The organism is Flaviramulus basaltis (genome assembly GCF_900114265.1).
Classification (GTDB): Bacteria; Bacteroidota; Bacteroidia; order Flavobacteriales; family Flavobacteriaceae; genus Flaviramulus; species Flaviramulus basaltis.
Genome location: NZ_FPKV01000003.1, coordinates 57,672 through 519,044, shown reverse-complemented (window position 1 = coordinate 519,044; position 461,373 = coordinate 57,672). Strand labels below are relative to the sequence as shown.

General features: G+C 31.0%; 390 protein-coding genes, 3 tRNA genes and 2 pseudogenes (2 of these 395 running past the window's edge). 204 read left to right on the top strand and 191 right to left on the bottom strand.

The features are described from left to right. The 12 genes from BT151_RS18630 to BT151_RS14510 all read left to right on the top strand — a co-directional run. On the top strand, nt 1–530 hold the 3' portion of the coding sequence (locus BT151_RS18630) for an ester cyclase (protein ID WP_084647980.1). It extends 346 nt beyond the left edge of the window; the window shows 530 of its 876 coding nt (coding positions 347–876); its start codon lies off the left edge, out of view; its stop codon occupies nt 528–530. A gap of 20 nt (nt 531–550) precedes the next feature. Then, nucleotides 551–1,603, top strand: a complete 1,053-nt coding sequence (locus BT151_RS14560) for a proline iminopeptidase-family hydrolase (RefSeq protein WP_072403060.1) — start codon at nt 551–553, stop codon at nt 1,601–1,603. Between the two features lie 31 nt (nt 1,604–1,634). Then, the gene (locus BT151_RS14555) at nt 1,635–2,672 is read left to right on the top strand and encodes a hypothetical protein (RefSeq protein WP_072403059.1); all 1,038 of its coding nucleotides are present in this window, start codon (nt 1,635–1,637) and stop codon (nt 2,670–2,672) included. A gap of 95 nt (nt 2,673–2,767) precedes the next feature. Continuing rightward, entirely contained in the window at nt 2,768–4,090 is a 1,323-nt protein-coding gene (locus BT151_RS14550) for an MBOAT family O-acyltransferase (RefSeq protein WP_245794862.1), read from the top strand. A 20-nt stretch (nt 4,091–4,110) separates the two neighbouring features. Then, a complete protein-coding gene (locus tag BT151_RS14545) occupies nt 4,111–4,965 on the top strand; it encodes an SDR family oxidoreductase (RefSeq protein ID WP_072403057.1) in 855 nt (284 codons plus the stop codon). Between the two features lie 124 nt (nt 4,966–5,089). Then, nucleotides 5,090–6,385: a DUF418 domain-containing protein gene (locus BT151_RS14540; RefSeq protein ID WP_072403056.1), complete on the top strand. Its 1,296-nt coding sequence runs from the start codon at nt 5,090–5,092 to the stop codon at nt 6,383–6,385. Nucleotides 6,386–6,515: 130 nt separating this feature from the next. Continuing rightward, nucleotides 6,516–7,685: an acetyltransferase domain-containing protein gene (locus tag BT151_RS14535; protein ID WP_072403055.1), complete on the top strand. Its 1,170-nt coding sequence runs from the start codon at nt 6,516–6,518 to the stop codon at nt 7,683–7,685. Between the two features lie 25 nt (nt 7,686–7,710). After that, nucleotides 7,711–9,012 carry an APC family permease gene (locus BT151_RS14530; protein WP_072403054.1) on the top strand — a complete coding sequence of 434 codons (1,302 nt, stop codon included), beginning with the start codon at nt 7,711–7,713 and terminating at the stop codon, nt 9,010–9,012. Next, nucleotides 9,009–9,773, top strand: a complete 765-nt coding sequence (locus BT151_RS14525; protein ID WP_072403053.1) for a hypothetical protein — start codon at nt 9,009–9,011, stop codon at nt 9,771–9,773. The genes BT151_RS14530 and BT151_RS14525 overlap by 4 nt, the downstream gene beginning before the upstream one ends. A 2-nt stretch (nt 9,774–9,775) precedes the next feature. Beyond that, nucleotides 9,776–10,513 carry a hypothetical protein gene (locus BT151_RS14520; RefSeq protein WP_072403052.1) on the top strand — a complete coding sequence of 246 codons (738 nt, stop codon included), beginning with the start codon at nt 9,776–9,778 and terminating at the stop codon, nt 10,511–10,513. Continuing rightward, on the top strand, nt 10,510–11,274 hold the full coding sequence (locus BT151_RS14515) for a DUF6090 family protein (protein ID WP_072403051.1): 765 nt from the start codon (nt 10,510–10,512) through the stop codon (nt 11,272–11,274). The genes BT151_RS14520 and BT151_RS14515 overlap by 4 nt, the downstream gene beginning before the upstream one ends. Nucleotides 11,275–11,292: 18 nt before the next feature. Further along, entirely contained in the window at nt 11,293–12,045 is a 753-nt protein-coding gene (locus BT151_RS14510; protein ID WP_072403050.1) for a DUF6090 family protein, read from the top strand. Nucleotides 12,046–12,082: 37 nt separating this feature from the next. On the opposite strand, the gene BT151_RS14505 is transcribed toward BT151_RS14510, so the two are convergent. From BT151_RS14505 to BT151_RS14490, 4 genes are all read right to left on the bottom strand, one after another. Further along, entirely contained in the window at nt 12,083–12,667 is a 585-nt protein-coding gene (locus BT151_RS14505) for a hypothetical protein (protein WP_072403049.1), read from the bottom strand. Nucleotides 12,668–12,732: 65 nt separating this feature from the next. Continuing rightward, nucleotides 12,733–14,136: a M20/M25/M40 family metallo-hydrolase gene (locus BT151_RS14500; protein ID WP_072403048.1), complete on the bottom strand. Its 1,404-nt coding sequence runs from the start codon at nt 14,134–14,136 to the stop codon at nt 12,733–12,735. A gap of 100 nt (nt 14,137–14,236) precedes the next feature. After that, a complete protein-coding gene (locus BT151_RS14495) occupies nt 14,237–14,659 on the bottom strand; it encodes a TonB-dependent receptor plug domain-containing protein (protein WP_072403047.1) in 423 nt (140 codons plus the stop codon). Nucleotides 14,660–14,713: 54 nt separating this feature from the next. Then, nucleotides 14,714–15,565 (bottom strand): PPK2 family polyphosphate kinase, encoded by an 852-nt coding sequence (locus BT151_RS14490; protein WP_072403046.1) that lies wholly within the window; start codon nt 15,563–15,565, stop codon nt 14,714–14,716. Nucleotides 15,566–15,715: 150 nt separating this feature from the next. Here BT151_RS14490 and BT151_RS14485 point away from each other — a divergent pair. Both BT151_RS14485 and BT151_RS14480 read left to right on the top strand, forming a co-directional pair. Next, nucleotides 15,716–16,084 (top strand): annotated as a pseudogene (locus BT151_RS14485) (flavodoxin family protein); the annotation flags it as partial. Between the two features lie 123 nt (nt 16,085–16,207). Further along, on the top strand, nt 16,208–16,948 hold the full coding sequence (locus BT151_RS14480) for a hypothetical protein (RefSeq protein ID WP_072403044.1): 741 nt from the start codon (nt 16,208–16,210) through the stop codon (nt 16,946–16,948). A 17-nt stretch (nt 16,949–16,965) separates the two neighbouring features. Here the strand turns inward: BT151_RS14480 and BT151_RS14475 are convergent, their stop codons facing one another. From BT151_RS14475 to BT151_RS14440, 8 genes are all read right to left on the bottom strand, one after another. Continuing rightward, complete coding sequence (locus tag BT151_RS14475; protein ID WP_072403043.1) at nt 16,966–17,511, bottom strand: hypothetical protein; 546 nt, start codon at nt 17,509–17,511, stop codon at nt 16,966–16,968. 8 nt (nt 17,512–17,519) lie between these two features. Beyond that, nucleotides 17,520–18,683: a sigma-54-dependent transcriptional regulator gene (locus tag BT151_RS14470; RefSeq protein WP_072403187.1), complete on the bottom strand. Its 1,164-nt coding sequence runs from the start codon at nt 18,681–18,683 to the stop codon at nt 17,520–17,522. 2 nt (nt 18,684–18,685) lie between these two features. Next, the gene (locus tag BT151_RS14465; protein WP_245794860.1) at nt 18,686–19,570 is read right to left on the bottom strand and encodes a DUF6268 family outer membrane beta-barrel protein; all 885 of its coding nucleotides are present in this window, start codon (nt 19,568–19,570) and stop codon (nt 18,686–18,688) included. Between the two features lie 16 nt (nt 19,571–19,586). Continuing rightward, a complete protein-coding gene (locus BT151_RS14460) occupies nt 19,587–20,516 on the bottom strand; it encodes a mechanosensitive ion channel family protein (protein ID WP_072403042.1) in 930 nt (309 codons plus the stop codon). A 1-nt stretch (nt 20,517) separates the two neighbouring features. Next, nucleotides 20,518–21,825 carry an ABC transporter permease gene (locus BT151_RS14455; protein ID WP_072403041.1) on the bottom strand — a complete coding sequence of 436 codons (1,308 nt, stop codon included), beginning with the start codon at nt 21,823–21,825 and terminating at the stop codon, nt 20,518–20,520. A gap of 3 nt (nt 21,826–21,828) precedes the next feature. Continuing rightward, nucleotides 21,829–22,755 carry an ABC transporter ATP-binding protein gene (locus BT151_RS14450; protein ID WP_072403040.1) on the bottom strand — a complete coding sequence of 309 codons (927 nt, stop codon included), beginning with the start codon at nt 22,753–22,755 and terminating at the stop codon, nt 21,829–21,831. Between the two features lie 329 nt (nt 22,756–23,084). Then, nucleotides 23,085–24,206: a molecular chaperone DnaJ gene (dnaJ, locus tag BT151_RS14445; protein ID WP_072403039.1), complete on the bottom strand. Its 1,122-nt coding sequence runs from the start codon at nt 24,204–24,206 to the stop codon at nt 23,085–23,087. Between the two features lie 9 nt (nt 24,207–24,215). Further along, a complete protein-coding gene (locus tag BT151_RS14440; RefSeq protein ID WP_072403038.1) occupies nt 24,216–24,764 on the bottom strand; it encodes a nucleotide exchange factor GrpE in 549 nt (182 codons plus the stop codon). Nucleotides 24,765–24,935: 171 nt separating this feature from the next. Between BT151_RS14440 and BT151_RS14435 the strand changes: the two genes are divergently transcribed. The 3 genes from BT151_RS14435 to BT151_RS14425 all read left to right on the top strand — a co-directional run bounded on the left by BT151_RS14435 (nt 24,936) and on the right by BT151_RS14425 (nt 27,326). After that, nucleotides 24,936–25,589 carry a YceI family protein gene (locus BT151_RS14435; RefSeq protein WP_072403037.1) on the top strand — a complete coding sequence of 218 codons (654 nt, stop codon included), beginning with the start codon at nt 24,936–24,938 and terminating at the stop codon, nt 25,587–25,589. Between the two features lie 105 nt (nt 25,590–25,694). Continuing rightward, the gene (locus tag BT151_RS14430; protein ID WP_072403036.1) at nt 25,695–26,825 is read left to right on the top strand and encodes a Gfo/Idh/MocA family protein; all 1,131 of its coding nucleotides are present in this window, start codon (nt 25,695–25,697) and stop codon (nt 26,823–26,825) included. 147 nt (nt 26,826–26,972) lie between these two features. After that, nucleotides 26,973–27,326: a nuclear transport factor 2 family protein gene (locus BT151_RS14425; RefSeq protein ID WP_072403035.1), complete on the top strand. Its 354-nt coding sequence runs from the start codon at nt 26,973–26,975 to the stop codon at nt 27,324–27,326. Between the two features lie 162 nt (nt 27,327–27,488). On the opposite strand, the gene BT151_RS14420 is transcribed toward BT151_RS14425, so the two are convergent. The 3 genes from BT151_RS14420 to BT151_RS14410 form a co-directional block, all read right to left on the bottom strand. Beyond that, nucleotides 27,489–28,397 carry a TIGR01777 family oxidoreductase gene (locus BT151_RS14420; RefSeq protein ID WP_072403034.1) on the bottom strand — a complete coding sequence of 303 codons (909 nt, stop codon included), beginning with the start codon at nt 28,395–28,397 and terminating at the stop codon, nt 27,489–27,491. Nucleotides 28,398–28,576: 179 nt separating this feature from the next. Continuing rightward, on the bottom strand, nt 28,577–29,272 hold the full coding sequence (gene mnmD / locus BT151_RS14415) for a tRNA (5-methylaminomethyl-2-thiouridine)(34)-methyltransferase MnmC2 (protein ID WP_072403033.1): 696 nt from the start codon (nt 29,270–29,272) through the stop codon (nt 28,577–28,579). Nucleotides 29,273–29,274: 2 nt separating this feature from the next. Beyond that, nucleotides 29,275–29,742 (bottom strand): DUF4920 domain-containing protein, encoded by a 468-nt coding sequence (locus tag BT151_RS14410; protein WP_245794857.1) that lies wholly within the window; start codon nt 29,740–29,742, stop codon nt 29,275–29,277. A 130-nt stretch (nt 29,743–29,872) separates the two neighbouring features. On the opposite strand from BT151_RS14410, the gene BT151_RS14405 reads away from it, so the two are divergent. Beyond that, complete coding sequence (locus BT151_RS14405; RefSeq protein WP_072403031.1) at nt 29,873–30,940, top strand: branched-chain amino acid aminotransferase; 1,068 nt, start codon at nt 29,873–29,875, stop codon at nt 30,938–30,940. Nucleotides 30,941–30,975: 35 nt separating this feature from the next. On the opposite strand, the gene BT151_RS14400 is transcribed toward BT151_RS14405, so the two are convergent. Further along, on the bottom strand, nt 30,976–31,362 hold the full coding sequence (locus tag BT151_RS14400) for a pyrophosphohydrolase domain-containing protein (RefSeq protein ID WP_072403030.1): 387 nt from the start codon (nt 31,360–31,362) through the stop codon (nt 30,976–30,978). A 483-nt stretch (nt 31,363–31,845) separates the two neighbouring features. Continuing rightward, a complete protein-coding gene (locus BT151_RS14390; protein ID WP_072403028.1) occupies nt 31,846–33,885 on the bottom strand; it encodes a dipeptidyl-peptidase 3 family protein in 2,040 nt (679 codons plus the stop codon). 187 nt (nt 33,886–34,072) lie between these two features. Here BT151_RS14390 and BT151_RS14385 point away from each other — a divergent pair, with 187 nt between their 5' ends. The 3 genes from BT151_RS14385 to BT151_RS14375 all read left to right on the top strand — a co-directional run bounded on the left by BT151_RS14385 (nt 34,073) and on the right by BT151_RS14375 (nt 36,172). Next, nucleotides 34,073–35,092, top strand: coding sequence for an SRPBCC family protein (locus BT151_RS14385; RefSeq protein ID WP_072403027.1), 1,020 nt, complete (start codon nt 34,073–34,075; stop codon nt 35,090–35,092). 68 nt (nt 35,093–35,160) lie between these two features. After that, nucleotides 35,161–35,526, top strand: a complete 366-nt coding sequence (gene crcB, locus BT151_RS14380) for a fluoride efflux transporter CrcB (RefSeq protein ID WP_072403185.1) — start codon at nt 35,161–35,163, stop codon at nt 35,524–35,526. Nucleotides 35,527–35,734: 208 nt separating this feature from the next. Beyond that, the gene (locus BT151_RS14375; RefSeq protein ID WP_072403026.1) at nt 35,735–36,172 is read left to right on the top strand and encodes a VOC family protein; all 438 of its coding nucleotides are present in this window, start codon (nt 35,735–35,737) and stop codon (nt 36,170–36,172) included. Nucleotides 36,173–36,330: 158 nt separating this feature from the next. Here the strand turns inward: BT151_RS14375 and BT151_RS14370 are convergent, their stop codons facing one another. Further along, entirely contained in the window at nt 36,331–38,484 is a 2,154-nt protein-coding gene (locus tag BT151_RS14370) for a TonB-dependent receptor (protein WP_072403025.1), read from the bottom strand. A 226-nt stretch (nt 38,485–38,710) separates the two neighbouring features. On the opposite strand from BT151_RS14370, the gene BT151_RS14365 reads away from it, so the two are divergent. Together BT151_RS14365 and BT151_RS14360 are read left to right on the top strand one after the other, a co-directional pair. Further along, nucleotides 38,711–39,205 carry an RNA polymerase sigma factor gene (locus tag BT151_RS14365; protein ID WP_072403024.1) on the top strand — a complete coding sequence of 165 codons (495 nt, stop codon included), beginning with the start codon at nt 38,711–38,713 and terminating at the stop codon, nt 39,203–39,205. A gap of 4 nt (nt 39,206–39,209) precedes the next feature. Then, a complete protein-coding gene (locus BT151_RS14360) occupies nt 39,210–39,845 on the top strand; it encodes a hypothetical protein (RefSeq protein WP_072403023.1) in 636 nt (211 codons plus the stop codon). Here the strand turns inward: BT151_RS14360 and BT151_RS14355 are convergent. The 6 genes from BT151_RS14355 to BT151_RS14330 all read right to left on the bottom strand — a co-directional run bounded on the left by BT151_RS14355 (nt 39,842) and on the right by BT151_RS14330 (nt 48,411). After that, nucleotides 39,842–40,432, bottom strand: coding sequence for a pseudouridine synthase (locus BT151_RS14355; protein ID WP_072403022.1), 591 nt, complete (start codon nt 40,430–40,432; stop codon nt 39,842–39,844). The two genes, BT151_RS14360 and BT151_RS14355, sit on opposite strands and share 4 nt — an antisense overlap. Continuing rightward, nucleotides 40,419–42,710, bottom strand: a complete 2,292-nt coding sequence (locus BT151_RS14350) for a type IA DNA topoisomerase (RefSeq protein WP_072403021.1) — start codon at nt 42,708–42,710, stop codon at nt 40,419–40,421. The genes BT151_RS14355 and BT151_RS14350 overlap by 14 nt, the downstream gene beginning before the upstream one ends. 85 nt (nt 42,711–42,795) lie before the next feature. Continuing rightward, a complete protein-coding gene (locus tag BT151_RS14345; RefSeq protein ID WP_072403020.1) occupies nt 42,796–45,351 on the bottom strand; it encodes a T9SS type B sorting domain-containing protein in 2,556 nt (851 codons plus the stop codon). Between the two features lie 367 nt (nt 45,352–45,718). Beyond that, nucleotides 45,719–46,927, bottom strand: coding sequence for a DUF418 domain-containing protein (locus BT151_RS14340; RefSeq protein ID WP_216231125.1), 1,209 nt, complete (start codon nt 46,925–46,927; stop codon nt 45,719–45,721). Then, the gene (locus tag BT151_RS14335; RefSeq protein ID WP_072403019.1) at nt 46,921–47,718 is read right to left on the bottom strand and encodes a lysophospholipid acyltransferase family protein; all 798 of its coding nucleotides are present in this window, start codon (nt 47,716–47,718) and stop codon (nt 46,921–46,923) included. The genes BT151_RS14340 and BT151_RS14335 overlap by 7 nt, the downstream gene beginning before the upstream one ends. Nucleotides 47,719–47,769: 51 nt before the next feature. After that, complete coding sequence (locus BT151_RS14330) at nt 47,770–48,411, bottom strand: NUDIX hydrolase (protein ID WP_072403018.1); 642 nt, start codon at nt 48,409–48,411, stop codon at nt 47,770–47,772. Nucleotides 48,412–48,414: 3 nt separating this feature from the next. On the opposite strand from BT151_RS14330, the gene BT151_RS14325 reads away from it, so the two are divergent. After that, nucleotides 48,415–49,119 (top strand): peptidylprolyl isomerase, encoded by a 705-nt coding sequence (locus BT151_RS14325; RefSeq protein WP_072403017.1) that lies wholly within the window; start codon nt 48,415–48,417, stop codon nt 49,117–49,119. Nucleotides 49,120–49,222: 103 nt separating this feature from the next. Here the strand turns inward: BT151_RS14325 and BT151_RS14320 are convergent, their stop codons facing one another. Both BT151_RS14320 and BT151_RS14315 read right to left on the bottom strand, forming a co-directional pair. Next, entirely contained in the window at nt 49,223–49,825 is a 603-nt protein-coding gene (locus BT151_RS14320; protein ID WP_072403016.1) for a trimeric intracellular cation channel family protein, read from the bottom strand. Beyond that, nucleotides 49,825–50,544 carry an RDD family protein gene (locus tag BT151_RS14315; protein ID WP_072403015.1) on the bottom strand — a complete coding sequence of 240 codons (720 nt, stop codon included), beginning with the start codon at nt 50,542–50,544 and terminating at the stop codon, nt 49,825–49,827. The genes BT151_RS14320 and BT151_RS14315 overlap by 1 nt, the downstream gene beginning before the upstream one ends. A gap of 24 nt (nt 50,545–50,568) precedes the next feature. Between BT151_RS14315 and BT151_RS14310 the strand changes: the two genes are divergently transcribed. The 6 genes from BT151_RS14310 (at nt 50,569) to BT151_RS14285 (ending at nt 56,478) form a co-directional block, all read left to right on the top strand. After that, on the top strand, nt 50,569–51,558 hold the full coding sequence (locus BT151_RS14310) for a stage II sporulation protein M (RefSeq protein WP_072403014.1): 990 nt from the start codon (nt 50,569–50,571) through the stop codon (nt 51,556–51,558). After that, a complete protein-coding gene (locus BT151_RS14305) occupies nt 51,555–52,283 on the top strand; it encodes a hypothetical protein (RefSeq protein WP_143144318.1) in 729 nt (242 codons plus the stop codon). The genes BT151_RS14310 and BT151_RS14305 overlap by 4 nt, the downstream gene beginning before the upstream one ends. Next, complete coding sequence (locus tag BT151_RS14300; protein ID WP_072403012.1) at nt 52,280–53,485, top strand: DUF4350 domain-containing protein; 1,206 nt, start codon at nt 52,280–52,282, stop codon at nt 53,483–53,485. Before BT151_RS14305 ends, BT151_RS14300 begins: the two co-directional genes overlap by 4 nt. 2 nt (nt 53,486–53,487) lie before the next feature. Next, on the top strand, nt 53,488–54,558 hold the full coding sequence (locus BT151_RS14295; RefSeq protein WP_084647978.1) for an AAA family ATPase: 1,071 nt from the start codon (nt 53,488–53,490) through the stop codon (nt 54,556–54,558). Between the two features lie 51 nt (nt 54,559–54,609). Continuing rightward, nucleotides 54,610–55,941: a DUF58 domain-containing protein gene (locus BT151_RS14290; RefSeq protein WP_072403011.1), complete on the top strand. Its 1,332-nt coding sequence runs from the start codon at nt 54,610–54,612 to the stop codon at nt 55,939–55,941. A gap of 117 nt (nt 55,942–56,058) precedes the next feature. Continuing rightward, nucleotides 56,059–56,478, top strand: a complete 420-nt coding sequence (locus BT151_RS14285; RefSeq protein WP_072403010.1) for a DUF2141 domain-containing protein — start codon at nt 56,059–56,061, stop codon at nt 56,476–56,478. 43 nt (nt 56,479–56,521) lie between these two features. Here BT151_RS14285 and BT151_RS14280 read toward each other — a convergent pair whose 3' ends face one another. Both BT151_RS14280 and BT151_RS14275 read right to left on the bottom strand, forming a co-directional pair. Next, entirely contained in the window at nt 56,522–57,757 is a 1,236-nt protein-coding gene (locus BT151_RS14280) for a BamG family beta-barrel-assembly machinery protein (RefSeq protein ID WP_072403009.1), read from the bottom strand. A gap of 11 nt (nt 57,758–57,768) precedes the next feature. After that, nucleotides 57,769–59,091 (bottom strand): DUF4270 family protein, encoded by a 1,323-nt coding sequence (locus BT151_RS14275; protein WP_072403008.1) that lies wholly within the window; start codon nt 59,089–59,091, stop codon nt 57,769–57,771. Between the two features lie 241 nt (nt 59,092–59,332). On the opposite strand from BT151_RS14275, the gene BT151_RS14270 reads away from it, so the two are divergent. From BT151_RS14270 to BT151_RS14255, 4 genes are all read left to right on the top strand, one after another. Further along, nucleotides 59,333–60,031: a dioxygenase family protein gene (locus BT151_RS14270; protein WP_072403007.1), complete on the top strand. Its 699-nt coding sequence runs from the start codon at nt 59,333–59,335 to the stop codon at nt 60,029–60,031. Between the two features lie 28 nt (nt 60,032–60,059). Next, on the top strand, nt 60,060–61,037 hold the full coding sequence (locus tag BT151_RS14265) for a Kelch repeat-containing protein (RefSeq protein WP_245794855.1): 978 nt from the start codon (nt 60,060–60,062) through the stop codon (nt 61,035–61,037). 403 nt (nt 61,038–61,440) lie between these two features. After that, nucleotides 61,441–62,268: a sensor histidine kinase gene (locus BT151_RS14260; protein ID WP_084647977.1), complete on the top strand. Its 828-nt coding sequence runs from the start codon at nt 61,441–61,443 to the stop codon at nt 62,266–62,268. Then, nucleotides 62,265–62,978, top strand: coding sequence for a LytR/AlgR family response regulator transcription factor (locus tag BT151_RS14255; RefSeq protein WP_317041248.1), 714 nt, complete (start codon nt 62,265–62,267; stop codon nt 62,976–62,978). Before BT151_RS14260 ends, BT151_RS14255 begins: the two co-directional genes overlap by 4 nt. Before the next feature lie 133 nt (nt 62,979–63,111). Here BT151_RS14255 and BT151_RS14250 read toward each other — a convergent pair whose 3' ends face one another. Further along, nucleotides 63,112–63,582, bottom strand: coding sequence for a Dps family protein (locus BT151_RS14250; RefSeq protein ID WP_072403004.1), 471 nt, complete (start codon nt 63,580–63,582; stop codon nt 63,112–63,114). 106 nt (nt 63,583–63,688) lie between these two features. Here BT151_RS14250 and BT151_RS14245 point away from each other — a divergent pair, with 106 nt between their 5' ends. Then, a complete protein-coding gene (locus tag BT151_RS14245; protein ID WP_072403003.1) occupies nt 63,689–64,630 on the top strand; it encodes a LysR substrate-binding domain-containing protein in 942 nt (313 codons plus the stop codon). 33 nt (nt 64,631–64,663) lie between these two features. Here BT151_RS14245 and BT151_RS14240 read toward each other — a convergent pair whose 3' ends face one another. The 15 genes from BT151_RS14240 to recR form a co-directional block, all read right to left on the bottom strand. After that, nucleotides 64,664–64,861: a hypothetical protein gene (locus BT151_RS14240; RefSeq protein WP_072403002.1), complete on the bottom strand. Its 198-nt coding sequence runs from the start codon at nt 64,859–64,861 to the stop codon at nt 64,664–64,666. A gap of 126 nt (nt 64,862–64,987) precedes the next feature. Beyond that, on the bottom strand, nt 64,988–65,788 hold the full coding sequence (locus BT151_RS14235; protein WP_072403001.1) for a TIGR00266 family protein: 801 nt from the start codon (nt 65,786–65,788) through the stop codon (nt 64,988–64,990). 72 nt (nt 65,789–65,860) lie between these two features. Then, a complete protein-coding gene (locus BT151_RS14230; RefSeq protein ID WP_072403000.1) occupies nt 65,861–66,316 on the bottom strand; it encodes a DUF4442 domain-containing protein in 456 nt (151 codons plus the stop codon). A 26-nt stretch (nt 66,317–66,342) separates the two neighbouring features. Continuing rightward, on the bottom strand, nt 66,343–66,771 hold the full coding sequence (locus BT151_RS14225; protein WP_072402999.1) for an SRPBCC family protein: 429 nt from the start codon (nt 66,769–66,771) through the stop codon (nt 66,343–66,345). A 2-nt stretch (nt 66,772–66,773) separates the two neighbouring features. After that, nucleotides 66,774–67,727, bottom strand: a complete 954-nt coding sequence (ftsY, locus tag BT151_RS14220) for a signal recognition particle-docking protein FtsY (RefSeq protein WP_072402998.1) — start codon at nt 67,725–67,727, stop codon at nt 66,774–66,776. Between the two features lie 221 nt (nt 67,728–67,948). After that, nucleotides 67,949–68,101 carry a DUF4295 domain-containing protein gene (locus BT151_RS14215; RefSeq protein ID WP_072402997.1) on the bottom strand — a complete coding sequence of 51 codons (153 nt, stop codon included), beginning with the start codon at nt 68,099–68,101 and terminating at the stop codon, nt 67,949–67,951. Between the two features lie 8 nt (nt 68,102–68,109). Further along, the gene (gene rpmG, locus BT151_RS14210) at nt 68,110–68,292 is read right to left on the bottom strand and encodes a 50S ribosomal protein L33 (RefSeq protein WP_007648529.1); all 183 of its coding nucleotides are present in this window, start codon (nt 68,290–68,292) and stop codon (nt 68,110–68,112) included. 24 nt (nt 68,293–68,316) lie between these two features. Continuing rightward, a complete protein-coding gene (gene rpmB / locus BT151_RS14205) occupies nt 68,317–68,553 on the bottom strand; it encodes a 50S ribosomal protein L28 (RefSeq protein ID WP_072402996.1) in 237 nt (78 codons plus the stop codon). 78 nt (nt 68,554–68,631) lie between these two features. Then, entirely contained in the window at nt 68,632–69,885 is a 1,254-nt protein-coding gene (locus tag BT151_RS14200; protein ID WP_072402995.1) for a competence/damage-inducible protein A, read from the bottom strand. Nucleotides 69,886–69,889: 4 nt separating this feature from the next. Next, nucleotides 69,890–70,231, bottom strand: coding sequence for an Hpt domain-containing protein (locus BT151_RS14195; protein ID WP_072402994.1), 342 nt, complete (start codon nt 70,229–70,231; stop codon nt 69,890–69,892). Further along, entirely contained in the window at nt 70,232–70,843 is a 612-nt protein-coding gene (locus BT151_RS14190) for a fumarylacetoacetate hydrolase family protein (protein WP_072402993.1), read from the bottom strand. It lies immediately after the preceding gene. A gap of 1 nt (nt 70,844) precedes the next feature. Next, nucleotides 70,845–71,621: a 3'-5' exonuclease gene (locus BT151_RS14185; RefSeq protein ID WP_072402992.1), complete on the bottom strand. Its 777-nt coding sequence runs from the start codon at nt 71,619–71,621 to the stop codon at nt 70,845–70,847. 87 nt (nt 71,622–71,708) lie between these two features. After that, nucleotides 71,709–73,028, bottom strand: a complete 1,320-nt coding sequence (locus BT151_RS14180) for a dihydrolipoamide acetyltransferase family protein (protein ID WP_072402991.1) — start codon at nt 73,026–73,028, stop codon at nt 71,709–71,711. A gap of 85 nt (nt 73,029–73,113) precedes the next feature. Then, nucleotides 73,114–74,214 carry a glycosyltransferase family 2 protein gene (locus BT151_RS14175; protein ID WP_072402990.1) on the bottom strand — a complete coding sequence of 367 codons (1,101 nt, stop codon included), beginning with the start codon at nt 74,212–74,214 and terminating at the stop codon, nt 73,114–73,116. 13 nt (nt 74,215–74,227) lie between these two features. Beyond that, nucleotides 74,228–74,845: a recombination mediator RecR gene (recR, locus tag BT151_RS14170; RefSeq protein WP_072402989.1), complete on the bottom strand. Its 618-nt coding sequence runs from the start codon at nt 74,843–74,845 to the stop codon at nt 74,228–74,230. Nucleotides 74,846–74,959: 114 nt separating this feature from the next. On the opposite strand from recR, the gene BT151_RS14165 reads away from it, so the two are divergent. Then, the gene (locus BT151_RS14165; protein WP_072402988.1) at nt 74,960–76,408 is read left to right on the top strand and encodes a sodium:solute symporter; all 1,449 of its coding nucleotides are present in this window, start codon (nt 74,960–74,962) and stop codon (nt 76,406–76,408) included. Here BT151_RS14165 and BT151_RS14160 read toward each other — a convergent pair. Then, entirely contained in the window at nt 76,379–76,741 is a 363-nt protein-coding gene (locus tag BT151_RS14160) for a CoA-binding protein (RefSeq protein WP_072402987.1), read from the bottom strand. The genes BT151_RS14165 and BT151_RS14160 overlap by 30 nt on opposite strands. Nucleotides 76,742–76,845: 104 nt before the next feature. Between BT151_RS14160 and BT151_RS14155 the strand changes: the two genes are divergently transcribed. Continuing rightward, nucleotides 76,846–79,338, top strand: a complete 2,493-nt coding sequence (locus BT151_RS14155) for a TonB-dependent receptor (RefSeq protein WP_072402986.1) — start codon at nt 76,846–76,848, stop codon at nt 79,336–79,338. 463 nt (nt 79,339–79,801) lie between these two features. On the opposite strand, the gene BT151_RS14150 is transcribed toward BT151_RS14155, so the two are convergent. Continuing rightward, on the bottom strand, nt 79,802–80,806 hold the full coding sequence (locus BT151_RS14150; protein ID WP_072402985.1) for a 3-oxoacyl-ACP synthase III family protein: 1,005 nt from the start codon (nt 80,804–80,806) through the stop codon (nt 79,802–79,804). 197 nt (nt 80,807–81,003) lie between these two features. Between BT151_RS14150 and htpG the strand changes: the two genes are divergently transcribed. From htpG to BT151_RS14120, 6 genes are all read left to right on the top strand, one after another. Further along, nucleotides 81,004–82,917 carry a molecular chaperone HtpG gene (htpG, locus tag BT151_RS14145; protein ID WP_072402984.1) on the top strand — a complete coding sequence of 638 codons (1,914 nt, stop codon included), beginning with the start codon at nt 81,004–81,006 and terminating at the stop codon, nt 82,915–82,917. A gap of 204 nt (nt 82,918–83,121) precedes the next feature. Beyond that, entirely contained in the window at nt 83,122–84,009 is an 888-nt protein-coding gene (locus BT151_RS14140; RefSeq protein ID WP_072402983.1) for an ABC transporter ATP-binding protein, read from the top strand. Nucleotides 84,010–84,042: 33 nt separating this feature from the next. Beyond that, a complete protein-coding gene (locus tag BT151_RS14135) occupies nt 84,043–87,687 on the top strand; it encodes an ABC transporter permease/M1 family aminopeptidase (RefSeq protein WP_072402982.1) in 3,645 nt (1,214 codons plus the stop codon). Between the two features lie 122 nt (nt 87,688–87,809). After that, a complete protein-coding gene (locus tag BT151_RS14130) occupies nt 87,810–88,259 on the top strand; it encodes an FKBP-type peptidyl-prolyl cis-trans isomerase (protein ID WP_072402981.1) in 450 nt (149 codons plus the stop codon). A 159-nt stretch (nt 88,260–88,418) separates the two neighbouring features. Next, nucleotides 88,419–89,645, top strand: a complete 1,227-nt coding sequence (locus BT151_RS14125; RefSeq protein WP_072402980.1) for a DUF262 domain-containing protein — start codon at nt 88,419–88,421, stop codon at nt 89,643–89,645. Continuing rightward, nucleotides 89,646–90,248, top strand: a complete 603-nt coding sequence (locus BT151_RS14120) for a HEPN domain-containing protein (RefSeq protein WP_072402979.1) — start codon at nt 89,646–89,648, stop codon at nt 90,246–90,248. A gap of 155 nt (nt 90,249–90,403) precedes the next feature. Here BT151_RS14120 and BT151_RS14115 read toward each other — a convergent pair whose 3' ends face one another. Then, entirely contained in the window at nt 90,404–93,040 is a 2,637-nt protein-coding gene (locus BT151_RS14115; protein WP_072402978.1) for a valine--tRNA ligase, read from the bottom strand. Between the two features lie 307 nt (nt 93,041–93,347). On the opposite strand from BT151_RS14115, the gene BT151_RS14110 reads away from it, so the two are divergent. Beyond that, a complete protein-coding gene (locus tag BT151_RS14110) occupies nt 93,348–93,764 on the top strand; it encodes a DUF1573 domain-containing protein (RefSeq protein WP_072402977.1) in 417 nt (138 codons plus the stop codon). 52 nt (nt 93,765–93,816) lie between these two features. Here the strand turns inward: BT151_RS14110 and BT151_RS14105 are convergent, their stop codons facing one another. After that, nucleotides 93,817–95,157, bottom strand: coding sequence for a PDZ domain-containing protein (locus BT151_RS14105; protein ID WP_072403181.1), 1,341 nt, complete (start codon nt 95,155–95,157; stop codon nt 93,817–93,819). A gap of 121 nt (nt 95,158–95,278) precedes the next feature. Between BT151_RS14105 and BT151_RS14100 the strand changes: the two genes are divergently transcribed. The 11 genes from BT151_RS14100 (at nt 95,279) to BT151_RS14050 (ending at nt 106,443) form a co-directional block, all read left to right on the top strand. Then, nucleotides 95,279–96,469, top strand: a complete 1,191-nt coding sequence (locus BT151_RS14100) for a pyridoxal phosphate-dependent aminotransferase (RefSeq protein ID WP_072402976.1) — start codon at nt 95,279–95,281, stop codon at nt 96,467–96,469. After that, nucleotides 96,469–97,482, top strand: a complete 1,014-nt coding sequence (murB, locus tag BT151_RS14095) for a UDP-N-acetylmuramate dehydrogenase (RefSeq protein ID WP_072402975.1) — start codon at nt 96,469–96,471, stop codon at nt 97,480–97,482. The genes BT151_RS14100 and murB overlap by 1 nt, the downstream gene beginning before the upstream one ends. A gap of 68 nt (nt 97,483–97,550) precedes the next feature. Continuing rightward, nucleotides 97,551–98,081, top strand: coding sequence for an RNA polymerase sigma factor (locus BT151_RS14090; protein ID WP_072402974.1), 531 nt, complete (start codon nt 97,551–97,553; stop codon nt 98,079–98,081). Between the two features lie 11 nt (nt 98,082–98,092). Further along, nucleotides 98,093–98,881: an anti-sigma factor gene (locus BT151_RS14085; RefSeq protein WP_072402973.1), complete on the top strand. Its 789-nt coding sequence runs from the start codon at nt 98,093–98,095 to the stop codon at nt 98,879–98,881. A gap of 275 nt (nt 98,882–99,156) precedes the next feature. Beyond that, nucleotides 99,157–99,360: a membrane or secreted protein gene (locus BT151_RS14080; protein ID WP_072402972.1), complete on the top strand. Its 204-nt coding sequence runs from the start codon at nt 99,157–99,159 to the stop codon at nt 99,358–99,360. Between the two features lie 6 nt (nt 99,361–99,366). Further along, entirely contained in the window at nt 99,367–100,479 is a 1,113-nt protein-coding gene (locus BT151_RS14075) for a glycosyltransferase (RefSeq protein WP_072402971.1), read from the top strand. Further along, complete coding sequence (locus tag BT151_RS14070) at nt 100,470–101,015, top strand: RNA polymerase sigma factor (protein WP_072402970.1); 546 nt, start codon at nt 100,470–100,472, stop codon at nt 101,013–101,015. Before BT151_RS14075 ends, BT151_RS14070 begins: the two co-directional genes overlap by 10 nt. Continuing rightward, the gene (locus tag BT151_RS14065) at nt 101,016–102,230 is read left to right on the top strand and encodes an NRAMP family divalent metal transporter (protein ID WP_072402969.1); all 1,215 of its coding nucleotides are present in this window, start codon (nt 101,016–101,018) and stop codon (nt 102,228–102,230) included. Nucleotides 102,231–102,280: 50 nt separating this feature from the next. Next, nucleotides 102,281–103,159: a lipoyl synthase gene (gene lipA, locus BT151_RS14060; RefSeq protein ID WP_072402968.1), complete on the top strand. Its 879-nt coding sequence runs from the start codon at nt 102,281–102,283 to the stop codon at nt 103,157–103,159. A gap of 2 nt (nt 103,160–103,161) precedes the next feature. Continuing rightward, nucleotides 103,162–104,178 (top strand): type I glyceraldehyde-3-phosphate dehydrogenase, encoded by a 1,017-nt coding sequence (gap, locus tag BT151_RS14055; protein WP_072402967.1) that lies wholly within the window; start codon nt 103,162–103,164, stop codon nt 104,176–104,178. 6 nt (nt 104,179–104,184) lie between these two features. Then, nucleotides 104,185–106,443 (top strand): ATP-binding protein, encoded by a 2,259-nt coding sequence (locus BT151_RS14050; protein WP_245794852.1) that lies wholly within the window; start codon nt 104,185–104,187, stop codon nt 106,441–106,443. Here BT151_RS14050 and lpxK read toward each other — a convergent pair. Next, nucleotides 106,433–107,437, bottom strand: coding sequence for a tetraacyldisaccharide 4'-kinase (gene lpxK / locus BT151_RS14045; RefSeq protein WP_072402965.1), 1,005 nt, complete (start codon nt 107,435–107,437; stop codon nt 106,433–106,435). The genes BT151_RS14050 and lpxK overlap by 11 nt on opposite strands. A 53-nt stretch (nt 107,438–107,490) precedes the next feature. Between lpxK and BT151_RS14040 the strand changes: the two genes are divergently transcribed. The 4 genes from BT151_RS14040 (at nt 107,491) to BT151_RS14025 (ending at nt 110,913) form a co-directional block, all read left to right on the top strand. Further along, nucleotides 107,491–108,585: a Nif3-like dinuclear metal center hexameric protein gene (locus BT151_RS14040; protein ID WP_072402964.1), complete on the top strand. Its 1,095-nt coding sequence runs from the start codon at nt 107,491–107,493 to the stop codon at nt 108,583–108,585. Nucleotides 108,586–108,588: 3 nt separating this feature from the next. Further along, nucleotides 108,589–109,368, top strand: coding sequence for a zinc ribbon domain-containing protein (locus BT151_RS14035; protein WP_072402963.1), 780 nt, complete (start codon nt 108,589–108,591; stop codon nt 109,366–109,368). A gap of 126 nt (nt 109,369–109,494) precedes the next feature. After that, a complete protein-coding gene (gene msrA / locus BT151_RS14030) occupies nt 109,495–110,154 on the top strand; it encodes a peptide-methionine (S)-S-oxide reductase MsrA (RefSeq protein ID WP_072402962.1) in 660 nt (219 codons plus the stop codon). Nucleotides 110,155–110,412: 258 nt separating this feature from the next. Further along, nucleotides 110,413–110,913, top strand: coding sequence for a hypothetical protein (locus BT151_RS14025; protein WP_072402961.1), 501 nt, complete (start codon nt 110,413–110,415; stop codon nt 110,911–110,913). 204 nt (nt 110,914–111,117) lie between these two features. Here BT151_RS14025 and BT151_RS14020 read toward each other — a convergent pair whose 3' ends face one another. Continuing rightward, nucleotides 111,118–111,921: a class I SAM-dependent methyltransferase gene (locus BT151_RS14020; protein WP_072402960.1), complete on the bottom strand. Its 804-nt coding sequence runs from the start codon at nt 111,919–111,921 to the stop codon at nt 111,118–111,120. A 33-nt stretch (nt 111,922–111,954) separates the two neighbouring features. On the opposite strand from BT151_RS14020, the gene BT151_RS14015 reads away from it, so the two are divergent. After that, nucleotides 111,955–112,620, top strand: coding sequence for a hypothetical protein (locus tag BT151_RS14015; protein WP_072402959.1), 666 nt, complete (start codon nt 111,955–111,957; stop codon nt 112,618–112,620). Between the two features lie 142 nt (nt 112,621–112,762). Here the strand turns inward: BT151_RS14015 and BT151_RS14010 are convergent, their stop codons facing one another. Continuing rightward, nucleotides 112,763–113,182, bottom strand: a complete 420-nt coding sequence (locus BT151_RS14010; protein WP_072402958.1) for a (4Fe-4S)-binding protein — start codon at nt 113,180–113,182, stop codon at nt 112,763–112,765. A gap of 116 nt (nt 113,183–113,298) precedes the next feature. On the opposite strand from BT151_RS14010, the gene kynU reads away from it, so the two are divergent. The 8 genes from kynU to BT151_RS13970 all read left to right on the top strand — a co-directional run bounded on the left by kynU (nt 113,299) and on the right by BT151_RS13970 (nt 121,221). Then, entirely contained in the window at nt 113,299–114,570 is a 1,272-nt protein-coding gene (gene kynU, locus BT151_RS14005) for a kynureninase (RefSeq protein WP_072403180.1), read from the top strand. Beyond that, nucleotides 114,563–115,960, top strand: a complete 1,398-nt coding sequence (locus BT151_RS14000) for an FAD-dependent oxidoreductase (protein WP_072402957.1) — start codon at nt 114,563–114,565, stop codon at nt 115,958–115,960. Before kynU ends, BT151_RS14000 begins: the two co-directional genes overlap by 8 nt. A gap of 6 nt (nt 115,961–115,966) precedes the next feature. Then, the gene (locus tag BT151_RS13995) at nt 115,967–116,371 is read left to right on the top strand and encodes a RidA family protein (protein ID WP_072402956.1); all 405 of its coding nucleotides are present in this window, start codon (nt 115,967–115,969) and stop codon (nt 116,369–116,371) included. Further along, nucleotides 116,371–117,810, top strand: a complete 1,440-nt coding sequence (locus tag BT151_RS13990; protein ID WP_072402955.1) for an aldehyde dehydrogenase — start codon at nt 116,371–116,373, stop codon at nt 117,808–117,810. The genes BT151_RS13995 and BT151_RS13990 overlap by 1 nt, the downstream gene beginning before the upstream one ends. Before the next feature lie 153 nt (nt 117,811–117,963). Beyond that, nucleotides 117,964–118,746: an SDR family oxidoreductase gene (locus BT151_RS13985; protein WP_072402954.1), complete on the top strand. Its 783-nt coding sequence runs from the start codon at nt 117,964–117,966 to the stop codon at nt 118,744–118,746. Nucleotides 118,747–118,856: 110 nt separating this feature from the next. Continuing rightward, entirely contained in the window at nt 118,857–119,390 is a 534-nt protein-coding gene (locus tag BT151_RS13980) for a 3-hydroxyanthranilate 3,4-dioxygenase (protein WP_072402953.1), read from the top strand. 98 nt (nt 119,391–119,488) lie between these two features. Further along, nucleotides 119,489–120,574: an amidohydrolase family protein gene (locus BT151_RS13975; protein ID WP_072402952.1), complete on the top strand. Its 1,086-nt coding sequence runs from the start codon at nt 119,489–119,491 to the stop codon at nt 120,572–120,574. Next, entirely contained in the window at nt 120,574–121,221 is a 648-nt protein-coding gene (locus tag BT151_RS13970) for an O-methyltransferase (RefSeq protein WP_072402951.1), read from the top strand. Before BT151_RS13975 ends, BT151_RS13970 begins: the two co-directional genes overlap by 1 nt. A gap of 3 nt (nt 121,222–121,224) precedes the next feature. Here BT151_RS13970 and BT151_RS13965 read toward each other — a convergent pair whose 3' ends face one another. The 7 genes from BT151_RS13965 to BT151_RS13935 all read right to left on the bottom strand — a co-directional run bounded on the left by BT151_RS13965 (nt 121,225) and on the right by BT151_RS13935 (nt 129,407). After that, entirely contained in the window at nt 121,225–123,489 is a 2,265-nt protein-coding gene (locus BT151_RS13965) for a response regulator (protein ID WP_072402950.1), read from the bottom strand. A 129-nt stretch (nt 123,490–123,618) separates the two neighbouring features. Next, the gene (locus BT151_RS13960; RefSeq protein WP_072402949.1) at nt 123,619–123,906 is read right to left on the bottom strand and encodes a Sec-independent protein translocase subunit TatA/TatB; all 288 of its coding nucleotides are present in this window, start codon (nt 123,904–123,906) and stop codon (nt 123,619–123,621) included. Nucleotides 123,907–123,995: 89 nt separating this feature from the next. Continuing rightward, nucleotides 123,996–126,251: a M1 family metallopeptidase gene (locus BT151_RS13955; RefSeq protein ID WP_072402948.1), complete on the bottom strand. Its 2,256-nt coding sequence runs from the start codon at nt 126,249–126,251 to the stop codon at nt 123,996–123,998. Between the two features lie 108 nt (nt 126,252–126,359). After that, nucleotides 126,360–126,863: a DUF6702 family protein gene (locus BT151_RS13950; protein ID WP_072402947.1), complete on the bottom strand. Its 504-nt coding sequence runs from the start codon at nt 126,861–126,863 to the stop codon at nt 126,360–126,362. A gap of 56 nt (nt 126,864–126,919) precedes the next feature. Next, the gene (locus BT151_RS13945) at nt 126,920–127,720 is read right to left on the bottom strand and encodes a carboxypeptidase-like regulatory domain-containing protein (protein ID WP_072402946.1); all 801 of its coding nucleotides are present in this window, start codon (nt 127,718–127,720) and stop codon (nt 126,920–126,922) included. Beyond that, a complete protein-coding gene (locus BT151_RS13940) occupies nt 127,707–128,519 on the bottom strand; it encodes a carboxypeptidase-like regulatory domain-containing protein (protein ID WP_072402945.1) in 813 nt (270 codons plus the stop codon). Before BT151_RS13940 ends, BT151_RS13945 begins: the two co-directional genes overlap by 14 nt. Before the next feature lie 87 nt (nt 128,520–128,606). Next, complete coding sequence (locus BT151_RS13935; RefSeq protein WP_072402944.1) at nt 128,607–129,407, bottom strand: carboxypeptidase-like regulatory domain-containing protein; 801 nt, start codon at nt 129,405–129,407, stop codon at nt 128,607–128,609. 109 nt (nt 129,408–129,516) lie between these two features. On the opposite strand from BT151_RS13935, the gene pepE reads away from it, so the two are divergent. Further along, on the top strand, nt 129,517–130,224 hold the full coding sequence (gene pepE / locus BT151_RS13930) for a dipeptidase PepE (RefSeq protein WP_072402943.1): 708 nt from the start codon (nt 129,517–129,519) through the stop codon (nt 130,222–130,224). Between the two features lie 31 nt (nt 130,225–130,255). Here pepE and BT151_RS13925 read toward each other — a convergent pair. Further along, nucleotides 130,256–130,328 (bottom strand) — tRNA-Gly (locus tag BT151_RS13925). A gap of 51 nt (nt 130,329–130,379) precedes the next feature. Further along, nucleotides 130,380–130,805, bottom strand: a complete 426-nt coding sequence (locus tag BT151_RS13920; RefSeq protein WP_072402942.1) for a GNAT family N-acetyltransferase — start codon at nt 130,803–130,805, stop codon at nt 130,380–130,382. 78 nt (nt 130,806–130,883) lie between these two features. Here BT151_RS13920 and BT151_RS18850 point away from each other — a divergent pair, with 78 nt between their 5' ends. Beyond that, entirely contained in the window at nt 130,884–131,339 is a 456-nt protein-coding gene (locus tag BT151_RS18850; protein ID WP_072402941.1) for a GNAT family N-acetyltransferase, read from the top strand. A gap of 88 nt (nt 131,340–131,427) precedes the next feature. Then, nucleotides 131,428–132,195, top strand: a complete 768-nt coding sequence (locus BT151_RS13910; protein ID WP_072402940.1) for a M48 family metalloprotease — start codon at nt 131,428–131,430, stop codon at nt 132,193–132,195. 70 nt (nt 132,196–132,265) lie between these two features. On the opposite strand, the gene BT151_RS13905 is transcribed toward BT151_RS13910, so the two are convergent. Further along, nucleotides 132,266–132,661 carry an ankyrin repeat domain-containing protein gene (locus BT151_RS13905; RefSeq protein ID WP_072402939.1) on the bottom strand — a complete coding sequence of 132 codons (396 nt, stop codon included), beginning with the start codon at nt 132,659–132,661 and terminating at the stop codon, nt 132,266–132,268. A 248-nt stretch (nt 132,662–132,909) separates the two neighbouring features. On the opposite strand from BT151_RS13905, the gene gpmI reads away from it, so the two are divergent. Further along, a complete protein-coding gene (gene gpmI, locus BT151_RS13900) occupies nt 132,910–134,427 on the top strand; it encodes a 2,3-bisphosphoglycerate-independent phosphoglycerate mutase (RefSeq protein ID WP_072402938.1) in 1,518 nt (505 codons plus the stop codon). A 54-nt stretch (nt 134,428–134,481) separates the two neighbouring features. Further along, nucleotides 134,482–134,886 (top strand): BT0820 family HAD-type phosphatase, encoded by a 405-nt coding sequence (locus BT151_RS13895; RefSeq protein ID WP_072402937.1) that lies wholly within the window; start codon nt 134,482–134,484, stop codon nt 134,884–134,886. Nucleotides 134,887–134,894: 8 nt separating this feature from the next. Here the strand turns inward: BT151_RS13895 and BT151_RS13890 are convergent, their stop codons facing one another. Next, entirely contained in the window at nt 134,895–136,160 is a 1,266-nt protein-coding gene (locus tag BT151_RS13890; RefSeq protein WP_072402936.1) for an acetyl-CoA hydrolase/transferase family protein, read from the bottom strand. Nucleotides 136,161–136,280: 120 nt separating this feature from the next. Between BT151_RS13890 and map the strand changes: the two genes are divergently transcribed. From map to BT151_RS13875, 3 genes are read left to right on the top strand one after another with little or no spacing between them, the layout of a single operon-like run. Continuing rightward, nucleotides 136,281–137,099: a type I methionyl aminopeptidase gene (map, locus tag BT151_RS13885; RefSeq protein ID WP_072402935.1), complete on the top strand. Its 819-nt coding sequence runs from the start codon at nt 136,281–136,283 to the stop codon at nt 137,097–137,099. Further along, complete coding sequence (locus BT151_RS13880; RefSeq protein WP_072402934.1) at nt 137,099–137,419, top strand: cupin domain-containing protein; 321 nt, start codon at nt 137,099–137,101, stop codon at nt 137,417–137,419. Before map ends, BT151_RS13880 begins: the two co-directional genes overlap by 1 nt. A 6-nt stretch (nt 137,420–137,425) precedes the next feature. Then, nucleotides 137,426–138,190 carry a class I SAM-dependent methyltransferase gene (locus BT151_RS13875; RefSeq protein ID WP_072402933.1) on the top strand — a complete coding sequence of 255 codons (765 nt, stop codon included), beginning with the start codon at nt 137,426–137,428 and terminating at the stop codon, nt 138,188–138,190. A 55-nt stretch (nt 138,191–138,245) separates the two neighbouring features. Here the strand turns inward: BT151_RS13875 and BT151_RS13870 are convergent, their stop codons facing one another. After that, on the bottom strand, nt 138,246–139,220 hold the full coding sequence (locus BT151_RS13870; RefSeq protein ID WP_072402932.1) for an FAD:protein FMN transferase: 975 nt from the start codon (nt 139,218–139,220) through the stop codon (nt 138,246–138,248). Further along, nucleotides 139,221–139,598 carry a Na(+)-translocating NADH-quinone reductase subunit F gene (locus BT151_RS13865; RefSeq protein ID WP_072402931.1) on the bottom strand — a complete coding sequence of 126 codons (378 nt, stop codon included), beginning with the start codon at nt 139,596–139,598 and terminating at the stop codon, nt 139,221–139,223. A gap of 244 nt (nt 139,599–139,842) precedes the next feature. Here BT151_RS13865 and BT151_RS13860 point away from each other — a divergent pair, with 244 nt between their 5' ends. The 4 genes from BT151_RS13860 to BT151_RS13845 all read left to right on the top strand — a co-directional run bounded on the left by BT151_RS13860 (nt 139,843) and on the right by BT151_RS13845 (nt 143,125). Then, nucleotides 139,843–140,577 (top strand): tetratricopeptide repeat protein, encoded by a 735-nt coding sequence (locus BT151_RS13860; protein ID WP_072402930.1) that lies wholly within the window; start codon nt 139,843–139,845, stop codon nt 140,575–140,577. Nucleotides 140,578–140,629: 52 nt separating this feature from the next. Further along, on the top strand, nt 140,630–141,085 hold the full coding sequence (locus tag BT151_RS13855) for a Na(+)-translocating NADH-quinone reductase subunit F (protein WP_072402929.1): 456 nt from the start codon (nt 140,630–140,632) through the stop codon (nt 141,083–141,085). A 152-nt stretch (nt 141,086–141,237) separates the two neighbouring features. Next, a complete protein-coding gene (locus tag BT151_RS13850) occupies nt 141,238–142,737 on the top strand; it encodes a PAS domain-containing sensor histidine kinase (RefSeq protein ID WP_084647975.1) in 1,500 nt (499 codons plus the stop codon). Next, nucleotides 142,724–143,125, top strand: coding sequence for a response regulator (locus tag BT151_RS13845; RefSeq protein ID WP_072402928.1), 402 nt, complete (start codon nt 142,724–142,726; stop codon nt 143,123–143,125). Before BT151_RS13850 ends, BT151_RS13845 begins: the two co-directional genes overlap by 14 nt. A gap of 117 nt (nt 143,126–143,242) precedes the next feature. Here BT151_RS13845 and nqrF read toward each other — a convergent pair whose 3' ends face one another. The 6 genes from nqrF to BT151_RS13815 are packed head-to-tail and all read right to left on the bottom strand — an operon-like array spanning nt 143,243 to nt 149,280. Beyond that, nucleotides 143,243–144,550 (bottom strand): NADH:ubiquinone reductase (Na(+)-transporting) subunit F, encoded by a 1,308-nt coding sequence (gene nqrF, locus BT151_RS13840; RefSeq protein WP_072403178.1) that lies wholly within the window; start codon nt 144,548–144,550, stop codon nt 143,243–143,245. A gap of 1 nt (nt 144,551) precedes the next feature. Then, entirely contained in the window at nt 144,552–145,277 is a 726-nt protein-coding gene (nqrE, locus tag BT151_RS13835; RefSeq protein WP_072402927.1) for an NADH:ubiquinone reductase (Na(+)-transporting) subunit E, read from the bottom strand. A gap of 21 nt (nt 145,278–145,298) precedes the next feature. After that, on the bottom strand, nt 145,299–145,943 hold the full coding sequence (locus BT151_RS13830) for an NADH:ubiquinone reductase (Na(+)-transporting) subunit D (protein ID WP_072402926.1): 645 nt from the start codon (nt 145,941–145,943) through the stop codon (nt 145,299–145,301). Nucleotides 145,944–145,946: 3 nt separating this feature from the next. Then, nucleotides 145,947–146,696 carry a Na(+)-translocating NADH-quinone reductase subunit C gene (locus tag BT151_RS13825; protein ID WP_072402925.1) on the bottom strand — a complete coding sequence of 250 codons (750 nt, stop codon included), beginning with the start codon at nt 146,694–146,696 and terminating at the stop codon, nt 145,947–145,949. A gap of 2 nt (nt 146,697–146,698) precedes the next feature. Continuing rightward, nucleotides 146,699–147,925 (bottom strand): NADH:ubiquinone reductase (Na(+)-transporting) subunit B, encoded by a 1,227-nt coding sequence (locus tag BT151_RS13820; protein ID WP_072402924.1) that lies wholly within the window; start codon nt 147,923–147,925, stop codon nt 146,699–146,701. Then, nucleotides 147,925–149,280 (bottom strand): Na(+)-translocating NADH-quinone reductase subunit A, encoded by a 1,356-nt coding sequence (locus BT151_RS13815; protein ID WP_072402923.1) that lies wholly within the window; start codon nt 149,278–149,280, stop codon nt 147,925–147,927. The genes BT151_RS13820 and BT151_RS13815 overlap by 1 nt, the downstream gene beginning before the upstream one ends. Nucleotides 149,281–149,446: 166 nt before the next feature. Between BT151_RS13815 and BT151_RS13810 the strand changes: the two genes are divergently transcribed. The 4 genes from BT151_RS13810 to BT151_RS13795 all read left to right on the top strand — a co-directional run bounded on the left by BT151_RS13810 (nt 149,447) and on the right by BT151_RS13795 (nt 153,348). Further along, a complete protein-coding gene (locus BT151_RS13810; RefSeq protein ID WP_072403177.1) occupies nt 149,447–150,694 on the top strand; it encodes a type IX secretion system plug protein in 1,248 nt (415 codons plus the stop codon). A gap of 110 nt (nt 150,695–150,804) precedes the next feature. After that, entirely contained in the window at nt 150,805–151,191 is a 387-nt protein-coding gene (gene apaG, locus BT151_RS13805; protein WP_072402922.1) for a Co2+/Mg2+ efflux protein ApaG, read from the top strand. A gap of 183 nt (nt 151,192–151,374) precedes the next feature. After that, nucleotides 151,375–152,658 (top strand): agmatine deiminase family protein, encoded by a 1,284-nt coding sequence (locus tag BT151_RS13800; protein ID WP_084647974.1) that lies wholly within the window; start codon nt 151,375–151,377, stop codon nt 152,656–152,658. 45 nt (nt 152,659–152,703) lie between these two features. Next, a complete protein-coding gene (locus tag BT151_RS13795; protein ID WP_072402921.1) occupies nt 152,704–153,348 on the top strand; it encodes a DUF1801 domain-containing protein in 645 nt (214 codons plus the stop codon). Nucleotide 153,349: 1 nt separating this feature from the next. On the opposite strand, the gene BT151_RS13790 is transcribed toward BT151_RS13795, so the two are convergent. Together BT151_RS13790 and BT151_RS13785 are read right to left on the bottom strand one after the other, a co-directional pair. Further along, on the bottom strand, nt 153,350–154,342 hold the full coding sequence (locus tag BT151_RS13790) for a DUF6695 family protein (RefSeq protein ID WP_072402920.1): 993 nt from the start codon (nt 154,340–154,342) through the stop codon (nt 153,350–153,352). Further along, nucleotides 154,335–155,060: an NRDE family protein gene (locus BT151_RS13785; RefSeq protein ID WP_072402919.1), complete on the bottom strand. Its 726-nt coding sequence runs from the start codon at nt 155,058–155,060 to the stop codon at nt 154,335–154,337. The genes BT151_RS13790 and BT151_RS13785 overlap by 8 nt, the downstream gene beginning before the upstream one ends. 151 nt (nt 155,061–155,211) lie before the next feature. On the opposite strand from BT151_RS13785, the gene pruA reads away from it, so the two are divergent. From pruA to BT151_RS13770, 3 genes are all read left to right on the top strand, one after another. Continuing rightward, nucleotides 155,212–156,840: an L-glutamate gamma-semialdehyde dehydrogenase gene (gene pruA, locus BT151_RS13780; RefSeq protein ID WP_072402918.1), complete on the top strand. Its 1,629-nt coding sequence runs from the start codon at nt 155,212–155,214 to the stop codon at nt 156,838–156,840. 12 nt (nt 156,841–156,852) lie between these two features. Next, nucleotides 156,853–157,938 carry an L-dopachrome tautomerase-related protein gene (locus BT151_RS13775; protein WP_072402917.1) on the top strand — a complete coding sequence of 362 codons (1,086 nt, stop codon included), beginning with the start codon at nt 156,853–156,855 and terminating at the stop codon, nt 157,936–157,938. Nucleotides 157,939–158,278: 340 nt separating this feature from the next. Next, the gene (locus tag BT151_RS13770) at nt 158,279–159,238 is read left to right on the top strand and encodes a tetratricopeptide repeat protein (RefSeq protein WP_072402916.1); all 960 of its coding nucleotides are present in this window, start codon (nt 158,279–158,281) and stop codon (nt 159,236–159,238) included. Here the strand turns inward: BT151_RS13770 and rsmG are convergent, their stop codons facing one another. Then, the gene (gene rsmG, locus BT151_RS13765; RefSeq protein WP_072402915.1) at nt 159,239–159,868 is read right to left on the bottom strand and encodes a 16S rRNA (guanine(527)-N(7))-methyltransferase RsmG; all 630 of its coding nucleotides are present in this window, start codon (nt 159,866–159,868) and stop codon (nt 159,239–159,241) included. Between the two features lie 142 nt (nt 159,869–160,010). On the opposite strand from rsmG, the gene BT151_RS13760 reads away from it, so the two are divergent. Next, entirely contained in the window at nt 160,011–161,111 is a 1,101-nt protein-coding gene (locus BT151_RS13760; RefSeq protein ID WP_072402914.1) for a fatty acid desaturase family protein, read from the top strand. 25 nt (nt 161,112–161,136) lie between these two features. Then, complete coding sequence (locus BT151_RS13755) at nt 161,137–162,321, top strand: pyridoxal phosphate-dependent aminotransferase (RefSeq protein ID WP_072402913.1); 1,185 nt, start codon at nt 161,137–161,139, stop codon at nt 162,319–162,321. A gap of 55 nt (nt 162,322–162,376) precedes the next feature. On the opposite strand, the gene BT151_RS13750 is transcribed toward BT151_RS13755, so the two are convergent. Next, nucleotides 162,377–162,640 carry a hypothetical protein gene (locus BT151_RS13750; protein ID WP_072402912.1) on the bottom strand — a complete coding sequence of 88 codons (264 nt, stop codon included), beginning with the start codon at nt 162,638–162,640 and terminating at the stop codon, nt 162,377–162,379. 540 nt (nt 162,641–163,180) lie between these two features. On the opposite strand from BT151_RS13750, the gene BT151_RS13740 reads away from it, so the two are divergent. Then, on the top strand, nt 163,181–165,841 hold the full coding sequence (locus BT151_RS13740; protein WP_171946640.1) for a T9SS type B sorting domain-containing protein: 2,661 nt from the start codon (nt 163,181–163,183) through the stop codon (nt 165,839–165,841). Here BT151_RS13740 and BT151_RS13735 read toward each other — a convergent pair. From BT151_RS13735 to trkA, 3 genes are all read right to left on the bottom strand, one after another. Further along, complete coding sequence (locus BT151_RS13735) at nt 165,838–166,092, bottom strand: hypothetical protein (protein WP_072402909.1); 255 nt, start codon at nt 166,090–166,092, stop codon at nt 165,838–165,840. The genes BT151_RS13740 and BT151_RS13735 overlap by 4 nt on opposite strands. 160 nt (nt 166,093–166,252) lie before the next feature. Continuing rightward, entirely contained in the window at nt 166,253–167,746 is a 1,494-nt protein-coding gene (locus BT151_RS13730; RefSeq protein ID WP_072402908.1) for a TrkH family potassium uptake protein, read from the bottom strand. A gap of 1 nt (nt 167,747) precedes the next feature. Next, entirely contained in the window at nt 167,748–169,097 is a 1,350-nt protein-coding gene (gene trkA, locus BT151_RS13725) for a Trk system potassium transporter TrkA (protein ID WP_072402907.1), read from the bottom strand. 137 nt (nt 169,098–169,234) lie between these two features. On the opposite strand from trkA, the gene ubiE reads away from it, so the two are divergent. Both ubiE and porT read left to right on the top strand, forming a co-directional pair. Continuing rightward, the gene (gene ubiE / locus BT151_RS13720) at nt 169,235–169,960 is read left to right on the top strand and encodes a bifunctional demethylmenaquinone methyltransferase/2-methoxy-6-polyprenyl-1,4-benzoquinol methylase UbiE (RefSeq protein ID WP_072402906.1); all 726 of its coding nucleotides are present in this window, start codon (nt 169,235–169,237) and stop codon (nt 169,958–169,960) included. A 4-nt stretch (nt 169,961–169,964) separates the two neighbouring features. Further along, nucleotides 169,965–170,696 carry a type IX secretion/gliding motility protein PorT/SprT gene (porT, locus tag BT151_RS13715; RefSeq protein ID WP_072402905.1) on the top strand — a complete coding sequence of 244 codons (732 nt, stop codon included), beginning with the start codon at nt 169,965–169,967 and terminating at the stop codon, nt 170,694–170,696. A 3-nt stretch (nt 170,697–170,699) separates the two neighbouring features. Here porT and BT151_RS13710 read toward each other — a convergent pair whose 3' ends face one another. Next, nucleotides 170,700–171,419 (bottom strand): TrmH family RNA methyltransferase, encoded by a 720-nt coding sequence (locus BT151_RS13710; RefSeq protein WP_072402904.1) that lies wholly within the window; start codon nt 171,417–171,419, stop codon nt 170,700–170,702. Nucleotides 171,420–171,600: 181 nt separating this feature from the next. Between BT151_RS13710 and tamL the strand changes: the two genes are divergently transcribed. The 6 genes from tamL (at nt 171,601) to BT151_RS13680 (ending at nt 181,041) form a co-directional block, all read left to right on the top strand. Continuing rightward, the gene (tamL, locus tag BT151_RS13705) at nt 171,601–174,159 is read left to right on the top strand and encodes a translocation and assembly module lipoprotein TamL (protein ID WP_072403175.1); all 2,559 of its coding nucleotides are present in this window, start codon (nt 171,601–171,603) and stop codon (nt 174,157–174,159) included. A 199-nt stretch (nt 174,160–174,358) separates the two neighbouring features. After that, complete coding sequence (gene fbaA / locus BT151_RS13700) at nt 174,359–175,426, top strand: class II fructose-bisphosphate aldolase (RefSeq protein ID WP_072402903.1); 1,068 nt, start codon at nt 174,359–174,361, stop codon at nt 175,424–175,426. A gap of 273 nt (nt 175,427–175,699) precedes the next feature. Further along, entirely contained in the window at nt 175,700–176,557 is an 858-nt protein-coding gene (gene accD / locus BT151_RS13695) for an acetyl-CoA carboxylase, carboxyltransferase subunit beta (RefSeq protein ID WP_072402902.1), read from the top strand. Between the two features lie 129 nt (nt 176,558–176,686). Further along, nucleotides 176,687–176,956, top strand: a complete 270-nt coding sequence (gene rpsO / locus BT151_RS13690; protein WP_072402901.1) for a 30S ribosomal protein S15 — start codon at nt 176,687–176,689, stop codon at nt 176,954–176,956. Nucleotides 176,957–177,197: 241 nt separating this feature from the next. Beyond that, complete coding sequence (locus BT151_RS13685; protein ID WP_072402900.1) at nt 177,198–179,453, top strand: polyribonucleotide nucleotidyltransferase; 2,256 nt, start codon at nt 177,198–177,200, stop codon at nt 179,451–179,453. 196 nt (nt 179,454–179,649) lie between these two features. After that, on the top strand, nt 179,650–181,041 hold the full coding sequence (locus tag BT151_RS13680) for a glycosyltransferase family 2 protein (RefSeq protein ID WP_072402899.1): 1,392 nt from the start codon (nt 179,650–179,652) through the stop codon (nt 181,039–181,041). 562 nt (nt 181,042–181,603) lie between these two features. Here the strand turns inward: BT151_RS13680 and BT151_RS13675 are convergent. From BT151_RS13675 to BT151_RS13650, 6 genes are all read right to left on the bottom strand, one after another. After that, entirely contained in the window at nt 181,604–182,251 is a 648-nt protein-coding gene (locus BT151_RS13675; RefSeq protein WP_072402898.1) for a hypothetical protein, read from the bottom strand. A gap of 72 nt (nt 182,252–182,323) precedes the next feature. Next, nucleotides 182,324–183,094, bottom strand: coding sequence for an SDR family NAD(P)-dependent oxidoreductase (locus BT151_RS13670; protein ID WP_072402897.1), 771 nt, complete (start codon nt 183,092–183,094; stop codon nt 182,324–182,326). 3 nt (nt 183,095–183,097) lie between these two features. After that, nucleotides 183,098–184,078 (bottom strand): SDR family NAD(P)-dependent oxidoreductase, encoded by a 981-nt coding sequence (locus tag BT151_RS13665; protein WP_072402896.1) that lies wholly within the window; start codon nt 184,076–184,078, stop codon nt 183,098–183,100. After that, nucleotides 184,075–184,746, bottom strand: a complete 672-nt coding sequence (locus BT151_RS13660) for a CPBP family intramembrane glutamic endopeptidase (protein WP_072402895.1) — start codon at nt 184,744–184,746, stop codon at nt 184,075–184,077. The genes BT151_RS13665 and BT151_RS13660 overlap by 4 nt, the downstream gene beginning before the upstream one ends. 2 nt (nt 184,747–184,748) lie before the next feature. Next, the gene (locus BT151_RS13655) at nt 184,749–185,330 is read right to left on the bottom strand and encodes a DUF6134 family protein (RefSeq protein WP_143144315.1); all 582 of its coding nucleotides are present in this window, start codon (nt 185,328–185,330) and stop codon (nt 184,749–184,751) included. Nucleotides 185,331–185,557: 227 nt separating this feature from the next. Next, on the bottom strand, nt 185,558–186,700 hold the full coding sequence (locus BT151_RS13650) for a helix-turn-helix domain-containing protein (protein WP_072402893.1): 1,143 nt from the start codon (nt 186,698–186,700) through the stop codon (nt 185,558–185,560). A 644-nt stretch (nt 186,701–187,344) separates the two neighbouring features. On the opposite strand from BT151_RS13650, the gene BT151_RS13645 reads away from it, so the two are divergent. The 5 genes from BT151_RS13645 to rpe all read left to right on the top strand — a co-directional run bounded on the left by BT151_RS13645 (nt 187,345) and on the right by rpe (nt 191,751). Then, entirely contained in the window at nt 187,345–188,079 is a 735-nt protein-coding gene (locus tag BT151_RS13645) for a response regulator transcription factor (RefSeq protein WP_072402892.1), read from the top strand. 312 nt (nt 188,080–188,391) lie between these two features. After that, nucleotides 188,392–189,390 carry a hypothetical protein gene (locus tag BT151_RS13640; RefSeq protein WP_072402891.1) on the top strand — a complete coding sequence of 333 codons (999 nt, stop codon included), beginning with the start codon at nt 188,392–188,394 and terminating at the stop codon, nt 189,388–189,390. A gap of 63 nt (nt 189,391–189,453) precedes the next feature. Next, nucleotides 189,454–189,828: a hypothetical protein gene (locus BT151_RS13635; RefSeq protein ID WP_072402890.1), complete on the top strand. Its 375-nt coding sequence runs from the start codon at nt 189,454–189,456 to the stop codon at nt 189,826–189,828. Between the two features lie 207 nt (nt 189,829–190,035). After that, nucleotides 190,036–190,899 (top strand): sigma-70 family RNA polymerase sigma factor, encoded by an 864-nt coding sequence (locus BT151_RS13630; protein WP_072402889.1) that lies wholly within the window; start codon nt 190,036–190,038, stop codon nt 190,897–190,899. A 189-nt stretch (nt 190,900–191,088) separates the two neighbouring features. Next, nucleotides 191,089–191,751 carry a ribulose-phosphate 3-epimerase gene (gene rpe / locus BT151_RS13625; protein WP_072402888.1) on the top strand — a complete coding sequence of 221 codons (663 nt, stop codon included), beginning with the start codon at nt 191,089–191,091 and terminating at the stop codon, nt 191,749–191,751. On the opposite strand, the gene BT151_RS13620 is transcribed toward rpe, so the two are convergent. The 17 genes from BT151_RS13620 to nirB form a co-directional block, all read right to left on the bottom strand. Next, on the bottom strand, nt 191,748–192,167 hold the full coding sequence (locus tag BT151_RS13620; protein WP_072402887.1) for a CBS domain-containing protein: 420 nt from the start codon (nt 192,165–192,167) through the stop codon (nt 191,748–191,750). The two genes, rpe and BT151_RS13620, sit on opposite strands and share 4 nt — an antisense overlap. 97 nt (nt 192,168–192,264) lie before the next feature. Continuing rightward, nucleotides 192,265–192,684, bottom strand: a complete 420-nt coding sequence (locus tag BT151_RS13615; RefSeq protein ID WP_072402886.1) for a CBS domain-containing protein — start codon at nt 192,682–192,684, stop codon at nt 192,265–192,267. An 82-nt stretch (nt 192,685–192,766) separates the two neighbouring features. Beyond that, complete coding sequence (locus BT151_RS13610; RefSeq protein ID WP_072402885.1) at nt 192,767–193,600, bottom strand: zinc-dependent peptidase; 834 nt, start codon at nt 193,598–193,600, stop codon at nt 192,767–192,769. A 192-nt stretch (nt 193,601–193,792) separates the two neighbouring features. After that, on the bottom strand, nt 193,793–195,052 hold the full coding sequence (locus BT151_RS13605; protein ID WP_072402884.1) for an alginate export family protein: 1,260 nt from the start codon (nt 195,050–195,052) through the stop codon (nt 193,793–193,795). 38 nt (nt 195,053–195,090) lie between these two features. Further along, a complete protein-coding gene (locus BT151_RS13600; RefSeq protein WP_072402883.1) occupies nt 195,091–195,915 on the bottom strand; it encodes an ABC transporter ATP-binding protein in 825 nt (274 codons plus the stop codon). Nucleotides 195,916–195,926: 11 nt separating this feature from the next. After that, a complete protein-coding gene (locus BT151_RS13595) occupies nt 195,927–196,772 on the bottom strand; it encodes an ABC transporter ATP-binding protein (protein WP_072402882.1) in 846 nt (281 codons plus the stop codon). A 19-nt stretch (nt 196,773–196,791) separates the two neighbouring features. Next, complete coding sequence (locus tag BT151_RS13590) at nt 196,792–197,898, bottom strand: ABC transporter permease (RefSeq protein WP_072402881.1); 1,107 nt, start codon at nt 197,896–197,898, stop codon at nt 196,792–196,794. 25 nt (nt 197,899–197,923) lie between these two features. Beyond that, a complete protein-coding gene (locus tag BT151_RS13585) occupies nt 197,924–199,312 on the bottom strand; it encodes a CmpA/NrtA family ABC transporter substrate-binding protein (protein ID WP_072402880.1) in 1,389 nt (462 codons plus the stop codon). A gap of 254 nt (nt 199,313–199,566) precedes the next feature. After that, nucleotides 199,567–200,325: a Crp/Fnr family transcriptional regulator gene (locus tag BT151_RS13580; protein ID WP_245794850.1), complete on the bottom strand. Its 759-nt coding sequence runs from the start codon at nt 200,323–200,325 to the stop codon at nt 199,567–199,569. 141 nt (nt 200,326–200,466) lie between these two features. After that, complete coding sequence (locus BT151_RS13575; protein WP_072402879.1) at nt 200,467–201,900, bottom strand: rubredoxin domain-containing protein; 1,434 nt, start codon at nt 201,898–201,900, stop codon at nt 200,467–200,469. Next, a complete protein-coding gene (locus tag BT151_RS13570) occupies nt 201,897–205,418 on the bottom strand; it encodes a nitrate reductase (protein ID WP_072402878.1) in 3,522 nt (1,173 codons plus the stop codon). The genes BT151_RS13575 and BT151_RS13570 overlap by 4 nt, the downstream gene beginning before the upstream one ends. Before the next feature lie 132 nt (nt 205,419–205,550). Continuing rightward, nucleotides 205,551–206,966: an MFS transporter gene (locus BT151_RS13565; RefSeq protein ID WP_072402877.1), complete on the bottom strand. Its 1,416-nt coding sequence runs from the start codon at nt 206,964–206,966 to the stop codon at nt 205,551–205,553. Between the two features lie 217 nt (nt 206,967–207,183). Further along, entirely contained in the window at nt 207,184–207,846 is a 663-nt protein-coding gene (locus BT151_RS13560) for a response regulator transcription factor (protein ID WP_072402876.1), read from the bottom strand. A 64-nt stretch (nt 207,847–207,910) separates the two neighbouring features. Continuing rightward, on the bottom strand, nt 207,911–209,722 hold the full coding sequence (locus BT151_RS13555) for a sensor histidine kinase (RefSeq protein ID WP_072402875.1): 1,812 nt from the start codon (nt 209,720–209,722) through the stop codon (nt 207,911–207,913). A gap of 7 nt (nt 209,723–209,729) precedes the next feature. Next, nucleotides 209,730–210,314 (bottom strand): DUF4202 domain-containing protein, encoded by a 585-nt coding sequence (locus BT151_RS13550; protein WP_072402874.1) that lies wholly within the window; start codon nt 210,312–210,314, stop codon nt 209,730–209,732. Nucleotides 210,315–210,324: 10 nt separating this feature from the next. Continuing rightward, a complete protein-coding gene (gene nirD, locus BT151_RS13545) occupies nt 210,325–210,702 on the bottom strand; it encodes a nitrite reductase small subunit NirD (RefSeq protein ID WP_072402873.1) in 378 nt (125 codons plus the stop codon). An 18-nt stretch (nt 210,703–210,720) separates the two neighbouring features. Next, the gene (gene nirB / locus BT151_RS13540; protein WP_072402872.1) at nt 210,721–213,234 is read right to left on the bottom strand and encodes a nitrite reductase large subunit NirB; all 2,514 of its coding nucleotides are present in this window, start codon (nt 213,232–213,234) and stop codon (nt 210,721–210,723) included. A gap of 398 nt (nt 213,235–213,632) precedes the next feature. On the opposite strand from nirB, the gene BT151_RS13535 reads away from it, so the two are divergent. From BT151_RS13535 to BT151_RS13510, 7 genes are all read left to right on the top strand, one after another. Continuing rightward, nucleotides 213,633–214,085, top strand: a complete 453-nt coding sequence (locus BT151_RS13535; RefSeq protein WP_072402871.1) for a GbsR/MarR family transcriptional regulator — start codon at nt 213,633–213,635, stop codon at nt 214,083–214,085. A 153-nt stretch (nt 214,086–214,238) separates the two neighbouring features. Continuing rightward, nucleotides 214,239–214,790 carry a TolC family protein gene (locus BT151_RS18500; RefSeq protein ID WP_143144314.1) on the top strand — a complete coding sequence of 184 codons (552 nt, stop codon included), beginning with the start codon at nt 214,239–214,241 and terminating at the stop codon, nt 214,788–214,790. Beyond that, nucleotides 214,765–215,610 (top strand): TolC family protein, encoded by an 846-nt coding sequence (locus BT151_RS18495; protein WP_143144313.1) that lies wholly within the window; start codon nt 214,765–214,767, stop codon nt 215,608–215,610. Before BT151_RS18500 ends, BT151_RS18495 begins: the two co-directional genes overlap by 26 nt. 25 nt (nt 215,611–215,635) lie before the next feature. Then, the gene (locus tag BT151_RS13525) at nt 215,636–216,700 is read left to right on the top strand and encodes an efflux RND transporter periplasmic adaptor subunit (protein WP_072402870.1); all 1,065 of its coding nucleotides are present in this window, start codon (nt 215,636–215,638) and stop codon (nt 216,698–216,700) included. Nucleotides 216,701–216,703: 3 nt separating this feature from the next. Continuing rightward, nucleotides 216,704–219,835, top strand: coding sequence for an efflux RND transporter permease subunit (locus BT151_RS13520; RefSeq protein WP_072402869.1), 3,132 nt, complete (start codon nt 216,704–216,706; stop codon nt 219,833–219,835). A 92-nt stretch (nt 219,836–219,927) separates the two neighbouring features. Further along, nucleotides 219,928–221,034 carry a mechanosensitive ion channel family protein gene (locus tag BT151_RS13515; protein ID WP_072402868.1) on the top strand — a complete coding sequence of 369 codons (1,107 nt, stop codon included), beginning with the start codon at nt 219,928–219,930 and terminating at the stop codon, nt 221,032–221,034. A 22-nt stretch (nt 221,035–221,056) separates the two neighbouring features. Next, on the top strand, nt 221,057–222,055 hold the full coding sequence (locus BT151_RS13510; protein WP_072402867.1) for a DUF6268 family outer membrane beta-barrel protein: 999 nt from the start codon (nt 221,057–221,059) through the stop codon (nt 222,053–222,055). A gap of 132 nt (nt 222,056–222,187) precedes the next feature. Here the strand turns inward: BT151_RS13510 and BT151_RS13505 are convergent, their stop codons facing one another. Beyond that, on the bottom strand, nt 222,188–223,795 hold the full coding sequence (locus BT151_RS13505) for a DUF6377 domain-containing protein (protein ID WP_072402866.1): 1,608 nt from the start codon (nt 223,793–223,795) through the stop codon (nt 222,188–222,190). A 429-nt stretch (nt 223,796–224,224) separates the two neighbouring features. Here BT151_RS13505 and BT151_RS13500 point away from each other — a divergent pair, with 429 nt between their 5' ends. The 6 genes from BT151_RS13500 to BT151_RS13475 all read left to right on the top strand — a co-directional run bounded on the left by BT151_RS13500 (nt 224,225) and on the right by BT151_RS13475 (nt 233,745). Next, on the top strand, nt 224,225–224,743 hold the full coding sequence (locus BT151_RS13500; protein ID WP_072402865.1) for a DUF5004 domain-containing protein: 519 nt from the start codon (nt 224,225–224,227) through the stop codon (nt 224,741–224,743). A gap of 10 nt (nt 224,744–224,753) precedes the next feature. After that, a complete protein-coding gene (locus BT151_RS13495; RefSeq protein ID WP_072402864.1) occupies nt 224,754–225,836 on the top strand; it encodes a hypothetical protein in 1,083 nt (360 codons plus the stop codon). Between the two features lie 26 nt (nt 225,837–225,862). Beyond that, on the top strand, nt 225,863–228,799 hold the full coding sequence (locus BT151_RS13490) for a SusC/RagA family TonB-linked outer membrane protein (protein WP_072402863.1): 2,937 nt from the start codon (nt 225,863–225,865) through the stop codon (nt 228,797–228,799). A gap of 26 nt (nt 228,800–228,825) precedes the next feature. Then, the gene (locus tag BT151_RS13485) at nt 228,826–230,334 is read left to right on the top strand and encodes a RagB/SusD family nutrient uptake outer membrane protein (RefSeq protein WP_072402862.1); all 1,509 of its coding nucleotides are present in this window, start codon (nt 228,826–228,828) and stop codon (nt 230,332–230,334) included. Between the two features lie 102 nt (nt 230,335–230,436). Further along, nucleotides 230,437–231,690 (top strand): glycoside hydrolase family 99 protein, encoded by a 1,254-nt coding sequence (locus tag BT151_RS13480; protein WP_072402861.1) that lies wholly within the window; start codon nt 230,437–230,439, stop codon nt 231,688–231,690. Between the two features lie 30 nt (nt 231,691–231,720). After that, nucleotides 231,721–233,745 carry a glycoside hydrolase family 97 protein gene (locus BT151_RS13475; protein ID WP_072402860.1) on the top strand — a complete coding sequence of 675 codons (2,025 nt, stop codon included), beginning with the start codon at nt 231,721–231,723 and terminating at the stop codon, nt 233,743–233,745. A gap of 418 nt (nt 233,746–234,163) precedes the next feature. Here BT151_RS13475 and BT151_RS13470 read toward each other — a convergent pair whose 3' ends face one another. Together BT151_RS13470 and BT151_RS13465 are read right to left on the bottom strand one after the other, a co-directional pair. Next, nucleotides 234,164–236,989 (bottom strand): FAD-binding and (Fe-S)-binding domain-containing protein, encoded by a 2,826-nt coding sequence (locus tag BT151_RS13470; RefSeq protein ID WP_072402859.1) that lies wholly within the window; start codon nt 236,987–236,989, stop codon nt 234,164–234,166. Nucleotides 236,990–237,156: 167 nt separating this feature from the next. After that, complete coding sequence (locus BT151_RS13465; RefSeq protein WP_072402858.1) at nt 237,157–237,933, bottom strand: GntR family transcriptional regulator; 777 nt, start codon at nt 237,931–237,933, stop codon at nt 237,157–237,159. A 214-nt stretch (nt 237,934–238,147) separates the two neighbouring features. On the opposite strand from BT151_RS13465, the gene BT151_RS13460 reads away from it, so the two are divergent. The 7 genes from BT151_RS13460 to BT151_RS13430 all read left to right on the top strand — a co-directional run bounded on the left by BT151_RS13460 (nt 238,148) and on the right by BT151_RS13430 (nt 253,885). Further along, nucleotides 238,148–240,457: a glycoside hydrolase family 3 N-terminal domain-containing protein gene (locus tag BT151_RS13460; protein WP_072402857.1), complete on the top strand. Its 2,310-nt coding sequence runs from the start codon at nt 238,148–238,150 to the stop codon at nt 240,455–240,457. A 47-nt stretch (nt 240,458–240,504) separates the two neighbouring features. After that, nucleotides 240,505–242,994: a T9SS type A sorting domain-containing protein gene (locus BT151_RS13455; RefSeq protein WP_084647972.1), complete on the top strand. Its 2,490-nt coding sequence runs from the start codon at nt 240,505–240,507 to the stop codon at nt 242,992–242,994. A 4-nt stretch (nt 242,995–242,998) separates the two neighbouring features. Beyond that, on the top strand, nt 242,999–245,731 hold the full coding sequence (locus tag BT151_RS13450) for a T9SS type A sorting domain-containing protein (RefSeq protein WP_072402855.1): 2,733 nt from the start codon (nt 242,999–243,001) through the stop codon (nt 245,729–245,731). A gap of 3 nt (nt 245,732–245,734) precedes the next feature. Beyond that, the gene (locus BT151_RS13445) at nt 245,735–248,059 is read left to right on the top strand and encodes a WD40/YVTN/BNR-like repeat-containing protein (protein ID WP_072402854.1); all 2,325 of its coding nucleotides are present in this window, start codon (nt 245,735–245,737) and stop codon (nt 248,057–248,059) included. A gap of 39 nt (nt 248,060–248,098) precedes the next feature. Next, nucleotides 248,099–249,727 (top strand): T9SS type A sorting domain-containing protein, encoded by a 1,629-nt coding sequence (locus BT151_RS13440; protein WP_072402853.1) that lies wholly within the window; start codon nt 248,099–248,101, stop codon nt 249,725–249,727. A gap of 131 nt (nt 249,728–249,858) precedes the next feature. Then, entirely contained in the window at nt 249,859–251,709 is a 1,851-nt protein-coding gene (locus BT151_RS13435; RefSeq protein WP_072402852.1) for a sulfatase-like hydrolase/transferase, read from the top strand. Between the two features lie 115 nt (nt 251,710–251,824). Then, entirely contained in the window at nt 251,825–253,885 is a 2,061-nt protein-coding gene (locus BT151_RS13430; protein WP_072402851.1) for a glycoside hydrolase family 2 protein, read from the top strand. Between the two features lie 254 nt (nt 253,886–254,139). On the opposite strand, the gene BT151_RS18845 is transcribed toward BT151_RS13430, so the two are convergent. The 9 genes from BT151_RS18845 to BT151_RS13385 form a co-directional block, all read right to left on the bottom strand. Further along, on the bottom strand, nt 254,140–254,583 hold the full coding sequence (locus BT151_RS18845) for a carboxylesterase family protein (RefSeq protein WP_245794848.1): 444 nt from the start codon (nt 254,581–254,583) through the stop codon (nt 254,140–254,142). A 160-nt stretch (nt 254,584–254,743) separates the two neighbouring features. Then, entirely contained in the window at nt 254,744–255,577 is an 834-nt protein-coding gene (locus tag BT151_RS13420) for an alpha/beta hydrolase (RefSeq protein WP_072402850.1), read from the bottom strand. Between the two features lie 63 nt (nt 255,578–255,640). Then, nucleotides 255,641–257,062, bottom strand: coding sequence for a sialate O-acetylesterase (locus BT151_RS13415; RefSeq protein WP_084647970.1), 1,422 nt, complete (start codon nt 257,060–257,062; stop codon nt 255,641–255,643). Nucleotides 257,063–257,093: 31 nt separating this feature from the next. After that, a complete protein-coding gene (locus BT151_RS13410; RefSeq protein WP_084647969.1) occupies nt 257,094–258,680 on the bottom strand; it encodes a sulfatase family protein in 1,587 nt (528 codons plus the stop codon). A 50-nt stretch (nt 258,681–258,730) separates the two neighbouring features. Continuing rightward, nucleotides 258,731–261,721, bottom strand: a complete 2,991-nt coding sequence (locus BT151_RS13405) for a glycosyl hydrolase (protein ID WP_072402849.1) — start codon at nt 261,719–261,721, stop codon at nt 258,731–258,733. A 232-nt stretch (nt 261,722–261,953) separates the two neighbouring features. Continuing rightward, complete coding sequence (locus BT151_RS13400; protein WP_072402848.1) at nt 261,954–263,489, bottom strand: RagB/SusD family nutrient uptake outer membrane protein; 1,536 nt, start codon at nt 263,487–263,489, stop codon at nt 261,954–261,956. 10 nt (nt 263,490–263,499) lie between these two features. Continuing rightward, nucleotides 263,500–266,754, bottom strand: coding sequence for a SusC/RagA family TonB-linked outer membrane protein (locus BT151_RS13395; protein WP_084647968.1), 3,255 nt, complete (start codon nt 266,752–266,754; stop codon nt 263,500–263,502). A 38-nt stretch (nt 266,755–266,792) separates the two neighbouring features. Continuing rightward, nucleotides 266,793–268,241, bottom strand: a complete 1,449-nt coding sequence (locus tag BT151_RS13390) for an L-fucose/L-arabinose isomerase family protein (protein WP_072402846.1) — start codon at nt 268,239–268,241, stop codon at nt 266,793–266,795. 68 nt (nt 268,242–268,309) lie between these two features. Further along, nucleotides 268,310–269,551: an MFS transporter gene (locus BT151_RS13385; protein WP_072402845.1), complete on the bottom strand. Its 1,242-nt coding sequence runs from the start codon at nt 269,549–269,551 to the stop codon at nt 268,310–268,312. A 103-nt stretch (nt 269,552–269,654) separates the two neighbouring features. On the opposite strand from BT151_RS13385, the gene BT151_RS13380 reads away from it, so the two are divergent. Continuing rightward, entirely contained in the window at nt 269,655–270,434 is a 780-nt protein-coding gene (locus BT151_RS13380) for a GntR family transcriptional regulator (RefSeq protein ID WP_072402844.1), read from the top strand. Between the two features lie 29 nt (nt 270,435–270,463). Here BT151_RS13380 and BT151_RS13375 read toward each other — a convergent pair whose 3' ends face one another. After that, nucleotides 270,464–271,504, bottom strand: a complete 1,041-nt coding sequence (locus BT151_RS13375) for a GntR family transcriptional regulator (RefSeq protein WP_072403171.1) — start codon at nt 271,502–271,504, stop codon at nt 270,464–270,466. A gap of 188 nt (nt 271,505–271,692) precedes the next feature. Here BT151_RS13375 and BT151_RS13370 point away from each other — a divergent pair, with 188 nt between their 5' ends. The 5 genes and pseudogenes from BT151_RS13370 to BT151_RS13350 all read left to right on the top strand — a co-directional run bounded on the left by BT151_RS13370 (nt 271,693) and on the right by BT151_RS13350 (nt 279,138). After that, the gene (locus BT151_RS13370) at nt 271,693–273,798 is read left to right on the top strand and encodes a bifunctional aldolase/short-chain dehydrogenase (protein ID WP_171946639.1); all 2,106 of its coding nucleotides are present in this window, start codon (nt 271,693–271,695) and stop codon (nt 273,796–273,798) included. Nucleotides 273,799–273,874: 76 nt separating this feature from the next. Beyond that, a complete protein-coding gene (locus tag BT151_RS13365) occupies nt 273,875–275,155 on the top strand; it encodes a sugar isomerase (RefSeq protein WP_072402843.1) in 1,281 nt (426 codons plus the stop codon). A 9-nt stretch (nt 275,156–275,164) separates the two neighbouring features. Next, a complete protein-coding gene (locus BT151_RS13360; RefSeq protein ID WP_072402842.1) occupies nt 275,165–276,535 on the top strand; it encodes an FGGY-family carbohydrate kinase in 1,371 nt (456 codons plus the stop codon). A 7-nt stretch (nt 276,536–276,542) separates the two neighbouring features. Next, the gene (locus BT151_RS13355; protein WP_072402841.1) at nt 276,543–277,703 is read left to right on the top strand and encodes an alpha-hydroxy acid oxidase; all 1,161 of its coding nucleotides are present in this window, start codon (nt 276,543–276,545) and stop codon (nt 277,701–277,703) included. Nucleotides 277,704–277,713: 10 nt separating this feature from the next. Beyond that, nucleotides 277,714–279,138 (top strand): annotated as a pseudogene (locus tag BT151_RS13350) (purine-cytosine permease family protein). A 117-nt stretch (nt 279,139–279,255) separates the two neighbouring features. Here BT151_RS13350 and BT151_RS13345 read toward each other — a convergent pair. Together BT151_RS13345 and BT151_RS13340 are read right to left on the bottom strand one after the other, a co-directional pair. Further along, a complete protein-coding gene (locus BT151_RS13345) occupies nt 279,256–280,422 on the bottom strand; it encodes a DUF1501 domain-containing protein (protein WP_072402840.1) in 1,167 nt (388 codons plus the stop codon). 12 nt (nt 280,423–280,434) lie between these two features. Further along, the gene (locus BT151_RS13340; RefSeq protein WP_072402839.1) at nt 280,435–281,796 is read right to left on the bottom strand and encodes a DUF1800 family protein; all 1,362 of its coding nucleotides are present in this window, start codon (nt 281,794–281,796) and stop codon (nt 280,435–280,437) included. Nucleotides 281,797–282,043: 247 nt separating this feature from the next. Here BT151_RS13340 and BT151_RS13335 point away from each other — a divergent pair, with 247 nt between their 5' ends. From BT151_RS13335 to BT151_RS13300, 8 genes are all read left to right on the top strand, one after another. After that, entirely contained in the window at nt 282,044–283,132 is a 1,089-nt protein-coding gene (locus BT151_RS13335) for a formylglycine-generating enzyme family protein (RefSeq protein WP_072402838.1), read from the top strand. Between the two features lie 959 nt (nt 283,133–284,091). Next, the gene (locus BT151_RS13330) at nt 284,092–284,832 is read left to right on the top strand and encodes a GntR family transcriptional regulator (protein WP_216231118.1); all 741 of its coding nucleotides are present in this window, start codon (nt 284,092–284,094) and stop codon (nt 284,830–284,832) included. 162 nt (nt 284,833–284,994) lie between these two features. Beyond that, the gene (locus BT151_RS13325; protein WP_072402837.1) at nt 284,995–285,576 is read left to right on the top strand and encodes a glucose-6-phosphate isomerase family protein; all 582 of its coding nucleotides are present in this window, start codon (nt 284,995–284,997) and stop codon (nt 285,574–285,576) included. 7 nt (nt 285,577–285,583) lie between these two features. Beyond that, the gene (locus BT151_RS13320) at nt 285,584–286,528 is read left to right on the top strand and encodes an ROK family protein (RefSeq protein WP_072402836.1); all 945 of its coding nucleotides are present in this window, start codon (nt 285,584–285,586) and stop codon (nt 286,526–286,528) included. Further along, on the top strand, nt 286,521–288,272 hold the full coding sequence (locus BT151_RS13315) for a class I mannose-6-phosphate isomerase (protein WP_072403168.1): 1,752 nt from the start codon (nt 286,521–286,523) through the stop codon (nt 288,270–288,272). Before BT151_RS13320 ends, BT151_RS13315 begins: the two co-directional genes overlap by 8 nt. Before the next feature lie 2 nt (nt 288,273–288,274). Beyond that, nucleotides 288,275–289,060: a glucose-6-phosphate isomerase family protein gene (locus BT151_RS13310; RefSeq protein WP_072402835.1), complete on the top strand. Its 786-nt coding sequence runs from the start codon at nt 288,275–288,277 to the stop codon at nt 289,058–289,060. A gap of 105 nt (nt 289,061–289,165) precedes the next feature. Then, nucleotides 289,166–290,773, top strand: a complete 1,608-nt coding sequence (locus tag BT151_RS13305; RefSeq protein ID WP_072402834.1) for an MFS transporter — start codon at nt 289,166–289,168, stop codon at nt 290,771–290,773. A 20-nt stretch (nt 290,774–290,793) separates the two neighbouring features. Beyond that, nucleotides 290,794–292,176, top strand: a complete 1,383-nt coding sequence (locus tag BT151_RS13300; protein WP_084647967.1) for a GH1 family beta-glucosidase — start codon at nt 290,794–290,796, stop codon at nt 292,174–292,176. Between the two features lie 680 nt (nt 292,177–292,856). On the opposite strand, the gene BT151_RS13295 is transcribed toward BT151_RS13300, so the two are convergent. Then, nucleotides 292,857–293,693, bottom strand: a complete 837-nt coding sequence (locus tag BT151_RS13295) for an AraC family transcriptional regulator (RefSeq protein WP_072402832.1) — start codon at nt 293,691–293,693, stop codon at nt 292,857–292,859. Between the two features lie 133 nt (nt 293,694–293,826). Here BT151_RS13295 and BT151_RS13290 point away from each other — a divergent pair, with 133 nt between their 5' ends. The 3 genes from BT151_RS13290 to BT151_RS13280 all read left to right on the top strand — a co-directional run bounded on the left by BT151_RS13290 (nt 293,827) and on the right by BT151_RS13280 (nt 296,481). Beyond that, the gene (locus tag BT151_RS13290) at nt 293,827–294,633 is read left to right on the top strand and encodes a phytanoyl-CoA dioxygenase family protein (protein WP_072402831.1); all 807 of its coding nucleotides are present in this window, start codon (nt 293,827–293,829) and stop codon (nt 294,631–294,633) included. Continuing rightward, complete coding sequence (locus BT151_RS13285; RefSeq protein WP_072402830.1) at nt 294,634–295,464, top strand: hypothetical protein; 831 nt, start codon at nt 294,634–294,636, stop codon at nt 295,462–295,464. It begins immediately after the preceding gene. 654 nt (nt 295,465–296,118) lie between these two features. Continuing rightward, nucleotides 296,119–296,481: a hypothetical protein gene (locus tag BT151_RS13280; RefSeq protein WP_072402829.1), complete on the top strand. Its 363-nt coding sequence runs from the start codon at nt 296,119–296,121 to the stop codon at nt 296,479–296,481. A gap of 171 nt (nt 296,482–296,652) precedes the next feature. On the opposite strand, the gene BT151_RS13275 is transcribed toward BT151_RS13280, so the two are convergent. The 18 genes from BT151_RS13275 to mraZ all read right to left on the bottom strand — a co-directional run bounded on the left by BT151_RS13275 (nt 296,653) and on the right by mraZ (nt 315,728). After that, on the bottom strand, nt 296,653–296,850 hold the full coding sequence (locus BT151_RS13275; protein WP_072402828.1) for a hypothetical protein: 198 nt from the start codon (nt 296,848–296,850) through the stop codon (nt 296,653–296,655). Nucleotides 296,851–297,193: 343 nt separating this feature from the next. Continuing rightward, on the bottom strand, nt 297,194–297,997 hold the full coding sequence (locus tag BT151_RS13265) for a hypothetical protein (RefSeq protein WP_072402826.1): 804 nt from the start codon (nt 297,995–297,997) through the stop codon (nt 297,194–297,196). Beyond that, a complete protein-coding gene (locus tag BT151_RS13260; protein WP_072402825.1) occupies nt 297,994–299,223 on the bottom strand; it encodes a phage integrase SAM-like domain-containing protein in 1,230 nt (409 codons plus the stop codon). Before BT151_RS13260 ends, BT151_RS13265 begins: the two co-directional genes overlap by 4 nt. 300 nt (nt 299,224–299,523) lie before the next feature. Further along, nucleotides 299,524–299,597, bottom strand: a tRNA-Arg gene (locus tag BT151_RS13255). 8 nt (nt 299,598–299,605) lie between these two features. Continuing rightward, on the bottom strand, nt 299,606–300,055 hold the full coding sequence (locus tag BT151_RS13250; RefSeq protein ID WP_072403167.1) for a GatB/YqeY domain-containing protein: 450 nt from the start codon (nt 300,053–300,055) through the stop codon (nt 299,606–299,608). A gap of 145 nt (nt 300,056–300,200) precedes the next feature. Beyond that, nucleotides 300,201–302,183 carry a cell division protein FtsZ gene (gene ftsZ / locus BT151_RS13245; protein ID WP_072402824.1) on the bottom strand — a complete coding sequence of 661 codons (1,983 nt, stop codon included), beginning with the start codon at nt 302,181–302,183 and terminating at the stop codon, nt 300,201–300,203. Between the two features lie 57 nt (nt 302,184–302,240). After that, the gene (gene ftsA, locus BT151_RS13240; RefSeq protein ID WP_072402823.1) at nt 302,241–303,557 is read right to left on the bottom strand and encodes a cell division protein FtsA; all 1,317 of its coding nucleotides are present in this window, start codon (nt 303,555–303,557) and stop codon (nt 302,241–302,243) included. A 3-nt stretch (nt 303,558–303,560) separates the two neighbouring features. Then, nucleotides 303,561–304,253, bottom strand: coding sequence for a cell division protein FtsQ/DivIB (locus BT151_RS13235; RefSeq protein WP_317041245.1), 693 nt, complete (start codon nt 304,251–304,253; stop codon nt 303,561–303,563). 16 nt (nt 304,254–304,269) lie between these two features. Beyond that, a complete protein-coding gene (gene murC / locus BT151_RS13230; protein ID WP_072402821.1) occupies nt 304,270–305,622 on the bottom strand; it encodes a UDP-N-acetylmuramate--L-alanine ligase in 1,353 nt (450 codons plus the stop codon). After that, on the bottom strand, nt 305,619–306,719 hold the full coding sequence (gene murG / locus BT151_RS13225) for an undecaprenyldiphospho-muramoylpentapeptide beta-N-acetylglucosaminyltransferase (RefSeq protein ID WP_072402820.1): 1,101 nt from the start codon (nt 306,717–306,719) through the stop codon (nt 305,619–305,621). Before murG ends, murC begins: the two co-directional genes overlap by 4 nt. Beyond that, the gene (locus BT151_RS13220; RefSeq protein WP_072402819.1) at nt 306,720–307,913 is read right to left on the bottom strand and encodes an FtsW/RodA/SpoVE family cell cycle protein; all 1,194 of its coding nucleotides are present in this window, start codon (nt 307,911–307,913) and stop codon (nt 306,720–306,722) included. A gap of 83 nt (nt 307,914–307,996) precedes the next feature. Next, nucleotides 307,997–309,328 (bottom strand): UDP-N-acetylmuramoyl-L-alanine--D-glutamate ligase, encoded by a 1,332-nt coding sequence (gene murD / locus BT151_RS13215; RefSeq protein ID WP_072402818.1) that lies wholly within the window; start codon nt 309,326–309,328, stop codon nt 307,997–307,999. Further along, nucleotides 309,329–310,570, bottom strand: coding sequence for a phospho-N-acetylmuramoyl-pentapeptide-transferase (gene mraY / locus BT151_RS13210; RefSeq protein ID WP_072402817.1), 1,242 nt, complete (start codon nt 310,568–310,570; stop codon nt 309,329–309,331). It abuts the gene before it with no gap. A gap of 1 nt (nt 310,571) precedes the next feature. After that, entirely contained in the window at nt 310,572–312,035 is a 1,464-nt protein-coding gene (locus BT151_RS13205) for a UDP-N-acetylmuramoyl-L-alanyl-D-glutamate--2,6-diaminopimelate ligase (RefSeq protein ID WP_072402816.1), read from the bottom strand. Further along, entirely contained in the window at nt 312,032–313,993 is a 1,962-nt protein-coding gene (locus BT151_RS13200) for a penicillin-binding protein (RefSeq protein WP_072402815.1), read from the bottom strand. Before BT151_RS13200 ends, BT151_RS13205 begins: the two co-directional genes overlap by 4 nt. A gap of 63 nt (nt 313,994–314,056) precedes the next feature. Continuing rightward, the gene (locus BT151_RS13195; RefSeq protein ID WP_072402814.1) at nt 314,057–314,374 is read right to left on the bottom strand and encodes an FtsL-like putative cell division protein; all 318 of its coding nucleotides are present in this window, start codon (nt 314,372–314,374) and stop codon (nt 314,057–314,059) included. Beyond that, nucleotides 314,375–315,271, bottom strand: coding sequence for a 16S rRNA (cytosine(1402)-N(4))-methyltransferase RsmH (gene rsmH, locus BT151_RS13190; protein WP_072403166.1), 897 nt, complete (start codon nt 315,269–315,271; stop codon nt 314,375–314,377). It lies immediately after the preceding gene. Then, nucleotides 315,258–315,728 (bottom strand): division/cell wall cluster transcriptional repressor MraZ, encoded by a 471-nt coding sequence (mraZ, locus tag BT151_RS13185; RefSeq protein ID WP_072402813.1) that lies wholly within the window; start codon nt 315,726–315,728, stop codon nt 315,258–315,260. The genes rsmH and mraZ overlap by 14 nt, the downstream gene beginning before the upstream one ends. 361 nt (nt 315,729–316,089) lie before the next feature. On the opposite strand from mraZ, the gene BT151_RS13180 reads away from it, so the two are divergent. The 4 genes from BT151_RS13180 to BT151_RS13165 all read left to right on the top strand — a co-directional run bounded on the left by BT151_RS13180 (nt 316,090) and on the right by BT151_RS13165 (nt 319,152). Further along, nucleotides 316,090–316,854, top strand: coding sequence for an alpha/beta fold hydrolase (locus BT151_RS13180; protein ID WP_072402812.1), 765 nt, complete (start codon nt 316,090–316,092; stop codon nt 316,852–316,854). Between the two features lie 51 nt (nt 316,855–316,905). Then, the gene (gene yihA / locus BT151_RS13175; RefSeq protein ID WP_072402811.1) at nt 316,906–317,517 is read left to right on the top strand and encodes a ribosome biogenesis GTP-binding protein YihA/YsxC; all 612 of its coding nucleotides are present in this window, start codon (nt 316,906–316,908) and stop codon (nt 317,515–317,517) included. Between the two features lie 216 nt (nt 317,518–317,733). Further along, nucleotides 317,734–318,489 (top strand): DJ-1/PfpI family protein, encoded by a 756-nt coding sequence (locus tag BT151_RS13170; protein ID WP_072402810.1) that lies wholly within the window; start codon nt 317,734–317,736, stop codon nt 318,487–318,489. Nucleotides 318,490–318,696: 207 nt separating this feature from the next. Beyond that, complete coding sequence (locus BT151_RS13165; protein ID WP_072402809.1) at nt 318,697–319,152, top strand: DUF305 domain-containing protein; 456 nt, start codon at nt 318,697–318,699, stop codon at nt 319,150–319,152. Here the strand turns inward: BT151_RS13165 and BT151_RS13160 are convergent. Both BT151_RS13160 and BT151_RS13155 read right to left on the bottom strand, forming a co-directional pair. Then, entirely contained in the window at nt 319,149–320,243 is a 1,095-nt protein-coding gene (locus tag BT151_RS13160; protein ID WP_072402808.1) for an ABC transporter permease, read from the bottom strand. The two genes, BT151_RS13165 and BT151_RS13160, sit on opposite strands and share 4 nt — an antisense overlap. Before the next feature lie 8 nt (nt 320,244–320,251). Continuing rightward, on the bottom strand, nt 320,252–322,390 hold the full coding sequence (locus tag BT151_RS13155) for a carboxy terminal-processing peptidase (RefSeq protein ID WP_072403165.1): 2,139 nt from the start codon (nt 322,388–322,390) through the stop codon (nt 320,252–320,254). A gap of 178 nt (nt 322,391–322,568) precedes the next feature. Between BT151_RS13155 and surE the strand changes: the two genes are divergently transcribed. From surE to BT151_RS13130, 5 genes are read left to right on the top strand one after another with little or no spacing between them, the layout of a single operon-like run. Next, entirely contained in the window at nt 322,569–323,345 is a 777-nt protein-coding gene (surE, locus tag BT151_RS13150; RefSeq protein ID WP_072403164.1) for a 5'/3'-nucleotidase SurE, read from the top strand. Next, entirely contained in the window at nt 323,338–323,622 is a 285-nt protein-coding gene (locus BT151_RS13145) for a hypothetical protein (RefSeq protein WP_072402807.1), read from the top strand. The genes surE and BT151_RS13145 overlap by 8 nt, the downstream gene beginning before the upstream one ends. A gap of 3 nt (nt 323,623–323,625) precedes the next feature. Beyond that, a complete protein-coding gene (gene lpxB / locus BT151_RS13140) occupies nt 323,626–324,738 on the top strand; it encodes a lipid-A-disaccharide synthase (RefSeq protein ID WP_072402806.1) in 1,113 nt (370 codons plus the stop codon). Between the two features lie 8 nt (nt 324,739–324,746). Beyond that, entirely contained in the window at nt 324,747–325,316 is a 570-nt protein-coding gene (locus BT151_RS13135) for a C40 family peptidase (RefSeq protein WP_072402805.1), read from the top strand. 23 nt (nt 325,317–325,339) lie between these two features. Continuing rightward, complete coding sequence (locus tag BT151_RS13130; RefSeq protein WP_072402804.1) at nt 325,340–327,379, top strand: ComEC/Rec2 family competence protein; 2,040 nt, start codon at nt 325,340–325,342, stop codon at nt 327,377–327,379. Between the two features lie 8 nt (nt 327,380–327,387). Here BT151_RS13130 and BT151_RS13125 read toward each other — a convergent pair whose 3' ends face one another. The 5 genes from BT151_RS13125 to BT151_RS13105 all read right to left on the bottom strand — a co-directional run bounded on the left by BT151_RS13125 (nt 327,388) and on the right by BT151_RS13105 (nt 334,213). Beyond that, nucleotides 327,388–327,858, bottom strand: a complete 471-nt coding sequence (locus BT151_RS13125) for a thioredoxin family protein (RefSeq protein ID WP_072402803.1) — start codon at nt 327,856–327,858, stop codon at nt 327,388–327,390. Nucleotides 327,859–327,899: 41 nt separating this feature from the next. Continuing rightward, on the bottom strand, nt 327,900–328,448 hold the full coding sequence (locus BT151_RS13120) for a thioredoxin family protein (protein ID WP_143144312.1): 549 nt from the start codon (nt 328,446–328,448) through the stop codon (nt 327,900–327,902). Between the two features lie 87 nt (nt 328,449–328,535). Continuing rightward, nucleotides 328,536–330,320, bottom strand: a complete 1,785-nt coding sequence (locus BT151_RS13115) for a peptide MFS transporter (protein WP_072402802.1) — start codon at nt 330,318–330,320, stop codon at nt 328,536–328,538. Between the two features lie 62 nt (nt 330,321–330,382). Continuing rightward, nucleotides 330,383–331,945 (bottom strand): peptide MFS transporter, encoded by a 1,563-nt coding sequence (locus BT151_RS13110; RefSeq protein WP_072402801.1) that lies wholly within the window; start codon nt 331,943–331,945, stop codon nt 330,383–330,385. A 30-nt stretch (nt 331,946–331,975) separates the two neighbouring features. Continuing rightward, nucleotides 331,976–334,213: a S9 family peptidase gene (locus BT151_RS13105; RefSeq protein ID WP_072402800.1), complete on the bottom strand. Its 2,238-nt coding sequence runs from the start codon at nt 334,211–334,213 to the stop codon at nt 331,976–331,978. A gap of 152 nt (nt 334,214–334,365) precedes the next feature. Between BT151_RS13105 and BT151_RS13100 the strand changes: the two genes are divergently transcribed. The 7 genes from BT151_RS13100 to BT151_RS13070 all read left to right on the top strand — a co-directional run bounded on the left by BT151_RS13100 (nt 334,366) and on the right by BT151_RS13070 (nt 343,684). After that, on the top strand, nt 334,366–335,688 hold the full coding sequence (locus BT151_RS13100) for a hydroxymethylglutaryl-CoA reductase, degradative (RefSeq protein ID WP_072402799.1): 1,323 nt from the start codon (nt 334,366–334,368) through the stop codon (nt 335,686–335,688). Between the two features lie 2 nt (nt 335,689–335,690). Then, nucleotides 335,691–336,596, top strand: a complete 906-nt coding sequence (locus BT151_RS13095) for a GYDIA family GHMP kinase (protein ID WP_072402798.1) — start codon at nt 335,691–335,693, stop codon at nt 336,594–336,596. A 186-nt stretch (nt 336,597–336,782) separates the two neighbouring features. Further along, on the top strand, nt 336,783–338,273 hold the full coding sequence (gene hutH, locus BT151_RS13090) for a histidine ammonia-lyase (protein WP_216231116.1): 1,491 nt from the start codon (nt 336,783–336,785) through the stop codon (nt 338,271–338,273). 9 nt (nt 338,274–338,282) lie between these two features. Continuing rightward, entirely contained in the window at nt 338,283–340,280 is a 1,998-nt protein-coding gene (locus BT151_RS13085) for a urocanate hydratase (RefSeq protein ID WP_072402796.1), read from the top strand. Beyond that, the gene (hutI, locus tag BT151_RS13080) at nt 340,280–341,518 is read left to right on the top strand and encodes an imidazolonepropionase (RefSeq protein ID WP_072402795.1); all 1,239 of its coding nucleotides are present in this window, start codon (nt 340,280–340,282) and stop codon (nt 341,516–341,518) included. The genes BT151_RS13085 and hutI overlap by 1 nt, the downstream gene beginning before the upstream one ends. Before the next feature lie 239 nt (nt 341,519–341,757). Then, the gene (locus BT151_RS13075) at nt 341,758–342,771 is read left to right on the top strand and encodes a glycoside hydrolase family 5 protein (RefSeq protein ID WP_072402794.1); all 1,014 of its coding nucleotides are present in this window, start codon (nt 341,758–341,760) and stop codon (nt 342,769–342,771) included. 37 nt (nt 342,772–342,808) lie between these two features. Beyond that, nucleotides 342,809–343,684 (top strand): AraC family transcriptional regulator, encoded by an 876-nt coding sequence (locus tag BT151_RS13070; protein ID WP_072402793.1) that lies wholly within the window; start codon nt 342,809–342,811, stop codon nt 343,682–343,684. Nucleotides 343,685–343,691: 7 nt separating this feature from the next. Here BT151_RS13070 and BT151_RS13065 read toward each other — a convergent pair whose 3' ends face one another. The 3 genes from BT151_RS13065 to BT151_RS13055 form a co-directional block, all read right to left on the bottom strand. Continuing rightward, nucleotides 343,692–346,973 (bottom strand): CRTAC1 family protein, encoded by a 3,282-nt coding sequence (locus BT151_RS13065; protein WP_072402792.1) that lies wholly within the window; start codon nt 346,971–346,973, stop codon nt 343,692–343,694. A gap of 144 nt (nt 346,974–347,117) precedes the next feature. Continuing rightward, on the bottom strand, nt 347,118–348,884 hold the full coding sequence (locus BT151_RS13060; RefSeq protein ID WP_245794846.1) for a RagB/SusD family nutrient uptake outer membrane protein: 1,767 nt from the start codon (nt 348,882–348,884) through the stop codon (nt 347,118–347,120). A 12-nt stretch (nt 348,885–348,896) separates the two neighbouring features. Then, complete coding sequence (locus tag BT151_RS13055; protein WP_072402791.1) at nt 348,897–351,944, bottom strand: SusC/RagA family TonB-linked outer membrane protein; 3,048 nt, start codon at nt 351,942–351,944, stop codon at nt 348,897–348,899. A gap of 695 nt (nt 351,945–352,639) precedes the next feature. On the opposite strand from BT151_RS13055, the gene BT151_RS13050 reads away from it, so the two are divergent. The 4 genes from BT151_RS13050 to BT151_RS13035 are packed head-to-tail and all read left to right on the top strand — an operon-like array spanning nt 352,640 to nt 358,792. Continuing rightward, on the top strand, nt 352,640–353,725 hold the full coding sequence (locus BT151_RS13050; protein ID WP_072402790.1) for an SGNH/GDSL hydrolase family protein: 1,086 nt from the start codon (nt 352,640–352,642) through the stop codon (nt 353,723–353,725). Further along, nucleotides 353,725–355,101, top strand: a complete 1,377-nt coding sequence (locus tag BT151_RS13045; RefSeq protein ID WP_072402789.1) for a sialate O-acetylesterase — start codon at nt 353,725–353,727, stop codon at nt 355,099–355,101. Before BT151_RS13050 ends, BT151_RS13045 begins: the two co-directional genes overlap by 1 nt. Before the next feature lie 26 nt (nt 355,102–355,127). Beyond that, complete coding sequence (locus tag BT151_RS13040; RefSeq protein WP_072402788.1) at nt 355,128–356,504, top strand: GH1 family beta-glucosidase; 1,377 nt, start codon at nt 355,128–355,130, stop codon at nt 356,502–356,504. A gap of 38 nt (nt 356,505–356,542) precedes the next feature. After that, nucleotides 356,543–358,792, top strand: coding sequence for a glycoside hydrolase family 3 N-terminal domain-containing protein (locus BT151_RS13035; protein WP_072402787.1), 2,250 nt, complete (start codon nt 356,543–356,545; stop codon nt 358,790–358,792). A 75-nt stretch (nt 358,793–358,867) separates the two neighbouring features. On the opposite strand, the gene BT151_RS13030 is transcribed toward BT151_RS13035, so the two are convergent. From BT151_RS13030 to BT151_RS13005, 6 genes are read right to left on the bottom strand one after another with little or no spacing between them, the layout of a single operon-like run. Further along, nucleotides 358,868–360,187, bottom strand: coding sequence for a glycoside hydrolase 5 family protein (locus BT151_RS13030; RefSeq protein WP_072402786.1), 1,320 nt, complete (start codon nt 360,185–360,187; stop codon nt 358,868–358,870). 8 nt (nt 360,188–360,195) lie between these two features. Continuing rightward, a complete protein-coding gene (locus BT151_RS13025) occupies nt 360,196–361,755 on the bottom strand; it encodes a glycosyl hydrolase (protein ID WP_171946638.1) in 1,560 nt (519 codons plus the stop codon). Nucleotides 361,756–361,759: 4 nt separating this feature from the next. After that, nucleotides 361,760–362,941: an AGE family epimerase/isomerase gene (locus tag BT151_RS13020; protein WP_072402785.1), complete on the bottom strand. Its 1,182-nt coding sequence runs from the start codon at nt 362,939–362,941 to the stop codon at nt 361,760–361,762. Beyond that, nucleotides 362,941–364,116 carry a glycoside hydrolase family 130 protein gene (locus tag BT151_RS13015; RefSeq protein WP_072402784.1) on the bottom strand — a complete coding sequence of 392 codons (1,176 nt, stop codon included), beginning with the start codon at nt 364,114–364,116 and terminating at the stop codon, nt 362,941–362,943. The genes BT151_RS13020 and BT151_RS13015 overlap by 1 nt, the downstream gene beginning before the upstream one ends. Nucleotides 364,117–364,133: 17 nt before the next feature. Then, the gene (locus BT151_RS13010; protein WP_072402783.1) at nt 364,134–365,969 is read right to left on the bottom strand and encodes a sodium:solute symporter family protein; all 1,836 of its coding nucleotides are present in this window, start codon (nt 365,967–365,969) and stop codon (nt 364,134–364,136) included. Nucleotides 365,970–365,989: 20 nt separating this feature from the next. Beyond that, on the bottom strand, nt 365,990–367,141 hold the full coding sequence (locus BT151_RS13005) for a glycoside hydrolase family 26 protein (protein ID WP_084647964.1): 1,152 nt from the start codon (nt 367,139–367,141) through the stop codon (nt 365,990–365,992). Nucleotides 367,142–367,292: 151 nt separating this feature from the next. On the opposite strand from BT151_RS13005, the gene BT151_RS13000 reads away from it, so the two are divergent. From BT151_RS13000 to BT151_RS12975, 6 genes are all read left to right on the top strand, one after another. Next, nucleotides 367,293–368,171 carry an AraC family transcriptional regulator gene (locus tag BT151_RS13000; RefSeq protein WP_072402782.1) on the top strand — a complete coding sequence of 293 codons (879 nt, stop codon included), beginning with the start codon at nt 367,293–367,295 and terminating at the stop codon, nt 368,169–368,171. A gap of 252 nt (nt 368,172–368,423) precedes the next feature. After that, a complete protein-coding gene (locus tag BT151_RS12995; RefSeq protein WP_072402781.1) occupies nt 368,424–371,528 on the top strand; it encodes a SusC/RagA family TonB-linked outer membrane protein in 3,105 nt (1,034 codons plus the stop codon). 20 nt (nt 371,529–371,548) lie between these two features. After that, nucleotides 371,549–373,126, top strand: a complete 1,578-nt coding sequence (locus tag BT151_RS12990) for a RagB/SusD family nutrient uptake outer membrane protein (protein WP_084647963.1) — start codon at nt 371,549–371,551, stop codon at nt 373,124–373,126. Between the two features lie 16 nt (nt 373,127–373,142). Then, nucleotides 373,143–374,255 carry a hypothetical protein gene (locus BT151_RS12985; protein ID WP_143144311.1) on the top strand — a complete coding sequence of 371 codons (1,113 nt, stop codon included), beginning with the start codon at nt 373,143–373,145 and terminating at the stop codon, nt 374,253–374,255. Nucleotides 374,256–374,289: 34 nt separating this feature from the next. Further along, nucleotides 374,290–376,788: a glycan-binding surface protein gene (locus BT151_RS12980; RefSeq protein WP_072402778.1), complete on the top strand. Its 2,499-nt coding sequence runs from the start codon at nt 374,290–374,292 to the stop codon at nt 376,786–376,788. A 102-nt stretch (nt 376,789–376,890) separates the two neighbouring features. After that, nucleotides 376,891–378,096 carry a glycoside hydrolase family 27 protein gene (locus BT151_RS12975; protein ID WP_072402777.1) on the top strand — a complete coding sequence of 402 codons (1,206 nt, stop codon included), beginning with the start codon at nt 376,891–376,893 and terminating at the stop codon, nt 378,094–378,096. A gap of 228 nt (nt 378,097–378,324) precedes the next feature. Here BT151_RS12975 and BT151_RS12970 read toward each other — a convergent pair whose 3' ends face one another. The 10 genes from BT151_RS12970 to BT151_RS12925 form a co-directional block, all read right to left on the bottom strand. Beyond that, nucleotides 378,325–380,715: a T9SS type A sorting domain-containing protein gene (locus BT151_RS12970; protein ID WP_072402776.1), complete on the bottom strand. Its 2,391-nt coding sequence runs from the start codon at nt 380,713–380,715 to the stop codon at nt 378,325–378,327. 21 nt (nt 380,716–380,736) lie between these two features. Beyond that, nucleotides 380,737–381,651, bottom strand: a complete 915-nt coding sequence (locus BT151_RS12965) for a hypothetical protein (protein WP_072402775.1) — start codon at nt 381,649–381,651, stop codon at nt 380,737–380,739. 11 nt (nt 381,652–381,662) lie between these two features. Continuing rightward, nucleotides 381,663–382,448: a hypothetical protein gene (locus tag BT151_RS12960; RefSeq protein ID WP_072402774.1), complete on the bottom strand. Its 786-nt coding sequence runs from the start codon at nt 382,446–382,448 to the stop codon at nt 381,663–381,665. Then, complete coding sequence (locus BT151_RS12955; protein WP_143144310.1) at nt 382,445–382,873, bottom strand: hypothetical protein; 429 nt, start codon at nt 382,871–382,873, stop codon at nt 382,445–382,447. Before BT151_RS12955 ends, BT151_RS12960 begins: the two co-directional genes overlap by 4 nt. 426 nt (nt 382,874–383,299) lie before the next feature. Continuing rightward, nucleotides 383,300–383,824, bottom strand: coding sequence for a hypothetical protein (locus BT151_RS12950; RefSeq protein ID WP_072402772.1), 525 nt, complete (start codon nt 383,822–383,824; stop codon nt 383,300–383,302). A gap of 6 nt (nt 383,825–383,830) precedes the next feature. Further along, nucleotides 383,831–385,093 (bottom strand): hemopexin repeat-containing protein, encoded by a 1,263-nt coding sequence (locus tag BT151_RS12945; protein ID WP_084647962.1) that lies wholly within the window; start codon nt 385,091–385,093, stop codon nt 383,831–383,833. A gap of 44 nt (nt 385,094–385,137) precedes the next feature. Beyond that, on the bottom strand, nt 385,138–385,551 hold the full coding sequence (locus BT151_RS12940; RefSeq protein ID WP_143144309.1) for a hypothetical protein: 414 nt from the start codon (nt 385,549–385,551) through the stop codon (nt 385,138–385,140). Between the two features lie 16 nt (nt 385,552–385,567). Further along, nucleotides 385,568–386,440, bottom strand: coding sequence for a DUF4412 domain-containing protein (locus BT151_RS12935; RefSeq protein ID WP_072402769.1), 873 nt, complete (start codon nt 386,438–386,440; stop codon nt 385,568–385,570). Between the two features lie 4 nt (nt 386,441–386,444). Further along, a complete protein-coding gene (locus tag BT151_RS12930) occupies nt 386,445–387,551 on the bottom strand; it encodes an OmpA family protein (RefSeq protein ID WP_084647961.1) in 1,107 nt (368 codons plus the stop codon). Between the two features lie 111 nt (nt 387,552–387,662). Next, on the bottom strand, nt 387,663–391,682 hold the full coding sequence (locus tag BT151_RS12925; protein ID WP_072402767.1) for a hybrid sensor histidine kinase/response regulator transcription factor: 4,020 nt from the start codon (nt 391,680–391,682) through the stop codon (nt 387,663–387,665). Between the two features lie 119 nt (nt 391,683–391,801). On the opposite strand from BT151_RS12925, the gene BT151_RS12920 reads away from it, so the two are divergent. Beyond that, nucleotides 391,802–392,638 carry a helix-turn-helix domain-containing protein gene (locus BT151_RS12920; RefSeq protein ID WP_072402766.1) on the top strand — a complete coding sequence of 279 codons (837 nt, stop codon included), beginning with the start codon at nt 391,802–391,804 and terminating at the stop codon, nt 392,636–392,638. 368 nt (nt 392,639–393,006) lie between these two features. Next, complete coding sequence (locus BT151_RS12915) at nt 393,007–393,549, top strand: BfmA/BtgA family mobilization protein (protein WP_072402765.1); 543 nt, start codon at nt 393,007–393,009, stop codon at nt 393,547–393,549. A gap of 130 nt (nt 393,550–393,679) precedes the next feature. Here the strand turns inward: BT151_RS12915 and BT151_RS18960 are convergent, their stop codons facing one another. The 12 genes from BT151_RS18960 to BT151_RS12860 all read right to left on the bottom strand — a co-directional run bounded on the left by BT151_RS18960 (nt 393,680) and on the right by BT151_RS12860 (nt 409,434). After that, entirely contained in the window at nt 393,680–394,273 is a 594-nt protein-coding gene (locus BT151_RS18960) for a site-specific integrase (RefSeq protein WP_317041242.1), read from the bottom strand. Next, entirely contained in the window at nt 394,260–394,937 is a 678-nt protein-coding gene (locus BT151_RS18955; protein ID WP_317041241.1) for a phage integrase SAM-like domain and Arm DNA-binding domain-containing protein, read from the bottom strand. The genes BT151_RS18960 and BT151_RS18955 overlap by 14 nt, the downstream gene beginning before the upstream one ends. 418 nt (nt 394,938–395,355) lie before the next feature. Further along, nucleotides 395,356–396,489 carry a type II secretion system F family protein gene (locus tag BT151_RS12905; RefSeq protein WP_072402764.1) on the bottom strand — a complete coding sequence of 378 codons (1,134 nt, stop codon included), beginning with the start codon at nt 396,487–396,489 and terminating at the stop codon, nt 395,356–395,358. Continuing rightward, entirely contained in the window at nt 396,489–396,953 is a 465-nt protein-coding gene (locus BT151_RS12900; protein WP_245794844.1) for a PulJ/GspJ family protein, read from the bottom strand. Before BT151_RS12900 ends, BT151_RS12905 begins: the two co-directional genes overlap by 1 nt. Beyond that, nucleotides 396,940–397,275 carry a hypothetical protein gene (locus tag BT151_RS12895; RefSeq protein WP_072402762.1) on the bottom strand — a complete coding sequence of 112 codons (336 nt, stop codon included), beginning with the start codon at nt 397,273–397,275 and terminating at the stop codon, nt 396,940–396,942. The genes BT151_RS12900 and BT151_RS12895 overlap by 14 nt, the downstream gene beginning before the upstream one ends. Then, nucleotides 397,263–398,543: a hypothetical protein gene (locus tag BT151_RS12890; protein WP_072402761.1), complete on the bottom strand. Its 1,281-nt coding sequence runs from the start codon at nt 398,541–398,543 to the stop codon at nt 397,263–397,265. Before BT151_RS12890 ends, BT151_RS12895 begins: the two co-directional genes overlap by 13 nt. Then, nucleotides 398,540–398,995, bottom strand: a complete 456-nt coding sequence (locus tag BT151_RS12885) for a hypothetical protein (RefSeq protein WP_072402760.1) — start codon at nt 398,993–398,995, stop codon at nt 398,540–398,542. The genes BT151_RS12890 and BT151_RS12885 overlap by 4 nt, the downstream gene beginning before the upstream one ends. Nucleotides 398,996–399,002: 7 nt before the next feature. Then, nucleotides 399,003–399,359 (bottom strand): hypothetical protein, encoded by a 357-nt coding sequence (locus BT151_RS12880; RefSeq protein ID WP_072402759.1) that lies wholly within the window; start codon nt 399,357–399,359, stop codon nt 399,003–399,005. A 4-nt stretch (nt 399,360–399,363) separates the two neighbouring features. After that, nucleotides 399,364–400,098 carry a hypothetical protein gene (locus BT151_RS12875; protein WP_072402758.1) on the bottom strand — a complete coding sequence of 245 codons (735 nt, stop codon included), beginning with the start codon at nt 400,096–400,098 and terminating at the stop codon, nt 399,364–399,366. 480 nt (nt 400,099–400,578) lie between these two features. After that, nucleotides 400,579–400,983, bottom strand: coding sequence for an Imm44 family immunity protein (locus BT151_RS12870; RefSeq protein ID WP_072402757.1), 405 nt, complete (start codon nt 400,981–400,983; stop codon nt 400,579–400,581). An 18-nt stretch (nt 400,984–401,001) separates the two neighbouring features. Continuing rightward, nucleotides 401,002–405,954, bottom strand: a complete 4,953-nt coding sequence (locus tag BT151_RS12865) for a DUF6443 domain-containing protein (protein ID WP_072402756.1) — start codon at nt 405,952–405,954, stop codon at nt 401,002–401,004. Nucleotides 405,955–405,966: 12 nt separating this feature from the next. Further along, nucleotides 405,967–409,434, bottom strand: a complete 3,468-nt coding sequence (locus tag BT151_RS12860) for an RHS repeat domain-containing protein (RefSeq protein WP_072402755.1) — start codon at nt 409,432–409,434, stop codon at nt 405,967–405,969. Nucleotides 409,435–409,732: 298 nt separating this feature from the next. Between BT151_RS12860 and BT151_RS12855 the strand changes: the two genes are divergently transcribed. The 7 genes from BT151_RS12855 to BT151_RS12825 all read left to right on the top strand — a co-directional run bounded on the left by BT151_RS12855 (nt 409,733) and on the right by BT151_RS12825 (nt 416,718). Then, nucleotides 409,733–410,410, top strand: a complete 678-nt coding sequence (locus BT151_RS12855) for a response regulator transcription factor (protein WP_072402754.1) — start codon at nt 409,733–409,735, stop codon at nt 410,408–410,410. A gap of 14 nt (nt 410,411–410,424) precedes the next feature. Further along, on the top strand, nt 410,425–410,856 hold the full coding sequence (locus BT151_RS12850; protein WP_072402753.1) for a prepilin-type N-terminal cleavage/methylation domain-containing protein: 432 nt from the start codon (nt 410,425–410,427) through the stop codon (nt 410,854–410,856). Nucleotides 410,857–411,047: 191 nt separating this feature from the next. After that, the gene (locus tag BT151_RS18415) at nt 411,048–411,341 is read left to right on the top strand and encodes a hypothetical protein (RefSeq protein WP_084647959.1); all 294 of its coding nucleotides are present in this window, start codon (nt 411,048–411,050) and stop codon (nt 411,339–411,341) included. Between the two features lie 3 nt (nt 411,342–411,344). Beyond that, nucleotides 411,345–412,754, top strand: coding sequence for a GspE/PulE family protein (locus BT151_RS12840; RefSeq protein ID WP_072402751.1), 1,410 nt, complete (start codon nt 411,345–411,347; stop codon nt 412,752–412,754). A 64-nt stretch (nt 412,755–412,818) separates the two neighbouring features. Further along, complete coding sequence (locus BT151_RS12835) at nt 412,819–415,008, top strand: type II secretion system protein GspD (protein WP_072402750.1); 2,190 nt, start codon at nt 412,819–412,821, stop codon at nt 415,006–415,008. Further along, entirely contained in the window at nt 415,008–416,222 is a 1,215-nt protein-coding gene (locus tag BT151_RS12830) for a hypothetical protein (RefSeq protein ID WP_072402749.1), read from the top strand. The genes BT151_RS12835 and BT151_RS12830 overlap by 1 nt, the downstream gene beginning before the upstream one ends. Continuing rightward, nucleotides 416,206–416,718 carry a hypothetical protein gene (locus BT151_RS12825; protein ID WP_072402748.1) on the top strand — a complete coding sequence of 171 codons (513 nt, stop codon included), beginning with the start codon at nt 416,206–416,208 and terminating at the stop codon, nt 416,716–416,718. The genes BT151_RS12830 and BT151_RS12825 overlap by 17 nt, the downstream gene beginning before the upstream one ends. A gap of 134 nt (nt 416,719–416,852) precedes the next feature. Here the strand turns inward: BT151_RS12825 and BT151_RS12820 are convergent, their stop codons facing one another. From BT151_RS12820 to BT151_RS12810, 3 genes are all read right to left on the bottom strand, one after another. Beyond that, entirely contained in the window at nt 416,853–417,386 is a 534-nt protein-coding gene (locus tag BT151_RS12820; protein ID WP_143144308.1) for a BfmA/BtgA family mobilization protein, read from the bottom strand. Between the two features lie 785 nt (nt 417,387–418,171). Further along, nucleotides 418,172–418,327 (bottom strand): hypothetical protein, encoded by a 156-nt coding sequence (locus BT151_RS18625; protein ID WP_171946637.1) that lies wholly within the window; start codon nt 418,325–418,327, stop codon nt 418,172–418,174. A 456-nt stretch (nt 418,328–418,783) separates the two neighbouring features. Then, nucleotides 418,784–419,626, bottom strand: a complete 843-nt coding sequence (locus BT151_RS12810) for a hypothetical protein (RefSeq protein ID WP_072402745.1) — start codon at nt 419,624–419,626, stop codon at nt 418,784–418,786. A 70-nt stretch (nt 419,627–419,696) separates the two neighbouring features. Between BT151_RS12810 and BT151_RS12805 the strand changes: the two genes are divergently transcribed. Together BT151_RS12805 and BT151_RS12800 are read left to right on the top strand one after the other, a co-directional pair. Further along, complete coding sequence (locus BT151_RS12805; RefSeq protein WP_072402744.1) at nt 419,697–419,918, top strand: hypothetical protein; 222 nt, start codon at nt 419,697–419,699, stop codon at nt 419,916–419,918. A 122-nt stretch (nt 419,919–420,040) separates the two neighbouring features. Beyond that, a complete protein-coding gene (locus BT151_RS12800; RefSeq protein ID WP_072402743.1) occupies nt 420,041–424,276 on the top strand; it encodes an NACHT domain-containing protein in 4,236 nt (1,411 codons plus the stop codon). 102 nt (nt 424,277–424,378) lie between these two features. Here BT151_RS12800 and BT151_RS12795 read toward each other — a convergent pair whose 3' ends face one another. Further along, nucleotides 424,379–424,783, bottom strand: a complete 405-nt coding sequence (locus BT151_RS12795; RefSeq protein WP_072402742.1) for a hypothetical protein — start codon at nt 424,781–424,783, stop codon at nt 424,379–424,381. A gap of 321 nt (nt 424,784–425,104) precedes the next feature. Beyond that, nucleotides 425,105–426,019, bottom strand: coding sequence for a hypothetical protein (locus BT151_RS18490; RefSeq protein ID WP_143144307.1), 915 nt, complete (start codon nt 426,017–426,019; stop codon nt 425,105–425,107). A 121-nt stretch (nt 426,020–426,140) separates the two neighbouring features. On the opposite strand from BT151_RS18490, the gene BT151_RS12780 reads away from it, so the two are divergent. Beyond that, nucleotides 426,141–426,356 (top strand): helix-turn-helix domain-containing protein, encoded by a 216-nt coding sequence (locus BT151_RS12780; RefSeq protein WP_072402739.1) that lies wholly within the window; start codon nt 426,141–426,143, stop codon nt 426,354–426,356. Between the two features lie 138 nt (nt 426,357–426,494). Here BT151_RS12780 and BT151_RS12775 read toward each other — a convergent pair whose 3' ends face one another. Both BT151_RS12775 and BT151_RS12770 read right to left on the bottom strand, forming a co-directional pair. Beyond that, on the bottom strand, nt 426,495–427,250 hold the full coding sequence (locus BT151_RS12775; protein ID WP_072402738.1) for a hypothetical protein: 756 nt from the start codon (nt 427,248–427,250) through the stop codon (nt 426,495–426,497). Further along, nucleotides 427,250–427,852 (bottom strand): RNA polymerase sigma factor, encoded by a 603-nt coding sequence (locus BT151_RS12770; RefSeq protein ID WP_072402737.1) that lies wholly within the window; start codon nt 427,850–427,852, stop codon nt 427,250–427,252. Before BT151_RS12770 ends, BT151_RS12775 begins: the two co-directional genes overlap by 1 nt. A gap of 125 nt (nt 427,853–427,977) precedes the next feature. On the opposite strand from BT151_RS12770, the gene BT151_RS18620 reads away from it, so the two are divergent. Genes BT151_RS18620 through BT151_RS12740 form a run of 6 tightly spaced genes read left to right on the top strand, consistent with a single transcriptional unit; the run spans nt 427,978 to nt 430,959 of the window. After that, nucleotides 427,978–428,151 (top strand): hypothetical protein, encoded by a 174-nt coding sequence (locus BT151_RS18620; RefSeq protein ID WP_171946636.1) that lies wholly within the window; start codon nt 427,978–427,980, stop codon nt 428,149–428,151. A 16-nt stretch (nt 428,152–428,167) separates the two neighbouring features. Beyond that, entirely contained in the window at nt 428,168–428,593 is a 426-nt protein-coding gene (locus tag BT151_RS12760; RefSeq protein ID WP_072402735.1) for a lecithin retinol acyltransferase family protein, read from the top strand. Next, nucleotides 428,580–429,071 carry a Pycsar system effector family protein gene (locus BT151_RS12755; protein WP_072402734.1) on the top strand — a complete coding sequence of 164 codons (492 nt, stop codon included), beginning with the start codon at nt 428,580–428,582 and terminating at the stop codon, nt 429,069–429,071. Before BT151_RS12760 ends, BT151_RS12755 begins: the two co-directional genes overlap by 14 nt. 3 nt (nt 429,072–429,074) lie before the next feature. Further along, nucleotides 429,075–430,082: an adenylate/guanylate cyclase domain-containing protein gene (locus BT151_RS12750; RefSeq protein WP_072402733.1), complete on the top strand. Its 1,008-nt coding sequence runs from the start codon at nt 429,075–429,077 to the stop codon at nt 430,080–430,082. Then, entirely contained in the window at nt 430,075–430,728 is a 654-nt protein-coding gene (locus BT151_RS12745; RefSeq protein ID WP_072402732.1) for a hypothetical protein, read from the top strand. The genes BT151_RS12750 and BT151_RS12745 overlap by 8 nt, the downstream gene beginning before the upstream one ends. Before the next feature lie 18 nt (nt 430,729–430,746). Then, the gene (locus BT151_RS12740) at nt 430,747–430,959 is read left to right on the top strand and encodes a hypothetical protein (RefSeq protein WP_072402731.1); all 213 of its coding nucleotides are present in this window, start codon (nt 430,747–430,749) and stop codon (nt 430,957–430,959) included. A 209-nt stretch (nt 430,960–431,168) separates the two neighbouring features. On the opposite strand, the gene BT151_RS12735 is transcribed toward BT151_RS12740, so the two are convergent. Continuing rightward, a complete protein-coding gene (locus BT151_RS12735) occupies nt 431,169–432,368 on the bottom strand; it encodes a site-specific integrase (RefSeq protein WP_072402730.1) in 1,200 nt (399 codons plus the stop codon). Nucleotides 432,369–432,572: 204 nt separating this feature from the next. Next, a tRNA-Pro gene (locus BT151_RS12730) sits at nt 432,573–432,647 on the bottom strand. A 124-nt stretch (nt 432,648–432,771) separates the two neighbouring features. Here BT151_RS12730 and BT151_RS12725 point away from each other — a divergent pair. From BT151_RS12725 to BT151_RS18835, 10 genes are all read left to right on the top strand, one after another. After that, nucleotides 432,772–435,072, top strand: coding sequence for a TonB-dependent receptor family protein (locus BT151_RS12725; protein WP_245794842.1), 2,301 nt, complete (start codon nt 432,772–432,774; stop codon nt 435,070–435,072). A 20-nt stretch (nt 435,073–435,092) separates the two neighbouring features. Beyond that, nucleotides 435,093–436,217 carry a PQQ-dependent sugar dehydrogenase gene (locus BT151_RS12720; protein ID WP_072402729.1) on the top strand — a complete coding sequence of 375 codons (1,125 nt, stop codon included), beginning with the start codon at nt 435,093–435,095 and terminating at the stop codon, nt 436,215–436,217. An 11-nt stretch (nt 436,218–436,228) separates the two neighbouring features. Beyond that, nucleotides 436,229–436,645 carry a c-type cytochrome gene (locus BT151_RS12715; protein WP_143144306.1) on the top strand — a complete coding sequence of 139 codons (417 nt, stop codon included), beginning with the start codon at nt 436,229–436,231 and terminating at the stop codon, nt 436,643–436,645. A gap of 64 nt (nt 436,646–436,709) precedes the next feature. After that, nucleotides 436,710–437,315: a uridine kinase gene (udk, locus tag BT151_RS12710; protein ID WP_072402728.1), complete on the top strand. Its 606-nt coding sequence runs from the start codon at nt 436,710–436,712 to the stop codon at nt 437,313–437,315. A 1-nt stretch (nt 437,316) separates the two neighbouring features. Further along, nucleotides 437,317–437,631: an FtsB family cell division protein gene (locus tag BT151_RS12705; RefSeq protein ID WP_072402727.1), complete on the top strand. Its 315-nt coding sequence runs from the start codon at nt 437,317–437,319 to the stop codon at nt 437,629–437,631. A 2-nt stretch (nt 437,632–437,633) separates the two neighbouring features. Then, a complete protein-coding gene (locus BT151_RS12700; RefSeq protein WP_072402726.1) occupies nt 437,634–438,992 on the top strand; it encodes a methylmalonyl-CoA mutase subunit beta in 1,359 nt (452 codons plus the stop codon). Beyond that, nucleotides 438,982–439,659: a hypothetical protein gene (locus BT151_RS12695; protein WP_072402725.1), complete on the top strand. Its 678-nt coding sequence runs from the start codon at nt 438,982–438,984 to the stop codon at nt 439,657–439,659. The genes BT151_RS12700 and BT151_RS12695 overlap by 11 nt, the downstream gene beginning before the upstream one ends. A gap of 1 nt (nt 439,660) precedes the next feature. After that, complete coding sequence (scpA, locus tag BT151_RS12690; RefSeq protein WP_072402724.1) at nt 439,661–441,778, top strand: methylmalonyl-CoA mutase; 2,118 nt, start codon at nt 439,661–439,663, stop codon at nt 441,776–441,778. A 170-nt stretch (nt 441,779–441,948) separates the two neighbouring features. Beyond that, nucleotides 441,949–442,767, top strand: coding sequence for a hypothetical protein (locus BT151_RS18840; protein WP_245794840.1), 819 nt, complete (start codon nt 441,949–441,951; stop codon nt 442,765–442,767). 9 nt (nt 442,768–442,776) lie between these two features. Further along, on the top strand, nt 442,777–443,991 hold the full coding sequence (locus tag BT151_RS18835) for an amidohydrolase family protein (protein ID WP_245794838.1): 1,215 nt from the start codon (nt 442,777–442,779) through the stop codon (nt 443,989–443,991). A gap of 152 nt (nt 443,992–444,143) precedes the next feature. Here the strand turns inward: BT151_RS18835 and BT151_RS12680 are convergent, their stop codons facing one another. Further along, on the bottom strand, nt 444,144–446,903 hold the full coding sequence (locus BT151_RS12680) for a M16 family metallopeptidase (RefSeq protein WP_072402723.1): 2,760 nt from the start codon (nt 446,901–446,903) through the stop codon (nt 444,144–444,146). A 203-nt stretch (nt 446,904–447,106) separates the two neighbouring features. On the opposite strand from BT151_RS12680, the gene BT151_RS12675 reads away from it, so the two are divergent. From BT151_RS12675 to BT151_RS12640, 8 genes are all read left to right on the top strand, one after another. Then, the gene (locus tag BT151_RS12675; protein WP_072402722.1) at nt 447,107–447,871 is read left to right on the top strand and encodes a ParA family protein; all 765 of its coding nucleotides are present in this window, start codon (nt 447,107–447,109) and stop codon (nt 447,869–447,871) included. Nucleotides 447,872–447,874: 3 nt separating this feature from the next. After that, complete coding sequence (locus tag BT151_RS12670; protein ID WP_072402721.1) at nt 447,875–448,786, top strand: ParB/RepB/Spo0J family partition protein; 912 nt, start codon at nt 447,875–447,877, stop codon at nt 448,784–448,786. Continuing rightward, nucleotides 448,776–449,390 (top strand): DUF5683 domain-containing protein, encoded by a 615-nt coding sequence (locus BT151_RS12665; RefSeq protein WP_072402720.1) that lies wholly within the window; start codon nt 448,776–448,778, stop codon nt 449,388–449,390. The genes BT151_RS12670 and BT151_RS12665 overlap by 11 nt, the downstream gene beginning before the upstream one ends. Before the next feature lies 1 nt (nt 449,391). Beyond that, nucleotides 449,392–450,096, top strand: coding sequence for a 4-hydroxy-tetrahydrodipicolinate reductase (gene dapB / locus BT151_RS12660; RefSeq protein WP_072402719.1), 705 nt, complete (start codon nt 449,392–449,394; stop codon nt 450,094–450,096). A 65-nt stretch (nt 450,097–450,161) separates the two neighbouring features. Further along, nucleotides 450,162–451,736 (top strand): signal peptidase I, encoded by a 1,575-nt coding sequence (gene lepB, locus BT151_RS12655; protein WP_072402718.1) that lies wholly within the window; start codon nt 450,162–450,164, stop codon nt 451,734–451,736. A gap of 45 nt (nt 451,737–451,781) precedes the next feature. Next, nucleotides 451,782–452,519, top strand: coding sequence for a M15 family metallopeptidase (locus BT151_RS12650; RefSeq protein WP_072402717.1), 738 nt, complete (start codon nt 451,782–451,784; stop codon nt 452,517–452,519). Next, complete coding sequence (locus tag BT151_RS12645; protein WP_072402716.1) at nt 452,519–453,142, top strand: WbqC family protein; 624 nt, start codon at nt 452,519–452,521, stop codon at nt 453,140–453,142. The genes BT151_RS12650 and BT151_RS12645 overlap by 1 nt, the downstream gene beginning before the upstream one ends. Continuing rightward, nucleotides 453,142–453,450: a DUF6122 family protein gene (locus BT151_RS12640; RefSeq protein ID WP_072402715.1), complete on the top strand. Its 309-nt coding sequence runs from the start codon at nt 453,142–453,144 to the stop codon at nt 453,448–453,450. Before BT151_RS12645 ends, BT151_RS12640 begins: the two co-directional genes overlap by 1 nt. 52 nt (nt 453,451–453,502) lie before the next feature. On the opposite strand, the gene BT151_RS12635 is transcribed toward BT151_RS12640, so the two are convergent. The 8 genes from BT151_RS12635 to BT151_RS12600 form a co-directional block, all read right to left on the bottom strand. Then, nucleotides 453,503–454,525 carry an endonuclease/exonuclease/phosphatase family protein gene (locus BT151_RS12635; protein ID WP_072402714.1) on the bottom strand — a complete coding sequence of 341 codons (1,023 nt, stop codon included), beginning with the start codon at nt 454,523–454,525 and terminating at the stop codon, nt 453,503–453,505. A 30-nt stretch (nt 454,526–454,555) separates the two neighbouring features. Next, nucleotides 454,556–455,449 (bottom strand): rhomboid family protein, encoded by an 894-nt coding sequence (locus BT151_RS12630; RefSeq protein ID WP_072402713.1) that lies wholly within the window; start codon nt 455,447–455,449, stop codon nt 454,556–454,558. Further along, nucleotides 455,449–456,267: a rhomboid family intramembrane serine protease gene (locus BT151_RS12625; RefSeq protein ID WP_072402712.1), complete on the bottom strand. Its 819-nt coding sequence runs from the start codon at nt 456,265–456,267 to the stop codon at nt 455,449–455,451. The genes BT151_RS12630 and BT151_RS12625 overlap by 1 nt, the downstream gene beginning before the upstream one ends. Before the next feature lie 3 nt (nt 456,268–456,270). Continuing rightward, the gene (mutL, locus tag BT151_RS12620) at nt 456,271–458,121 is read right to left on the bottom strand and encodes a DNA mismatch repair endonuclease MutL (RefSeq protein WP_072402711.1); all 1,851 of its coding nucleotides are present in this window, start codon (nt 458,119–458,121) and stop codon (nt 456,271–456,273) included. A gap of 3 nt (nt 458,122–458,124) precedes the next feature. Then, nucleotides 458,125–458,409, bottom strand: a complete 285-nt coding sequence (locus BT151_RS12615; protein WP_072403157.1) for a riboflavin synthase subunit beta — start codon at nt 458,407–458,409, stop codon at nt 458,125–458,127. A 17-nt stretch (nt 458,410–458,426) separates the two neighbouring features. Beyond that, on the bottom strand, nt 458,427–458,660 hold the full coding sequence (locus BT151_RS12610; protein ID WP_072402710.1) for a hypothetical protein: 234 nt from the start codon (nt 458,658–458,660) through the stop codon (nt 458,427–458,429). 185 nt (nt 458,661–458,845) lie between these two features. Beyond that, on the bottom strand, nt 458,846–459,331 hold the full coding sequence (gene ribH, locus BT151_RS12605; protein WP_072402709.1) for a 6,7-dimethyl-8-ribityllumazine synthase: 486 nt from the start codon (nt 459,329–459,331) through the stop codon (nt 458,846–458,848). A gap of 1 nt (nt 459,332) precedes the next feature. Next, on the bottom strand, nt 459,333–460,103 hold the full coding sequence (locus BT151_RS12600; RefSeq protein ID WP_072402708.1) for a tetratricopeptide repeat protein: 771 nt from the start codon (nt 460,101–460,103) through the stop codon (nt 459,333–459,335). Between the two features lie 138 nt (nt 460,104–460,241). Here BT151_RS12600 and recF point away from each other — a divergent pair, with 138 nt between their 5' ends. Then, the gene (recF, locus tag BT151_RS12595) at nt 460,242–461,321 is read left to right on the top strand and encodes a DNA replication/repair protein RecF (protein ID WP_072402707.1); all 1,080 of its coding nucleotides are present in this window, start codon (nt 460,242–460,244) and stop codon (nt 461,319–461,321) included. 7 nt (nt 461,322–461,328) lie between these two features. Further along, nucleotides 461,329–461,373, top strand: partial view of a 2'-5' RNA ligase family protein gene (locus tag BT151_RS12590; protein WP_072402706.1) — the 5' end (the start) only. Its footprint extends 636 nt past the window's final position; 45 of the gene's 681 nt are visible here — the first part of the coding sequence; its start codon is at nt 461,329–461,331; its stop codon lies beyond the right edge, outside the window.

Genomic DNA, 461,373 nt, shown 5'->3' with positions numbered 1-461,373 from the left:
GAATTCCTGCAACAGATAAAATGGTTGATATTGATGGTGTAACACTTGTAAAAATGAAAAAAGGGAAAATTTCGCAAGAACAGGATTTCCTTGACAATATGGTGTTTTTATCACAATTAGGGTTGGTTTCATATCCTGAAAATATTAATACAATTGATAGTTTATACAAATCATTTGCCATTGGAGATATTCCTTCAGTATTAGCGGCAATGGATTCAGAAATTGTTTGGAATGAAGCCGAAGGAAATTCTTATGCAGATGGAAACCCATACATAGGTCCAGATGCGGTAATTAATGGTGTTTTTGCTCGTATTGGAGCTGACCATGAATATTTTAAATTAAAAGATATTGAACTTCATGAAATGAGTAACGACCAAGTGCTTGCAACCTTGCGTTATGATGCAAAATACAAAAATGATAATGCTTATAATGCTCAAGTTGCTCACTTATGGACATTAAAGGATGGTAAAATAATAGCTTTTCAGCAATATGTTGATACTAAAAAATTAGCTGATGCTGAAAACAAATAATTGAGAAAATAATTAAAATTATGAAAACACGTTTTTTGACATTAATAGTATTTACTTGTTTGCTATTTTCTTGCAAGAATAACAAAACAGAAAAAAACACAAAAGCAGATTACAAATCATCCTATTTTGATTATTCAAACAGCGACGATCAATTTACAGGAGGTGTAAAAATGATTCCTATTACTACACCAAAAGGGACTTTCAACGTATGGACAAAACGTGTTGGCAACAACTCAAAAATGAAAGTATTATTACTTCATGGTGGCCCAGGTGGAACGCATAATGAATTCGATTGCTTTGATGGCTATTTCCCTAATGAAGAAATTGAATATATATATTACGATCAATTAGATTCTTATTATAGCGATAAACCTAATGATTCAACACTATGGACAAAAGAGCATTTTGTTGAAGAAGTTGAACAAATAAGAAAAGCTCTTAATTTAAACAAAGACAATTTCTACTTATTAGGACAATCTTGGGGAGGTATTCTAACAATGGAATATGCCTTAAAACATCAAGATAATTTAAAGGGACTAATTATTTCAAATATGATGGCAAGTGCTCCTGAATATGGTAAATACGCACAAGAGGTTTTAGGACCAAAAATGAATGCTGAAATATATAAGGAAATTCAAGATATGGAAGCAAATCATGATTTTGATAACCCAAGATATAGCGAATTATTGATGGGCAATTATTATACAGAGCATATTTTAAGAATGCCTGTTGAAAAATGGCCAAAATCTGTAAACCTAGTATTAGAACATCTTAATCCAAATATTTATGTTTTTATGCAAGGGCATAGTGAATTTGGAATGACAGGTAATGCCAGTTTAAAGAATTGGGATGTTTCAAAAGAACTAAAAAACATTAAAGTTCCAACATTAGTAATTGGTGCTACACACGACACGATGGATCCTAAATACATGAAATGGATGTCTGAAGAGGTACAACATGGACGATTTTTATTATGCCCAAACGGCAGCCATTTATCGCAATATGATGATCAGAAAACGTATTTCACTGGCTTAATTAAATTTATTAAAGACGTGTATGACGAAACCTTTTAAATGAAAAATAATTAAACAAAAACCAACCAACATGAAATTAAAACAATCGCTAATCATTGCAGCGACTTTAGGTGTTATTTTAGTTGCAGCATGGGAACTTTATTGGCGCTCCCAAGGTCGCCAACCTAATATTGATGATAACAAAAACCTTTGGGCTAACCAAAGAGCGAAACTTGAACATTATAATGATAACACTGTTGTTTTTATAGGGTCTTCAAGAATTCTATATGATATTCAATTGGATATTTGGATAGATGAAACTAACACCGATCCTGTTATGCTTGCCGCACAAGGCACTTCTCCATTACCTATTTTTAGAGACATTGTTGATAATACAGATTTTAATGGAACTCTTTTAGTTGGTGTTACACCACCATTACTTTTCTCAACAACCTATCCTGAAGCTAATTTTATTAAAGTAGCTCAGTCTTTGGTTGATTATTATGATAAAAGAACTTATGCACAGAAATTAAATCACAAATTATCTATTCCATTGCAAAAGAATTTAGCATTTATAAGAGATGGAGACCAAAGTTGGGATACCGATGTAGACTTAAAAATGCTTTTAAGTCAAATTCATCTTAAAGAAAGAACAGGACCTTTTTATCCACCATTTAATAATTTTGAGAGTATAACTTTGGATAGGCATATGAAAATGCCACAAAAAATGGTTACAGATACGGCTTATTCCAACTCTGTTAAAAAAGTTTGGGCATATATCTTAGGTGGTGATTTTCCTCCACCAGAAAGAGAAGCGACTATAAATGCTACTGTTGAATTAGCGAAAAAATTCCAAGCTAGAGGGGGTAATCTCATATTTCTTCGTTGTCCGTCTTCTGGTCTTTTCCGTAAAATAGAAAGTTTGGGGTTTCCTAGAAATCAATTTTGGGATATTTTAATTGAAAATTCTGGTGGCAAGGCATACCATTATGAAGATTATGAACAATTTCATAATTTAAATTTACCTGAATGGTCTCATCTAGCTGAAAAAGATGCACGATTTTTCACTACAGAGCTTTTAAAAATCATGAAAGCAGATGGTGCTTTAACTAACTCTAAATCCGACTAATTATGTTATTCAATTCTTTAAGCTTCGTAGTATTTTTAGTTATCGTTTTGGTTCTTTATTATTCAAAAATATTTAATTGGACAAACAAAAAAAGGATGCTACTTTTAGCAAGTTATGTATTCTATGGCTTGTGGAATCCGCCTTTAGTAATTTTACTTTGGATTTCTACAATGGTCGATTGGACTGCTGGAAATAAATTAGCCATTGAAGAAAACCAACGCAAAAGAGTTATGTGGTTGGTGTTAAGTATGGTTGTTAATTTAGGCTTTCTAACCTTTTTTAAATACAGAGATTTTCTATTAGATAACTTCACCTCTGTAATAAACACTTATGGTTATGGTTATAGGGCAAAACCTATGGATATTCTATTACCCATGGGTATTTCGTTTTATACTTTTCAAACCATGTCTTATACCATAGACATGTATTATAAAAAAATTAAACCTGCTAAAACCTTTTTAGATTTTGCTTTGTATGTTACTTTTTTTCCACAATTAGTTGCAGGACCAATTGTAAGAGCTCAAGATTTAATCACGCAATTTTATGAAGAAAAACGAGTCACTTTTAATCAATTTGCTTGGGGTTTGTTTTTGTTAACAATTGGTTTGTTCGAAAAAACTGTATTAGCAGATACTCTTTTGTCAGACACTTCAGATACTGTATTTGGTTCCAAAGGAATACTAAATAGTATAGATGCTTGGGCGGGAACATTAGCTTTTTCTGGTCAAATTTTCTTCGATTTTGCCGGGTATTCAACTTGCGCCATTGGTATTGCATTAATGTTGGGTATTATTCTGCCCGATAACTTTAGGTATCCTTATGCATCAATAGGTTTCTCAGATTTATGGAAACGTTGGCATATTTCATTATCAACTTGGTTAAGAGATTATTTATATATCCCTTTAGGTGGTAATCGTCATGGTATTACAAGAATGTATGTCGCTTTAATGTTAACAATGTTGTTAGGAGGCCTATGGCATGGAGCCGCTTGGACATTTGTAATTTGGGGAGCACTTCATGGCATATATTTAGTTTTAGAACGCCTTTTAAAAAGTAAAATAAAAATTAAACTAAATGCTATAAACGGTATTTTATTAGCATTACTAACCTATACTTTGGTCAATTTTACATGGGTATTTTTTAGAGCCAGAGAATTTTCAACAGCTAAAAATATGATAGCTTCCATGCTATTTGTAAACTCTGAAGGCGAAAAGGTTTTAGAAAGTTTTGATATTATTAAAGTGTTCGTATTAATTACTATTCTATTTATTAGTCATTGGATTATGAGAAACACGTCATTAAAAGAGGTCTCTCTCAAAACCAAACCTTGGTTATTAGGTGTTGTTTGGGCAATTATGTTTTTCTTAATTGTTATTGCTCAAGGCAGTGGTGAGCAGTTTATATATTTTCAATTTTAACCATTTAAAACCAACCAATTATGAAAACAGTAATTATTACAGGAACGAGCAAAGGCATTGGTCTTGAAACAGCATTATCATTTGGTCGTGCAGGTTACAAAGTGTTTGCCACGATGCGTAATCCTGAAAAAGCTTCGGATTTTAAACAAAAAATCAAGAAAGAATCTCTAGACATCACGATTTCTAAAATGGACGTTGATTCTGATGCTTCGGTAAAAAAATGTATATCTGCCATCATTCAAAAACATAGTTCTGTCGATGTATTGGTCAATAATGCTGGGATTGAACGCCATGGCTCTATTGAAGAAATACCAATAACCGATTTTCAAGCCATTATAAACACCAATTATTTAGGAGTACTTCGCTGTATCAAAGCGGTGCTACCACAAATGCGAAAAAACAAAAAAGGATATATTATCAATATAGCATCTATTTCTGGTCATATTTCTAACAGTCCATTGGGTGGATATGCTGCAAGCAAGCATGCGCTCGAAGCTATAAGTGAAGCATTGGCGCAGGAAGTAAAACCATTTAATATTAAGGTTGCTATTGTAGAACCTGGTATAATTAATACTCAAATGGCAACTAATATTGCTGTAAGTGAAGATTCAATTTATCCGCACTCAAAACGCTTTGCTGGGCTTTTTTCTGCATCACTAAAAACGCCAACACCTTCAACACTTGTGGCAGATAAAATTTTGGAAATAACAAAAAACAACAACTGGAAATTAAGACATCCTGTTGGTCCAGATACAGAACCTTTCATGGCATGGCGAGCCTCTATGAGTGATGAAAAGTGGATAGATTGGAATGCTGCCAATGACGAAGACTGGTACAAATCTGTAGAGCAGGATTTTGGTTTGAACGCAAGATAAAAGCATTTCCAATGGCATTAGTACTATTAAAGCCTATATGTTTTTTTTAGTTTCCATTGAAGAAGTTAGCGGCGAACAATTTATCTGTTTCCAATTTTAATTTCACTAACTATAATCAACCATTATGACAACAACAGCAACATCATTAACCCCTTTAAAAGCAATGGACAGGATTCACTCTCTTGATGTAATTAGAGGAATCGTTCTTTTTGGAATTTTATTAATGAATATTAACGGTATGGGTTTAGCTCATGCATATGGTGATCCCACTGTATCCGGAGGTTCTACTGGATGGGATCTTTATACTTGGATAGCAACAAACATGTTTTTTGAAGGTACTATGAGAGCATTGTTTTCTCTACTATTTGGAGTAGGTATGTTTATTCTATTAGATAGATTGGAAAATAAAGGTGCAGGTTTGAAGGCTGCAGACATTTATTTTAGAAGATTACTATGGCTACTCTTTTTTGGATTGGTTCATGGCTATTTATTGCTTTGGACTGGTGAAATTTTATATCAATATGCACTCATGGGGTTCTTGGTATACTCATTTAGATACTTGTCGCCAAAAAAATTAATTCTTATTGCATTATTCTTATTCTCAGTAGGTGCTTTATGGAGTTACTTCGATTATACTAAAGATGTAAAATTTATGGAAGATGTTGCACTTGTTAAAACCAATAAATCTGAAGGAAAAACATTAACCAAGGAACTTAAAGAAACAGAATTCAAGTGGGAAAATAAGCAATGGGAAAGATCACCAGAAGGTGTTAAAGATTATAACAATAATATGCGCAAAAGCTATTTAAATGTAGTTGCATTTCTAGGGCCAACAAATCAACATTATGATGAGAATTGGCCTTATCGATATGATTTATGGGATGTATTAAGTATGATGCTTTTAGGTATAGCCTTATTCAAATTAAATATTTTATCTGCAGAGAAGTCTTATAAATTTTATTTTATAATGGCAACTTTAGGGTATTTAGTTGGGTTAACCACTAATTATTTTGAGATCAACTATATTATGAATCAAAAATTCTCCTTGTTAAGTTTCTCAAAAACAAATATAACTTATGATTTGGGTCGTGTTGGAGTTGCCATGGGTCATGTGGGACTTATCATGCTTTTTTGTAAATCATCAATTCTAAAATGGTTAAAAAATGCACTCTCTGCTGTTGGTAAAATGGCATTAACTAACTATGTAATGCATTCGGTTTTTGCTATGTTTATATTCACTGGTGCTGGTTTTGCTTTATTTGGCACCTTTAAACGTCATGAATTATTATACATTGTTTTCTCAATATGGTTATTTCAGTTAATAGCAAGTCCTCTTTGGTTAAAGTATTTTCAGTTTGGCCCTTTAGAATGGCTATGGCGTAATTTAAGCTACAAAAAAAGACATGCGCTCAAAAAATAGACTAAAAAACATCCATAATCAAAATAAACAATTGATTCTGGATGATTTCTTTAAAGCTAAATTAAATTAATTATATTTATTGAGAATCTCCTCAAGTCTTTTTCAATAAAAACATAAAGCTAAAAGACTTATGACTTTAAAAACCAACCGAATTGAATCTATTGATATTTTAAAAGGTTTAGTTATGGTACTTATGGCACTCGACCATACAAGAGATTATTTTCACAATGATTCTTTCCTGTTTAGCCCTGAAGACCCTACACAGAGCAATTTACCCTTTTTTTTAACCCGATGGATTACTCATTTTTGCGCACCAGCATTTAGTTTTTCAGCAGGATTATCAGCTTTCATGGTAAGTAAAAGAAAAACTAAAAAAGAATTATCTAGCTTTTTAATTAAGCGTGGTATTTGGTTAGTATTTATAGAATTAATCATAGTCAATTTTGCATGGTATTTTGATGTTACTTTTTCTAGCCCTGGTTTGTTTGTAATATGGGTTTTAGGAATAAGCATGATTGCTTTAGCCGGAATTATTTGGTTGCCTAAACATTATATTATAATTTTTAGTTGCCTCTTAATTTTTGGACATAATCTTTTAGATTCTATACATTATGAGGGCAATGTGCTATGGGCTATGCTTCATGAATATGCTTTTTTTGATTTAGGAAACGGGTATGATTTTGAAACAGGTTATCCTATTATTCCCTGGGTTGCGGTTATGTCGTTAGGCTATTATTTTGGGGCATTTTACAATGCTTCTTTTAATGCGAATAAAAGAAAAAAAATGTTCAACATTTTAGGCATATCCTCTTTAATTTTATTTATAGTATTAAGATTCACAAATGTTTACGGTAATCTTACACCGTGGAAAAATTATGATACGATATCCAAAAATTTGATTTCATTTTTAAATCCCGCAAAATATCCACCTTCGTTAACGTATTTATTAATGACTTTAGGAGTAACATTTATTTTTCTTGCAAATAGCGAGAAACTAAAAGGTAGATTAGCAGAAATTTTTAAAACTTTTGGAAGAGTACCTTTCTTCTATTACATCATACATATTTATTTAATTCATGTCTTAGCTTTACTTTATGCAGAACTTTCTGGGTTTGGCTGGGGAAAAATGATTTTAAAAGATTGGGTTACAGAAGCTCCTTCACTAAAAGGCTTTGGTATAAACCTTGGTTTTGTTTATTTGGTTTGGATTATCATTGTCTTACTTCTATACCCACTCTGTAAAAAATTTGATTTATATAAACAAAACAACAAAGACATATGGTGGTTAAGTTATTTGTAACACATATTTAAATAAAAACAGAAATATGATTCAAAAGGAAGAAGGATTAAAAAGACGAGTTGGTGTATTTGGCTTATCAGCCAACATTATAAACATTATTATTGGTTCTGGTATTTTTGTACTACCAGCAATTGTAGCTGGTTATATGGGTGCATCAAGTATTATTGCCTACCTTTTTTGCGGGTTTTTAATGGCAATGATTATGCTTTGCTTTGCAGAAGCAGGAAGTAAAGTCACGAATACAGGTGGGCCTTACACTTATATTGAAACAGCTTTTGGAGATTATGCTGGGTTTATTGGAGGTTTTTTTGCCGTTGGCAGTAATTTGTTTGCAGATGCCGCTGTATCAAATGCTTTGGTAAATATTATTGCTTCTGCTTATCCAATTTTTGAAAATGGATGGCTACGATTTTTATTCCTCTTCATTCTTTTTTATGGAATGGTTTATATAAATGTTATTGGGTTAAAACAAGGTATCGGCTTAGTAAAATTCAATACCATTATTAAACTAATACCCTTGCTTTTACTTATTCTTATTGGATTTAAAAATGTTTCTTTAAGTAATTTATATTTTGAAAATATGCCAAATATAAAAACACTGGGGGAAACATCTCTTATTCTATTTTTTGCTTTTCAAGGGTGCGAAACGGGTATTATAGTTGGAGGTGAAGTTGTTAATCCAAAACGCACAATTCCTAAAGCGATTTTAATAAGTATAGCAACTGTAGTAGTTATTTATGTTTTAATTCAAACGGTAGCACAAGGTGTTTTAGGCAATGAATTACCAAATTTTAAAGCTGCTCCACTTGCTGAAACAGCCAAAGTTGTTTTTGGTTCTTTTGGATACGTCCTTTTAATTGTTGGTGCTGTTATTTCTATGTTTGGTTATATGAGTGGCACAATACTTAACAGTCCAAGAATAGTTTATGCGCTTTCCAGAGATAATGTTATTCCAATAAAGGCACTCTCGAAAATTCATAAGTCCTTTGCTACACCTTATGTTGCCATAATTGTATATGCAACCATTGGCTTTATTCTGGCCATTTCTGGTAGTTTTGAAAAATTAGCTATTATCGCGAGTAGTTCTATGCTAATGCTTTATTTAGGTGTGGCATTGTCTGTAATTAAGTTACGTAATTCTCAAGAAAAGTACACAGAAGGATTTAGAATTCCAGGAGGTTGGACAGTACCTATTCTAGCCATCATAATTATTCTATATTTTCTCTCCAACTTGGCAAAAAATGAAATGATTGTTACTGCTATTATTATTGCCGTTTTGAGTCTTGTTTTTTTACTTATTAAAGTTTTTAAAAAGAAAAAATTATGATAAAACTCTTTAAAAACACCCGTAAAAAACTTCTTAATGAAGGCAAAACCTCCAAATATCTTAAATATGCTATTGGAGAAATCATCCTTGTTATAATTGGAATTTTAGTTGCACTTCAAGTAAATAATTGGAACACAGGTAGAATTCAGAATAATGATTCTAAAGAACTTTCCAAACGTTTATTATTAGAAACAAATCAAAATATTATCATTCTTGATTCTCAAATTAAAAGGTTAAATAAGTCCCTAAATGCATCATTGGAATTATTAAAAATGACTGGCACTAATTATAAAGAAAAGGAAATTAAAAAAACCGACTCTTTAATTTATGAAATTATTTCTACCCCAAGATTTGAGCTAAATGCATCAGTTCTAAATGAAGCCATAACCACCGGCAAAGTATCAAATATGAAATCTGATTCACTTAAAAATGTTATATATGAGTTTCCTTCCATAATAACTACTATTAGAGTAAATATAGGCTATATTGATACTCATGATGATAATTTTTTATTCCCAAGGATATACGATTTAATCTCACTACGCCAAGTAGATGCAAAGTTTTCACCTAATAAAAAAGAGTTAGGTGAGAGCAATTTTCCCATTACAGATAATCGTATCCTTTTAAACGACATAAAATTTGAAAGCATAATTGATAATAAATATTTTTTAACGAATTCTCTATTACTCATTTACCATGATACTCATAAAAAACTAAGCATCCTTTCCAGATTGCTTTCAAAAGAAATTGAAGATAATTAATAATGATTAAGCTCTTTAGAAACGTTCGTAAAAACCTTCTCAATGAAGGCAAAACATCAAAATACATAAAATATGCGGTTGGAGAAATAGTTCTTGTGGTTATAGGTATTTTGATTGCTTTACAAATAAATAATTGGAATCAAAATAGAGTTTCTAAAATTGAAGAGCTAAGCATTTTAAAAAATATTCACAGTGAATTTATTCAAAATAAAAAAGTGCTACAATCAACTATTCATAAAAATAGTATTTGTCTAAATACATCTATAACACTAATAAATCTGGTTGGTCAAGACAATGAAACAATAAATAAACAAAATGTAGATAGTTTATTTTATTATGCTCTGGAGGCTGGTACATTTAGACCTTCAGAAAACACTATTTTTGATCTTCTCCAATCAGGTCGCCTACAATTATTGCAAAATGAAAATTTAAAAGACTTGCTCTATGAATGGACAAGAAGCATGAAATCAGTAGATGTTAGTTTTAAAAGAGTTGAACTTAAAATTGATAATGAACTTATTCCATATTTATCTAAAAAATACTCCTTAAAAGATATTGATGTTTATGGAAATTTAAAATGGAAAAACAAAACGCTTCTTAAAGTAGATAAACTTCAAATTTTTGAAGACATTGAGTTTGAAAATATTATGGACGATTACTTATATAGAATCATCAGCAATAAAGAAAAGCTAAATGAATTGACAATACTTATAGATGACATTCTAAAAGAAACAAAATGATAAAACTCTTTAGAAACATTCGTGAAAACCTTTTAAACGAAGGCAAAACCAGTAAATATTTTAAATATGCCATTGGCGAAATTTTATTAGTGGTTATTGGTATTCTCATTGCATTACAGATTAATAATTGGAATGAAGCGAGAAAAGATGAAAACAGAATGCACACCAATATTAATTCTATATCTGAAGATATTAAATCTGATGCCTTTCAAATTGAAAAAGCAGTTGCTATTTTAAAAAAGCAAATGGATGCTGGAAGAAATATAATTCCTGTTATGGAATCTAAAAATAAAGTGCTAGCCGATTCATTAAAATTTATCTTGGATTTTAATTCTTTTACTACAACTCCAATTATTTCTGAAACTAACAATACTTGGGACTTTTTAAATTCTTCTGGCAATTTATCCGAATTTCCAGATTCGAGGCTTTTAAAAATGCTTCAAGATTATTATCGTGACCTTAAAGCTATAACCGTCGATTTTACAAATTCTGCAAATCCTGTTAGACTTGAACTTCGAAAGTTAAAATACGAGCTCTTCACCAATACGGAACATAGAAAATTTTTCCCTACAAGTACTCCAAAAGCACCTAATAAAGAGGTTTACAATGCAATTTTTGAGGACAAACGCATATTACCTTTATGTAGATTTATTGCAAGTACATCAACGTACTTTGAAGCAAAAGCTAAGTCTCTGGAAAATAAAAATAAAAATATTCTAGATTACTTAGACAAAAATTATGGTTATAGTGAGCATCAATGATAAAACTAGTTATAAATAATGATTAAAATCTTCAGAAACATCCGCAAAAACCTTATAAACGAAGGCAAAACTAGTAAATATTTTAAATATGCTATTGGTGAAATTATCCTTGTGGTTATAGGTATTTTGATTGCTTTACAAATAAATACATGGAAGAACGAAAAAGAAGAAAGCTTACTTGAAATCAAAATCATAAAAGAACTTAAAAGCAATCTAAAACTTGATTTAGTTGAAATCCAAGAAGACATTGGTATTATGGAAGATATTAATGTAGCGAGTGCTTACATAAAAAATTATTTACAAACACATGAACTACCCTCAGACAGCCTAAATGAAAAATCTATACTATTGCGAGTAACACCTCATTTTGATCCTAACAAAAGTGGTTATGGTCTTTTAGTTTCAAAAGGTATAGGAATTATTTCTAATGATAGTTTAAGAAACGATATTTCATTACTATACGAAAGGCTTTATAGCTATTACAAACGTTATGAAGAAGAGCGTCTCAGGTTTCATGCTATGCATAGCGAACCTAAATTATTAGAATATTTTGTAATGAAATTTAATTCTAATGTTACCAAGTACTATGGTAATTTTGAGATTTCGAAGGAAGATTATAATAAATTAAAAAAAGACGAAAATTTTTTTAAACTAATGTCTGCTATAACCTATGAAAACTCTGGAGTTCTTAATAGAGCACAACGAGTTGAAAGCAAAATAATTTCACTTATTAGTGCATTAGATGAGGAATTATCTATAAAGGAAAAGTAAAAGAGAATGATTCAAATTTTAAAAAACTATCTAAACATTACTCTTTCACTTTCCCCGTAAACACACTTGCTTTTGAGTTATAAGAATTTCCAGAACTGCGCCTAAACGATACGACTTGCCCACAATGCCACAAAGCATCAGCTATTGGTCCATTTAGTCCATTCCAAAAAGGAAACTCGTAGGTTCCATTATCGTTTTTAAATACTAGTTTATATTGAGAAATGTCATCGCTTTTTCTTAATATATCGGCAGCAGTTTTCAAATTGATTAGTGTTTGTTTTCGCATGTCTTTAAACGACAAATCAGATTCTTTGGCACTTCCAATATTTTCTTTTAGTAAAGTAGAATTCACAATCACTTTGGATAAATCGTAAACATGCTTTGTCGTTTCTTGAGTCGTTCTACCCATATCGCTTGGTCTAAAAGCTAAATCCTCTTCTCTTAAACCTTCTGTTGCCCAATAAAATCTAAAACCTAAACCATCTATAACTCTTGCTGCAACTGTTCCTGCCGTATATGTTTCTGAGTCTTCAGGTATTTCATAATAAGGCAATTCTTCTTCGTTTTGTGCCATAGTAACTGTTACTACCATTAAGGTAAATAATAAACTGAGGTTTTTCATTCTATTTGTATTCAATGACATGTAATAGTTGTAAACTTTAAATGGCTAACAATAATTAGTCTGAATTAGTTTTTAATTTTTTCTGGATTTGAAATTGGATTAATGCCATATTTATCAAATAAGTATACCAAAGATGTCATCGTTGCAGCTCCCAATTCTAATTCTCTTTTATTAATGGCATCAAAAGTATCATTACTTGCATGATGATGATCAAAATAACGCTGAGAATCTGGTACCAAACCTGCTAAAACATTAGATTCAGTTTTTAAAGGTCCAACATCTGCTCCACTATGCCCTTTTTCAAAATAATGAATTAAATAAGGTTTAAACAAAGGTTGCCAGCTTAAAACTTGATTAAAACTAGCATCGTTACAGTCAAAACTAAAACCGCGAGGTGTAAATCCTCCCGAATCACTTTCTAAAGCAAACACATGGTTTTCTCCTTTTTGTTTTGAAATTTCAGCATATTTATTTCCACCACGCAAGCCATTTTCTTCATTCATAAACAAAACCACTCTTATACTTCGCTTTGGTTTAATTCCAGACTCTTTAAGTAATCGTAACACGTCCATGGATTGTACAACACCAGCACCATCATCATGCGAACCATCTCCTAAATCCCAAGAATCTAAATGTCCTCCAACTACCATGTACTCATTAGGGAATTCACTACCCGTAATTTCTCCAATAACATTATAAGATTGAACATCTTTAAGTTGTTTGCAGCTTTGTTTAAAATATAGCTTTGTAGTATTGTCTAACTTTAACATAGCGCTTAATAACTCAGCATCGTTAGTACTAATTGCTGCGGAAGGAATACGTTTTTCAACAGGTAAATCACCATAACTCATACTTCCTGTATGAGGTAAATCGTCTAATCTTAAATTCATAGAACGTACAATTACGCCAATTGCGCCATATTTAGAAGCTTCTAATGCGCCTTGATAACGCTGGTTCACACAACCTCCATAAGCTTCAAAAGTGTGAATTAAATCGGCTTGCATCGGTCTATTATAGAAAACTATTTTGCCTTCTACATTTTCTTTTCCAAGTTTTTCTAATTCTTCAAAATTCTTAACCTCAACAACACTTGCTTTTAAACCTAATGCTGGTGTTGAGACTGAACCTCCTAGAGCACATATATTTACATTTGTTGTTTTTCCTGGCTCAGTTTCTATAAAAGCAAATTCTTTACTTCCTCTTATCCACCTAGGCACCATAACTGGTTGTAACCAAACTTTATCTAAACCTAATTTATCAAGTTCATCCTTAGTATAAACTACTGCCTTTTCAGCTCCTAAAGACCCTGATAATCGACTTCCTATTTGGTTTGATAAATGGTTTAACCAATCGTAACTTTTACCATTTGTCAATGACTGTGCATATATTTTCTTAACAACTTCTTCATCTGTTTGAGAAAATATACTTGATGATAAAAGAATGAATAATAAGAGAAAAGAATACTTCATAGATTATTTTTTTGAGTTAAATATACTATTTAGCAAATGTAAATAATCAAAAAAAAATCATAAATTATACATATTACCTATTATTTATATTGAAGAAATACTATTTTTTTGTCTTAATTTCAATAACACCATTAGATCCACTTGAACCATAAACACCTAAAGAAGCTGGGTCCTTTAATACATTTATGGACTTTATATTGTTAACTGAAATATCATTGTATAGTGCATTATAAGTTCCAGTATAACGTTGTCCATCAACAACAAACAATGGTTCTGTTGTTAGTGCAAAAGAATTTGCACCTCTAATAGTAATTTTTGCGTTTGAGCCACTTCCTTGAACTCTTAAACCAGATATACCTCTTAAATGCGTAGTTAAATCGTTACCGCTTTTTATATCGTTTACGACTACAACATTTTCTGTGGTTTGTTCTCTGGCTTCTTGTTCTGCACTCCAAATTGTTTGCTTTTTTGTTTTACAAGAAGTAAATATTAGCACAAGCATTAAAAACAGTAAATTTCTCATAATCAATATTTAATCTACTAAAGTTATTAAAAAAGTCTAACAAAAATGAAACACCTATTCGTTATTTAGTTGTTCTTTATACAACTCAATATTTGCTTTTATATCATCATCTAATTCTGGTTCTTGAATATCTGTATATTGACTTAATGCATCATACATGATTTTAGCAACTAAATAACGTGCTGTGGGTTTATCATCAGCTGGAATGTTATACCAAGGCGCATGTGGTTTTGATGTTCTGTTTATAGCATCTTCATAACAGTCTTGGTATTTATCCCAAAGTTTACGTTCTTTTAAATCGCCAGGTGAGAATTTCCAGTTTTTTTCTTGTTTTCTTAAACGACGTAGTAATCTATTTTTTTGTTCTTCTTTAGAAAGATTTAAAAAGAATTTAAAAATAATGGTGCCACTTTCTGCTATATGTTTTTCAAAATTATTGATTTGTTCAAAACGTTCATCCCAAAAGTCATCGTCTATATCTTCAACCGAATTAACTGTTGGAATGTTTTCTCCTAAAATGTAACCAGGATGTACTCTTGTTACTAGTACATTTTCGTAATGTGTTCTATTAAAAACTCCAAACTTACCACGTTCTGGAAGTACTATATAATGTCGCCACAAATAATCATGACTTAATTCCAACTCGGTAGGCACTTTAAAACTATGCACCTCAACACCACGTACATTAAAATCTTTAAATACTTCACGCACCAAACTGTCTTTACCAGAAGTATCCATACCTTGTAAACATACTAACACAGCATATTTATTGTGGGCATACATGGTGTTTTGTAGTTTACCTAGTTTTTTTCTAACGTCTTTAAGTTCTTTTTCTGCATCATCAATTACAACTTTAGTTTCAGCGTTTTTTAAAGATATACTTGTGGTTACCTTGTAGTCATTCATTTTAAAATTTTTATTTGATTAAATATATAAAATGCAATCGATTTTTTCATGCATATTATTAATTGTTTCTATTTAAAAAGATCCGCATGAATTAATAAAAGTTGGTATTTTTACTACACTTTTTAAAATTATGAATATAAAAATCAAGATGATGACTTTATTGGTTTAATTACACATATTATTGATAATTATGATACTATTATTTTTGCAACTCCCGTTTATTGGTATAGTATGAGCGGTATTTTAAAAGTATTTTTTGACAGAATTTCAGATTTAATAAGAATACATAAAGATATAGGTAGAAAACTACGTGGAAAAAACATGGCGATGTTAAGTTGTAGTAATTATGATGATTTAAAAGAAGGATTTACAATGCCTTTTGTAGAATCTGCCAATTATTTAGGAATGAACTATTTAGGAGATATTCATACATATATTGAAAATGAGATTATTAATGATGAGGTAAAACTTAGACTTGATACTTTTCTTAAAAACTTAAAAAATCATTTATCTGGTTAGTTCTCTTCATGTTTTCACTTCTAGAATTTTTATAGTAAATCCATAATTTCGACGAAACACATAGTTATATATAATGTTTTTAATACATTCGCCCTACCTATTTATGTAACTAACCTTATTTCCATGAAAAACTTTTTTCTATTTTTCGCTCTTTTAGCTTCTTTAATTATTAATGCACAGTCAAATTGCGACGATGCCAATTCTTATATTGTAAATGCATATTCACATGTAAAAGATGCTTATGAAGCTAATAATATTAGCCATTTAAAATACTTTGCCAACAGATCTTTAGAATCATATAAGCTTTCTAAAAAATCATTAAAAGATTGTGGTTGTAAAACAGCATTAGAACTTGCCGACAAAAGTATTGAACTACTAGCCAAAGTTGAGGGTGTAGAAACTTATGAAGATGGTCGTTTTTATGTAAAACGCGCCAGAGATGTGAGCAAAGAATGTATAATAGAAATTGATAAATGTGCTGTTGAAACCGATAATATTGATGTTACTGAAAACACAACACTTAACGATTTACAAAACGAGCAATTAAAATTAAAGCAACAACAAGATGCTTTGAAGCAAAAAGAAGAAGAGATTAAAATGCAAATGGCTCAGCAAAAAGAAAAAGAATTAACGTTGAAAAAGGAGCAATTAATTTTTTCTTATAAAAGTGCAATCGTATTAAATATAAAAACATACAATGAGTCTTTAAAAATATGTGATTGTAATCATGAAATCATAAAAGACAATGAGAATACTGAAAATCTATCAATAGAAAGTGTAGAGTACATAAAAAACCACTACAACAACAGTCTTAAAACGTTAGCATCTGGTTATCTAGCTGAATTGAATTCATGCAATAAATAAATCACAAAATTATATGTTTAATTTTTTTTTATTTCCTCATCCTCTTCTTTATAAATAAGAGGATGATCTTTAATTCCTAGGCCAACAATTTTAATAATACTCGACACAGCGTTAAATAACATAAGTACAACGCTTATTAAAGCTCCACTTAACAATGCAGATAATGCTAAACTTATATAATAAATAGAGCTATACCAAGTACTTGGTACGTTTTCGGCCTCAGTAATAGGAATATTAAGAAGTTGAAAAACAATCATTGCTACTACAAATACGACAGTGTCAATTTTAGCAATTAATAAAACATGCCTGTAATGTTCTGCTGTTAATTTAGACTTTGTACTTGAACTTACACTTAATAATGTGAGTAATAAAGCAAGAATAGTAGCAGATGCCAATACTATGGTATTACAAAGTGTATTAATACCTGGAAGTGAGGATTTAATTAAAATCTTAGCCTCGTAACCACTTATATTACCCATTAAATACGCACCAACACCTGTAATAACCGCAGCAATAATACCTCCGTATAAAGCTCTTTTATTGTATTTGGTTAACTTAATCATGTCTTTTTTTATTTGCTTGCAAATGCTTTCACATCTTTTTCGCTTACTTCACTACCTCCTAAAATAATTAGGCGTTCAATTACATTACGAAGCTCTCTAATATTTCCAGTCCAGTCATACTCTTGAAGTAATTTAATGGCTTTATCAGAAAAATTCTTTTTTGCTGTTCCTTGCTCTTCTGAGATTTTCTCTGAAAAATGAGTTATTAATAAAGGAATATCATCTCGTCTTTCATTTAATGCAGGTACTTTAACTAAAATAACCGCCAGTCTGTGGTATAAATCTTCACGAAATCTCCCCTCTTCTATTTCCTTTTTTAAATTTTTATTTGTTGCTGCAATAACACGTACATCAACTTTAATGTCCCTATCACTACCAACTCGTTGTATTCTACTTTCTTGTAATGCACGAAGTACTTTGGCTTGCGCTGATAAACTCATATCACCAATTTCATCAAGAAAAATAGTACCTCCATTAGCGGCTTCAAATTTACCAGCTCTATCTTTTGCAGCACTCGTAAAAGCACCTTTTACATGACCAAACAATTCACTTTCAATCAATTCTGAAGGTATTGCAGCACAATTCACCTCTATCATGTTTCCTTTTGCACGCTCACTTTTTTCATGTAACCAATGTGCAACAAGTTCTTTTCCTGTTCCATTTGGTCCTGTAATTAATACACGTGCATCTGTTGGTGCAACTTTATCAATAATATCTTTAATTTGAGAAATAGCATCGCTATCACCTATCATTTCATATTTCTTACTAACTTTCTTCTTAAGGATTTTATTTTCCACAACTAATTCCTTTCTATCTAATGCATTACGAACAGTGTTTAAAAGTCTGTTTAAATCTGGTGGTTTTGATATATAATCAAAAGCTCCTAAACGCATCGTGTTTACTGCGGTATCCAAATCGCCATGACCAGAAATCATAACAATAGGTATTTCAGGTTTTATTTTTTTCACAGCTTCTAATACTTCAACACCATCCATTTTAGGCATTTTTATATCGCAAAGTATTAAATCGAAATCTTCATTTTTAATTTTTTCAATTCCTAGTAAACCATCTTCAGCTTCCTCAACATGGTATGCTTCATTTTCTTCCGATAGAATTTTAACTAACACACGTCTAATAGCTGCTTCGTCTTCTATTACTAATATTTTTGACATAATCATATTTTAAATTTAATACCTGTTCTTAAATAAAACGCATTTATATCGTCTAATTTAAAAATTTCATCTCTATTTTTATTCCGTAATACATTATTTAATCTGAATGTATACCCTGTATACAAATACCCTACCAAATGATTTGTAAATAAATACTCGTAACCTAAACCACTAACAACTAATGATAAAGAAATGTGATCTATACTTTCTCCATTAATTACCAAAGGATCTTGTAAATGTGCTAAATATCCATCTAAACCTACAAAAGCCTGTATATTATTTGTGTTATTAATTGAATATTTTAAGTTGGATTTTGGAACACCAGCATTAAAACTCCATTTATCATTAATCTCTCTATAATAACTAACAAAAGGTAACGGAAAAGGCAAACCTGTTGTTGCATTATAAGTTAACCCTAAAATTAAACGATATGGTCGTTTAAGACTTTCATCTTTGGTTCTATCATTAATTGTAAAGATTCCTCCATTCACAAAATAATCGTCGGATGTTAATTGCCTGGTAAGAGTTGATGCAATTCTGGGGTTAAGTTTAATTGCAAATCGCCAATTTTCATTCCACTTAAATGTATAACCAAGGTTTAAATCTATTACATGAATTTTATTTAAACCAGATGTATTAAACGGATAATCATCTTCTAAATTAAGTAAAATACGATTATACTCTCCTCCTACTACAAAATAAGCATCATTTTTGAATTTAATTGGATAATTTAAAAGTGCTCTTAACCTTGTATATTGATCATCTGAATTACTTTTTGGAATAAAAGAATACTCTAACCTTGCTAAATCTGTAAGTTGTGCAAAAGCAAAATGCGTTATAAAAAATAAACTAAACATTAAAATTAATCCACTTTTTCTATATGTCATAATTTTCTGTTGTTGTTTATTTGGTATCAATATTAGAATCTGTATTGTTTTTAAATTGAATATTTTGATTAGGTTTTTGAATAATATGAATATCTCTTTGAGGGAAAGGGATAGAAACATTATTTTCTCTAAATAGTTTATCTATTTCAAATCGAATATCACTTTTTGGAAATGCCGCTTTAAAACTATCATTTATAGTAAAAACAAGTTTGAAATTTAATGAGCTATCTCCAAACTCTGTAAAAATCACTGATGGTTCTGGCTCACTAATAACCTCTGGATGGGTACTAGCAGCTTGAATTAACAGCTTTTTTACTAATTGAACATCGCTACCATACGCAACACCAACCTCTACAGATTCTCTGGTTGTTGTACCATTCTGTGTCCAGTTATACAAACTATTTTCTAAATATAAATGATTAGGTATTACTAATACTTTGTTGTCGATAGTTACTGCTCTTGTAGTTCTAAGTTTAATTTCTTCTACTCTACCTACTTTTCCATCAATTTCTATAATATCACCAACATGTACACTTTGGTCTATAAGAATAAAAACTCCTGAAATAATATCCTGAAAAAGCGTTTGTAATGCAAGACCAATACCAATTAATAATGCTGCCGATGCCGCAAAAACAGCTGTAACGTTTACACCTACAGAGTGAAGTGTAATAAGTAATATAATCACGTAAATAAGCCATCTAAAATAACCAAAAACAACATTAAATTTACTTTTATCTTCTTTTGGTAAATTTCGAGTTAAAACTCTCAAAACAAGTCTTAATATTATTGTTGTAATAAATATTACAGTAACTATAACCAAAAGGTCTAGTATTGAAATATGTATTTTATCAGTAAAATCTATATGAAGATTAATAATTTTTTTAAAGCTTTCCCACAAAGAACTCTCGGTTATAACTTCCTCTATTTTTTCTAAATCTTGCCTCATTTTAATACTTAATCCATTTTATTAACTCTTTGTAGCTTGGTTTTTTACCGTACATTAAAATACCAACTCTGTATATTTTTGCTGCAAACCAAACCGTAAACATAAAGGTACCTATTAATAATAATAACGAAACCAATTGCTGCCATATTGGTACCCCAAAAGGAATACGCATTAACATAACCACTGGAGATGTTAATGGAATAAATGAAAACACAGTTGAAACTGTACCGTGTGGATCTTCAATAACCGTAAATATACCAATATAAACAGCCAAAATTAATGGCATCATTATAGGTAATAAAAATTGTTGGGTATCTGTTTCGTTATCTACAGCAGCACCTATTGCCGCATAAAGTGAACTGTATAATAAATAACCACTAATAAAAAATAATATAAAGGCTATTATTAAATTGGTAATAGGTAAATTATAAAAAGCCGTCATTATATTTTGAATTTGCGAATTCGCCTCTGGAGATTCCATAGCTTGTTGCAATACTTGTTGCTGCGGACTCTGCATCATATCTATTCCTAGTACTAATGACACAACCGCCATTAAAACACCTCCTAAAATTATCCAAATTACAAACTGTGTAATACCTGCTAAAGATGTTCCAATAATTTTACCCAACATAAGTTGTACAGGTTTTACAGATGATATAATAACCTCAATAATTCTGCTAGTTTTTTCTTCAATGACACTACGCATAATCATGTTACCATAAATGATGATAAACATAAATAGTAAATAACCTGCAGCGCCTCCAAAAATTAACTTAACAACACTATCTATTTTTGATGTTTTCTCACCTTCAAAGCTTTCTTGTGCAATATTAATACTAATTCTAGAGGCGTTAATCATATCTACATCAACTCCCTTTTGTTGTAATTTAATATTAGTAAGTTTCTTTTCTAGTTGACCTTCTAAATTAGATATAATACCAATTGATGGTGACTCTTCAGAATAAAACCTGATACTCTTTGAAATGGCATCAACATCATCTAATTTATTAACGTGTAACAACCCATACGAAGATGTTTCTTTAGTTATCGTTTTTGCTTCTTCTAAAGACATATTTTGTAACACATTATACTTTGTGTTTTCAGAACTTTTAAAAGAGTTTTCTACTAATCCAGATTCATCTAAAATAGTAATTGTACGAACGGTGTCATTATTTAATTGTGACAAATATGCAACAACAGATATAAGCGCAATCATAATAATTGGGCTTAAAATAGTCATGACTATAAATGATTTATTTTTAACCTTGGTTAAATACTCGCGCTTTATAATAAGTGGTAAATGGTTCATTTTTTAGTTATTCTTTACAGTTTGAATAAATATATCGTTAACACTTGGTATCAATTCTACAAAATGAGACACCTCTCCTTTTGAAGTTAAATAGCTTAGTAAATCATTTGGTTTATCGGTATCCAAGAGTTTTATATTCAACTTTAGTTCATCTTCTAAAGTTTTAAAGTTGGCCGTAGAAATATCAAATTTTTGAGATAATTCATTTTGTAAACTAACTTTATCATTTGCTCGAATACCTACTTCGTAAGTATTTATTTTATATTGGCGCTTCACATCTATTAGCTTACCATCTAAAATTTTATTCGATTTATGTATTAAAGCAATGTCATCACAAAGTTCCTCTACAGATTCCATTCTATGTGTTGAGAAAATAACGGTTGCTCCATTTTCACGTAATCGTAAAATTTCATCTTTAATTAAATTAGCATTTATAGGATCGAAACCCGAAAAAGGTTCATCGAAAATTAATAATTTTGGTTGATGCAATACCGTAACAACAAATTGTATTTTTTGAGCCATACCTTTTGAAAGCTCTTGTATTTTCTTGTTCCACCAATCTCCAATTTCTAAACGCTCAAACCAGTATTTTAAACGTGTTTTAGCTTCTGCCTTACTTAACCCTTTTAATTGTGCAAGATATAAAGCTTGATCGCCAACTTTCATGGATTTATATAAACCACGTTCTTCTGGCAAATAACCAATATCTCTTATATGATTCTCGTTAAGTAGTTCACCATCTAAATGAACAGTACCAGAATCTGGCATAGTTATTTGATTTACAACACGTATTAGTGTGGTTTTTCCAGCTCCGTTTGGTCCTAGTAATCCAAATATACTACCTTTTGGAACTGAGATTGATACATTATTAAGGGCTTTAAAGTTTCCGAAATTTTTAGAAACATTATTAACTTCAAGAAAGTTACTCATTAGTGTTTTTTAATTAACTTGTAGTTGGTAAATATATTAAATGTTACCCGAGAAGTTTAACGCTTTAACCACAAATAATAATACAATTGAAAAATTAAATTTTATTAATTTAATACAGATATGGCATAAAAAAACAAAACCCACCCTTAATAAATTAAGGATGGGAAAAAAATTGCTATGAAAAAGAAAAATTATCACTAAAATAAATTAGTGATATTCAAATATAGTTTTTTTTTCAATACTAATGGTAAAACAAATAGATATCTTTAGCATATAAATTAAAAAATCCGCTATTTTATAGCAGATTTTTTAATTATAACCTATTGCTTTTAAGAAAACATATCTTTTACTTTTTCGAAGAAAGATTTATCTGAACTTTCTGGTTTTGGCTCAAAATGTTCATCATTTTGCATACTTTCAAAAAATTCTTTTTGTTGCTTATTTAACGTTTTTGGCGTCCATACGTTAACATGTACTAATAGATCACCTTTGCCATAACCATTAATACTTGGAATACCTTTTCCGCGTAAGCGTAAAATTTTACCAGATTGTACACCTGCTTCAACTTTAATACGCACTTTGCCAGTTACTGTATCAATTTCTTTTGATGTTCCTAAAACAGCATCAGGATAACTTATATACAAATCGTAATGTAAATTATCACCTTCTCGTTGCAATTTCTCATGTTGCTCTTCTTCAATAACAACAATTAAATCTCCCGAAATACCATTTCCTGGAGCTTCATTTCCTTTACTTGATACTTTAAGTTGCATACCATCTACAACACCTGCTGGTATTTTAATAGATACGGTTTCTTCTGCAACTTTTAAACCTTGTGCATCGGCATCTGCAGGTTTTTTATCTATAGTTTGTCCTGCTCCTCCACACACATTACATGGTGCAGATGTTTGCATTCTACCTAAAATAGTATTCGCAATACGAGTTACTTGACCGCTACCATTACATGTAGAACATGTTTTGTAAGTGGTACCTGGTGCTTGAACTTTACGTTTTACTTTTATTTTCTTTTCAACGCCATTAGCAATTTCTTCTAAAGTAAGTTTTACACGAATACGTAAGTTACTCCCTTTTACACGACGCTGACCGCCACCTCCAAAACCTGAGAAGCCACCGCCAAAACCGCCGCCTCCAAAGATATCACCAAACTGGCTGAATATATCATCCATATTCATACCACCTCCGCCGAAGCCACCGCCTCCTCCATTTTCAAAGGCTTGATGACCAAATTGATCATAACGGGCTTTTTTATCAGCATCACTTAAAATTTCATAAGCTTCTGCAGCTTCTTTAAATTTTGCTTCTGCTGTTTTATCGTCTGGATTTTTATCAGGATGAAATTCTATTGCTTTTTTACGGTAAGCCTTTTTAATTTCGGCTGCCGTTGCACCTTTGCTAACTCCTAATATTTCGTAATAATCTCTTTTTGCCATACTTCTGTTTTATTGTCCGATAACAACTTTAGGAAAACGAATAACTTTTTCGCCTAACGTGTATCCTTTTTCAATTACATCAATAATCTTTCCTTTTAAATCTTCTGTAGGCGCTGGTATTTGAGTAATTGCTTCATGATTATCAGCATTAAAAACATCACCTTTTTCAATCTTGATTGGTTTTAAGCCTTTTTGCTCTAAAGTATTTACTAATTTTTGATAAATTAATAAAACACCTTTTCTTAACTCTTCTGCCTCCTTATCGTCTTCAATATGACTTAATGCACGCTCAAAATCATCAAGAACTGGCAATAAGGTTTTCATAACATCCTCACTAGCTGTCGAAAACAACTCAATACGCTCTCTTGAAGTACGCTTTTTATAATTTTCAAACTCTGCAAATAACCTTAAAAACTTATCCTTTTCTTGCTTAAGTTCACCTTGTAACTTTTCCTCAACAGTTATCTCCTCAACCATTTGTTCCTCAGCCTCTATGGTTTGAGTTTCAGAAATTTCAATTTCTTCTTTTTCTATGTCTTTTTTATCCTTTTTGCTCATCGCTGAATTTTAATTTTTGCAATACTAAAATTAGTTGGCAAAAGTACTGCCATTATTACTAAAATGCCATAATGTCATTAAATTATTTTTAATATAATTTTGTTTAGCTTTTTTTTCATTTTACAAAACAAAATATGTAATTTTACAACTCAAACTAAAACATATTTAATAATGAAAAAGAATCTTTTAAGTATTTTATTTATTTCAGCAATAACAGTATCTATAGTGTCATGTAAAGACAAAGCTAAAGAAGCTGATACAACTGAAGCTGAAGAAGTTGTTGCCGTTACACCTGAAGCAAAATTTAATGTAGATTTAGCTGCATCATCTATTGATTGGAAAGGATTTAAGCCTGCAGGATCTCATAATGGAACTATTAAAATTGAAAGCGGAGTTTTAAACACTATAGATGGTAAAATTTCTGGTGGTACTTTTTTAATTGACATGGCTTCGATTGAAGTAAAAGATATTCCTGCTGAAGATGAAGGTAATGGAAAACTAGTTGGACACTTAACAAGTCCTGACTTTTTTGATATTGAAAAGCATCCTAATGCTGCTTTTGAAGTTACTGGATTAGAAGAAGTAGAAGGTAAAATGATGCTTTCTGGAAACTTAGCATTAAAAGATGCAAAAAATAACATCACTTTTCCTGTAACTGTAACTCAAGCAAACGATTCTATTACACTTGTTAGCGAAACTTTTACTATTGACAGAACAAAATGGAATGTACAATACGGTTCTAAATCTATTTTTGATAATTTAGGTGACAAGTTTATTAATGATGATATTGAATTAAAAATAATGCTTAAGGCTGCTAAGTCTTAAACTTATAAAACTTATTTTTTTTTAAAACCACTTCAATAGAAGTGGTTTTTTGTTTTTTGGTACAAAAGAAGTAATTTAGAAAAACTATTCTATAACTTCCTGATTATGAAAAGACGCCCGTTTATAAAAAAATTAATCCAAAGTACTGGAGGCATCTATTTAGCTTCACAATCGTCATTACTTTATGGCAGTAATTTTGGAACAAAAACCAAGGGGCTAGGTATAGCACTTGTAGGATTAGGAGGTTATGCAGGTGGCCAATTAGCTCCTGCATTACTTGAAACCGAGCATTGTTATTTAGCAAGTATTGTAACTGGCACCAAAGAAAAAGAATCTGTTTGGGCTAAGAAATACAACATTAAAAAAGAAAACATCTACAATTATGATAATTTTGATGCTATAGCCAACAATAATGATATTGATATTGTTTACGTTGTTTTACCAAATAGTATGCATGCAGAATTTACAATTAGAGCAGCTAAAGCTGGTAAACATGTAATATGCGAAAAACCTATGGCAACTTCGGTTGAAGATTGTAAAAAAATGATTGCGGCTTGTAAAGATGCTGGCAAAATGCTTTCCATTGGATATCGTTTACATTTTGATCCTTTCCATGATGAGATTATGCGTATAGGACAGAATAAAGTTTATGGAGAGATGAATGTCGCTTCAGAGTTTTCATTTATGCTAAAAGACCCAAAAAGATGGCGTACACAAAAAGACTTAGCTGGTGGTGGTCCATTAATGGATTTAGGTATTTATGCACTACAAGGCTCAATTTATTCTTTTGGTGAGTTACCAACATCTTTATGGGCAAAAAACACAACAATAGACACCTCATTTTTTAAAGATATTGAAGGAAGTCTAGAATGGGAATTAACGTTTCCATCCGGAAAATCGTATTGTAAAACAAGTTACGAAAAACCTATTTACGCAGAGCTAAAGCATAACACAGAAAAAGGAGAAGTAAAATTAGAAAATGCCTTTTATTATGGCGGGTTAAAAGGCTCAACTCCAGATGGAAAAATGGAAATTAAACCAGTAAACCAACAAGCTCAACAAATGGATGCATTTGCTCTTAATATTATTGAAAATACACCATCTATAGTTCCCGGTGAAATGGGATTACGCGATAATTATCTTATTGAAAAAATATATGAATCTGCTGATGATAATAGTAAGATTATACAATTAAATGACATTCCTAATATTTTAGATATTAGAAGAATAAAATGATTTTCACACAACAATATCGAACTTTACTTTATAAAAAATTCAGCTACCTTCGTTTAACGTTAGATATAAAACATTAAAATGATTTCATATCAAGTCGTTGTGCGTCATACGAGAAACAGCCTCGGAAAAAAATAAAATAGAATAAATATGAGCAGCCAAATTGAAGGATTAATTAAAAAAGCGTATTCGGCCTTTAACTCTCGGGACATAGATTCCGCACTTTCTACATTTCACTCGGAAGTAGAATGGCCAAAAGCATTTGAAGGTGGATATATAAGTGGACACGAAGAAGTCAGAAAATATTGGACAAGGCAATGGACGGAAATAAACCCGATTGTTGAACCAATCGGATTTATTGAACGACCAAATGGAACATTTGAGGTATCGGTTTTACAAAAAGTAAAAGACTTGAAAGGCGATTTAATATTTGATGGAATCGTAAAGCATATTATAACCATTCAAGACGATTTATTTCGAAGAATGGATATTGAACTTGAATAGAATAAAAAAGTACGAACGCACAACATTGTATAAAAATAATACTTAGTTTAGTGCTTAATCAAAGGCTAGTACGCTTTTGTTAGCTGCTGATTTTCCTTCGGAAAATCCTCGCACACAAACACGCAACATTCCATACATTAACCGTTAAACGAACTAAAAAAGTTATTCTAACAAATTCTCCAAAGCTGGTTTTAAATAATTGTATTTAAAATTAAAGTCTTTATCTTCAATTTTTTTAGAACTCACACGTTGGCTTTCAAATAACAAGGTATGCATGTCACCCAAAATAAATTTCATGAAAGACTTAGGTATATTAGGTAAAAACAATGGTTTATTTAAAACGTTAGCTATGGTTTTAGTCAATTCTTGATTAGTAACTGGATTAGGTGCCACAGCATTATAAACACCGTTTAAATTATGCTTTAATACATATAAAAAAATGTTTGCCAAATCGTTAATATGAACCCAAGATTGCCATTGTTTACCTGTTCCAAATGCTGCACCTACACCAAACTTTATTGGTTTAACCATTTCTTGTAAGGCGCCTCCTTTTTTAGATAAAACTAAGCCAATTCTAATTTTTGAAACCGCAATGTTTAATTTTAAAAAGGCATCAGCTTCATGTTCCCAAACTTTTACAACATGGCTTAAAAAAGAATTTTCATCCTTCACTTTAAAATCTTCATCATAATAATTGATTAAAGAATCTGGGTAAACACCTATAGCACTAGCCGAAATAACTTGTTTTATAGAATGTGTTTCACCTTTTAAAGCATTAACTAATAATTGTGTGGTTTGTTTACGACTATTTAAAATTTCCTTTTTGTACTCTGGTGTCCAACGTTTTGATATGGTTGCTCCCGCTAAATTTATAATAGCATCAACATTTATAAAACAATCTTTATCAATATCGCCAGATTTAGGATTCCAATAAAACCCTTTATATTTTTCTTCTTTTTGAATTTTAGATTTACTAGTTGTTAAGTAGTTTACGTTTATCTGCTTTTTATGACAAAGTTTTACTATTTCACCTCCTATTAATCCAGTTGCACCTGTAATTAAAACTCGCATTTACTTTTTTTATAAAGTTACGAAATGGCAGTCCGTTTAACTAACCATTTATGGAAGGTTTAACATAATATAGCTAGCTATTATGAATAAAATGAAGCAATCTGTTTTATTTAATTTGAAATTTACTTGAGTTCTTACTAAAGAAGATTAACAGCGAAGTTTTTTGCTCTTTAATGATATTAAAGTTTTATGTCTTTTATAGCTCTAAGCATTTCCCTTTTTCCTGGTGGTCCTGGCAATCTTTCCACCTTAAAACCTACAGCTTGCATAGCACGACGTACACTGCCTTTTGCAGAATAGGTTACTAAAATTCCGTTAGATTTTAATGCTTTGTACATATTTTCAAAAACAGTTTCTGTCCATAATTCAGGCTGAACTCTTGCACCAAAAGCATCAAAATAAATAATATTAAAAGTATCGGTTTCATTTATTTCATGAAACATTTTTTGCTGTTTAGTAAGCTTAAAAAAGGACGTTATCGAATGCGATTCATTCCATAAAACTTCATGTAGTTTTTTAAACAAAGATTCATTTTTCTCAGACTTTAATTCTTTGGAATAATTAAGCTGTTTTATTTCATCCATAGAAACTGGATAACCTTCAACACCACAATAATCAATAATTAAGTTTAGTTTTTCGGCTTCAAGTAGAGTGATAAAAGCGTTTAGACCTGTTCCAAAACCTATTTCTAAAATTGAAATATCTTGATGACCAATTGAACCATGTTCAGGTTTACAGAAATAATATAAACCATGCTTTATAAAAACATGATAAGCTTCTTGTATGGCGCCGTGTTTAGAATGATACTGCTCATCCCAATCGGGTAAATGAATGGTTGAAGAACCATCTGCAGTAATAACAATTTCTCTTTTCAAATTTATTGTTTTACTAAAACCCCATCGGCTTCAAATGAATACGTTTTTTTAGGTTTAATAATTTGAGCTATTTCTTCTTTTGATTTTCCAGCATCTTCAGCATAATGACGTTGTTCATCAATAGATACTTCATTTACAAAAGCTTTACCATTTATAACGACTTCTTTACCAGCTATATCTTTTGGAACAAAAAAACCGTAATCTTTAAACTTTACCATCACTTCATTACCATCTTCAAGATTCAAAGTCATCCAACATCCTTTTGCTTGGCAAACATTATTCACTTTTGCAATCATTTTAGAATTAATACTATCACCAATATTCATAGTTTTATAATGCTCCGTCATTGAAGTTGATACTATAGCATCATCAGCAATAATTTCATTTCCAAAAGATGCATAAGCAACTTCTTCTACTTTATCGAATGGCTTTGGACTTTCTTCTACTTTCTTTTTGCAAGAATTTAACATTAATAGACAGATAATTAATAAGCTAATTGGTTTCATGATGTAAATATTTCAATTTTATACGATTTATGTAAATATACCGCTTTTTTAAAAACGTTTTTCTTTAAATTTGTATGAATAAATAATGAGACTTATGAATGCTTTAATCAACGACATAGAGATTATAAAAGCAAAAACTACAAAAATTAACGACGTAGATTTTGATAATTTGAAATTCGGACATGTTTTTTCAGATCATATGTTAGAATGTAATTTTAAAGACGGAAAATGGCAAGCTCCAAAAGTTGTGCCTTATGGTCCTATTAGCTTAGATCCTTCTGCTAAGATTTTTCATTACGGACAATCTGTTTTTGAAGGAATGAAAGCTTATAAAGATACCGACGAGAATATCTGGTTATTTCGTCCATTAGATAATTTTAAACGTATAAATATTTCATCAAAAAGATTATCAATTCCTGAATTACCAGAAGATTATTTCATGGATGGTTTAAAAGCTTTATTAGAGGTTGATAAAGATTGGATTCCAAAAAAAGTTGGAAGTTCATTATACATAAGACCATTTGTATTTGCATCAGGTAATGGTTTTCATGCATCTCCTGCAGATGAATATAAATTTATTATTGCTACAGCACCTTCTGGAGCATATTTTGCTGGAGAAGTAAGGGTTTTAATTGAAGAAAAATATTCACGTTCTGCTAATGGTGGTGTTGGTTTTGCAAAAGCTGGTGGTAACTATGCTGGACAATTTTATCCAACTCAACTAGCTATTGAAAAAGGTTATCAGCAAGTTATTTGGACAGATGATAATACTCACGAGTACATTGAAGAAGCTGGTGCTATGAATATTTTTGTTCGTATTAATGATACTTTAATTACTGGTCCAACTAGTGATAGAATTCTTGATGGGATTACTCGTAAAAGTATTATTGAATTAGCTAAAGCTGAAGGTATTAATGTAGAAGTTAGAAAAATTACGGTAAGTGAGGTTGTTGAAGCTGCTAAAAAAGGAACGCTTAAAGAAATGTTTGGAGCTGGAACTGCTGCTGTAATTTCTCCAATTGCTGGTTTTGGTTATAAAAATGAAGATTTTGAATTACCAAAATTAGACGACACTTATGCAAGCTACTTAAAGAAACGCATTACAGATATACAAACCAATAAAGCTGAAGATCCATTTGGCTGGAGATATCAAGTTAAATAATTAAATAAAAAAAGCAGCTCTATGAGCTGCTTTTTTTATTCCTCTAAAATAGATTGAATATTAGGTTTAAAATAATTAGGGCCTTTTAACACTTTACCATCTTCACGATAAATAGGCTGTCCATCCTCACCTAGTTTACTCATATTACTACGTTGTATTTCTTCAAAAACTTCTTCTATTTTATATTGCATACCATGTTCTATAATGGTTCCGCATAAAATATATAACATATCGCCTAATGCATCAGCAACCTCAACTAAATCATTGTTATTTGCTGCTTCGAGATATTCCTCATTTTCCTCTTTCATTAAGTTAAAACGTAGTGTGTTTTTATCTTTACCTAAATCTGCTTTAGGGGTTTCTCTATGTCCAATTTTAAATGCAGTATGAAATGCTTTTACTGCGTCTATTTTATTTTTCATGTGGTTCTATTTCATTAAATTTGCATAAAAATAACTATATGTTTAGTAAAGGTCAAATCATTTTTGGTGTTTTATTTTTTATTGTCTTCGCTATTATTATTGGTTACACTTACCGCAAAGATTTAAAAGTACATAAACGCTTTTATCGTGGAAGCATTTGGATTCTTCTAGCTTTCATTGCCTTTATTGGTTTAATCTCTGCTATTAAGTTTTTACTTTAAGTTTTTTTTTTAGGTTTTAGACTAGGAAAAAAGTAAACTAACTTGTTTTATTAATAAACTATTTATTTTGACGCAACCATTTTTAAAATTGTGCATCTTTTAAATAGCTTAATCAAACTAAACAAAAAACTAAAATGAAAATTCTATTAATCATTAGCATTCTAATTGTTATTAATTTGATTCTTTTAACTTTTAGTGTAAATAAAAAAACAGAACCTTAAATAAGATTCTGTTTTTTTATTTAAATTATTATCATAAATTTTTAATTTACTTCTGGCAAGAAATTATAAGCCTTACTATAATCTAACATTTGACCAGAAAATGTTTCGGGTTGGGTGATTTTTATATCTACTATTTCACCTTCATCATTTTTATCTGCCACTAAAACCGGATTTACAAATCCGCTATATGGTGCCGATTTAAATTGCTTATTACGTTCTAAAACTTCAGCATGAATAGCTTGATCTACTTTTACACCATAACCTTCTACTAAAGCTTCAACTGCTGCATAATCACCTTCAGATTTGATACGTTGCGTTTCTCTTAATAACTGCCCAAATAAGTCATGAAGCTTTTCGTAATCATTAATATTGAAATAGGTTTTTCCATCTCTGGTTACTTTTTCAATTACATTATCAGCCTTTCCTTTTTCAAAAGCCCAAGCAGAAACCCATTGTCTATTTCTCATGTGAGCTTCTTCAACATCATCTCCTAAATTCAATCTAATTAATTGGGTCAATAACCCATTTCTAATGTAGCCATCATAAGCAGCTTTACCAACAGATTTCCAATCATCAACTAATCCTAATTCCTGTAATTTCGGACTATATAAATAGTATAAACCAACTAAATCTGCACGTCCTTCTTCAAGTGTCGATGCATAATTTTTAAGTGTTTCTTTAGTTTCACCAACACCCGGATTTAGTTGCCCAGAAGCATGCCCAATAACTTCATGCAAAGCCGTATGTAATTTGTCTCCTAACTGACCATATTTTTCTTCTAACTCAAACTCTTCATCATCATTTACAAATTCTTTTAAACGTTCCGAACCCGTAGCATTATTGTAAGCATTAGTAATATTCCCTAAAGATACAGACTTGCTTCCTACAGCTGCGCGAATCCAGTTAGCATTTGGTAAGTTTACACCTATAGGCGTACTTGGTGATGCATCTCCTGCTTCTCCAGCCACATTAACAACTTTGTATGTAACACCTACAACATTAGCTTTTTTGTGTGCTTCCATTAAAGGAGAATTATCTTCAAACCATTGAGCATTTTCAGATAAAACAGACATTTTTTCCGACATGTCAAAATCTTTAACTTGAACAATACTTTCGTAAGAACCTCTATATCCTAAAGGATCTTTATAAACTTCTATAAAACTGTTTATGTAATCAATATTCCCCTCTGTAGCAGCTGTCCAAGCTACATTGTAATCATCCCAAGTTTGTAGGTTTCCAGTTTTATAATATTCGATTAACAACCCTAAAGCATCTCCTTGTGCTTTATTTTCTGCAACTCCTTGTGCTAATTCTAACCACTTAATAATTTGGTCTATAGCTTTACCATATAAGCCTCCAGATTTATAAACGCGTTCTTTTAAAACACCATCTTCTTTTACTAATTGTGAGTTTAAACCAAATGATAATGGTTTTTCTGAATTCGGTGATACTTTTGCTTTATAAAAACTTTCAACATCTGTATTAGTAACATTTGGTCCGTAAAAATTTACTGCAGACAAACCAACATTATCTACACCTTTTGCTTGGTTTACTTTTTTAGAATCTTCATCATTAAATATAACCTCAAATACTTCACCTTCTAAAACCGTTTTAGTTTGAGATAATAATTCTTTTAAATATTCGGAAGAGAACTCTGGTTTCAATTTATCATTTGAGTAATGATGATGAATACCGTTACTAAACCAAACACGCTTTAAATAGGTTTCAAAAGCATTCCAATCATCAGATGATTTATCACCTTTATAATTAGTATAAATATTTTCAAGTGCTTTTCTTATTTTAAGATTATACCGGTAGTTTTGATCCCACATAATATCTCTTCCAGACAATCCTGCTTGTGTTAAATAATACACTAACTTTTGTTCTTTCAAGGTTAAGTTTTCCCAACCTGGAACTTGATATCGTAGTATTTTAATATCAGCAAATTGCTCAACATTGTAATTAAATGAAACTTCTTCTTTTGAAGCCATTTCTTCAACGTTTTTTTTAGATTTATCCTTACCACATGATACTAAAACAGCACCTATTAATGCCAAATTTAATATTGATTTTAATTTCATTTTTGTTAAATTTCTTTTAATTAATTTCTAAAAACATCATTTCAAAACAACTTAATTTTTATTGATAAATAAAAAATATCAACTTTTAACTGTCAAAAATTTATTTTTATTACAACAAATGTAATAATTAATTAACCGAAATTTAAAAATGATTATATTTGATTTATATAATTTTTAAAATTAAAAAATGAAGGCTCTCAAGTACATTTTATTTCTTTTACTCATTGCTATTATAGGTTTAGCTATTTATATTGCTATCCAACCAAATTCTTTTGAGGTTAAAAGAGAACACACTATTAATGCGCCTTCAGCTGTTGTTTATAATAATGTAATCGATTTTAAAAACTGGAAAGATTGGTTGCCTTGGATTGAAGCAGACCCAACTATGGAAGTCACTCTTGGAGAACAAACCAAAGGTGTTGGCGGTTCACAATCGTGGACAGGTAAAGATGGAATTGGAAATATGAAAACCGTTGAAATTGATGCTAATAAATCTATCCAACAGGAATTACAATTTGATAAATATGAGCCCGCTAAAATAACTTGGGATTTTGAACCAACTACCGACGGTAAAACCAAGGTAACTTGGAAAATGAATAATGATAAAGTTCCTTTTATTTTTAAAGGATTTGCTGCAATTTCTGGTGGATTTGATAAGATGATTGGCCCAGATTTTGAACGTGGCTTAGAAAAACTGGATAGTATTGTAGTAGAAAGCACTAAAAAATTTAATATTACTATTGAAGGTGTTAAAGAATATGGTGGCGGTTTTTATTTATACAAAACCACAAATGCTAACAGCAGCAACATTAGTAGTAAAATGGCAAAACAATATGGTGCAATAATGAGCTATATTACACAAAACAATATACAAATGGCTGGCATGCCTTTAACGGTTTATAATGAAATGAATACAGAATCTGGAAGTGTAATAATGAGTAATGGAATTCCTGTAACAGAAAAGATAGAATTCCCAGCAGACAGCAATATTTCTTGTGGTTATATACCAAAAACAAAAGTTTTAAAAACGACACTACTTGGTAATTACACTAATTTACCTGAAGCTTGGACAGAAACTATGGGTTATTTAGGGAAAAACAATTTGGAAGCTTCAGATATTAAACCTTTCGAAATTTATACAACCGATCCTGCAAAAGTACCAAACCCAGCAGATTGGAGAACCGAAATTTATATCCCAATAAAATAATAGATAATCCTTTTATAATTAATGTTTCAACTTCTTTCAAAAAACATAAAACAAATAAAACTCACCTTATGAAACAATTTTTACTCGTTTTTTTAGGTGGTGGTTTTGGTAGTGTTTTACGCTATATTATTGGCAAATATTTAAATAATGCAGAAACTGGTATTCCTTATGGCACTTTTGCAGCCAATATTTTAGGAAGTTTACTTATTGGTATTATACTTGGGTTAGCGGTAAAAAACAACACACTATCGCAAAACCAAACATTACTTCTTGCAACGGGTTTTTGTGGAGGTTTTACAACCTTTTCTACATTTGCTTACGAAAATCATGTGTTTTTAAAATCTGGAGATTTTACAAGTTTTGCTATTTATACCATTGCAAGTTTTATAATTGGCTTTTTAGCTGTGTTTTTAGGTTTGTTTCTGGTTAAATAAAATCTTGACTTTATAAAAATTTTCAGCTAAATTTGTTTAACGCTGGATATAAAACATTAAAACGATTTCATATCATAACGTTTATAACAATTATATACCAAACATTTATAACAAGCTAAAAAATTGTCATTTCTTGACATATGACAATTTTGAAAATTTAATTTTGTGATAACTTTTAAAATTAGAAACAATCTAAAAATAAAAAATTATGGCACTTATAAATCCTTACATAAACTTCAATGGAAATGCTGAAGAAGCATTCAATTTTTACAAATCAGTATTTGGCGGAGAATTTGCAAAGGTTATGCGTTTCAAAGACCTCGCAAGTCCCGAATTTAAAGTCGCAGAAAGTGAAGCAAATAAAATAATGCACATTGCTTTACCTATTGGTAAAAACCTTCTAATGGCTAATGATGTTCCCGAAATTATGGGACGAACAAACGAAAATGAACACAGAAGTAAAATTTCAATCAGTGCTGAAAGCAAAGAAGAAGCCGACAAATTATTTAACGGACTTTCAGTAGGTGGACAAATTGAAATGCCAATAATGGATAGTCCTTGGGGGTCTTACTTTGGAATGTTTAGAGACAAATACGGAATTGAATGGATGGTGGATTTTGACCCAAAACATAGTGAAAAAAAATAATTATGGAACAAAGCTAGTTGTCAACAAAGAACTGAGCTAAATAACATGCAATTTAGTGCTTAATCAAGAGTTTGTGCGCTTTTGTTAGCTTCTTGATTTCCTACGGAAAATCCTCGCATACAAAACCGCACTATTCTTATCCGTAAACATAAACCACTCTACAAATTATCCAATTGATTACTACTTTTATCTTGACTAATTGTCCAAAAGAAACCAACAAAAAAGAATTGATCCGTTGCAGGTTGTAAAGCTCTCCTATTAAAATACCCATTCATATCAGGAGTATCTGCATATTGATATCCATTAATATTTTTAAACCCTAAAACATTACTTACCGAAGCATATAGTATTTTTTGCGGACTTATTAAATACGCCCAATTTAAACTTAAGCTATTAAAATCTTTTGTTTTTTCATTTAAAAAACCTGATTGATTTGGATTCGTATAAGTTCTACCAGATGCATAAGCATAACTAAATCCTACTTGACTTCTCCAATCGTCAATCCAATATTTTCCAACTACCGATAAATTATGCGTATTTGCAAAATTAGGCTGTGCTTTAGTTAGGTAGTTATTATAATCCCGTTTTGTATCTAAAAAAGAATAACTTAACCAATAATCAAAATTCTTGATGCTTTTGCTATCACGCCAAAAGAGATCTAATCCTTTAGCAAAACCAGAACCACTATTGTTGTAATTACTATCAAAATCTGCAAACTCTGAATCATATTTTACTAGGTTATTATAGTTTTTGTAATAAGCTTCGGCTCTAAAAATTTTTCTATCTGCATTAAACTGATAATTCAATATATAATGCGAGGTGTTTTGGGCTTTTAAGTTTTGATTAAATTTTAAAATATTACTTGATGGATTTTGATAAAAATTACCATAAGCTAACGATAATTGGCTTTTACCAGAGGTTTTATAAGCAAACGATAATCTTGGTGCTAAAGTAATGTCCTTAAATAATTGGCTATACTCACAGCGTAAACCACTTTTAAAAGCTAAGTTTTTTGATATAAAAATATCAGCTTCTGCAAAAGCTGCAGCAATATTATTGTTATATCCGTATTCATCATTGTTAATAGTTTCATCACTATAATTCTCATTAAAATTGGTAGCAAAATATTCTGCTCCAAAATAAAGTTTAAAATAATTACTTATTCGGTTTTTGAATTTCACCTTAATATGAATAGAGTTTTCAGTATCTTCAATAGCACTATCAATAATATTTAAATCATTTTTAGCATGTGTATAACTAAAACCACTTTGCATACTCCATTTATTATTCAAAATGCCTTGGTATGATCCATTAAAATATAAATTATTATTATTCAATTTAAAACGCACGCCTTCTTCATAATTAATATCTTCTTGAATTAACTCAAAATTAGTAGCATCAAAAGCAGCATAAAGTTTAATTAAACCAGAATTAGTTTTCTTTCTAAAAACAGTTTCTCCAGAAGCACTTTGAATAGGTTTTATCCAATCGTTTCTACTTTTAAATATAGCATTATAAGGCGCTAAATTTATATAAGAAGTATTTACGCTAATAGAACTTTTCTCCCATTTTTGAGTATTACCTAAAGTAGCACCAACGCTCATAATGCCTATATCTGTTTTTTCTTGGTCTGGCTCATCTATTGTATTTAGCAATAAAACACTAGATAGCGCTTGTCCAAATTCAGCAGAATAACCGCCAGTTGAAAAGGTAATACCATCAAACAAAAATGGTGAGTAGCGTCCGCGAGTAGGCGCATTATTAGTTGTTGGTGTGTAAGGTGTAAACACACGAATGCCATCAATAAAAATTTGAGTTTCCTCAGCATCACCACCACGCACAAATAAACGCCCATCTTCGGCAACTGTAGTTGTCCCCGGAAGTGTTTGTAATGCTCCAACAAAATCGCCCAAAGCACTTGCAGTTGTAACAACATCAAGTGGCTTTAAAACATTTACTTTGCTATTATCTCCAGCTTGAAATGTTCCTGCAGAAAGCACAACAGCATCTAAAGTACTCACATCTTCACGAAGTTTGATGGAAAGATCTTTCATATAAGTTATATCACCTAATATTGTGAATGTTTCATAAGATAAATATGAAGCCACTAAAGTAGCACTACCTGTTTCTGAAGTTCTAAATGAAAAGGCTCCGCTTTCATCCGAAGTACTTCCGTCATAAGTGCCTTCTAAATAAATATTAGCTCCTACAATAGGTTCGTTTTTGGTGTTAAAAACTTTTCCATTAATGGTTGTTTGGGAATGTAATTGAATACAAATTAAAGTGATAATAATGGTTAGTAAATTTTTCATTTGATTGATTATTAAACTGTTCGTTTTTATTGATGAGACAAATTTGCAACAGAAGTTTAATTAGAAAAATTCAATATAACCGAACTGTAAAATATTGATGATGAATTGAATATTTTATATTTAAACCCAAAAAACATATATTTAAAACCGTTTTTAAAATTTAATTATCACAAATTTGTAACGTTTGATTTATTTTAGCTACTTACAGAATAACTAAACCATCAATTTGAATAAAGAACTAGAACATAGTTTTGTGGAATTGCTTGAAAAGCATCAGAATATTGTGCACAAGGTTTGTCGTTTATACACAAATAATTATGATGCCCATAATGATTTATTTCAAGAAATAACTATTCAACTTTGGCGTGCATATCCAAAATTTAGAGGCGACTCTAAATTTAGTACTTGGATGTATCGTGTAGGCTTAAATACAGCAATAACACTTTATAGAAAATCTAAACGTCGCGTTTCGACTCAAGATTTTCAAGGTGTAGAATTTAAAATTAAAGCAGAAGATTATGATGATACTGAAGAGCAGCAATTAAAGGTTTTGTATAAAGCGGTACATCAATTAAACGACATTGAAAAGGCTCTAGTTTTCTTGTATTTAGAAGATAAAGATTATAGAGAAATAAGCGAAACCTTGGGTATAAGTGAAGTTAATGCGCGTGTGAAAATGAATAGAATAAAAACAAAACTTAAAACCATACTAAATCCGTAAGACTATGGATGAATTAGATATTTTAAAAAAGGATTGGAATAAATCCAGTGGGGAACACAAAAAGTTATCGATAAAAGATATCTACCCAATGTTGCATAAAAAATCGTCTTCAATTGTAAAGACCCTATTTTATATTAGTATTGCGGAACTTATTTTTTGGATTCTTGTTAATTCCATCCCTTATTTCTATTCAGATGAATACAAACAAAAACTTGAAGTTTTATATAGCAATGAGCATATTTTAACAGCGCTTACAGTTGTTACTTATGGTATCATATTACTTTTTATTTATTTGCTATACCAGTCTTACAAGTCCATATCGGTTACAGATAGTGCAAAAAACTTAATGGAAAGCATTTTAAAAACACGTAAAATAATTAAGTATTATGTGCTTTACAACTTAATTATGGCAGGTGTAACTTTAATAATTGGTTTTTATTATGCATTACATAATGACCCTAATTTATCAAGAAATGCAGCTAACTTTGATAACGGCCAAATGATAGGTGTTTATGCTTTATTAGGTTTTATTGCTATTATTTTTGTGATAATAATATGGTTGTTTTACAGACTTATTTATGGTTTGCTATTAAAACGTTTAAACAGAAATTACACCGAATTAAAAAAATTAGAAGATTAAACAATAAAATCATCAACTTCAATAACATCAGCATTACGCATATTATTCAAGTGAATAAGACCAACTTTAACACGTACCAATCTTAACGTGGGAAATCCCACTGCAGAAGTCATTTTTCTAACTTGCCTAAACTTACCTTCGTTTAAGGTTATAGATACCCAACTTGTTGGCCCATGTCTGTCATCACGTATTTTTTGAATGGCTTTTGGTAAATTTGGAACACCTTCTAATTTAAAAACTTCGCAAGGTTTTGTTTGGTATTTTCTACCTTCAAAACCAATTTCAACACCTTTTTTTAAATCTTCTATTGCTTCTTTGGTAATATCGCCATCAACTTGCGCATAGTATTCTTTTTCAACTTTTTTACTGTTTATAAAGTTACTCATTTGACCATCTGTTGTAAGCAATAACAAGCCTTCTGATTTTTCATCTAATCTACCAACAGGCATAATGCCTTCTGGAAAATCATATAATTCTCCTAAAAAATTTTTAGCCTTTTGTTGTTTTGAATTACTATAAAACTGACTTAAATAACCATACGGCTTATAGATAATAAAATGCCTATGTTCGCTTTTAAATGCTTCCATTTAAGATATTATGCACTAATTCTTTGGTAGGTTTTTGTCCGTTAATTTTAGCTCTAACGATTTCAAAACTCATTTTAAAATCACAGCCCAATTTGTAATTACTACAACCGTAGGCAGCTTTCCCTTTTATTATAGTTCCTTTTTTGCATTTTGGACAAGGTAACTCGTTCGTTTTCGCTTTCGCGGAAGTATGCTTAGGTTCTAACTTTAATTTAAAATTCTCATCAAAACGTAACAAACCTTCTATAGTTCCTGTATCTGTTTTAAAGCCTTTTAAATTAACCGTACTCCCCTTTTGTAGTAATCTGACAAATTGTTTTTCAGATATTTTTTTATCATTAAAATTAAACGGCAATACAAAATTACATCCTTCTTTAAAAGCGCTACAACCGTAGGCTGTTTTTCCTTTTATAAGTTGTCCTTTTTTACATTTAGGACAACTTTCTTGAGTAATTCCAGCAGCTTTTGTATGTGTGACTTTAGCTTTTCTATTTTTAATTACAGTTGCTTGCGATATATTTGCTCGTTTAGTTTCACTTCGTACTTCGTAAACCAAAGCATCAACCATACGCTTCATGTTTTTTATAAAAGCAGCTGCGCTAAACTCTCCTTTTTCAATATCTTTCAATTGTTTTTCCCAAGAACCCGTTAACTCTGCAGATTTTAATAATTCATTTTGAATTGTATCTATTAACTGAATACCCGTAACTGTTGGTAAAACTTGCTTTTTATTACGTTTTATATACTGGCGTTTAAAAAGAGTTTCAATAATATTGGCACGTGTTGATGGCCTTCCAATACCATTTTCTTTCATTAAATCGCGTAACTCTTCATCATCGACTTGCTTTCCTGCGGTTTCCATAGCTCTCAATAAAGAAGCTTCTGTAAACTGATTAGGAGGTTTGGTTTCCTTTTCTAAAAAAGAAGGTTCATGTGGTCCTTTTTCCCCTTTTGTAAACGTTGGTAGAATACCCGATTCTTTTTCTTTTGAATTGGGACTTTCAAAAACAATACGCCAGCCTTTTTCTAAAATTTCTTTCCCTGTAGTTTTAAAAACTACTTTTGCGGCGTTACCAACAACCGTTGTATTTGCTACAATACAATCGTCATAAAACACAGCAATAAATCGTTTTACAATAATATCGTAAACTTGTTGTTGATTATACTGCAAGTTAATTTGAATGCCCGTTGGTATTATCGCATGATGATCGGTAACTTTTTTATCATTAAAAACCTTTGAAGATTTTTTTATTTTTTTCCCTAAAAGTGATTGTGTTAAACTAGAATAATTAGTTAACTTTTGAAGAATACCATTTACTTTTGGGTAAATATCATTTGGTAAAAACGTCGTATCAACTCTTGGGTAAGTCACTACTTTTTGTTCATATAATTTTTGAATAATTTTTAAGGTCTCATCTGCCGAGAACCCAAATTTAGTATTACAATACACCTGTAAACCCGTTAAATCAAATAGTTTTGGTGCGTATTCTTTTCCTTTCTTTTTGGTAATGGATTCAATTTCAAACTCATTTTCTTTAACTTTATTCGCTAAAGCTTCTCCATCTTCCTTTTTAAGAAAACGTCCGTCTTCATAACTAAAAAGGGTGTCTCTGTATAAGGTTTGTAATTCCCAATATGGTTGTGATTTAAAATTCTCAATATCTTTAAACCGATTAACAACCATGGCTAGTGTTGGTGTTTGGACACGACCAACCGATAAAACTTGTTTATAACCACCGTGTTTTACAGTGTATAATCTAGTAGCATTCATGCCTAATAACCAATCGCCAATAGCTCTAGAAAAACCTGCATAATATAGATTATCGTAATCTTTTGAGGATTTTAAGTTTTCAAAACCTTCTTTTATAGCTTCGGTTGTTAATGATGAAATCCATAAACGCTTTACTTCACCTTTATAGTTAGCTTCATTCATTACCCAACGTTGAATGAGCTCTCCTTCTTGTCCGGCATCACCACAGTTTATAACAACTTCAGCTTTATCAAATAAACTTTTTACAATTTTAAATTGCTTTTGAATTCCAGAATTTGAAACCACTTTTGTTTCAAATTTATCGGGCAGCATGGGTAAATTATTCAAATCCCAACTTTTCCAATACGGTTTATAATCGTTAGGTTCTTTTAAAGTGCATAAATGTCCAAAAGTGTAAGTTACAGCATACCCGTTGCCCTCGTAATATCCATCACGTTTAGTATTAGCTCCTAAAACAGAAGCAATTTCTCGTGCAACACTTGGTTTTTCTGCTATACAGACTTTCACTTATTTTCTTTTGATTACAAAGCGCAAAATATGAATTTACAAAGGGTTTTTAAAGAAGAATTATTAGGAGTTATTAACCAAAAAATTAACGTTTCAATGCGAAATTCCCTTTAATTTTTCTTCCTTCAGAAGTTATAAAATGAAACCAATAATCCGACGAAGGCATATCTACATTGTTGAATTTACCATTCCAACCAAAAGATGAGTTATCGAATGATTTTAGTAATTTCCCATATCTATCATAAATGTTTATTATATAAACCGTATTTTCTCCACCTTTTATATTCCAATAATCATTAAATCCATCATTATTAGGTGTGAAAAACTTTGGATATCCTAGCACATCTTCCTCCAACTCTATTATTCCACATCCATTTTTATCTTTTACGTAAATACTATATATTCCTGGATAAAGCCTTTCAAACAAATTGCTATCCTGATAATTTATTCCATCAATAGAATATTCGTAATTACCAATACCTGTTGCATCAATGCTAATACTGTTATTACTACTATTATCAACAACATCAATAGTTACACTTGTTGCTTCACTTGAAAACCTAACCGAAACTGTAGATTCATCAAAACAATATCCATTATCAATAGTATAAGTATAAACACCTTTTGCATCAATACTTGGATCGAAAACACCTGTTCCACTATTTAAAGATGGATTCCAAATACCATTTGTATCAGGATCGTCTCCTAAAAATTTCAATAAATCTTCAGGCTCATCGTTTTGGCAAAATACTTTCTCGCCATCAATTCCTGTATATGGAATTTTTAAAACAGTCAATTTAACTACATCTGTCAAAACTGAAAAATCACAAAACTCATCTAATCTTGCTCTAAACCAATAATCATTATATGACAATGGAATATTTGATAATTCTAAATTTTTAGTATTAACTCCAGAATAAATTGCATCATTATCTAAATCTAACCAAGTTAAACCTAAATCAATACTAACTTGCCATTGTAAACTTGAAGAATTTGAAACAGAAATTGAGATTATCAAATTGTCTTGCTCACAAATTGTAAAACTATTAATAGGTTGAGTTATTATCAGAGGACGGTTATCTTCCTGAAAATCAAATACACTATTAGCATCAACGTCTAATGGAGCTGTATATCCATCAAGTTCATTAATAATCAAACCATCAGAATCAACTATATCCGGTAAATCACCTAAAGTCCCATTTGCATCAGGATCTTGAAAACCTGCTTCTGTAACATCAAAACAGCCATCATTATCACTATCCAAATCAAGTGAATCAATTAATCCATCACTATCAGTGTCTAAAAGAGGATTGCCGTTTAATTCTACTGTATCTAAAATACCATCATTATCATCATCTAAATCTACCTTATCTATTATTCCATCTTGATCAAAATCACAAGATGCTAGTTCCCATATAATTTCTATTAAATCTCCTATTCCATCTTCTCCATTTAATTCAAATTGAAAAGAAACTTCTTTAAATACACCATTAATCTGAACTGATCCTGCTGCACTTCCTTCTGAAGGCAATCCGCATTCAGTTGTGCTTGAAGATGCTCCAGGCGTTCGGGTTATTGTGTTAGATGTCACTTCAAAATGAAGATCGTTAGCTGATAATTTTGTTAAAGATAAATTAGAATCAATTAGTCTTAATAATACTGAGTTAGAAGCAAATCCGGAATAACCACCAATCTTATCAATGTGTATTATTGGATTCTCTACTTCTCTAGAAAAAGTAAATGTTAAAACCCCTACACCTCCATTAGTACCATTATAATCTAGATAAACCCCTAGAGCAGGCTCATTAACAACTATATTTGAAGAATAAGTATTAACCATATTACAGCCTAAAAATTCTTGGCTAAACACAACAGAAGCTCCATTTTGTAATCCTGAAACAGAAGTCATTATTTTAGTGTTACAAATATTTGCTTTCCAAACAGAATTATCATCATTCCAAACACCTGTTAATTCTGCAGAAGAAGAGGGTATTACAATAGTACAATTAGCTATAATTTCATTAATAGAATTAAAGCCTGGTGTGTTATTTTCTATTGCATTAGAATAGCCTCCATTTTTAAAGTAATTACATAAACTTTCCGAACTAATACTTTGCAATTTATTCAATGCTACTAAATCAACACTTGTAACTGTATCATAATTAATATTATTTATTGCACTAAGGTTTTCAATTGACAAATATCTTAATCCAATAATTCCTAAAACAGTAGTTAGACTATTAAGACTAGATATATCATTAAGATCAAAATTGTAACCAATAGTTAAAGGTCCATTAATTATTTTAAGATTATTTAATCCATCTAAGCTTTTAAAAGAAGAGGATGCTATATCAAGTCCTCCAACTTGATTTAAATTTTCAAAACCAGATAAATTATCAATGTTTTCAATATTATATATTATCAATGGCCCTTCAATTTCTTCTATGTTACTTAATGGACTAAAGTTATTTATTGAAGATGATTGTATAAATAATTGACCACTTATTTTTGTGCAATTAGGGTAGTTAAAAATAAATTGGTCAAGTTCAGATTGATTTTCAAAAAATAAATCACCTGATGGACATTGTGAAAAAGATATAAAACTAGTTAAGAAAGCAATAAATAAAAATTTATTTTTCATATGCTAAACTTATAAAAATAGTTTTCCAATATCTATAGTTTTATTTAGATTAAGCTTTCTCATTTAAAACAAAACTATGTGTTTTATATTTTAAATCCCAAATATTTTTAGAAGACCTGTAATTACTAGGTATTTTTAAAACACATAAATATAAATAACAAAAGTATATTTTATAACATATCGTTGTCTATAAGAGCTTCTAAGTCTAGGCCCTCTAATAAATATCCAATTTCATAAGCAAGGCTATGATTTATCGTATTCATACTTTTATTTATCTTTCTTTAGCTTACAAAGCAAAAAAACTAATCTTAGTCCTGTATTTTAGGAAAGAAATCTATGTATTGTTAATTGGTAGTATCTTTATAAATCAAACGATATCTTCTTTTGCTTTTTTCGCACTAGAAAACATCCAAGTAGCTTTATGCCAAATATTTTCTAGAGGACCTCTTTTATTATTTTTCATCCACCAAAATGAAAAATATCCCATGATAATTGAAAGCAAAATGCTTATTAAAGCACTATACGTAGCTCCTGTGTATTTATAAAGTCCTAACCCAAACCCATAATACAATGTAGCTCCAATAATAGATTGAAAAATATAATTTGAAAGACTCATTTTACCCATAGGTGATAATATACTCAAAATTTTATTCCATTTTTTTTTCTGGAATAAAAGTACAAATCCAGATACTAAAATAATCATAAATGAAATATTGGTCCAAGACCTAATTATAGTACTTATTGAATGTCGCATAGATTCACGAGCAAATATAAAATCTATATTTTTTTGAAAAATATATAAAGGAACAAATACAATACTTGAAATAATTAATCCATTTAACCAAAATCTATTATTCTCTAATGATTTTTTAAAGAGATGTTTACGACCTGTTAACATACCAAACATAAATAGTGACAAAACATGTAAAAATCTTGCATTTTCATTGCTCCATTTCAGCAAATTAACCTTACCATTAGTCAAGTTTCCTTTTACTGTATTTATAAAAGACTCATCTTTTAAATATTCACCCATTCCCTTAAAATGTGACCAAGAATCTGAGTTTACTAAAACTTTATTTGAATTTTGAGAAACTTGAACTAAGCTAATCATTTCAATTGGTTGTATGAAAAGAAATAAAGCTATACACAAAACAACGTTATCACTTAATCGTGCAACAGGAATTAATAAAAAACCAATAACCGCATATATAATAAGAATATCTCCCGAATAAAAAACTGAATTTATTATCCCAAAAACAAATAACAAAACAAGTCTCCAAGCAAATATAAACCTAAAGTCTTCATCTTTTTTTTCTTTGTTATTTAGTTGAATAAAAAATGTTAAGCCAAAAAGTAGTGCAAATATTGCATAGGATTTTCCACCAAAAACAAAAAAAGAACCTTTCAAAATTATTTCATCTAGTTTCTCTAACCAATTAGGAAGGTTTTCTGGTGAAAATTCCACGCTAAAATGCTGAATGTTGTGCAATAACATTATAGAAACAATAGCAAACCCCCTTAACGCATCAACAACATGCATTCTACCACCTATATCTTTAGATGTACTAATTACCACTCACGCTTTTTATTTAATTCCTCCAAAGCTTCCAATTCTTTTTGAGGAATCACTTTTAGAAATGATGGATGTTGTTCAATAGCGTACTCAATTCTTTTTACAATATCTTCTGTAGTTTCGTTATCGTAATCAATGTCTAAAGGCGCTTTTATTTCAAAAGATTGTAGAATATTTTTCTTTTTAATTCGCAAACCCTTTTTGTCAAAAGAACGACGAAAACCATCAATAACAATAGGCACTACAATAGGTTTATAACGTTTAATAATATGCGCTGTTCCTTTTCTAATGGGTTTAAAAGGTGTTGTTGTTCCTTGCGGAAATGTAATCACCCAACCGTCATCTAAAGCTTTTCCAATATTAGAAATATCACTCATTTTCACTTGCCTATTTACGTCTTTTCCTTCTGCTCTCCATGTACGCTCAATGCTAATTGAACCAACATAAGCCAAAATTTTAGACAATAAACTAGCTTTCATAGTTTCTTTAGCAGCTACATAATAAATATTAAGTTTTGGATGCCATAGATACCCTACATTTTTTATAGAATCTACGCGCCCACTTAAACTGGCATTAAACACATGAAACATAGATACTACATCGGCAAAATAGGTTTGATGGTTTGAAATGAAAAGTACATTTGTATCTGGTAAGTCTTTAATAATTTCGGAGCCTTCTATTTGTAATTCATTAAACCCACGAAAACGCCTGTGCGTCATAACTCCAAGGATTCTTATGAGCCATTTTTTTACAAATAATATATGTCCGAATGGATTTTTTTTAAATAATCCCATAAATCACGCATCAAATTTGGTTAGATGCTACAAATGTAATAAATCTATAAACTACATAAGTTGTTTTAACAAGTCTTTAATTTCACTCAACATCATCGCTGTTGCGCCCCAAACCACATGATTGTTTAATTTGAATGCTGGTACCTCAACATCAACGCTGTATGATGTTGATACCATTTTAGTTACGATAGATTTATCATCTAAAAAATGCTCTAAAGCAATTTCTAAAATGGCCTCTACTTCATCATCTTGTTTTATAAAAGTTGGTGTTTTATTTGTAAATCCTATAAACGGATGTACATAAAAGTTGCTTGGTGGGATATAAACCTGTGACAATTCTCTAACAACATTAACTGTATTTATGGGCACACCTACCTCCTCATAAGTTTCTCTCAAGGCGGTAATTTCAATAGATAGATCTTGTTTTTCTAATTTTCCGCCAGGAAAAGCAACTTGAGCAGAATGCACACCTTTGTATGATTTTCTTAAAATTAAAACAAACTTAGTCTTATGATTAAAATCTGGATAAAATAATGCTAAAACTCCAGCATTTTTGGCCTTTTTTATAGCATCTTGCTGTTTTTTTAATAGCTCTTGACGAAACGGAGGTACCATTTTAAAATGAGATGTTTCGGCTGGTAGTTCTATATTTTTTATTTTTGATAACGATATTAAAAAATCATCAAATTTCATTGTATGCGCCTAATTATGATTTTAAGTGTTTTTCTTTTGTTTATGAATTGTGAAGATAAACAAACTAAGAAGAAAACAACACAACAACACGATTCTACTCAAGTCAAAAAAAAACAAGCTTTAAAAAAGGAAGTTGAAACTAAAGAAAGAGCTTACCCTAAATTAGATTCTAAAAGCGCAATGGAATTTTTCTTGGAGTATGACAAACATCATAAAGAAAATAAAGTACGTATTACTACAGATTTTGGGTCTTTTGATATTTTACTCTTTAATGAAACTAAATTTCATCGTTCCAACTTTATTTTTTTAACTAAACAAAAATATTTTGATGGCACTCAATTTTATAGAGTAATAGATAATTTTATTGTTCAGGCTGGAAATAGTGATGATAAAAAAACGGCAAGAAAGCGTGCTAAAATTGGTAAATACCTTTTACCACCAGACACCAAACGAGGTTTTAAACATGATAGAGGTGTTATTTCTATGCCTAGTAGCGACATTAACAACCCTCACAAACTAGCATCTCCTTTTGAGTTTTTTATTGTGCAGCAACAAGGTGGTTCACATTTTTTAGATGGTGATTACACTATTTTTGGTCGTGTTATTAGAGGTATGGAGGTTATCGATAAAATAGCAGGAGTTGATACTGATGATGGTGATTGGCCAATGAAAAACATTTACATTAGAAAAGTTGAAATTATTGATTAATCTTGGTTTTGCGTTAGGGATTGTAAAGGAAATCCTTTTTATGAGGAACGAATAAAAAGATTGTATTGAAAAGCCCGACCCTTTGGGTAACGCCTAAAATATTTTACTCTTTATAAATATTTGGTAAAGCTATTTTAAATTTCACTGCTAATAGTCTGGTTGCGATTACCACAATACCAGCAATTACAAAAACAATGTTTGTTTTTATTGGTAATTCGTTTAATAAAAAATAAGTGATTCCACCTAATATACATGCTGTAGCATAAATTTCTTTTCTGAATATTACTGGAATTTCATTACATAGAATGTCTCTTATAACACCTCCAAAACTTGCTGTCATGGTCCCTAAAGCTATACAAATAATAGGGTGTAATTCTGCATTTATTCCTTTTTCTATACCTACCAAAGTGTACAAACCTATACCAATGGTATCAAACAAAAATAATGATGTTCGTAAATAGTTAATTTTACTTCTAAAAATAATTGCAAATACTGCTGATGTTAAAATAACGTAGGTATATGTAATATCCCTCATCCAACTAACTGGGGTGTCTCCAATAAGTAAGTCTCTAAGTGTGCCGCCACCAACTGCGGTTACAAATGCTATAATTAGTATGCCAAATAAATCCATTTTTTTATTAAAAGCTACTAAAACTCCTGAAATTGCAAAAGCAATGGTTCCTAAAATATCTATGGTATAAAACATTACATGTCCTGGGTATAAAAATTATAATCCTTTAAAATAACATCAATAAATTCCATATCGGTTTTATGCTTCATACTTTTTATACCTACAACTTCAATTATTTTTGAGCGGAGTTTTATTAATGTTTGGTAATCTTTTGATGCTTTTGCAACTGTGAATGTTTCTTTTATAATACGTGCATCGTTATCTGACAATCTAATAACATTTGGATAAGAAGGTTGATAATCGTCCCGTAAATCTTCTAAAATAGTGTGATTAATATTTACGCTATCTTTTAAACCAATTACTGCAGTTCCGGCTGCCATATCACCTAATCGTTGTGTTTTCTTATTAAACATCATCACAAAAAAACCTATACCCAAAATATAAATATCTACAATTCTAAAAAACCAACGCACCACATAATCTGATAAAGAGGCTTGATAACCATCTATTTTTACTACTCTTATTTTCATAACACGCTTACCTATAGTTTGCCCTTCTAAAAGCGACTCTAAAACCAAAGTATAAAACATTACCGGAAAACTTAAAACAGTATTAATTCCTATTTGAGACCATTGATCCATATTATCGAAAGCGCCAACCGTCCAATTTAAAACTAACATATAGCCAATTTTAATTGCCATATCTATAATGAATGCCAACAAACGCTCTCCTGCTCCTGCAGCATTGAACATTATTTTCACATTTTGGGTCGTGTTAATTTGTAACTCTGACATTTTATATTTTAATTTATCAAATATATGAGGGAAGTTTCATTCATCAAGCAAAATAAAGAAAAATGGTTAAGTTTTGAAAAAGCTGTCTTTAATAATGACTTTAAAGATCCTGATGAGCTTGCTTCTCAATACATTCATTTAATAAACGATTTAGCCTACGCACAAACCTACTATCCTAAAAGCAAGGTTATTATCTATTTAAACCAATTAGCTGCTAAAGCTTTTCAAAAAATTTATAAAACCAAACGTGAAGACACTAATAGAATTGTTGGTTTTTGGAAAACTGAAGTCCCTTTAATTTGTTACCAATATCGAAAATTCATATACATAGCCTTTATTATATTTTTTGTATTCACATCTATAGGTGTTATTTCAGCAGCAAATGATGGTGAATTTGTGCGCTCTATTTTAGGAAATAATTATGTAAACATGTCGTTAGAAAATATTGAAAAAGGTGATCCTGTTGCCGTTTATAAAAGCGGTAGTAATTGGGGAAGTTTTATTGGTATTACCATTAATAATTTAAGAGTTGGTATTATTGCTTTTGTATTAGGTGTTTTTTTAGGAATAGGTACGATTTACATTATGTTTAAAAACTGCATTATGTTAGGCTCTTTTCAATATTTCTTTTATGAGAAAGGTGTATTTTGGGAAAGCGTTCGTGGTATTTGGATTCATGGTTCTATGGAAATATTTGCTATAGTTATAGAAGCTGCAGCCGGTTTAATTCTTGGAGCAAGTATTTTATTTCCTGCAACACACTCTAGATATACATCCTTTAAAATAGGTGCTAAAACGGGAATTAAAATTTTAATAAGCACTTTTCCCTTTACTTTGTCAGCCGGTTTTTTAGAAGGTTTTATAACGCGCTATTCTAATATTATGCCACATTGGTTATCGGTTGGAATTATTCTAATTACCTTAAGTATTATTAGCTACTATTATTTAATTTATCCATATAAAATTCAGAAAGAAATTACTCAAAATCCACATTTAAATCTGTCTAATATTTGAAAACAAACCAACTACATATTTACTTTTTATGGGTTTTAATGGTTTGCAATTATCAGCTAATTTTTTGCACAAATACATCGCAAGAACCTCAACAAATAAGACAATTTGATGATAATTTTAAAGAGCATTATTCTAGTGATAAATATAATTATGAAGGTAAAAAAACAGTAAGCGAAACGCCATCTGGATCTGGTGAATATGAAGATTATAAAAATGCTAAAGACCGTAGAAAAGAACGTAACAATTCTGATGATTTCTCAATAGACTTTGGCCCTTTAAGTTGGTTATTTTATTTAGCCATTGCCTTAGCTGTTATTTATTTAGCATATATTTTATTTAACGAAGGTGGTTCTGGATTATTTTCATCAAGACAAAGCACAAGACTCAATAATTTTGAGGAAATAACTGCCGAAAATATTGAAAATACAGACATTACTACATTAATAACTAATGCCGAAAAAGATAATAATTTCAGGCTTGCCATTCGATATTACTACCTACTCGTTTTAAAGAATTTAAGTATAAAAAACTATATAAAATTTGAAGATGACAAAACAAATAGTGAATATTTAAACGAAATAAACACAGCATCTTTTAGTGATAAATTTGCATACACATCGTACCTATATAATTACATCTGGTATGGTGAATTCCCTGTTGATATAGAGCAATACAACAAGGCAAAAAATGATTTTGTAACGCTATTAAATCAGATAAAAAAATGAAGAAAGCGCTACCTCTAATCATTATAATTATTGCTTTAATAGTTGCTGCAGCTATGGCAATTGGCATCAAGCAAACTAAAACTGTAGATTGGGAAGAATCTTTTGATGAAAAAAGCAATAAACCTTACGGTGTTAGTATATTTTATAAAGAATTACCAAAACTTTTTAAAAATCAAAAAATTAGAACAGTATACCATCAACCTGCAAGTTATTTAAGTGCTAACGTTGAAAATGGTTATGGCGATCATGTTGCTGAAGCAACCTTTGTTATTATTGGTAATTCTGACTATTTGGAAGACGATTCTATTGATGAACTCTTAAATTTTGTTGATGCTGGTAATACGTTGTTTATTTCAGATTACTTCTTTTCTCAAAAACTTCATGATACTCTAGACATAGATATTGATTATGTTTTAAATGAAAAAGACAGTATTTCACATCAATCTTTAAAATATAGTAACACAGAAGATATTATTATAGACAAAAATACTGGCGATAATTATTTTGCTCGTTTTGACTCTATAAATTACAAAGTATTAGGGCATTCTAAAATTGATTATAAACACGCTAATTTTATTCAAGTCCCTTTTGGTAGCGGTAATATTTATCTCCATTTAGAGCCTAAAGCCTTTACAAATTACAACCTTTTAAAAGATGATAGATATAAATATGTAGAAGGCATTATTTCCTATTTGCCAGAAAACAATGTGTATTTTGATTCTTATACCAAAATACAAACAGGTTATAATGGTGAGGCAGAAAAGGAATCGAACCTAAGTTGGTTTTTAGAGCAATTATCTTTTAAGTGGGCATGGTATACAGCCGTTATTTTTGGTATTTTATTCATGATTTTTAATGCAAAACGCAGACAACGTATCATAAAAATCATAAAACCTTTGCAAAACACAACCGTAGCTTTTGTTAAAACAGTTTCTAATTTATATTTCGAAACTCAAGATCATAAAAACTTAATAAATAAAAAAATAACGTATTTTTTAGAAAAAATAAGAACTGATTATAATTTAGATACTTCGGTTTTAAATGATGAATTCATAGAAAAACTCGCATCTAAAACCGGAAAGAAAAAAGAAGATATTAAAAAGCTTATTGATTATATAAATTGGTTAAGGAGTAAAAATGAGTTTTTTGAGGAAAACTTAGTAAAACTAAACAGACATATTGAAGCATTTTATTCAAAATAATTATGGAGGAAAATAAAGAACCACAAGACCATCAAGCGTTTATTCCAAAACCTGAAAATGTTGTACCATCAATTGATGATAGTTCACTAAAAAATTCAGAAGATTTACAATTTAAAAATCGTTTGGATTTATCTGAGCTTCAACAAAGTGTTAATAAAATAAAACAAGAGGTTGGTAAAGTTATTGTTGGTCAAAAAGATATGGTAGATATGCTTATTGCATCGCTTTTAGCTAAAGGGCATTCTTTAATTGAAGGTGTACCTGGAGTTGCAAAAACCATTACAGCAAAACTATTAGCCAAATCTTTAAGCGTTGGATTTAGTAGAATTCAATTTACTCCAGATTTAATGCCAAGTGATATTTTAGGAACTTCAGTTTTTAATTTAAAAGACTCTGAATTCGAATTTAAAAAAGGTCCTATTTTTTCGAATATGATTTTAATAGACGAAATAAACAGAGCACCAGCAAAAACGCAAGCTGCTTTGTTTGAAGTTATGGAAGAACAACAAATTACCATTGACGGAAACAAGTATCTATTAGACTCTCCTTTTATGGTTTTAGCAACACAAAATCCAATAGAACAAGAAGGTACTTATAGATTACCTGAAGCCCAATTAGACCGTTTTTTATTTAAAATTGATGTTGACTACCCTAATTTAGATGAAGAAATAGAAATTATATCCAGAGAGCATCAATTAAAAGAAAAAGTGAAAATAGAAGAAGTAGCATCGTTTTTAACTGCTAAGCAAATCTCAGAATATCAGCAATTAGTTAGCCAAGTTTTAGTTGAAGAACATTTGCTTAAATATATTGCGCAACTAATTGTGGCTACTCGTAGTAATCCCTTTTTATATTTAGGTGCATCACCAAGAGCTTCCATTGCTATTTTAAAAGCAAGTAAAGCTTTCGCTGCAATGACTGGACGTGATTTTGTAACTCCAGAAGATATTAAACGTGCTGCTATTCCAGTATTACATCATAGGGTTATTGTAACACCAGAACGCGAAATGGAAGGTATTACCAGTAAACAAATTATTAAACAAATAATTGAAACGGTTGAAATACCTAGGTAAGTTGCCAGTTTTAAGTCACAGTAATCAGAAAACAAAACAATTAACAAAATTTTGAAATTCTTTAAACCATTTTACATACAACCTCGATTTTTCTATGCTGGTATTGGCATTGTGGTTTTGTTTGCTTTAAGTTATTTCATTCCTGTTTTATTTAATATTGCACAACTTTCTATTCTAGTCCTTATTCTTCTATTTGTTTTAGACTTTCTCATTATTTTTATTGGAAGTAACAAGATTATAGCTTCGAGAATCTTGCCTGATAAATTATCAAATGGTGATAAAAACTTAATAGAATTAAACATTAATAATAATTACCCCATTACTATTCATTTAGAAATTATTGATGAAATTCCTGTGCAATTCCAAGTCAGAGATTTTAAATTAAAAGATAGTATTCTATCACGGAAATCTAAAACCATTCAGTACCATTTAAAACCAACCGAACGTGGTGAATATTATTTTGGAAGCTTAAACGTTTACGCTTCTTCTGTCTTAAAAATAGTTGCAAAACGTTTCACTTTTGATCCTGGAACTATGGTGCCAACTTACCCAAGTTTTAAACAATTAAAAAAGTTTGAACTTTTAAATATTAATCAAAATTCATTAGAATACGGACTTAAAAAAGTACGCCGTCTTGGACATTCTATGGAGTTTGAACAAATTAAAGATTATGTTATAGGTGATGATTTACGCACCATAAATTGGAAAGCAACAGCTAAGAAAAACCAATTAATGGTTAATCAATTTCAAGATGAAAAATCACAACCAGTCTATTCTATTATTGATAAAGGTAGAATTATGAAAATGCCTTTTAATAGTTTAAGCCTTTTAGATTATGCCATAAATGCAACCTTGGTTATAAGTAATGTGGTTTTAAAAAAGCATGATAAAGCTGGTATGCTTTCATTTTCAAAACGTATTGAAAATATTGTTGTTGCCGAAAGACGAAGTTCGCAAATGCAACTTATTTTAGAATCTCTATATAATGTTAAAACTGATTTTTTTGAAAGTGATTTTAGCAAGTTATACAGTAATATTAAAAGGCATATTACCCAAAGAAGTCTAATTTTAATGTACACGAACTTTGAAACTTTAGATGGTTTAGAAAGACAAATTCCTTATTTAAAAGCCATTGCAAAAAGTCATTTATTAGTTGTTATTTTCTTTAAAAACACAGAGTTAAATGATTTAATTAAAAATAAGGCAGAAACTGTGCAACATATTTATGATAAAGTAATTGCCGAAAAATTTGCTTATGAAAAGCGATTAATAGTTAGTGAACTAAAAAAATATGGCATCTATTCTATTCTCACAACTCCAGAAAATCTTACCATAGATACCATAAACAAATATCTTGAAATTAAATCTAGAGGATTACTTTAGGGTTTTTACTTAAAAACCACAATTCATCAATTAATTTCTACAATTGGGTAATAACAATTATTTAATCGTCAATTAGTGTTAGATATTTAAACTGTTAAACAAATAAAACCATACATCATGAAGACACTATCATTAATTATCGCATTAGTATTATCAGTAACATTTAGCAATGCCCAAGAAGAAAAAAACGAAAAAACCATTACTATTACTATTGAAAATATTACTAATAATAACGGTCACGTTATATTATCGCTTCATACTGAAGATACATTTATGAAAGGCCAAGGTATTCAAATGGAAAAAAGCGACATAGTAGATGGTAAAATAAAAGTTACTTTTAAAAATATTGAAGCAGGAACTTATGCTATTATGGCTTTACATGATGAAAATGATAATAATAGAATGGATTTTGAAGATAACGGTATGCCAAAAGAATCATACGGCATGTCTAATAATCCTGCTACTTTTGGCCCACCTCAATTTGCATCAGCTAAATTTGATTTAAAAGAAGATTTAGAAATGAAAATTATATTTTAATCTAGCTCGCCTTTTAAATAATAAAACATAAGATTATAAAATATTAATAATACTTACCTTTATTAAACCAATCGCCAATAAAGCTTAGGTTTATAGTTAATTTATGAAAATTTTCCTGTACTAAACTATTGCCTATTGTTCCTTCTCTTCCATAAGAATAGGCAATATTTAGTTTTGCTTTATCAGATAATGGCATACCTAATCCTACTGAAGCAAAATAACTATCAATTTTTTGGTCAGAAATACTTAAAAAACCTGTGTTATAGTTCATTCCAAACCTGTATTTAACATTGTCCCAGTACTTACTATTTCTTGTGGGCAAATATTCTAAACCAAAGGCATAAATACTTTGATTTGTATAACGCTCATTATTCTGAAACTGGTTTGTATCATTCCAATTCAGTTTTTTATAATCAAAACTTGTAGTTATAGATTTATTTAGCATCGTAGTAATTCCAAAACCAAACAAAAAAGGAAGCTCAAAATTATCAAGTTCATTTTCAATTTCTTCATCAATTATTAATTGAACACCACTACTAGACTCTTTGTACGAATTTCTTGTTTGATCTCCAATTAAACTTGTTGGTAACTCGATTATAGCTCCAAGAGTAAATTCTTTATTTTCCTTTTTAATTAAACTATACTGTAAACCTGCTTTAAATTTAAATCCTTTGTAATAATTAACATCTGTAATAGATACTAACGATTCGTAATATATTTGTGTTTCTTGATTTATAGATCCAAAAAGGTAGGATATATCTAATCCTAAAGATAACTTCTCTTTAATTTTAAAACCACTTGCCCAATAGAAGCTATTTAATCCTCCAGAGCCTGTTATTCTTGACAAATACTCTTGTGTAGAACCTTCAATAGTGTTTTCTATATCAATATCGTACCCAACTTTAGTGTAAGGCAAAAGCCCTAAACTCATACCAAAGTTTTTCTTTATTGGAAATGCCATTGCTATATGTGAGATATTATAATCGTTTGTGTTTTCGCTTATTTTATCTGTTTTTAATGTAGAGTACATACCATTTATTCCAAATTCATATAAAAAAGATTTTTGTTGAATGTTTCCTAGATTTGCTGGATTATATATGTTTATTTCTTCTGCATTGTTTTGTGCTATTCCTGTATTTCCTAACCCTGTTAAACCACCTGTTGCCGTTTTATTTTCAACTCCCAAACCAAACAAAGAGTATGGTGTACTAGTATCATTTTGTGCAAAAGAAAATTGTGTAATTACTATAAAAAATAGCAATAGTTTTTTTTTATTCATTTAAAATTAATTTAGTAGTTTAAATATGTTACACTAAGTTTAATATTATTGTTTTTTTCATCAAAGCTTTCAATCACAACACTATTTACTGTTTTATCATAATCTATAAACTGTATCATTAAAGCATAGTTTAAATCGTAGGTTGAGCTTAAAATAGTCTCAACAAAACCGCTCATATCGATACGATAAAATGTGTTTTCATTAAACTCATCATCATTTTGATTTAGAATGGCATAACATACATTAGAATTTATATCTGTAAGTTGATTTATAATCCTGTTTTTATGATCAACAACATATACTGCCAATGAATCCATTAAAGGTTTTGTATCATCATAACTATTATTTAAAGGGCTAAAGGTTAATTCGGCTTTTAAAGTTGAACTTTGCTCTGAGATTTTATTTAAATCTTTTAATGTTGGTATTTCTATTCTTGCTGAAATTCCTGTTCCTGCTTGAGCAAAAATTAAATTATTCGATTCACTACTTGGAATAATTGTTTCGTTATCGGTAAAGTTGTTAATTAATGTATTATTTAAATTGGTTTGAATACTATTAAATTGTTTACTAGATGAAGAAACATAGAAATCTATTACTTGATTATTTCCTTCACTACTATCATCAATATCCTCAGTAAAAAATAATCTCATACTAGAATTATCTATTAAATTTGAGCTTGTTTTAAAATCAAATCCTAAAATATTGCTGCTAGATAATGTATCAGGAATAATTGTTATTCCTTTAAAATATTGAATAAAATCGTCTGTATTATTAATATCATTATTTCTAATTTTATTAAAAATTTCTTCTCCAAGCACATGTCTTAAAGGAATATATAAAGAATCTGTTGTTTTATTTGGTCGGGGAATAAAGGAAAGTTCACCAAGAGATTCTTGATCATATTTTAATTTAGAAGTATTATAAAATTCGTCACCTTCCTCGGGTTCAAAAAACTCAAGCAAACGATGTACTTTGTATGTTTGGACTTGAGTAGTATCTCCATAATAATACTTATCATAATTTAACACTAACCCTATAGAATCGTATACCGCATTTGTATTTATTGAAAAATCTGAATTTCGAACTTGAAAATAAGATTGAGCTATTAAATGGCCAAAGTTATCATCATTAATACTACCTATTAAAATACGATTAGTGCTAGATGTAATTAAAGAATCTAACTTAAAAGTCCCTGCTTTAATTGAGAAAGTATCAATTATTTTTATACTAATATTATTTTCAATAAAATCGCTACCAACAGGATAATTTTGAACTTCATCAGAACAAGAAAACAGAAAAAACACGCTTATACTACAAATTACAAATAGTCTCATTTTCACTTTTTTAAAAAGCAAAAATATTGAGGTATAAAACTATTCATATCACAAAATATACTAACACCATTTTTTTATCGACAAGAATGCTAAAAATATGTTAATTAATTAAAAATCAATATTTTGAATACTTCATAGATATAATTCACTATAAAATAGATAAATAGTATGTGTTCGTCTATTTTGTAATGTTTTAATATTTGTTTGCTTATAAATTTGTGAAGTATTTAATTATGAAATTATGAAGCGCAAAGATTTTTTAAAGAAAAGTGTTTTTAGTATTGGAACTTTTTTCACAATTCCTACTCTTGTTTCTTGTAATAATGACACCAATAATAGTAATGACATAGAAAATGAATCTGGATTATGTGAAATTACACCATCTGAAACCAAAGGCCCATTTCCTATAAAAACACCTTCAGATTTAGTTAGAGAAAATATTATTTCAGATAGACAAGGCGTTCCATTATTAATTAATTTAACTATTCAGAATAAAGATTGCGAAACACTAAATGATGTGTTAGTTGATGTTTGGCATTGTGATAAAGATGGGAATTACTCAGAATATGGCGGCATACAAATGCAAACTACAAATTATACTGATGTCCATTTTTTAAGAGGAAGACAAACAACAGACACAAATGGGCAAGCATCATTTATTTCAATTTATCCAGGATGGTATAACGGTAGAGCTCCTCATATACATGTAGAAATACTAAATAGTAATAAAACTTCATTACTTATAACACAAATTGCATTTCCAGAAGATATTTCAGGTTCAGTTTATTCATCAAGCTTATATGCAAGTCATGGGCAAGCAAATACATCAAACTCAAACGACAATGTTTTTTCAGATAGTATAGATAATGAAATGGGAATAGTAACTGGAAATTTAAATGATGGATTTACAATAAGTCAAACTATAACAGTAAATAATTAAATATAAACAAGTAATAAAAATGAATTTAATGAAAAAAGGCAGCATTTTATTTTTAATAATTATAATATCTATATCAGTAATTGGGTGTAATGGATCTGATGATGATTCTGATGAATACGGAAACTGGGTAGAAAGTTCATCGTTTGATGGAGACTCAAGAGGAAATGCCGTAAGTTTTACAATAGGCACAAAAGGGTATTTGGTTACCGGATATGATGGTGATGATTATTTATCTGATACCTGGGAATATAATTCTGAGGAAGACTATTGGGTAAAAAAAGCCGATTTCCCTGGAACGGCGCGTAGTGGTGCAGTAGGTTTTTCTATAAATGGCAAAGGATATTTAGGAACTGGCTATGATGGTGATGATGAATTAAAGGATTTTTGGGAATATGATCCTGACACAAACCAATGGACTCAAAAAACTGATTTTGGTGGTACTGCTAGATATGGAGCTATCGGTTTTTCTGTAAATGGTTACGGCTATGTTGGTACTGGATATGATGGAAGTGAGCAAAAAGATTTTTGGAAATATGATGCAACAAATAACACTTGGGAACAAGTTATTGGCTTTGGTGGACAAAAACGTCAAAATGCTTCAGTATTTATTATAAATGATGTGGCATATATAGGCACAGGAATTCGTAACGGCTCTATAGAATACGATTTTTACTCGTTTGATGGTACAACATGGAACCGATTAACCGACTTAGATGATGACGATGACAATATTGTTTATTATACCGATACTGTTGGTTTTACAATAGAAGGAAAAGGATACTTCGCAACTGGTATAAGAGGATCTTTAACTAATGCCTGTTGGGAGTATACGCCTTCTACAGATACTTGGGAAGAAGTTCCATACTTTGAAGGAGCTGCACGACAAGATGCTTCTTCTTTTTCTTTTGCATCCAAAGCATTTGTTTTAATGGGTAGGAGTAGTAATTACTATTTTGATGATATTTGGGAGTTTAGACCTAATGAGTTAGAAAACGAAGATGATTAATTGATTTTGAATTGGTTTTGTTAAAATAAGGTTGAACATAATAACTCTCAATAGAGAAAACTAAATTTTGTTCAGCCTTGTTTTTTTTTTATAAAAAGTATAACAATTCATTGGCATAAAATTAAGACTTAACAACTGTAATTTTGACTAAAATCTAACTTTGAGCAACTTTAAAAATATACCTCCAATAATTATCCATATTCTTATATGGCTAATTTTTTTAGTAACAAGTTCTACTCAAATCTATTTAAAAATCGGGCTCATTCCTACTGACTTCATTATAAGGTCGTTAATTTTAATAGTAGCCTTTTATTTAAATTATTGTCTATTTGTTCCTAACCTTTTATTTAAAAAAAAAATCTCTCTTTTTCTTGTTGTATTAATAGCCTATAGTTTTTTTTTCATGTATATCATAGAAGAAATAATTCCTAAACCAATTTTTCCAAACCCCAATAATTTCCAAGATTTTCCAAAGCTTTCTCTTCAACATTTAATTCCTCCAAAAAAACATTCTTTTTTTTGGTTTAACTTCAAAGGTTTTTTTCCTTCTGGTGGATTATTACTTTTAATATTTGCTTTAAGTACAAGTATAAAATTAGGTATTGAGTGGTATAGAACAGAGAAACAACGTGTATTAATAGAATCTCAAAAAGTAAATTCAGAATTATCATTTTTAAAAGCTCAACTTAATCCTCATTTTTTATTTAACTCGCTAAACAGTATTTATTCATTAGCAAATAAACAGTCTAAAGAAACTACAAATGCTATTGTTATACTATCAGATTTAATGCGATATATGATTTATGAAGCCAATAGAGAGTTGGTACCATTGCAAAAAGAAATCGATTATATAAAGAATTATATATCGTTACAATTGCTTAGACTAAAAGATTCTAGCGGTGTGAAAATTAATATTCATGGAAACTTAAACTATAATATTGAACCTTTATTACTTATCTCATTTATAGAAAATGCATTTAAATATGGAACTGATTTTAAAGGAAATACAAGCATTATTATTAAAATAACCATTCAAAATGAATTATTGAATTTATATGTATATAACATTGTTTCATCGCAACAATCTACTAAAAGTGAAAATTCTGGAATAGGTTTAGAAAACATAAAAAATAGATTACAATTATTATATAATAATAATCACACATTAAATATAAAAAACCAAAAACAATCTTATGAAGTAAATCTAACTCTTAAACTAAAAAAGCAATGATTACGTGTATTATAATTGATGATGAGCCTCTAGCATTAGAATTACTGGAAGATTTTATTTCTAAAATAACTTTTTTAAACTTAATAGCTTCATGTTCTAATGGCTTTGAAGCTACAAATGTTTTACACAAAAACAAGATTGATTTAATTTTTACTGATATTGAAATGCCTAATTTTTCTGGTATAGATATTATAAAATCTTTAGACCATAAACCACATTTTATATTTACCACAGCATATTCACATTACGCCGTAGAAGGGTTTAACCTTAATGCTATAGATTATCTTGTAAAACCAATACCTTTTCATCGATTTTTAAAAGCATCAACTAGAGCTTTAAGTGTTATAAACAAAAAAGAAGAAACTAATTATACACAAATTGAAAAGACTTCTATTGACCCACAATATATTTTTGTTAAATCGGAATACGAAAACTTAAAAATCAACTTAAATGAAATAAAATATGTTGAAGGTCTTAAAGATTATATTAAAATTTATACTGATAATGAAAAACCTATTTTGACTTTAAATAGCTTAAAAAAGTTTGAAGAAAAATTAGGACAGAACAATTTTATTCGTGTTCACAAATCATTCATTGTATCAATAAAAGATATACATTCTGTTCAAAGAAATAGAATTATTATAAATGGAAAATGGATTCCTATAGGACATAGTTATAAAAATGATTTCATAAAAAAAATAGAAGGCTAAGTTTTTGATTTTATTTTAAATAATAGGTAAAAAAAAACATAATTAAAATCTAAACGCACACTATATCGAATAAAAAAAGCGACCAATAGTGGTCGCTTTTTCAGCTATTAATCAGGCTTAAAAGTTAAATGGTTTAACTTAACCAAGCTTTCATCATCCAAACTGTTTTTTCTTGTTCGGTAATAAAATCACTCATCATTGAGTTTGTTCCTTCATCATTTGCATCATCAGACTTATCTAAAATTTGTCTTTCAATTTTTAAAAGTTGGGTTAATGAATCTACAATTAATGTCACTGCTTTTTCATCTTGTGATATATTTTTTCCAACAGGCACAGAACCTTTTGCTGTATAATCTTCAAAGGTATGTAATGGTGTTTCGCCTAATGTTAAAATACGCTCTGCTATTAAATCTACTTTCATATTAGCATCTGTATATAACTCTTCAAATTTCACATGTAAATCAAAGAAACGTTTTCCTTTAATATTCCAGTGAATACCTCTTAAATTTTGATAGTATATTTGAAAATTAGCTAGCAATTGATTCAAATCATCTGCTAAATCCTTCGTCTTTTTTGTATCTAATCCTAAACTATTAAGTTTCATTTTATATGTATTTTTATTATTCATTACAAATTTAAATTATAATTAACAGTTCATTCCATAAATTTTATTGATAGTTTTTATATTTTTATAGCCTAAATTTATAATAATGACCATAACTCAATTATATTATGTTTTAGCTGTTGCCGAAAACCAAAATTTCACTAAAGCTGCTGAAAAATGTTTTGTAACACAACCTACATTAAGTATGCAAATACAAAAACTTGAAGATCAATTAGATGTTCAAATTTTTGACAGAAGTAAAAAACCTATAGAACTAACTGATGTTGGCAGAAAAATAGTAAATCAAGCTAGAAATATTGTAAATGAATCTTACAGAATTCAAGACATTGTAGACCAACAAAAAGGGTTTATAGGTGGTGAATTTAAATTAGGTATTATCCCAACTGTTATGCCTACTTTATTACCTATGTTTTTAAAAACCTTTATAAAAAAACACCCAAAAGTTAAACTTAAAATAGAAGAATTAACTACTGAAGAAATTATAACACGAATTAAAGACGGACATTTAGATGCTGCCATTGCTGCAACACCTTTAGAAGATGAAAGTATAAAAGAACGCGTGCTTTTTTTCGAACCTTTTGTAAGTTATATTCCAAAGGGACATAGATTATATACCAATAAAAAAATAGATGTTTCTGATTTAGATATTGATGATATGCTACTTCTTGAAGACGGCCATTGTTTTCGTGATGGCGTACTAAATTTATGTAAAGCATTCAAAAATCATTCTGATGATAAATTTCAAATAGAAAGTGGAAGTATTGAGACACTTATAAAACTATCTAACGAAGGTTTAGGTATGACACTACTACCCTATTTACATACTTTAGATATTAATGAGGCTGAAAAAGAAAACCTACATTACTTTAATGAACCTTCACCGGCAAGAGAAGTAAGTATAATTTACCATAAAAGCGAATTAAAAATGCAAATTATAGAAACCCTACAAGATGTTATATCTGGCATTATAAGAGGTGCTATTGCTTTTCAAGATGTAAAAATTATTAGTCCATTACCAAAAAAATAGAATAAAAAAAAGCGACTAAATAGTCGCTTTTTTTTATGGTTTTAAATAAATTAAACATTGATTCAATTCAGGATTTTGCTGAATAAGAGAATTAATAAAAATTTTAAGCTCTTCAATTTCGTAAGGTAGTAATCTTTGTACTGCCTTTTGTACTTCTCTACAAAACAACGTCGTATCAAAACTAACTTTATTAAGTATAGTTTTGGTATACTCCAGCATTGCTCTTGCCATAATTTTTTAGGGTTTTGGTTTGTAATATAAAATAGTAGATTTGTTTTATAGTGTGTAAATTTAAAATTATGTCTCTAATTTACTAAAAATTTATAATTTTTTTTTATTTAAATATAAAATTAACATTTAAAATCTGTTATCACCATCTAACAAGTCTCCTAAACCTCCTAAAATACTGCCTTCTCCCTTATTTTTACCACCACCTTGGGGTGCAGATGCTAATACTCGTCCTGCTAACCTACTAAATGGTAATGATTGCACATATACAGTTCCTGGACCTTGTAATTTAGCAAAGAATAAGCCTTCTCCACCAAAAACGGTATTTTTAATACCTCCTATAAATTCAATATCATAGTCTACTGTTTGGTCAAAACCTACAATACAACCTGTATCGACTCTTAAAGTTTCACCTGCTAATAACTCTTTCTTTGCCATAGTACCTCCTGCGTGAACAAATGCCATACCATCGCCTTCTAACTTTTGCATAATAAAACCTTCTCCTCCAAAAAGCCCTCGCCCTAATTTTTTAGAAAACTCTATACCAACGCTTACCCCTTTTGCTGCACAAAGAAAAGCATCTTTTTGACAAATAAATTTACCTCCAAATTCTGTTAAATCAATTGGAATAATCTTCCCAGGGTAAGGTGATGCAAAAGACACATTACGCTTGCCTATTACATTATTATAAAAAGCTGTCATAAACAAACTTTCACCAGTAAGAATACGCTTTCCTGCTCCTAATATTTTACCTAAAAAACTAGAATCATTTTGAGAGCCATCACCAAAAATAGTTTCCATTTTTATACCATCATCCATCATCATAAAACTACCAGCTTCAGCTATAACACCTTCTTGAGGATCGAGTTCAATTTCTACGTATTGCATTTCTTCGCCGTAGATTCTATAATCAATTTCGTGTGCTGTCATTTTGTATGTTTTTTATTGATTTATTTATAAGTTGATTTTCTTAATGGTTTGTTACATCAATAAACAAATTTGTTAGGATTTTATTTTAACACTCCATTCAAAATTAAAAGTAGAAACGACTATGCCATCTTCATTAACTCCTTCAGATTTCATCCAAATGGTTTGTCCTTCACCGGTTGCTATAGTTTTTTTAATAGCTTCGTCAATAAGATTACCATCATTACAAGTAAAAGTAATTCTCCCTGTCGCCTTTTTGGTGAAAGTAGCATTATTTGTAGTCACTAACATAGAAATACGTTTACCAGATTCTTGAATCTTACCAATCATTAAAGCGCCTGTAGAAAACTCTGCTGCCATACCTTGCACCGCCCAAAACATAGATTTAAATGGATTTTGATTTATCCATTTATGTTTTACGGTTACTATACACTTATCATTATCAATATGCTTGGTTCTAACACCACAGAAATAAGCAGATGGCAGTTTAAAAATAGTAAAAGTGTTTAGTTTTCTAGCAGTAATCTTCATATTCTATAAATTATTATTTTGACAAATTAGTTTCTATCTTTAAAAGGAATAACAATGCTTTTTTCTAAATAATTTTTGAGTCCACTTAAAAGCATTGCCCAACAAAAAGATGAATGTTTAAAATGATCATTATTTTCTGGCCAATTAATATGACTAAATTTAACCATAGCCCCATTTATATTTGGTTCTAAATCAAAGCCAAAAGTTGTAGGGTTCCAATCTTTATCGGAATCTGTCATTTTTAAATAAAAAGATTCATTTTCTTTTACTTTTGAAACTTTGCAGAACCAGTTATAAGTATCAGTAAAATTCAAGTTGTATTCAGAATTTAATTCTGGTTTTCCTGAAGACTTTAATGTCCACCAATTATCAAGATGTTTTGGCTGAGATATGGCATTAAAAACTTCTTTGGGAGCTGTTTTAATTTGAAAGTTATGATAAATATTGAAAGACATGATTATTTAAAAAATGAATCTACAAACTCAAATTTATTAAAAACCTGTAAATCTTCTATACCTTCTCCAACACCAATATACTTTACAGGAATTTTAAATTGATCTGATATACCTATTACAACACCACCTTTTGCTGTTCCATCAAGTTTTGTAACTGCTAATGATGTTACCTCTGTAGCTGCTGTAAACTGTTTTGCTTGCTCAAAAGCATTTTGTCCTGTTGAGCCATCTAAAACCAATAATACATCATTTGGTGTATTATCAACAACTTTTTGCATCACACGTTTTACCTTAGTAAGTTCGTTCATTAAATTTACCTTATTATGCAATCGGCCAGCAGTATCAATAATAACAACATCTGCATTTTGAGTTACGGCACTTTCCAAGGTATCAAATGCCACTGAGGCAGGATCACTACCCATAGATTGTTTTATTAATGGTACGTCTACTCTATCTGCCCAAACTTGCAATTGGTCTATTGCAGCTGCTCTAAATGTATCAGCCGCTCCTAAAACTACTTTTAATCCTTGTTTTTTAAATTGATAGGCTAGTTTACCAATCGTTGTTGTTTTACCAACACCATTTACACCAACTACCATAATTACATAAGGTTTTTTATCTTTAGGGACAGAAAACTCAATATCCTCGCCAGAATTAGTTTCACTTAATAAGCCTGCTATTTCTTCACGGAGAATTTGATTTAACTCCTCTGTTCCTAAATATTTATCTTTTGAAACACGTTCTTCAATACGCTCAATAATTTTAAGCGTTGTATTTACTCCAACATCACTTGAAACTAAAACCTCTTCCAGATTATCTAAAACTTCATCATCTACTTTAGATTTCCCTGCAACAGCTTTACTTAATTTACCAAAAAAACTACTTTTTGTTTTTTCTAATCCTTTATCTAAGGTTTCTTTTTTTTCTGAAGAAAATATTTTTTTAAAAAGACTCATTTAATATTATGTTATTTATTTGTGTGCTATTCATTTATTAAGTTTTCATAATTAAAATCGACTTCTAAAAAACAAAAACTCTTTTCGTGAACACAAATATTGTTGTCAAATTTCTTACCACAATTTTTTACTGCTATTATGGCAGAAAACATTCAAATATAAAAATAAAAAAGCTGCTTTCAGTAAAGAAAGCAGCTTATAATATCTTGATAAGATTTGTTTTAGTTTTTACTTAAAAAACCTTCAACTTGTTCTGGATTCATGATAGATTCAACAAACATGTAAGCTCCTGTTTTTGGAGATTTAACCATTTTTATTGCTTTTGTTAATCTTTTAGATCCTGTTTGTAATGATGCTACTGATTTCTTTGCCATGATCTATATTATTTAATTTCTTTATGAACTGTCATACGTTTAAGGATAGGATTAAATTTTTTAATCTCCATTCTATCTGGCGTATTCTTTTTATTTTTTGTAGTAATGTAACGTGAAGTCCCTGGTTGACCAGACTCTTTATGCTCTGTACATTCTAAAATTACTTGTATTCTATTACCTTTCTTTGCCATGTCTTTTACTTATTAATACAGCTATTATTTTAAAAATCCTTTAGATTTTGCTTCTTTGATTGCTGCAGAAATACCTATTTTATTAATAGTTTTTAAAGCAGATGTAGAAACTTTTAAAGTTACCCACTTATCTTCCTCTGGAATGTAAAAACGTTTCTTTACTAAATTCGCATTAAATTTGCGTTTAGTTCTGTTTAATGCATGAGACACGTTGTTTCCAACCATTGCCTTCTTTCCTGTAAGTTCACAAACTCTTGACATTATATATAACTTTAAATTCTTGTTGCTTAAAATCGAGGTGCAAATATACAAATTCTTTATATTATGCCAACTTAAATTTTATCTATTTTTAAAAATTTCTTTTTGAAGCATTTCTAAGGCCTTATTTACGGCTTTATTTATAACTCTAGCACGATTATTTCCGAAGTTAAATTCCTCAGAATAAACACCGATTTTTGTAGCAATAGCTATAAAAACAGTACCAACTTCTGCATTTGAATCACCTTTTGTTGGACCAGCATTACCTGTTGTTGAAACTGCAATATCAGATTTATATAATTTTAAAACATTTTGTGCCATAGCTTCTGCAACCTGTGCACTAACCACAGAATTTGCATCTATAACGTCTTTTGGTATGTTTAAAACATCAATTTTGGATTGCGTTGAATAAGTTACTACACCTCCTTTTAGATATTGTGATGCTCCGGAATGTGTCGTAAATAGTTGTGCTAGTTTACCTCCTGTACAACTTTCAGCTATTGCTAAAGATTTTCCTATTTTGGTAAGCTGATTTGCAATAACAGTTTCTTCATTACCATCTTCATCTTCATAACCAAAAAATTCTTTTTTAATTAATGGTAATACTTTATCAATTTGCTGCTGAACTTCTTCTTCTACTTTCTTTCTATCAAAACCTTTTGAAGATAAACGCAGCCTCATTTTACCTAAACTTGGTAGATAAGCTAATTTTATATGTTCTGGTAAAGCATCTTCCCATGTTTCTATTCTGGCCGCTAAAGTACTTTCTCCTAAACCATAAACTAATAAGGTTTTATGTAAAATAAACGGACAATGATATTTATCTTTTAATTTAGGAATAACACTATTGGTAATTAATGCTTTCATTTCAAAAGGAACTCCAGGTAGTGATATAAAAGTTTTATCTTCTTTCTCTAACCACATTCCTGGTGCTGTACCAACTGTATTCATTAAAACCGTTGCTTTTGATGGTACTAAAGCCTGATCTTTATTTACTTGTAAGAGTGTTTGACGAACATATTGCTTCCAAATGGATTCAATATTTTCTAAAACTGAAATATCTTGTACTAATGTGTCATTAAAATATTCTGCTATTGTTTTTTTTGTGATATCATCTTTTGTTGGACCTAAACCTCCTGTTAGAATAATAATATCTACATTGCTTTCGGCATCTTTTAAGGCTTTTAGAATATGTACTTTATCATCTTGCACTGAAGTGATTTGATAAACTGATATTCCAATTTTATTTAGATGTTTTGCTATAAATGCAGAATTGGTGTCAATAACTTGCCCAATAAGAAGTTCATCACCAATTGTTATGATTTCTGCTTGCATTCATTTATAAATTAAAATCCGATTTTATTTCTTCCAATGCATTATCAACAGCTACCATTACAATATGAAGTTTATCTGTAATATCTAAATCTGTTTTTGTAAACTTACCCCAATCTTGAACTTCAATTAAATCTTCAAGAACACCAAGTTCAAATAAATCTATAGTTGGTTTCATTTTATGAGCAGCTTGATATGCATCTTGATAATCTTTTTTAGCTACTGCATTTTTTAAGCGATCTGCATCAACTGAAACTTCTTCCAAAAATGCTTCAGCTAATGTTTTTATAAAATCTTCATCGTTATCAGCTAATTCGCGTATTCTGAATAATTTGTAATGTTGTTCCATTTATTTTACTGTTATTGAAAACATTTCTTTGTCTTCTATAAATCCTTTTAATTTATCATTAGCAATTACCCTGCCAACTCCTGCAGGTGTGCCTGTAAATATAATATCTCCAATCTTTAAAGTAAAATATTTCGACACATATTCTATTATTTCATCAATTTTCCAAAGCATGTGGCTTGTATTTCCTTTTTGAACAATTTTATCGTTCTTTTTTAAAGAAAACTCAACAGCATCCACATCACCTATGTCACTAACCAACAACCAATTACCAACTACAGCTGCTCCATCAAAAGCTTTTGCTTTCTCCCAAGGTAAACCTTTTTCTTTTAATTTACTTTGTAAATCACGTGCTGTAAAATCGATACCTAAACCAATTTCATTATAATATTTATGAGCAAATTTTCTATCTATATGCTTACCTACTCTATTTATTTTTACTAAAATCTCAACTTCATGGTGAACATCATTTGAGAAATCTGGAATAAAAAAAGGTTGCTTTTTAAGAAGAATAGCCGTGTCTGGTTTAAGAAAAACTACAGGGTCTGTTGGTTTTTCATTTTCTAATTCTTTTATATGTTCGGTGTAATTTCTCCCTATGCAAATAAGCTTCATACTATCCTAACTTATTATTAAAATTTCTAAGCTTTATAGCTGTAAGTACTTTTTTAGTATATAGTGGAAAATCTGCATTTAGTAACCAACCAAAATATCCTGGTTCGCTTTCTAAAACTTCTGTAACTAATTTTCCTTTATGTTTCCCGAATGAAAAACATTCCTCTCCTTTTTTATTATAAGCTATAAAACCCGCAAAATCGGCAAACTTTTTTCTTGAGCTAAACTCTGCTAAAAACTTAGTGTCGTTTTCTACTTCTTCGTATTTAGTTATTTGCGCTTTTAAAACCTGATAAGTAGCATTTGTATCCACTTCTGCGCTGTGAGCCCCATCTAAGTTTTTATCGCAATAAAACTTATAAGCTGCACTTAATGTACGTTGTTCCATTTTATGAAAAATAGTTTGCACATCTACTGCTAAACGATTTTTCATATCAAAATCTATATCCGCGCGTAACATTTCTTCAGCTAGTAAAGGAATATCAAACCTATTAGAGTTAAAACCTCCTAAATCTGAATCCTTTATCATATTATTAACCTCTTTTGCTAACTCTTTAAAGGTAGGTTCGTTTGCTACTTTTTCATTTGTAATTCCATGAATTTCAATTACTTCATTAGGAATTGTCATTTCTGGATTCACCAACCATGTTTTGCTTTCTTCTTTCCCATTTGGAAAAACTTTTAAAATAGAAATTTCAACAATTCGGTCTTTTGATATATTAATGCCTGTTGTTTCTAAATCGAAAAAACAAATAGGTTTTGTTAAGTTTAATTGCATTTTAAGAATTTACTTAATGTTAGTGCAAAAATAAAAAAATCCAACCGTTTTAACGATTGGATTGTAACATCTTTATATAATTACTTTTTAAATCTCTCTATTACTATCCCAAGCTTCTAAATAATCTGTTACAGCTTTAACAAATTGACCACCTAAAGCGCCATTTACAACACGATGATCATAAGAGTGAGATAAAAACATTTTATAACGAATACCTATAAAATCTCCTTCTGGAGTTTCAATTACCGCTGGCACCTTTCTAATAGCACCAAGTGCTAGTATACCAACTTGAGGTTGATTAATAATTGGCGTACCCATAATACTTCCAAAAGTTCCCACGTTAGTAACCGTGTAAGTTCCTCCTTGTACCTCATCAGGTTTTAACTGATTTAAACGTGCTCTTCTTGCTAAATCATTCACCTGTTTTGTCATGCCAACTAAATTAAGTTGATCTGCATTTTTAATAACTGGCACAATTAAATTACCATCTGGTAAAGCAGCTGCCATACCTAAATTGATGTTTTTCTTTTTAACAATAGTATTACCTTGAAGAGAAATATTCATCATAGGATAATCGCGTAATGCTTTCGCAATTGCCTCCATAAAAATTGGTGTAAAGGTTAAATTTTCACCCTCACGCCTCATAAACGTATCTTTAACTTTCTTTCTCCAATTCCAAATTTTAGTAACGTCTGCTTCAATAAAACTTTGAACATGAGCCGATGTTTGAACAGATTCAACCATATGATGTGCAACAAGCTTGCCCATTCTGGTCATTTCTATAATTTCGTCTTCACCACTCGAAATTACTGGTGGTTTTTCTGTTTTTATTTTTTCAGTAGGTTTAGCTTGAACAATTGGCGCGCTAACTTTTGCTTCTACTTTGTCTGATTTATTTTCTTTATTCTGTATGTAATCTAAAATATCATTTTTAGTAACACGAGAATCTTTTCCTGTTCCTACTATAGCATCTAACTCAGATTGAGAAACACCTTCAGCTTTTGCAATATTTTTAACTAGAGGAGAATAAAATCTATCTTCACTAGAAATTACTGGTGTTGCAACTTCTTTAGCAACAGAAATTGTTTGAGAAATTTGTTCTACAACTTCTTCTTGATCTTCATTTACTTCTTCTTTGGTGTTTGTTTCACCTACTTCATCATCACCTTCTATTTCTATAATAGCCATGACTTGACCTACTTGAACAACATCATCTACATTAAAAAAACGCTCCAAAAGAACACCTTCAACCTCACTAGGAACCTCACTATCAACTTTATCTGTAGCAATTTCTAAAACAGGTTCATCTAACTCAATAGTATCTCCAACTTCTTTTAACCAAGATGTTACGGTTGCTTCAGCAACACTTTCTCCCATTTTTGGTAATTTCAGTTCAAATTTTGCCATATCAATAACGTAATGTGTCTTTTTTATTTTTCGTTTGCAAAATTAATGAAAAAACATTGTTTTAACTGAATTATTTACAAAAAAACTAATCAAAATCAATAACTTCTCCTCTAATTAGTGCATTATCACTTCCTAATACAAATTTAGACTTTTCAGGTAATATTTTATATGTAACAAGCTTGGATTTTCTTTTGCTTTGCATAAAATCAATAATTTCTTTGTATGATAAAAAATTGGCGTCAAAAATAACTTCTGTATCATTTTCAATAGAACTTAAATCTAAACTCACAATTATATCTTTTGATAAAACAGACTTTAAAGCTTCATTAATCGTCGAGGAAATAAAAATATATTTTTTAATGTTTTTCGTTTCAATGTTTAGTTTCTTTTTAAAAAAAGAAACTAATTTGATAGCCAACCAAACAAGTATATCAAAAAAAATATTTTTTTTGAAGTGCTTTTTATAAAAAATCTGCATTGCAGCATAAAACCGACGAGCATATAACCTGTTTTTTAAGGTACTCTCGCCTTTAAAATGAATAACCGTTGTTTCACCAAAATAATAGTTATTATAGCCTTTTTTTAATATCCTATATGATAAATCTATATCTTCGCCATACATAAAATAGTCTTCATCAAACCCGCCTATTTCATTATAAACTTCTCTTTTTAAAAACATAAAAGCGCCAACCAAAACATCTACTTTTCCACTTTTATTTTCATTTATATGACTAGCATAATAATCTTTAGTATTACCTAACAGCTTTTTAATCGCTGCCTTAACATAAGGAATGTTACGCTTACTTTCTGGCAAAAAATCACCAACTCCATTTATTAATTTACATCCAACAATGCCAAGTTTTTCTTTTTTTTCTACAAACTCTAAAAGCCTTTCAAAAGTATCTTCAGCAACTACTGTATCTGGATTTAAAATACACAAATACTCACCTTTCGCCTGCAAAATACCTATATTATTGCCTTTTGAAAACCCTAAATTCTCTTTATTTTCTATAAGTTTTACATTTGGAAATAACCCTTTAACTATTTTGCAACTATCATCCGCAGAATTATTATCTACAACAATAATTTCTGCATCAAGATTATAAATGGCTGCTTGAACACTTTTTAAACAGAGTTCTAAAAAGTAACGCACATTATAATTTAATATAACAATTGAGAGTTTCAAATAGCTAGTTCACTTAAAGTTTTAAAGAGGTTTCAAACGGAATTCTGTTAATTATACTTCTACCAAGGGTAATTTCATCGGCATACTCCAATTCATCACCAACCGAAATACCTCTAGCTATAGTTGATGTAAGAATTTCATAATCTTGAATTTGCTTATAAATATAAAAATTTGTGGTGTCGCCTTCCATGGTTGAACTTAAAGCAAATATGAGCTCTTTCACTTTACCTTCTTTCACTTTTTTAACCAAAGATTCAACATTTAAATCATGTGGCCCGATACCATCCATAGGGGAAATTTTACCTCCTAAAACATGATATAAGCCTTTATATGAACTTGTATTTTCAATAGCCATAACATCTCTAACGTCTTCAACTACACAAATAGTATTTTCAATTCTATTTGGATTTGAGCATATTTCACAAAGTTCAACATCGCTTATATTATGACAAGATTTGCAAAATTTAACATCATTTCTCATAGTTTGCAAAGCTTCAGATAATGCTGTAGTTTGCTCTTTTGGCTGCCTAAGCATATGCAACACTAAACGCAAAGCTGTGCGCTTACCAATACCTGGTAATTGCGACATTTCATTTACTGCTCGTTCAAGTAGTTTTGAAGAAAATTCCATAGTCTGCGAATTTACTATTTAGACATGAATTTCACTAATTTTAGATAACTCTTTTAAATTACTTATAGGGTTGTAATTTAATATTTGTATTTTCAAAACCTGAAAAACGTTTATATGACTGCCACACAAATCATGCTTCTTATAGCTGCCTATTTTGGAGTTTTAATTTTGATATCCTACTTTACTGGAAAAGAAGATTCTAACGAAGCATTTTTTAAAGCAAACAAGTCGGCACCATGGTACTTAGTCGCTTTTGGGATGATTGGCGCATCACTCTCTGGAGTCACTTTTATTTCAGTTCCTGGTGCAGTAGAAACTAAACAATTTGGTTATTTACAGGTCGTTTTTGGCTACTTTTTTGGCTATTTAGTTATTGCTTATGTTTTACTTCCAATTTATTATAAACTTAATTTAACTTCAATATACACTTATTTAAAAGACAGGTTTGGTAATGTAAGCTACAAAACAGGATCTGTTGCTTTTTTAATTTCTAGAGTTATTGGAGCATCTTTCAGGCTGTTTTTAGTTGCCAAAGTATTACAACTTTTAATATTCGACCAATATGGCGTTCCTTTTACAATTACTGTAATAATTACTATTGCTTTAATATGGCTTTACACCTTTAAGGGCGGTATTAAAACTATTATTTTTACTGATACTTTACAAACGCTTTTTATGCTTGTTTCGGTAGTGGTAACTATTGTTTTTCTAGCTTCTGCTCTAGATTTACATAGTATTTCTGAAGTTTACACTAACGTAAAAGAAAATACAATGAGCAAAGTGTTTTTCTTTGATGATGTAAATGATGCCCAATATTTTATTAAAAGTTTTCTAGCTGGTATGTTTATTACAATTACCATGACAGGCTTAGACCAGGATATGATGCAAAAAAACTTAACCTGTAAAAACTTAAAAGAAGCTCAAAAGAATATGGTGTCTTTTAGTGTGGTTTTAATTTTTGTAAATATTCTTTTTTTAGTTCTAGGTTTGCTTTTAACACAATATGCAAGTCAGCATGGAATAACTGCAAAAAAAGATGATTTATTTCCAACTATAGCTATGATGCCAGAAATTGGTATTGTAACCTCAGCTTTCTTTTTATTAGGACTAATTGCTGCGGCTTATTCTAGCGCCGATTCTGCTTTAACAGCATTAACAACCTCGTTTTGTATTGATATTATTGAGTTAGATAAAAAACCAAAAGAATCTCAAAAACGAATTAGAAAACGCACACATATTTTTATTAGTATTTTATTAGTCGTTGTTATTGTAATGTTTGATGCGATTTTTAAAGATGTTTCTGTTATTTGGGAATTATTCAAAGCCGCAGGTTATACTTACGGACCATTACTTGGTTTATTTGCCTTTGGTATTTTTACTAAAGCACAATTAAAAGATAAATACGTTTGGATAATTGCTATTGCAGCTCCCATTATATCCTATTTTATTAATGATTATTCTGTCGATTTATTAAACGGCTACCAAATAGGTTTTGAAATATTAATTATAAATGGCATTTTAACTTTCTTGGGCTTAATACTGATTAGTAGAAAGCAACACTAAAGTACAAGCTGTTTCAAAAGCTATATTATTATCTTTTAAAATCTTGTATAATTCTGGATTCTCCGTTCCTGGATTAAAAATAACACGTTTAGGTTTTAGAGACACAATATAATCGTAATATTCTATTTGCCTTTTAGGATTTAAGTATAACGTTACTGTGTTAACATCTTTATATGGTAACAATTCGGTATCAATTTCAACTCCAGAAACCTCTCCTTTTGTTAATCCAAATGCCAACACCTCATTCTTATTAGAGACCAAACGTTGTATGGCATAATTTGAATATCTATTAGGTTTTAATGATGCCCCAAGCACCAATGTTTTTTTACTCATTTGTTAAAAAAATGTTAAGAAGTTATAAATATAGTAACATAAATTAATTTAAGGCGTCTACTTAATAATCACATCAAACATCAATCAAAAAATAATCAATCAAAATGAAAAAACTACTTTTCATGTGCTTACTTTTAGTGACTTCTATTACTCAAGCACATTCCACAGACCCCAAAAAAAACTCTGATAAAACTGGTTCAATATCAGGAATTGTATTAGACGCAGAATTAAAACAACCCTTACCTTATGTAAACATTATTGTAAAAAATATTGCAGGCGAAACATTAACGGGTGGCATCACACTTGAAGATGGCTCATTCGAAATTGAAAAAATTGAAGAAGGAGATATTATTGTAAGCATTCAATATATAGGTTACAAAACTATTTCAAAAAACATAAACATAAGTAAAGGCAATTACAAAGTTAACCTTGGCAATATCCTACTTGAAGAAGCCGCCGAAGGATTAGACGAAGTAACCATTGTAGCAGAAGTTTCAACCATTCAACAAAAGGTTGACAGAAAAGTAATTACCATAGGGAAAGATCTTGCTGCAAGCGGAACCGCTTCTGAATTAATGGTAGGAATTCCATCTGTTAATGTTGATGCACAAACAGGCGATATTAGTTTACGTGGCAACTCCAATGTACGTGTTATGGTAGATGGTAAACTATCAAATATTCCCACGGCACAATTATTAAAACAAATTCCTTCAACCGCAATTAAATCAATAGAACTAATAACCAATCCTTCAGCTAAGTATAATCCGGAAGGTATGAGTGGCATTATTAACATCATACTACATAAAAATACTATGGTTGGTTTTAATGGCAGTTTTAATATTGGGCTTAGTCATGAAATAGAAGCAAAATTTAATAGTGCACTAAACATGAACTATAGAAATGGAAAATTTAACTTTTTTGGAAACTACAGCAATAATATTTCTAAAAACAGAAATAGAGGACTTATTTCTAGACCAGAAAACAACTCTGAGCAATTTTTTAAATTCTTAGATAAAAGAGAAAACCATCAATACAAAGTTGGTGTAGATTTTTACTTAAATGACAAAAATACCATATCTGTTTTTACAAATCAAAACACATCAGAAAATAGTACGGTGGGTAGAACATCTGCTATATTTTACGATGATACTACTTTTAATCAAGATCAAATTTTTTCTAATATAGGTGACAACAACTCTTCTCAGTACAACTTTGACTACAAGTTAGATTTTGCCAAAGAAGGAGAAAATATTGAATTAGAAATAGACCACAATATTTATGAAAGTGAAAACCCAGTATTTTTTAATCAAATTGCAGGACCACTAAATGACTATACAGATTTTAACGAAGCTGAAAACGAAAGCACAACAGTTAATCTTGACTATGTGAATCCTCTATCTGAGACCACTAAATTAGAATTAGGGTTGCAAGCAAGATTGTTTAATACAAATATTTTGTATTCTTCTACTGGCGAATCTTATAACAATATGGGAGATTTAACTCCAACACCAAGTACAGATTTTGATTATACTAGAGATATTTATTCGGCTTATGCCAATTTTAGTAAAAGTTTTGACAAATGGACCTATCAAGTTGGTGCTCGATTAGAAAATGTGAATGTTGATGCTATTGCTTTACAAACAGATGTAGTTACAGATGATATAACAGAAATAGCGTTTAATAGTGACTATTTTCAAGTTTATCCTTCTTTATTTATAACCTATACACCTTCAGATAAAAATTCGTATCAATTAAGCTATAGCCGTCGTGTTGATCGTCCAGGAATTGGTCAAGTAAATCCAATTAAGGAATGGAGTTCTCCGTTAATATCTTCTTATGGGAAACAAGATTTAGAGCCTCAGTTTACTAATTCTTTAGAAGTAAATTATACTAGAAATTTAAATAATAATAAAGGAAGCATTACTGGTGGAGTATTTTATCGTGCAATTTCAGACGAAATAAACAGAGCACTATTTATTGATAGAAGCGATGTAACCTCTGGTCGTATTATTTTAACACATGACAATTTTGATAACACCTCTGCTTATGGAGTTGAAGTATCGGCAAATTACAGACCAAAAAAATGGTGGAGTATTAATGGTAGCTTTGATTTTTACTCGCAATCGCAAAAAGGTATTGCAGAAAACATTAGAGATGGTGTACTTATTGAAAATGCAACCATAGCAGATATTGAAACCAATGTATCTGAAGTTGACAATGCCGCTTATAATTTTAGAATGTTCAACAATTTTAGCGTAAATAAAAAACTTGCCTTTACCGCTTTCGGATTTTATAGAGGAAAAAACAAAACACTTCAATTCGATGTAAAACCTATGTATTTCGTTAACCTAGGAATGCGATATAGCTTCCTTGAAGATAATAGAGCAACTTTTGGTTTTAATTACAATGATGTTTTCGATACTATGAAATTTGGTTTTACAGGTACAAGACCATTTGTACAAAATGGAGAATTTAATTGGGAAAGTAATACTTGGAATGTTAGTTTAAACTACCGTTTTGGTGGTGGAAAATACCGTGCAAAATCTCGTAAAAATAGAGACGACAACACAAAATCTGATGGTGGAGGATTTATCTAAAATACAATTTTAATAACCTGCATAATAATTGATGGTTAGTGTCATGCAAGGATATTAAAAAGAAACCCCAAAACAAATATGTTTTGGGGTTTTGCTTTTAGTCTACATTATGAATTTTTAAAAAAATTTAGATTTTACACAATAAACGCAATAACAGAACGTTAAACGCATATACAATCTAACCAATTGCGAAAGAATAATTATTTAGAGTTAGTCGTCTACACAAAAAATTCGTGAATTACAGATTTGTATTATGCAAAACTCGAAACTCATATTTCGAGTTTTTTGTTATTTATGTTAAATAAAGTTAAATATTACAAACTCATGCAATTTTATATGATTTTATACGTCTAATATAATGAGATTCTTCAAGTTAGTGTTAGTTGAAGTTGATTAATAGCTAGAAAAACCCGAAACTTTACAGTTTCGGGTTTTTCGTTTTTTTATATAAAAGATATAATTATTACCATTTAATAATAGCACTACCCCAAGTAAATCCACTTCCAAAGGCTGCTAATACAACATTATCCCCTGTTTTAATTTTACCTTCTTCCCAAGCTTCAGTTAATGCAATAATTATTGACGCTGCAGTTGTATTTCCATATTTCATAATATTATTAAAAACTTGATCATCACTTAAATCAAATTTTTTCTGAATAAATTGTGCAATACGTAAATTAGCTTGATGCGGAATTAGCATGTCTATATCCTCTTTTTGTAATCCGTTTTTCACTAAGCCTTCCATGATAACTTCACTAAAACGCACAACAGCATTTTTAAACACAAACTGTCCATCCATAAAAGGGAAATAAGATAAATCTTCCTCTTTTGAGTTCATAATTTCGGGAACCCAATGTGCAATACTTGGTGATTCAACAATCAATTTATCGGCATGCCTACCTTCACTATGTAAATGTGTTGACAAAATGCCTTTAGTATTATCTTCTTCCCTACTTAAAACACACGCTCCTGCTCCATCTCCAAAAATAACTGTTACACCTCTACCACGAGTTGTTTTATCTAATCCATTGCTATGGTATTCGGCACCAATAACCAAAATATTTTTATACATACCCGTTTTAATAAACTGGTCTGCAACAGATATCGCATAAATAAAACCAGAACATTGGTTTCTAACATCTAAAGCACCAATAGTTGGCATATCCAGCATATCTTGAATTTGAACACCACAACCAGGAAAATAAAAATCTGGACTTAAAGTTGCAAATACAATAAAATCTATATCATCTTTTGTTAAACCAGCGCGTTCAATAGCAATTTTTGCTGCTTTGGCACCCATAACAGCAGAGGTGTCTTCAGTTCCTTCTTTAATCCATCTACGTTCCTTTATACCTGTTCGTTCTTGAATCCACGCATCGTTGGTATCCATTATTTTGGATAAATCATCATTAGTCACCACATTATCAGGCACATATTTACCTAAACCTGTTATTTTCGAATTATACATATTCTATATTTTTATTCAATATACATTTTAAAAGTAAGATTCTATCAATATGATAAAATTAAGGAGCGTAATTTAATCAATATTAATAGTATCGTAAAATATTGTTTATAAAATGTCAGTTTGTCATATTTTATCAATTGGCATTTTTGTTGACTAGTATTATGAAGTAATAAAATAATAACAAAACATTATATATCATGACAAAAGGAAATATTAATGTATCGGTAGAAAATATCTTTCCGCTTATTAAAAAATTCTTGTACAGCGACCACGAAATATTTTTACGTGAGTTAATTAGTAACGCAACAGATGCAACTTTAAAGTTAAAACACTTAACTAGTATTGGAGATGCAAAAGTAGAATATGGTAATCCAAAAATTGAAGTTAAAATAGATAAAGAAGGAAAAAAACTTCATATTATTGATCAAGGGTTAGGTATGACTTCTGATGAAGTTGAAAAATACATTAATCAAGTTGCTTTTTCTGGGGCTGAAGAGTTTTTAGATAAGTATAAAGATTCTGCTAAAGATTCTGGAATTATTGGTCATTTTGGTCTTGGTTTCTATTCAGCATTTATGGTTGCTGAAAAAGTAGAAATCATTACTAAATCTTTTAAAGATGAACCAGCAGCTCATTGGACGTGTGATGGTTCGCCAGAATTTACTTTAGAAGCTTCAGATAAAACTGAAAGAGGTACAGAAATCATCCTTCATATCGCTGAAGATTCTACAGAATTTTTAAAAGAAAACAGAATTAAAGAACTGTTATTAAAGTATAACAAGTTTATGCCTATTCCAATTAAATTTGGAACTAAGGAAGTAAACGATCCAGATTTCACGCCTAAAACAACAAAGGATAAAGACGGAAAAGAAACTACCGAACCTCATAAACAAATTACGGTTGATAACATTATAAACAACCCAAATCCAGCTTGGACAAAACAACCAGCAGATTTAAAAGAAGAGGATTACAAAGGTTTTTACCATGAATTGTACCCAATGCAATTTGAAGAGCCTTTATTCAACATTCACTTAAATGTAGATTATCCGTTCAATTTAACAGGGATTTTGTATTTCCCTAAAATGGGACAGGATTTAAACATTCAAAAAGATAAAATTCAGCTTTACCAAAATCAAGTTTATGTAACTGATAATGTTGAAGGTATTGTTCCAGAATTTTTAACTATGCTTCGTGGAGTTATTGATTCTCCAGACATTCCGTTAAACGTATCACGTTCATACTTACAAGCAGATGGTGCTGTTAAGAAAATTTCATCTTACATTACTAGAAAAGTAGCCGATAAATTAAAATCGTTATTCAACAATAACCGTGAAGATTTTGAAGCAAAATGGAACGATATTAAAATCGTGATTGAATACGGAATGCTTTCTGAAGACAAATTCTTTGAAAAAGCTGATGCCTTTGCTTTATACCCAACTGTTGATGGTAAATACTTTACTTACGAAGAATTATTCAACAAATTAAAAGCAAACCAAACTGATAAAGATGGTAAATTAGTTATTCTTTATACTTCAGATAAAGATGCACAACACAGCTATATTGAAAGTGCAAAAGCTAAAGGTTACGAGGTTCTTTTATTAGATTCGCCTATTGTATCTCATTTAATTCAAAAATTAGAGAGTACAAAAGAGAACGTAACTTTCGCACGTGTAGATGGAGATCATGTTAATAATTTAATTAAAAAAGATGAAACAACTATTTCTAAATTAGATGAAGATCAAACAAAAGCTTTAGATGAGTTATTAAAAGAAGTTATTCCTTCTGAAAAATTTATGGTACAATTAGAAGCTATGGATAGTAACGAATCTCCATTTACAATAACGCAACCAGAATTTATGCGTAGAATGAAAGAAATGCAAGCTACTGGCGGCGGTGGCGGTATGAATATGTTTGGAAGCATGCCAGAAATGTACAACTTGGTTGTAAACACAAACTCTGAATTGGTTAGCGAAATTTTAAATACAAAAACCAAAAAGAAACAAGAGCGTTTAGTAACTCAAAGTTTAGACTTAGCTCGTTTATCTCAAGGCTTATTGAAAGGTGAAGAATTAACTAACTTCATTAAACGTAGCTACGAAATGATAAAATAAGTTGAAACGCTGAAATAATTCAGCAACCTATTATATATAAACCACTTTGTGAAAACAGGGTGGTTTTTTTGTTAATTTCATTCATCTTAATTACACTTAACAATTCCAACTCACTCTTAAAACAACTCTAAACAACTTAAAACCAATATCATAATATTATTTTACTATCTTTAATAATTAACCAACCAAAAAATAGTTCAATACATGGAATTACAAATCAAAAACTTAAGCAAGACCTATTCAAACGGTGTTCAAGCTTTAAAAGATGTCACTTTAAACATTCCTCAAGGAATGTTTGGTCTTTTAGGACCAAATGGTGCTGGTAAATCTTCGTTAATGAGAACCCTGTCAACACTTCAACAAGCAGATTCTGGATCTGTAATGTTAGGAGACATAGACATTTTAAATGAAAAAGATAAAGTGCGAAAAATTCTTGGTTACTTACCACAAGAGTTTGGTGTATATCCTAAAGTAAGTTCTTATAATATGCTAAATCATATTGCTTCTTTAAAGGGTGTATCTAATAAAGGAGAACGTAAAGATTTAGTAGAATCTTTATTAAACAAAACAAACTTGTGGCAGGTTCGAAATAAAAGTTTAGGAACCTATTCTGGAGGAATGAAACAACGCTTTGGTATTGCTCAAGCCTTAATTGGTGACCCTAGATTAATTATTGTAGATGAACCAACTGCCGGATTAGACCCTGCCGAACGTGTGCGTTTTCATAATTTATTAAGTGAAATTGGAGAAAACACTATTGTAATACTTTCTACCCATATTGTTGAAGACATTTCTAACTTATGCAATAACATGGCTATTATTTGTTTAGGTGAAGTTGTGGCCAAAGGAAATCCTAGTATTATAACAGAGGAAATTCAAGGTCGTGTTTGGAAAAAAGCAATTGAAAAATCTCAGTTAGAAAATTATCAAACTGAAATGCAAGTAATTTCTACACAACTTAAAAGTGGCCAAACGGTTATACATGTTTTAAGCGACAACCAACCAGATGCTTCTTTTGAGGCTAGTACAGCTAATTTAGAAGACGTTTATTTTGCTGAAATCACATCTCGTATGAATTCAATTTCTGCATAATTGTTTTATTCTTTTACTTAAAATCATTCAATTATGTTTAAAGAAATTTTCTTATTCGAAATAAAATACAGACTAAAACGACCTGCAACTTGGGCGTATTTTGGTATTCTTCTAATTTTTGGACTTATAATTTGTATTGGCGGAAACGGACCTGCATCAGAAAAAGTTTTTGTTAACTCGCCTGTTGCTATTGCAAGAATGTTATCTATTATTAGCATTTTTGGTGTCATGATGGCAAGCGCCATTATGGGCGTACCTGTTTATAGAGATATTGAACACAAAACTGAAAACTATTATTTCTCTTATCCAATAAGTGAAAAAGGTTACATTTTAGGTCGGTTTTTTGGTTCTATGTTCATACTTTTTTTAATTAGCCTTGGTTTGCATTTAGGAATGATTATAGGGTTTGCTATAGGCCCCATTGCTGGATACATAGAAGCAGAACGTTTTACGTCTTTTAATTTATGGCATTACATCCAACCAACACTCATGCTGTATTGGACTAATTTTTTCTTTTCAGGTTGTATTTTCTTTGCCTTAGTAAGTTTAACAAAAAAAGTAATGTTAGCTTATGCTGGTGGTGCCTTATTATTTATAACCTATTTAATCACCTTAACTTTAACTCAAGATATAGAAAACAAAAATTTAGTAAGCCTCTTAGACCCATTTGGCTTAGGTACATATCAAAATGTTATAAGATATTGGACTCCAGAGGAGCAAAACAGTCTCACTATTCCTTTTGCGGGTATGTTAATATGGAATCGCTTATTATGGGTTGGACTAGGTCTTTTAGTGTTCCTTTATTCTTTATTTAGATTTGATTTTTCAAAATTCCTAAACAAGAATTATACTTCAAAAAAGAAAAATGACAACTTAGATAAAGCTAATCCTTCTGCTGCATTAACAAAATTACCAAAGGTAACACAGGTGTTTTCTAATAGCATAAATATAAAGCTATTGTTCTCGCTAGCGTTTATGGAATTAAAGAACATCATTAGAGATAATTTTTTTAAAGCGATTCTTATAGCCGCGGTTGCATTTTTGATCTATGATGCGTGGTATGGATTTCCAATTTATGGAACCCCATCGTTACCTCTTACCTATTATATGTTAGAGGTTAAAGATTTCACCTTTATTATTCTCATATTTATCCTTATAGTCTTTATGACTGGCGAAGTTTTACATAGAGAACGTAATGTTAATTACAATCAGATATTTGGATCGCTCCCTTTACCTAATCGAATTGTTTATGGATCCAAATTTTTGGCACTAGTTATAGTAAGTTTCATTTTGGTTAACATGATTTTAATAAGTGGTGTATTTAACCAAGTTATTAAAGGTTATTTTAATTTTGAATTTGACATGTATTTTACCGATTTATATTTAATTGAATTCCCAAAATACATCACCTTTATAATGCTTGCTTTCTTTGTACATTCCTTAGTTACAAAAAAATTTCTAGGTCATGTCATTGCTATTGCTTTTTGGGTGTTACTTTTTGGATTAAATAGTTTAGCCGATGTTGACAACAACCTCTACCTATATAGTTATGCACCAAGCTATACGGTTTCTGACATGAACGGATTTGGACATTTTGGAAAAGGTCTTTTTTGGTTTAGAACTTACTGGTTGGCCTGTGGTGCTGTATTAACAGTAATTGGCTATTTATTCTGGAAAAGAGGAACAGATTCTGGTATAAAAGCAAGATGGCAATTGGTAAAAGAACGATTGAATATTAGAACGATAAGCACACTTGTTATTTTACTAGTCGTATTTATTAGTTCTGGTGCATTTATCAATTATAACACAAAAACAATAAATAAATATCGAACTGTAAAAGCTGGAAAAATAGGTTCTGCGGACTATGAAAAACAAATTAGTAATTATGATAAAATAGCTCAACCAAAAGTAATTGATGTTAAAGTATTTGCTGATTTAGTTCCAGAAGAGCGTTCTGCAACCATTAAAACCATATATGTTATGGTTAATAAAACAGACAAAGCAATAGATTCATTACATCTAAGTTGGGGAGCAGAAGGGTTATTGAAAAAAGAATTAAAATCCTTTACTTTAGGTAGAAAATCACCTAAACTTGGTAAACGCTATGATGATTATGGCTATGAAATTTATGCTTTTGATACCCCATTAAAGCCAAGAGACACCATTATACTAGAAATGGAAGTTGCAGCTTCTTACAAAGGCTTTCCTAATGAAGGTACGGGTTCGACAATTGTTTATAATGGCACATTTTTAAATAATGATTTTTTTCCATCTTTTGGCTATAATTCACAAGGTGAATTAACCAGTGATCAAGACCGTAAAAAGTACGACTTACCTATAAAAGATTATCAATTACCAGTGCAAACAGATTCTTGGGGATTAAGCAATTTACTCTTTAATGATGATGCAGATTATATCACTTTTGAAGGAACAGTAAGTACTGCTCCAAATCAAATTGCAGTAATGCCTGGATATTTACAAAAAGAATGGGAAGAAAATGGTAGAAAATACTATACCTACAAAATGGAAGGCGAACTCGATTTCTTCTATAATATCTCATCGGCTGAATATGAAGTGCATCGAGAAGTATGGACAGGAAAATCTGGAGAAAAAGTTAATATTGAAATTTTTCATCATCCAACACATACCATTAATTTAGATCGATTTGTAAAAGGCGTGAAACATTCAATGGATTATTTCTCTGAGAATTATGGTCCTTATCAATACCGTCAAATGCGTATTTTAGAATTTCCAAGATATTCAACATTTGCACAATCATTTCCTAATACAGTACCTTTTGCGGAGAGCTTTGGTTGGGTAGGCGATTTTAGTGATCCAAATGATTTAGATTATGTTTATACTGTTACAGCTCACGAAGTAGCACATCAATGGTGGGGACATCAAATAACACCATCTGCAACTCGAGGTGCCAATCAGATATCAGAATCAATGGCAGAATATTCTTCTTTAATGGTAATGAAAAAAGAATATGGCGTTGATGCCATGCAAAAATTCTTGAAAGAAGAATTAGATAGGTATTTAAGAAGTAGAGCTAATGAGAGTAAATTTGAAAAGACGTTATTAGAGAACGATAATCAAGCCTATGTTTGGTATAGAAAAGGTGGTCTTATATTATATGGTTTACAAGATTTAATAGGTGAATCTAATTTAAATAAAGGATTTAAAAATTATGCTGAAACTGCGAAATTTAGACCAGAAGCACCGTTTACAACCACAACAGAATGGTATGATTATATAAAATCTGTAACACCAGATTCTTTAAAATATTATTTAGAAGATAGTTTTGAAAAAATAACATTATACTCAAATAAAGTAACTGAAGCCACTTATAAAAAATTAGCTGAAGATAAATATGAAGTCACTATTACTGTTGAAAGTTCTAAAAACTATTTTGATGGTAATGGAAAACTTTTAAATACTGGTAAACAGCCTAATTTATTAGAAATTGGAATTTTTGATAACGATACTAAAAACGCTAATGGCATGACCATTAAATCGCCTTTACTACTGGAAAAACTATGGATAAAACCAGGTAAATCAACTCATACTTTCATAACAACAAAAATACCAGCTAAAGCAGGTATAGACCCTTATAACAAAATGATTGATCGTATACCAGATGATAACCTCATCAATTTAGAAGAAGTTATAGACTAATGCTTTATATTTTAATTAAACCACTTTGTGAAAACAAGGTGGTTTTTTTATGCGTGATTTTAACAATAAAAAAGGATATCAGCAAAACCATGTTATTATATTTGTCAGCTTAAAATCAAACTATGAAATACACACTATTAGCAATGGCTTTAATTCTTTTTACATCTTGTGGTAAAGATGATTCTATTGATTATGTCAATAAAAATGATGAAGATATTCAGGAATATATTACTGATAATAACTTAAATGCAGAAAAAAGTGATTCTGGATTATACTATATTATAGAAAACCAAGGTAGTGGTGCACAACCAAATATAAATAGTAATGTTACTGTTGCTTACAAAGGCTATTTCACTAATGGTTCTGTATTCGACCAAAGTGATGCAGAAGGCATATCATTTAATTTGCAACAAGTTATTACGGGTTGGACAGAAGGTATCACCTATTTTAATGAAGGTGGAAGCGGTATGCTTTTAATTCCAGCGCATCTAGCCTACGGAAACAATAATTATAACGGAATACCAGGAGGGTCTGTTTTAATTTTTGATATAAATCTTATTTCGGTAAACTAGTTTAAAAATTAATTATCATAAAAAACCACTTTGTAAAAACAAGGTGGTTTTTTTTTATGAATTGACTTTGTCAGAAAAAAATGATAACTTCGTTTACATTAGATATAAAACAATAAAACGATTTCATGTCAAGTATTTAGGCATAATTAAAAAAATAAAATGATAGAAAGTAAAGAAGAAATAAACGAATCACTCTTCGAAAATATTGAAGACGTAGGTACAGAAAATGAGGATGATATATTACAAGATGTATCAACTTTTAGTCAAGCCGTAATTTGGGGAACAGATTGGACTGCTGAAACTATTAACTCTCAATTGTTAAAAAATAATATTGATTTATTCCCTAAATTCCAGAGGAGGGACGCTTGGTCTAATCAAGCTAAAAGTAAGTTTATAGAATCTTTGATTTTAGGATTACCTATTCCCCAAATTATTTTAGCTGAAAAAACGAATTCAAGAGGGAAATATATTGTCATAGACGGTAAACAAAGATTATTAACTATTCGAAGATTCTTCTCAATAAAAAAGGACGATGAATTTGTCCCATTAAAACTTTCTGGTTTAGAAATTCTAACACATTTAAATGGCAAGACTTACAAAAATTTGAGAGATGAGTCTCAATTTTCTGAAGAATTAATACAAATTGAGAACCAAAGTATCCGGACAGTAGTTTTGAAAAATTGGCCAAATGAAGAGTTTCTCTTTACTGTCTTTCTTCGATTAAATACTGGAAGTATCAAATTAAGTCCTCAAGAATTAAGACAAGCACTTCATCCTGGCCCATTTATTGATTTTGCAGATGAGTTCTCAATAGAAAGTGAGCAAATAAAATTAATGTTAAACCTGAAGAAACCTGACTATAGAATGAGGGATGTCGAGATTGTTATTCGATATTTTGCAAACAAATATTTTTTGCCATTTTATGATGGAAATCTTAAAAAACACTTTGATAACACTGTTAAACAATTAAATGATTTATGGCATAAAAAAGAGGAGGTCATAAGAAAAGATGCACAATTATTAAATGACGCAATTGACTTTGTTATAACTATGTATGGTGATTCAAAAAAGGCTTTTAGTAAATGGAATGGAAATTCCTTTCAAGGCAATTTCAACAGAGCAGTATTCGATATTATGGTTTATTACTTTAGTAATGAAGATATATTAAATGAAGCTAAAAATAAAGGTGATGAAATATTGACTTCATTTAAAAACTTATGTGAAAATGATTCAGATTTTTTAGAATCATTTGAACATACAACTAAAAGTATGGAGAACACGTTCAAAAGACTTACTACTTGGGGTCAAGCTTTATCGAATATTTTAGATGTTACAATTGATGTTCCATTATATGAAAATGGTTTGTTTTTGATTGAAGAAATGTAGATGGCAAATTCTAAAAGATATATTCGTTTGGTATCTAGGATAAATTCTCTTGAAACAAATCTACTACCAATTGTAAAGATTTCTGGTAACTATACAAAGAAAGAATCTGATTTAATTAGGAGTTATGTGCTTTTGGTACACGCTGAAATTGAGTCATATTTTGAGGATGTTGCATTGCAAAAAATTGAAAAAGCGTTTGATGATTGGATAATTGGAAGAAAGAAAAGTAACTGCCTTTTAGCTGTAATGTCTTTTTGTGCTGACGAAATTAATTGGGACCGTATTCAAAAAGTTGATAAATTAAAATTTGACTTTCGTGTAAATAAAGTAGTAAGACATTTTATTAATAAGCTAGGGTCAAATCACGGAATAAAATCAGAGCATTTATATAAAATGTTACTTCCGGTTGGTGTCGAAGAAAGTGATTTGGATAATGCTTGGTTGAGCACAATGGATAGTTTTGGAGCTCAACGTGGCTCAATAGCCCATTCAACAATAAGTGCCCAAAATCAAATCGATTTAGTTACACAAAGGAATAATATAAATCTTAACATACTTCCACCAATCTCTGATTTAGATTTATTGATTAAAAGTTTAAAATAACTATGCCTAACACCGTGTATAATTAATTGCTCTTGCTCTGTTCTAGCTTGCTTACGAAAATCCTCGCGGATTTTCTATTCCGTTTTTGTTTACTAAATTAGTTGCTTAAACACGCCACTAATTATATACAAAACCGTAAACAATAACTCAAAATACTAACCCAAACTAGCCAAACTAGCTTTAAGCGTTTCAATTTTTGCTAAAGCATCTGCTTCTTTTTTCTTTTCGCTTGCTACCACTTGTTCTGGAGCACCAGCAACAAAACGTTCGTTAGACAGCTTCTTTTGCACAGATTTTAAAAAGCCTTCGGTATAATTTAACTCTTCGGTTAGCTTTATAATTTCAGCTTCAATGTCAATACTTCCTGCCATTGGAATAAAGTATTCATTAGATTTTACTCTAAAAGTTAAAGCGCCATCAATAGCTTCTGTAACATATTCTAAATTCTCTAAATTCCCTAGTTTAGCAATAACAGCATCAAAAGTGGTATTAGCTTTTTCATTGTTAATTATTGAAAATGAAATAGCATCTTTAAAAGCAATATTCTTTTCTTTCCTAATAGTTCGAATTCCTGAAACAACTTCTGAAGCAAAATCAAACTCTAAAATTAAGTTCTCATTAATCGCCTTATTTTCTGGCCATTTTGAAACAATTAAAGCTTCTTCTGGAGTTCTATCTTTTATGTAATGCCAAATATCCTCTGTTAAAAATGGCATAAACGGATGTAAAATCTTTAAGTTATTTTCAAAAGCTTCAATTAAAGACTTGTAAGTTTTAACATCTACAGGTTTTTGATATGCTGGTTTTACAATTTCTAGTAACCAAGACGAAAAATCATCCATAATTAGCTTGTAAGTTGCCATTAAAGCATCACTTAAACGGTATTTACTAAAATGGTCTTCAATTTCAATTAAAGCTTTTTGAAACTTAGATTCATACCACTCAATGGCAATTTTACTTGCTTTTGGTTGATTAATAGTGTCATCAATTTCCCAACCATCTATTAAACGATAAGCATTCCAAATTTTGTTACTAAAACCTTTTCCTTGTTGGCAAAGCGCTTCGTCAAACATTAAATCGTTTCCGGCAGCAGAACTTAAAAGTAAACCAACACGAACACCATCGGCGCTATAATCATCAATAAGTTTTAAAGCATCTGGAGAATTCCCTAGAGATTTACTCATTTTACGACGTTGTTTGTCGCGCACCAAACCTGTTAAGTACACATTATTAAACGGTTTTTCGTCTTTGTATTCGTAACCTGCAATAATCATACGTGCTACCCAAAAGAATAAAATATCTGGTCCTGTTACCAAATCGTTGGTTGGATAATAGTATTTTATTTCTTCGTTTTCAGGGTTTCTAATACCATCAAAAACACTCATTGGCCATAACCAAGATGAAAACCACGTATCTAGTGCGTCTTTATCTTGAGTTAAATCACTAGTTGTTAATTGTGAGTTTTTTGTTTTTGATTTCGCCTTTTCTAAAGCTTCCTCTATACTTTCTGCAACTACAAAATCTTCTTTTCCATCACCATAATAATAAGCTGGAATTTGCTGTCCCCACATCAATTGACGCGAAATATTCCAATCGCGAATATTCTCCATCCAATGTCTGTATGTATTCTCAAACTTTTTAGGGAATAAGTTAATTTCCGGGTTATCACCTAAAACCGATTTAATAGCTGGTTTTACAAGATCTTCCATTTTTAAAAACCATTGATCACTTAATCGTGGTTCTATAACTGCTTTTGTTCTTTCAGAAGTTCCTACTTTATTAATATGCGTTTCAGTTTTAACCAAAAACCCTTTTTCTTCTAATTCTTTGGTAATCTCTTTACGTACAACAAAACGGTCTTTACCTTGATAATGCAAGCCAAAACTATTTAAAGAAGCATCTTCATTAAATATATCGATAACTTCTAGCTTGTGCTTATCGCCAAGATTTTTATCATTCTCATCGTGTGCAGGTGTAACTTTTAAACAACCTGTACCAAATTCCATATCTACATATTCGTCTTCAATTATTGGAATTACTCGGTTACAAATTGGAACGATGGCTTTTTTTCCACGTAAGTTAGAAAAACGTTCATCATTAGGATTTATACATATTGCAGTATCACCAAAAATAGTTTCAGGACGTGTGGTTGCAATGGTTAAAGTATCATTGCTTCCTTCTATTTTATATTGTAAATAATAAAGGTTTCCTTGACGTTCTTCATGAATTACTTCTTCATCAGAAAGCGTTGTTTTTGCCTCAGGATCCCAGTTCACCATACGGTAACCACGATAAATTAAGCCTTTTTCGTATAAATCAACAAAAACTTTAATTACCGCTTCACTCATATCATCATCCATGGTGAATTTGGTTCTATCCCAATCACATGAACAACCTAATTTTTTAAGTTGTTGAAGAATAACGCCTCCATATTCATGTGTCCAATCCCATGCGTGCGCTAAAAATTCATCACGAGTTAAATCGTTTTTATCAATTCCTTGTTCCTTTAACTTAGCAACAACCTTTGCTTCTGTAGCAATAGAAGCATGGTCTGTACCAGGTACCCAACAAGCATTTTTTCCTAATAAACGTGCACGACGTATTAATACATCTTGTATTGTATTATTAAGCATATGCCCCATATGCAGTACTCCCGTTACGTTTGGAGGAGGTATTACAATGGTGTAAGGTTCTCTTTCATCTGGCTCTGAATGAAAATAATTATGTTTCATCCAGTAGTTGTACCACTTATTTTCTACCTGACTTGCATCATATTTTGCTGGAATTTGCATGCTTTGGAATGGTTTTTGAATATTGATGTGCAAAAGTACTTATATTTCTTTTTCTGTGAAAGCTATAATAACTATAGATGTAAATGAATTTAGCTAATTTTAACAATTTTTAAACTGAATAACAAAAAAGTTGTACGTACTTTTAACTAAGTTAATTATGTTAATATACATGCATTACGTCTATTATTTTTGCAGATTGTGGAAAAAGTAAGTATGTTTGAACTAAAATAAAGATTAAAAAAACAAAAAAACACCTGCTAACTTAAAGGTTTTTAAGGCGTTATAATGATTAATAAAAAACAAAACCATGAAACAATTAATTACTATTTTATTTATCGGATTAATCAGTTTTTCAGTAAACGCTCAGGCAAAAATTGAGTTTAAATCTGACACTATTGATTATGGAACTATTGAAAAAGGCTCTAACGGTGTAAGAGTTTTTGAATTTACAAATACAGGCAATGAGCCTTTAGTAATATCTAAAGTAAGTTCTAGTTGTGGCTGTACTATCCCTAAAAAACCAGAAGACCCAATTTTACCTGGTAAAACTGGACAAATTGAAGTGAAATATGACACTAATAGAGTAAACCCAATTAGAAAAACTATTACTGTTATATCTAATGCTGAAACACCAACTATTGCCTTAAAAATTAAAGGTGAAGTTATAGACTCTAATAAAGTTAGTTTACTTGAAAAGAAAGAAAAAAGTATTGTTCAACAATAAGAACGCAAATTAAATAATATTATAAACCCAAGCATATGCTTGGGTTTTGTTTTTAAAAGGGTTTCTCTAAATCAAAACTAAAGGTTACAACATGCCCATTTCTTTCTACTTTTAACTTTATTCTCGTGCCTACATCTCCATAAAATTTTTGAGTTAATTGTTGTAAAGTAAAATTATATGATGGTTTATTGTTAATACTTAAAATAATATCATGTATTCGTAATCCTGCTCTTTCTGCCGGAGAACCTTCACGCAACTCTACAATTGCATATGCTGGTTTTAACGATAATTTATATTGAGTATCTATAACAATTCTACTACTATTAGTTGTTTGACTATTTTGTGGTCCTTCATCTTTACCTAATAAAATAGCATTATCAATTTCTTTCACAAGTCTAACACCTTCATGAGCCAATTCAATACCACTTCTATTATAACTAAACTTTTCTTTGAAGTGTTCATTTTTTTTAAGAGTAACTATTGCTTTTTGGTAATCAAAAATCATATTAAATCGTTTTAAAATATTTCCTGCTAAACTTCCGTTTCGGTCTTTAAAATTTCTCGCAACTGAAATAGAACTAGAATCTGGATAGGCAACATTAGCATTAATCAACTCGAAACTTTTTAAGTAAAAAGCATCTATTCTGGATCTTTTACCAAAAACACTTCCACTTAAGCCATGTCCAAGAAAATCATCAAAAGATTTATTCTCAGATATAATTCCTAATGAATCATCTTCAAAAAGCCATAAAGAATCACTACCACCAGAATCTATTAAAAGTTTTATTGGAATTTTTTTATTGTGAATTTTAACTTCAGCATCTATATATGGTTTATTATTATAAAACTCCAGGTTAATTACTTCACATTTTCTGCAATTCTTATATCTGTATTTATTAGGGTTTGTCAATTTTAGATAGCTATTCGAATAATTTATTTCAACAATCAAGTCCTTAAATAAATCATATCCAATAATACCATGCACAGGTGTTCCTAATCTCGGAGCAAAATTTAAATTAAAATCATAAACTGCGTATAATTCTTGATTTAATTTAATAGCATCACCAACTTTAAAAATATTACTTGTAGACTTTAGTGCTTTTACCGATTCTCCTTCTCCCAAACCTCTTAAATAAATAGTTTCAGTATTTTTAATCTTTAGCGTATCAGATACATTTAAAAAATTAAAGATGATTGGTTTACTAACACCAGTGTCTAATATAAAAGATAAAATAACACCATTAATTTCCACAGGAATAACTATTAAATTGTTTAATAATTTAAAGTTAACCTTATCTGATTGTTTCTTATTTTGAACAATAAATTCACTTTGAGAAAAGCCTATATTGTTCACACAAAAAAGTAATACTATAAAGCATAAATACTTATTCATGAAAGAAAGTTTAGTTTGGTACATCAATTTACTAATCTTTAGATTAAGTTGTTTATTTAAAGCCTATTTTTAAAAAAACTTTAAGATAATTTTCTCAACTTTGTTTCTTAATTAATAATACATGCCATCAATATCTAAAAAAGGGCAATTAATGCCTCAATCTCCCATACGCAAATTAGCTCCTTTTGCTGAACAAGCTGTAAAAGACGGGAAATCTATTTACTACTTAAATATTGGACAACCCGATATAAAAACACCTAAAATAGCTTTAGAAGCAGTTAAATTTAATTCACTTGAAATTTTAGCTTACACAAGATCTGAAGGCTCTGAAGATTACAGAAAAAAGATAGCTAATTACTACAAAAAAAATAATATTGAAGTTACTCATGAAGATATTATAGTAACTACAGGAGGTAGCGAAGCATTACTTTTTGCCTTTGGAAGTGTTATGGATGTTGATGATGAAATTATTATTCCTGAGCCTTTTTACGCTAATTATAATGGTTTTTCAACGGCATCTGGCGTAAAAGTTGTTCCGGTAATTTCTAAAATTGAAGACAATTTTGCATTGCCTCCTATTGAGGAATTCGAAAAATTAATTACTCCAAAAACAAAAGCTATACTAATTTGTAATCCAGGAAATCCAACAGGTTACTTATACTCAAAAGAAGAAATACAAAAACTTGCTGCTATTGTAAAAAAACATGATTTGTTTTTAATTGCAGATGAAGTTTACAGAGAATTCGCCTACGATGGAAACACACATTATTCTATCATGGAAGAATCTGGATTGGATGACAATACTATTATGATTGATTCTGTTTCAAAACGTTATAGTATGTGTGGCGCAAGAATTGGCTGCTTAGTTTCAAGAAATAAAAGTGTGATGCAAACCGTTTTAAAGTTTGCACAGGCTCGTTTAAGCCCACCTACTCTAGCTCAAATTGCTAGTGAAGCTGCTCTTGAAACGCCTCAAAGTTATTTTGATGATGTTATTGAAGAATATGTAGAACGCAGAAATACTTTAATTGCGGAATTGTTAAAAATAGAAGGTGTTAAAGTAGGAAAACCTAAAGGCGCTTTTTATTGCATTGCGGAATTGCCTGTAAAAAATTCTGATGATTTTGCACAATGGCTTTTAGAAAGTTTTGATGTTGATGGCGAAACCATTATGGTTGCTCCTGCTGGTGGATTTTACTCAACTACAGGTGTTGGATTAAACCAAATAAGAATTGCTTACGTACTTAAAAAAGAAAGCTTAATAAAAGCTGTACATATTTTAAAAGAAGCTTTAAAAGTTTATAAAGACTAGTGCAAATTCTTAAAAACATATCTTTAAAACCTTACAATACTTTTGGCATTGATGCTAAAGCAGAGTACTTTGTATCTGTTACTAATATTGATGATTTAAAACATATTTTAAAGTTAAAAGAATACCCAAATAAACTTATACTAGGCGGTGGCAGTAACATGTTATTAACTAAAGATTTTAATGGTTTAGTTATTCATATTAATTTAAAAGGCATTGAAATTGTTTCTGATGACGAAGATTTTGTTTATGTAAAAGCGAATGCTGGTGAAAACTGGCATCAATTTGTAATTTGGTGCATTAATAATGATTTTGGTGGAGTAGAAAATTTATCCTTAATCCCTGGAAATGTTGGTACTGCTCCTATTCAAAATATAGGTGCCTATGGTATTGAACTAAAAGATACTTTTAAATCTTGCGAAGCCATTTCTTTAGAAAATAACGAATTGCAAACTTTCACCAAAACAGAGTGTGATTTTGGTTATAGAAATTCTATTTTTAAACAACAAGCTAAAGGGAAATTTGTAATTACCAGTGTGGTTTTTAAACTTACTAAACGTAACCATAAATTAAATATTAATTATGGCACTATTGCTTCTCAGCTTGAAGCTATGAAAATCACAAATGCAACCATTCAAGATATTTCAAAAGCCGTAATTGCTATTCGAGAAAGTAAATTACCAAACCCTAAAGAAATTGGTAATAGTGGTAGTTTTTTTAAAAACCCCGTAATTTCAAAAGCGCACTTTAATAATTTAGTCGAAAACTTTAAAGATATTCCTAGTTATCCCGTAAATGATGATGAAGTAAAAGTTCCTGCGGGTTGGCTTATTGAAAAAGCAGGTTTTAAAGGTAAACGTTTTGGAGATTATGGTGTCCATAAAAATCAAGCCTTAGTCCTTGTTAATTATGGTAATGCAAAAGGTTTAGATATTCTAAATCTTTCAAAATTAATTCAAAAAACAATTAAGCGCCTTTTTGATATTTCAATAGAAGCTGAAGTAAATATCTTATAATTTAAAAGAAATTTCTAAATTTGATTTTAACAATTGTATATTAACCGAACAAACTAAACCAACTAAAATTGATTTCATCAATAGAAAAAGAAATCGTTTCATTATTGCAAAAAGGCGATAAAAAAGCTATTAGTTTACTTTATGAAAACTATGCAGATTCTTTATATGGTGTTATTAAAAAAATAATAACCGACGATGACACTGCGCAAGATGTTTTACAGGAAAGTTTTGTAAAAATATGGCGATATGCAAAAAAATACGATTCTAGTAAAGCTAAACTTTTTACTTGGCTTTATAGAATTGCATATAATACTGCAATTGATAAAGTTAGATCTTTAAAGAATAAAACAGGAAAAGAAGTCCAAATCGAAACTTCTTCCGTATATAAAATAACATCCAATGAATTGAATCAGGATGTCATAGATATAAGAAAGCATCTAAGTAGCTTAGATGAAAAATATCAAATAGTAATAAATGCACTCTTTTTTGAGGGCATGACACAGCAAGAAGCTAGTGATGAATTAGATATTCCGTTAGGAACAATAAAATCGAGATTAAAAATTGGATTAAGAGAATTGAAAAAAATCTACAATCCTTAATAAACAAAGTCATGAATGAGAAAATAAATACTTTTCTAAATTCTGGCCTATTAGAAAAATATCTACTAGGTGAAACTACTTCTGCTGAAACAGAAATGGTGGAGTCTTATATTTCAAAATCCCCAGAAGTACAGAATACTTACAACACATTACAATACAACCTAGAGGTGGTTGCTAAGAGTAATGCTGTTGAAGCCCCTAAAGACATCTTAAATAATATTTTAGATGAGCTTGATGAAAAACCAGTAATTAAATTAAATAGACCTAAAAAATACAGAAAGTGGTATAAACTTAGCGTTGCGGCTAGTGTAGCAGCATTAATTTTCGCTGGATCGTCTTTTTATTTTTATGCCCAAAAACAGAAACTATCTAAAGAAAACCAGGTAGTAGTTGATGAAATTTTTGATTTACGTGGTGATATTGCTAAAAACAATAAAATGTTAGACAATGTGATGCGTCAGCTTTTAAAGCTTAACAATCCTGAAACTGAAAAGTATATCATTACAGGAAATGAAAGGGCTAAAGACTTAAAAACTGTTGCATACATTAACCCAAAAGAAAAAACATCTATGATTGATGTGGTTTCTCTACCACAATTACCAGAAGAACAATGCTACCAAATTTGGGCAGAATTACAAGGTAAAATGGTGAGTTTGGGTATTTTAAATGAAGCAGATAGAAAGCTTAAAAACATTCCTTACTTAGAGGATGCTTTAGCTTTAAGTATAACTATTGAACCTAAAGGCGGTAATAGTGTGGCTTCTTTAAAAAATTCTGTAGCACAAATTAGCTTACAATAAAATATTACATTATCAATCCTAACAAAAAAGCAAAAGCCTCATTTAATTAAAAATGAGGCTTTTTTAATGGAGCAAAAAAAAGTATCGCTCTCTAAACAAAACGGTCATGAAAAATTTGCTATTAATTGTTCTCGCGTTTTAAGTTTTTGTTTTTCTAATCTCAACCTTACAATCTTAAGACACACCTTTATTTAATTAGTCACATTTTTATTTTCTTTTATTCATTATTTAATAAATGATTGATAAAATAGTACCTTTGCAAAAAATATTTAATAATGAAACTTCTTTTAATAACTTTAATTTTATTGGGTTTAGGAGTAGCTGGAATTGCTATTAAAATTTGGGCTAAAAAAGACGGTAAATTTGCTGGTACTTGCGCAAGTCAAAATCCAATGCTAAATAAAGATGGTGAAGCCTGTGGCTTTTGCGGTAAAACACCAGATCAATTTAACAATTGCAACGAACCTCAACATTCATAATTTTTTATGGGGTTTCTTGATTTTATTTTCTACACATTTATTGTTGTAGTTTTTTTTCAAGCTGTTTTTTATATTTTTTTCTTCGGAAGGTTTGCTTTTCTCAAAGAGAAAGGAAATTCTTCAAAAAATATTGCCATTTCTGTTATTGTTTGTGCTAAAAATGAAGCTGAAAATCTAAAAACTTTTTTACCTTCAATTATAGATCAAGATTATCCCAATTTTGAAATTGTTTTAATTAATGATGCTTCAAATGATAACACATTAAAGGTTATGAAGCGTTTTGAAAAACAACATCAAAACATCAAAATTGTAGATGTAAAAAGCATTGAAGCCTTTTGGGGAAATAAAAAGTATGCTTTAACATTAGGGATAAAAGCTTCAACACACGACTACCTTTTATTTACAGATGCCGATTGCAAACCTTTATCAAAAAACTGGATAAAAGAAATGACCTCGTATTTTGATAACGAAAAAACAGTTGTTTTAGGTTATGGCGGATATTCAAAAATCAAAAAATCGTTTTTAAATAAACTCATTCGTTTTGAAACCTTAATTACTGCCGTTTACTATTTTTCGTTTGCAAAAATAGGAATGCCTTATATGGGCGTTGGTAGAAATTTAGCTTATACCAAAAAGGAGTTTTTTAATGCTAACGGTTTTATTAACCATATAAAAGTACGCTCTGGTGATGATGATTTATTTATCAATCAAGTAGCAAATAATAAAAATACTTCAATCTGTTTTTCTAAAGAAAGTTTCACAGAATCTATTCCAAAACAAACTTTTAAAGAATGGTTTAAACAGAAAAGACGTCATGTTTCAACAGCTATTCATTATAAAAAACAACACAAAATATTATTAGCTTTAATTTATAGCTTACAACTGTTATTTTGGTTATTATCAATAATTTTACTCGTATCTACTTATAAATGGCTGATAGTTTGTAGCTTGTTTTTATTCAGAATTATTTTACAATATATCATATTAGGAGCTTCATCAAAAAAATTAGAAGAAAAAGATCTTTTGGCTTTACTTCCCTTTTTAGAAATATTTTTAATTATTACACAATTAACTATCTTTATAAATAATCTTATTTCAAAACCTAACTATTGGAAATAGAGGAAGCCATTAAACGTGCAAAATTAAACGACCAAAAAGCATTTAATTATTTATTAGATACATTTTGGGATAATGTGTTTGGTTTTCAGTTAAAACGAACTCAAAATGAGAACGATGCAGAGGATATAACTATCCAAACATTCTCTAAAGCATTCGATAAAATTGAAACTTACGATGATGCTTATAAGTTTAAAACGTGGTTAATTACTATCTCAAAGAACATTCATATTGATTTATTGAGAAAGGAGAAAAATTCTATTTCTCAAGTAATATTGAATAATGACAAAGAAGCTTTTCAAATTTTAGACGAATCTCCGTCTCCTGAAGATGAGCTTATTACAGAACAACATTTAGCTAAACTACTTCGAGATATTAAAAAACTAAAACCTCATTATCAAGAAGTTATAAACTTGCGCTACTTTCAAGAACTTAGCTATAAAGAGATTTCAAAAGAGCTTAAAGAGCCTATGAATAATGTAAAAGTTAAATTACTTCGCGCAAAAAAGCTACTAGCAGAAATTATTAGACAAGAATAAATGCTTGTTAAAATCAAAAATCTTGGTCCAGGATTATTGTTTGCTGGTGCAGCAATAGGTGTATCCCATTTAGTACAATCTACTAGAGCTGGTGCAGATTTTGGTTTGGGTTTACTTTGGGCTTTACTATTAATACATTTATTTAAATATCCTTTTTTTCAATTTGGTCCTCGTTACGCTACAGCTACGGGAGAAAGCTTATTAGATGGCTATAAAAAACTAGGAAAAGGTGTTTTAGAAACTTATTTTATATTGAATTTAGCCACAATGTTTACCATTCAAACAGCAGTAACCATCGTTACAGCTGGAATAGCATCAGTCTTATTTGGTGATTTTATAAGTGTGAAAATTTGGACTATTATCATTCTTTTAATCTGCCTAAGCTTATTAATTATAGGAAAGTATAAGTTATTAGATAGATTAATGAAAATCATTATCATTACACTAACCATTAGCACTATAGCTGCGGTTAGCATTGCATTATTCAACAGCACTAATACCGTATCTTTTAAACAAGTATTACCAGAAAACGCAATAGAAATAGCTTTTTTAATTGCATTTATGGGTTGGATGCCTGCTCCTTTAGATGTTGCCGTATGGCAATCTTTATGGGCTATTGAAAAAAATAAAGAAACGAACCAATACAATACAAAATCTGCCCTATTTGATTTTAATATTGGATATTTAGGCACTATTGTTTTAGGTGTGGGTTTTGTGCTTTTAGGAACGTTAGTCATGTTTCATAGTGGAGAAACATTTAGTAGTTCTGCTGGTATTTTTTCAGCTCAATTAATAAATATGTACACTACTAATTTAGGTGAATGGGCACATATTACAATAGGCATTGCTGCATTTACAACTATGTTTAGCACGACGTTAACAACTTTAGATGCCTCTCCCAGAGCTATGGCAAAAACAACCGAATTACTTTTTAACAAGCCAACAAAATTTAATTATATGCTATGGATTGTATTACTTTTTATAGGAACTATTGCTATCTTTTTCTTTTTAGCTTCAGAAATGGGTTTATTAATTAAAATTGCTACTATTTTATCATTTATAACCGCTCCTTTTTACGCTATCATTAACTATAAACTAATTTGTAGTAAACACACTCCCAAGGCGTGGCATCCGTCAAAACAACTTCATATTTTAAGCTGGCTCGGAATTGCTTTTTTAATAGGATTTAGCATTTGGTATCTCACTACTTTATAAAGATTATTTAAAAGAATACTTTGTATCTTTGTAACCTTATTTAAATGAACATGAACACCGAAACTGCTTCAAATATTTTACCAGAACGTTTACCAAAACCAAAATGGCTTCGAGTTAAACTTCCAACAGGTAAAAAATATACTGAACTTAGAGGTTTAGTTGATAAATATAAACTGAATACCATTTGTACTTCTGGAAGCTGCCCTAATATGGGCGAATGTTGGGGAGAAGGAACTGCGACCTTTATGATTTTAGGGAATGTTTGTACACGTTCTTGTGGATTTTGTGGCGTAAAAACCGGAAGGCCTGAAACTGTAGATTGGGATGAACCAGAAAAAGTAGCGCGTTCTATAAAAATCATGAAAATTAAACACGCGGTTTTAACAAGTGTTGATAGAGATGATTTAAAAGATATGGGAAGCATTATGTGGTCTGAAACTGTAAAATCAGTTAGAAGAATGAATCCTGAAACCACACTTGAAACCTTAATTCCAGATTTTCAAGGTATAGAGCAACATATAGATAGAATTATTGATGTTGCTCCTGAGGTTGTCTCACATAATATTGAAACCGTACGTCGTTTAACACGTGAAGTTCGTATTCAAGCTCAATATGACAGAAGTATGGGTGTTTTAAAATATTTAAAACAACAAGGGCAGCGTAGAACAAAATCTGGAATTATGCTTGGTTTAGGTGAAACCCGAGAAGAAGTTATTGAAACACTTCATGATTTGAAAGCTAATAATGTAGATGTTGTTACCATTGGTCAATACTTACAACCTAGTAAAAAACACTTACCAGTTAAGCAATTTATAAATCCAGATCAATTTAAAGAGTACGAAGAAATTGGTTTAGATTTAGGTTTTCGTCATGTAGAAAGTAGTGCTTTAGTAAGATCTTCTTATCGTGCTCAAAAACATATTAATTAATTATGATTAATATTGCTATCAATGGTTTTGGTAGAATTGGCAGACGTGTTTTTAGGTTACTACAAGACTATAAAGATATTCGTGTTGTTGCCATTAATGATTTAGCAGATACTAAAACCCTTAGTCATTTATTAAAATATGATAGTGTTCATGGTGTTTTTCAAGGAGATATATCGCATGATGCAAATCATATTATAATAAATAATCAAAATATACCTCTATCAAATAAAAAACACCCAAAAGACATTAATTGGAATCCATATAATGTTGATTTTGTCATAGAGTCTACAGGAAAATTTAAAACAAGTTCAGAATTACAATATCATATCATAAATGGAGCAAAACAAGTTGTTTTAAGTGTTCCTCCTTTAGAAGATGATATAAAAACCATTGTTTTAGGAGTAAATGATGATTCTATTGATGGAACAGAAACCATTATTTCAAACGCATCGTGTACTACAAATAATGCAGCACCGATGATTGATATTATAAATAAACTTTGTGGTATTAACCAAGCTTACATTACAACTGTGCATTCTTATACCACAGATCAAAGTTTGCACGATCAACCTCACAGAGATTTAAGACGATCAAGAGCTGCAAGTCAATCTATTGTGCCAACAACAACTGGTGCAGCAAAAGCACTAACTAAAATTTTCCCAGAATTATCTGATGTTATTGGTGGTTGCGGTATTAGAGTACCTGTTATAAACGGCTCATTAACAGATATTACTTTTAATGTAAAAAGAACAGTTTCTATTAATGATATTAATAATGCATTTAAAGAAGCTTCAAATAATAACTATAAAAGTATTCTTGAATATACTGAAGATCCCATTGTGTCTATTGACATTGTTGGAAACCCACATTCTTGTATTTTTGACTCACAAATGACCTCTGTAATAGGAAATATGGTAAAAATAATTGGTTGGTATGATAATGAAACAGGCTATTCTAAAAGAATAATTGATCTAATATGTAATTTATCGAGAAAAAAAAGCGTTTTATCGATAAAATAATTATATTTGTCTGTAATATTAAATATTATGTCCCAAGTTAAAAACTACATATATATAATAATAATGCTTTTCAGCATTGGTGTGTATTCGCAAAAAACAATCGAAAACGACCCTGAATTAGCACAAAATAATATTAGTTATAGAATTCAACAAGCTAAAGAACATTTAGATAATTACAATTACTACAAAGCTCAATTAAACCTAGATGAAGCACTCGTTTTAGCTGAAAAAGCAGATAACAAAAAAAGTATAGGTCTTATTTATGCTATAAAAGGACGATTACAGCTTGTCATTGGAGAAGAAGATAAAGCTATAAAATCGCTCAACAAAGCCATAGAAGTTCAACGCATTACAAACGATAACGCTAACTTAGGTAAATCTTATAAAATTTTTGGAGATGTTTACTTTGTTAAAAAAGATTATTATCAAGCGCTCGATTCTTACACAGCAGCAAAAACAAAATTTGAGGAAGAAGATTTAGATGAGGATTTAGCTGAAACACTTTTAAGTGAAGGAAAAACCTATATGCTTTTAAAAAACTATAGAAAAGCTAGGACTATTATTGAACAAGCTTTGGCATTATCCAAAAAAATAGATTTAACAAAAACACATAGTGAAGCCCTTATTAATCATGGTATTGTTTACAATAAATTAGGTGATAATGAAAAAGCAATAGCTTATACTATTGAAGGTTTACAAATGGCTAAAGAAAATAAATTCACTAATATTCTTAACGAAGGATATTTAATTTTAAGTGATTTATATAATGAAGTTGAAAACTATAAGCTATCAAGAAATTTTTTAAGTGAGCATGTAAAACTTTCAGATTCTATTAGAAATTTAACTCAATTTAACTCTTCAAAAGAACAAGAAACACAAAGCAAGTTAGCAGATGTTCATCATGAGCTAGAAGAAGTTTCTGAAAAATTAAAGCAATCTGAATCTGATAACAGTTTAGGCACTTTAATATCAATTTTAAGTGTTGCATTAATTACTATTCTGTCTCTTTTAACATTATCTCTTTACAAAAACAACAATATAAGGTTGAAGACAAACAATATGCTTCACAAGAAAAATTCTGAACTCATAATTGCCAAAGAGAAAGCTGAGCTAGCATCAAAAACAAAGGCTAATTTCTTATCAACAGTAACACATGAGCTACGAACACCATTATATGCGGTTACCGGTTTAAGTAATATGTTGTTGGATGAAAACCCAAAACCTGAACAAATTCAACACTTAAAATCACTAAAATTTTCTGGAGACTATCTTTTAACATTCATAAACGATATTCTTCAAATAAATAAAATTGAAGCTAATAAGGTAGATGTTGAACCAGAATCATTTAACTTAAAAAAGAAAATCAACAACATTGTTTTAGCATTAAACAACTCTGCGCAAGACAATAATATTAATATTCATTTTGAATACGACAAAGATTTGCCTGAGAACTATATTGCAGATCAGTTAAAAATTTCTCAAATTCTTATTAACCTTATAGGGAACTCTATTAAGTTTACTAAAGATGGTGATATTTGGATTCGTATTTATAAAATTGAAGAAAAAGATAGAATATATACATTACGCTTTGAAGTAGAAGATAATGGTATTGGTATTAGCCAAGAAAAACAAGATCATATGTTTGAAAGTTTTTCACAAGGCTCTATACAAATTAACCGTAAATATGGTGGCACAGGTTTAGGACTCTCTATTGTTAAAGGTTTAATTGAAATTTTAAATGGAAAAATTTACGTGAAAAGCGAATTAGGAAAAGGAACAACTTTTTATTTTGAAATACCATTAGAATACACTTCGGTTAAAGAGACCACAGAAAATAAGGTCACATATTTTGAGGGTAACACTAGCGAAGTTGATTTAACCAATGTTAAAATTTTGGTTGTTGAAGATAATAAAATCAACCAAATGATTACCAAAAAGATTTTAACTAAAATGGATCTTCAATGCGATATAGTTGATAACGGTGAAGATGCTGTAGATATGATAAAAAATAATAAATACGATATTATTTTAATGGATATACATATGCCGGGAATTAGCGGTATTGAAGCTACAAAAATTGTTAGATCATTTGATAAAGAACTTACCATTTTTGCGCTTACAGCTGTAACTATTGAAGATAAAATGCATGAATTTGAAGAAGCTGGTTTTACAGATATTATACCAAAGCCCTTTAAACAAGAAGAGTTTGAGAAAAAACTTTACAATGCTTTAGCAGGGAAAAAAGGCTCTACTGCTAGTGCTTAATAAAAGCTTTAATGAGTTTATCAAACTTATTTTTATCATTTATTTTAACTGTTATAGGCAAATAAAATAACTTCTTTTTTAATGATTCATACTGTTTTAATCGCATAAAATCTTTTTCGGTTGTTATTATTAACTCTTTTTTATCAAGCTCTGCTAAATCTTTAGTCGAAAAATTATAATGATCTTTAAAATTTAAATGTTCAAATTTCAAATTTTTACTCTTTAAAAACGTAACTAATGGACTTGCATTAGCAATACCTGTAACCAAAGTGAACGTTTTTAAATTATCAATACTTTTTATTAAATCATCTGAAATTATAGTATCAGAATAAGCTATTGTACTAAAAAAAACATGCTGATAGTTTTCAGGATTTATTTTATTTAAAATAGCTTTCTTTTCTGCTTCACTTAAACCTTCAGGACATTTTGTAACAATAATAATATTTGCCCTTTTTGCACCAATTTTAGGTTCTCTTAAATTACCTGTAGGCAAAACCATATCATTAAAATATGGATTACTATAAGTTGTTAGTAAAATATTAAATCCAGCTTTAACTTTTCTATGCTGAAATGCATCATCGAGTAATATAACATCTGGTACTTGCTCTAAGCTTACTAACTCTTCAATTCCGTTTTGTCTATCTGCATCTACAGCAACATCAATATCCTTCTTATACTTATTATAAAATTGAAAGGGTTCATCACCTATAGATTCTGATGTGGAAGTTTCATTTGCTAGTTGGAAACCCTGGGTTTTTCTTTTATAACCTCTACTTAATGTCGCCACCTTATAATCATCTTTTAAAAGACTAATTAAATATTCTATCATTGGCGTTTTACCTGTTCCTCCAGCACTTAAATTGCCAACACAAATAACTGGGAAATTATATGAAACAGATTTTTTAATATCTAAATCATATAATTTATTTCTCAACCAAGTGACTAGAAAATAAATAGGCATTACAGGAAATAATATGTATCTCAATATTTTCATTACAACGAAAATATAATATTTATATTTGTTTTAAACCTATAGATAAAAATAAAATGATTGTTCAAGACGTCATAAATCATTTAGAAGAACTTGCACCACTAGACTATGCCGAAGATTTTGATAATGTTGGGCTTTTAGTTGGAGATAAAAACATCAAAATCACTGGTATCCTAGTCACTTTAGATACGCTTGAAGCTGTTGTAGACGAGGCCATTTCTACAAATTGCAATCTTATTGTTAGCTTCCACCCTATTATTTTTAAAGGTTTAAAAAAAATTACCGGTAAAAATTATGTAGAACGTGTTGTTACAAAAGCTATAAAACACGACATAGCTATTTATAGCATACATACTGCTCTAGATAATGCTTTTCAAGGTGTAAATAGCATGATTTGTAATCAGTTAGAATTAACAAATAACCGTATTTTAATCCCACAAAGTCAAACTATAAAAAAACTAACTACTTATGTACCAACAAATGAAGCTGAAGCATTGAGAAACTCATTGTTCAAAGTAGGCGCTGGTAGCATTGGAAATTATAACGATTGTAGTTTTAATGTAGAAGGCTTAGGCACTTTTAATGGCAATGAAAATTCTAACCCTACAAAAGGAAAAAAAGGTACTATTCATACAGAAGAAGAAACAAAAATCACTATTACTTACGCAAAACATATAGAGACTCAAGTATTACAAACACTTTTTAAAACACACTCTTATGAAGAAGTTGCTTATGAAATAACTACTTTAGAGAATAAAAATCAAAATATTGGAATGGGAATGGTTGGCGAATTAGAAAAACCAATGGACGAATCTCGTTTCCTAAGTCACATAAAATCCAAAATGAACACAGAATGCATTAGGCATTCGTCTTTTTTAAACAAGAAAATAAAAAAAGTTGCTGTTTTAGGAGGTTCTGGTAGTTTTGCAATTCAAGCTGCTAAATCATCTGGTGCTGATGCTTATATAACTGCAGATTTAAAATATCATGATTTTTTTACTGCTGAAAACAGCATACTTTTAGCTGATATTGGACATTATGAAAGTGAGCAGTTCACAAAAAATCTTTTAGTAGCATATCTTACAAAAAAAATTACTAATTTTGCAATCATTTTATCAAAGATAAATACCAATCCTGTTAAGTATTTTTAAAATATGGCTAAAAAGAAAGAAGCAACTGTAGAAGAACGTTTAAGAGCGCTTTACGATTTACAACTCATCGATTCTCGTATTGATGAAATAAGAAATGTTCGTGGAGAACTTCCTCTAGAAGTGCGTGATTTAGAAGATGAAGTTGCTGGATTAAGCATTAGACTAGAAAAACTTGTTGCAAATCTAGGAGTAATAGATGACGATATTACCGGAAAGAAAAATTTAATTGAAGAATCTAAAGCTTTAATTAAAAAGTATAGCGAGCAACAAAAAAATGTTAGAAATAACAGAGAATACAATTCTTTAACTAAAGAAGTTGAATTTCAAGAGCTTGAAATTGAGCTAGCTGAAAAGCACATTAAGGAATTTAAAGTTCAAATAGAGCAGAAAAAAGAAGTGATTTCTGAAACTAAAGAGCGTTTAAAAGAGCGTGAGAATCACCTAAAACACAAAAAAAGTGAACTTGATGCAATTTTAGCTGAAACTGAAAAAGAAGAGCAAGCTTTAATTAATAAATCTGAAGAATACAAAGAGCAAATCGAAGAACGTTTAGTTGCTGCATATAGCAGAATTAGAAGAAACGTTAAAAACGGTTTAGCTGTTGTAGCAATTGAAAGAGGTGCCGCTGGTGGATCTTTCTTTACTATTCCTCCTCAAGTGCAAGTAGAAATTGCATCTCGCAAAAAAGTTATTACTGATGAGCATAGTGGTAGAATTTTAGTTGATGCTGCTTTAGCAGAAGAACAAAAAGCAAAAATGGATAAAATGTTTTCAAAAATTTAATTCATTTTAAAACATATATTTAAAAGCCTTCAAGTTAATGAAGGCTTTTTTTTTTATGAAAATTTTCACATATTTACTATTAAGGTTTCTTATTTTAATACGTCTTACTTAAAAAATAAAAATCTGATGAAAAAAATCATTCCACTTTTACTTATAACATTACTTTTTAATTGTAAAAATGAAGCGCAAAACAATAATGGTCTGCAAACTGTTGAAAATGCAGAGCCTGTTGAAGTGCCTCTAAAAAATGGAAAAGCACGAGCCTACTTCGCAAGTGGTTGCTTTTGGTGTGTTGAAGCTATTTATGAAAGTGTTAAAGGTGTTGAAGAATCTATTTCAGGATATTCTGGTGGTCATACAAAAAATCCAACTTATGAGGCTAATAATACAGGCAGAACAGGACATGCTGAATCTGTAGAAATTATATACGATCCTAAAGTGGTAAGTTTTGAAACTTTAGTTGATGTATATTTTGCTTCCCAAAATGTAACACAAGTTAACGGACAAGGAAATGATAGAGGTTCTCAATACCGTTCTATTATTTTTTATCAAAATGAGGAGCAAAAACAAATCATTTTAAAGAAAAAAGAAGCATTAGCAAAAAAACTTAATACTGAAATTGCAGCCGAAGTATATCCTTTTCAAAAATTTTGGGTAGCTGAAGATTACCATCAAGATTATGAAAAACTGCATCCAAACAATTCTTACATTCAAAATGTTTCTATACCAAGATTAAATAGGTTTAAGTCTAAAATGCCTGAGGTTTTAAAGGACAATATGCATTAATCTAATCAAAAATCTTATTTGACTTTATAAAAATTTTCAGTTAACTTCGTTTAACGTTATATAAAACATTAAAACGATTTTATATCAAATCGTTGGCTGTAATTAGAAATCAAGACTATTGAAAGTATCAAAATACTTACCAAATTTGCAAGAGATATTGATTATAGATCAGAACTTATAACTGATTTCGGTTTTAGTAAGTATAAAATTTCTGAATTATCTGCTAAGAATGTTTCTCTTCTCAATTCACTTTTTTATATGACTCTTATAGATTCTGTTTCATTCTTAGATGAATACGACCAGTTCTTTGGAATAAAAACAGAAACGGAGTTTAAGGATAGAATAATAATTGTAAAATCAATAAACAAACCTCTAATATCAAAAATCAGGGAGTGGAAAAACCTAAAAGATATGCGAAATGAGTTATTAGCTCATAATCTCAGAATTGGTAAAAATGGAGAGTTCGTTTTTGGAGAAAACGTTGCTGATTATGATGCTCCTAGAACAATCTATGACTTATTTCTATTATCTAACTTAATACAATTTGCCACCACAACTATAAACTCTGAATTTGACTCTGAACTGAAATCTATTCAGTTAGAGTACGATAATAAAATTTCAAACCAGTCTATTATTTTGACAAAAGAAGATGTGAGTTCTATTACTGTTGATTTGCTAATGAAAGCAAATGAATTAAAGAAGAAACACAATAGAGATTATGAATTTAGAGCAAACAAAACAAATTGGGATAAAATATAACTAAAGCTAACAAAGACATATAAAAATAATTGCTGAATTAGTCTTTAGCCAAAAAATCGTTGCCATTATGTTTCAGCTGATTTTCCTGTGGAAAATCCTCGCACTTAAACCCGCTGCTATTCTTATACAAAACCGATATAAACATTAAAACGATTTTATATCAAGTCGTTAAACGAACACCACTTATTCAAGTTCCTTTTCAATCTATATTTTTATAGCCTTCAAAGTAAAAATTAAAGGGTATAATTTATTTTTTTTAGTCACAAACATACCAGATTCGGTTTCAATTAAATCTGGCAAAACGTTATATGGGCTTTCATCATATTCTTTTAAAAACTCAATATGTAACCCAGCTTCTGATAAAGCAGAAACAACTTCGCTCAATCCATGATTCCAACCATATTCTTTACTAACCATTTTTGATTCTTGATTGGCATAAGTACCTTCATATTCTTCATAAATAACAGCATCTTGCATATAACCATATTTCATAACAGGTTTGTCTTCCTGATAATCAAACATCCAAACAATGGGATGAAATTCAGCTATAAAAAAAGTGCCTCCATTTTTCAATCGTTCTGCTATCATTTTCCCCCAAGGCTTTAAATCGGGCAACCAACCAATCACGCCGTAACTTGTAAAAACAATATCAAATGTATCCTTTATAAATTCAGAAGTATTTAAAACATTACAGCAAACAAATTCAGCATCTAAACCTAATTCATCGTTTAAGTTTTTTGCTAGTTTTATACCTTCATCACTTAAATCAATACCCATACATTTGGCTCCTAACCTACTCCAACTTAAAGTATCTTGCCCAAAATGACATTGCAAATGGAGTAACGACTTACCTTTTACATCGCCTAAAGCCTCTATTTCATAAAGCATTAATGAAGATTTTCCTTTTTTAAAAGCATCTAAATCGTACATATTGCTTTTAGCATGCACTTTTACTTTATTGTTCCAAGTTTCTTTATTAACTTTAAAATAATTTTCGTTAGTATTCATCTTCAAGTCATATCTTTATAAAAAAACTAAATTATGAAAAACCTTATTTATATTACTTTAATTGCTTTTGTTTTTATTAGTTGCAAGCAAAAAGCAGAGACAAAATTAGTAGAACCAGAAATTGTTAAAACTGAAATTTCTACTGCACAAAAAATAGCCAATGCTCATGGTTTTGAAAATTGGAAAAATGTATCGGAAGCTGCGTTTACATTTAATGGTAGCAGAAGTTGGATATGGAAACCAAAAACCAATGATGTGATGCTTCTTGGTAAAACTGATACTATACAATATAATAGAAGTAAAGTTGATTCTCTACTTGCCAAAACAGATGGCGGATTTATAAACGACAAATTTTGGTTATTAGTTCCGTTTCAATTAGTTTGGGATAAAGGCGCAACTATTTCTAATCCTGTAATTGAAGAATCTCCAATAAATAAATCTCAATTAAATAAAATTACGTTAACCTACTCCAATGAAAGCGGAGGTTATACACCTGGTGATGCTTATGATATTTATTATAATGATGATTTTTTAATTAAAGAATGGATTTTTAGAAGAAGTAACCAAGCAGAACCATCTTTAGCTACAACATTTGAAAACTATCAAGATTTTAATGGTATTAAAATTGCTTTAGAACATAAAAATGCTGCTGGAGACTGGAATCTTAAATTTAGTGATATAAAAGTTACTTTAGAATAATTTTAATTATTTTTTGTAATTAAAACATCCAACGATGGAGTAATTCACGTATATAAGGTATAGTTTTAATATTCCGCTTTATGCGTCTATATATATCAAAGCGTTTAAATCAATGGTTTAAGCGCTTTGTCTTTTTATAAAACTATCCTTCAAATTCAGATTTCACATGTGTACCATCACAATATGGTTTATTGTTTGATGATCCACATCTACAAAAAGCAGTGGTTTTATTTTTAATTTCAGAAGAACCGTCTTTTTTAATGACTTTAAGTGTACCATAAACTAGCAATGGTCCGTTTTCCAAAACCTCAATTTTAGTTTCTAAAACTTCAGAAGTTTTATCATCATTTGCATTCATGTAATAACTTAGCGCACCAGAAGGACACTGTTTTACTTGTTTAATTAAATCTTCAGTAATAGCCTTATCAATTCTAATCCATGGTCTTACTTTAGGACGAAATACATCCGGCAAGCCTTTAATGCAAATTCCTGAATGTATACAAGATTCTGGCTTCCATACAATGGTAACTTCACCATTTGTATATTCTTTAGTCTTACCCATAACTAAAAATTTTTATTAAATATACGAAAAATTACAGCGTTTTAATCTTCATTTTTTTGTGTTCGTTACTAACTTTATAATTCTTATTTTTGTTTGAAACCGAAAACAAAAACACTTTGTCTACATATAAACTAGGTCTAGAATACGCTTTAGAACAAGACCGAAATGACGAATTAAAATCATACCGAAATCAATTTCATATCCCTAAAGATGCTGGTGGAAATGAATTAATTTACATGACAGGTAATTCACTTGGACTTCAACCAAAAGCTACCAAGTCTTACATAAATCAAGAATTAGAAGATTGGGCAAATTTAGGTGTTGAAGGACATCTTGAAGCTAAAAACCCTTGGTTACCATATCATGAATTTTTAACCGAAAGTATGGCTAAAGTGGTTGGTGCAAAACCTATTGAAGTCATAGTAATGAATACGCTTACTGCAAACCTTCATTTTATGATGGTATCGTTTTACCAACCCACTAAAACACGTTATAAAATACTTATTGAAAGTGATGCTTTTCCTTCAGATAAATATGCTGTTGAATCACAACTAAGGCATCATGGAATTGATGATAAGGAAGGTTTAATTTTATGGAAACCGAGAAAAGGAGAAGAATTACTTAATTACGAAGATTTAGAAGCTATTTTAGAAACTCATGGTGATGAAATAGCACTAATTATGATTGGCGGTGTAAACTATTATACAGGGCAGTTTTTCGATTTAAAACGCATCACAAAACTAGGACACCAATATGGTTGTAAAGTTGGTTTTGATTGTGCTCATGGTGCTGGAAACGTCGCCTTGAACTTACATGATTCTGGAGCAGATTTCGCGGTTTGGTGCACATATAAATACTTAAACTCTGGACCAGGAAGTTTAGCAGGTTGTTTTGTACACGAACGCCATGCATATAACAAAAATTTAAACCGCTTTACTGGTTGGTGGAGTCATAACAAACAAACACGATTTAATATGCGTGATGAGTTTGATCAACTTCCAGGTGCTGAAGGTTGGCAATTAAGCAATCCTCCAATTTTATCTATGGCTGCAATAAAAGCTTCTTTAGATATGTTTAATGAAGTAGGTATTGAAAAACTAATCGAAAAATCTAAAAAACTTACTGTATATTTTGAGTTTTTATTAAACCAATTGGGTGAAAATGTTATTAGCATTATCACGCCTAAAAACCCAAAAGAGCGCGGTTGCCAATTGTCCATACAAGTAAAAAATGCTAATAAAACATTACATAATAAATTAACAGAAGCCGGAGTTATTAGCGATTGGCGAGAACCTGATGTTATTCGTTGTGCACCAACACCTCTATACAATTCGTTTGAAGATGTATATGGTTTGGTTGAAAAATTAAAGGCTATTTTAAATGAATAAACAACAAAACATATTAATTATAGGCGCAGGACTTTGTGGAAGCCTTTTAGCGTTACGATTAGGTCAAAGAGGTTATAATGTATCCGTTTACGAAATGCGCCCAGATTTACGTAAAGTAGATATTAGTGCAGGTCGTTCTATAAATCTTGCTTTTTCAGATCGTGGTAATAAAGCCATGAAATTAGTTGGTTTAGAAGATAAAGTAAAAGCACTTTGTATTCCTATGAACGGACGTATGATTCATGATGAACATGGTAACACATTTCAATCAAATTATAGTGGTCGTGATTATGAGTATATAAATTCTATTTCTCGTGGAGACTTAAATACTTTACTTTTAAATGAGGCCGAAAAACATGAAAACGTAAACATCTATTTCAATAAAAAATGTAAATCGGTAGATTTTGAAAAAACTACAGCTTTATTTGAAGATTACAGTACAAAAACCCAATTTATAGAAGATGCCGATGTTATAATTGCGACTGATGGTGCAGGTTCTGCTATGCGAAAAAGCTATTATTTGGGCAAGAAATTCTTATTCAGTTTTTCCCAAGAATACTTAACTCACGGCTATAAAGAACTTAGTATTTTACCAACAGAAAATGGCGATTATAAAGCTTATAAAAATGCACTTCATATTTGGCCACGTGGCGATTTTATGCTTATTGCTTTACCAAATTTAGATGGTAGTTTTACTGTAACACTATTTTTAAGTTATGATGAAGGTGAATACAATTTTAATAATTTAAAAACTGAGGTTAAGGTTTTAGAGTTTTTTCAAAAAGAATTCCCAGATGCTCTAACAATAATGCCTAATCTTTTAGACGACTTTTTTGAGAACCCAACATCGCCTTTAGGCACTGTAAAATGTTCGCCTTGGCATTATAAAGGCAACACGCTTTTAATGGGAGATTCGGCTCATGCTATTGTACCCTTTTATGGGCAAGGTATGAACGCCTCTTTTGAAGATGTCGTAGAATTCGATACCGTTTTAGATTATCATAAAAACGATTGGGAAAGTGTTTTTAAAGCCTATGAAAAAACAAGAAAAAAAGATACAGATGCCATTGCCGATTTAGCTATTGATAATTTTCATGAAATGAAAGGCCATGTAAATCAAGAAATCTTTCAAGAAAAGCGTAAATTAGAAATGGCTTTAGAAAAAGAGTTTCCAGATGAATATTCATCAAAATATTCATTAGTAACTTTTAATGAAAATATTGGTTACAGAGAAGCTATGTTAAAAGGAAGAGCGCAAGACAAAGCTATTTTAAATCTATTAACCGATGGCGTGATAGCATTAGATGATGATTTAAAACATACTTTACAAAAAGTAAAACAAGAAACCGAAGCCATTTTAGAAGACGATGAAATTGCAGGCTTAAAATAAATAGCTATGAGTGAAAAAACTGTAACCCCAAGAGGTGCTTATCCGCACACCAAACGAGTTGGCGATTTTATATTTGTTTCTGGAACAAGTTCAAGAAGACCCGACAATACTATTGCTGGTGTAGATATTATTGATGAGATGGGAACCAAGCACTTAAATATAGAAGTACAAACACGTGAAGTTTTAAAAAATATAGAAAAGAACTTAGCTAAAATTGGAGCTACTTTAAAAGATGTGGTTGATGTCACATCATTTTTAGTAAATATGAATGACTTTTCAGGTTATAATATAGCTTATGCAGAATTCTTTGATAAAGAAACTGGACCAACACGAACAACCGTTGCGGTACATCAATTACCGCATCCAGATTTGGTGGTTGAGATAAAGGTTATGGCTTATAAAAAATTATAGTGAACATTCAAAACTACATAAACGGTCAATATGAAAATCCTTCTTCCAATGAATGGATAAATAACTATTGTCCAGCCAATGGTGAGGTTTATGGACAAATACCAAACTCATCAAATGAGGATGTAGAAAATGCATACATAGCAGCAAAGTCTGCTTTTCCAAGTTGGTCACAAACCACTTTAGAAGAGCGTAGTAGAATTTTAATTAAGATTTCAGAATTACTAGAAACCAATTTACAACGCTTTGCAGAAGCCGAAAGTATAGACAATGGTAAACCCATTAGTTTAGCAAAGTCAATCGATATACCAAGAGCGGCAAGTAATTTTCGTTTTTTTGGAAACGCCATAACACAGTTTGCTAGCGAAAGTCATGAAAGTGTTGGACAAGACGCAATAAACTACACTTTACGCCAACCTATTGGAGTTGTTGGTTGTATTTCACCTTGGAACCTTCCACTCTATCTTTTTACTTGGAAAATCGCTCCAGCAATTGCCGCGGGAAATTGTGTAGTTGCCAAACCAAGTGAAGTTACACCAATGACAGCGTATTTATTGAGTGAGATACTTAAAGAGGCTGGCCTCCCAAAAGGTGTTTTAAATATAGTTCACGGTTTGGGAACTATAGCAGGACAAGCCATTATTGAACACCCAGATATTAAAGCCATATCATTTACTGGAGGTACAGAAACTGGTGCACATATAGCTAAAATAGCAGCTCCTATGTTTAAAAAGCTATCGTTAGAACTTGGTGGAAAAAATCCAAATATCATTTTTTCAGATTGTGATTATAATGTTATGTTAGACACTACAATTCGTTCGTCATTTGCTAATCAAGGTCAGATTTGTTTATGCGGAAGTCGTATTTTCGTGGAAGCTTCAATTTACAACAAGTTTAAAACAGATTTTGTTGAAAAAGTAAAACAACTTAAAATTGGGCATCCTTCGGAAAAAACAACAAATATTGGAGCATTAGTTTCTAAATCTCATTTAGAAAAAGTTTTGGATTATATTGAAATTGCAAAAGAAGAAAACGGCAAAATTCTTTATGGTGGAAATAAAGTCAAAGTCGAAGGTTACGAAAACGGTTATTATTTAGAACCAACAATTATAGAAGTAGAAAGTGATGAATGCAGGGTAAATCAAGAAGAAATTTTTGGTCCAGTAGTAACTATTATGCCGTTTAACACAGAAGACGAAGTGTTGCAAATGGCAAACAAAGTAAAGTATGGATTATCGGCAACATTATGGACTAACGATTTAAAACGTACTATGAGAATAAGTAATCAATTACAAACAGGTATTGTTTGGGTAAACACTTGGATGATGCGCGATTTACGAACTCCCTTTGGAGGCATAAAAGCTTCTGGTGTTGGTAGAGAAGGTGGTTTTGAAGCTTTACGTTTTTTTACAGAAGCTAAAAATGTTTGTATAAAATATTGAAACATCATTGCTAGCAATAAAATGATATGATAATCTTATAAAATAAAAGTAGAATTATCAATTAAACGTCATGCTGAACTTGTTTCAGTATCTCATAAAGAAAACTAACCAAATAATTAAAAGATTCTGAATCATGTTCAGGATGACAAGAATATGGACTTAAACATAAACAACAAAAATGCCTTAGTCTGCGGAAGCACACAAGGTATAGGAAAAGCTACCGCTATTGCACTAGCAAATGAAGGTGTAAATGTTACTTTGGTAGCTAGAAACAGAGAAAAACTAAAAGAAGTTTTATCCGAATTACCAGAACAAGGAAACCATAGTTATATTGTTGCCGATTTTTCTAATCCTAGAGATTTACAAGAACAAGTTATTAAGTTTATTGAAAAGAATCATGGGTTTCATATTCTAATAAATAATACTGGCGGCCCAAGAAGCGGTGAAATTTTAACCGCAAGTTTAGACGAGTTTGACAATGCTTTTACATTACACTTAAAATGTAACCACATATTAGCGCAAGCTACTATTCCGTTTATGAAAGGCGAAGGTTTTGGAAGAATTGTAAATATTATTTCCACATCGGTTAAAGAACCAATTCCCGGACTTGGTGTAAGTAATACCATTAGAGGTGCAGTTGGTAATTGGAGCAAAACATTAGCTACTGAAGTTGGTGCTTTTGGTATAACCGTAAACAATGTATTACCTGGTTTTACAGACACAGAGCGTTTAACCGAAATTATTAAAATAAAAGCTAATTCTGTTGGAAATTCTATAGAAGAGATGGAAGAAATTATGAAAAACTATGCACCAGCTAATCGTTTTGCAAGACCTGAAGAAACGGCAAATATTATTACTTTTTTAGCTAGTGAAGCTGCTAGTTATGTTAACGGAATTAACGTTCCTGTTGATGGTGGTCGTACAAAAAGTTTGTAACTTTATAGTTGAAATATAATTGCGTGAAGGATTGTAGCGATATCCTTTTGCTTTTGCAAAAGATTTAGCGAAAAGCCTGACCTGAAAGGGCACGCCAAAAAAACAAGAACATGAGTAAATTATTTCCTCCTATTAATTTTAAAGCATGGATTGAAGAAAACAGGCATCTTTTAAAACCTCCTGTTGGCAACAAAGTGGTATGGAAAGATGGTGATTTTATTGTGATGGTAGTTGGCGGTCCAAACAACAGAAAAGATTATCACTATAACGAAACACCAGAGTTTTTCTATCAAGTTGAGGGTGATATTGTGCTAAAAGTTATTGATAAAGGCACTCCTAAAGATATTCACATAAAAGAAGGTGAGATATTTCTATTGCCACCTAAAGTACCACATTCACCACAACGAGGTGCAAACACAGTTGGTTTGGTTATTGAATATCCTAGAGAAAAAGGTGTTCAAGATGCCTTACTTTGGTTTTGTGAAAATTGTACCACCAAGTTATACGAAGAAGATTTTACTGTAGAAAATATTGAGACAGATATGCCTAAAATATTTGACAACTATTACAGCGATAAAGATAAACGTAGCTGTCCTAATTGTGGCGAAATAATGCAACCACCAAAGAAAGTACAAATAGATTAAATTAAACATAAAACGTTCGTCATTAATAGGAACTATGGCGAAATCATCTCTTAAAAAAAATGATTGATATAGGCAAAAAGCCTAGCAATGACAACTAAATGGAAAAACGTAAACTTCGTATTAACGGTCACTCTCACTTATTACCTTACCCTGAAGAAATACCTGATTACATGCAAGAAAAAGGTATTTTTTGGGTGGACAAAGACCGGAAATTTATGCTTCAAAAAGATTGGAGCAGACCTGTTACCGACTCTAGTTTCTTTTTACATGAAAAGCTAGAATGGATGGAGCGAAACAAAATTGACCATGCTGTAGTTTTAAACCTATCTCAGTTATATGGTAACGGATTACGCGTTGAAGAAATGAAAAAAGCGTTGCGTTTTCAAAATGACTTTAATGCTAAAATTCAACATGAAAATCCTAGTAAATTCACCTGTGGATTTGTAGTTCACCCTGGATTTGTAAGAAGCGCTTGTTGGGAAATTGAGCGTTGTGTAGAAACTCACGGTTTGCAATTACTATGTTTGCCAACACATTATATGGATACTATTGGTACATGGCGTTGTATTTTTGACGAGGAAAATGAACCTATTTTTGAATTGGCAAATAAATATAACTTGGCAGTTGAAATTCACCCTTATGATGGTGAGAAATTTATAAAATTAGAAAATATATCTTGGCGTTTTCATCTTATTTGGATGCTTGCTCAATGTGCTGATGCGTATCATTTTTTAACGCTAAATGGTTATCAAGAAAAGTATCCAAATATGCGTACTTGCTTTGCTCATGGCGGTCAATTAGCTCAAATTAATTTAGGAAGACGTATACAAGGTTTTGATGGAAGACCCGATTTATTTGAAGGAAAACATCACCCTCGTAAAGCTGTAGGACATAAAAATATTTTCTTTGATACTTTGGTTCATGATACTGGAGGTTTAGAATTATTAATACGAAATCATGGTTCTAAACAAGTCATTATGGGACTTGATGATCCATATCCTTTAGGTGAAATGGAAAGTGCAAAACAATCCTCTTACCCAGGTAAAATTTTAGATTTGGCTTTAGATAGAAAAATAATTAATCAAGATGAACATCATGCTATTTGGGAAAACAATGTTATACAATGGCTTTGTGGTGATGATGAAAAAGCTAAAGAAAAATTAATTGATAGAATTTTAAATTAATGCACTTTATACCAGAAAAACTTGATGATTATGTTGTAAAACATTCTGAGGACGAACCAGAATTATTACAAGAATTAACCCGAGAAACTTACCAAAAAATATTACAACCAAGAATGTTGAGCGGACATTATCAAGGTCGTATTTTAAGTATGATTTCCAAAATAGTTAATCCAAAAAATATTTTAGAAATTGGAACTTATACAGGATATTCGGCATTATGTTTAGCAGAAGGCATACAAACTAATGGGGAATTACACACCATTGATGTGAATGAAGAGTTAGAAGATTTTCAGCGAAAATATTTTGACAAATCTAGTTATGGGCATCAAATCTTTCAACATTTAGGTAATGCTTTGGATATTATACCAAAGCTTAATAAAACTTTTGATTTAATTTTTATTGACGCCGATAAAGACAATTACCTAAACTATTTTAATATCATTATCGATAAATTAAATGTAGGTGGCATTATTTTATCTGATAACGTGCTTTGGAATGGAAAAGTTTTAGAAACTACCTTCAAAAAAGACGATACTTCAACACCTGTACTTATTGAGTATAATAAACTTTTAAAAGAAGACAAAAGGATTGAAACTGTTTTATTGCCCATTCGTGATGGATTGACAATAAGTAGAAAAATCCTTTAATTTCTATGAAGCTATAACTAACCTAACATTATTTCCTTTTCTTGAATTTTGTATATTTTCATTAATTACTTGAAAAAATTCATAATTATCAAATGGTTTTATAATTATATCATTGTAACCTATTTTTTTACAGTTCTGTCTTACCTCATCAATATCGGCAGCTGTTAATGCTATTATTGGTAATGATTTATTAAATTTCCTTATAGCTTCCGTGGCTTCATTACCATTCATAATTGGCATATTAATATCCATTAAAATGAGATCGTAATGATTATTTTTAATTTCTTCAAGAGCTTCCTTTCCGTTTTGAACCATCGTACACAAATAGTCTTGTTTCTTTAGAAGATTTTTAGTCACAATTTGATTTATTTTATTGTCTTCAGCTACTAAAATCCTATACTTATTTTTAGTTTTTTCAACTTTTTTTGTAAATGAATCAAAGCCTGGAATTATTTTAGTATTGTTATTATCCAATTCAAAATCTACTTCAAAACTAATTTTGGTACCAATACCTACTTCACTTTCTAATTTTATTTCACTTTTAAATAACTCTATTAAATTTTTAGTAATCGAAAGACCTAATCCAGTACCTTGATAATTAACATTACTATCTTCTAACTGAGAAAAATTATCAAATATAGTTTCAAATTTCTCTTTAGGAATACCTATTCCGTTATCTTCTACTTCAAAACGCAAACCAACATTATTGGTATCCAAGCTCAACAAGCCCACTCTTAAATTAATTACACCATTAGTTGTAAACTTTATACTATTTCCAATTAAGTTAATTAAGATTTGAGACAATCTTACTTTATCACATTTAATGTTTTCTGGAGTATAATTATCTATGGATATATTTATCTTATTATTGGTTTCTTCAAGTCTAAAACTAAATGAATTAACAATATCTTCTAACAAATCTTTCAGATTGACTGATACATTCTTTAATTCAATTTTATTGGCTTCAATTTTGCCTACTTGAAGAATATCATTAATTAAATTTAACAAGTAATCTCCAGAATATTTTAAAGATTTTAAATACTTCTTATCTCGACTATTTAAATTATTATTATCAAGTAATAAAGATGTTATCCCTACAACTCCATAAAGAGGTGTTCTTAACTCGTGCGACACATTAGATATAAACTTAGTTTTTAACTCAGACATTTTTAAAGCCTGATTTTTAGCAATTTCTAATTCGCTATTTTTTACTTCTAATCTTTTACTTAGTTTTCTTTTAGAGGCGTAACTTATATATATTATTATAACTGAAACTACTAATAATAATAAAGTTATAAAAATTACAATATTAATTTTTTTAAATCTATTTGCTATATCTAATTGTTGAAGTCTTTCAGCATTAGCTATTTCCGCATTGTTTTTATAATCTTCTATAAGAAATTTAGATTTTGTAATTAAATCTTGTTTGTTTTCATCTTTGTTTAAAAGCTTATCTTTATAACTGTTATGCTCAAGTAAAGTAAGATATGCTTCAGTACTTTTTCCAGATTTTGCTAAAGAAATAGAAAATTGCATATAAACTTTAGTTAATAAAGTTAAATCTACTTCTTCATTAGTATTTTCTAATAAAAGAATAGCTTCTCTAAATTTAGAATTTGCATTGTTGTACAGTTCAGTACGAACGTAATATATGCCGTATATATATTTAAAATATCCTTCAGAATATGAATTTACAGCATTATTTTTTAAATAATCACTTATTTTTAAAAGGCTAAGCAAAGCATCATCTAAATAATTATATTCAATATATAACTCACTTAAACCGATTCTGGCATCTAAAAAAACATTTTCTATTTGTTGCTTTTCAAAAATATCTAAGTCATCATTAATTAAAGAATATTCATTTGCTTTCTGAAAATATTCAATACTCTTAAAATAATTTTTCCTTTTTTTATATATTTTAGCTAGACTAAGATAACTACTAGAAATCAAGTAATTATCATTTATTATTTTGGAAGCTTCTAATGATAGTTGATATTGTTCTTCTGCAGATATGTCATTTTGCATTAAATTATAAATGTTGCCTAAATTATAATTGGCTATGGCGCTACCATAATTATCTTGAATAGAATCAGACAATATCTTAGCATTAATAAATGCTTTAAAAGATTTTACTATTTCATTATTTTTATACGACTCTAATGCTGAAGAATTTATATTATCAATTTGTTTGATAATTTCTCTATCCTCTTTTCCGAAAGTAACTATAGAAAAGAATAGAAAATAGACTAATAGGCTAGTTTTCAAAATATTTAAGTTTATTGATTTGGGATTACCAATATATTTTTTTAAAATAATGGTAAATCAATAAAATCGTTAAAATGCAGTAAGTAATTGATTAATAGACAAAATACAAGCCATTAAACCTGTGAATACCTAAAATTTACGTTTTACAGAACCGGTGAAATCTTCAAGATCGTCTTTCACTTTATCTAATTCTTTTTTCACATCTGAAGTAATGCTAGTATCAATACCGCTTTTTTCAGCAGTTTTGGTTATTTCATTCTTAATATCGTTAGTTGCATCTTTAAGTGTACGCATGCCTTTACCTAAACCACGAGCGATTTCCGGTAATTTATCGGCACCAAATACCATAATGGCAATAAACATAATAAAGCCTATTTCGGCACCACTAATAAATAAAAATGTAGCATGATGTATCATATTACAAATATAGTAAGTTGTTTTGTTAGAATAAAAAAAAGCCGATTATAAAAAATCGGCTTTTTTTCAAAAAATTAAATAAGAATTAATTATCCTTTAACTTTTTCTTTAAATTGATCAAAATTACTTGTATCCTGTTTTGGCCAAGAGTTGTTTGATATATCTACATCTGCTGTTTCTAAATCTGGATCAACAACAAAACCTGTAATCGCTTTATCAGTTTTAAAAACCTTTTTCACTTCATTTTCATTATATCTCCATATTTGAGCAGGATATGTTTTTCTTTCTTTAGTACCATCTTCGTAAGTAATTTCTAAAATTATAGGCATTACTAATCCACCTGGTTTTTCAAAAGTTACTTCATAAAAATGTTTTGGCGCTTCTTTTAGTTTTGATTTTTCATCATCAGATAAGCTATCGATATAGTCATTTAGAAACGAAAAATCCTTAGTACTTTTAGCGTCAGTCGGTGCAACACCTTCTTCTACTTCAGCATAATACACTAATTTATCTTTATACTCATCAAGATTCATATTGTATCGTTTCGCTTGTTCTATTGCTTTTTCAGTTGGCTTATCTGTTAAGTAATACTCTTTAACATCTTTTACTCCTATATCGGTATAATCTGTTGTATAAAACCATCCTCTCCAGAACCAATCTAAATCCATAGCTGAGGCATCTTCCATAGATCTAAAAAAATCTGCTGGTGTTGGGTGCTTAAACATCCAACGTTGTGAGTATGTTCTAAAAGCATAATCAAACAACTCTGGTCCCATAATTGTTTGTCTTAACATATATAATCCAGCTGCTGGCTTTGTATAAGCGTTTGGACCAAATTGATATACGTAATCTCCTTGAGACATTATAGGTGATATATTGCTTTGATCTCCGCCCATATAAGGCACAATATCTTTTGGTAAATTTCCTGTAATGTAATTTGGATCGTAATCTAATTCTGCTAAAGTTTCAACAAAAGAGTTTAAACCTTCATCCATCCATGTCCATTGGCGCTCATCACTATTTACAATCATTGGGAAGAAATTATGCCCAACCTCGTGAGTAATTACGCCAATCATACCTCTTTTAAGTCTTTCTGAATACGTTCCATCAGGATTAGGTCGCCCGTAGTTAAAACAAATCATTGGATATTCCATACCCATTTGAGCATGAACCGATACTGCTTTATTATATGGATAATCAAAAGTAAGTTTTGAGTATTCTTCTAAAGTATTAGCAACAACTCTTGTAGAATGCTCTTCCCATAATGGGTTTCCTTCTTTAGAATATAATGAAATCGCCATTACAGATCTTCCATTAATTTTAACAGCCATAGCATCCCACAAAAATTTTCTAGAAGTTGCAAATGCAAAATCTCTAACTTTATCTGCTTTAAAATGCCATGTCTTTAATTTAGTGCTTCTTTCTTTCTCAGCTGCTTCTGCTTCTGCTTGAGTAACAATAAAAACTGGGTTTTTAAATGAATTCTTAGCAATTTCAAAACGTTTAAGTTGTTCTTTAGTTAAAACTTCTTTTTCGTTTTGTAAAACTCCAGTAGCTTCTAATTTATGATCTGCAGGTACTGTTAGTTTAACATCAAAATCGCCAAATTCTAAAGCAAACTCACTCCTGCCCCAGAATTGCATATTTTGCCAACCTTCAACGTTATCATAAACACAAAGTCTTGGATAGAACTGCGCTATAACATATGTATTATTTCCATCAGGGAAAGCTTCATAGCCAGATCGTCCGCCGTCTTCAATATGATTATTAATATTATACCACCACTTCATTTGAAATTTAAAAACTTCTCCTGGCGCTAATGGTTTTGCTAAATTTATGCGCATCATGGTTTGGTTTATCATGTATGACAAATCTGAACCATCTTCATTCTTAACATATTCTATATTAAACCCACCATCAAATTTATCTTTTAAATTTGCTTTTGTAAATGATTGTGGTCCGTTAAAAGCGGCATTAAAACTCTCAGAATCAATATCTGGTGTTTTAGAATTTTTTGCACGCATATTTTGGTCTAATTGAACCCATAAATACTCTAAATAATCTTTAGAGTTATTATGATAAGTTATTTTTTCATCACCAAATAATTGACTTTTATTTTCATCTAAACGAATATTCATAACATAGTCAACTTTTTGTTGAGTATATGCATGACCAGGTGCTCCTGAAGCTGTTCTAGACTCATTTGGAGTAGCTAAAACATCTTTCATTTGCTTAAATTTATTTTGGTCTGTATGACCTTGTGGTTTCGTTTGCTCTTGCTTTTGGGCAAATACACTTGTAGAAACAAAAACAATTGATAAAATAAAATAAGTTAGTTTTTTCATTATTATTTATGATTTATTTAAAAGATTTTTGATTTTAGTTAAAAAAAGTTAATTTTTCACAACTAAAAGCGGTCGAAATTAATAAATTTTTAAGATTTTTTATTTTTTTTAATTAAAATTTAACACCACATTTTTGTCTTGAGTAGATAGAATGGCGCTTTTTTGTTGAGAGTTAATTTTGGTTTTCACAATATTTTGCTGAGCTTTATACATATCGAATAAAACTTGATTACTAATTTCAATAGATTTTATGTTATTTACATTTTCCACCTCTAAATAGCAACGCATAATATCACCATCATATTCTTTACCTATATAAATAATTTTAACGTTTTCTTTATTAATTTTAATTGTTAGTTTCTCTTTTAAATACTTTTCAATATAAGAATCTACAATTTTTGGTTCATCATCTCCTGCTAAAACCAAATTCTTATCATACTTGTTTTTTAAAACATTTTCAAAGTCATCAATAAAAATTCTAGATGTTATTTGTAATGATTGCTTTTCCTTTATGTAATTTACTTGAGTGACACTTATGTAGTATTTATGAAAACTTGTGAATGCAAAAAGTGGAATAACAAGTAATAAAAGAAGTAACTTGGATAATTTCATGTATTTTTTTTGCTAATGTAATTATTTTGATAGTTCAAAAAGCATTCCAAAACATATTAGTTTTTAGTTAAATCAATATTCTCTAAATATTGCCTATACTTCATTCTGAGAAATATTAAAATTTTAAAATCTGTTTGGTTTTTACAATGTTTAATAAAATTTTCATCATCTGCAGTAAAATAAAAAAAGTCCATTTTTAAATGGTCATCCAAAGGATTTGACGCAAAAAAATCTTTTGAAAGTCTGGATTTTATACTCTGCATTAATTCTTCTCTTGACTCTATATTCACTCTATTTTTTAGCATTTTAGTTCTGCCAGAAAGTCCGTTTAAAATTGGATTTAAGGGTAAACCTCCACCTAAAAGACCTAAAAGCATTTTTGGTTTAAATTCGCCTGCTTCGGCTAAACGGCGTTCACTTTGCGTTGCAGGTTTACCAGTATAACCAGGAATGCCAACATCATAAAAATTAATTGGGGGATCGCCTTCTATATTCTTGATATCAGACATTAAATTCCCTGTTAACACCTTGCCAACTAGCACTTCATCCAACTCATTTATTTGCTCTTGTAATACAACATAAACAACTTTGTTCTCAATAATTTCTTTTGTGATTACAACTTCTTTTGGTTTATGCTGAAGGGATGAAAAAACAATAGTATCATTTAGTTTCCCTGTAATATTAAAGTTTCCAGATACATTAGTTATTGTAAATACTTGAGATGTTTTATTTATAACATGAATATTTTCAACATCTGTTTTACTTTCAACTTTTCCAGATATTTCAATGGATTGACTATGAATTTTTTCAAAGCCAAAAAAACCAACTAATATTACAAAACTTTTAATTTTTAACATTCTTGAGTTTTAAAAACATTTGACTTTGCTCATGTAAAAACTCTAAAAGCTCCATTTCATTTTCAGGGTTAAAAAACTCAGGATTAACCCCTTCTTTTTCAACAAAAGCAATAAATGCTTCAACATTTTCCAATGATATATTAAAAGCTTCACTTATAAATTTATGAGTATAAACATCTGATAAATCTTTTAGTTTATCTTTTTCCTTATCAAGAAACAAATCTTTATTAGGAGATTTATTTCTTTTAGACTTTATAAATAATTTGAAAATTTTAACCACATCTGGCAAATAATTACGGGCTTCTGGATTTATTGTGGCAATTAAATCATTTTGAACTGTCGTATTATCAATTGCTTTATCATCATTATACTCAAAATCCACATCCATATTTCCCATATCTAAGCTTTTGAGCTTAACTATTTTCACGTTTTGAATATCTGTTTCTATGTTTCCTGAAAGACCAGACGATAATGTTACTGCATCAAGTTGATTTACTTGATCTACTAATTGTATTTTTAATTGTTTTGATTTAATAACATCGTCATCAATAGTAATGGATACGGTTTGAAACTGTAATGCAGAAATTTCAATAACATCATTTAATGCTACATTAATTGTAAACTCACCTTTAATATTGGTAATAACACCTCTGTTTGAAGATTTATTAAAAACCGTGACGGCTTCAACATCATTTGTATTAGAAAGGATAATACCACTCACTTCAACCCTATTAATAGATTGACTATTAATTATAGAGGGTAAAAAAGTAAATGATAAAATGAGTAAAATTAGTTTCAAATTATTGTATTTAAAAGTATAAAGAACGTATTTCAAATCTTAAAGAAAACGTAAATACCTTTTAATGTTTTGTTAAAACCAATTGTTTTACTTGTTGGAATTTAAAAAGTCAATGCTTTTTGTATTTAGAAGTTCTAGAAACTCCATTTCTTTTCCATAATTAAGTAGCGAATAATCAAAATCGTCGCTTTGTACGTATCTAATAAACTCTTCTACACGATGCTCTGGAATATTAAAATTATCTACTAAAAACTCTGAACCAAAATAATATTTAATAGATTCTATAGGAACTTCTGGAATGCCAGACTTCTTCTTATCTTTAACTCTAGCCCTAAATACAGGTAGTAATAATTGGTCTACAACGTTAATGATATTAAGACCATTAACCATCCTTTGCCGCTGTGAATTCATAGTAATATTTTTTACTTCAGATTTATAATCCTTTTCAAAATCATATTCTGCACTATGCTTAACGCCAAAATATAAAGCATCTAATTTGGGTTTAAAAGGTTTTGTGGTTTCTACATCTGTATTTAAATTTCCTGTCAATCCTTTTTTAAACACCACAACTTCATCTAACTTATTAATTTCTTCAATTAAAAAAAGTTTCATTTTTTTAGATTTAATAATCTCTTCGTTTATTACAAATCTTATATTTTGATATTGCAAAGCACTAACTTCAATAACATCATTTAATGCAACTTGTAATGTGAATTCACCTTTATCATCAGTAATTGTTCCTGAGTTAGACGATGTATTAAAAATAGTTATACCAGAAATATCATTCCCTTCAACAATAATTTTCCCAGACACTTGAATTCTATTAATGTTTTGTGAAACTGAATAAAAAGAAGTTATAAATGCTAAAAAGAAAATTATTTTTTTCATGATATTTTTATCTTCAAATTACCATTTTAATTTCTATTTATGAACTAAAACACATGAAATTTTTGCTAAAATCAATTTTTGATTAGATTTACGCTGAAACAATATTATTATGAAAAACATTATAATTGCTAGCACCTCTACAATACATGGAAGTGGTTATTTAGACTATATTTTAGATGATTTAAAAACGTTTTTTAAAAACGCTAATACCATTTTATTTATTCCTTATGCAAGACCAAGCGGTATATCGCATGATGATTATACAAAAATAGTAAGTGAAGCTTTTTCTGAAATTGATAAAAAAATAAAAGGTGTTCATGAATTCGAAAATCCTATTGAAGCTATAAAAAATGCTGATGCTATTTTTGTAGGTGGCGGCAACACATTTGTATTAACTTATCAACTATATAAAAACAACTTAATTGATGCTTTAAAAACTGCAATTAACAATGGAACTCCATATTTAGGAACCAGTGCAGGGAGCAACATTTGTGGATTGACCATTAAAACCACTAATGATATGCCTATTGTTTACCCTCCAAGCTTTAATGCTTTGGCATTAGTGCCGTTTAATATTAATCCGCATTATTTAGATCCTGTTTCAGGCACCAAACACATGGGAGAAACTAGAGAAACAAGAATAAAAGAATTTCATAACTTTAATACACAACCCGTTATTGGTTTACGCGAAGGCAGTTGGTTAAAAGTAAAAAGTGGTTCTATTGTTTTGAAAGGCACATTAACCGCAAGGATTTTCGAATACAATAAAACACCTTATGAAGTAGAATCGGGAACAGAACTAAATACCCTAAAATAAAAAAGCTCCATCTTTATGATGAAGCTTTTTGAGCGAGAGACCGGGTTCGAACCGGCGACATTCAGCTTGGAAGGCTGACGCTCTACCAACTGAGCTACTCTCGCAATAATCGGCTGCAAATATAGATAAACTGTTTAATTATTTGCAAGAAAAAATCATAACTTTTTCAAAAAATGAAATCCTAAAATTTTAAAGTCCTCATTAAAGTAAAATTTATGTGATGCTGAGTTACTTACATAAGTATTTAGCTCTACTGCTTCACAGCCTTTACTTAGTGCATAACTATATATCCATTTAAAAAATTTCTTTCCTAAACCTTGTCCTCTGTAATCGTCTTCAATAAAAACATGATCTGGCTCCACACTTTTACCTGAATAATGCCTTGTACAAAACCATAAACCACAGGCTCCTATTAATTTTTCTTCATCTAAGATTACTGCACATTCGTAGTTTTGATTAACCATTTCAGAAAATCGTTGTTCTAAAACCTCAAATGAAATTTTATTACCATTTAGCTTTTGCACTAAAGGAATCACTAAATTTATATTTTCCTTTTCTATAATTTTAAACACAAAAGCCATAAACAAGTTTTATGTGAAGGTAATAATTACACAAAATATTTTATATGTTTGAAATATTAAAATTTTAAAAAATTAGACATTAAAAATTTAGATTATAATACTAAGATTATAAGTTCTAAAGAAACTTATAAAGTCAGGCTTCCTGTTTTAAGAGCAGGAAAACCTATTGAAACTTGTGTTTTTGATGGAGATGACCTTAATACGACTTTACATTTTGGCATTTTTACCAAAAAAAATCTAGTAGGTATTTGTTCTTTTTTTAAAAATAGTCACTCGAATTTTTCTGAAGAGAACCAATATCAATTAAGAGGTATGGCAATTTTGAAAGAATATCAAGGTAAAGGGATTGGAAACATCATTCTAAATTACACAGAAGAATTTATAAAGAAAAAGAATACAGATATTATTTGGTGTAATGCAAGAGAAATTGCTGTAGATTTTTACAAAAAAAACAATTACCAAACTATTGGCAAAGCTTTCCCTATAAAAGATATTGGCTTGCATTATGTTATGTATAAAACATTAAAAAAATAGTACATAAATTTAAGTGAATTATTAAAAAAAATGTGTCTATAAATTATAAGCTAAAATTTCGTAAATTTATTACTTATAAATCATCAAAATGAGAGGAAGAAATCTAAAAATTAGACTATTAATAGGTGTTGCCATTGCATTATTTTTTGTTTTTAAAAGATGTAGTCAACGTGAGGAAAACCCTTATACACATAGAATGCAAACTATTTCTATGAATGCCAATGAAGAAATAGCAATTGGCCTTCAAAGTGCACCACAAATGACTCAACAATACGGAGGTTTACATCCTAATAACCAATACCAGGCATTAGTTGATAATGTAGGAAATAAATTAATAAATAATAGTATTGCAAGAGAAACACCCTATAAATATGAATTTCATTTACTGGCAGATCCTAACACAATTAATGCTTTCGCATTACCGGGCGGTCAGGTTTTTATAACCTATGCTCTGTTTTCAAAATTAGAAAATGAAGATCAATTAGCTGGTGTTTTAGGACATGAAATTGGACATGTATTAGGAAGACATAGCGCTGAACGTATCGCAGAAAGTGAATACTGGCAAGGATTAGCAACTGCTGGTTCTGTTGGTGCCGATATGGGTGGTTTAGTCAGTGGGATTGGTCAAAACACTTTACTAACAAATGGAAGAGATGATGAACTAGAAAGTGATGATCTTGGAGTTAAATTTATGATTAAAGCTGGATACCAACCCGAAGAAATGATTGGAGTTATGGAAATTTTAAAAGCTTCTGCTGGACCAAATCGTCTACCAGAATTTAAAAGTACACATCCAGACCCAGATAATAGAATTGAAAAAATTCAAGAAGCTATAGAAAAATATAAAAACCTATAAAAGAAAAAGCCTTGTAAAACAAGGCTTTTTTTTACGAGTGACTAGCTCAAATAATTACGATATTTTATAATTATTTTTTCTTTTTAGATAATTCTTCTTTTAAAATTATCACAGCATCTTTAGCTCCATGTAACTCTGCATATTCTAAAGCAGTCATTTTTTTATCAGATTTAGCTTTTAAATTGGCTCCTTGTGCAATTAAAAGTTTTAAAATGTCTGTTCTGTTAAATTTTGCTGCATACATAACAGGTGTCATACCGTTAGATTTTTCATTAATGTCTGCTCCTCTCGCAATAAGCTTTTGTACAGTTTCTAAATCGCCTTTAGCAATAGATACACAAAATGAATTTACTTTAAAAAAGTATTCATAAGTGTTAGTTTCAATTTTTTCTGTGATTGGTGTAGCATTAACATTTGCAATAGAAAAACATAATGCGATTGCGGAAATAATGATTGTTTTTTTCATGATGAAAGATTTTAATTTGATTAAATGATTTGTTTTTTGATTTACTATAAAGACGAAAAAAAAATCAATTTGTTACATAAAAAACGATTAATAACACATTTTTAACTTTTAATTCACATATAATTAACGGAATGTCTATTTTTTAAAAACAATCATAAAAGCCTAGAATACGCTACTATTTCAAGCATACTTAATTCATTTTTTTATTAAACTTAACTATCTTTGTGTAGTATTATAATTTTATAAGAATGAACAAAAAAGTTATCCTAATGATACTTGATGGCTGGGGAAATTCTCCAGACCCAAAAGTTTCTGCTATCGATCATGCAAACACACCTTTTATAGATTCACTTTACACAAAATATCCTTACGCGACATTACGTACAGATGGATTACATGTTGGCTTACCCGAAGGACAAATGGGTAATAGCGAAGTTGGACACATGAATTTAGGTGCAGGTAGAATTGTTTATCAGGATTTAGTAAAAGTAAATTTAGCTGTTAAAAACAAAACACTCCATACAGAAAAAGTTTTAGTTGATGCTTTTAATTATGCTAAAACTAATAATAAGGATGTTCATTTCTTAGGATTATTAAGTGATGGCGGCGTGCATTCTCATATTAATCACCTTTTTGGGCTATTGGATGCTGCTAATGATTTTGGCTTAACAAATACATATGTTCATGCATTTACTGATGGACGTGATGTAGATCCTAAATCTGGATACGGGTTTCTTACGGAATTAGAAGACCATTTAGAAAAAACTAATAGTAAATTAGCTTCAGTTACTGGTAGATATTATGCCATGGACCGTGATAAACGTTGGGAACGTGTAAAAATAGCTTATGATGCTATGGTTAATGGTGTTGGTGAGAAATCTACAAATGTTACCGATACTATTCAAAAAAGTTACAATAACGATATTACAGACGAGTTTATAAAACCAATTATTATGGTTGACGATTCTAATGAGCCTGTAACTAAAATTAAAGATGGTGATGTTGTTATCTTTTTCAATTTTAGAACAGATCGTGGACGTGAATTAACTGAAGCCTTGTCTCAAACAGATTTTCACGAGCAAAATATGCATAAGTTGAATTTGCATTATGTAACACTTACAAATTATGATGACACCTATAAAAACGTTAATGTTATTTTCAATAAAGATAACTTAACTGAGACTCTAGGTGAAGTTTTAGAAAAGCATAATAAAAAACAAATTCGAATTGCAGAAACAGAAAAATATCCACATGTTACTTTCTTTTTCTCTGGTGGAAGAGAAGCTCCTTTTATTGGAGAAACTAGAATTTTACGAAACTCACCTAAAGTAGCAACTTATGATTTAAAACCGGAAATGAGTGCTTATGAATTACGTGACGCTCTAATTCCAGAATTACAAAAAGGAGATGTAGATTTTGTGTGTTTAAATTTCGCAAATGGAGATATGGTTGGACATACAGGCGTTATGGAAGCGGCTATTAAAGCTTGTGAGTTTGTTGACGAATGCGTAAAAGATGTTGTTACAACAGCATTAGAAAACGGCTATACAACACTTCTTATAGCAGATCATGGGAATTGTGAAACTATGATAAATCCTGATGGTTCGCCAAATACAGCACATACTACTAATCCTGTTCCTGTTATTTTAATTGATAATGAACTCACTGAGATTAATGATGGTGTTTTAGGAGATATGGCACCAACAATATTAAAACTTATGGGCGTTCCACAACCCGAGGCTATGACGCAACATTCATTAATTTAATTGCAAAAAATTAATTTTTGTATTTTTGTTTATAAACCCGAATCTCTTACTTAAATGAATTTTGAACAACATTTAATCATTGCTGTCGATTTTGATGGTACAATTGTGGAAGATGCTTATCCAAGAATAGGAAAGCCTATGATTTTTGCTTTTGATACATTAAAAAAATTGCAAGCTGAAGGCCATAGACTTATTTTATGGACTTACAGAAGTGGTGATAGATTAAATGAAGCTGTAAGATTTTGTAAAGAAAATGGCATTTTTTTCTATGCAGTTAATAAAAGTTTTCCTGAAGAAGAATTTAAAAATGATGTCAGCAGAAAAATTCATGCCGATTTATTTATTGACGATAGAAATGTTGGTGGTTTTTTAGGTTGGGGAGAGATTTACCAAATGCTAACCAACGAAACGCCACAAATTCCTGAAAAGAAAAAAGGTTTTTTTGACTTATTTAAGTAAGCTACATTTTATATCAGTTCATAATAAGCTTTATCAATAAACTCTCTATGATCTGGATGAGCTATATTCACTAGTGCTTTCACTCTATCTTTAATGGTTTTTCCATATAAATTTGCAATACCATATTCTGTAACAACATAATGCACATGCGATCTTGTAGTAACCACACCTGCACCTGGTTTTAATGATGGCACAATTCTGCTAATACCCTTTTTTGTTATTGAAGGTAAGGCTATAATAGCTTTTCCACCTTCACTTAATGATGCTCCTCTAATGTAATCCATTTGACCGCCAACACCCGAATACATTTTTGCGCCAATAGAATCTGCACAAACCTGTCCTGTAACATCTACTTCTATGGCAGAATTTATAGCTACCATTTTGGGGTTTTGTTTAATAATAGCCGCATCATTTACATAATCTGAAGCCTTCATTTCTACAAACGGATTATCATCAACATAATCATACAAACGTTTTGAGCCTACCAAAAAAGTGGCTAAAGCGCGACCTGGATTAACGCCTTTAAAATTTCCATTAACAACGTCTTTTAAAATTAAATCTATTACACCATCAGAAAACATTTCGGTATGCAATCCTAAATTTTTATGATTTGTAAGACGCGATAAAACAGCGTTGGGAATAGTACCTATTCCCATTTGCAAGGTGCTTCTATCTTCAATTAAGCTGGCAACATAATCTCCAATTTTGTTTTCAATAACAGTTGGTTCACCCAAAAAATGTGTAGGAATAGGTTCATTGCATTGAACAAATAAATCTATTTCTGTATGATGTATAATTCCATCACCATGTGTTCTAGGCATTTGCTCATTTACTTGTGCAATAACTATTTTAGCATTGTCTATTGCTGCTAATGTAGCTTCAACAGAAACACCTAAAGAGCAGTATCCATGTTTATCTGGTATTGAAACGTGAATTAATGCAACATCTAATGGAAGTATATTTCTTTTAAACAATAATGGTAATTCACTTAAAAAAACAGGTGTATAAGAGCCATTTCCAGCTGTTAAAGTATGGCGGACATTATTTCCAATAAAAAATGAGTTTACATGAAAACTATCTTTTAAATCTGGGTTTGCATATGGTGTTTCTCCCTCTACATGTAAATGGCAAACCTCTACATTTCTCAATTCTTCATATCTATCAGACATGGCTTTCATTAATAACTGAGGTGCTGCTGCTGCTGCTTGAACGTAAACTCTATTATTTGATTTTATAACTTTCACAGCTTCTGCCGCACTTACAATCTTATACATAATTAATTATTTATAAAGCAAAATTATCTATTAGTATTCTAAAAAAAACTGTCAAAAGTCATATATCAATAAAAATTGTTAAAATATTATTTTGAGTATCTTTGCCAATATTTTTGAAGTATGATTATAATTAAAACTAGAGAAGAAATTGAATTAATGCGCGAGAGTGCTCTAATTGTGTCAAAAACTTTAGGTGAGGTTGCAAAAGCCATAAAACCGGGAGTCACAACTCTTCAATTAGACAAAATTGCCGAAGAACATATTAGAGATCATGGAGCAATACCTGGGTTTTTAGGCCTTTATGATTTCCCTAATACGCTTTGCATGAGCCCTAACACTCAAGTAGTTCATGGCATTCCTAATGATACACCTTTAGTTGAAGGTGATATTATTTCTATAGATTGTGGTGCTCTTAAAAATGGTTTTTATGGAGATCATGCTTACACATTTGCTATTGGTGAAATTGCTCCTGAAACGGAAAAACTTCTTCAAGTAACCAAAGAATCTTTATACGTTGGTATAAGAGAATTTAAAGCAAACAACCGAGTTGGAGATGTTGGTTATGCTATTCAAAAATATTGCGAAGATCATGGTTATGGTGTTGTTAGAGAATTGGTAGGCCATGGTTTAGGTAAGAAAATGCACGAAGATCCAGAAATGCCAAATTATGGAAAACGGGGTAGAGGCAAAAAGTTTGTTGACGGTATGGTTGTCGCTATTGAACCAATGATAAACTTAGGAACACATCGTATAAAACAACATCGTGATGGCTGGACTATTACTACTTTAGACAATAAACCTAGCGCACATTTTGAACATGATGTTGCTCTAGTTGATGGTAAACCAGAATTACTTTCAACCTTTGCTTATATATATGATGCTTTAGAAATTGAAAGTGATGAGGAAAATGAGTTTAGAAAAGAAGCACTAATTATATAATGAAGAATTTAAACATTTCTAAAATACCTGAAAAAGAATTAGCAAAAGGTATTACTGGTAAGTATGCACATTCTGAAAACATGACCATTGGTTTTGTTAATATTATTAAAGGTTCTGTTTTACCACCTCACTCTCACATTCATGAGCAAGCTACACAAATAATTTCTGGTAAATTAGAAATGACTATTGGAAATGTTACTAAAGTTTTAGAACCAGGAGAAATAACTATTATTCCATCAAATGTAGTTCATGGCGCTGTTGCATTAACAGATTGTGTTGTTACCGATACCTTCTATCCTGTTAGAGAAGATTACAAATAATCTACATTGAAAAAAATCTTTAAGTTTATATTAAACGTAATTCCTAGACCTTTATTAATAAGGTTAAGTTACCTTATTAGACCTCTTTTAGCACTCTTCTTAAAAGGTAATAAGTTTACCGATCCTATTGATGGTAAAAGTTTTAAAACTTTTTTGCCTTATGGTTATGGTAAGCAACGAAATAATGTCTTATCGCCTTCAACACTAAGCTTAGAACGTCATCGATTATTGTGGTTATACCTTAAAAATGAAACTGACTTTTTTACAGCTAAAAAAAAACTACTTCATTTTGCACCAGAACAAGCTTTTTACAAAAGGTTTAAAACCATGAAAAATCTTGATTACACAACTACAGATTTAAATTCTCCGCTTGCTGATGTAAAAGCCGATATTTGTAAACTTCCTTTTGCTAATAAAGAATTTGATATTATTTTTTGCAACCATGTTTTAGAGCATATTCCAGATGACACAAAAGCGATGCAAGAATTATATCGTGTTTTAAAACCAAATGGAATGGCGATTCTTCAAATTCCTCAAGATTTAAATAAAGCTACTACTTTTGAAGACGATACAATAACAGATAAAAAAGAACGCGCAAAAATATTTGGTCAATATGACCATGTTAGAGTTTATGGTCGTGATTATTTTAACAAATTACGCTCTGTTGGTTTTAAGGTTGATGAAGTAAATTATACTGCAAAACTTTCTAATGAAGATATTAATAAATACTGCCTTGCAAAAGGTGAAATTATTCCTGTAGTTTATAAATAAATTTATTTCGAAACTCTATCTAAGAGATTACCAATTAATCCTTATAATGACATAATTAATTTTCTGGAAAATCATTTAGTGAAACTGTTTCAAATTCCTTTTTATCATTTTCAAAAATCAAAAACACTTTAAGTTCTTGATGAAATTTTAAAAAAGCTTTTACTTTTTCGATTCCCATGGCTTTAAAAGCAGTAGCATAAGCATCAGCCATCATACATTGTTTTGCAATAACTGAAACACTTAAAACATTCGTTTTGCTTGGATATCCCGTTTTAGTATCAATTATATGTGCATACTTATTACCATTATCGTCTATCTTATACTTTCTATAAGTTCCTGAAGTTGCCATAGCTTCATCTTTTAAACTTATTGACTTTAAAATTGATTGTTCACCATCAAAATTAGGTTTCTCAACACCAACTTTCCATTTATTTTCTTTTTCAGCATTTATTCCTTTTACTCTAATTTCTCCTCCAATTTCAACTAGGTAATTGGCTATGTTTTTAGATTCTAAAAACTCTCCAACAACATCAACACCATATCCCTTTGCAATAGCATTAAAATCTATAAAAGCATCTTTTGGCTTCATAAGATGACTATCAATTCTAAGGATTTTATCAAATCCGACTGAAACCATTAAACTATCAATTTTAAGACTATCAAGGTTCATTATTTTACCTTCAGGTCCAAAATCCCATGCATTAACAACAGCTCCAATTGTAGGATCAAAAGCACCTTCGGTATCATAAAATATTTTTTTTGAAGCCTTAAAAACATTTTCAAAATGCACATCTGTATCTACTACTTCACCTCTATTTATTTTTGAAATTATAGAATTAGCTTGATAAGTTGATAATGACTTATTAATCTCATAGAACAGGCTATCAAATTGTTTTTCATAATCTATCTCAGAATCATAAATAATGGAATAAGTAGTTCCAAAAACTGGTCCCTTTAGTGCTGTGTTTTTTGGGGCTTTACCACAACTAAATACAAATAGACAAATAAGTAATATTATTATATTTTTCATTTAATTTAAATTAGTTTCTAAAACTTGAATACCATTATATTCCAATAAATATTCTTCATTTAAGCAAATAGGTTCTTTTTTATTATTAATATTTCCTAAACCAACACCAGCATATAGCACTTTTGCATCTTTTTCTCTTGCATGTTTTTTAAAAGATTCCATCCAGACTACATCATAATTATTAGGGTTTTCCGGTAAAATAACAGCTCTAACAATAACAAAATAATACTGTTTGTTTTTATCAATACAAACAAATTGAGGATGCTTTTTAAGTTTACTATTAACAGCTATAAACTCAAAACCACGTTGCTCTAAATCTTTTCCTACATAATTCATTGCTAAATTATGTAATTCTTGTTCTGATAGTGGTTTACTCATGCTGCTAAAATAATATATAATTTTCAAGAATTTATTAAAGATGAAAAAACGTTTCTAAAAGTAGATAAACGAATTATTAATCCTTTAATAGTTAAGTGTTTGTATTAAATTGTAATAATTGTACCTTTCTTATAATTAGTCATGAACATAGAAAAAACTCATAAAAAGGAATATCAAAACCATCTATAAGTTATAAAAACAATAATCATTTTACCTTATCATTTATATATTATATAATTAAGAATTGGAAAATAATAATGACATACCAAAAGAATTATTTGAGGCTATAGAACGTTACATTAACGGCACTATGAAACCAGATGAATTAAAAGATTTCAATGATTACCTAAAAATTGACTCTGAATTTAAAAAGCAGGTTGAAGATATTAAAACTATGCTTTTAGCCAAAGAAACCAAATCATTAAAAGAAGATTCTAAACCCTCAACCAAAGATCTAACCAAAACAAAAACCACTAAGACTCCTGCAAAAGTTAGGCTTTTAAAATCCAGTAAAATAGCTTTAGTTGCTGCAATTATTATTGCTTTGGGTAGTATTTGGTATTTTAGTAATTCCCCAAATCAAAAACTCTATTCTAAATATTTTAAACCCGCTACAGAATTGCCTGAAATTAATATCAAAAATAGTTCTTACTTATATGAATATGATGCCATGAAAAATTACAAAAATGGTAATTACAGTAAAGCTATAAAAGAATGGCAAATTTTAAATGAACAAAAAATAAATAACGATACATTAAATTACTTTTTAGGTATTGCAAAAATGGCTAATAACAATGTGCCAGATGCTATTCCTTTTTTAGAGAGATGTGTTGCAAAAAATTCTTTTTCACTATTAAATAATGCTTACTTTTATTTAGGACTTGCCTATTTAAACGAGGGAAATATTGAATTAGCTAAGAAATATATCAGTTTAAGCAAAAACGATGTAAGTGAAGAAATTCTTCTCAAAATTCGATAATTGATATCATTGGATTCATTTATTTTTTTAATTATCTTAGAAATAAAAAAACATGAAAACTTCAATTCGTTTAGAAGAGGCCTTAAGTAAACTATATATTGCTTTTCACAATGATGAGTTATATCCAGAATGTTGCAAACAATGTGCTGTTGGCAACATATTAAATAATACAGATAGTTGGAAACACCTTTCAGACCATCATGGTTCTACCACATTGAATTATATTGGAAAAGTCCATCAAACATTAGGCAGGAAGTTTAATGGTTATTCTCCTTTAGAGTTATTACAAATTGAATCCATATTTTTGAAGGCTTGTGGGTATAAATTACCACTTCATTATAAAAATGAAAAGCCAAAAATTCTATCAAATAAGGAAAATCTATTTAAAGGTTTATCAGAAGTTATTAAGTTTTTATGCACTTTAGATGGTATAGATAATGTTATGGATTATACTAAACTCTTTAAATTTAAAAAAAATCAATATATGGAGTTAAACCAATTCATTTAACAAAAATGTTGAAAATAAGCTTCTTACAAAATAAAAAATAAAAACTACCCCTACACAAAAAGCATTTAATCGATAAAAATTGCATTTAAACCATTATAAATGTAAAAATTTACTTAAATTGCCAGCCTTAATCCCTACTAATTAATCTATTTATGTTAAATCCTGTTCAAAATTTAAAACCTACCAAAAATAGTATTTATCTTGATTTTATTGAAAAAAATGCTTCAATTGGTACTTGGGAATTTGACCTAAGATCAACGTCGCTTTATTGGAGTTCTGAAACAAAAAAAATACATGAAGTCCCACAAAATTTTGAACCAGATGTTAAAACAGCTCTTAGTTTTTACAAACAAGGAGATAGCCTAAACAAAATTGACAAAGCCTTTACAGACTGTATAGAAAAATTTGAAGATTATGATATTGAGGTTCAAATTATAACATCCACCGGGAAGGAAAAATGGGTAAGAGCTATTGGAAAACCACTTATTGAAAATAATGAATGTGTAAAAATTATTGGACTATTTCAAGATATTGATGAAAAGACAAAAAATGCTAAAGCTTTAGCTGATAAAGAAGACCAGCTTAGAAAAACTTTCGAAAATGCTTTAATAGGTATGGCAACTATAGACTTAAGAGGTAATTGGATCTCTGTAAATAAAAGTCTGTGTGAAACATTTGGTTATACGAAAAAAGAGTTCTTAAAACTTACTTTTATGGATATTACACATCCTAAAGATGTAAGTATGGCACGACAAGCTGTGTTTGATATGATTAATGGAAAAATTAATCATTTTAAAACAGAAATAAGTTATATGCACAAAAATGGTCGAACTATTTGGGCTTCATTATCTGCAACTATTATTAAAGATAAATCTGGAGTACCATTGCATTTTGTCGCACAGACTAATGACCTTACGCAAATAAAAGAAAGCACAAATAGAATAGTAAAATTATTAGACACAACCGAAAATCAAAACAAGCGTCTATTAAATTTTGCACATATTGTATCACATAATTTAAGGTCTCATTACAGTAATCTAGACATGCTATTAGATATCACAAAAATGGATATGCCAGAAACAACTAATAATGAAATTTTTCCTTTAATGGAACAAGCTGTAAGCCATTTAGGTGAAACGGTTGAAAATTTAAATGAAGTTGCTTCTATTAATATTAAAAAGGATTTAAAGAAAGAGCCTATAAATTTATTAGAAAGTTTTGATAAAATATCTGCAAGTATAGCAGCCTTGATTATTGAATCTAAAACAAAATTATGTGTTGATATTAACAAAGACATTTACGTTGAAGCGATACCAGCATATTTAGATAGTATTTTATTAAATTTTCTTACGAATGCGATAAAATATAAAAAACTAAATGAAACTCCCAAAATTGAATTACATGCCTCAATTAAAAACGATTATATTGTTCTAAAAATACAAGATCACGGTTTAGGTATTGATTTAGAAAAATATGGTGACAAACTATTTGGAATGTATAAAACATTTCATAAACATGAGGATTCTCGTGGTATTGGCTTATTTATAACAAAAAATCAAGTAGAAGCAATTGGAGGTGAAATTGAAGTTGAAAGCGAAGTTAATGTTGGCACAACATTTAATATATATTTAAAGAATTATGAAAAAAATTGATATTGCTTGTATTATTGATGACGACCCAATATTTGTATTTGGGATAAAAAAAATGATGCAATTTGCAAACTTTTGTGAATCGTTTATGATTTTTAAAAACGGTGAAGAAGCCTTAAATAATTTAAAAGCTATTATAGATTCTGGAAAAAACATTCCAGATGTTATTTTATTGGATATTAATATGCCTGTTATGGATGGATGGCAGTTTTTAGATGAATTTATAAAAATTGAATCACATAAGTTAATCACAGTCTATATTGTAAGTTCATCTATTGATCCAAGAGATAAAGACCGTGTAAAGAATTATGAAAATGTTTCTAATTTTATTGTAAAACCAATATCAATAGAATCTTTAAAAAATATTTCTAAAGAATTATTGAATAATTAATAATATAGACAACCAATTAAATTGATGATAATAAAAAAAACCAACTCGAAACGAGTTGGTTTTTTTATTTGATTTATATAAACTCCTGCTATTTATTTGCAAGAATAAAATAACTTTTTATCCTCCAAAGTCATCAAATCTAATATGCTCATCTGGTATACCAAAATCTTCACCCATTTTTTGAACAGCTTTGTTCATTAATGGTGGTCCACAGAAATATAGTTCAATATCCTCTGGTGATTCATGATGACTTAAATAATTATCAATAACACAGTTATGAATGAATCCTACGAAACCATCTCCTGGTGCATCAATATTTTCTTTTACTTTCCAGTTATCTTCTGGTAAAGGTTCAGATAATGCTAAATAGAATTTAAAATTAGGAAAATCTTTTTCTAATTTATAAAAATGATCTAAATAAAATAATTCTCTTTTAGAACGACCTCCATACCAATAAGTAACTTTTCTTCCTGTTTTTAAAGTTCTAAATAAATGATATAAGTGAGAACGCATTGGTGCCATTCCTGCTCCTCCACCTACGTACAACATTTCAGCTTCAGACTCATTAATGAAGAATTCACCATAAGGTCCAGAAATTGTTACTTTATCTCCTGGTTTTTGATTAAAAATATAAGATGATGCGATACCTGGATTAACATCCATCCATCCATTTTTAGCTCTATCCCATGGTGGACATGCTACACGAACATTCAACATAACTTCACGCCCTTCTGCTGGATAAGAAGCCATAGAATATGCTCTTTCAATAGTTTCTGTGTTCTTCATTACTAATGGCCAAAGACCAAACTTATCCCATTCTGTTTGAAACTTATCTGGTGTTTCATGTTCTTCAGGATGCGCTGTAATATCCATATCAGAATATTTTACTTCACATGGAGGAATTTCAATTTGAATATACCCACCAGCTTTGTAACCCATATCTTCTGGAATTTCAACAACAAACTCCTTAATAAATGATGCCACATTATAATTACGCACCACAGTCGCTTCCCATTTTTTAATCCCAAATACTTCTTCAGGAATGGTAATGTTCATGTCTTGCTTTACTTTAACTTGACATGCCAAACGAGCACCGTGCTTTAATTCTTTTCTTGTAAAATGAGGAGTTTCAGTAGGTAAAGCTTCTCCTCCACCTTCTAAAACGTGACACTCGCACTGAATACAAGTTCCTCCTCCACCACAAGCTGATGGTAAGAATATTTTTTGATTTCCTAAAGTAGATAACAATGTACCTCCTGAAGCAACTTCAATTTCTTTTTCACCATTAATCGTAATTTTTACGGGACCAGATGGTGATAATTTTTGTTTTACAATTAATAGTAATGCCACTAACAACAACGTTATAATTAAAAATGCTGTTACAGTTGCAATTACGGTTCCTAATGTTCCTGCTGCCAAAATCATATTATTCATTTACTTTTATGTTGTTAGCTACCACTTTATCCTTTTCTAAATCTTCTTTAGACTTTTCTACTTTCACAGTCTTTACTTCTTTAGGAGCTTCTTCTTCATCACCACCAGTTAACATACCTCCAAAACTCATAAAACCTATAGCCATTAAACCAGTAATAATAAAGGTTATTCCTAAGCCTCTTAATGCTGGTGGCACATTTGAATATCTAATTTTTTCACGAATTGCCGCAATAGCTAAAATAGCTAAAAACCATCCAATTCCAGAACCAACTCCATAAGTTGTTGCTAATCCTAATGTTGGAATTTCACGAGATTGCATAAATAAAGAACCTCCTAAAATAGCACAGTTTACAGCAATAAGTGGCAAGAAAATACCAAGTGAATTATATAATGATGGTGAGAATTTCTCAACTACAATTTCTACCAATTGTACCATGGTTGCAATAGTTGCAATAAACATGATAAATGATAAGAAACTTAAATCGTAATCTGCATACTCTGCTCCTAGCCATTTTAATGCTCCTGGTTGTAAAAGATATTGATCCAATAACCAGTTTAATGGTACTGTAATAGCTAATACAAAAATAACCGCTGCACCAAGACCAACTGCTGTACTTACTTTTTTAGATACCGCTAGGTAAGAACACATTCCCAAGAATGTAGCAAATACCATGTTATCTATAAATATTGATTTGAAAAATAATTCTATATGTTCCATATTCTTTTAATCTACAGATTTTTAATCTTCTATTAATGCTTGATTTCTACTACGTTGTACCCAAATAATGATACCAACCACAATTAATGCCATTGGCGATAATAACATAAATCCGTTATTTTCATATCCTATAGCATATAATCCTGTTTTCTCTATTGGGTCTCCTAAAACTTTAAATCCTAATAATGTACCAGAACCTAATAATTCTCTAAAAAAACCAACTATAATTAGTATAAGTCCATAACCTGCTGCATTACCAATACCGTCTAAAAATGAACGCCAAGGTTTGTTTCCTAAAGCAAAAGCTTCAAAACGTCCCATAATAATACAGTTAGTAATAATTAATCCAACAAATACAGAAAGTGTTTTACTTAACTCGTAAGCAAAGGCTTTTAATACTTGATCTACTATAATTACTAAAGCCGCTACAACTACCAATTGAACGATAATTCTAATTTTAGAAGGGATTATATTTCTCATTAATGAAATAACCACATTTCCTATTGCTAGAACTGCCATTACAGAAAGCGCCATTACAATTGAAGCTTTTAATTCTGCAGTAATTGCTAAAGCAGAACAAATACCAAGTACTTGAATTGTAATTGGGTTATTATCTGCTAATGGATCTGTGATTAACTTTGCGTCTTTTTTTGATAAAAGTCCCATAAATTAATTTGTTTTAAGATTATCTATATAAGGTTTGTAAAGCTTTAAATCTGCTTTAATCATTGCGGTAACACCATTTCCTGTAATAGTTGCTCCAGCAATAGCATCAACCTCATTGTCTGTTTTATTTTCGTTTTTTGGATCTGCGTTTCCTTTTGCTACATCAATTCCTTTAAACACACCCGATTCATTTAATAAATGTTCTCCTATAAAATCATCCATAAAGAAACGTTGTTTAATGTTTGCCCCTAAACCAGGTGTTTCACCTTTATGATCAAAATAAGCACCTTGCACTACCATATTTTCGTCTATTGATACATAAGCCCAAATAGCATCCCAAAGTCCTTTACCATAAATAGGTACTATATAAAATGTTTTACCATCCTTTTCTCCAACAAAAAGAGGTAACTTTCTTTCTAAACCTGCTTTTGCCTTAGCTTGTTCTTTTTTAACATCAATTAAATAGGCTTCAGGATCTTCAGTAACTTTATCACCTTCGATAACCAATTGTTTAGTAATGTATTTTTTAAACAATTCTGGAGCATCTGTAGTAGAAACAAAGTTCGCGCTACTATCATCATTTTCATTTACGCCCATAGCGTATAAAATGTTTTGTTGCTTTTCTAATCGCTTATTTTCATCAATATTAGGTTTTAATGAAGATGCAGCAAATGCTAATAATGCACCTACAACTAACACCATACCTATAGCGAATAGAATTGTATATGAGTTTTTGTCTGTTCTATTTTCCATCGTTATGCAACTTTAGCTTTTAAACGTTTCATTCTTTTCTTCACATTACCTTGTACCACATAATGATCAATGGTTGGTGCAAATACATTCATTAATAAAATAGCAAGCATAACACCTTCTGGATATGCTGGATTAAATACGCGAATCATAATAGAAACAAAACCTATTAAGAAACCGTAAATCCATTTTCCTTTATTAGTTTGAGAAGCAGTAACAGGATCGGTAGCCATAAATACGGTACCAAAAGCAAAACCTCCAATAACTAAATGTTCCCAAAAAGGCGCACTCATTAATCCGTAGAATTTACTACTTTCTGTTATCCATCCTGATGCAGTAACTTGATTAAAAATTAATCCCATTACTATAGCACCTATAACAGATGATAACATAATTCTCCAACTTCCTATTTTAGTGAAAATTAAAAATAAACCTCCTAAAATAATAAGCAATGTTGATGTTTCACCAACTGAACCAGGAATAAAACCTAAAAACATATCCCATAATGAATATGCTATTTCTTTACCTTGAGCTAACCCACCTAAAATAGTTTCTCCAGAAATGGCATCTAAATTTTGACCTGATGCTATAAGCTGATCTCTTTCAACAGCACCATGAATCCAAACTTTATCTCCAGACATCCAAGTTGGATAAGCAAAAAACAAAAAGGCTCTAATAGTTAATGCAGGATTTAAAATATTCATTCCTGTACCACCAAATACTTCTTTACCTATTACAACACCAAATATAACGGCTACAGCTAACATCCATAATGGAATATCTACTGGTACAATAAGCGGCACTAACATACCTGTTACTAAATAACCTTCTTCTACTTCGTGTCCTTTAATTATTGCAAATATAAATTCTATTCCTAAACCAACACCATAAGATACAATTACTAATGGTAAGATTTTCCAAAAACCAACCATGAAATTACTTAGTGTCCAAAACTCTGGGCTAAAGAAACCACTTGTAACAGCTTGAATTTCTCCTAAGGCCAAGTGATGTTGATAACCTGCGTTAAACATACCAAATATTAAACACGGTATCATAGCCATGATAACTGTGTTCATAGTACGTTTTAAATCGTCGGCTACTTTTATATGAGTTCCACCGTGAGTGGTTTCATTTGGTAAGAATAAAAATGTATGAAGTGCAGAAAATGCTGGCAACCATTTTTTATCTTTATTCTTAACTTTAAAATTGTGTAATTTATTTTTTAAACTCATTATCCTATTTCTTTTAGCATTAAGTCTAATCCTTGTCTTATAATTTTTTGATGTGGTTGTTTAGAAACACATACAAATTCTGTTAATGCAAAATCTTCTGGTGCAACTTCGTACATTCCTAAAGCTTCCATTTCATCTAAATCTTGATACATACAAGCTTTTAAAATTTGCATTGGATAGATATCTAAAGGAAAAACTTCTTCATAAGTTCCTGTTGTTACAAAAGCACGATGCTCACCATTAGTATTGGTATTTAAATCGTATTTCTTCTTTGGGTTTAACCAAGAAAATGTTAATGCTCTTGAAGTAGAAACCTTATTAAATACTGGTTTATTCCATCCAAAAAATTCATAATCATCGCCTTCTGGAATCACAGAAATAACATTGCTATAATAATCTAAATTACCATCTGGTGCAACTTGTTTTCCAGATAGAACGTTACCAGAAATAATTCTGTCATTTCCATCTTTATCAACACCTTTATCGTAAATTATAGTAGCAACTTCACTTCCTATAAGGGTTTTAAAATATCTTGGATTTTTTACTGAAGAACCAACTAAAGCTAAAATACGTTCTGCATTAAACTTCCCAGTTAATAGTAATTCACCAATAATAACTAAGTCTTGTGGGCTTACTGTCCACACAACTTCCCCTTTATTTACAGGGTCAATTTTATTAATCAGTGTCCCAACATTTCCTGATGGATGCGGTCCAAAAACTTTATGCAAAGTAACTCCAGATAATCCAGCCATTGGCGAACTAGCATTTTTCCCAACAGAAACATGCACTTTTCCTTCGGTAAGTTTACCTAAAGCATTTACTGCAGCTTGCAATTCAGATTCTTTTCCTTGTAGAGTAAAATCTAAATCGGCAGCTAATGGCGCGCTTGCATAACCCGAAATAAATATCGCTTTTGGCGATTTATCTGGATTTGCAATAACATCATAAGGACGCTGCCTTATAAACGGCCAGCAACCTGATGCTAATAAATGGGTTTTTACAGTTTCAGCAGTTGCACTATCTAAATTAAACTTCCCATAATCTTCATAAGATTGAGGTTTATCAGCTTCAATTTTAATGGCATCAATGCGTCTTTTTGGTCCACGTACTACTTCTATTACTTTTCCCGAAACTGGAGAAGAAAACTTAACAGCTTCATGTGATTTATCGTAAAACAACGTACTTCCTGCTTTTACAGTTGTACCTTCTTTTGCAACAAGTTTTGGTGTAACACCGTGGAAATCTTCTGGCCTTATGGTGCAGTAGTTACTGATAACTGCTTGTTCTACAGTTTTCTCAGCTTCACCCTTAAGTTTAATGTCCAGACCTTTTTTAATACGAATGTCGTTTGACATATTTATTTATTGAAATTAGTTGTCTAAAAATCGGGGCAAAAATACGAATTAATAGCAACAAAATTCATTCAAATAATTGCAAGTTATTTTATTTATATTTGTTCTAAATAACATAAAAAGTTTAGGCATGGATTTTGTTTATCTTTACAAACAAAACAATAATAAAATGCTTATAAAGTTTAAACAAATCATTCTTTTTGTTTTAATTCCTTTGATTTCTTTTTCTCAAGTAGAAGAAGTTAATCCTCCAGATTATATTAAAACCATTAACTTTAAAGGCAATACCCCAGAAACTCAATTACCCATTTTAAAATTAGGAGAGTATGTGATTTTAGAATTTGATGCTCTAAACGGTGAGGAAGAAGATTATTACTATAAAATTGAACATTTTAATTATGATTGGACGCCTTCGGTTTTAATAAGATCTGAATTTATGGATGGTTTTGATAACCAACGCATCAGAACTTACGAAAACTCTTTTAACACTTATCAAATATATTCACACTACAAGCTCACCATTCCAAATCAATTTACCAAAAGGTTGAATGTTTCTGGTAATTACATGATTTCTGTTTATAACAATGATGACAATCTTGTTTTTTCAAGAAAATTCATGATTTATGAAGACAAGGTTAATGTAGGTGTCAATATAAAAAGAGCAAGAGATGTTCAGTTTATTGAAGAAAAACAACGTGTGGAAATAGTTATTGCATCAAACAATATGCAGCTTAACAATCCATCTCAAACAGTAAATGCTGTAATTGTTCAAAACAATAATTTAAAAACAGCTATTTCAAATATAAAACCACAATATACCATAGGTAATCAACTTATTTACAAATACGACCACGAAACTAGTTTTTGGGCCGGAAACGAATATTTCTATTTTGAAAATAAAGATATTAGAGCCGCTAATACAGGTATTCAGTTTATAGAATTAAAAGATTTATATCACAACTACCTCTATACTAATGTAGAAAGAATAAACAGCCCATACACATACAATCCTGATATTAACGGGAATTATGTTATTTTAAATATTGATGCTGAAGACCCTAGTATTGAAGCAGATTATGTTTGGGTTCATTTTTCTTTACTAGCAAATGAGGCTTTAAAAGACAAAAACATTCATGTGTATGGTAATTTTAATAATTACACTACAGATGATAGCACAAAAATGCACTTTAATGCTGAAAAAAATATTTACCAAAACACCATGTTATTAAAGCAAGGATTTTATAACTACAAATTTGTTGTAACTAATAACAACACTATTGACGAAGGTTTTATTGGCGGAAACTTTTACCAAACCGAAAACAACTACAAAGTACTTGTGTATTATAGAGATTTGGGATCTCGATATGATAAAATTATTGGCATTGGAGAAGGGAATTCTGTAAATATTTCTAACTAAAATTACCGTTTATCTAATTTTTCAATCAAAGACGCTAAAATTCATCATCAACTGCTTTATATTTCATATTTTAGCACCATTATAAACACATGGTTTATTAATAGTTAACAATGGTACAACAAGTTACAAGAGGCATAAAAATATCGGTAGAAACCACCTACGAAGGCTCGTTTTATAAAAATTATAAAATACAGTACGCTTTTGGTTATACTGTAACTATTGAAAACCAAAGTAAAGATTCTGTACAGCTTAATGCTCGCCATTGGGAAATTTTAGATGCCTTAAATAATATTGAAACCGTTTCTGGCGAAGGTGTTATTGGTAAAAAGCCTGTTTTAAAACCTGGCGAATCTCACACTTACACATCTGGTTGTTTACTTACTTCACCATTTGGTGCTATGCAAGGGCACTATAGTATGGTAAACTTTACAACTACAAAAAAGTTTAAAGTAACTATTCCTACTTTTAAACTAAGTGCTCCTTTTGCTATAAATTAAGCTATTCTTTTTTATTTTTTTAATGGATCCTTATCCTCATAGAGGAATTACAAAATGCTTTTCCTTTCGAGTAACACTAATTTTTATTGAAATTTTCAAAATAGAAACACAATTCCTATCTCATTATTAAAATGTTAAGCAATAAAGTGTATTTTAGTATTACACATCAGTAAACCAGATAATATGAAATCCATTTTAACTAGCTTAATAATTGCAGTATTAATCATTTCATGCTCATCTCCAAAAAAGAATAACAATCTATTTATTATAAATCAACCTGCAGAGTTTGAAAGTCAAGAAGCAATTTGGTTAATTTGGCCATCAACCAATCATAAAGAAGGGGAATCTGTTGAAAAAGTCACACTTTCAATTATTGAAGCATTAATTAATGACATAAACATAGTGGTAACTTGCAAAAATAAAGAACTTTTGAAGCGTGCAAGTGAAAGATTAAAAACCCTTTTTGGAGAACAGCCAAGACTTAAACTTTTAGAGCTTCCATCTTTTGAGATTTGGGCAAGAGATATGGGACCAATATTTGTTGAAACAAATAAAAACACCTTGGCTATTGCAGACTTTAATTTTAACTCTTGGGGCTACTCAGATACTCTAGATATTGACACAAAAACCGAAGAAATGTATGATGTAAGAGTCGCAAAACATTTTAATTTGCCGGTTATTTCTAGTTCAATGATTAGTGAAGGTGGGAATAGAGAAGTAAATGGAAAAGGGACATTAATAACTACAGAGTCTGTTGAAAGCAACAGAAACCCTAACATGAGCAAAAAAGAGATGGAAGCTGAATACATGAGGCTATTAGGTGTTAAAAAAATAATTTGGTTAAAAAAAGGTTTAGTTGAAGATAACCATACGTTCCTTGGACCTATTACTGCCTCAGACGGAACAAAAGCTTATACTGTAGTTACAACAAATGGTCATATTGATGAATTCGCTCGTTTTGTAAATGATTCCACAATTCTTTTAGCACAAATAGATAGTACAGAATTTAGCGATCCAATTGCTTTTGAAAACCATAAACGAATTGAGGAGAATTATCAAATACTATCCAAAGCTACTGATCAAGATGGCAAACCATTTACCATTATAAGAATGCCACTTCCTGGAACTATTTTTTCTACAATGAGTCCAGGTGATTATGTTTATGAATATATTAAAACACTTGATTATGAGGATGGAAGTACTTTTCCTAAAGGAAATACCGTAAAAGTTATAGCTGCCCTTAGCTATCTCAACTTTATTATTACAGACAAGGTCATTGTTGGTCAAACGTGCTGGAGAGAAGGCATGCCAAATGAGTTGAAACTAAAAGATGAAAAGGCAGCTCAAATTTTGCAATCTGTTTTTCCAAATAGAAAAATAATAATGATTGATGCCCTTGCTGTTAATTTGGGCGGTGGCGGTATACATTGCATTAGCATGTATCAGCCTAAATTCCCAAGCAATTAAATTTAAAAATTTAATGAAATTAAAAACACACAATATCTTAATTGTATGAATCCAAAAGTTGATGCCTTTTTAAATAATTTAGTAGAATGGCAAAAAGAACTAGAACTACTAAGGGCTATTATTCTTGAATGCGGGTTAGAAGAAGCGTATAAATGGATGCATCCTTGTTATACTTTTCAAAAAAAGAATATTGTATTAATTCACGGATTCAAAACGTATTGTGCATTACTGTTTTACAAAGGAGCATTGTTAAAAGACGAAAACAATATTTTGATTCAGCAAACAGAAAATGTTCAATCTGGTCGTCAAATCCGATTTACTAATATTAAAGAAATTGAAAAACTTAAATCGGTTATTAAAACCTACATATTTGAAGCCATCGAAGCAGAAAAAGCTGGCTTGAAAGTGGAAATGAAAAAGACTTCAGAATTCCATCTCCCAGATGAATTAGAATTAAAATTTAAAGAAAACCCAAATTTTAAAGACGCCTTTAATTCTTTAACACCAGGACGCCAAAGAGGATATTTACTCTATTTTTCAAAAGCCAAAGCCTCAAAAACTCGAACTTCGAGAATTGAGAACTATGAAAAAAGAATTTTTGATGGAAAAGGATTGAATGATTGTGTTTGTGGACTATCACAAAAAAAGCCAAATTGCGATGGCTCTCACAAATATATTAACAACAAATAAATTACTCCACTCTCTCAAATCTAAAAACTTTCTCATTTTGTTTTACATGAAAGAATTTACAGTTTGAGTAATGAATAAATTCAAATTCTAAATCATAGTCAAACGAATCATCATCAACTACAAATCTATCATGAATATCAATATTTCCGTAGGCTGAAATACGCCTATAATTATACACAACATCGTGCCCTGTTCTATATAATTCAAACCAAGCTCCTGCTCCAATACCAGATAGCCATTGGGCCTTTTCGTGTAAATCACTAACAGGTTTAGGCTCTAGCGTACCAACAAATTTTGGCTCATGATCCTTAAGCTTATCTAAAAAACATCTGATATTTTCACTTTTTTGCGAGCCTTCAAATTTGGATATTTCTCCCGTTTCTGACAATTCAAAAACCTGTTTTTCAGTATTTGCTAACAACACATTACCAACCGTACTTGGTGTAAACCATTTCGATTTTTTTAGTTTGTTTTTAATTTCTAAATCAGTCACCGAAGCAATCAAACTATCAGTAACAAAACGTGCACAATTACTAGCCTCTTTTATAAACGCTGCATAACGTATAAAATGTTTTTCTTGCATTTTGGTAATATATTCCCTCGCTTTTTTATAATCTACAGCATTACAAACCGATGCTACTAACTTACCATCACCATGTGTTAGTTTAGGATGGGTTCCTAGAAATTCTAAAATAGCATCTAAATTTTTAATCTGGTCATTTTCAATTTCAGCCTTTAACGGAAAGTGTAATTCGTTATCAGTATCACTTCCGCGAACGCGTCCATTAGGCTCAGAAGTTATATAACGCCCAAAATCATGATATTCTATAACACCTGTTTCTTTATTAATCAATACCAAAGCCGCATGTCCAGCTCGCAAATAATTCTTCTTTCCAACACCAATAAATCGTAAAAAAGGTGAAAACCATTCTTCAGAAACCATAACAATAGTATCTGGATATGCCAAGGTTAAAATAATTCCTGTATTACTCATTAACTACTTGAGGAAGATTGAAGGTCTCTATAGAAACCAATTTATTTCTAAGGTTTTCATAACGCATTTCGATAGCGTCATTTTGTTTTTCAACTTGCGTAATACTAGTCGTTTTCACAAAACCTCTATTCATTATAACACCATAATCATCATTACCACTACCTGCAGTTTTATGAAATTCCAATAACGAATTTGCATTTAATTCATGGTCAGATTTAAAACTACTAAACCATTCTAAACGCTCATTTTTCATGGCTTTAGAATACAATGTTGAAGATGACCAAATTCTTGGTTCTAAAGGTAATTCTAAAATGTGTTTTTGATTACCATCCCAAACCAATTCATAAAATTTTAAATTAGAATTCCAATCTGCAATAACTATTGTAAATGGCTCAATGTTTTCTAAATTGTAATCATTTATTGTTGTTATTATATCTTCAGCAATCAAAAAATCTTTAGCAACTACCCCTCTACTTTTTCTATATTCTGGTTTTCTTTCATGAATTTCAAAACCTCCATTAAGCACACAAATAAGCATGTTTTTTTCGCTAACACCAATCCAAGTTCCTCCAGATTGCTCATCTTTTGGAAAAAGTAATTTAATATTATTTGCTTCATAAAAATTTGGTGGTAAAGAAATTCTATTTGGTGCTTCGTCTCTATTCGAAGTTAAAATAAAATCGTTATCCCCTTTAGGAATTATAGTAACTGTACACATGCCATTTATAGTCTTAAAACAGATTTGCAACTTACAAAAATTAAATAAAATTTAACGCGCTTTTAGGTATTGGTTGTTCCTTAAAATCATTTAAAAATTCTTAAATTTGTGGCGTATTTACTGAAAATTCAATAATAAAAAATAAAAAATCATGGGAAAAGGCTTTTTTAATGTACCAATTGCTGTAAACGAACCTATAAAATCTTATGCTCCAGGATCTCCTGAAAGAGCTGAAGTTTTAGAAACTTACAAAAATATGTTTAACAGTAAAGTAGATGTGCCTTTGTACATTAATGGTGAAGATGTAACCACTGGAAATACCAGAACAATGTCTCCACCGCACGATCACAAACACATTGTAGGCACTTATCATTTAGCTGAAAAGAGCCATATTGACGACGCAATTTCTACAGCTTTGAAAGCTAGAAAAGCTTGGAGTCAAACTCCTTGGGAACAACGAGCAGCCGTATTTTTAAAAGCTGCAGAATTAATTGCAGGACCTTACAGAGCAAAAATAAATGCTGCAACCATGATGGCACAATCTAAAACTATACATCAAGCTGAAATTGATGCGGCTTGTGAGTTAATAGATTTCTTGCGTTTTAATGTTCAGTTCATGACAGACATTTACATGGAACAACCAGAAAGTACAAGTGATGCTTGGAACCGTATTGAATACCGTCCTTTAGAAGGATTCACTTATGCTGTTACACCATTTAACTTTACTGCTATTGCTGGAAATTTACCGGCTTGTATGGCGTTAATGGGTAATGTTGTCGTTTGGAAACCAAGTGATAGCCAAGTATATTCAGCAAAAGTGATAATGGATGTATTTAAAGAAGCTGGAGTTCCTGCAGGGGTTATTAATGTTGTTTTTGGTGATCCTTTCATGATTACGAATACAGTAATGGCTAGTCCAGATTTTTCTGGCTTACACTTTACGGGTTCATCATATATATTTAAAGAACTTTGGAAACAAATAGGAAATAATATTCATAATTATAAAACCTATCCAAGAATAGTAGGAGAAACTGGTGGTAAAGATTTTATTATCGCTCATAAATCTGCCAACGCTAAACAAGTTGCAACTGCTATTGTTCGTGGAGCGTTTGAGTTTCAAGGTCAAAAATGTAGTGCTGCTTCAAGAGCTTATATTCCAAAAAACTTATGGAGTGATGTCAAAAAGATGGTTATTGAAGATGTAAAATCATTCAAAATGGGTTCTCCTGAGGATATGAGTAATTTTATTACTGCGGTTATTCATGAAGGTTCTTTTGATAAATTGGCAAAATATATTGACCAAGCAAAAGCAGATAAAGATGCTGAAATTATTGTTGGTGGAAATTATGATAAAAGCAAAGGTTATTTTATAGAGCCTACAGTAATTGTTACAACTAATCCTAAATATACAACCATGTGTACAGAGTTATTTGGCCCAGTAATTACTATTTATGTTTATGAAGATAACGCTTACGCGGAAACTTTAAAATTAGTTGATGAAACTAGTGAGTATGCTTTAACAGGAGCGATTCTATCTACTGATAGATATGCTGTTACACAAGCTACCGAAGCTTTACAAAATAGCGCAGGAAACTTTTACATTAATGATAAACCTACTGGTGCTGTTGTTGGACAACAACCTTTTGGTGGCGCCAGAGCATCGGGAACTAACGATAAAGCTGGTAGTCCTCAAAACTTATTACGTTGGGTATCACCAAGAATGATTAAAGAAACGTTTGTAACACCTACAGATTATCGTTATCCGTTTTTGGGAGAATAAATTACAATCAACATGAATAAAACACTTTATATAGTATCTATTGTATTACTGCTTGTATCTTGTAAAGAAGTAAACAATAAGAAAGTAGATATTGCTATATCTAAGCAAACCGATAGCGTTGCACAACAAATCATACAAGTTGCAGAGTTTAAAGGTCAGCAAGTTACGGGAGTTACTGTTACAGATTCAGGACGCATTTTTGTAAACTTTCCAAGATGGAGAAAAGGTGTTGTAAATTCGGTTATTGAAATCACTGCTGATAATCAAAAGAAAAGCTACCCAAACGCTGACTGGAATTCTTGGGAAATTGGAGAAACTGTTGTTGACAATAAATTTGTTGGAGTACAATCTGTAGTTGCGTTTGAAAATAGAGTTTACGTTTTGGATACTAGAAGTCAATTATTCGAAAATGTATTAAATGCACCTCGTATTTTTGTTTTTGATTTAACAACTAACGACTTAATTAGAACTTACATTTTAGATAAAAACAGTTATCATCCTGATTCTTATGTCAATGATCTTCGAGTAGATAAAAACAACAAGAAAATTTACTTTACAGACTCAGGGCACGCAGGATTGATCGTATTAGACATTGATTCTGGTAAATCCAAAAGAATATTAGACAATCATAAATCTACTAGTGCTGAAATGTCTTATTTAACCTTTGGTGACAAGCAATGGAAAAACACCATTCATTCTGATGGTATAGCGTTAGACACTCAAAATAATCGCCTTTTTTATCACGCACTTACTGGGTATAGCTTGTATTCAATAAACACGAATTCTTTTCAAATTGAAAACGAAAATCAAATCGAAGAAAATGTAAAATTTGAAGCCAAAACTGCTGCTCCAGATGGAATGATATTCGACAAAGCAGGAAATTTATATTTTGCAGATTTAGAAAATAATAAAATCCAGTACAGAAAACCAGATGGTAGCGTCCACACTCTCATAGAAGGGAATACGATTAAATGGGCAGATACATTTAGCATTTATAATAACTACTTATATTTTACAAATTCTAGGATTAATGAAGTTTCTGAAAATATTTCAAATATGACATTCACCCTAAACAAAATCAAACTACCTTCTAATTGAGAAAATAGAATTAAACGGCATACTCAAAACAAAATTAAACAACGGCTAAAACATATTTAAATGATGTTAAAGCCAAAGATTTTGAACAATGTGCTTATTTATATTATGATGATAAAGCTAATTACCTTATTAATATAAATGATATAAATCAATCTATTATAATAGATTGATTTAGCATTTAAAACAGTAACAAATAGCCTAGGAAAAGAGTATTTACAGAAAAAGAGGTTAAAATTAATTTAAACTAAAAACGTCCGTCGGCTTTAATAGTTATCTTTAAATAAAAATAATGCTAAATTCATTACTTAATAATTGGCATATTATTTGTTGCAATACAACTATGAAAAAAAACATTATTCTACTACTTTTTATATGTCCCATAATTAGTTTTGGGCAAGCGAATAAAATATTTAGGCAAGCTTCAAGGACGAATGACTTAAATGAAAAAATAGCATTATTAACTCAAGTTATAGATCTTGAGCCCAATAATCTGGACGCCTACTTTTATAGAGCTATTGCTAAAAATGATTTAGGTGATTTTCGCGGAGCTATTGTAGATTATTCTAAAATAATTGTTGAAGAGCCGGATGCCGACACTTATTACAATAGAGGAAATTCAAGATACAGTATAAAAGATTTTACAGGTGCTAAAGAAGATTATGCTAAAGCCTATATGCTTGATGAAAACTTTATTGACGCACTCTACAGTTTAGCTTGTGTAAAACTTGATTTAGAAGAATATGAAGACGCTTTAAAAGATTTTAGTAGTGTTTTAAAAGTTGCTCCAGACCAAGCAAAAGTGTACACTTTAAGAGCTGCTACTTATAAAGCTTTAGAAAATTATCAAAATGCTTTACAAGATTATTCAACATCTGTTTTAATTGAACCAAATGCCGATTCTTATTATAATCGTGGTGTTTTTTTAATGGATATTAATTACCATAAAGAAGCAAATGTAGATTTAACAGAATCTATTAAACTTAATAAAAATAACTCATACGCTTATTTTTATAGAGGTGCCTCAAACTTGTTATTAGGTGAATTTCTTGATGCTATTAAAGATTTTTTAAAAGCCATTGAATTTGATTCGGTAGATTTTGATGCATATCTTGGTCTTGCAATAGCTTATAATAAAGTAAATGACGCTGCCAATGCTAAACTTAATTTTGAAAAAGCAAATAATATAATTTCACCAAACGAATCCGTTAAAAGTATTGAACAATATACAAACACTTATTGGTTTCAAACACAATACTACTATTTCAATAATAGCATAAATGAATTGGTAAAATTAAAATAATTAACCTTTAAATTTTATTGGTAAGTGTACTACTTTTTTAGTTTCGTAAAAATCTTCTGAGAAATAATCACTTAAATTATATATGGTAGCTGTTCTGTAATCTTTTAGTTCCTCACTTAAATCTCCTCCTTTTAAATAGAGTATTCCATTTTTAAGGTCATGATTTTGTTCTTTAGCAATCTTACCTTTAACCCAATGTACAAAGGTTGGCATTGCAGCAACAGCTCTACTTACAATAAAATCATAAGTATCATTAATTTCTTCTACTCTACTATGTGTTGTTTTAACATTAGTTAAACCTAAACCTTCAACAACTTCATCTACAACTTTTATTTTTTTAGCAATACTATCAACTAAATGAAACGAACATTCTGGAAATAAAATAGCTAAAGGAATTCCAGGAAACCCACCACCTGTTCCAACATCAAGAATTTTGCTTCCATCTTTAAAACTTATAACTTTTGCAATGGCTAATGAATGTAATACATGACGTAAATAGAGTTCATCAATATCCTTACGAGATACCACGTTAATCTTTAAATTCCAATCTTGATAAAGTGATTCTAATTGTTTAAATTTCTCTATCTGGTCATCAGTAAGGTTAGGAAAATACTTTAAAATGAGTTGCATTCTTGTTAAATTTTGCACAAAAATATACTTTTTTAATACATATTTTTACAAAAAAACGTTATTACTTCAATTCGTTTATACCTATCTTTGCAAGGCATGTGGTAACTCGAATTTTATTCAATATCATATTAAAATTAATAGCATGACTAAACAGGCATTATCATTTTCAAGAACCGACTCTGCAAAATTTTTCAGAACTCTTAACAAACGTGTTAACGATTACTTTAAAGACAATAACGTTAAGCGTACTGGAAACTGGAAAATATGGGTTAAAACAATTGTTATGTTCTCTTTGTTTTTAACACCTTACTTTTTAATATTAACCTTAAATATCCCTGGTTGGGCACAGTTAATTTTAACAGTGGTTATGGGAATTGGCATGGCAGGTGTTGGCATGAATGTTATGCATGATGGTAATCATGGATCATTTTCTAATAAAGAATGGATTAACCGTTTAATGGGAAGTAGCATTTACATTCTTGCAGGAAACGCATATAATTGGAAAGTACAACATAACGTTTTACACCATACTTACACTAATATTCACGGGCATGATGAAGATTTAGATGCTGGTAGAGTTTTACGATTTACTGAGCATTCTGAGTGGAAATGGCACCATAGATTCCAACATTATTATTCTGTTTTACTTTACGGTTTGCTAACCATAAACTGGGCAATTACTACAGATTGGCAGCAAATGCGTCGTTATATGAAGCGTAAATTATCTTATGGGAAATTCCCAAACCCAGTTTGGAATTGGAGTAAACTAGTCATCTCAAAAATTATATATGTAGCTATCTGGATTGTTATTCCTATGGTTTTTTTAGAAATTGCTTGGTGGAAAATTTTATTAGGCTTTTTTATAATGCACTATACTGCAGGTTTAATTTTAAGTGTTGTTTTTCAATTAGCGCATGTTATGGGTGAAGCTGAAATGCCTTTACCAGAAGAAAATGGTACCATGAAAAACACTTGGGCTATTCATCAATTAAAAACAACTATTAATTTTAGTACAAAAAATAAAATTGTTAATTGGTTTACAGGTGGTTTAAATCATCAAGTGGAGCACCATATTTTTCCGCACATTAGCCATGTACATTATACTAAAATCTCTAAAATAGTTAAAGAAACTGCTAAAGAGTTTAACTTACCTTATAACGAATACAAAACAACCCGTGGAGCAATAATCTCTCATTTTAAATACTTAAGAGAAATGGGAAGAAAACCAGCTTTACAAGTCTAACCATATTTTATTTACTATTAATTAAATGCAATTACTTTCAGATAGAATTTTAAACATGGCTACGTCTGCTACGTTAGCTATGGCCGCAAAAGCGCGAGAACTAAGAGGCGAAGGAAAAGATATTATTGGTTTAAGTTTAGGAGAACCAGACTTTAATACACCAGACTTTATTAAAGAAGCCGCTATTCAAGCTATTAATGATAATTATAACTCATATTCCCCAGTTGATGGATATGGCGAATTAAAAGACGCTATTATCACCAAATTTAAACGTGATAATAATTTAACTTACACACCTGCACAAATTGTAGTTTCTACAGGAGCAAAACAATCATTAGCTAATATAGCTGGTGTCATGATAAATGAAGGTGATGAAGTTATTTTACCATGTCCTTATTGGGTAAGTTATGCTGATATTGTAAAGTTAAACGATGGTGTTCCGGTTGAAGTAAAAACTTCAATTGATACCGATTTTAAAATGACTGCATCACAACTTGAAGCTGCCATTACGCCAAACACTAAAATGCTTTGGTTTAGCTCACCTTGTAACCCAAGTGGTTCTGTTTATAGTAAAGATGAATTACGTGCTCTTGCCGATGTTTTAGTTAAGCATCCTAATATTTATGTTGTTTCTGATGAAATTTACGAACATATAAATTATGGTGAAGGTCATGTAAGTATGGCTGAATTTGATGACATGTACGATAGAACTATCACTGTAAATGGCGTTTCTAAAGCATTTGCAATGACAGGTTGGAGAATTGGATACATTGGTGCTCCTGAAAAAATAGCTCGTGCTTGTAATAAAATGCAAGGTCAAATTACAAGTGGCGCTAACTGCATTGCACAACGCGCAGTAATTACTGCTTTAAATGAATCGCCTTCTCGTGTTCAATACATGATTGACGAATTTAAAGTGCGACGTGATTTAATTTTGAGTTTATTGAATGATATTGAAGGTTTCAATACTAATACTCCTGAAGGTGCTTTTTATGTATTCCCAAATATTTCACATTTCTTTGGAAAGACATTTAGAGGAACAACAATAAACAATGCATCAGATTTTTCAATGTATTTATTAGAAGAAGCTTTAGTTGCAACAGTTGATGGTGGTGCTTTTGGAAATCCAGATTGTATTCGTATATCTTACGCAGCTTCACAAGAACAAATTATTGAAGCTATAAAACGTATAAAAGAGGTTGTAAGTTAGCACCTTTTAAAACTATAGATAATTTTAAAAGCCACTAATTTAATTAGTGGCTTTTTTATATAAAGTAGAAAAAAAACACTATTAAACTAATAATAAAAACAGCAAATACTATTAATTGTTTTAATCTAGCTTGTTTATTTTCTTTTCTAATTCTTTTCTTAATTTCTAATAATTGCTTTGGAGATGCTTTAGGCAAATTATGTAACTTACTTTTAGACCAGTCAAAACCGCCCGAAGTTTTCCTAAATCTTCTACTCTTATCAAGCATAATTGACTTATTACTTTTAAGAGTACTTATAAATGATTCTCCAAATGGCATAAATTGAAGTTTTAAAAAAAATATATAAAAATTGAAACTAATACTAACATTAATATACCTAAAACAATATATTGTTTAATTCTAATTTGTTTATATTCTTGCTGTAACTTATCGCGAAGCTTTATTAATTCATAATGTGAAAATTTATTACATTTCAACTCTAGTTTTTTTGATTTATCACTTCCAGATAAAGTGTTTTTCAACCTATCTCTTTTAGACAATAAACTTCTATTTGACTTAATGGACGATATAGCTGATTGCACAACACCAAAGCTCATAATTCCTAAGTTTTAAATTAAAATTCATTTAAAAAGAACACTTTATATATATGTAGACTATTTTGTTAAAATGTTACTATTATTCTTTTAAATAATTTTGCTATTATTTCTTTTTTGATAAAAATTTTTCACTATAACTAAATTTAATGTTAAATAAACCATTAAATTATTCACATAAAGATTTATATATTAATTTAACAAACAAAAAACCTTTCTCAATTTATTAATGTCTGTTTTAAAAAAAATATTTTTTTTGGCTACAATGCTATATTCAATTTTTGCATTAACGCAAAATGAAACTAGTAATTGGCTTTTTGGTGAAAAAGCAGGACTAAATTTTAAGGATACACGATTAACGTTAATAGAGAATGGAGCAATGGATACGCCGGCTGGGTGTTCAAGTATTTCAGATAGAAATGGAAATTTATTATTCTATACAAATGGTAATTCAGTTTGGAACAGTGATCATGAAATAATGCAAAACGGAACTAACTTAGCTGGTGATATAAATAATACTCAAAGTTCTATAATTGTTCCAAAACCTAATGATGATGATATCTATTATATTTTCACCACCAGAGAAAACGCTACAAACAATCCATTAGTTACTGCTGGACTTTTTTATTCTGAAGTTGAATTTTCAAATCAGAACCCTTTAGGAGCAGTAACCAACAAAAATATTAGACTCACAAATACTATAACTGAGCGTATTACAGGAATACATAACCCAGAAAGTCAATCTATTAAAGTTATTACTTTTGGTAGTGACGTTTCAGGACAGACTTCTCCTAAAGATACTTTTTTTGTTTTTAATGTTGATGAAAATGGCGTTAATAAAACACCCATAAAAACAAAAGAAAGAACTATTGTTTCTTCTATAGGAGCAATGAAAATTTCTCCTAATGGAAAAAAAATAGCTTTACTTGATAATGAGGGTAACTTTATTTATTTATATGATTTTAACATTAATAATTCTACAATAAGTTTTGACACTATTGTAAACCCAAATCAATTAATGGATCCTCTTTCTGTTTACGGTGTAGAATTCTCACAAGACTCACAAATACTCTATTTTACAGGAAACAATGCATCCAACACTAGTTTTTTATATAAATACCTTATTTATAGTGATAATATTTTTAATGCGAAAATATACCTATCTGTTACTCGTGATTATAGTTTTGGAGATTTGCAATTAGCTTCTAATGGTAAAATATATATAGCAAATTTTTATCCTAACTCGCCAATAACTTCAATTAACAACATAAGCGTTATTAACGAGCCTGAAAATAATGATGAGGGAGATTCTGAATTCTCTCCTCTAGCAATAAATTTAAGATCGGGAGCATCTTACAAAGGCTTACCTAATTTTATTGTTTCTTTTTTAAGGAATAGAATCATTACCGAAAACAAATGTGTTGAAGAAGCCTTTGAGTTTACTACAGATACATATATGCCTATAGATTCCATCTTTTGGGAATTTGGAGATGGAACAACATCAACATCTCTTTCTCCTATAAAACAATATACTGTTAGCGGAAAATATATTGTTAATGCAACTATTACTTATAAAAACATAGCCTACTTAATACAAAAAGATATTGATGTTTACGCTAAACCGATAATTAATAGTAATGAGGTATTGACTCAATGTGATGTTGAAAATACAGGAATATCTTTATTCAATTTAAATAATATAAAAGATCGAGTTATTAATTTCAATAAAGATTATCAATATGTATTTTACCCTTCAAATAATGACGCATTAAATGACTCTAATAGTATTATTAACCCAGATAACTATACTAATAATACTAACCCTGAAGAACTTTATGTTAAAATTATTAGTCCTGAAGGCTGTTATTCTATCAGCAACTTTTTTATAGAAACAACTAGTAATGATTTAATTGATATAGAAACTATTTACACTTGTGAAGATTCTGATAATATTTCAAATAATGGTATTGGTCGTTTTGATTTAAAATCGAAAGAAACTGAGATAAAATCACAATTCAATATTCCTGAAACTTCTATGTTAAGCTTCTATGCCACTTTTGAAGATGCACAAACAAAAATTAATCCATTAGCATTTTTCCATGAAACTCAAACAACAACTTTATGGATGAGAATTGAAACAGAAGATAATAATTGTGCTGGAATAGGATCTTTTAATGCCATAGTAAATTCGGGTATCTCTTTAAACATTGAGGATGCTTATACTATTTGTTATTCCAATCAAGATTCAATAATTAATCTAGATGGAAACCAAACTAATGAAGCTTGGGAATGGAGAGATAGTAGCGACCAGATTATTTCAACAAATCAGAAAATATCTTTAAGTAATCCAGGAAATTATTCATTAACTGTTTATAAAACAGAGAATAATTTAACGTGTTCAAAAACAAAAAAATTCGCTATAAAATCACCAAATCCTATCACATTTCAAGAAGTAAAAACAGAAAACAATCAAATATTCATTTCTGTAAACGGAAAAAGTAATTATGAGTATTCAATAGACGGAATAAATTATTTTGGAAATAATAAAGAATATACTTTTAGAAATGTAAAAGCAGGTATATATACTGTATATATTAAAGATATTGATAATTGTGAAATACCTATCAATCAAAAAGTAGCATTTATTGGCTTTCCAAGGTACTTTACCCCAAATAATGATGGTATTAATGACTTTTGGAAAATTGAAGGTGTCTCAGAAGATTTCTATATCAATGGAGATATTTACATTTACGATAGATACGGTAGAAGTTTGTACTTCATGAATCTTATAACAAACCTAAACGGTTGGGATGGAACTTTTAATGGCCAGAGGCTTGCTTCAAACGATTATTGGTTTAAAGCAACCCTAACTGACAATCAAAATAATGTTTTTGTGAAAACTGGACATTTTACTATTAAATATTAATTAAAAATTAAAAGTATAATGGTTAGAAATATTGATAATTTTAAAGCAATTTCTGCATTACAACACGTTCTGTAATTTCTACTTTTAATTCGTTGTTTAATACTAAAAATTGAGGTTGTATCCTTTTTAGTATAATTCTCGTTTACGACAGCTTTATACTCTGAAGTTAAAAATCCTGAAGGCTCAATAATTAAGTCTTCATTATGTTTTGGTAATGGCTCTAAATCTACTTTTGTTAATACTAATTCCATGATTGATGATTTTAATTGGTTATATAAGAAAGACGTTTAAATAATAAAATTGTTACATCAAATATTTCTATAACTCATTAAAAATCAACATAAAAATCTTGAAAAGATTTGATTTTATTAAGAAAATTGGAAATTAAAAAAACTAGAAATTTAAATAAATTTATCTGTTTCGCCAGAAAAAAGGTGTGAGTAAAATTAATACTGTAAACAATTCTAAACGACCAATTAGCATTAAAAAAGATGCCCACCATTGTGCCAAAGGTGGTAATGCTGCATAATTATTTACAGGTCCAAATTCACCCAAGGCTGGACCAACATTCCCTAAAGTTGATGCTGCTAACCCAATAGAAGATTTAAAATCTATTTGAAACATAGAAAACACTAAAGCACCAATAATAAAAGACAGCATATAGAGAATAAAGAAGCCCAAAATATTAAATACAATATCGCCAGAAATAGCTCTTTTATTATAGCGTACTGGTAAAATAGCATTGGGATGTAAGGTGCGTTTAAACTCCATAAACCCATTTTTAATTAGGATTAAATGGCGAACTACTTTAACACCTCCCGAAGTACTACCTGCAGAACCTCCTAAAAACATAAGTCCGAAAAAGAATACCACTAAAAAAGGTGTCCACAAAGTATAGTCTGCTGTAACAAAACCTGTAGTTGTAATAACAGTTAAAACTTGAAATAATGAATGCCTAAAAGCACTTTCTGCTTTACCCCAAACCATGGGGTGCGCTATAGAAGACTCCGACATATCTGCTCTAAAATAAATAATTAAAGCAGCGATTACTGTAAAAATAATTATAAACTTAAAATATAATTTAAACTCTTCATCTTGTATTACTTTTTGGACCTTTCCTTTAAAAGCAAAATAACTTAACACAAAATTTGTTCCTGCCAAAAACATGAATAGGATAATAATATATTGAATAATTGGTTTTCCATTCCAATAAGCTACACTAGCATTTTTTGTTGAAAACCCACCTGTTGACAATGTAGCCATAGAATGATTAATAGCATCAAAAAAAGACATGCCTGCAACTTGTAATAAAATAGTTTCAGCAGCAGTATATCCAAAATAAATTAACCATAAACGTTTAGCCGTATCTGTAATTCTAGGATGTAGCTTATCTGCACTTGGTCCAGGAGCTTCGGCTGCAAAAAGCTGCATACCTCCTATTCCCAGTAATGGTAAAATGGCTATAGCTAAAACAATAATTCCCATACCACCAATCCAATGGGTTAAACTTCGCCAAAACAAAACACCTTTTGGTACTGCTTCAATATCATTTAGAATAGAGGCTCCTGTTGTCGTATAACCAGACATGGTTTCAAAAAAAGCATTTGTGAAACTTGGTATACTTTCAGTTAAAACATAAGGTAATGCTCCAGAAAGTGACATTATAATCCACCCAAAAGCAACAACAATATAACCTTCACGCTTATTCATTTCTTTATTATGGCTTCTAGTAAAAACCATAGCAAGTAAACCAGCTACTAAAGTTGTAATTCCTGCTATAAATATTTGGAGCGTAACACCGTCTTTATAAATTAAGCTGATTAATGCGGATAAGAGCATAAAACCACCATTAAATAATAATAGTAATCCTAAAAAATGAAAAATGATTTTGTAGTTTAATTTCATTCTAGCGGAATAATTTTTCAACACCTTTTATAGATTGCAATAAGCTGCAAACTACAACTCTATCGCCTTCTCTAATTTTAAAATCGCCTAAAGCGATAACGCCTAAACCATTTCTAATAACACCTCCAATAATGGCAGATCTTGGAAAATCGATATCTTTAATATACTTATTACAAATAGCTGAAGTTGGCTTAACTTGAAACTCTAATAATTCGGCATTCATATTACTTAGCTTAGTCATTGCTACAACTTCACCTTTTCTTATGTATCTAAATATATTGTTTGCCGCTAGTAGCTTTTTATTAATAAGAGTTTCGATACCTACAGAATGTGATAATTCAAAATAATCCATATTCTCAACTAAAGCAACTGTTTTTTTAACGCCTTTAGATTTAGCTACTAAACAAGACATGATATTGGTTTCAGAATTTCCTCCAACAGCGATAAAAGCATCCATATCGCCAATGTTTTCTTCATCTAATAAATCGACATTTCTTCCATCACTGTGTATAACTAATACATTTGGCAAATCATCAGCTATATCAAAAGCACGTTCTTTATTTTCTTCTAAAAGCTTAACATTAAATCCTTTTTCAGATAAATCTCTTGCGGCTTTATAACCAATTTGACTTCCGCCTAAAATCATTACATGCTTTACCTCTCTGTTAGATTTACCTGTTAGACTACAAAGTTCTTCTCCTCCACCCTCAGATGTAATAAATACAACATTATCGCCTCTTTTAAACTCGGTATCTCCTCTTGGAATAATAGTATACTGCGTACCAAAACGCTGAATCGCAATAGGAACAAAATGTATTTCTGGGAAAATTTTAGCTGCTTCTTTAACTGTTTTCCCAACAAATGACGCAGATCTAGACAAGGTTAATCCAACCATAGTAAGTGCGCCTTCTTCAAACTCATAAGTATCGTTAAAGGATGTTTGTTTTAAGGACAGTTCTATCTCAGATGCAGCTAAAGACTCAGGAGAAATTAACTCATCAATACCAAATTTGGTGAATCCCACCTCATCTTTGTGATGAATAAATTCTGTATTTGTAATTCTTGCAATCGTTTTTTCAGAACCTAATTGTTTAGCCAAAACACAAGCAGTAATATTTGTGGTTTCGCTTGCAGTAACTGCTATAAACAAATCGGAATTCTCAACTCTAGCATCTTTTAAAATACGAATTGAAGTAGCATCACCTCTAATAACTTTTATATCTAAATGTGTATCAGCGTAAGCTAAACTATCTTTATCTATGTCTATTAATGTAATCTCTTGAGACTCGTAAGACAATAATTTTGCTAAATGAAATCCAACTTCACCAGCACCAGCAATAATAATCTTCATTATTTAATAATCATAAAAAGTAGAGCAAATATACTATAAATACATTTTGCAGCATTAAATTGATTAGATATAATTATTTATACACCTATTATGTAATGCTTTTTTAAAAGTTTATCTTTGGCAAAAAAATTACAGATTTGTTAAAAGTAAAACCCTACAAAAACAGCGATTTAGGTAAAAAGGAACAAGTTACCAAAATGTTTGATACTATTTCTGGAGATTATGATGGTTTAAACCGCGTAATTTCTTTTGGAATTGATATTAAATGGCGAAAAAAAGTTGTTAATATAGTTAAAGAAAGCAATCCTGATACTATTTTAGATATTGCCACCGGAACGGGTGATTTGGCTATTAACCTAGCCGAAACTAATGCTACTAAAATTGTTGGCTTAGACATTAGTAGTGGTATGCTGGAAATTGGTAAAGTAAAAATTAAAAAGAAAGCATTAGAATCTAAAATAGACATGATTTTAGGTGATAGTGAAAACATGCCTTTTGATGATAATTCTTTTGATGCGATAACAGTGGCCTTTGGTGTACGTAATTTTGAAACTCTAGAAAATGGTCTAAAAGAAATTTACAGAGTATTAAAACCAAATGGCACATTTGTTATTTTAGAAACATCAATGCCCGATAAAACACCTTATAAACAAGGTTACAATTTCTATACAAAAAACATTTTACCTCTAATTGGCAAAATGTTTTCAAAGGATAGAAGTGCCTATAAATATTTATGTGAATCGGCATCAGTTTTTCCTTATGGAGAGGCACTAAACAATATTTTACGTAAAATTGGGTTTATTAATGTTGAAGATTTTCCACAAACATTTGGTGTGGCAACAATTTATAAATCATCTAAGTAATAATATGAAGCATTTTTTTGCATTAATATCATTTTTTTTCATCATTCAAACATCTAGTGCTCAACTTTTCAAAAAAGAAAAAGTGACCTTAGATGCTAATCAAGGTAGAGGCTCAACAGATAACAAATTACTGCGGTGGGGTTACTTTTTAGGAATAAGCAATTACGATTTTAACTTTGACTACAATGATGATTTACGTGATATTTATGTAAAACGAAGCCCCGGTTTTAATGTAGGTTTAATTGGGAACTTGCGAATAAATAGTTTTATTGATTTACGATTAGAACCTGGTTTACTTATTACAACAAGGGAATTACATTACAGTCAAACCTATTTTAATGGTGTTGCCGATGTGAAAAGCTCAGATTTAATAAGAGAAGTTAAATCTACTTATATTCACATTCCTTTATTAATAAAAATTTCGACCAAGCGGATTAATAATTTCAAACCTTTTGTTGTTGGTGGTTTTTCTACGGCCTTAAATCTTTCAAGTAACGAAAACAACCCAGAAGATAATAGTAATGGGCAATTTAGAACAACAAAAAACTCACTTTTTTACGAACTTGGTTTTGGTATTGATTTTTACTTGCATAACTTTAAATTCACACCTTCTATTCGCGGCCTTTTTGGCATTAACGATGAGCTAGTAAGAGATAAAGACCCAAATAGTCCTTGGACAAGTAATATTGCTAGTATGAAAAGTAGAGGCCTTTTTATTAATTTTACTTTTCAGTAAACATTACCTTCTTTTAAATTCACTTAATAAAATAGCTGTTGCAGTTGCAACATTTAAACTTTCAGTGGCTTTTAATTCTCCAAACCTTGGAATAGACACTTTTTCTTTAATTAAAGCTTCTACTTCTTTTGAAACACCATTAGCCTCATTACCCATAACCAAAATACCCGCTTGAATATCTTTTTTAGTGTATATGTTTTCGCCATCCATAAAAGCACCATAAATTGGCAACTTACTTTCTGTTAAAAAACCAACTAAATCAACATAACTAATATTAACTCTGGTAATTGAGCCCATAGTTGCTTGTATTACTTTTGGGTTAAAACAATCTACAGTTTCTTTACTACAAACCAAATTTTTAACGCCAAACCAATCACAAAGCCTAATAATAGTTCCTAAATTACCAGGGTCTCTAACGGCATCAAGAGCAACTATGAAGTCCTCTGCATCAATACTTTTACTTTCTGGTATTTTAAATATCGCAAGCGCTTTATTTGGTGTTGTTAAAAAACTAATTCGTTTTAAATCGGCTTCAGAAATTAAAACCTCTTCTTTGGCATTAATATTGAAAGATTCAATCGTATATAACGCATAAAGCACAAGATTTGATTGTAACAATTCGTTTATTGTTTTAATCCCTTCAACAACAAAAAAACCGTGTTGTTGTCTATATTTTTTTTGCTTTAAACTCGTTATTAATTTTATTTGACTTTTAGAAAGCATCCTACTTTATTAATTTTTTATAAAGAAAAGAAAATATTAGTAAGATTAGCTATTGATGAATTATTTAAATATTATTTTCAGTTGAAATAATGTATTTTTGAACCTACAAAAGGTAGTTAGAATATTCAAATTAATTTCAAATAAACATTTAAAACCAAAACTTAGAAACAATTATTTTCTCTTGAAAAAACAACTCTTTAAAATACTAATTCTAATAGGCTTTATTATATGTTTTACGTCCTGTGATACAGTAAAACGAGTTGCCGAAGACGAACACTTACTTACTAAAAATACCGTTTTGGTCAATGGTGAAAAAGATAATACCGAAACTATAAATAATCTTATATACCAACAGCCAAATAGTAAAATTCCGCTTTTAAATGTTCCTCTGCGCTTACATATTTACAATACAGCACGTCCTAATATTGATTCTATAATTGAGAGAAACTTAAATAAAAGACCCAATAAAAGAGAAAACTTAGAACAGTTTTTATCTAAAAAGCAGTTAGAAAAGTATATTCAATCAAGAAAAGATTTTAACGCTTGGATAAAAAAAACAGGAGAAGCGCCTGTAATTGTTAATGAAGAAAGAACTAAAAGATCTGTAAAACGTTTTCAAGATTATTATATAAATAATGGTTGGTTTGATGCGAATACAAAATATGAGATTAAAAAAAACGACAATAAGCGCGCACAAGTTGAATATAAGATTGAAACTGGGAACGCCTTCATAATTGATTCCATAAATAATAACATAAAATCTCCAATTGTTGATACGCTTTATAAAAACATTAAAAAAGAATCGTTAATAAAACGATATGACCAATATAGAACTATCAATTTTGATCAAGAACGCGATAGAATTTCTAGTGAGTTACGTAACTCTGGTGTTTATCATTTCAAACCAGATTATATCAATTTTGAAATTGACACCATTGGTACTAATAAAAAAGTTAATGTTGATATAAATATTCTAGACAGAGCCATAAGAACTCAAGATTCTACAAGACGCGAACCTTTTGAAATTTATAAAATAAGAGATGTTCATGTTATAACAGATTATACTTTTGAAAATAGAGGGAAACCATTTCAAGATTCTATATCATATAATGGATACAAGATATACAGCTATAACAAAATGCGGTATAGACCAAAAGCATTAACAGACGCTATATTTATCAACCCTGGTGAGATTTTTAAAGATATTGATAGAACTAGAACTTACAGGCATTTAAACGAATTACGCACTTTTAAGTATCCAAACATAGAGTATATTGAAAATCCTGATAATACTCTTACAGATACCATTAGATTAACACCATTAAAAAAATTCAGTTTAGGTTTTAGTGCAGATGTGTCTCAAAGTAACATTCAAACCGTTGGCTTTTCATTAAACCCTAGCTTGCTTATTAGAAATATTTTTAGAGGTGCTGAAACTTTAGAAATATCTGCTATTGGTTCTATTGGAGCTTCAAAAGATGGTAATAAAGATGTAAACGACCCGTTTTTTGATATTAATGAATATGGCGTAGATTTTAAATTAACCATTCCTAGGTTATTTTCTCCATTTTACACAGAAGGTATACTACCCAAATATATGTCACCAAGCACTAGAATTAGTTTATCAACAACTAGTCAAACAAACATTGGTTTAGACAAACAAACCTTTAGCGGTATTTTTAGCTACAACTGGTATCCAAGTAAAAAAGTATCAAATAAACTAGACCTATTCAACATTCAATATGTTAGAAACCTTAATGTTGATAATTACTTTGGCATTTACACGAATTCTTTTAATAGTTTAGAGAATATAGCGCTTCAATCATATAACACTCCTTCAGAATTTATAACATTAGATAAAAATGACAATGAAATTTTGATTAGAGATAAAGCAGATGAATTTATAAATTTAGTTTTAAATGATAATAATTTTGAAGCAAGTAATCCAACTGAATACAAAACAGTTTCGGGTGTTGATGAGCGAAAACAACGTTTAACTGAAAACAACTTAATTTTATCCTCAAGTTTCAATTTTATAAATGATGAACGCACTAATCTATTTGATGAGGATTTCTCAATATTCCGAGCCAAATTAGAACTAGCTGGAAATGTACTATCAACTGCATCTAAACTTTTAGGCTTAAAAAAGAATGATGATAATCGATATGAAATTTTTAATGTTGCTTATTCGCAATTTGTAAAAACAGAATTAGATTATACAAAACATTGGGATTTAGGAAATAAAAACATACTTGCTATAAGAAGTTTTTTAGGTATTGCAATTCCATATGGTAATTCTGATAACATTCCGTTTTCTAAAAGTTTTTTTGCAGGCGGACCTAATGATAATCGTGCTTGGACAGCCTATAGTTTAGGACCGGGAAGTTCTGAAACCACCAATGAATTTAATGAAGCTAACTTAAAATTCACCTTTAGTGCAGAACAGCGTTTTAATATTTTTGGTAAACTAAACGGCGCACTATTTGTAGATGCTGGTAACATTTGGAATGTATTTGATAATGTTGACGATGAAAGAGCTACTTTTAATAATTTTAGTTCTCTTGAAGATATTGCTATTGGATCTGGTGTAGGTTTACGCTACGACTTTAGCTTTTTTGTATTTAGATTTGATATTGGTTTTAAAACCTACGATCCATCATACCGTGATCAAAATAGATGGTTTAACGACTATAATTTTGCAAACGCTGTTTACAATATTGGTATAAATTACCCATTCTAATTAAAGAAATTTAACTGCTGTAAACATCTTAATTTTGATTAAAATTATTGTTACTTAAAAAAACATAATCAAAACTGTTACAAAACTATAACGTTTTAGTTTGTTTTTAGGCTTTTCAAAGCACAAAACAGCAGTTACTTATCTAAAAAATCATTACTTTTGATACATACTAATTACAAATCAAAATTTAATTAAAAACATGGGACACAATATAAAACCAGGAGTAGCAACAGGTAAAGAAGTACAAGCTATTTTCAATCATGCAAAAGCTAATAATTATGCCTTACCTGCTGTAAATGTTATTGGTTCAGATACTATAAATGGCGTTTTAGAAACTGCAAAAGATTTAAACGCTCCAGTTATCATTCAATTTTCTAACGGTGGTGCACAATTTAATGCTGGTAAAGGTTTAAGTAATGACGGACAGAAAGCAGCTATTGCAGGTGCAGTTGCAGGTGCAAAACACGTACATACTTTAGCTGAAGCTTATGGTGTTCCAGTTATTTTACATACAGATCATTGTGCAAAAAAGCTATTACCTTGGATAGATGGTTTATTAGATGCTAGTGAAAAACATTTTGCAGAAACAGGAAAATCTCTTTTCAGTTCTCATATGATTGACCTTTCAGAAGAGCCAATTGAAGAAAACATAGCAATCTGCAAAACCTATTTAGAGCGAATGAGCAAAATGGGTATGACTTTAGAAATAGAATTAGGTATTACAGGTGGTGAAGAAGATGGTGTTGATAATAGCGATGTAGATGATTCTAAACTATACACACAACCAGAAGAAGTTGCCTATGCTTATGAAGAATTAAGCAAAGTAAGTTCACAATTTACAATTGCAGCTGCATTTGGTAATGTACACGGAGTTTACAAACCAGGTAATGTAAAATTAACACCAAAAATTTTAAAGAATTCTCAAGAATATATTTCTAAAAAATATGGTGTAGAAGATAATCATATCGATTTTGTATTCCATGGTGGTTCTGGTTCTACAGTTGAAGAAATTAGAGAAGGTATTAGCTACGGTGTTATAAAAATGAATATAGATACCGATTTACAATATGCTTTCATGAGTGGTATTCGTGATTATATGGGTAATAAAGTTGAATACCTAAAAGCACAAATTGGAAGTCCTGATGGAGACGATTCTCCTAACAAAAAATATTACGACCCAAGAGTTTGGTTACGTGAAGGTGAAAAAACTTTTATAGCTCGTTTAAAAAAGGCATTCGAAGATTTAAACAATGTAAATACTTTATAAAAAGTATTATTTTACTTAAACAAGAAAAAAGATTCTGTAATTACAGAATCTTTTTTCATTTAACACACTATAAATCAATTTTTTAACGAACTACAAAATTAAGGCTATATAATAAAAGTATTATGGCGTTACCACAAAATTAAAAAAAGGTTTAATTTTGTGGTCGGGCTTTCCACTATATCTTTTTTGCTCAGGCAAAAAAGGATGCCGTTGCAATCCCTAACGCAATTTAAGATACAGAAGATTATATAATCTAAAAAAATAATAAATCATATGTCTTGGTTTAAAAGAAAAACAAAAGGAATAACAACAACTACCGAAGAGAAAAAAGACACACCCAAAGGGCTGTGGTACAAATCTCCAACTGGTAAAATAGTAGATACCGAAGAGTTAGAAAAGAATTTTTATGTAAGTCCAGAAGATGGTTATCATGTTCGTATTGGTAGTAAAGAATACTTCGAAATTCTTTTTGATGATAATAAATTTAAAGAATTAGACATAGATATAGAATCTAAAGATCCTTTAAAATTTATCGACACAAAAAAATACCCAGACCGCTTAAAAGCTGCACAGAATAAAACTAATTTAAAAGATGCCGTTCGTACAGCTGTTGGAAAATCTAAAGGTAAAGACTTAGTAGTAGCTTGCATGGATTTTGCATTTATTGGAGGCTCTATGGGAAGTGTTGTAGGAGAAAAAATTGCTAGAGCAGCAGATTATTCTTTAAAAAACAACATTCCTTTAATGGTTATCTCAAAATCTGGTGGCGCACGTATGATGGAAGCTGCATTATCACTAATGCAACTAGCAAAAACATCTGTAAAATTAGCGCAATTAGCCGATGCTAGTATTCCTTATATTTCGTTATGTACAGACCCAACAACTGGTGGTACAACAGCATCATTTGCTATGTTAGGAGATATTAATATTAGTGAACCTGGAGCTTTAATAGGTTTTGCTGGCCCACGTATTGTAAGAGATACAACAGGAAAAGAACTCCCTGAAGGGTTTCAAACCTCAGAGTTTTTATTAGAACATGGTTTCTTAGATTTTATTACTTTAAGAAAAGACCTAAAAAATAATATAAATCAGTATTTAGATTTAATTCTAAATCAACCTTTAAGAGCATAACTTAAAAAGCGACTAATTAGTCGCTTTTTCTTTTTAATAGAATTTCTTGCAAATCATTAAAATTTACTATCTTTGCCGCTCGAAAGAAAGGCTTTCGTGTACATAAAAATCATTTACAATAATATTAGCATGTATTTAGATCAAAAAGAAAAAGAAGAAATTTTTACAAAACACGGTAAAAATTCAAAAGACACAGGTTCTGCAGAAGGACAAATTGCATTATTCACTTATAGAATTAATTATTTAACAGAACACTTAAAACAAAATCGCAAAGATTTTAATACTGAGCGTTCTTTAGTGAAATTAGTAGGTAAAAGAAGAAGCTTACTAGATTACTTAACTAAGAAAGATGTCTTAAGATATCGTGCCATAGTAAAAGAATTAGGATTAAGAAAATAAAAAAAAGAGGCTTTTATAGCCTCTTTTTTGTTTTAAATATAACAAGCTACAACGTCATTACGAGAAGCGTAGCAATGTGGTAATCTTTACAAAAAGAGACAGATTGCCACAGCAAATTAAAAATTTGCTTCGCAATGACACAAAAATAGAAGAAGCTAATTATTAGTTTTTCATTGGTCATCACAACAACAACTACACGCAACAACACAACGACCATTGTTTAATTAGAATTAAAAAATTTATGATTCCAAAAGTTTTTAGAGAGGTCATTGACCTTGGTGACGGTAGAGAAATTTCTATTGAAACCGGAAAATTAGCAAAACAAGCTCATGGTAGTGTTGTAGTGCAATCTGGAAAATGTATGTTATTATGTACAGTAGTTTCCAATTACAAACAAAGTCCTGTAGACTTTTTACCTCTTACAGTTGATTATAGAGAAAAATTTGCAGCATCAGGTCGTTATCCTGGAGGTTTCTTTAAAAGAGAAGCAAGACCAAGTGATGGTGAAGTATTAACTATGCGTTTAGTGGATCGTGTATTACGCCCATTATTCCCTAAAGATTACCATTCTGAAACTCAAGTAATGATTCAATTAATGTCTCATGATGAAGACGTTATGCCAGATGCTATGGCAGGATTAGCTGCTTCAGCTGCTATTCAATTATCAGATTTTCCTTTTGAGTGTCCAATCTCTGAAGCTAGAGTTGGTCGTATTAATGGTGAGTTTATTATCAACCCTACAAGAGCTCAACTATTAGAATCTGATTTAGATATGATGATTGGTGCTTCTGCTGATTCAGTAATGATGGTAGAAGGTGAAATGGATGAGATTTCTGAAGAAGAAATGGCAGACGCTATCAAGTTTGCTCATGAAGCTATAAAAGTTCAATGTGCTGCTCAAGTAAAATTAGCAGAAGCATTTGGAAAAAAAGAAGTTCGTGAATATGAGCCAGAAAGAGAAGATGAAGATTTAGCGAAGAAAATTCATGATATGGCATATGATAAAGTTTATGCTATCGCAAAAGCTGGATCTGCTAAGCATGAAAGAAGTGCTGCGTTTTCTGAAATAAAAGAAGAAATTAAAGCTACTTTTTCTGAAGAAGAACAAGAAGATCTTGGAGATTTAATCTCTAAATATTACTATAAAGCAGAAAAAACTGCTATTCGTGATTTAACTTTAAACGAAGGTTTACGTTTAGATGGTCGTAAGACTGATGAGATTAGACCAATTTGGTGTGAGGTTGATTACTTACCATCAACACACGGTTCTGCAATCTTTACACGTGGAGAAACTCAAGCATTAGCTACAGTTACTTTAGGTACAAGTAGAGAAGCAAACCAAATAGACATGCCATCTTTTGAAGGTGAAGAGCGTTTCTATTTACATTATAACTTCCCTCCTTTTTCAACAGGAGAAGCTAGACCAATTCGTGGAACATCTCGTAGAGAAGTTGGACACGGTAACTTAGCACAACGTGCTTTAAAAGGTATGGTTCCTGAAGATTGTCCTTATACAGTTCGTGTTGTATCTGAAGTTTTAGAATCTAATGGTTCTTCTTCTATGGCAACAGTTTGTTCTGGTACAATGGCGCTTATGGATGCTGGTGTTCAATTAAAGAAACCTGTTTCTGGTATAGCAATGGGATTAATTTCTGATTCAGTTTCTGGAAAATATGCTGTTTTATCTGATATTTTAGGTGATGAAGATCACTTAGGAGATATGGACTTTAAAGTAACAGGTACTGCTGATGGAATTACGGCTTGCCAAATGGATATTAAAGTAAAAGGATTATCATATGAGATTTTAGTAAATGCACTAAAACAAGCTCGTGATGGTCGTATACATATTTTAGGTAAACTAACAGATACGATAGCAAAACCTAATGCAGACGTTAAAGGTCATGCTCCAAAAATGGTTACAAGACGTATTCCTAACGAATTTATTGGTGCATTAATTGGGCCTGGTGGAAAAGTAATTCAAGAATTACAAAAAGAAACTGGAACTACAATTGTTATTAATGAAGACCCAATAACTGAAGAAGGTATTGTTGAAATTTTAGGTGTAGGTAATGAAGGTATTGATGCTGTACAAGCTAAAATAGATTCATTATTATTCAAACCAACTGTTGGTAGCGTTTACGAAGTTAAAGTAATTAAAATGCTTGATTTTGGTGCTGTTGTAGAGTATATGGATGCGCCAGGAAATGAAGTTTTATTACACGTAAGTGAATTAGCTTGGGAACGTACAGAAAATGTTTCTGACGTTGTGAATATGGGTGATGTTTTTGATGTGAAGTACTTTGGTGTAGACCCAAGAACTCGTAAAGAAAAAGTATCTCGTAAAGCAATCTTACCAAAACCAGAAGGTTATGTAGCAAGACCACCAAGAGAGGATTCTAGAAGTGGTGGACGTGATAACAGAGGTAGTAGAGATAATCGCGGGCGTGATAACCGTCGTGATGATCGTAAACCAAGAGAAGATAAGAAGGAAGATTAATTTCTTTTTAAACTCAATATACAACCCAAATAGAATTAATTCTATTTGGGTTTTTTTATACTTTTATTTTCAAATAAAAATTAAATATAGAAATCTATCCCTATACTGTTATGTTAAAAAAAATATAACAAAAGTCTAAAGCTAAGCTAGTGACGTACAAGTAGTAAAAGCAATACCTAAATCAATTACAATTCTGATGATCTTAACAAAAAAATTAAAATCAACCAAAAATAATAGCACCAAAAAATTCTTCATTAGCAAAAACCCTCATAATAAAATTACTCTAATAAGCACATTTATATTAATAACTATTGGTCTTTACTTTTTTGCAACATTTCATAATGATTTTGAACAATTTAATACAAATAATAAAAGCTCAACTATAGGTGTTATTTTTATATTTACGGCAGGAATTATTTTTGCTTATAAAGCACTTTTCTTTATTTATATGGCCTGCAAATACTTTAAATATAAGGCTGTTGAATCTGTAACAGATAAAGAATTACCAACTTGTACAGTAATCGTTCCTGCATATAATGAGGGTAAACAGGTTTGGGATACCTTAATGAGTTTAGCTGATAGCAACTACCCAAAAAACAAAATACAATTATTAGCTATTGATGATGGTAGCTTGGATGATACATGGCATTGGATGCTTGATGCGAAAGAAAAACTTGGTGAGTATTTAGAAATATACAAACAACCAGAAAACAAAGGAAAACGCCATGCACTATATCGTGGATTTAATCTTGGTACTGGAGAAATATTTATTACCGTAGATAGTGACTCCATAGTTAAAGAAAATACACTCAGAAACTTAGTGAGTCCTTTTATTAGAAACAAAGAATGTGGTGCAGTTGCTGGAAACATTAGAGTTTTAAACAACAAAAATGAAATGCTTCCTAAAATGCTTGATGTAAGCTTTGTAATGAGTTTTGAGTTTGTTCGCTCTGCAGAAAGTGCTTTAAATTCTGTATTATGTACTCCTGGTGCTTTGGCTGCTTATCGTAGTTCAGCAGTTTTTAATTGTTTACCAGAATGGATAAATCAAACATTTATGGGGCAACCATCAGACATTGGTGAAGATCGTGCTATGACTAACATGATATTAAAACAAGGTAAACATGTTCTTTTTCAAAGAAATGCGGTTGCCTATACCAATGTGCCAGATAAATATACTGGACTTTATAAAATGTTTATTAGATGGGGACGAAGTAATGTTAGAGAAAATATAGCAATGTCTAAATACGTTTTTACCAATTTTAGAAATGGAAACAAACTTGGTAGTCGTTTGCTTTTTATAAGTCAATCTGCTAAAATAATAATGAGTTACCCTTTTGTATTATTTATGCTATTTTTTGTTTTAGTTCATCCTTTATTATTCTTAGGGTCTACCCTATTAAGTATTTTAGTTACTTCTACATTTTCGGTTGCTTTTTATTCGCACCGTTATAAGATAAAAGAGTCTATTTGGGCTTACACTTATAGTGTTTTATACACTTTTGGTTTATTTTGGATTACACCTTATGCTATAGCTACAGCTAACCGTCGTGGTTGGTTAACTAGAGGTCTACCTGAAAAAAAATAGAGCTTTATTTTCTATCTATTATAATCTCATAGCATCCAAAAAAAAAATCAATTTTCAATCTTACTTTATATATTTAAGCCCCATTTAAGCAATTTAAATGGGGTTTGTTTTTTTAGATTGACAAGTTAAGTGTTATCTTAATAATTAAAACTAGATCCTCAATATTCCCAATCACTTAAAGAATATGCTATTATTGCAAAACCAGCCCCAATAACAACCACCGTAATTCTATTGTTAAAATAGTTGATAAAGTTTCATCCTCTAATTTTACCGATTTGATGAAATTTTCATTTAATGAAATATTTACAATTTCACCTTTCACTTGTTTTACTCCATAATAATGAGTGTCACCAGCTTTAATACTTCTAAATTTTAAAATTTCATTATTTCTAGTTTGAATTTTTGTTCGTTTAAATTCTTTGGAAGCTTATTCCAAAGTTATAGATTCTGAATGATAGGTTTTACAACTTTGAAAAAGTATTAATAAAGCGCATACTAATGCAATAGATTTACATTGTTTTTTTAGTGTTTTCATAATTACTTTATTAAAAATTAATAATAATTAAAAGCAGTATGTAATTTTGGGCATATAATAACATTTCCCAATGTTATTATGCAAAGCATATTTTAATTTATAAGTAACATATTGTAGACTAAAACTTATTGAAAGTTGGGTTCTATCAGTTATATTAAACAGATATTCCAATTCGGGTGATAGTAGAAAAGATACCATTTCATTATATGGTTTCTCTTCTTCTTTGGTTAGTAATAAAATATCATCAGTATTTATATAAATAGATGATATACCTGCTCCTGCTCCAATACTCATAAAAGATTTCTCAAAAAAAACAATATCTTTTTTAAACTTTACAAGACCATTTAAAAAAATTCTTGAAGTAGCTTTTAAGATATCTAATCTTCTAAAATAGTTGAAGTTATTTTCGCGATCCCAACCTCCAAATTGAATAGCCAACTCAACAGAATTCACGCCACTTACTGAAATATTCATATTAAATTCAAAAAAAGGAGCTATTTTAAAATACTGTTTTGAAGCAGGTATAAAAAGTCCTATTCCACCTCTATATGAAACCCCTTCTAAAACTTCATCAATAGCTTTACTATATTCATTTATTTTTTGAATAGAATCGTATTGAGCCCATGATTTTATATTTAAAACAAAAAAAAGTATTATTAATATAATGTGTTTCATGTTTTGCTTGATTTTAATGATTCAAAAGTGTTTTAAAGATGTTTTTTGAACATATTTTATCAAATAAGTTATTTAAATAGCATTTTTGGTAAGTCTATTTTTAATTTTAGCTGGCAGAAGAGAATCCAAAAACATAAAGGTTTTATTCACACTTCCGGGAATAATGACTTCCTTTCCTTTATTAAACTTTTTTATGGTGATTTTTGCAACATCTTCCGGATTCATAATAGACTGTTTTGAAATCCAACTTAATCCTCTATTTTGTAAACACAAACCCGTTGTTGTATTCATACCTCCAGGACAAACAATGGAAACTGAGATATTATATGGTTTCAGTTCTTTTCTTAAACTTTTTGAAAATGATAATAAATAAGCCTTTGTGCCCCCATAAACCTGTTTTTTAGGCAAATGAAAAAAACTAGCCATACTACTCACATTTAAAATCCCCGATGGTGCATTTAATTTAAAATCATTTATAAAAAGCTTAGTTAATAAAGTTGGAGTTGCTACGTTAACATTTATTTGAGTTAGAAAATAGTCTTCATTCATATCTTCAAATAAGCCTTTACTAAGCATTCCTGCGTTATTAATTAAATATTTAATTGATATGTTTTCGTTTTTAACTTCTTGATACAAATTCATACAGTTTTCCTTAGAACTAAGATCTATTTCAAAGTATAAAACATCAATTTTAAAGTTCGTTTTTAAAAAATCACTCAATGTTGGCAAACCAGAATTTGGTAGTGATACCAAAACTAAATTCATCATTTTTTTCGCATACTCAATAGCAAGGGCTTTACCAAACCCTTGACTTGCTCCAGTGATTAAAGTATATGCTTTCATTTTTTATTCTTTTAAATAATTTATTGTTTGGAATAAACCTTTATCTATGGTTGTAATTTTATAACCTAAATCAGTTATTGCTTTGCTTGAAGTAGATAGTCTATTACAAAACAGTGAGTCAATTATTTTAGCACTAATTCCCGATGAAGCACCACTCATATTTTTAATTATGTTCACACATGAAAAACACGCTTTTAAAAACCCGTAATGTATTTTTACAATTCTAATATTGCTTTTAGTTAAATTTTTAATAGTTTTAAAAAGCAAGTCATAACTAATATTCTCTCCTCCAATAATATATTTTTCATTTGTTTTAGAACTTTTCATAGCAAGTATATGCGCATTTACAACATCATTTATATAAACATAGTTTGTTGTTACTTCTAGCCTAGATGGAACAAAAAGAAAATCATTCTTAACTATTTTAGATATTAAAGTATTTATACCATTAGAAAACGTTTTAAGTCCTGGCCCATAAACTCGTGTTACATTTAAAGTTAAACAAGACAAACCCTTATTATGATACTGACTAACTAACTCTTCTGAAACACCTTTGGTTAGCTCATAATCATTTGAATAAGAAATTAATCTTGGTTGATTTTCAGTAATATGAATATTTCCAAACGAAGGTCCATAAACAGCTAGAGTACTAGTGTAAATCACTTTTTTAATATGATGACGCAACGCTGCTTTTAAAATATTTTCGGTACCTAAAACATTAGTGTTATAAAAATTATCTAACTTTTTACACCTAAGATTTGTATAAGCTGCTGTATGAAACACATAATCACATTCTTTTATAGCTTTCTCTAAAGATTCGTAATCACATATATCCCCTTTTACTGGTTTTATATTTTCATGCACTGGAATTTTATTAGAATTTATATCTCTAACCAATGCTATAACTTTATAATTTTGGTTGGCTAAGGTTATTGCTAATTCATGACCGATATAACCTGTTGCTCCTGTAACTAATACTTTCATGACACATATTTATTAAAGGTTAGACAATAAAACACTGAGATTTCGTAAACTGCTGATAATGACAAGTGAATAAAAAATGCATACCAAATACTATTTGTTAAATAGGTAAAGAGGTATAGAACAACTCCAAAAGGAATAGCCCCAATAATTTCCTTTCTTGAATCGAATATGTGAATTAGTACATATAATAATGTTCCATAGACAATAGCTATTGGAAGACTTGTGGATTCTAAAAATTTAAAAAGCAAAACACCTCTAAAAAAGAACTCATAACACAATAAAAAGGCAAAACGTATTATAAAATATACCCACGCATTAGAGAAATTATAATGACTTTTAAAAGTATTTTCATGTTGATACTTATTAGCAGAATGCTTGGAAAGAAATACACATAAAAAAATGATTCCAAAGAAAATAAATAGTATATGTAGTTTAGGAATAATAACAGAATCTACTAGAAATCTTAGTTCTGGGATAATAATATAAAATAGAATCCCAAAAAGCACAATACCTAGTATATGTTTTAGATTTAGAAGACGTAAACCATTACTAACCATTAAAGCTGTTTGCAAATTATTAATTCCCATTTTTTTATATATCATACTTACAATAAAATAAGTAGTAAAACTTACAGATATTAAAACCCATATTATGACAGAAGTACTCATGATTATACTGGAATTAATGTTACATCAAATAATGGGCTAAAGGCCTCAATTTTGAAACATTCCCCGTTTTCATAATGAAAAATGTTATACTTATCTTTAGAGAATTCAACTCTATAAATTCCATCTCTTATTGCTTTCACTGGTACCATTTGGCTTAAATTGTCGCAAAAAATGTTTTGTAAACCTATTGGCTCTTTAAAATACATGGTAATAAGATTATGAGTAATAGAATCAAAATCAAGGATTCTTATTTCTTTAGAAGATTGCAGTTTGTATCGTCCATTATTAAGACTAATACTGTGATTGGTTTTTAGTTTATTATTTACTGTTCTAAAAACCGATGAATACATTAATATATCATCTTTATAAATAGATTTTTCTTCTCCAGTAATTTTAAATTTCAAGATATATCGAGCTTCAATATTGCTTTCTAAAGTATAGGTAATTGAGTCCTTAAAGGTTTGTTTATTAATTTTAATGGTTCCTATTATAGTATTATTTTTAACAACATTATATGTAATCACATTACTTTTATGACTATCATTTATAGCATAAAAATTAGTTGCTACTAAAAGGAATAACATAAGTTTTAACCTTAGAACAAGTTTTTTAATTATTGCTATTCTATTATACAGAAAATTGTTTTTCTTAAATCTCTTAATTAGGTAAAAAATTAATGCTGGTATCATGACTAACTATTTTAAGATTATTTTTATAATCGTAAAAGTATTAGGCAATTTCAATACTAATATCCGAGAAGTTCTAAGTTGTAAAAATCAGGATGTCCAACGATAATTTCGGACTAAAAAGACTAGAATTGGTCTCTAAAAGTAGTTGGTGTTTGTGAAGTAAATTTTTTAAAGGCAGAATAAAAGGTAGATTTTGAATTAAAACCGCATTCCAATCCAATAGCAACAATAGTGTAAGCACTAAAATCATTATTTGAAAGAAATTTTTTAGCTTGTGCAACTCTTAATGAGTTAATAAAGTCTGAAAAATTGCAATTACCGTATTCATTTATAATTTTTGAGAAGTGGCTTTTACTAATATTAAGCTGAGATGTTACAGTCTCCATACTTAATAAAGGATCTAGATAAAGTTTGTTTTTAATAATATAATCTTTAGTGTTTTCAAATTCCTTTTGATGTTTAACATTATAAATTTTATCTACATTAGATAAATCACCAAAGCTTGTATTTGTACTAGAAGATATCAATACATTATTATTTACAATGGAGCTTCTTAAAAATATTCTATCCTGAACAACGTTATATTTATAAAAACCCTGATAACCAATCCAATACAAAAGCATGGATGAACTAAGTCTTAAAAACATATAGGCATCATCATTTCCATATAAAGTATCAATAGTAACTGCAAAAGCCCAAAAACCAATAACAATTGTGCCTAAACGTATAAACCATTTTATCCATTTTAAGTCATCGTATGCTAAAATATAATCGAGCATTTCATGTTTTCTAAAAACAAGAATACTAGCATTAAAAAACAAAAAAAGACAATAGAATAAATTACATATTTCTTCAATGTTTGTGTATTTTTCTATTAAAGAAGCCTCTTTATTTGGCACATTGTAATAGACATAAGAAATTAGGCATAGACGAAAAATGAGTTCAAAAATAAAAATAATTAATGATGGTTTTAAAAAATCGTTTACGCGTTTTTCAACTCTTAAAAAATTAGTAGTAAAACTATAAAACACAGGAAAAATTAATAAGTACCATGGTACTTCAAGATGTTTAATTAGGAACAAATTACTAGAATAACCATTGTCAATTAACCAAGCTTGAAGATTACTTAAAGAAATAAATAATACTGTTAAATTTAAAAAAATGATAACCTTATTAAATTTTTTTTTAACAAATACTGTTATAAGATTAAAACATAAACCTTGTAAAACACCAGCAATCAATAAAAAATTAATAATTTTTACCATAATTTACTAATTAGAATAGAGAAACAAACAAAGCTATTTTTTATGAAAAAGAGATATTTATTTAAAAAGACCAATTTAGTCAAAAAACATATAATTATTAATTAAAATAAACACAATCCTCTGACAAATAGATAATTAAACTATTTTATATTTAGAAATAAATGATTTCACCATAGCTTTATACCTAACAAACATGAGATTGAGTTACTATATAATTTTCCCTAAAATTATTATTTTTATAAATCTGTTTATGTCGCTTTTGTATAACTACATGATAAATATACCAATCTAACAGAGCATACATAAATGGCTTTCCCAATATTTTATTAGTCTTCATAATTTGTTATTTATGGACTTTTGTGAAAAATCAAAAGTAAATTTTAAAGAATGGTATTGTGTTTTTTCACAAATCCATACCTCAAAGAGATAACAGATTCCAATTATTTAAATGAAATCAATGCTAAATAAAAAGGGAGAAAAAAACTTTAATAAACAATTTCTTGTAATTAGTATAACGATTTAAGAACTACTTTGCTTTTCATAGGACTACATAACTACATGAATATCAATACAAAGTAATAAAAAATTCTAGACATAAGTAATACGTAAATTCACGTATTTTTTATAACTTTAGCGATGGACTTATGAAAAAACAAACAGGAATAGAATATTTTCTAAATCAGTTAAGTGAAGGAAAAGCTAATTTAGACACTATGGATGCCAAATCCATTAAAAAAAAGTTGATGCTTTTTCCCAATCAAGCAGTTTCAATTTATGATTATACCACTTTTGAGCTTAAATATGTAGACGGTTTTGAGATTTTTGGATTAGTAAACGAAGAAATTTCAATGCTCGATGTATTTAATACAGCCATTCCAGAACAAAGAGAAATATGTGGTGAATTGAGTGGGAAAATTATAAAACATATACAAGAACATGCCGAAAACCTAGAAATACATGTACTTAATATAAATTATGCGGGGCAACATACAAATGGCACTCTTATGCACATACTTCTTCAAGGAAAAATGTTTGAGACAACCAATAATGGCACTATTAAATCCATTTTGGTAGCCATGACGTATTTACCACATTTAAAACCTCCCAAAATTGTAAGTTGGTGCCTGAATGAACCTAATTTTAGAAATACCATTTCTGATTTATTAGATAAAGATATTATGAATCCAAATCACATTAGGTCGAGAGAACTTGAGATACTTCAGTTTACTGCCCAAGGACATACTATGTCGCAAATATCAAAAAAATTACACATTTCTAATCGAACAGTTGAAAAACATTTAGAAAACCTGAGATGTAGGTTTGAATGCCAAAATTCGGCTCAATTAATAACTTTTGCTATGGATATGAATTTATTTTAGTGAAAAATCTTTTTACCACAACTAAGTACGAATCAAATGAGATTGAGAGACTGACCTATTTTTATTAGAGTTTCTTTTTAATAATTTTTTATAGCTTTTTTTTACAACTACGTAATAAATATAATTATCTAATAAACTATAAAGGAGTGAATTCGATGTGGCTGAATTAGTTTTCATAATTATTAGTTTAATAATACACTCAAAAATAATTGTAATTTTTGATTAGCTATTTACTAAATCGTCCTAATATTTCATTTATTTTTATTAATTTTCACAAAATCTACCAATTCTATACTTGTAATTTTTCAAAAAATGCAAGAGCAGTTTATTAGTTATTTAAAAGCAAAAGCACAAAACAACACATCATTTGTTGAAGAGGTTGCTAGTGTTTTAGACATTGGATACGATGCAGCCTATAGAAGAATAAACTTAAAAACTAGCATATCTTTAGAAGAAAGCGTAAAACTTGCTAAACATTATAAAATTTCATTAAATAATTTATTTGAGGTTGGCAGTCAGGATACAATTTTGACCGAGTTGTCTCCTAAAATAAATAATGAAAAAGATTTAGAATTATGGCTAAAACAATCCTTGATTAATCTTAGTCCATTAACTAAAATAAAAAGTGCTACATTAATTTATGCAGCAAAGGATATCCCTATTTTTCATTCCTTAAAGGATACTTTTTTAACGCGTTTTAAAATGTTTGTGTGGCTTAAGGACGTTGATTTGGATTTAACTCGAAGCAAGGTCAATTTTGAAGATTTTATTAATTCAATTCCAGATACATTGATGCAAAGTGCCTATGCGCTAAGTGACGTTTATAAGAATATAAATATTACTGAAATATGGAGCGAAAACACCATGTCGGGGTCTTTTCAACAAGTTTTGTATTATTATGAAGCTGGTTTATTATCAAAAGAGCATGCCTTGAATATTTGCGAAGATTTTGAAGATGTTATAAATCATACTGAAGAACAAACAATATTACAAAGCCATATTGGTTCTCAAAATAAAGCAGTCTACCAATTATACAAATCTGATTTGCATCCATTGAACAACACTATAATGGTAGTTACACCTTATAAAAAAATATTTTTTTCTCCCTATACTGTTTTAAACTATTTTAAAGTAGAGCATCAGGATACTTGCACTCATATTTATGATTTTTTACAAAAGCAAATGGCTAATTCTAAGTTACTAGCAAATACAGGTGAAAGAGATAGGTCTGTTTTTTTTAAAAGATTACATAACAAATTAAGTTCATTAAAAGATCGCATTGTAATTGATGAAAAAATGTCATTTCTTTAATACTAATTTATTAAACCTTGTTAAAATTTTGCTATTTCACTTATTTTCATTATATTATATGCTATGATTTACGAAGACAAAGCAAAATATTCGAACATTTTAGAAAACTCAATAACCTATTTAGAGAACCATGGTTTTAAAAATATTAAAGCCGATATTGAAGGTTACGAAACACCTAAATCTTACGCTAAGGCAGGGAGTGATATTTCGGTTACGCCAGATGTTGTAGCAACAAAAGAAGGTAGAAAATACTACTTTGATATCAGTTTGAAATCTGAAAAACCAAAACTTTTAAAATCTAAATGGCTTTTTCTTAATACACTTAGCAATATAAACTCTTCACGTTTTAGATTAATAACAGCGCGCGGGCATTATAAATTCACTCAAGACATGCTTGAGGCTATTAATTTAACTAATAAGCAATTAATTAAAATATAAAGTTATTTTAAACCGCTTCTTTACACAATTAAGGATGATAGCTTTTATTGAAAAAAAAATAGTTATAGTTGTGACTTTTTAATTGTTTTGTGTCTTAATTATAAGATCGCGAAAAATATTATTAATTATTTTGTAACATTTTGGCAACATCATACGTATAACTATTGAATGCCCGAATATTCAAATTAAAATATAGGAGAACTTTAAATGAGACAACTTAAAATTACGAAGCAGGTTACCAATAGAGAAACGGCTTCGTTAGACAAATATCTTCAAGAAATAGGAAAAGTTGACTTAATTACCGCAGACGAAGAAGTAGAATTAGCACAACGTATTAAAGCTGGTGATCAACTTGCTTTAGAAAAATTGACGAAAGCTAATTTACGTTTCGTAGTATCGGTAGCTAAGCAATACCAAAACCAAGGTTTAACATTACCAGATTTAATTAATGAAGGTAATTTAGGTTTAATTAAAGCCGCTCAACGTTTTGATGAAACTCGTGGTTTTAAATTTATTTCTTATGCTGTATGGTGGATTCGTCAATCGATTCTTCAAGCTTTAGCTGAACAATCTCGTATTGTACGTTTACCATTAAACAAAATTGGTTCTATTAATAAAATTAATAAAACATTTGCATTTTTAGAGCAAAGTCATGAACGTCCACCTTCTGCTGAAGAAATTGCAAAAGAGTTGGATATGACTATTAACGATGTTAAGGAGTCTATGAAAAACTCTGGACGTCACGTAAGTATGGATGCGCCTTTAGTTGAAGGTGAAGATTCTAACTTATATGATGTATTAAATAGTGGTGAATCACCTAACCCAGATCGTGAATTATTACACGAATCTTTACGTACTGAAATTGAACGTGCGTTAGAAACTTTAACACCTCGTGAAGCAGATGTTATTCGTTTATACTTTGGTTTAGGAAATCAACACCCAATGACTTTAGAAGAAATTGGTGAAACATTCGATTTAACTCGCGAACGTGTACGTCAAATTAAAGAAAAAGCTATTCGTAGATTAAAACATACGTCTAGAAGTAAAATATTAAAAACCTATTTAGGATAGTAATTTTTTAATAGTTATTACGACTAAATAACAGTAGCAAACAGTTACACATAACTGTTCGTTTTTTGATTGATGAAAGAACCCTCGGCTGATTACCGAGGGTTTATTTTTTTACTTAAACAAATCACTTTGTGAATAGACTTCAAAAAGACTTTTCTATATTTGTTGAAACTTTACAAAACACGAAAAATGAGTTCTAAACTAATAGCGCCTTCATTATTAGCTGCAGATTTTGCAAACTTACAACGAGACATAGAAATGGTTAATGAAAGTGAAGCAGATTGGTTTCATATAGATATTATGGATGGTGTTTTTGTTCCAAATATTTCTTATGGTATGCCAGTGCTTAAAGCAATTACTGCGTACACAAAAAAAACTGTAGATGTTCATTTAATGATTGTTGATCCCGATAGATACATTAAAACTTTTGCCGATTTAGGGAGCAACATTTTAACCGTACACTATGAAGCATGCACACACTTACATAGAACCCTTCAGGCTATTAAAGCAGAAGGCATGAAAGCTGGAGTTGCACTAAACCCGCATACTAATATTAATGTTTTAGAAGATGTTATTAACGATATTGACATCGTATTGATTATGAGTGTTAATCCTGGTTTTGGCGGACAAAGCTTTATTGAAAACACATACTTCAAAACAAAACAACTTAAGGACTTAATTACTCGAAAAGGCGCTTCAACAAAAATTGAAATTGATGGTGGTGTTACCAATAAAAACGCAAAAAAATTGGTTGATGCTGGCGCAGATATATTAGTTGCTGGTAGCTATGTTTTTAAAAACAGCAACCAACCTGAAACCATTAAAGATTTAAAAGCTGTTGCCAATTCTTAAAATTGTTTTATAAAATAGTATAGCAAATCTGTTGTAGTTACAATTCCAACTAAAGTTCCATCATCTACTACTGGTAATGCATGAAATTCTCGATCAGCTAAAATTTGAGCGGCTTCTTTAATAGTAGTTTCACTTGTAATTGTAAAAACATCTTTAATCATTACCTGCTCAATAGTAAATAAATTGTAAACAACAGAGTCTACAGAGCGATTTGATTCTTCCTTAGTTTCTGCAAAACTAATTCGCATTAAATCTGTGTAGCTAAGCATTCCAATTATAGACTCTCCTGAAACTACTGGCATATGTTTTATTTTATGTCTATTAAAAAGCATTTCAGCTCTTTCTAAATTATCAGATCTTGTTAATGCAATTATATTTTTGGTCATTATATCTGATACTGGCGTTCTTTGTTTCATAATTAATAAATTTTAAATCATTTAATAAAATTAACTCAAAACTATAAATAGTTTTATGATGAAAATCATGATTTGATTTTTTAAATATTGAATAAAGCTAAAATTGTTTAAGTAAATACTTTATAAGATCTGTAGTGGTAACAATACCTACAAGTTTATTATTATCTACAATTGGCAAAGCATGAAACTCTTTAGTAGCTAAAATTTCAGCGACTTCTTTTATTGATTTTGATGATGGTACAGTTACAATGCTGCTCTTCATAACTTGTTTAATGGTAAACATATTATAAACTAGCGCATCGGTATCTCCATCTAAATTATCATCCAAATCAGAAAAACTTAAACGCAATAAGTCTGTATAGCTCAGCATTCCTACAACCACATTGCCGGTAACAACAGGAATATGTCTAATATGGTGCTTTTTAAAAAGGTGTTCTGCTTTTTCGAGGCTATCATTCTTTTTTAATGTAATAACAGGCTCTGTCATTATCATTGAAATCGGTGCTTTACGTATCATGGCATCAAATTTTAAGTTTAATTACTTCTAAAATTATTAAACAAAACCCTTAGAAACCATGATAAATGTCATAGATTAAATACTAATACCCGGCAAAATTAAAATTAAGCATTTGCCTTATTTTTGAATAAACTTCTGGAAATTCATTTTTAAAATCTTTTGGAGTTTCTATAAAATTTTCGATAGCAACTGCTAGAAATTCAAACTGATTTGTAAATGCGTATTTTCTAAAATAATTTGATGCCATTAATGTATTTCTTAGTGTCTCGTTTTTAGATAGTAAATCTGATAATTCTCTAAAACTATCACTAAAAATATTGGAACTTACATCTCTTTCTTTCATACTATTAATATGTATAGCATGGGTAAACTCATGTATTCCTAAATTTAAATTATCCTTTTCATTATTAAAACCTAATTTAAAATCTTCCCATGACAAGACTAATGCTTTTAATCTGGGATTAAACTCGCCCTTATGGTAAACATTATTAGTGTTTGAATAAAACTTGCTTGGATAAACAACAATTTTTGAAATATAACCAATATAAAAATCTCGAAAACCAAAAGTTAACATAATAGCTGTTGCAGATATTAATACTTTAATTTCATCTGTGATTTTAATACCCTCACGATCTATAAAATCTTTATCCTTTATAAATGATGCTACACGATGCTCAAAGTAAATTTGTTCTTTATTTGTTAGCCTTTTATAGAATGAAAATTGATTATTTAAAACTCCTTTTTGATTATCACTTAATTTCTTTAGATTAAAATACAAATGATTATATAATGGTTTTTTATATTTCAAAACATATCCCATTTCAATCAATTTAAAACCGTAATACAAGAATATAACAAGCATTACAATTAAAAAAACACCAAAAATTATTTTACTAGTAAGATCAAGATTTTCCATAAAAACAATCACACATTTTAAATAAACGTTTTTTCAATTTCTAAATTATAATTAATCCAAAATTCAACTAATTTAATCTATTAAAATACAAAAAGCTCTATACTTTTATTTTAAGTATAGAACCTTTTGCCGTTCTAATAAGAAAAAAACTAAATTAAAAATACTTAGAAAGTATTATTTTCTAACATTGTTTTAATTAGTACCATTTAAAAACTTAGGTTTAATTACAAGCATTGCCCAAGCCCAATTTTGACCACTTGCTGCAGCATCTTTTGTAGTGCCTTTTAGTTCATACATACCATCGGCTGCAAACATTTGTGAGTAACCCAATACTAAAGCATATCCTTTTAATTGCTTTTTATATACTAAATCTATTTCTGTACCTAAAGATTTTTCACCACTTGCTAATTCCTGCTCACCACTAAAATTTAATGCTTTTACCATTAAACTTGATGTTGGACTTAAAGAAAAATTAGCGCTAACATGAACATCGAATAAGCCTACTGAGTTTGCATGATTACCTACATAGAAATAATCCATAAACCCATTAAATTTGTGGTTAGTTCCATACAGCGGGAAAAATGCTCCAGTTTCTCCTGCATCGCCATCATTACCACTAATAATTTCTAAACCTGCACCTAAACCAACTTTATCTGAGGCTTTGTATGTTAAATCCAAACCTAATAAGTAAGCCCCTTTTACATCAACTTCTCCCTGTCTTTTCCCTGTTTGAACAAAAGCATTAGCTGCTATACCAAAACCACCAGCTTTATAATCCAAATGTGTACCTAGGGTTTGTAAATTACTTACACCATCTGTTTCTTGAAATCCATTATTTAATATCAATAAGCTTCCAGAGAATTTCTCCCAAGCTTGTTTTAAGTATAAATATTGCATGGTTTTATAAGTGAAGAACCCTGTTGTACTATACGTAGTTGAAACACTTTGAAACCCTGTTGGATTTGAATAATCTTGACTAAATGCTAAACCTAAATCTGCTATAAACTTCCCTTTTGAATACTTTAGAATAGCTGCGTCATGGTTACGTCCTTGTTGCGCCCAATCTAAACCGCCAAAAATTCTTTGGTCATCATAAGAAATCACTTGGCGTCCTAATTTCGTTGAAAAACCTTCACCTAAATTAACATCAGCCCAAGCTTCAAATACAGCAAAAGAATTGTTTTGGTCGTAAGGTAAAATTTGTCTGTTTTCTCCCCAAACCATAACATCTTGAAAGCTTAAATAAAACTTATAAGCATCTACAGCGTATCCTGCATTTAATCTTATCCTTGTTGAAATACCAAAACCGGCATCGGCATCATCAGCAATTAAATCACCAAAACCATGTCTATATTCTGCCCTTGGACGAAATTCTCCATCTAATGTAAATTGAGCTTGTGCAAATTGGATGCAAACTAGTAATAGTCCTAAAATTATGTATTGTTTTTTCATTGTTCTTTGTTTTTAATTGATTTTGTTTGTTAGTTCTTTTAATGTTCAAGAAAGTCTATTAAATGCTTTCTGTATTTATAGTAATCGTTATGTTCTAAAACTGATTTACGTGTTCTTGGTCTTTCAAAATTTATATTTAATATATCTCCTATTTTAGCTTTCGGTCCGCTAGTCATCATAACCACTCTATCTGCTAAAAAAATCGCTTCATCAACATCATGGGTAATCATAACTGCTGTTATTTTTTCTTTATTCCAGATTTCAATAAGTATATCTTGTAATTCTCCTCTTGTTAAAGAATCTAACATACCAAAAGGCTCATCTAACAACAATACCTTAGGTTTTATAGCAAATGCTCTTGCAATACCAACACGTTGTTGCATACCTTGAGAAAGCTCGGACGCTTTTTTATTAAAAGCATCTTCTAAGCCTACTTTTTGTAAATAATACTTAGCGATATCATTACGTTGCGATTTTGTGGCATGAGGAAATACTTGATTAACACCTAATAACACATTTTGAAGTGATGTCATCCAAGGCATTAAACTTGGTGATTGAAAAATAACACCTCTATCTGGCCCAGGGCCTTTTATATGATTTCCCAAAACTGAAATGTTACCTCCTGAAATCTCATTAAGCCCTGCTATCATTGAAAGCATTGTTGTTTTACCACAACCAGAATGCCCAATAATAGTTACAAACTCCTCTTTCATAATTTGAAGATTTAAGTCTTCTAAAACTGTATAATCTCCTTTTGGTGTTGGATAAACTTTTTTAAGATGCTTTAAATCCAACATAACTTCTGAAGGAAAAACTATTCCATTTTCAGTAACTAAATCGTTGTTTATTGTATTTGTGCTCATTTGTAATTTATTTAAAAACGTCCAACAAAACTTTTAGGTTCTAAATCTGGTAATACAATTGGCTCTAGAGCTTCGGTTTTACGTTCGTTACCTATATCCATTAAATATTCTATAATGGCATTTCTTGTTTTCTTGAAATTTAAATTATCGTTTAATTCTGTTTTATCTCTTGGTCTTTCAATATCAATTTTAAATTCAGGACCTAGAGTTGCATTGGGGCCTGGACGTAAAGGGATAATGCGGTCTGCCATATAAATACCTTCATCAACATCATTTGTAATTAACAATGCTGTACGCTTATCTTTTCCCCAGATATTTAAAATTTCATCTTGTAAATTTCCACGAGTTAATGCATCCAAAGCACCTAAAGGCTCATCCATTATTATCATTTCTGGCTTCATAGCTAAGGCTCTTGCTACTGCAACACGTTGACGCATACCTCCTGATAATTCTTTTGGTCGTTTATTTATGGCAGGAGTTAAATTCACCATTTCAACATAATCTGCAACGATTTCATTTCGCTCTTTTTTACTCTTTTTTGGAAACGCTTCTTTTACAGCCATATAAATATTTTGACTTACTGTTAACCAAGGAAGTAATGAGTAATTCTGAAAAATGACACCGCGCTCATGACTTGTTCCTATAACGGGTTCTCCTTTAAATAAAACGTCTCCTGAAGTTGGCTGTAAAAGTCCATTTATTAAATTCACTAATGTTGTTTTCCCACTTCCTGTAAAACCAACTATAGCTACAAATTCACCTTCTTCTATTGAGAGATTAATGTTTGATAACACCTCGGTTGTGTTATCTCCTTCTCCGTAAGTTTTATAAATATTATTTAATTCTAGATATGCCATGGTGTACTATTTTATAAAGTTAAATCCCATCATTTTTATTAAATGAAACCATATTTTGAATAGTTAGCATGATTCTATCTAAAAGAAACCCTATACCACCAATTACAAACATGGCAACAATAATTTTTGAGTTAGAATCTATTGCTCCGTTTTGGAATTCTTCCCAAACAAAAGAACCTAAACCTGGACTTTGTGCTAATAATTCAATAGCTATTAAAACCATCCAAGCTACTGATAATGTTATCCTTAATCCAGTAAAAATTAATGGTAGTGATGATGGTAATATGACTTTAAACACTTTTTGGAAAGCACCTAATTTTAAAACTTTAGCAACATTTATATAATCTTTGTCTACTGATGATACACCCATAGCGGTATTAACTAAAGTTGCCCACATAGAACACAAACCAACACTTATAAAGGATATTATAAAAGCACTGTCTGAATTTGAGTTTTTCGTTAATGTTTTTACAATCATAAAAACTAATAGCAACCAAACTACAGGAGATACAGGTTTGAAAATTTGAATTAACCAATTAACAGAACTTCTTAATGTTTTACTTAGCCCAATTACTACTCCTATTGGAACTGCTATAAATAATGCTAAAAGAAATCCAGCAAATACCGTTTTTAAACTTGTAAATATTTGATCTACAAAGGAAGGTCTACCAGTATAAACAATCGCATCTTTACCTTCGGCAACACGTGTTTCATTTAAAGCCGCAGTTTTTTCAATAAAAGCAGCTTTATCTGAACTTATCACCTTATGATCTTCTAATAAAGTTTGAAAAGAACCCCAAACTTGTGCTGGAGATGGTAAAGTATTAGGCTGACAACTTACATCTCCTGAAGCTATACATGCTTTCATTTCATCAGCAGCTACTTGTCCACGTTCAGTTAAAGCTTTTTCTATTTTATAATTAGCTTCTGTATTGTATAAAGATTTAGCTCCCAAGTGCCATAACCCAATAAAAAGAAATATAGAAGCAATTGGAACTACAAATTTTCTTAAAAATTTTATAAAATCCTCTTTCACTAACTTACGCGCAAATAATGCTTTTAAGTCTGATAAAAATCCTAAACCAATTAATTTGGTTATTTTATTTAATGTTATGCCTTGACTCATGATTACTAAATATTTAAAATATTTTTTACTTGTCTTTATTCCCTATTGAAAAACTATTGATGTATCCAATAGGATCTTTTGCATCATAAGATGTACCGTCTATAAAATCTGTTGTAACTGGTTTGTAACCATCTGTTTTAGGAATATCTGCTGAAGGAATATATCCTTCTTCAACCAATAAATCTGCTGCTTTTTTCCAAATATCTGGTCTGTATATATCTTTAATAGTTTCAGAATACCAAGCTGCTGGTTTAGTTTCTGGAATTTGGCCCCAACGACGCATTTGAGTTAAAAACCAAATACCATCAGAATAAAAAGGATATGTTGCATTGTATTTGTAGAATACATTAAAATCTGGCATCTCACGTTTATCGCCTTTTTCAAATTCAAATGTACCTGTCATAGAATTTGCTAAAACAACCTCATCAGCACCAACATATTGAGGCATTGATAGAATTTTTACAGCCTCTGGTCTATTTGCTGGCTCATCTAACCATTTACCTGCACGAATTAATGCTTTAGTAACAGCAACTGCTGTATTTGGATTTTCATCAACAAATTTCTTAGTCATTACAAATACTTTTTCTGGGTTGTTTTTCCAGATGTCATAGTTTGTTGTTACTGGCACACCAATACCTTTAAATACTGCTTGTTGGTTCCAAGGCTCACCTACACAATAACCAAAAATAGTACCTGCTTCAAGTGTTGCTGGCATTTGTGGCGGTGGTGTTACTGATAGTAAAACCTCAGCATCTATTTGTCCTTGTACATTATCTGCTGTATACATTCCAGGATGAATTCCTGCTGCTGCTAACCAATATCTTATTTCGTAATTATGTGTAGAAACCGGAAACACCATACCCATTTTAAAAGCTTTTCCAGAATTTTTATACTCGGTTATTACTGGCTTTAAAGCCTCTGCTTTTATAGGGTGAATTGGTTTTCCATTAGCGTCTTTTGGTACATTTGGTTTCATTTTAGACCAAACATCGTTTGAAACAGTAATTCCATTTCCATTTAAGTCCATTGAAAAAGGGGTCACTAATTCTGCTTGTCTACCAAAACCAGCACCTGCAGCAATAGGTTGCCCCGCTAACATGTGTGACCCATCAAGTTGGCCATCGATTACTCGATCTAAAACATTTTTCCAGTTTGATTGCGCTTCTACTGAAACAAATAAACCTTCATCTTCAAAGAATCCTTTTTCTTTAGCAATTGCTAAAGGCGCCATGTCTGTTAATTTGATAAAACCAAAAGTTAATTGTGGTTTTTCAATTTCTAGTGTTTTAGTTTTTGAAGTTTCTGTTACAACTTCTTCAGTAGTTGTTTCTTTTTTTGAACCCTTTCCTCCACAAGCAAATAATAAAACTGCTAAAGGTAAAATAAGAGCCGATTTAGTAAATAATGATTTCATTTTATATAGTGTATTTAATTAATCTAAGTATTTATACTTATTTTTAACAAATATATAAGTAGTATATTTTATATTTTATGACATCATCCATATAATAATATCTTTTTACAACATAAAAAAAACTGCATTAAAGCAGTTTTAATTTATAAAAACCAATAAATCAGCAATATACGAAACAATTTAAAACTAAGTATATATACGTGTTTATAAGGAATTTTAAATTAATTAATGGAAAGTAATTATGAATCTCTAAACTAGCTATCTAAATAATAGTTGTGTTCACTAATCTCGTTTTTAAGAAGAGAGGTATTAATAATGCCAATTTTTTTCCCTTTGGCAGAAATAAGCTTTTCTTTTTTTAATGCAGAAAATATGCGTATAACTTGTTCTTCTGTTGTACCAGCATAATCTGCATATTCTTTTCTACTAAGCGGTAAGTTTAAAAACCCATTAAGATCTCCAAACTTTCTGTGAATATATAATAAGGTATCAATAACACGTTCACGAACCGTCATTTGAGAAATAGACTTTACTTTAGATTCACTCTTATTAAGTTCATTAGCGTAAAAAAGCATCATATCGTATGCGAATTTGGGATTATCCAGCAACGCTTCTTGTAAGCTATCCTTAGAAAAATAGCATAACATTGCATCTTGTAGTGCAATAGCCCCAATAGAAAAATACTCTTCGGTACCAAAACCACGATGCCCAATAATTTCTCCTTCTTTAGCAAAACGAACAATTTGTTCTCTCCCGTTTATACCTGTCCTAAACACCTTAACAGTACCTTTTAAAATAAAAAATAATCCATTTACAGGAGCGCCTTCTATAATAAACTGTTGCCCTTTTTTACATTTAAGCGTATTTTTTTCTTGAGTAAAAGTTGAAATAGAATGTATGTTTAAATTCTGTTTAATAAGACAATCTTGATTTTTGCAAACACCACAAGAAAAAGAATTAGAAATACCAATTGTTGATTTACTAGATGATATATTGTTATTAAGTGTTTGCAAAGTATTTGTGTATAATACCAAATATAAGTATAAATACTTATATTTATTGGTTAAATACTTATTTTTAAGAGTTCTACAAAATATTTATCTTTAATCTATAAATTTTAAATATTAACTATGTTTTTTTAAATAAATAAAAACTTATTTCACCAAAACTTTTTTCTGAAAATTACTCTTTGGCGCTTCACAAAGTGAACATTCATAAGTATCAGAAAGACTTTCAAAAGATGTGTTGGGCTCTACTCCTTGTGTAATATCACCAAAAGCCTCATTGTAAATAGTTAAACAATCTTTACACTGAAATACCTTTTCCTCTATTGTTTCTTTTTTAACTTCTTGTTGGGTATCATCTTCTCTTTCTATTCCTAATTGCTCAAAATATAACTGACTTAACTCCATTAATAAACCTGGTAATTCAACCTTATCAATATCCTGAACATGCATGATATAATCTCGTGTATTAGGATCAAAATTTCTAGCGTATAACAAATTATAGGTATCTCTAATAACAAAATCTCCAAGAGATTCTGGCTGCTTATTTTTCTCTATAACTATAGATGTAAAATGATTTATATTATTTTCATAATTAGTAATCCCAAAGGTTAATCCATAAGTACTTATATCGTTTTGATCAAAATTAGAAACTAAATACTTTTTTAAGCTAAGTGCTTCTTTATCGTTTACTGGCAAATGCCAATTTAATTCCAACATAGAATGACGCACATTGATACCATATTGTCCTAAAAATTTTTCCCACTGTATTTTAGACTGAATTGGTATTCCTTTAACTATAAAAGATTTCCAAGGTGTAATTGATATTTTACCAATTTTATTTTCAGCACACAACTCGCACATGGCCTTTAAAAATGATACGTCGTAATTATTATTTCTCCAATACAATCCTAACCAATACTTATCACCAATACGATTCATCCCTTCATAATAAGGAAATGGATAAAAGGGCACTTCAAGTTGTTTATCTACAGTTCTATTATTAGTACTAATAGCGTCACTTACCAACTCAAAAAGAGTTTCAATTGTTTCTGGTTCTTCTTTTAAAATACCTTCAACAGCTAATTCAATTTTATCCAAATCCCAACTGTAAATGAGCGCTGGATACATTTGCATTTTTTTCCATCCTGGTAGTTTAACGTATAAATACCAGTAATCTTCATGCTCTGAGGCTATAAAATTTAAATCCCCAGTAAATAATGGAACTAAACGCTGTTTAGGATCTGTAATGTTAACTCGTAATTTAAGATTGTGTTTAAACTGTTCTAAAACATATAAATACCTAGCACTAGTTAACCATGAGGTGCTTGTAAAAATATCTGTTGAAACATATGACGATACAATGTTTTCAGTCTTTAATTCACCAGGCTTAACAATTTGTATTTTATCAAATGTTTTTAGTTTTTCTAGATCTGTTATTTTTTTTGGGAATATAATATCTTGCCTAGAACCAAAAGAAATAGCATCTAAACCTAAACTTTCTGCAGTTTCGCATATGTATTTTAACTCTCCTGGAGAAAGTACACCACCGTTAATTATTATTCTGCTTAATTCTTCCTTCATGCTAATACTTTTGTGTTATTAAGTATTTCTCTAACTTCTGTTTTACAACTACCACAACCCAAACCTGCCCCTGTTTTATTACAGAGTTCTGTAAAATTTGAACACCCACTTTTTATAGCTTCTTCAATATTGCCAGCACCAACTTGACTACAAGAGCACACTAATTTACCTAAAACAGGTACATCGTTTGAAGAACCTCGTAATAAGGTATTCCGTTTGTCTGACATTTCAATTTTACTCTCAATCATGGTTTTAAATTCGGCAAATTCATTTTTATCCCCCATTAAAACTGCACCAACTAGTAAATCATCTTTTACTATGCATTTTTTATAATAGCGTTTAGAAATATCTGTGAAAATAACTTCTTGGTAAGAATCATCATTTTCTGGAATATTGATATCGCCAATGCTGCATAAATTCAAATTATTAAACTTCAAAATATTCATTAAAACCGACCCATTGTAGGCATCACTAATATCGCCTGCAATAAAGTTTGCTAAAATGGTTGCTTGCTCTTCGGCAGCAGAAGTAATTCCAAACAATTGATTATTAAATTCTGCTATTTCTCCAATGGCAAAAACATCTGGATTTGAAGATTGTAAATGCTGATTTACAATAACACCACGACTACATTTTATTCCATTTTCTTTAGCAATTTCAATATTTGGTCTTGTTCCAATAGCATAAACTATTGCATTTGCTGTTATGAATTTTCCACTTTTTAAAGTGATATTTAATTCACCAGTATCTTCATCATCAAAAACAGTACTTACTTCATTATCAAAATATATTTGAATGCCTCGTTCTTGTACATCTAGAGCTAACAATTTACTAGAAACACTATCTAATTGACGCTCCATTAAACGTGATGCACGCTGAATAATGGTGATTTTAACATTTTTATGTTTCATGGCCGCAGCCAATTCTAAACCCAATAAACCGCCTCCAACAATAACCACATGCTGTTCTTCTGGTGGTAAATTTGTAGCGTCTAAATAGGCTTTAAATCTATCAGCATCATTTTTATTACGCATAGTAAAACGCCCTGGTAAATCTATTTGAACATCATTAGGAATAAAAGCACGACTACCGGTTGCTAAAATAAGTTTATCAAAAGTATGGTGCTCTCCGTGACTATCTGTGACTAGTTTGTTTTCTGAATCTATTTTCGAAATAAGTGTTTCTGAATGAATTTTAATATTCAACTTATTTAGTTCAATTTTCTTAATTTTAAGAAGCTGTTCCCAAGATAATTCTTCTGTAACATATTCTGGCAACAAAACTCTATTATAGAACAAATTAGGTTCCTTTGAAAACACATGAATTTCATCTGCTTCATTATGCTCACGATAATTTTGTACAAATCTAAATGATGCCGCACCCGCTCCAGCAATAATTATTTTTTCAATAGGTTTTTTATATTTTGAAACAACAACTCTAGTGAACTTAAAATCTGGTTCTTTTGATATTGGATCAATATGTGTATTGGTTAAATTATTAGCGCGATTTAAATCACTTTGTAATTTTTTCCCCCAATGCATAGGCAAAAACACAACGCCTTTTTTAATAGTATCGGTTACTTTTGCGCGAACACGAACCACTCCATTTTCACTTTTTATTTGAGTAATATCTCCATCTTTAATTTTACAGATGTAAGCATCAAATGGATTAATTTCTAAAACAGGTTTTGGGAAATGAGTTTTTAACCTTGAAACTTTCCCTGTTTTAGTCATTGTATGCCATTGATCGCGAACACGACCTGTGGTTAGTATTAAAGGAAAATCTGCATTAGGTTTAACTGAAGTATTTCTTATACTAGTAGGTAAATTAAATATGGCTTTTTTGGAAGCAGTATAAAACTTTTTATCTTCAAAAAGTCTTGGAGTTCCTGCATGTCTATATTCATTAACTGGCCATTGAAAAGTACCTTCACTTTTTAATCTATCATAATTTAAAAAAGACACATCTATATTAGTTCCTTTTGTCATAGCCGCATATTCATCATAAATCTCCTCGGCACTATTATAATTAAATCCACGAAAACCCATACGTTGTGCAAAATCACAAAATATTTCAACATCTGGTCTAGCTTCTCCCGGAGCATTAATTTCTTTTGGCAAATATGAAATTCGACGTTCAGAATTAGTCATCGTTCCTTCTTTCTCCAACCAAGTTGCTGCCGGAAGCACTAAATCTGCATAAGCTACTGTATCAGATTTATAAGATATATCTTGAACCACTACAAATTTTGCATTCTTCATCGCTTTTTCTATACGATGTGTATTTGGCAAACTCACTAGCGGATTGGTACATGCAATCCAAATAGCTTTTAGCTTACCAGACTCTAAAGCATCAAACATTTCGGTAGCTGTTAATCCTGGTTTTGGTGAGATTTTATCGACTCCCCAAAACTGAGCAACTTCTCTCCTATGTTCTTCATTTTGCAAATCTTTATGAACTGCTAAAAGGTTAGCCATTCCTCCTACTTCACGACCACCCATTGCATTAGGCTGACCAGTTAAAGAAAACGGACCTGAACCTGGCTTACCTACTTGCCCCGTAATAAGTGATAAATTAAGCAGTGATACATTTTTGTCTGTACCTACAACACTTTGGTTTAAGCCCATTGCCCACATGCTTATAAAGCCTTTTGAAAGCCCAATATATTTTGCCGCCTTTTTTATATCATCTTCTGAAACACCACAAAATTTTGATGCATCTTTTAATGAGGTTGAAAAAATTAAATCTTTATAATCTTTAAAACCTTCTGTATGATTATTAATAAAATCTTCATCAATCAATCCACTTTTATATAAACATCTACCAATGGCATTATAAAGAATCACATCTGTTCCTGGTAGTAATTGTAAATGCAAATCAGCAAAATTTGCAGAATCTGTTTTACGAGGATCAATAACTATTATTTTAACATTTGGATTTTCCTCTTTATGTTTTTCAATACGTCTAAATAAAATTGGATGACACCAAGCAGGATTAGCCCCTGTTATTAAAAAACAATCTGCTAATTCAATATCTTCGTAAGAAACAGGAACACTATCTTCTCCAAACGTTTTTTTGTAACCAACCACTGCAGAACTCATACATAACCTTGAATTGGTATCTATATTATTTGTTCCTAAAAAACCTTTTGTTAGTTTATTGGCTATATAATATTCTTCGGTTAGACTTTGTCCTGAAACATAAAAACCAACGCTATCTGGACCATGTTTTTTTATAATAGATTTAAAAACGCTTGCTGCTCTATCTAAAGCATCATCCCAACTCACACGCTCAAGCGGATGTGAACGACTCCATCGCATTTCTGGATACAAGATTCTATCAGAAGTATCATTTGCAACATAATGCAAATTCATACCTTTAGAACATAACATCCCCTTGTTTACAGGATGATCTTTATCCCCCTCAACTACAACCTTATTATTGCTGTCTTTTTTAACAACAATACCGCAGCCAACACCACAATAACAACAAGTTGTTTTTACCTCGTTTTTAATCATTTAGAGTAGATTTTACTACTAATTAAGACATTTTATTTACACCAAACAAGCACTTACTTTATTATTCTGAATACTATAAAAAAGACTCTTATAATTTTCAAATCAATAAAAAATTAACATCTAGCATTGACTTTAATTAGTTACTAATTTTAGTGAAGCTTTTTTTATTTCCATATTTGATATATTTTCATCTTCGGTTGAAAAACGAATTGTTAAGGCTAAAATTCCTGTTAAAATAACTACGAAACCTATAATAAAATAACCGTTAGATACAGCTGATGCAGATGCGGATGCTTGCGCTGCATTTATAACATCTGTACCTAATCCTTCGTTGGCAACTATAGCTGCTTGTTCTGCAACAGCAGAACGAGATTTCAACAATAAAGCTGCTAAAAATGCTCCTACATTACCACCTGCACCTACAATTCCTGAGACAGAACCTATTGCTTTCTTATTAATAAATGGCACTACAGAAAATGTTGCTCCTTCTGCCATTTGAACTGATAAGCTAAACAATATTAAAAAGATAAAACCTACTACAATACTTGTGGTTGTTGAAAACGTTATGAGCATAATCCCTTGAATTGTTAATATGAAAGACAAAAACAATACACGACCTCTTAATCCTTTTAATTTCCCAAATTTATCTCCAAAAAAACCACCTAGAGTACGTGCAAAAATATTCATTAAAGCAAACGACAATACAATGTTTCCAGCAGTAACTCTCTGTAACTGAAAAGTATTTTGTAAGTAGTCATCCATTGTTCCATAAACTGTTAATTCTATACCAAAACAAGCAGCATAAACAAGGAAAAGAATCCAAATTCTATAATCCTTCAAAACAGTTAAAAACCCAATTTGATCTTTTTTAGTAGAAATCATTTCACCTGAAGCCCTCAATTCTTTGAAATTTCCTTGTGGTGTATCTTGTGTAAAAAAGAAATATACAATTCCCATTAGAAAACAAATAACCCCAGCAATAATCATAGAATATCTCCATGCATTAGCATCGGCTACTCCAAAGCTTACTACAGCAGCAGCAATTAATGGCATTCCTAAACGGTTTGCTCCACCTCCAAGATTTCCCCAACCAGCAGATGTTGCATTAGCTGTTCCAACAATATTTGGCGCGAACATTAAAGATGTATGCACTTGAGTAATTACAAATGATGCTCCTATAAAACCAATGAACAATCGACATATTAAAAACTGAAGTGGAGTTTGTACCAAACCACACAATATAACAGGTATAGCTCCTAGCATAAGTAACCAAGTATAACATAATCTCGGACCGTATTTATCGCACAATTTACCAATTAGTAAACGAGCAAATACTGTTCCTGAAACTGCTAGAATAATTGAATTCCATTTTTGTTCAGGTGTCAAACCTAAATCTTTAACTACATCTGGCATAAATGGTACAATACCAAACCATGAGAAAAAACACATGAAGAATGCTATAGACGTTATCCAAAATGTACGTGTTGAAATATTTTTAAAATCAAATAAACTTAGTTTAGTTGATTTAGTTTGTGCAGAATTTATCATAATACATAGTTTTATACATACAAAACTAAGTAATTTTACTTAATTTTAATACGTATTTAATACGTATTTTATAAAAAATATTGATATGATAATTTGATAATATGTATTATGACAATTTGATAAAATTGCTAATATATTTGTTGCTATTTTGGAGAATTCAGTAATTCATCAATAGCTCGATTTTTCACTTTAATTATATTGAAAAGGAATAAAATCACTAAACTAATTGATATTCATTAGCTTTGTTACTTAGTTCCATCAAATTTTTAACCTCTAGTTTTTTCATAAGGTTAAAACGATGCACTTCTGCAGTTCGTTTACTTATTTGAAGTTCGTCTGCAATCTCTTTATTGTTCTTAAATTGCAAAATTAAACCAAGTATTTGCTTTTCTCGTTTTGTAAGTCCAAAAGGATCTTCAATACTTTTTATATTAGAGCTCACTACTGACGCATTTCCGTTTACAAAGTTATTCATAATAATCGCAGACACATCTCCTGTAAAATACTTACCACCAGACGCTACTTTATGTAATGCTTTTAAAAACTCTTCTTTACTAGCTCCTTTTAACAAATAACCATCAGCACCAGCTTGTATAGCTTGCACAACATATTCTTCGGAATCATGCATTGAAAGCACTAAGGTATTAACTTCTTTAAAAGATTTTGTAATCTCCCTAACCACTTCAATACCATTCATTTCTGGCATACGAATATCAACAATGAGTACATGTGGTGTATTCTTCTTAACTACTTCTAAAGCTTCCTTACCATTTGAAGCTTCATCTATAACTACAATTCCAGATTGATCTTCTAGAAGTGCTTTTATTCCATCTCTAACCAGCACATGATCATCTGCTAAAACTACATTAATAACATCCATTACTTGAATTTTTAAGTATTGTTGGGATAAAAATAAGAATTTTTTACGTAATGCTACGTAATTATCAAATAGGTATATTTAAGGTAACTCGGGTACCCTTACCAACCTCAGAACTAATAAAAAACCGTCCATCTATATAATTAATTCGCTCTTTCATAAAAGTCATACCCATTCCTCCATCTCCATTTTTAACATTTTTAACTTTAGTTGGATCGAAACCCTTACCATTATCATCAATAACAATACTTAGTAAGTTTTCACTATGAGATAACGATACTATTATATGTGTGGAATCCGCATATTTAATGGCATTATTTATAGCTTCTTGAGTAATTCTATAAATATTAATTTCTGTTAAAGACTCTAGCCTTTTATTAAAATCCGTTTTATTAAACAGTACGATATTTTTACCAGTAAGTTTTGCCAATTCTTGTGTTAATTTGGTTATGGCTGGCACAATACCATGATCTGATAATTCTGGAGGTGTTAAATTGAATGTCGCAGTTCTTACCCCTTTTATAATATTGGATGTAAGCTCCTTTAAATGCTCAATTTTTAATGCTGTTTTATCGATATCATTAATATTAATGCTTTCTAAATTATATTTTAATCCTGTTAACATTTGCCCAATACCATCATGCACATCTTTAGCTATACGACTTTGCTCTCTTTCTTGGTTTTCAATAATCTTACTAGAAATAATTTTTTGATTGCTTATTTTTTCCTCAAAACTCTTTTTTGTTAGTATTTCTATTTCTAACTGAGCCAATTTCCTATCGGTTATTTCGGAGGCAATTATTAATAATTCTAATTTTTCTTCAGTAGGACTAAAAGGTATTATAGCCATTTCTAACCAGATATCTTCACTATCCTTAGTAGTTCCTTTAACTTCACCCTGCCATCCTGTTTTTTTATGTTTAATTATAATATTTTCAATATTTTGCTGCTCATTTTCGACAACAGAAAGCACGTTCCAAAATGCAGCTTTATTATTAAACTTTGAGAATTTAAAAAGTCGGGAAAACTTATTTCCCATATGTACAATATTGCCGTTTGGAGATATTCTTGCAAAAAGCAATGTATCATCCATAGCATGTGTAAGCGCACGTAATTCTTTAATAGATTTTTCTTTAGATACACTTAAAACATCTGCATCAAAAGCCATTTTTTTAGCATGCTTTTCAGCATTTAACAACTCTGAAAGTGTAGATCTAACTGTTTTTGCTGTTGGCCAGAATATAAAAAGAAACTCTGCTAATAAAATAAGCAATGTTAGTGCCATTAACCAGACTTCTAGTTTACGTAACCAGCTCACTTTTGCATCAGCTTCTATGTCATATTGATTAACAATAGCGTCCATGATTTTCAAAAAATCATCTTCATTTGCTTTTACTTTTTCAATATCTGAAAGAAAAGTATTTATAGGAAGAGGTGGAATGTTTTCTATCTTTTCAATAATAGATTTTGAGGCTACACTTATAGTATCAAAAACTGGATTTAATGCTTTAAATTTTGCAACTACTTCTGGGCTGTTTTTTTTTGGCAAACCTAGACTATCATTACCTTTTTGTAATGCATGATGCGAGACTTCCCAAAGATGTAATGTCTCTTTTATTTTGTCTTTTAAAAGAATTCTGTTTTCAAGATTTGGTTCTGAAGAAAGCGATACGATATCCTTTGTTAATTTTTGACTCAACATACGCTGCCTACCAGCCACATTAATAACAGTAGAATCGCTTTGCTGATCGTTTAGATGTTTTCGTATTAGAATTTGACTAATAATTACGGAAAGAGCAATGGTACTTAAAGCTATAATGTATAAACGACTTAATTTATCAAACGTTCTTTGGTCTAATGAATTACCGCTTCTTATCATATTTTATTTAGCTAATAGCCTGCTTTATAAGTGACATACTCTTATCTGACAGCTTAAGCTCTAAAGCCTCTTGATGACCTTCTTCAGACATTTTTACCCATGTTTTTTGAAGAATATCAATTACCTTTTCATCTTCATGTTTTTCAGCAAATTCTTCAAAATAATAATCTAGAAAAACTAAACAGATAGTGTCTTCTAAAATTTGAGTTTCTTCATTCTTTTTAATTAACTTCTTATTAATTAAAAATGATATTCTATCTATAAATTCATCATCATAACCTACTTGACTTAAAATTTGAGAAGTTAAATTGGCATGCATTTTTTTTAGGGTTTCTCGCCATTTAAAATAACCTACTTTATCCATTGGGTATTCGTCTCTTGGTATTTCCCAACGACAAATATGTTGTGCTCTTGCTGCAATTTGAAGCGCTTTTGATGCATGTGGTTTAAATTGCAAAAGCTTTCTAGACATACGTTGAGAATACAGTAATTCTTTTGGGTATTCTAAACCCGAAACCAAATAAGTATTTGGGTCTTCTGAGTTTTTTTTATCTATTAAAGCAATAGCGGTTTCAAATCTTGTGGGCTTCATAATTTAGGTGTTAATCTGAAAAGCCAATATACACATTTCCGTTTTCAATTTTAACAGGATACGTAGCAATTTTTAAATCATCGCCTCCTAAATTAGAACCATCTTCCAAAGAAAAATTCTTTTTATGCATTGGGCAAGCCACTTTTGGAATACCTTCCTTATCTCCAATCATTCCCAAAGACAATACCATTTCCATTTTATGCGGACATAAATTTTGGCACGCATACCACTTATCTGTTCTTGTAAAATTATAAACGGCTATTTGCTTAGTTTTGTACTTAATGCAGGCTCCACTGTTTTGAGGAAAATCATTTACTTCACCAACTCTAAACCAAGTTTTTACATTAGTTTCACTAACCGTTTCGTATTGTTTTAATATATCTTGCATGTATAAAATTTAAATTGATTAAGACCAAGCTTTTGGCATTTTTTGCTCACGCATTGGTACAAAAACTAAATTATCATCGGTATCATCAGAATTCACAAAATGTTTGAAACGCTTCATCATTTCAGGGTTTTCAATTGCTTGTTTCCACTCACACTCATATTTATTTACTAGTCCTTGCATTTCTAATTCCAAATCTTCAGCAATTCCAAGTGAATCTTCAATTACAACTTTTTTCAAATAGTCGATACCACCGTCTAATTTATCTAACCAAGGTGCGGTTCTTACTAAAGGCCCTGCCGTACGTATGTAATACATTAAAAATCTATCTAAGTATTTAACCACGGTTTCATCATCTAATCTTTCCGCTAGTAATATCGCATGTTTTGGAGTTGCACCACCGTTTCCACATACATATAAATTCCAACCACCATCAACAGCAATTAAACCAAAATCTTTACCTCTAGCTTCTGCACATTCTCTAATACAACCCGAAACGCCTCCTTTTAATTTGTGTGGTGAGCGTAATCCTCTGTATCTATTTTCTATTTCTATAGCAAAAGTTACACTTTCGTGCATACCGTATCTACACCATGTAGAACCTACACAGCTTTTTACTGTACGTAAAGATTTACCGTATGCATGACCACTTTCAAATCCTGCATCAATTAATTCCTTCCAAATTAAAGGCAATTCATGTATTTGAGCTCCAAATAAATCGATTCGTTGACCGCCTGTTATTTTTGTATATAAATCATATTTTTTTGCAACAACTCCTATTGTTATTAACTGATCTGGAGTGATTTCTCCTCCAGCCACTCTCGGAACCACAGAGTAAGTTCCGTTACGTTGAATATTTGCTAAAAACCTATCGTTTGTATCTTGAATAGTTGGTTGACGATTTGCAGTTTCCATCGTAATTGTAGAAAAAATAGAGGCCAAAGCAGGTTTACAAACTTCGCAGCCATGACCTTCTCCAAATAAATTAAGTGCCTCTTCATAATCTGGCACTTTATTTATTTTTATTAAATCGTAAAGCTCTTGTCTGTTAAAACTAAAATGTTCACAAAGCGTTTCTTTAACTTCTTTTCCTAACGATTTTAAGGTTTCATTTACCAAATCAACCACCATAGGTTTACAACCACCACAACCAGTTGTTGCCTTAGTTGCTGCTATAACATCATTTAAATTGTTACTTCCATTTTCTGTAATTGAACAACAAATAGCTCCTTTAGAAATGCTCTCACAAGAACATACTTGAGCAGTATCTGGTAAATCCATAACACTACCAAATGACTTACCACCTTCACTTGCTGGCAATATTAATTCGGCTGAATTTTCTGGAATAGCCATCCCATTTAAATAAACTTGGTGTAACATATTATAATCTGATGCATCACCAACTAGAATTCCTCCAAGTAAAGATTTACCATCGTGACTCACATTAATACGTTTGTACAAATGCTTCGTTTTATCTTCAAAAATAACTGAGTGTCCTTTGCTTGCAGGCATAAATGGCTCTCCAAAACTAGCAACGTCTACACCAATTAATTTTAATTTGGTAGACATATCAATCTCGCTTGCCATTAACGTTTCTGCTTTACCAATGATTTGATCTACAGCAACGCTAGCCATTTCGTAACCAGGAGCTACCAAACCATATATCATTTGATTATATAAAGCAATTTCGCCAATAGCATATATTGACTCATCTGAAGTTTGCATTTTATTATTTACTACGATGCCGCCACGAACTCCCATTTCTAAATCGCAAGTCTTCCCTAATTCGTCTCTTGGTCTAATTCCTGCTGAGATAACAAGCATCTCAACATTTAAAACATCATCTTCTCCAAACTCCATTCCTGTAATAGCTTTATCACCTAAAATTTGGTTGGTAGCTTTACTTAAATGAATATTTAATCCAATAGATTCTAGTTTTAATTGCAACACTTGACTACTCCTAGAATCTAACTGACGGGGCATTAATTTAGGAGCAAACTCTACAATATGAGGTTCTAAACCCATATCCATTACTGCTTTACCTGCTTCTAAACCTAATAAACCGCCACCAAGAACAGCCGCTTTGGCATTGGGATTTATTTTTTTAATTTTATCTGCATATGCAAGCATACCCTCCAAATCCTCTATAGTTCTATATACAAAAACACCTTCTTTTTCAACCCCTTTAATTGGCGGCACAAAAGCAGAAGAGCCTGTTGCTAAAACTAAGTAATCATAAGAAAATTCACGATCTTTAGCGGTTGTTATTGTTTTAGTAGACCTATGAATATCTGAAACACGCTCACCAACAACTAATTCAATTCCATTATCTACATACCATTCTGCTGGTGCCATTTCTAAAGCTTTTGCATCTTGATTTTCGAAAAACTCGCTTAAATGAACACGATCATAAGCTGGTCTTGGTTCTTCACCAAAAACAGTTACTTTAAAATTTTTACTTTCAGGCTGTGCTACAAACTTTTCACAAAATTTATAACCTACCATACCATTCCCAACGACAATGATTTTTTTCATATCTACGTGTTTAGAATACAAATTTAAGTAAATATACTTAGTTTATATACGTAATTTTTAAATTTTTTACTTAGATAGATTATTATTGCCAATTTCACAAATTGACATACTATTAATTAATTATTAAGTAAAATATGTAGATTTTAATTCTATTAATTGAAGAATTAATATTTATAATTAATCAAGAAATGTTTTTTAAAAAGAAAAATTAGTAAGCTTTTTTGAAAAAAAATCTCGGATTTGTTTAAAATTCTATAATAAAATAAATTTAGTAACCTCTCTAAAGTCTAAAAGAGCATCATCATCATTATTCGAAATGTTAAAATATTATCTTTTTTAGTTCTCCACTTGCAGAACTAAAAAAACTAAAATATATTTGCACCTTAATTTATTAAACAATGTTAACCGATAAACAAAAAGAATTAGTTGAAAGTTTTGGAGTCATTCAAGAACAGATGGGTTTATCGCCTGCTTCTGCTCGTGTTAATTCTCTATTAACAATTGTTGATTCATCAGAATTAAGTTTCGATGAAATTAAAGACGCATTAAATTTAAGTAAAAGCGCGACAAGTAACGCTATTAACTATTTACTTTCTTTAAATAGAATTGGATACAAAACAAAACCAGGTGAAAGAAAACGTTATTTCTATTCTAAACTTGATCAATGGAAAGTATCATTTAAAAAAGATTTTTTAGGGCTGTATAATTATACAGCAATGATAGATGAGATTATTAAAAATAGATCGAATGAAAACCAAGATTTTAATAATGAATTAAAAGATTTAAATGAGTTTATGAATTACTTTATAAGTGAAAGCATCAACTTAATTGATAATTGGAAAAAGAAATAATATTTTTTTAACAAAATTGGTTCTTTTAATTCTGAACTAAAAAATTAATACAAAACTAAAAAAACAACTCTATATTTTGTTGTCTCAACATACCAAACTGTTCATTAAGCGAATAAACTAATTTATAAAATAACAAAAAGAGAACTTTAACAAATGAATAAAGTAATTATTACGATTATATATTTTATCGCAAGTATCGCAGTTAATACACTTTCTGCACAAGAAGAAGTCATACAATTTAACACCATTGAAGAGACCATCAATTACGCCATTAAAAACAACAACAATCTTGAAAGCGCTAGGATAAATCAAGAAATTATCCAAGCACAAATTTCGGAGGTTAAAGGGCGAGCATTACCACAAATTAATGGTAGTGCAGGTTTTACAGATAATTTTTCCTTACAGGAACAACAATTACCTGCTGAAGTTTTTGGTGGAGAACCAGGAACTACAATTGGTGTTGCCTTTGGAAATCGCTATCAATATTCAGCTGGTGTAAATGTACAACAGCAATTATTAAATTTTCAACTGTTTAGTTCAATTAAATCTACAGCTGCACTTGCAGAACTTAGAGAACTACAAACACTCTTAACAACACAGGATTTAATTGTAAACGTTATTAAAACCTACTTACAAGTACAAGTTTTTGAAAAACAAGTCGATTTACTACAACAGAATTTTGATCGCACCAATAACCTTTATTGAAATTTCAGAATTAAAATTAGAAGAAGGAATTATCAAAAAATTAGACCTAAACCAATTATTGGTAAACCGTTCTAATTTAAAAAATCAAATTGAAGATGCTCAATTTGGTAGAAACCAACAAATGAGACTTTTTAAAGTATTGCTTCAAATTCCAATGACTACGAATGTTATTTTAATTGAGAAATTAGAAGATAGAGCTCCTTCATCTTTAGGAACAGAATTACTGCTAGATTCAAATATAGAATATCAACAACTAGATAAATCTTTAGAACTTTCTATTATTGATCAAAAATTAGTTAAAGCTGAATACCTTCCATCTTTAAGTGCAAACTTTGGTTATAACTATTTAGGACAAGCTAATGAGTTTATAGATTTTGATCCAAATGTTTATGAAGGTCAATGGAGCGGTACTTGGGGGATTTCGGCAAGCATTCCAATTTTTGATGGCTTTCAACGTCGCAATCGTTTAAAACAAAAAGAACTCGCAACGAAACAATTAGAACTTGATCGTAAAACATTAAAACTTAATATTGAAAAAGATTTTGGTGATGCTCAAGAGCAATTATTATTAAGTAATTCACAAATTGAAAGTCAACAATCTAATATGTATTTGGCTCAAGAAAATTATGAAGGCATTAAAGAATCTTATAACGAGGGGGTTGCTAATTTAACCGAATTGTTAGATGCAGAATTTGCTTTACGCCAAGCACAATCCAACTACTTAAATGCATTATTACAATCCAAAGTAGCCGAAGTAACCTTACTAAAATCAAGCGGGAAGCTTTCTCAATTAATTGCCAATTCAATCACAAATAACTAATCATAAATACGGTAAAATTTTTATAATGAAAACAAAATATATCATTCTAATATTAGCCATTGCCTTAGTAGGACTTATAGGCTACACATTATTCAACAATAAAAAGGAAATGAGTGAAATGGCAAATGCTGTTCCTGAAGAATTTGCAATTCCAGTTCATACAGCTACCGTTGGCGAAAAAATAATTTCAACAGGATTAATCGCTACAGGTGAATTCGCAGGTTGGGAAGAAGTGACATTGGTTGCAGAATCACAAGGGAGTATTCAATATTTAAAAGTTGAAGAAGGTCAAGAAATCCGTAAAGGACAAGTTATTGCAAAAGTAGATGCCGTATCATTAAGTTCTCAATTAAACAGTGCCAATTCTGCATTAGCAAAAGCTGAAAAAGATGTAGCACGTTATGAGCGATTATTAGAAGTTGGTGCTGTATCAAAAAGTGCCTTAGAAGACGTACGCATTCAAAGAGAAAATGCACGAGCAAACATTGCTCAAATCAATCAGCAATTAAGTTTTACAGTTGTAAAATCACCTATTAATGGTGTAGTAAACAAATTAATGGTTGAGGAAACTAGTTTTGTAATGCCAGGAAATCAAATCGCCGAAATTGTTCAAATAGATCGATTAAAAATTATTGTTAATGTTGCTGAAGATAACCTATCAAAAATTAAAGAAAATCAAGGCGTATCAATAAAAACAGATGTTTATCCTTTAGAAATTTTTAAAGGAAAAGTGAGTAATATAAGTGTAAAAGCTGATGCTTCAAGAAAATTTCAAGTAACTATTGAGGTAGAAAACACAGAGGATAAAAAACTACGTGCTGGTTTATTTGCAGAAGTTAATTTTGAAGCTCTTAAAAGTAACGATACAGAAGCTATGTTTATTCCGCGTGAAGCTATAGTTGGTAGTTTACAAAATCCGTCGGTTTATATTGTTAAAGATAGCACTGTAACACTTCAGAAAATAAAAGTAGGTGCCGTAATTAATGGTGATGTGGCTGTTTTAGAAGGTCTTCAAAACGGACAAAAAGTAGTTACCACAGGTATTATTAATTTAACTGAAGGTACTAAAGTAAAAATCACAAATAACTAAACCATGACAATAACCGAATTATCAGTAAAAAGACCAACGCTTGCTGTTGTAGTCTTTACCATAATCGCGCTGTTAGGGATTATAAGTTATATGAGTTTAGGCTATGAGTTATTACCAAAAATCACATCGCCACAAATATCAATAAGTACCACATATCCTGGAGCTTCTCCTAGTGAGGTAGAAAATTCTGTGACTACAAATATTGAAGATGCAGTTAGTGCTTTAGAAGGTGTGAAAAACATCACCTCTACTTCGCAAGAAGGCATTTCTATTGTAAATGTAGAATTGACCTACAACGCCGATGTAGATAAAACATTGCAAGATGCTCAGCGAAAAGTAAATAATATTGTTGGTCAACTACCAGACCAAGTTATTCAACCTAGCGTAGATCAATTTTCATTTGACGACTTACCAATTATGCGTTTGGGTGTGTCTTCAGAAATGGATGCCACTGAGTTTAATGATTTAGTTGAAAATGAAATTAAAGAAAAAATATCGCGTGTTGAAGGTGTTGCTAGAGTAACCGTTATTGGTGGTAATGAACGCGAAATCCGCGTTAATGTAAACCGTGATAAACTAAAGGCTTACGGGTTAAGTATTCTTCAAGTTACTCAAGCTATTTCTGCTGCCAATCTTGACTTTCCTACTGGAAGTATTAAAGATAGTGAACAACAAGTAACGGTTCGTTTATCTGGAAAATTTAAAGATGTAAATGATATTAAAAACCTTGATATTACTACAGGTACCGGTGCTTCTGTAAAAATTGAAGATATCGCAGAAGTATATGATACGACTAAAGATGTAACCACTATTTCTCGTATAGATGGAATAACATCTATAGGTTTAACAGTTTCAAAACAATCAGACGGAAATACGGTTCAAGTAGCTGAAGATATTATAGCTGAAATTAAAAAAATTGAAACAGAATATACCGATAAGAATTTAAAAATTGCTGTTGCCCAAGATAGTTCTGTTTTTACATTAGAAGCTGCAGATGCAGTGATTTTCGACCTGATGTTGGCCGTAGGATTAGTAGCTATTATTATGTTATTTTTCTTAAGAAGCTGGAAAGATTCTATTATTGTAATGGTATCTATTCCTATTTCAATTGTTGCGACATTTATTGTAATGAGTCAATTGGGTTACACACTTAACCTAATGACTTTATTAGGTTTATCGCTTGTAGTTGGTATTCTTGTAGATGATAGTATTGTGGTACTAGAACAAATTCACGCCGAAATGGAGAAAGGAAAAACGCGTATGGAGGCTGCTATGGAAAGTTGGAAGAAAATAGGATTATCTGTAATGTCTATTACGCTGGTTTTAATTGCCGTTTTCTTACCTATCACATTCGTAACAGGTTTAATTGCCGATTTATTAAAGCAATTCGCAGTTGTAGTTGCTGTTGCAACAGCAATTTCGTTAGTCGTTTCCTTTACATTAACACCTTTATTATCGTCTCGTTTTTCTGAAGTCATTACACTCGATAATAAAAAAATAATGCACAAACCTTTAATTGTTTTTGAAAGCTTTTTAACAAGCATCAACAACTTTTATAAAGATGCACTGCAATGGACATTAACAAGAAAAAGAATTACCGCTTTTACCTTATTAGGATTAGTTTTTGCTTCATTATCACTATTAGCATTTGGTTTTATAGGAAGTGAGTTTGTGAAAAATGGCGATAACGGAGAATTTATTGTAGAGTTAGAACTTCCTAAGGAATCTACCATTGAAGAAACCAATTTAGCAGCACTTGCAGTTGAAGATATATTATTGAAAGATGCTATTGTAAGTTCTGTTTTCTCAACAGTAGGAACCGGAACTGGTGGTGGTGGAAACTCTGGAAATTTAGCGCAAATAAATGCGAAAATGATTAGTCCAGATAAGCGTTCTGTTACTTCGGAGCAATTTGCACGTGATATTAAAAACAAATTAACCCAGAATATTCCTGGTGTAAAATTTAAAACAGCTGCTGTTGGTATGGTTGGCGGAAGTACAGCTGGTCCAATTCAAGTATTGCTTACAGGTAGTGATATTGATATATTGATGGAAACTGCTGAAGCAGTAAAACAAACTGTAGAGAGTGTAAATAGTACACGAGAAGTAGAACTTTCTGCAAAAGGTGGAAATCCTGAAGTTGCCATAACAGTTGACCGTGATAAAATGGCGATACTTAATTTAACAATGAGTACTGTTGGTAATACCATGCAAAATGCTTTTGCTGGAAACACCCAATATAAGTTTCGTGATGGCGAAAATGAATATGATATTAACATACAGTTAGACCAATTTAACCGTCAGAATATAGACGACATCAAGAAAATAACATTTCTAAATACCACTGGGGAATTGATTGAATTACAACAATTTGCAGCAGTAGATCAATCCACAGGGCCTTCAAAATTACAACGAGATAACAAACGTAGTAGTATTAGTGTTGGTGCTCAAGTTGTTGGTCGTCCTGTAGGAACTGTTTCAACAGAAGTACAAACAGCTATTGAAGCTATGAAGCTGCCTCCTGGAGTTACTTTTGAAATGGGAGGCGATTTAGAAAGTCAAACTGAAGCTTTTGCAAGTTTAGGTTTAGCTTTATTAATGTCAATCGTTTTAGTGTACTTAATTATGGTGGCGCTTTACGAAAGTTATGCTTATCCTCTCGTGGTTATGTTTTCTGTACCTACGGCAATGATTGGAGCTTTTTTAATTTTAGCTTTATTTCAAGAAAGCTTAGGTGTATTTACATTTTTAGGACTCATAATGTTAGTTGGATTGGTAATTAAAAATGCCATTTTAATTGTGGATGCTGCAAACCATTTTAAAATAGAAGGTATGGGAAGTGTTGAAGCAGTAGTAAATGCAGGACTTTCAAGATTGCGTCCTATTTTAATGACCACACTTGCTATGGTAATTGCCATGATTCCAATTGCGTTTGCAGCTGGTGCTGGTGCAGAATGGAAAAATGGTTTAGCAATGGTTTTAATTGGCGGTTTAACTAGTTCTTTAATTTTTACAGTTATTATCGTTCCGGTAATGTATATCGTTATTGATATTTGGAAAGGTGATATTAATAGAAATGAGGCAAAACAAAACGCTAAAGAAATTTCAAAATTAGAAGTGCATACAGCACATTAATAAAAGAGTTCCAAGCCTTCTGTATAAGGTTGGTTAAACGGTTAATGGTTAAATCGGGAGGTTTGTGAACTCAATAATAAATTAGATTAAAAATGACAGATTTTTTTATTCAAAATAAACAAGCAATTATATACGCATTTATCGTAATTACTATTGTACTTTTTTTACGTTTTTTAACCAGAATATTTCACAGTTGGCTAGAAAAACGTTCAATTAAAAAACATCCTAATGAAGAACCTAAAACAATTCATTTAACTCAAAAAATATTAAATGCACTCTGGATTGTATTAGGTATTATGGCCCTTGCTTTTATATTTATAGACGAAGAACAATATAAAGCAGCTACTCAGAATTTCTATCTCGTTTTGTATTTAGGTATTATTGCTGTACTTACATTGGTTATTGCATCCTTTGTACAAACTTGGTTTACTAGAAATATTAAGGAAAAAACAGAAAAGAATCAAGACGCAACAAGTTTTAAATTCTTAAGATATGTAGCTATTGTAGGCGTTTATTTTGCTGGAGGAATACTGGCTATACTTGCTTTTCCTTCATTACGAGGTATTGCACAAACCGCTTTAGGTGGTGCAGGTGTGCTTGCTGTTGTTGCAGGTGTTGGATCACAAGAAGCATTAGCAAATATTGTTGGTGGTATTTTTATAATTTCCTTTAAACCATTTAAAATTGGTGATATTATTAAAGTAGATGAGTCTATGGTTGGCACGGTTACAGATATTACGTTACGCCATACTATCATTAGAAACTACGAAAATAAAATGATTGTAATCCCTAATTCAGTCATCAATAAAGAAAAACTAATCAATTACGATTTAGGGGAACGCATGTGTTGCCAATGGATTGAAATTGGTATTTCATACGATAGTGATATTGATTTGGCAAAACACATTATGCGTGAAGAATGTGAAAATCACCCGCTCTTAATAGACAATCGTAGTGAACTGGATAAGTACAATAATGAAAAAAAAGTTATCATTAGAGTTATAGGCTTAAACGACTCTGCGGTTACCTTAAGAGCTTGGGCTTGGGCAAGTAGTTTTGGTGAAGCTTTTGAAATGAAATGTGATCTCTATGAAAGCATCAAAAAACGTTTTGATAAAGAAGGCATTGAAATTCCGTTTCCACATCGCACTTTGGTTCTTAAAGACCAACAACCACAAAACAGACAAACTTCAAACTAACAAAACCTACAATTCAAAATAAATGTATAGAGTTATAACTTTAATAAGTATTCTAATTATTACGGCATTAACAAATGCTCAGACAAAAGAAACCGAATTTAAAAAACAAGCAGATAGCATTATAAGGGCTGAATTTCCTAGAACAAGAGTATTTAATTTTGAATACGGTCAAACATTATTGCGCGATTTTAAATCAAAATTGTTTGATGAAGAATTTCAAAAAGGTGAAATAACCAATCAGAAAACATTTAATGCTTCTGCTAATATTCCGTTGATTAAAACAAGAAAATGGTCCTTAACAGGTTCTGTAAATTACAAGTATAATGAATTTGAATTTAAGGATCTTGAAAACGTTTCAAACACCACTATATTTGAACAAAATGGCATTGTAAATTTTCATAACATCTCCTCTAGCCTTAGTTCTACTTATTTTTCTACGATATTTAAAAAACCGGTTATTTATAATGCCAGTTTAATTGTTGATGGAAATGAAAAAGGTTTTGAACGTATTAAAGGTTTAATTGGAGCTTCAATTATTATTAAACGTACAGCAAGAACAACCATTACGGTTGGTGCTATTGTTTTTATAGATCCCACTGCTCAAATTCCGTTTTTCCCAACGTTTACTTATAACCACAAGTTTAAAAACTCGAGTTGGGAATTCGATTTTATAATGCCACAACGCATATTATTTAGAAAACCTGTTTCTACAAAAGGTCGATTATCTATTGGTGCAGAATTTGGCGGTAACGGTTTTTATGTAAATGTAAGTCAAGCTAATTTCCCTGATGTTTTTGAATACAGCCAGTTAGAAATAAATAGCGGACTAATTTACGAACATAAACTTTCTAATAATGTCTACGCGACTTTAAAAGGTGGTGTTACAAACTTTGTAAGTAATCGCTTAACCGAAAAAGGCCAACCTACAAAAGATCATATTTATGAAAATGACCAAGATATAACGGGTTATTTTAAGGTTGGAATTTCTTTTAATCCTAGTTTTAAAAAGAAAAGAAGTTAATTCTTTATGTATTAGTTGAATTTACTACAATACTGATGTTGGTATTATAGCATTTTTAAAATTTGCCATAAAAAAGGTATAGTAAAACATAAACCTTTTTTTTCATCTGTTCGTTCTTGAAGTACAAGAAAGTTAAATAGATTGAATACTCATAATTTTTTCTTCAAAATCTTCTTTATGATTTGATCTACTTTTTATTCTAGTTTTATAAGTATAAACTGTTGCTACAGAAAGCTCTAAAAACACTGCAATTTGGTGGCTATCTTGTATTCCTAAACGGTATAATGCAAAAAGCCTTAGTTCTGTATTAAGAAGTTCTCCATTTTTAATATCGGTTTTTTGATTCTCAGGAAAAAGAACGTTAAATTCATGAATGAATGATGGAAATAGTTTTAAGAATATTGTATCAAATTGCAAGAACAACTCTTCTCGTTCTTTTTTAACATTATATTGTTTTAAGTTCGTTATAAGGTCATCATATCTTTTAGCTACTGTTTTTTGGATTGCATTTTTTTGAAACTGATCCATTTTGTTTATTAATCCAGAAGTCGCTTTAATAAAATAAGTGATATACTCTTGCTTTATAGTATCAGCTTCACTTAGTTTTTTATTCATCTCCTCAAGCTTTAAATAAGATTTTGCCATTTCTTTTCTTGCAGCATTTCTTGTTTTTAACTGCTTGAAAATTATAATTAGAAAAATGACAAAACTTAATGCTAAAACACCCAAAAGAATAACAATTTTTTCCAATCGATTATTTTGGTCTTCTACCTTTTTAAGTTGAGCTTGTTCTATAATTGGTAGTATGGAAGATATTTCTATCTTTCTATGGCGTGCATTATAAAATGTAGCATCATCCATAGCTAAACCTATATAGGTATTCGCTTTGTCTAAATATCCAAGTTTATAAATTTCATTTGCAAGATTACGCAATGCCACTGTTTCTTTAGTAGCGCTTCTTATGTCTGCAATTGCTGCGTAAGCAAGATATTCAACACTTTTTTCATCAAATCCCCTTTGAGAATATAAATAACCAAGACTTGATGTTGCTATGCCATAATATTCTTGTGGTAAATCAAAATTGTTAATCCAATACTTAAAGGCAAATTCAGCACCTTTCCAATCCTGCTGCTTCATTCTTTTTAAGCTTTCTGTAGCCCAATATTCATTTGAATTAGGTTCAACAAACTCTAAAGCCTTTTCTAAATAAACATTGCCCTTTTGGATATAATGAATATTAAATCGTTGGTCTTTATTATAATCTGCTAAATCATAATATGTTCTTGCCAGTATAGTGTAATATTCAAATGTAGTTTTAGTATTTAATTCTTCAACATTTATACTATTTAGAGTATCAAGTGCTTCTTTAAACAAACCTGATGAAAGCAATACAAAGCCTTCTTCTGTTTTTGTTTTAGAAAACAAATTATTGTCTTTTAATAAATTTGCCTCAGACTTTGCTAATTCGAGATAATAATAAGCAGAATCATATTTAAAAGATCTATACTCTTCAAATAACTGTAAATAGCTTTTATATAGGTTTCTATTATTTTGACTTAAAATAAACTTCTGAACATTATTTTTAAGTTCATTAATAGAATCATATTTAATTTTTAAATAAAACTTTTTATTGGCAAGTTCCTTATCTAAACTATCCAGAACCGTATTTATGTTTTTTATGTTTTGAGCGGAAATAAATAAAGATGAAAAAACAAATAATATACGTAACAGGTTATTCATTATTTTATTAAGAGTGACATTATGTTAGTTAATAAGTGGTCTTATTATAGTTTATTTAAAACTAATACACTATCCTTTTTTTACAAAATTAAGATTCTTATAAAATAAAGGCAAAATACTACTTAATACGCAAAAAAGGACAATAGTATATGTGTTTTTGATAAAAAATTAATTGATTTATCAATAAAATGCTATAAAAATATCTAAAAAAAGCATTCTAAAATCTAAATTAAATCTTGATTTTATATTCTTTTTAAAAAAAGTAAGTAATTGATTAACAGTACTTAATCCGAAATAAAATCCTAAAATCATCTCGATTTTTACTCAATGTTTTTTTTAAGGTTTTCTTAATTTTTAATTTGGCATTATCCTAACAACTACAGGATTAAACCACTCTTAACTAAACTATTAACTAAACTAATTTAATCTATGAAATCCATAAAAATACTAGTACTCGTTTTTTTTGGTTTACTAGCCTTAAGCTGTAACAACTCCGACGATGGTTCTTATGTAGAACCCATAACTATTTATGAAAAAATGCAAGGTAATTGGAATTTAATGAACCTGCGAATGGTGGATCAATTCGCCAAAGCAAACGCCATTGAACCAAGTGAACAGAATTTAAGTGCACTCTTTAACTTTGATGTTTTTCAGATAACATTTAATGTGGATGCAGCAATGCACCCAACAAACTACGAAGTATCTGGTAATGTACCACCAATATTCCAATTAAGTGGTTATTGGGAATTAAATTCAAGTTTTCAGCCAACAAGTCCAGGCACCATACAAATAAACTTATATAGTGATGCTCAAAAAGCTAATAAAACAGATACTCTTCTTTTAACGTCTGTTCCTGGTAGTAATGCCGAAATGGAAGTTCAATTGATAAGATCCTCTGGAGGAACACCATTTATTTCCTATGTATTTAGCCTAAATTCTAATAATTAAAAAGCATAACATGAAAAGAATTATATATACTATTTTAATAGCCTTATTTGTAGCCAACAACTTCGCGCAAGCACAACAAGAAGTTGGTGGTGCAAATAAAATATGGTCATATCCAGTAATATACAATTATGATGAAGGAGTTACTTGGTATTTCGATTTATCTACAACAACATTTGCAGTCGATGAAGAAGTTTATATTTGGATTTGGTCACCATCTGAACCTGATGCAGGCAATTGGGAAAACTCATCAGAATTTGCCCATCTAACCAATGAAGGTAACATGCTGTGGAGTTTTACTTTTACTCCTACTGAATATTTTTCTATGACACCAGAAGATATTGCTGCAAGTGCAGGATTTTGGATGCGACTTAAAGACAAAACAGGTGCAAAACAAACTGATGTTATTAATGTAAGTTACACTGCTTTTTCATCATTCTATACTGCAAACGAATTAATAAGAACTTACCCTGAAGCTCCAACTTTAAATGGTGGTTTAAGTATTTTATTTAATTCTAACCTAGTTCCAGGATTCGAAAATGTTCCGAGCGTTCACTTTCATAGTGGATTAAACAATTGGAGTATTCTACAAGAGTATCAAGCATGGATTCCTGAAATTACTGAAAAAACAAAACTAAAGGATTTAGGGAATGGTTTTTATAAAATGGACTTAATCCCATCTGAATACTATGATAATATTCCTGATGGTTTTGTAATGGAAAATATTACTTATTTAATGGTAGCTGCAGATTGGGTAGCTAATTCTGGCGACCAAGCTATTAATGCTGCAGAATATATTCCACCACCACCACCAGTTTTTAGATTTTTCCCACTTCAAATAAGTAAAAAAGACTTTTTAGGAATTAGTAGAATTAATAATGAAGTTGGTATAAATACACTCTATTACACCATTAATGCTGGAACTACTCAAATTACAGGAGAATTTAATGGAGGTGTAAGCGAAATTAAAGGTTTTGTTAATTTACCATCGGCACTCCAAGGTATTAGCAACATCAATGAAATTCATGTATTGGTAAAAGATAATACAGATAGAACAATTTCTGATACTACCATTCCACTTAAAACTTTAGACTAACAACTAACTAAAAAAAATCAATTCTGATGTATAACAAGAATTCACAAATAAACTTTTCGAAAGGAAAGACAAAAAAGTCTTTTGTTTTAATTATTGTGTTGTTTTTTCTAACATTAACAATAAAGGCACAAGAGAAAAAAACAATTTCAGGGACAGTATACGATAATCTAGGAGTTACATTAGCTGGCGCTACAATATTGGAATCGCAAACTAATAATGGAACGACGACAGACTATGATGGTCAATTTCAAATAGAAGTATCAGTAGGTAGTGAAATAGTAGTCTCTTATATTGGGTATATTTCTGAAACCATACAGGTTACATCATCATCTAATAGTTTTATAAAAATCACTTTACAGGAAGACACTTTTTCACTTGATGCTATAGAGATTGTGGCTGTAGGATATGGTACTATGAGAAAATCGGATTTAACAGGAGCCATTTCTAGCATATCATCTGAAGATTTAGTAAAAGGAACAGTAACCTCAACAGAACAAGTTCTGCAAGGTAAAATAGCAGGTTTGGTTGTTACTCAAGATACCGGAGACCCAAGTAGTGGTTCTTCATTACGTTTAAGGGGGGGTACTTCATTAACAGCAAGTAACAATCCGTTAATAGTGGTTGATGGTATTGCTGGAGTTGACATTAATGTAGTACAGCCTTCCGATATTAAATCGATAGATATTTTAAAAGACGCTTCAGCCACCGCAATATATGGTTCGCGTGGTGCAAATGGTGTTATTATCATTACCACTAAAGGAACAAAAAAAGGTTTATCTTTTAATTATAATGGTTTTACAGGGGTTAGTTATGCTTCAAACCATTTAGATATGTTATCTGCAAATCAATGGAGAGGTTATGTAAGAGAAAATAATTTAACAGATGCTATTGATTTTGGTGGCAATACTAATTGGCAAAAAGAATTAGAGAGAAGCACAGCGATGACACAATCTCATACCATTAATATGTCATCTGGAAACGAAAATGGTGGTTTAAGAGCGTCCATTTCTTATTTAAAAAACGAAGGTACTGTTAAAACTACCGAGTTAGAACGTTTAAGTACTAGTCTAAGCACATACCAATATATATTGGATAAAGCTATAAAATTTGATGCTGGATTATTTGCAAATATTGATAAATGGCATCCATTAGACTATAGAATTTTTGAGCGTTCATTTAACTTAAATCCAACAATTCCTGTTTATGATAACAATGGAGAATTCACATCTGTTGGTGGAACATTATATGAAAACCCTGTTGAAATATTAACAAATAGATCTACTGATAATAAACGTAATAGACTTTTAGGATACTTTAAAACAGAAGCTAATTTTTTAAATGATTTTCAAGCCGTTTTAAATCTATCATTAGAACACAATGCGAGTACTGGAAACACATATAAGCCTTCATATGCAGTTTTAGAAGGTAGAAGTGAAAATGGATATGGACAAAAAACTTATGGTGAATATACAACCATGCAAGTTGAAGCCTATTTAAATTACACTAAAACATTAGGCAAAAGCAATATAAATGCGATGGCTGGTTACTCTTATTTGGATAATAGTTACGAAGGTTTTGGTGCTCAACGTAGTGGTTTTGTTACCGATTTATTTGAATATAACAATCTGGCTGCTGGACAAGATTATCGTTTAGGAGATGTATATTCATATAAAGGAAAATCTAATTTGGCTTCTCTTTTTGCGAGAGCAAATTACGCCTACGACAGCAAATATATGGTAACTGCAACTATTAGAAAAGATGGTTCAAGTCGTTTTGGAGCTAATAACAAATGGGGGATTTTCCCGTCGGCTTCTGTAGCTTGGAGAATAACTGGCGAGAACTTTATGGAATCCACTGAAAACTGGCTTACAAACTTAAAGTTACGAGCTGGCTATGGTGTTACAGGTAATCAAGATGGTATTGGTGAGTACAAATCACTTTCTATTTTAGGTGTTGGAGGTGATAGTTATTACGACCCAGCAACAGATACCTGGAGTTTGGCATACTCACCTGCACAAAACCCTAATCCGGATTTAAAATGGGAGTCTACAGAGCAAATAAACATTGGTTTAGACTTTAGTTTATTTAATAAAATAACAGGATCTATAGAGTGGTATAATAAAAGAACTAAAGATTTACTTTACACTTACGAGGTGCCACAACCTCCTTATTTAGTTGGAACTATTCTTGCAAACGTGGGCGAATTAACTAATAAAGGTTTAGAAGTAACTTTAAACGCTAATATTATTCAAAATGATAAAATCAATTGGAGCACCAATTTAACCTTTGCTCAAAACACTCAAAAAATTGAAAAACTATCTAATCAAGTTTACGAAACAGATATTATTTACAGTGGATCTTTACATGGTTTATCAGGTATGTCTAATCAATTTTCGCAAATTATTAAAGAAGGATACCCTGTTGGAACATTTTGGGGTTATGAAAGTTCTGGTTTAGATGAAAATGGGGAATTTATATTAAGTGATGAAAAAACAGCTATAGGAAATGTTCAACCCGATTTTACAATAGGATTCGGAATGGATTTCTCTTATAATAATTTTGATTTTGGATTTACTAGCTACGGTAGCTTTGGACAAGATGTATTAAATGCTACAAATATGATGCTATACGATCCAAACAGACTACCAGCTTATAATGTTCCTGATGCCTTTTTAAATAGCGGCATAAACTCGGCTCCTACCTACTCAAGTTATTGGATTGAAGATGCTTCCTTTTTAAGACTACAAACTGTGTCTTTAGGTTATACCATTCCGTTTAAAGATTCAACCTCTAAATTAAGAATTTATGTTTTAGGAGAAAACTTAGCGGTATTTACAAATTATGAAGGTGTTGATCCCGAAGTAAACTTAACAGGTTTATCAAACCCTGGAATGGACAGATTTAATAACTACCCAAGACCAACAACAGTGTCTTTAGGATTGAATCTAAATTTAGGGTATTAATAATATTAACGATAAAACTAATAATAATGAAAATTAAAAATATAACCTTAATAGTATTTACTGCTTTATCTGTTTTTGCGTGTACAAATTTAGATGAAGAACTATTTGATAGAGTTAAAGATGAGAATTTCGGAAAAACACCTAAAGAGATAGAAGCACTTGCTGGAGGAGCATATTCATCATTAAGAGGATTTAGTGATGCCATATCTAATGCTTATCCTGCTTCTGAATATGTGTTTTTTCTTAATGAAGTGGTTTCAGACGAAGCTACAATACCTACAAGAGGAACAGATTGGTATGATGGAGGTCAATATCAAAATGCACAAAGACACACTTGGACAGCAGATAATGGCATGATATTATCGGCTTGGAGATACTGTTATGCTGGTATAGCCAAAATAAACTCCATCATTTATCAAATAGATAAATCTGGATTATCGGAAGAAGATAAAAAACCTATTTTTTCTGAATTAAAGTCTGTGAGAGCTTACTATTATTACATGCTTTTAGATTTATTTGGTAACGTGCCCATTGTTACAGACTTCGAGGATTTAGGATTACCTGAAAATTCATCTAGACAAGACGTTTATAATTTTGTAGAAAGCGAATTATTAGAAGCATTACCATACTTGCCATCAAATATTGCTTATTCAAAATTCACTAAAAACGTGGCATATTCATTATTAGCAAGATTGTATTTAAATTCTGAGGCATTTATTGGTACGCCACGTTGGCAAGATTGTATTGATATGTGCCAAAATATTTCTGGGTACACCTTAGAACCTGATTATTTTGCAAATTTTGCAACTCAAAATGAAAAATCAACCGAAACCATACTTGCTATACCTTACGATTCTGATGCAGGAACTGTAGGTAATTACATGAGCTCTATGTCTTATCATTATTTGCAAAAATTTGCTGTATCTCCAACAGGCGATTACCAATGGTCTGCAAATGGTATGTGTGCACAACCTGGGGTTTATTCTTCATTTGATGATTTAGATAGACGTAAATCAGCACTGTTAGAAGGCGATCAAATAAACTTAGCTACTGGTTCGGTAATTATTATGGACAGTGGGCAACCTTTAACTTATACCGAGGACATCTCTAATTTTGAAGATGCCAAACAAAATGAAGGTGTTCGCTTAAATAAATATGAAATTAATGCCGGAGACCAATGGGAACGCGATAACGATTTTGTTTTAATAAGATACGCTGAGGTTTTAATGATGCAAGCCGAATGTTATGTACGCTTAAATTCTCCAGATTTATCTCGTCCTTTTCTAGATCAAATTAATGAAAGAGCTGGAATGGAAACACCCGATATTATTGATTTAGAATACATAGATAAAGAACTACTTCGCGAATTTATTTTTGAAGGACATAGAAGAACAGATAACATAAGATTTGGCACCTTTTTTCAACCTTGGTGGGAAAAAGGAACAACTGAAGCTTATAGAGCCATATTCCCTATTCCAACATCTGTTTTAAATACCAATACAAATCTTAACCAAAATTCTGGATACCCTAATTAATTTAGTTTTTTTATTAGCCTTCTAATTTTTTGATTTAGTTTTTTAGAAGGCTAACATTTTTTAACTATTAAAAATCATCATTATTAACATAATTCCTAAACAATGACTAAGTTTATCCTTAACCTCTATATAATAACACTTTGCGCATCTTTAGCAGGTTGTGATTCCAATTCAAATACTTCCCCAAAAGATGAAGAGCAATCCCCTTTTGAACTTGAGGTTTTTGATGCCGTAGCTATTAACAAAACAAATAATACTAAAGTTTTTATGCATTATATGCCTTGGTTTGAAACGAAGGAAAGTAGTTCAAATAACCAATGGGGTTACCATTGGACCATGCAAAATAAGAATCCAGAAATTATAGATGCTAACGGACAAAGAGAAATAGCATCACATTATTACCCGTTAATAGGACCTTATCATTCTGGTGATGAAGATGTTATTGAGAACCACTTATTATTAATGAAATATGCAGGTATTGACGGTATTTTAATTGATTGGTATGGCACATACGATTTGAATGATTATAAAATACTAAAAGAAAACTCAGAACAACTAATTGCTAAACTAGATTATGTTGGACTAGAATATGCTATTGTGTATGAAGATCGATTTTTACCTAACATAGTTGATGCTCAATTGGCACCAACTATAGTAAGTGCTGCTAAAAAAGACATGACATACATGCAAAACAATTATTTTAATAACGCTAATTATATCAGAATAGACAACAAACCTTTACTCCTAAATTTTGGTCCTATTACATTAAGTTCTTCGGATCAATGGACAGATGTTTTTAGCTCACTAAGTCCAAAACCAACATTTTTAACTTTATGGCACGAATCGTCAGAAGCAGGAAACAATGCTCAAGGAGAATATTCTTGGGTGTATAAAGACAATACACACCTTGCAGATTTTTACACTAACAACCTTCCAAATCTTCAAGTAGGCATAGGAAGTGCATATCCTGGTTTTAACGATTTTTATGAAGAAGGTGGAACATCTACTGTAATCGGATGGGAAATCAACCATAATAATGGAGCAACCTTAGATGAAACTCTTGCGATGGCTAAAAGTGCAAATTTAGATTATTTACAACTCATTACTTGGAATGATTTTGGAGAAGGCACCATGTTTGAGCCAACTAAAGAATTTGGTTACTCCTATATAGAAAAGGTTAAAACATTTGCTGGAGTACAAAATACTGGAAACGCATTTAGCAACATAAGCAAGTTATACAACTTAAGAAAAGAATATAGTAATAATGCAAGTATTCAAAAAAAGTTAGATCAAGCATTCTATTATTTTGTGTCATTACAAAGTGACAAGGCTATAACATTATTAGAAACTTTATAAATCATACTCCTAACCATTTTTAATATAATAATGAAAAATTCACTTTCCAAGATTACTTTTGTCTTATTTATAGTCTTAACATTTTTATCATGCAATTCAATCAATAATACACACCAAATTAAATCTCCTAACAACAATAATATCTTAACTTTTAATTTAACAAAAAAAGGAGAACCTCAATATACTTTATCACATAATAATAAGGTAGTAATTGAACCTTCATTATTAGGTTTTGAATTTGAGGATATTGAAAAAATGTCTTCAGGTTTTGAACTTATAAATATTGAAAAAAATAGTTATAATAAAGTTTGGGAGCAACCTTGGGGAGAATTTAAAAAAATAACAGACAATCACAATGAACTTATTGCTCATCTAAAAGAATCAAAAGGAAAAAAGCGTTTAGTTGATATAGTCTTTAGAGTTTTTAATGACGGTTTAGGATTTCGATATGTTTTTCCAAAACAAGAAAACCTTAAAAAGGTGAAAATATCAAATGAAATTACACAATTTACATTCCCGTTTGATAACAATGTTTGGTGGATTCCTGTACATTCTGAAAATAGTTATTACGAAAGTTTTTATAGAAAAACACCCATAAGTAAAACAGACACTATAAACACACCTGCAACTTTTGAAACAAAAGATAGCTTGTATGTGGCCATACATGAAGCAAACTTAACAGACTTTGCATCTATGACTTTACGTAAAACTAATAACAATCAATTGGAAAGCGATTTAGTTCCCTGGGCAAATGGTGTTAAAGTATATGCAGAAACACCTTTTAATACACCGTGGAGAACTATTATTGTAGGCGATACACCTGGAGATTTAATAACCTCAACATTAATGCTAAATCTAAATGAACCATCAAAAATTAATGATATTTCTTGGATTGAACCTTCAAAATATATTGGTATTTGGTGGGGTATGCATTTAGAAAAATATACTTGGGGACAAGGAGAAAAGCATGGCGCAACTACTGAAAACACAAAGAAATATATCGACTTTGCGGCTAAAAACAACCTTGATGGTGTTTTAGTTGAAGGCTGGAATATAGGTTGGGATGGAGATTGGACATCCAATGGTACTGCTTTTAATTTTACAGAATCTTATCCAGATTTTGATTTGGAAGAAATATGTAAATATGCGGCTAAAAATAATGTACGCTTAATTGGGCATAATGAAACAGCTGGAGCTGCTAAACATTATGAAGTTCAAATAGATGATGCGTTTGCACTATATAACCAATTAGGTATAAATGCAGTGAAAACGGGTTATGTAAACAAGTTTTTAGACAATAAAGAATGGCACGATAGTCAATATGGCGTAAAACATTACAGAAAAGTAATAGAAACTGCCGCTAAATACCATATTATGATTGATAATCATGAACCTGTAAAAGGTACAGGTTTACAACGTACATATCCAAATTTAATGACTCAAGAAGGCGCACGTGGACAAGAATACAATGCTTGGTCGGCTGATGGTGGAAATACGCCAGAACACACTACAATTTTACCTTTCACCAGAATGTTATGTGGTCCTTTTGACTTTACGCCAGGTAACTTTGATTTTGATTATAAAACGCCTAACAATGCGATGGTTCAAACTACTTTAGCAAAGCAATTAGCACTTTACGTCGTTCTTTTTAGCCCTTTACAAATGGCTTCAGATTTACCAGAAAATTATTCAAAAAAACCAAAAGAATTTCAATTTATTAAAGAAGTGCCTTCTATCTGGTCAGACACAAAAGTTCTGGATTCAAAAATAGGAGAATACACTACAATTGTACGCAAGGATTGGAATGAACAAAATTGGTATTTGGGTTCTATTACTAATAAAAATGAACGAAAGTTAAATATTTCTTTATCTTTTTTAGATGATAATACAACATATGAAGCTGAAATTTATGCTGATGGCATTGATGCTAATTATAAAACAAACCCTTATCCTGTTGCTATCTCTAAACAAGTTGTAAATAACAAAGTTGTATTAAATTTAAACTTAGCACCTGGTGGAGGCACTGCTATAAAATTCTCACCAATAACTGAGTAATGGGTTTCCTTCAACTTAAATTGTGTCAAAAAATGAGAAAATAAACAGCATGTACTTTAATATTTTTATGTAAATCAATTTATAAATGATAATTAAAAATTGATTTACATAAAAAAAATCCTAATATATTAATATATTAGGATTTATATTGTGACCGCGAAGGGATTCGAACTATTTGCTTAAAACCCTATATTTATTGTTCCATCAAACTTTATCGATAAATATGTTGAAACAATAGTGAAATATTAATTTTCCATTACCAATTCAAATATACTATTTTTTTAATAATTATTAAATTCATATAATATAAAACAATTGAATATTGATTAGTAGAGCGAACAGAAAAAATATCGAACCTTTTAATATTGGAATTAAAAAAATTTGATTCAATTACAAACTTATAACTTAGCATTCAAAATTATATACATTCATCAGCCAAATACAAAATAGATTCGTAATTTTTATTTATTGCCTCAGACAAAGCCATTTCACAAGTTTTTGTTGAGGCATAATACCCATCACAAGACACATTTTGTACTTCCTGCTTTTCAGTATTGATTGCTGATTTGGTGAGTTCGGGAAATAAAAACCCTCTATCCCCTGCCATTCCACAACATCCATTTGTTTTTGGCAAAATAACATCTTTGGCAAAATGTTTGGCTATTTTAAGAAACTTATCTTCAATTTTCATTTTTTCTAGAGCACAAACCGAATGTAGAATAATATTGTTTTTACGCTGCTTAATTTGAATTTGTGGAAGTACCATATTATGTAAAAATTCTACAGCATCATAGATTTTTAGCTTTTGATATTTTTCTTTGTTTACTATGTTTAAGACAGAACTAAGTTGTTTTAAACTATAAGCGCAAGAACTCACATCTATCACAACAGGTATTATACCTGATTGAGTTGCGTTCCAAAGTTTTTCTACAATAATGTTTGCTGTATAATTATATGCGTCTTGATGACCTTTTGATGAGAATATTTGTCCACAACAACTGTTATTTGCATTCTTTAAAACAGATAACGAAATACCTGATTTTTCACAAACACTTATAAAGGTCTCCATAATATTCTTTTCTTTCTCTTCATAAGTTCCAAGTAACCTTGAAATGCATGAAGGAAAATAGATTATTTTAGATTCATTCTTATTTTTTAATGTATTAGATTTTAAAACTAAAAGTTTGGGAGGTGATATCATCTGACTTGTCCATAAAGGTGTATTAGGAATTACCTTCCTTATTTGAGTTGTTAATTTGTTCATAGATTTTTTACCAAAAACATTATTAATAGCCATCCCAGATTTTATACCAGTTCTAATTACCCATTGAACTATATTAAAGTTTTTTGCAACTATTAAAGCTACTGAATTAGATATAGATGAATGATTTTCTCTACGAAGTCTTTTAACCAAATCACCAGTATTAATATCAACAGGACAGGCTGTAGCACATAGCCCATCAACTGCACAAGTATCTAGTCCATCATATTTATATTGTTTTTTTAACAATTTATAGTTTTCCTTATCCCCTTCATTTTTAAGTTTTTTTAGAGCTCTTCTAACTACAATTCGCCTTCTTGGAGTAGTAGTTAAATTCTTACTTGGACATTTATGCTCACAATACCCACATTCAATACAAGTATCAACTTCACTTTCAACAGTTGGTAGTTCTTTTAAGTTCTTTATATGTGTATTTTTATCATCATTAATAATTACTCCCGGATTTAAAAGCAAATATGGGTCAATAGATTGTTTTAAAATTTTCATGATTTCGTACCCCAATCCACCCCATTCTGTTTCTACAAAAGGCGCCATATTCCTACCTGTTCCATGTTCTGCTTTTAAGGTACCATCATATTTTTCGATAACTAACTTAACTACATCTTTAATAAACAAGTCATATCTCTTAATTTCTTTTTCAGAATTAAAAGATTGGGTAACTACAAAATGAATGTTGCCATCTTTTGCATGTCCAAAAATAATGGCATTATTATAGTTGTGCTTTATAAACAACTGCTGTAAATCTACAATAGCATTACTCATCTTTTCAACTGGAAATGCAACATCTTCTAATATTACGGTTGTTCCACTTGCTCTAATTGCCCCTACTGCTGGGAACAACCCTTTTCTAACTTTCCATAAAAAAGCCATTTCAGAAGGGACACTTGTGAATTCTATTGTTTTTAATAAGTTTAATGAGCTAGATGATTTTAAAAAAAATTCTACTTTTTTATGTAATTCTTCAATATTATTTTCCTGATATTCTATTAATAAAGCGGCTGCAAATTCAGGTAATGTCTTTACAAAATCTGGGATTGATTCCATATTTTCTACTGCTCTCAAAGAAGCTCTATCCATTAATTCTACCATTAAAGCTCCTGAATTATTTAATGGAACAATCGCATTACAAGCATCAGATATAGTAGAAAAATATAATAATGCGGTTGATTTATGACTATAATCAGGCACCGTTTTTAATACAACTTCAGAGATAAAAGCCAATGTCCCTTCTGCACCAATTAGCAAATGAGCTAAAATATCTAAAGGGTGCTTAAAATCTATAAAAGCATTTAAAGAATATCCAACAGTATTTTTGGTAAGATATTTTTTTCGGATTTTATCGTGCAACTCTGGATTTGTTAAAATTTTGGCTCTTAAATTAGATAAATTAGTGAATAACTTATATTCTATTTCTTCAAATCTTGTATAATCTTCCTTAATTTCTGTAGAATATGTGTTTCCATTAGGGAGTATAAAACGCAGATAATTTACTGTATGATATGAATTCAATTTAACACCGCAACACATACCACTAGAATTATTAGAAACAATACCTCCCACCATAGCTGCACTAATACTGGCAGGATCTGGACCGATTTTTCGCGAGAATTTCTTTAAATATGCATTTACCATGGCTCCAGTTATTCCTGGTTGTAGACGAACCGTATTACCATTTTCCTCAACGTTTATTTTGTTCCAAGAACTACTCAAATCAACCAAAATACCGTCTGTAATAGACTGACCTGAAAGACTTGTTCCACCGGCACGAAACACCAAAGGAATTGCATGCTTTTGAGAAAATTTAAATAGATCAATAATTTCTTCTTCATTTATAGGTCGCACTACTGCTTTAGGAACTAAATGATAGAAACCTGCATCTGATGCAAAAGACACTAATTCTAAATACCTTGTTTTTACTCTGTTATTAGGCAATATTTTTTCTAGTTCTAATTTAATATTCATTAAATAGTTGTTTTTAAAAAAAAATAAAAATGGTCTATTTTTATTTTAGTGGTGTATGGCAATATATTATGTTATAATTTGTAATTGTGAAGTTTTATTTTACCTAATAATTCATATTAGATAGTTTTTAGTTCAAAACTAAAAACTATTATTCTTAGTGCGTCAACCTAGCTAATAACAGATATTTCATTTTTTATTAATTCCGGTTTAGTTGTGATTGAAAATTTGTATTTGTCCCCTCGATAGTAAGATTGTTCTATTTCAACTATTTCACCACCATCACAAAATATAGCACTATCTAAAATAAATATAACAGTTGGAATCTCATTCTCAAAGTAATTATTTGGATCTGATGATAGAAAGATTTTATTCCCTAAAGTACGCTCCACATTTATCAAATTCAAATTGTACTTTTCTTGATAAATTGAAATTAATGAGCGAGAATCTAAATCCAATATATTAATTTTTGGACAATGAAGCATAGAGATATACTTGGTCTCATCTTTTAGTAAAGAATAATCTGCATATCGTAATTTACGAATTTTAAGAACGGGACCTTCCATGATATGATGACTATTGTTTATGTTTGTAGAAATACCATCTTCTAAGATAGTTTTTTCTAAAACCACATTCTTTGGTGTAAATCCTTCTTTTATTAATTTATCCGTAAAGCTTTCTTTTACAGCATGAAAAGACCCTAATACACGTGTTAGGTGTTTATCTTCAAACCTATTAAGAACAAATGTGCCTTTTCCTTTTATTCTATTAGCCCAACCTTGAAGTTCTACTTCAAGCAAACTTTTTCTTGCCGTAGTATTACTTATCGAATACATTTCTATTAGCTCATTTTCCGATGGGATTTTGTCTCCTGGCTGAAATTCTCCTGATTCTATCTTCTGTATTATTTCTTTACTTATAGTGATGTATTTAGGAATTCCTTTCATTATTCAATATTAAATTATGATTTCGACACAAAAGTATTAAAACAATTTGCATATAATCAAAATAAACTTATATTTGTTAATAAAATTACTTAGTGCGTTAAGAAAATATATAAAAGCGTTATCGTGATTTTAAAAATTAAGTTGCTTTTTATTCAGTTTCGCCATAAGAGCTAATACATTTTGTTAAATAAAGGATAAAATATACAAATAAAAAATGTACAAGAGAACTAAAGCTTTAATGATACTTACTTATCTGATATCTATTATTGCTATTGGTCAAAATCATAATTACCAAAACCCTAAAGCATTGTTAAAAGATCGAATAAACGACTTATTAAGTCGAATGACTATAGAAGAAAAAGTTGGACAGATGAACCAATTTGTTGGATTAGAACATATTAAAAGAAATATGGGTAATATGACGGAGGAAGACCTAAAAACAAATACCGCAAATGCTTTTTATCCAGGTATTTCTATAAACGACTTAGAAGAAATAACTAAAAAAGGACTTGTCTCTTCCTACCTTCATGTGCTTACTATTGAGGATGCTAATTATTTACAGTCACTTGCTATGAAGAGTCGTTTAAAAATCCCCTTAATGTTTGGTATTGATGCTATTCATGGCAATTCAAATGCATTAGATAATACAGTGTATCCAACAAACATTGGTTTGGCATCTTCATTTGATACAAAAATGGCATATACCATTGCTAGACAAACAGCTAAAGAGATGAGAGCTATGAATATGCACTGGACATTTAATCCTAATGTTGAAGTAGCTCGTGATGCACGTTGGGGACGTGTTGGTGAAACTTATGGAGAAGATCCTTATTTGGTATCACTTATGGGTATTGAAACTGTTAAAGGGTACCAACAAAACTTAGATTCAGACCAAGATGTTTTAGCTTGCATTAAACATTTTGTTGGTGGTAGCCAACCTATTAATGGTACTAATGGATCACCTACAGATTTATCTGAGCGTACTATAAGAGAAGTCTTCTTTCCTCCATTTAAAGCTACTGTTGAGGCTGGTGCCATGTCATTAATGACAGCACATAATGAGCTAAATGGCATTCCTTGTCATAGTAATGAATGGTTAATGCAAGACGTATTAAGAGATGAATGGGGTTTTAAAGGATTTGTTGTAAGTGATTGGATGGATATAGAGCACTTACACGACTTACATGGCACAGCTACGAGCTTAAAAGATGCCTATTACCAGTCAATTATGGCAGGAATGGATTTACATATGCATGGAGTCGAGTGGAATAAATTGGTTACCGAATTAGTAAAAGAAGGACATATTCCAGAATCTCGCATAGATACTTCGGTTTACAAAATTTTAGAAATAAAATTTCGATTAGGATTATTTGAAGCCCCTTACGCTGATGTAGATAAAACGATGAAAATTCGTTTAAATCCTGAACATAGAGCAACAGCATTGGACGCATCTAGAAATAGTATAATACTACTGAAAAACGAGGATATATTACCTTTAAAAAAGACTTACCAAAAAATAATGGTTACCGGAATCAATGCAAATGACCAAAATATTTTGGGAGATTGGAGTGCTATACAGAAAGACGAAAATGTAATCACTATTTTGGAAGGACTTAAAATGGTCGCTCCTAATGTTGAATACACCTTTGTAGACCAAGGATGGAATCCACAAAAAATGGATGCAAAAAAAGTAGCTGAAGCTGCTGAAGTAGCTAAATCAAGTGACTTAAACATTGTTGTTGCTGGAGAATATATGATGCGTTTTCGTTGGGATGATAAAACTAGCGGAGAAGATAAAGACCGCTCAGATATTAACCTAGTTGGTCTACAAAATGAACTTATAAAAAAAGTAGCCGCTTCAGGAAAACCAACTATTTTAATTCTTATTACAGGAAGACCTTTAAGTATTGAAAGTGTTTTAGATGATGTAGATGTGGTTATACAAGCATGGGAACCTGGTATGTATGGCGGGCAAGCAATAGCCGAAATTATTTATGGGAAAGTCAATCCATCAGCAAAACTTCCTATTTCAATTCCTAGAAGCTCAGGACAAATTCAAATGATTTACAATCACAAACCTTCTCAATATTTTCATCCATATGCCATAAACTCTAGCAAACCTTTATTTCCTTTTGGTTTTGGTTTATCATATAATAATTACGCATACAGTAATCTTAAATTAACAAAAACTGAAATAAATAAGAACGAAAATACAACTGTAAGTATTGATGTTACCAATAATGGAAACATGGAAGGCATAGAGATTGTTCAACTATATATTAGAGATAAGTTTAGTCAGGTCACAAGACCAGTAAAAGAACTAAAAGACTTTGCACGTGTTTCACTAAAACCAAAAGAAACAAAAAGATTACAGTTTACCATAACACCCGATAAGTTAATGTTTTTAGACAAAAAGTTAAAACCAATTGTAGAAGCTGGAGAATTTATTGTAATGGTAGGATCATCATCTCTTGATAAAGATTTACTCAAAAAAAGCATTTTTGTAAAAAAAGATAACAACTAAAACATTAAAGAAATAAAGATTCTAATTAAAATTAAAAAAATATTGAAATGAGAAAGTTCTTTTTATTATCCTTTGGATTTTTAGCTATCACTTTTAATAGCGCTAGTCAAATAAAATTGCTCCCGATAATGACTCAAGATGAAATTGATGCGGGTTTGCAACCAGGAGATCATGAGCAATTTATGCTTGATTTTACTTATAGCGATGCCAATCCAGATAGAATATATGCCGGGCAAGATGTAAGTGGCGTTTGGGTTTCTAAGGATGGTGGTAAATTCTGGAATAATCTTAGAAATAGGGGATTACACGCACCAGGTATAATTAGCATTGAAGCAGACCCACTAGATGAAAACAGAGTTTTAACAGCTGCTTATAGTAGGTATTATGATGATACCCATCAAGATTATCAAGGAATTTATCTTACAAAAGATGGAGGTTTAAATTGGAATCGGGTTGCTATTAGATCTAAATTAGGTGAAATTAGAGCTGCTACAAAATTAATAGCATATGCTCCCTCAACTAAATCTATAGCTTTAGGATATGCAACACGTTGGTATGCCGCTTTTAGCGAATACAGAAAAGAAGCAACACCAGCAGACTCAGATAATGCTGACGACGGCCTTTTAATGTCTGATGACGGTGGAGAAACATGGAGTGAAATACGAGAGCTACCTCAAGCAACATTTGGAACTAGTATACATGGTATTAAAATTGATCCTTTAAATGAAAATAAATTGTATTTGTATGGAGTTGATGGATTGTTTAAGTTAGATAATGCCAATACTTCAGGCGGACAAGTTACCAACGTAAGTGGAGTTGGAGGGCTACCTGCAGGGTCTGTTTATGGTAAGGTATACATTTCTAGTGATGCCCAAACACTTATTGTTCCCGTGGCTAGCAAAGGTTTATATAAATCTACAGACGGAGGAACTACATGGAGTCCCTTATACTTTTGGTCTAATCTAGAATTAGCCTATTATAATGAAGGCTATCCTGACGTGATTTATATCGTAGGGGTTAATGGTAGTCAAGGACAAGTTAGAGCAACAATAAATGGTGGAACAACTTTTTATAATTACACATCATCAGAAGGAAGGCTAGGCAATAAATTTAGTGAATGGACTTATGGGATTAGTAGTCGTTTTGCCAACATCATACCAGATCCCAGAAATCCCGATAGAGCTTTTGCACAAGGTCATGCTGTGTTTCATCAAACAGATGATGCCGGTAAAAATTGGATAGATTCTAGCGATGGATTTAATGGTACTCATTATAATGGTATTAGTTTAGGACAAATGTTCGACTCTACTGATGAAAACAAGTTTGCCTACTTTTGTCTTGACAGAGGTGTAATGACTACTAATGATGGAGGAATAACTTTTAAAGAAAGTACTGTAAAAGATTTTCTTCCTTCTGGTTATAGAACAACTGTTTACGGTTCTGCTATATGTCCTTCTAATTCTAATATTATTTTAGCAAGTGTAAATACAACTTCAAGTGGTAGATTGGTTCGTTCTACTGATTTTGGGGTTACTTGGGAACTTAGTATAGATGAACTTAAACAAAGGCATTTTGTTGGGTTTAATCCGCAATCTCCTCAATATGCCTATCAATATAGAGATATATCAGATGATTATGGTGAGACATGGACAACATTAAGTAATATACCTATAAATACTACAATATGTGGTATGGCACCAAGTAATGGCGATATTATTTATGCCCTTGATAATTTAGGAGCTAGTAGAAATGTATATCGATCTCTAGATAAAGGTGAGACATGGACTCCTGTTATTATTAATAATGCATGGAAACTTAATGTGCCAAGTGGTGCAAGAAATTATTTATTTGTAGTACATCCAACAAACCCAGATATTTTTTATACAAACAGTGCAACAGGAACTATTACAGAATGGAATTTAAGTACAGATACAGATAAAGACATAGCACCTATAGAAGCTGCTGCTGAAGTAGGATTTTATGTAAATCGTTTTACTATTGACCCAAGATATCCAAATATTATGTATATGTTAAATCAGCGTGTTAATACTGGGAATAAACTTTTTATCTCTCAAGATGCTGGTGACACATGGACAAATATAAGCGACGGATTTCCAAATACTTTTCATAATGGTTTAGCAGTTTCCCCTATTACTGGTGAAGTGTTTCTTGCTGGACCTAATGGTTCACGTGTTCTATTACCTCCTTATGATACCGATCGTTCTAAAACATCTTATGACAAAGTAGATTATGATGATAATTATATAGATGAAACTTCTGACTATGCATTAAGTACTGAAGATTTTAAAATTAAAGATGTTAATAAAATTTTTATTTATCCTAATCCTTCAAATAATGATTTATTCGTTAGTGGTTTAAATGAAGATACTTCTGTTAATATTTATAACATAACGGGACAGCATATAACAACACATGAATTAACAGCAAACAGCAACGAAATAAAGGTTTCAAATCTCGTAAATGGTATCTATTTTATAAAAATTAAGCAATACACTTATCAATTTATAAAACAATAAAATCATGAAAACTTTAGCTATTCCATTTTCACTTTTTATTTTCTCTTTTTTAATAATTAAAGCTCATTTTTCTTTTGATAAAAAAGAAACTCATAAAACGATTGAAAATCACTTTTTTTCATCACCTAGCTATAAAGCAGAAATAAAATCACTACCGATTTATTCTGAGTATGAAAGGGATATTTTAATGATACAACCAGGTGATAATGCGCAGTTTATGCTAGATTTTACTTATAGTAAATCATATCCACAAAGATTATATGCAGCACAAGATGTAAGTGGTGTGTGGGTTTCTGAGAATTTTGGTGAAACTTGGAACAATCTTAAAAATGAAGGATTGTTAGCTCCTGGAATTATAAGTATTCAAGCAGACCCCTTAAATAAAAATAGAGTTATAGCTGCTGCACATACAAGATATTATCAAAGTGATTATGAAAAACAGCAACAGGGTCTCTATTTAACTTCAGATGGCGGAATTACCTGGGATAGAACACAATACATATCACAATTAGGAGAAATCAGAGGAGCAACAAAATTAATAGCTTATGGTACTAATCCTAGCGAAACTGAAATAACTAATAGTAAAACTAATCGTGTATATGCCGCTTTTAGTCAATTTTCACATACCACAAAATCAGGTGATGATACAATAGAGCATTTTGATGCTAAGAATTATATATATATGTCTGACAATGGTGGATATGTATGGGACATAAAAAGGACACTAGACACTACTTTTTATGGTGATAAAATCTATGGCATTAAGGTTCATCCACAATATAACAATAAACTTTTCTTATACGGTGAAAAAGGATTAATTGTTATACCAGACGTAGCTAATGAAACATCAGTAGCTGTTAATATAAGTAAAAGAACAAGTGTTCTCAATTCTTTACCAGATGCGCCAGTTTATGGCAATATTTATATTTCTGATAATGGAAGTAACTATATAGTTCCAGTAGTTGGTCATGGAATATACCGGTCTACAGATGGTGGTTTTAATTGGACTCCAATTGAAGAAGAGCCTTGGTCTGATACTATGCGAGCACACTTTTATGAAAGTCAAACTTTAAGTAATATAAAAATTTATGTTACAGGTAATGATTTACATAATGTTTTACGCACCATGGATGGTAATGGAGATAACTTTGCATATTCATCTTCTATTGGGAGAACTAATCCACCAAATGCATGGACATCTAAAATTAGTGGGCCATTTGCTAATGTAATACCAAACCCAACTGACTCTGATATAGCTTTTGCCCAAGGAAATGCCGTATTTCATAAAACGAATGATGGGGGGCTTAACTGGACAGATTCTAGTGACGGTTTTAATGGCTCACAGTTTACAGGTATGAATTTAAGTCAGATGTTTGATCCTAATGACCCCAATCGATTTGTGTATTTTATGATAGATAAAGGTGTAATTACTACTACTAATGGAGGTATTACATTTAATAATAATGAAGTAAATAAAGAAGCTCTTAACCTTGACCATACAACAATTTATGGAGCTGCTTTATGCCCTTATGATAATCTGTATGATGGTGATACTAAAAATAGAAATGAAATTATTTTGGCAAGTGCGGGCACTACTTCCAAGGGTAGATTAATTCGCTCAACTGATTTTGGAGCAACATGGGATACTGTAGCTTCATCCAATAAAGTGCCAAGGTTTTTTGTTGCATTTAACCCTCAACATCCAAATATCGCTTATCAGTATAATGAAAGATCGATTGATTATGGAGCAACTTGGACTCCAATGGTAGATATGCCTCCTAATACTATGGTATGTGGTATGTCTCCTAGTGATGGAGATTATATTTATGCTATGGATAATTTAAATGGGGGTACAAGTAGGAAAATTTTTAGGTCTACTGATGGAGGACTTAACTGGGATGCCAATCCTGTAATTAATGTTGCTGAAATTGATCCTTCATGGAAACTTACTAAGGGTGATTCAAAAAATCTTCTATTTGTTACCCATCCAACCAATAAAAATGTTGTGTATACAAACAATCCATCAGGAAATAGAATTACTAAGTGGAATTTTATGACATCTGACACCACTGAAATTGGACTTCCAGAATCTGATGAAGCTAATTTCCATATAGAACAATTTGCTATAGATCCTAAATATCCAAATATTCAGTATGTAATGAATAACCCTATTAATACAGGAAAAAAGTTTTTTGTTACTACGAATTATGGTTATAGTTGGACCAATATTAGTGAAGGTTTTCCTAATACATTTTGTAGAGGGCTAGCAGTTTCACCAGAAACAGGTGAAGTATATTTTGCAGGCCCAAATGGAACTCGAGTAATGCTCCCACCTTATCTTGACAGTGTAAACCATTATGGTATTAACTTATCTGATCCGAGTTTTACTACCAAAAAAAACATGACATCTTATAGTAAAGTTAATTATAACGAAAATTATATAGATGGCTATACAATAGGAGCAAGAATGGGGAATTCAGAAGATAGTAAGGTACTATCATTAGAGGATTTAGCAGTAAGCAAAGATGTTTTCATTTTTCCTAATCCTACTAGTGATAATATAGATATTAATGGCTTAAAAGAAAATATTCCCGCAAGCATTTATAACATAAAAGGTCAACTTATAACAATAAAACAAGTAAACTCTAATAGCAATACCATAAATATATCAGGCTTAGCTGATGGTATTTATATTTTAAAAATTAAAAACGATACTTTCAAATTTGTAAAGAAGTAAACAATGAAAAAAAAGGTAATTTTATTTTCAATTTTCTTAGCATGCGGCACGCTGATACACTGCACTTCTTTTGGTAAAAAAGAAAAGCTAGGAAATAGTGGGAACAGTATTGCTATATCTGATTCTATTCACAAACCAAAAATCAAATTACTTCCAGTTGTTTTTAAAGAAGAATACGATGAAGGTTTAATACCTGGAGATAATTCTCAATTTATTTTAGATTTCACTTATAGCGAATCTGATCCAGATAGAATATATGCGGCACAAGATGTAAGTTGTGTTTGGGTTTCTAATAATGGCGGCAGAAACTGGAACACACTTAAGAATAAAGGGTTATATGCACCAGCTATGATTAGTATTGAAGCGGATCCTCTTGATAAAAATAGAGTTTTAGCGGTTGCACAAAGTAGATTTTATGATACCATTCATTTAGATTATCAAGGAATCTATTTATCAAAAGATGGTGGATTAAACTGGGAAAAAGTAGCGCCTCGAACTAAATTAGGAGAGATTAGAGGTTCAACAAAATTAATAACCTATGCGCCTTCAAGTAAATCTGAAGCATTAGGATATGCTAAACGATGGTATGCTGCCTTTAGTGAATATAGAAAGGAAGCAAACGGTTCAACCAACACTGCTGATGATGGTCTTTTAACATCAAATGATGGTGGTAATACTTGGCAAGAAATACGAAAACTACCTAGCTCTTTATTTGGGAATAAAATCTATGGTATTAAGGTTGACCCTTTAAATGAGAATAAATTGTTTCTATACGGAGAAGAAGGTTTATTTATTTTAAATAATGCTCCCGACTCAAATGACGAAATTACTAAAATAAGTGGCACTAATGGATTGCCAAAAGGCAGTGTTTATGGTAAAGTATATATATCGAAAGATTCTAATACATTAATTGTACCAGTTGCAAACACAGGAATGTACAAATCCATAAATAATGGAAAAAGCTGGAATCTTCTATATGCATGGACAGACGTGCTTTTAGCTTTTTATAACGAAGGTTTCCCTGATGTTATTTATACTACAGGTTCAAATACAACAGAAGGACAAGTTAGAGTAAGTAAAGATGGTGGAACAACTTGGCATACTAACATAAATTCCAAGCAGAGACCTGGTTATAACGACGGAAACTGGAATCAAGGCATTAATAGCATTTTTGCAAGAATAATTCCAGATCCTAGAAATCCTGATAGAGCTTTTGCGCAAGGTCACGCTAAGTTTCATCAAACAGATGATGGAGGTCTCAATTGGGTTGATTCAAGTAGTGGGTTTAATGGATCACAATATACAGGTATGAACATGCAACAAATGTTTGACCCAAATAACCCAGACCATTTTGTTTATTTCATGATTGATAGAGGTGTTCACGTTACTGAAAATAGAGGAAGATATTTTAATGATAATACGATAAAAAAAGTTGACTTTGAAGGTATTCATAAAACAGTTTATGGTGCAGCTATGTGTCCTTCTATAGACTCATCAAAAGTTCTTTTAGCAAGTGTTAATAAAACACCCAGCGGGAAGCTTCTACGGTCAAATGATAATGGAAAAACATGGAAGGAAGTTGTTAGTAGTGGTTTAAAATCTAGGTTCTTTGTAGCATTTCATCATCAAAATCCTCAATATGCTTATCAGTGGAGAGAACGATCAGATGATTACGGCATCACTTGGAAAGAATTAAAATCTATGCCTAAAAACACTATGATATGTGGTATGTCACCTAGTAATGGCGATATTATTTATGCTGTGGATAATCTAAAAGGAGGAGTTGCTAAAAAAATTTGGATATCCTTAGATAAGGGAGATACTTGGAAAGAAAAACCTGTTATTTCAGTAGACTGGGATCTTACAGTACCAGGACCAGATAGGCACTTAATTTTTAATGTACATCCAACAAACCCAAATATTGTTTATACAAGTAATGAAAAAGGAGGTGTTACCCAATGGGATTTAAGCTCTAATAAAACAATCCAAACTGATATAGATGTTTTGAATGGTGAAACTGAAGAAAACTTTTATATTAATCGCTTTGTAATTGACCCAAAATTCCCAGACATAATGTATGCAATGAATCAACGTATTAATACAGGAAACAAGTTTTTTATGTCAGAGAATGGAGGTAAATCATGGATTAATATAAGTTCCGGTTTTCCTAACACCTATTATAATGCTTTGGCAGTATCACCAATTACTGGAGAAGTCTTTTTTTCTGGACCTAACGGTTGCCGCGTTATGTTACCACCTTACGAAACCACAAATACAGCCTATGAGCTTATCCCTTATAAAAACACACATATTGATGATACCTACTAAATTTTTTTAAACATAAATTAAATTTTAAAACTAAATGTCATGAAAACAAAATTATTCTTTTTTACTCTTTTATGCTTAAGCATAAAACTTACTGCTCAGACTACGTATTATGTAGATCAAACAGCTACAGGAGCCAACACGGGCCTTACTTGGAACGATGCTTTTACATCTCTTAATATTGCGTTTGGCACAGCATCCATGCCTGGTGACAAAATTTATATTACAGAAGACACCTATACTATAACTACAGGTATTACCATAACTATAGATATTGAAATATATGGCGGTTATAGTGCCATTAGCGATACCCAAACAGGGTATACTACTTTTGATGCTAACGGCTCAACTGGTTTTTCAATTATAACAACAACTGAATTAACAAATGCAGCACTTTTTGATCATTTAATTTTAACAAATGCAGATAATTCAGCAGGTCTTGGAGGTGGAATGCTCAATAATACAGGAGGTGCTGGATCCTCACCAAGGTTAAGCTATGTTACTTTTTTAAATAATACCGCTAGTCGTGGTGGTGGCTTGTGCAATTTAACAGGATCAGCAATACTTGACAACGTTATTTTTGATGGAAATACAGCACTTCATTCAACTACTGGTGGTGGCGCCATATATAACTCGGCTTCAAGCCCTACAATTAGTAATACATCGTTTATAAACAATGCATCAGTAGATGGAGCTGGGATATTTAACAATACGAGTTCTTCTCCTGTAATAGATAACTGTTTTTTTAATAATAATAAAGCTAGCCGTAGCGGTGGTGGTATATATAATAGAGGTACAGCAAACCCTATAATAAGTAATAGTACGTTTTCTAATAACGATGCTAGTAGCGGTGGTGGTATATTCAACGTTACAGCAGATAATAAACCTATTATTACTAATGTATTGTTTATTGAAAATACTGCTAATAATGGAGCTGGTTTGTATAATAACGCCTCTGGTCCGTCTCCAACTCTTATTAATGTTACTTTTTATGGAAATATAGCAATTTCTAGTGGAGGCGGAATGAGAAGTGATGGTTCATCAAACCCATTATTATACAATACTGTATTTTTTAATAACACTAATGATACCACAGGAAATGTTGATGACATCGTAGGGTCTATTGATGCGTCTTCAAGTAATAATGCTTCAGATAAAGCAACAATATCGGCTAGTACTAATTTTGTAGAACTTAGTGCTTTACCAGGTTCAGATTTATTTTCAAATGATACTGATCCTAATGGTCCAGATGATACTTTTGGCACTTCTGATGATGGTTTAATTCCAGCTAGCACAAGTATATTGGTTAATGCTGGTGACAATAGTAAAAATACAACACCAGCCACAGACATGACAGGGCAAAACCGAATATCTGACACAACCATAGATTTAGGTGCCTATGAATATCAATCTACTTTGAGCACAAATGACATTCTATTAAAAACTAGTATAAGTCTTTATCCTAATCCTAGCACTGGATTAGTAAATATACTTGTAAAAAATAAACAAGAGAAAAGCCAAATTAGTGTTTACGATATTAATGGAAGAACATTATTAAATAAAAATTTAAATAATAAGAGTATAGACTTATCAAGTTTTGCTAATGGCATTTATTTAATAAAAATCAATACAAATTCTGGTACAGTTGTTAAACGCATCCTAAAAGAATAAGTGTTTTTTTAGTTTTGTTAAATATTTATAACTGTTTCTTTAAAACTGAATCATTATGAACTTAAAATCATAATGATTCAGTTCAATTTTAATAAAAACTCATATTTTAAATAATTTATATTAAAAATAGTATGATATTAAAAAGGTTCTTTTATTTAATTTTAGCTACGTTAATATGCTCTTGTTCAGAACGCAAACTTGAAACGCCAAATATTTTATGGATTACAAGTGAAGATAATAGTCCATTATTAGGTTGTTATGGTGATACTTTCGCAACTACACCTAATTTAGATAATTTAGCTACAAAAGGGTTTCTTTATACACATGCATATGCAAATGCACCTGTTTGTGCTCCTGCAAGAAACACAATAATTACTGGAGTATACGCAAATAGCGGAGGAAATCAATACATGAGAAGCTTCTATAACAAATCTTCTAATGTAAAACTATATCCAGAAATTTTAAAGAAAAAAGGTTACTATCTCACTAATAATGAAAAGGAAGATTTCAACATAAATAAAAATCAAACCCAAAATTTATGGGATGAACTAGGTGAAACTGCCACTTATAAAAACCGTCCAAAAGGTAAACCTTTTTTTTCTATTTTCAACATCATGGTAAGCCACGAAAGTTCTTTACACACTTATATTCCTAATGAAGAACTAAGGCACAAACCTGAAGATATCACTTTGCCACCATATCATCCTGACACACCCGAAATGCGTCATGACTGGGCTCAATACTATGATAAGGTTGAAGACATGGATACGCAAGTAGGTCAAATACTTAGCGAATTACAAAAAAGTGGGGAAGCCGAAAACACTATCATCATGTATTATGGTGATCATGGAGGTGTGCTTGCACGAAGTAAAAGATATGTTTACGAAACAGGTACAAGAGTTCCGTTTATAGTTTACATACCAGAAAAATATAAAAAATTATATCCTAAAGAACAAACTGGAACTAAGGAAGAACGTTTAATTAGTTTTGTCGATTTAGCTCCAACTCTTTTAAGTATACTTAATGTTCCAATTCCAGATTTCATGCAGGGTTCTGCTTTTTTAGGTGAGCAAAAAACTGAAGACCCTAAATATGCTTATATGTTTCGAGACCGAATGGATGAACGTTTTGATATGAGTAGAGCTGTAAGAGATAAAAAATTCCGTTATATTAAAAACTACATGCCTTATCGTATTTATGGTCAGCATATAGACTATTTATGGCGCGCTCCTTCCATAGGTTCATGGGAAGATGCTTATAATAAAGGTGAATGCAATGCCATTCAAAGTGCCTTTTGGGAGAAAAAACCAACAGAAGAACTCTATGATACAGAAAAGGATCCTTGGGAAGTAAATAATTTGGCTTTAAATCCTAATTATTTCGAAGTCTTAAAAAGAATGCGACAAGCTAACAAACAATGGATGTTAGATATTAAAGATACTGGTTTAATTCCAGAAGGAATACTATCTAATTTAACCAAAGATATAGCAGCTTACGATTATATGCGAAACGAAAATGTAAATATTGAAAACATTATTGATGCTGCTAATTTTGCTACTTCTGCCACCAAAAACGATCTAGAGCCCTTAATAGAATTATTGAGTTCACAAAATGAATCCATACGCTATTGGGGGGCTACAGGAATTCTCATACTTGGTAATGATGCAAATAAGGCTTTAAATGCATTAAAGCTTGCCAGTAAGGATGGTTCTGGCGATGTTGCGGCCGTAGCCATAGAAGCATTATATGGCTTGGGGGCTAAGAATGATGCCAGAAAAGAACTAATAAGAGTAATTCAAGATCCAAATGAAATGGTAAGAACCCATGCTCTAAATGTGGTAGATGTTGTTAACGAAAACACTCCAGAAATTAAGTCTATTGTTGTGAATTTATTAAAAAGCGGAAAAGACATTAGTTCTAAAGAACGATATGACTTAAGATGTGCTAACTTTCTTGTTTCAAAATGGGGATTAAATATATAACAATTGGTAAAGTAAAATGAAAAATCTACATAGAAAAAAATTAGTTTACCTTATATTTTTATTGTTTTCATGTTCATTCGTTAGTTTTATAAATTTAACTGAACAAAATAAAAGGGTGGAGTTTTCAATAAATAAAAATGAATGGAAGTTTAATCGTGCAGATGTAAAAAATGCACACAAATCAAACTTTAAGGATGATGCTTGGATGAGTATAACAATACCACATGACTACAATGGTGGTGTTGATGGTGTACATTCAGATATATTTAAGGGCCGATTTGATTTCAACAACGATTTAGATAATCGATTAATATACAAAGGTCCAGGTTGGTACAGAACAACACTTCAAATAGATGATAAGCATAAAGGAAAATGCATATTCATTCGCTTTGAAGCTGTTTCGCTTCGCGCAGAAGTTTGGGTAAACGGAAAAGAAGTAGGTTCTCATGATGGTGGTTATACGGCCTTTGAATTTGACATTACAGATTATATTAAGTATGGTAAGCCCAATGTGATAGCTGTACGTTCAGACAATTCAAACAACCCTAATATTGCTCCTTGGATGAAAGATGAAACAAAATCTTTCCCTTATAGTTTTGATTATGGCATTTATGGAGGTATCTACAGAGATGTAAGGATAACCGTTACAGATCCTATTAAAATTGAAAAAGTTTTAAACACTCCAGTTAGCGGTGCTCAAGCTCCTACATCAGTAAGTATTGATACTTATGTAAAAAATTATTCTGATAAAGAAAAAACGGTAGATCTTAAAACAATTATCTTAGACCCAAAAGGGAATCAACTATCTAAATTAAAAACATCCAAAAAAATTAAACCAGGACAAACCATAACCTATAAACAATCTGCATCTACCTTTAACGATGTTCAATTTTGGAGTCCCGAAAGCCCTAAGTTATACAAAGTACAATCTGAAATAAGTTATGACGGAAACACCATAGATAACGTAGAAAGTACTTTTGGTGTCCGCTATTTCACATTAGCCAATAAACAAGCTTTTAGTTTAAATGGCAATAAATCATTTCTTAGAGGCATAAATAGACACCAAGACATGGAAGGTTTGGGCTATGCCCTACCCAATGAACAACATATAGAAGATGCTAAACTAATAAAAGATGCGGGGTTTAATGCAGTGAGACATGCCCACTACCCTGCCGATCCAGAGTTTGTTAAAGCTTGTGATGAATTAGGGTTAATGCTTTGGCTTGAAATCCCTTTAACAGGAAGCACTTCAGATACACCAAAATTTTTAGAAAACTGTAAGTCCCAACTAACCGAAATGATTGAGCAAAATTACAATAATCCTTCAGTAATAGCATGGGGTATTGGTAACGAATCCGATCGTTCAAGTACAGAGGAAATATCTAATACTGTGTTCAAAGCGTTAGTAGATTTAGCCCATGAATTAGATCCTAGCCGTCCTGTTTTAGGTTGTAATTATAAGTTTAAATCTAATCAAGATTTGGTTGATGTATATTCTCCACAAGATTGGAGTGGTTGGTATTCTGATACTTTAAATGCCTATAACCCTGATGCTATTATTGGAGAATACGGGGCAAGTATTGACTATTTTAATCATTCTGACCAAAAATTTGATATAACTAAAAATTATAATCCAGCCAACAAACAATCCTTTTGGTCGCAAGAGTTTGGTTGTTTTATTCATGAGTACAAAATTTCGCTAGGAGAAAGCCAAAAAGAGTTGTTTCCAGGACATTTTGCTTGGGTAGCTTTCGATTTTGCTTCACCAAGAGCTGGTAGAAAAAACAATCCTATTCCTTTTATGAACCAAAAGGGGTTGATATTATATGATCATAAAACAAAAAAAGACATCTATTATCTATATCAAAGTATGTATCGAGAAGCTAAAGACCTTCCTATGGTTTATATTGTTTCTGAAAGTTGGAAAGATAGATGGAAAACAATAGAGAGTAAAGATGTTTGGGTTTATAGTAATTGTGATTCTGTGAAATTGTTTAATGATTATGGCAAAAAGTCCTTTGGAACAAGAATAAAGAACTCAGGCCCAAGAAAAGACACTCGTTTTCAATGGGACTCAATATCTGTAGAAAATAATGTTTTATATGCAGAAGGATGGTATAATGGAAAAATGGTGACCAAAGACACGTTGCTTTTAAACAACCTTCCACCTAAATAAGTCGTTTAAAATTTGAGTTAAATTCAGCTGATTACAACTTAATTTTTGATTTAGAAAATAGCTATGTTAGAAGTTCTGGTTCTGCAAAGGCGGCATCCCAACTATTATGATTGCGCAATTGGCATATAGGGTAAAGTTAGGCCTGCCTCCTGCTTTTAAATAAGCATTTACCATATTTACAGATAATAGCGGATCTACAATACTATCGTTTGCTCCGTGAAATATCCATAACTCTGTTTTGTTTGCATATGTTTTTACCTTTTCTGGATTTCCTCACTACAGATTGAAATTGCAGCAGCGAATACATCAGGCTTTCTATACAATATTTCAAAAGTTCCCATACCACCCATTAATAAGCCTCCTACGTATACTTTCTCTTTATTTACGTATGGCTTATTCAAATAACTTTCCATCAACAACATCACTAAATTTAAAGCCTTTGTGGGTGGCGTATTTGGAAATGTTCTCGAAACAGGATTGGTAGTTCTATCAGTTATTGTATTAGACCAAAAATCATCTTTTGGACATTGTGGAAATAGTACTATTGCAGGAAACGCATCTCTATTCATTTCATTTGTAAATAATTTACCTCCATTTATTAACTGGCTTTCATTATCATTTCCTCTTTCACAAGCTCCGTGTAAAAATAAAACGATTGGGTATTCCTTATCTTCTGAAAAATTATTGGGCCATAACACTCTCTAATAAAGTGTGTCTTGATTATTTATAAAATAATCTTTTAAAAAGAAATCTTTTTTTGTGCTACTACTAAGTTTGCCAATAAAATCAGGAGTAAACATAGTATGGAAGTAATAAAATTATTTTTTGGTTGACTTTTTATCATGCAATTATATTATACTATTTAATTTCTACACACGGAGTCTTACTCAAATAACCGAGTGATTGCAAAAAAAGATCAGTTTCTTTAACAGTCTGCTTATAATTATCAATGAAAGTATAATTAAAGAATGAATGTTTTTCACCATCGTACAACTTTAAATCACATCTGGAATTAACTCTATTCATTGCCATTTTAAAATACTGGGCAGCCGCTACAGGAACTAGATGATCTTCAGTTCCTAGAAAAAAGATAGTTGGAGGAGCTACCTTGCTCACATTATGTAAGGGAGAAAAATTTTTATACTCATCAGCTCCTATCCTACTAAAACCATAGCTTCCTGGAGAAATATCAATTACCGGATTAAAAAGTACCAAAGCATTAGGCATGCAACTTATTGATAAATTATCTGTGTTTTCATTATACTCATCAATTAAGGCTGTAGCGGCTGCCAGATGACCACCTGCCGACCCGCCTGAAGCGATAATTTTATCAGGGTCAATATGAAACTCTTTTGCATGTTCCCTAATATATCTCATGGAAGATTTAGCGTCTTTAACAGACTCAAAAGGAGTCGTGTGCTGTCTGCTTTCAATACGATAATCAACTAAAAAGCAAACTAAACCTCTCTTTGAGAAGTACTGGGCATGATGTTCAAATTGCGAAATAGACCCTGTTTTCCAACCGCCTCCAAAGAAAAAAACCATTGCTGGATATGTTTTAGATAAATCCATATGATCAGGATAGTAAATATCCATATTTAGTTGAATTTGGCCTATTTCCTTATACGTTACAGTTGTTTGTGCATTACAAACAACTGTAACGATAAAGATTAAAATTGCTATTTTTTTCATTTTATATAACTAAATAATTAAAATATAACATCAAATTAATGGTTGCCATTTACATGCCTATTTTCACCATTTGTCTGTTCTAAATGAAGATGCTGGGAGCATTGAATTATCAAAAAAACTAGCTTTAGTATAGTTTCCCCAAGCATAGCGAACTGCAACGGGCTTTTTTACAGAATCACACCAAACTTGCACCGATTTCCTGTCTTCTGAAATAAGCGCCTTCGCATCATAAAATTTCTTATCTATACTAGCAATTTTAAAACCCAATATATTGTTTTCAGGAGAATATAAACCCTCATTATCTTCCTTAAATGTTATGATGGCTTTATCTTCTTCAAAAGTTACACCTTCATACATTGGACCTTCACAATCAATTGCTTTATATCCATAGGTTTTGTTCATCGCTAAATAAAATAGTCTATCTGCCACTTCTTTTTTAAAAGGAGGGTGAATATAGTCTTCGGATCCCAAATCTGTAGTAACTACAATTCCCGAATTGGGTATGACATCAACACACTCCATCATAACGGAACGCATATATGGTGCAGTAATGACATTTTTATCATATTTAAAAGGTGCTATCTGTACAAAGTAAAAAGGGAATTCACCAACTTCAAATTTCTTTCGCCAATCATTAACCATAGCTGGAAGCGTTTTTTTATAATCCTCTTGGTATTCTCTAGAATTTGCTTCTCCTTGATACCAAAGCGTTCCTTTAATAGAAAATGGTATTAAAGGATTAATCATACCGTTAAATAATACTGTTGGTGTTCTTTGTTTTTTTTTACTCCAAGTAAACCCATTTAGATCTATAACTTTAGCATTCTTATGAGCATCTTCGCCCATCCAAGATTCAATTGGAGTTCCACCCCAGCAAGATGTTATAATTCCTATAGGAACCTTTAAAGCTTTCTGTAATTGTGATCCATAGAAATATGCTACTGCGCTAAATGTGGCCACTGATTCTGGTTCTGCTATTTTCCATTTTGTTGAACCAATCAATGTATCAACAGGAGTTAAACTCACATTCTTACCTGCATCAAATAAGCGAAGGTTTTTATTAAAGGATTGCGCAACTGCTGAATTACCTCCATAAACTGGTTGACCTTTAAACCCTTTCATGGGCATTTCCATATTGGATTGACCCGAACACAACCATACTTCTCCCAATAAAATATTTTCTAATAAAATAGATTCTGTTTCACTAAAAATTGTAATTTTTTGAGGATTTCCGTCAGTAGCTGGAGTTTTTATTTTCAATTTCCATTTTCCTGTTTTATCAGAAATGGAAGTGTAAATCTTATCATTCCAACTCACTTTAACAATAACTTCTTTATTTGATATTGCCCAACCCCAAACACTGATCAATTCGTTTTGTTGCAGAACCATATTAGAAGAAATAATCTGCGGAAGTTTTAATTGACCATATGTAGATACTGTATAGAACAATATGATTATTCCTAAAAATATATCTTTGATTTTCATTTATTTATAGATTAAAATACCTTTTAAAAATTTAATATTTTTCCATTCCTATCCTTGTCTGCTCTCTCATTTCTTCAACAGATATATTATCTTCATAATCTTTTTGAAGTTCCAACAATTTCTTTTTTAATTTCTTAATTAATGCCTTGCTATCATTATTCCCGTAAATGTTATTTAATTCATTTGGGTCATTTTTTAAATCATATAATTCCCATACATCTACATCATAATAGAAATGAATTAATTTATATCTATTAGTTCTTATTCCATAATGTGGTTGAACATTATGCCATTTAGGGTATTCGTAATAATGATAATACATGGCTTTTCTCCAATCTTTATTTTTTTTACCTAATAGTGATGACTTAAAACTTTTGCCTTGCATGTCAGTTGAAGGTTTGATACCTGCCATATCTAAAATAGTGGGAGCAAAATCAATATTTAAATTGATATCTTCATTTCGCTGTCCTGCTTTTATTTTATCAGGATATCTTACAATAAATGGCATCCTTAAAGACTCTTCGTACATAAACCTCTTGTCAAACCAACCATGGTCTCCTAAATAAAAACCTTGATCTGATGTGTAAACAACAATTGTATTTTCTGCAAGTCCACTTTCATCTAAATACTTAAGAAGATTCCCTATATTATCATCAACAGATTTTACACAAGCTAAATAATCTTTTATAAATTTTTGATATTTCCATTTTTTTAAGGCTGTTCCTGTAAGCGTATCAGATGGTGATATATATTCTCCTCTATCTCCTATCCTAATCCATTTAGCTAATTCTTCAGGTGTTAGACCTTCTGGAGGTGTCATCTTTAAATCTTCATGAGTCAGATTATCTTCAATGGTCATCATAGTCTTACCTGCTGTAAGTTCTCTGGTTTTATAATCGTCATTAAAGGTCTCTGGGTAAGGCATTTTAATATCTTCAAATAAATCTTCATATTTAGTATCTGGATCCCAAGGCCTGTGTGGAGCTTTAAATTGATACATCAGCATAAATGGTTTGGATTTATCCCGCTTATTTTCTAACCAATCTAAAGCAAATTCACCAGTAAGATTGGATGAATATCCTTTTTCTTGAACTTCTTTGCCATTATCATTATAAATGGGATCCCAATAAACACCTTGCTCTCCGTTTAGCACATGGTATTTAAAATAATCAAATCCTGTTGGCTCACTCCATAAATGCCATTTCCCGATAACTGCCGTGTTATATCCTTCCCTTTGAAGGATTTTAGGAAATGTTTCTTGTGTTCCATCAAAAGGTTTACGACCGGTATTTTTATAAAATCCGTTTTGATGACTATACTTTCCTGTTAAAATACTTGCCCTACTTGGTCCACAAATACTATTAGTACAAAATGTATTTAAAAATAACATGCCTTCTTTTGCCAATCTATCAATATTTGGTGTTGGCGCCACATCTTTATAAATGTCATTGTATGCACTTATTGTTTGAGATGCATGGTCATCAGTCATTATAAAAATAATATTCGGCTTTTTGCTAGAATTAACTTCTTTTGTCTGCCCCGATACTCCATTAAATAAAAACAACACAAACCACAAAACAACTGACACTAACTTTGTTGATAAAAAAGAATTAAACATAAAACAATTTTAGATTATAAATTTAGATTGACTATTTAATAAGTTTAAACCTACTCTATCGGTTTCATAAACATCAATTTTACTGGCCCCATCAAACCAGAATCTTTTAATGGTACATCTTTCCAAAGCACTCTTTTCTTGTTTAAACCTGGCACTACTGTTTCTAAAATATTAGTGTACGTAAAATTTTCTCCTTTGACAGCATCACCTTTTAAACGATTGGACCAGGTATTTGCTACTTTCACTTCCAATAAATTATATCCATATTTTAAAGCATTGGTCACTTCAAAACGATAAGGTTTTGTCCAAGTTACACCTAAGGAAACACCATTAAGCCAAACTTCACCAACATTAGAAAGTTCTCCTAAATCTAGATAAACTTTTTGATTTTTTGCAGTACTGGAATTAATATCGTATTGAAATGTTTTAACATATTTAGCAATGCCCGAAAAATACTTGATACTATCATTTTCTGATTTTGTCCATGATACTAGCTCTGGAAAAATAACACTATCCCCCGATTTTTTTTGCTCTTCTGTAAAATAAACCTCCCACGCTCCTTCTAATTCTCTTGTTTTTATATAGTTAGAAACCTGCTTTGTTTCTGTATTTTTAAGCAAATCGATTTTTGCTTCTTCAAGAAAAAAAGTTCCATTTGTAGTATATTGTAAAAGAGGAGGATTTAACTCATCTGAGTTAATTTTTGAATATGTTGCAGGTTTGACACCCTCTGAAAACACAACAAAAAAAGCACCATAAGGAGGCAGTGTTATTGGCATGTTTACCTGCTCGTTTAATTGCTCATATATATTGACTTTATTTATATCGCCTGTTACTGGATCCCAAATTTCTGGTGTTTTATTAGTTTGTCTAAAACTACATTGTCGAGACACCCATTCATTAGTTGTGTTTCTTACAAAATAATAATCTGTAGTTCCTTTTTTGTAATGAATATAATCTAAGGTAGAAAATTCGTTATCTTCATAATATAAATCTGGTGATACACCTATCTTTTTCAACAGATCTAAACTACTAATACCCGAAAATACTTTTCCATTAATTTTAGTAATATCTTTAACTGAACCTCCAACATCCAACCAAAGCTTATTAATATCATTTAATGAGACTTTTAAATCAGGCCGATTTTCTCTAGCTATTATTTTTTCTGGTTTTTCTGATACTATTTTTGCTCCTTTTGCAGTTAATTCTTTAAGTTTTAAAAATACTTCAGGGTCAATCTCTCCTTCGTCTTCTAAGTACAGTAGTTTAAATTGTCTACCCGTGGGTAATACCAATTGATTGTTCCTAATAGAAAGTTTTTTTAGAATCTCTGTATTAATTACTTCATAATCATATCCTGAACCAACCATAAAGCGACTATTCTTATGCCCCGTAAAATTAGGAACGGCATCACCATAATAATATAAAACATCAGCTACAAAGTCTGTGTTTTGTAATATATATGAAATTCGTGAAAGATAGGTGTTGAATGGCTTTATCATTGGCCACCATACTCTTTTATCATTATAATGTGTGCCTGCATGGTAAGATATTCCCGGGCTTCCTATACCACTTGGGTTATGACTACTACCATGAATTACAACTTTATTCATTCCTTCACAAAATGCTTGATCTCCATAAGGTTTCATGTCAAAAGGTCCTTCCTGCCAATGCTGAAAGGTTGTAAAAGCTTCTAACTCAACAATTCCTTTACCATAAATATGTGATGCAGCAGATGCTTCTTTCACTACCCTATTAATATTTATTCCATGCTCATCAAACCTTGAATGATTTATCCAAAATTCACCTCTAGGTAAATCCATTATACCCAATGACTTTAAAGGTTCTACAGGTACATTATGCAATGGAAAACCTGGACCTCCTGCTTCTGAATTAATTAAAATACCATTTGCGTTGCAAATCTCTTTAGCTTTTCTATAAAAATTATCAATCATAAGCTCAGATAATGTAAACTGATAATCTTTCATGAATTTTGCTGTTACTTCTTCCGAAAACAATGTTTTATTAAACAATGCTGGCAAAAAACGATTAATTTCATAACCATTAAGTCTTTTAAACTCTTTAAGTACACTTTCTGTCCAAACATTACCTCTCGCTTCATAACTTGCTAAGTAAAAGCTTTTAAGAGCTGTTTTACTTAAATCTAGGCCAAATGCTATTTTTAATCTATCTATTATATAGTTAAAATGTGCGGTTGTGGCTCTTGCATCAAAATGGTCTATAATAGGTCCTACCGAATTTTTACTAGGCACTTTTAATTGCTCACCTGAGTTGGAGCACACATAGCGATATATATTGTAATCCCCTTCAGAATCCCAATTCAAAGTTTCAGTTTTACTATCAAAATACTGGCTTACATCTATTATTTCAGAAACCTTCACATCAGACTTAGAAGGCACAGCTATAATTGCTATTTCTTTATAAAAAACAGGTTTTCCGTCTTTGCTATAGTCAATATACATACTCTTATCGTCATCAGGAAATGTAATCTGTCCTTCTTTTAGAACTCTTACAAGTTTAGGAAAAGGTAATTTTAATTGCCCCTTACTATAAGCCGTTTTAGAAAAGTAAATAGATTTTGCTGAGTTTTCTGGTGTTACCCAACTCCCTCCAGCATTCCAACTACTAGCCATATTAAGCCCAACTTCCATATCAAGACTCGATGCTTGATCAAGAGCTACTTTCATAGCCCTTAAGAAATCATCTCCCATAAAGGTAATTTCACCAGTAGGTATAATAGAATCTATTTTTTTTGCTCCAATTTCAAAAATATCAAAACCTGATAGTCCTGCATTTTTCATTGAGATAATTTCTTCTCTTATTCTAACAGTATCTATATTACCATTTATCCACCACCAATACGTTTTTGGCCATGATTTTAATGGAGGTTTTTTAAATTCTTTTTTTAACCTCTCATAATTATTAATTTCTTGCGCGCATATATTTTGAAAAACACAAATTAAAATAAGAGGAATAAGCCAAGAAAATCTTAAATGTGTGGTTCTTAAGGAGAATTTCATATACTGTATTTTATAATTAACTTGGAGCAACCATGTTTCATTATTTAAGTTCTAAAAATTTTATTAATTCAAAAACAGTTTAAAACTAACTATTTAAATAGAATCTAAAAGTCTTTAAATGATTAACATCCGAATCTTTATACAAAAGATAAGGATTCTGAAATAAATTTAACTTGATAGTTTTATTAGAAAACCCGACACATATGTGTCGGGAAATCCTTAGCTATTAATACTAATATCCTGGGTTTTGATCTTCTTGTGATACTTCTTGATTTCCAGAAATTTCGTTTGACGGAATAGGTAACAACATGTTTTTTTCACTAGTAGGATAGATAAAATCACGAGCTGGATCACGCGTTGGATTTTCGTTATGCGGAATTATTACTTCATTCAATAAGTAATCAAAACCTCTTCTTCTAGTATCGAACCACTCATGCCCTTCGCCTAATAGCTCATATTGGCGTTCTTTTAAAACTCGAAGTCTGAATTCATCTTTACTCATTCCAGACCAATCTGCTGGTTCTAAAACAGGACCTTCATCAGTATTACGAGCTCTGGTTAATACTTCGTTTACGTATTGATAAGCATCTTCTGGACCTGTAAGCTCATTTTGAATTTCAGCTAGCATAAGTAAAACATCTGCATATCTTAGTTTTATAAAATTACGATTTGTTGTGGTTCCATTATAAGTCTCGTCAAAATATTTTCTTAAAGCAGGAAAACCATCTGGTGTTGTTGTTCTTATTGGGTATATAGTACGAAAATTACCGTTTTTTATGTAAGAGTTATACAAGAATGTTACATCAATTCTAGGATCTTCAGGATATTGATAAAAGTGATTATCAAAGGTTTCTTTGTTTGGTCTTAAAAACCCATATGTTACTTGACCTACTGGAACAAAAGTACTATTTACAGGTGTAAATTGTCTTATCGCATCAAAATTTCTTGACGCTCCATTGTGCCCATATTGAATTTCAAAAATAGATTCTTGAGTGTTTTCATTACCTAGTTCAAATAAACTCGCAAAAGTAGAAACTAAACTAAATTTTCCATACACAGGTATTAATTCATCATAGGCATTTTGCCATAATGAAGAATCTCCACCATCTTCTCCTGCTAAAGTCATGTAAACTTTTGAAAGATATACGTTTGCAGCATATTTTGAAGGTTTTCCAATAATGTTTTCTCCTATTTCAGGCAGCATTTGTTTTGCTTTTTCAAAATCTGAAATTACTAAATCATAAGCATCACTTTTTGAACTTTTAGCTAGATGTATTGTTTCTGATGTACTAGGAGATGTACGTAAAGGGACACCGCCAAAAAGTCTAACTAAATCGAAATATGTTGCCGCTCTAATAAAATATGCTTGTGCTAGTGCAGATTCTCTATTTTCAAGACTATTAGAAGAGTTTTCTAGCTTAGCGATAATTACATTAGCCACATTAATAGTCTCGTACATAGCTGGCCATAATCTTATAAGCCAAGTATTATTAGGAAGACAATTAAGACCAGTAGCATCAGAATTTATATTTTGACTTGAATAATATATTCCAGATATAGGAGCTAATAAACCTTGAACTGAAGCACCATGATAATTGTATTCGCCATAAGTATAGTACATACCATTTATGGCTGTTTCCAATGATTGTTCATTTGCAAATACTTGACTTTCGGTGAGCTGAGTACTTGGTGCTTTGTCTAAATAATCCTCACAACTATTTAGTACTACAAAGCATAATAATAAGCTATATGTTAAAAAATTTTTCATCTTTTTTATTTTAAAAAGTTACATTTAATGACATTGAAAATGATTTCTGATTAGGAAAAGAATTATAGTCTATACCTACACGAGCAGGATCCCAAGAAAAGCTATTTACTTCAGGATCGAAACCACTATATTTAGTAAATAAAAGTAGGTTTTGACCAGATATAGAAAAATAGGCACTCTTAAAAAATGAATCTTTAACCAAAGGCATATCATACCCCAGTGTTATATAGCTTAAACGCAAGAAGCTACCATCTTCTACAATACGATCTGTAAAACCTGAATCTTTTGCTTTATTATAACCTAATTTAGGATAAGTTCCATTTGGATTATCTAAACTCCAAGCATTTTCGAATGTTTCCTGACGAATATTTAATGCTGTAGAACTTGGGTGCGCTTCTAATATAAGATTTCCGTTTGCTATATCGTTTCCCTGTATACCATTAAAAAACATGCTTAAAGAAATATTTTTATAAGTAAATGAAGAACCAAAACCATAATTAAAATCAGGATTTGGGTCACCAATTATAGTTAAATCCGTATCAGTAATATCGTTATCTCCATCTTGATCTACTAGAAAAACATCACCAAGCTCTGACGCAACACCTCTTAGTGAAGGTGCATTTGCAAGATCTTCGTCATTTGATATTATACCATTTGTTTTATACCCATAAAATAACCCTGGTGTTTGTCCTTCTATAAAAATGTTTGCAGGAACTCTAAAATAAGTACCACCAGAAACTTCATTACCTAAAAATGCAGAATACGTTTCTGTACCAAAGACAGATGGCTCTATACCTAATTTAGTGATTTTACTTTTATTAGAAGCAATATTTCCATAAAAATTCCATTTAAAGTTATTGGTTTTAATAATGTCTGCATTTATACTAAATTCAATTCCTTTGTTTTCTAAGTTACCTTGATTGGCATAATAACTATTAAATCCTGTTGAAGGACCAATCTCTACGTTTAACAATAGGTCTGAAATTTCTTTATGATAAACATCTATAGTTGCTGTTAATCTATCATCAAAGAATCCCATATCTAGTCCAAAATCATATTGTTGTGTTGTTTCCCATTTAAGACCATCATTCGCAAGGTTTGTTGGAATAACAGCAGTTACTCCATCACCATTTCCATTTGTATAAGGCCCTGGTGTTGTACCAAAAGGAACTAAAGTTCTATAATTAGGAATATTTTGATTTCCTGTTAAACCCCAACTCATTCTTAATTTTAAATCACTTACAGATTTCAATTTATTAATAAATGGTTCTTCTTTTAATTTCCATGCAAATGCAAATGCAGGAAAGTAAGCGAATCTATTTCCTTCAGAAAATTTACTACTACCGTCAGATCTAAAAGTTCCTGTAAATAAATATCTATTTTTAAAAGTATAGTTTACACGCCCTAAAAAAGATATAATACTTTCTTCTTCTTTATTTAGTTGCAGAGGCTGATATACTTGTCCAAAACTAATACCATCTGCTCTTAAATCCTTATTAGCAAAATCTGCCGCTTGACTACTTGTTCTTTGTAAACTTCTATTATCTATAATTACACCAACTGTGCCATTAATTCTATGATTTTCGTTAAACCTTTTTGTAAACATTAAAGTGTTATCTATATTGTTCCTAAAACGAGATAATCTACTTATTCCTGCTTCACCATTTGCTTGTTCACCACGATAAATTCCTGTACCATACCATATTTGGCGCTCCTTAACTCTATAATCAAAGCCAAAAAGAAGTCTGTAAGTAAACACATTGGAAATTTTATAACTTAGAATAGAGGAACCTAAAAACCTTGTATCTGTAGATAAGTCATCATAATCTTTTAACCATGCTCTTGGACCATCTAAAGTTTCTTCAGGATCACCACTAAGATTATTAGTTGCAGCATTTAAAAAGGGTACTCCTGAAACAGTTAATCTTACCAAGCTAGCATTTACTGCTCCCAAGTTTTCTGTACCTCGAGAAGCTGAGTTTTTAGTGTTTTCAACGGCAAATTTTGTTTTTAAATCAAGACGGTCGTTCAAATCAAATGAAAGGTTTGCATTAAAGTCTATTTTTTTAGCATAAGCATTAGGAATTAGACCTTCATTTTTGAAAAAACCTGTTGAAAAATAGTACTTGGTTGTTTTAGTCCCTCCAGAGGCGGACAATCTATGATTGGTACTTAAAGAGGATCTATAGATATCTTCACTCCAATTTATAGGTGTTAGTCTGTCAAAATTTGCTGAGTTTTCTTCCATAAATTCCTCACTTTCTACGAAATAGGCATAGCTACCATCACCATACTGATAAAAAGCAGGAAGAAAACCAATATTAGCATTTTTTTCGTTTTGAAAATCAACATAATCAGGTGTTGAAAGCATTTCAATGTTATTGGTAATACTACCCATACGAGTTGTAACGGAATAATTAATAGTTGCATTTCCTTCTTTACCTTTTTTAGTTGTAATAAGTATTACTCCATTGGCTCCACGAGACCCATATATTGCTGTTGCAGATGCATCTTTTAAAACTTCAAGACTTTCTATATCTCTGGGATTAATACCTGCTATACCCCCACTTTGAGGTGCCAAATAATTATTGCCACTAGCTAAAGGATTAGCAACATCTTCTGTAGCAGAATCCATTATAATTCCATCTACTACATATAGAGGTTCTGTATTGCTAGTTAAACTATTAATCCCTCTAATTTTTATACTTGAAGGAGAACTAGGCTCAAAACCATTAGATTGTACAAGAACACCAGAAATTTTACCTTGCAATAAAGATTCTATATTTTGAGCTTGGGCTATGGCGTCTTCTTTTGGTTTTAAAGTAGAAACTGAACCTGTTAAATCATTTCTTTTAACTTCACCATAACCAATAAGCACAATTTCATCAAGTTTATTGACATCTTCTTCTAATGTAACATTAATAGTTTTCTGATTAGAAACTGAAATCTCTTTAGTAACAAAACCAATAAAAGAAAAAACTAAAACAGCTTTCTCAGAGTTTACTTTGATTTCAAAATTTCCATCAAAATTAGTTACTGCTCCATTAGCAACATTCTTTTCTAGAATATTAACCCCAGGCATTGGCATACCATTAGCATCAACTACTTTTCCTGTTATCATTAATTGATCTGCTTGCAATGATACAAACACATCATTAAATGATATACTCGCCGTCATGTTCAAAGAAGAACATACTACAAACAAAAAGAATAAGTGTTTTATAAATAACAGGTTATCCTTCTTTAACAATCTCATTATATTCATAATAATATATTTAAATTTAGTTATTTATTCGGTTGGTTTTAGTCTGTAACAATTACTGCTTCAATGTTAAGATAATTAGCAATTTTCGCTATACTTTGCGAATGATGCCCAATGCCTAGTGCAAAGTGATGTGTAGGTCCTTCTCTCATCCATTTATATAAGAAAGTTTTAACGTCTGGTTTAAAACGACCTCTTGTGTTAGTATTTCCAGTTGGTGGAATAGGTCCTTTTACTGATTCTCCTTCTGCTATAATAAATTTGAATTTGCCTTCGAAAGTTGAACTTATTGACAACATAGTGATAGGACCTTGTTTAATTTTAAATTCTACTCCAGCTCCATTTCCAGGTTTTCCGTGATATTTTTTTAAACTCCGTAATACAGGTTTACCATCGGCGATAGAAATATTATGAGGTCCATCATGACCAACTAATACAAAATCTTCAGCAAAATCTACTGGATGAAATTCTGCAAAACTTCCACCAATTTCTAATCTATCCATTATAAGCATAGCTATTAATGTTTTCATATCAGATTCGCCACACATAGGAAAACCATTTGAAGTCAAAATTGAATTACCAATTATTAAATTGCTCATCATTTTTCTTAATTCACTTCCTACTGCACCATCATAATAATAAGCTAAGCCGTCTAGTTTTTTCTCTTTAACAAATTGATCTAAGGCTACACTAACTCTAGCTGCTACTCGCAAATCACCGTTCATTAACTTCAAAGATATGGGGTCGGACACTGGATCTGGCGTATCAAAAAAATCTAAGATTGTATTTTCCTTATCTTTAATTTCTTTTTCATTCACTTTATCATAAAAGGACATTATTTCATTAGCTTCACATTCTACTACATGGCATCCGAATGCAGATGTTAACATTGTGGCATCTGTATGCATATCCAACATAGCATTAATAGGATGTCCTATATGCCCTAAATGAGCATTTTTAAGATCATGAAGTACTTTAGCTATGCGACAATATTCATCAATGAGTATCTCTGCTTCTGTATCATCATGAAGTGTTCCTATAATCATATCAGGAACTTTCTTTCCCATTCTAACAGCTACACCAGCAAATTCTGGAACTGCACAAATATCATCATTTACAAGTTGCATATAAGTCGAAGCTTTCGAATAGTCTAAAGCTTTTCTAGGCTGTAAAGCAACTATAACTACTGGTATAGAAAGTGTCTTTATTATAATTCCAAAAGTACCAGAAGTCGCATATGTTAGCATATTACAAAAAACCAGGTCTAAATTAGCAGACTGTATTTCTTTAACTTTTTCATAGGCTTTTTTGGGGTTATCAATCATGCCAAAATCGACTATGGTTGCACTTTTTTTAGAAAGTTTCTGCAAAAAAACTTCTTGCTTTTGCATCAATTCGTCTAAAAGGCCATCAAACTGCCCCCAATAAACATCGTACCCAACTCCAAAGACTCCGATACGCTGTGGCTCATCTTTAATCGCTAATTTCATATATCATTTTTTTTAATAATGCTTTCACTTATTTTCTTAACGCACTAAGAAAGTGTGTTGAAAAAAAATTATATTTCTGGAATATTTTTTAAAAGTGATATTTTAGGCATTAAGGCCATAAATAAAACAAAGGCTACACCATACATTATACCTGAATAAATCCACATAGGATCATACGAATAACTAGATATAATTTTACCCATTAGTGGATTTATTACCATTGCAGACAAAGCTCCAGCTGTGCCTGAAAACCCAACAACAGTTGATGTAATAGTTTTTCCAAATGTGTCACTTATTGCTGTAATGTAATTAGTAATCCAAAGTCCATGTGCGAAAAAAACTATAACCATGATAACAATTACCCACTCTTCTGAAGGAACATACTTAACAAATAATGCAGGTATAGTTAATAATGCTGCAACCCCCATCACTATTTTTCTGGACAAATTAAGGTTACCTGTTTTCTTCAGTATCCCATCAGAAAAATAACCTCCTAGCATATTTGAAACACCTAAAGCTAAAAAAGGTATCCAAAAAAGTTCTCCAATCTTATCAAGATTTACCCCTCTAGCATCACTAAGATATTTAGGAATCCAAAACATATAAAAATAAAATATAGGATCTAAAAGAAAACGAATTAGAATAAATACCCATACCTCTTTAATTTTTAATATTTCTCTAAGTCCTTTTCTTGTTTCTCTCCAAGGTTTTACTTTCTTTTGAACAGTAGTATTACCCGCCCCTTTTCTCTTTTTAGTAAACAAAAGCCAAACAAATACCCATATTATTCCAAAAATACCTGTAATTAAAAACACACCTCTCCAGCCAGTAATCGCCATAAGATAAATACACAAAGGAGGCGCCACAACTGCTCCTAAAGCTGAACCACCAATTGCAATACCATTTGCTAACGCTTGCTTTTTTTTAGGCACCCACTCTACCACAGCTTTTATAGCGCCTGGAAAGGCTCCACCTTCTCCAATTCCAAGAACAAATCTAAAAGCACCAAATTGAAATACATTGTGAGCAACACTATGTAAAGAGGTCGCTAATGACCAAATTCCAACTGAGAATGCCAAACCTAATCTACTTCCAAAACGATCTATAAGAATACCACCGACTGTAAACATAATAGCGTAACTAATTAAGAAACCTGTATTAATTAATCCATAAGAAGTATCCGAAATCGGAAAATCTTCCTTAATTTTGATTATTAGAACAGAAAGCACTTGACGATCCAAAAAACTCAAAGCTGTTGCTATAAATACCATTAAAACAATAATCCAAGGAAGCGATTTTGAATATTTCATACTTAACGCACTAAGTTATTTTTTTAACAAATATAAGTTTATTTTGATTATATGCAAATAGTTTTAATACTTTTATGACGAAATCGTAATTTAATATTGAATAATGAAAGGAATTCCTAAATACATCACTATAAGTAAAGAAATAATACAGAAGATATCATCAGGAGAGTTTCAACCAGGAGACAAAATTCCATCAGAAAATGAGCTAATAGAAATTTATTCAATAAGTAATACTACCGCAAGAAAAAGTTTGCTTGAAGTAGAACTTCAAGGTTGGGCTAAAAGAATAAAGGGAAAAGGGACATTTGTACTTAATAGATTTGAAGACAAACATCTAACCCGTGTATTAGGCTCTTTTAATGCTGTAAAAGAAAGTTTTACTGATAAATTAATTAAAGAAGGTTTTACACCAAAAAATGTGATTTTGGAAAAAACTATTTTAGATGATGGAATTTCCTCAAACATAAATAATCGTCATTATATTATGGAAGGTCCCGTTCTTAAAATTCACAAATTGAGATACGCAGATGAGACTTTATTAAAGGATGAAACCAAGTATATTTCTATGGTTCATTGTCCTAAAATCAATGTATTGGATTTAGATTCCCGTCCCTTAATTTCAATTTATCAAGAAAAATACAATTTAAAGTTAATAAATGTTGAACGCACATTGGGAAACACTATTTTTTCTCCACGTGAACCAAACAATTACTTTGAAAATGAAGTTCCAACCGCTATATTTATTTTGGATGGTGCTATATTCTGTGATAACGGTAAAATAGTTGAAATAGAACAGTCTTACTATCGAGGGGATAAATACAAATTTGCTATTACGACTAAACCAGAATTAATAAAAAGTAAAGTTAAGCTGAAGAGTTTATAAATCACATAACTAACTTTTTATAATTTTTATTAAATTGAATTTCTTTCAATAAAATTAAAAGGTACTTTAAATTTTCCTTTTTCTTTATTTATAATCATTTTAGCAGCAGTTTCTCCCATAATCTTAAAATCTGTAGAAATTACGGTAATACCAAGTAATTCTTTTAAAGGCGTATCATTATAAGAAATAACACCAATATCCTTACCTAATACAAATTTATCTTCCCTAATTTGTTTTACTAAATTAACCAAGTCTGCCTCTTCTATTGTTATAAATAAATCACCTTTTTTCAAAATCATATCTTCATAAACTTGATTAATAATTTCATAATCTATAATATTTTCCATACAAAACTTTCTAAAGCCATGCAATATTCTTCTTGGATAAGGATAAATAGCACTTTCTGGATATATCAAAAAAAGTTTTTCATATTTAGATATTTTTGAGAGACCTTCTTTCAAGGCATAATAAATATCATCTTCAAAGTCTTGAAATATTTCAACAATTTCCCCTTCAATTTCTGGTTTTATGTTATCCAAAATAATTAATTTTTCTCTAGGTATTTTTTTTAAAAAATTGATTACTTCATCTGTATAACTTATATGATTTAAATTTTCGTTTTTAAAATGTGGCATGATAACAAAATAGTCGTAAGTTGACTTATATTTATTTAATAAATTTAAAAACAGTGATTCATCACAATGATATATATGCAAATCTGTATGGGATGTTACTCCAATAGTATTTATGAAAGAATTATAAATTCTCAGTTTATAAGAACTCAATTTGTTAACTAAAAATAGAATATTAATTTTTGATATTAATTTTGTTCGGTTTATGTAATAACCTTTACCTCTTATAGACATTATTATGTCTCGTTCTTTTAGTATATTATAAGCTTTTTCTACAGTATCTCTTGATAAGTAAAACTCTTCACTAAATTGGTTTATTGATGGAATTTTTTGATCCATAGTTAAATTCCCTACAGAAATATTATAAATAATTGAATCTATAATTTGCTTATATTTTGGTACTCGAGAACTTTCATCAATACTAATAAATTTCATCATTTCCATAAATCTGCTTTTTATATCTACAAAAAAAAACAATTAAAGTCACTGAACAAAATTTAACCAAATACTATAACATTTAAATTGCAAATAAATTAACAACTTTTATTAGCAGCATACAGTACACTACAGGATAGATTTATTTTTATGTTATTTTATCTTAGCTATAAATTATCATAATAATTCTAATGAATACAATTACAAAAAAATTTAAGTACGTAGACTACCTTTGGGATGATAGTAAAGCTAATACTTTTAAAAAAAATCAAGTAGCCCTTTTTTTATACCGTTCAAATATATTAGGAGCAGATTTAAGAATCACTAATTATGGTGGTGGAAATACAAGCTGTAAAACTACAGAAAAAGACCCTTTAACAAACGAAGACGTTGAAGTTATGTGGATAAAAGGTTCTGGTGGAGACATTGGTACTTTAACACGTAATGGTATTGCTGGTTTGTACACAGGAAGATTACGCGATTTGAAAAATGTTTATGGCGGTTTAGAAGATGAAGACCGAATGGTTGGTCTTTTTAATCATTGTATTTATGATTTGGATAGTAAAGCTCCTTCAATTGACACACCATTACATGGTTTGCTACCATTTGCTCATATTGACCATTTACATCCTGATGCTTTAATTGCTGTTGCTGCTGCAAAAGACAGCGAAAAAGTGACTAAAGAAATTTGGGGGAATACAATGGGATGGGTGCCTTGGCAACGTCCAGGTTTCGATTTAGGTCTGCAATTAGAAAAATGCCTTAATAATAACCCTGGTATTAGAGGAATTGTTTTAGGCAGCCATGGTTTATTTACTTGGGGAGATACATCATACGAATGTTATATTAATAGTTTAGAAGTTATTGAAATGGCTTCTGAATACATTGAAAATAAAATTAAAAAACAAGGTAATGTTTTTGGCGGACAAAAAATACAAAGTTTACCAAAAGCAGAACGTTTAGAAAAAGCTTCACAATTAATGCCTTTTTTAAGAGGTTTATGTTCTTCCGAAAATAGAATGATTGGACATTTTTCTGACAGTAACGTTGTTCTAGAATATATTAATAGTAATGATTTAAAAAGATTAGCTCCTATGGGAACATCTTGTCCAGATCATTTCTTACGCACAAAAATTCAGCCGTTAGTATTAACTTTAGATCCTAATGAAGATTTATCTGATGGAGCTGCAATTCTTAAAAAATTAGAGCCTACATTCAAGCAATATAGACAAGAATACGCAGACTACTATAATACTTGTAAAAAAGATAACAGTCCTCCAATGCGTGACACAAATCCTGTAATCATTATTTATCCAGGAGTGGGTATGTTTAGTTTTGCTAAAAATAAACAAACTACACGTGTTGCTAGCGAATTTTATATTAACGCTATTAATGTAATGCGTGGTGCAGAAGCTATTACAGAATATACATCATTGCCAAGACAAGAAGCTTTTGATATAGAATATTGGTTATTAGAAGAAGCTAAATTACAGCGTATGCCAAAAGAACAACCATTATCACGTAAAGTAGCATTAGTTACTGGAGCAGGTGGTGGTATTGGAAAAGCCATTGCAGACAAATTAGCTGCAGAAGGTGCTACTGTTGTATTAACAGATATAAATGAAGATCGCTTAAAGGAAGCAAATGCAACTTATAAACGCGATATATCTACTTATACTGTTTGCGATGTTACTAACTACAAATCTATTAAAGATGCTTACAAAAAAGCATGTTTAGAATTTGGTGGGGTAGATATAATTGTACATAGTGCAGGATTAGCAATCTCTAAACCTATAGAAGAAACGACAGATAAAGACTGGGATATTTTACAAGACGTTTTAGTTAAAGGTCAGTTTGAATTAGCGAAAGTAGGAGTAGAAATCATGCGAAAGCAAAATTTAGGCGGTAACTTTATAAGTATTGCTAGTAAAAACGGATTAGTATCTGGACCAAACAATGTTGGTTACGGCACAGCAAAAGCAGCACAACAACACATGGCTCGTTTATTGGCTGCTGAATTAGCACCAGATAAAATACGCGTAAATACAGTAAACCCAGATGGGGTTATTGTGGGTAGTAAAATATGGGAAGGTGCCTGGGCAGAAGGTCGTGCAAAAGCTTATGGTATTACTGTAGAAGAGTTACCTGCTCATTATGCTAAACGTAATTTACTAAACGAAATAATTTATCCAGAAGATATAGCTAATGGCGTATTCTCACTAGTTGCAATTTTAAAAAAAACCACGGGAAATATTATAAATGTTGATGGTGGAATGGCTAACGCATTTGTAAGATGATTTTTTTTATTTAGCTTAGTTTCAGGAAATATCTATAGGATATCATTAAATATGGGAGTTATATAAGAAAATACATATGAAAATAAAACAAAGTCATATACAAGATACAAATAGTAAAAGTCTTCAATCTCATGAAGAATCTTTCGATTTTTTAGCAGATAAATTAAATAACAAAGGGGTTAATGTCAACAATTTAATAGCGAAATTAAAAGAATTTCAAGTAGCAATACCAAGTTGGGCATTAGGTGCTGGAGGAACTCGTTTTGGACGTTTTTCATTTTATGGAGAACCTTCAAGCTTAGAACAAAAATTAGAAGATATTGGTTTACTAAACATATTAACACAAACTGCAGGTGCTATTTCGCTTCATATACCTTGGGATATTCCTGAAGATTATAACACCATTAAAGAATTAGCAAATTCTTTGGATATTAAATTTGATGCGGTAAACTCAAACACATTTCAAGATCAAAAAAAGTCTAAAGAAAGTTACAAATATGGTTCTTTAAGCAATACAAGCGAAGCCGTAAGACAACAAGCTATTCAACATAATATAGATGTTATTAATATAGGTAAAAAACTAGGTTCTAAGAGCTTAACCGTTTGGCTAGCAGATGGATCTTGTTTCCCTGGTCAAAATAACTTTCAAACTGCATTTCAAAATACTCAGGATAGTTTAAAGTCAATTTATAAAGAGCTACCTAATGATTGGAAAATGCTTATTGAATATAAGCCGTTTGAACCTAATTTTTATAGTACTGTTATACAAGATTGGGGTACATCTTTTATGCTAGCTGATGAATGTGGTGATAGAGCATTTTCCTTAGTTGATTTAGGCCATCATTTACCGAATAGTAATATTGAACAAATTGTTTCAATTTTAATGTTAAAAGGCAAATTGGGGGGCTTTCATTTTAATGACAGCAAATATGGTGATGATGATTTAACTGTTGGGTGTATAAAACCATATGCCTTGTTCTTAATTTTTAACGAACTGGTTTATGGTATGGAAAACAATACAAGAAATCCAGATTTAGCTTGGATGATTGATGCTAGTCATAACATAAAAGACCCCATAGAAGATTTAATCCAATCACTTGAAGCTATACAAGAAGCTTATGCAAAAGCATTATTAGTAGATCAAAATGAGCTTAAAATGGCACAAAACAAAAATGATGTTGTGGCTTGTCAAGAAATTTTACAAAATGCTTATCGAACAGATGTAAGACCGTTAATCCAACAAGCAAGATTCATTTCAGGAGGTGCAATAAATCCTTTGCAAGCATACCGTTTATTAAATATAAGAGAAGAACTTATTAAAGAAAGAGGAAGACATTCTGTTGCAACTGGGTTATAATTTTATAATATGAAGAATGTAACTGCCATATTCGATATTGGAAAAACCAATAAAAAATTCTTCCTCTTTGATAATGATTTTCATGAGGTTCATAAAGAATACATTCTATTTGACGAAATAAAAGATGAAGATGGACATCCAACCGAAAATTTAGTTGAACTTCAAAAATGGATAAAAAGTGTTTTTGAAAGAATTATTAAACAATCAAAGTATAACGTAAGAGCAATTAACTTTTCAACCTACGGAGCTAGCTTTGTTCACTTAGATGAAAATGGAGAGGTACTTACTCCACTCTATAATTACACTAAAAAATTAGAAAAAAGTGTAGTTGATTCCTTTTTAGAAAGCTACGGACCCAAAGAAACCTTTTTAAAAACAACAGGTTGTTTTGACTTAAGCTTATTAAATTCTGGGATGCAGCTTTATTGGATTAAATACACTAAGCCTGAAATTTTCAAAAAAATAAGGTATTCATTACATCTACCTCAATATCTAAGCTATATATTCACAAGTGTTCCTTTAAGCGAATTCACCAGCATAGGTTGTCATACAGCTTTATGGGATTACAGTAAAAAAGATTATCATAATTGGGTTTATAAAGAAGAAATTAACAAGGTATTACCTCCTATAGTTTCAACTGAAACAAGTATAAATATGAATTATAATGGTAATCGAATTAAAATAGGAATTGGTATTCATGACAGTTCTGCTGCATTATTACCATATGTTAGAAGTATAAAAAAGAAATTTGTTCTAGTATCTACTGGAACTTGGAGTATTGCTTTAAATCCTTTTACTGAAAAATTATTATCAACTAATTCAAAAGACATAAATTCTGTAAATTATATGAGAATTAATGGAAAACCTGTTAAAGCAACCCGTTTATTTTTAGGAAATGAATATAAAATTCAAGTCAGAAATTTATATAAACATTATGTAGTCTCTGAAGATTACCATAGGCATATTAAGTTTGATTACGACACCTATTTTGAGATTATTCAGGATTTTGAACATATGTATAAATGGGAAAGTATTTCTGATCAAGATATGCCATTAAAAACAAAGTTCCCTTATGATAAGTTTGAACATGCATACCATCAATTAATGATAGAATTAATGCTGTTGCAAATTAAGAGTATAAAAAGTGTTATTGGAGATGATGAGATTAAACAACTTTATGTTGATGGAGGATTTAGTGATAATGATCTGTACATAAAGCTACTATCTCATTATTTTAGGGATAAAAAATTAAGAACTACTGATTCTTCTTTAGGATCTGCTTTAGGTGCTGCAATTTGTATTTCAGATAAAAAATTAAATTCTAAATTCCTTAAAAAGAATTATTCACTTAAAAAACATGTTCCATTCATAATTAAATAATATAGATATGGCCTTAAAATTTGATACAAAATATCCGTCTATTGACGACCTGCGGAATAAGGCTCAACAAAGTATACCAAAATTTGCTTTCGAATACTTGGACGGTGGCTGCAATGAAGACGTAAATTTACACCGAAATACGTCAGATATAAGAGATATACAATTAAAACCACAATACCTTAGGAAATTTAATGGAGCGAGTTTAAAAACAAAGTTATTTGGTATTGAATATGATGCTCCATTCGGAATTTCTCCAATAGGTCTACAAGGATTAATTTGGCCAAATTCACCGGAAATATTGGCAAAAGCAGCATTCAAACATAATATTCCATTTATTTTAAGTACGGTTACTACAACAAGCATTGAACGTGCCTGTGAGATAACCGAAGGTAAATCTTGGTTTCAACTATATCATCCAGCTAAAGAAACGGTGAGAAATGATATTATTAAAAGAGCTGAAGCTGCCCATTGCCCAGTATTAGTGATCCTTTGTGATGTCCCTACTTTTGGTTTTAGACCTAGAGATATAAAAAATGGTTTAGCTATGCCTCCTAAAATGTCAATAAATAATATATTACAAATATTAGGAAAACCCAATTGGGCTTTAAATACTCTAAAATATGGGCAACCCAACTTTAAGACCTTAAAACCATATATGCCTAAAGGTTTAGATTTAAAACAGCTAGGTAAGTTCATGGATGAAACTTTTAGTGGTAGGTTAAATGAAGAACGCATAAAACCAATTCGCGATATGTGGAAGGGTAAACTTGTATTAAAAGGTGTAGCTTCAGAAGCCGATACAGAAGAAGCTATTCGTTTAGGATTTGATGGTATTATTGTCTCAAACCATGGTGGAAGACAACTAGATGCAGGGGAATCTTCAATAAAACCATTAATAAGAATTGCTGAAAAATACGGGAATAAAATTGAAGTGATGATGGATAGTGGTTTGCGATCTGGTCCAGACATAGCCAGAACGATAGCTTGTGGGGCAAAATTTACTTTTATGGGACGTTCCTTTATGTATGGAACTGCAGCCTTAGGAAAAAAAGGAGGTGATCATACTATTTCGTTACTAAAAATACAATTGCAACAAATAATGGAACAACTTTGCTGCGAAAAGGTTGAAGACTTATCAAAACATTTAATCACTAACACGTTGCTATAACTAGAATTTTATGAGTCAATATAATATTCAAGAGGAAATTGAAGAAATATCTGGTGGAGAATTTGAAAGAACAATAGTACCTCAGTCTAAACTCAGAGGTTGGAAAAGCTTTTTAGGAATGTACGCTGGTGAACATGCTGCAGGTACTGAATTTATGATTGGGCCTTTGTTTTTAACAGCTGGAGTAAATGCCTTCGATTTAATTATAGGCCTATTAATTGGAAATTTTTTGGCAGTATTAAGTTGGCGATTTTTAACAGCAGAAATTGCAGTTAAAAACAGGTTGACACTTTATTTTCAATTAGAAAAAATTTGCGGTAAAAAATTAGTAACTGGTTATAACTTAGCAAATGGTATCTTGTTTTGTTTTTTAGCTGGTTCTATGATTACCGTTTCTGCTACTGCTGTTGGTATTCCTTTTAATATGCCAATGCCTAAATTAACAGATACATTACCAAATGGGATAACATGGATAGTTATCCTTATTCTTATCGGCGCTATAATATCCATTATAGCTGCAAGAGGTTACAATACAATTTCTAAGGCTGCAAACTGGATGTCTCCTGTTATTGTTCTTGCATTTATTACTTGTGCTATAGTAGCTTTAAATCAACTTGGCGTTTCTAGTTTTTTAGATTTTTGGAATATTTGGGGAGAAGGTTCTAATCCTTTTCCTGGACAAATAAAATATACGTTTTGACATGTGGTTATTTGGTCATGGTTTGCTAATGCAGCAATGCATATTGGAATGTCTGATTTATCAGTATTTCGTTTCGCTAAAAAAGCAAGTTCAGGTTGGACAACTGCTGCCGGTATGTATGTAGGACATTACATAGCGTGGATAGCTGCTGCATTATTATATGCTGTATATTTAAAATCGCCCGAAGCCCAAGCATTCTTGTCTAATGGTGAAGCACCTCTGGTCGCTCCTGGTCCTTTAGCAAACAACGCCATTGGGATTTTTGGAATTATTACTGTTGTATTAGCTGGTTGGACAACAGCCAACCCAACAATATATAGAGCTGGCTTGGCATTTCAAGCCATATTGCCTAAGCTATCAACAGCAAAAGCGACTATTTTGGCAGGAACAATAGCAACCATAGCAGGAATATTTCCAGCATTTGCAATGAAATTACTAAGCTTTGTAGCTCTATATGGATTTATTTTGGCACCATTTGGTGCGATTATTGTTTTTGAACATTTCTTTTATAAGAAGGCAGGAATTATTAAAAATTATGCTGAAGTAGCAAATATTCAATTTAACAAATCAGTATTGCTAGCTTGGGCTATAAGTTTTGGTTTCTTTTACTTTATTTCAATAGAATTTGATGTATTCTTATCCTTTGTAATACTGCCAGCTTGGTTGCTTTGTGGTTTTTTATTTATTATACTTAGTAAGCTTTTACAGAAAAACATTAATAAAGACTATTATTAATTCTGATAATTCTACGATTGGCTTATTCAACAACGGTTTTTGGAAAATTTTCGCTGTTAGTTTTATAGCTTATAATTAAGCTATAATTTTGAAATTAAATAGTGACAAGATATATATTTAAAACAACCCTTTTAACAGATTGTTATTCAAGCCAATATCTATAGGGTTAAATTTCATTTTCTCATTTAGCAAAGTAGCATAAACACTTCTAAAATCAGTTTTGTAGATTAAATCCCCATTATCTAAGTTTTTTAAATCTGGATTATCTCCATATACTATGCCTTTATTTTGACCTCCAATAATAATCATTGGTGCAGCAGTACCATGATCTGTACCACTTCCATTGTCTTTTACACGTCTTCCAAATTCTGAAAATATTACTATTGTGGCTTGCTCTAATAATTTAGAGTCTTTTAAATCTTGATAAAATGTAGCTAAAGCTTCATCTAATTCCTTTAATTTATGTTTTTGTAAACCTAATTGATTGTTGTGGGTATCAAAGCCATTAAGCGAAGTATAATATACTTTTGAATTTAAATTACCTTTTATTAAGCGAGCAATCCATTCTAATTTTGAAGATAATTGAGATTTAGGATATGTAATCTCAGTTTTTGAATATTTTAAAGCTTTTTGAATTTCTTTTGAACCTTCACTTACCGAATACGATATTTTTCGAGCAAAATCTAATTGCGGATTCCCCGATAGTTTTATGAATTCATTTTCATTTTCTCGCTTCTTAAAATGATTTAAGTTTTTAACAGTTATAAAATTGGGTTCTTCACCTTTTAATGATAAATTATCAATAGTATCCAAATTAATTCCTGCTGTAGGTATATGCTCATTACACTGTAAATCTAAATATCTCCCTAACCAACCACGAGTTAAATATTCATGTGAAGATGAAGCTGTTTGCCATATTTCTTGACTTCTAAAATGTGACCTATTGGGTTCTGGATAACCTACATTTTGAATAATACTTAAATCTCCATTTTGTTGAATATTTGAAATACCTTTAAGAATAGGATGAAACCCCATTCCATTACTTTTGTTAATAACCTCATCTTTAGCAAAACCAATATTTGGTCTTAACGCTTTGTACAAAGGATTATCATAAGGAATAAAAGTATTTAATCCATCGTTACCACCATCAAGCTGAATGAATATTAAACATTCTGAATTGCTATTAACAAAGGGTTGATTTTTTAAAGCATACAGAAAGTTTGGAATCATTAAAGTACCTCCCGTAAATGTTGCAGAAATAGATAAAAATTGACGTCTGTTCATAATGTTTCCATTTTAAATGACTTGAAACTCTGGAGTTTTTATAATGTAATTAAACAGTCTTAAAACGACCGTATTAGCATTTGGGCTACTAGCATCAAAATCGTATTTAAGAATAGTTTCCAGATCTGCCTGCATATCATCGTTAACTTCAAAAACTAAATTATCGGTAAGTGATTTTATAATCTCTTTATTATTCATTTTACTTTTATAAAGATTTATACGAGGCTTAGTTTTGTTTTCCATTTTCTTACCACGTATCAATTTCCCCATACACAATAAATCTGCAACATTATTTCGTTGTAAATAGGTTTGAGAAGATAGCCAACCATTACCTCCATCCCAACCTTTAACATTGGGTTGGTTAAACAATTCCATACCTTGTTGTCTTAAAAAGAAAAGAATATGTTCTGGTTTTTCAATGTCTATATTCATCTCATTTTTTAGTTGAATAATATAACGTAAAGGGTCTTTTATTTTTGTTACATTCAAATCATCAGCATAAGCTTCGGTAAACATCTTGGTTAAAAGCGGTTGAATTTCAAAATCTATACTTTTAAAATAATCGCCTAATTCTTTTACTTTTTCTTCTTTAGGTTCATCTTCAATAAACCATTGTAAAAGTTTTTTAGTAATTAAATAAGGTATTTCAGGTTGCTCAAAAATAATATCTATAATATCATCTGCTTTAAAAAAACCTGTTTTTCCTAAATATGTAATAGTATCATTATTTTCTATAAAACGTCTGTAAACTCCAGATTCTTCTCCATAATTTAATCCAGCAAGTGCTTTTGCTCCATTCTTTATGTCGTCTTCAGTATAATTGCCAATGCCTAAAGTAAAAAGCTCTAAGAGCTCTCTACTAAGGTTTTCATTAAAGTTATTGTTTCGGTTTTTAGCATTATCCAAATAGCTAATCATCGCGTTAGATTTTATGATTTGCTTGGTTAATGTTTTAAAGTTACCAAATGCATGATTTCTTAAAATCATGTGGTGTTGGTAAATCCAATAATTAACTTTTACTTTTTGTTGTGTTGATACAAAGTGGTTATGCCAAAAGCAAACCATACTTTCAATTAACGGGTACTCAGAAGTCATCATTTTATTGAGCCACCATTTTTGAAGTTGAATTGCTACTTTGCGCTGTTTTGAACAAAACTCCTTTTTCTTTTCTGCTGTAGCATTTTTTGTTTTTTTACGCAATTTTCTAAAATCTTCAAACGATTTGGGTTCATCTTTTAAACAATCAGGTAAATTCTTGTCTACCTTCACATTTAAAGAGGTGGAAAGAAATTTTTCAAAACCTAATGTTTTAATTTTTTTGGATTGTGCAGAACTAAATCCCAAACGCAAAGACCATAAAACCGATTTTTTCATTTTAAAAAAAATATTTATTTATAAGACAACTATTTATACATTAAGTTTAATTAGATTTCTAAATTCACTCTCATTTTCAATACATTAATGTACAAACATTATTAAATCAAAAATGAAGATTTGCAAACTATTTTAGTCTTTCTAACAATTATTGCATCTATATTTAACAATCAACATCCCTTTATATTTTATTAGTTGTTTAATTTTGTGAAAGTTTTTTATTTTAATTTTCTCTAAAAACAAATTCATGTTTGTAAAAGTCAAAACTATATTTCCTCTTTTTCTTTATTTATTTTTGACACTTTTATTATTTAATTGTAAAAAGAATAATAAAGAGTCACATAATATACTCTCAGAAAAAAGACAAAATAGAATTGCTCCAGAAGGTATGATTTGGGTAAATACTAAAACCTTTATACAAGGTGCTAAAGGTGGGGATGAATATGCCATGTCTAGAGAAAAACCAGCGCATCAAGTTACCGTTGATGGTTTTTTTATGGATATGACAGAGGTTACTAATAAACAGTTTAAAGCATTTGTTGATACTACTAAATATGTAACTGTTGCAGAACGAAAAATAGACTGGGAAGGTATGAAAAAGCAGTTACCAGAAGGCACACCAAAACCTCATGATTCTATATTGCAACCCGGTAGTTTGATTTTTAATAAAAATTTAAATAAGGTAGCAACTATGGGCAATTATTCCCAATGGTGGATATGGAAAATAGGTGCTAACTGGAAACATCCTGAAGGACCCGAAAGCTCGATTGAAGGTAAAGATAATTTTCCTGTTGTACATATAGCTTATGAAGATGCTTTAGCTTATTGTAAATGGGATAATCGCAGATTACCAACTGAATCTGAGTGGGAAGCTGCTGCTCAAGGTACTGGAACAGATCAAATTTATACTTGGGGTAACTCCCCTGATGTTTTAAATCAAAATGCTAATACTTGGCAAGGTGTCTTTCCTATAAAAAATAAATCGGAAGATGGTTTTGAATTTATAGCACCTGTTAAATCTTATCCTCCTAATAGCATCGGTTTGTATGACATGATGGGTAATGTTTGGGAAATAACCAGTGATCTGTTTAATGTAAATTATTATAAAGAATTAGATACCTTAAAAACGATAACAAATCCTAAAGGAGCAGAAAAAGGATATAGTCCAGATAACCCTAACCAGCAGGAGCATGTAATAAAAGGTGGTTCTTTTTTATGCCATGCATCATATTGTGCAAGTTTTAGGATTTCTGCTAAAATGGGAATAAGTCCAGACTCAGGATCTGACCATACTGGATTTAGAACTGTTGCTACACCTAGCATGATTGGAAATTAGCACCTAATAAGTCTAAATGCAGAAACCTCCAAGTTTTTAATTATCATTAATTTAAGACAAAACTTAAACTATTTTAATAATTCAAATTAAGATATACAATTTTTATAATCTTAATAAAAAGATTAATGATGATCACAAAAAAAGTAAAAAAATCTAACACATTAATAAATAATATATTAGGTTTTATTCTAGTGACCACCCAAAAAGATTCAAATCTTGTTCCAAAAACTCTTTATTTATTGAGTTTCTTAACCCTCAAAATAATTAAGTGAAATAAGAATAAATTATAGTACATTTTTAATTATAGATTATCCATTGGATTATTCATAATTAAAATAAGGCTTAACAAACTTTTGATATTTAAAGCTATATAGGGTATAATGGTATTATGTAAAATATCCCAGAAGCTAAATTTATTCTATACATTATTCAGTGCTTTTAATAAACAAAAAGTAAAATATTCAATTCTATAAGTTTTGGGATTTTACTTGTTTTTATTTTTTTGATTAAAATCAAAAATAATTGATTCTCAAATAAATATTTATTTAGTCCTAGAGTTGATGGTTATACGGAATCAATTGTTAATAAAATTGATTATCCTGAATTAAGAGAAGTTTTATAAATTCAATTAAATAATTAATCTTTCAGTAAATCAACAAACTTTAGCCATATTTCAGGACAACACAAATCCAAAATAAATAAGAATTAAGTTGTGAATAACAATTTTTTATTATATTTGATATGTTCAAACATATGAACATATCAAATATTACAAATAAACATATTTAATCTAAAGTATTATAAGAAAACAAATTTGAACAGCTTAGTGTTTTTGTTCCCATATGCATAATCGGACAATTGACACAATCTCTCTTTGATACTAATTAACAATATACTAGATGCTTTGCTTGGTTAGACACCATTGCTTGGTAATTTTTATTAAAAAAAGATATATAAACATGAGAATTAGCCATAACAGTGGTACTCCATTACATTTACAAGTAGAGAAATTAATTAGAGAAATGATTGAATTCCCAATTTATAAGAACGGAGAATTATTTCCTAAAGAAGTTGATATGGCTAAAAAACTTGGCATATCAAGAAATACAGTAAGACAAGCTATTAGTAAACTAGTACTTGAGGGTTCATTAGAGCGAAAAAAGGGTGTTGGAACAAAAGTGGTTGTTAGGAATATTAGTACTCAATTACAAAGTTGGATGTCATTCACTCAAGAAATGAAACATAAAGGGATAACAGTTGTGAATTTTAATCTTGATGTAACTAAAGAAAAAGCAAATAAAGAGGTGTCTGCTGCTCTTGAAATTAAAGAAGGCACAGAACTTATTAAGCTGTGTAGGTTAAGAGGTGATGAAAATGGTCCTTTTGTATACTTTGTTTCTTACTTCCATCCAAGAATTGGATTGACAGGAGATGAAGACTTTAAAAGGCCATTATATGAAATTTTAGAAGGAGATTATTCTATTGTTGTAAACCTCTCTAGAGATGAAATTAAAGCTATGCTTTCAGATGAAGAAATTTCAAAATTATTAGAAACAAAGGTAAACTCCCCAATACTAAAACGATTAAGGAGAGTTTATGATCCAGGAAAGAGACCTGTTGAATATAATATATGCTATTATAGGGCTGATAAGTTTTCATATGAAATTGATATTAATAGAGATTATGGAGACAAGAATTAATTATAATAGAATTTTATTCATTATTTACTTAATAATTAAGAGCATAGTCTATAGTCAGGATTTTATCCCTAAAAATCTTAAACTTCGCTTATAATCTCGTCATTCAAAAATATTATGAAGAAAACATTAAAATATTCCCTTAACTTTTTTATTAAGTAAATAATGAATATAATAAATCATTTATCAATTATTGATACAGCAAATACCATAGATTATTCCAATGGAGAAATTAAAGGTGAATCTTTAATAAATGCTACTAAATACTTAAAAGAATTACCAAATATTTTTGAAGATCAGCAGTCTTTTGAAAACACTGATCCAAATAAAATTATTTATGAAGTACAAGCATTTTTACCTGTTAAAGAAGGTTTAGAAGGAGGACTGTTTTTTGGAAAAACAATTATTTATCCAGGAAAAATAGGAGACGAGTATTTTATGACTAAAGGTCATTTTCATGAAAAACCAGATAGAGGAGAATTTTATTGGGGGATACAAGGAGAGGGCATCTTATTGCTTATGGATAAAAACAGAAACACATGGGCAGAAAAAATGTATCCAGGAAGTCTTCACTATATTAATGGTCATATTGCTCATCGTACTATTAATATAGGAGAGTCAATTTTATCTTTTGGTGCCTGTTGGCCTTCAGACGCAGGACACAATTATCAAGAAATAATGGATAATGGTTTTTCGGCAAGGTTAAAAGAAATTAAAGGTAAACCTCAATTAATCCCTGTAAGGTAATTCTATTATGATTGTTGCAATAGATATAGGGGGAACATTTGTGAAAATAGGATTGGTAAAAGAAGCTAAAATTATTTGTAAAACCTTTTTTGAATCAATCTCAAATATTGAGTTTTCACAGACAATGAGTTTAATAGAAAATACAATAGATGATATTTTATTGAAATCAAATACTTCAAAAAGGGAATTAAAAGGTATCGGTATTGGATTCCCAGGTATTGTAGATTCAATTAATATGAAAGTGCTTTCAACAAATAAAAAGTATGACGATTCAATAAGTTTCAACTTTACAGAATGGGCTAAATTAAAATATAATGTTCCTGTTTTTTTAGAAAATGATGCCCGAGTAGCATTAATAGGTGAATGGAAGTATGGCGCAGGAAAAGAGTATCAAAATATTGTTATGATTACACTTGGTACTGGGGTTGGAAGCGCGGTATTAATGGATAATAGAATATTATTAGGAAAACATTTTCAAGCGGGAAATTTAGGAGGACATTTTACGGTTAAAATGAATGGAGCAAAATGTACTTGTGGTAATTTAGGTTGTGTCGAAGCTGAAGCATCTACTTGGAAATTATCCCAATTATTAACTTCAGATTCAAGATATCCAAAAAGCAATATTAAAGGTTCAAATTTAGATTTTGAGTCGTTGTTTAAATGCGCGGCTCAAGGAGACACGTTGAGTAAAGATATAAGAGACTATTGTCTCGAGGTATGGTCTGCAGGTATAATAAATCATATTCACGCATTTGATCCCGAAATTGTAATAATAGGGGGAGGAATTACTAAAAGTGCAAATACCATAATTCCTTTTGTAAAAAATAAAATTAAAAAACACGCTTGGACACCTTGGGGTGAAGTCAAAATAATTAAATCTGAAATACCAAACAGATCTGCTTTACTTGGTGCTTACCATTTGGTTGGAAATAATAAAAATAAAAATGAATAATAAATTTAATAAATATCCATCTGTTAAAATACCATCTGAATATAAATGTTATTCAAATTGGGGAAACATTTCTAATAAAATTAGAAATGAATTAACTAAAATAAAAAAATGTAAAAAAATTGTTGTTTTAGATTTTTATCATGGAGTAGCTGAAGATGAAATTAACAATGAATTAATAAGAGCACTAAAGCCGAAATTGATAATTGAATCTAAAGATGCTTTTTTGTCAGAAAATGAAATTTCTGAAATGATAAAACAAGATGTTACAGATGATAGAATTTTTGGTTATATGACAAGGTTGAGTCTTGATAAATACTTTAACCAAAATAGGATAGAAAGGATAAAGGAAGTAATAAACAATGTTGAAGAAGGACTTATAGTTGTTTCGGGTATTGGGTCCTCAATTGTAACAGATGAGTGTGATTTGTTAATATATTTAGATATGGCTCGGTGGGAAATCCAGTTAAGAATGCGTCAACAAGAAGTAAATAATATTGGTGTTAATAATAAAGAAACAGATTATAGTTTATTATATAAACAAGGATATTTTGTTGATTGGCGTATTTGTGACAAGCATAAAAAGAAACTTATGGCAAAATGGAATTACGTTATTGACACGAATAAGAAGATGCAACCTAAAATGATAAGCGGAAAAACATACATTGAGTCATTAACATTAACCTATAATAAACCATTTAGTTTGGTACCCTTTTTTGACCCTGGTGTTTGGGGTGGGCAATGGATGAAAAAAGTTTGTGGTTTAGATAAAGAAAAACAAAACTATGCTTGGTGTTTTAATTGTGTGCCAGAAGAGAATAGTTTGTTTCTTCAATTTGAAAATGATGTATTTGAGACACCCTCAATAAATTTGGTTTTTTGTAATCCAGTAAAGTTGCTAGGAGAGGCTGTTTATGGAAGATTTGGTGATGAATTCCCTATTCGCTTTGATTTTTTAGATACAGTTGAAGGTGGTAATTTAAGTTTACAAGTACACCCAGTAACGGAATATATACAAGAATATTTTGGAGTTAATTACACACAAGATGAGAGTTATTACATGTTAGATGCCGATGAAAATGCAAAGGTATATTTAGGAACAAAAGAAAGTATATCAAAAGAGAAAATGTGGAATAACCTTAAGTTAACACAGAAGGAAGGTTTGCCATTTGATGTTGATAATTATGTGGAATCTTGGCCAGCAAAAAAACATGACCATTTTCTAATACCTGCAGGAACAATTCATTGCTCTGGAAAAGGAAGCATGGTTTTAGAAATAAGTGCCACCCCATACATTTTCACTTTTAAATTATGGGATTGGGATAGATTAGGTATGGACGGAAAACCTAGACCAATAAATTTAGAGCATGGTAAAAATGTCATTGATTGGAGTAGAACATCTTCATGGGTAAAAGAAAATTTAATCAATCAAATAGTAAAAGTTGATGAAGGTGATGGTTGGGTCGAAGAGAGAACGGGATTACACGAGAGAGAGTTTATAGAAACAAGAAGACATTGGTTTAATAAAACTGTACCTCATAATACAGAAGGAAACTTAAATGTATTGTGTTTAATAGAAGGTAGTCAGGCTATTGTAGAAAGCCCTGTCAATGAGTTTGAACCATTTATTGTGAATTATGCAGAAACTTTTATTGTCCCAGCCAATATTAGAGCTTATACAATATCACCTTTTGGAGAAGGTATCGGAAAAAGATTAGGAACTATTAAAGCATTTGTTAGGACTTAATTATGGAAAAGTTTAAATCAGGTTTAAATATTATTTCTCAAACAAGTCCCTTAGGGTTTAAATATGGAGAGGATTGTTTTGGACCAGAAATAGAAAATAGAAAACTTAAAGATATCCGTAAAAGTCTTATGGATATAAACTGTGATGGTCCTGATATTGTCTATTCCATAGCTATGGATGTTGGTAAAAAAGAACACTATCAGAAATTAAAAGAGCAACACTTGCTTTTTGGAATTGTAACTTATGCTAAAGGAAAATTGGGAAAAGAACCTATAAGAAGTCAAGGGCATATTCATAAAAAATCAACTTATGGACAAGGTTGGTCTACACCTGAAGTATACCAAATATGGTCTGGAAAAGCAGTAATCTATATGCAGGAATACGCGGATGACAATCCAGGGAAATGTTATGCAGTATTTGCTGAAGTTGGAGATATTATAATAGTTCCACCAGAGTGGGCACATGCAACTATAAGTGCCGATGTTGAAACACCTCTAACATTTGGAGCATGGTGTGATTTAGAATATGGGTTTGAATATGATAAGATAAGAGCACATAATGGTCTAGCTTGGTTTCCTTTAATTTTGGACACAGGAGAATTAACTTGGGTGGGTAATGATAATTATGAAAAATCCACCTTAATTATTAAAAGCCCAAATAACTATGATGAGTTCGGGATTGAAGAGAAAAAATCAATATATAAACAATATGAAGAGAATAATGATTTGTTTTTGTTTGTTCCTAAACCATATCTTAAAAAAGAGATTTGGAGAAATTTTATCCCTTAATTATTTAAGCAATACCAAAGATTTTAATTACAGTATAGAGTAACCTTATTTTATTAATAGATGTTTTTTACAATTATTAGAAAAACTTAAATTAAAGCATAGAAAATGACAGATAAAATTTCAATAAAAGAAAAAATAGGCTATGCTTTGGGTGACGGAGCTGCTAATATTGCTTGGAGAGGTGTATCTACTTTTTTATTTATTTTTTATACGGATGTTTTTGGCATAGACCCTGTGTCCGTTGGATTACTGATGCTAGTTGCTCGTTCTAGTGATGGTATAAGTGACGTGATTATGGGCGTTATTGGAGACCGCTCCAATTCAAAATATGGAAAATTTAGACCATGGATTTTATGGACTGCAGTGCCTTTAGCTCTTATTTTATCACTTTTATTTACAGCACCAGAAATAGGAGAACAAAGTAAAATTGTTTACGCTTATATAACATACATATTATTCACCCTTATTTACACAGCCAACAATATTCCCTATGGTGCTCTTATGGCCGTTATGACCGGTGATGATAAAGAACGAACTAGTTTAGGATCTTATCGTATGGTTGGTGCTTTTACTGGCGGCATGTTAGTACAAGGAGCTCTTTTATATTTAGTTGTTTATTTTGGAAATGTAAATCCAGAAATTACCGTTAATAATATTCCCAATTCTTCAAATTATGAAGTTGTTGTGTCTGCTCCTTTAGATGTGCAAAGTGCTCGTATAAAATTAGATAAAGGGATTGGCAAATTTGCCTGGGCAGATAGTGCCGTTTTAGATGAACCAACAGCAAGTAAAAGTTTTCAAATGGAGGCTAATAAAACGTATCGTTTTATTGTTTCAGATATTAATAATCTTAAGCCAGAACGCATAACCATTATTAATCAAAAAGAAGGTTATAGCAAATCTATGTATTTATTATCAGTGTTTTTGGCGATTTTTATGATTCTAACATTCTTAACAACAAAAGAACGAGTAAAACCTCCTAATGATCAAGAAAGCGATATAAAAAAAGACTTGAAACAACTTTTTAATAATAAACCTTGGGCAGTTTTATTAATCATAGGCTTATTGTTCAATATTTATACATCAATAAAACAAGGCATCGTTGTTATATATTTTGCACATTATTTACATCAAGAACTTTTAGCAGCTAGTTTTATGATAGCATTAACTTTAGCATCTATTGGAGGCGCTATGCTAGTAGCTCCTTTAGGTAAGCTTTATGGTAAAAAGAAACTATTTATTTACGCTTTAATTTTTTCTGCAGCAGTCAATTGTTTGTTTGTTTTTTGTGGACCTCAAGATACTACAGCTATTTTTATTATAGGTATCATATCTGAAGCTGCCTCTGCAATGTTTCCTACCCTATTATTTGTGATGTTGGGTGATGCAGCTGACTTTTCAGAATGGAAAAATGGACGAAGAGCTACAGGTTTAATATATTCAGCTGGGTCGCTTGCAACAAAATTTGGTGGAGGTATCGCTGGAGCTATTATTGGGTTTGTACTTTCTTATTTTCATTATAATGGTCAAAACGCAGCAGCAATAGAAGGTGCTATTCCTGGCATGATAATGCTTATGAGTTGGGTTCCAGCCATTATAGCAATTTCGGCGGCTGTGGTTATGATGCTGTATCCTCTCGATAAGAAAAAAATGGATATCATGATCTCCGATTTAAATGCAAGAAGAGAAGCACAACTAACAGAACAGATTTAAAAAATATTACAACAATACAAATGAAAAAATTTCCTAATGATTTTATTTGGGGTATAGCTACCTCATCATACCAAATAGAAGGTGCAACTGCTATTGATGGAAAAGGTCCATCCATTTGGGATGCTTTTTCTCGTATTCCTGGAAAAACTCATAATGGTGAAACGGGAGAGGTGGCCTGTGATCACTATCACAGGTTTAAAGAAGACATTCAACTAATGAAAAATATAGGCATAAAGGCCTATAGATTTTCAATTGCATGGTCAAGGATTATGCCAACAGGAAAAGAAACTATTAATGAAGAAGGTATTTCATTTTATAATAATCTGATAGATACTTTAATTGAAGCAGATATAACGCCTTGGGTTACATTGTATCACTGGGATTTACCTTTGGCACTTCAACTGGAAGATGATGGCTGGTTGGGAGACTCTATGCCAGATTATTTTGCAGCTTATGCAGATGTATGTTTTGAACGGTTTGGAGATCGTGTTAAAAACTGGATTACATTAAATGAACCATGGGTAGTTGCCATTTTAGGTTATGGTCAAGGTGTCCTTGCTCCTGGCAGAATATCATCATCAGAACCATACTTAGCTGGCCATTATTTAATTCTTGCTCATGGAAAGGCTGTTAATATATATCGTAGTAAATACAAACATCAAAATGGTCTAATTGGCATCACCAATAATTGCGATTGGCGTGAACCACTTACAAATAGCAAGGAAGATAAAGATGCAGCTGAAAGAGCTCTTGAATTTTTCCTAGCATGGTTTGCCGATCCTATTTATAAAGGTGATTATCCGATGGTTATGAAAGAACGCCTAGGTAATAGGCTTCCCGTTTTTTCTGAAGATGAGAAAGAAATGATTACAGGAAGCTCTGACTTTTTTGGATTGAATCACTACACAACAATGTATGCCTCAAATTCTAATGGAATTATTAAAGAAGGAAGCGTTTACGGTAATGGTGGTATTTCTAAAGATCAAGGTGTCGATTTATCTTTGGATAAAAACTGGAATTTAACACTTATGCAATGGGCAGTAGTGCCATGGGGTTGTAAAAAATTATTACATTGGATTAATGAACGCTACAACCATCCAAATATTTACATAACAGAAAATGGTTGTGCTTATGCAGATGAGATTATTGATGGTCAGGTGAATGATCAGGAACGATTAGATTTTTACCAAAGCTATTTAAAGGTTTGCAATGAAGCCATAAATGAAGGTGTAAAACTTAAAGGCTATTTTGCATGGTCCTTTATGGATAATTTTGAATGGGCTCTGGGGTATGAAAAAAGATTTGGATTGCACTATGTAGACTTTAAAACATTAGAGCGTTTACCAAAAAAATCTGCTTATTGGTATAAAGACGCTATATCTAAGAATAGTGTTGATTTTTAATGATGAAAATTATTTAATTCAACAATAATAATTTGGTTTGACATTTTTTCTGCATGCTCTATAAATATTCAAAACACCTCCAAATTAACAATTTAAATCAATTTAAACCATTTTTATATACAAAATATTATTGATTTAATTACCTTTGAATCCCATACGGAACACGGTTTAGAAGACGAATTAGAACACAAACCTTTATTTTTAGAACCCAAAATTTACGATGCTGACGAAAACCTTTCAAAACGTTGTCAAAGCGAATCAAAAGATTATGGGAATTTATTTTTAACACAATTAATTATCCAACACTTGCCTGTTCCAAAAAAAAAAATTTAGTTTTTAAATGTTATAAAATTATCGTATTTGAATATTTGTATATAATAATTTTTTTCTACTCAATCCTCGTCAACTTAACGTAAGTGCTTAAAATTTTAAGTACTTATTCTATTCTCGTTACTGTTTATACTTTTTGATTATAATTATTAATATAATGTAAAATAGAATTTGAAATTTCGAGATCTTTAAGTTTTGATTATATCTTTTTTCCTTGATGAAAAAAAACAAAAAAAATCAAGACTGCTTTGCAATACATTGTATAATTGAAACTTTTAATAAATTGTATTACTAAACCCCTAAAATATTAGGTTTCTCTCTCCTATTGCTTTAACCAAAATTTTATGAGCTCATTTTTTCCTGAATTCTCTAGGGCTTTCTTCTTTTAGCTTTTTAAACGTCCTGTTAAAATGACTTAAACTTTCATATCCACATGCGAAAGCAATTTTCTGAATATTCAAATTGGTACTTAATAACAGATGGCTAGCGCGTTGTATCCTTGTCTGATTTAAAAAGGATATAAAAGAATGCCCCGAATGATTTTTAAACCATCTGCAAAACGATTGTGGCACCATATTAGTAAATTCTGACATTTGATTTACCGTTAACTTTTGGTCAAGGTGTTCCAGTATAAAATTTGTTGTTTTTGATATTTTGGTTTGTGTTCCGTATTTATGATACTTGTCTAGGTAACTATTAGAGCTTAGCACTAAACGCTTTTTATCTTCAACAAGGCCTTGCAATATTTCTATAAATGTGGCTAACTGTGAAATTTTTGATTTGGATTCAAAGTTAATAATTTGATTAATTAAATTGTTATTTGGATTTGTAAAATGAATGCCATGTTCTGCTTCTTCAAATAAGCTTAAAAACGCTCTGCATTCCGGAAAAAGGCTAAATATTTGTTTATCAAATTGAAACACAAATGCTTCATTTCGAGAGGCTTCAATTTGGTGCATACTTACCCAATGATGTGGTAAATTTTCACCAACTAAAACCAAATCAAAATCTGAAAATGACAAAATAGAATCGCCTATAAAACGTGTACCTTGTCCTTTAGTAATTAATGTTAATTCCAACTCTGGATGGTAATGCCAAAACGGCAAAAAAGCAGCCGCTTCTCTTCTAAAAAATCGAAATGAACTTTGAGCATTTTTTAGATCTATGTGTTCTAATTTTGGTTTCAAATGACTTTAATTAACACTAATTACAACCAATAATACAAAATAATGTTTAAATACTCATAGTTCTAGTTAAAATTGATAAACTAATTTGTTTACTATACCTGTAATTTTGAAATGTAAACTTAATTCCAATACCATGATTACTGCATCAATTCTCAATGAAAACTACCCTTTAAAGAAGGAACAAATAGCCTTTTATAAAAAAAATAGATTTATAAAATTAAAAGATGTTCTAGACAAAAAAACGTTGGCCCATTTTAGTGAAATCATTACAAAAAAAGTAGAAGAACTCAACGACGTCGAAGCTCCATTAGAATCGCGATCTACTTATGGAAAAGCTTTTTTGCAATTGTTTAATCTTTGGACGAAAAATGCAACCATTAAATCGCTTATTTTCTCAAAGCGAATGGCTAAAATCGCTTCAGATTTGATGCAGGTTGATGGTGTAAGATTGTATCATGACCAAGCCTTATTTAAAGAAGCTAAAGGAGGCATTACCCCTTGGCATTCCGATCAACACTACTGGCCATTACAAACAGATAAAACAGTTACAGCTTGGATACCTCTACAAGCAACACCTCTAGATATGGGCCCTTTAGAATTTAGTGCTGGGAGTCATAAAATTTTAGATGGACGCGACCTTTCTATTAGTGATGAAAGTGAAATAGCAATTCAAAAACGACTTAAAGTAACCGACTTTAAACATGTCATCGAGCCTTTTGATGCTGGTGAAGTCAGCTTTCATTCTGGTTGGGTATTTCATCGTGCTGGAGCCAATACGACTAATGATATGCGCAAAGTAATGACCATAATTTACATGGATAAAGAAATGAAATTGAAAAAACCTAGCAATGATGGTCAAATTAATGACTGGAACACATGGTGTCCAGGTGCCAAGGTTGGAGAAATTATCAATTCACCTTTAAATCCGATATTATATTAGATGTTGAAAATTAAATTTTTATATCCTTATTGGGGAAGCGAACATTTAACTCCAACATCCTTTATAGATCTTGCTATTTCAAATGGCTTTGATGGTATTGAAATCAACATTCCTAATAAACCAGTATTTGAAACTGATTTTTATAACTCACTTAATACTGTAAGGCTAGCAAATCCAAACTTTGTATGTGTTCTTCAACAAGTTTTTGAAATTAAAAATGAGACGCCTCAAGACTATCTAATTAAAGTTCTAAATCGATTAGAAAACATGGTTCATTATAAACCAAATTTCATCAACTCTCATACAGGGAAAGACCATTATTCATTTTCAGAAAACTGTAAAATTATTGATGCTATTGAAGAGTTTGCCTTGAAATCAAAAACCCCTATATATCATGAAATTCATCGTGGTCGTTTTACGTTTCATTCTGCAACAACCTTGCAATATTTAGAAGTATTTCCTCAACTAAAGCTTGTGGGCGATTTATCACATTGGTGGGTCGTTTCTGAAAGTATGTTACAAGATCAAGAAGAAATTATAAATAAGGTAATTCCACATATTCATCATATCCATGCCCGAGTGGGATTTGAACAAGCACCACAAGTTAATAATCCATTCGCTCCAGAATGGAACAAACATTTACATAGTTGTTTAGATTTTTGGCAGCGAATTATTCGCTCTCATGATAAAAACAGGCAAATGGCTATAACTCCAGAATTTGGTCCTTTTCCATATATGCCACAAAGTCCTTTTGATCAAAAACCAATGGCAAATCAACACGATTTAAATATAACAATGAAAGCATTTTTAGAACAGCATTTAACCTTTTAATTATCATTAATTTTAAACTATTCTGTATTGCTTTACTGCATTTTAGTTCCAATGGAAGATTCTAGAAATCTTCCATTGGAACATCGGATAGTTGTTTTCGAGGTATTCAACCAAAAGTACCGACGTCAATATTAAATTCTAAAATTAAAAAAAAGATATTTATTAAGATTAAATATATACCAAAGGTAATGTAATTGCAGATTTAGCGATATTTTACATAATATATAATTAAGTTTAAAAACTACAAATAAGTAATAGTCTTTAAGGAATTTTCTTTTAAATAAGACTAATTATAGTACAAATTAGTATTGTATGTTTTTTTATTTTTTAAAATAATTTTTTGTCTGAATACTTATAATATTTTACTCAAAACATTCTTCATCTAATCCTAAAAACACATTTAGTTTAAACACACTATAAGGTCATTTTTTTGTTCCATTTATTTCTAAGGTCTGTGCCTACATTTGCTTACATCTTGTAAATCGCAAATAATTAATGCCAACATAAGTATCCATGTCTGTTTACATACATATACAAATGGATACATTAGGTATACATCATTAATTACAGATAAATACATGTATCTAAATAGGCAAACATTTATTAGCAGTTTATTAATTAAGGTATAAGAATTACTAATTAAAACAATTTATTATGGAATGGAAATCTAACCCAAAAAACGAAAATCTTACAATTAGGATTACTAAAAACGAAAAGCTCATGTTTAAGTACCTAGCAAGAACTAATCGCACTAGTCAATCAAATTGGGCACATCATATACTATGTAAACATAAACATAGCTACAACAAAATTGAGTATATTGATCTTATTTTAGAAAGCTTGGAAATAGCAAAGGAAGGCTTAGAATTTAACTATAAATTATTGGAAGATCAAATAAGGACAACAGATAGGTCTTTAAGTAAATTTGGAAATTTACTCCTTTTAAAAATGAAAGTCTTACAAGCAAAAATGAATCTGGAGAAAGTACAAAACAAAATTTTAAATAGCAGAGTTTGACTTAATAAAACACTTATTAAACCATAAACTGGTTGGTTTTAATATTTAATAGTATAATATGTGGATATGAAACTGGAAGATATTTTAGATACTAAAGAACTGTTTAAATCTTTTATCTAACTTGCTCTTGAGTGTTAAGTAAGTACCCTTAAATAATCTTATCCTAAAAAATCAAAATACTTTTAAAAAAGGAGGCTCTTTCTTTTCCAAATCCAAATCGGTTTTATAATTTTTGAAATCATAGGATTCCCCATTGACCATTATGTCAAAATGAGTTAAATCATTACATCTCTTTACCAGTTCTAAAACATCGGTTAAAGAAATATATTCCTCTCCTCGATGGTTTATTTTTCTAATATTATTATACATTTATTAATTTTTAAAGTTAGTATACTAATTATAAACACCTTATGATGTATTATTCTACATTGATGATGTTTTTGTTAATCAAATTCAATATATCTGATGAATTATAAAATATCCGTTTTCCAACCTTTGATGTTCTAATGTTATAATCTAATGAGAAAGTTGACATTTTGGTATTACCATAACCAAAAAATTCTTGGACTACTTTTTTAGGTATCCAATCATTAAATACCGTGGGGGGGGTTAAAATTGTTTTTTTAGTTTCAGTTTCCATAAGTTTTTATTTGAAATTACTTGAATTCAAATTTCCGAAAAAAAACTACCAAAACATGGAACAAAAAACTGACTAGGACAAAATTAATCGTTCTACTTGCTTAATCTTAAATCGTCTTAAAGTTTTATATTCTTTTATTCTTTCATCAGTATAGTCTATTATACTTTTTTCCCTTAAAACTATTTCTAACAAATCATAAAATTCAACTTTAAAGTCAGGCTCATAGAACTTAATGAATCCAACTTTTTTGTTAAAATCAACTAAAAACATATATAAATTATATAATTCATTTTTATGAGAATATTTTATCGTGTGCGCTATTGAAGTGAATGGATTCTTTTCAGAAATATTGATTTTATAATTTGGTATTTCTTTTTTAATTAATTCAAAAAGATTTTGATTTTCCTCTATTACTTCTTTCAAAAATGGAGGAAAATTAAGGTTGTTTATTTGTCGATTCACTCTACCAGCAATGGCCGCCAGATCCATGTTAAAATCCAATGCCATTTTTTCCTTAATTACAGACGAACTATGTAATGTATAAAAACCCCATATAGTTTCATACGGGTATAAATATTTTGTTTCTTCTTGGTATTTATCTAATGAATTAAAAATGTCCAAATAACAAACAAAAATTTTAGGTGTATATTTTACCAAACCCAAATTCTTAATTACACTTATAACTTCATCATCTTTATAAAAAGATAAATAGTCTACATACTTACCAATTGCAACAAATCGTTGCAATTCATTAAGTTTCAAATACTCCTCTTTATGATTCTTTAAATGATTGATGAATTGACTTTTGTTCGGTTGTAATAAGTCAAAAGTTTTTTCCTTAAACTCTTCATTTAGGATTTTAAGTTTATCCTTCATTTTAATAGTTTTTTAAAATGTTTTTGTAACTTCTTTTTGGCATCCTTTAAAATATTATCGCTAACATTAAAATAATGGCTATCAATATCATTACTACTGGTGTGCCCCATTAAGCTTTTAATAACTAGACTTTCCCTTATCTCAGACTCAAAAATAGATTGCCTAAAGAAGCGTCTAGCCGTATAGGTGCTAAGTGAAAAATCAACTCCAGTTTTAGCTGCTAAGATTTTTAGGTTTAGATTCATTTTATCCAAACTTCTTTTAGGTAAAATTCTATCCTCTGGAGTATCACCATTATACTTTTCAATGATTCGCAAAACTTGCTTTGGTAAAAATTGCTTAGTCTGTACATTTGATTTTTTTCTATTTAATTGAATTATTTCACCCTCAGTTTCCGACTGTTTTAAATCAATTGCGTCACAAAAACTTAATCCTGTGTAACATAGAAATAGAAAAACATCCCTATACACTTCTAAAGTACTGTTTTTTGACAAATCCAGTTTTGCTATTTTAATAAAATGTTCATTCGACAAACGCGGTTTGTCAGCCTTTTTAAATGGAACTTTAACACCAATAAATGGGTTGGTTGTTATACGTTCCTCAAATAGTAGTTTACTAAATATAGGCTTGACATTCTTAACAATTGAATTAACTGATTGATTATTCATTCCGATTTTGTCTTGCTTTGGAAATGGTGTTTTAAGATAATCGATAAACATTGAAACATGAAGCTTTTTAAAGTCCTTAACACCCAAACAATCAAGTTTTTTATACTCTAAAAAGTTACATAGATGATTGATTGATTTTTTATAGTTTCTTTTTGTCCCTGGAGCCTTATCAACATCCGGAAATATAACTTTATCATAAAATTGATTGGCTGCATCTATAACTGTAATATTCTCGTTCTTTTCTCTTGAAAGCAAATAGTCGGTAATTTGGTGAGGTCTCACTTCTGCCATTTTAGTAATATGGGTACGCAGATAGTTATGAAATTCGTTTTGTATTTTATTAAGCAAAATATTGTGCTCAAGTAAATGCTTTTGTTTTGAACTGAATCGTTGCATATCTTCATCCCAGTTTTTAATATCTTTACAGCTTATTTTTGTGGTGCTAATTTTACCCTCTGATTTTTTAAGATTGTGAATAATACGCAGGTACATAGGATATCGTTTGTGATTCTCAATCTGCTTTGGGGTTTTAATGTAAAATTTCAATGTTGTTCCCATATTTTTAAATTTTGTTAAAGATTTAAATTTTTATAAAATATTTGTGGAACAAAAAATTGACATCAAATGAATTGTCATGAACTCAATTGAAATTAATCACCTAAACATTTTCGTTTTTAAGTGTGGATATTTCACACCTTTTCAAAATTTTAACATTTTTGTGAAATATTATTTCAAATGATGAAATAATAGTGAAATAAAAATGTGGTTTTAAACGAATATTAATGAACCCAACTGAAAAAAAAAACCCACAGTTCCTAAGAAACTGTGGGGTAATGAAATTAATTGAATCTGTTTTTGTGACCGCGAAGGGATTCGAACCCCCAACCATCAGAGCCGAAATCTGATATTCTATCCAGTTGAACTACGCAGCCTTTATTTTTTAAGCTAATTTTTGTCTTACTATTGTAGAAATGGTTTTCCCATCTGCTTTTCCTGCTAGTTCTTTACTAACAATCCCCATAACCTTACCCATATCTTTCATACCTTCTGCTCCTACTTCCTCGATAGTCATAACAACCACTTTTTCAATTTCCTCATCAGATAATGCTTCTGGTAAGAATTGGCTAATAACTTCTGCCTCATCAATTTCTGGCAAAGCTAGGTCTTTACGATCTTGTTCTAAATAAATTGCAGCACTGTCTTTACGCTGCTTAACTAACTTTTGAAGTATTTTAAGCTCTTGCTCTTCTGTTAAATCTTCTTTTGCACCACTTTCTGTTTGAGCTAGTAAAATAGCAGATTTTACAGCACGTAAAGCTGTTAAAGCAGTTTGATCTTTAGCCTTCATCGCTTCTTTTAATGCCGACATAACATCTTCTTGTAAACTCATTTTTTCTAATTTATTAGTATGCGAAGATACTAAGAAAAAAAAGATTCTTTTCTTAGCATTTACAACAAATTTCAATCAATAAAAAACCCGAAAAGGTGAGAGTTACATTTCGGGTTTTAAGTAAGATGGGGTAATTTATTAGATATTAATCTACGTTATCATGTAAAAACGAATTATTTGTTCTTACTTGAATATCGTCGTTATCATCTAATCCTACACTCGTTCTTGAGAAATCTGTTTCTGATGAATGTTTTGCATCATCTAATGCGATTCCCTGACGTTTGTAAGCTGGTACTTTTTCTATATCGTCAATTTTTGAGCTATTAAACTTATGATTGAAATCCTTCATTTTACGTCTTCGTTCATCTGCTCTTTCTTTAAGCATTTCAGAAATTGGCATATCCATAGGATCAATCTCCTCGGTAGCTTCTTCTATAACTTGTTTTTTAACTATTTTCTTTTCAAAAACAATATCTTGATCTACTTCTTCTAAAACTTCTTTTGTTTTTGTCTCCTTTTTATTAATTGAAGATTCTACTTCTATATAATCATCAAGTGCATATCGAACATCGCCTTTCTCATTGGTTTCTGTTACTGTTATTAACTCTACATAATCATTTACTGGTATTTTTTTAATCTCTTCATTTAAATCATGAGAAATAATATCTTCTTTTATTTCTTCTTTATCTTCACTTTTATTAACAGATAATGGTAAATCGAAAGTTAATGTAATTTGTTTTTCTTCTTCAAAATCATCTGACACAACTTCAATATCATCTACCTCTGTAGCCATTCTAGTAACTGGCTTAATAATGAAATCTTCATCATCTTCAATATTAGCGGTTATTTCATTATATACTACTTCAATGTTTTTAATAAGCTCTGATGTTGGTATTAAATCGATATTTTCAGTAGGCCTAGTAAGTTTTTGCTTATTAATAAAGCTTTTTTCTAAATTACTTAACTCATCTTCATTAGTATCCAAATCTAAAGTGTGGCGAACAACTGGCGTCTCTTTTTTCTCCTCTAATTCAATAATTGGTGCAATAATTACAGGTTCTTTTTCTTTTGCATCTAAATCCAAATCTTCACTAAGTGAATGCACCACCTTTTTAGTTTCAGTATTTGAAATTTCATCTTGCTGCTCTACATTAAATCCTGTTGCAATAATAGTTACCGCAATAGATTCTTCTAAGGCATCGTCTTCACCAACACCCATAATAATATTAGCACCATGACCAGCTTCACTTTGAATATGGTCATTAATTTCACCTATTTCATCAATAGTAATTTCATGAGAACCAGAAACAATAAGCAGCAATACATTTTTGGCTCCAGTAATTTTATTATCGTTTAATAATGGTGAATCAAGCGCTTTACGAATGGCTTCGTGTGCACGATTTTGACCTGATGCCAGTGCAGACCCCATAATGGCCGTTCCACTATTACTTAATACTGTTTTAGCATCACGTAAATCGATATTTTGTGTATAATGATGTGTAATAACTTCGGCAATACCACGAGCAGCGGTAGCTAACACCTCATCGGCTTTAGAGAATCCTGCTTTAAAACCAAGATTTCCATAAACCTCACGAAGTTTATTATTATTTATAACAATTAATGAATCTACAACATTTCTTAATTTTTCAATTCCTTTTTGAGATTGCTCAATACGCATTCTACCTTCAAATTGAAATGGCATAGTAACAATGCCCACTGTTAAAATGTCTAAATCTTTAGCCATTTTAGCAATAATGGGTGCTGCTCCAGTACCTGTACCACCACCCATACCAGCAGTGATAAAAACCATTTTGGTATTTGTGTCAAGCATTTGAGAAATATCATCAAAACTCTCAACTGCTGATTGTTCTCCTATATCTGGATTTGCTCCTGCTCCTAAACCTTCTGTTAAGTTAACACCTAACTGAATTTTGTTTGGAACTCCACTGTTTTGAAGTGCTTGTGCATCTGTATTACAAACGTAAAAATCTACGCCTTTGATGCCTTGTTGGAACATGTGATTAATAGCATTACTACCACCACCGCCAACACCAATAACTTTAATAACATTTGATTGATTCTTAGGTAAATCAAATGCGATGCTTTCGAATTCTTTTTTGCTGCTCATAAATTCTATTTTACTGGGGTTTTATACTTAATATTTTTAATTCTATGGATTATTTAATTATTCTGCGTTGTCTAAAAAATCTTTAACACGATCTGTTAATTTATCTAGAAACGAACGTCTTTCCTTAATTGGTGGTTGTTCTTTAACTTCCTCATCATCACTTGGCTTTTCTTCTTCATTTACAACATTTTCTTGTTGCTCTAATTTTTTTCTATCTTGACGTTTTAAACCATCTAAAACCAAACCTACAGCTGTTGCGAATAAAGGGCTTGTAATATCATCATCACTATCGCCAGCTAAATGTTCGTTTGGATAGCCTATTCTAGTATCCATACCTGTTATATATTCCACCAATTGCTTTAAATGCTTTAGTTGGCTTCCACCACCTGTTAAAACAATACCTGCAATAAGTTTTTTCTTTTGTTCTTCGTGTCCGTAATTTTTAATTTCAACATAAACCTGCTCTACAATCTCTACAACTCGTGCGTGAATAATTTTAGACAGGTTTTTTAATGTGATTTCTTTTGGTTCTCTACCTCGCAAACCTGGAATTGAAACAATTTCGTTGTCTTTATTTTCACCAGGCCACGCAGAACCGAACTTTATTTTTAGTAATTCAGCTTGTTTTTCTATGATTGAGCAACCTTCTTTTATATCTTCAGTAATCACATTTCCTCCAAAAGGAATAACTGCTGTATGACGAATAATTCCATCTCTAAAAATAGCCAAATCTGTTGTTCCTCCACCTATATCAATTAATGCTACACCAGCCTCTTTTTCTTCTTGACTTAAAACTGCATTTGCACTTGCTAGAGGCTCTAAAGTAATGCCTTCTAAATTTAAACCTGCACTTTGCACACAACGTCCAATATTTCTAATAGACGATACTTGCCCAACAACCACATGAAAATTCGCTTCTAAACGACCTCCATACATACCAATTGGTTCCTTTATTTCAGCTTGACCATCAACTTTATATTCTTGTGGTAAAACATGAATAATCTCTTCACCTGGAAGCATTACCAACTTGTGTACTTGGTTTATAAGTCTATCAATATCATCTTCATCAATAACTGTTTCAGAATTTGATCTGGTTATGTAATCACTATGTTGTAAACTACGAATATGTTGCCCTGCTATACCAACCGTAACATCTTCAATTTTCATTTCTGCAGCAACTTCAGCTTCTTGAACTGCTTGCTGTATAGACTGAATAGTTTGTGTAATATTATTTACTACACCACGGTGAACCCCTAAACTTTTAGATTTACCAATACCTAAAATTTCGACCTTTCCGTATTCGTTTTTACGACCAATCATGGCCACAATTTTTGTGGTTCCTATGTCTAATCCTACTGCTAAATTATGCTCCATGGTTTACGTTTTGGTACATATTACTTGGTTTTCAAACTGTAAATTAACTTTACTATAATTGTTAAGTGTTTTTTCTTTTAGGCTTTTTTGATAAAACGCTTTCAGGTTATTTATTTTTTTATCTATAAAATTCACATCTCCTAATTGCACTATAAAATCACACTGTCTTAATCGCAAATAAATTCCTTTATTCATGTCTTGATGAATTTCAATAACATGCTTTTTCAAGAATTCATCTTCTTTAATTTTTTGTGCTACTTTATAGGCACTTTTTAAATTGTTTTTTTCAACATAACCAGTAACTAATGGCACTCTAGCTGAATAATTACTTGACAGAGGCATATAAAAACCTTCGTCATCAATGTAATAAGACGCATTTGTACTAACTCTAGCAATAGGTGTTTTTTGTTCAATTTCGGCGTTAAGCGTACCATTTACAGCAACATACACTTCTGCCTTTTTAATCATTAAATTAGATTTTAGGGCGTTTTCTAATACATTCAAATCTAAAGTTTCTTTAGCTACATTTTTAACACTACCATAATTTTGTATTAACAATTTACTAACAGTTTCGTTGGTTATAAAAAGGTTATTTTCTCCAATAAATTTAACGTTAGGTTTTGATATTTCTCTTTCTGCATTTCTGCCTGATGCAAATGCAAATAAGAAGACTACCAAGCCTAATAAAACAATCATCTTTATGTAGTTCCAATTAACTCGCAATGCTTAATTTTTTTTTAATGTGTTTTACTTCTTCTCCAATATCTCCTGCACCAATAGTTAAAATAACTTGCGCATTACTCAATTGAATTTGAGATATTAAATCTTTTTTGTTTACTAATTTTTTATTTTTATTATTAATTTTATTTAATAACCAACTTGAAGTCACACCTTCTATTGGCAACTCTCTCGCTGGATAAATGTCTAACAATAGTACTTCATCAAACTGAGACAAGCTTTTAGCAAAATCGTCAATAAAATCTCTTGTTCTACTATATAAATGTGGTTGAAAAATGGCTAATACTTTTTTGCTTGGATACATTTCTCTAACTGCTTGATGGACGGCATTAATTTCTTCTGGATGATGCGCATAATCATCAATAAAAACTAAATCTTCAGTTTTAATTTGATAAGTAAATCTGCGCTTTACACCTTTGTATGATGCTAATGCTTTGGCGAGCTGTTGATGAGGGCACCCATACTCTACAGACATCGCCAAGGCTATTAATGCATTCGACAAATTGTGTCTACCAGGTAGGTTAAATTGTAAATTTTTAAGTGTTGTTTTTGGTGTTTTCACATCAAAAACATAAGTACCATCTTCTATTTTTATATTTTGGACTGAATAATCTGAATCATCTTCAATACCATAAGTAATCCCTTTAATTGGCAATCCGTTTTTAACGAATAATTTTCCGTTAGATTTAACCTTTTTAGAAAATTCTTCAAATGCTTTTTTTAACTCTGAAGCATCTCCATAAATATCTAAATGATCTGCATCCATTGATGTAATACATGCTATATCTGGAGATAGTGTTAGAAAAGAACGATCAAACTCATCAGCTTCAACTACTGAAACTTCAGTGCCATTTAATATTAAATTAGAATTATAATTTTCGCTAATTCCACCTAAAAACGCAGTTAATGGCACATTACATTCATTCATTAAGTGCCCAAGAATACTTGTTGTAGTTGTTTTACCATGGGTTCCTGCAACTGCCAAACAAAAAGTATTTTCGGTTATTATTCCTAAAATTTGCGAACGCTTTAAAATATTAAAACCATTGTTTTTAAAATAAGTTAACTCTAAGTGATTTTTAGGAACTGCTGGTGTATAAACAATTAGCGTGTTTTCAGGATTTAAAAATTTTGCATCAATACTCGCAACAGAATCTTCAAAATGCACTTCAATACCTAAATCCAACAAACTATTAGTAATATCTGTTTGGGTTTTATCATAACCAGCCACATGTTTTTTATTGGCATTGAAGTAGCGTGCCAAAGCACTCATGCCTATACCGCCAATGCCAATAAAATAGATGTTATGTATACTGTTTAAATTCATTTACTTTTTTTGAGAAGTTTTTCAACTTCGTCTGCTATTTGTTTTGTTGCGTTTACTAAGGCTAACTTTTTTATATTATCCCCCAATTCTTTTTGCTTATCTGGAAATGCAATAAGTTGAGAGAAGTTATTTTCAAAATCTGCATCTAAATCTTCTTCTTTAATAATCAATGCAGCATCTTTATCAACAATAGCCATGGCGTTTTTTGTTTGATGATCTTCTGCTACATTTGGAGATGGTATAAAAATAACTGGCTTACCTACAATACAAAGCTCTGAAACCGAACTAGCACCAGCTCTTGAAATAACAATATCTGCAGCTGCATAAGCAAAATCCATATTGTTCAAAAACTCATAAACCTGAACATTATTTGTATTATTGTAAATTTTATATTGCTGGTAATATAACTTACCACATTGCCAAATAATTTGAATATTTTGAGTGTCTAAAAAATCTAATTCTTTTTCAATAAGTTGATTTATTCGTCTTGCCCCTAAACTACCACCAATAACTAATAACGTATGTTTCCCATTTTTTAAATTGAAAAAATTCTTAGCTTCAATTGTTTTTGTATCAATATCAAGTAAACCTTTGCGTACTGGGTTTCCTGTTTTTATAATTTTATCTTTTGGAAAAAAACGTTCCAAACCATCATAAGCAACACATATTTTTTTAGCTTTTTTCGCTAATAATTTATTAGTAATACCAGGATAAGAATTTTGCTCTTGTATTAAACTTGGAATATTTTTTAAAGCAGCCATTTGCAATAATGGACCGCTCGCAAAACCACCTGTACCTATGGCAACGTCAGGCTTAAAAGATTTTACGATTTTACGAGCATTCCAAAGGCTACTAATCACTTTAAAAGGAAAAATTAAATTCTTTAATGTTAGTTTTCGCTGAATTCCAGAAATCCAAAGTCCTTTAATATCATATCCAGCTTGTGGCACTTTTTCCATTTCCATTCTATCTTTTGCTCCAACAAATAAGAATTCAGCATCTGGAAAACGTGATTTCAACTCATTTGCAATGGCTATAGCAGGATAAATATGACCTCCTGTGCCGCCTCCAGATAATATGATTTTATAGTTACTCATTTATATTGCTTCAGATAAAATTTCTAATGGATTATCTTCATTTATTTCTTGTTCTTTAATCTCTTCGCGTTTTGCGCTAACACTTAATATAATTCCTATTGCTAAACAGGTCATCCAAATTGATGTACCACCACTACTAATTAATGGTAATGTTTGACCTGTTACCGGAAATAATTCTACAGCAACCGCCATATTTATTAACGCTTGAAATACTATAGGTAAACCAACCCCTAACACCAAAAGTTTACCAAATACGGTATCTGATTTTTGGGCTACAATCACAATTCTAAATAATAACCACAAGTATAAAATCATGATTACAAAACCACCTATTAACCCATATTCTTCAATAATAATGGCAAAAATAAAATCGGAAGAAGATTGAGGTAAAAAGTTTTTTTGCATACTTTTCCCTGGACCAACTCCTTGAATTCCTCCAGATGCAATGGCTATTTTTGCTTTTTCTATTTGATAATCGGCTTCAGTATCTTCAGGGTTTGAAAAACTTTCAATTCTACCCATCCAAGTATCAATTCTATTAGGCATAGCATCAGGAAATGCTTTTGCTATTAATATAAATAACGTTAAAACCAAAATTCCAGAACCTATTATAACTGCTAGATAACGCAAAGGATATCCTCCTAAAAAAACCAACATAATCACCATTAAAAACATAATTGCAGATGTTGAGAAATTAGCTGGAAGTATTAATATCAACACTAAAAATACTGGAATCCAAAGTGGTAAAATAGATTCTTTAAACGTAATAGCTTTATCTTGAATTTTAGACATATATCTTGCTACATATACCATAAGAACAACAGCCGCTAAAGTGGACGTTTGAAAAGACATTCCAACTATTGGTATTTGAATCCATCTACTTGCATTAGCACCTTCAATGGTGGTGCCTTGTAACATGGTCATACCCAACAAAACCAAAACTATTGGAATCATGACTAATGATAATCCTCTAAAATATCTATATGGGATTTTATGAACACCATACATGATTACAAACCCTAAAAACAAATGCATAAAATGCTTTACAAAAAACGTGAAGGTATTACTACCGCCGCCTTTATAAGCTAAATTACTTGCAGCACTATACACTGGTAAAAATGAGAGTATTGCCAATAAAGCAACTATCGCCCAAATTAACCTATCTCCTTTTATGTTTTTAAATAGTGTTTGCATTTTCTGTTTTGTAATTCTGCTCTCCGATACAGAATCAATTTTTATTGTTTATGTATTCCGCATCAAGTACGAAATAATTATTATTATAAATTTCTGACTGCATTTTTAAATTGACGTCCTCTATCTTCGTAGTTTTCAAATAAATCAAAACTTGCGCAGGCAGGAGACAACAAAACATTATCCCCAGCTTCAGCAATTTTATAAGCAATCTTAACAGCTTCACTCATAAATTGTGTTTCAACAATAACATCAACCATACCACCAAAAGTGTTCATCAACTTTTCATTATCAGCACCTAAACAAATAATTGCTTTTACCTTTTCATTTACAAACGAAAAAAGCTCTGCATAATTATTCCCTTTATCTGTTCCACCAACAATCCAAACCGTTGGCGCATCCATACTTTCTAAAGCATAATAAGTAGCATTAACATTGGTTGCTTTTGAATCGTTTATGTATTGCACTTTATTAATTTTAAGAACTTGCTCTAGACGATGCTCAACACCTTGAAAATTCTCTAAGCTTTCACGAATTGTTTGTTTTCTTATTTTTAATAAATGTGCTACCGTTGAAGCAGCCATGGCATTTTTAATATTGTGTTTTCCCTCTAATGCTAGATTTGATGTTGGCATAATTATTTGATTGTTATCTATTGTTATTTTAATGTCTTCTTTATCTAAATACGCGCCGTTTTCTATGGTCTTTACTAACGAAAATGGCAATAATGTGGATTGAACTGGATTGTTTTTTAAATGATTTACTATCACTTCATCATCAGCATCATAAATCAAATAATCATCTTTGGTTTGATTCATAGCTATTCTAAATTTAGATTCGATATAGTTTTCAAATTTGTAATCATATCTATCTAAATGATCGGGCGTGATATTTGTGATTACTGCAATTTTTGGTTTAAAATCTTTAATATCATCTAACTGAAAACTGCTAATCTCTAACACGTAATTCTCAAACCCCTTTTCTAAAACTTGCTTCGCAAAACTATCACCAATATTACCTGCTAAACCCACATTCAATTCCTGCTTTAAAATATGATGTGTTAATGTTGCAGTTGTTGTTTTACCATTACTACCCGTAATTCCAACTATATTAGCATTAGTAAATTTTGAGGCGAATTCAATTTCTGAAACTACCAAAATCCCTTTTTCATGAAGTTGTTTTATCAACGACACTTTATCTGGAATTCCAGGGCTTTTCATTACGATGTCTGCATTCAGAATTTTTTCTTCTGTATGCTTTTCATCTTCCCATTCAATCTCATTATGTATAAGAACTTCTTTATATTTTTCTTTAATTTTTCCTTTATCGGAAACAAAAACGTCGTATCCTTTTTCCTTTCCTAAAAGCGCTGTACCTATACCACTTTCTCCACCACCAAGAATTACCAGCCTTTTCATTTATCTAATTTTCAACGTCACTATTGAAAGTATTGCCAGCAAAATGCCAACAATCCAAAAACGTGTTACTATTTTACTTTCGTGATATCCTAATTTTTGATAGTGATGATGCAATGGTGACATTTTGAAAATGCGTCGCCCTTCTCCAAACTTTTTTCTGGTATATTTAAACCAACTCACTTGCATAACCACCGATAAATTTTCTGCTAAAAATATTCCGCACAACACTGGTATTAACCACTCTTTACGAACTGCTATAGCAATTACAGCTATAATTCCGCCAATAGTTAAACTTCCGGTATCGCCCATAAAAACTTGTGCTGGATACGTGTTGTACCATAAAAACCCAATAAGCGCACCTACAAAAGCAGCTATATATATTGTGATTTCACCAATACTTGGGATATACATAATATTGAGGTAATCTGAAAAATCGATACGCCCAGAAACAAAGGTGAATATGCCTAATGTGAGTACAATTATTGCCGAAGTTCCCGCTGCCAAACCATCAATTCCATCTGTTAAATTAGCTCCGTTTGAAACGGCTGTAATTATAAAAATGGCAACTAGAACAAAAATAATCCATGCATATTTCTTTAAATCTGGGCTAATCCAAGTTATAAGGTTCGCATAATCAAATTCATTATTCTTTACAAAAGGTATGGTTGTTTTAGTAGATTTTTCTTCTGCTTTAAAAAGTTTAGATGGCAATATACTTGGGTTTTCTGCTAACAATTCTTGTTGCTGCTTAAGTGGGAGTTTTTCCTTTATCGTTACATCTTGATGAAAAAACAATGTTAGACCAACAATTAATCCTAATCCAACTTGACCCGCTATTTTAAAACGTCCTTTTAAACCCTCTTTATCATTTTTGAACTTCTTTAAATAATCATCAATGAAACCAATAGTTCCCATCCAAAGCGTTGTAACCACTAAAAGAATAATGTAAACATTTTCCAGTTTTGCCAATAAAAACACAGGAATCAATGTGGCTAAAATGATAATAATACCACCCATTGTTGGTGTTCCTGCTTTTTCTTGCTGACCTTCTAAACCTAAATCTCTAATAGTTTCGCCCATTTGCTTTTTAGCCAAAAAGCGAATAATTCTTTTACCATAAATTGTAGAAATTAACAGCGATAAAATCATAGCAAAAGCAGCTCTAAAGGTTATAAACCCAAAAAGAGATGCTCCGGGGAATTGGAACTGTTTTTCTAAATATTCAAATAGGTAATACAGCATATTATTTTTGTAATTGATTTAAAACTTCTTGCACTATTTTATAATCATCAAAATCAAAGCGTTCACCTTTAATTTCTTGATATGTTTCATGTCCCTTTCCTGCTATTAAAATAATGTCGTTTGGTTGCGCCATTTGACAAGCTGCTTTGATAGCCTGTTTTCTATCTGAAATAGTAAGCGCTTTTTTATAGTTTTGAGGCTCAACTCCTTTTTCTATATCTTTTAAAATAGCTTCCGGGTCTTCACTTCTAGGATTATCACTTGTAAAAATTACTTTTGTACTTAAAGCTGTTGCAATATGTCCCATTTTTGGACGCTTTGTTTTGTCTCTATCACCTCCACAACCAACAACCGTAATAAGTTCTTCGTTTTTAGTACGAATGCTATTAATAGTTTCTAATACATTTTTTAAAGCATCCGGTGTATGTGCATAATCAACAATAGCTGTGATTTTCTCATTAGAAATAATATACTGAAATCGCCCACTTACACTTTCTAAATCGCTTATTAAACGAAGGACTTCAACTTTTTCAAGTCCTAATAATTCCGCAGTAGCATAAATAGCTAATACATTGTAAGCATTAAAATTCCCTATAAGCCTAGTCCAAACTTCGCTATTATTCACTTTAAGCAATAAACCACCAAACTGATTTTCTAAAATTTGAGATTTATAATCGGCATACTGTTTTAAGGCGTAAGTATATTTTCTAGCTCTGGTGTTTTGCAACATCACTAAGCCATTCTTGTCGTCTATATTTACTAGCGCAAAAGCTTTTGGAGAAAGCTCGTCAAAGAACTTCTTTTTTACATCTCTATATTCTGCGAAAGTGCTGTGATAATCTAAATGATCGTGAGATAAGTTTGTAAAAATACCACCTTCAAAATGCAAGCCTTCTGTTCTATGCTGATGAATACCGTGTGAACTCACTTCCATAAAACAAAACTCTACTCCTACAGCATTCATTTCGTTTAAATATCTATTAATAGTTAATGAATCTGGTGTTGTATGTGTTGCTTTATATTCAATATTATCAACCATAATTTTTACTGTTGATAATAACCCAACTTTGTAACCTGCTTTTTTAAATAGTTGATAAAGTAAACTAGCAACTGTAGTTTTACCATTAGTTCCCGTAACCCCAACAAGTCTTAAATTCTCTGATGGTGTATTGTAATAATTTGAGGCAATAATTGCTAGTGCTTTACTAGAATCATCTACCTCTATATAGGTAATTTCTTCAACTAGATTATCCGGCAATGTTTCACAAACAACACTTGATGCTCCATTATTTATAGCAACATCAATAAACTTATGTCCGTCTGAAACTGTTCCTTTTATAGCCACAAACAAATCGCCTTTTTTAATTTTTCTGGAATCAAAATCTATAGCATTAACACCTACACTTGTGCTACCAACAACTGCGTTTATAGTTACTTTATATAATATGTCTTTTAATCCTATCATGAAGCTGTTAAAACTACTGTTTGCTTACTCTTTAACTTTGTGTTTTTATCTACAGATTGTGATTTTATAACACCATTACCCTGTAACTTTACCTTAACATCAATCTGCATGTTTTCTAAAAGCACTACAGCGTCCATAGCTGGAATTCCAACTAAATTTGGCATGATGGTTTTATACTTTTGAGCAGTTTCATAAAAGCTTTGGTATTCATTTTCAATAGAAGTTTCACTAATATTTAGTGTTTCTATTTCATCTACAATTGGTGTATCGATAAATATTTTTTGAGCTACTTTTTTAAATACTGGGCCAGAAACATCAGCGCCATAATACCCAACACTTTTATCTGGCTCGTGAATAACTACAATACAAGAATATTTAGGGTTTTCTGCTGGAAAATATCCTGCAAATGATGATATATAATTCAGCTTTTCTTTATTTCTATAATCCTTTTGACAAGTTCCTGTTTTCCCTGCCATTGAAAAATTTTCAGAATACAAACGATGCCCTGTTCCATACTCCTTCTCTACTACATTTTTAAGAAGCTGCTTTAGTTTTGAAATGGTTTCCTTTGAGCAAATTTGCTTATTGATAACCTCTTCCTTAAAAGGCTCCACAATTCTATCAAATTCTTTTACTTCTTTTAAAAACCTTGGCTTTACCATAACACCATCATTTGCTACAGCATTATAAAAAGTCAATGTTTGTAGCGGTGTAAATGAAACTCCATAACCATAAGCCATCCACTGTAAAGCAATACCACTCCAGCGTCCGTTTTTAATTCTAGGATCTGGAATAATTGGTTTTGGCTCTCCTATAATTGGTAAGTTTAAATCGTTATTAAGGTTCATTTCATAAAGCCTATCTACAAACTTTTCAGGCTGATTTCTATAAGCTTGATCAATCGCTTTTACTATACCTGTATTAGATGATATTTCAAAAGCTTTAGACACTGTTATTTTACCGTAGCCTCCATGTTTAGAATCTCGAACTTTTTTCCCGTAGAAACTCAAAATACCATTTTCAGTATCAACCACATCACTGGTATCAACTAATTTATCTTCAAAAGCAGCTGCCAATGCCATTAACTTAAATGTAGAACCCGATTCATGGCTTTCACCAACAGCATAATTTAAGCGCTCATAATAGTAACCGTTTTTATTTCGTCCTAAATTAGAAATTGCGCGAATTTCACCTGTTTTAGTTTCCATAACCACAACACAACCGTGGTCTGCTTTATATTTTTCCAATTGTTCCAAAAGCGCATGATGTGCTATATCTTGAATATTTACATCAATAGTGGTGTAAACATCATAACCATCTTGTGGCTCAACTTCATTAGCATCACTCAAGGGTTTCCACTGCCCTTTTCCTATTTGTTGTTTTTTTCTTTTCCCATCAACACCACGTAAATATTTCACTCCAAAGGCACCATCAATTCCAGCACGAGTCACATTTCCTTTTTCATCAAAACGCTCATAACCAATAGAACGTTGCGCAATCCCACCCATTGGATGTTCACGTTTAGTAGTTTGCTCCACAATTAAGCCACCTTTAAAAGCACCAAGCTTTAACAATGGAAAATTTCTTAATCGTATATAATCTGAGTACCCAATATTTCTAGCTAATAGATAATACCTGTTTTTATTAGCACGAGCTTTTCTTATTTCTTTCTCAAGCTTATTTGAAGATTTACCTGAATATTTTGAAAGCGAATCACACAAAGGTTTTACATATTCCTCAAAAGTTTTTAAAGACGGCGCTAACGCATCTATACGAATATCATATTTAGGAATTGAAGTTGCTAATAAATTACCATTTACAGAATATACATTACCTCTATTTGCTGGTATAATAACATCTTTAACAACACGCTCTGTAGCTAGCGCCCTGTATTTATCACCTTGCAAAAACTGAATGCTTAGCAATTTAAAAACCACAGCAATCCCGAAGATGAACATACATCCTGCTATAAAATACAATCGGTTTAATATGCCTTTCTCGTTTACTGCCAAGGTTAGACTTTATTTTTGGGTTTTTACTTTTATTTTTTTGGGCGGAATAACCGATGATGTTATTCCTTTTTCCCTCATGACTTCTACTACTGCCGACTCCATTTTTAGCTCCATGAGCTTGGATCGACCATCAACAAATGCGGATCGCATTTCTTTTACTTCATTTTTTAATCGTGCTATTTCGTATACTTTTTGATCTGCACTATGCGAACTCGCAATCATACCAATTGCCAATACTGAAATAAACAGAATAAACCTCCAATTCTTAAAAGAGTCATCACTAACTAAAAACGTTCCTTTTAATATGTTATAGATGCTTTCCTTCATTTACAATTTTTCAGCTATTCTTAATTTGGCACTTCTAGCTCTGCTATTAATTCTTATTTCTTCTTTTGATGGCACTATTAAACCATTTACTTTTTTTAATGGCACCTCAAAATTCCCATACATATCGCGCTCTGGTTCTCCTTCAAACATGCCATTTCTTATAAAACGTTTCACCAATCTATCTTCCAATGAGTGATAGGATATAAAACTCAACCTACCACCTTTCTCTAAAAGTTCTGGTGTTTGCTGCAAAAACTCTTTTAAAGCTTCAATTTCTTGATTCACCTCTATTCTAATAGCTTGATAAATCTGAGCCAACACTTTATTTTCATGACGCGGCGGCAAAAACTTCCCTAAAACAGTTTTTAATTGTTCGCTAGTAATTATTGGATCCGTTTTTCTATGCTCAACAATTAATCTTGCCATAGCTGGAGCAGCACGCAACTCACCATACTGTAAAAACACTTGCTTTAATTGCTCTTCCTCATATTCATTAACAACATGAAAAGCAGATATTTTATTCTCTTGATTCATTCGCATATCCAAATCCGCTTCAAAACGTGTTGAAAAACCGCGTTCAGCTACATCAAATTGATGTGAAGACACACCAAAGTCAGCCAAAATACCATCAACCTTTTTCACACCATGAAATCTCAAAAAACGTTTTATGTGTCTAAAATTTTCATTTATTAGCGTAAACCGAGGATCACCTAAAGTGTTCTCAAGAGCATCTAAATCTTGATCAAAAGCAAAAAGTCTTCCCTTATCACCAAGGCGTTTTAATATTTCCTTACTATGTCCACCGCCACCAAAAGTCACATCTACATAAACACCATTTGGGTTTATATCTAAACCATCAACAGTTTCTTTTAATAATACTGGATTATGATATTCCATTGTCATCATCGTCTTGTCCCATTACTTCTTCAGCTAAATCTGCAAAATCTACAGTAGCATCATCAATAACTTGTTCGTATAAATCTTTATCCCAAATCTCAATAATGTTTATAGCTGATGCCACCACTATGTTTTTTGAAATATTTGCAAAAACAGTTAAATCTTTAGGAATCAATAAACGTCCGTTTACATCAACCTCAATCATTTTTGCACCAGCGGTAAATCTTCTAATAAAATCGTTGTTTTTCTTCTTAAACTTGTTAAGCTTATTCATTTTTTGCATGAGTATCTGCCACTCACTCATTGGATACAACTCTAAACATTTTTGAAAAACCGAACGACGCAATACAAAACCATCTTGCAACACTGATGCTAATTGTTTTTTGATCGCAGCAGGCATCATTAATCTGCCTTTTGCATCAACTTTACAATCGTATGTTCCTGTAATTAAGTCCAAAGCGGGTTTTTGAAATTTAAATGTTTCAGATTCAAATATATTGAAAATTTTACCACTTTATACCACTTTATACCACTTTGTTAATAAATTTCCACCCAAAAAGCCTTTATAATTGATTTTGAACAGCTAAAATTGGCGGTATCACTTAAAATCAACAGGTTACACTAAAAAAATAAAAATAGTTTTGTTGTTAACATTTTTGTTTATAAACTATAATTATAGAATCAGGTTTTATGCGGAATCAAAACTTATTTGGAATACTCAAAATATAGTTTTTAGAAAGTTTTTTTCAATTAATTAAAACCATTGTAATATGAATGAAATAACTATATTTGTTTTTAAAGCAATGACCAACTAATTAATGGCGCATAGATTAAAAAAAGAAGGAAATTACAGTTATATTGAAGCAGGTGAAGGCACTCCAATTATTGTTTTGCATGGCCTTATGGGAGGCTTAAGTAATTTTAGTGGAGTATCAGATTTTTTTAGCGAAAAAGGCTATAAAATCATTATTCCAGAATTACCAATTTACAGCATGTCTTTACTTAAAACAAATGTAAAAAGCTTCGCAAAATACTTACACGATTTTATACTTTTTAAAGGTTATAAAGAAGTTATTTTATTGGGAAATTCTTTAGGCGGACATATTGGTTTATACCACACAAAATTATATCCCGAAACAGTAAAAGCATTAATTATTACAGGGAGTTCTGGGCTTTACGAAAGTGCTATGGGCGGCGGCTATACCAAACGTAGCGATTATGAAGTTATTAAAAAGAAAGCCCAAGATGTTTTTTACGACCCTGATGTTGCAACCAAAGAAATTGTTGATGAAGTTTATGAAACCGTAAACGACCGTAATAAACTTATTAAAACATTAGCAATTGCCAAAAGCGCTATTAGACATAATATGGCTAAAGATTTACCTCATATGGATGTGCCAACTTGTATTATTTGGGGTAAAAACGACACTGTAACACCTCCAGAAGTTGCCGAAGAATTTAATGAACTTTTACCAGATTCTGATTTGTTTTGGATTGACAAATGTGGTCATGCAGCTATGATGGAGCATCCAAAAGAGTTTAATAACATATTAGATACTTGGTTACAAAAAAGAGAACTTTAACTAATTATTATTTATAGTTTCTAAAAACAATCACAATTAAAGTTAATATAGATGCATATTAAATCTGCCGAATTTGTTATGAGCAACTCCGATGTTGCAAAATGTCCTAAAAGTAGGTTGCCAGAGTATGCTTTTATTGGTAGAAGTAACGTTGGCAAGTCATCACTTATTAATATGCTAACAAGCCGAAAAAGCTTAGCAAAAACATCTGGCAGACCAGGAAAAACTCAGCTTATAAACCATTTTTTAATTAATAAAAATTGGCATTTGGTAGATTTACCTGGTTATGGGTATGCTCGTGTTTCAAAAAGCTCAAAAAAGGTATTTCAAAAATTCATAACCCAATATTTTGGCTTACGCGAACAGCTTGTTACTGCCTTTGTTTTGGTTGATATTAGACATAAACCACAACCAATAGATTTAGAATTTATGCAATTGTTAGGAGAAAATGGCGTACCGTTTTCTATTATTTTCACAAAAGCCGATAAACTAAAACCTAAAGCTATTGAAAACCATGTTGAGGATTACAAAAGCTCTCTTTTGGAAACTTGGGAAAACATGCCTAATTACTTTATCACCTCGTCATCTAAAGATATTGGGAAAGACGATGTATTAAATTATATTGATGAATTAAATGAGAATATGGAGTTAGATTCTAACTAATTAACCTACGCATTCATTAATAATTCTGTGAAAAATATGTTGTTGAGCCCAACAAATTAAATGCTAGCATAGACTCTTTTCAAAAGACAAATAACTGAAGATAACTGCTTGTACTGCTTATTAATTCCGACTTTCATACTGGAAATTATTCGCACATAAACCAACAACTATTCTTATATTAAACATTAGCAAACAATAATAGAAAACTATACTAAAATGAAAAAATTTGGAGCTCTAATAACAATCATTTTTTTAACTATTTTGATTAGTTGTAACTCAAATAAGTCAAAAACCACGACAGATAACCAGCCTACTACACAAAACGAAAAGAAAACCGACACGCTTACAAAACACCTAAAACCTTTCAAAAAGGAATTGCCAACAATTGGTCTTTTAATGTATAATGGTGTTCTGCAAAGCGAAGTTATTGCAACATCTGATGTTTTCTCAAAACCTACAGAAGATGGAAAGCAGCTTTTTAATGTTATTTCAATTGCTGAAACAAATAGCCCAATAACAACCGAAGAAGGAATGCAATTTGTTCCTGATTATACATTTGAAAACTGCCCGAAATTAACAGCTTTGTTTGTACCAAGTGCATACGACATGTACGCACAAGTACACAACGAAAAAATTGTGAATTTTATTAAAGAGAAAAATAATGAAACAAAATATGTTGTGAGCAATTGTGCAGGAGCTCAATTAATTGGTGAATCTGGAATTGCTGACGGCCATAAAATTGTAACTTGGATTGGTGGTGGAGAACAATTACAAAAGGACTATCCTAATCTAAAAGTACAAGACGATAATTTAGTGACTTTTATTGAAGACGGAAAATTCAGTTCATCAAATGGAAATTTAGCAAGCTACATTTCAGCCTTAAATTTATTAGAAAAAATGACTAGCCCTGAACATAGAAAATTTGTAGAAAGTTATTTATATCTCGATCGTCTTCAAAATTGGAAAAATTAGTTTGAAATAATTAATACTGATTACGATAACACTAAGGACAGAACAAAGAAAAAGCTAGCTTATAATATCATTTAAAAATAATTTCATAATTTAGAGTTAATCAATAACCGTTGCATTTTCATCTACAACTTTCTTTTAATAAATCTTCTGGAATTTTAATAAAGAAGAAACTGAAACACATTGTTTGCAACAAAAACTCTTATAAAAATGAAAAAATCAAATTATACCACGTTTATTCTAATGCTAATTTGCTCTGCAATTTCTATGTATATAACCATGTATTTTAACACCTTTGAATTTAGTCACATATTTTTTAGCTGGACTAGAATGTATATGACTTTTATAGGCGTTAGCGGAATGGCTATTATTATGTTTTTATTTATGAAAAAAATGTATAGCAATAAAACAAAAAATGTTGCTATAATTTTAGGCAGTCTTTTATTAATGGCTGTTTCTACTTACTTAGTTAGATACCAAATACCAATAAACGATGTTAGGTGGATGAAAGCCATGATACCCCATCATTCCATCGCAATATTAACTAGTAATCGTGCCGATTTGAAAGATCCTGAAGTAAAAGAACTAGCAAATCAAATTATTGAAGCACAAAAAAAAGAAATAGAAGAGATGAAAAAAATGATTGAAAGATTAGAAGAAAATTAATTCTTCACATCTAAAGCATCACGTAAGGCATTACCAATTAGCATAAATGCCATAACCAAACTCATAATACAAAGCCCAGGAATAATTGCCAAATAAGGTTTACCTAAAATAATATAATTATAATGGTCTTTTATCATGGCTCCCCAACTAGCCATTGGTGGTTGTGCACCTATGCCTAAAAAACTAAGTCCGCTTTCTATTAAAATGGCCCCAGCAAAATTAGCTGCCGATATTACAATAACAGGCGCCATAATATTTGGTAAAATATGTTTAGTTATAATTCTAAAATCATTAAAACCTAAGGCTCTTGCCGCAGTTACATATTGCATTTCTTTTACACTAATTATTTGTCCGCGCACTACTCTAGCAACCTCAACCCACATAGTTAAACCTACTGCTATAAACACTTGCCAAAACCCTTTGCCTAAAGCTAATGTTATGGCAATAACTAATAAAAGAGTTGGAATAGACCATGTAACATTTATAACCCACATAATAACAGCATCTACTTTACCTCCAAAATAACCAGCGACACTTCCCATAAATACGCCTATAATTAATGAAATAAAAACAGCCACAAAACCAATAAAAAATGATATCCTAGCACCAACAAAAACTCGACTTAATAAATCGCGACCATATTTATCAGTGCCAAAAAGAAAGGTTTTTTCTTTTATAAAGTCTTGAACCAAATTATTAGGAAATGTATTTATGTTAATCGACTTTTCTGCACCTTCCAAACCATCTGAAGCATATTCTTTATAAGCTAAAACCTTTTCTTTAACTTTATATTCTTTAATTGGAACTTCTGTATCTGTATTTTTTTTTCCAAAAAATAACTTATCAAAAACACTTTGCTTTGTTTCTAATTGTGATGGTACAGTAAGCATCATCACTTTAAATCCTGGTTTTTTGGAGTGAATTGCCAAATGCATTTGGTTGGCATACTGCGAATTATCAGGGGCAAAAACGTACGCGAATACAGAAATCAAACCAACTAATACAATATAATAGAAACTGAAAACGCCCCAAAAATTCTTTTTAAATTTTTGGAGCGCTAACTGTTTTAATGAGTTTGATTTATGACTCATAAATACATTTATTTTTTTACTGTTGAAGCTATTTTTTTAACAGGATATGACATTTTCAAATCTTCTAATACATTTAGAGCTTCTTCAATATAAATATCTTGGCTTAAACTTTCATGCCAACGCTCACGTTTTTCTTTCAAATCGGTAGTATCACTTGCTATAAGTGATTTTTCATAACTTGTAGATTCGAACGTTAGGTTTGTTTTGTAGTTTAAGATAGCATCAAATCGTTTTGATTCTTCTTCATTTGACTCATTTTTTTCTTTATATTTTTTATAGTTTAAAGAAAAAACTGTTTCATCAATTTTACTTTTTAACCATTTTGCATTTTCTTCAATAAGCTTCATCTGCTCATTATTACTCATACGCCCTTCACTTTTTTTAATGGTAGCATCATAATCAAAATAGTTTTCCCATGGTGTATATGCAGCTGCATCAATTTCATCCCATGGCAATGGATTTGCTTTATCTTTCTCCCCAACATCAATATAACTAAAGCGACCAGGAACTTTCACATCACTTTTAACACCTTCTAACTGAACAGATCCTCCATTAATTCTATAATACTTTTGCGTGGTTAATGCTATAGCTCCTAAATCTCCACTTGTATTACTTCTTAGCATATTATTGAGATCCATAACACGTTGAACTGTACCTTTACCATACGTTTGCTTGCTACCAATTACAATTGCACGCTTATAATCCTGCATTGCTGCCGCCATAATTTCTGAGGCAGATGCTGAAAGTTCGTTAACTAAAATCACCAAAGGCCCATCCCAAGAAATAGACTTATCATGGTCTTTTAAAACTTCTTTAGCTTCACCAGTAGAACGCACTTGCACAATAGGACCATCTTTAATAAATAAACCAGCCATATCAACTACCGTAGGCAAAGAACCACCGCCATTATTACGTAAATCCAGCACTAAACCTTCCATTCCTTCTGCTTTTAAACGCTCAATTTCTTTCTTTACATCTGTAGCAGCATTTATGTTTTTATAATCTTGAAAATCGACATAAAAAGCTGGTAAATTTATAACTCCAAACTTTTTATCATCTTTTTCAACAATTGATGATTTCGCATAAGTATCAAACACTTCTATAATATCTCTAGTAATAGTAATATCTTTAATAGTACCATCAACTTTTTTAACCGTTAAGGTTACTTTAGTTCCTTTTGGACCTTTAATATATTTTATAGCATCATTAATACGCATACCTACAATATCTACAGGTACTTCCTCATCTTCTTGCTTTACTTTTAAAATAATATCTTCAACCTCAAGCTCTTCACTTCTCCAAGCTGGACCACCAGAAATAAGTTCTACTATTTTAATATAGTCCATTCTTTTTTGTAATCTAGCACCAATTCCTTCTAACTTACCAGACATACGCTCATCAAAATCTTCTTTACTTTTTGGCGCTAAGTAATATGTATGTGGATCAAATTCTTCTACAATAGTGTTTACATAAATTGCAAACCAATCTTCACGTTGTTGATCATCTATAAAATCTTCAAAATAAATATTCAATGATTTTAAAGTAGACTCACGCGCTTCTTTTTCAATTTGCGCATCGGTTTTCATAACATAAGACTCCTCTTTTGCCTTAGCCAATTTTTCAGTCTCATATAAATCATCATAGTTCGAAAGTGTTGAAAACTTAAGTTGTTGTCTCCAGCGTTCTTTCATTTGCTTTTTGTTTTTAGCAAACTCACTATTCTCATAATTAGTATCAAAATACTCTTCTTTTGTATAATCAAAAGGTTCAGATAACACTTCTTTATAAATTACTTTTGCCTCTTCTATACGTTTTAACATACGCTCATTTACAACGTTAAAAAAAGTAATATCTGTTGCTTTAAGTTGATCGTCTATAGTTAATTTGAATTTCTCAAAATCCTTATAGTCAGATTCATAAAAGTATCTTTTAACAGGATCTATAATTCCTATATAATCTTTAAATAAATCTTCAGAAAAAACATCATCAAAAGCAATAGGATCAAAATGTCCTTGTTCAAGCACAAATGTTATTATTTGTATTAATAATTTATCTTTATCTGGATTATCGAATTTCTTCGTTGTAAAACTACATGACGCAAATGCTAGAAGCAGCACTAACGACAGAACTTTATAATTCCTTTTCATAATATTTTTCATCAATTAATATTTAATAGCCTAAAAAAAAGCACGACATAATTTCTACTAAAATAAAGAAAAAACCATGCCAATAAAGTCAAATGCTACTAATTTTTTGTTAAAGCATTCAATTTAGCAGTTTCCTGACTAAATTATGTATTTTAGCGATGTTATTTCAAGAATAAACATGACAAAGAAACCTCTTATATTAGTTACTAATGATGACGGAATTAACGCACCGGGTATCAGGACTTTAATTAGTGTTATGAATACCCTTGGCGATGTAGTTGTTGTCGCACCAGACAGTCCACAAAGTGGCATGGGACATGCTATTACATTAAATTCTACACTTTATGCTGAACAAGTTTTTGTTAATGATGGGCCGCAAAAAGAATATAGTTGTTCTGGCACACCTGCAGATTGCGTAAAGCTAGCTATTAGAGAAATTCTAGACAGAAAGCCCGACCTTTGTGTTTCTGGTATTAATCACGGCTCAAACTCATCCATAAATGTTATTTATTCTGGGACTATGAGTGCTGCAGTAGAAGCTGGTATTGAAGGCATTCCTGCCATTGGTTTCTCTTTACTAGATTATACATGGAATGCTAATTTTGAAGCATCAAAATCCTTTGTTAAAACTATAGCAAAAAAGGTTTTAAAAGAAGGTTTACCAGATGGTATTGTTTTAAATGTAAATGTTCCTAATATTTTAAAAGAAAACATAAAAGGCATTAAAATTTCTAGACAAGCTAAAGCCAACTGGGTTGAAGAATTTGATAAACGAAAAAACCCACAAGGAAAAGATTATTATTGGCTTTCGGGTAAATTTGTTAATTTAGATGGTGGTGAAGATACCGATGAATGGGCTTTAGAAAATAATTATGTTTCGGTAGTACCAATACAATTTGATTTAACAGCGCACCATTTTATAAAAGAATTAAATACTTGGAATTTAAATGATTAAAAAAGACATTTTTATAGGCATGTTAGTTGGATTAATAGCTAATGCAATTGGTTTATTTTTAACTGCTACTTTATTAGGAAAAGGAGATGATTTCACAACCGTTATTAAAGCTGCTTCTAATGAAGGTTTTTTAGGAAAACTAATAAGCTTAGGAGCCATTTTAAACTTAATAGCTTTTTTTATTTTTATTAGAAAAAAACAAGATTACAGAGCAAGAGGCGTGTTATTAATTACTGTTTTTATTGCTGTTTTTACTTTTGTATTTAAACTTTTCTAAACAATGAAATATTACATTATTGCTGGCGAAGCATCAGGAGATTTACATGGCTCAAACCTAATGAAAGCATTGCAAAAAGTAGATGCAAATGCAAATATTAGATTTTGGGGTGGCGATCTTATGCAAGCTGTTGGCGGTAATTTAGTAAAACATTACAAAGAGCGTGCTTTTATGGGCTTTATTGAGGTAATCATGAATCTCTCAAAAATATTTAAAGACATTTCTTTTTGTAAAGAAGACATCAAAAAATTTAATCCAGATGTTATTGTTTTCATTGATAATTCAGGGTTTAATCTTCGCATCGCTAAATGGGCTAAACAAGAAGGTTTTAAGACCAATTATTATATTTCACCACAAGTTTGGGCTTCAAGAGCAAATAGAGTAAAGGCTATAAAACGCGATATTGATGCTATGTATGTTATTTTGCCTTTTGTAGAACCTTTTTATAAAAAGCATGGTTACGATGCTACTTTTGTTGGACACCCTTTAATTGACGCTATAGCTAATAGAGACCAAGTTGGTGAATTTAAATTTAGAGAAAAACATGAACTTAGTAGCAAACCTATAATTGCATTACTACCGGGAAGTAGAAAACAAGAAATCACCAAAATGCTTTCGGTAATGCTTAGTTTGGTTGACAACTATCCCGATTATCAATTTGTAATTGCAGGCGCACCTAGTCAAGATTATAGTTTTTATGAAACTTTTATAAAATCATATAATGTTAAATTTATTTCTAATAAAACGTATGATTTACTAAGTATTTCAACTGCAGCTTTGGTAACCTCTGGCACAGCAACTCTTGAAACTGCTTTATTTAAAGTACCACAAGTAGTTTGCTATAAAGGAAGCACTATTTCTTATCAAATAGCAAAACGCATCATTACTTTAAAGTTTATCTCATTGGTAAATTTAGTTATGGATAAAGAAGTAGTTACTGAGCTTATTCAAAATGATTTTAATAAAAAGAATCTCAAACTAGAATTAGACGCTATTTTGGATCCAAAAATACGCAAAAAAATATTTTTAGATTATTACGAATTAGAAAAGAAATTAGGCGGAAAAGGTGCTAGTGAAAAAACTGCTAACCTAATTTATAAATCTATTCAATCTTAATTTTTTAGATGAAAAAAATAGTTTTCATAATTGTATTATTTTTAAGTTTTAGCAGTTGTAAATCTTCAAAACGAGCTAAAAACAAAAACCCATCTTCAAGAGAAATTATCACTAAAAAAAATAAAGAAGACCTTTTAGTTGAAAACTCAGAGAATATTAAAAATGAAGCTTCCATAGAAGAAGAAACTTCCAAATCTAGAGCAGAATATATTATAGATTATGCTAAACAATTTGAAGGTGTTCGCTATAAATGGGGTGGCACTACAACATCAGGAATGGATTGCTCTGGTTTAGTTTACGAATCTTTTAGAGCTTACGATGTTATATTACCTAGAATTTCTAGAGATATGGCAAAGCAAGGTGATAAAATCTCTTTAAAGAATGTTAACACAGGTGATTTGCTTTTCTTTAAAACAGGAAATAGAAGAAACTCCATAAACCATGTTGGTTTAATTATTTCCATAAGAGATAATAATATCGAATTCATACACGCTACAACTAGCAAAGGCGTTATGACATCATGGTTAAACGAAACTTATTGGCTAAAAGCATTTACAGAGGCTCGTAGGATTTTGTAAGATATTTTATATCTTACGTGAGTATGAGACTACTCAATTTCACAATAATTAAATTTACTTTCTACCTTATTATTGGTATTGTAATTGGTCATTTTGTTACTATACCGTTAAAGACATCTCTAATCATAACTTTAGCGCTTTTAGTACTTCTATTTATCTTTTATTTAATTGCAAAAAAGCACTTTAATAAAACCATTTGGTTTGGCTTACTAGCTTTTTTAATAATGATATCTGCAGGAATTCTAACCACTAATATTCATAATCAAAAAAACTTTTCAAACCATTACATACATCAAATTTCATTAGAAAATGATTCCTTAAAAACGGTATCTTTTAGAATTAGAGAAGTTTTAAAACCTGGTAATTATTATGATAAATATGTGATTGATATTTTACAAATTAATAAAAATAAAGTAAGTGGGAAATCGCTTTTAAACATTGAAAAAGATTCAACAAAACCTGTATTAAAAGTAGATGATATTATTATAAGTAAAACAAAATTTAAAGACTTCATTCACCCATTAAATCCAAATCAATTTGATTATAAAAACTACCTAGAGAAAAAATACATTTATCATCAACTCTTTATTACAAATGAATCTCTATTAAAAATTAGTACAAACACACATACCTTTTTTGGTATAGCAAGCAACATTCGCGAATTCATCAACAAAAAGTTAGAACCTTATAACTTCAAACCACATGAATTAGCCATTATAAACGCACTTTTACTGGGGCAAAAACAAGATATAAGTGAAGAGGTTTACACGAGTTATACCAATGCTGGCGCTATTCATATTCTAGCAGTTTCAGGTTTACATGTAGGTATTATTTTAATTATTCTAACTTTTATTTTTAAACCGTTAGAACGTTTAAAATATGGTAAGTTTATTAAAACAATTTTACTTGTAAGTATTTTATGGAGTTTTGCTTTAATAGCAGGTTTATCGGCATCGGTAACTAGAGCAGTGACTATGTTTAGCATTGTAACTATCGCTTTAAATTTAAAAAGACCTACCAATATTTATAACACATTAGCCATTTCTATGTTTGTTATCTTACTTTTTAAACCACTTTTTTTATTTGATGTTGGTTTTCAATTAAGTTATTTGGCGGTTTTTGCTATTGTAGCTATAGATCCATATTTATATAAACTTTGGAAACCAAAATATTGGGTTTTAGATAAATTCTGGCATACGTTTACCATAACTATTTCGGCTCAATTTGGAATTATTCCTGTTAGCTTATTTTATTTTCATCAATTTCCGAGTTTATTCTTTGTCTCAAATTTGCTTATCATTCCTTTTTTAGGAATCATTTTAGGTTTTGGAATCATTGTTATTCTTCTTGCTGCATTAAATATACTTCCAAATTTTATCGCAAGTATTTACGGATATATTATTAGCTTAATGAATGATTTTGTGGGTTGGGTTTCTCTTCAAGAATCCTTTTTATTTAAAAACATTCCTTTTAGTATTTTATACGTTTTTGTTTCGTATTTGTTATTAGTTTCACTTATTCGTCTTTGGATTAAAAGGAATCATTCAAACTTAAAATACTTTTTAATTTCTGTTTTAATTATTCAAACTACGTTCATTTATACTAAATACAATAAACCTTCCAATGAATTTGTTGTGTTTCATAAAAGTAGAAACAGCCTTTTAGGAAATACCTATAACAATAAAATTATAGTCGCTCATGATTTTGACAGCTTAACAAAATCCACCAATAATATCATTAAGGATTATACAGTTGGAAATTATATTAGTTCTATTGAAGAAAATAGGATTCAACATATTTATCTACTTAACAATAAAAACCTTTTGGTTATAGATAGTTTGGGCGTTTACAATATAAAATCGTTTAAACCTGATTATATTTTACTTAGGCAATCACCAAAAATAAATTTGAATCGTTTAATAGATTCTTTAAAACCCAAGTACATTATAGCTGATGGAAGTAATTATAAATCTTATATTGAGCGTTGGGAAGCTATTTGTAAAAAAAGAAAACTCCCTTTTCATCAAACTAGTAAAAAGGGAGCTTATATTATAGATTATTAAGTAATGTGCTAATTATTCTTTACAATATTATTTGCAACTTCCAACCATTTTTCAGCACCACCTCTAACATATCCTGTACTGCCTAGAGTGTTTAAATTCTTTTTTCCTTCAGCTGTCTTTTCTGGTTTTGCAAAATATACTGTTGGATAACCTCTTACCTGAAACATCTTTTGCATTTGGGAATTCTGAGACTTTATTGTTGCTTCTTGTTGTGTTTTTCTAGGAAAATCTAACTCCACCAAAACCACATTATCTTTTGCCCATTTTTCAAAATCGGAAGTTTTAAGAACCTCGTTTTGCAATCTAATACACCATCCACACCAATCTGAACCTGTAAAAAACAATAACAATATTTTATTTTCTTTACTAGCAATTTCAAAGGCCTTATTCATGTCTGTATGCCAAGTTAGTTTTTCTTGGGCAACACTATTAGCCGATGTTAAAACAGTCATTAAAAATATAAATAATATCTTTTTCATTAATTAATTTTTATTATTCTTAAAACAAAACACGTTATAATTTAACTCTTAAACTCTGCTTTAAAAGCATTATAATAAGCATTAAATTCTTCTTGACTTTTAATATTTTTATGATCGTCTTTTTTAAACATTTTTAAATAAAGCTCTAACTGGTTTGGTGTTTGATAACCTCTAAGCGGTGTTATAACATCTCCATTTTCATCAAAAAACACTATAGTTGGGTAAGCATTAATTTGCAAATATCTAGCTAAATCATGTGCAGAATTGCGACGTTTTTCATTTGCTGGATTATAATTAGGATTAGAAAACGATTGCTCTTTATAATTTATAAAGTCATTGCCTTCTCCATTAAACTTTACCGCATAAAAATGCTTATTTACATAATCTGATACTTCTATATTTTGAAACGTATTCTTGTCTAACATTTTACATGGCCCACACCAATTGGTGTAAATATCCATCATGATTTTTTTTGGACTTTTCTTTTGAAGTTCTAAGGCCTCTTGAAACGATACCCAATTAATTTCTTGGGAAGTACTATTAGCGCTAACTAAAATAGCTAAAAGTAATATGTAGGTTATTTTTTTCATGATTATATTGGTTACAAAAGGTGTTCCGAACTTACAAAAAATGCTCCAAATTTGGAGCATTTTGAATATTTTTAACTATTTTTTCGATTAACGCACACCGTGCATGAGTTTTTTCAATATTGGATTTAATAACATTGAAACTAGTCCAATACCGATAGGAACTAATGTAAATATTAAGAAAAATGTACTTAATGAATATTGTTCTGTTATTTTATCAATCATTCCTCCCATAGTTCCAGCTGCTTTTTGACCAATAGCTATAGCCAAGTACCATATTCCAAACATAAAACCTATCATTCTACCTGGCACCAATTTACTTAAATAAGAAAGACCAACAGGTGAAATACATAACTCACCCATAGTATGAAATAAATAAGCCAAAATTAAAAATATCATACTCACAGAAGCAGTTTTAGCTCCTTGGGGAATTCCCATTGTACCAAATACTAAAATACCAAAACCTAAACCTAGTAAAATTAAACCGATACCATATTTCATGGCAACACTTGGGTTGTATTTACTTTCCCACCATTTTGAGAATAAAGGTGCCAATGTAATAATGAAAAATGAATTTAAAATTCCAAACCATGAAGCACCAACTTCAGTCGTTTCTTTACTAAATTCATTATTAACTTTATAATATACGATATACCATAAAAACAAAAATGTGAGCCCTAATATAATATTAGAATACGGGATTTTTGAATATGTTTTTTTGAATAACAAATACAATACCCATGTAATAATAGCTAATGGTACGATTGTTAGAATCGTGTCAATAATTTTGAATATTAAAGCTGAATTCCCTGCTAAATCTCTTGAAGTATAATCTCTTGCAAAAAGCGTCATAGATCCCAAAGACTGCTCAAAAGCACCAAAGAAAAATACTGTAAATATTCCAAAAATCGAAACTGCTATAATTTTATCTCTAACTACTGGATTATATCTTGACATCCTTGAAATTATAAGATATAAAAACAAGACTAATGCTATTAAAATTGTAGCATTCGACCCATCTAAACCGCCTAAATTGAATGGCAATAAATTTATGTTTCCAATTTTTGACAATGGGTCGTTAAATAAATATAAAAGTCCACCTAAAGCCGATAAAACTATTAATATTTTATCTAATGAAGTAAATGGGTTTAACTTTTCATTAGTGGCATTTGTATCATGCTCTTTTGGATGTTCTTCGTTTATGTTTTGAGGCAATTCAACCTCATAAACTTTTGAAGGCTTCTCTCCTATTTGTCCAAATAAATCCTTGGCTAACCAAAACTGAATTAAACCACCAAGCATAAAAATTCCTGCTAAACCAAAACCATAACTCCAACCAATATTTTCAGCTAAATAACCACATAACATCATTCCAAAAAATGCGCCTGCGTTTACTCCCATATAGTAAATAGTGTAAGCTCCATCTTTTTTAGACTCTTTCCCCTTGTACATTTCAGAAATCATAGAAGTCATATTAGGTTTAAAAAAACCTGTCCCAATTATTAGCAATGCTAATCCTAAGTATAGTGACCAAGTTGTTTCAAATACCATTGATAAATGTCCCAACATCATAATAAAACAACCAATAATTACTGCCCATTTATAACCTGTTATTTTATCTGCTATATAACCACCAACAATTGGAGTTAAGTATAATAAAGAAGAATACGTTCCTATTAAAGCCAAGGCATTTTCGCGCGACCACTCCCAACCAGGATTATCACTTAAAAATGGGGCTGTTAAAAATAAAACTAAGAGAATTTTCATTCCATAAAATGAAAAACGCTCCCACATTTCTGTAAAAAATATAACAAATAATCCTGCTGGATGCCCTATAACCTTATCTTTAAAAAGGTTTTCAATGTCTGTATTCATGAAAAGAATATTTAATGGTTAGTTACAATAAAGGAAACCCTTATATAGAGGGTTGATAAATTTTAATTATCTGCTAATTCAAAACCTTCAGTTTCGTCTGAATGCATCATACGCTCACTTTCTTCAACACCATGAGTTAACCTTTTTAAGGGTTTTAAAATCATTATAAATAATATGCCAACTATAACTGTAAAAATAACTATTCCTGAAAATATAGTAAGTTCTCCAAATTCAGAAGCAGACTCACCTACAATACCTGCTACTTTATTACCTAATCCAGTTGCTGCAAAGTAAACCCCCATCATTAAAGACGCATATTTCGCAGGAGCTAATTTAGTAATAAAAGATAATGCCACTGGAGATATACATAACTCACCAATTGTATGAAAAAAGTAAGCCAACACAAGCCAAATCATACTAGATGTTCCCGATTTCTCAAACTGCATAGCTGCAAATACCATAAACAAAAAACCAAAGCCCATGATAATAATACCCAAAGCCATTTTAAATAATGAAGAAGCCTCTTTTCCTTTTAATTTTCGTTTTGCCCATATACTAGCTACTAGAGTTGCAAATAATATAATAAAACCAGCATTTAAACTTTGGTACATTACTGTTGGTATTTCAAACCATCCAAAAAGGTTTCTATCAGTTTTTGTATCGGTATATAAATTCATTAATCCACCAGCTTGTTCAAAAGCTCCCCAAAATATTATTACCATAATAAATGATAATAATAATACCATAAATCGATCTTTATAAACTTGAGTTTCTAATTCTTTATAAATCATCATTAATAAAGCTGCAATTGCTGTTAAGAAAAGAAATAACATACCATAACCCCAATCCATAAAATACCATCCAACAATAGAAGCTATTAATAAAGCCCCCGCATATAATAATTGTTTAGGTGAAGTAAATAATCTTGAATATAATTTACCATAGGACACATCATTTTCATCATTAGTGCTTGGAACAAAATTGCCAACTTGAGTTAAATATTTTTGGCCAGCAATATAATTAATCAAGCCTAAAAGCATAACAATACCTGCAAGACCAAATCCTGCATGCCAACCCCATTTTGCTACAACACCTCCAACAATCATAGTTGCAAGTAAAGACCCTAAGTTAATACCTATATAAAAAATACTAAATCCTTTATCTCTTCTTATATCTCCTTGTTTGTATAAACCTCCAACCATTGTAGATATATTAGGCTTTAATAAACCTACACCTAAAATAACCAAACCTAAACCTGTATAAAACGCCCAAATATCTGTCATTACTAAAACCCCGTGACCTATACACAATATTATTGCTCCAAAAAGAACAGCCTTTTTTTGTCCAATTAATTTATCAGCTATCATACCTCCTGGAATAGACATTACATAAACTAGCATAGTATACCAACCGTAAAGCGCTAATGCCTCTTTACTAGTCCATCCTAAACCAGCTCCTCTAGCATCGTCTCCAAGTGTTGAAGTTGTCATGTATAAAACCAATAATGCACGCATGCCATAGTAAGAAAAACGCTCCCACATTTCGGTTAAAAATAAAATATATAGTCCTATTGGTTGTCCAAAAAGTTCTTTTTGATGTGGTTTTAATACAGTAGTAGCTGCCATATATAATTATTATTTAGTTAGTAATTTAGTTCACCCTTTAATTTTAACTTCTTCTTTTTGTTTGCTTTCTTCTTGTTTCTCTATTTTATCACCTAGTTTTTCATTGATAAAATGAGTCATTTTTTTGTATAAATGAAGTCTTGTATTCCCTCCATAAATACCATGATTCTTGTCTGGATAAATTGCCCAATCAAACTGCTTATCGGCTTGAATTAAAGCTTCTGCCAAACGCATGGTATTTTGCAAATGTACGTTATCATCAGCAGATCCGTGTACCAAAAGAAAATCGCCCTTTAATTTATCTACATGGTTTATTGGTGAATTATCATCATAACCACTCGCGTTTTCTTGTGGCGTAGCCATGTAACGCTCTGTATAAATACTATCATAAAAACGCCAGCTACTTACTGGTGCTACTGCAATAGCCATTTTAAAAACATCATTACCCTTAAATAAAACATTACTACTCATAAAACCACCATAACTCCAACCCCAAATACCTATTCTACTTGCATCAATATAAGGTAATTCTCCTAATTGTTTTCCGGCTTGAATTTGGTCTTCAACCTCATACTTACCTAATTCATTTTGGGTTACTTTTTTAAATTCTGCTCCTTTAAACCCTGTTCCTCTTCCATCAACACATGCAATAATATAACCTTGTTGCGCTAAATACTGAAACCAATAATCGTTAGCACTATTCCATTGATTGGCTACTTGCTGAGAGCCTGGACCTGAATATTGGTACATGAATAGTGGATACTGTTTGCTCTCATCAAAATCAGCAGGTTTAATCATCCACATATTTAAATCGTTACCATTAACATGAATGGTACTAAATTCTTTTTTTGATGTTTTATAATCTGAAAGACTTTGCGATAACACATCGTTATCTTTTATACTTTTAATTAAATTCCCAGAAGACGCACTATTTAAAGTATATTCTGGTGGGGTTGTAGCACTTGAAAATGTATTAATAAAATATGAAAAATCGGCACTAAAAGCAGCATTGTTTGTTCCTTCACTTTTTGTGAGTCTGGTTTTGTTGCGACCATTTAATTTTATGGAATATACATCTCTATTTATAGAACCGTTTTCAACAGATTGATAGAAAATAGTATTATTTTTCTCATCATAACCATAATAATTAGTCACTTCCCAATTTCCTTTTGTAATTTGATTAATCAGCTTTCCATCTTTATTATAATGGTAAATATGATTAAACCCATCTTTTTCACTGGTCCAAATAAAGCTATTGTCCTTTAAAAAAGTTAAGTTATCTGTTACATCTATATAGGCTTTATCTTTTTCAGCTAAAACTAAATTAGACGTATTGTTTTTAGCATTTATCATCCACAAATCCAATTCACTTTGATGTCTATTCATGTATTGAGCACTTAAAACATCAGGATTATTAGTCCATTCAATACGCGGAATATAAAAATCGTTGTATGCCTTATCAACTTTTACTTCGTCTGCCTTTTTAGATTTCAAATCATATATATGAAGAGATACTACAGAATTAGCTTCACCTGCCTTTGGGTATTTAAAAACTTGTTGGGTTTGGTAAAGACCTTCACCATAAACATCCATAGAAAATTCTGGCACATTGGTTTCATCAAAACGAATAAAGGCTATTTTATCACTATCTACATTCCAATCAAAAGCACGAACAAATGCGAATTCTTCTTCATAAACCCAATCGGTAATGCCATTAATAATTTCATTTTTCTTTCCATCAAATGTTATTTGTGAAATTTTATCAGCGTCTAAATCTTTAACATATAAATTATTATCAAAACCATAAGCAACATATTTTCCGTTTGGCGAAAATGTTGGCTCTTGAATTTTTTCTTCTGAAATTAAGGATAAAGATTGCGTGTTAACATTATACACATAATAATTTCCTAAAGAAGAACGACGATAAATTGATTTTTCATTTGTTGCCAAAATCACTTTATTCTCATCGGTACTAAAAGTATAATCTGTAAAGTATGGTACATCATCAAGATTAGTAGAACTTACCAAAGTTTCAACCTTTTTCAAGGTTTTATAATCATAAATATCTATAGAAGTGCTTCTTGTAGCTCTATCAAAATTTAAAACAGAATACTGTTGTCCATTAGCCATAGAATGCAAAACATCCATGCCTTCTGTTCTAAAAGTGCCGTTGCTCCAAATGTCTTCAAGTGTGATCTTTTTTGTTTGAGCCGTTAAAATTGTAGATAAAAAAAGGCAAACGCAAAAAGAGATTTTTAGGTATTTCATTAAAAAAACTATTTAATTCTTAAAAGGGTGTCAAGTTTACTAAAAATTATGTAAAAAACCACCAACATTAACACTTAAATAATTCAGTTTAGAATTAAGATATTTATTATTCACACCAAGAATAGTATCTTTGCTCTGCAAATTAACATGTTATGAGTAAATCTATTTCTGGTTTTTCCAAACTGTCTAAATCAAAAAAAATTGATTGGATTGTTGACACCTATTTTTCTAATGCTGAAGATGCTACACGCATTTTGAAACAATATTGGAATAGTAGCGAAAAACTGCAACAACTTCATGATGAGTTTATTGAAAACACCATAACAAACTATTATTTACCATTTGGTGTAGCACCCAATTTTTCAATAAACGGAAAATTATATACCATACCAATGGCTATTGAAGAAAGCTCTGTAGTTGCTGCAGCCAGTAAATCTGCAAAGTTTTGGTTAGATAGAGGCGGATTTAAAACAACAGTAATTTCTACTACAAAAATTGGTCAGGTTCATTTTACTTATAAAGGTGATTTTGAAAAATTAAAACAGTTTTTTATTAGTGTAAAATCTAAACTTTTTAAAGACACAGAAACTATCACCAAAAACATGAAAAAACGTGGTGGTGGTATTATTGATATAAAATTACGAGACAAAACAGAAGATATAGAAAATTATTACCAACTTCATGCATCATTTGAAACGCTTGATGCTATGGGCGCTAATTTTATAAACTCATGTTTAGAGCAGTTTGCTAAAACTTTTAAAAGTGAAGCATTAGTATTTGGTTTGTTTTCTGATGAAGAAAAACAAATTGATATTATAATGAGTATTCTATCTAACTATGTTCCTAATTGTTTAGTGCGTGCCGAAGTTAGTTGTAAAGTTGAGGATTTAAGCGAAAATGGCTCTATTTTGGGTGAAACTTTTGCTAATAAATTTGTGCAAGCTGTAAATATTGCTGAAGTTGAACCTTATCGCGCAGTAACTCACAATAAAGGTATTATGAATGGTATTGATGCTGTTATTTTAGCTACAGGAAACGATTTTAGAGCCGTTGAAGCTGGAGTACACGCATATGCATCAAGACGTGGAAAATATAGTAGTTTATCACATGCTAAAGTTGAAAATGGCATTTTCACTTTTTGGATGGAAATCCCATTAGCACTAGGAACTGTTGGTGGATTAACAGGCTTACACCCTTTAGTGAAATTATCGTTAGAATTATTACATAAACCTTCGGCTAAAGAACTCATGCAAATTGTAGCAGTAGCAGGTTTAGCACAAAATTTTGCCGCACTTCGTTCGTTAACAACAACTGGTATTCAAGAAGGCCATATGAAAATGCATTTAATGAATATTTTAAACCAGTTTGAAGCTAGTGATTTTGAAAAACAAACTTTAACTGAGTACTTTAAAAACAACACGGTTACGCATAGCGCTGTAACCGAAGCTATTAATAACTTAAGAGTAAAAAATTAATAGTGAGTACATTTTACAGCAACGGGAAATTATTATTGACAGGAGAATATGTTGTACTTGATGGTGCATTGTCATTTGCTGTTCCAACAAAACATGGCCAATCTTTAATTGTTGAAAATATAGCTGAACCCAAAATTATTTGGAAAAGTTTAGATGAAAAGGGAGATGTATGGTTTGAGGAAATATTCAAAATTGATGAGATTACTACATCGCACACTCCTAACAGTGACATTGCAGAAAGACTTATTCAAATTTTAAATGCAGCGAAACAATTAAACTCAAATTTTTTAAATACGAAAACAGGTTTTAAAGTTACTACCAAATTAGATTTTCCTAATAATTGGGGCCTAGGCACCTCATCAACATTAATAAATAATATAGCACAATGGGCAAATGTTGATGCTTACCAACTTTTAGAAAAAACTTTTGGAGGAAGTGGTTATGACATTGCATGTGCAAAGCATAACCATCCTATTACTTATCAAATTAAAAATGATAAGCCAATAGCTAAAGAAATTGATTTCAATCCCACTTTTAAAGACCATTTATATTTTATTCATTTAAATAAAAAACAAAATAGTCGAGAGGGTATTAAACATTATCATGCAAATAAACAAGATTCAAAATCTGCTATTAAAGAAATTGAAGACATTACAAAAAAAATGATTATTTGTAAAACTTTAGAAGATTTTGATAACTTAATAAACACGCATGAAACCATCATTTCTAAAATCACAAAACAAACTCCTGTAAAAAATCTTTTGTTTGATGATTTTGAAGGCTGCATCAAAAGTCTTGGTGCTTGGGGTGGCGATTTTATATTAGTTACTTCCAAAATAAATCCAGCCAATTATTTTAAAGAAAAAGGTTTTGAAACTATTATTTCTTACAAGGAAATGGTTTTATAAAAATTGGGTTCTTTAACTTAATTATTAAGCAATTACCCTCCTCAAATAAAAGCTTTCCTAGACATTTCTGTATTTATTTCTAAACAAATCAGAAACACTTTAATCGCATAGGCTTTCGGATTAAAACAAAAGTCATTAAAAATAAACATAACTTTGTATTTATAATAATTAATACATTGATTATTGATGTTTAAATATGGAATAGATAAACTTACTGTTAACAAGGTCATTAATATTTCTAATGGAAAACTAAAAACTGAACTTAATGAAAGTGCTGTTTTAAAAGTAAACGAAAGCAGAAATAGAGTTGAAAAAATGGCGAAGTCTAACAAGGCTATTTATGGTATAAATACAGGGTTTGGACCTTTATGTGATGTCCAAATAACACCAGAGGAAACCAATAAACTTCAAGAAAATTTACTAATAACACATGCTGTAGGCGTTGGAAACCCAATTGATAAGCGTTTATCAAAAATTATGATGATATGCAAAGTTCACGCTTTATGCTTAGGTTTTTCTGGTATTCGTTTAGAAGTTATAAAACGTATTCTTTATTTTATTGAAAATGATTTACTTCCGGTTGTTCCCGAGCAAGGATCGGTTGGAGCTTCAGGAGACTTAGCACCTTTATCACATTTATTTTTACCATTAATTGGTGAAGGCGAATTTTGGATTGAAAACAAAATAGTAAATGCAAAAAACGTTCTTAAAAAGCATAACTTAAAAGCCATTAAATTACAAGCAAAAGAAGGATTAGCATTAATAAACGGTACTCAATTTATTTTAGCGCATGCTATTTTAGGTCTAAATAAAATGAATTATTTACTCGATTTAGCTGACTTAGCTGGCGCCATGAGCATAGAAGGTTATAAAGGAAGTGCTTCACCATTTAAAGAAGCATTACATACTATTAGACCTTTTAAAGGAAATTTAAAAGTAGCTAAACGCATGCGTATGCTTTTTAAAGATTCTGAGAATATTATGTCTCATGAAAATTGCGAACGTGTTCAAGACCCATACTCTATGCGCTGTATTCCGCAAGTTCATGGCGCTTCAAGAAATGCGTTTTATCATTTAAAAGAATTGGCTGAAATAGAAATGAACTCGGTTACAGATAATCCTATCGTTTTAAGTGATACTGTAGCTATTTCTGGCGGAAACTTTCATGGTCAACCTTTAGCTATGGCTTTAGATTATGCTTCAATTGCCGCATCAGAATTAGGTAATATTGCAGACAGAAGATGCTATTTACTCATAGAAGGCAAGTATGGTTTACCTCGGTTATTAACAACTGGTGGTGGCTTAAATTCTGGTTTTATGATTCCGCAGTACACAACAGCAGCTTTAGTAACCGAAAATAAATCTTTATGCTTCCCTCCTTCTGCAGATAGTATTCCTACATCATTAGGGCAAGAAGATCATGTGTCGATGGGAAGTATTTCGGGTAGAAAATTCAACCAAATATTAGGTAATTTAGATAAAATACTAGCTATTGAACTTATGTATGCTGCTCAAGCTTTAGAATTCAGAAGGCCTCACACCTTTTCAAAAATAGTAGAAGAAAATTTCAAAATCATAAGAAATAAAGTCAAAAAACTTGAAGACGACAGAGTTTTAAAACCTGATATTGATAATATGATTAACTTGGTAATCAATCAATCTTTTGTAGTTAAATAAAATTTAAGAATGACATTTCAAGAGCAAATATTACTAGGAATTCCTTCAGAATTACCACTTAAAAAAGAATATCCTAATAAAGCAAATAGAGCACCTAAAAGAAAGGATATTTTATCTATTGAAGAAAAACAGCTAGCTATTAGAAATGCACTTCGTTATTTCCCTAAAGAATGGCATGAAGCATTGGCTATAGAGTTTGCACAAGAATTAAAAGATTACGGTAGGATCTATATGTACAGATTTAAACCGGTTTATGATATTTATGCAAGACCAATAGACCAATATCCTTCAAAATCTAATCAAGCCGCAGCAATTATGCTAATGATTCAAAACAATTTGAATCCTGCTGTGGCACAACATCCAGAAGAACTCATTACTTATGGCGGTAATGGTGCTGTATTTCAAAATTGGGCACAGTATTTAATTACCATGCAATATTTAGCAATCATGACAGATGAGCAAACATTACATATGTATTCTGGTCATCCTATGGGTTTATTTCCTTCGTCAAAAAATGCTCCGCGAGTTGTTGTTACTAATGGCATGATGATTCCTAACTATTCTCAGCCCGATGATTGGGAAAAATTTAATGCACTCGGTGTTACACAATATGGTCAAATGACTGCCGGTTCGTTTATGTACATTGGCCCGCAAGGTATTGTTCACGGTACAACCATTACTGTAATGAATGCTTTCAGAAAGATTTTACAAAAAAATGAATCACCTAACGGGAAAATATTTTTAACTGCGGGTTTAGGAGGTATGAGTGGCGCACAACCAAAAGCAGGAAATATTGCTAGTTGTATTACCATTGCTGCAGAAATTAATCCTAAAGCTGCCACAAAACGTTACGAACAAGGTTGGGTTGATGTTTTAATTGATTCTATGGAGGAGTTAATTTCTAGAGTAAAACAAGCTCAAAAAAATAACGAAGTCGTTTCAATAGCTTTTATTGGAAACATAGTTGATGTTTGGGAACGTTTTGATGAAGAAAACATTTTTATTCACGTAGGTTCAGATCAAACTTCTCTGCACATTCCTTGGACAGGAGGCTATTATCCGGTTGATATTTCCTACGAAGAATCTAACCAATTAATTCGTGAGAAACCTGAAGTTTTCAAACAAAAAGTACAAGAAACACTAAGGCGACATGCTACTGCAATAAATAACCACACAGCAAAAGGAACGTATTTTTTCGATTATGGAAACGCCTTTTTATTAGAAGCCTCAAGAGCTGGAGCAGATGTTATGGCTGAAAATAATATCGATTTTAAATACCCATCTTATGTTCAGGATATTTTAGGGCCCATGTGTTTCGATTATGGTTTTGGTCCTTTTCGTTGGGTTTGTACTTCTGGAAAACCTGAAGATTTAGATAAAACCGACGAAATTGCTGCAGTTGTTTTACAGGAAATTATGGAAAATTCACCAGAAGAAATTCAACTGCAAATGCAAGACAACATCACTTGGATAAAGGATGCTAAAAAGAATAAAATGGTTGTCGGCTCGCAAGCCCGTATTTTATATGCAGATGCAGAAGGAAGAGTCAAAATTGCTCAAGCTTTTAACAATGCTGTTTCAAAAGGAAAGATTGGACCTATCGTATTAGGTAGAGATCATCATGATGTTAGCGGAACAGATTCTCCATACAGAGAAACATCTAACATTTACGACGGAAGTAAATTTACAGCAGACATGGCTATTCATAATGTTATTGGCGATAGCTTTAGAGGCGCCACTTGGGTATCCATCCATAATGGTGGTGGTGTTGGCTGGGGTGAAGTTATAAATGGTGGTTTTGGCATGCTACTAGACGGAACAAAAGAAGCAGAAGCCCGTTTAAAAAATATGCTTTTTTATGATGTAAATAATGGTATTGCTCGTAGAAGTTGGGCAAGAAATGATGAAGCCATATTCGCTATAAAAAGAGAAATGAAACGCTCACCTAATCTTAAAGTTACTTTGCCTAACTTAGTTGCAGATGAATTATTAAAAGACCTTTTTTAATGACCACACTTTTTAAAAACATTAAAGAATTAGTTCAAGTTCGAACAGAACCTATTTCATTTGTTTCAGGTTCTAACATGAAAGAGCTACCAACTATCAAAAACGCTTTTTTGGTTGTTAAAAATGGACTAATTTCAGATTTCGGCTCCATGGCTAATTGCCCAACTTCTAAGTTTGAAAATGTAATTGATGCAACAGGTAAGCTTATATTACCTGCGTGGTGTGATTCTCATACACATATTGTTTATGCAGGAAATCGTGAAGGTGAATTTGTAGACAGAATAAATGGATTAACCTATAAAGAAATAGCCAACAATGGTGGAGGTATATTAAATTCAGCGAAAAAATTACAAGAAACTTCAGAACAAGACTTATACCAACAAAGCAAAACTCGTTTAGAAGAAGTAATAAAATTAGGCACAGGAGCTATTGAAATAAAATCTGGCTACGGTCTAACTGTAGAAGCCGAATTAAAAATGCTTCGAGTAATAAAACGGTTAAAAGAAAATTACCCGATTAGAATTAAATCTACACTTCTAGCAGCACATGCTTTACCAGAAGAGTATAAAAACAATAAAGCTGATTTTTTACAGCTAGTTATTGATGAGTTAATACCAAAAGTGGATAAAGAAAATCTAGCTGAATATGTTGATGTCTTTTGTGAAACAGGATACTTTTCAGTTGATGATACCGAACTCATTTTAGAAGCCGGTAAAAAATATGGACTTATCCCAAAAATACATGTCAATCAATTTAATTCAATAGGTGGCGTACAAGCAGGAATAAAGTTTGATGCATTATCTGTAGATCATCTTGAAGAAATGAGAGAAGAAGATATTATGGCTTTAAAAGGAACTTTAACCATGCCAGTAGCATTACCTAGTTGTTCTTATTTTTTAAGTATTCCTTACACACCAGCGCGAAAAATGATTGACGCTGGTTTACCTTTAGCTTTAGCTACAGATTATAACCCAGGATCTACACCATCTGGCAATATGAATTTTGTAGTTTCAACAGCTTGTATAAAAATGAAAATGACCCCTAAAGAAGCTATTAATGCTGCCACAATTAATGGTGCCTATGCTATGGGATTAGAAAAAGAAATGGGATCAATATCAACAGGAAAAGTTGCCAATTTAATATTAACTAAACCTATTAATTCATATGCCTATCTTCCTTATGCGTTTGGATCAAATTTAATTGAGGATGTGTATATAAAAGGTGAATTATATTATTAATTTTTTAAAAGTTTCGTTTAATACAAACTAATAATTAATTAGGAAATTAAAATCTACATAAAACCTCTTAAACTACATTTTCATGTAAATCATAGAGTACAAAAAACAAGAATTCATATACAATTTTGTCATTTTCACTTGAAATTTAATCAATTCTTACGTTTTATTTTTAGATTAATTTATAATGAAATAACTTGCTATAAATGATACATTATCATAAAATTAAGTTTCAGTAAATTATGAAAAATTTTAAAGTAAAATTCACATTAGTGATTTGTGGTTTGTTTTTAACTACAGCATTTTCTCAAAGCAAATTAGAAAAAATTTTAGTTAATGAAAATGATTTTGTTTTTGAAAACGGAAAGACAATTGTATTTAGAGGTTACAATACTAGTGACCCAGATAAATTAGAAACACAAGGACATTGGGACAAATCTTACTTTAAAGAAATAAAAAATTGGGGCGCTAATATTGTTCGCTTTCCCGTACACCCAACAGCCTGGGTAAAAAGAGGAAAAGAAAACTATTTTAAACTACTAGACGATGGTATAAAATGGGCCACTGAACTCAATTTATATGTTATCATAGATTGGCACAGCATAGGTAACTTACAAACAGAAATGTACCAAAACGACATGTATGATACAACTTTAAAGGAAACCTATGATTTTTGGAGAACTATTGCTGCCAAATATGGTAAAAATACCACAGTTGCTTTTTATGAATTATTTAATGAACCTACAACCTTCAATAATACCTTGGGTACTGCAACTTGGGAAGAATGGAAAAAAATAAATGAAGAGTTAATAACTATTATTAGAGCAAATGGAGGTGAAGGTATTCCGTTAGTAGCTGGTTTTAATTGGGCATACGATTTAACACCCGTTAGAGAAAACCCAATTAATGCAGAAGGAATTGCATATGTAGATCATCCTTATCCACAAAAAAGAGAAAAACCTTGGAAAGACAAATGGACAAAAGATTGGGGTTTTGTTAAAGATAAATACCCTTTAATACTTACTGAAATTGGTTTTTGCGGACCAGAGGACCCAGGTGCACATATACCTGTAATTAGCGATGAATCTTATGGTGATGCCATAACAAATTATTGTGACGATAAAGAAATCTCTTATGTTGTATGGGTTTTTGATGGAGAATGGGCTCCAAGATTATTTGAAGATTGGAAAACTTATAAACCATCAAGACACGGAAAATATTTCAAAAAGAAAATAAACTCATACAAATACGATTAAACTCTTTAAAAAATAACTATAGTAAACATAAAAGTTTATGAGTAGGACAATAAATAGAGAAATAACACTATTAGAGCCTGACAATGGTTTTTTGGTAATTAATAGGGTAAAGGAGAAATTTGATTTCCCTATACACTTTCACCCTGAATATGAACTAAATTTCATTTTAAACGGAAAAGGTGTACTCAGAGTTGTAGGAGATAGTGTTGAAGAATTAAGTAATATAGATCTTGTGCTAGTTGGCTCTTATGTAAAACATGGTTGGGAAAATCATAATTGCAAGAACACTCCAATTTATGAAATGACTTTTCAGTTTAATGATAGTATTTTTGATGAAAAACTACTTTCACTTAGAATGTTTAATGAGATTAATGACATGTTTAAGCGAGCTAATCATGGCATAAAATTCTCGAAAGAAACATCAAAAAAACTAATGCCTAAAATTATAACATTAACTAAAATAGACACTGTTGATGAATTTATTAAGTTTTTAAATATTCTGCAAGAAATGGCAGTTTCAAAAAGCCAAAGGCTACTTTCCTCTAGTAGTTCTAATGTTGATGGTGAATATGAAAACAGTATTAGAATTAAAAAAGTATACGAATTTATTCAAGAAAATTTTACACGAAAAATCTCGCTTTCAGAAATTTCTGAGTTAATAAACATGAGCCCTGTTTCCTTTAACCGGTTTATAAAAAAACGCACAGGAAAAACATTTGTAGAATACGTAAATGACACGCGTTTAAGTTTTGCCTCAAGGTGGCTAATTGAGACAGACATGAGTATTGGCGAAATTAGTTTTAAATGTGGTTATAATAATATTACTCATTTTAATAGACAATTTAAAAAAGCTAAAAAATCAACACCTTCAGAATTTAGAGAAAAATTTGAAAGAACAGACGCAAAGCAGTAACAAAATATTAGTTAGTCAATTTTGTAAATTGTAAATAGTCATCATTTTTCACAGAAATTATATAAGTATCATCCTTAACTTTTATAGTAGCCATATCTTTCACATCTCCAGGAGTAAAGAAACCACTTTTATTTGGCGGAACAGACTTAAAAGTTCCATCTCCATTCCCTTTTAAATATAGACCATAACTACCATCATTTCTTGGTGTTTCAATTTCTGAAACATATAGGTTCCCTGCAATAAGCACATCTAAATTTCCATCTTTATTATAATCGTCAACTAAAATTTGATTAATGGATGACATTTGAGCTTCGATAGGTAACTGATGTACAATAAATTTACCGTCTTTATTTTCTAGATATATACTTGCAAAGGATTTTACTTGATAATGCAATGAGTTTTCAAGGTCTTTTTTAGTATAAACATCTACTAAAGTTGCTGTTGAAAATTCTTCATAATTTTTAAATTTGCTTTTTATAGCTGGAATTTGTTGTGATGAACAAGAACGTCCGCGAACAGGATATTGCTCTCCTTCATTATAATAACTTAGTACTATATCACTTTTATTGTTTCTATCAAAATCGTTTACAAAAATATCAAATGTCTCGTCTTCAGTTGCTTTGTACTTATAATTTAAACCATTGTTACCAACAATGTAATCTATATCTCCATCATTATCAAAATCTCCTTCATTGATACTCCACCACCAACCTGTAGTATCTTTATTTAGCCCTTTCTCTTTAGAAATTTCTTTAAAACCTGTTTGGGTATTTTTAAAAACTCTAATTGGCATCCATTCGCCAACAATAATAATATCTTGCCAATTATCATTATCAATATCGGTAATAATAGCACTTGTTGCCATTCCTAAATCTTTAAAAACATCAGCAGATGATATTTCAAATTTCACCGAGTTTTCATCACTTTTATTTAATAACACATAGCTATCTGCTGGAGTAGGATAATTTTCTGGAATTTGCCTTCCAAGAGTTAAAACATCTAGTTTTCCATCATTATTAAAATCTGCAGAATATGCTCTAGATCCACTAGTAATCATTTTAGGTAACGTATTAAAATTTGCTTTGGTAAAATTCCCTTTACCATCGTTAAGATATAGCCTGTCTTGTAACCTTTTTGAATCTAAACTAAATTCATAACCACCACTTACAACATATAAATCACTATCACCATCATTTTCAGCATCAAAAATAAGCGCACCAACATCTTCACTCATCTTATCTTCTTCAAAAACTGTTGTTTGCTGTTTTTCGAATCCGGTTTCAGTTTGAAAATATAAACTTCCTTGGTAATTAGATGAGGCTCCAATAAAATAATCATCTCTATTATCACCATTCAAATCTCCTACGGCTATGGCTGGTCCAAATGAAGACATTTTATGTGGTAATAATACTTGAGTATCAAAGTCATCATAAATATTTTCTTGGTGTTTATGTTTTGGAAAGATATTAGAGGTAACTGTTTGAAAAATAGCTGTATTTTCCTCAGAAATCTCACTAGGGCTTACTGCATTTTCATGTTTTAAAACCAATGACTGATTTACCTTAACATTTTTAAGTTTTTCTATTTTACCATCTGTCCAAACTACTTTTAATTCCTCAATTTTTTCTGATTTACCTAATCCAAAATGTAATTCTGGCGCAACGGATGATTGAAACCCACGTGATAGTGTAAGTTCTTGCATTTGAGTATTTTTACCTGAAGTAACATACACACGATTACCTAAACCAAATTTATTTTTAGTTTCAGAATTAAATTTTACAGTTAAATAATTATTGTTTTCAGAACTATGATTTTCAAAAACTGAAGCAATATCATCAATATTATTGGTTATAATTTCCAAATCTCCATCATTATCTAAATCGGCATAAGATACACCGTTAGACCATCCTTCGAACTCAATTCCCCATTCTTTATTTACTTTTTCGAAATCTAAATTCCCTTTATTTTTAAATATGAAATTATCTATTTTCTCAGAAGGAATTCGAAGTACCCAATCTAATAAACTGTCTTTATTGTTTTGCTTTTTTTCGATTTCATTAAAAAAATCTCTATTATTTATTTCTCTTCTTGTTCCATTCGAAACAAATAAATCTTTATTTCCATCATTATCAAAATCCGCAAATAGGGGGCCCCAACTCCAATCTGTTGATGATGTTCCTGTTAATCTTGATACATTTGAAAAATGTGGAATAGAATCTGTTATAACTCCAGAATTTATTTGCATTATATTATGCATATATTGATAATGAAAACCTGCATTTACAGCACCCCAAAAAAGACTTGGATTCATACTTGCCATGTTGGCTTTTTGACGACGATTTGTATTAGCATCCATATCTACTTGAAAGATATCTAAATTGCCATCATTGTTAATATCTGCAATATCTACACCCATGCCATAAAAAGCAGTTTGTGAGGTTGCCTTTTTAATAACTTCTTTAAATGTACCGTCTTGATTATTGATATACATATAATCTGGACTACTAAAATCATTTGAAATGTATAAATCTTGCCATCCATCATTATTTAAATCTCCCGCAGTAGCACTTAACGACAATCCAAAATTTCTAATTCCAGCCTCATCAGTAACATTTGTAAATGTATTGCCATCATTTCTATACAAATGATCGGTTTCTAAATCTTTACTATGAGTCATTTTAAATTGATAATACCCATTAGGAGCTTTAAAATTAGTTATTGGATAATTGGCATTATATAAATCTAAATCACCATCATTATCGTAATCGAAAAAAGTTGCCTGAATAATATTGCCTGCATCTGCTATACCATATTCACTTGCTTTTTCTGTGAATGTATTGTCTCCATTATTAATAAATAATTGATTTTCCTTTGGCTGAAATTTTCCTGCTACAGAACAATAAATATCTAAAAATCCATCATTATTAACATCAGCCATTGTTACACCAGTATACCAACGAGCATCACCTGCAACATTTGCACTTTTAGTAATATCTTCAAATTGAAGATTTCCTTTATTTAGATATAATTTATTTTCAACCTGGTTTCCTGTAAAATACACATCTATTAAACCATCATTATTAATATCGCCAGTAGCAACTCCTCCACCCATATATATATAGCTATATGTGAAATAATTTAAAGAATCGTTTTCCGTTAAGATATTTTGAAAATCAATTCCTGATGATTTTAAAGATGAAAAAACCTTATGAGTTAATTCTTCTTCTTTTTTAGAGCAACTTAATATTATTGTTGCAGAAAGTATAAGAAAACTGATGTTTTTTAACATTTTGATTATTTAATATTTATATAATTCTTTGCTTAGATTTCGACAAAATTAAAATTAAGCATTTTTTTAAAAAATTAGAATTTATGATAAAAAAAGCAGCGTATTTTTTTTTACGCTGCTTTTAAACTAACTCAAAAAACAATATTAATATCCTGTATTTTGTACAATCTGTCCATTACTTACTGCAATGGTTTGGTTTGGTATAGGATATCTTTCACTTTTTCCAGGTGTAAAAGACGCTGAACTTAAGTGATCTCTTTTAGTTTTTTCAACAGTTAAGTATGCGCTTAAAACCGTAGCTGCATCTCCTCTTCTTACTAAGTCAAAGAAACGATGTCCTTCTAATGCTGTTTCAATTCTGTACTCATAAGCAACCGCTTTAATAGCTTCTGCTTGAGAAGCAAAACTACCATAAGTACTAATTACATAGTTTGCAGCAGGATCACCAGTTGCATCACCATTAGCATCAACTTCAGGATAAAAATCAGCAGGGTTAGCTGCACGAGAACGAACTTCATCTACTAGAGATGCCCCCATATCACCTTCAGCTTCAGCTGCCATGATTTCTGCTCTCCACAATAACACTTCTGCATATCTAATTATATTAGTGTTCATAGAACTTACACCACCAGCCCAAGCATTAGGCGCATCAATTCCAGAATCACCCATTTGATCTGCTCTCCAAACTGTTACTTTTTGTATGTATGGTCCTCCATTGGCTGGATCTCTAATCCATGAAGCACCAGGCATAATGCCCCAACCATTAATATCTAAACCTCTGCGACCAACTTTCCAATCTAAACGAGGATCTAACTCACCTGTATAAGGTGTAAAAGGAGCAGAATCTGCAAGACCATCGTCATTTGTTACATCAGTATTATTAAAAGTATCTAATAATGGTAAACCGCTAGCATCAGTTTTGTAGGCGTTAACTAAATTTTGTGATGGTTGATAGAATCCACAACATGAACCTCCTCCACCAACTGGCGTATCATTAGGTAAATTTAATGCATCTCCCCAGTTTCCATTTTCATCATTTGACGGTCCATCACCAACAGTATTTTGAACTGCAAATATAGACTCAGAACTATTGTTTGTTAATGCATTAAAATTGTCTGAATATTTAGGAGCTAATGAATAAGGCCCAGATGTAATTACATCATTTAATATTGGTTTAGCAGCTGCATAATCCAATTGATACATATGTACTTTTGCTAAATATGCTTTTGCAGACCAACTATTAGCTCCTCCAGTAAATCTTGAAGAAGGAGGAAGATTGTCTATAGCATATTGGAAATCATCTTCCATTGGTGTCCATGAGTCAAGAGTATTTGGTTTAGACTCTGTATCTGTTTCAAAAACATAAGGAATATTTTCCCACATTTTTTTAGCTTCAAAATGATAATGTGCTCTTAAAAAACGAGCTTCCGCCTCTAAAGATGCCGCTTCTCCAGCAGTCAAATTTCCTTTTTCAACTCCTAACGCAACACCTCTTATAGCTTCGTTTGCTCTTGCTACACCTTCATAAATTGCATTCCATTTATAGCCATAAAAATTATTTTCATTAGCCGTTGCTTGATACCACTCCGCACCATTCATTACTGGTTGATCACCAAGTGTACTTCCTTTGTATGCATTATCTGAAGAAACCTCACCATAAATCCAGTTTGATGCAGCTGATCTCCATGGATCTGACTGATCTAAGTTACCATCTAACATTCCATAAGCTGTTGTTACTTGAGAAGTTACCCAATCTACATCATAAGGAATTACATCTGCACTAAAAGTTCCTTGTAAAGGCACTTCTAAATCAGAATTACACGATTGAAAAGTCGCTACAATTAAGGCTGCTGCAGCTAACACAGACAAGAATGTCTTTTTCATGTTTTTATTATAAATTATTTTTTTCATATTCTATATTTTTTAAAATGTGATATTTAAACCTAAATTAAGAGATCTTGAAATAGGATAAGCACCTCTGTCAACACCAATTTCTAAGTTGGCTTGTTGCTGATTTGTATAGTTTGACAAATTAATCTCTGGATCTAAACCACTATAATCTGTGATGGTAATTAAGTTTTTACCTTGTAAAAAGATTCTAATTTTATCTAAACCTAATTTAGATGTTACAGCATCATTTAAAGTGTATCCTAATGAGATGTTTTTAAGTCTTATATAAGAACCGTCTTCTATATAATAAGAAGAACCCGTTGCATCTGCAGCACTTAAAGTTAAATCATGTCTAGTTTCATTTACGTAATCTAAACTTTTACCGCCTTCAAAACCAGAGAAATCTGTCCAGAATTTTGTTAAATTATAAATCTCGTTTCCTTGAGATCCTTGAAAGAATAAAGAGAAATCTAGATTTTTATAATCAGCGTTAAAGTTTATACCATAAGTAAAATCTGGATGTGGATTACCTATTACATTTCTGGCATCTCCACTTGTATCTACAGATCTAGTTGTTGCATCATAATTATACCCTACAAATGAAGATATTGGGTAACCCGCAACAGTATTTGTTGTTTCAAAACCTGTTTGCGCTCCTAAATTAGGATTAGGGACAACAATAGATTCATCACCACTCACTAAATAGTCTACATTATTTTTATAATGAGAAATATTTGCTCCTATAGAATAACTAAAATCTTCCGATACATTATTATTATAACTAATACCTAAATCGAAACCTTTATTAGTCATTTGACCAACATTTTTATAAAGAGAACTTACTGTGTTACCATAAATAGATGGATCAACAGGAACTGCTAGAAGCATATCTTCAGTTTCTGCTTTATAAATATCTAAATCTAAAGTTATACTATTATCAAAAAACGAACCTGAAATACCAAAATTTGTAGTGGTGGTTGTTTCCCAAGTTAAGTTTGGATCTCCAATATTAGTTAAATAATATCCTGTTTGTCCTGCGTAATCATTATAAGCCAAGTTTGAACCGTATGATGTAATGGCATTACCTGCTGGAATAGAGTTGTTACCAACTTGACCCCAACTTACTTTTAATAATAAATTATTCACATCTACAGAACCTGCAAAGAAATCATCTGAAAGTCTCCAACCCGCACTAAAAGCTGGAAAAACACCTACTTGATTTCCTCCTTCAAAAAGTGAAGATTGGTCACGTCTTATAGTTGCGCTAAACAAATATTTCCCACTATAATCATAATCTACTTTCCCAAAAGTTGAAAATGAAGTCGATTTATTTTGATTACCACCTACTGTTTGACTACCAGTACCTGCACTTAAATACGTTGCATCTGGCTCTGTAAATAAGAAATTCGTAATTTGAGCATAATAGTTTTTGTAAGTGTTTTTCTTGAATTCAGTACCAACAAAAGCATCTACATTATGTACTTCGTTAAAAGTTTTTGTGTACTGAAGAATATTATACCAGTTTGTATTAATTCCTGTTGCTGTAGTTTCTCTTAATTGATTTACTGTTCTTGCAGTAGAATTCTCATAATCTATTGGTTGAAAAAAACCAAAATTTGATGTATTTAAATCTGCTGTAAAGGTTGTTCTAAATTTTAAATCTTCAAAGAGATCTACTTCAGCATATACAGAACCTAAAGTTCTAAGCACTTTATTTACATTGTTTTTATTTCTATCTGCAACTGCAACAGGATTATACCCATTACCAACTCCTGATATACCAGCTGTTCCTGCAAAATTACCACCTTCATCATAAACTGGAATAATTGGGTGCATTCTATATAACGATGCTATTTGGCTTTCATTATTTTGATTTGAATTTGAACCTAATGGATCATTTACTCCTATTAATTCAGAATAAGAAAAACTTAATGTTTCACCAATTCTAAAGTTATCAGTAATATCAAATTCTGAATTCGCTCTAATGCTGTAACGATCATAAGATGTATTTACCGCAACACCTTCTTGATCTAACAATCCTAAACTTACAAAGAATTTTGAAGTTTCAGAACCACCTTGAATACCAATATTGTGTTGTTGCACTATTGCAGAATTAAAAAATTCATCAAACCAATTTGTTCCAGCTTGATTTGCTCTTGTAATTCTATTATCTGGGAAACTATAAGGATTTCCACCACCATCGTTAATAAATTCTGGTAAAACTGGTGTTGTTCCTGTTCCATATTGTGGATGACTTAATGCACTTCCATCATTTGCTAAAGCTTTCCAGTAAGCATCTGCCAATTGTTGTGGTGTCGCCATTTCAGGGAAAGCACTATTAGGAACAAAATCATTACCAATTAAACCATCATAAGTAAATTTAGCTTTTTGATTTCTCTTACCGCTTTTAGTTGTAATTATTATCACACCATTTGCAGCCCCAATACCATAAATAGATGCCGCAGCAGCATCTTTTAATACTTGTATAGAAGCAATATCGTTTGGATTAATTTCATTTAATCCTTGTCCCGTTTGCACACCATCAATTACATATAAAGGATCATTACCATTTACGGTACCAAAACCTCTAATACGTACTGCAGCTTTACCACCAGGACCACCTTCTGAACCAACGGTAACACCAGACACTTGACCTTGCAATGCTTGTTCAAGGCTTGATGGTGTTGTTTCAGCCAACACTTCAGAATCGATTACAGCTACAGAACCAGTAATATTTCTAGTATTTTGTGCTGTATAACCTGTTACTACAATTTCATTCAAAACATTTGCATCTTGAACTAAATTGATATCAACAATTGCTCTTCCTGCTACATTAATTTCTTGGGTAACGTATCCAATAAAACTAACAACAATAATAGCATCTGCAGATATATTATTTAATGTGTACTTACCATCAAAATCTGTGGCTGTACCATTAGATGTTCCCTTCACGATGATACTCGCCCCTGGTAAAGGACCATTTTCATCTGAAACTGTTCCAGAAATCGATTGTGCCTGCGAAAAAGCAAACATTAAAAGAGTTACGAACAAGGTAAGGATGTTACGTATTTTTGTTTTCATAAATAGTTGGTTTTTATTAATATTTAATAGCTTAGATGATGTGCATAAGCAACATATGCTATATTAACCACATCATGTACAAAATTAATAGCTAAACCCTTAAAATATTAATAGTATTTCATCACTTATTGACACAAATTATTCTTTATAACAAAAAAACAACAACCAATCAACAAAACCCCCTTTATTAACAGGTGTTAAGCGGTTAGTATACATAAAAAAGAAAGAATAATACTATAATACTATTTTGTCAAAAAAGAATAAATAGTATTAGCTTTTGATGAATTAGGTAAAATCAAGCAACTTATTTTTAAATTATTTTTAAAAAATTATTTTCAGAAGCAATGTTGCTTTAATAATTCTTTATTGTTTTCACAGAATGCATTTAAAGATTCTTTTAAAGAAAATAAAGACTAAAAGACAACATAACAATGAAATACATGAAAAATATAAGTTCTTATAAATACGATTAAAGTCAATTTGAAAATATAAAATGAATAAAAAAAATCACATATTTAAAACCTGTTGATGCCTTGTTTATAATTAATTTTCATCCAGAATATGAATTTAATTTTAATGCTTTTATTCAGTAAACATTTGCTTTTAAGTGTATAAATAATATCAGGATTTGAAGTTTTTATCTAAACATTAAAAAGAAAAATAGCTTAATTTTACACACTTAAAAAACTCAGCAAATGCTTAGATTCTGTTTAACACTTTCAATCTTTTTAATTATAGTTTCATGTAAAGAAAACATTCCCAAAATGTATAACTCCACAGATAAACTATTAAAATATACTGGAAGAACTGAACAATTAACAGACAGTACAACAGCATTAATTGGTTCTGCTGCATCTTCAGAATTTAACACAAAAGGCGATTCAGTTTCTTTATTTCTTCAATCAGAAGTTAAACCACGCAATTATGTTGTTTTAACAATTAATGATGAATACCAAAAACGTTATCAGATTAAAGGTGATACTATCAACAAAATAACGTTGCAGTTACCAAAAAACGAAATTAATAAAATAGGAATTCATAAAGCAACTGAAGCTGCAAGTGGAACTATTATTATTCATAAAATTGAAACCGAAGAATTAGTTCCCTTGAATGAAAATAATTCTATTTCAATAGAATTTATTGGTGATTCTATTACTTGTGGTGCTTTGGCAGATAATAGCGATATTGATTGTAACGAAGGTGAGTATTTAGATCAACACAATGCTTATTTAGCTTACGGACCAAGATTGGCGAGAACTTTAAATGCTAAATATGTTTTAAGCTCAGTTTCTGGAATGGGAATGTATAGAAATTGGAATGATGAAAATATTCAAGAACCTATTATGCCACAAGTTTACAATAACTTATATTTAAATACTGATGTATCAAAACCATACAAAATCATTTTTAAACCAGATATAGTTAGTATTTGTTTAGGAACTAATGATATGTCTGATGGTGATGGCATAAAAAATCGACTTCCTTTTAATTCTGAAAAATATACCTCTAATTATATTCAATTTGTTGAAAAGGTTTACAACAGATACCCAAACACTAAAGTAGCTTTATTGAACAGCCCTATGGTTTCAAAAGAAAGAAATGATACTTTAGTGTCGTGTTTAAAAAAGGTACAAAATCATTTTAAAGATAAAAATATTGCAATTTTTCAATTTGATAAACTCTTTGTTAATGGATGCAATTACCATCCTAGTGTAGAAGATCATAAAGTTTTAGCAGATCAATTAACGCCTTTTTTCAAAAACATATTAAGTAACAAATAATGAGGTTTTTATCAATTATAATATTTCTGTTTATTGCAAAAACATCATTTGCCAACGTTATTTTACCTTCATTGTTTTCAAACCACATGGTTTTACAGCAAAATGATGAAGTTAAATTTTGGGGTTGGGCAAATCCAAATGAAGAAGTCACAATCCAAACCTCTTGGAATGGTGAGCTTTATAAAACTAAAGCCAGCAACCAAGCTAAATGGGACCTAATTATAAAAACACCAAGTTATGGTGGTCCTTTTACAATCTCAATAAAAGGATATAATGAAATTGTTTTAAATGATATTTTAATAGGTGAAGTTTGGTTATGCTCAGGGCAATCTAACATGGAAATGTCTGCAAACTGGGGTGGCGGAATCAAAAATATGGATGAAGTTGGAAAAGCAAACAATCCTACAATCAGATTTTTTACTATACCAAAAAGCGCTTCAAAATACCCTCAAGATAACCTTACAGCAAATTGGGATATCTGTACTCCTGAAACAATGAAAAAATCAAGTGCTGCTGCCTACTTTTTTGCAAAACGACTGCAAGAAAACTTAAAAGATATACCAGTAGGACTAATAGTTTCAGCTTGGGGAGGAACTCCTGCTGAAATTTGGATGCCAGAAGAAACCATAAGAAAAGATTCAATTCTCAACGAAGCAGCAAATAATTTAAAACCCGTAGAATGGGGTCCTACAGAACCTGCGAGAGCCTTTAATGCTATGATAAACCCTTTAGTCGGATATAATATTGCTGGCGCATTATGGTACCAAGGAGAAGCAAATGTTGGCTCACCTGTTTATGACAAAACTCTTAATACATTAATTAATTCTTGGAGATATTTATGGCATAAAAAATTCCCGTTTTACTATGTTCAAATTGCTCCTTATGAATATGGTGAAGACCATTTTGGTGGTGTAGAAATTAGAAACGCTCAACGTAAAGTTTTAAATCTCTCAGAAAACACAGGCATGGTTGTTATTGATGATGTTTCAACGGCTGACGATATTCATCCAAAAGACAAAAAAACAGTTGGAATTAGATTAGCCAATCTTGCTTTGAAAAATCATTATAAAAATTTTGATGGTATTGTTAATGGCCCTCTTTTTAAAAATATTTCTTTTGAAAAAGGAAAAACCAAAGTCTTTTTTGATAATTCAAAAGGGCTTAATACTAAAGGAGATAACTCACTTTTTGAAATTGCAGGAGAAGACAAAATATTTTATGATGCTAAATCAAAAATTAAAAATGACTATATAATACTTACATCAAAAAAAGTAAAAAAACCTAAATATGTTCGTTTTGCATGGAAAAACACTACTCAATCAAATGTTTTTAATGAAGCTAATTTACCTGCATCAACATTTACAACTGAACATTAAATAACTAATTGACTAACCACCACCGAATGATTAAATTTTCAACTGATTTTATATGGGGTACAGCAACTTCGGCTTACCAAATTGAAGGCGCTCATAATGCTGATGGAAAAGGACCTTCTATCTGGGATAGTTTTTGTACCATTCCTAATCGAATAAAAAACAATGAAAACGGTAATGTTGGGATAGATCATTACCACCGCTATAAAGAGGATGTTGCTTTATTAAAATCGCAAGGTTTTAAAGCGTATCGTTTTTCAATTTCTTGGGCTAGAATTATGCCAGAAGGAAAAGGCAAAGTAAATGAAGAAGGTATTGCGTTTTACTCAAATCTTATAGATGAGTTAATAAAAAACGATATTGTTCCATGGGTAACTTTATACCATTGGGATTTACCTTTGGCTCTTGAAATGGAGAATGATGGTTGGTTAAACCCTAATATCGCTAGTTATTTTGAAGATTACGTAAAAATTTGTTTTGAAAGATTTGGAGATCGTGTTAAAAACTGGATTACTTTAAACGAACCGTGGGTTGTTGCCATTTTAGGTTATGGACAAGGTGTTTTTGCTCCTGGAAGAAGTTCAAATTCAGAACCATATTTGGCAGCACATCATTTAATATTAGCTCACGCTAAAGCAGTTAAACTTTATAAAACAAGCTTCACACATCAAAAAGGCACTATTGGAATTACAAATAATTGTGATTGGAGAGAACCTCTTACCGACAAACCTGCTGATATTGAAGCAGCAGAACGCGCTTTATTATTCTTTTTAGGCTGGTTTGCAGATCCTATTTATTTTGGAGATTACCCACAAGTAATGAAAGATAGACTTGGAGATAGATTGCCCAAATTCACTGAAGACGAAAAAGAATTAATTAAAAATTCTTCAGACTTTTTTGGACTAAATCATTACACAACCATGTATGCTGCAGAAGATGATCACTCAGGAATAAAAAGTAGTGTTTATGGAAATGGAGGGATTTCTGAAGATCAAGATGTCATTTTAACTCAAGATGAAGCTTGGCCTTTAACAGCGTTTAATTGGTCCGTTGTCCCTTGGGGATGTTATAAATTACTTGAATGGATTAGCAAACGATACAACAATCCTGATATTTATATTACCGAAAATGGTTTTGCTTGCAATGATACTCTAGAAAATGGAGAAGTTAATGACTTAGAAAGACTAGATTATTACAGACAATATTTAGAAGCTTGTAATGAAGCCATTGAAAATGGAATAAAATTAAAAGGCTATTTTGCATGGAGTCTTTTTGATAATTTTGAATGGGCTTCTGGCTATTCTGTTCGATTTGGAATAAACTATATCGACTACAAAACTCTTAAAAGAACTCCTAAAGCCTCAGCTTTATGGTTTAAAAAAATCATTAAAAATAACGGCTGGTAATATTTAAAAACAGCTTATAAAACAACTAATACTATATAATGAAAAAAGCAATTTTATTAATTTTCATCCCTTTATTACTTACTAGCTGCCAACGCACAGAAAGTCAAACTTCAAATAATGCAAATCAAGAAATTGAGCAAAAAGTTGACTCTCTTTTATCTGTAATGACCTTAGAAGAAAAGGTTGGGCAAATGACCCAAATCACTTACATGGTAGTTGAAAAACAAAACGCAAAAGGCGCTTTAGACAAAGACAAACTAAAAGAAGCCATTCAAAAATACCATATAGGTTCAATTTTAAATGTTCCAGAAGGGACAGCACCAACCCGTGAAAGATGGCAAGAAATATTAGAAGAAATTCAAACAGAAACAAATAAATCTAATTTAAAAATTCCAGTACTTTTTGGAATTGATGCTATACATGGGTCAAGTTATACTCAAGGCGCAACCTTATTTCCACAACAAATTGGAATGGCAGCAACTTGGAATCCTGAATTAATTAAAAGAGGCGCCCAAATTTCCGCCTACGAAACGCGTGCATCTAACATACCTTGGGTTTTTTCTCCAGATTTAGATTTACCTCGTAATCCAACTTGGTCTCGTTTTTGGGAAACTTTTGGTGAAGACACTTATTTATCATCTCAAATGGCAACAGCTATGGTTGAGGGATTTCAAGGAGACGATATTTCAGCCCCAAACAATGTTGCTGCTTGCGTTAAGCATTTTTTAGGATATGGTAGCACAACTACAGGAAAAGATAGAACACCAAGTATTATTCCTGAGCGTGTTTTACGTCAATATGATTTACCAATTCACGCAGCAGGAGCAAAAGCTGGTGCAAAAACATTTATGATTAGTTCTGGTGAAATTAACGGAACGCCTGTTCATGCCAGCAAAAAATTATTAACAGATGTTTTAAAAGGCGAGCTTGGTTTTGAAGGTTTTGTTGTTTCAGATTGGGAAGATATTATTTACTTACACAATCGTCATAAAGTTGCTGCAACTCCAAAAGAAGCTGTGAAAATAGGTGTTATGGCTGGAATTGATATGAGTATGGTTCCAAATGATTTTTCTTTTTTTAATTATTTAGTTGAGCTTGTTAATGAAGGTGAAGTACCAATGTCTAGAATTGACGATGCCGTTTCAAGAATTTTAAAGGTAAAACTTGAGGTAGGTTTATTTGAAAAACCAACTTGGAATACTAATGATTACAGCAAATTTGGTTCAGATGAATTTATTCAAGAAGCTTATAATACCGCAGCAGAATCAATTACTTTATTGAAAAACAATGATGGTCTTTTACCAATTTTAAAAGACGCCAAAATATTAGTAACAGGACCAACCGCAAACACCATGAAATCTTTAAATAGTGGGTGGACTTATAATTGGCAAGGTGAAAATGCCGATAAATTTGCAGCCGATAAAATGACCATTTTAGAAGCTTTTCAAGATAAATTAGGAACAAACAATGTTTTATACTCTGAAGGCGTATCGTTAACGGAAGAAATTAATATTGAAAAAACAGTTAGTCTTGCTAAAAATGCTGATTATATTTTACTGTGTTTAGGTGAACAAAATTATACAGAAACACCAGGAGACATTAGTGATTTAGAAATCACAGAACCACAAATAGCACTTGCAAAAGCATTATCAAAATTAAACAAACCAATTATTCTTGTTTTAGCAGAAGGACGCCCTAGAATAATAAGCAAATTTGAAAGCGAAATGGATGCCGTAGTTCATGCATATTACCCAGGAAACGAAGGTGGAAGAGCTTTAGTTGATATTATTACTGGCGATGTAAATCCAAGTGGTAAAATTCCTTTTAACTATCCAAGATACACCAATGCATTAACCAAATACAATAGAAAATACACAGAAAGTCGTGAAGGCGTAACTGGGCATAATGCTTATAATCCGCAATGGGAATTTGGTCATGGTTTATCTTACACAACTTTTGAATATAGTAACTTAAAACTATCTTCCACAGAAATTAAAAAAGGTGATACTATTGATGTTTCAATAGATGTAACAAATACAGGATCTCGTGAAGGTAAAGAAGTTGTTCAATTGTATTTAAATGATTTATTTGCGTCTATTACACCTGAAGTTAAAAAACTTGTAGGCTTTGAAAAAATCTCTTTAAATCCTAATGAAACTAAAACTGTAACTCTTAAAATAACAGAAGAAAGCATGAGTTTTGTTGATAACAATCTTGATTGGGTTAGCCAAGATGGAACCTTTAAAGTTATGATTGCAGATAAAGAAATGGAGTTTGAGTTAAACTAGAAATTCTAAACATATAAGAAACAAAAAAGCCTCAGATTAATTCTGAGGCTTTTTTTATTTAGACTAGTCTTAAATTTAATCTAATAATTTACTATTAGCTTCTTTAATTAAATCTAATGTTGATATATCACTAGAAAAAACTGAATTTAAACCTTGTGGTTCTTGTGGTGGATCTGCACTAAAATCATCGCCATGTTTCCATTTACCATTTTCAGGATTTGTTATAGCATAGCCTGCAAATCCCCAAAAATTTAATCCCGCAAGAATACCTTTATCTTTAGAACTCTCTACAATTCTGTCGAAAATAGCTTTGTAAAATACATTTCTATTTTCTACTGAAGCTTCAGGTGATAAGCTTTCCTTTTCACGTGGAAATCCAAATTCTGACATTACAATTGGTTTTTTCAACCTTTTGGCTACAACAATATGTTCATCCATGTATTCGTATGCATTTTTAATAGACACTTGTGTACTTTCCTTTTCATCATTAATATCATACCAACCCCAATTTTTAGGCCACATGTGCATCGCTAAATAATCAATATTTTTATTGTTATGCAATCTTTCAAACATATTGATATCTTCAAGAAAACCATGCTTACCTTCAGTTCCTGTTGATACTAAATGATTAGGATCTAATTCTTTGATTAACTTAACTGTTTCATTTAACCAACCTGCAAAAGCTTCTTCATGATCTGGTGTCATTAAAACTCTAGGTTCGTTTGCCACTTGCCAAGACATTACTGTATGATCATCGGTATACTTTAATCCTGAATACTTATTTGTTCTTCCAATAATAAATCTTAAATGGTTATAATAGGCTTCTTTACAAGGCTCACAGCTATGAAATTGACTGGTATAAGTCATATATTCATTCCAAGAATATTGCTCTAAAAATGGGTTTGGAACTTCGCCATAGCCATTCCACTTTAAATATTCAGACATACCTCCAGACCAAATCCAGTTATTATTTAAATACAAAACGGCATACATATTACGTTTACGCATTTCTGCCATCATAAAGTCTAAACCATCTAATAAATCTTCATTATAAACACCTTGCTCTGGCTGTAAAGCTGGGTGAACTCTAGAATCTCCTCCATCTCCTTCACCTCCAACCAAAATGCGCAAATTGTCGATACCTACTTCTTTCATTAGGTCTAATTCTTTAATTAATCGCGCTCTATCTCCTATGTTCTTAGCCCCTATTAATGGCCCATACCAATAGTTTGCTCCTACAAAATAGTATGGTTTACCATCTTTCATAAACTTAGAATCTTGAACAGTTATTTGTTTAACATCTAACGTTTTAACGGTTTTAATATTTTTTGCACTTTTACATGCAGAAAAAAGCGTAACTAATAATATAAAATATAAGTATTTATTGATTTTCATTTTAAAAATTAATTTGGTAAAACATACATATTAGGCAATTCATTTTGAAGCAAAGATTTTGGTTTGTTTGTAAACCCAATAAAATCTGATGCGCTAGACATCCCAGGCACAGGTGTCACATAAGTATCTTCAGTGTTATTCCAAAACATCATAAAAGCAATTTCTATACTATTATTAGTAATTACTTGATATAAATTATTAGCATAAAACCCTGAAATTGGATTATTTTGTCCTGGTGTTACAAAATAACCTGTTTCTGTAAAGGCTGCTATTTTAACCTTTTCTTTGGCTAGTTTATCAATAATTTGAAGTTTTTCGTTTGCTGTATCTATTCCAGATTGACCCATGTTATTTAAATCCCCATAATTATCCATCCCTAATATATCTACATAATTATCTCCAGGATATCGATTTAAATATTCACTTTCAGAATTAAAATTTCTATCAGGTGAAAATGCGAAAAGCATGTTATTTACATTTAAAGTATCTCTTAAATACTCAACGGTAAATTGCCAAAGAGTTATATATTCTTGAGGCGTACAATAAGAAGCCCCCCACCAAAACCAATCGCCATCAAACTCATGAAATGGTCTAAAAATAAATGGTATTAATTTCCCATCGTTTCCAACCAAATTATTAGCCACATCTGCTACTATTTGAAGTTTTTCTTTGTAATATTCATGATTATCACCACCTGGTAAAATACTTTTAAAAGCATTGTTTTTTTGAAAAACTGTCATGTCTGAAGTGTAAAAATGCTCTCCCTCATAAGGCTCTCTTAAATGCCACATAAAAACATTTACCATGCCTTTATTATATGCTTCAATAGCATCTGCTTTTATTTTCTGTTCTTGTTGATACCACCAATTAGAAGCGGTTCCATCATTATTATCATCAGCTATAAACATAAAATCAGACCCCAATAGACCTGGGTCGTTACCTGTCGTTTTTTTGATATCTGAATCACCTACATTATTATTATAAAAGCTATTAAATGCATCTTGCTGACCTATTATAAAATTGGTTCTAGAAACGTTTTTTAAATTATAAAACAAAGCAATAGTTTCTGGTGTAGCATTAGGATTCACCATGTAAGTTGATGTGTCTTCTGGATTTAACGAAAATGATTCTGCATTGCTTGAAATGGTAATTGTAGCCGTTTTTGATGAATTTAATACAACGTTGGCATTGTCTGTACTTGTAAGTGTGATTATAATAGTTTCGTTGTCTTCTGAAATATTATCATCTAAAACATTAATTGCTATTACTGAGGACAAAGTATTTGCAGGTATGGTTAAACTATTACTAATTGTTTCAAAATCTTCACCATTTGTTGCAGTTCCACTTACTGTATAACTAACTTTTGTGGCTTTACTGATTCCCTCTGACAACGTAACAGTAAACGCTCCATTTAGTGAAGGTTCAACAACAATATTTGTTGCTGTTGAGATACTAACTTTTATTGCATTTGTTGCAGGTTCTGGATTTTCTTCTGGAGAATCCTTTGAACAACTATTAAAAAAAATAGCTATTAATAAAACACTAAATATTAATTTAAAATTCTTCATTTCATCATTCATTTAATAATATAAATGCTCTAGAGGTATGATAAGGCGCTTTCCACATACTTACTTTATCTTCTTCAGTGTAAACTTTTCCTTCTTTAGACACTCTAAAAAACCATTCTCCATTTTCGTAATCTATCAAATGCTTTTTAGTGTAATCCCATATTTTAAGCGAAGCATTAATATACTTTTCATTAGGCTTTAGATTATGTGCATATTTTAAACCTATTAAAGCTTCAACTTGTGGCCACCAATGCCTATCAGTATCAATATGGTTTGTGGTTAAATTTTTCTCATTTAAAACAGAGCCATCTTGATCTATTCCTTCTTTTAAAAATGTATCGGCTACTTTTACTGCTAACTCATTTACTTTTTCTAACAAATCATCGTCTTTAAGTAATTTTGAAGCTTCAATTATTAACCAAGCTGCCTCAATATCGTGCCCATAAGACACAGAATTACTTAACAAATTCCATTCATCATCGAAAAACAATTCATAATGATTTTTATCGTTTAAGAATTTTTCCAAAAACACTTCAACAAGCATTTTTAAGGAGGTTCTTAATTGTTCATTATCATAAATTTTAAGTAAAGTGGTGTAAGCTTCTAAAACATGAAGATGAGTGTTCATGGTTTTTGAAGCATTCATGTCTTTATCACTTAAACGCATGTCTTCAATAGGAGTCCAATCTTTATTAAAGGCTTCAAAATAGCCAATATTCAACTCGTCCTTTGCGTGCTTTTCTACAAGTTCAAAAATTTCTATTGCCCAATTTTTAGCATTTTCATTTTTTGAAAAAATATAATATTCAGACAATGCATAAATTGTAAAAGCCTGGGCATAAACTTGTTTACGCTTATTTATTGGTTTTCCTTGATAATCAAGTTCCCAAAAAACACCTTTATCTTCTTTATCGTTGAAAAAGGTTTTTAAATAATCAAAAGCTCTATCGCAAACCAATTCATAATCATTGGTTTGCAAGTGATTTGAAGCTGCTGAAAAGGACCAAAGTATACGTGAATTTAAAATTATACCTTTTGATGAATTTGGAACAACTTTGTTATAGTGATCTATTTTTCCAACAAAACCTCCATATTCATTATCTAATGTGTTTTGAGTCCAGTAACTTAATATATTTTTTAATTCAGAACTTAACTCTGATTGTAGCTGTTTATAAGCATTAGTCATTAATAAAGACCTTTATTTTTGTCTATAAGATTAATAATCGTTTCCACAGAACCTGCTGAAGTATACTTATCTTGAGGTGTATTCATGCAATAATCAACTAATTTATCTATTGTTGAAGTTGCAACATGCATTTTAGTATCTGATGACGCGTAATAAATATAAACTGTTCCGTCATCTTCAGCTATCCATCCATTTGAAAATAACACATTAGATACATCACCTATACGCTCTCCGTTAATAGGCCCCATAAAATGACCTCCTGGTCTGTATATTACTTTTGAAATATCATCCAAATCTGTCATAAACATATAAATGGTATAACGTAATCCTGCAGCAGTATTTCTAGCTCCGTGAGCAAGATGCAACCATCCTTTTTCTGTTTTTATTGGAGCTGGCCCTAAACCATTTTTAAGTTCGTAAATAGTATGATACACTTTACTATAAATGATTTTTTCCTCTTCAACAACTGGATTAGTCATATCATCAATGTAGCCTAATCCAATACCTCCACCAGAACCTACACTAATAAAACCATCTTGAGGTCTTGTATAAACTGCATATTTTCCATTTACAAATTCAGGGTGAAGTACCACATTACGTTGTTGTGCTGAGCCTGAAATTAAATCTGGTAAGCGTTCCCAATTAATTAAGTCTTTTGTTCTTAATATACCTGCATTTGCTATAGCGCTGCTTGTATCTTCAACAGGTACATTCGGGTCTTTTCTCTCTGTACAGAAAATACCATATATCCAACCATCTTCATGTTCTATTAAACGCATATCATATGCATTGATATCTGGATTACCTTCAATTTGAGGAATAACACATGGTTTATCCCAAAACTCAAAATTGTCTATACCATTAGGGCTTTCTGCCATGGCAAAAAATGATTTTCTATCATTTCCTTCAACACGAACACATATGACATAAGCTCCATTCCATTTCATGGCACCTGCATTAAATGCTGCATTAAATCCAATACGTTCTAAACCATTAGGATTTGTTTTTGGATTTAAATCATATCTCCAATGTATTGGAATATGTGCTGAAGTTACAACTGGATTTTTATACCTATTGTAAACTCCGTTTGATTTAGAAACTTGCTCATTTCCTTTATTAATTAATTTGGAATATTGTTTCTTTACCTGATCTATGTGTGAATCGATTTTATACAATTTATTTTAATTTTTGGTTAATTTAATTCTTCGTTCAATTTATTCCACCAATACTTTTTCAAAAGAAATAAACAAGCTACTAAAATAGCAAGCGATATATATATTGGCATACTTTGTCTAAATATGATGTACATTGGTAAGATTACTAATGTAGTTTGTGCTATAATACCAATAACTACATTAAACATATCTTTAACAAAATCTTTATTCTTCTCAAAACTAGAATCTTCTGCAACCAACTTATCATTTATTGGTTTCCAAAAACCCCATGGTCTTACATTTTTATAAAAAGCTTTTAACACTTCTTCTTCAGTTGGTGGTGCAGAGTATGTACCTATAATACTTCCAATTAACGAGACTACTAATAGGATTGGAAATAAATACAATTCATTTACATCAGGAAATAACATTGGAGCAATATAAGCTGCTAATAAACCTGCTACCATTCCCCAGAAAAATCCTTCTCCGTTAAAACGCCACCAATGCCATTTTAAAATATTTGCTCCTACATAACTTCCATAAAGAACAGATACTATAATATTTAAAACCGAGTTAACATCTTCTGCAAAAAAGCCCAAAATAATACTAACAATTACTACAACTACACCTGTTAAGTAATTCATATTTTTAATCTGACTAGTAGTTGCGTCTGGCTTTGTATATTTTAAATAAATATCATTAACCAAATATGCTTGAGCAGCATTTAATGTACCAGCAAAAGTTGACATGAAAGCAGCGATTAATCCCGCTAACAATAACCCTAATAATCCAACTGGTACAAATGTTTTTATAGCTGTTGGTAAAATAAGTTCAAAATCTATATTTCCTGCAGCATTTAATAAGTCTAATTTTTCATAATAAATCAAGGCTAATGCTGCAAAACCAGCAATCATTAAATAACGAATTGGCATCAATACAACAGAAACAAAACCACTCATTTTTGAAGCTTCAGCTGGTGATTTGGTAGAAAGTATTTTTTGCATATCGTATGTTGGTGCAGGACCAGCTACACTTACTAGCACGCCTTTAAATAACATCATAAATAAGAATATGCTAAAAACACCAAAACCATCATCTTTTATTTTTTGGTTGACTTCAGGTATAATTTGCGACCAATCCATACTTAATTCTCCTAAAAATGGATTCATCCAACCATTAGGTACATTTAAATTTGAATCACCTACTGCTTGCCAACCTAAATAACCAATAACTAAAGCTGCAATCGTCATTATTGTAAATTGAACAACATCTGCCCAAACAATTCCAGACATACCTCCTAATAAAGAATAAAATACAGCAAATAGTGTAAAAATAGTACCATAAAAATGAGGGACATATTCAGCAGATATATCAAAAGGGACATAGTTACTAACAAATTCCCAAGGCACAAATATTTCAACAAATTTCCCTAAACCTATAAAACCATAAGCTAAATATCCTAAGCAAACAACTAATGCAAAAACTACCACAATAATATGTGACATTCTAGCACCTTTTCCAAATCCAAATCTTGTACCAATCCACTCCGCACCTGTTGTAGCGTTAGATCTTCTTAGCCATTTAGATAAGTAAACCATTAAGAAAATTTGATTAAATACTGGCCACAACCATGGTATCCAAGCACTTTTAATACCATAAACAAACATTAATGTTACCAACCATATAGTACCAGAAATATCAAACATCCCAGAAGCATTTGACAATCCTAACATATACCAAGGAATAGATTTCCCTCCTAATAAATAATCGTCTTTACTTCGCTGGGCCTTTTTTCTAAGCACCAACCCTATAACTATTATAGATATTAAATAGAGCGCAATGATTAAAATGTCAACTGTATGCAATAATTTCATGGGTGGTTTAGTTAGTTTAATTAGTATTTTATGTTATTAATATCTTTTAAAAATAATGTTTTTGGAAGCTTTTCAAACACCTTAAAATCCTCTTCACTAGAATGTGTTTTATAAGGCATATAATGATGCTTTTTAGTGTAATTTCTCCAAAATAAAATATATGCTATTCCTGTGTTTTCTATACTTGGGTATACAACTTCTGTAAACCATTTATTAGTAGGTATAGCTTCTATTCCTGTTTCTGTAAAGGCATATAGCTTATTCTTTGATGTTGCTACATCTTTTACAATTTTTAAATCGTTGACAACTGATTTTTTATAATCCTCTGAGTTATTAAAATCATAAATATCAATTCCAAAAAAATCTACATAATCATCACCTGGATAATATTTCATGTAATCATCATTTGGATTTAATTTATTTGGCGAATAAGCATAAATTAAGTTATGCAATTTATGTTTATTCTTCAAATAATCAACTGTTTCCTTCCATAATTGTACATATTCTGCAGTAGTACAGTTTGGATCACCCCACCAAAACCAAGCACCATTCATTTCATGAAATGGTCTAAAAATAATCGGAACTTTTACTCCATTATACTTTATAGAATTTAAAAAGTCTGCAACTTTATCTAACCACAATAAATACTTATCTTTATATTGTCCATTATTAATAACATCTTTTACTGCAGCCGTTTTATCCCAAGAATCTCCACCAGTACTGGGGTTGTCTGCATGCCAACTAACTGTGATTATTCCGCCATTTTTGTGTGCATCAATCATTAATTTACGCATAGTCTCAAAAGGAACTCCATCCAAATTTTTGTCATAACCATGCTCTATTCTTCCAATATCAAATCCATAAACCGCTGGAAAGTCTCCTATAATATCATTTACATCACTCTTAATAGTATTTGGAAAATCTGACTCCTTCCATCCTATCCCATAAGATGTAGCATCTTGATGTCCTATTGCAAAACCTTCTTTTGAAATGTAGAACAATTTTTTATGGAGCTGTTTTATACTTTTTGACGGTTTACTATCAACTAACTGTGGTTTTTTGTAAACAGAATTATAAAAAGGCTTACACGAATTTAAAAAAGCAAAAAAAAGAACTATTACTATAGTGACAAAATGTTTATTAAAATTGAATGTTTTTTGACCTTTATGCATTAATTTGTACTTTTTTGATAATTTTACACTATTTAATTTACAAAATATATAATTTTGTCTTTACAATTTTATTAAATTCAAAATTAATAATTATACCTACCACAAACATGATATTATTTTATCATTTTTACAAACTATAATTACATCTAAGATGAATATATTAAACAAAGTACATAGAGAAATAACCCCTTTATCTCCTGAAGATAGTTTTTTAGTTTTTGACAGAATTAAAGAAGAGTTTGATTTCCCTGTACATTTTCATCCTGAATATGAATTAAACTTTATTCACAATGGAAAAGGCATTAATCGAGTTGTTGGAGACAGTATTGAAGAGATAGATAATATTGAACTTGTTTTGATAGGACCAAATTTACACCATGCTTGGTTGAACAATAATTGCAAAAGCAATAAAATGCGAGAAATCACGATTCAGTTTGATGAAAATTTATTTAACAATGAATTATTATCGAGAAAGATCATGAAGCCTATTAAAGAAATGTTTGAAAGATCCGCACATGGTATTCTATTCTCTAAAAAAGTAAGCACAGACTTGTACGAGCGCCTTTCTCAAGTTTCAAAATTAGACAGTATGGACTATTTCTTGGAATTGGTTTCTATATTACATGATTTAGCAAACTCAAGAAGTCAGAGACTACTTTCAAGCTACACAATTAACAGAGACAGCTTTGAAAATAGCGACAAAATAAAGAAGATTTATGAGTATGTTCAAGAGAATTTTGACAAAAAAATAACACTTGCAGAAGCTTCTGAACTCGTAAATATGAGTCAAGTATCATTCAATAGGTTTATGAAAAAAAGAACAGGAAAAACCTTTGTAGACTACGTAAATGACGTAAGAATAGGCCATGCAGCTATTAGATTAATTGAAAAAGATATTACAATCTCTGAAATTGCATTTAATTGTGGATTTAATAATATAGCCAATTTTAACAGGGTTTTTAAAAAGTCAAAAAAATGCACACCTAGCCAATACAAAAATGACTTTTCTGGCATTAAAAGAATACTTTAAGACACTATATAACAAAACTACTTTTTTATAATACCACATCTAAAACTTCTCATTTCCCAACCTATTTCTCTAATATTTACAGCAACTCTTCAGTTAATCGAAAAAATTTCATTAGCAAATGACAAAATAATATTAACCTTAATTTAACAATTACTTTAATTTTGATATTATCAAAAAACTACTTGTTTAATTATAAATATAATAAAATAATTAATCGAAAATTATCAATTAACACTACTAACACTAAAAGACATGCAAAAAACAATTTTTAAAAATAAAATTGGCGGTAGAAAGTATTACTATATGCTGATTTTGTTTTTTCTGGTTACTCAAGTCACCTTAGCGCAAACACAGGTAAAAGGAACTGTGACTGATGCAAATGGTTTAACTCTTCCAGGAGTAACTGTCCTCGAAAAAGGAACTAACAATGGAGTAATTACAGACTTTGATGGCATATACGCTATTACAGTTAATGATAACGCCACCCTAATTTTTAGTTTTTTAGGATTTAAAACTCAAGAAATCCTAGTTAACAAATCTAGTATCAACATAATTTTAGAGGAAGATATTCAAGGCCTCGATGAAGTAATTGTAATTGGCTATGGCTCTCAACTTAAAGAGGACATAAGTGGTTCTGTATCCTCAGTTGATACTGAAGCCTTAGAATCAATTCCTCAGGTTAGTATTGACCAAATGATGCAAGGTCGTGCTGCAGGGGTAAGTATAACTACAAACTCTGGTCAACCAGGGAGCTCTGTATCTGTTAGAATACGTGGAGTTAACTCAATTTCAGGATCTAGTGAACCATTATACATTATTGATGGTGTTCCCCTTTCTGGTGATTCTGATGATGGAGGAACAAGTCCGCTAGCCTCATTAAATCCAAATGATATCCAATCTGTTGACATTCTAAAAGATGCATCTGCTACAGCTATTTATGGTTCTAGAGGAGCTAATGGTGTTGTGATTATTACAACAAAAAGAGGTAAGGATAATAAAGGTGTTATTTCATATAATTCTTTTGTTGCCATTCAAGAACCTACTAATAAGATTGATGTTTTAGATTTACAAGGCTATGCTAAACTTCAAAATGCTATTAACGACATTTATGGCTTAAATGAAACCATAGAATACATTAGACCAGAGTTATTAGGTAAAGGTACTAATTGGCAAGAGGAAATTTTCGAAAACGCCATAATGGAAAGTCATCAAATATCTTTCTCAGGTGGTAAAGAAGGTACAAATTATTTTATATCTGCAGGTTATGTTGATCAAGATGGTACTGTAATAGGTTCTGGCTTTAATAGAGCGACAATAAGAGCAAATATTAACTCTAAATTAAGCGAAAGAGTTAATGTTGGCGTAAATATAACTGCAAGCAGAACAGACGAAAAACTAACTTTAAACGGAAGAAGTGACGGTGTTATTGGTTTATCATTATTAAACAATCCTGCTATACCTGTTTATAATCCAGATGGATCTTTTGCTGGCCCTGTGACTCCAGATGAAATTGCATTTGGTTTAAGAAACCCAATAGCTGAAGCATTAAGTCTTAGAAATAAATTAAGAAAAAATTCTATTCTAGGTAATATTTATGCCGAGTTTAAAATTTCAGAAAATCTTACTCACAGAACAGAATTTGGTGGATCTTTTGGTAATAACTTACAAGATAGATTTACACCAAGTTATAGCTATGGTGGTGTTCCTGCAGGAGCAAACACGTTAAGCGTAACAAACCAACACAATGATTTCTGGATTATAAAAAACTTTTTAACGTATCATAATAAATTTAATGAAATACATGATTTAACCGTTTTATTAGGTGCAGAATCTCAAGAAGCAAGCTATGGAGGAACAACCTCTACTGATGGTGATTTTGTTGGAAACCAAGTACCTATTTTAGGAACAGGTAATGCTGATGATAACAATACACAATACAAAGGTAGTCAAGCATTAGAATCTTATTTCGGAAGGGTAATTTACTCTTTAAACAACAAATATAGTCTTACAGCTTCTATGAGAGCTGATGGATCTTCTAAATTTGCCCAAGGTAAAAAATGGGGTTACTTCCCTTCAGTTTCCGCAGCTTGGAAGTTATCTAATGAAGATTTCATGAGTGATTTTAATGCTATACAAAACATTAAAGTTTACGGAGGATATGGTGAAGTAGGAAATCAAAATATTCCAAATTTTGCTTATGGTTCAAGATTATCAACTGTAAACACAGGATTAGGGACAGGTTTTCTACAATATAACTTTGCAAACCCAGATTTAACATGGGAATCCTCTACACAAACAAATTTGGGTTTAAACTTTTCTTTATTTGATTCAAGCTTAAATGCAACAATAGAATTATATAACAAAGTTTCAAAAGACTTCTTATACCAATACGCAGCTACAGATTTTATTACAGGAGGTAGTGCTTTTGGAGCTATTCAAGCACCTTGGGTAAATTTAGGAGAAATGGTAAACAAAGGAATTGATGTAACATTAAGCTACAACACTTCAAGCAAAGATTTTTCTTGGAATTCGTCAATTACAGTTTCTCATTATAAAAACAAAGTAAAAAGTTTAGATAATGTTGCTCAGATTAATGGAACAATGAACATTAACTACGATGGTGAACAAAATATAACTATAACTAAACCAGGACAACCATTAGGTTTATTTTATGGCTTAGAAGTTGAAGGATTGTTTAGATCTGTTGATGATTTTGAAGGTGCAGCAATCCAATATGGCAGACCTTTTGAAGATGCTCTTTTTGCAACTACATGGTTAGGTGACATTAAATTTAAAGATCAAAATAATGATGGTGTGATTGATGATAATGATAGAGTTGTAATAGGTAGTCCTCATCCAGATTTTACTTTTGGTTTTCAAAACTCGTTTGCGTATAAAAACTTTGACTTATCATTATTTTTACAAGGTTCTTATGGAAATGATGTGTTTAACGGAATTGGCAGATTGCTAACAGCTGGTAACAGAACTTATACAAACCAGTTATCATCAGTGTTAGATTATTGGTCTGTTGAGAATCCAGATGGTAATGCTCCTAGATTAGCAAGAAACGACACTCGTAATATTGAAGTTTCAGACAGATATATAGAAGACGGTTCTTACTTAAGAATTCAAAATGTAACACTAGGTTACACACTAGATTCTAAATTAACCGATAAAATAGGGTTAAGCAAATTAAAACTATATGGAAGTATTCAAAACCTGTATACTTTCACAAACTATTCAGGATACGATCCAGAAATTGGATCATACAACCAAAACACATTGTTAACAGGTATTGATGCTGGTCGTTACCCATCACCTAGAACATATACTTTAGGGGTAAATATTGAATTTTAGAAATTAAAAAAAAAGAAATAATGAAAAAATTATTTAAACGAAAATTAATATTTGTGTTAGTATTAATGCTAACATTGGCTTCTTGTAGCGAAGACTTTTTAAATAGACCTCCTGAGGATTCTTATAATGTTGATGAATTTTATCAAACAATAGAACAAGTTCAAGTAGCAACAAATGCTTTATATGCTGCACCATGGTTTAACTTTAACACCAATACTATTTGGTGTATAGGAGAACTAAGTTCTGGTAATGGGCGTACTTGGGATCCTAGAAATGCAGATTTCACAAACTTTGCTATTAATGGAAACCACAGTACTTTAACTCAAGCATGGGAATCATTATATGCAGTAATAGCGCAAGCAAACTTTGTAATTAATACTTTACCTGAGTTCGCTAATCCTGATATTCCACAAGAAGTTGTAAACAACGCTGTTGGAGAAGCTCGTTTTATTAGAGCTACAGCTTATTTCTATTTAGTAAGGGTTTTTGGATCTATTCCAATTATAGCAGATAATAATGATTATGTATTAGAACCTATAGTACCGCGTAATCCAGTTGAAGATGTATACAAGTTTATAGAATTAGATTTAGAATATGCAATTGCTAATTGTTACGAAAAAATTAGAGGAGCTAATTATGATGAAAACGCAAAAGTATCAAGCGGTTCAGCTAAAGCTTTACTTGCAAAAATATATCTTTATGAAGAAAATTATCCAATGGCATATCAAATGGCAGATGAAGTAATTAGCTCTGGTGAATTTAAATTATTTGGAGGTGATGCTGAAGATGGTGATCCATCAGGAAGTTATTACGATCTTTTCACTCCTGAAAACGACAATAACCCAGAATCAATTTTCGCATTACAATGGACAAGCTCTAGCAGATATGCAGAAGGTAATGGCATACAATCTTTATTCGGTCCAGGCGGTGGTTTCACTGGAGGTAGCGATGGATGGTCTGCTGTTGGACCTTCACCAGACTTATTAGAAGCTTATGAAGATGGAGATGTAAGATATTATGCCACAATTACAGAACCAGGAGCTGTATATCCTAATTTAAATGGCGGTTACACTGTACCTGATAATGTTGATTTTCAAGGAACTGGTCATGGATTAAAAAAATATGTAGTTGGTAGTGCTGCGGCAGTATCTAGAGATGATGGTAGCGGGCAAACCACATCATCAAATAACACCTATATTTTAAGATACGGTGATTTATTATTAATACATGCAGAAGCCGCTTTAAAAGGAGGTGGATCAACTTCAAGTGGTATAGAATCATTTAATAAAATTAGGAGAAGAGCCGGTTTAGATGAAATTGCTGCCCCAACATTAGATGATGTATTTCAAGAAAGAAGGATTGAACTAGCATTCGAATTTGAATTTTGGTACGATATTGTTCGAAGAGGTCCAAGTTTTGCATTAGATTACTTAAGCAATACTGATAGAGGAACTTTTGATAGCAGTGTTACACCTGCCGTTTTAAATTCAGAATATTTTGATGCTACAGCTGATGACTTGTTGTTTCCTTATCCAACAACGGAAACACAAAACAACCCTGCTTTGTTACAAGCACCTGTTCCTTATGATTTTAATTAATAAAAAAATGTTTGATATGAAAAATAATATTAATTCCATTAAAAAGAATACTTCAAGGTTCTTTTTAATACTAATGACATTACTATCATTTACTTCATGTGAAAATGAATTTGATAGCGATAAGAACCCTTATAACTCTAAAAGCCTTCCTCCTGTAATCACTAGTGTGAGCGAAGCTAGAGAAGATAAATCTGTTACTCAAGGTGTATTAGAAGGTGTATATATAGTACGTGGTGAAAATTTAGGATCATTTACTTCTATAACTATTAATGGCTACCCTGCATCAATATCACCTGCTCTTGGAACCGATAATCTAATTTTTATTAAAGTTTCAGAAGACACACCATACTTAGATCAATCCGATGTTTTAAGAATTGATAATCCAGCAGGTTTTGCTGAATATAACTTTTCATTATTAACTATTACAGACTTTACAGAAGAGTTAATTGATGGTGTAAATGCTGTTGTTATTAATGGAGGTGATTTTACTGATGTAGCTGATGATGGTGTAGTATTTGTTAGTGGATCTGAAGAAGATGGTAATTTAGTTGAAATTCCAGTAACAAATATTATTTATAAAACAGCATCACAAATAGCTGTAGAAGTCCCTTCAGGAATTCAACAAGCATTTATTTTTGTAAACACCACAAGAGGAGCTTCAGCACAATCTGATTCTTATGGATTCAATTATATCATCTATACAGATCAATTCTATGATTGGGATTTTGGTGGTTGGGGAGAACCTCAAGAAGAATCTTCCGAAGTAGCTTTAGGCTCAACTTCAATTAAAAAAACAAGCTTACAATGGGAAGGATTAACTTTTAATTTTACAGGTGTAAACTCACTTGTTTTTGAAGATTATTCTACAATGGTTATCTCAATTTATCCAGAAGCCGGAGTTACTCGACTTAAAATTAGAATGAATGATGTTGATTTAGGATCAAATAACTCAGAAACTGATTATTACAAGATAGACCTTGTACCAGGAGAATGGAATAAAATAATTTTAGATATGAATTCATTTTATCCAAATGGAGATTATCCAGATGAAATTACAAGAATAGATTTTCAAAGTGCCGTAGAAGGAACTGCAGTATATTATATAGATCAATTTGGATTTGTACAATAATTTAAACTAAAAAGATAAACTAAAAAAAATTATAATGAAAACAACCAAAAATTTATATAGGTTTTTATCTATAGTGTTGGTACTTCTTATTACATCATGTAATGATGATGACGATGTATTAAGTCAACAGCTAAGCGAAAATCCGCAAAATATATCTGAAATTATTGCTGGAAATTCGGAATTATCCACATTATCATCCGCATTAGTACAAGTTGGTTTAGATAGTATTTTAAGTACTACAACAACTTATACTGTATTTGCTCCAAACAATGATTCTTTTTCTGGAGTAGATGTTTCAGCTTTAACTGAAGAACAACTTACCAACGTGTTGTTAAACCATGTTTTAAGTACAGTTACTCCAGATTTCATATCAACAATGTCTACAGGCTATTTAACATCTATGGCTGCAGGACCTGGCGAAACTAACTTAAGTTTTTACACAAATACATCTGCGGGCGTAACACTAAATGGCATGGGCGCTGTTGTAGATAATTCTTCAGATTTTGGAGCAACAAATGGTATTTTACATGTTGTTGATGGTGTTTTAATGCCTCCAACAATAGTAGATCATGCTTTAGCAAATCCAGATTACAATTCTTTTGCACAAGCTATAGAATTAGCTGGTCTAACTGATGTTTTATCAGATTCAGACCCAGATAGTGACAACTATCCATTCACATTGTTCGCACCAAATAATGCAGCAATGGAATATTTAATGACTCAATTAAATGGAGCATTTGGGTACTCTACCCTAGCAGATATTCCTGTTGATGTACTTCAAGAAATAATACAGTATCATGTTATAGCTGGTGCCAATACTTTAGCTGAAGATGTTGATGGCACATCTCAAACTTCAATGCAAGGTGAATCATTTTCTATTTCAGGAACAGTGATTGATGATGCAAGTTATAATAATGGAAATATTATTTTAACAGATGTACAAGGTGTAAATGGTATTGTTCATGGTACCGACAAAGTATTATTACCAAATACAATTTTTCAAGATATATTAGGAGCAACATTAAATATTGTGGAAAGATGTGATGACAGAGGGTTTACTTCTTTTTTAGCTGCTGTTGAAAAAGCAGGTATGACAGATATATTAGCAACAACTGAAGATTTAACATTATTCGCACCAAATAATGATGCTTTTATAGCATTATTCTTATTAACTAACAATTTTGAAAGTTTAGATGATTTTGATACTCCAGAAGACATTCAATTATTAACCGATTTACTTAATTATCATTTATATAATGGTCAATTAATGGTAGGTGATTTAGTAAATGATAGCTCTATTACTACAATATATGGAGACACCTTTACTGTAGATTTAACTGGAGATAACCCTAGGTTAAAGCCTTCTTTTGCAGATGCAATTCCTTCAGGTTTAGTTAATGGCAATATTGGCGCTACTAACGGTATTGTGCACGAAATTAATAGAGTAATGATTCCTGATGCTTTACTAAGCAATTTAGGAATAGACACTGGTGGTTGTGATGGCCCGCATCCTGTAGGCGATACAGATTTAGTATTCTTTGATTGGGATGGCAAAGATCAATATTGGGGTAATTTAACTACCGAAAATGATCCAGCACATAGTCTTGATGGATCTAATTATGCTAGAGCTAACTTCCAAACAGGAGGAACCGGATGGCAAGATTTATTCTGGAGAAACGGTTCAACTATGAATGGACAGGATATTGTTGGTACTAATATTAATGACTATGTATTAAAATTCGATATAAAAACAATAACCCCTTTAACAGCAGGACAATTTAGAATTAGATTCCATAGCGATGCTATAGATTCTTTTTATGATTGGGCTCCGTGGAATGATACAGGAGAACCTTTAGATACTGAAGGAGGATGGATTTCAGTTGAAATACCATTATCAGTTATGGCTCAAACAGATTACGCAGCTGTAAATCAAGAGTTTGGAATGGCTTTTGAAGGTGCAGATGTATTACTAAACTTTGCTATTGACAATGTACGTTTTGATGCACCAGGATACAGTTGTGGTGGTCCAGACCCAGTTGATAACACAGATTTAGTATTCTTTGATTGGGATGGTAAAGATCAATATTGGGGTAATCTAACTATCGAAAATGATCCTGCACATACTTTAGATGGATCTAATTATGGCAGAGCAAATTTCTCAACAGGAGGAACTGGATGGCAAGATTTATTCTGGAGAAATGGTTCTACAATGAATGGACAAGATATTGTAGGTACTAACATTAATGATTATGTATTGAAGTTTGATATAAAAACAATAACCCCTTTAACTGCAGGACAATTTAGGATTAGGTTCCATAGTGACGCAATCGATTCTTTTTATGATTGGGCTCCGTGGAATGACACAGGAGAACCTTTAGATACTGAAGGCGGGTGGATTACAGTAGAAATCCCATTATCTGTAATGGCTCAAACAGATTACGCAGCTGTAAACCAAGAGTTTGGAATGGCTTTTGAAGGCGCTGACGTTTTATTAAACTTTGCTATTGACAATGTTCGCTTTGAGGCAAATTAAAATGAATAATAAATCTTAGATTTAATCAATCCACTAAACAATTAAATCTTATAAATAATCCCTGTTAGTAATTTTTCAGGGATTATTTTTTAAACATCAAAAATGAAAAAGGCAATAATACTATTATTACTAATCTCCAATTTTAATGTTAATGCACAAAAATTTGAAGGATTAGCAAAAACCCCACCTTTAGGCTGGAATAGCTGGAATACTTTTGCAACAGATATAAACGAACAATTAGTAAAAGACATTGCTGATAAGTTTGTAGAATTAGGTTTAAAAGATGCTGGTTACGAGTACATAGTGCTAGATGATGGCTGGATGTCAAAAGAACGAGATGCAAATGGTAATTTAATTGCAGATCCAATAAAATTTCCAAGTGGTATGAAAGCATTAGCAGAATATATACATTCTAAAGGATTAAAATTTGGACTGTACAATTGTGCTGGCTCTAAAACATGTGCTGGTTACCCTGGAAGTCGTGGTTACGAATATCAAGATGCACGTTCATATGCATCGTGGGATGTAGATTATTTAAAATACGATTGGTGCAATACAAGTAAACTTAATGCAGAAGGTGCTTATATGACCATGCGAGACGCATTAAAAGCAGCAAATAGACCTATTGTGTTTAGTATTTGCGAATGGGGAGACAATGAACCTTGGAAATGGGCACAAGATGTTGGACATTTATGGAGAGTAAGTGGAGATATTATTAATTGCTGGGATTGTGAAGTTGGACATGGCTCATGGTCATCGTGGGGAGTTTGGAAAATTATTAATATGCGAAAAGATATTCGTAAAGTTGCAGGTCCAGGTCATTGGAATGATTTTGATATGATGGAAGTTGGAAATGGTATGACTGATGCAGAAGACAGAAGTCATTTTGCCATGTGGACCATGTTAGCATCACCATTAATTATGGGAAATGATTTAAGAACTGCTTCAAAAGAAACAATCAAAACATTATCTAGCAAAGAAGTAATAGCTATAAATCAAGATAAATTAGGTATTCAAGGATTTCGATTTTCAAATGAAAACGATTTAGAAATATGGTTAAAACCGCTTGATAATGATGCTTGGGCAATCGTATTCATAAATATGAAAGACACATCAACTACTATCAATTTTGATTGGAAAAAACATGACATTGGAGATGATATAAATGGAAAAAGTTTAGACTTAAAAAATAGTGTCTTTAGAATAAGAGATTTATTTAATCATAAAAATTTGGGAAATACCAAAAGTAATTTGAAAGCCGAAATTGGCACACATGATGTTTTAATGATTAAATTAGAAAAAGAATAGATAATATTTAAAAATTACTCATTTAAATTAACATCATAAAAAAAAGCCTGAAAATTATAATTTTCAGGCTTTTTTAAATTTTAAAAGTCGGGGAGGCAAGGATTAATCAATAATCCACAACACCTTTTATATCAGTATTTTAAACGCTTTTAATTTAGTATGGTTCACCGAATTGTACACTAAAGTCAAAAAGAACTATTTAAAGGCAAATAATATTTATCTTTAACCTTACTGCAAAATAATTTTTTTACTTGTTACCTTATTATTTGCCTTTACTTGTAGAATATAAATTCCTCTTGATAATCCAGATAGGTTTATTTGTTGGCTATTTTTATTTTTCACCATTTCTTTACCTAATAAATCAAAAATCGATAATTCACTTATCGGAATTGAAGATTTTATATATATGGTTTCTAAAGTAGGATTAGGGTAAACATTAATGTTAGCTTGTAAATAATCAAGTTGGTTAACACTTAGCGTTTCTTGGACTTTATATTGGGTAGCAAAATCATTATCAATAAGTTTAAAAGTGTTTAATGAAGCATGCGTCCAAACACTTCCATTATTATCAATAACAATAGTGCTAGGTTTATATTGATCTAAAGCTGGTAAAATGGCATTCGTATTTTCGAGCTTTGTTTCGGTTAGAATTGGAGTAACACTTTCTGGATTTTCTATAGTTGTGATAGAAGCACTATCGTTATTTAATAAATAAATTTTACCATTAATATCAACAACCGCATTAACAAGATTGTAAATTTCATTATAATCAGCTGCCAAAAATGGGTAAAAATTTGTTCCGTTATAATAAATAGCTCCCAATTGTCCTATAAACCAAACGCCATTATTAGGAGCTACAATAACTTTTTTAATGGTGCTTATATTTTCTAATCTATTAAAAGTCGTAGTAGTACCTAAAACGGTATTGAACTTTTTAATAACAAGATCATTTGTGCCAATATACCTTGAAAACCAAGCGTCTCCAGTATCATCAATTGCCATTTTGGTAATATTCTGATAGTCATTTTCATCAAGATTGTATGTATCTACAAGCGCATCATTTTTATATACATCTATTTTTTTTAAATTATTATCGTACACCCATATTTCATCTTTATATTGCTGTATTTGTACAGCACTATTTGGCGCCCCTTGTATGGAAGTTGCATTTGGAAAATTCACCTTTCTTAATTCGTTAGGATTGCCTCCTTTTACAACAGCGTTTTGATCAGAATCTATAGCTGCGTTTTGACCTAAATTCTCTAAAACTAGCGTTTGATGATTATCATTTTCATCTCTTTTTATAATAATATCAGTTGTTCCAAACCACCATACATTACCATTATCATCTGGTAAAGCTTCATTAAATCCCCAATTCATGCTGGTTGAGATATTACCAAGTTCGTCGTCGTTTCTACCGGACCAAGAGCCGTTTTCATTAATTAACACTTCATAATTAAAATTTGGACTTGATAAAATATCAACTGTTGTAAAATAGAACTTGTTATTGCGATAATAAATATTATTTGGAACGTAAATCCAAGGTACACCCAAAGTATTAAAATCTAATCTTGGAATTGTTTCAAACGTTGCGACATCACCTGGGAATGTTAGTTTTATCAGACCTAAATAATTGATTGCTGTAGCCCAAATCATTCCGCTTTCATCTATAGCCAAATTTTCAAACGTATGATTAATATTAGGATTGTTTTCGGTTTCCAATTGATATAATTCGTATGTTTCATTGATCACGTCAAATTTTACAATCCCACCATCAGCACTTCCACCGTAATGTGCCAACCATAAATTTTCATTGCTATCAAACTTTAAATCTCCCACTGAATCAAATGGTAAGCTTGGCGTTGTACTCGAATTATATTGCGTTATTATAAGCGTATTGACATCTATTTTATATAAACCATTGCTACTTCCCACATACAGGCTATTGTCATGATATACAAAATTAACGGAAAGCACAGCGATGTTGGTCGCTATGCCAGAAGTCACGTTTGCAATTTCGCTCAACGAAGATCCATCGTAAGTAAATAAATAACGATTACTTCCATTTTGGGTTAAAATCCAAGTAAGCCCTCTAACAGAATCGTATGCAAATAGATAAGGATATTTATTATCTGGAAAATTAACTGGAGTCAAAGTTTTTAATACTCTATCATATACTTGAAAATTAACACCTGTATTAGTTGCTTGAATTATAATTTTTCCATCAGGCAAAACCAGCCCATTTCTTATTGGCGTATTACGTTCGTATTGTGTGCTAGATTCTGGCATTGCAATATTGGGCACATTTTCCCAAGTTCCATCTGTATTTCTAATAGATAAGCCTTTACCTGTTACATATACTTCATCTTCATTAAAATAATTTGGTAGCATGCGTTCTACACCTCTATCATTTAAACCGAAGCTTTTTTCAACAACCGCAAGGTTATTGTTGCTGTCACAAAATGATAGTTTACCTGTTGCTTCAGGTATAATATTACCACATTGGTTGGGGTAGAAACCTATTTTTGTACCTATTATGTACGTTTCAGCTTTTGTTAATTGTGCGTAACTTAAAAGTGACGATATACTTGTAAGCAAGATTAGTAGTTTTGTTTTCATAACTATTTTTTTTAATTATTTTTAATTTTTAGCAAAAACCCATTTTACATCTTCCCCTCTATTTTCAATAACTGAATATTCTTTTCTTTTGTAATAGCTTACTTCTCCAACATTTTGACTTCCATTAATAGCTACTTTTACATAATTCCAACCAGGTTGAAAAGACAAATTATACGAATCCACAATCTCCAATTGTTTTTGATTCTCACCATAATCAGTACCTTGAATATTTCTTGCACATTCTGTTTGAACAGTTACAGATTCTTCAACATAAAACAACACTACCCTATACCCTGCATCTCCTGTATATTGCCCAATTGGTGAATTGTTATAGGCTTGTTGTTTTGATGTTGCTAAACTTAATACACCAATCTCTTCACCATTTTTCTTTATACTAAAAAATGCTGGTATTATTCCTATTTCAGGTGATGAATACGTAGTTTCTATTTGTGAACTAGCACCTTGACATTTAAAAAAATCGCTGACTTTTCTATCAAATAATACAGATTCAGGTTCATTTAATTTAAATTCTCCTTGAGCATTAATATCGCCTACTTTAAGTTCTCGTTTATTTTCAGGCTTGTAGGGTTGGGTCACTAAAAATATTACAGCATCACCATATTGCCAATCTTTAAAATATCTAGCCTTTGTTTCGCTGATTATAAACCTGTCTAGATGACTGGTTGATTTTTTATTTGTTGAATTTTTGTTTTGCTTTTTAGCTACTTCTGTTTTTGTTTTATTGGCTCTGAATTTTTTATCCATCACATCCATTACTTTCATTAGACTGTCCATTTTCTCAGGATGTTTCGCCATAAGCTGTGATATTTTTTGAACTTCTTCTATATACTCCTTTTCTTCATTTTTTATTTGTGCAAATGCTACATTTCCGAAGAAGAGAATTATAATTCCTAAAGTTTTAATGTATGTTTTCATTTTATATAGTTTTATTTATTAATAACAGGGATAAACACCCATACAGAGTTATTGGGTAATTTTTCTATGACAGACCAACTTCGTTCGATATAATGATAAGATTCGCCAACTAAAAGATTGTCAATAACATGTACATCAACAAGATTCCATCCTTTTTTAAATTCATAATTAAAATATTCGTCAACTGGTACTTTGGTTTTAAATGCAAAGCCTTTACCATCTTCCATTTTCACTTTTTTAACACAGTTTAGCTCAATTGTTGCTTCACCATTGGCATAAATTGGTAAATAATAATGCCCTAAATGCCCGTTGTTTATGAGTCCTCCACTTATGGTGTTATAAGATGTTTTTATTGAGCTTGCAGGAACTATATAGCCAATAAACTTATTATTTTGACCAACTCTAATAAAAGCTGGTGAAATGGTTACTGAATCATTTTTCACAATGGTTTCCTCTTTATTGGTGCATTCTGAAATAAATGAACGAACAGGTACTGAGGTAAGTATGGAATCTGGTAGTTGATAGCTAAAACTACCATCATCCAATATCTTACCTATTTTTTGTGTTCCTTTTTGGGTACTATCTGCAGGATGAAAAGACAATACAATATCGGCTTCACCCATATCCCAGTCTTTAAAAACCTGATTGGTTTCACTCACAAACATGCCTGTTAGTAAGCCTTCTTTACTATCTTTCCCTAATACCTTTTGTTTTAATTTTTTTAATAATTGCGCCTCTACGTTTGGTATAACTAGTATTAAGGTGAACAATAGCAGTAGTATTCCTTTCTTTTTCATTTTTCTATTGTTTTTAGAATAAGCTCTCCTTTTTTATTCGATATAACCTCAGTTGTAGTTTTGCCTAAAGTAAAATTATCGCCAGCTGATAGACCATCACTAGGAAATAGATCTTCATTGGGTAAATAGCGTTTATTTGTATATAAGGTTATGGTAGCATCTTTATGAAGTATAACTCTGTTTTGATCTAGGCTATACTTGCCTTGTAGTATTCCTATATAAAATTTATAATCTGGGTACTTACTTAACATCTCTTTTTGAGTTATTTTTTTGAAATTGCTGAAAAGTTCTATATGCTTAACCTCATCGGTTTTTTCATTAACTACAAGTACTATCTTGGTTTCTTTGGTAGATAAAGTTTGAGCTTTAACAAAACCCATTGAAAGCATGCTGAAAATCAGTATTATATATAATTTTAGTTTCATCGATTATTGTTCTTTTAATGTATAGCTATAGTTGGTGTCTTCCTTTTTTGGGCCTTTATAGTTATTATTAACTTTTACTTTATAGTATTTATGGTCACTACGATGTTGGTAAATAGTTATATGACGCTCTACAAACGATTCTTTTATTTAATAGGATTGTAATACGGAATCCAGTCACCTTTAAGTCGCTGCAAATACTCAGGATAACTTATATCTTTTTTGGTTAAAAAATTACCCTAGAAGCAATCGTTAGAATTGCATTTTGCCCAAATTCGTACATATACCCTATCAGAACTATATACTTCAAATTGCATTTTTATAATCCCTGTCGTTCTGGAATTTTTATTTAGAATAGTAAATTTGCTTTGGGCATTGGTTATATAAACTACAAGCAAAAAAGAAATTAATATTAGATTTTTCATACCTCTACATTTTAATATTTAACTCCCCACTTATAGGGTATCTTTTTGAGGAATCTAACGAGGGGCCACCTTCACCTTTAAAGGTCATTTGAAATCGATCATTTTCCAGACTTGCTCTGAGTTCACCCGTTCTAAAAATCCATGCCTCTCTGCTTTTTCCTCCCTCTTCTGAATAGAGAATGAAATTGATTGAGATGGGAAGTTTCCCTCTATGTATATCAGGCAGTTTAAAGTTGTTTTGTGCTGTTAAGGATTCCTTCACATCGGGAAACCAAAATTTAAGCTGGGGCATTCTTTCTTGAACAATCGAAAGCCTAATGTTATCATCGTATTTTACACGGCTCTTTTCCCAGTCTATATTATTATATACATAGGTTTTGCCGTTTAAAGTGAGTTTCAAAGTTCCTTTAGATGCGTTTTCTACCTCAACCTTTTCAGTTTTTAAGATGGTTTTTTCTTCATGTTTTTTGCTCTCTTTACAGCTAATAAGTAAAACGATAATTACAAGTAATGTGATTAATACTTTCATATTTAGTTATTTGAAAATAGAATTGGGTATAGGATACTTAATAGTTAATTTTTCACTGGAATACTGATATTCAATAGATTTTTTATAGAAAGCATTGGCGTCAGCAGCATCAATATAATATGGTATTCCCTTCCAACCATCTAATCCAATAGTTCTTGGGTTATCAGCTTTTTTTTTGATAAAATCATATCTATAATAGTGTTGCCCCTTAAAAAAATAGGCATATCCATTTTTATAAACCGTTGCAGCATCTACATCAGCTGGTACTCCCTTCCAGTCATAAACTCCAATTGTTTTAATATCAATTACTTTGTCCAATGATTTATCATAGATGTAGTATTTTTTACCTTTAAAAAAGTATAATTTTTTACTCTTAGGATGCTCCAAAGCTGCGTCTATATTTGAGGTTATTCCAGGAAAAATAGCATATCCTATTTTATAAGGCGTATGAACAACATCTCGTTCACTAGAAACTTTACCACTTGTTGCTTTATAATCAGGTATAAAACAATTTTGTCCTTTAAAATAATAACGTTGATTTGAAATTGATGAATATACTACTGCATCAATTTTATTAAAAAGTTCTGGCCATCCATCTCTACCTATAAATCCTCTTTTATCCATTCTATCTTTTTGGAAATCAAAACGGTAGTAATAATCGTCCTTAAAAAAGTACGCTTTACCATTGGAGTGTATTACCGCCATATCTGTATCTAGAGGTACTCCTTTCCACCCATCTACACCAATTGTGCCTACTTTTGTAACTTTATCTGAAGACAAATTATAGCGATAATAATTTCTTCCTTTAAAGAAATAGGCATTTTTATTAATTGGGTGAACAAGTGCCGCATCAAAAGGCCCTTGGAGTCCAGACCAACCATTCTTTCCAATAATTCCCATCTTATCCCTCTGCCCTTTTTTAAAGTCGAACCGGTAATAGGTATTCCCTTTAAAAATATAGCCATAGCTATTTGTAGGATGCATTAAAGCCGCATCAACATTGGTTTCCACCCCCTTAAAGGCATCTGTTTTTAGTTTGCGAACTGCAATAAGTTTGTCTGTTTTAATATTATATTGATGACACCAAATGCCTTTAAAAAAATAAGCATTGCCATTTGGCGCCACCAAAGCAGCATTCATTAACTCTATATCGTTGTTTTCTATTATAGTGTTTACACTATTCTCATCTTTATAAATATCTACTTTGTTAGCTGCTGCAAACACCAAACAAATAATTACTAACAACGTAATTATTAATATTTTTTTCATGATTTTCTTTTTTTTGATTATAAGAACAGTTATTCTGTATTTTGTTAACGAATAATTTTTAACTCTAATTCTCCCTTTTGGCTCGACATTATAGATACTTCCCTGCTAGTAATTTTGAAGTGATCTCCTAGAAAAAAATGATCACCAGAGAAAAGTGGTTTATCATTATAAATAGTTAACATGGTATCTATCGGCAATCCTAATAGTGTTTTACTACTAACATAACTTCCTTTAATTATACCTGGAAAAAACATGCTGTTTGGGTATTTAGCTAATAGTTTTCTTGAGTTCATTAGATCCTGTATTTCCGAATAATCAGCCAAATTGGTTGCTATGTTCGTTTTTTTATCAACTATAAGGACAACTTTTGTCTCTTTTTGAATGGTCAATTTTTGAGATTGAACCTTAAATAAGCTCAGCGTTAAAAAAAGAATAGGAATTAAAATTTTTGCTTTCATAACTTCTTGTTTTAAATTAATAATCATTTTTACTTTCTTCAGTGGCTTTTTCTGTACCTTTTTGAAAATCAAAGGAGTAATCGGAAACTTGAATGCTCTTGGTTTCATTTACTAAAGCCACACATGTCATGGTGCCAGAAAGTTTACTTTTCTTTTTGTTGGTATAGGTCATTTCCATCATAAGACTATTGTCTTCTAATTTTTCCAGCCATTTTTTATTAAATCCCTTAGGTAGGTTTTTAGACATGCTTTCTTTGTAATTATTAAAACTTACTGGTGTATTAAAAGCGACATACATTACAATATGGTATTCTTTACTATCCATTTCAAAACCTTGACAGGTGTAACCTAAAATTTCCTTGGTACCGATTTCTTTAAAAGAGGTTTCAGAAAAATCCTGATCTTCAACTATTTCGTCCATTTTAGGTATACTCATGGCCATTCCAGTTTTTTTAGTACCGTTTGCCATAAAAATTGCCATTAACTCATTCTTCAAATCATAGACCATAAACATATTACCCATAGAGCCTGAACCTTTACCATTGGGCATTTCTGGTTGATTTCCAAAATAGTCTGCATCTTCGTTTAGATAGTAGTGCATTTTTAAATTACCTTCTTTAGTGATCATCTCTAAGGTGTACCTCCAATTGAAGTTGTAGCTTGATGATAAAAGTGATGGATCTATAGCTTTTCCCTTACCGAAATTAATATTGAAGATTTTCTCCATAGTTTGATCGGTTTTTTGCGCAACCTTTTCTTCTGATTTACGCAGAACCGTTTCTTCTGCTGCATCTTTAGCGCGCTCTTTTAATTTTTTAAAAAATTGTGCATGTGTAGTTGTTCCACATAATAGAAATAGGATTAAACACCGTGTTATTATTGTCTTCATAGTTTTAAATTTTTATAAATTCTACTCTTCTGTTGTTCGCCTTGTTTTCGGCAGTATTATTATCATTAAGTAGTACACTTTCGCCTAACCCTTTTGTTTGTAACCTTGTTTCATCTATACCCAACTCTATTAAAGTTCCTTTTACAGTGTTGGCTCTTTGTTCGGAAAGTTGTTGATTGTAGTCATCGGCACCATCACTATCTGTATGGCCTTCAATACTAAAATTTAAATCGGGATGTTCTTGCATCATTTTAGCTACTTCGTTTATGATACCCATAGATTCAGGTTTTAAAGTAGCTTTGTTTACATCAAATAAAATACCTGTGGTAACAAACTTACCATCAGACATTACCCTGTCGTATAACTTTTTACCGCCTTCAGCAATTCGAACATTTTTAATAGCCATAATAAGCCCATCCTTATTATTAGTATATGATTCGATGCTTACTATTTCTGGCTTAATTTTTAAATTTGGAATATTTAAAGCTCTGTATTGATCTACAAATACTTTTAATGTTCGCTTGTTAAAAGAAATAGCAATATGTTTCCAACCAGGTAGCTGTCCTTTTATATTATCATCATAACCTTCAAATTTTTTGGTAAATTTTTCGATGCGTGTTTCAGCATAAGCGCCATTATTATGGATTTTTAGTGTCTTAAAAATGTCGTCATTCTCGCTGTTTAGTTTTATATACTCTTTTGTTCCTTTCCAAAAACGGATATTATAACTCTGCCAACTGTAGTAAACATCATTAAAATAGGCATCAAACTCAATGGTGAAAATTTCAGGTAAGTAGTTTTGCTTATCTATAAGTGGCGTTACAATACTTCTATTTTCAAAATTGATAGCATTCTCATTTTCAAAAACGGCATTTTCAGCATTTCCTTTTAATAAATCCCAACGTGAAGGAAACTCGCCATTTTCTTCCACAAGTAAATCATCTTGAAAAATAATTTCGTCACCAGGTACAAAGTTGTACTTTGACCATACTTTTACTTCAGATTGGTTTGTTGAAGATTCTTCGCTTGATTCGGTTTGAGAATTTTGTGCCTTTAGGTGTAAACCAAATATTAAAAATGTGATTAGGCACATTATGTATTTCAGTTTCATCTTAATTTGATTTAAAATTCTAAACCAAAACTAAACGCATTACCATGAAACGAATACTACGTATGTAACAAATGATAGAAGAAATGTAACAGGCTTTGAAAAATCTTGCTATTAAAGGGATTCAAAATATTCAGAAGGTGTTTTTTTGTATGCTTCCTTAAAACATTTTATAAAATAAGAAGGGGTATTGAAGCCAACCATATAAGCTACTTCATTTATTGTTGCATCAGAAGTTTTTAAAATATGTAATGCCTGTTTTAACCTTTGAGATCTTATAAATGCTGAAGTTGATATACCTGTATAAGCCAATAATTTTCTATGTAATTGCATTCTGCTCATGGCTAATTCTTTACTAAAGGAAACTGCATTAAAATCTGGATTAGACAAATGTTTATCTAATATTTGCTGTATTTTATTCAAAAATGCTTCATCTGTTGAAGTAATGGATATTTCTTTAGGCTTTAATATAAATTCTTGACTATATCGACTCCTTAATGATTTCCGAATTTCAATAAGGTTTGCTATTTTTGTTTCAAGTATTCTTAATTTGAAAGGCTTTGTTATAAAATCATCAGCCCCTGATTGTAACCCTTTTAATTCCTTTTCTTCTCCAGTTCCAGCTGTTAATAACACAATAGGAATATGACTGGTTAGTTCATCAGCCTTAAGTGAGTTACACAACTCAATCCCGTCGCAAATTGGCATTCGAACATCTGAAATAATAATGTCTGGCACCAATTGCATGGCTTTTTTTATTCCTTGTTTTCCATTTTCGGCTTCAAATACTTGATATTTATGTTTTAATATTGATTTTATGAATTGACGAACTTCAGTATGATCATCTACTACTAACAAAATAGGTATTTCATTTTCATTGCCTTCTATTACAAAATCTTGTTCAACATCTATAGTATCTAAAATAACTGTATTAGGTGTTTCCTTTTTTAGAGATTCTTTTAAAATATCCTCTTTGTTAAATGATTTTTTATAAATAGGGAGAATCACCATAAAATCAATCACATTATCCTTTTCAAGATTAACAGATATTTCACCATTATATAACTGAATTAGCTCTCTTACTAATGAGAGTCCTATTCCAGCACCTTCAGCATATTCATCTTTTTGATAAAATCGGGTAAAAAGATCTTCTAATTGAACTTCTGAAAGATTCTCGGTTGTGTTTTTTACATGAATCTCTATATTACTTATGTCTCTTTTGACTATAAACATACAAATACCATTTTCAGGACTGTATTTAAATGCATTTGAAAGTAAATTTGTTACTATTTTTTCTAGTATATCTTCATCGTACCAAGCATTTTTTATAGACTCTATATTTATTGTGTAATTTATTTTTTTTGTTTCCGATTTATAATCAAAAGAAGCCGCAATATTATTAAGAAACAAGTCGATTTTACCTTGAAAGATCTTTAATTTTAAATTACCCTTATCTAGTTTAGCTAAATCCAATAATTGATCTACAAGGGATAATAATCTATTTGTATTGCGTTTAATCATAGAGAAATTAGCAAAGTCAGAGTCTGATATTTTACCTTCCCCTAGTTTTGCATCTATAGGACCTGATATAAGTGTTAAGGGTGTTCTAAATTCATGAGATATATCTGTATACAATTTTGATTTAAAATCATTGAGTTTTTTAAATCGTTCGGCTTCTTTTTCTTTCAATTGCAAGTCTAATTGTATCCTCCAGCGCCATTTTAAATATGAATATATTCCAAAAATTGTAATTAGTAGTAAAAGGACATAAATAGTCCTTGCCAAAGTGGTTAAATACCAAGGCGTTGCTATTGAGAATTTAAATGTTTCGGGGATTTCGTTCCAAACGCCATCATAATTACTAGACTTTACTCTAAATTCATAATCTCCAGGAGGTATTTGTGGATAACGAACAAAATTATTATTACCTGCCTGTACCCAATCTTTATCATAATTTAATAATTGATATTGATACATGTTCTTTTCGGGTAGTGAATATTGCAAACTCGAAAAAGTAAAAGATAATGTATTTTGGTTATGTTTTAGTTTTGTGCCTTGTTTTAATAATTGAGGCTCATCAAGTACTTCAAAGCCCGTAATTGTTGTTTTAGGAAGTATCCTATTTTCCTCAATATTGTTAGGATTAAACCAATAAAACCCATCTAATCCTCCAAAGTAAAGATTAAACTTTGAATCTATATAATAGGCTCCAGTATTGAACTCTGTTGCTAAACCAGCATAATTATCATAATTTATAACTTTGGGAGGATCTTCTAATGATTTGCCTTGGGTAAATTTAGTAATCCCTTTATTAGAACTTAACCAAAGATTCCCATTTTTATCGGGCAATACAGCATAAATAACATTATTAGCAAGACCATCTTTAGTTGTAAAATGATAAAAATATTCCTTTTTAGTATCAAAGGCATTTAAACCACCACCATTTGTCCCTATCCATAAAATATCTTTAGAGTCATAATACAGTGTTTTAATTTTATTATTTGACAAAGAGTTTTTATTAGACTGAAATTTATATTGTTTAAATGTTTCTTTTTTCATATCAAATAAAACCACACCATTTTCTTCTGTGCCTAACCATAAACTATTAGAATTACTTTGTTCAATTACTCTTATATTATTGCTAGGTAAGGAATCTATTATCGTATATTTTTTAATTTCACCCTTAGTTTTATTAAATTGAATCAAACCATTATCTCTAGTCCCTAACCAAAATCTGTTTTGGTTATCTTTAAAAATATCCCAAATTGTTATTGCAGACAAAAAAGGATTAGATGTAGTTGTGTACTTTTTTATATAATTACTGGTATCTAGTAAATTTAACCCTCCAGCTTGTGTACCAATCCACAATACATTATCATCATCTACAAAAAGGCTCATAATTCTATTAGAAGAAATAGTGTTTTTAGCGTCTATATTTGTATTAAATGTTCTCCAGCTATTTGTTGCTGGCTTGTATTGAGTTAATCCTTTACCTGAAGTACCCAACCATATATTATTATTGGCATCTGTTGTAATTGCTCTAATTACATCAATACTTATATTTTCGGGTGTTTGAAAATTAATGAATGAATTAAACTTTTCTAGATACTCATCATAATAACTAACTCCAGCACCATCTGAACCAAACCATAAAGTACCAGAATAATCTTCATAAATATTTAAAATATCATTGTAATGAAGTGCTTTAGGATTTTGTTTTTCAACCTTAAAATGAGATATTTTGGTATTTTCAAAATCTATCATATATAATCCTCTACCATAACTCGCAATCCAAAGTCGGCCTTTTGAATCTATATATAATGCTAAAATATTAAGATCTATCGGTAAAGGATCTGTAAAAGAAAGCTTAGAAATTCTATTAAATATTTCATCTTTTTTGTCTCTAAAATAAAGTCCGTCGCCATAAGTTCCAATCCATTGTCTTTCATTTTTATCAAAAACAATAGTACTAAAGTTTTGTTTAATGCTATCCCCATATATAGTTTGTGGTTTAATATAATTAGCAATATTAGAACTTAAGTTTAACTCTATAATTTGTTTTTCACTGGTTAATATAAGGTCTGAGTTTTTGTTTTCGGCTATTTGAAAAACAGTGCCTTTGAGTTGTTGCGTAGATACTATTTTTTTTGATTTGTAAGTGTATGGGTTTATTAAATAAAGACCGCTTGAATACGTACCAATCCAGTAATTAAAATTTGTGTCTTGATAAATTACACTTGCATCATCGATTGTTGAGATAGGCTCAAATACATTAAATTCTCTATTTAATTTATGAGGTATTTTACTAATAGGTATAATCCATACTTCCCCTTTTCTATCAGTATATACTTTTCCAAGATTACTATAATTAGGTTTTGTAATATCTATAAAGCTGAAGGGGTAGGTAGTGAACTTTTTTCCATCATATTTGTTTAATCCATCTTGAGTTGCTATCCATAAAAAACCGATACTATCTTGAGAAATGGATACCGCACTATTTTGAGAAAGTCCGTCTTTTACAGAAAGTTGCCTAAAAGTAATTTGATTCTGAGCAATACCTTCTGAAAAGAAAACTATATAACATAAAAGGATTATGATTCTTAAAAAAAACGATTTAAGCGCTATTTTATGCATAATTAATTATCTATTTTTCTTTTAATTATTCTATATTAGAAAATAGCTTTTTTGAATTATGCTTTATTGTAAAATTCGGACATCCTTATTGATGTAAAGATTAAAAGATAATTTAATAAATGATAGATTCTTTTGTTAAAAAGTTAGATTATAATATCCCTCAAGAACTGCAACCTTATATTGTAGCAGTAATTCAAGGTGAATCAAAATCTGTAATTACTACAACATATCCTGTTCACCCAAATGGTTTTCCATTGTTAATTAATATATACCGTGATATTCCTTTACTTCATATAAATAATCAAATTATAAAACCTGATTCAAGATTGAATGTTGCTGGCCAAGTATATAATACTGATATTCAAATTAAAATAGATGGTGAATTTGGACAAATTGGTTTTATACTATATCCTTCAGCTCCTTATTACTTATTTCATAAAAATGGTGATTATTTTTTAAACCAATGGCGTAGCTTCAATAAGGTTTCACCTAACAATACACAAAACCTCTATAAAAACTTAACTAAATGTAAATTGCCAATTAATCGTGTGTCTTTTATGCTTGAATTTTTAAAAGATCTTTCCGCTAATAGTTTACCAAAAATTGAATGGTTAGAAGAGGCTTTAATACATATTTATCAACTTAATGGAATAATAGCACAGGAAACTCTTGCAGAAAAACTTGGAATTAGTCTCCGTCATTTTAGAAGAAAATTTAAGGAAGTTATAGGTGTATCACCTAAGTATTTTTGTAAAGTTATACAGCTTAATACAGTGTTTGAAATGTTAAACTCATCAGATACTGAAAAACTACATCATCTAGCTTTAGATTGTGGTTACTACGACCAAGCGCATTTTATTAATGATTTTAAAAAATTAATTGGTGATAGTCCAAGGAGTTTTTTAACAGGTGAACATTCGTATGTGCGTACCTATTTGGGCAGGAGTGGAATTTAACTTTGTTTTTATCATAAAAATAGTTCCTGTTGATTTAAACATCAATTTTGCACATGAAAAATCTAAATTGTTACTTATATATTATATATTAATTTAGTTTTTGGATTCAATTTTTAAGAGTATTCCCCGATAGAAAGTTAACAATTAAAGAAACTCACTAACATATAAATAATCCCTAAATAAAGCGTGTTTGTAAAACTAAGGGGGAAATAGCAAGAGGGTAACACGCTGCGCGATGTTACTTATTTGTACTTTGCTGATTTTCAATTGATTAAATTCATTAAGGATTTTGTTGTTTTTCAAATTTGCCCTAAATTTGATTTTAACCCCAGTAAATTCAACGTTTCATTGTAACAATTTAATATATTATGGATGATTTTAATACCATTCTGTTAAAGAAAAAAACCATTGATAAATTCAAGAAATATTCTAAAAAAACAAGCCCAAGCTATTCTGAAACTCTGGATTTTATGATTGCCTTTTTTGAGGATAACAATTTATCTCCCTATGACACTTTGGGTCCGAACAATATATCTTTTACAAATACATTAAATAAACGCATGGATGCCATTGTATCTATTTTAAGAAATGTTGAAGAAACACAACTAAAATCCACAAAGAAACTATTAGAATCGCTATTTGATGAAATGGAAACTGTTCAAAATCCAAGTGTAGCAGAAAATGAATTTGGAGAACCAAACATTATAACTGAAAATGAGGAACTAGCGTACTATCGCGATGCCGATTCGAAAAACAATGAGAAATTGACACAAATTAGGTACAGACTTGGCGATATCCTTAAAAATATGAGGTTAGTCAAAAATACTTTTAGTGCCAATCATTATTCCTTAAAATTGACCGTTGAACAATACAACACCATAAATGAAAAATTAGAAGAAGATGCGCTTTGACCTACCGCGCTCGCTTCGGGCGAGCTTGCTTCATTTTTAAAGCCATGGATTCACCGCGCACACTTCTGAACTGTTACAAAAACCATTTTTAAATACCCAGCCTCTGAATCCATCCCTTTAAAAACGGTTTTCAGCCCTCTAAAACTTCCATTGCTTTTTTCTTTTTTGTTTCAAACCTTATGAGAAGATTTTGTATATCCTCACTTATCTTGGTCTCCACTACCCGCGCATAGAGCTGAGTGGTGGATAGTTTAGTATGTCCCAGCAGTTTGGACACTGTTTCGATGGGAACGCCGTTGGATAGCATCACCGTAGTGGCAAAAGTATGTCTAGCAACGTGGAAAGTAACGTTCTTGTGTATGCCACAGTCCTTGGATATTTCCTTTAGGTAACTGTTTGCCTTTTGGTTTGAGCAAAGAGGCAACAGTAGGCTGTTTTCTTTCTTTTCACTGGCATCCCTGTATTTATCGATAATAGCCATGGCTTGGGGCAGGATGGGTATGTTTACCCTTCCGTTCGTTTTCTCCCGTTTGGTGAATATCCAATGGGTCGCATCTATTCCTATGGTGATTTGGTTTAATGTCAGTTCCTTGACATCGACATAGGACAGTCCCGTATAACAAGAAAATATGAAACAGTCTTTTATTCGCTCTAACCTATCGTTGTTGTAATAGGTGTTTTCAATTTGCTCCAGTTCTCTTTCCGTTAGGTTATGCCCTATCATATTTATCAAACTTCATTTGGAATTGTGCAAATGGGTTTTTCAATATCCATTCCAGTTTTACCGCTAGGTTTATCATTTTCTTGAAGCGTTCCAAATGTTTCATGACACCATTGTTAGATAAGGACAATTTCTTTTTATTGTTCTTATAGTGTCTCAAATACTGTTCAAAGTCAATGATAAAGCGATAATTTAATTGTTTTAAATGAATGTCGCTTGCTTTTAGTTTTTGGTTCAGGAATTTATCCAAGTATTTTTCTGTGGTAGCATCGTTTTTCATTGTACCATGTTTCAAAACACTGACCATATTGGTATTATGATAGGCTATTAATTCCTTTAAGGTCTTATGGTTATCATCCTCGCCCAAGTACCTTGCTTTTATGGCATTGGCTGTAATGATCTTGGATTCTTCCAACAGTTGTTTGTGGCAATCCAATAATTGGCTATAAACTTGGTCTAGATAGGTGTTCAAAACTCTTATTTTATAAGTGCTTCCACGTCCTCTGTTTTTGGAACTGTCCCATTCTTTAAACAGAATCGTTCGTTTTAGACTAATTTCTGAACGTTGTCCAGATACGGTAATGCGTACATAGATCGATAACTCGTTCGCAGTACTTCTTGATTTTCTTGTATAGAAAATAATTGAAAAGGTGCTGTTTGTCTGCATTTTAAATCGCTTTAGTTTGACATTTTTTTGTAAAAACGAAAGTCAAATTGCTTTTAAATGCTCATTAAATTTACGACAATTCTGGTGAGAAAGTGCACACCTGATTGTACTCCTTTTTATTGAGTTTAATTGCTTTCATTTGGCATCAAATAAAATACCTAAAAGCAAAAAACACTTATAATCATACGATTAACAGTGTTTTAATACTTCCTATTTCTAGGTTCGTCGGGGTGGCAGGAAGTTCCTTTAACCCTATTATCTCCTTTAAATCAATAAGTTCCATACTTTAAATTGGTTATGGTAACCGAATAAGTAACTTATTTGATAAGAACTTTTGTTTTACTTTACTTGTATAAAGATACGATTTGTAGAAGCAACAGGTATAAAAACTTAAGTTTATTTTGAACTAAATTTATGTTTAACCTATTGCACTACTCAACTTAAACATCGGTAAGTACATAGCGATCAATATAACACCTACCAAGATACCCACGATCAAAATGATAATTGGCTCCATAATGGTCGATAGCATTTTGGATTGTTGCTGCACTTGGGTATTATATTGCATATTGAGCCTATCAAAAATAAACTCGGTCTGGTTGGTTTCCTCGGCTACTTTAACTAGTGCTATCATTTTATCATCAAACAGTTTGTGTTGACCTAAACTTTTACTTAAAGAAGCTCCTTTTAAAATATGCTGCTCGACGGATTCCAAAGCAGCTTGCAAGGGATAGAAATCGATCATTTGTTTTACCAATTGGATGCTGTTTATTACGGGGACCTTAGAAGCCGTAAGTAAAGAAACAGCTTGTGTAAACTGGGACAAATAGATGGCTTTTACAAAACTACCAATAAAAGGGAGTCTTAAAATGAATGTGTCCTTAAATTGTTTAAATCGCTTTTTTTTGTTTAAAAACGATTTTGAAACTATCAGGGCTATTAAAACTATTAAGATTAGCCATCCATAATTTCCCAAAAATTCTGATAGACCAATTATAAACTTCGTAATAGCTGGCAGCTCTACATTTTGTTGCCTAAAGATATCCTGGAACATAGGCACCACAAAACGCAACATAAACCACACAACCAAAACGGCGGTGCTCAAAATAATGATAGGATAGGTTAAGGCACTTATTAAATTTCTGCGTTGTTCATTTTTTCGTGCAAAAAAACTTCCCAATTGCTCTGTAACCTGAAACAAGGTTCCTGTTTCTTCACCAATTTTTATTGAGTAATACTCGTAGTCAGTAAACTGTTTTTGGGTCTTTAGAGCTTCGGACAAAATTTGCCCTAATAAAATGTTTTTTGATATAAGGTTTAGGATATCTTTATTTTGCTTCTTATTTTGGGAATTTTCAATTAATTCTAGAGCATCCTTTAAAGTGATTCCTGCTTTCAATAACACACTCAACTCCGTATAAAAATCTTCCTTTATTTTATTGGTAAAGGCTTTATTAAAAAGCGTGATCTCTTTTTGTAAAAAAGAGGTTGATTTGGTCTCTTCTTTTAAAACTGGGTTTTGTGCCGCTATGTTATCTAAATCAAAAGCCATCAGTTTATAAAAAGGGTTGCGTCGTTTTCTTCAAAAACAAATAAGGTTTGGTTTTGAAAAGCTTTCGTGGTTTCCAATTTCAAGGCATCTATGATCCCTTTTTCTGTTTTATGGCCATCAAAGAAAAATTGCTTGGATTGTAAAGTGATATTAAAGGTGTCCAACTCCTTGATGATATAAGCTTCATGGATTTGATAGGTTATGGAATCTATCTCATTTCTAAATGTGATAACATCTTCCAATACGTCGTATTTTATTTGTGGATATCTATTGAAATCCAACCATAGTGATTGCTCCAGTTTATTTAGCTCTGTGTTTTGCTTAAAATTATTTTGGATGCTACCCATATGTTTTTGTACCAAATTCAATACTGAAAAGGACAATCCAATAACAATACTGGTTAAAATCAATACCACAACCATTTCACTGAGCGTAAAGGCTTGTATTTTGTTAGTTGTTGGCATAAACTGATTTTGAGTAGTTCTGTTTTGTTTCCATATGGTTTGCTTCAAATAAAACTTTCGGCATGTTTTGCTCTTTGAATGTTTTAACTTCAACACTCCACTTATCTAAATCTTCATAATATGGAAGCGTAAGTTTTTCATTTTTATATAAATATTGTAATTCATTGATATGGGCTTCAATAACTCTGGTATTGCTTTTTATGGTATTTGAAAACAGGTTGTTCAATATCATACTGGCAATCATAAAAACAACCACTATTAGTACCGAGGCCACTAAGGTTTCCATGAGTGTGGAGGCTTTTATTTTTTTTAGTATAACCATTTTGCGATGTTTTTTTTAGCATTTGCAAATGACAATCCCACATATTCTCCAGGTAAATTCTCAATTGATATAGTCGCGTTATACAAATGGTTTTGATATGATGACCCCGATTGGTTGGCTATAAAATTGGATGTAAACACACTGCCAAAAACACTACCGAGAAATTCCATATTTTGTGAACAATACACCTCGCCTGTAACTTCAGTGTTTTCATCAATAAAGACCTGTGCTTTATAGTTTTTGGTGTTTCCCAAATAGATGATAGTTCCTTTGATTTCCGTGTTTTTATCCAGTTTTATGAATGGTGTTTCCTTTTGGTTATTTGATTGTGCAACCTCGATATCATTTTTGGCATCTTCAATCAATACCAATGCACTTGGAAACTCCAATTTACAATGCGTTCCAACGGTAATCTGTTTGGAAGCAAATGCTTGAAAAGTTCCCTTAGTATTGCTTTTAATGTCTATTTCTGGAGCGACCAGAATAACATCTTTTAATTTGGAGCTTGCCTCTACTATGATTTTTGTTTTGGACTGAACCAAAATATGCCCAATTAGTGACACGTTTGATAGATTGATATCAGAATTACTATAAACAACTTGTAACGGATTATAAAATGAATTTTGATGTGTTCTATTTTTGTCCAGATCTATAAACTGTTCTTGGTTCAAGGTTTCAATTTGTTCTTGAATTGTTTTAATCTGCTCAAGCATTTGGCTTGATAATTTTGGGAGTTCCGTTTTACTGGTTCTTGTGGGGCCATAGATTAGCGAATTACCATAATAGGAATGCCCAGAGATGTTGCCTGTTCTAACGCCTTGTTTTGGCAAATAGCTCATGCCCTGTATTTTGGTGTTCCCTACTACTACCAAAGGTCTATTGTTATCTTCAATATATAAAGCTGTTCTATCCAGTTTGGACTGTGAAGCTCCTAACAAGGCTATTTTTTTAAAGCGATTTTGTTTTATTTGGGAAATGGAAATCACCTTTTCAAAAATTCCCCAATGGTCTTTGTGTACTTTAACCGTTTTATAGTCCTCTTCTTTTAAATCTAGGGAAATGGTATCATTTAAACGGATGTTATTATTTATAGCATAATCCATTCCCATATCGGCATTGGCAATGGTTTCTTTTACAAAATCGGTTTGTATTTTAAAGCGTTTGTGGGTATGGATTAAAATGATAAAGGCCGCCAACAATAAAGCAATCACCACTGTGATAAACATGGTCAATTGTAGGGCACCCGCTTTTACCTTGAGCCCTTTCATGTTTTATTGATTGTTTTCCTTTCGCCTTTATAGCTTAAATTAATTTGACTTTTATTGCCTCTAATAAATGTTACGTCATTGATGGTTTGCCCCTGCTTCATCAAATGTTGCTCACTGTTTATGGACACCACAAAAATCTGGTTCTTACCTTCTTGCCCTGAAACGGTGCCATGATATATTATGGGCATCCAATTAACAGTTTCGGTTTTTATGGGTTTTGAAGCAATTTTCTTTTTTATGTACAATGTTCCCAAAAAAGGATCTCGTTCACTTGTTTGAATTGAAAAGGTGTCTAAAGCAGTGTTTTTTTTGGGGTTAAAGGATACATCAAAATTCGTTTTAGCCATTTCTGGTGCTGTCGGGTTCAATGCAGACATTATCCTGTATCCAATTACGCCCCAAATGCCTAAAACTAGCGTCAATAAAATATATGTTTTTGTTTTATTTTTCATTGTTTAACTATTCTACAGAAAACCCAGTTGTTACATACGGGGTTTGATAGTTTGAATTTTCACCACGAATACGCCATTGGTAATTGGCGGCTTCCAAAGTTTTTGTAAAATTTTTTTTGGTGATTAAGGTATCCTCCAAAATTTGGATGGCATTTTCAAAGCTTGGTGTGGCTATTTGTAAATGGTAGGACTCGGCATCTTCAACAGGATTCCAAGAAAAAGTGACTAATGTGATATCTATGGCACTATTTTCTGTGGGTGCCAATATGCTCACGCTTTTATTGGATATATCAACTACTTCTATAATGTCATCACAGGCTATAAAACCAAAACCTAGAATAAATAACAAAATGACTTTCTGCATCTCCTTAAAGTTTATAATAGTTAATGTTCATTTTGGCTCGCTTTGATGAACGGTACGTATTGTTGGGGCACCCACTGTATTTACTCACCAAATCCACAATATCCAATTGGTGCTTGTTGTTTTCCTGCCAACAACAGTAAGAGGTTTGGTATTCAAAAACAATACCTTCATTTACATAAATAGTTTGTGTTTTTACTTTGTTTTTATACAATTGGATGGCATAGGTTTTATAACCTTGTTCCACTAAAAAAACTGCATCCGCCCCTGTTATTGCTTCTAGGGTTTCTTTGTTTAAAGTCAACGATATACCCGTTAATACTTGGCCTTTAGGGTTGTGGCTTAGGTAATCTTTAACCTGGGTATTTTCATCAGCGTTCAATGCTTTAATAAGTTCTACTTTATCAGCTATTTGTAACTGTGTATATGTTGGTTTGTTGGGAAGGGAGTCCACATATCTAACTATAATATTAGCAGATTGTACGGCTTTAGCTTTTAAAAACGTTTTGTGGGTATGTTTGGTAAATGGCTTGATTACTACCGATAGCTTAATAGGGCTTTTATAGCTTGGGACAGCACTGTTATTAAAACCCGTTTGCAATAAAAATTCTTTTTCCGAACCGATACTTCCCAATACTACTTGTTGCGTGGTTTTGGTTTGAGAAACCTGGTTAAAATCTATGGTTTTGCAACTTGTAAGGACTAGAAGTATGCTTATTAATTTTAAGAAATTCCGTGTCATTATTTTATTTCAATTAGTAATAAAAATACATGAATAATAAAAATTAAAAATAAGGGTTTCCCTTACTGTTGATAAGGGTTTTTAAAATTATTTAACCACTAATTTAAACCGTAAGAATTCTATGGGCTTATTCTAACTGATTTTAAAGACCAAAAATAAAAACAGGCACACCTAAATACACCTGTTTTTAAACTTTATTTATTTTATGTGATTGATTTTAAATGGTTACAGTAGACATAATGACCACCCACTAATTTGAAGCGCGACCTCTTGATATACTATAAGTTCTTCTTCCATGTTATTAAAAAAACAGTAACTCACATTTATTTTAGCTATCGTTCTTTAATGATCTCTTTTATCAAAGCCATGTCCTAATCTGGGACACTACCCAATCAAAGCCATGTACTAATTTTGGACACTACCAATGATGACTTTTGTTTTATACCAATGATGACTTTTGTTTTATATTACTAATTTCTATTAATTAGATATATTTTTAAAATAAATTTCCAAATCGTTTATAAATTCATCCTTTTTAAAATCTTTGATAGTTATTTCAGTTAAATATTCTTTAGTCTTTTTAAAGAATTCTTTAACCAAAAGTAATTTTCGTTCGTCTACATTTGACGATTTGAAACTTTCAAAATCTAATTTAATTTCATAGCTAATTGTGGGCTCTTTTCTCATAACCTTTGTTCGTCGTACTGGAAAGAATGGTTCAAAATCTTTTGAGACACATATTATACCAACTACTATATTTTTTATTCTTTCTCCATAATCTTTGTCTTTAAAGAAAAGATTAAGTTCCTCAGCCAACTTTTGAGTTACTCTACTTTCTTCAAAACTGAATTCTCTTGAGAATTGACTACCAATATAAAATTCCATAATTATTTAAATTTAAAATTATCTGAAGATCTTATTTCCTGGAGGCAAACTGCCAGTCGCTAAGTAATGTCCGTAAATCATTATTTTTTCCTGAATTTTAATTTGAACAGTATTGCCAAAGAACATAGGTACCATAGTTACACCGCCAGGTACCATTGTTCTTAACTCACCATCACTATATCTTTTAAAACCATTTGTAGTTTCTCCATATTTCCATACATCACCTGCATTTAAGTGTACAATATTACCTCTTACATCCATAGTAGTTGTGTCGTGATTTACGATCAAAGAGTACATAAAGCCTGGAGGCCCTCCTTCTTTGCTGAGTATTCTTTGAATTTCCTTTTCCTGCTTTGCATAATAGCTATTATATAAATATTGGACATAAATATGGTCTTGAGTAAATATTAATGCTTGATTCATCATCCCGACTAAACCAAGGGCTTCTAGAACAATTAAGGCACCAGCATAATCCGCATATTTAAAAGAACCATCAATTTTTCCAATAGCCCAAACCATGGCTAGTAAATTTTCCTGGGTCCCTTCCATATCAACTTGTGCGTAACGTGATCTAATCGTTTCCATACAAGTTTCAGGACAAAGTGAACAGTCGACACAGCCATCTTGTAAATCACCTGTAATTACTGAAACATTCCTTCTCTGTTCAGCTAAAAAAGTACTGTTAGCAAAAGCCTGTTGTCTCATGGCATCAAAACCACCACCTCCAGGTCTTGAAAGCTCCATCCATTGAGAGTTGGTCAACCCATCAGCTCCAATGGTTTCCCCATTTATGGAATCAGCACCACTGGGGTCAGCCCAATAAATAGGATTATTATCAAAACCTACACTTGTACCTTGAGAAAAATGCGTAACAGGGTCTATACCATTAAACCTAGCTATGGCTGGGTCATACATTCTAACATCCATTTCATAGAGGTTCAAACCTAATACCTCTTCAAATTCAACATCATTGTATTTCCATTTTAGAGCTGGATTAGCAAAAGCAGACGGATTATCATTATACCCCTTGTGTTTAAGCCCAAAAGGATAGTAGTTGTTTTCCTCAACAATTTCAATATCATTGGGGTCGTTGGCTTTACGAATGCTTACATTATCAAACCAAACACTACCTGAATAATTATTGTCAATACGTATGTTCAGTTCAGAGATGTTAGGGGGAACGCTTACTTTCTTTTCTAAATACACCCAGACTCCTTTAGTACTGGTTGTTTGAGAATCTATTAAAGTATAATACCCGGTTTCATTCGGTTCATTCATAAACAGGAAAATATCAGCTTGGTTCCCAGAAACATTTTCAAGATACACCCAGGCCGAATATATATAATCAGTCGTTTGGGTATTACTAATCGTAATCCAATCATTGCTGTGTGCAACGTTTTCATGATGAACTGTTGGGTGTGGATCTAATCTTGCTGATTTATTTCCTTTAAATTTAAAATTGCTATCAAATTCATCAACATCCCAACCCCAGCTATTTCCTGTACCGTTCCAATCAACTCCTTCAACTGAATCTTCAAAATCATCAACAAATATTTGCTCGCTTGCACCTGTCACTACACCATCATGATTACTATCTTTATAACTCAAACGAATATTTCCAAGATGATCCTTATATTGGTAAATATAATCAAAACCTTGTGATAAATCATTCTCGTTTTTTGGTTCTACATAGCCTTCGGGGTGGTTAAAAAATTCTAATTGTTCTCCGTTTCCGTTATCCAAGTTATGATAAACAAAATTACCAGAATATATGGTTTCAACATTCTTTCGCGCATTGTTTTTACTGCCAGGAGTTGTACCTGTTTTCACAACTTTCTTTAGTTTAACTCCATCTGCTGTATAATAATATTCAATAACTTCTGCCGTATTTCCGAAAAGGGGATCATTTCCATTAAAAACAATTTTGTAAGGTAAATTTAAATGATTGTATTTAATTTGAGTTATAATTCCTTTATTTCTATCTATTAACATATTTCCATTATCATCATAACTATAATCATACCCAACGGTGTTACCATCCTTAAAACCGCCCATTGAGTTTGATGTGGTATTAGTTCCATAACTATCTTGCACACCCATTAATTTATTACCTCCATCATAAGTATAAGTTATATTATCCATTGGATAACTATATTGGCTGTTTGTCGGGTTTAGCCCAAACCTAAATATTCGACCTATATTACCATTCCTATCATAATTATAAATATACTCATTAAATTTGTTATTATAAGTATGGTTTTCTGCAAAATATGCATTTTTAAATCTGTTTAATGCATCATATCTGTAGGAGTAATGTCTTAGTCCTCCATCAATATTATCGGTTTTCCAATAGGTATGGCTTATATTGCCATTATACAATGGTGTATTATAAGTAGATGATGTTGATGGTCCTTCAGGTTTGTTATAATTAAGTCCAAAACTGAATAAATCATTATCTTGGTGAAGATTTGTTGGGTCGTTTATAGTTTTAAGCCAACCTCTTATATTATAAGTGTAATCTATTTCCTGTAATGGTTGTGCTTCTGTGTTACCAACGTCCTTCTTTACAAGCTGCCCCAATTCATCATAATGGTTTTTGGCAATAAGCTCCTCACCTTGGTTATTAATGTTTTGCTTTTGGGATATTAGTCGACCAACATGATCATACTCATAGGTATCTATAGTAACAATATCTGTTTGTCCTGTTTTTTTATGGGTGGTTTTGGTTTCCAGTACCTTCCCAGTAAAATCTAGTTGGCTTTCAACAATATCAATTGTATCTAAGTACTCATTCTCACTATATGTATAAATAGGTCTTCCTTTATCATCGTAATAAGTAACAGTGGTTATCCAATCTGCTGTTCCTAAAACGCGTACTTTACTTATAGTGGATAAGCTTTTAGTATTTGTTGAAGACGTTAATCCATAGTATGTGGTAATTGTTGGGTTGAGACCTGTAGGTAAATCTATATAATCATCATAGTAAGCAATAGTCAATATCTCATAGCTACCATCGTCCTCTGGATAAGCACCATGTGTATAATAAACATAGGTTCCATTCAAAAAGTTAGGGGTAACTGTTCTCTCCTCAAATTGATTTGTTATACCATTGGCATAAAGTTGTGCTGCTGGCCTTAAATCGGCCTCGCTTAATTTACCTGTATAGGCAATACGCCCAAAAGCATCATACTTTGTGAATAACCATTCGTTTTGGCTTCGCAAATTTGTATCTTGAGTCAATACTGGTTGATCCAACTTGTTATAAACAATATGCTCCCAACCTTTACCTGGTAATTTCTTTTCTATAAGCCTGTTTCTACTATCATACTTGTATTGATAGGCTAATTCATCCAATTGTGATTGGGTAATAACTGGAGGAGTAAAAATATTTTGATAATTGGATAAATAGATTGAAAAGTCAAATTCAGTATCCCCGTAGTCAATGGACCCCTCACTATTAAAATATAAATTCCCATTTTGAATATAGGCATCCCCAGCAAGATTATTTGAATTAGAAAAAAACATATCTCCTAAATCAATATTAGGTAGCGATGGACTGATAAAGTCTAAATTCATTACAAGTCCATCTGCCAATTCTATTTCTTCTGCTTCGGCGTAAATGTAGAAATTCAAAACACCGTTAGGAGAAAAATAAAAGGATATTTCATTGTAATCTGTTTGTTGTGCAAATAAACCAGAAACATCAAAAAAATCATAGGTTTTAACTAACCAATTTTGTGTTATATCCTGATAGGTAGTTACTTTTGGAGGTAACACATAAGTTAAGTTCCCAAAATCATCATATACATAATAGGTGTCATGCCATTTACCTGCATCAAAGGTTCTTTTTAAAATAACTCGCCCTTGTTTATCCTTGTATTCTTCGGTTGTATGGTCATTAGGTTTGGATTGATTAGGTTGCCAGTTCTCATCTTTTGTAATGGTTTTATAAAGCTCATTGGGTGCATACAGATCGTTATCGACCAATTGGGGTTCTTCGGTATTGCCATTAACAAAAGATACACCAAAACGTCTTACATAGTCTGTCTCAACATTAGTACCATATTCAAACTTTATAGTGTGTCCGCCATAAACTACTTCTTGGTCACTAAAATCAAACTGGTGGGTAAACGCTGCACTGGCTCCCTTTACAAATTCTTGATTTGGTGAGTCGATATGCAAAAAACCATTCTGTATAGTAACATGATAGGATGTGGTAACATGAAAAAACGCATCATAAATATATCCCAAATCTGTATCTGGAATATTATTTGACAAAAACTTTACATCGCCTAGTTGCAATTTAATCCCATTCCCAGCACCTCCAAAACTTAAAGAACAGCTCATCAATCCATTTTCATCTATTGAGAAATCCACTGGGTTTCCCGAAGTATAACCAGAGGTTTGAGATATAAAATCTATATATGGCCAACTTTCGTCAATCGTAAAATAAGTGTGTACGTTTTTACTCCAATCTTTACCAGGTGCTGTTTGCTCAATTACTCGATTTAATGGTGAAGCTTCATAAACACTTTCAGAATAGGCATTAACCTCTTCAGTATTTAATCCAATAAAATCGTTTGGGTGTTTGTTCTGGTAATATGAATTTATGTCTGAAAAGATATTTATTGCATGGAAACTTTCAGAAGTACCGCTTTGCCTCTCAATAGGAAGGTAATACTTGACTTGTCTTCCAAACTCGTCATATTCCATATGGGTAATAATATCAGTATTATTCCCTCCAGACCTTACATCAATATTTTGCTTTGGTCTCCCCAACCCATCAAAATAAGTTATGGCTTGTATTCTTTCTTCATCCAACAAAGAGGTTTGGGTATTTGCGTTAGTTATACCATCTTGGGTTTCCACCTGAAATGTTGTAGACTTTATATAATTCTCAGTTGCTGTTACTTGTCCCTTAACAATTGATGTAACAAAAATAGCCGCTAGTGTAAATAATAACTTTTTCATAATCATCAATTGTTATTGTTTGTAGTTATATTGGTTTTCGCTTAAAATATTTTGGTCTTCATCCTTTATTCGCTTTAAGCGATTTGAAGAATCGTATTCATAGTATATTGTATAACCTTTCGGATCAGTAGAGCTAATTAATCCAACCAAGGGCATATAGGTATAGGTAGTTACTAATGCTCCTGATAGGCTTCTTAAGTCTGATTCTTGAGTTGGACTAAGCCCGTTAGCAATGGAAAAATTAGTGCCAAATGAAGAAAGGTTTTCAATAGATGAGTACGTAGCATTTTCTATTTTTGCTACTGGATATTCATCATTGTAACCCCATATGTATACGATGTGTGTACCATCTTTTTTTGAAACCTCTTTAAGGTTTCCATTATCATAGTAATTATGAAATACAATCCTCTCTTGTGGCAAATTTGTACTAGCATTGTATGCACCATTTAGAGTTTGAATATTTTTTGTCAAAACAAAGTCATTACCTACATCCTTAAAATTATTGCGTACCATGTTCAATAACTCATCTGGCTCAGCGATACCATCATTATCAAAATCTTCATAAGTACTTGTTTGAATTGCTTCTGCAATGCGGTGCAATCCATTGATTTCATTATTGGGGTGTTTAAGCCTTTTTACCGCATTAAAAGATTCTGTACTCAAAGCACCACCTTCAATTGTGCTATTATCATAAAGCGTGGAAGCTGTAGAGATATCATCAGGATAAATTATTTTGGTTATGATTTTATTACCCTTACTACTAATAGTTTCTGTTTTTGTTAACTGAAGATGTTCGTCATTTTCGTAACTATAATTTGTTCTTGTTGTTATGGGGTTATTACCATTCAAATCGTAACGAACGTTTAATTTGCTTTCTAAAAAACACCAATCTGTGTAGTTATTATGCCTATAAAAAGTAAGGTATGGAGGGAGTGCTTGATATTCATAGGGATCACTTGGTAATAAATGAGTAAATGGGTTTTGATATACAAACATTCCGGGAGCATTTTTTCTGTAGCTGCTTTCTATTTTATAAAAGTAATCTGTTTCGTCAACGGTTATCCCATCTGATTTTTTTATTGTCATCTTGAATGGTTTTCCATTTTTTGGATCTGACTCAGTAGGAAAGTTAGGTGGTGGATTGGACACTATACTTATTGGCTTTAAATTATAATACTCTGTAATAGTTTCTCCTAGATTCGTGCTCCCTTCATATGAACTTTGCACGCAACCGTAACCTATAAAATTATCACCTGTTCCACTTACCGGAAGAAGGTTATTTGAATTACCTATTAAATAACTTCCAGATATTGCACAATTACTATTTCCACTTCTATAAAATACCCCACCTATGATTGGACTTATATAATGGTATACAGGATTTTCCATAGCAATACCTGAACTCTTATTTGAATCCTTCATTAAATACCCATATTTCTTAACTATGGTTTCATTGCCATCATCCAATTCAACGCTTTGAATTCTAAGACCTCCCCCTTTGACTCCAGTAAACATTGTTGTTGACATTTCTGTATAGGACCAATTGTAACCAACTCTAAGGTTATCTAAATACGTTAATACCATTTTGTATTTACCTGGTGTAAAAGTTGTAGTTATGTTTTCATAGTCAAGATTTATTGAATAACCACTGTTTGGTCCATAAACGTCATTAAAAGCTAAATATGGTAATTGGTGTAAAACCCAAGAGCCATTTTCCAATTTATAATATCCAACATATGGATGTTCGTCTGTATTGGCTATATAATCAGGGTTTGTAACTTTTTGTATTAAAAAATTCACATGTATTCTAACGCTTGCATCAGTAATCTCAAATATATCACTTGTATAAGTATTCATGATATTCCCTAATCCACTTGTAGTTGTTGTAAGATTAGCATTTGGAAAAGCTCCAGTATGGCTATTTTCTATTATCTCAGTTCCAAAATACTCATTAGACTCCCAATTAAAAGTCTGAGAACCTCCAGTAGGCAATATAATTTTTTTCAAAACAAAATATTTAGTGTAATTCTCATTAGGAAATCTGTTTGCTCCACTTACAGATATCGTTTGACCTTGAAATTGGGTTGTAATACCAGGAATAAGTGTGCCCTTAACAGAACTGCTGGTTGTTCCCCATAAGTCTAAACTATTATTGTTAGCATTATTAAAGTAGCCCCAATGGTCGATACCCAAAGAAATTTTAGATGGAAGAGAACTACCTGGGTCATTATATTCAAATTGATAATTTTGATCATTTATATTAACACCCTCCAACTTTAGCCTGTAATAATCTGGTATTTCAGCCGTGGTTGTATTTTTTTGAAAATAATCAAAGTTGAGATTTGCCGTGATTATCGGAGCCCCACCTGTACTTCTATAAACCTTTATATCTTTCAGCCTTTGTGGGTCAGGATCACTTGGAGACTTAGTATCTAAGTCAATTCTATCTTCTGTATCAAAAACTACATATCCATTTGAAAAATTAATTTGATTTAAATAGACATCTTGTGTGACGTCTACAGATCCATAAACAATTCTGGAAGGGTCAGGTGAAGTATTAGGACTTGTATTTGAGCTACACGTAACTTGCTGCGTCAAATTTTTTGGAACGACTTCTGTAACCCTAATTTGGCTTTTTGTGTTGTGTATATCAGTTTCATATTCAAAGGTAATTTCATGTTCACTTATTGGAGAAGATATTTTTTCTATGTACCAACTGGTCACTACTGGGTAAGGGGCTGATCCACTATTCATAAGAGTATGTCTGTTAGCTAGAACATTTGAAATGCTAGTATTGGTGCTGTATGAATAATTGGTTGTTGTTTCTGCTACCTTGAATTGGTATTTAATCCCCATAGGGTCAGTAATTACCCATATGCGTTCAGCAATAAAATAACTAATACTTACAGCTTGAGCATCTAGGGGCCTACCTTTAACTTCATTACTTCCTTGCGTGGGTTTTTCGACTATAAATTTACCACTGTATGAACCAAAATTATAGAAAAAAATATCCGGCTCAGGGTCATGCCTATTAAAAACAATGTTTTTATAATATGAATTAAGTTCTGTTTCAGTGGCGTTCCAATTTGGAACATCTTGAGAATATATATATGGTATATCCTCTCCTGATGGACTTCCTGAAGAACTATAATCTAAATCATCATGTCCTTTTATAATTCTAGATATTGTACCTCCTGCATTAAGAGACCATCCCAATCCAACCCAACTAGCTTCTTGTGCAACCTTTATTCCACCACCATGATAATTTAATGAAATTGGTAAGGACAAGTCCCCAGATTTTATAGTATAAATTGGTATAGTTATATTTGGCAAACCAGTGTATTCACTTACTGGAACATCGGCAAATTGTGCTAGCGATGCTGCTGTTGGCGAAGGTGGTATAATTTCAGGTAAATCTTGAGAAGTTGCAAAATTGACAATAAGCACTAATGACAAAAATGAAAATAGATGTTTAGACATGATATTTATTTTTAATTCCGAAATGATAAAATTAAAAACCCTTTTTGGAAAAAAAGTAAGGGTTATCCATACTAATATGAGGGGCTTGAAATTTCAATAAGTTTATTTATATTAGCCCACATAGTCTCACCTAAGAACAATTTTGGTCTCATCATTTAAAAAAAAATAACCCTTACTCGAAGTAAGGGTTTGCCTTACTTTTTTTTAATGTTATATAAATAGATTTGTGTTGTTTGTATGATATTCAAGAAACATTGTATGCAAACCCATATTTTTTTGAGTGCAAAAATTGTTTACTATGATAAACCAATTAAACACGCTAATCATTGAAGACCATCCCTTTATTATTGAAGGATATAAAAGGGTTTTAGATCATATTTCTTCAAACGATGGTAATCTGGATTTTAAGATAAGGACTGCTAAAAACTGTGAAGAAGGTAATGCTGAAATTGAATATGCAGTGCACCATCACATTATGGATTTAGTGTTTTTGGACATCAGTTTACCACCTTCAAAAGATCGAAAACTGATATCAGGAGATGATTTAGGGATTAAATTAAAGTCTTTGTTCCCTAAAGTGAAAATCATCATTGCTACACACTTAGAGAACAATTACAGGCTGGTCAATATTTTAAAAACCATTAAGCCTGATGCTTTGTTACTTAAAAACGATTTAGACTTTAAAATATTAACCGAAGGCGTTTTAAATGTCATCAATGATGTCCCTTTTTATAGCAAGCCTATTTTAAAACTCGTTAGGCAGCATATATCCAATGATTTTAACTTGGATAATATTGACCGACAGATGCTCTACCACCTATCACTGGGTGCAAAGACCAAAGAATTGCCAGAGATTGTGCACCTATCCCAAGCTGGTATTGAGCGCAGAAAGCGACGATTAAATCAGATTTTTAACAATGACAAGAAATCAGATAAAGTATTATTAAGGCTGGCAAGAGAAAAAGGATTCTTATAAAATAACCCACCACTATGACAGCAAAATTATTTCAAAATATACACATCAAATCAAATAAGGTAGCAGCTTATAATTTACAGGAAGTTTTGATTGTACTGGTTATCATAGGTATTCTATTGTTATTGGCATTGCCCAATTTAATGCCCTTAATAAGTAAAGCCAAAAGCATTGAAGCACAGACCCAGTTAAAGTATATCTATAATTCACAGACAAGTTATCGCTACATGTATTCAAAATTCTCCAACGACCTGAACGAGATTGATTTCTCACCTCCAAAGACCGTCAAAGAAGATGGTACCAGTAACTATGTTTATGAGATCGTTAATGCCAATAACAATAGTTTTAAGGTAAGGGCAACCGCCATTACCGATTTTGATGGGGACGGCATTTTTAATGTTTGGGAGATCGATGAAAATGGTAATCCAAAACAAATTGTAAAAGATTGATGTTTATAATCTTTATAAAAATACTGCTGATTGTAGTTTTGGTATGCATTGCATTCCAGGACATCAAAGAGCGTCAGGTCTATTGGTTTTTATTCCCCATAGTTGGTATATGCCTTGGCATCTTATATTTTCTGAATACCCTTCCTGAATTGTTTTATGTCTCAGTTTTGTTCAATTTAGCCTTTGTTTCAATGTTACTTGGTGCTGTTTATCTATATGCCAAACTTAAGCTTAAAACAGATTTTAGAAACATCATTGGACTGGGAGATATCCTTATGTTCTTTTTTTTAATATTTGCATGCGCCTCCATTTCCTTTATGGTGCTCTTACCAAGTGCGCTCATTTTTTCATTGGTGTTGCATCTCATGCTATCTGAATCTAAAAAAAACACCTCAGTGCCTTTGGCGGGTTATATGGGTTTGTTTTTTAGCATCACTTTTTTAGGATTTTGGTCTGGAATGATTGATACCATATATCAATTTTAGACTATGGTAAAAACAGATTTCAATATTGAAACCTCCTTAGTGCAACTTATTAGCAGTGAACAAGCCTATCATTATAAAATTGTACCCTTTGAAGCCCAAAATGGGCATATCATCTTCAGGGCAGCAAGCCCTTCAAATATATTAAAACAAGAATTGCAAGTGGTTCTGGGGAAGCAAATTCAATTGTTACCGGAAACATTTGAAAACATCAATCAGTACCTAACGACCAATTTCAGGCAACAATCAACGGTAGTTAAAGAAGATTTACATTACAGTAATGATTTTCTTGAAAAACTCTTGCTAAAAGCAAAACAAATTGGCAGTAGCGATATTCATTTTGAGCCTTATGAGCACAAATGCAGGGTGCGCTACCGATTGGATGGCAAGCTAAAAGAACAATTTCTGATCAACCTATCGGAATACCCGGTTATTGTGAATAAACTAAAGATTAAGGCAGGACTCGATATTTCTGAAAAACGCTTGCCCCAGGATGGGCGTATTACCATGAAAACCAATACGGACGAGTTTGATATTCGGGTGTCCAGTTTACCAACCCTTCATGGTGAAAAAATAGTGCTTCGTATCTTAAGCAAGGATGCAGGGCATATTCAATTGGAAGATTTAGGCTTTACGGAAAAAGAACTCAAAACCTACAAGGAAACCGTTAAAAAGCCCAACGGGATTGTTTTTATTTCTGGTCCAACAGGTTCTGGAAAAACCACCACACTCTATGCTACTTTAAAACTGTTGAATGACGACAAAACCAATATATTAACGATTGAAGACCCCATTGAATATACATTGGAAGGTGTCAATCAGGTTCAGCTTAAAGAAAATATTGGGCTTGATTTCGCAAGTACCTTACGTACGTTTTTGCGCCAAGACCCTGATGTGATCATGGTAGGTGAAATCCGTGATGTCAAAACCGCTAATATGGCGATTCGTGCTGCTCTAACGGGGCATTTAGTATTATCAACCATACACACCAATTCTGCATGGGCAACCATTTCCAGGCTTATCGACATGGGAATACCAGCCTTTTTAATTGCCAGCACCTTAAACGTTAGTGTGGCGCAACGCCTTGTTAGGAAACTTTGTGATACTTGCAAACAGGAGGCATCCGTTAGTAAAGACGTTTTTCCAGAGCATTTTAATATTCCAAAAGATTTAAAAACGCATTTTATAGCTATGGGTTGTAATGCCTGTTACCATACTGGCTATCAAGGACGAAAGGCTATTTACGAGATTATCCCAATAACCAAAGAATTGGTAAACCATATTAAGCAAAACGATTTGGATATTGATGTTTATTTAAAGGAACACAACATTGCAACCTTAAAAACAAATGCCATTGATTTAATTAAGCAAGGGATAAGCTCGGTGGAAGAAGTGTATGCTTTGTTAAGCCAATAAATCAAAAAAGAATTGAATAACTATTGAAAAAAATTGCTAAAAATAGCATTGAGCAAAACCATATATGAAAAAACTGCTTTTTATAGTATTTATATTAACAATACATTTTGGATTTTCCCAGAACAACGATGCCCGTATTGAAACCATTAAAAATCAGTTAGAGGTTTTGGCAGTGGATAATGCTGGGTTGTCCGAACAAGTTAAAACAGAGATTAGCGTTAGCAATATTTCGTTGTCCAACTTTTTGTTGGCAGTGTCCAATATCCACAAGGTCAATTTAAACCTTTCTCCCGAACTTAATCAAATTACCATAGTCAATAACTTCTCTAATGTAACGGTTGCCGACCTTTTGGTGTTTTTATGCAAGGAATACCAACTGACCATCGATTTTACGGGCAATATCCTTTCCATAAAAAAATATACACCTCCCATTGAACAACCTGAAGAGCGCATTATTCCCGTAGTTTACAATCCTGATAACAATACCATTTCCATAGATGCCAAAGGAGACAAACTGTATGAGGTCTTTAAACGCATTATGGATGAATCTGGTAAAAACCTGGTGTTTACACCTGGTCTTGAAACCAAACTAATCACATCCTATATTAAGGATATGGTATTTGATGTGGCTATGGACAACCTTGCTCTATCGAATCAATTTTATGTTGAAAAAACGAAAGATAATTTTTTTGTTTTCGAGGATGCTTCCATTTCAAATGATGGCACCAATAATACAGCCTCAACAAGAAAGCGTTCCGATACCTCATATAAAGTTTTGGATGCCTATTCCCAACTCTTGGAAGTGGATTTTAATAACACACCCATAGCGGGTATCATAAATGATATTGGCAATGAACTTCAACTCGATATCTTTACCGCTGCACCATTGGACCAAGCGGGAACGGTTACTTTTAAAACCAAGGCCATCACCTTTGATGAGCTGCTCGTCAAAATGTTTGAATCGCAAACAGAATCCAGTTCAATCGTTTCTCAACCCAATAACGTAAACAGAAATAACCCAAATCAAGAAAACAACAATAGTCCCCAATCAAAAAATTTCACCTTTAAAAAAGAAGGTAGTACTTATTTTTTTGGAACTGAAAACCAACTGAGCGTGCGTTCTGTAGAGATCATCCATTTACAGCATCGTTCTGTGGAGTTATTGGCAGACCCAGCGGGCGGTGGCAATCGAAATAGAACTGTGGGAAGAACCTATGGAAGTTCCAATAGCTATAATGGTTATGGTTCCAATAATTTTAACAGGAATTATACCAACCAATTTGATAGCAATGGACTCAACAACACCTCAAATAGAACGTCCGTTAATACTGGTACAAGAAATAGTTTTAGTGAGTCAGGTACTAAAGCAGAAGCTTTGTTGAGTGTCCTTCCCGATGAGATTACCCAAGATCTGAATATCAAAATTGACTATGAGCTCAACAGTTTTTATGTAACGGGTTCAGGAGCCAACATCGAACGTTTTAAAAGTTTTGTAAAAAAAATAGATAAACCCGTTCCAGTCATTTTGATTGAAGTGATGTTGATTGAAGTGAGCAGAAATGCCACTGTTGAGGCTGGTGTAGGTTGGGGTATTGGAGATGCGCCTGTTGAAACCAAAGGGGGATTGTACCCAACTACGGATTTAACCTTAGGTGCCAAAACCATCAATCGGGTTCTCAATGGGTTTGATGGCTTTGGCCATGTCAATATTGGTAAAGTCGTGCCCAATTTTTTTGCGACCATAAAAGCTATGGAAACCAATGGCAATATTAAAATACGCTCCACGCCCAAGCTATCTACCTTGAACGGTCATAGGGCCACCTTTTCCAACGGGCAAACCTCCTATTATGCGGTGACCCAGCGTAATATTTATGGTACCGATAATCCACAAACCTCGGAAATCACCAATTATGAGCCCATTGATGCTGAATTGGGGCTTACCATAAAACCTATGGTCTCCGGTGACGGACAAGTGACCCTAGACATTTTTGTGGTACAATCCAGCTTTGGATTACGGGTAGCTGAAGATGCGCCACCAGATTTAAGTTCTAGGGAATTTACCTCCATTATAAGGGTAAGGGATCAGGATATAGTCGTATTGGGTGGCTTGGAAGAGCAAGAAAAAAATGATTCGGGTTCCGGGGTGCCTTTTTTAGCAAGGGTACCGGTCATTAAATGGCTGTTCAGTAAACGAAAGCGCACCGATTCCAAAGCGAAACTAACGGTACTTATTAAACCAACGGTCATCTATTAATGCTGGAGGCACTTAAAACATACCTACTTTACGGCAATCGCTTTTGTGGTGTTGAATTAACCAGTAAAAATGGTGAAGAGATACATTATGGAATCTTATTAAAAAAGACCAAAAAAGCATTGGACATTGAATGCGGTTTCAATGATACTTCGATTGAAACCCTCGCTACAAAGCTTCCAAAGAACCAAGCAGTCTTTCTGGTTGTGAACAATGATCAAATTCTGACTAAACAAATTGAAAGTGAGCAATCAAACCCTGAGAACCTTGTTTATGGTGCGTTTTCAAATATCAATTTGGATGACTTTTATTATGAGATCATATCACAAGGTAAAACGCATCTTATTTCCATTTGTAGAAAAACATATTTGGATGCGCTTATTTCTGATTATAAAACAAAGGGGATACCTATTATTAATATGTCATTGGGGAATTTAGTGGCCTCAGGTATCTCAAAATTTACAGCTTATGAATCACTTTTTACTTCAAATGCTAGGGTCTCTTTTGAAAACAATAAAATTGCTGCCATTGAAAAAACAGAGATAAAAGCATGTGAATCTTACGATATTAATGGCTTGCAAGTCAATAATAATCAAGTGCTATCCTTTGCTGGAGCATTGGATTTTGTTTTACATCATTTTGAATCCATTTCTAATTTAAACAATATAAAACATGATCTAAAAGGTGATTATAGCCAGTCCAGATATTCTGGTCAATTTTTAAAAATGGGATTGGTCTTTATTCTGGGCATATTACTCATCAACTTCTTTGTGTTTAACCATTATTTCAATGAAGTCAACACCTTGCAACAAACCTCACAAGTGAATAAAACCACCAAAGAAAAACTTTTGAAGCTTGATGGGGCTGTCAACAAATCCCAGAAAATGGTGGATGATATGCTCAAAAGCAGTGCTTCCAAAAGCTCCTTTTATATAAATGACATTGTTCAGGGTTTGCCAAATTCTATTTTATTGTCTGAGTTGAATTATCAACCGTTAACAAAAAGCATTAAAAAGGATAAACCTATTGAACTCAATCAAAATACTATGATGATATCTGGTGAATCCAATAACAGTGACTCTTTTTCAAAATGGATTGCCGATTTAGAGGCTATGCAGTGGATAGATAATATTGAGATTGTAAGTTATGAGGATCTTTCTAAATCCAGCTCAAAATTCAGCCTAAAACTTAATATGATCCATGACCAACAAGACTAAGAACATATTATTTGGGATCGGTTTTATCTTAGTGCTGGTATTGTGCTATCAATTGGCGATTTCAAAGACCTTAGTGCTTAAAAATGAGTACAATGCATTAAGTCAACAAGAGGCCTTATTTGAAAACACGCCCAAACAAATTTCACTCTTAAAGCAAAAACAAAAGTATTATGACTCCCTGTTGAACAAATATCAAATAAAGGGAAGCTCATTGCAAAACGGCCTTTTAAAAACCATCAATGCTTTTGCCGATAGTTCCAACATTAAGGTGGTTGGTTTTTTAGAGCCTCATATCATTGAACAAAATGATTTAAAAGTGAATACCTTTCAATTTACTTTGGAAGGCGATTATAATGCTATCTTAAAGCTTATCCATAAACTGGAGCAGGATACCAAGTTTGGGGAAATCACAAACCTGCATTTTGAAAGGAAAAAAAACTTTAGAACTGGGAAGCATTTTTTGCAAGCCAGTGTTCTATTAAAGAGTTTTGGTTGATTATGATTTACGAAAATAATGAGGTAGAATGGTATTGTTCAACTTCATTGCATTTATAAAACACCATAAAAAATGATGTCTATTTTATGCCTAGTCAAAAATTTACTGTTCCATGATAACCATATTGCAACTTATCAAATAAAAATTGACATTACAGCTTCCATTTTTTCCCTTGGAATATCCAGTCGATAGTAACTTTTTCCAAATGTGCTTTTAACATAGGATGCCTTTCTTAACATATGGCTAAATTCATTCTTTATTTTATATAGCTCTTTATTGTTCTTATCAAGTTCCCTCATGTAATAATCCAAAAGCTTTTCGGTCTCGGTTTTTGAAGCTTCTATTTCCTTTTGGGTGCGTTCAATATAAACAGGCTCTTCATCCCCAACTTCTTTAAATAGGGATTCCAACATTTCACGGGTAGGGATCAATTGTGTTTTCTCTATATTCCTTAAAATGGACACTACAGCATCCATTCTTTTATTCATTGAAACGGTGCAGGATAAAATAGGGTTGCGCATGGTATCATAGGGTGAAAGCCCTGTGTCTTCAAAGAAGGCAACCATAAAATCCAATGTTTCGGAATAACTGGGACTGGTCCTCTTCGAATATCCCTTGAACCTTTTAATGACCTTTTTCTTTAATCGAATTGTGGTAAAATCATCCATATCTTATTGAATTGTTACAATGATTGTGCGGTTTTACTGGGTTCATTTTTGTTTTTACTACAAACCATAAAAACCATAGCTCTTAAAAACAAGCTTATTCGACTGAATATCAGTTGAATATAAAAACAGTAACGTCGCTTTGCGCGTTACCCTCTTGCTTCTCCATTTCGTCAAGCTTTGGCTTGACAAAATCCTCGACAACTGATTTTCATCAGTTGCTTTTTTTTTGGATCACTGGTCATATAAATGTATGTGTTTAATGAGTAAAATTGAAACACGGGATGTTTTCAATTGATGGGTTTTGGTCTTAAAATTTAGGATTGAGATACATTTTATAAAATCCAGCGTCAGGTTTTTTTAAAATTAATTTAAAAAAAGCATGGTGGATTGTTGAATTGGAAACAACTCGATATTTTGAGAGTTGTTCTATTTCAACAATAAAATGAAAAAATCTTGTAAAAAGAGAAAACTCAAATGCCATTGCAACAAACATTACAAATTATGCAGATAAACTCAAAACATTAAAAGTCATTTTCTCGAAAAGATAATTTTAAATATTAAACTTTTATTTCAATCAATCAAATGGCATCTATATACAATTTACTACAACTTTCGAAAATGAAATTTACTACAGCTTGAAACTGCACTGAATCGAAGGTTAAAAAACTTGTTGATTTATTCTTATGGCTTATGAAATGGGCTATTGTATCGCTCGTAATAATATCCATTATATATGTAATATTGATGTCTTTGGAATATGGTAGAATTTCTTGGCTTTAGAAAAGTTAAAAGAACAACCATTCTACAAGCTTATAAATCCCATATATAGAACCACCAATACAAGCCATAGCAAGACCAGATAAAGCGGTTTGCCTATAACTATTTATATAATTATCGTTGTAATCGTTGAATAGTTTGTCTTTTTTTGGAAATAAGGGCATGGTTTGAATTTAATGAATAATTTTGTGCAATTAAGTATACAAATACTCTGATTACGTTATGTTTTTTTATTGCTACGAAATTTTCTACATTAGTGATTATAAACCAACCATTTATAATGGACTTAAAAAGCCAGCACTAAGCTTACGAAGCTTCTAAAAGAGTACACAATTAATTAGTATTTTGGGTTATAAGAAGTTAACCAATGCACGTTAAATTTAGGTTAAATAAAGTATAAATGTGTAACATTTATAGGTTTTACTCGTATATATAGTATAAACATTTTGGTTATTATAGAAAATATGTATATTCATAGCTAATTATAATTTAGAATCATTCCAGATAATTCAACAGGTTTTTTACATATATTTGTTTATCAACAACGATTAATAGCCAAATCTAAATTAATAAAATATGAAAGCTGAAAATTTAAATGGTGGTACCGCCTCAACGTAATACTAACTAGCCTTCTTTTTAGAAGGCTTTTTAGATTTCTTGTCTTTCTTTTTAATCTTAGGCGAATCCCAAGTCCATTTTACTCTAAATTTATCTCCTTTTTGCATATGAAGTAACTTAATCTTCATAACTACTCTATTATATTTTTGCATTATTAAGGGGTCTATGTCTAAAGGAGTAAGAACCTCTTTCCCTTTACTGTTCTCACTAACAGCAAAAAGACAAACATCTCTAGGAGGGTTGGTTTTAGAAAAAGACATTTTTAAATCATAAACTTTAGTATAATGTTTGCAAACAGTATCCCATGATTCTGTTTTTTTAGGGAAAGTATTACGTAATATTACAACAAACCCAAATTGCAATTGTCTTTTATTATGACCTATATTTTTATTTTCATCTTTTTTCCCATAAGATATTGTTACTATATTGTTTTTGTGGTTTAGACTATTATAACAATTATAAGTATGAATAACATTATCAACCTTCCCATCAACAGCAATGCTACTAGTATAAACTTTCTTTCTTCTAATCCTTTTGAATAAACATTCTTCATTATACATTACTTCTTCTCCTAGAACATCAATAAATTCTAAATGCCCTCTCCTATATTCTATAACAATATTTAGCAAAAATTTAATTCTAGATTTAATTCTATCAATAAATTGTATTACTCTACTGAAATTGATTATTAAGTAAAGAATAAACACACCAAGAATAATATGCCATTTACTAATAAAATCAAAAGAATCATCAGTCTCAGATAAAATCGCAAAAACAATTGCGGTTATTGTAGCAAATATATTTAAGGAAATTAATAATGATTGAGAATTTTTATTCTTACCCATTTCTATCTAATTGTTAATTAAGGTATTAAATATATACTATATTTGTATTCACATTAGATTATTATGATTAATGACAGAAAAAACAGATAAAAAGCAAAAAAAGCCCCTACAAAAGAAAGAAAAGGCTTCAAAGATAAACACGTCATTGGACGATTTATTAGAGGTATCGATACCCGAACCCAAAAAGAAAGGGAAGTCGATATACTTTGCTCTTTGGTTTTATAAGACCTATCGGGCAAAATGCCTGTTTCTTGCGACTGCCGAACTGGTGGCGGTCAATGGAATAGCTTAGGTGCTTATCTTCATAAAAAAACGCCTTTCAGCGTTTCTAAATTTCATTTTCGAAAGTTGTAGTAAATTGTATATAGATGTCAATCCAATTACTTTTACATATTTTAGATAAAAAAGATACTAATGGCTAAAAAGGGGAGTGATTTTGAGATATTAGCAATTGATTTTCTTGATAAAATTTTCACAGAACTGAATTATTCGGTTGTTCGTAAAAGAATACAAATTTCTGGGACTCAAGATGGGTTTGATAATTTGGTTGAAATTGTTGATGGCAAGTATAGAAGTTACAATATATATTGTGAATGCAAAGATTATACAACTGAACTTAACTATACTAATGCTTTCATAAAAATACCTCAGCTTTACACAACTCACAATGATATTGACTTGATGCTTTTTATTTCTCCCAAAAGAGACTTCTCTAATATTTTTGAAGAAACCAGAAACAAACCCTTTTTAGAGATTTTAAGTAATAAAGATTTTAAAATCACTTTTTTAAGTCCAGAAACATTGGTTAATGAATATTTTTCTCTTTATCCAGATATTTACAAAAAAACGTATTCGGTCAACGCCCCGGAGTTATCGAAAGATGACAGAGCAATGTTACTTGGGAAATTTGACAGGTTTATTTTTTCAAGCAAAAACCTCAATAAAATTATTGTTGATGAAAGAGATAGGAAAAAATTCATAGGAAAAATTAAAAAGCCTGATTTTTATATAGAAAGAACCATAAGAGATTCACAAAATAGAAAATATTTTTATGAAGAAAAAACAAATATTGATACTCTTGAAAAGGCTATCGAACAAACCAATTTAGGCATTGTTTTATTAGGAAACCCTGGTTATGGAAAATCTTATGAATTATCAAGGTTTGCAATAGATTTATGGCAAAACAGAGATCAGACAAATCTAATTCCAGTTTTTTATGTACTAAAAAACTTTTCTTCAGACTCAAGCATAGAATCTTTACTGCCTAGCAATTACAAATTCATTCATAATATAGTTCTAATATTGGACGGAGTAGATGAAATAGAAAATATTATAGATTTCAGTAACAAACTTCGCAACTTCATCGCACAAAATTCTGAGTATATTGATAATTCTAAAATGAAATTTTTAATTAGTTGTCGAACTAATGTTTATAAAAAGTTCATTAAGAACATAAGTAATTTTGATATTAATTTCTTAAACGAAATTAATTTACCAAGTGCATTATCTTTTCTTAGAAAAAAGTTTGATTTAAAAATCACTGAGCATAAAGACTTCGATATACAACAACATAGAGAACTTTTAGAAAACCCTTTTTATTTGGAACTTATTGGTTCAAACTTTCAAAAAGAGAAAGTCCTGTTAACAAACAAAGCAGTATTAATTGATAAATATGTTGATTCAAGATTAGAAGATGACAGAAAAAATAAGTATCAGAACGATATAAATTTTGATACAGATAAAACTATTAGTTATACACAAAGGGCGGCATTTGCTTTAGAAGCAATGCAGAAACCGTTTCTAACTTCATTAGAAATAAAAAAAGTTATAAAACTTGACGTTAAAGAGTTTTCGAAGAACCCTTTCATAGAAGAAAATTTGGACGGTAGCTGGTCATTTGTTAAAAAAAATATTCAAGAATATTTCGTTGCTAGGCTCCTTCAAGATTTATCATTTAATGAAATAATTAGTTTTATTACAATAGACAAAAACACTAATAAGGTACATCCTACTTGGTACAATGTTTTAACATTTATGCTAAATCTTGAACTAGATAAAACAAAACACGATGCTTTAGTAGATTGTCTATTAAATAATGATTTTGAAATCCTTTTCAACGCAGATTCTAATCGTATCAGCAAAGATATAAGAACGAAAGTCCTTCAAGATTTTTTTATAAAAAAATGTGTTAACGAAACCCTTTGGATAAATGATGCAAAAAGGATAGCTTCATTCAGCCAAACAGACTCGAACATAAATTATTTAATTAGGAAATTAAAGGACACCAAAATCCATAGAAGAGCAAGAGTATCAGCAGTAACGCTTATTTCTCATATGGAAATAGGGAACGATTTTCATGATGAACTAAAAAAATTAATACTAGATATTCTTAAAGAAGAAAAATCAAATAGTGAAGAAGATGTTTATCTGAAACAAGAAGTTATTTCACTCTCAAAAAGTCTAAATCTAAATAATGATATTGATTTTTTTAATCAAATAATTAGACTAATGAGTGATAATGATGCTAAAGAAATTGTAAGTGCTATTGTAACCTCAGTACCGACGAAATCGGTTGAAACTAACATTCATTATTTTTTAGACATACTTGATAAAGCTATTGGTAATAAGCAATGGAAAACAAAATCAAAATACAATTCAATCTACTCAAGAAAAGAAAGCTTATTTGACCTTTTTAAAAGAATTGAAACTCCAGAAATATTACTAATTATATATTCGTTTTGTATCCAACGATATAAATTCCCAATAAATGAAAGGTTGATTAAAGATTTTTCCAAGCATATTGAATTAATATTTAAAGGTAAAACTGAACACTACGAAACTTTGACAGGTATAATATCTGATGCTGTTATCAATAATAAGATTAGATACTACGAAGATGATTCAATATTGGGCATAATTAATTCTTGCAAAATAGGACATCAAATTTTTAAGATAGTATTAAATAAAATTCAAGGAAATTCCTTCAGCAAACATTTTTTATCATTTTTAGTTAAGGAATCAAATTTTCATGAAATAATAGATATGTATAATAGAAATATACTAAATGATGATTTTATTAGGGAATTTAGAAATGTTTTAAGCCATAGAAGTATGGATTTAAGCATTAGATTTGAACAAATGGTTGAAAGTAAAACTACTTATCGTTTTAAAGAAAAAATAACGATTGAAGAAGCGTTAGAAAACAAAAAATTTTGGAAGTCACATAATCAGAAAAATTTTGATGTGTTATTTGATATAGATGAAATTACAAATCAAATAGTGAAACTCTACAATTATTATAATGTTGAAAACCTAAACTTTAAAAAAATCAATGAAATTGATGACGATTACTGGGGGAATCTTGAACTACAAAAACTCGTATATTCTAATGTAAAAAGTTTATTCTATGAATTTTTCAGAGATTACTATCCTGAAAATAAAAACCTCAACATTAATGTTGTTCATGATGCCATAATTTCAATGCAAAATAATATTGTTCACCATATAGTCAGCAAAATTCCGACGGAAAACGGTGATGTTAATATATCTGAATCTCAAGTAGCTTTTTTAGAAGCATGGTGCATGAGTAAGACTAATGAAGCTAATATTTATTTTAAAAACCACCTCTTTGTTAAACAATCTTGGAATCCCCAAAAATACATTCTATGTGAAGATATTTATAAAATACAACAGCATTATAATTTTAATTTGGATGATGAACTTTTATTGAACATGCTTTGGTTTAATCATAAGGCGAATGGAATTAATATTGACTATATGAATACCCATATTAGGATTGAAAAGATTAATCAAAGAATATTAGATAATTTAAAAAAAGGTATTCCCAATAAATTAAGTTTTCTTAACCATATACGATATTGCATAGAAAATAACGTTCAATTTGAACACCTGAATATCGATGTTAAAGGGAAAATTTATACTCTGATAGAAAAGGATACTTATTACGCAAATAACTTAATAGAATTGTGTTTTTCTGAAGATATAAATACACTTATAGAGTTTTTAAATTACGACGGAAAAACAGACAACTATGCTATTTTTCTAAATAATATTATGGATTTATTAATCAAAAAAGGAGAGGGAAAAATTGCAGACGCATTTATCATCAAAAATTACTCAAATTTAATAAAAGAGAACATTTATACTGAAATTGATTTAATTAAAAAACTCATCACATTAAACAATCCAACCGTTTTTAACAGACTACTCATTCTATATAATAATCAATTAAAAAAATCAATAAGTGAAGTTTATGAATTTAGAGATAGTGAATCTTCAAAATATACAAACAATACAGCTCTGAAAGATTTGTTTAAAATTATTGAATTGTGCTTAATACACCCAAATATCAAAAATGTTAGTGGGCGATTTGACGACCCATTGAGATTTTCTTGTGAGACCATAGTAAATATTTGTAAAACGAACACTATTAATACGACAATTGACGCAATAAGTATTATTGAAAGCTTGGAGCAAATCATAATTAAAAGTAAGAATGTGGACCTATTCTATTTTTATAAGTTAAAGAATGATTTACAAGAAATCTACCTTGCACATAAGTCTAAACCATACCAATTCAATGAAGTTTTAAAAGTTTTAGATAATTACAAATACTTATTTATAGTATAGATTATTAATCTTATATTATGACATTGAAAGGACAAATAATTTAAACTATAAAGAAAAAACCTACTCTTTCGAATAGGTTTTAACGGTTCTTTGAAAATCTGGTTACAGTTCAAACTGTATAATCTCGTTTTCAATTTCTGATTTACGAATCTCCAAAGTGGATTGTAAATGTGTGGTCACCAACTTAATCAAATTGGTATTGGTCGTCTTGAACTCCAGATTATGGGAATCACGAATGAAAAACGATGCCGAATCCCCTTGGTTGTAGTTGAACTTGGTCAGTTCGTTCAAGGTCTCGTTCAGGCGTTCCCTTTGTGTGGCCAATCCCCGTAGCTTTTCAAACTTTTGGATGCGCTCTGCCAAATTGATCGTTTGCTTGCTGACAATCTCCTGTTTGACCTGTTGGGCCTTTCCGATCGCTTCTTCCGCCAATTGCTTTTTCACCTCGTTCTTAACGGTTGCTGTTTCTTTCTTTGCACTTCCGTTCGCTCTTGTTTTTGTTTCCATGATTACATGATTTTAAGTTAAACAATATTTGAGCGCACACTAAACGGAAGCCAAAATTTTGTCCCAAATTTTCAAGTGAAAAATTGGGGGAAACCTCTGGGGGTTCCGATTTTTTATGCAGATAAATTTGCAGGCAAATATTTTGCGACGTTTACATTTCGGGAATATTGTATGGATATATCAGTGTTCCACTTTTTTAAAGTGTGGAATGGGAATGTGGTACATGGACTTTACAAAAAATTGGAACCGGAATTCTTTATCCAGCGAACTTGTGCCCAAAATGCTTTTGTTTTGCGTTTTGGGCACATGTTCAAGATGTTCTTAATGAAGCGCTTTTTCCGAAATGGGGTTTTTAGACATTTTGGGGAATGGGCTGGAATGTATTTCCATGAGGTGTTCCAAGTGTGTTTCTCCTATCGCCTTGGCTTCATCATAAAATCGTTCGCATCGGTTATAGGCCTTATCAGTGTCCTTATACGTGAACTCGTTACTTGATTTGAAGCGCATGATATGGTGCGCATTGCAAAGCATATAGTAGATACGGTGCAGGCCATAGGTCTCTTTTGGGAATATGGTCTGTGGCAATGTCGTAAAGTGGCTGCACAGGTGCAACATATAGGGCAATGAATAGTGTTGTGGCTTGAATTCCCAGAACAGGTACAGAAGCCCCAAACATATTTGTTCCAAGGCATGGTGCATGGTGGACAACATCGCCAAGGAATCCTCTTTGGGCTCAATGTTGCCAATGATGGAAAGCAGGTACCCTGCCCTGTCCATTCGGTTCGTCCAGGTCTCTAGGATAAGGTCATAGACATTTTGGTGGTAAAGCGAACCATAGAGGCTGAACCTTGATAGGGTGTCATCTTCTTTGTGGATGCAAGGGGTTTTGAAAATGGCCTGTGTCAAAAAATTATCTCCAAAATCCAACCGTTTTTTCACATTGGACATGGTATAAAAGATTATATAGACCCTACAGCGTTGTTGCATTTTTCCATAGAGGTCGTCCATGAGGTCCCCCAATCCCTTGGAATGGGTTTTATGTGCTATGATGAGTAAGGTATAGGTAACGAATTCTTTGGTGGACTTATCGGATGGCAATATGTTGGTCTCCTGTGCCCTCTTTTCCCTATAACAGCTGATGACATATACTGAATGTAAAGCTAGTTCCTTTTTTAGTATAGATAATAATTCGTTTTGGGAGTTACTTTGTGTCAAAGGTTTAGTATCATGTCTCATAGCCTATTCTTTATGTTAATAATGATTTTGTCGTATTATTATATGACAAATATAACAAAAAATTCAATATGTCATATTTTTGTATGACAATAATGTCGTGTAATAATATGACATTTGCTATATGACGAAAGACCAATTGAGTAAAAAAGTTGGAAAAAGAATTGTTGAAATTAGATCTAAAAAAGGTTTAAGTCAATCTGATTTAGCCCGTGCGTGTGGTAAAGACCGTCAAGCTATTGAAAAAATTGAGAATGGAAAGGTCAACTCTACTACTTATTCTTTATTAATTATAGCCAATTCATTAGAGGTTGATTTATATGAGCTTTTTAAATTTTAGAGGTTTAGAACAAATTATCTTTTGTAAGTAACATTCAAGAAATAAACCATTAAAATATACACATTCATTTCACCTTTTGTTATAGGCAAAATTTTAAGAGGCCAAGGTAACCTTCGAGATTCTTATTTTAAATAATATTTATGAAACTGGAATTAATCTATTTTCAATCATCCAATTATGAGCACTAACTATATTAGCTCTAGTAAACTTCTTTTTTTTCTCTACAGACCAATCAAAAACTTTTTCAATTAGAATTTCAGTAGAAAACTCTTCATTTTTTTTAATAAATTCATCAAGGCATGAATATATTGTAGCAACTAGCTCGACTTTTTTAGTTGGTGGTTTTCCAAAAGTTTTGATTAACCATTCTATTCCTTTATTGTCATTGCAATAGTACTTGTTATAATACGTTTTATATGACATGATTTTTTCATCTGGAATATATTTATAAGTATTAAACTTTCTTCCAGAATTTACTTTTACATCAAACCATTTTAGTCTTATAAATTCTTTGTCAATTGAATGCATAAATCTAGCGTCAAATGGTCCTGCTGCTTGTTTTACATATCTAACTGCTAATTCCATATTAGATACTTGTTCACACAAGTACATAAGTTTCATAAACTTTACATGTCCAAAGGTTCTCTCATTGTGTAACTTATATACTATTTCAGCACCTAATACTACCCTTTTAAAAAACAATGCTTTACTCAATTGCATTTCTTTTTTCTTAAAAGAGGCTTGAATTTGATTAAGTCCTTTCTTAATGAATTTATCTATATCAACTCCATTCTCTTCTAAATAATCTCTAGCAATATCCTCGTTAAAACTAACGGATTCAGCAAAGTCTTTTTCAAATTGATTAATATTATTAAGCTTTCTATCTTTGTGCATTACTTGCTTTTAAGTAGTATTTTCATTTCATTATCTAAAAGACGTTTTAACCTTCTATACCTATTATCAAATTCTCTTAATGGAATATCTAAATCGCTACAAATTTCAGCTCTTTTTGAATCTTTATAATAAAGTAAATCAAAAATTTCTTTTAACTCAGAATCATTTTTAAGTTTCTGCTCCATCTTTTGAACGAAAACCTTCTCATCAATATTATTTTCTATGTATTTATCTTCTTTGTATAAATGTTCTAATGAGTATTTTGAATTAGTTTCATTTTTATCATTCGTGTTTTCTAAAATAACTCTTTTTCTAATACCTGCTGAATTTTCAAAATTAGAAATTAGTTGTCGCAAGATATTATATTTTAAATAATTGATTAAATCAGGGTTTCTACTTGGATTAAATTTATCCTTATTCTCAAGATATTTTGTAATTGTCTCAATTGCAAAATCGTAAGCAAGCTGGTCTCTCCTATTAGTAAATTTCTTGTTTCCTAGTAAACTATACGCAAAAGCTATAAGGACAGGAATCACTCTCTCCCACTCTACTTTATCATAGTTGCTTTTAATCTCTAGTTTACCAGAATGTATTACTCTCATTAATTAATGCTGATTAAAAAATAAAAATTACCATTCTCATGGTAATTAATTGCATTTGCTTAGCATATATAAATGTAAGCAATGAGTTACAAGGTAATAATAATATAAATTTTAAAAGCAAAGTTATGGCAAAAAATAAACCGGTTGGAGACAACGCAAGAAAAGGAGCAGTAAAACAACGCTCACAAGTGCTAAATACTAAAACAAACCTTTATGTAAAACGAGATACAGAAACTGGAAAATTTATGGACGTAAAAACATCTGGAGGTAAATTTAAAGGAGTTAGAAAAGAAAAATAATTTTAAATAAAAAAGTATGATTAAAAAATTACAATTGAATTCTCAATTATATCCAGCAGATGTAATTGTAGCAAAAAAAAGAAATGGATTAGGTAGAATACTTAATCATTATGTTGTTTATGTAGGAAACGAAACATTTATAGGAAACCTTCAAGATGGTGTTAAAGTTTTATCTGAATTAGAATTATCTGATTTACTAGTAGACTATGAGCCTATAAGAATAAAACCATTTGAAGGTACAGATTTTCAAAGAAACCAAGCGATAAATAGAGCATATCATAGATTAGGTCAAAAATACAGTTTGCTAAATTTTAATTGTGAGCATTATGCTAATTGGGTACAAAAAGGCAAAGAGAATAGTGTTCAAGTAACTATTTTATTCTTGATTATAATGTTCGGAATCACATCTAAATTAATCAAAGTGAATAATGGAAAAAGATAGATTAATCTATACAATAAGTCGATTTGACCACTATTTTGAAAGTGTAAATAATAAGACTGCTGTTTATATAGCTATAAATACATTTGTTTTAAGTGGTGTTTTAGCTAGTTACGTAAATATAGATAAGTACATTAAGGAGTATACAGATATATTCAATTTAATTTTGTGTGCAATACTAGGTTTGGGTCTTATTACTTTAATAATACTCGTTCTTGCGAGTATTCCTTATTTTTCCAAGAAGCCAAATTCTCTTTTTTATTTTGGCACAATTGGTACGCTATCTAAAGAAGACTTCATTGAGCAATCGAAAAAATATGATTCCAAAGATGAACTTAAAGATTTAAGAAGTCAAGTACATATTTTATCCAAAGGACTCAATAAAAAGTTTGAACGCTTAAAACTTTCGGGACGACTGTTAGTTTTTCAATTTATTGGACTAGTCCCATTAATAATAATTTTTTTAATAAATAAATTTTAAACCATGAACATATATAAAGATTATATGGATGTAATTAAAGAAGCTGTAAGCTCTGATTCATCCAATTACATAAGAGAAGGTTTAGGTCAACCTGTAATTCAAAGATCGAAAGAACAATTTAATAATATCTATTTTAAGGCTTCTCAAAAGGATATTGCAGATAGCTTAAAAAGCTTTTCGAGTCAAATAGGAACAACAATAAATTATGAACAACAACTAGGTCTTCATCCAGATTTTGGGCATTTAAAAAATTCAAATTCAACAGAAGAACATTATATTGTTTCAGCTTTCATTGATATAAAAGGAAGTACAAACTTATTCAAGAAATTTGATAAGGAAACGATATTTTTAATTACTAATGCTATTCAAAGAGCAGGAATACATACAGCATTAATTTTTGGTGGTTATATACATAGATTACAAGGTGATGGAATTTTTGTTTATTTCGGAGGTAAAAACATGTCGCGAGAAAAGGCTGTTTTACAAGCACTACAAGCTGTTAGTGTATACACCCATTTTGTTAAAAACGATTTAAAAGAGTATTTTAATTCTCAAGGGATTGAAAATATATCAATCAGGACTGGAATAGATTTAGGGCATACCGAAGACGTATTATGGGGAAATGCTGGTATTGGGGAGATAAGTGAAGTAACTACTTGTAGTTTACATACGAGTTTAGCAAGTAAAATGCAATCTAGCGCACAAACTAATGGTATTGTCGTTGGCGAATTTGTTAAATCCGAATTAGAAAATAATGATGATTTATTCAAACCAGTTAGTCGCAGAACTGGAAATGAAAATGACAGATATATTTATAGAATTGCAGATAGAAATTTCAATTATACTCAATATGATTTCAATTGGGAGCTGTTCTTGAAAAAGCAACCATTCATTGCAGTAGACCAATTTGGTAATGCTATTCCTAAAGCCAACAACATTTTAGAACCTTTAACTGTTTCAAGTTTAAAACCTATTGCAAAATTAAGTAAACCATATTTTTCTTATGACTAATAGTCTACTAGAAAAAAATATTAATAGCTTTTTAAATACATATCCAAAATTCAAGTATTACGAACGTCCAAAAAAGAAATGTTCTATCCTTAAAGGTTTGATTGATATTTGCGATGTTGATGGCAATTATTGGGATTCATTTAAAATTGAAATCTTTATAGAAAAACAAAAATATCCATATTGTGTACCAATTGTTAAGGAAACAAGTACGAAAATAGAAAGAATTGATGAATGGCATATAAGTGAAGATGGCTTTTGTTGTTTGGATATAGATCATGAACTAGAATTTATGTCAAAACGTGGTATAAATATTATTACGTTCTATCAAGAAAAAGTATACCCATTCTTCACAAACGTGTTATATAAAATGAAAAATGGTAAATATGCTAATGAAGAATACATGCATCATTTTGATGGTGTAATACAATTCTACGAAGAAAGACTTAAATTGAATGATGTTTCTGTTATTATTAAAATACTCACATCTGTTAAGAATAATGATATTCCAGGTAGAAATCAATTTTGTGTTTGTGGTAAAGAAATTAAAATTAAAAATTGTCATTTAGGTACATTAGGGTTTTTAAAGAGTTTGCCAAAAGACAGAATACAGAGAGATTTAGATGGTTTTAATAATCTAAATAATTAAATTAATAAAAATAGAATTATGAATAAAATAACAGAATTAACCGAATTAAAAGTTGGCAACAAAATATACGCCCCAAAATTAGATACCTATTATCTTATAGTTGAGTATAGTTACAATGATATTCATAAAGATATGTACACCAATTTAAGTCCATCCAAAGAAAATCCAAATGAAAATGGATTTATGGCTACTTTAAGTACAATGATAGAATTGGGCTATTATAAGTGTTAAACTGAAATTCTATCCCATACACATTACGCTTCCCTCCTAGGTCGTCGCATAAAAAGTGTTCTATTAGCTTTAGTAGAAGAAACTTTTGAGAAGAAATTTTTTAAAGAAACTGTAGTAAGAACTTTCGCTTTTAACCAAAGCTCAAGTTACATAAAGCAGAACATTATAGTACAAATACTTCTCTAGCCATTTTTCTCTTGGTTTGTTCTTCAAAAACATTTTTCCAATCTTTCCATATCCTCACTCACCTTTCTTTCAATCACTTTTGCATATATCTGGGTAGTTGTGATTTTTCTATGTCCCAAAAGCTTTGATACAGTTTCAATAGGTACACCATTGCTCAGGGTTACCGTGGTAGCGAATGTGTGTCTTGCTATATGGAATGTGAGGTTCTTTCTTATCCTGCAAACATCCGCTATTTCCTTTAAATAGGAATTCAACTTCTGGTTTGATATGGTTGGGAACAGAGTTTCCTTATTTATGGAATTGGGATGTGTTTTATATTTTGCTATAATGCCTAATGCTTTTGATAACAATGGGATTTTCACTGGAACACTGGTCTTTTCCCTTTGTGAATATATCCATTGTTTTCCATCTATGCCTATACACAGATTATCTCTGGTCAAACCCATAACATCACCATAGGACAGCCCAGTATAACAACTAAAAACAAACAAATCTTTTATGAGTTGCAATCTTGGAATGTCAAACTGTTTATCCTCTATGGTTTGTAACTCATTTGTTGTTAAAAACGTTCTTTCCTTTCTTTCGTACTTGGCCTCAAACTTTATGAATGGGTCCTTTTCTATCCATTCCATCTTATAAGCTAGACTGACCATTTTTCTCAATCGTTCTATATGCTTCATGACCGTGTTGTTGCCCATGGATTTTTGGTGTCTTAAATAGCGTTCAAAATCAATGATGAACTTATAGCTTAATTGGGATAAAAACATATCCGTTGTTTTGTGCTTTTGCTTTAGAAAAAGATAAAGGTATTTATGGGTCGTAAAATAGTTCTTCTGTGTTCCCCATCGTAATGTGGACTTCATATGCTCATTATGATAGTCTATAATGTCTGATAATGCATGGTTGCTTATGCCATTATCCAGAAATGATGATTTGATCAACTGTGCTGTTACCAATTGGTTTTTATCCTTAAGCTCTTGATAGCTTTCAAAAAGTTCAGAATGTACCTGCTCCAGATAATTGTTGAATATCTTGGTCACGTCACTCAGTCCCTTTAACCTGTTTTTGTTGGCATCCCAATTGGATACAAGGAGTTTTCTTTTTAGTGATAATTCTGCACGTTTTCCATTCACTGTAATTCGGGCATAAAGGGGTGCTTTTCCGTTCTTGGCATTGGCTAGTTTTAACCAGAACAGAATACTGAAGGTGTTTGTGTTTTTCATACGTTTTGTTTTTAAGATTGAACATTAAAAACAAAAGTCAAATCAAAGTATTCGGTTACCTTTTTTATACGTTTTAAGACTTGGTAACCGAATTGGTCACATTTTTGACCAAACCAATTCAAATTAAATGATAGCCCTAAAACCACAAAAACTTGATAATCATACGATTACCAAGTTTTTGTTACTTATTGATTTGTTAAAAAGTCGGGGTGGCAGGATTCGAACCTGCGACCTCCGCGTCCCAAACGCGGCGCGATAACCGGGCTACGCTACACCCCGATTCTGGTTATCTGTAACGGGATGCAAATATACTTTTTTTATTCATTTAACAATTATAATTTTTAAAAATATTTTTTGTATAAAAATCAATAATTTAGCATCTATTAATTTTGAATGAGCCTGAATGCATTTTATAAAAAAAAGCCTTTTAATTTTTTTAATTATTCAAACGACGTACTGTAGTTACAGTCAGTCAAATATCAAAGGTAAAATAGTAGACAATGATAACTTTACACCCTTAGCGCTTTCTATAATAAAGAATGCAGAAACTAATTCGATTATAACATCAAATATAGATGGCACTTTTGAAATTAATATTTCTGGTACTTACTCATTTAAAAAAGAAGGGTATTTTGAAAAAATTATAGAACTTGAAGTAAACCAGTATTACATCATACAACTTAGCATTAACCCTTCTGAATTAAATGAAATTGTTATAAACGCAAATCACATTCCTAAAAAACTAAAAAAAGCAAGTGCTTCTATAAGTATTATTTCTTATAAAGATATTCAACGCTCAAACAATACAGACTTCGCTCCCATTTTAAATAGAACACCAGGTGTATTTATGCAAAGTGGTGCACTTAACACAAACCGGATTACAATAAGAGGTATTGGCTCAAGAAATCTTTTTGGAACTTCAAAAATTAGAGCTTATTTTAAAGATATTCCATTAACTAATGGCAGTGGATCTTCCACAATTGAAGATTTCGAATTAGCCTCAATATCACGTTTCGAAATTATTAAAGGTGCTGCTTCAAGTATTTATGGCGCTGGTTTAGGCGGTACTATTCATTTAACACCTCAAAATGCATATTTAAAAAACTTCAATCTTAATAGTGAATTATCTATTGGTTCTTTTGGTCTTATTAAAGGTATTATAAACGTAAATCATGGTACAACAAAAAATAGTCTCAGAGCTGTTTACAGTAATACACATAGTGATGGTTATCGTGAAAATAATGAATATGATAGGCAAACTATTACTCTAACATCAAATCATTTTTTAAGTGATAAAGATGAATTATCTTTTTTAGGTAGTTATGTTGATTTAAAAGCATTCATACCAAGTTCAATTGATGAAAATACTTATTTAACAAATCCAAAATCAGCAGCATTTACATGGAAACAAGCAAAAGGTTACGAAGATTCTCAACGAGGTATTTTTGGGGTTTCTTGGAACCACGAATACAATACTACTTTAAAACAAGCAACTAGTATTTTCACTTCATTTAGAAATGCATACGAACCACGACCTTTTAATATACTAAAAGAAAAAACCTTTGCTATAGGTTTAAGAAGTCGATTATTAGGAAAATTTAAATTATTTAAAAACAATCTTGAATGGACTTTAGGAGCTGAGTTTTTTAAGGACACTTATAATTACGGAACTTTTGAAAATTTATATGAAGATTTCACTTCTGGCACAGGGAGTGTTGAAGGCAACAGACTATCAGATTTTAAAGAAAACAGAGATTACTACAATGTTTTTGCTGAAGTAAATTATGAATTTTCAGAAAAAACAACTATTTCTATTGGTTTAAATTTAAACAAAACATCCTATAAATTAAATGATAATTTTCCGGTTTCAGATTCAAATCCAGACCAATCAGGTGATTTTAAATTTAAAAACATAATCTCGCCAAAATTTGGAATATCACATTTAATTTCAAAAGACTTAAGTGTTTACTCTAATGTAAGCCATGGTTTTTCACCTATTTCACTTGAAGAAACTCTACTTCCAGATGGGCAAATAAATACTGGCTTAAAACCAGAAACTGGTTGGAATTTTGAAATAGGTACACGAGGATCTATTTTAAACAATCGTTTACAATTTAGCGCTTCCGTTTATCAACTAAATATTAAAAATCTTTTGGTTTCTCGTAGAGTGGACGAAGACCAATATATTGGTGTTAATGCTGGCAAAACACAACATAATGGATTAGAACTAGATTTAAATTACAAATGGGTTTCAAAAGAATCCGTATCAATTAGCTCTTTTATAAACTACACGTTAAATAATTTCACTTTTAAAAAATTTATTGATGATACAGAAGACTATTCTAGAAATGATTTAACCGGAGTTCCATCTAATGTTTTTAATGCAGGAATTGATTTTGATATGGCAATAGGCTTTTATGGAAACATTAATTATCAATATATAGGTGAAATGCCAATAACAGATAGTAATAGTTTGTATTCTTCAAGCTACAACCTTACCAACTTAAAAATTGGTTATAAAATAAATCTTAATAAAAAGCTAAAATTAAATGCTTTCTTAGGCTTAAATAATATCTTTGATGAACACTATGCATCTCAAATTCTGATAAATACTTCAGGTTTTGGTGGTAGTGCACCTAGATATTATTATCCTGGAAACCCTGTAAATTATTATACAGGAATAAATATTAATTATATTTTTTAATGTAAACCATATATAAAAAAATGAAATACATCCATTCATTACTGTCATTCCTTTTTATCACTTTTAATGCTTGTGCACAACAAGCAGCATCTGAGGTTAAAGCCGAAGAGCCTACTAATATAGATTACACAACCGAATTGGTAGTTCCAGATATAAATATTCCTTGGGGAATGACATTTCTTCCTGATGGCAGCATGCTAATTACAGAAAAAACTGGAGAATTAATTCATTTTAAAGATGGTAAAAAAACAATTATTGATGGTGCTCCAGAAGTATATGTTAGAGGTCAAGGCGGATTATTAGATATAAAGCTTCATCCAGAATACGAAAAAACCGGTTGGATTTACATCACCTTCAGCTCATCTGAAGGAGATGAAGATGGGGGAAACACCGCATTAATTAGAGCTAAATTAAATGGTAATACACTTGTTGAAAAACAATTACTATACAAGGCCACACCTAACACAAAAAAGGGGCAACATTTTGGTTCTCGTATAGAATTTGATGATGATGGATACCTTTACTTCTCTGCTGGCGAACGCGGTGAGCGCGATATAAATCCGCAAGATATAACTCGCGATGGCGGTAAAATCTACAGATTAAATGACGATGGAAGCATCCCTACTGATAACCCATTTGTAAATAATAAAAATGCGAAACCAGCTATTTTTAGTTATGGCCACAGAAACCCCCAAGGCATGGCAAAAAACCCTTATACAGGAGCCATTTGGGTTAACGAACACGGTCCACAAGGAGGAGATGAGATTAATATTATAGAAAAAGGAAAGAATTATGGTTGGCCAGTAATTTCATATGGAATAAATTATAGCGGCACCTCTTTTACAGATATAACAGAAAAGGAAGGCATGGAACAACCACTTTTTTATTGGGTTCCATCAATCGCTCCAAGCGGTATGGCTTTTGTTACATCTAATATATACCCAAATTGGAAAGGTAATATATTGGTTGGTTCATTAAAATTCTCGTATTTAGAGCGATTAGAATTAAAAAACAACAAAGTTGTAAAACGCGAAAAATTATTAGAAGGTTTAGGTCGTGTTAGAAATGTAATTCAAGGTCCTGATGGCTATATTTATGTAGCTATTGAAGGAAAAGGGATTGTTAAAATTGTTCCAAATAAATAAAATTAATTAAAATGAAATTGATAGCAACTAGAATTGCAGCAATAATATTCTTTTTTTTATTAAACTCTAATACAGAGGCTTTTTCTCAAACCGACTCTTTAAAACTGAGTATAGAAAGAGGTAGCGAAATTTACACAGATTTCTGTATTACATGCCACATGCCAACTGGAAAAGGTGTTGAAAATACATTTCCACCGTTGGCAAAATCCGATTATTTAATGGAAAACCGTGAAGCCAGCATAAAAGGCATCAAGTATGGACAAAAAGGTGAAATTGTTGTAAATAAAAAAACCTACAATGGTTATATGGCACCGTTAGGTTTGGGTGATGATGAAATTGCCGACGTTATGAATTACATTACAAATAGTTGGGGTAATAAAAATGACAAAATAGTCACAGAACAAGAGGTTTCAAATATCAAAAAATAGATAATTTAATTATAAATGATTAACATTTAACTAACTTTGCACAACGTTAATTAAACAAAAAATCATGCTTATAATAGGAATTGCAGGTGGTACAGGTTGTGGTAAAACAACAGTTGTCAACCAAATTATAAATGAACTACCTGAAGGTGAAGTTGGTATTATCTCCCAAGATTCTTATTACACAGATACTACACATCTTAGCTATGAAGAACGTGTAAAAATAAACTTTGATCACCCAAGATCTATAGATTTTGATCTTTTAGTTAAACATTTAAAAGAATTAAAAAAAGGAAAACCAATACACCAACCTGTGTATTCTTTCGTTAAACATAATAGAACTGGTGATACTATTTTAACACATCCAAGAAAAGTAATGATTGTTGAAGGTATCTTAATTCTTACAAATCCTGAATTAAGAAAAATGTTTGATATTAAAATATTTGTACATGCAGATAGTGATGAACGCTTAATAAGACGCTTAAAACGTGACATTACAGATCGTGGAAGAGATTTAGATGAGGTTCTTAACAGATACAAAACAACGTTAAAACCAATGCACAATCAGTTTATAGAACCCACAAAAGAGTATGCAGATATTATAATTCCTAACAACCATTACAACACTGTAGCTATAGATATTGTAAAAACAATAATAAACGATAAACTTTAAAATGTCTTTTTTCAAGCATAAATATTTTAAACCATTCAAAAACATATTCGTCCTTTTCCTGGTTGGATTTGCTGTTTGGATGCTTTTTTTTGATGCTAATTCCTGGTTAATTCATCATGAATTAAATACGGATATTGAAGATTTAGAAAACGAAAAAGAGTATTACAAAAAAGAAATTCAAAAAGACAAAAAAGCTATAAAAGAATTAAGTACAGAAGAAGGTTTAGAAAAATTTGCTAGAGAGGAATATTACATGAAGCGTGAAAACGAAGAAATTTATATTATTGAATATGAAGATAGTTTAAAAACTGAATAAGCATGAGTACCAAGTTGTTTAGTGAATTTAATTCGGTTTCTTCAAAACAGTGGAAACAAAAAATTCAATTTGATTTAAAAGGAGCTGATTATAACGATACTCTAGTTTGGAAAACTAATGAAGATATTTCTGTTAAACCTTTTTACCACTCAGATGATTTTAATGAATTACCAGAAATTTCGAATACAAAAGCAACACAGTGGAAAATTTGTCAATCTATTTTTGTTGCTGATGTAGAAAAATCGAATTTAAAAGCTATTAACGCAATTGAAAGAGGTGCAGAAAGCATTCAATTTATTATTCCAACAGAAGACATTTCTATTGAAAATTTAATTAAAAATATAGATTTAGATAAAATTACTCTTCATCTTAAATTACAATTTCTTTCAGAAAATTTCACAAAAAAGCTCTCAGTAATTTCAGCAAAAGCAGGAATTTATACTCACTTAGATATCATTGAAAATCTTACTAAAACTGGAAATTGGTTTAACAGCTTAAAAGAAGATTTTCAAAAATTTGAAAACATTACAAAAATCACAAATTCATTTACTATTGATACTTCTATTTATCAAAATGCTGGAGCAACAATGGTGCAGCAACTTGCCTATGGCTTAGCTCATGCAAATGAATATTTAAACATTCTAGATGAAAAATCATCTAAACTTAATGCCATTTTTAAAGTTTCTATAGGCACTAATTATTTTTTTGAAATTGCCAAATTAAGAGCATTGCGCAAACTTTGGGATACTTTAGCATCAGAATACAACATCAACAAAAATTGCCAAATTATTGCAACACCAACAAAACGCAACAAAACACTTTATGATTATAATACAAACATGTTGCGAACCACAACAGAATGCATGAGTGCTATACTTGGTGGTGCCAATACAATATGTAATTTACCATATGATGCTATTTATCATAAAGACAATAAGTTTGGCGAACGCATAGCAAGAAATCAGTTGTTAATTTTAAAACATGAAAGCTATTTTAATAAAGTAGATAATCCTTCAGATGGTTCATACTACATAGAAAACTTAACCAATCAATTAGCCGAAAAAGCTTTAGATTTATTTAAAAATATTGAAGCAAATGGTGGTTTTTTAAATCAATTAAAAGAAGGCACTATTCAGCGAAAAATAAAAGAAAGTGCAGCAAAAGAACAGCAACAATTTAACGATGGCGAAGAAGTTTTATTAGGTACTAACATACATCCTAATACAAATGACAAAATGAAAAATGAGTTAGAAATTTATCCTTTTGTAAAAACAAATCAAAAAAAAACTTTGATTGAACCCATAATAGAAAAACGATTAGCAGAAAATTTAGAACAAAAACGATTAAAAAATGAAAATTAAAATGAACTTAAAAATTACACTTATTACTTTTTTATTAGCATTTACTTTTTTTGGTTGCAAAAAAGAAAACACTTTTACAGATTATAAATATGCGGACAAACCAGCATTTTTAACTTGTGATGGAGTAAACGTAAAACTATATCAAGAAGCATTATATAGTTTTGAAGATGACATCTTAAATTTTTACAGCAAAAACAACGCAAAAGCAACATTAGTTTCATCCTATTCTCAATTAATGAGAAATTCCATTTATGGTAGAATAAAATATGAAGACATCATTTCTGCACACACACTTAAAGTTTTTGAAGCTTTAAAAAATGAAGTCAATTTATGGGATGCAAACAATACAAAAAGCCATTTAAACTATAATAGTAAGGTTGTTAAATGTATTTCAAATAATATGCAGGATAAAAATCTACAAACCACTTTTAATGCGCTTGTAACAACCAATAGTATGTCTCCAAAACTATTTGGAACTCCTTTAATGACTAAATACAGAACGGCTTTAAACGATAAACATTTGGCAACATATATTGCTTTAGATTTATATTATGCCAAGTTATTTGATATCGATTTTTCTAAAGTGAATTTAGACAAGCCAGATGAAGCAAATCTTGATTTCAATGTAATTCCGCAAAAATCAAATACCAACACAGAAGCAAAATAATTTGAGGAAAAATCTTCAACATATTAAACTAAAGTCGGAAACTCAAAGCCAAAAGCCAGAAGAAAAAACATTTTTAACCGCTGAAGGAATTGAGGTTAAATCTGTTTATTCAAAAAAAGACGTTGAAGGTTTAGAACACCTAAATTTTGTAGCTGGGATTGCTCCTAATTTACGCGGACCATACTCCACAATGTATGTTCGCAGACCTTGGACTATACGTCAATATGCTGGTTTTAGTACTGCAGAAGAAAGTAACGCTTTTTACAGAAGAAATCTTGCCGCAGGACAAAAAGGCCTCTCTGTCGCTTTTGATTTAGCAACGCATAGAGGTTATGATTCAGACCACGAACGTGTAGTTGGAGATGTTGGAAAAGCAGGAGTTGCTATTGATTCGGTTGAGGACATGAAAATACTCTTTGACCAAATTCCATTAGATGAAATGTCGGTTTCAATGACCATGAATGGCGCCGTTCTTCCTATTATGGCATTTTATATTGTAGCTGCCGAAGAACAAGGTGTAAAACCCGAACAGCTTGCAGGAACCATTCAAAATGATATTCTAAAAGAATTTATGGTGCGTAATACTTATATTTATCCACCAACTCCTTCAATGAAAATCATTTCAGATATTTTTGAATTTAGCAGTAAAAACATGCCTAAATTCAACAGTATTAGTATTTCTGGTTACCATATGCAAGAAGCTGGTGCGACATGTGATATTGAATTGGCGTACACTTTAGCAGACGGGCTAGAGTACATAAGAAAAGGATTATATGCAGGTATGAATATTGACACCTTTGCTCCTCGCCTATCTTTCTTTTGGGCTATTGGCATGAACCATTTTATGGAAATTGCCAAAATGCGAGCAGCAAGGATACTTTGGGCGAAAATTGTAAAGCAATTCAATCCTAAAAATGAAAAATCTTTAGCTTTACGTACGCATTGTCAAACCTCTGGTTGGAGTTTAACAGAACAAGATCCATTTAATAATGTAGCCAGAACAACTATTGAAGCTGCTGCTGCTGCTTTTGGAGGAACGCAAAGTTTACATACCAATGCATTAGATGAAGCTATTGCTTTACCAACCGATTTTTCAGCACGTATAGCACGTAATACACAAATATTTTTACAAGAAGAAACTAAAATAACTAAAACAGTTGATCCTTGGGCAGGTAGCTATTATGTGGAGAAACTCACACATGATATCGCTCAAAAAGCATGGAAACTTATTGAAGAAGTTGAAGAACTTGGCGGCATGACAAAAGCTATTGAAGCTGGAATACCCAAAATTAGAATTGAAGAAGCTGCCGCTAAAAAACAAGCTCGAATAGATTCTTCCCAAGATATTATTGTTGGAGTTAATAAATACAGACTTGCACAAGAAGATCCTATTTCAACACTAGAAGTAGATAATCAAACCGTTAGAAACGCCCAAATTGAGAGTTTAAATAAGATTAAAGCCAACAGAAATTCAGAAAAAGTAAAAACCACTTTATCAAAATTAACGGATGCTGCACGTACAGGACAAGAAAATTTACTAGCTTTAGCTATTGATGCTGCTCGAGAACGTGCAACACTTGGTGAAATAAGCGATGCTTTAGAAGTTGAGTTTGGACGTTATAAAGCTCAAATAAAATCATTTTCTGGTGTGTATAGTAAAGAAATTAAAAACGACAAATCTTTTAAAAAAGCTCAAGAATTAGCAGATAAGTTTGCTGAACAAGATGGTAGAAGGCCACGTATAATGATTGCCAAAATGGGACAAGACGGTCACGACCGCGGTGCCAAAGTCGTTGCTACAGGTTATGCAGATGTTGGTTTTGATGTAGATATTGGTCCATTATTTCAAACACCTCAAGAAGCTGCTAAACAAGCTGTAGAAAACGATGTGCATATTTTAGGTGTATCATCATTAGCCGCAGGGCACAAAACTTTAGTGCCACAAGTTATTGAAGCTTTAAAAAATTATGGTCGCGATGATATTATGGTTATTGTTGGTGGCGTAATACCTAAACAAGATTATCAATATTTATTTGATGCTGGTGCCATAGCTGTTTTTGGACCTGGCACTAAAATTAGCGATGCAGCTATTAAGATTTTAGAAATTTTGATTGATTAAAGTTCTTCCCTAATTTCACTTAACATTAGATACAAAGCATCAAAACGATTTCATTTCATTTAGTTAAATCACATTCAAATTGTTTATGCTTGCTGATATACTATAAAGAATCCATTTTGTAGAAAACATATAAATTACTATCTTCCTACATTACTAAAAATCAACCAAATATGAAAATACAATTTCTCTACTTGCCTTTCGTTTTATTGTTGCTTAATTCATGTAAACAAGAAGACCCCAAAGTATCCTCATTGGTCAATTATCAAGGAGATGAAACATATTCCGTCATTTTCGGCAATACCACTGTAGGACATCTTAAAACCCAAACTTTTGGAGATACCATTCAAGTAGATTATGATTATAAAAATAATGGTAGAGGTCCTACTATGAAAGAAACTATTATATTAAATATAGATGGTTTTCCTGTTCAATGGAATATTACTGGAAACTCTACATTTGGAAATGCTATAGATGAACATTATACACTAAATGGAACTAATGCCTCATGGACTGATGCGACAGGTAGTGATAGTATTACAGTAGATAACGCTTTGTGGTATGTGAATCAATCAGGAAGTCCTTATTCAGCAATTCTTACAGCACGTAGTCTATTAAAATCATCCGATTATTCAGCAAATGTGTTACCAGCAGGTAGATTGCAGATTAAAGAAATGGAAAAAACTACTATTAAAGTTGATTCAACAACCTTAGACCTTACCACTTATGCTATATCTGGAGCCGATTTGAATCCTTCATATTTTATTAGCGATAGTAACCAACGTTTGTTTGCTGTTATTAGTCCATCGTTTGTTATTGTGCGCAAAGGGTTTGAAGTAAAAGAAAAAGAACTTCGAGCTTATGCCGAAAAATATTCTACTGAAAGATTTGAAACACTACAAAAAAAATATGCCCATAACTATGGAAAAAAGGTGCGTATTTCCAACGTAAGAATATTTGACCCCAATACTTTATCTCTCACAGCACTTTAATCAGTATTAGTGGATGGCGAGTTTATCAAAAGTATCGAAGCACCTGATGCCAAGGGAGAAGATGAAGTTGTTATTGACGGTGCAAATGGCACTTTGGTAGCTGGTATGTATGAAATGCATGCTCATACTGGAGATGAAGATGCTTTACTAAATATATTGGCAGGAGTTACATCTTTTAGGGATATGGGAAATCATAATGAAGTACTGGACGAGTTAGTCAAAAAGATTAATTCAGGTGTTTTGGCTGGACCTAGAATTCATCGATTGGGCTTTATTGAAGGACAGAGTGAGTATAGTGCTAATAATGGAATTGTGGTTTCCAGCGAAGAAGAAGCTTTAAAAGCCGTAGAAAGTTACCACGACATGGGCTTTTACGGAGTAAAACTATACAATTCTATGAATGGAGATTGGGCACCAGCTATTGTTAAAAAGGCGCATGAGTATGGAATGTTTGTATGTGGTCATGTGCCTGCATTCTCCAATGCTAATAACATGTTAGAAGCTGGTTTTGACGAAATGACCCATATCAATCAAACCATGTTGGGTTGGGTGCTGGAACCAGAAGAAGACACACGTACCCTACTTCGTCTTACGGCATTAAAAAGATTCCCTTCACTAGACCTTAATAGTCCCAAGGTACAGGAAACCTTGGATTTATTTGTTAAAAACAAGACTGCAATCGACCCAACCTTAGCTATCCACGAAGTCTTGATGAAAGCTAGAAATGGGGAAGTCTGGGAAGGCACTAAAGATTTCATAGATTATATGCCTCCAAATTCCCAACGAGGGTTTAAGGTGGCCTTATCAGATATTGCTTCCGCAGAAGACGACCAAGCTTATAGTGAGGGTTTTGAAAAAATTGTTGAGACCTTAAAAATGATGAAGAAGAAAGGGATCTTTATTGTTCCTGGAACAGATTTGGGAGGCGCTTTTTTCTACCATCGTGAGTTAGAACTTTACCAACAATTAGGTTATACACCTGCAGAGTTGGTAAAACTGGCTACCTATGATATGGCTAAATATTTAGGGGATGAGAATCTTGGAAGTATTGCTCCTGGCAAATTGGCTGATTTCTTCTTAATTCCTGGAAATCCAGTAGAGAATATCAAAGCCATAAAAACTATTTCAATGGTATCTAGTGGTGGCACTTTTTATTACCCAAGTGAAGTATACCCTGCCTTTGGCATCCACCCCTTCGCTCCTATACCAGAAGTACAAGATTAAAAAACGAAACCCACAGATTATTATTAGAAACATTAACTATATACTATTATTTATACTTAATCAAAATAGCAACTAATTGTCTAAATAAGCCTAAAACAAAAAAGAGCCAATTAATAAAATATAAATTGGCTCTTTTTATTTAAAATTTTAAACTAATCTACTTTCTTTTCTTCCTTGTTAATATCGTATTCAACAAAATCTCCTGCATTTACAACAGTCCAGTTATCAAAGGTTTTAAAGTATTTTTTAATAACTTTATTTACATCTTCAACAGTTAAGTTTGTTACTTGGTCTTCAATGTTTTTATAAAACATCATATCTCTGTCATAATACAAGTTATTATTAATTACTCCTGATAGCTCGTTGTCTTTCGCTCTTGAGACATTTTCGCCTTGAACCCAACTATTTACAGCTACTTTAAGCTCATCTTCAGTAATACCATCTTCAATAAATCGGGCAATTTCCTCACTAAAACCTTTTTGCACTTTAGATGCATTTTCTGGAGCATAAATAGCATATACCAAAATAGAAGAGTTTTTTTCTTCTGGATTTGAATCAACACTTACACGTCCTCCTGCACCATAACTTACACCATCTTTTTGGCGTAAACGACCAGCAATTCTTGAATTTAAAAATCCTCCTCCAAATATGGAACTCGCTACTTCTAAAGCTGCATAATCTTCATCTACTTGACTTCCCTCAAAATTCATAACACCTATACTAATAGCGTTTTTCTTGTCTGGAGTTTTAATTTTTTCGTTACCTGCAATATTAAGTGAATATTTATCTTTAATTAGCTCATAAGGCTTATCTACTTTAAAATCTGCAAAAGTAGTTTCAAAATAATCTTTTAACTTTTTCTCATCAATATTACCAATAGCAACTAAACTGGCATTGTCTGAAATACCATAAAAATCATTATAATAAGCTTGGATAGCTTCTAATGATACTGTATTTATTTCGTCAATATCTTCCTCAATAGTTGTTGCATGTAACGGATGTCCTTTTTCATATTTTTGATTTAACAACCCTAATTGTTTACTTGCTAAAAATTGAGGTTCTGTTTTATTTTGCTCAATACTTGCTAAATCTTGTGTTTTAAGTTTTTCTAATTCTTCTCCGTCAAATTTTGGATTTTTAAGCATGTCTGTCATTAATGCTAATGCTTCCATAAGATACTCTTCTGTCGTATTTATATTAGCACTAATTCTTCCATTAGAACCTGAAAAACGAATTGAAGATTTTATAGCACTTAACTTATCTTGAATGTCTTGTTTAGTATTATTTGCGGTTCCTTTATCTAACATTCTGGAAGTGTAGCTTGCTATACGTCCTTTATTCATAAAGTCATTAATATTACCGTTTCTAATAGTAAACGATAGTGTTACAGTTTCACCTCTATTATCTTTTTGAATAAATCCATATTCAATTGGTGTGTTGTTGAGCTCTCCAGAATTTAGTCTGTTTTGAATATTTTCATAAGATACATCAAAAGCTTCACCAGCGTTTAAGGCTTCTTTTCCTTTGTACGACTTCACTAATTCATCTAAGCCTTGGGTATGTTCGATTTCTACACGAATAGGTTTCTCAGCTGGAATAAAATTTCCAACAGTTCTATTGGTATTAATAAAATATCTTTGAATTGCTTCATTTACTTTTTCAATGGTCATACTTTCAACACGATCTCTTTGAATTAAAGATAACCTCCAATCTCCTGCTCCAATAAATTCACTCATATAAGTTCCTAAGTAAGCTGAATTTCTACTAATTTGATCGTATTGTTTTAACAAATTAGCTTTGGCTCTATCTACTTCCTCTTTAGTAACTGGGTTATTTTTTAAATCATCTAAAAGTGTTAACATTGTTTTTTCAGCTTCAGAAAGTGATTTATCTGAAGGTACATTAACATTAATATACATGAAACTAGGCTCTTTTGTAAAAGGAATATAAGAATACATGCTTGCTGCTTTTTTTCCATCAATTAAAGCCTTGTATAATCTACCAGATGGGTTATCAGTTAAAATTTCTTCAGCAATTGTTATAGCTGCATAATCTTCATGAGACCCTGCTGGTGTATGATATAACGCTGATAAAATTTGTAAATCGCCTACACGACTTAAAGTAACGCGTTTTTCACCATCTTGAGCAGGCTCTATAGTTGGAACATCATTTAGTGGAATTTCTGGATTTTTAATTCCAGAAAACTTTTTATCAATAAGTTCTAAAACCTTTTCTTTTTCAAATTTACCTGTAACCATTAAAACGGCATTATCTGGCCTGTAATATTTTTTATAAAAAGCCTGTAAATTTTCGATAGGAACACGCTCGATATCTGAGCGATTACCTATTGTAGCTTGACCATAATTATGCCACAAATAAGCTGTATTAATAACTTTTAAGCGCAATACATTTGATGGTGAATTCTCGCCACTTTCAAACTCATTTCTTACTACTGAAAATTCAGATTCTAAATCTTTCTTAGCTATATATGAGTTAACCATTCTATCTGCCTCTAAATCTAAAGCCCATTCTAAATTTTCGTCTGTGGCATTAAAAGCTTCAAAATAGTTTGTACGGTCATAATAGGTTGTTCCGTTTGGTCTTGCACCATGCTCAGTTAATTCTTTAGGTATGTCTGGATGATTAGGCGTGCCTTTAAAAACCATATGTTCCAATAAATGCGCCATACCTTTTTCTCCATAACCCTCATGTCTTGATCCTACTTTATAAGTAATATTAACCGTAATGGTTTGTGATGAATTATCTGGAAACAATAATACTTTTAGCCCATTATCAAGCATATATTCAGTAATGCCTTCAACTTGAGCTGTTTGTTTCATTTGTGCTTCTGCTGTAAAGTTTAGAGTTACAGTAACTAAGAAAAGCATAATAATTTGATTGATTTTTTTCATGACTATGTTGTTTTTTCTTATTTCTTAAATATATAACTTAAGATTTTTAAAAATGTTAAAATTATTTTAAGAATTAAAAATATTTAAAATCCAGCATATTAAATTAATTAGTTGAGTTTTCAGTTTAGCTATTTATTAACAAGTTCCGTTTTTATTCCTCATAAATAATTGTATTTTTACCGTTAATAAAACCAAATCATTTAATGGGTAAAATCATTGCAATTGCTAATCAAAAAGGCGGAGTTGGAAAAACAACTACCTCTATTAACTTAGCCGCTTCACTAGGCGTTTTAGAAAAAAAAGTTTTACTTATAGATGCTGACCCTCAAGCAAATGCAACTTCTGGAATAGGTATAGATGTAGAATCTGTAGAAATTGGCACATACCAACTTTTAGAACATTCTAATACAGCAAAAGAAGCTATAATAAGCACAGAAACACCAAATTTAGATATTATTCCCGCACATATTGACCTTGTTGCTATAGAAATAGAACTTGTTGATAAAGACGAACGGGAGTACATGCTAAAAAAAGCATTAAAAGAAATAAAAGATGATTACGATTATATACTAATTGATTGCGCACCATCGCTAGGTTTATTAACCTTAAATGCCTTAACTGCTGCTGATGCTGTAATCATACCTATACAGTGTGAGTATTTCGCATTAGAAGGTCTAGGAAAACTTTTAAACACTATTAAAAGTGTTCAAAAAATTCATAATCCTGAATTAGATATTGAAGGATTACTCCTAACCATGTATGATTCAAGATTAAGATTATCTAACCAAGTGGTAGAAGAAGTACAAAAGCACTTTAACGATATGGTTTTCGATACTATTATACAACGTAACGTTAAACTAAGTGAAGCACCAAGTTATGGCGAGAGTATCATTAATTACGACGCTAGTAGCAAAGGTGCTACTAATTACTTAAGTTTGGCTAAAGAAATTATCAATAAAAACTCCTAATTTATGGCTAAGGCAACTAAAAAACAGGCTTTAGGTAGAGGTTTATCTGCATTATTAAATGACCCGAGTAATGACATTCAATCGATACAAGATAAAAATGCCGATAAAGTTATAGGTAATATTGTTGAGTTAGATGTTGATTTTATTGAGGTTAACCCTTTTCAACCACGTACAAATTTTAGCGAAGAATCTTTACGCGAGTTAGCTTCTTCTATTAAAGAATTAGGCATTATTCAACCTATTACAGTTAGAAAATTAGGCCTAAATAAATTTCAATTAGTTTCTGGTGAGCGTCGTTTTAGAGCTTCTAAATTAATTGGTTTAGAAACTATTCCTGCCTATGTAAGAATTGCTAACGACCAAGAATCGTTAGAAATGGCTTTGGTTGAAAACATTCAACGTCAAGATTTAGATCCTATTGAAATTGCATTATCATACCAAAGATTAATTGACGAAATTAATCTTACTCAAGAACAAATGAGTGAGCGTGTGGGAAAAAAACGTTCAACTATTGCTAACTATTTACGCCTATTAAAACTAGATCCTATCATTCAAACAGGTATGCGTGATGGTTTTATTTCTATGGGGCATGGTCGTGCTTTAATTACTATTGAAGATCAAACTATTCAATTAGATATCTATGAAAAAATACTATCTAAAAAACTATCTGTTAGAGAAACTGAAAGTTTAGTTCGTAACTTTAATTCTGCAGAAAATAGTACTGTACCTTCAAAAAATGAAGAAAATGATGAGATTCCAAAACACATCAAAAAAGGAATTAGCACATTTTCAGAATACTTTGGACACAAAATTGACGTTAAAGTCTCTAAAAACGGAAAAGGAAAAATCACTATTCCATTTCATTCAGAAGAAGATTTTAATCGTATTAAAAAATTAGTTGAAGGTGCTAAATAAATATCTAATAGCAAGTATACTATTACTTTTGTGTTGTTTTTCTTTGATAGCTCAAGATAAAGATTCAAAAAAAAAACAAATTCTTGAAGAAGTTGTTGTAGACTCTATTATAGAAATAAGAGAACCTATAAACCCCCTTTCTCCAGCAAAAGCTGCTTTTTATTCTGCCATTTTACCTGGTCTAGGACAAGCCTACAATAAAAAATACTGGAAAATTCCGCTAGTTTATGGTGCCATTGGTACAGGTGTTTATTTTTATGTAACTAATAATAAGGAGTACAATAGATATAGAGATGCCTATAAAAGCAGAATTGCCGGATTTACAAATGATGAATTTTATTTAGATAGCCAAGGCAATCAATTAGCTACTCCTAGAGTAACTATTGAAGGCTTAGAACGCGCACAAAAATTTTATAGAAAAAATAAAGAAATATCGCTTTTAGTAACTATTGGGCTTTATGCATTAAATATTATTGACGCTAATGTAGATGCGCATTTAATGCAATATAATGTGGATGAAAATCTATCATTAGCGCCGCATTATAAGATAGACGAATTTGATGCTTCTAGCAGTCTTGGATTAACCTTAAATTTTAAATTTTAGAATGAAAATTGCTTTACTTGGATACGGAAAAATGGGTAAAACTATTGAGCAAATCGCCATCAAACGCGGACACGATATTGTTTTAAAAATTGATAAAGGTGATAGTAATTATGATATTACTAAAGCCGATGTTGCCATAGACTTTAGTATCCCAACTGTGGCTTTTAACAATATTTCTAATTGTATAAATAATGATGTGCCTGTTATTTCTGGTACAACTGGTTGGTTGGATAATTATGATAAGGCAGTTGCCTTATGTAAAGAAAAAAATGGTGGTTTTATTTACGCATCAAACTATAGCTTAGGTGTTAATATATTTTTCGAGTTAAATAAAACACTTGCTAAAATGATGAATACACTAAAACAGTATAGTGTTTCTATGGAAGAAATTCATCACACTCAAAAACTAGATGCTCCAAGCGGAACTGCTATTTCCCTAGCCAATGATATTATTTCAAATAATGAAAATTTTAAGGATTGGAAATTAGACGAAAAAGGAGAATCCATTATTCCTATAGTGGCTAAACGTATTGAAGATGTTCCTGGAACGCATACTATAAATTACGAAAGCGAAGTTGATACTATTACTATTGAACATGTTGCTCACAACAGACAAGGTTTTGCTTTAGGCGCAGTTATTGCCGCGGAGTGGATTGTTGGAAAAAATGGTGTTTTCACCATGAACGACGTGTTAAATATTGGTTAATACTATTTAAATATGTAACAACTTCAATGCTTGTTACTACTAATAAAAAATAAAATTTTAAGATTATGACGTGGACACAATGGTTTATATTCATATTAATTATACAAGTAATTCACGGTTTAGGTACTTGGAAATTATATATTAAAGCTGGAAGACAAGCTTGGGAAGCTTTTGTTCCTGTTTATAATGGTGTTATTTTAATGAAGATAATCAATCGTCCTTGGTGGTGGGTTATTCTATTATTTTTACCTATCGTTAACCTTATTATGCTGGCGGTTGTTTGGGTAGAAACTGCTAGAAGTTTTAGAAAAAACACAACATTAGATACATTTTTAGCTGTCATTACATTAGGCTTTTATAATTTTTATTTGAATTATATTGCTGATGTAAATTATATTAAAGACAGAAGTATACACCCAAAATCAAATTCTGGAGAGTGGACAAGTTCTATACTTTTTGCAATTGTAGCTGCAACTATTGTACACACTTATTTTATACAACCGTTTACAATTCCATCATCATCGTTAGAAAAATCATTATTGGTTGGCGACTTCTTGTTTGTAAGTAAATTTAATTATGGCGCTAGAGTTCCTATGACTACGGTTGCTGCGCCAATGGTACATGATACTATTCCTATTTTAGGAAAGAAATCCTATTTATTTGACGATCATAAAGACAGTAAATCTTGGAAAAACAAATTACAATTACCCTATTTAAGACTTCCAGGTTTTGAAAAGATAGAAAGAAATGAAATAGTGGTTTTCAATCAACCAGCAGATACACTTCTGGATATGAATAATTTTCATCCAGACAGAAACTACTATAAACCTATAGACAAAAAAACCAATCTAGTAAAACGTTGTGTTGCAATAGCTGGCGATTCGCTTGAAGTACGTGATGGGTTTGTTTATATAAATGGTGTGAAAAATGAATTACCAGATAGAGCTCACTTACAATTTAGTTACCTAGTTCAACCTAAAACAAATCAATTTAACCCGAAATTTTTAAAGGATCGTTACGATATTACAGATGGATTTGGCATCATTAATAATCAAAATACTTACTATTTCTCAGCAATTTCTGATGAAGCTTTAGCTAAATTTAAAAACCATCCTAATGTTGCTAGTATAACACCTAATATAAAAGAAAAAGGAGTTAGAGATTCTGGTGTTTTTCCTCATGACCCTAATTATAATTGGAATGTAGATTTCTTTGGTCCATTATATATTCCTGAAGAAGGAAAAACTATTGATATCAATTTAGAAGTCTTACCGCTTTATAAACGTGTTATTACGGAATATGAAGGCAACACTTTACAAGTAAAAGGCAATCAAATTTTAATTAATGGAGAAGTAGCTAACACTTATACTTTTAAACAAAATTATTATTGGATGATGGGAGACAACCGTCACAACTCTATAGATGCAAGAGCTTGGGGCTTTGTTCCTTTTAACCATGTTGTTGGTAAACCTGTATTTATTTGGATGAGTTGGGATGGAAAAAGCCCACGTTGGGAGCGTTTCTTTACCACTGTTAGTGGAAATGGAAAAGCAACCTCTTATCTTCTGCCCTTTATCGTACTATTAATAGCTTATTTTGGTATTAGATATTGGTCAAGGAAAAGATTACAAAAAGAATAATTATTTTACCGAAATTTAACTTTTAAAGAAACGATTAAACATTTTATGAGCGTTAAAAGTTTTATAGTTATTTGTTTTTCTATTATTTTCAGTTTCGAAAATAAAGCTGTTTCGCAAGATACTGTTCAACATGATATTATTTATAAAGATTTAGTATTAGGCAAATTCAACTATAAAAACAACAAGCTTTTTGTTAAGGTAAACCCTATACATTCCTCAAAAACTATTTACTTAAATAAAGAGGTTTATAATGCTTTTACTAACATGTTTAATCAGGCTAAAACAGATAGTATTGATTTAAAAATTATTTCTGGAACTAGAAATTTTAGTGAACAGAAATCTATTTGGGAGAGAAAATGGGATAAATATAAAAATCTTCAACCTATTGACCGTGCAAAACAAATTTTAGAATATAGTTCTATGCCGACAACTTCAAGACATCATTGGGGAACTGATATGGATTTGAACAGTTTAAGCAATTCCTACTTTAAAAAAGGCAAAGGAAAAAAAGAATATGAATGGTTAGTGAAAAACGCCAGTAAATATGGATTTTACCAGGTTTATACAAATAAAGAAAATGGTAGAACAGGTTATAATTTAGAAATGTGGCATTGGTCTTATATCCCATTGGCAACCAAATATCTTAACTTTTATAGTAAGCATATTAATTATCAAGATATAAACGGTTTTAAAGGTTTTGAGCTTGCTGAAAAACTGAATATTATTAATGATTATGTGAATGGAATTTCTGAAGAATTAAAAATGGCAACGTTAATTAACTAATGAACATTATAATCCATCCAACATACTTCCCTAACATAGCACATTTTGCAGCAATGATAAATGCTAAGGAAATCGTCTTTGAAATGGATGATAGTTTTTTAAAGCAAACTTATAGAAATCGCGCTTACATATACGGGGCTAACGGAAAACTGGCATTAAATATTCCTGTTATTCACTCACAAAAAAATCGTCAAAAATATAGAGATGTAAAAATTTTTAATGAAGAAAATTGGCAAGATATTCATTGGAAATCATTGCTTTCTGCATACAGAACTTCTCCTTTTTTCGAATATTATGAAGATGAACTTTTACCTTTATTCACCCAAAAAGCTGATTATATTCTAGACTTCAACTTAAAGTGCTTTGAAGTTGTTTGCGATTGTTTACAGTTAGATTTAAATATTTCTAAAACCGAAACTTACCAAAAAATAATTGAGGATAAAACAGACTTTAGATATTTAGTAAATGCTAAAAAAGAAATGTTGCAACAGTTTGATAATTACACCCAAGTTTTTAGTGACAAACATGGATTTACTCCCAATTTAAGCATCTTAGATTTACTTTTTAATGAAGGTCCAAATACTTTAAATTATTTAGAATCTCAAACCTTAGCTCTCAAATAATGCTACAAACTTTAGCGCATTATGGGTGCCATATTTTTATCCCATTAATAGTTGCTTTAATTTGGTATAAACCCAAATGGAAGGTCGCTTTTTTAATTATGCTATCTGGTATGCTAATTGATTTAGACCACTTATTGGCAAATCCAATTTTTGACCCAAATAGATGTAGTATTGGGTTTCATCCGCTTCACTCCTCTTTTGCGATTACATTCTATTTGTTTCTTTTATTTCCTAAAAAATCAAGATTATTAGCATTAGGCTTAGTGATACATATTATTGCAGATTTGGTAGATTGTGCTTTAATGTAATACTCTTATTTATAAAAAAACAGGTTACCAAAGTCGTTCAGCAATAAGTTAATTATTCTAAACTCAAAGTCGCCATTATTGGATAATGATCAGAATAATGTTCATTATAAGCTTTAAATCCATTTACTGAAAAGGCATCATCAGCAAAAATAAAGTCTATTCGAACTGGGAAAAATTTAAAATCGTAAGTACGTCCAAAACCGTTTCCGGATTCTTTAAATGTATCTTTTAAATCACCTTTAATTTTTCTGTATACATACGAAAAAGCGGTATTATTAAAATCGCCACAAATCACCATTTTGTAGTGACACTTTTTTTTATGTGCTAAAAATAATTCAGTTTGGAATTGCTGCATTTTAAAAGTTGTTCCTATTCTATTAAAAAGTTTTTCTGAATTTTCCTTTTTTAAGCTTTCAACTTTTGTATCTATACGCAATGATTCTAGGTGAATATTATATATTCTTATGGTGTCTTTTTCTTTAACAATATCGGCATAAATAGCGTTATTTGCTGTATTTGGAAACTCAACAGAACCAGAATTAATAATAGGATATTTCGAATAAATTGCTTGTCCAGATTTTATTTTTTTACCAGAAAGTTTTTCAAATTTATATTTAAAGAAAGATAAATCTATATTATCCTGCGGATGATATTCCTGAATACTTAACACATCTGGTGATTCTGTCTTTACAAAATCTATAATTTTGGTTTCAATATCTTGTTCTGTAAGCCAATCGTACAAATTAAAAAGTCTCACATTATAATTCATGACTTTTAAATTTCCATGGCTTTCAATTTTTTTTGAAGATGAAAACTTATATAAAGAGCCAAAAGAAAAATAGCCTATTACAAGGACTAAAAGCGATAACATTAATTGCTTTTTTAACCTGATTAACCAATACAAAAAACATAAGGCATTAATTAGAATTAAAAACGAAACACCTAAATTAACTACAGATAAAATGGAAAATGTTTTTGGAGGTAAAAAAGGTAAAATATATGATAAGAGTAGTAATATTGCGACTACTACATTTATGAAATAGATAATTTTATTTATAAAACTTAATTTTTTCATTTATCTAATTCAATCATGTACTTTTAAAAATTACTTCCCTGCTTTAAATAAAAATTCTTTTTCTTCGCTAGTTAAACTATCATAACCGCTTTTACTAATTTTATCAAGAATAACATCAATTTTCTTTTGGTTATTAAACTCTTTAAAATCGGCTTTAGTATAACCGCCTACCTTACTTTTGTTTTTATGGACTGTTTTTAAAGGTCCTTTTTTTGATGATTTAAACATGCTAACAAGACGATCTACAAAACGCTCAAACCCTTTACCTATATCTTGACCTTTCACTAATTGTTTTGCATAAAAGCAGCCTAGTAATGCGCCGCCTAAATGCGCTAAATTACCACCAGCATTCCCATTTATTGGATCATTTACCCCCGTTATAATACCAAAAACATCTAAGATAACAATGGCAACACCTACATACCAAAGTTTTATATTAAAGGTAAAAAAACGTATCTCTTGATTAGGCATATAAGCACATAAAAAAATCAATAATGCTCTCACTGCTGCCGAAGCACCAAGTAACCTTGAGTAACTACCAAATACACTTGGAAATAATGTATAGCACAACATAAATAATAAACCACCAGAAATAGCACCCAAGAAATAAATATTCAAGGCCATTTTGGGGCTAAATAAATTTAAAAACATACGCCCTAAAAAATACAACCAAAGCATATTGAAAAGGATATGTAAAAAATCGTAATGCGCAAAAGCATAGGTAATAATCGCCCATGGTTTAGTTATTAACTCAGAAAAACTACTTGGTAGTTCTAACCAATTTAAACTAGTCTCATCTGAAAGAGACAGTACTTTAGTTAGTATATAACCAACCACAAAAACAACCACATTAACGGCTATTATTTTTTCTAATACATTAAGATTAGATAATTTTTGTTTTATGTCTTGAGAAAGAGAACTCATTAATTCCAGCGATTTTTGTTAAACTGTGTTCTTTTCCAATACCACATAATTATAAATCCTGTTAATGCGCCACCAACATGTGCCATATAAGCCGTATTACTAGGACTAAAAAAAGATTGACCTGTAATGCCCGAAATTAAATCTAAAATAATAATACCTGGAATAAAGTATTTAGCCTTTATGGGAATTGGTAAAAATATCATCATCAATTTAGCTTCAGGATTCATCATTCCAAATGCTACAAGAATTCCCATAATACAACCTGATGCTCCTACCATGGTATTTCTTGCTATTATGTTCATATCAAACAAAGCCTTAAAAGCATTACTATCAATTAAATTAGAATCGAAATTATACTCATTTAAAAATGGTATCATTTGTTTACTTAATATTTCTCCTTTTATATATTGTCCATTGCTCGCATCAATTGAAACAATTTTTCTTAATAAATCATTATTCATATGTAAATCTGCAATACCTTGATAAGCACTATAAAAATCATAATAATAGTAACCCACTTGCAATGCAACTGCACCCAATCCTGCAGAAAAATATATAAATAAAAAACGTTTACTTCCTAAAGCTTGTTCTACCGGTGTACCAAACATCCAAAGAGCGAACATATTAAATAAAATATGCATTGCACCTCCATGCATAAACATATGTGTTAGTATTTGCCATGGTTGAAATGCTACATTTTTAGGAAAATGCATAGCGAACCAATCATAAAAAACACCATTCATTATTGTAAGTGTACCAATAAACATAATCACGTTAATGATTATTAAATGTTTAACGGTTTCTGAAATCCTCATCATATTCTAAATAAATTTTTTATCTAATTCATCAACACTCATTGTTACAAATGTTGTTCTATTAGTAGGCGACACATTTGGTTCTTTACAAGCAAATAACTTATTTACCAAGTGTTCTTGTTCATCCTTTTGTAAAGACTGCCCTGTTTTAATTGCTAAACTTTTTGCCATCGATTTTGCTAACAAATCTGTGGCACTAAAATTACTATCTGGAACCTCATTTTCAACATCACTAATAAGCTGTTCTAAAATAATAGACACTTCGCTTTCTGGTACTCCAACCGGTACTCCTATAATATCAATAGATTCCTTACTAATATTTGAAAACATAAAACCTGTATGTTCTAAATCATCTTTTAACTGATTTATAATATCTATGTCTTGTTTTGAAAAATGAAGCTGAAGCGGAAATAATAATTGTTGACTTGTAGCTTCTTTAATAGTCATATTTTTTAGAAAATCTTCATACAAAATCCGCTGGTGTGCTCGATGTTGATCCATAACCAACATACCCGATTTAATTGTACTAACTATATATTTATTGTGAAGTTGATAGGTTGTATTAACCTGTTTTATCTCATTTTCATCTTCAAATATAGAAACTGTTTGTTCTTCACTTTCAAAATGAACTTCACTAAAATCTTGTTTTGTTTGATTTCCCTTTGATTCTAATCCTACATATAAACTTTCCCAACTTGTAGCTGGTTCTTTTTTATAAGCTACGGCTCTTGCTCGTGAATTAGTTTCTTCTTGAAATGGATTAAAACTTCTATCTACCTCAATCTTTGGTGTACTAGCAGTATTACTTTTATAACTATAAGGTGTATCTAAATTTGGGTCTCTATCAAAATCTAAAACTGGTGCGATATTAAACTGCCCCAAACTATGTTTTACTGCCGAACGCAATAATGCGTATAGTGTATGCTCATCATCAAACTTAATTTCTGTTTTTGTTGGATGAATATTAATATCAATAGTTTGTGGATCAACTTCTAAATTTAAAAAATAGCTTGGATGTGTTCCATTTTTCAACAATCCATCAAATGCTGAAGCAATAGCATGATTTAAATAAGCGCTTTTTATAAAACGATTATTCACAAAAAAATACTGTTCGCCTCTGGTTTTTTTAGCAAATTCTGGCTTACCAACAAATCCTGAAATTTTCAAAACCTCTGTATTTTCTTCAACTGGCACTAGCTTTTCATTGGTTTTATTTCCAAAGATGTTTACTATACGTTGTCTAAAATTACTTATTGGTAAATTAAAATTCTCACTACCATTGTTATATAAAACAAAGCTAATACTAGGATGCGCCAATGATACTCTATGAAATTCATCGATAACATGACGGAGTTCCACCGTATCTGACTTTAAAAAATTACGTCGTGCAGGAATATTGAAAAAAAGATTTTTCACAGAAACCGACGTACCTTTGGGAGTAACAATTACTTCTTGAGATACCACTTTACTACCTTCCATTTCAATGGTATTACCAACATCATCATGCTCTTGCTTAGTTTTTAATTCCACATGAGCAATCGCAGCAATACTTGCTAAAGCTTCGCCTCGAAAACCTTTAGTATGTAAATGAAATAAATCGTCTGCAGTACGAATTTTAGACGTTGCATGACGCTCAAAACTTAAACGAGCATCGGTAGTACTCATACCTTTTCCGTTATCGATAACTTGTACAAGTGTTTTTCCTGCGTCTTTTATTATAAGTTTTATTGAATCTGCACCTGCATCAATGGCGTTTTCAAGAAGTTCTTTCACCACAGAAGCCGGACGTTGTACAACTTCTCCAGCGGCTATTTGATTTGCTACATGGTCGGGTAAAAGCTGTATAATGTCTGCCATATATTATTTAGAAAAGAAAATAGATAAATCGAAATCGATAATAAATAAAAATATCAAAATAAGCACACCAACAATAATTAAAATACGCTTGCTTGCGGCTTTATCTGGATTTTTATAATCTTCAATAGCTTCGTTAAATTTTGTTTTTAAACCTTTATTGCTTCCGACGGTCTTTCTAAAATCATCAAATTTATGTTTAATTTCAAATGGGTTGCCTTCACCTTTATCATCAAAATAACGTGGTGTATAATTGAATTTTTTGTTTTTACGTGTTTTTAAAAGTCCCATGATTTCTAAGTTTTTGGTTATATGTATTTCTTTTCTAATAAATACATACAAATCAATAATAATACCAAAACCAATATTAAGGTTTTTATGGGCATAGCGCCTTTAGCTTTGGATCTCTTTCCTCTACTATCTCGCCATTTGGAAATAAAGTCCTTAGTTTTAGTTTCATTATCTAAACTAGAATCTGTTTGGTTTTCTTTAGAAAACCGAGCTTGATAATTGAAAGTTCTATGTTTGCGTTGTTTAAACAAAATCTAGTACTGCTTATGCCTCAAAAGTACTTAAAAATAGACAGAAACTTAGAATTGAAATGCCAAAAATTGTTAACAAAACTCTTTAGGTCACTACGAGTTTTACTTTTTTGTAAAATGTGATAGTCTGCATAACGAGGAGCCTATTGACACAGGCGTTCCTGCTTTGCAAGGACAAATGAAATTTAACTGTTCTTACGTAATTCGGCCATTTTTATTGCCGCAATAGCAGCTTCGGTACCTTTATTACCATGTTTTCCGCCAGAACGGTCAAGGGCTTGTTGCATGTTATCATCTGTCAACACACAAAAAATAACTGGAGTTTCTCTAATAACATTTAAGTCTTTAATACCCTGAGAAACAGCTTCACAAACAAAATCAAAATGTTTGGTTTCACCTTTAATAACACTTCCAATCGCAATAACGGCATTTACCATTTGTTCTTGCATTTTTTTACTACCGTAAATCAACTCAAAACTTCCAGGAACATCCCAACGAATAATGTTACTTGGTATAACACCATGCTCAATTAACGTATTATAAGCACCTTGATACAAACCTTCTGTAATGGTATCATTCCACTCAGAAACAACAATCCCAAACCGAAATTTATTCGCATTTGGGATTGTTGTTTTGTCGTAATCGGATAAATTTTTATTTATCGTAGCCATATTATTTGTTTGCCAACACTTGCGCTTTTCCTATAAACACTTCAACTTTTGAAGCCTCAGTAGAATTAGCATAGTCGTCTTTTATTCTTTTAAAATACTTTAATGCTTTATCTGGTTTCCCTAAATCTAAAGCAATTGCACCAGCTTTATATAAATACATTGGTGTTGTATATTCATTATCACGCATTTCGGCAGCTTGTTCATAATACCCTAAAGCATCTTCTGGCTGATTTAATTGTACGAATGCATCACCAATATTACCTTTAGCCAAAGGCGCTAAAATTTCATCATCACTTTTAAAGTCACCTAAATACTCTACAGCATTTTTGTAATCTTTCAATCTTAAATATGCCGTACCAGCATAATAACTAGCTAAGTTAGCAGATGGTGTTCCGCTATATTCTTCAATAATATCTAACATTCCAAATTTACCTTCACCACCTGTTAAAGCTAAATTATATAAAGAATCTTTAGCTGTGCCATTTACAGCATCGTTAAAATATTTTTGTGCTTGAAACATATCGTTCATTGCAGCAGTTTGTTTTGGCTTAGCAATAAATTCTTTATATCCTAAAGAACCCAAAACCACAAGTGCCACTACACCTATTATTATGAAAATATATTTTTGATTTTTCTCAACAAATGCTTCAGTTTTTGAAGCTGTTTCATCTAGTGTATTGAAAACCTCTGCAGTTGTAGAGCCTTCTTCAATATTATGTTGTTTCTCTTCTTTAGTTTTTGGTTTGTAACCTCTTTTATTATAAGTTGCCATCTAATTCTTTGTAAATTATTGTGGCGCAAAAATATAATTTTTCTTCATAACTAAAAGGGTATTTATTTGATATTTTTCAATAATTTGCACTTCTTTTTACGAGTTTAGCCTCAAAACACGCTTTAAGTTACCTTTTGTATGATTTTAAAATCTCTTTCTTTACTTAATTACAAAAACTTCGACAGCAAGTCATTCATTTTCAATGATAAAATAAATTGCATCGTTGGAAACAATGGTATTGGGAAAACAAATGTGCTAGATGCCATTTATCATTTATCCTTCGGGAAAAGTTATTTTAACCCTGTTGCGACTCAAAATATTAAGCATGATGAGGAGTTTTTTGTGATTAATGGCGATTATAATAAGGATGATAAAACCGAAAAAGTAGCTGTAAGTTTAAAAAGAGGGCAAAAAAAAGTTATTAAACGAAATGGCAAAGCTTACGAGAAATTTAGCGAGCATATTGGTTTTTTACCTTTAGTAATAATTTCTCCAGCTGATAGAGATTTAATTACTGAAGGTAGCGACACACGCCGAAAATTTATTGATAGTGTAATTTCACAAAGCGATAAAAATTATTTAAGTCATTTAATTAATTATAACAAAATATTAGCGCAACGTAACGCATTACTTAAGTATTTTGCATTAAACCACACATTTAATAAAGACACGTTAGATGTTTACAACACGCAATTAACTGATTTTGGCACAAAGGTTTTTGCAAAAAGAGACGCTTTTTTAAAAGAATTTATACCTATTTTTAAATCGCGCTACGAAGCAATTAGTAACGGCAATGAAAATGTAGATTTAGTTTATTATAGTCATTTATTTGAAGATGATTTAAACACACTTTTACAACAGGCTATTAATAAGGATAAAACATTGCAATACACAAGTGTTGGTGTACATAAAGATGATTTACACTTCCATATAGAAGGCCATCCTATTAAAAAGTTTGGGAGTCAAGGGCAGCAAAAATCATTTTTAATTGCATTAAAATTAGCACAATTCGATTTCATAAAAGCACAAAGCGGCGTAAATCCTATTCTTTTATTAGATGATATTTTTGATAAATTAGATGAACACCGTGTTTCTCAAATTATTAAATTAGTAGATGATGAAAATTTTGGGCAACTCTTTATTAGTGATACACATGCAGATCGCACCGAAAATGCTGTAAAACAAGTGCATCAATCTTATGATATTTTTAAATTATAAGATATTTATGAATCTAGAAAAACATTACAGTAGTTTATACGAATCGTCTATC

Excerpts from the sequence above, each read along its gene's own strand:
- BT151_RS14560 (WP_072403060.1), top strand. The coding sequence starts at position 551 with ATGAAAACACGTTTTTTGACATTAATAGTATTTACTTGTTTGCTATTT.
- BT151_RS14555 (WP_072403059.1), top strand. The coding sequence starts at position 1,635 with ATGAAATTAAAACAATCGCTAATCATTGCAGCGACTTTAGGTGTTATT.
- BT151_RS14550 (WP_245794862.1), top strand. The coding sequence starts at position 2,768 with ATGCTACTTTTAGCAAGTTATGTATTCTATGGCTTGTGGAATCCGCCT.
- BT151_RS14545 (WP_072403057.1), top strand. The coding sequence starts at position 4,111 with ATGAAAACAGTAATTATTACAGGAACGAGCAAAGGCATTGGTCTTGAA.
- BT151_RS14540 (WP_072403056.1), top strand. The coding sequence starts at position 5,090 with ATGACAACAACAGCAACATCATTAACCCCTTTAAAAGCAATGGACAGG.
- BT151_RS14535 (WP_072403055.1), top strand. The coding sequence starts at position 6,516 with ATGACTTTAAAAACCAACCGAATTGAATCTATTGATATTTTAAAAGGT.
- BT151_RS14530 (WP_072403054.1), top strand. The coding sequence starts at position 7,711 with ATGATTCAAAAGGAAGAAGGATTAAAAAGACGAGTTGGTGTATTTGGC.
- BT151_RS14525 (WP_072403053.1), top strand. The coding sequence starts at position 9,009 with ATGATAAAACTCTTTAAAAACACCCGTAAAAAACTTCTTAATGAAGGC.
- BT151_RS14520 (WP_072403052.1), top strand. The coding sequence starts at position 9,776 with ATGATTAAGCTCTTTAGAAACGTTCGTAAAAACCTTCTCAATGAAGGC.
- BT151_RS14515 (WP_072403051.1), top strand. The coding sequence starts at position 10,510 with ATGATAAAACTCTTTAGAAACATTCGTGAAAACCTTTTAAACGAAGGC.
- BT151_RS14510 (WP_072403050.1), top strand. The coding sequence starts at position 11,293 with ATGATTAAAATCTTCAGAAACATCCGCAAAAACCTTATAAACGAAGGC.
- BT151_RS14505 (WP_072403049.1), bottom strand. The coding sequence starts at position 12,667 with ATGAAAAACCTCAGTTTATTATTTACCTTAATGGTAGTAACAGTTACT.
- BT151_RS14500 (WP_072403048.1), bottom strand. The coding sequence starts at position 14,136 with ATGAAGTATTCTTTTCTCTTATTATTCATTCTTTTATCATCAAGTATA.
- BT151_RS14495 (WP_072403047.1), bottom strand. The coding sequence starts at position 14,659 with ATGAGAAATTTACTGTTTTTAATGCTTGTGCTAATATTTACTTCTTGT.
- BT151_RS14490 (WP_072403046.1), bottom strand. The coding sequence starts at position 15,565 with ATGAATGACTACAAGGTAACCACAAGTATATCTTTAAAAAACGCTGAA.
- BT151_RS14480 (WP_072403044.1), top strand. The coding sequence starts at position 16,208 with ATGAAAAACTTTTTTCTATTTTTCGCTCTTTTAGCTTCTTTAATTATT.
- BT151_RS14475 (WP_072403043.1), bottom strand. The coding sequence starts at position 17,511 with ATGATTAAGTTAACCAAATACAATAAAAGAGCTTTATACGGAGGTATT.
- BT151_RS14470 (WP_072403187.1), bottom strand. The coding sequence starts at position 18,683 with ATGTCAAAAATATTAGTAATAGAAGACGAAGCAGCTATTAGACGTGTG.
- BT151_RS14465 (WP_245794860.1), bottom strand. The coding sequence starts at position 19,570 with ATGACATATAGAAAAAGTGGATTAATTTTAATGTTTAGTTTATTTTTT.
- BT151_RS14460 (WP_072403042.1), bottom strand. The coding sequence starts at position 20,516 with ATGAGGCAAGATTTAGAAAAAATAGAGGAAGTTATAACCGAGAGTTCT.
- BT151_RS14455 (WP_072403041.1), bottom strand. The coding sequence starts at position 21,825 with ATGAACCATTTACCACTTATTATAAAGCGCGAGTATTTAACCAAGGTT.
- BT151_RS14450 (WP_072403040.1), bottom strand. The coding sequence starts at position 22,755 with ATGAGTAACTTTCTTGAAGTTAATAATGTTTCTAAAAATTTCGGAAAC.
- dnaJ (WP_072403039.1), bottom strand. The coding sequence starts at position 24,206 with ATGGCAAAAAGAGATTATTACGAAATATTAGGAGTTAGCAAAGGTGCA.
- BT151_RS14440 (WP_072403038.1), bottom strand. The coding sequence starts at position 24,764 with ATGAGCAAAAAGGATAAAAAAGACATAGAAAAAGAAGAAATTGAAATT.
- BT151_RS14435 (WP_072403037.1), top strand. The coding sequence starts at position 24,936 with ATGAAAAAGAATCTTTTAAGTATTTTATTTATTTCAGCAATAACAGTA.
- BT151_RS14430 (WP_072403036.1), top strand. The coding sequence starts at position 25,695 with ATGAAAAGACGCCCGTTTATAAAAAAATTAATCCAAAGTACTGGAGGC.
- BT151_RS14425 (WP_072403035.1), top strand. The coding sequence starts at position 26,973 with ATGAGCAGCCAAATTGAAGGATTAATTAAAAAAGCGTATTCGGCCTTT.
- BT151_RS14420 (WP_072403034.1), bottom strand. The coding sequence starts at position 28,397 with ATGCGAGTTTTAATTACAGGTGCAACTGGATTAATAGGAGGTGAAATA.
- BT151_RS14410 (WP_245794857.1), bottom strand. The coding sequence starts at position 29,742 with ATGTTAAATTCTTGCAAAAAGAAAGTAGAAGAAAGTCCAAAGCCATTC.
- BT151_RS14405 (WP_072403031.1), top strand. The coding sequence starts at position 29,873 with ATGAATGCTTTAATCAACGACATAGAGATTATAAAAGCAAAAACTACA.
- BT151_RS14400 (WP_072403030.1), bottom strand. The coding sequence starts at position 31,362 with ATGAAAAATAAAATAGACGCAGTAAAAGCATTTCATACTGCATTTAAA.
- BT151_RS14390 (WP_072403028.1), bottom strand. The coding sequence starts at position 33,885 with ATGAAATTAAAATCAATATTAAATTTGGCATTAATAGGTGCTGTTTTA.
- BT151_RS14385 (WP_072403027.1), top strand. The coding sequence starts at position 34,073 with ATGAAGGCTCTCAAGTACATTTTATTTCTTTTACTCATTGCTATTATA.
- crcB (WP_072403185.1), top strand. The coding sequence starts at position 35,161 with ATGAAACAATTTTTACTCGTTTTTTTAGGTGGTGGTTTTGGTAGTGTT.
- BT151_RS14375 (WP_072403026.1), top strand. The coding sequence starts at position 35,735 with ATGGCACTTATAAATCCTTACATAAACTTCAATGGAAATGCTGAAGAA.
- BT151_RS14370 (WP_072403025.1), bottom strand. The coding sequence starts at position 38,484 with ATGAAAAATTTACTAACCATTATTATCACTTTAATTTGTATTCAATTA.
- BT151_RS14360 (WP_072403023.1), top strand. The coding sequence starts at position 39,210 with ATGGATGAATTAGATATTTTAAAAAAGGATTGGAATAAATCCAGTGGG.
- BT151_RS14355 (WP_072403022.1), bottom strand. The coding sequence starts at position 40,432 with ATGGAAGCATTTAAAAGCGAACATAGGCATTTTATTATCTATAAGCCG.
- BT151_RS14345 (WP_072403020.1), bottom strand. The coding sequence starts at position 45,351 with ATGAAAAATAAATTTTTATTTATTGCTTTCTTAACTAGTTTTATATCT.
- BT151_RS14335 (WP_072403019.1), bottom strand. The coding sequence starts at position 47,718 with ATGGGATTATTTAAAAAAAATCCATTCGGACATATATTATTTGTAAAA.
- BT151_RS14330 (WP_072403018.1), bottom strand. The coding sequence starts at position 48,411 with ATGAAATTTGATGATTTTTTAATATCGTTATCAAAAATAAAAAATATA.
- BT151_RS14325 (WP_072403017.1), top strand. The coding sequence starts at position 48,415 with ATGCGCCTAATTATGATTTTAAGTGTTTTTCTTTTGTTTATGAATTGT.
- BT151_RS14320 (WP_072403016.1), bottom strand. The coding sequence starts at position 49,825 with ATGTTTTATACCATAGATATTTTAGGAACCATTGCTTTTGCAATTTCA.
- BT151_RS14315 (WP_072403015.1), bottom strand. The coding sequence starts at position 50,544 with ATGTCAGAGTTACAAATTAACACGACCCAAAATGTGAAAATAATGTTC.
- BT151_RS14310 (WP_072403014.1), top strand. The coding sequence starts at position 50,569 with ATGAGGGAAGTTTCATTCATCAAGCAAAATAAAGAAAAATGGTTAAGT.
- BT151_RS14300 (WP_072403012.1), top strand. The coding sequence starts at position 52,280 with ATGAAGAAAGCGCTACCTCTAATCATTATAATTATTGCTTTAATAGTT.
- BT151_RS14295 (WP_084647978.1), top strand. The coding sequence starts at position 53,488 with ATGGAGGAAAATAAAGAACCACAAGACCATCAAGCGTTTATTCCAAAA.
- BT151_RS14285 (WP_072403010.1), top strand. The coding sequence starts at position 56,059 with ATGAAGACACTATCATTAATTATCGCATTAGTATTATCAGTAACATTT.
- BT151_RS14280 (WP_072403009.1), bottom strand. The coding sequence starts at position 57,757 with ATGAATAAAAAAAAACTATTGCTATTTTTTATAGTAATTACACAATTT.
- BT151_RS14275 (WP_072403008.1), bottom strand. The coding sequence starts at position 59,091 with ATGAGACTATTTGTAATTTGTAGTATAAGCGTGTTTTTTCTGTTTTCT.
- BT151_RS14270 (WP_072403007.1), top strand. The coding sequence starts at position 59,333 with ATGAAGCGCAAAGATTTTTTAAAGAAAAGTGTTTTTAGTATTGGAACT.
- BT151_RS14265 (WP_245794855.1), top strand. The coding sequence starts at position 60,060 with ATGAAAAAAGGCAGCATTTTATTTTTAATAATTATAATATCTATATCA.
- BT151_RS14260 (WP_084647977.1), top strand. The coding sequence starts at position 61,441 with ATGTATATCATAGAAGAAATAATTCCTAAACCAATTTTTCCAAACCCC.
- BT151_RS14255 (WP_317041248.1), top strand. The coding sequence starts at position 62,265 with ATGATTACGTGTATTATAATTGATGATGAGCCTCTAGCATTAGAATTA.
- BT151_RS14250 (WP_072403004.1), bottom strand. The coding sequence starts at position 63,582 with ATGAAACTTAATAGTTTAGGATTAGATACAAAAAAGACGAAGGATTTA.
- BT151_RS14245 (WP_072403003.1), top strand. The coding sequence starts at position 63,689 with ATGACCATAACTCAATTATATTATGTTTTAGCTGTTGCCGAAAACCAA.
- BT151_RS14240 (WP_072403002.1), bottom strand. The coding sequence starts at position 64,861 with ATGGCAAGAGCAATGCTGGAGTATACCAAAACTATACTTAATAAAGTT.
- BT151_RS14235 (WP_072403001.1), bottom strand. The coding sequence starts at position 65,788 with ATGACAGCACACGAAATTGATTATAGAATCTACGGCGAAGAAATGCAA.
- BT151_RS14230 (WP_072403000.1), bottom strand. The coding sequence starts at position 66,316 with ATGAAGATTACTGCTAGAAAACTAAACACTTTTACTATTTTTAAACTG.
- BT151_RS14225 (WP_072402999.1), bottom strand. The coding sequence starts at position 66,771 with ATGTCTTTCAATATTTATCATAACTTTCAAATTAAAACAGCTCCCAAA.
- ftsY (WP_072402998.1), bottom strand. The coding sequence starts at position 67,727 with ATGAGTCTTTTTAAAAAAATATTTTCTTCAGAAAAAAAAGAAACCTTA.
- BT151_RS14215 (WP_072402997.1), bottom strand. The coding sequence starts at position 68,101 with ATGGCAAAGAAATCAGTAGCATCATTACAAACAGGATCTAAAAGATTA.
- rpmG (WP_007648529.1), bottom strand. The coding sequence starts at position 68,292 with ATGGCAAAGAAAGGTAATAGAATACAAGTAATTTTAGAATGTACAGAG.
- rpmB (WP_072402996.1), bottom strand. The coding sequence starts at position 68,553 with ATGTCAAGAGTTTGTGAACTTACAGGAAAGAAGGCAATGGTTGGAAAC.
- BT151_RS14200 (WP_072402995.1), bottom strand. The coding sequence starts at position 69,885 with ATGCAAGCAGAAATCATAACAATTGGTGATGAACTTCTTATTGGGCAA.
- BT151_RS14195 (WP_072402994.1), bottom strand. The coding sequence starts at position 70,231 with ATGGAACAACATTACAAATTATTCAGAATACGCGAATTAGCTGATAAC.
- BT151_RS14190 (WP_072402993.1), bottom strand. The coding sequence starts at position 70,843 with ATGAAGCTTATTTGCATAGGGAGAAATTACACCGAACATATAAAAGAA.
- BT151_RS14185 (WP_072402992.1), bottom strand. The coding sequence starts at position 71,621 with ATGCAATTAAACTTAACAAAACCTATTTGTTTTTTCGATTTAGAAACA.
- BT151_RS14180 (WP_072402991.1), bottom strand. The coding sequence starts at position 73,028 with ATGGCAAAATTTGAACTGAAATTACCAAAAATGGGAGAAAGTGTTGCT.
- recR (WP_072402989.1), bottom strand. The coding sequence starts at position 74,845 with ATGGAATTTTCTTCAAAACTACTTGAACGAGCAGTAAATGAAATGTCG.
- BT151_RS14165 (WP_072402988.1), top strand. The coding sequence starts at position 74,960 with ATGACTGCCACACAAATCATGCTTCTTATAGCTGCCTATTTTGGAGTT.
- BT151_RS14160 (WP_072402987.1), bottom strand. The coding sequence starts at position 76,741 with ATGAGTAAAAAAACATTGGTGCTTGGGGCATCATTAAAACCTAATAGA.
- BT151_RS14155 (WP_072402986.1), top strand. The coding sequence starts at position 76,846 with ATGAAAAAACTACTTTTCATGTGCTTACTTTTAGTGACTTCTATTACT.
- BT151_RS14150 (WP_072402985.1), bottom strand. The coding sequence starts at position 80,806 with ATGTATAATTCGAAAATAACAGGTTTAGGTAAATATGTGCCTGATAAT.
- htpG (WP_072402984.1), top strand. The coding sequence starts at position 81,004 with ATGACAAAAGGAAATATTAATGTATCGGTAGAAAATATCTTTCCGCTT.
- BT151_RS14140 (WP_072402983.1), top strand. The coding sequence starts at position 83,122 with ATGGAATTACAAATCAAAAACTTAAGCAAGACCTATTCAAACGGTGTT.
- BT151_RS14135 (WP_072402982.1), top strand. The coding sequence starts at position 84,043 with ATGTTTAAAGAAATTTTCTTATTCGAAATAAAATACAGACTAAAACGA.
- BT151_RS14130 (WP_072402981.1), top strand. The coding sequence starts at position 87,810 with ATGAAATACACACTATTAGCAATGGCTTTAATTCTTTTTACATCTTGT.
- BT151_RS14125 (WP_072402980.1), top strand. The coding sequence starts at position 88,419 with ATGATAGAAAGTAAAGAAGAAATAAACGAATCACTCTTCGAAAATATT.
- BT151_RS14120 (WP_072402979.1), top strand. The coding sequence starts at position 89,646 with ATGGCAAATTCTAAAAGATATATTCGTTTGGTATCTAGGATAAATTCT.
- BT151_RS14115 (WP_072402978.1), bottom strand. The coding sequence starts at position 93,040 with ATGCAAATTCCAGCAAAATATGATGCAAGTCAGGTAGAAAATAAGTGG.
- BT151_RS14110 (WP_072402977.1), top strand. The coding sequence starts at position 93,348 with ATGAAACAATTAATTACTATTTTATTTATCGGATTAATCAGTTTTTCA.
- BT151_RS14105 (WP_072403181.1), bottom strand. The coding sequence starts at position 95,157 with ATGAATAAGTATTTATGCTTTATAGTATTACTTTTTTGTGTGAACAAT.
- BT151_RS14100 (WP_072402976.1), top strand. The coding sequence starts at position 95,279 with ATGCCATCAATATCTAAAAAAGGGCAATTAATGCCTCAATCTCCCATA.
- BT151_RS14085 (WP_072402973.1), top strand. The coding sequence starts at position 98,093 with ATGAATGAGAAAATAAATACTTTTCTAAATTCTGGCCTATTAGAAAAA.
- BT151_RS14080 (WP_072402972.1), top strand. The coding sequence starts at position 99,157 with ATGAAACTTCTTTTAATAACTTTAATTTTATTGGGTTTAGGAGTAGCT.
- BT151_RS14075 (WP_072402971.1), top strand. The coding sequence starts at position 99,367 with ATGGGGTTTCTTGATTTTATTTTCTACACATTTATTGTTGTAGTTTTT.
- BT151_RS14065 (WP_072402969.1), top strand. The coding sequence starts at position 101,016 with ATGCTTGTTAAAATCAAAAATCTTGGTCCAGGATTATTGTTTGCTGGT.
- lipA (WP_072402968.1), top strand. The coding sequence starts at position 102,281 with ATGAACACCGAAACTGCTTCAAATATTTTACCAGAACGTTTACCAAAA.
- gap (WP_072402967.1), top strand. The coding sequence starts at position 103,162 with ATGATTAATATTGCTATCAATGGTTTTGGTAGAATTGGCAGACGTGTT.
- lpxK (WP_072402965.1), bottom strand. The coding sequence starts at position 107,437 with ATGAAAATATTGAGATACATATTATTTCCTGTAATGCCTATTTATTTT.
- BT151_RS14040 (WP_072402964.1), top strand. The coding sequence starts at position 107,491 with ATGATTGTTCAAGACGTCATAAATCATTTAGAAGAACTTGCACCACTA.
- BT151_RS14035 (WP_072402963.1), top strand. The coding sequence starts at position 108,589 with ATGGCTAAAAAGAAAGAAGCAACTGTAGAAGAACGTTTAAGAGCGCTT.
- msrA (WP_072402962.1), top strand. The coding sequence starts at position 109,495 with ATGAAAAAAATCATTCCACTTTTACTTATAACATTACTTTTTAATTGT.
- BT151_RS14025 (WP_072402961.1), top strand. The coding sequence starts at position 110,413 with ATGACTCTTATAGATTCTGTTTCATTCTTAGATGAATACGACCAGTTC.
- BT151_RS14020 (WP_072402960.1), bottom strand. The coding sequence starts at position 111,921 with ATGAATACTAACGAAAATTATTTTAAAGTTAATAAAGAAACTTGGAAC.
- BT151_RS14015 (WP_072402959.1), top strand. The coding sequence starts at position 111,955 with ATGAAAAACCTTATTTATATTACTTTAATTGCTTTTGTTTTTATTAGT.
- BT151_RS14010 (WP_072402958.1), bottom strand. The coding sequence starts at position 113,182 with ATGGGTAAGACTAAAGAATATACAAATGGTGAAGTTACCATTGTATGG.
- BT151_RS14000 (WP_072402957.1), top strand. The coding sequence starts at position 114,563 with ATGAATAAACAACAAAACATATTAATTATAGGCGCAGGACTTTGTGGA.
- BT151_RS13995 (WP_072402956.1), top strand. The coding sequence starts at position 115,967 with ATGAGTGAAAAAACTGTAACCCCAAGAGGTGCTTATCCGCACACCAAA.
- BT151_RS13985 (WP_072402954.1), top strand. The coding sequence starts at position 117,964 with ATGGACTTAAACATAAACAACAAAAATGCCTTAGTCTGCGGAAGCACA.
- BT151_RS13980 (WP_072402953.1), top strand. The coding sequence starts at position 118,857 with ATGAGTAAATTATTTCCTCCTATTAATTTTAAAGCATGGATTGAAGAA.
- BT151_RS13975 (WP_072402952.1), top strand. The coding sequence starts at position 119,489 with ATGGAAAAACGTAAACTTCGTATTAACGGTCACTCTCACTTATTACCT.
- BT151_RS13970 (WP_072402951.1), top strand. The coding sequence starts at position 120,574 with ATGCACTTTATACCAGAAAAACTTGATGATTATGTTGTAAAACATTCT.
- BT151_RS13960 (WP_072402949.1), bottom strand. The coding sequence starts at position 123,906 with ATGATACATCATGCTACATTTTTATTTATTAGTGGTGCCGAAATAGGC.
- BT151_RS13955 (WP_072402948.1), bottom strand. The coding sequence starts at position 126,251 with ATGAAAAAACTAACTTATTTTATTTTATCAATTGTTTTTGTTTCTACA.
- BT151_RS13950 (WP_072402947.1), bottom strand. The coding sequence starts at position 126,863 with ATGAAATTATCCAAGTTACTTCTTTTATTACTTGTTATTCCACTTTTT.
- BT151_RS13945 (WP_072402946.1), bottom strand. The coding sequence starts at position 127,720 with ATGTTAAAAATTAAAAGTTTTGTAATATTAGTTGGTTTTTTTGGCTTT.
- BT151_RS13935 (WP_072402944.1), bottom strand. The coding sequence starts at position 129,407 with ATGAAAAAAATAATTTTCTTTTTAGCATTTATAACTTCTTTTTATTCA.
- pepE (WP_072402943.1), top strand. The coding sequence starts at position 129,517 with ATGAAAAACATTATAATTGCTAGCACCTCTACAATACATGGAAGTGGT.
- BT151_RS13920 (WP_072402942.1), bottom strand. The coding sequence starts at position 130,805 with ATGGCTTTTGTGTTTAAAATTATAGAAAAGGAAAATATAAATTTAGTG.
- BT151_RS13910 (WP_072402940.1), top strand. The coding sequence starts at position 131,428 with ATGAGAGGAAGAAATCTAAAAATTAGACTATTAATAGGTGTTGCCATT.
- BT151_RS13905 (WP_072402939.1), bottom strand. The coding sequence starts at position 132,661 with ATGAAAAAAACAATCATTATTTCCGCAATCGCATTATGTTTTTCTATT.
- gpmI (WP_072402938.1), top strand. The coding sequence starts at position 132,910 with ATGAACAAAAAAGTTATCCTAATGATACTTGATGGCTGGGGAAATTCT.
- BT151_RS13895 (WP_072402937.1), top strand. The coding sequence starts at position 134,482 with ATGAATTTTGAACAACATTTAATCATTGCTGTCGATTTTGATGGTACA.
- BT151_RS13890 (WP_072402936.1), bottom strand. The coding sequence starts at position 136,160 with ATGTATAAGATTGTAAGTGCGGCAGAAGCTGTGAAAGTTATAAAATCA.
- map (WP_072402935.1), top strand. The coding sequence starts at position 136,281 with ATGATTATAATTAAAACTAGAGAAGAAATTGAATTAATGCGCGAGAGT.
- BT151_RS13880 (WP_072402934.1), top strand. The coding sequence starts at position 137,099 with ATGAAGAATTTAAACATTTCTAAAATACCTGAAAAAGAATTAGCAAAA.
- BT151_RS13870 (WP_072402932.1), bottom strand. The coding sequence starts at position 139,220 with ATGAAAAATATAATAATATTACTTATTTGTCTATTTGTATTTAGTTGT.
- BT151_RS13865 (WP_072402931.1), bottom strand. The coding sequence starts at position 139,598 with ATGAGTAAACCACTATCAGAACAAGAATTACATAATTTAGCAATGAAT.
- BT151_RS13855 (WP_072402929.1), top strand. The coding sequence starts at position 140,630 with ATGAAAACTTCAATTCGTTTAGAAGAGGCCTTAAGTAAACTATATATT.
- BT151_RS13850 (WP_084647975.1), top strand. The coding sequence starts at position 141,238 with ATGTTAAATCCTGTTCAAAATTTAAAACCTACCAAAAATAGTATTTAT.
- BT151_RS13845 (WP_072402928.1), top strand. The coding sequence starts at position 142,724 with ATGAAAAAAATTGATATTGCTTGTATTATTGATGACGACCCAATATTT.
- nqrF (WP_072403178.1), bottom strand. The coding sequence starts at position 144,550 with ATGATTTTGGCAGCAGGAACATTAGGAACCGTAATTGCAACTGTAACA.
- nqrE (WP_072402927.1), bottom strand. The coding sequence starts at position 145,277 with ATGGAACATATAGAATTATTTTTCAAATCAATATTTATAGATAACATG.
- BT151_RS13830 (WP_072402926.1), bottom strand. The coding sequence starts at position 145,943 with ATGGGACTTTTATCAAAAAAAGACGCAAAGTTAATCACAGATCCATTA.
- BT151_RS13825 (WP_072402925.1), bottom strand. The coding sequence starts at position 146,696 with ATGGAAAATAGAACAGACAAAAACTCATATACAATTCTATTCGCTATA.
- BT151_RS13820 (WP_072402924.1), bottom strand. The coding sequence starts at position 147,925 with ATGAGTTTAAAAAATAAATTACACAATTTTAAAGTTAAGAATAAAGAT.
- BT151_RS13815 (WP_072402923.1), bottom strand. The coding sequence starts at position 149,280 with ATGTCAAACGACATTCGTATTAAAAAAGGTCTGGACATTAAACTTAAG.
- BT151_RS13810 (WP_072403177.1), top strand. The coding sequence starts at position 149,447 with ATGCTTATAAAGTTTAAACAAATCATTCTTTTTGTTTTAATTCCTTTG.
- apaG (WP_072402922.1), top strand. The coding sequence starts at position 150,805 with ATGGTACAACAAGTTACAAGAGGCATAAAAATATCGGTAGAAACCACC.
- BT151_RS13800 (WP_084647974.1), top strand. The coding sequence starts at position 151,375 with ATGAAATCCATTTTAACTAGCTTAATAATTGCAGTATTAATCATTTCA.
- BT151_RS13795 (WP_072402921.1), top strand. The coding sequence starts at position 152,704 with ATGAATCCAAAAGTTGATGCCTTTTTAAATAATTTAGTAGAATGGCAA.
- BT151_RS13790 (WP_072402920.1), bottom strand. The coding sequence starts at position 154,342 with ATGAGTAATACAGGAATTATTTTAACCTTGGCATATCCAGATACTATT.
- BT151_RS13785 (WP_072402919.1), bottom strand. The coding sequence starts at position 155,060 with ATGTGTACAGTTACTATAATTCCTAAAGGGGATAACGATTTTATTTTA.
- pruA (WP_072402918.1), top strand. The coding sequence starts at position 155,212 with ATGGGAAAAGGCTTTTTTAATGTACCAATTGCTGTAAACGAACCTATA.
- BT151_RS13775 (WP_072402917.1), top strand. The coding sequence starts at position 156,853 with ATGAATAAAACACTTTATATAGTATCTATTGTATTACTGCTTGTATCT.
- BT151_RS13770 (WP_072402916.1), top strand. The coding sequence starts at position 158,279 with ATGAAAAAAAACATTATTCTACTACTTTTTATATGTCCCATAATTAGT.
- rsmG (WP_072402915.1), bottom strand. The coding sequence starts at position 159,868 with ATGCAACTCATTTTAAAGTATTTTCCTAACCTTACTGATGACCAGATA.
- BT151_RS13760 (WP_072402914.1), top strand. The coding sequence starts at position 160,011 with ATGACTAAACAGGCATTATCATTTTCAAGAACCGACTCTGCAAAATTT.
- BT151_RS13755 (WP_072402913.1), top strand. The coding sequence starts at position 161,137 with ATGCAATTACTTTCAGATAGAATTTTAAACATGGCTACGTCTGCTACG.
- BT151_RS13750 (WP_072402912.1), bottom strand. The coding sequence starts at position 162,640 with ATGCCATTTGGAGAATCATTTATAAGTACTCTTAAAAGTAATAAGTCA.
- BT151_RS13740 (WP_171946640.1), top strand. The coding sequence starts at position 163,181 with ATGCTATATTCAATTTTTGCATTAACGCAAAATGAAACTAGTAATTGG.
- BT151_RS13735 (WP_072402909.1), bottom strand. The coding sequence starts at position 166,092 with ATGGAATTAGTATTAACAAAAGTAGATTTAGAGCCATTACCAAAACAT.
- BT151_RS13730 (WP_072402908.1), bottom strand. The coding sequence starts at position 167,746 with ATGAAATTAAACTACAAAATCATTTTTCATTTTTTAGGATTACTATTA.
- trkA (WP_072402907.1), bottom strand. The coding sequence starts at position 169,097 with ATGAAGATTATTATTGCTGGTGCTGGTGAAGTTGGATTTCATTTAGCA.
- porT (WP_072402905.1), top strand. The coding sequence starts at position 169,965 with ATGAAGCATTTTTTTGCATTAATATCATTTTTTTTCATCATTCAAACA.
- BT151_RS13710 (WP_072402904.1), bottom strand. The coding sequence starts at position 171,419 with ATGCTTTCTAAAAGTCAAATAAAATTAATAACGAGTTTAAAGCAAAAA.
- fbaA (WP_072402903.1), top strand. The coding sequence starts at position 174,359 with ATGGGACACAATATAAAACCAGGAGTAGCAACAGGTAAAGAAGTACAA.
- accD (WP_072402902.1), top strand. The coding sequence starts at position 175,700 with ATGTCTTGGTTTAAAAGAAAAACAAAAGGAATAACAACAACTACCGAA.
- rpsO (WP_072402901.1), top strand. The coding sequence starts at position 176,687 with ATGTATTTAGATCAAAAAGAAAAAGAAGAAATTTTTACAAAACACGGT.
- BT151_RS13685 (WP_072402900.1), top strand. The coding sequence starts at position 177,198 with ATGATTCCAAAAGTTTTTAGAGAGGTCATTGACCTTGGTGACGGTAGA.
- BT151_RS13680 (WP_072402899.1), top strand. The coding sequence starts at position 179,650 with ATGATCTTAACAAAAAAATTAAAATCAACCAAAAATAATAGCACCAAA.
- BT151_RS13675 (WP_072402898.1), bottom strand. The coding sequence starts at position 182,251 with ATGAAACACATTATATTAATAATACTTTTTTTTGTTTTAAATATAAAA.
- BT151_RS13670 (WP_072402897.1), bottom strand. The coding sequence starts at position 183,094 with ATGAAAGCATATACTTTAATCACTGGAGCAAGTCAAGGGTTTGGTAAA.
- BT151_RS13665 (WP_072402896.1), bottom strand. The coding sequence starts at position 184,078 with ATGAAAGTATTAGTTACAGGAGCAACAGGTTATATCGGTCATGAATTA.
- BT151_RS13660 (WP_072402895.1), bottom strand. The coding sequence starts at position 184,746 with ATGAGTACTTCTGTCATAATATGGGTTTTAATATCTGTAAGTTTTACT.
- BT151_RS13655 (WP_143144315.1), bottom strand. The coding sequence starts at position 185,330 with ATGTTATTCCTTTTAGTAGCAACTAATTTTTATGCTATAAATGATAGT.
- BT151_RS13650 (WP_072402893.1), bottom strand. The coding sequence starts at position 186,700 with ATGGTAAAAATTATTAATTTTTTATTGATTGCTGGTGTTTTACAAGGT.
- BT151_RS13645 (WP_072402892.1), top strand. The coding sequence starts at position 187,345 with ATGAAAAAACAAACAGGAATAGAATATTTTCTAAATCAGTTAAGTGAA.
- BT151_RS13640 (WP_072402891.1), top strand. The coding sequence starts at position 188,392 with ATGCAAGAGCAGTTTATTAGTTATTTAAAAGCAAAAGCACAAAACAAC.
- BT151_RS13635 (WP_072402890.1), top strand. The coding sequence starts at position 189,454 with ATGATTTACGAAGACAAAGCAAAATATTCGAACATTTTAGAAAACTCA.
- BT151_RS13630 (WP_072402889.1), top strand. The coding sequence starts at position 190,036 with ATGAGACAACTTAAAATTACGAAGCAGGTTACCAATAGAGAAACGGCT.
- rpe (WP_072402888.1), top strand. The coding sequence starts at position 191,089 with ATGAGTTCTAAACTAATAGCGCCTTCATTATTAGCTGCAGATTTTGCA.
- BT151_RS13620 (WP_072402887.1), bottom strand. The coding sequence starts at position 192,167 with ATGAAACAAAGAACGCCAGTATCAGATATAATGACCAAAAATATAATT.
- BT151_RS13615 (WP_072402886.1), bottom strand. The coding sequence starts at position 192,684 with ATGATACGTAAAGCACCGATTTCAATGATAATGACAGAGCCTGTTATT.
- BT151_RS13610 (WP_072402885.1), bottom strand. The coding sequence starts at position 193,600 with ATGGAAAATCTTGATCTTACTAGTAAAATAATTTTTGGTGTTTTTTTA.
- BT151_RS13605 (WP_072402884.1), bottom strand. The coding sequence starts at position 195,052 with ATGAAAAAACAATACATAATTTTAGGACTATTACTAGTTTGCATCCAA.
- BT151_RS13600 (WP_072402883.1), bottom strand. The coding sequence starts at position 195,915 with ATGAGCACAAATACAATAAACAACGATTTAGTTACTGAAAATGGAATA.
- BT151_RS13595 (WP_072402882.1), bottom strand. The coding sequence starts at position 196,772 with ATGGCATATCTAGAATTAAATAATATTTATAAAACTTACGGAGAAGGA.
- BT151_RS13590 (WP_072402881.1), bottom strand. The coding sequence starts at position 197,898 with ATGAGTCAAGGCATAACATTAAATAAAATAACCAAATTAATTGGTTTA.
- BT151_RS13585 (WP_072402880.1), bottom strand. The coding sequence starts at position 199,312 with ATGAAATCATTATTTACTAAATCGGCTCTTATTTTACCTTTAGCAGTT.
- BT151_RS13575 (WP_072402879.1), bottom strand. The coding sequence starts at position 201,900 with ATGAAGGAAGAATTAAGCAGAATAATAATTAACGGTGGTGTACTTTCT.
- BT151_RS13570 (WP_072402878.1), bottom strand. The coding sequence starts at position 205,418 with ATGATTAAAAACGAGGTAAAAACAACTTGTTGTTATTGTGGTGTTGGC.
- BT151_RS13565 (WP_072402877.1), bottom strand. The coding sequence starts at position 206,966 with ATGATAAATTCTGCACAAACTAAATCAACTAAACTAAGTTTATTTGAT.
- BT151_RS13560 (WP_072402876.1), bottom strand. The coding sequence starts at position 207,846 with ATGGATGTTATTAATGTAGTTTTAGCAGATGATCATGTGCTGGTTAGA.
- BT151_RS13555 (WP_072402875.1), bottom strand. The coding sequence starts at position 209,722 with ATGATAAGAAGCGGTAATTCATTAGACCAAAGAACGTTTGATAAATTA.
- BT151_RS13550 (WP_072402874.1), bottom strand. The coding sequence starts at position 210,314 with ATGAAGCCCACAAGATTTGAAACCGCTATTGCTTTAATAGATAAAAAA.
- nirD (WP_072402873.1), bottom strand. The coding sequence starts at position 210,702 with ATGCAAGATATATTAAAACAATACGAAACGGTTAGTGAAACTAATGTA.
- nirB (WP_072402872.1), bottom strand. The coding sequence starts at position 213,234 with ATGAAAAAAATCATTGTCGTTGGGAATGGTATGGTAGGTTATAAATTT.
- BT151_RS13535 (WP_072402871.1), top strand. The coding sequence starts at position 213,633 with ATGTTAACCGATAAACAAAAAGAATTAGTTGAAAGTTTTGGAGTCATT.
- BT151_RS18500 (WP_143144314.1), top strand. The coding sequence starts at position 214,239 with ATGAATAAAGTAATTATTACGATTATATATTTTATCGCAAGTATCGCA.
- BT151_RS13525 (WP_072402870.1), top strand. The coding sequence starts at position 215,636 with ATGAAAACAAAATATATCATTCTAATATTAGCCATTGCCTTAGTAGGA.
- BT151_RS13520 (WP_072402869.1), top strand. The coding sequence starts at position 216,704 with ATGACAATAACCGAATTATCAGTAAAAAGACCAACGCTTGCTGTTGTA.
- BT151_RS13515 (WP_072402868.1), top strand. The coding sequence starts at position 219,928 with ATGACAGATTTTTTTATTCAAAATAAACAAGCAATTATATACGCATTT.
- BT151_RS13510 (WP_072402867.1), top strand. The coding sequence starts at position 221,057 with ATGTATAGAGTTATAACTTTAATAAGTATTCTAATTATTACGGCATTA.
- BT151_RS13505 (WP_072402866.1), bottom strand. The coding sequence starts at position 223,795 with ATGAATAACCTGTTACGTATATTATTTGTTTTTTCATCTTTATTTATT.
- BT151_RS13500 (WP_072402865.1), top strand. The coding sequence starts at position 224,225 with ATGAAATCCATAAAAATACTAGTACTCGTTTTTTTTGGTTTACTAGCC.
- BT151_RS13495 (WP_072402864.1), top strand. The coding sequence starts at position 224,754 with ATGAAAAGAATTATATATACTATTTTAATAGCCTTATTTGTAGCCAAC.
- BT151_RS13490 (WP_072402863.1), top strand. The coding sequence starts at position 225,863 with ATGTATAACAAGAATTCACAAATAAACTTTTCGAAAGGAAAGACAAAA.
- BT151_RS13485 (WP_072402862.1), top strand. The coding sequence starts at position 228,826 with ATGAAAATTAAAAATATAACCTTAATAGTATTTACTGCTTTATCTGTT.
- BT151_RS13480 (WP_072402861.1), top strand. The coding sequence starts at position 230,437 with ATGACTAAGTTTATCCTTAACCTCTATATAATAACACTTTGCGCATCT.
- BT151_RS13475 (WP_072402860.1), top strand. The coding sequence starts at position 231,721 with ATGAAAAATTCACTTTCCAAGATTACTTTTGTCTTATTTATAGTCTTA.
- BT151_RS13470 (WP_072402859.1), bottom strand. The coding sequence starts at position 236,989 with ATGAATATTAAATTAGAACTAGAAAAAATATTGCCTAATAACAGAGTA.
- BT151_RS13465 (WP_072402858.1), bottom strand. The coding sequence starts at position 237,933 with ATGAAAGGAATTCCTAAATACATCACTATAAGTAAAGAAATAATACAG.
- BT151_RS13460 (WP_072402857.1), top strand. The coding sequence starts at position 238,148 with ATGTACAAGAGAACTAAAGCTTTAATGATACTTACTTATCTGATATCT.
- BT151_RS13455 (WP_084647972.1), top strand. The coding sequence starts at position 240,505 with ATGAGAAAGTTCTTTTTATTATCCTTTGGATTTTTAGCTATCACTTTT.
- BT151_RS13450 (WP_072402855.1), top strand. The coding sequence starts at position 242,999 with ATGAAAACTTTAGCTATTCCATTTTCACTTTTTATTTTCTCTTTTTTA.
- BT151_RS13445 (WP_072402854.1), top strand. The coding sequence starts at position 245,735 with ATGAAAAAAAAGGTAATTTTATTTTCAATTTTCTTAGCATGCGGCACG.
- BT151_RS13440 (WP_072402853.1), top strand. The coding sequence starts at position 248,099 with ATGAAAACAAAATTATTCTTTTTTACTCTTTTATGCTTAAGCATAAAA.
- BT151_RS13435 (WP_072402852.1), top strand. The coding sequence starts at position 249,859 with ATGATATTAAAAAGGTTCTTTTATTTAATTTTAGCTACGTTAATATGC.
- BT151_RS13420 (WP_072402850.1), bottom strand. The coding sequence starts at position 255,577 with ATGAAAAAAATAGCAATTTTAATCTTTATCGTTACAGTTGTTTGTAAT.
- BT151_RS13415 (WP_084647970.1), bottom strand. The coding sequence starts at position 257,062 with ATGAAAATCAAAGATATATTTTTAGGAATAATCATATTGTTCTATACA.
- BT151_RS13410 (WP_084647969.1), bottom strand. The coding sequence starts at position 258,680 with ATGTTTAATTCTTTTTTATCAACAAAGTTAGTGTCAGTTGTTTTGTGG.
- BT151_RS13405 (WP_072402849.1), bottom strand. The coding sequence starts at position 261,721 with ATGAAATTCTCCTTAAGAACCACACATTTAAGATTTTCTTGGCTTATT.
- BT151_RS13400 (WP_072402848.1), bottom strand. The coding sequence starts at position 263,489 with ATGAAAAATTTTTTAACATATAGCTTATTATTATGCTTTGTAGTACTA.
- BT151_RS13395 (WP_084647968.1), bottom strand. The coding sequence starts at position 266,754 with ATGAATATAATGAGATTGTTAAAGAAGGATAACCTGTTATTTATAAAA.
- BT151_RS13390 (WP_072402846.1), bottom strand. The coding sequence starts at position 268,241 with ATGAAATTAGCGATTAAAGATGAGCCACAGCGTATCGGAGTCTTTGGA.
- BT151_RS13385 (WP_072402845.1), bottom strand. The coding sequence starts at position 269,551 with ATGAAATATTCAAAATCGCTTCCTTGGATTATTGTTTTAATGGTATTT.
- BT151_RS13380 (WP_072402844.1), top strand. The coding sequence starts at position 269,655 with ATGAAAGGAATTCCTAAATACATCACTATAAGTAAAGAAATAATACAG.
- BT151_RS13375 (WP_072403171.1), bottom strand. The coding sequence starts at position 271,504 with ATGATGAAATTTATTAGTATTGATGAAAGTTCTCGAGTACCAAAATAT.
- BT151_RS13370 (WP_171946639.1), top strand. The coding sequence starts at position 271,693 with ATGAATACAATTACAAAAAAATTTAAGTACGTAGACTACCTTTGGGAT.
- BT151_RS13365 (WP_072402843.1), top strand. The coding sequence starts at position 273,875 with ATGAAAATAAAACAAAGTCATATACAAGATACAAATAGTAAAAGTCTT.
- BT151_RS13360 (WP_072402842.1), top strand. The coding sequence starts at position 275,165 with ATGAAGAATGTAACTGCCATATTCGATATTGGAAAAACCAATAAAAAA.
- BT151_RS13355 (WP_072402841.1), top strand. The coding sequence starts at position 276,543 with ATGGCCTTAAAATTTGATACAAAATATCCGTCTATTGACGACCTGCGG.
- BT151_RS13345 (WP_072402840.1), bottom strand. The coding sequence starts at position 280,422 with ATGAACAGACGTCAATTTTTATCTATTTCTGCAACATTTACGGGAGGT.
- BT151_RS13340 (WP_072402839.1), bottom strand. The coding sequence starts at position 281,796 with ATGAAAAAATCGGTTTTATGGTCTTTGCGTTTGGGATTTAGTTCTGCA.
- BT151_RS13335 (WP_072402838.1), top strand. The coding sequence starts at position 282,044 with ATGTTTGTAAAAGTCAAAACTATATTTCCTCTTTTTCTTTATTTATTT.
- BT151_RS13330 (WP_216231118.1), top strand. The coding sequence starts at position 284,092 with ATGAGAATTAGCCATAACAGTGGTACTCCATTACATTTACAAGTAGAG.
- BT151_RS13325 (WP_072402837.1), top strand. The coding sequence starts at position 284,995 with ATGAATATAATAAATCATTTATCAATTATTGATACAGCAAATACCATA.
- BT151_RS13320 (WP_072402836.1), top strand. The coding sequence starts at position 285,584 with ATGATTGTTGCAATAGATATAGGGGGAACATTTGTGAAAATAGGATTG.
- BT151_RS13315 (WP_072403168.1), top strand. The coding sequence starts at position 286,521 with ATGAATAATAAATTTAATAAATATCCATCTGTTAAAATACCATCTGAA.
- BT151_RS13310 (WP_072402835.1), top strand. The coding sequence starts at position 288,275 with ATGGAAAAGTTTAAATCAGGTTTAAATATTATTTCTCAAACAAGTCCC.
- BT151_RS13305 (WP_072402834.1), top strand. The coding sequence starts at position 289,166 with ATGACAGATAAAATTTCAATAAAAGAAAAAATAGGCTATGCTTTGGGT.
- BT151_RS13300 (WP_084647967.1), top strand. The coding sequence starts at position 290,794 with ATGAAAAAATTTCCTAATGATTTTATTTGGGGTATAGCTACCTCATCA.
- BT151_RS13290 (WP_072402831.1), top strand. The coding sequence starts at position 293,827 with ATGATTACTGCATCAATTCTCAATGAAAACTACCCTTTAAAGAAGGAA.
- BT151_RS13285 (WP_072402830.1), top strand. The coding sequence starts at position 294,634 with ATGTTGAAAATTAAATTTTTATATCCTTATTGGGGAAGCGAACATTTA.
- BT151_RS13280 (WP_072402829.1), top strand. The coding sequence starts at position 296,119 with ATGGAATGGAAATCTAACCCAAAAAACGAAAATCTTACAATTAGGATT.
- BT151_RS13275 (WP_072402828.1), bottom strand. The coding sequence starts at position 296,850 with ATGTATAATAATATTAGAAAAATAAACCATCGAGGAGAGGAATATATT.
- BT151_RS13265 (WP_072402826.1), bottom strand. The coding sequence starts at position 297,997 with ATGAAGGATAAACTTAAAATCCTAAATGAAGAGTTTAAGGAAAAAACT.
- BT151_RS13260 (WP_072402825.1), bottom strand. The coding sequence starts at position 299,223 with ATGGGAACAACATTGAAATTTTACATTAAAACCCCAAAGCAGATTGAG.
- BT151_RS13250 (WP_072403167.1), bottom strand. The coding sequence starts at position 300,055 with ATGAGTTTACAAGAAGATGTTATGTCGGCATTAAAAGAAGCGATGAAG.
- ftsZ (WP_072402824.1), bottom strand. The coding sequence starts at position 302,183 with ATGAGCAGCAAAAAAGAATTCGAAAGCATCGCATTTGATTTACCTAAG.
- ftsA (WP_072402823.1), bottom strand. The coding sequence starts at position 303,557 with ATGGAGCATAATTTAGCAGTAGGATTAGACATAGGAACCACAAAAATT.
- BT151_RS13235 (WP_317041245.1), bottom strand. The coding sequence starts at position 304,253 with ATGATTGTTTTATTAGGCTTGGTAGTCTTCTTATTTGCATTTGCATCA.
- murC (WP_072402821.1), bottom strand. The coding sequence starts at position 305,622 with ATGAATTTAAACAGTATACATAACATCTATTTTATTGGCATTGGCGGT.
- murG (WP_072402820.1), bottom strand. The coding sequence starts at position 306,719 with ATGAGTAACTATAAAATCATATTATCTGGAGGCGGCACAGGAGGTCAT.
- BT151_RS13220 (WP_072402819.1), bottom strand. The coding sequence starts at position 307,913 with ATGCAAACACTATTTAAAAACATAAAAGGAGATAGGTTAATTTGGGCG.
- murD (WP_072402818.1), bottom strand. The coding sequence starts at position 309,328 with ATGAAAAGGCTGGTAATTCTTGGTGGTGGAGAAAGTGGTATAGGTACA.
- mraY (WP_072402817.1), bottom strand. The coding sequence starts at position 310,570 with ATGCTGTATTACCTATTTGAATATTTAGAAAAACAGTTCCAATTCCCC.
- BT151_RS13205 (WP_072402816.1), bottom strand. The coding sequence starts at position 312,035 with ATGATAGGATTAAAAGACATATTATATAAAGTAACTATAAACGCAGTT.
- BT151_RS13200 (WP_072402815.1), bottom strand. The coding sequence starts at position 313,993 with ATGTTCATCTTCGGGATTGCTGTGGTTTTTAAATTGCTAAGCATTCAG.
- BT151_RS13195 (WP_072402814.1), bottom strand. The coding sequence starts at position 314,374 with ATGAAGGAAAGCATCTATAACATATTAAAAGGAACGTTTTTAGTTAGT.
- rsmH (WP_072403166.1), bottom strand. The coding sequence starts at position 315,271 with ATGGAATATCATAATCCAGTATTATTAAAAGAAACTGTTGATGGTTTA.
- BT151_RS13180 (WP_072402812.1), top strand. The coding sequence starts at position 316,090 with ATGGCGCATAGATTAAAAAAAGAAGGAAATTACAGTTATATTGAAGCA.
- yihA (WP_072402811.1), top strand. The coding sequence starts at position 316,906 with ATGCATATTAAATCTGCCGAATTTGTTATGAGCAACTCCGATGTTGCA.
- BT151_RS13170 (WP_072402810.1), top strand. The coding sequence starts at position 317,734 with ATGAAAAAATTTGGAGCTCTAATAACAATCATTTTTTTAACTATTTTG.
- BT151_RS13165 (WP_072402809.1), top strand. The coding sequence starts at position 318,697 with ATGAAAAAATCAAATTATACCACGTTTATTCTAATGCTAATTTGCTCT.
- BT151_RS13160 (WP_072402808.1), bottom strand. The coding sequence starts at position 320,243 with ATGAGTCATAAATCAAACTCATTAAAACAGTTAGCGCTCCAAAAATTT.
- BT151_RS13155 (WP_072403165.1), bottom strand. The coding sequence starts at position 322,390 with ATGAAAAGGAATTATAAAGTTCTGTCGTTAGTGCTGCTTCTAGCATTT.
- surE (WP_072403164.1), top strand. The coding sequence starts at position 322,569 with ATGACAAAGAAACCTCTTATATTAGTTACTAATGATGACGGAATTAAC.
- BT151_RS13145 (WP_072402807.1), top strand. The coding sequence starts at position 323,338 with ATGATTAAAAAAGACATTTTTATAGGCATGTTAGTTGGATTAATAGCT.
- lpxB (WP_072402806.1), top strand. The coding sequence starts at position 323,626 with ATGAAATATTACATTATTGCTGGCGAAGCATCAGGAGATTTACATGGC.
- BT151_RS13135 (WP_072402805.1), top strand. The coding sequence starts at position 324,747 with ATGAAAAAAATAGTTTTCATAATTGTATTATTTTTAAGTTTTAGCAGT.
- BT151_RS13130 (WP_072402804.1), top strand. The coding sequence starts at position 325,340 with ATGAGACTACTCAATTTCACAATAATTAAATTTACTTTCTACCTTATT.
- BT151_RS13125 (WP_072402803.1), bottom strand. The coding sequence starts at position 327,858 with ATGAAAAAGATATTATTTATATTTTTAATGACTGTTTTAACATCGGCT.
- BT151_RS13120 (WP_143144312.1), bottom strand. The coding sequence starts at position 328,448 with ATGAAAAAAATAACCTACATATTACTTTTAGCTATTTTAGTTAGCGCT.
- BT151_RS13115 (WP_072402802.1), bottom strand. The coding sequence starts at position 330,320 with ATGAATACAGACATTGAAAACCTTTTTAAAGATAAGGTTATAGGGCAT.
- BT151_RS13110 (WP_072402801.1), bottom strand. The coding sequence starts at position 331,945 with ATGGCAGCTACTACTGTATTAAAACCACATCAAAAAGAACTTTTTGGA.
- BT151_RS13105 (WP_072402800.1), bottom strand. The coding sequence starts at position 334,213 with ATGAAATACCTAAAAATCTCTTTTTGCGTTTGCCTTTTTTTATCTACA.
- BT151_RS13100 (WP_072402799.1), top strand. The coding sequence starts at position 334,366 with ATGAGTAAATCTATTTCTGGTTTTTCCAAACTGTCTAAATCAAAAAAA.
- hutH (WP_216231116.1), top strand. The coding sequence starts at position 336,783 with ATGTTTAAATATGGAATAGATAAACTTACTGTTAACAAGGTCATTAAT.
- BT151_RS13085 (WP_072402796.1), top strand. The coding sequence starts at position 338,283 with ATGACATTTCAAGAGCAAATATTACTAGGAATTCCTTCAGAATTACCA.
- hutI (WP_072402795.1), top strand. The coding sequence starts at position 340,280 with ATGACCACACTTTTTAAAAACATTAAAGAATTAGTTCAAGTTCGAACA.
- BT151_RS13075 (WP_072402794.1), top strand. The coding sequence starts at position 341,758 with ATGAAAAATTTTAAAGTAAAATTCACATTAGTGATTTGTGGTTTGTTT.
- BT151_RS13070 (WP_072402793.1), top strand. The coding sequence starts at position 342,809 with ATGAGTAGGACAATAAATAGAGAAATAACACTATTAGAGCCTGACAAT.
- BT151_RS13065 (WP_072402792.1), bottom strand. The coding sequence starts at position 346,973 with ATGTTAAAAAACATCAGTTTTCTTATACTTTCTGCAACAATAATATTA.
- BT151_RS13060 (WP_245794846.1), bottom strand. The coding sequence starts at position 348,884 with ATGAAAAAAATAATTTATAATAAAAACATGAAAAAGACATTCTTGTCT.
- BT151_RS13055 (WP_072402791.1), bottom strand. The coding sequence starts at position 351,944 with ATGAAAACAAAAATACGTAACATCCTTACCTTGTTCGTAACTCTTTTA.
- BT151_RS13050 (WP_072402790.1), top strand. The coding sequence starts at position 352,640 with ATGCTTAGATTCTGTTTAACACTTTCAATCTTTTTAATTATAGTTTCA.
- BT151_RS13045 (WP_072402789.1), top strand. The coding sequence starts at position 353,725 with ATGAGGTTTTTATCAATTATAATATTTCTGTTTATTGCAAAAACATCA.
- BT151_RS13040 (WP_072402788.1), top strand. The coding sequence starts at position 355,128 with ATGATTAAATTTTCAACTGATTTTATATGGGGTACAGCAACTTCGGCT.
- BT151_RS13035 (WP_072402787.1), top strand. The coding sequence starts at position 356,543 with ATGAAAAAAGCAATTTTATTAATTTTCATCCCTTTATTACTTACTAGC.
- BT151_RS13030 (WP_072402786.1), bottom strand. The coding sequence starts at position 360,187 with ATGAAAATCAATAAATACTTATATTTTATATTATTAGTTACGCTTTTT.
- BT151_RS13025 (WP_171946638.1), bottom strand. The coding sequence starts at position 361,755 with ATGAAGAATTTTAAATTAATATTTAGTGTTTTATTAATAGCTATTTTT.
- BT151_RS13020 (WP_072402785.1), bottom strand. The coding sequence starts at position 362,941 with ATGACTAATGCTTATAAACAGCTACAATCAGAGTTAAGTTCTGAATTA.
- BT151_RS13010 (WP_072402783.1), bottom strand. The coding sequence starts at position 365,969 with ATGAAATTATTGCATACAGTTGACATTTTAATCATTGCGCTCTATTTA.
- BT151_RS13005 (WP_084647964.1), bottom strand. The coding sequence starts at position 367,141 with ATGCATAAAGGTCAAAAAACATTCAATTTTAATAAACATTTTGTCACT.
- BT151_RS13000 (WP_072402782.1), top strand. The coding sequence starts at position 367,293 with ATGAATATATTAAACAAAGTACATAGAGAAATAACCCCTTTATCTCCT.
- BT151_RS12995 (WP_072402781.1), top strand. The coding sequence starts at position 368,424 with ATGCAAAAAACAATTTTTAAAAATAAAATTGGCGGTAGAAAGTATTAC.
- BT151_RS12990 (WP_084647963.1), top strand. The coding sequence starts at position 371,549 with ATGAAAAAATTATTTAAACGAAAATTAATATTTGTGTTAGTATTAATG.
- BT151_RS12985 (WP_143144311.1), top strand. The coding sequence starts at position 373,143 with ATGAAAAATAATATTAATTCCATTAAAAAGAATACTTCAAGGTTCTTT.
- BT151_RS12980 (WP_072402778.1), top strand. The coding sequence starts at position 374,290 with ATGAAAACAACCAAAAATTTATATAGGTTTTTATCTATAGTGTTGGTA.
- BT151_RS12975 (WP_072402777.1), top strand. The coding sequence starts at position 376,891 with ATGAAAAAGGCAATAATACTATTATTACTAATCTCCAATTTTAATGTT.
- BT151_RS12970 (WP_072402776.1), bottom strand. The coding sequence starts at position 380,715 with ATGAAAACAAAACTACTAATCTTGCTTACAAGTATATCGTCACTTTTA.
- BT151_RS12965 (WP_072402775.1), bottom strand. The coding sequence starts at position 381,651 with ATGAAAACATACATTAAAACTTTAGGAATTATAATTCTCTTCTTCGGA.
- BT151_RS12960 (WP_072402774.1), bottom strand. The coding sequence starts at position 382,448 with ATGAAAAAGAAAGGAATACTACTGCTATTGTTCACCTTAATACTAGTT.
- BT151_RS12955 (WP_143144310.1), bottom strand. The coding sequence starts at position 382,873 with ATGAAACTAAAATTATATATAATACTGATTTTCAGCATGCTTTCAATG.
- BT151_RS12950 (WP_072402772.1), bottom strand. The coding sequence starts at position 383,824 with ATGAAAGTATTAATCACATTACTTGTAATTATCGTTTTACTTATTAGC.
- BT151_RS12945 (WP_084647962.1), bottom strand. The coding sequence starts at position 385,093 with ATGAAAAAAATATTAATAATTACGTTGTTAGTAATTATTTGTTTGGTG.
- BT151_RS12940 (WP_143144309.1), bottom strand. The coding sequence starts at position 385,551 with ATGAAAGCAAAAATTTTAATTCCTATTCTTTTTTTAACGCTGAGCTTA.
- BT151_RS12935 (WP_072402769.1), bottom strand. The coding sequence starts at position 386,440 with ATGAAGACAATAATAACACGGTGTTTAATCCTATTTCTATTATGTGGA.
- BT151_RS12930 (WP_084647961.1), bottom strand. The coding sequence starts at position 387,551 with ATGAAACTGAAATACATAATGTGCCTAATCACATTTTTAATATTTGGT.
- BT151_RS12925 (WP_072402767.1), bottom strand. The coding sequence starts at position 391,682 with ATGCATAAAATAGCGCTTAAATCGTTTTTTTTAAGAATCATAATCCTT.
- BT151_RS12920 (WP_072402766.1), top strand. The coding sequence starts at position 391,802 with ATGATAGATTCTTTTGTTAAAAAGTTAGATTATAATATCCCTCAAGAA.
- BT151_RS12915 (WP_072402765.1), top strand. The coding sequence starts at position 393,007 with ATGGATGATTTTAATACCATTCTGTTAAAGAAAAAAACCATTGATAAA.
- BT151_RS18960 (WP_317041242.1), bottom strand. The coding sequence starts at position 394,273 with ATGATAGGGCATAACCTAACGGAAAGAGAACTGGAGCAAATTGAAAAC.
- BT151_RS18955 (WP_317041241.1), bottom strand. The coding sequence starts at position 394,937 with ATGCAGACAAACAGCACCTTTTCAATTATTTTCTATACAAGAAAATCA.
- BT151_RS12905 (WP_072402764.1), bottom strand. The coding sequence starts at position 396,489 with ATGGCTTTTGATTTAGATAACATAGCGGCACAAAACCCAGTTTTAAAA.
- BT151_RS12900 (WP_245794844.1), bottom strand. The coding sequence starts at position 396,953 with ATGCCAACAACTAACAAAATACAAGCCTTTACGCTCAGTGAAATGGTT.
- BT151_RS12895 (WP_072402762.1), bottom strand. The coding sequence starts at position 397,275 with ATGGTTATACTAAAAAAAATAAAAGCCTCCACACTCATGGAAACCTTA.
- BT151_RS12890 (WP_072402761.1), bottom strand. The coding sequence starts at position 398,543 with ATGAAAGGGCTCAAGGTAAAAGCGGGTGCCCTACAATTGACCATGTTT.
- BT151_RS12885 (WP_072402760.1), bottom strand. The coding sequence starts at position 398,995 with ATGAAAAATAAAACAAAAACATATATTTTATTGACGCTAGTTTTAGGC.
- BT151_RS12880 (WP_072402759.1), bottom strand. The coding sequence starts at position 399,359 with ATGCAGAAAGTCATTTTGTTATTTATTCTAGGTTTTGGTTTTATAGCC.
- BT151_RS12875 (WP_072402758.1), bottom strand. The coding sequence starts at position 400,098 with ATGACACGGAATTTCTTAAAATTAATAAGCATACTTCTAGTCCTTACA.
- BT151_RS12870 (WP_072402757.1), bottom strand. The coding sequence starts at position 400,983 with ATGGAATTTTATATTGGTAGTCAATTCTCAAGAGAATTCAGTTTTGAA.
- BT151_RS12865 (WP_072402756.1), bottom strand. The coding sequence starts at position 405,954 with ATGAAAAAGTTATTATTTACACTAGCGGCTATTTTTGTTACATCAATT.
- BT151_RS12860 (WP_072402755.1), bottom strand. The coding sequence starts at position 409,434 with ATGTCTAAACATCTATTTTCATTTTTGTCATTAGTGCTTATTGTCAAT.
- BT151_RS12855 (WP_072402754.1), top strand. The coding sequence starts at position 409,733 with ATGATAAACCAATTAAACACGCTAATCATTGAAGACCATCCCTTTATT.
- BT151_RS12850 (WP_072402753.1), top strand. The coding sequence starts at position 410,425 with ATGACAGCAAAATTATTTCAAAATATACACATCAAATCAAATAAGGTA.
- BT151_RS18415 (WP_084647959.1), top strand. The coding sequence starts at position 411,048 with ATGTTACTTGGTGCTGTTTATCTATATGCCAAACTTAAGCTTAAAACA.
- BT151_RS12840 (WP_072402751.1), top strand. The coding sequence starts at position 411,345 with ATGGTAAAAACAGATTTCAATATTGAAACCTCCTTAGTGCAACTTATT.
- BT151_RS12835 (WP_072402750.1), top strand. The coding sequence starts at position 412,819 with ATGAAAAAACTGCTTTTTATAGTATTTATATTAACAATACATTTTGGA.
- BT151_RS12830 (WP_072402749.1), top strand. The coding sequence starts at position 415,008 with ATGCTGGAGGCACTTAAAACATACCTACTTTACGGCAATCGCTTTTGT.
- BT151_RS12825 (WP_072402748.1), top strand. The coding sequence starts at position 416,206 with ATGACCAACAAGACTAAGAACATATTATTTGGGATCGGTTTTATCTTA.
- BT151_RS12820 (WP_143144308.1), bottom strand. The coding sequence starts at position 417,386 with ATGGATGATTTTACCACAATTCGATTAAAGAAAAAGGTCATTAAAAGG.
- BT151_RS18625 (WP_171946637.1), bottom strand. The coding sequence starts at position 418,327 with ATGCCCTTATTTCCAAAAAAAGACAAACTATTCAACGATTACAACGAT.
- BT151_RS12810 (WP_072402745.1), bottom strand. The coding sequence starts at position 419,626 with ATGGGTAAGAATAAAAATTCTCAATCATTATTAATTTCCTTAAATATA.
- BT151_RS12805 (WP_072402744.1), top strand. The coding sequence starts at position 419,697 with ATGACAGAAAAAACAGATAAAAAGCAAAAAAAGCCCCTACAAAAGAAA.
- BT151_RS12800 (WP_072402743.1), top strand. The coding sequence starts at position 420,041 with ATGGCTAAAAAGGGGAGTGATTTTGAGATATTAGCAATTGATTTTCTT.
- BT151_RS12795 (WP_072402742.1), bottom strand. The coding sequence starts at position 424,783 with ATGGAAACAAAAACAAGAGCGAACGGAAGTGCAAAGAAAGAAACAGCA.
- BT151_RS18490 (WP_143144307.1), bottom strand. The coding sequence starts at position 426,019 with ATGAGACATGATACTAAACCTTTGACACAAAGTAACTCCCAAAACGAA.
- BT151_RS12780 (WP_072402739.1), top strand. The coding sequence starts at position 426,141 with ATGACGAAAGACCAATTGAGTAAAAAAGTTGGAAAAAGAATTGTTGAA.
- BT151_RS12775 (WP_072402738.1), bottom strand. The coding sequence starts at position 427,250 with ATGCACAAAGATAGAAAGCTTAATAATATTAATCAATTTGAAAAAGAC.
- BT151_RS12770 (WP_072402737.1), bottom strand. The coding sequence starts at position 427,852 with ATGAGAGTAATACATTCTGGTAAACTAGAGATTAAAAGCAACTATGAT.
- BT151_RS18620 (WP_171946636.1), top strand. The coding sequence starts at position 427,978 with ATGGCAAAAAATAAACCGGTTGGAGACAACGCAAGAAAAGGAGCAGTA.
- BT151_RS12760 (WP_072402735.1), top strand. The coding sequence starts at position 428,168 with ATGATTAAAAAATTACAATTGAATTCTCAATTATATCCAGCAGATGTA.
- BT151_RS12755 (WP_072402734.1), top strand. The coding sequence starts at position 428,580 with ATGGAAAAAGATAGATTAATCTATACAATAAGTCGATTTGACCACTAT.
- BT151_RS12750 (WP_072402733.1), top strand. The coding sequence starts at position 429,075 with ATGAACATATATAAAGATTATATGGATGTAATTAAAGAAGCTGTAAGC.
- BT151_RS12745 (WP_072402732.1), top strand. The coding sequence starts at position 430,075 with ATGACTAATAGTCTACTAGAAAAAAATATTAATAGCTTTTTAAATACA.
- BT151_RS12740 (WP_072402731.1), top strand. The coding sequence starts at position 430,747 with ATGAATAAAATAACAGAATTAACCGAATTAAAAGTTGGCAACAAAATA.
- BT151_RS12735 (WP_072402730.1), bottom strand. The coding sequence starts at position 432,368 with ATGAAAAACACAAACACCTTCAGTATTCTGTTCTGGTTAAAACTAGCC.
- BT151_RS12725 (WP_245794842.1), top strand. The coding sequence starts at position 432,772 with ATGCATTTTATAAAAAAAAGCCTTTTAATTTTTTTAATTATTCAAACG.
- BT151_RS12720 (WP_072402729.1), top strand. The coding sequence starts at position 435,093 with ATGAAATACATCCATTCATTACTGTCATTCCTTTTTATCACTTTTAAT.
- BT151_RS12715 (WP_143144306.1), top strand. The coding sequence starts at position 436,229 with ATGAAATTGATAGCAACTAGAATTGCAGCAATAATATTCTTTTTTTTA.
- udk (WP_072402728.1), top strand. The coding sequence starts at position 436,710 with ATGCTTATAATAGGAATTGCAGGTGGTACAGGTTGTGGTAAAACAACA.
- BT151_RS12705 (WP_072402727.1), top strand. The coding sequence starts at position 437,317 with ATGTCTTTTTTCAAGCATAAATATTTTAAACCATTCAAAAACATATTC.
- BT151_RS12700 (WP_072402726.1), top strand. The coding sequence starts at position 437,634 with ATGAGTACCAAGTTGTTTAGTGAATTTAATTCGGTTTCTTCAAAACAG.
- BT151_RS12695 (WP_072402725.1), top strand. The coding sequence starts at position 438,982 with ATGAAAATTAAAATGAACTTAAAAATTACACTTATTACTTTTTTATTA.
- BT151_RS18840 (WP_245794840.1), top strand. The coding sequence starts at position 441,949 with ATGAAAATACAATTTCTCTACTTGCCTTTCGTTTTATTGTTGCTTAAT.
- BT151_RS12680 (WP_072402723.1), bottom strand. The coding sequence starts at position 446,903 with ATGAAAAAAATCAATCAAATTATTATGCTTTTCTTAGTTACTGTAACT.
- BT151_RS12675 (WP_072402722.1), top strand. The coding sequence starts at position 447,107 with ATGGGTAAAATCATTGCAATTGCTAATCAAAAAGGCGGAGTTGGAAAA.
- BT151_RS12670 (WP_072402721.1), top strand. The coding sequence starts at position 447,875 with ATGGCTAAGGCAACTAAAAAACAGGCTTTAGGTAGAGGTTTATCTGCA.
- dapB (WP_072402719.1), top strand. The coding sequence starts at position 449,392 with ATGAAAATTGCTTTACTTGGATACGGAAAAATGGGTAAAACTATTGAG.
- lepB (WP_072402718.1), top strand. The coding sequence starts at position 450,162 with ATGACGTGGACACAATGGTTTATATTCATATTAATTATACAAGTAATT.
- BT151_RS12650 (WP_072402717.1), top strand. The coding sequence starts at position 451,782 with ATGAGCGTTAAAAGTTTTATAGTTATTTGTTTTTCTATTATTTTCAGT.
- BT151_RS12645 (WP_072402716.1), top strand. The coding sequence starts at position 452,519 with ATGAACATTATAATCCATCCAACATACTTCCCTAACATAGCACATTTT.
- BT151_RS12640 (WP_072402715.1), top strand. The coding sequence starts at position 453,142 with ATGCTACAAACTTTAGCGCATTATGGGTGCCATATTTTTATCCCATTA.
- BT151_RS12635 (WP_072402714.1), bottom strand. The coding sequence starts at position 454,525 with ATGAAAAAATTAAGTTTTATAAATAAAATTATCTATTTCATAAATGTA.
- BT151_RS12630 (WP_072402713.1), bottom strand. The coding sequence starts at position 455,449 with ATGAGTTCTCTTTCTCAAGACATAAAACAAAAATTATCTAATCTTAAT.
- BT151_RS12625 (WP_072402712.1), bottom strand. The coding sequence starts at position 456,267 with ATGATGAGGATTTCAGAAACCGTTAAACATTTAATAATCATTAACGTG.
- mutL (WP_072402711.1), bottom strand. The coding sequence starts at position 458,121 with ATGGCAGACATTATACAGCTTTTACCCGACCATGTAGCAAATCAAATA.
- BT151_RS12615 (WP_072403157.1), bottom strand. The coding sequence starts at position 458,409 with ATGGGACTTTTAAAAACACGTAAAAACAAAAAATTCAATTATACACCA.
- ribH (WP_072402709.1), bottom strand. The coding sequence starts at position 459,331 with ATGGCTACGATAAATAAAAATTTATCCGATTACGACAAAACAACAATC.
- BT151_RS12600 (WP_072402708.1), bottom strand. The coding sequence starts at position 460,103 with ATGGCAACTTATAATAAAAGAGGTTACAAACCAAAAACTAAAGAAGAG.
- recF (WP_072402707.1), top strand. The coding sequence starts at position 460,242 with ATGATTTTAAAATCTCTTTCTTTACTTAATTACAAAAACTTCGACAGC.